This is a genomic window from Prevotella veroralis (assembly GCF_018127765.1).
Taxonomy (GTDB): domain Bacteria; phylum Bacteroidota; class Bacteroidia; order Bacteroidales; family Bacteroidaceae; genus Prevotella; species Prevotella veroralis.
The window spans coordinates 115,343-576,715 of sequence record NZ_CP072330.1 but is presented as its reverse complement, the minus strand read 5'-3'; the positions used below and the strand labels follow the sequence as shown (position 1 = coordinate 576,715).

Genomic DNA, 461,373 nt, shown 5'->3' with positions numbered 1-461,373 from the left:
GATTAAGAGATTCTCACTTTCTGACGATATTTATACAGATCGTCATATAACTGATTTTTGTAATGAAATACAAAGAAGAGAGTGGTTGAAAGTTTCTTTTTCAATCCTTGATATATGTACAGAATTTATTAAAGTAGAAGAATATAACGAATTTATATACATTGGCTTTTCTTTAAAAGATAAGAGGGAAAAAGTCATCCCAGAGACGTTAAAGTTAAGCATGATAGACAAATGGACTCCTCCTTTTATCATTCTATCAAAAAAGAGAATAGAGATTTCAGAAGACTATTTTGCTGCAAAAAATCTTTCGGAGATGTTGCACAAAAAAGTTTTTATTTGGCAATATAAAGAAGGTAGATTTTTTTCTACAAATGTCTATATAACTCTCTATTAAGAATTCTGGAAGCTCCAATCTCTTGGAATGACTCGAGTAACCCTGATGCCCCACAGGCTGGTTATGGCTATATTCCAAACGACACTACGAAAGAAGAAACTTTCTTCTATCACAGTGACTACCTCGGCTGTACGTCTTACATCACAGATGATAAAGCTAACATCACCCAGTATGATGCCTACTTGCCATATGGGAACTCCTCGTTGATGAACACAGCAGCAGTGAAGACACTACCGTATAAGTTCAATGGTAAGCAGGTCGATGAGGAAACAGGTCTATACTATTATGGTGCAAGATGACACATTCAATGTTTTCTTATGGTTATTCAATTTATAAAGGTTTACTTCTAATGGCAAAAGATTTTAATATACATACATATCCTACTTTCTTTTTATTGTTATTGATAATGCTAATACCATTCACATTATCAATAGGTGATATTATGAATAATGATCAAAGCAATATGAAAATAATACTTTTGATTTCAGTATTTATAATCATCATTCTTGTTTATGGATTAATAAAAACTCGCAATAAAAAAATAGTCATAAATGAGTTGGGCTTACTAATTACAGAAAAGGAAGGAAATATGAAGATTTCATGGGAGGATATATCGCACATATTTTTTTGTTCAACACCATTTTGGGGGCTATATATAAAAATAACATTTACTAATCAAAGAGATCCTTTAATTATTTACTTTGGGAAAAGCAGTTTGTGGAGTGTCAATTTTTATCGTTTACGGATAGCCATATTGACGTTTTCACATAAAAAGGATATAATAGTTGTAAAATCTAATCAATGGTATCTAAAGCTAATATAAAAAATGAATACACCGATAGAGAAAAGACACATGACTATATTTGGTAACAGCAAGACAAGCTGCTACACCTATAACACAGGTGGGCAGCGCATCATGAAGAGTTACGGTACGATGGAGGGAATGTACATCAATGGTGCGCCACAGGGAATCACGTTCCATGAGACGGATAACTTCACGCTTTACCCTGCTTCGATAATCAGCATCAATAAGAATCGCTTTACGAAGCATTACTTCATTGGTGACAAACGAGTTGCTTCAAGGATAGGAACGGGTCTGTTCAACAACGTCTATGGACGCAACGGCTCATACGTAACCGCTGGTCAGCAGGACTATGCAGAGCGTATGAATCAGATTCAGACACAGAAGGAAGCATACTATGAGAAGGTGGGTGTAGCTCCTAGTGTACCGACAGAGAAGGGTGCGTACGGTGATCCGGAGAATACAAAACGAGGATATAACTCTATCATTGACACACTCGGTAATCATGACGTGCCACAGGGTTGGATGCTGACGCAAAAGCTAAACAGGAATTAGAAACTTTACAACAAACATGGGGAACAATGAGATGATAAGAAATATATTACATTCTATCTTGGTCATTTTTGTTTTGGCTAGTTGCCAAAACAAAAATGACATCAATAAGATAGTTTCGAATCATTGGCAGCAAGATAGCATAAATTGTATTGTAGACTTTTCTTCTTGTTTTAGCTTCAACTGGGATATATGTTATTATTTTTCCAGTAAATGCTCTTTAGAGGAGATTAATAAGGATTTAGGTATACAGTTTAATGAGTTCGAAGACACAAGTGATAGAATGATTTTTGTTCAAGACAAAAGAATCATTTACACACAAGACTGGTATTATATACCAGAGAAAATACAAACTGGTATAATATTTGATCATAGTATAAGAAAACTAAAAATCAAGAAAGGTAATGCGAAATTTAGAATAGAAAAGAAACATGATATGTATTTGCTAATTCCAATCTATAAGTAATGCTCCAAATTGGATTTTATCGTAGTAACAAATAGAAATCAGTGATTTTTGCTATTTTTGTAACCCCAAACAAAGAGAAAATGACCTTACGAGAACGCTTCGGTGCTTTATGCTCCTAATTGGGAGTTGAATTTCAATGTCCGCATTGCAGAAATCGGGAAGAATGATGTTAAATGAGTGATAACCACAAACAACATGGTAGCATATCGCGTCATGCTTAAAGCCTCTTTCTCGGCGGGTGATTGATAACCCATGCAAACGTATTCAACAACCCATACAAACATGGTCAACAACCCATGCAAATAAGCGGGTAAACTCAATTGGTTTCTAAGTTGTTGTTTAACAGATAGTTATATGGTATATCTAATAGATTGTTATCTCAATGCAGGTGGCAAAACCATCATGGACAATGCCTACGGCTATGACGTGGTGAGCAATGTGCTTTCTGTTGTCAACAAGGCGGCAATTCCGGAAAAGGGCAAGGCAGGCGGACAGATGAGCTACAACTATACGTATGATGCCCTGTATCGTCTAAGCACTGCCAGTGGGACGTACAAGGGTGCGGACAATAAAGCTGCTTCTTATACGTTATCTATGGGCTACGACAACATGCACCGCATCACGAGCAAGAAACAGCATCTCTCACAGACAGGTGTGCAGTTCGAGGGCACGCTCAACGCAGGCTATGAACTCGCTTATACTTACTGCAAGGATGCGGGCAGGAAGTTCCAGCTCGATAATGTGCGCGATATCAACTACCGCACGGAAGAAACTCCTACGGAGAGTATGAATATCAACAACGGACACAAGTACACTTACGACCTCAACGGGAACCTTGTCTATATCAATACCTCTCGTGTAAAGCGTGACGGCAAGGAGGATGAAAAGGCAACCGAGCAGAAGTACCGTTGGGACGAGGAAAACCGCCTGATGGTCTTAAGTGACAACAGCAAAACAAGCCGATACACTTACAACGCTGCTGGTGAACGCATCATGAAGAGCTACGGTACGATGGAGGGTGTGTATATCAATGGTGCCCCACAGGGTATTACCTTTCATGAAACAGATAACTTCACGCTTTATCCTGCCTCAATAATTAGCATTAACAATAATCGCTTTACAAAGCATTACTTCATCGGTCACAAACGAGTTGCTTCAAGGATAGGAACGGGTCTGTTTAATAACGTTTACGGACGCAATGGCTCACACGTAACTGCTGGTCAGCAGGACTATGCAGAACGTATGAATCAGATTCAGACGCAGAAGGAGGCATATGGTGACCCAGAGAACACGGGCGTTGGTTATAATGCTGTTCTCACAGAACTCGGCAACCATGATGTGCCACAGGGGTGGATTCAGACTCCACATCCAAACACGACACCAGACACCAACCCCGATGCTCCAATCTCATGGAATGACTCAACCAACCCTGATGACCCACAGGCTGGTTATGGTTATATTCCAAATGACACTACGAAAGAAGGAACCTTCTTCTATCACAGTGACCACCTCGGCTGTACGTCTTACTTCACAAACGACCACGCCAACGTAACAGATAATGATGAGTTTATTAAGTAAAATTGATTGATAAAAAGATGAGAAGAATTATTATATCTTTTTTTGTTATTTTGCTAATAGATTTCTTTATGATAATCTTATTCATCGCTTTACACATGACCGATGAACCCTTACCTATAGTAGCAAACCTTCAGTTTGGAATTTTGAAATACATCTGTGGATTCCCTTTAGTTATCATCAATACAGAGTATCCTTTCTTTCTATCAGAATCCACTTTTCCAAAGCAAATAATTCCTATGGTGATAATGAATATAGTTCTGCAAGTACTATTGCTTGAAATATATTTTAGGATTAAAAAATGAAAGTATCAAAATTTATCATCCCTTAAACCTTATCTACGTTTCCTGCATATTAAATAAAGATAGGTTCAAGCCCTAAAGCTTTTATTGGATATGCAGAGCTTGCGGTTTCGCTTGTTTGGTAAACTTGAATACCCCTCAGTGAGGCATTCAAGTTTATGCTTATTGACATGCTCCTTCGCTACCCGTTTGTTATTTGATTTGGCAAAGGCTGTACTTTAACTTAGAATGCCGTAGTAATGCAACTATCTATCGGGCGTTCATCCTTATATAGTGCCTCATACAAGTTAGTAAAGCCTAAAAGCCAGCTGAAAGGAGTTGTTAAAGTCTGCCAATATTGCAGCTTATTCAAATTAAATAGGTAATTTTGTCAGTCGAATGAATACAAGAGAATTACAACAAACCAAGCAGAGATATAACATCGTAGGTAACAGCGATGGGCTGAATCACGCCTTAGACGTAGCACTTCAAGTTGCGCCTACGGATTTGTCAGTATTAATTATCGGTGAGAGTGGTGTCGGTAAGGAGATTATCCCACGCGTAATCCACGATAACTCACCACGTAGAAGGGAGAAATACTTCGCAATTAACTGTGGTTCTATCCCTGAGGGAACTATCGATAGCGAACTCTTTGGTCACGAGAAAGGCTCCTTTACAGGTGCTATCGGTGAGAGTGAGGGATATTTCGGTATAGCTAATAAGGGTACGATCTTCCTCGATGAGGTGGGCGAATTGCCTATCGCAACACAAGCACGATTGTTGCGTGTGCTGGAGACGGGAGAATATATACGTGTGGGCGGACAGGAGATTCGTAAGACAGACGTGCGCATTGTTGCCGCAACGAATGTCAACATGCGTAAGGCTATCAGCGAAGGTAAGTTCAGAGAGGACTTGTTTTACCGCTTAAATACGATCCCTATTCAGATGCCACCACTTAGAGAACGCGGGGAAGATATTATCTTGCTCTTCCGCCTGTTCGCTATGCAAATGGCGGAGAAGTATCGTATTCCGAAGATTACTCTGACTGAGGAAGCACGCCAAATAATGCTGCAATACAAGTGGCCGGGCAATGTTCGACAGTTGAAGAACATTACGGAACAGATGTCAGTACTGAGCGAGAAGCGGGAGATTGATGCAGAGACCTTGCTCCACTTCATACCCCGCGACCAGGATAGTACGCAGTTGGCAACTATTCCAAACGGCAACGGCTCGCCGAGTTATGAAAGCGAACGAGAGATATTGTATAAGATTCTATACGAGCTAAGGGGTAATGTGAGTGACTTGCGTCGTGACCTTAACAATGTACGAAAGCAGTTAGAAGAGAGTAGGCAACTCAATGGTGCGAGTGGGTTCCAACCAGCACCAACGACAACCTCTAACCTACCATCAGCTCCTAACAAACAAACGATTAGTGCTCCAATAGAGCAAGTAGAGGATGCGGTAGCAGAGGAAATATCAGAGCCAGAGACGCTCAATCTTAACGATATTGGAAAGCAATTAGTGGAGAAAGCACTAGAGCGCAATCATGGGAACAGGAAGAAGGCTGCGCAAGAGCTCGGTATCAGTGACCGCACACTCTATCGCCGTATTAAGCAGTATGGATTGGAGAAGGATTCTATAGAATAAGGACTTCACAGAGCGATTCTAACATAAGATGAATAATAGAAAGAGATTTAAGTCAATGCGCTTAGGCAAGTGGGGGTTCGCAATTACTTGTGTGCTTCTGTTGGCAGCATGCAGTGTTTCCTATAAGTTTAATGGTGCAAGTATCAATTATGATAAGGTGCATACGATTCAGATTGTGGACTTCCCTATCAGATCTGCTTACGTATGGGGACCTATGGGACCAATGTTCAACAATCAACTGAAGGACGTCTTTGCTAACCATACACGTTTGCAACAAGTAAAGCGGAATGGTGACTTAAAGATCGAAGGTGAGATAACGCAGTACCAACAACGCAATAAGAGTGTGTCTAGCGAGGGTTACTCGGCTCAGACGGAACTTTCGATAACGGTGAATGTGCGCTTTACGAATAATACAAACCATAAGGAAGACTTCGAACGCCAGTTTACTGCTACGTCTAGTTACTCTACTACGCAAAGTCTAAACTCCGTACAAGAGAAGTTGGTTACGGATATGATAAAGGATTTAACTGACCAGATCTTCAACGCTACAGTTGCTAACTGGTAATCCGAAAGAACGCTATTCACTAATAATCATCGTCTATCACACATCAACCAATGGATATTGCCAACCTCATTAAACATCCGGAGAAACTGAACAAGGAGACCTTATACAGTCTTAGGAGTCTACTTGCGCTATATCCTTACTATCAGCCAGCACGCATCCTTCTGTTGCAGAATCTCTTCTTAATGCATGACCCTACGTTTGATGATGAATTACGGCGGGCAGCTGTCTATATCTCTGATTGCCGCATACTCTTTAACCTTGTTGAGGGTATTCACTATCAACTGGCAACGCAGGAAAAGCAGGCAGAAACTAATCAGAAAACTATTACAGACGACAAGCAACCTACACAACAAGCAGAAGAAGATCGTACTCGCTCGCTCATTGACTCCTTCCTTGATCAAATTCCAGAAGATAATGGCGAAGAGGCAACAACACCTCATAGGAAACCGACACCCGCTGATGCTACCGTTGATTACGTAGCTTACCTACTTGAAAGCGAGAGCGAGCAGAAGCAAGATACTACTCCACAGCTGAAAGGGCAAGAACTAATTGATGATTTCATTAATAACGAGGGTGGTAAAATTACCCTACAAGAGGAAACAGAATACGAACCCGAGGATAAGGATGACGATAAGGCAGCTGAAACAGAGGATACTGGTTACTTCACCGAAACCTTAGCTCGCATTTATATCAAACAGGGTCGATATTCCAAAGCACTGGAAATTATTAAGCGATTAAATTTGGTATATCCGAAAAAAAATCGTTACTTTGCAGACCAAATACGTTTCTTAGAGAAATTGATAATAAATAACAATAATAAATAAGACAAGAAAATGTACACGTTATTCGTAATCCTTATTGTGATTGCTGCCCTCTTGATGATAGGAGTTGTCTTGATTCAGGAGTCAAAGGGAGGTGGTCTATCGTCTAACTTCTCTTCATCTAATGCCATCATGGGAGTTCGCAAGACTACTGACTTCGTAGAAAAAGCTACATGGGGTTTGGCAATTGCAATGGTTGTTATCAGTATTGCAAGCGCATATGTTGCTCCAACAGCAAACACAGATGAGAGTGTTATAGAGAAAGCTGCAACGGGCAATAACGCAACAAATCCTAACAACTTACCTAACTTTGGCGCAAGTCAGCAGAAGCAAGCAGCCCCAGCACAAGGTGGGCAGGGCAACGCTCCACAGGCTCCAGCTACTCCTGCTAAGTAAGGAATAATATTAAAAAAGTACGGGGAATATTTGGTTAGTTCAAATAAAAGCCGTACTTTTGCACACGCTAAAAAGAAATAGCCAACACGGTGGATGTAGTTCAGTTGGTTAGAGCGTCAGATTGTGGTTCTGAATGTCGTGGGTTCGAGTCCCACCCTCCACCCTTAAGAGCGGAAGACTTATTTAGAAGTCTTCCGCTCTTTGTTTTGTTTGCTTACTATAGTTATCTTTACAAAACATGATACATGCGAGTTAGAACTCTGACATATATGTATTAGGATCATTAAAACATAGGTATCAGAACGCTGATACGTATGTGTCAAATTAGGACATCACTAAGAGTAATAATGAAAGAAAGCCGTGTTACGAATCATTACTCGTAGCACGGCTTTCTCTATGAGGTGTCAGAAGGGTTTAATCCCAGTTAGGATTCTGCTTTAGAACACCCTTTGATAAATCGACTTCTGTCAATGGGATAGCCCACAGATAATCGCGATTAGGATTGAACTTACGCTGTTCTACAAGGAACTTCGTGCCGTCAGGACGCATACCATAAACGGGTTTCTTCACGTCAGCCTCCGTCGTCTTATAGCTACGTGTATCGAACAAATGTATGCCTTCAAAGGCAAACTCGAGGCGACGCTCAAGCCTGATTGCCGCACGCATCTCATCCTTGGTCATACCAGAAGCTAATGCTGGGAGATTCACACTAGGACGTTGACGGATCGCATTCACAGCAGCATAGACTTGATTGTCAGGTGAAGCAAGTTGTTCGTTACGCGCCTCTGCATAAGTGAGTAGCACCTCTGCATAGCGGATATAAATGAAGTTTGTCCAGTCGTAATTATTGATACCATCGTTCTCTGGATTCATATATTTGCGCATGCAATAGCCCGTGCGAGTGTGGTTACCATCACCAATACTGTTCGTCGTGTACTCATGTCCTGCAATCATCGAACCATTCCATAGGATAGAGGCTGCTAAGCGGGGATCTCTGTGCTCGAACGGATGATTAGGGTCATAGAGTGGTGAATCTTGAATAGACTTACCATCAGTGCAAGGGTAGGCATCCACTAGGTCTTGAGTTGGTGACAAGGCTTCCCAGCCACCCATTACAATAGGTGCAAAGAACAGTCCTATCATGCTACCTTCGCTGGAGTTCTTAGGATTCGACAGGTATTCTCGGTCGAAGATAATCTCGTTACAGCCTTCTGCAACAGGTTGGAAGAGGTTGGCATAATCGCTATAAAGCCCATACTTACCCATGTCCATCACCTTCTTAGCGGCTTGTTCTGCCACGTCATACTTGTGCGCATAGAGCGCCAAGCGGGCTTTGAGCGCATAGCAAGCCCCCGCACTAGGTTTTCCATGGTCGTTACTCTGACGAATGTCAGGCAATGCAAGGGCTGCCTTATCAAGCAAACTAACAATGTAATTATAGGTAGCTTCCTCTGAAGCGCGCTCTGGCATTGGTTCTCTCAATGCCAGTGGACGATCGAGAATAGGCACACCTCCCATGAACTTCATTAATGTTGAATAGAAAAAGGCTTCTAGGAACTGCACTTCCCCTGTAAGTCTTGCCTTGTCAGCATCAGACATGGGCACCTTATCTATATGCTGATAGAACACCAGACAACGGCGTATCCCTCCATAAGCGGCATCCCAAACCTGTTGGAAGTGTGGATTCGACGATACCGCCGTACCCGCAGACAGCGAGCCTTGCTCTGCCCCCACGTGTACAGGAACAGCGTTATCTGTATAACAATCAGTCATAATAGTGTGGTTCTCGGGGGCAACCAGATAAAGATTTATACCCGTCACGAACTTCTCTGCCTCTGCTGGAGTCTTCCAGAAAGAGACATCCGAATATTTGTCTTTAGGGTCACGCTGCAAGAAACTATCATTACAAGAAGTAAAGAAAGACAGCGCAAACAGACAAGCAGCGATACTATATTTTGTTCTCATGATTGTAATCTTTTAGAATGTTATGTTTAGACCTATAGTATAATTACGAGTCAATGGATAGTAGTTACCACTTACTAGTTCTGGGTCAACACTATCGAAGCTAGAGATGGTAAAGAGGTTATCAATGCTACCATAGATACGCATGCGACTAACGCCATACTTGCTCATTAGCTTTGCAGGAAGCGTATATCCAAGCTGGATATTACGCATCTTCAAGTAAGAAGCATCCTGTACCCAGAAGCTCGAAATGAGCCTATTTTTCTTATCCGTCATCGACAGTCTTGGCATCGAAGCATTAGGGTTATCCTCCGTCCAACTATCTAAGTACTTGCTTGTCACCTTACCGCCATTATAGAAGGCATAGCGTATCTCGGGCACTGGTAAGCCTTTCACGTCGGCCGCACCTTGTAATACTGCACTCAAATCAAAGCCCTTATACTGCAAGTTGATATTGATTCCATAGTTGATCTTAGGGAAGTATGAGCCCAGAATCTTACGGTCGTTACTGTCCACCTTGTCGTCATTATTGAGATTACGATACTTCAAATCGCCTGGAACTGGGTCGCCCATTGACTGCTTGACATGGTCATTTATCTCCTGTTGAGAACGGAAGATTCCATCACACACATAGCCGTAATAAGCCCAAAGAGGGTCGCCTACCGACTGACCGGGGACATCACCTCCACTGAGGTCGACTATCTTATTATGCACATAACTGAAGTTTCCTGTTATAGAATAGACGAAGTCGCCGACATGATTGTTGTAACTCGTTTGAAGTTCGAAACCTGTGTTACGCACCTTACCAGCATTCTGCATAGGAGGATCAACACCCAAGATACCAGGAACAGGGAGCTGCAAAAGGATATCGCGAGTATCCTTACGGAACACATCCAACGTGAAGTTCAGCTTGTTACTGAAGAGAGTAGCGTCAATACCGAAGTTCCATTGCGCTGTTTTCTCCCATGTTATATCAGGGTTTGCCATACGCGAAGAGATGGAGATACCCGACTGTAACTGGTCGTTGTAACTATAATCGTAACCGTAACTGTAAGTGTTCTGGTAAGGATAATAGTTGACGGAACCATCAGAGTTAACGGTCTCTTGATTACCAAGCAATCCCCATGACAGGCGCAACTTCAGGTTGTTAAGCCATGAGCGAGTAGACTGCATGAAAGATTCTTCAGACACTCTCCAACCTAAAGAGAACGAAGGGAACGCACCGAAACGCTTATTCTTTGGAAAGCGTGAAGTACCATCATAACGCAAATTAGCCTCAAAGAGATACTTATCAGCATATACATAATTAATACGCCCAAAGGCTGAACGCAGTGCATACTCAACCTCATTGCCATCCGTACTCTGCCCTTTTACTTCACCAGCACTCAACTGATCGAGTGAATTAGGTAAGTTCTTTCGCATTGCATAGAGGTAACGTGTTTGTTGATAGATTTGAGATAAGCCCAGTAAACCACTAATGCTGTGCTTCCCGAAAGTCTTGTTATAATCAAGATAAGCCTGTAGGTTCGTCTCAAAATACTTGATATCGTACTCTGAGATATAGCTTTGTGTGGTCTTCACCAACGATTCTCCACCCGCATTGATACCATAGAATGGCATTGACATACTATGCACGGGATTGTCAGAAAGGCTGAATGAAGAAGCAGCAATACCACGGAATTTCAATCCATCTACGATGTCCACCGTCAATCCAAGATTACCTTGAACACTCGTCACAACGTCTGTGCTCGTTCCTCCCATTCGAGCGGAAGCAACCGAGTTATGCTCGTTTTTGAAGAGAGGATAGTGCCCATTCGCATATTGGATGGCTGTTGTAGGCGCCTCTCTAAAGGCATAATGCATCAAGTTGCTCACCCCTTCGGCAGGAGTGGTTTGCTTACTACGATAGAGCGAGAGATTCGTTGACAGCTTCACGCGCTTATTTATTTGTGCATCAAGGTTGGTTAAGATATTAAACTTCTTGTAGTTTGTGTTATAAATCAAGCCGTTCTTATCGTAATAGTTCATCGCTAAAGAGTAGACAACACGCTCTCCTCCACCCTTTATTCCTACGTGATGGTTATGGAAGAAGCCCTTTTCACTTAGCAAAGCACCCAACCAGTCAGAGTTAGGATAGCGGTCGGGATCGCTACCATCTTTGAACTTCTGTAGGTCTGCCTCACTGTAAGGTGCAGCTTGCCCATCGTTCTTGTAGGCAAGATTCATCAGTTTCGCATAGTCATAAGAACCAACATATTTAGGCATACGAGTGGCTTGTTGCCAACCAACATAGCCATCATAAGTGACGGTTGTACGCCCCTTCCGTCCATGTTTCGTTGTAATGAGAACAACACCATTAGCAGCTCGAACGCCATAGATGGCAGAGGCTGCTGCATCCTTCAATACCGATATATTCTCTATATCGTTGGGGTTTACCGCACTCAAACTGGACTCTACTCCATCAACTATTACCATCGCACTGGAGTTGCCCATAGTGCCTAATCCACGCACACGGAGGATTCCTTGGTCGGCACCCGGCATACTGGAGTTCTGAATAATAGTAACACCTGGCATGAGACCAGTCAACATGTTCGACACGTCACTACCTGTGCGATTCACCAACTTATCGGCTGATACAGTAGCAATAGAGCCCGTCAAGTTCACCTTCTTTTGGGTTCCATAGCCAACAACCACTACATCGTCCAACACCTTATGGTCTGTTTCTAAGGTGATGGAATAGTCTGTTTTGCCAGCTCTCACTACGAAGGTCTTGGACTGGAAGCCCACATAACTCACAACTAACTCGGTCCCGTCCGTCGCATCCATCGTAAACTTACCATCCACATCGGTGACAGCTCCACTGCGTTCGCCCTTCTTCACGATGTAAGCTCCTATAATGGCTTCACCATTATTGTCCGTCACCATACCATGAATTACATTGCTCTTCTGCTGCACAACCATGACAGCATTATCCGCCGGAGACGCTAAACCAACCATTGGGAGCATGCAACACGATGTAGCAAATAGGCTCGCCATGAATAGTCTCTCGCCCCTCCTTGCAGACTTGAGGTCATTCTTTGTTTTTCTCATAAGATCACATTGTTAGATTAGTATATAGCTTCTATGATTTAGGCATGTACTGGTATCACGCGTCAAATATAGACAATAAATCTGTACCAAGCAACTAATTAGAAGATTTTCTCATATATTTTTTATGCAGCGAGGATGTCCGTAAGAATATACATAAGCAATACGTCTATAGGAGACAATCGTAATTAGTAGGGACAGACGCCCTCGTCTGTCCACCCGTTTACCCATGATTCGTTAATAAGGAATATTCTATTTAGCGGACAGACGAGGGCGTCTGTCCCTACTTTGGACACCATTCTCGATTGAAAATAACTATCCTAACAGGCTTCAGTTAGGCTCCCCTCCCCTTAGGGGAGGCTGAGAGGGGTTGCCAGACGAGGGCGTCTGTCCCTACTTGTGGTACTCGCTACAATTAAAGGAGTATAGCGGATGAAAATAAGGAAAGCCTCTCCTCGCTATAAGGAAAGGCTTTCTTCACCATGAAGAAACGCCTTCTTCCAATCAAAGGAACGCCCTCCTCACTAACTCCCGTTAGGCACTCCCTTCCTTTAGAGGGGTCGGGGGAGGCTTTAGGGGAGGTTGAGAGGGGTTATAACATTCGGAGAAAAGGCAAGAATGAGATGCTTTACAAAAGAAAAAGGATGCCTTAGAATAGTTCTAAAGCATCCTTTCTCTTATATAATATAAGGTGAAGACTACTGCATGTCATAAACTACTTGCATGAGCTTCTTGCCTAATGCATCGGCAGCCTCCATCGTGTTAGCCTCGCTGTAGACGCGAATAATAGGTTCAGTGTTTGACTTGCGGAGATGAACCCATGCGTCTGGGAAGTCGAGCTTCACGCCATCAATATCCGTAACATGCACGTCTTTCTCTTGTCCGTACAACTCCTTTACACGAACAAGGATTGCGTCTACATCGGTCTCTGGCGTGAGATCGATACGATTCTTTGCTATGAAATACTCTGGGAAAGTCTTGCGTAACTCGCTTGCCTTCATTCCCTTTTGTGCCAATGAGCTAAGGAATAAAGCTATACCAACGAGTGCATCACGTCCATAATGGCTCTCTGGGTAAATGACGCCACCATTACCTTCACCACCGATAACGGCTCCCACCTCCTTCATCTTTGTGGTTACGTTGACCTCACCGACTGCTGATGCATAATACTTGCAGCCATGCTTCTCGGTTACATCACGTAGGGCACGCGTTGAAGAGAGGTTGCTAACGGTACTACCCTTCACATGGTCGAGGATATAGTCAGCCACTGTGACGAGCGTGTACTCCTCTCCATACATCTTACCATCCTCTTGGATGAATGCTAAACGATCCACATCAGGGTCAACAACGATACCAAGATCATAGCCACCTTTGGCTACCTCATCCATAATACCCGTCAAGTTCTTCTCAATAGGCTCTGGGTTATGAGCGAAGTCACCTGTTGGTTCACCATTAAGGAACTTATATTCAACGCCAAGACGGTCTAGTAACTTAGGAAGAATGACGCCACCAACAGAATTGATAGAGTCTACAACCACACGGAACTTACGCTTCTTGACTGCCTCAAGGTCGAGCAATTCAAGCTTCATAACCGCATCTATGTGACGTTCATCAAATGAGTTATCATCCGTGTAACTCCCTACTCCATCTACATCAGCATATTCGAAGTCTTCACGTGCAGCTATATCGAGTACCTCAGCACCATCAGCAGCAGTCAAGAACTCACCTTCCTCGTTAAGAAGTTTCAGTGCATTCCAGTGACGAGGGTTGTGAGAAGCAGTGATAATAATACCACCATCAGCACCACTCATACGCACGGCAAGCTCTGTGGTAGGCGTTGTAGCAAGCCCAATGTTGATTACATCTGCCCCAATACCCATCAACGTGCCACATACAACATTCTTAACCATAGGTCCAGAGATACGTGCATCACGCCCAACAACAATCTTTAGCTTCTTTCCCGGGTGCTTACGAGCAATGAAAGTAGCGTAGGCTGATGTGAACTTAACGATATCCAGCGGGTTTAAAGTATCCCCCGCACGACCTCCGATAGTACCACGGATGCCGGAAATAGATTTAATAAGAGTCATGCTTAAATATCTTTTTGAGTGCGCTTGAGCGTTCTCTATTATATGTCAAAGTGTTAGCCGTTAGAGACCACGCTGATAGGTTATATCATAAAAACATGGATAAACATTGCGAGACGCTGATATCTGCCCTTGTTGTGATGGGACAATTAGCCTCACATGTGCCAGTGTTGAGGTAGCAGAAGTGATACGTCCTATCTTTATATAAGGTAATGGTACGAGCCAACCAGAAGGCACTGATGCTGTCTTGTAAATATTATACATCACACTAGAAGATGGATCGAACGAAGCCGTATAAGTGCCACTTGTGTTTGTCACCGACATCTTATCGACCCAACGACCATAGTAGAGAATATTATTCGTAAGCTGTAAGGTGTCACGAAGGACATTGTCTTCACGGAAGCGACAAAGCACTGTTGCGGTCTCACCTTGCTTAATAGGACTACCTGTTCCCTTGTCTACTATCTGCATATAAACGCCCGTATTCTTAAAGAGGACATACTGGTTTTTGGTAGTATCTGTCGTAAAATTCTGCTTCTCAAACGCATCTTCTGTGATGACATTAATGCCATGCTTGATGATATACTTACTAATTGCTTTCTTCTCTCTATCGAGCTGGTCTGCATAAGTCTCACCCTTACTACATGAATCAAAAGCGAGTATTACAGCCAACATGGCTATGAGAAATGATATCTTCTTCATTCGTTTTCGTTCGTTTCTATCGTTTAATTATACCTTGCAAAGGTAAGAAAAGTATTTTAGAAAGGACTTATTCAATATTAGAAAATATATTAAATCAACCTTGCCAGCCCGCTATCATCGTTATCATAGGTTGGCTATCCGCTCTTATCAAGCCTCTATTAAGAGTAAGGCTTATATGAGTTTTGTTTCATAGAACAGGGTTCAACGAACTACCTATAAGTGATTTTTAGCAAAGAAAGATGTATGTTACATTATTATTTTCGTATATTTGCAGTGAAGACCTATACATATATAAAGCATACACATCATGAATATAACAACTTCTGAGTTCATATTACGGCTGTTTATAGCAGCTATGTTGGGGGGAGCAATCGGTCTTGAACGTGAATATCGTGCTAAAGAAGCAGGCTTTCGAACGCATTTCTTGGTGGCGTTGGGCAGTGGTTTGTTTATGATTCTATCCCAGTTCGGCTTCAATGATGCGTTAAGTCTACACGAACACATATCCCTCGACCCCAGTCGTATCGCTTCGCAAGTGGTAACAGGCATTGGTTTTATTGGTGCCGGAACGATTATCTTTCAGAAACATGTGGTGCGTGGACTCACCACAGCAGCTGGTTTATGGGTGACATCTGCCATCGGTATGACGGCAGGAGCAGGTATGTACGTACTCTCCATCGCAACAACTATACTTGTTATCTTATGTTTGGAAGCTCTTTACTTCATCCTGCAACGCTTCGGAACACGCAATATTAACGTTACATTCAGCACTCCTAAAGAGCAAAATATTCAGCTTGTCCTACAGCAATTACGTGAGAAAGAGGTGATAATAGACTCCTATGAGATGAATCGTAAGGACACATCATCAGGCTATTATTACGTTGTAACAATGGAAATGAAGCTTAAAAGGAACCACTATCAAAGTCATTTACTCAACTTCATGGCGGAGTTTAAGGATGTAACGGTAGAGAGTATGGAATAGAGAAGAAGCCTCACCCCCGCCCCCTCTCCGAATGGAGAGGGGAGTGAATAGCCTCATTTCCAATAGAACAAACAACTCGTTTACCTATCTACTCGTTAACTTGTTAACCTATCCAACAACTCATTTACCTGTCTACTCGTCAACTTGTCAACCTAACAAACAACTCGTCTACTTGTTTACTCGTAAACTTGTCAACCTAACAAACAACCCGTTTACTTGTTTACTCGTAAACTTGTCAACTTGAAACCACCATCTCCAGAATCTGTACAAGAGGCTTGTAATACCATTACAAAGCACTTGGAGAAGTATTACAAAGCACTTGTAATCTTCTGGAATGCCATTCGGCTGTCCCCACTTTGTAAGTAAATGACACCACAATAAGCAAAACCTAACCGAGACAAAGCCTTTTGCATGGGGCGATTATCAGCATGAGTATCTATGCGAAGAGCATGAGCTACGGAAGAACAATAGGCGATGATGTCCGCCATAATACCATGAACTCCATCCATAGAAGCCACTCGATGGATAACATAATACGGACTATCATCCAACCAATGACCACATTCTATATAAGAATAGGTGGGCTCTGGTCCCGGCAAGAAAGCAAAAGTTGCAATGGGATTATCATTCTCACAAAGCAAGAAAGAGCCGTTTCTCTGTATATCCTGCTCTATTGTCTGTTGCGCAGGATAGCCCTTTCTCCACTGATTAAGATTACCAGCTGCTATCATCTTCTCCCTTCCCTGCCGCAGAAAATCCATAATAATTGGTAAGTCATCCATACTTGCTTTGCGAATAGTTCGCCTATCAGAATAGTGCTCAGAATCTATTTTCTGCATACGATTATATCACTTTTATAAAACGTTAATACAAAGATATGAAGAAAACATCAAAGATAATTGCGAATGAGAAAATTAATATGTATTTTTGCTCCCAGAATCGAATACTAACTTTAACAAGCATAGACAATGGAGAATAACCTTACTTTGCGCTCAGCTAATAGGCTGGAGGCGCACCTTAAAAAGAATGCACACGAGTTTACAAAAGATGACATCAAGCAGGTTGTAAGTGACTTGAACATCAGAATGATAAACTTTATGTATCCCGCTGGTGATGGTCGATTGAAGACCTTAAACTTTATGCTTCACTCACCAGAGTACTTGGAGACAATCCTAACCAGTGGTGAACGTGTGGACGGATCGTCACTTTTCAGCTTTATAGCTGCGGCTAGTAGTGACCTTTATGTTATGCCTCGTTTCTCAACAGCATTCATTGATCCGTTCTCAGAAATACCTACTCTTTGTATGCTCTGCTCATTCTTTGATCGTGACGGAAACCCTCTCGCATCATCACCCGAGCACACTCTTTGCAAGGCAATGGCTGCCTTTAAGAAGGTTACAGGCATGGAGTTCCATGCAATGGGAGAGTTGGAATACTATGTTATCCGCGATGATGAAGGTGTTTTCCCGGCTGATGATCAGCATGGATATCACGAGAGTTCACCTTTTGCAAAGGGTAATGACTTCCGCATGCGTGCTATGCAGTTGATAGCAGAATGTGGTGGTAAGATCAAATACGGGCACTCTGAAGTGGGCAACTTCGTGGAGAATGGACGCTGTTATGAGCAGAACGAAATAGAGTTCTTGCCTGTTCCTGCCAATGAATGTGCCGAACAGTTGCTCATTGCTAAGTGGATTATCCGTAGTCTTGGCTATGAAGAAGGACTTGATGTAACCTTTGCTCCGAAGATAACAGTGGGTAAGGCTGGTTCAGGAATGCACATCCACATGCGCATAATGAAGGATGGAAAGAACATGATGTTAGACAATGGTAAGTTGTCATTGGACGCTCGCAAGGCTATTGCTGGTATGATGGATCTGGCAGAGAGTATCACAGCCTTCGGCAATAAAAACCCAACATCTTACTTCCGTCTCGTGCCACATCAGGAGGCCCCAACGAATGTTTGCTGGGGTATGAGCAATCGTTCTGTACTTGTTCGTGTGCCTTTAGGCTGGACTTCAGGTGAGGATATGTGCCATAAAGCCAATGAGATTGAGCCACTCACACAGCGTGATTACTCTGGTAAACAAACTGTTGAGATGCGTTCACCAGACGCTTCTGCTGATATCTATCAGCTTTTGGCAGGTCTTTGTGTTGCTTGTCGTCATGGTTTCGAGATGGAAAATGCAGAAGAAGAAGCCGAAAGAACCTTCGCAGATGGTGATATTCACGATCCAAAGAATGCCGAGCGTTATGCCACCTTAGCGCAATTACCTGATAGTTGTGCGGCGTCAGCTGATTGCTTAGAGCGTCAACGTAAGGTTTATGAAGAGCATGATGTATTCTCTCCTGCTATGATTGATGGTATCATCAAACAACTTCGTTCCTTCAACGATCGCACTTTGCGTCAGGATATTGAAGGTAAAGAAATGCTGATGGAAAAGCTTGTTCGTCAGTACTTCCACTGCGGATAATATCCATAAATAGGTCTTTCCCTATAGAACGAGTCCCAGATAACAAATGAGTTACCTGGGATTCTCTTTTATTCTAAACGCCTTTATCCTCTCTTGACACATAGACATAAGATTGCAATACATACTTAACATTGGCACATACTTTGCTTTTCTATATGCAAATCAAAATTTAAAAGATAATGAGTTTACTGGATATTTTGAATCACAGAAGGGCTGTTAGACATTATGATGCTGATAAGCCAATTGATAAAGAAGTAGTAAGAAATTGTATAGAGCAGGCAACCTTAGCTCCAACAAGTGTAAACATGCAACTTTGGGAGGCTTATCATGTCACGGATAAGAATGTTTTGAAGGAGTTATCCCATGCTTGTTTGGATCAGTTATCAGCACGTTCAGCACAACAGATGGTTGTGTTTGTCACTCGTCAAGATCAATATAAACAGCATGCGCAAGCTGCACTTGCATTTGAAAGAAACAATATCAAGAGTTATAGTCCCACCGAGAAACAAGAGAATCGCATAAAGAAACAGGAGATGTCTTACACTAAATTAATACCTTTTCTTTACTCACGTTGCTTCGGATTGTGGGGACTTGTCCGTAAGACATTGGCTCAATGTGTTGGATTATTCCGCCCTATGATGCGACAAGTAAGTGAAGGCGATATGCGAGTTAGTGTACATAAGAGTTGTGCTTTGGCTGTTCAGACATTCATGTTAGCTATGAGTGAGGCTGGCTATGACACCTGTCCTCTTGAAGGGTTCGATAGTCTTTTGGTGAAGAAAGCATTAAATCTTCCTTACAACGCAGAGGTTAGTATGGTCATTACCTGTGGTATCCGTGCAACTGATGGCGTATGGGGCGCCCGTTATCGTCGTCCATTTAAAGAAACATATCACCACGTTTAAGGATTCATTCGCTACATGTCTATAACGGAAGAATAAGTTTTTATCATCTTCTTTTATGCTTTCCAGAGAAAAGAAGTATCTTTGCAAATAATCTAAACAATAGACATGGATAAGGATATAAAAGACTTAAAGATTGCTGTTGCTGGGACTGGTTATGTCGGTCTCAGCATTGCTACGTTACTGAGCCAGCACCATCAAGTAATGGCTGTTGACGTAATAAAGGAGAAGGTTGAGCTGATTAACAATCGTCGTTCACCGATTCAAGATGATTATATTGAGCAATATTTGGCTGAAAAGAAACTGAATCTTACAGCTACGATGGATGCAGAGACGGCTTATAAAGATGCCGACTTTGTAGTCATCGCCACACCAACAAACTATGATCCTGTCAAGAATTACTTTGACACACGTCATGTGGAAGAAGTCATCGAAGTGGTGAAGAAGGTAAATCCTAATGCCATCATGGTGATTAAGTCTACCATTCCTGTGGGCTACACAGAGAATATTCGAACGAAATATAACTGCGAGAATATTCTCTTTGCACCAGAATTTCTGCGTGAAAGTAAGGCTTTGTATGATAATCTTTATCCCAGTCGTATCATTGTTGGACGCCCAGAAGGTAACGAGCGACTCGATCGCGCCGCTCATCTCTTTGCCCAATTATTACAAGAAGGAGCTATCGAAGAGAATATCCCTACCCTCTTCATGGGGCTTACCGAGGCTGAAGCTGTAAAGCTATTTGCCAATACCTACCTTGCATTACGCGTAAGTTATTTCAACGAGTTGGACACTTATGCAGAAGTGAAAGGACTTGACACATCGAACATTATTCAAGGAGTTTGCCTCGATCCACGCATCGGCCCCTTCTATAACAATCCATCATTTGGATATGGCGGCTATTGTTTACCAAAGGATACGAAGCAGTTGCTAGCCAATTACGCAGATGTTCCCGAGAATCTTATCCAGGCGATCGTAGAAAGCAATCGCACACGTAAGGACTTTATTGCTGACCAAGTATTACACACGGCTGGTTACTATGATTATTATGATCGAGGCGATTATAACCCCGATGAAGAGAAGGAATGTGTTATCGGAGTATACCGCCTAACGATGAAGTCGAATAGTGACAACTTCCGCCAAAGTTCAATTCAAGGAGTCATGAAACGCATTAAAGCAAAGGGAGCACAGGTCATTATCTATGAGCCAACACTCGAAGATGGTGCCACTTTCTTTGGTAGTTTGGTAGTCAATAATCTTAATGATTTCAAGCAACGTTGCCATGCAATCATTGCGAATCGATATGACAAATGCTTGGATGACGTGAAAGAAAAAGTCTATACAAGAGATATCTTCAGACGGGATTAATACTCCTTTCTCCCCCGAAATAGCAAGCACCAAGTGAGTAATCATTTGGTGTTTTTTCATTTTTGCTGTCACTTCTATCACACACAACAGTCTAATATCATCCTAACAATCAATGACTTAAATACAAATGTTAATATGACAGCAACACAAACAAAAACTAAAACTGACGTTTCCAAGTATTGAAAGTATCAAAAGCAAACATCGCTTCCAGAAAAAGGTACTATCGTTTCAATAAAAAAGTACTATCATTTTCACAAAAAAGTACTATCGTTTTTAAAAAAAGATACTATCACTTCAATATAAACGAAATTACCTAAAGTTTTTATAGAAATAAAGTCTTTTATAATAAAATTTACTTATCTTTGCAAACAGACTTTCAGTATATCTGTGCGCAGGTGTACGTTATAACGAGTCTAACACTTTAAAAAGAGCGTTTGATATTATCCTTCGTCCGAAATGTGAAAGTTTCAACTACCAAGGATAATGGCAATACGCTCACGCTTAGATTATTGTTTCCTTACGTCAAGGGTATAATATATCTTAATGCAGTGGATATTGTTTGTTATTCGGTGAAAAGCAATCCAAAACTTCGTGTAGAATAACATTCAATAGTTCCCCACTCTTTTTATATAAACCTATACGAATAATCTTAGAAACTGATAAAAAATTAATTATGACAAGACAAACTCCTAAATGCTCCTGTAAACAACAAAGAAAGTTATTGTCTTTATTCCTCCACCAGTTTGAGGGAAGAGTTTTTATCTACCTCCTCCTAATTAATCTTATTTCAAACTGCACCTACGCCTATACTTATCATCCTCTCTTCGCCATCTTATTAATGGTGTGCTTGTCAAGTACGATAGCCTTATTAGAAAATATAATATTTAATTGTCTCAACAAAAATAGAATCTTGGGGAGATTGTTTTTGATTGTTACTGTATTATGTTACACTCTACTTATTCTCACAGACTATTTCTGTATTTTTAATTTCCAAACAACTTTCAACCAAGATAAGCTGGATATTTTAAGAGAAACAACTCCAAAAGAAACAAAAGAATTTCTTCAAACATACTTAACGTTCGGAATAGTATCTGTAGGGATTATCTGTATTCTCTTAATGCATGGAATATTATTTTTCTTATCTAACATCATAGCAAACAAGAAATGGACACACAATATCTTCGCGATCACATCAGCTATAGGGTTTATAACTTGGGGATTCATGGTTTTCAGCTATATCAAATTTCATAATGGATTTACTATACCACAATACACATCAATCACTCGTATTGCATATTCTTATCAGGTATCAAAGCAACGACTAAATGATATAAAACACCTTTACACCATATGTGATAAAATTCCTGTCTCACAAGATTTTACTGATAAACCAAACGTGGTAGTTCTTATTGGAGAATCTGCTTCTATATATCATTCAGGAATATTTGGTTACAAATATAATACTACTCCAAACCTAAAACGAATGGAAGCTGAAGGTAATTTAATTCCTTTTGATAATGCTGTTTCCGTAGATGATCACACTCATGGTGCTATGGAATCCGTCTTTTCCTTAGACTCTTTACATATAGGATTCAATAGCACACCATTATTTCCTGCCGTATATAAAAATGGGACATACACGACTCATTGTTATGATAATCAATACTTCGTTGGTGGAATAAACTTCTTATCAGATCCCATTCTATCTAAATTAATGTTTACAACTCGTAATCGTAAAGGTTATTTATATGATGAGGAACTTATTCGTTCCATAAAAGTATCAAGGGAACCTTCTTTATATATTATTCATCTAATGGGACAACATTATACTTATACACAACGTTATCCCTCAAAGTGGAATAATTTTCAAGCAAAAGAATACGATAAAGATCGTTGGAATGAAAGACAAAGAACATTAATCGCCCAATATGACAATGCCACATTATACAATGACTTCGTTATTACATCATTAATTAACAAGTTTAAGGATACTAACAGCATTCTCATTTATTTCTCAGACCATGGAGAAGAAGTATTTGAACTTCGAGACTACAATGGACATGGGAATGCTGCACTTTCGCCAAACTTAAAATATCAGATTAGAGTTCCATTGATGATATGGATGTCTAACTCCTATAAGAGAAAACATAAAGATATTTACAATAAAGCAGTGGCAAACAAACACACACCTATTATAACAGATGATGTTGCTCATACCATTCTTAGTATTGGAGGAATGCAAACTGCATGGTATAAACCGCAAAGAGATTTTCTTAATACAAAGTATAACAAGAGAAGGCATAGAATTGTATTAAATACGATTGACTACGATTCTTATAAGCCTACAAAAGATTAACTATAATGGATACTTCATCTTGAGAAATATCTAAAGACAATATAACATTATAGAAATCACTTGTAAAACGTATGGGATGGACGATACATACAACTACTATGAAGCGTTCTGCATATGAACAGGCTCTCTTGATGATAAAGCATATAGTCATATAAATGAGTATGATAATACTTATAAATTATTTAAGAAAGAGGTTTATTAGATATTAATAGATCGAAAAGAATAGGACGACAACATAACTATCTCTAAAAGATAATAGCTCCAAATGAGTAATCATTCGGTGCTATTATTTTATGGAGGGAAGCCTTAAATACTAAAAGGGCTTGTCTCACGACAAGCCCATTTATAATACAAAAACATTATGAAATAATTTATTTCGCGAACAAGATTATCACTTAATAATTATGGCTTATGTCGCACATTTACAAGTACGACACTTGCGCTCGCAGTACCGCTCGCACTGCACACGTATGTCATAACCCAACATTGCACCGAGAATAAAGTCTTCTTCAGGTGATAGTTGGTTAAGGGGTTTCGTTACCATTAACCGAATGGCATCAAGGCATTCCTTGCGTCCGAAGAACAGATTCATGCGATCTTTGCCAACTGGTTGAATGATATAAGGGATATTCTGATGCTCAAGTCGGAGTGTTGCGAATGCCTCATACTTTTTGTTACAAGTATAGAGAACCATCTGTCGAACCCCTTTCTGATACTCATAGATGTGATTCATCAAGACCTTCATATCGGCTGTCATCATATCCGTCATCATAGTTATCCCTTCTATATAATGTAAAATAAATCTTCTTGCTAGATTACAATGCTGGCTTGATAGCATCTAACCATGCATCGATACGACCTTCAGTTTGGTCATCCTCGTTAACATCGTCCAATGCAAGACCAACAAACTTACCATCAACAACAGCCTCACTATCATCGAATGTATAACCATCTGTTGATACACCTGGGAGAATGTTAGCACCTTGTGCAGCGTCATAAATCTCCTTCATACCACCGCAGAAAGTATCAGAATAGCTTTCAGCATCACCACAGCCAAAGATTGCTACAGTCTTACCAAATAGGTCGGCTTCTTTCAAAACATTGATACCATCATACCAATCGTCCTGTAATTCACCTGCACCCCATGTTGAAGTACCAAGGATAAGATTATCATTTTCTGCTACAACATCAGCATTAAAGTCTGATACGTTAATAGCTTCAACACCTAACTTCTCAGCGATTGTGTTTGCAATAGCTTCACATGTACCGGTTGATGAACCGTAAACAACAATTGTCTTCTTCATATTTCTTTTATTGATTTAATTTCTTGTTTGTTTATTATTTACGATTGCAAAGATACGATGAAAAACTATTATCTGCAATACCTAAAAGTAATGGTTTATGCAAAATACCTACTTTTAGGGAGCTGTAAGTTTCACTTTACGAACTTTCTGCCATTCTTTATGTATATACCTTTGGGTAGATTCTCTATCGAAGTACCAACACATCGTCCATCCAAAAGGTATATATGGTCATCTGTCACAACCTTTTCTATCTTCGTAATACCTAATGCTTGTTTGCGCAAAACCTCCTTCAAGCCCTTAGTTACATCTATCTGACCATATCCATAGAGGTTATTAGGATAAGAAAGTGACATATCATAATGCGTACAAGTCTGCTTGAAGATGTCTATACAATCCGCTGGTGTCAACTTTGGATTAGCCTCTAACCATAGTGCGATAGCACCTGTAACAACTGGAGCAGACATTGATGTACCCGCATTCGCATTCCATGCATACGTGCGACCATTATACTCAAAGTGGCGGACATCACTCTTAATATCATTCTTAGCAGAGTCATCCTCCCTCGTTGGAGCACTAATATAGAACGAGCTATAAGCTGAGATTATATTCTGTCCAGGTGCCATAACATCTGGTTTCACTCGGTCATCAAAGGTCGGACCAACGGCTGAAAAAGGTGCACGAGCACCATGTTCACCATTATTATAAACCTTCTTCTCACCCAAATAGTTTATAAAACTTGTGCGATAGCCTGTCGCTCCAACAGATATGACACATGGTGCACTTGACGGCGAGAAGATACTATGTGTAAATTCACCAGCATTGAGACTTGGATCTAAAGAATTGGTTTGCAGGTCACCAGACATACGATAGAGTTCGATGTCTGCATCCCTCCCTACTAATTGTAAGGATACACTCGTACTCTGTCCTAAAGCGGTAGACTTAATGAGAAAGTCATAGGCTGTCTTTGTGTGGTTATAACTATTTGGATAGGCAAGAACCTTCCACAAATACTTCTTTCCATCAATAACAACAGAGTCTGTAAACAATGAGTCTCGGGCAGCACACACCTTTGTTGTAGGAATATCAAATACTTTCGGATCATTTGCCACATTATATATAGTAGTACGGAAGACAAATGGCTTTACCGATGTACACGTGACAGAAGCCGTATTCAGTTCGCCAACAAGAAAGGTTCCTGCCTTCTCCTGCCCAGCTGGCTTATGTATATAAGAACGCTTTACACCGTTATTCCCTGCTGAAGATACAATAATATGTCCTGGTCCTGTTAGTGACGAAAGTAATTCATAATATAATTGGTCATAACCATGAACATCCTGCGTGCTTCCTTCACTGAAGTTTATTACACATGGCTTACGCTGTTGGTCGGCATAATCGAAGATGTATTTAAAACCCAAAGCATCGGTCGCATAGGTGAATTTATAATAGTCTTTTGGTTCTATATACTTAACATTATCACCTGCAGCATTATCCACTAAGACCAAATCGGCATCGTAAGCAATACCGCGATAAGGCGATACCATGCCATTGCCCTCTGCTCCACTTCCTGCAGCTATGCCTGCTGTATGCGTTCCATGAGTCTCTGTCAAGCCATCAACGGGATGCCCAACTTGCAATAAAGCCTGCTCTCCCACATAGTCACGACCTACATAAAGTCCTGTGCCAACACTATCCTTTGACAACTGATCCCACATTGCCTTAATGCGATATCTGCTCATATCTGCAGAATAGAAAGTAGGATGTGTCAGATCGAAACCGATATCTTGTACACCCACAACAACGCCTTTACCCGTATAAGCCTGCGAGAAATCAACTCCTTGTTGAGCAGGCAGAGCATTAATCACGACCGCTGTTGTATCCATTTGAACACTACACCGTTTGCCCGATTCTATCTTAGTTACCTGCTTACAAAGCAACAATTCGCCTAGTCTATCAAGTGGAATAGCAGCTATACTAATGTCCCCGACACGTGCTAACTCACGACATCCATATCTATGCAAGACCTTCTCCGCATCTCCATTGATACGCACAAAGGCTGTCAATATACGCTGATCTCCAACAGAACGAGTGAGCCGTCTTGTTGTCAATTCATCCACCATTGCTTCTCGCACAAAGGGCGACATCTTATCAAAAGAGGGTCGCTGTGCTTCGAGTTTGCACACTGATAACAAAAGGATGAGGGATAAAAGAATCCTATACATTAATTTCTTATTTACGGGTTAATCTATTCGTGGCAATAATATCATCGCCATCTTCTTTATTCATGATTATTCACCTTGCAAAGGAACAAAAAATAAATGAGATAGGCAAAAGGTTTGTCTAATGATTCTTCTTATAGCTTTGTACAGCCCAACAACCCATGACAAGACCGATGCCAAGGAGTGCGAGAACCTGATGTAAGATACTCTTTAAGTTTCCACCACGAATGAACACAGTGCGCATCGCATCTATGAAGTAGCTTACTGGGTTGGCGTATGTAGTGAGATAAGCTGCAGCTGGCATTGAACGAGTAGGAGTAAAGAGCCCAGAGAGCAAGAGGAGTATCACAACAAAGAACCACATGACAAGTATGGCTTGCTGCATTGTGTCCGAGTAGTTGGATATTATCAAGCCGAAGGACGAAAAGAAGAGGGCTAACAACATCGCTAAGAGATAGATAAGAGCCACATTACCCACAGGAGTGATGTCGTATAAAGCCCATGACAACAGTAGACAAACAGTGATAACGAAGAAGGCTATCAGCCAATAAGGGATTAACTTTGCAAGTATAAACGTCCATTTATTTACTGGTGTCACATTGATCTGTTCGATTGTACCAGCCTCCTTCTCCCCGACAATATTCAGTGTTGGTAAAAAGCCTGTTATCATCATCATTATTATCGCAAATAGTGCGGGAATCATATAACACTTATAATTCAGATGTCTATTAAAGAGATAGAACGTAGAAACGTTCGTTTGCAACGCCTGCAAAGTAGGGACAGCATTGACCGTCACCATCTGTGAGAGGTAAACAGACCCTATCGATCCCTTCGTTCCATTAACGGCATTGGCAGCAATGAGCACTTGTGGTTTGTTGCCCAAGGTTAAGTCACGACTATAATGTTGTGGTATCACCACAACGATGTCAGCCTCAGAGTGTTCGATATCATTGAGTGCCGCAGTATAGGAAAGCTGTTGTCCGTGGAAAGAGAAGTAGTTATTAGCCTCAATCTCATGTACCAACTGTTGCGAAAGAGTAGACCTATCATTGTCTACTACATCAACGACAACATTCTTCACCTCCATATTCATGACCCAAGGCATGATACACATAATCATGACGGGGAACATAACAATGAGTCGGGGGAGGAATGGGTTGCGTCGAATCTGTGTGAACTCTTTTCGAAGAAGATATTTCAGTGTCATAATGAAATTACTCTAATCGTTTGTTAAACATGGCGAGCGATAGGCCGAGTAGGCCGATAAGCATACAAATTAAGACTATCATCTCGTGCATCACTTGTCTTACTCCCACCCCCATAATCATTAGTTTGCGCATAGCACTGGTATAGTAACGTGTCGGAATGATAGCCGAAACGTATTGCAACACCTTTGGCATCGACTCAATAGGGAAGATCATACCAGAAAGCATCACGATAGGCATGAGCAGTACCATTGCTGATAACAGCAAAGCAACTAACTGTGTTTTGGCAATGTTAGAGACGAGTAAGCCCAAAGAAAGGGCTAAGAGGATATAGATAGTAGAGATAACGAATATCCAGAACACCGACCCCTGCAAAGGAACACCGAGTAGGCTGTTTGCCATAAGTAGGATGACAATCAGGATGATGAAGGCAAGCACCAAGTAAGGAATAACCTTTGCGATGATGATAAGTATTGGACGAACGGGCGATACCAGCAGCACCTCCATTGTTCCCCGCTCTTTTTCGCGAACAATAGAGATAGAAGTCATCATGGCACACACCAACATCAACAGTGTTCCCATGATAGCAGGAACAAAGTTGTAAGCCGACTTCATTTGCGGGTTATACAGTAGTTTCGTATTTACTAAGCCATTATTCGGATTCGTAATGACGGCATTGGCGTATTGAGTCCATTGTTGCGCCATATTCGGGTCGGCACCATCTACAATGAATTGAAGGTCTAAATGTCCGCTGGCATAGTCCTTTCCGAAGACGATAGCCAAGTCGGCCTTTTGGTCTCGGATAGCTTGTTCAGCCTCTACGGGGGTAGCAACAAGCTGCGTTATCGTGAAATACTCCGATGCAGATAATCGGTCGACAGCCTGCTGAGTAACGTAATCAGTGTTACTCATCACTATCACCGTCCGTACATTCCGCACGTCATTCCTAACGGCATAACCAAAGAGAAGCATCATGATGATAGGCATTCCAAAGAGAATCAGCATTGTTCGTTTGTCTCGAACAATGTGTTTAGCTTCCTTGATGATGAATGATATAAATTGTTTCATTGTTTGTTGGTGTCTTTTATGCATGTTACCATGCTGTTCTAAGCGATTTTTTCAAAAGCTCCTAAGCTTTCCACGAAAAGCTCTTAAGCTTTTTCCAAAAAGCTCCTAAGCTTTCTAGAAATTGTTCGCGAACTCTTTCCAGATTGTTCGCGAACTCTTTCAAAATTGTTCGCGAACTCTTTTCAAATTGTTCGCGAACTCTTTGCGGATTGTTCGCGAACAATTTTCGGATTCTTCGCGAACAGTCTGTCGCGTCTTATGTGACTTAGTCCGAACCCCTCTTCGCCTGTCGAGCTAAATAAGTAAAAACCTGGTCAATATCGGGCTGATTAAACTTCTGCTTCAGTTCCGTGGGTGTTCCGAGGGCTTTAATCTTCCCATCAACCATGATGGAGATGCGGTCGCAATATTCTGCCTCGTCCATATAGTGAGTCGTAACAAAGACGGTTATACCTCTCTGGGCGGCATCATAGATTAATTCCCAGAACTGTCTTCGAGTAGCAGGATCAACTCCTCCAGTCGGCTCGTCAAGGAAGACGATACCAGGAGAATGGAAGATACTCACCGAGAAGGCCAACTTCTGTTTCCAACCTAAGGGCAGGCTTGACACTAAGGTGTCACGATGTTCCGAGAAGTTCAGGCGTTGAAGAAGAGCGTCGGTCTTGTGTTTAATCTCTTTATCGTCCATTCCGTAGATACCAGCAAACAGACGGATATTCTCTGCCACAGTAAGGTCTTCATAGAGAGAGAACCTCTGACTCATGTAGCCAATGTGCTTTTTTATCTGCTCATAGTCTGTCCGGATGTCGTATCCCACAACCCTTCCTGTCCCACTTGTGGGCTGGCTAAGTCCTGTGAGCATGTGCATAGCAGTTGTCTTACCTGCTCCGTTGGCTCCAAGAAAACCGAAGATTTCACCCTTTCTCACCGTGAAAGAGATATCGTCAACAGCATGGAAATTGCCGAAAGCCTTTACCAGATGTTCCACTTCAATTACGTTTTCTGTTGTGCTTCCCACCTTGTTTTTATCATGCTTATCAGCATGTTCAAGGTTTGGAGGACTAAATATGTCGCTAAATTCATGGAGTATCTTCTCTGGCGAACCAATACCTCTTATCTTGCCTTCCGATAGGAAAGCCACCCGTTCACAGCGTCTCACCTCATCAAGATAAGGGGTGGAGGCAACGATGGTTATCTCTCGCTTTTTCAGTAGGGAGAGTATGTCCCATAACTCCTTACGGCTAACAGGATCGACACCTGTTGTCGGCTCGTCCAAGAAGAGGACACTCGGCTTATGTACAAGAGCACAGCAGAGGGCTAACTTTTGCTTCATACCACCCGATAGTGCCCCAGCCTTGCGGTCTTTGAAGGGTTCTATCTGCGAATAGATAGCCTTGATAGCATCGTAGTTCTCCTCAACTGTGGTACCAAAGAGCGTTGCAAAGAAGTGGAGGTTCTCCTCTACTGTTAAGTCTTGATAGAGTGAGAACTTCCCAGGCATGTATCCAACCCGCTTTCTTACCTCCTTCATTTCTTGTATGACATCGTACCCCTCAACCCTCACGGAGCCTCCGTTAGGAAGAAGCAAAGAACAGAGAATGCGATAGAGTGATGTCTTACCTGCACCATCCGGACCGATAACACCGAAGAGCTCACCTTTCCTTACAGAAAAGCTGACGTCTTGTAATGCCTGTACTTTGCCGTATCGCTTAGATACTTGGTTTACTTCTATTGCGTTCATCAGCATTGTTAAAACTTCACTTCACCATACATACCTATCTTCACATAGCCATCGTTCGTGAATTGTATCTTAATGGCATACACCAAGTCGGCCCTTTCGTCGTCTGTAACAATGGTCTTTGGCGTAAACTCTGAACGGCTTGATATCCAGGTGACCACACCATTATAGGTTTTCTTCTGACCTTTCCCATAGTCGGCCATGACCTTTACCTTCTGTCCTATCTTCACACGTTTCAATTGCTCGGAGGTAACGTATGCACGAAGAAACATCCTCTTGGTGTCGGCAATCTTGAAGAGTGGCTTACCAACAGGGACATACTCTCCAGCCTCAACATACTTCTCCAAGACCGTTCCTGTAATTGGGCTTCGCACGAAGGTATGGGCTATTTGGTCGTCAAGTTGGGCTTGTTGCGTACGTACTCCAGCCTGTTGAGCATTGATGCCAGCCTGTTGTGCGTCTATACCCTCCATCTGTGCCGTAATCCCTTTGTTCTGTTCGGCCAAAGAAGTATTCTGACTGCTTATCTGTTCTTCTGTGGCAGCAAGTTGTTTCAGCAATACCTGTATCTGATAGTCTATGTCATCAACTTGCTTCCGAGCGACGGCTCCGTCTTGCAAAAGCTCTGCAAAGCGTTGACGTTCCCGTTGCTGGTTTGCAATCTGCTGTCGGATGGCTGCTACCTGCTTCTTCAAATCGAGTTGTTTGCTGCTCGTTGCCTGCTGATTAGCAGCCAACTGGCGTTTGTTAGCAGCTAATTGTCCGTGTGTGGCAGCGAGCTGTTCGTTGCTACTCGTCAGTTGTTCACGTTTCAAAGTGAGCTGTCGAGCATCAATCTGACCCACTGTCAAACCTCCGTTCAACACCTCTCCTTCACTTACATTGAAGTTCTCAAGCTGTCCAGTCGATTCTGCTGACACAGTCACTTCAGTAGCCTCAAATGTCCCCGTAGCGTCATAGTCTTTCTTGTCTTTCGCACATGATGCTATCATCAGAGCACCGAGGCTTATTAAAAGAAGCTTTTTCATATCTTTAGTTGTTTTATTCGTTGTTGGTGAACTTTAGGTTATACATCTCTTTGAGCATATCAATCTCGTGTATAGCTTGCTGTGACTTGGCTGCATTCTCATTGTTAATCTCTCTCAACAAACTATTTACATCAATAATACCATGAGCCAGTTTCGACTCAGCAGCCTTACGGATATGGGTGCGCAAGTCGATGATTTCGTCATCATTTTGTATCATTTTGCGGTACCTATTGATATTCTCTTTCTGTTGTATCTCGTCTATACTGTTATTGAACAAGAAGACTTCTCGTGCATTCTCTATTTGTTCTCGTTGTAGTCTGAGCCTTGCTTTATCATTCTTATGAGTATAGAGTGCACCGATGTTCCACGATAGTTTTACGCCCACGAAGCCGTTCAGACTCCATTTATGTTGCATCATATCCTCAAACATATTGAGTCCTGGATAACCATAAAAGCCTTGTGCAAAAAGCCCTAAGTGTGGCTTTAATCGTGCATCCAAGGCTTTCTCCTGGGCTTCAGAAAGGTGTAATTGATTGTCAAAGAGCCTCATCTCTGGTCGAGTATTCGCTGATACAGCTGCGTCAAGGGCTTGGGGTTTCTGCAGGTGGTTGACTTCAATACCACAGAAGACGCTTAGCATCCTACTTAACATCTGTTTCTGTGCTTTCAGACTCTCGTTAGCTTGTTCTGCACTAAGCCGTTCGGCCCGCACATTCTCATAGTTGCTTGTTGCTGCCGTACCTCCTTTCACCATGGCGGAGAGTTTCTGCTCGCTCGATTGTAGCAGTGCTTTGACATCGTCATTGAGCTTGATTTGTTCGTCAAGGAGCAAGAGTGAGAAATATAACTCATTGACCCTTCTTCGCACCTGATATAGGTTTACCTCATTCTCAGCCTCCTGTACCTTTCCTTCTTGGCTGGCTATCTTACGCTGACCACTGATAACGCCGCCATCATAAATAGGTTGCTGAACATCAATAGACAGTTTATATTGGTCTTTCCTAAGACCTTTCATCTTCAGTCCTACCTGCTGGAACATACTTTGCAGATGGTCAGGCCATGCAGCAACAGCACTCTGATAAGTAGCTTGGGCAGCTGCTGTCACCTGTGGCAACCATTCTTTCTGAATGTTCTTAACCGTTAAGTCGGTTGTCTTTGCTATCAAGTCATAACGCTTGATAATGGGATAGTGCTTCTCTGCCGCACGTTGGCACTCGTCTAATGTCTGTGCTTGTGCAACTGATGCCGAAGCTAATAATGCAAGAATTAGTATTTTCTTCTTCATATCTTATTCTATTGTTTCATAACCAATTAACATCTATGATGCTGACAAAGATAGTCTATTTGATGGAGTGGTTGGTTATTAAATACACAGAAAAGATGGTCAGATTGTACGATTTCTGGGCTTTCCTGCCTTTCATTCAGAGGATTAATACTAATTTTGTAATCGAATCATACAATAAGAACATATTATGGGAGAAGTCAAGACCATCAACCCTTTTTCGATGGATAATATCGATATTAACGAACTGTCGGAACAGATGGAACGAATCATGATGACGGATGATGTCGTGGTAGTTCTCAATGGGCACTTGCAGCACACACGCTTTCTTGAGGAAGGAAAGATCTATCAGATTATCGAACCTCGCCTCCTTCTTGCAATGCAGGGACAGGCTGATATTTGCATTAACTTGCAGGACTATCACCTTGAAAAAGGTTCTTTAATGCTGCTCCCCTCTGATACAATCATTGAACCTAAAGCTGTCTCAGATGATGCACGAGTAGTTGCTATTGTCTTCCGAGAGGGGATTAACTTTACTGATGAGGCTGTCCTCAATGCTTCACCAGCAGAGTGTGACCGCCTTTTACGTATGATTTATCTTACATGGGACATCCTTCAACTTAAACCTTATCGGCGAAAGACAGTTCAAAACCTACTCCAATCGATTGTTTCAGACGTACAATACATTAAGGAAATAGCCGAGGAAAGTGAGAAGCACGACCAAAGTACTCGTACACAAGACGTCTTTATGAAATTCAAACGATTGGTACACAAACATTGTATGAGCGAACGCTCTATTCCGTTCTATGCGTCACAATTGCATGTAACACCACATTATCTCTCGGCAATCATTAAGAAAGCTAGTGGGCAGAGTGTCATGTATTGGATTAATCGGGCTACTATCCAAGAGGCGAAACTACTATTGAAAACAAACAATGCGATGGGATATGAGATTGCTGATCAGTTGCATTTCCCTAGTGCATCAGCCTTCTCTAAATTCTTTAAGAGGGAAACAGGAATAACACCGAAGGCTTACCAAGAGGATATGAAGTGATTTCCTTTATCACTATCTGACGTATATAATAAAAAGGCTATGAATCAGAAGCCTGACTCGTAGCCTTTAATATATCTTGTATGAATCTCTCCTATAGGAAGAGGAAAGAGGATCGTTTACTTGTTAAGACCGCGGTTGTTCAATGTAACATTGAGGAGCTTTACATACTCGCGATACTGACTATTGTTCAAAACATAGTGCATATAAGAAAGATCCTTCTTGATGGCAGCATTTACTTTAGCCTCACGCTCAGAGCTATCAGATACAGCTGCATTCATCATCTCTGCCGAGAAAGTGCGGTTAATATCCTCTACTACATCTACCTGATCCTGGTTTAGATTAAGAGCACGGCTCAATGCATATGTGCTGAGATTGAACTTGTATGCGTTGGTTGTTGCTGTGTTGTTATCGTTCTCACCTGCTGCAAAAGCCATTGTCATACTCATTACTGCTACTACTGTCAATACAATCTTCTTCATATTCATTTTCCTTTCTTTAGTCAAAGGCGTCATTAATGATGCCTCTTGTTATCTTTAAATTTGTAGTTTTATCTTGTTTACGATTGCAAAGTTAGTAGGTTTTTGGCATATACAATGATTGTTCAACACATTTTCGCGGTTTTCTCTTATATTTTTGACACATATCAAGGGGTTTGATATATATCAGTAACAATATCATGCTTTCGACTATCTTTTCCGTTACAAACCATATTCTAAAGGACTGCAAATCGAAAAATCAGTAACTAAGAAAGCGCTATCTCGTTTAAAATAACTATCTTTGCATACCCTTTACAACATATTATATATAAAGAAAAAACGATAATGAAGGAAAATACACATCGATTCATCGCGATCAAGTATGAGTTAAATAGCGTAGAAAATGGAGCTGAACACTTCATTGAAAAGACTGAGGAACAAAAGCCAATGCAGTTCTATACGGGTTGTGACATGGCTTTGCCAGCCTTTGAAGAAGAGATAGTTAAGCACGAAACTGGTGCTAACTTTGAGTTCTCACTTACTAAGGAGCAAGCTTACGGGGAGCATGATGCAAACAGCGTGTTGGCTCTTGACAAGGAAACTTTCAGTGTGAATGGTGAGTTCGACGCAAAGAATATCTATAAGGATGCGATTGTTCCATTGCAAAACGAGCAGGGGCAACGCTTCTTGGGTAAGGTGCTTGAGGTATCAGATGATAAGGTTACGATTGATTTAAACCATCCGCTCGCTGGCAAAGATTTGATGTTTCGCGGACAGGTTATCGAAAATCGCGAGGCAAGCGAGGCTGAAGTTAAGGACTTCCTCGACCGCATGAACCAGCATCATTGTGGATGTGGTGGTGGCTGCGGAGGCAACTGTAGCGATGGAGACAGCTGTAGTTGTGGGGGCGAATGTGGTGATGGCTGCAACTGTGGCAACTGATTATGAACACGTTTGGTAAGCTCTTTACACTAACAACCTTCGGCGAGAGTCATGGTGTGGCTGTCGGTGGCGTGGTAGATGGAATGCCACCTGGTATTCCTATCGACATCGACTTCATACAACAAGAACTGGCTCGAAGAAGACCAGGACAAAGTAGGATTACGACTGACAGGAAGGAACTTGATCAGGTGGAACTACTGAGTGGTGTATTCGAAGGAAAGTCTACTGGCACCCCTATTGGCTTCATCGTAAGGAATAGGAATCAGCAGTCAAAAGACTACGATAGCATCGCCAATCTCTTTAGACCATCTCATGCCGATTACACCTATTATAATAAGTATGGCATTCGAGACTATCGAGGAGGAGGTCGCGCATCGGCTCGCATCACTCTTTCACGTGTCGTTGCTGGTGCGTTGGCAAAGTTAGTTCTGAAGCAGAAGGGTATTAGTATAACGGCTTACACTAGTCAGGTGGGCAATATAACGCTTGACAAAGACTATCAAAAATATGATTTCTCGCTCATTGAAAGCAACCCCGTGCGCTGTCCAGAACCAAAGAAAGCGAAGGAGATGGAGGCACTCATTGCTGAAATGAAGCGTGAGGGCGATACGATTGGAGGCGTAATTACTTGTGTTATTAAGGGGTGCCCTGCCGGATTGGGAGAGCCTGAATTCGATAAGCTACACGCCCAACTGGGAGCTGCAATGCTTAGTATCAATGCAGCGAAAGGGTTCGAGTATGGAGAGGGCTTTGCGAGTGCCTCTTATCGAGGAAGCCAACAGAACGATGTATTCATCCCCTCTTCTGACAAGCAACAAACGCATGATATCAAAACAAAAACGAATCATAGCGGAGGAATACAAGGTGGTATAAGCAATGGAGAAGATATCTATTTCCGTGTTGCTTTCAAGCCTGTTGCCACTTTATTGATGGAACAAGAGACAGTCAATAAAGAGGGGGAAGCAACGAAGATAGACGTTCATGGGCGTCATGATCCATGTGTTCTGCCACGTGCCGTACCTATTGTTGAAGCTATGGCAGCCATGACAATACTTGATGCCCTGCTTGTTGACAACGCCAAACGAATATAAGCTACACACGTCGTGGACGTAAGAATACGAAAAAGAGGATGCTGTAACCATTCTTATTGATGGTTGGCATCCTCTTCTTTTATGCTCTTTTCAAGGCGAGCAAACGCTCCCCTATCCTACTCCTATTCGTCCTTATACCAAGAGAAGAGACTTTGTTGAAAGGAAAAATAGACTATTTTTTATTCGCTTATAAACTATTATGTGGAAACTTTTAGATTATTTTCTCAATCAGAACCATGTCTTTTCAAACTTACATGAGCTTCTTCTCTAGCATAGACAACGCTCTCTTGATTGATTAGCTACCAAGCCCTTTTACTATTCCAAGGTCTTCACAAACTCGCTCAAGGCTTTTCCACCATCTAAAGATGGAGCAAACTCACTTAAAACGTGTAGTTGCCTCTCTCCTATCATCGCCTTTAAATCCTTACAAGTATTCAATACGCAGACATCACCAGCTAATCCGCAGACATCAATCTGATCGATGTGATGATCAACAAGGAGCTCTAAAAGATGTCTTGCCGACCTTTTATTCTGCAGAATGGAATATTCCTCTCGATTAATGGTATCGCCTTTATAAAGCATTTGAAAACCATCAATAGTCTCGTTAAGAGCTACTAACAACGATTGCCATAAGGATGCTCCAGCTGAATGTTGGACGCAATGACGAGGCCATTGACCGCCTTCTGGCACAAAAGAACTATGGTGATAAGGATGCCAATCGGAGGTTACCACTTTCACAGAATAGTCCTCCCCATGCGCACAAACATACTCTGCTAGTGCATCCATAGCCTCTGCTGCACCTGGTACAGGCAATGTCCCTGTGATGAAATCGACCTGCGGATCGACTATCAAAAGCATTTTCTTCATAATATCATTTTATATTTAATTATTGTATTCAGCTTTTTATTCAATACAGTTGATTATCTCCGTGACCGACTTACAACCGTGTTTATCCAACCAATCATTTATGCCATTACGCACCTTGAGGGTCACTTGTGGATCAATAAAGTTGGCTGTTCCGATTTGAATAGCAGTCGCCCCAGCCATGAGAAACTCGATAGCATCTTCTGCAGTTGATATACCACCTAGACCGATAACAGGTATCTTTACCGCCTTTGCCACATCATTAACCATGCGCACAGCAACGGGTTTTATGGCTGGACCACTTAGTCCACCAGTACGGATACTCAGCTTAGAACAACGGCGTTCAATGTCTATTGCCATTCCCATAAGGGTGTTAATCAACGATACGGAATCGGCTCCTTCATCCTCACAAGCACGTGCTATACTGGCTATATCGGTCACATTAGGTGACAACTTCACGATCATTGTCTTGTGATAATGCTGTCGGACGGCTTTCACAACAGTGGCTGCACCAGAGCAAGAAACGCCGAATGCCATGCCACCTTCCCTCACATTGGGACAGGAAATATTGACTTCTATTGCAGGAATAGCGTCTAATTCATCCAGTCTGGCAGCTGTCTCAGCATACGATTCAGGCGAGTTTCCACTCACATTAACAATCATATTCGTGTCAATATCCCGTATCTGTGGATAGATATGATCGATGAAGTAGTCCACTCCTTTATTCTGTAGACCAACGCAATTAAGCATTCCTTGATGTGTTTCAACCATGCGCGGATAGTCATTCCCCTCGCGTGGTTTGAGCGTAGTACCCTTTACGATAATCCCTCCAAGCTCTTCCAATGGGACGAAATCAGCAAACTCAAGACCATAGCCAAATGTTCCGCTGGCGGTCATTACAGGGTTCTTTAGATGTAAGTTACCTATATTTACATTTAAATCTGCCATAGATTCATCATTTAATTTTACATATTTAGCTTATTCCTCATAGATAACCACACCTTCTACTAGGCTTATTCTCATTCTTAGGCTTATAAGTCTTCAGGTGTTGTTATCACTATATTCTCACCACATCAACTTCTGCGTATCAAAGACGGGACCATCCTTACATACGCAGAGATTGCCCTCAATGGTCTTCTCAACGCAACACAAACAGGCTCCGACACCGCATGCCATCATATTCTCCAATGATGCTTCACATGGAATAGAAGCCTTATGAGCATAACGGGCAACAGCCATCATCATGGGTTTAGGTCCACAAGTTGAGATGCGATCGAAGTGTTCTTTGGACAGAACGGAGTGATTCGTAACAAATCCTTTCTCACCTGCTGAACCATCTTCTGTGGTAATGCAGACCTCACCATAGGCTTTAAAGAGTTCTAACTCGGCAAGGTCAGAGGCAGAACGAGCACCCAACAAAAAGACTGGGGTAGCTCTCGCGTCCTTTATGGTCTTACCAAAATAAAGCAAAGGAGCTACGCCGACACCTCCGCCAACAAGCAAGATGCGTTCGTCAGGACGATTAGGAAGAGTAAAGGAATTACCTAATGGGAGTACACAATTAAGCTTATCGTCCACATGCAGACGCCCAAGTGCGCGCGTACCATCGCCTATGGTGGCAACTAACAACCATAGTTCATTGCGGTCACGATCGAGGAAATTGATAGAAATAGGACGGCGAAGAAAGGTAGAAGGGGAGCCGTCCACTCTCACTTCTACAAACTGACCAGGAAGCATCTCGGGTAGTGGCTTGTCATCAGTGAGTCGAATGAGAACATTCTTATCATTGATCTGCTCCACTGAAGAGACCTTTAAGTCAAGGACATACTTCTTCATCTTTTTATGCTTTGAATGTATTTAGCAAAGATAATGCAAACGAGTACAAAGGAATGCTCGCATTCGCTTTGTCAAGTGCAGCTTAGCTTATGCAAAGATAATGCAAACGAGTACAAAGGAATGCTCGCATGCACTTTGTCGAGTGCAGCTTAGTTTATGCAAAGGTACACAAATTATCTATTGAAATGATAGATACATAAGAAATATAAGCTAAAAAACAAATATTTGGACCAAACGAAACAAATGGTAGCTATAATCAAGGCATACTCCATCATCCCACTTAGACCTTATTAATAAATAAAGAAGCACTTAAAAGCAAATATGCGAATGGTAAACACCAGTAGCGCGAACGGCGGACACCGATAGTATTCAGTATCTATAGGAATGGAAAAAAGAAGAGGAACCGAGGAAGTAAAGAACTACCAAATAAAGAGGTAATTAAATTTGCTGTCATTACTATCACTTACTTTCAACGCATAATATACTGATAAACAAGTCATTGTACTAAATGTTAAAACTGACAGCAACTTAAAATAAAACTAAAACAGGGTTTTTGTGAGATAATAATAGGCTGAAGAAACCTTGCATACACATGTAATAAGGTGACGTTTCAACAATAGATTCGCTCAAAAGTTCAATATTAGTTCGAGTACTCCAAGCCGTCTGCTTAATGCAATGGATTTAGAGTTCTATAATATGGCAACTGTCTTTTCAAGTATAAAGGTTACATAACAACAAACAAAAAGACATCTTTTGAAACAATAAGAATAGGCTTTATGCAACAAAAGAATTATCTCTATAAATAAATAAGGACAACAAGGTAAAGATGTAAAATCAGCTTTCAGGATTTACAAAAGCTGATTACATCTTTCAAAGTGATTATGTAGAAATATTATACGGAAAGGTGAGTTATGACCTTACTCATCAACTCACTTTTTCGGAACAAAGCTCTCCCACGTCTGGTCATCGAAGAAGATTCGGATCTCAGTGATACGCCGCTGTGGTTTGTCAACATATTTTATCTCTGTTCTTGTAGGCGTTTTTAGTGTATCATTAACATGCTGTGAGGAACCTTGCCCATAACCCTGCTCGGATGGGGCAGGGGCTGAAGAGAAATCAAGATGACCTTCAGAAGTGGTAGTACCAGCCACTCCGTTCGTACTACCATCAGCCCCTGACTCTGTAACCTGATCCTTGAACATTGGTCCTTGACCATACATTAACCAATCAAGATTAATCTTTGTAAACTTACTACGAATAGCCTCAACCGTGTTAAGAGTAGGTTTCGTCCTTCCGGTGAAGATACTACTAAGTGATGCAGACGATATTCCTATGAAATCTGAAAAGGTCTGTTGAGTCATGTGCTGACTCTCCATGAGTTGTCTAATTCTATCTTTCATAACCAAACAAAAGGCTTTTTTAGGCTCTAAAGCCACACTTCCTTTGATTTTACAAAGGTAAACAATTAATTTTAAATACCAAAACGTGCCAGCTAATAATACATCTTTGTATATCCAGCTTTTGATATTTACATTTCAATATTACAAACTTCCAAATGTGTGCAAAACCTATTTACATATACAAATAGAAACTATATCATCTATAGCAGATATAACCATTTCTTTGTTTGAAACGACCAATTAACTGGTTATTAAAGGCTTATTGGAGAATTTAGAAGGCTAAATAATGCATTTATGCAGTAATATAAGGATAAAAGACTGCCAATAGCACTGATAAAAGATAATAATTATATGTATTACACTGGTGTACAAATAGTTATATAGCACATATATAACACGTATATCTATTCATTATGATTTTGAAAACTAAACATTTGTGTTTTGTTATTTACATTTACATATCATTGTGCGGTTTTTATCTCTTTTATCTATATACAAATATGTAAATCAAAATATAAACAATATGTATTATTAAACGCATTGATTTACATTTTTAATCCCAAACAAATGTGAATTATAAATCTTCCTTTTGTATTTTCGCTTAATTTTAGCGTAATTGGAGTATTCATAAACAAGGTATAAGACAAACGAAAATACGCCAGAAATAAAGAGAGTAAATAACGTTAAGTACCCTATTAATCAGGGAGTAACACAAAAAAAGTACCCTTTTTAGGGTACTCATTCTAGCTCAAAATAGAGGGATTGGGGCACGAAAAAGGGAATTTTTGAAGCTCAATACCATCAAAAATCCCCTTCTTTTTTAATGTAAAATGAAGAAAATTAGCTCTTTCATCAGTTCTCCTGCACCTGTATTAGGATTATCCAAGCCTTTACTCTTACCATCTACTTCTCGGATCTTGGAAATAATCTCCATCGTTTTACGTGCAGAATAGTTCCTCAAACCAGTAATAAAGTCTTTCGAACCCCATGCAGATTTCAAATCTAAAGCCCTAGCTATGTCTTGTTCGGAACTCTTATTTGGAGTATAATGTACGATCATTAAGTTTTGAAAGAACGAAAAGAGTAAAGGGAGAAAAGAGTAAAGAGAACCTGCTTTAGGATTATTGTCAAAATATTTGATTATCTGATTTGCCTTAAAAACATCCTTAGATACGATGGCATTCCTTAGTTCGAAAGCATTGAAATCCTTACTAACTCCAACCTCCTTCTCCACTACCTCTGGTGTAATACGTCGATCGTCTTCAGGAAGGTAGATAAGTATCTTATCAAGTTCCGATACTATACGACTCAAGTCTGCACCGATATAGTCGGCTATCATCTGGCATGATTTAGGATCGATTGAAATTTTCTTTGGCTTTAAATAGTTCTGGATGAAATCTGGTAATTGGTAATCACGCAACTTCTTACTCTCGAACACTACGCCCACAGATTGAGCCAACCCAAGAACCTTCTTGCGTGCATCTATTTTCCCATTCTTATGACACCAAACAAGAATAGTCGATTTTACAGGATTTTTAAGATACTTTTCTAAGGCTTCTAAAGAGCGGATATTCTGTGCTTCTTTCACAATAATCACCTGATACTCGGCCATCATAGGATAGCGTCTAGCCATATCAGCGACTTGTACAGCAGTCACATCTGAACCAAAACAAATGGTTTGATTAAAGTCACACTCCTCTGGTGAAAGAACGTGTGAAGCGATATAGTCGGATATAGAATCTATGTAATAAGACTCGTCCCCCATCAACAGATAGAAGGGAGCAAAGCTCCTATTCTTCAGATCCTGCATGATAGTCTGAAATGTTACTCCTTGCTTTGCTGGCATTTACTTTTTTATTAACTTTGCATTAAGAATAGATTGTTACCATGTTTGAAGTTACCTATTTCTGTAGGGATTAAGAATTAACTCCACCATTATCATGGTTCAATCATTTCATGCAAAGTTAATAGAAAAGAGATAGAAAACAAAATTTTCATTTGACTTTCACCTCACCCTTACACCTTATTATATATAGGCTCTATCAAACATGGTACAATTGAATCTTCCTCCTTATCAAATTAGAGTGAAAGAGACAGGCGGTCGAAAGCAGATTTTCGACATTCTCCGTAGAAAATACGTAGCACTCACACCAGAAGAATGGGTGCGCCAGCATTTCATACACTACTTGATCGAACATAAGAATTACCCAGCATCACTACTTGCAAATGAGGTTCCTTTGCAAATTGGAGAGAAAAGGATGAGGGCTGATAGTGTGTTGTATGATAACCAACTACACCCTCGCATAATCATAGAATACAAAGCACCTAACATCACACTGACGCAGAAAGTGTTTGACCAGATCACAGTCTATAACCTCCTACTCCATGTTGATTACCTCATTGTATCGAATGGTATGACTACATACATCTGTAAGATGGATTACGAGAAGCAAACATATAAGTTCTTAGAAACTATTCCTAATTACGAAAATATTTAACATATATAACTCTCGAAAGTATCTTTTATCACACAAAATACTTTACATTGCTCCATACCTATTCCATGATATACATCATAATTGACACTAAACACAAGCGCAAAAGACGAACTTTGCCAAACTTGGCATCATCTTTGTGAATCAATATACCATATAAAGAACAATACAAATAAGAACAGGAAACATCAAAACAGAGCAATATGGGAAATATAAAATGGTTTGGTAGCTGGATTGGCGGAACCTTAGGAACAATGTTGGGAAGTGGCATTCTTGGAACATTAGCAGGCTTTTGTCTTGGTAGCATCATTGATGAAGTGATGGACTCAAGGGCTGATTCCAATAATTATAATGCTAATAATCAGGATCATTACTCGCAGGGGAATAGCTATCAACAATATCAGTATGGGTGGCAAAACAGTACATCTAATGCACAAACCTATGAAGAACAGCGCAATTCTTTCCTATTTTCTATGCTTGTATTATCATCTTATATCATCAAAGCTGATGGTAAAATAATGCATTCAGAGATGGAGTTTGTACGTCAGTTCCTACGTCAGAACTTCGGAGAGCAAGCAGTAAATCAAGGGCAAGAAATACTCTTAAAGCTCTTTGAAGTACAAAAGCAACAAGGGGAACAGGAGTTCCGAAAGACCATCCATCAAAGTTGTACAGAGATAAAACACTATATGGACGTTAGTCAACGACTACAATTACTCAATTACCTTGTTATCATTGCGAAAGTAGATGGATATGTAAGTCCAGAAGAGATAAAGGCTTTAAAGGAGGTTGCACGCCACTTAGGACTAACCGCAAAAGACGTTGACTCAATGCTTAACATGGAGAGTGGTGCAAGAGCAGATAGTAATATAGAAGACGCTTACAAGGTATTGGGTATATCCCCTACTGCCACTGATGACGAAGTAAAAGCAGCCTACCGTAAGATGGCTTTAAAGCATCATCCAGATCGAGTTGCAACCCTTGGAGAGGATATCCGTAAAGCGGCAGAGAAGAAATTCCAAGACATTAACGATGCTAAAGAGCGTATCTTTAAAGCCAGAGGATTATAAGCATCTCTTTCTGACTTGGTTGGTTCTTGTAGAAAAGATTATCATCAAACACTCATATAACCCCGATTTATCAATCATTACAATACATTAAAAAGGTTATGGCAACAAAACTTAAAATAAAAACAAGCGAAGGCGACATCGTTATTCGCCTTTATGATGAGACTCCAAAACATCGTGATAACTTCTTGAAATTAGCTAAGGAGGGCTACTACAATGGTACTCTTTTCCATCGTGTTATCAAAGACTTCATGATACAAGGTGGTGACCCAGACAGCAAGAATGCGCCGAAAGGAAAGATGTTAGGCACTGGTGGACCAGATTATACCATCCCTGCAGAGTTTGTTTACCCACAACTCTTCCACAAGCGTGGGGCTTTAAGTGCAGCTCGCACAGGTGATGAAGTGAATCCGGAGCGTGCCAGCAGTGGTAGCCAGTTCTATATTGTATGGGGTAAGACCTATAAGCCAGCAGAACTAAAGCAGATGGAACGACAAATGGAAATGCAACAAGAGCAAGAAATCTTCAATCAGTTAACAAAAGAACACCACGAGGAAATCATGAATCTAAGGCGCAATCGTGATCGTGCAGGTTTACAGACTTTACAAGATAAGTTAATCGAAGAGACCAAAACAAAATGTAAACAGCAAGGTAAACCGACCTTCACACCAGAGCAAACAGAAGCCTATACCACAATAGGTGGTACTCCTTTCCTTGACAACCAATACACTGTCTTTGGTGAAGTTGAGGAAGGACTAGACACCGTAGAACGTATCCAGAACTGTGCTACTGACCGTAATGATCAACCAATAAAAGACGTAAAAATTGAGGCAGTAGACGTCTTATAAAAAGGTATAAACGCAAGACCCTTATCTATTTGATGTTCATAAACCACGTAGATAAGGGATTCCTCTTATAATAACCACCGAGAACGTGTAACAATGTTACACTATATCGTAATTAACGAAGGTGTGTCAAAAGCAATTCTAAGTTCTTTTGTCTTGTTGCATCCATTATTAAGAAGATGTCAACAAGTGCCCAAATGTAACATCCACCACCTGTCAATAGCTTGCCAACTCCTAGTCCTATATCACCAATATAGAATCTATCAACACCTAATACACCAACAAGTATCGACAAGATAATAGATATTGTCGGGTCTTTCATGCTATTTATGAGAACGAGGACGTCAGATTCATTCATATCAGAATCAAGCAATTTCTCACGAACACTATGTAAACTTTCAGATGGAATCTTCGACCCCATCATCATCAATAGCTGATTCACTTTCTCTTGTTCCATTATCTTTATCTTTAAAGTTAAATATTCCATTCATTCTTCTGTATCCAATAACAGCAACAGAAGAAATATCAAATATGCAAGATATTCCTCACCACAAGCCAAACAAAGAATAGAACGACATACAATAAGATAAGTCTTCTATCCTCTATTACACTCGCCAATTTTCGTTTAAAATTACCCGCAGGAAGTAATGCCCGAACCCCAAATAAGGACAAATAAGGGGCTCCGAATAACAAGAAGTAATTGTAATGGATTGCTTCTAGAACCCTTCCTTGCAATAAAGCGTGCAATGCCCGTTGTAATCCACAACCAGGACATTGCAATCCTGTTACCACCTTAAATGGACATTTCGGAGCCCAGAAAGAGGTAACAGGATTGTATAAATAATATATTACTAATAAGGCTGTTCCTAAAAGAAGAGCCCCTATAACTTTCTTCTTAGACCTCAATTTTTAGTGTGATAATGTGCTTAAATACCCCAGACCACCAAAGAAAGAAAAGTAAATGATCTGGAATACTAAGCCAACAACTATACCGATAATACTCCACTTCTTAGCATCTGCAGAAGCAGCCTCTGCTGCATCGTATTGTTTCGTCATGTAGTAATCGTTCACCTTCATTGAACGGATGATTGCATAAATGCCAAGTGGCAAACAACAGCAAAGAGTAGAGAAAATTGCTAAAGGCAAATAATTGTTTGGTTTTGGATGATTTAATTCTTCCATAATAGTACATTTTAAGCCAGTCTCCCATGGCTGAATTAGCTTATAAGTTTTACTTTTCACACAGTACTCAAGTTGGGGAGAACCTAAAAGGCAACTCTCATTCCATGTGCTACTTAACGTTCAATTAAATTGACTTAAGTCTATGGCAAAGATATAAAAATAACGTTAAAGTAACAAATAAATTGATAGAAAGTATTTGAATCAACCAAAAATTCCCTCATCTAACACGTACTTGTGTATAAATGAGGGATATTCTTTTACTACTCCTTCAGTAAGAAGTCAAATCCAAGCAAGGCTTACTCGCCCTCTTCCTCCTTCTTCTTACGAGTTGTTCTACGCTTCTTTGGCTTCTCTTCAACAGGCTTTTCTACCTTCACACCTGCCAACTCTGGATCAATAAGAATTCGACCGCAATACTCGCAGACAATTATCTTCTTATGCATCTTTACATCTAACTGACGCTGTGGTGGGATCTTATTAAAGCAACCGCCACAAGCATCACGTTGCACGTAAACAATGCCCAATCCATTGCGAGCTCCGCGACGGATACGCTTGAAACTACGCAACAAACCCGGTTCTATTCGCGTCTCTAACTCTGCAGCTTTCTCTTTCAACAAGCCTTCCTCTTCGCGCGTCTCCTGCATAATCTCATCCAGTTCACTACGCTTCTCTTCGAGTGCATGCTGTCGATCCTCCAATAGCAAACGGGTTTCCTCAAGGTCTCTTTGCTTCTCTTCAACCTTATATTGAGCTTCTTTTATCTTCTTATTACAAAGCTCAATCTCTAGTGTTTGGAACTCAATCTCCTTTGTCAACGTGTCATACTCACGGTTGTTAGCGACAGTATCCAATTGCTTGTTGTAACGTTCCAAACTTGCTTGAGCCTCAACAATATCGCCTTTCTTCTGAGTGATAGCACTCTGGAAGTCCTTAATATCCAGCTCTATCTTCTCAATACGAGTACGCAAACCTTCCAAACCATCCTCCAAGTCACGTACTTCCAGTGGTAACTCTCCACGCAAAGCACGCTTCTCATCAATAGCAGAAAGGGTCGTCTGTAACTGGAAAAGATTCTTTAGCTTCTCCTCTACTGGTAACTCTTTTGGATCTTTCTTTGCCATAGTTCTTATCTTAATTATAATTCAATACTATTCATCAATATCCGTTCTTACGATTTACCAACCCTGTGGTAGAATCATCCCAACCTATTAGAAATAGATAATAGGATTCGTATTTATCTCTGAAATACAGCACTTAACACCTGGGCAATCACGTTCTATCACGTCACGTAATACCTCCGTTGTATATTGCTCACTCTGATAATGACCAATAACACATAACTGTATCTCTTGCTCGTGACCGAAGAACTCATGGTAACCCATCTCACCCGTTACGAAGGCATCAGCACCTGCAGCGATTGCATCAGGCAACAGGAACGAGCCGGAACCACCACAAACTGCAACACTGCGAATCTCTCTGCGAAGCAATTCATTTGCTTGAACGCACTCTACATCAAACTTCTTTTTCAGTAAGATAACCAAATCGTCTGCTGCTAAGGACTCATCAAACTCGCCAATAACACCATCACCTCCCATCACCATATCGCCCGTTTGTGGACTAACAACCTGTTTACTCTGACCGAAGAAACGTGCATTCTTTAATCCAAGTTTCTCTGCTATCTTGAAGTTAACGCCATTCTCTGCCGAATCAAGATTAGTGTGCATAGCCACAATAACGATGTCGTTCTTAATAGCTTTTATCACTGTGCGTTGCACATAATCGGTATCTGACACTTGAGAGAGCTTACGGAAGATGAGTGGATGATGTGCAACTATCATGTTACAACCGTGTTGTATGGCTTCATCCACCACTTTCTCTGTCACATCAAGACACAACAAAGCCCCTGATACTTCCGCCTCCGTCAATCCAACTTGCAGACCAGCATTATCATAACTCGCCTGCAAGGGCAAAGGCGCGAACCGTTCAAGGGCATCAATAACTTCCTTTATTTTCACGCTACGCATAAGTTTTAGACTGCAAAGGTAACAATTTTATTCCACATTCGCAACTCTTACCTTTCGTTATTTTAGACCTTTACACGAGTGGCGCTCCTTATCCTTCAGTCATCCGCCAAACAATCTCCTGGGTTCTTACTCCTGTATGATCAAGTAACGAGATACATTCCAGAACTTATCCGCATTAGTAATGGTAAGCGTTGTTGTACCATCTTCATTCGTTGTCAATCTATAACTTGACTCTGGATTTGGAGACAATATCTTAGGAGATGTCGACTTAATCGTCAATGTTGTTAACTCGTTCCGATTACCCTTGACGAAATTCTCTTCTGTGATATTATTGTTATTTATCTTTTTAGAGAAAAGCGTCGTCTTCAATAATCCCTTATCCTTCAGTGTCTGCTTATCAGCTATGATATAAAAAACATCCTTCGGTTGTTCCTCATGCTTCACCGCCTTTACTCTCGGCTTATTGTCCTCTGCTACAGACATATCAAACTTGTAGCGCAAAGCATCAACACTGTTAGATTGATTCAGAACGATATACTTCAACTGATCGACACTAACGTCCTTTCTATTGGCAACAGCCTCTAATTCAGCCATACGAGCACCCTTTTCCTTCAACTGAGAAGCGAGGAACTCTATCATCTTATAGAGCTTTTCTATAGTGCCACTCTTATCTGATGAGACTTCAGTCTGCTTATTCTTTTCACTCAACAACTTATCTATTTGCTTCTGTTTCTCTGCCAACAACGTACCGAGACCCTTAATCTGCTGGATGATTTTAGACTTCTTATTCGCATGTTCAGTGGTCTTACATAGCATTGCCTCTTGCGATGAGATAAGATCCAAATTATCCGATATTTCGTCTATCGAAGCCGTCAGTTGACTGATAGCCTCGTTCTCTCTTGACGGGGGAGTGACATTGATTGCCTCTCGTTTCGGTGCTGGACGCTTCACATCCTCACATGAAGTACATGCGACGAGACCAGCAAAAACAATCAGAGAAGTTATTTTAATTCGTTTCATCTATGCAAATAAATATCGCTGCAAAGATACTTTTTTTATATCAACAAACCATCAGTAATATATTAAAAATCCTAATAAAAAGGAAAACAGATGATATCATCTTACCACCTTAACACGCTTTTCTATTATCTTTCCGATACGCTTCTATTATAGAGCTAACCCTTATCTATAATACTCCAAATGCTTTTTTACACCGAAAAATAGATTATTTTTACATTGACTTTAAGCTGTTCACCTCTTATTTTTAGTCTATTTTCTTAGTTAGGCAAACCTCTTTTCAGGTATTACTAACAATACTCTATTATTCAAATGAACATGTTTTGCTACAAAGGGAAGTAGATCTACAATAGGTAAAAGATAACTTTAAGGCAACAAAAAAATCGAACCGAGATCCTTAACAGACCTCAGTTCGACTCTTCTATAATTCTCTCTCAAATTTTCTTTATTCTTTTGTAGCTACAAAACTCTTATTAATTAGAGCTGGCATTATGCCAGACAAGTAGCGCGTCCCTCGTTATACTCACTGATAACATTAATCATGTAATGGAGGAACTTGCGCGCCATGGATGATTTCTTAATACTCTTTTTCATAACGTGTTTCCTTTCTTTTTACCTGTTAAACAATCTTTTACCTTGTGTTTACCTACTGAGATTGAAGCCTTCTTAATGGTAATCTTATTACCTTGAAGAGACATCTCTTATGTCTTGTTCGTGGTTGCAAAGTTAGTGCTGTTTAGCTCTACACACAAAGAATAGGCTCATTTAACCGCAAAAAACAGGTTTTAATTGACGTCTATCAAACCTCTTGATACATATCAAACGCTATGATTGACTTACATCAAGCCTCTCTATTGATATAAATCAAGCATATTCTACACCGCACCTAACCCATGGTGTGCGTCATAGGCAAGTAAAAAATACACCTGCAAGAACGCCTATCACGTTTTCTTTTCTTACCTTTGCAACATGAACACGAACAAACTCCACGGTTTCAGATTGCCTGCGGAATGGGAGCCACAAAGGGCTATCATGCTGATATGGCCACACGAGGACACCGATTGGCGACCTTATTTAAAGGAGATAACAGAGGTTTATCTCCAAATGGCTGATGCGATCACTCGACACGAAGAATTGCTTATTACTGCAAGAGACACGGATTTAGTGCGCCGTTTACTGACTGAACATCTCACAAAAGAACAGATGAATCAAGTAACTCTCTTCGCTTGCGACAACAATGACACATGGGCTCGTGATGTCGCTCCTATCACACTTGTTCCTAACAAGGAATCGAATGGAAAGGGGCAAACCAACGCCCTACTCGACTTCTGTTTCAATGGTTGGGGGGAAAAGTTTGCCGCTGATAAGGATAATAGAATCAACCAGCAAGTTTATGAAGCAGGGCTTTTCGAAGGTACACTTGAACCTCACAAGGATTTCGTTATAGAGGGAGGTTCGATTGAAAGTGACGGTAAGCACACCCTCTTCACAACGACTGGTTGTCTCATGGCTCCCCATCGCAACCAGCCATTAAGTAAGGAGGATATAGACGAGAAGTTGCGTTCGTTCTTCCCTAACATTGAACATGTAGTATGGTTGGATCATGGTAAATTGGCAGGAGATGATACTGATGGACACATTGATACTATCGTTCGTATTGCACCAAATGACACCTTATTATATATAAGGTGTGACGATCCACAAGACGAGCACTATGCTGACTTCCATCATTTGGAGGAGCAGTTACAGGGCTTAAGGACTTCAGAGGGGAAGCCTTATCACCTACTCCCTCTGCCCATGCCCAATGCTATCTATGATGATGGCGAGCGACTCCCTGCCACTCATGCGAACTTCCTTATCATCAACGGGGCTGTACTCGTGCCCACATATAACCAACCGCAGAAGGACAGAGAGGCTATAGAGCAGATACAAAGGGCGTTCCCAGACAGGGAGATAATAGGTATTGACAGCAGAACTATCATCCGACAGCATGGTTCAATACACTGTTTAACAATGCAACTACCGCTTTCCCCTGCTCTTTAACAGAAGAGAAAAGACATTGAGAAAGTATTTATCCCACTGCATAATATTAACTTTAAAAACAATCCCAACCGCTCCGAAGCAAGCTATTTCACGCTTCGGACAAGTTGGAAAACATATTAATAGATGAGAGAACTAAAGATTGGTATCGTGCAACAACATAATGTTGCGGATATGAAAAACAACATAGAACGACTGGCAGAACGTATCACTGACCTCGCACAAAGGGGTGCCGAACTAGTTGTACTACAAGAGTTGCACAACTCACTGTACTTCTGTCAGACGGAGGACGTAAACAACTTCGATCTTGCCGAGACCATCCCCGGTCCTTCAACGGGCTTCTATGGTGAGTTGGCACGCGATTTAGGCATTGTAATCGTTACTTCCCTCTTTGAAAAACGGGCTGCCGGACTATATCACAACACGGCTGTCGTCATTGAGAAAGACGGAACGATAGCTGGGAAATACCGTAAGATGCACATTCCGGACGACCCTGCTTACTACGAAAAGTTCTATTTCACACCTGGAGATCTCGGCTTCCACCCTATTGACACGAGCGTGGGACGCTTGGGAGTATTGGTATGCTGGGATCAATGGTACCCCGAGGCTGCCCGCTTAATGGCGTTACAAGGAGCAGAACTCCTCATCTATCCCACTGCTATCGGCTATGAAAGTAGTGATACAGAAGAGGAACAACAGCGACAGCGCGAGGCGTGGACAACGGTAATGCGAGGGCATGCTGTAGCCAATGGACTACCTGTCGTTGCCGTCAACCGAGTAGGACATGAGGCAGATCCAAGCCAGCAGACGGGTGGTATTCAGTTCTGGGGCAGTAGCTTCGTGGCTGGTTCACAGGGCGAACTACTCTATCGTGCGAACGATAACGAAGAGGAGAGTGTCATCCTTAACATCGACTTAGACCATAGTGAACAGGTGCGTCGTTGGTGGCCATTCTTGCGCGATCGCAGGATAGATGAATACAAAGCGATTACGAAGCGATTTATTGATTAATATGATTAGTAGCTGCTAAAGGATGAGAAGAAAGCTCATTTAGGGATAGTTTTGTGATAAAGCTTTTACATGACGAAAGCCCATTCATAAACCTATAAAAAATCTAAATCCATCTATGTAGGCTCCAGCTTCATTTGGAATTATCTAAACTTTACCGTACCTTTGCAGCACTATTAGGCTCCGTAGCTTAGCTGAATAGAGCGTCAGATTCCGGTTCTGAAGGTCTTGGGTTTGAATCCCAACGGAGTCACAACATATAAAGCGGAAGTTCCATTATCTATCGGAACTTCCGCTTTATGTTATTTAAACGGCAATTATCAGGCACGAAAAGTAGCACATAGGATTGATAGAAATGACACATACGTATCATTTCAAGCATCTTAGTAGCATAATGGACAATTATCAAAGGATATGTGTTTTATTATGATTAACATTCCCTCTTAAAAGCCTGCATTAGGTCATTTATATTACAATTAAAGCTCATCTCCCAAAGACAAGCAACCGAACATGATTATTATTTAGCCTTTTCCTGTTTGCTTCTCTGCGTCAAATAGGCTTCTTTCCCAGGAAAGTGAGGGGTATCGAGAGAGTTTTCCATACAACAAAATACCACTCGTCGATTGAAGACAACGAAGCTAGGTAGATTATTAAGTTCGCTGATTAACGAGTCAGTGAGGGGCTTGTCATATAATTGATAATAAAAGACATCTTGCCCTTTGCGCCCATATTCTATCTCTGTGCAGTCCCCATACCCATTATTATTACCAATGTTTAAACCTCGATAATCCATCTCCCGCAGTGCAAAACGGATGGAATCTAGGCGCTCAACACTAAGTCCTATCTTCTTTAACTCCCGATTCTTTACGTTATCAGTGACCCCGTTGTCTGGCTCAAAGTTTACATCTACCTTCGAGTTAACGCCCCAGTCCGTAATCTCTCCACTATTCGAATACTCCACGGAGAACCCTGTACTATCCGGCAACCAACCTTTTGTAACTGCAATCAAACGTCTTATCTCTGTTTGATGCGCCTTATAATCAGTTTCCATCGCCTCAGGTGTACAACTTTTCTGTGGCAGAATAGCCAAAATCAATACACATATTACTTGCAAGAGATTGATGATGTGTAATCCAAGAAACACCTTATTTATATATAACTCACGATGAACAATAACCTGAACAACGGATATAACATAAATAACAAACACAGGAATCGACAGAAACCATGTGACGACAATAAACCAAACTATCCAACTCAGATTATCATCAGGGTCGTCTTCACCAACAAAGCAAAGCATGACGAAGAATAGAAACAACGTAACAACTGCTAATGACATCATGCGTAGAGATGACCAAAAGAAGCCTTTCCAATCCCGCTTATAAGCATCTTCCGGATTAGTAACCTCCTTATGATAACTTAGTAGAAAGCCTATGCTAAGGAGAAGAAAAGCGAGCAAAAAGGTTATAACTGCTATCATACGCTGATTAATTAAGTGGTAAAACACTTGATACTAATAGTTGGTCAAGAATAAGTAGATGCCCCTCTCGAATCGAAGAGAGCCTCTCCTTGCATTAAGGAGAGGCTCTTCTCATATCAAGGAAACGCCCTCCTCTCATGCAAGAGAGCGTCTCTTTGTGTGCAGTATCTTGTTCGTTGCTAACGAAGCAGTACTTCGTTACACATCAACCTGTCCCCTCCTATCCTGCAAACATGTGTTCTGCGAGGTGTTTCTTCCCCTTTTGGGGAGATTGCGTGGGGCTTATCTTATCACGATTAAGCCTTTGGGTACTTCTTAAACCATCCATCAAGACGGAGGCGCATAACACCGAAGAAGGCTTCAGAGAATATACCACCACTCATCTTACTAACGCCTTCACGACGATTAACAAAGATGACTGGAACCTCTTTAATCTTAAATCCTATCTTGTAAGAGGTGTACTTCATCTCTATTTGGAAAGCATATCCTTTAAACCTAATATCATCTAATGGGATTGTTTCCAATACCTTTCTACGATAGCAAACAAAGCCTGCTGTGGTGTCATGAACATGGAATCCCGTCACAATCTGTACGTATTTACTTGCAAAATAACTCATCAACACGCGCCCAATAGGCCAATTAACAACATTCACCCCACTAACATAACGTGATCCAACTGCGACATCATAGCCTTCATCATGCGTCGCTGCATAAAGACGAGGGAGGTCGTTTGGATCGTGACTAAAGTCGGCGTCCATCTCAAAAATATAGTCATAACCATGCTCCAAAGCCCACTTAAAGCCTGTAATATACGCCGTTCCAAGCCCCAGTTTACCAGTTCGTTCGATAATAAATAATCGATCAGAACATTCGCTGTTCATCAATCGATGAACTATTTGGGCAGTACCATCAGGACTTCCATCATCAATCACTAAGATATGAAAGAACTTCTCCAACTTGAAGACGGCACGTATGATCTTCTCTATATTCTCCTTTTCGTTATAGGTCGGTATGATTACTATACTATCGCTTGTCATAGGTTTTGTTTTTGTGCAAAAGTAGTATATTTATCTGAATGAAGCAAATAATCGAATAAAAACCACTATTCACTTCTTATTGATCGGGATTCTCAATAAACCCTTGATACTTATCATCCAGTCCAGACATCACGGCTTTATACGCCTCAACCATGGTTTGCTTCTCAAACTCTACACCTTTTCCTTTGGGTTGAATAGGCTCGTGAATGGTCAGACGAAGCCTGTTCCATACAGGGAAGTTCCAATCTTTTGTACGTGGCATAACGTCAAATGAACCATTAATAGTTATCGGGCAGACTGGTAATTGCAACTCATCAGCAAGCATAAAAGCTCCTCGACGGAAGTGAGCCATGTGACCGGTAAAGCTGCGCGCACCCTCTGGGAACACCACTACTGACATCCCCTCGCGTAGCGTCTCACGTGCTTCATCGTATGTCTTCTTTATCTTGCTCGCCCCACTCTTATCCACAAAGATGTGGTGAGCCTGCTCACATGCAAGTCCAATGAGCGGTATCTTGCGGATAGCCTTCTTCATCATCCACTTGAAGTTACGCCCAAGAAAGCCATAGATAAGGAAGATGTCGAATGCTCCTTGATGGTTACTAACAAAGACATAACTCTGTTTGGAGTCTAAGTGTTCACGCCCTTCTACCTTTACAGGGAGGAGTAGTAAGCGGATAGTAAACCATGACCACCACTTCCCAGGATAGTATCCCCAGAAATGCCCATTGCCTAATCGACAGCCAATCGTCGTTATTAAGGCTGTGAGAATAGAGGCAAGAATGAAAAGAGGAAGTACTATGCACAATGTATAGAGATCGTACAGGAGTGTTCCCATCAACGCCAAGAAGGAGGGGTGATGGATAGTGTGTTTTGGGTGTCGTTGTGCTGTCGTATTGCTCATAAGATAATTCTTTTTGCTTTCTTTTATTGTTTGTTACTCGTTATTACTTCGTATGCAGCGTTATTACCGTTACTTCGTTTGGCATGTTGAGACGGAAAGGAACGAGTCCGCCAAGCCCCGCTGTCACATAGAGATAACGCCCGTCTTGCTCGTAGAGTCCATGGTCTTCATGCTGTCGGAGGCTTGTCGGTCGCCATCCCAAGAGCTGCATTTGTCCGCCATGAGTGTGCCCAGAGAGCGTTAGTTGGGCTGTCGTTTGAGGCAAGATTGAACGCTTCCAGGCAGAAGGGTCATGTTGCAACATGATAACAAATGCTCCTTTAGGAATCCCTGCGGTCGCCTTCTGATAATCAGAATAGTTGGGGAACGGTGGCTTCCCATCGTTCTCTGTACCGCATATATATATCTGCTCTCCCTTAGGTGACCTTATTATCGTGTGTTGATTACGCAAGAGCGTCCAGCCCAAGCCCTTTTCTTCATCCTTGACAAGCCTCATCTCTTGTGCAATCTTCTCTTTCTTATTCCCTACGATATACTCTGTATAGTCATGATTACCCAACACTGAGATAGTATGCGACATCGGTTTACGAATAACCGATAGCATTGCCTCCACTTCTTGTGGGCGCATATTCTGTATGTCACCAGTAAAACAAATAAGGTTAGCATGCTGCTTTTCTATGCTATCCATCTCTGCCTTCAATATCTTCTCACGCCATCCTTCAAAGGTTCCGAGGTGCAAATCAGATACATGTACTATCCGATAGCCATCGAAGGAGGCGGGTAGATTCTTAAAAGATAGGTCGATGTGGTTCACTTTTATTGCTGATACGCCAGCTGTAAGCCCATAGACATAAACACCAAAAGCACCTACGCCCAATAGAACTCCTATGTAATGTCCCCAGTTGCGATGCGTATGTGTGATATACTTACGCATTATCCAACCGAAGAACGAGGCAATTGCAAAAACAGTCTTGGGCACTACAAACATTCCAAGGAGGAAGAGATAGGTGTTCAACCAAGTAAGGTCTGCAGGTGCAAAGTTGCGTATGGAAGCCAATAAACAGGTGTAGACAACCATACCAATGCAGGGTATCCACCATAGAAGACGCTGCCACCAAGTCACGTGATAACGCTTTCGGAAATAGTGTATATCGATGTACAGATCCGAAAGAACTATCATTAAGATAAGGTATATAACAATTCTTGCTATCATGTCTTTAGTAGATTGGCACTTAAAAAGATCCTTACTTTCTCCATAGGAAGCCCTCGCCAGTGCGCATAGTCACGTTGTTGCTCCTCATCAATCTTACCTAAACAAAGTAACGAGCTTGCTTTCATTCATATTCTCTACTATCTTGCAGTACGGAAGGAGAGCCTCTCCCCTCTCGTTGTTGTGTCTAACTTGCCATTATTCAATAGGTGGTGTCCATTGCAGAAAGTGTGTATTACCTTCCATTGAAACGTGTGTCCCATCATCGGACTCCACTTACATTTACTCTGTATGCACGCTTCGTCTACTGTCCATGATTGATGTGGTTGAACGATCGTAACATCTGCCTTGTAGCCTTTTCGTAGGTAACCTCGTTTGTCAATATCGAACAGTTGCGCTGGAGCATGCGCCATTAACTCAACCAGTCGTTCGATGGTTAGAACTCCATCATCCACCAGTTCCAACATAGAAACGAGTGAGAACTGAATCATGGGCATACCCGAAGCTGCCTTGGCACAGCCTCCTTGCTTTTGAGAAAGGAGGTGGGGAGCATGGTCTGTACCGATCGTTGTAATACGACCAGACATGAGTGCTTGTTGAATAGCAGCACGATCAGCTGGGGTCTTAACGGATGGATTGCATTTGATTAGTGCGCCTTTCGTAAGATAATCTTCGTTGGAAAAGATGATGTGGGCAATCACTGCTTCAAGAGTTATGCGCCCCTCATCTTCTGGATGACCTGCTAATGAAAGTTCTTTAGCCGTAGATATATGTGCAATATGTAATTGTGTCTTATACTTCCGAGCGAGTTCCACCGCCAAACAAGACGACTGCCAGCAAGCCTCCTCACTGCGGATTTCCCAATGATGGGTAATGTCTGGGTCTTCTCCAAAACGTTCTTTAGCTGCCTTCATATTCTGATTTATGATACCAGAGTCCTCACAATGCGTCATAACAGGAAGCCCCAAAGAGGCTGCAACACGAAAGGTTGCCTCTAAGGAATCGCGTTGGTCTACCAGCATATTCCCCGTTGAAGCCCCCATAAAGAGCTTTATTCCAGGAATAGTGTGGATGTCTAATTGCCCAAATAACTTACTATTCGTATTCGTGGCACCAAAGAAGAAACTATAGTTAACGTGACTTGACTTCGCAGCACGCGCCCACTTATCTTCCAATGCCACTATAGTTGTGGTCTGGGGATTGGTATTCGGCATATCAAAATAGGATGTCACACCACCGAAAGCAGCTGCCCTACTCTCGCTCTCGAGGTCTGCCTTCTCTGTAAGCCCTGGTTCACGGAAGTGGACATGACTATCAATAACACCTGGCAAGACGAAACATCCCGTGGCATCGACTACCTCGTCAAATGTGCCACGGGCTGTTAGATTACCCTTAATAATATCTTTGATACTATCATCCTCTATGATTATTGAGCCGAGAAAACTTCGACCTTCGTTGACGATCGTACCGCCTTGAATAAGTCTCCGCATATAATTATAAATGTTTTAGGGGTTTCGTTGGGAATAAAGTAATCTTCTATTGGGTCTTCCGAACCATCTATCTCTAATACTCAAAGCACTCTCCACAACTGCAATCATTCGTTATCACTATTGTGATACTCCATTATCACTATTGTGATACGCGATTATCACTATTGTGATACTCCGTTATCATCATTGTGATAATTACTTTGGAATAGAGTCACCTGCCATCTCTGCTGGTGTAGGAGGAGCCATTGAAGCATTTGGCGTAGTACCTGGCGCATCGTTCATCGGTGCATTTGCAGGTTCAGCCATACCATTCATTTCCTTCTGAGCCTGCAAGAATTCAGCATAAAAAGACTTTATCTCGGGATTGTTCTTAAAGTTATCTGTAGCCTTAGCCATGATGAACTCGACCCAAGAAGGCAGTTGATTAACAGCATTAGCATACATATAATCATTCATCCAAACAGGGTAGGCATCAGACGTAGTATCGTATGATATGCGTGTCATAAAGCACCACGGACCTAACACGTTATCAAAGTTTTCAGTCACAAACTTGGTGAATAGCTTATCACTCTTCGCATAGACGCCCAATGCCTTCTTAATAAGTTGAGCGTTGATAGTCGCTTCGTCATGTCCATTCAGTATCGCCGCACTCTCCTCATGATCAATCTCTCCGTATTGATTTCGTAGTTGAGTAAACTTCGTCCAGAAGTCATTTAACCTATCATTCAATGGTGTTCCACTAACGCGCTGTTGGGTGTTGTCCAACTTAACTACTATATCTCCACCTTCAATAACAACGGGGAATTGGAGGTTAATATCATCCATAAACACCTGCGCAACCCTAACTGAATCAATCGTTCCATGGAATGAGAACTGTCCATGAACGACGTCACATGAATCCACGTTAACCAACGAGTCTGCCTTATCCACCTTGAGATAGAGCTTCCGACCATCTAAACTTGAGACGTTAGAAGTGCCTTGTATATTGAAAGAACTTCCACAAGAAGTGCAAGTGATAAGCGTTAAAAGTGCGTAAAGAACTTTATTCATAGGTCATTAAATGGTTCCGTTTTGACAAAAGTACAATGTATAATTGATGCCAAGAAACATTTTTATTCAAATTAAAACTATCTATTCCTCTTTTAGACTTTTTTAGTTACTTGCCTCGTTAAGTTCCTTTTTTAGCTCATAACTAATACGATGTGACGTGTACATCTCTAAGATTGCTGAGATTAAAAGGAGTATCACCCAGTTGTGATGAAAGATGTTTACGTAAGTAGTGTAACCCTCTGCTGTATTAGAGAATACTGGCCGAAGGAACATATAAGAATCCTCCACCATAAAGAGTCCAGCAATGATAAAGCCCAAGCCAGCAATAGTCATTATCTTACGCAAGCGACGAATAGCCTGCGAGGTGCCCTCATATCGTTGGCGTGACTGCATTAAGACGAAAGTGAGCGCACCGACAAGCATTACCCAACATGCAATGCTCTGGGCAATAAAGAAAGCATACAGCCCAGCACCTGCAACCATCGTCATTCCACCAAGAAGATATATTATTGATTCAAGTTTACTCAGTTGTCTCATACTTTTGGGTATTATCAGGCTGTTCATCATCGCTTAGAACGAAGATATCTTCATCATCCGCCTTCATGAAATAACGCTCCCTTGCGATGCGAGCAATCGCTTTCGGGTCACGCTTTAAGTCCTTTAGTTGTTGGGTATCATGCTGGTATTGCCTATCATACTTTTGGATTTCTGCTTTCAAATCATCAATTTGGTAGGCATATTCTATGCGCTTCATAAAGCTATTCTCATCCAAGACTCCAACGATGAGGACGCCTAAGAGGATAACAATATGAAACTTGAACCGACTTAGAAAGCCAAGTATATGTCCAGTAATCTTGCTCACTTATAATTCAATTTTGTGCAAAAGTAAGGAAAAGATTGCACATGTTGGCATGTAGCAAACAGATTTTTAGCAAATTAACAATTTAATAACTCGGGTCTAACATAGTCTTTTCTCAACTTTTATTACCTTTGCATTACGAATTAGAAAATATGACTTATGGATGAATATATCGTCTCGGCGCGCAAGTATCGACCGATGTCCTTCGATTCTGTCGTTGGTCAACAGGCATTGACAACCACGCTGAAGAATGCTGTAAAAAGTGGCAAATTGGCTCATGCCTATCTCTTTTGTGGACCGCGGGGAGTGGGTAAAACGACCTGTGCACGTATCTTTGCAAAGGCTATCAACTGCGAGCATCCCACCAAAGAAGGCGAAGCCTGCAACGAATGTGAGAGCTGTAAAGCATTCACCGAAGGGCGTAGTTACAACATATTTGAGCTTGATGCAGCAAGTAACAACTCGGTTGAGAACATCAAAACACTTATGGAGCAGACCCGCATTCCACCACAGGTTGGACGCTACAAAGTGTTTATCATTGATGAAGTTCACATGTTATCAACAGCTGCCTTTAACGCGTTTCTCAAGACCTTGGAGGAGCCTCCTGCACACGTAATCTTCATCCTTGCGACCACTGAAAAGCATAAGATCTTACCAACCATATTGTCTCGTTGCCAGATCTATGACTTTGAACGCATGACAGTTCCTAATATCATCAACCACTTAAAAGCTGTTGCTGAGAAAGAGAACATACAATATGAGGAGCAAGCTCTCAATATCATCGCAGAGAAAGCAGATGGTGGTATGCGTGATGCACTCTCTATCTTTGATCAAGCTGCAAGTTTCTCGCAAGGCAATATCACCTACCAAAAGGTAATAGAAGACCTCAATGTGCTTGATGAAGACAATTATTTCAACATCATCAATCTTGCTCTTGAGAATAAGGTAAGCGACATTATGGTCCTTTTGAACAATGTTATTAACAAAGGATTTGATGGTGGTCACCTCATCAACGGACTTGCTTCGCACGTTCGCAATGTATTGATGGCAAAGGATGCACAAACTCTTCCATTGTTAGAGGTTAGCGATCAACAACGCAAACGATACCAAGAGCAGGCACAGAAGTGCCCTACTCTCTTCCTATACAACGCTTTGAAGATTATGAACCGATGTGATGTTGAATATCGACAAAGCTCTAATAAGCGTTTACTCGTTGAACTCACGCTCATCCAAGTAGCGCAGATAACACAGAAGGACGATGATGTCCCAGCCTCGGGGCGTAGCCCTAAACGATTAAAATCCCTGTTTAAGAATCTTATTATAAAGGCTCAACAGAAACCAACTCAGCAGGTGGTTGGGAGCCTTAAACATCATCATGAGGCGTCTCACAAGTCAACTGACAACAAGGCACCTGTAGCCATTGCACCCTCTTCCAACAGCTCTTCCGAAGAATCAACAGCCAATCAGAGCGGCACAGCTGTCGTCGCCCATGGTTTACCCACATCAATTAACTTAGGAGGAATGGGGCTTTCGGTCAGCAACTTACTCAAAGGAGAAGAACGAAAGAAAGCTAACACCAACGAACCAGAAGTAACTAATAAAGAGGAGAAAGAGGAGTTTTCTCAACAAGAGCTCATCGTACAATGGCGTGCAATGTGCAAACGTATGCCTAACGGGATGCAAGCTCTTGCACAGCGCATGGGCAATATCACCCCTACAATAACAGCTTTCCCGAATATTCAGATACTTGCTGAAAACAACATCCAACTCAATGAGTTGCTGCCTATCAAGGCTCGAATCCGAGCTACATTGGCGAAGTATCTGCACAATGGACAGCTTGAAGTGGACATCAGACTTGCCAAGCAGGAGGAGATCAAGCCAATGCTTACACCTCATCAAGAGCTTGAGAAACTCAAAAAAGAGAATCGCCCTGTATCGAAACTCATTGAGGCTTTAGGCTTAGATCTGGCTTAGAATTGTCTTACAGATACTCCGTTCTATCAAAGGAAAATCCTATTAGGGTAAAAGATAATAAAAGACTGAAAAGAAAGAGAGCCTTTCTTGCCATTGAAGAGAGGCTTTCTTCAATGTGAAGGAACGCCCTTCTCAAATAAAGGAAAGCACCTCTTCAATTCTGACTAACAATCAACAGGCTAAGAGAAAGGCTAAAGTAACATAATTAACTAATATAAATAGCGTCTTAAAAGACCGAACGACTGAAACGTTAAAATAGCGTAATGATATTTGAATTCACCATTATTTCAGTACTTTTGCACGGTATTAGGCAATGAGAAATAAGAGCATTATACTCCTACTATCGTTCGTCATCGTATGCGCGATGGCAAGTGTTCGCATGCCAGTTCCACAACCGAAGAAGGCTAAGAAGGTTAAGGGTAACGTTATCGTAGTGGACAGCTTGCTTAAAGGCAACGTGGGTAACGATCGCAAGGAGATTAAAGAAGACACGCAGGATACCACGAAGATGGACTCTCTTCAGCTGGCTATCTACCATCATAATAAGGTCATCGACGACTCTATCAAGGCTGATAGTATGATGAGACTACGCTCGAATGGTATCAACTCTCCTGTTACTTATTCCGCACAGGACTCTTTGGTCTATGATGCCAGCACGGGAACTGCTTACTTATACGGCGGTTCTAAGGTTGATTATGAGAATATGAAGCTGGCGAGCGATAAGGTGTTTATGAACCTCGACAGCAGTTTGGTGCGTGCAACGGGTACTCCCGACTCAACAGAAGAGGGTGGAATCAAGGGGAAGCCACTCTTTACTATGGGCAAAGATGAGTACAAGAGTGACACAATGGCATTCAACTTCAAATCAAAGAAAGGCTTGATTAAAGGTGTATATACCGCACAACAGGATGGTTTCCTTAGTGGTGAGGTGGGCAAAAGAGACTCTTCTGGGGTGATATACTTACAACATGGACGCTATACAACGTGTGATGACCCTCATCCAGACTTCTATATTGCACTCTCAAGAGCCAAGGTTCGACCAGGAAAAGACGTTGTCTTCGGTCCTGCCTATCTTGTGGTAGCTGACATTCCATTGCCTTTAGCCATCCCTTATGGCTTCTTCCCTTTCTCAAAGAAATACTCCAGTGGCTTCATTATGCCGAGCTATGGTGATGAAATGGATCGTGGTTTCTATCTCCGCGATGGTGGTTATTACTTCGCAATAAGCGATAAGTGGGACTTAAAACTATTGGGGGAAATTTACACCAAAGGCTCTTGGGGACTATCAGCAGCCAGCAACTACCGCAAACGTTATCGTTATTCGGGTTCGTTCCTGTTTAGTTATCAAGATTCAAAGACGGGTGATAAGGGCTTACCAGACTACTCCGAACAGGAGAGCTTTAAGATTCAATGGAACCATAGACAGGATCCGAAAGCAAATCCATACAGCTCTCTTGCTGCCAGCGTGAACTTTGCTACGTCAAGTTATGAGCGTAACAACCTCAATAGCTTATACAACCCACAGACCTTAACACAGTCTACTCGTACTTCTTCTGTTAGCTGGAGTACAACTTTCTCAAGCATAGGCTTGTCGCTAAGTGCTACCACGAACCTATCGCAGAACATGCGTGATAACACCATACAAATGACCCTCCCTGACTTGAATATCAGCCTAAGTCGCTTCTATCCATTCAAGCGGAAGCATGCTGTGGGTAAGGAGCGTTGGTATGAGAAGGTATCTATGAGCTATACTGGACAGTTATCTAACTCGATCACAACTAACGAGGATAAACTATTACACTCGAACCTCTTTAAGGACTGGCGGAACGGCTTCCAACATACGATACCAGTACAGGCTAACTTCACCTTATTTAATTATATCAACGTCACGCCATCGTTCAATTTCGTTGACCGAATGTATTCAAAGAAGGTGAATCGCTCGTGGGATGCAATCCATCAGACGGAGGTGAAAGATACAACATACGGTTTCCACAATATTTATAATTGGAGTATGAGCGTTGGAGCAAGTACGAAGTTATATGGTTTCTGGAAACCTAGTCGTAAGCTGTTTGGCGATAAGATCCAAGCGATCCGACACGTCATCACCCCTCAAATCTCATTCTCTTATTCGCCTAACTTCGGCTCTCGTCATTATGGTTACTACGATAGTTACCAGTACACGGATGCGGGCGGTAACGTGAAACTCGTTGAGTATTCTCCTTACCAAGAGGAGCTTTATAGCGTACCAGGAAAGACCAAAACGGAGATGATTTCATGGGACGTTAGCAACAATCTGGAGATGAAGATCAAGAGTGACAAGGACTCTACTGGATTCAAGAAGATTAGTCTCATTGATGAGTTGGGAGCGACGATGTCTTACAATGCAGCAACCAACTTCCATCGCTGGAGTGACCTAAGTGTACGTCTCCGATTGAAGTGGTGGAAGAATTACACATTCTCTATGAATGCCCAATTCGCTACTTATGCATACGAGTTAGACGCTAGTGGCAAACCATACGTTGGTAACCACACAGAATGGGGATATGGTCGCTTACCTCGATTCCTGGGTATGTCGCAGAACTTCTCATTCACTCTTAACTCAGAGAAGTTGCGTAAGTGGTTCGGACATAAGGATGATAAGGACGATAACAAGGTGTCAGAAGGAAGCGATGGACCAGACACCAACATCGAATCGAACATGGATGACGACCTCGAAAAAGGTAAATATGCAGCCAAGAAGAAGCGCGGTAACATCGCAGAAACAGATGAGAACGGTTACATGAGATTCAATATGCCTTGGTCGTTAACCATTGGTTATGGTATCACAATGCGTGAGAATACGGGTGGAAAGTTCAATACTAAGACCATGCGTTACCCTTATAAGTTCACACAGACATTGAATGTATCAGGGAATATTCGTATCAGTGACGGATGGAACATCAACTTCTCTAGTGGCTATGATTTCGAGAATCACGCCATGAGTATGACGACAGCTAGTCTGTCTCGCGACCTTCACTGCTTCAATATGAGTGCGTCAGTTGTATTAGCACCTTACACCTCTTACAACTTTACTTTCCGTTGTAATGCATCAACACTAACGGATGCCTTGAAGTATGATAAGCGTAGTGGAATCAACAGAGCCATACAATGGTATTAATTTCTATTTGATTAGGAACATCTGTTGCAGATGTCATAAGAGATTCACTAACTCATCATTCAAAGCCCAAAACGATGATTCATCTTACTGAAATAAATAAGGACAGACGCTCTCGTCTGTCCTTACTTTGTGGCATTTCACCAGCTTATCCGAACTAGCCTCCGTAGGCACATCCCCTCCCTCGGAGGGGCTTGGGGAGGCTTCTTTTGGGGAGGCTTTCTATCCTACCACTGGTCCTCCCTCTTCCTTATTCTCCTTTTCTTTCGGTTTGGGTTTGGGCTTGGGGTTGGGGCTTTCTTTCTCTTTTCCTTTCCACTCTTCCCACTCAATATCCACATCTGACAAGCCACGAGTGGAAACGCGACCCTTACCAGCACCACGATAGCGGGTTTCAGGAATAAAGCGAACACGCACACCACGAATCAGAGTTGCGTTTACGTCTTCAGGTTTGTCTACGCCATTTTTACTTGTCACTGCTGTAAAATAGAACGAGCCTACACCATCAAGCTTCACCGAGCGACCCTGCGACATATAATCACCCATTACACCGCCTAGGGCTGTCAACACAGCGCGCACATCGGCAGGGCTAACTGTCGACTCGGCGGCAATACGTTTTGCAACCTGCTCGGTTGAAACTGGACTCATCACTAGAACGGACTCTGCATACCATTTGCCGTTCACATTCATTTTGATTTTCTTATAAAATCTCATTGATAAAAGATTGTTAATCTTTAAAGCGTAATTGTGGTACTGTCTTAAAAAAAGTGTGTAAGCTCCTTTTTTCTTATCTTTGTATTTGGAAACAATTAAATAAAGAAACAATGGAACTTACACAATTACAAATTTCGGAAATCCTTTCAAATTACACAAGTAGTAGCGAGGGTTTTGTTACTCTTCAGTCTTTAGTCATGAATTCTCTTATGAAACATGAACGTGATTTATTTGTCAACGAGAATGCCCATGAACAATGTAATGACTTTCGTTCTCGTCGTTGGTACAGTCTTGGTTTTGAGTTTTCTCTTCGTATTCCACGCAGTCGCAGTGGTAATTTCTATCCTGTTCTTTTAGGCTTAATTCGTAGTGAAAGTGAAGAACGTGCAAAGTTGTTCAACCTTCTTTACACCAAAGGTCTTACCACTGAGCAGATAGGTGAAATATCTGAAACCATTTATGGACGCACTTATAGCAAACAGCAAGTTTCTTATTTAAGTACCAGTTGCCGTGAAGACGTTAATCAATGGCTCAACCGCTCGCTTTCTTCTCATTATTTGGCTGTTTATATCGATGATGCTACTTTCATTGCCACTCGTAGGGACAAACAGGTTTCTAAAGAGGCTTATTATACCATTTTAGGAGTATTGGAAGATGGAAGCCGAGAGGTGTTAAGTGTAGTCAATCATCCCACTGAAGGGGCTATATGCTGGAAGGAAGAGCTTGAAATGTTGAAAGAGCGAGGAGTTACTCAAATAGACTTAGTAGTATCTGATGCACTTCAAGGAATACAGAATGCTGTTTGTGCAGCTTTCCCCCAGGCATCTCATCAGTTTTGCGTAGCTCATATTAAGCGACAAATACTAAATTGTGTCTCACATAAAGATAAACCGCAGATAGCAGAAGAACTCAATGAGGTCTTTGCTTTAGAAGACAAAGAGATGAAATCTTTGTTGGGATATGAACAATTTATTACTTTTGTAGCCAAATGGGAAAAGAAATACCCAATATTGAAAAAGTATAAAGCCGAGCGAGACATCGCTTACTTTACATATATGGACTTCCCTGTGCAAGTGCAAAGGTGCAATATACGACTAACTGGATTGAAAGACTTAATAGAAAATATAAGAGAACCATAAAAATGAGGACATCAATGCCTACAAGTAAGTCTGTGCTTTTCCTACTTGCAAGTGTTGCAATGCAAGAAACAAAAACAACATATGCAAGAAAAATTTATCAATGGAAATTCTGGAAACAAAAGAAAGAAAAATGAATAAGATACAAAGAAAAGAAGAAAGAACTTACACACTTCTTAGGACACTACCGTAATTGTTAACATCGACGAAATGTACTTTCGTGGGACACGGAAGTACAATCCGTGCCCCACGGGTCCTACTACCGTAGCCATCTCTTTTACAACTACTTTGGCACGGGCTTTGCTAAGTTCAGCTTCCAATTCCACTCCTCAGCATATTAATAATTATTGTTTATAGTTAGGCGGTCAGAGCTGACCGCCTGTGATTTAGATTTATGTCATGAAACTCTTGTGTACTCACAATATACTTGTTTTATTGCCGCTTGAGCAGTGGATAGCCGAGGTTACGGTTGTAATTGAGCACGCGTACGCTACCATGCCAAAATCCCAGCCCATAGGCTCCATTGTTGCCAGCTGGTGCTGGAGTGCTTGACCACACGGCACCATGGAAACCAATGTCTTGGAATTTCCCATTGAAGTAGTTGCCCATTGCTGGAATAAAGAAGTAGTGGCTTATATCAGAGGGATGCCCTTTCTTCAAATTCCAATTGTCATAACCAGGGAATGATGTCTTATGAGTGAGATCTTTCCCGTCGGGTGCTGTGTTGCGCAGTGCTGATAGGCTGACTCCGTTCTCAGATGCAATTACAGTTTGTTTCTTCAGCCAAATGCCACCAGTATAAGCATGCCCTAGAATGTACCAGCGAGTGGTGTCGTCCCAATGTGGATCTCCCTTGAGGGCATACCATGCAAGCTCGTTGACATTGGGGCAATCAGCACAACTGTTAGATGCACTCACTGCGGGGAACCCATAATACCAATCATAGCCTTCCACATCGTTATACCAGCGAACAGAGGCAGAGGCTTTGTCGTGCGGGTAGTTCCCGTTGGTATTGCCTTTAGTAGTAGGTTGAACAGTATCGAAGCCGAACCAATAGTGCTGACGTGCATCCCACATATAGTAAAGCCCCTTATAGAAAATAGGCATATCAAAACTTACAAGAAAAGTCTTGTTCAAGCCAGCCTCAAATTCAAGATTTGAATAGTTCCGTGTAATAACGGTACTTTGGTGAGTACTAAGATCTGTCAGTGTGTACTCGACTGTGATATTGTACTTACCAGGAGCGAGAACCATAGTCGCAGCATTGACGCTTGGGTCAGGTGAAGAGGGAAGTGTAAAGTCAGTTCCGCTTCCTCCCAACGCAAGTTCAATCGTGCGATTGGCAACAGATGCAACAGGGCGGTTATTCAAGTCCAACCCAGAATCGTTGAGTTTAAACTCTCCAGCAATCGCCTGATTGGCTTTCACCCTGATCTTCGTCAGACGCGAATTAGCAGCTACACCTTGAGCTGAATATGCAAGGAATGTAGCATAAGCCGACTTATGAGCAATATTAAACGAATAGGTACCTGTAGGTAGGCGTTTAGCTATAGCTACACCACAATCGCCAGCAACACCTAGCTGCGTGGCATTATTGGGCTTTTGCTGTGACTGGTGAGATTGGATCATAACTTTATCTGGAGAATCGCTCTCACCAGTGTAACGAACACTGTACTCTTCCCGTGTGAGTGCCCCAGGGAAATAGAATGAGACTGACGAGGCACAGTCCCCTGCTGGAACAAAGCCTGATCCACTATAGCCCTGATGGTTGCGAATCCAATGTGGCATGGCATCTGGATTACAAAGCCAAAGCCTATCATTCTCATTCCAACAAAAATCCAAGCCTCCTGCTCCGTCATACTTCCCAGAAGTTCGCGTGATAGGCGACGCCTTGGCTACGAAGCGGGTCACTGTATTCTCTGATCGATTGCCCTGCTCTGTAAGCGAATCGTCATTTCCACAGCTCACGGTCAGCACCAAAGCTATAGCCAAGGGGAATAATAATTTCATATACTCTAATTTCATTCTTTCTAGGATTAATGTTCAAGATTCGATCCTTCTTCCTCTTCAACGAATGTACCTTGCTTGGCAGGTACATAACCACCACTACCAGCATGACCTGCACCTCCTTGGAATGGAGATCCCGCCATTAAAGAACTCTCTGCTTCTACATGAAAAGCTCTGCACATAGGCTGAACATAAAATCTTCTCTCTAATTGAAACTTTTGCATAGCTTAATGAATTAAATAATGATTAATATAGTGAATAAAAATCCTGCGAAGCACTGTCGCCTGATTGGAAAATACAAATACCATATCTGACCTTCGTTTGCGAACAAGTAATATTATGTAGTCGCAAAAGAAGATAAGACAAAGTTCTTTCTCTAGAAAGATTTATTATCTTTACACACGCACGTATTAATAAAAGAGTGTGTAGATGTATTGTGTGTGTGTGTGTGTGTGTGTGTGTTAGCAAATTATTTGAATTAGCCAAACAAATAGTGCTAAAAGATGCAAAGTATCTGATAATTCTTTGCAGTACTTCATTCACTTGATATGTCATTGCTAATTGTTTCACGGCGGCAAAGGTAAGAAGAATAAATTAACTAGCCAAATAAAATAGGGAAAAAGAAGCCTCGACAATCAACCCAACCAGCCTCACCCCCGACCCCTCTCCGAATGGAGAGGGGAGTGAATAGTACTGTTTGCAGGGGATTTGCTGGCTAATGGATAGGGTGTTTATCAAGTGTTTACAATATAATAAAGATGGCTCAAAGGATATGTCATTAAAAGAATATGTCTCTCTGTATTATGTCTAAAGAATATGTTACTAACGCTCACGTTACTTTGTCTAAAAGAATATGCCATTATGTCTAAAGAAAATAAGGGACTGAAACATGAAAAATAAAATATAAATGTCTATCTTTGCAACTAGCTTTTATTCCTTAATTATAAACTATTACTAACATACAAGTACGATATGGAGAAGAAAAGAAGAATCGGACTCTTGCCAAGAGTGATTATTGCAATCCTATTAGGTATTGCTTTGGGCTATTTCCTCCCAGCCCCCGCAGTAAGAGTATTCCTCACGTTTAACGGCATTTTTAGCCAATTCCTTGGCTTCATGATTCCATTGATTATTATAGGACTCGTGACTCCTGCGATTGCAGGAATTGGTAAGGGAGCAGGTAAAATGCTATTAGCAACAGTTGTGATAGCATACGTTGATACTATCGTTGCTGGTAGTTTATCATACGGGACGGGCTCATGGTTATTCCCATCAATGATTGCCTCAACAGGAGGAAGTATGCCCCATATAGATAAGGCGACAGAGTTAGCCCCTTACTTTACTATCAGCATCCCAGCAATGGTTGATGTAATGAGTGGGTTGGTATTCTCTTTCATCGTAGGTTTAGGTATTGCTTATGGCGGACTTCGCACGTTGGAGAATGTCTTTAATGAGTTTAAACACATTATAGAAAAGGTGATTGAAAAGGCTATCATCCCTCTCCTACCTTATTATATATTCGGTGTTTTCCTCAATATGACCCATAACGGACAGGCAAGACAGGTGCTATTAGTGTTCTCACAGATTATCATTGTCATCCTTGTTCTGCATGTTCTTATCCTCATTTATGAGTTCTGCATTGCTGGAGCCCTTACTAAGCAGAACCCGTTCCGATTACTATGGAATATGTTACCAGCTTACCTCACAGCATTGGGAACAAGCTCTTCAGCAGCAACGATACCCGTCACGCTGGCACAGACAGAGAAAGCCGGCGTAAGGAAAGAGGTGGCAGGCTTCGTCATTCCCCTTTGTGCTACAATCCACCTCAGTGGCAGTGCGATGAAGATTACCGCATGCGCGCTCACCATCTGTTTATTGACAGGTTTGCCACATGGTATGGGCTTATTCATTTACTTCATACTCATGTTATCCATTATCATGGTGGCTGCACCGGGCGTACCAGGCGGTGCTATCATGGCAGCATTAGCCCCATTAGCTAGCATCTTAGGCTTTAATGACGAGGCACAAGCATTGATGATTGCCCTTTACATTGCGATGGATAGCTTCGGTACTGCCTGTAACGTAACAGGTGATGGAGCAATTGCCATTGCTATTAATAAGCTCTTTAAAAAGAATAAACTATAAAAATATATAGCAAAGATTACCACATTAGACTATCTTAAAAAGATGTTGTACCTTTGCAAGAAAGACAATTAAATATCTGTAAGAACATGGAAATAGTAGAACGATTTATCAACTACACGAAGTTTGACACACAATCGGCAGAAGATTCCGAGACCGTGCCGAGTACTCCCAAACAACTGATTTTTGCGAACTACCTCAAGGATGAGCTTGAGCGTGAAGGGCTAAAGGATGTTGAAATAGACGATATGGGGTATATCTATGCAACACTCCCTTCCAATACGAAGAAGAAAGTTCCAACAATTGGATTCATTTCTCATTACGATACAGCACTCGATGCTAGCGGTGCAAACATCAAGGCTCGTGTCATCAAGAACTACGATGGTGGCGATATACAACTTAACCCAAACATGATTAGTTCACCACGTCAATTCCCAGAACTATTGGAACATAAGGGCGAAGATCTTATTATTACTGATGGTACAACACTGCTGGGTGCAGACGACAAGGCTGGTATCGCAGAAATCGTACAGGCTATGTGTTTCTTGCGAGATCACAACGAGATTGAGCATGGAGACATCCGCATAGGCTTCAATCCAGATGAGGAAATTGGTAAGGGTGCCCATCACTTTGATGTAGAGAAGTTCGGGTGTGAATGGGGATACACGATTGATGGTGGTGACCTAGGCGAACTCGAATATGAGAACTTCAATGCTGCAGGCGTGAAGATATTAATTCATGGCGTTAGTGTTCACACTGGTTATGCTAAGGGAAAGATGGTCAATGCGAGTCGCCTAGCATGTGAGTTTAATGCGATGATCCCATCAGATGAAATCCCAGAGACTACTGAAGGTTATCAAGGGTTCTATCACCTTATTGGCATAGAGAGCCGTTGTGAAGAGGCAAAGTTAAGCTATATCATTCGTGACCATGACCGCGAGCACTTCGAAGACCGCAAGCGTTTCATTGAGAACTGCGTTAAGAAGATGAATGAGAAGTATGGTGCCGGTACTGTCGAACTAAAGATGAACGACCAATACTACAACATGAAGGAGAAGATTGACCCTAATATGCACGTCATAGAGCTAGTCCTTCGTGCCATGCAACAGGCTAACATTGCTCCAAAGGTACAACCTATTCGTGGCGGTACGGATGGTGCACAGCTTTCTTTCAAAGGTTTGCCTTGCCCTAACATCTTCGCTGGTGGCGTTAACTTCCATGGTCCTTACGAGTTTGTATCGGTACAGGTTATGGAGAAAGCCATGCAGGTTATCATTAATATCTGTAGGTTGACTGCGGAGTTTAATGATTGAGATACCCACCCCCTTCCCCTCCCCAAGGGAGGGGGGATTGAGATGTTCTAAGGGACATGAGTAAGATATCAATTAGAATAAGAACATATTTTTACAATAGATAAAACCACTATCATCAGCTTGCTTATGATGATAAGGTTAGAACAAAGACCTTTCTAAATTCTATGAATCGCTACGAAACAACAGATGCGTCGACTTACTATCTTTTACTTGAGCATGCGAGGTGGATGAGGAACAACCCCACTGAAGCAGAGAAGATTCTTTGGAAGTATCTTGCAAGTAATAGGATGGGAGTTCACTTCCGACAACAACATCCAATATATGGCTACATTCCCGACTTTGTATGCCTCAAGCAGAACCTCATTATAGAGTTAGATGGAGGATACCACTTGGTTGGAGAGCAACCACAAATAGATAAGGAACGCACAGAATGGCTAAGTAAAGAAGGCTATCGGGTTATCCGCTTCACTAATGAAGATGTATTCAATCGACTGGATGAGGTGCTGGATAAAATTGCAGAAGAGTTAGAAAATGCTAGCAAATGAGTTTAAAGGAGAGAGTAAATAAACTTAAAGAAGAGAACAAATAAGCGTAAAGGAACTCTGCAAATATACCCTATGATGTGAGCAAATATGCTTAATAAAGAAAGCAAATATGCTCAACGTTAAAAGCAAATATACTCAATAACGAGAGCAAAGACACTCCTGTCTCTCACACTGTCTCCCACTGATAGGAGATTGAAGAATAGCCACAGACAAGCAACCCCATACCATAGTAGTGTAAGTATTAACACCAACCAACCTCACATATCAAGCTCTCCTCCCTTAGGGAGGAGCTGGAGGTGGGTAAAAGTATTAACAACCATCAACACCACATATCAAGCCCTCCTCCCTTAGGGAGGAGCTGGAGGTGGGTAAAACATATATGGCAGAACTACCATCACTCGTCAAAGACCTTGCGCTGATACTTGTTGTAGCAGGGTTTGTAACACTATTATTCAAGAAACTAAAGCAACCCTTAGTACTGGGATACATTGTTGCTGGATTCTTGGTATCGCCTCACATGCCTTATCTGATGAGCGTTGTCGATAAGGCAAACATACACACATGGGCAGACATAGGTGTTATCTTCCTATTATTTGCATTGGGTTTAGACTTCTCCATAAAGAAGATACTCAAGATGGGAGCATCCCCCATCATAGCAGCCAGTACCATTATCCTCTGTATGATAACCTTAGGTATCGTCGTGGGATATAGTTTTGGATGGAAAGAGATGGACTGCATCTTCCTTGGCGGAATGCTTGCTATCAGCTCAACCACCATTATCTATAAGGCACTCAACGATATGGGACTCACACAGCAAGGTTTCGTACCCACGGTGATGAGTGTTCTCATCCTTGAAGACATCCTTGCCATTGTGATGATGGTAATGCTTAGTACGATAGCCAGTGGCACCAACCTTAATGGTGCGCAACTCTTCGGTAGCATAGCCAAGATAGGTTTCTTCCTTGTATTATGGTTTGTTATCGGACTCTTCGCAATACCTCTCTTCCTTCGTTCCACACGCAAACTCCTTAATAGCGAGACCCTCCTTGTTGTGTCATTGGGCTTATGTTGTCTCATGGCAGTTATATCCACACAAGTTGGATTCAGTGCCGCTTTTGGTGCATTCGTTATGGGAAGTATCTTGGCAGAGACTATCGAAGCAGATAAAATCATTCGACTCGTAGACCCTGTCAAGAACCTCTTTGGTGCCATCTTCTTCGTATCGGTTGGAATGTTGGTCGACCCACATATCCTCATCAGCTATGCCGTCCCCATCCTCTTACTCGTTCTAACCATCCTCTTGGGGCAAGCCATCTTCGGCACAATAGGCTTCCTACTCGGTGGTCAATCGCTGAAGAATGCAATGCGTTGTGGTTTCTCCATGGCACAAATTGGCGAGTTCGCCTTTATCATTGCCTCCTTAGGACTCTCCCTACATGTTATCAGTGACCACCTCTACCCAGTAGTTGTTGCTGTATCGGTTATTACCACCTTCCTCACGCCTTATATGATACGTGCAGCCGAGCCAAGCTACAACTTCATCATAGAACACCTGCCGAAGAAGTGGGTGCGTCGTATCAATCACATCCAAACAGAAACTCCTGAAGAGAATACAACTGGGCATAATCAATGGCATGAACTCATCAAGAAGATGCTGACGAACACAGTCATCTACGGTATTCTCTCGGCTGCCGTTATAGCGATCATGTTCTCCCTCACGCTTCCAATCTGTAGGAAGTTCTCTGTTGAATGGACGGGTACGCATTGGGCTGGTAATGCTGTTTGCGGATTCTTAACCATTGCTTTCATCTCTCCTTTCTTGCGTTCCATAGTGATGAAGCAGAACCATTCTGAAGCTTTCAAGACACTATGGATGGATAGGCGAATCAACCGATTGCCACTCATAGCAACCATTCTTGCACGTGTCGTAATTGCTATCAGTTTCATCTTCTACGTCTGCAACTATCTCACACGATTCCAGCATGCGTTCATTATTGCCATCGCTATCGGTGTGCTCATCCTCATGTTGCTATCAAGGCGACTGAAGGAAAGGAGTATCAAATTAGAGCGACTCTTCATACAGAACCTACGAAGTAGGGACATAGAAGCACAGGTGAAGGGTAAGAAGAAGCCGCTCTTTGCCGACCATCTCATTGATCGTGATATTCATATCAGTAACTTCAACCTACCGGAAGACTCGCTATGGGCTGGTAAGACATTACGAAGCCTGCGCCTCCGCAATCGCTTTGGCGTGCATATCAGTAGTATTCTTCGTGGCTCGCTACGCCTCAACATCCCTAATGGCGAAACGATCCTCTTCCCTGGTGACACGCTTCAAGCCATTGGAAATGATGAACAGTTAACGGCACTATCAAGAGCCATCAAGTCTGAACAGCAGCCCGAGGACACCGAGATAGAGAAGCGAGAAATGAAGCTCCGCCGCGTCACCTTATCAGAATCTAGCCCTTTCATTGGCAAGACCCTCAAAGAGAGTGGCATTCGAGATAAGTATAACTGCATGGTAGTAGGCGTCGATGAAGGGCAAGATAACCTAACCCTCATCACTCCTTCCCGCTGTTTACAGGCTGGAGATGTACTGTGGATAGTTGGCGAAGAAAGCAATTTGGCGAAGATACTAACGCTGAATTGAATACCTCAACAAGCCCCCTCCGAAGTAGGGGGATGTGCCAGGAAGGCTTATTTATATGTGTAAGGGAGGACAAACGAGGATATCTATTCACCCTTACGTACCAGTCTTTTGACGCACTACTAATACTTTGAAACCAGTTTTAAGTTAGTATTCAATCGTATTCCTATAAGCCCTATCATGTTCTACAAGTTTGTATAACGAATTATACAGACGTGTATAGTAGATTATACAAACGTGTATAATTGATTATACAGGCGTGTATAATTAGTTATACAGGCGTGTATAATTCATTATACAAACTTGTAGAACACAGTCAATAAAGGCTACATGCGAGTCTTATATAAGTAGAACTACCATTCGAGTGTAAGCTTCCTTTCATTGAAGAGAGGCTTCCTTTGCATTGAAGAGAGGCTTTCTTCGACCAGAGCAGAGGCTTTCCTTGATAGCAAGAGAGCCTCTTCTTGTTGAATCTATACGCATTTCAAGCCTTACTATCTGTACTTTTTTGTAACTTTGCAGGCACAACGCACAAGCGATGAAGATACAAGACATACAAAAACTATATGCTATCTTGCCACAGGTGGGGGCGATAACAAAGATACAAGAAGACCAACAAGTGAGAAGCATCTTCCTGCAAGGACTGGTGGCATCAGCCGCTCCAATGTTCTTTGCAGCTATAGCCGAACGATGGAAGAAGACGATTGTCTTCGTACTTAGTGATAATGAGGAGGCAGGCTATTTCTATAATGACTTAAAGACAATTACTATGCCCGAAGACGGCACGAGCAACACGGCAGAGGTGCTCTTCTTCCCCTCTTCCTATCGTCGTGCAGTCAAATATGGACAGAGGGATGCTGGGAATGAAATCCTGCGAACGGAGGTGCTCACACGCTTATCGGCATTGGCTACGGAGAAAGGGACGACTAACAGGCTCCCACTCTATATTGTTACCGACCCCTCGGCACTATCCGAGCAGGTTGTATCAAAGCGGCAGTTAGATGAACGGCGTCTCTCGCTTTCTGTCAATCAGCACATTGATATCGTTGAGGTAGAGAAGACCTTGCGCTCATTCGGGTTCACGGAAACCGATTATGTGTATGAGCCTGGACAATTCGCTGTACGTGGTAGTATTCTTGATGTTTATTCCTACTCTGGTGAACTGCCCTATCGTATCGACTTCTTTGGCGATGATATAGAGACGATTCGCACTTTCGAAGTAGAGAGCCAGTTATCAAGTAAGAAGTTAGAACACATAGAGGTTGTACCCGAACTGGCTACTCTGTTAGAAGAGAAAGTGCCGTTCCTTCACTTCTTGCCATCCGATAGTTTCCTTGCATTCAAAGACTTCCTTTATGTGCGTGATGCTATCGAAAACATTTATAAAGAGGGCTTCACTGCACAGGCATTAACGGTGCAGAGGGAGGGAAAGACAGAGGTGGAACAGCACGAACTGGAGCAGGCGTTCCGTAAAGAAGGGCAACTCATCACGGCATCACACTTTATGAATGAGGCTCTAAACTATCGTCGCATAGAGTTCGGAGTGACCCATTCTATCAGTGATACAGCAAAGAAAGCGGATGGGCAACATGTAACGATTCAATTTAACACGACCGCTCAACCGCTATTTCATAAGAACTTCGATCTACTGTCAAAGACGCTCCGTGACTATCTTCTACAGGGTTACAAGCTATACATCTTTGCGGATAGTGAGAAGCAAACAATACGCCTGAAAGATATATTCGAATCGTTATCTAACCCAGATATGGTACCCGATTCGGAGAATCTGTCAGTCGTTGAAGCTACTACCAATAGCCAAGGTGAAACCAAAGTTAGGGCTTTGCCATTCACTCCCGTTAACCGAACAATACACGAGGGATTCGTTGATAATACCTTAAAAGTATGTTTCTTCACAGATCATCAGATATTCGATAGATTCCATAAGTATAACCTCAAGTCAGATAAAGCACGTCAGGGCAAGATGGCACTGACGATGAAAGAACTGCAAGAGATGGAACCTGGCGACTTTCTTGTGCATGTTGACTTTGGTATCGGTAAGTTTGCTGGACTCGTCCGAGTGCCTACAGGCGATTCATATCAGGAAGTGATCCGCCTCGTTTATCAGCATAATGACATCGTGGATGTGTCCATTCATTCCCTTTATAAGATTAGTAAGTATCGCAGAGGCAATTCCGGTGAACCTCCATTGTTATCTGTCTTGGGCTCTGGAGCATGGGACAGATTGAAAGAGAGAGCGAAGAAACGAATCAAAGATCTTGCTCGTGACCTTATCAAACTATATGCTAAACGCCGCAGAGAAAAGGGCTTTGCTTTCTCGCCCGACTCGTTTATGCAACATGAATTGGAGGCTTCGTTCTTATATGAAGATACGCCCGACCAGCTAAAGGCAACGCAGGAACTGAAACAGGATATGGAAAGTGCACGCCCTATGGATCGACTGGTTTGTGGTGATGTGGGCTTTGGTAAGACCGAAGTCGCTATACGTGCTGCCTTCAAAGCTGCCGTAGATAACAAACAAGTGGCGGTATTAGTACCTACCACAGTATTGGCTTTTCAGCATTATCAAACATTCAAGAAGCGACTGAAGGATATGCCTGTTCGGGTGGATTACCTATCCCGTGCCCGTAGTGCAAAGCAAACGAAGCAGGTGATAGAAGACCTTGCCGAGGGGAAGATAAACATCCTTGTGGGTACGCATAAACTGATTGGTAAGACCGTAAAGTGGCATGACTTAGGATTGCTTATCATCGATGAGGAACAGAAGTTCGGGGTAACTACAAAGGAGAAGTTACGCCAGTTGAAGACGAATGTAGATACACTCACGATGTCGGCAACACCTATTCCACGAACGTTGCAGTTCTCTTTGATGGGCGCACGTGACATGAGTATCATGCGCACACCACCCCCCAATAGATATCCAATTCAGACCCAGATTGCCTCGTTCTCACATGAGGTAATAGCCGATGCGATTAACTTCGAGATGAGTCGCAATGGTCAGGTATATTTCGTGAATAACCGCGTTGGTAATCTTCCAGAGATAGCCAATCTTATTAAGAAGTATGTCCCAGACTGCCGTGTGGCAATAGGACATGGGCAGATGAAGCCTGAGGAACTAGAAAAAATCATCATGGGATTCATGAATTACGACTATGATGTGTTGCTCTCGACCACTATCGTGGAGAATGGAATTGATATTTCTAATGCAAATACCATAATCATTAATGAGGCTCATCGGTTCGGATTGTCTGACTTGCATCAGATGCGTGGTCGTGTGGGACGCTCTAACAAAAAGGCTTTCTGCTATCTTCTTGCTCCACCATTAGCTGCGCTTAACTCTGATGCACGCCATAGATTGCTGGCTTTGGAGACTTTCTCCGACTTAGGGAGTGGTTTTAATCTGGCTATGCAGGACCTTGATATTCGTGGTGCGGGTAATCTTCTGGGTTCGGAACAGAGTGGCTTTATGGAGGATTTGGGCTATGAAACCTATCAAAAGATACTTAGTCAGGCAGTCACCGAACTAAAGAATGACGAGTTCCAAGACCTTTATGCGGAGGAAATGAACGAAGGGAAGCAGATTACGGGAGATGACTTTATAGATGATTGCGCTGTTGAGAGCGACTTAGAGATGTACTTCCCAGATAACTATGTACCCGGTAGTTCGGAGCGAATGTTGCTTTATCGCGAATTAGATAACATTGAGAAAGATGAGGACTTAGAGGCTTATCGCCAACGTCTGATAGACCGTTTCGGTCCTGTTCCACGTCAAGGTGAGGAGTTGATGCAGGTTGTTGCGCTACGACGCATAGGCAAGCGATTGGGGTGCGAGAAGATTATTCTCAAGCAAGAACGCATGCAGATGCAGTTTGTCTCTAATCCCAACAGCATGTACTATCAAAGTGCTGCCTTCGGTAAGGTACTTAATTACATCGGTTATCATCCCCGCCAGTGTAACTTGAAAGAGAAGAATGGCAAGCGATCTATGGTAGTTAGCGATGTGAAGAGCGTTGAGCAGGCAGTGAAAGTATTGAGAGAGATCGACAAAGAGAATAATGACTTCTCTACCAAACAGAAACACTAAGTTCACTTCGCAGATTCATCCAATGGCGGAAGTCCGACCTCTTTCCGCCATTGGTTGACCATCTTCTCATTAAGTAAAGGACATAGTCCATTGCTATTTCTCTGTGTTCCGTATTTCTGAGGATGCCCTTCTCTTACATCAATCCTATCATGTAGAGCAGCAACTAAAGCAGCTTGAATGTTCCCTTCTGTCGCAGCTCTCTCCAACATAGGTAGATATTCTTTCTGTACATCCAAGGGCGCATGCTGAATGATTATCCATGCTGCCTCACAAGCAGAAGTGCCTACTTCTGTCTTTTTAGGGAAGCCGTGTTCTTTCAATATTTGCCTTATCTCGACTTGGTTGAGAGAGTCAATACTATCAGCACGAAGCCTTAACGCTATATCACGTTGTGTCTCCTCATGGTGCAACTGTCGGCTCAATATCCATTGTGTCCTATAAGCTTGGTCACGTTCAAGCATCTCTTCTAAATGGTTCTTCAGTGATAAATCATAGTTATAGATATCTGCTCGCTTATCAAACTCATCTTCATAAGAAGGCACAGTGGCAGAGTCTGGCATCTGATAGTAATCCTTTTCCATTCTTATACGGTGCTTATCAAACTTATAAGCAGCCTCATCTTTATCAACCATACGTAATTTATAAGCAACACTTGATAACTTGGAAGGAAAGATGTAACGATCATCTGCGAATGCTTCAGTATATACACGGATGGCATCATCATAACGCCCTTGCTCATAAAGAGAGTCGGCATGGAAGATAAGACGCCAATAATCATCCTGTGAGGAAGGCTTCTTGATATCTGAAGATACCAACTTAGGAGCGTTGCAAGAAAGGTTGAATCGTTTTAGAGTTAAGTCTTTCATACCCTCTAAAATAGAGCCAACTATCTCTAAATGTTCCAATCGGGTGACATCCCAATTATAATGTCCACAAGAGGCATAGGACTTATTCCTACTCTGAAGAATATAAATTATACCTTTCGTTTTATCATCTTTCAACACCCTATCTACACATATTATCCGATGTTTCCTCTTTTTTACGAAGAGGTTACGCCATACTATATTGGACTGCTGCGCCTGCTTCGGTTCATCAAAGAATATATGATAAACCCATAAACTGCCCTCATCCCTTATTTCATAATCAGGCTCAAATGTGATGATACCATTGCTGGCAAAACTCCAACAATCATTATTGATGGACTTAAGAGAATCTAATTGAAAGGGGACATCTCTCCTTATTTCATTCTGCATACGTTGCTCTTCTGTAAGTTTAGCAGAGCCACATGCAAATAGTAAAGATGACAGGACGATTGTTAGGATAACTTTGTTCATAAAAGAGTGTATTAGTCTTTGCAAATATATCAATTAATTCTATCTCATGCAAGTAAGCCAGTATAAAACCAAAAGAAAAACTTGCAAAAGTCATAAATCATGCTTAAATTTGCGAACATTAGAAAATCAATAAATAAAGAACTATGATTAAGAAATATGTAGAAGAGAACAAAGACAGAATGCTCGAGGAGTTATTCAGTCTGATACGCATACCAAGCGTAAGTGCACAAACAGCTCATAAGGAAGACATGGTGCGCTGTGCAGAACGTTGGAAGGAACTTTTGTTACAAGCAGGAGTTGACAAGGCAGAAGTGATGCCATCGAAGGGCAATCCTATGGTATATGCAGAGAGAATGGTTGACCCAAAGGCTAAAACCGTATTAGTTTATGGACATTATGATGTAATGCCTGCTGAACCTTTCGAGCTTTGGAAGACGGAGCCTTTCGAGCCAGTAATCAAAGATGGACACATTTGGGCACGTGGCGCTGATGATGATAAAGGGCAATCGTTCATGCAAGCAAAGGCTTTTGAGTATCTGAACAAGCATGACTTACTGAAACATAATATGAAGTTTATCTTCGAAGGTGAGGAGGAAATCGGCTCAGGAAGTCTTACTCCTTTCATCGAAGAGCATAAGGATTTGTTAGCTTGTGACGTGATTCTTGTTTCTGATACAGGTATTATCAGCCCTGATGTACCATCTATTACCACTGGTTTGCGTGGCTTGTCTTATTGGCAGATAGAGGTTACTGGTCCTGATCACGATTTACATTCTGGTACGTTCGGGGGTGCTGTGGCTAATCCAATCAATGTATTATGTAAGTTGATAGCTGACGTTACCGGTCCTGATGGTAAGATACGTATTCCAGGCTTCTATGATGACGTTGAGGAGGCTTCGGATGAGGAGCGTAAACTCGTCGCATCTATTCCTTTTAACGAAGAAGAATATAAGAAATCTATCGGAGTAAAGGCTCTATTCGGTGAAGAAGGCTATAGTACGATTGAGCGCACAGGCTATCGTCCGTCGTTCGATGTATGTGGAATTTGGGGTGGATATACTGGCGATGGTGCCAAAACGGTTATTCCTTCAAAGGCATACGCAAAGATTTCTTCTCGTTTAGTACCTCATCAAGACCATAATGAGATTAGTCAATTAGTGGTAGACTACTTTAATCGCGTTGCTCCTGATACTGTTACGGTGAAGGTTGAGAAGCATCATGGTGGCTATGGGTACGTTTGTCCTATTGATTTCCCAGCTTATAAGGCAGCAGAACGTGGCTTCGAGGCGGTATTCGGAAAGCGTCCTTTGCCTGTTCGCATTGGTGGTTCTATTCCTATTATCTCAACATTCGAGAAGTTACTCGGTGCTAAGAGCGTCCTGATGGGCTTCGGTTTGGAGTCAAATGCTATCCACTCTCCAAACGAGAATATGCCTGTCGACCTCTGGTTGAAGGGTATTGAGACCATTATCAACTTCCATCTCGAATACGATAAGGAGGCATAACGAAGGCTAGAAAGAGATCATAAAGGTAGGGATAAACGAATCGTTTGATCTAAGGGAAGCATACTTCCAGACGGACGAATCGTATATCCCTACCTTTACTCTGCAATAATAAAAAGGAGTAAATGTTTGGCATTATCACAAACAATCACTACCTTTGCACGACTATCACATGGGCTTGTTTGGATTTGACGGCAAGACGGAATGGTACGTAAGCACGCGGAGCGTCGTTAGTTTGCTCCTTAATATCAGCTATCAAACAATTAATTGGCGAAAACAATTACGCTCTCGCTGCCTAACCGAAGTACAGTAGGTTACTGGCTTTATCCGACTATTAGATAGTTGGACGAGACATCGCTCCGAGGATGTGGTTCCGAATCCAGAGATCAAGCGATGCAGGTTCAATCGGAAATAGTCAGTGTATGCCTCGATGCACTGATGAAGATTTAGAGGATAAGATGTTGGTTGGTGGTCCAGGTCTTGCCGACATACGAAAATCGAAGGCTGGAATAAACGTGTAGAAAGCGTATGGTTTCCTTGTGCGGACGTGGGTTCGACTCCCACCAGGTCCACATCTGAGAAAATAACATCAAAGAAGTAGGGACAGACAAAGGTATCTGTCCCTACTTTCTGTTTTATATTATCTTGCCTTTCCACACTACTTACCAGACAAGAATATTCCTTACATCTTTACTCATGATAGCTGTTTAGCTTTGAGAGATAATACTTCTTGAAGTCACTCCACTTATAATAATATGGTGTAGAAGTCTTTGGGAGGGGCAGCGTTGCTTCCTCTTCATTCAATAAAACTTTCACAAGCGTTTCAGCCTTAGGCTTCTTCGGATTCTTATAGAACGCGAATTGAATGTTAGCGGCCATAGGGACAATGCGTGTAGAACTCCAACCTTTCAGGTCAAGACTATCTATATCCGATACTCTGATGTCACTATTATTCAGATTAAGCAAACAGGTCAACGGCATAACCATTGTGTCATGTCCGAAACGAAGTGTCGCACCGGGATGAGGAAGTGCCAAACAAGAATCGGCATCAGTGATAATCTTACGCAAGAGATTGCGCTGTGAAAAAGGTTGATTACCTCCGCTTTGCGGTGCACTAGCATAACGCAAATACCACCAAGCATTACTACGTTCCCAAAGACGATATAATTCTTCTGACGTAAAGAGATTGTACAATGAAAGCGAATGGCGTATTTCCGAGTTCTGAACAATACTAGCCAGACTGAAAAGATCGAATGAGAGTTGACCAGCATCCACCTTCTTTGCCACATATTCCTTATCCTTAAAGAGGCGAGTCATCAAAGGTTTTGTGTCAATATTGCGTTTGCCCCATTCGTCAATCGTATTCTTTACAGCACTACTATCCCTTTGGTGAGACAATTTTTTGTCTGATTGATTCATAAAATACATATCATGTGCACTCGCATCATGCCTAATTCGCAAGCGAGGATTATGTCGAATCAGCTCTTGCAGTTCGTTTTCCATGGACAGAATACAGCGGATAACATCCGTAGACTTAGCATCTATCCACACAGAATCACGAAAAACAGATGGGAAACGTTCGTACATTCTTCTCGCAATCTGCTGATGTTGTTGTGCTCCCAGAGGGGTCAATTCGCCCCATCGCTTATAGGATTCTGCATACATGAGGCGTAATTTCTTCAACACACCTACCCCCTCATTCGTCAAAACTCCAGCAGAATCAGCCCGTTCAAGCGTTTCAATCGGTCGAAGATATTGCTGCGCATGAATGAGATAGCGCGAACCATGTCGCCCATAATGCGAGAGATACACAGGGAAATAGCCTGACGGAGCAGGTGTCAGCTTACCAGAAGGAGTCGGATAAGCTAGGTAATTGTTGGCAGAAAGTTCTGGATGAGCACTAATCTGCTGTTTGAACGATTGTGCTGTGACGTGTAGAGATGCCGAAAATGCCAGCACGCAAAGCCAAAAAAGATGTTTCTTCATATCGTTTTGATTTGTTCTAATAGCAATACAAAGGTAAGCATTTTCCATAAAGGCACATAAGAATAAACTAAATAATAGCTTATTTCACTGAAATTCGATAGTTGTTTTTCTATAGAATATACAATGAATAGAAGCAAAAGACGCCCGCTTGTTTTGTAAAATAATATTGCCAATCTGATAGGTTATTACTGCGATATTCTGGAAAGCATACTTACTTTGCCTCGAAATATTCGATTCTTGAGAGCAATAACTCTTGTTGTTCTAACAGGCTAATAACCAATCTGTTATAAATAACGCTATCATATTATTAGAAGAAAGCAGATAGATTTTAACGAAATTGGAGCATATTTTAGCCCAAAACAATGGTTATTTCCGTAAAAAATGATAGTACTTTTTCGTAAAAACGATAGTACTTTTCACTAAAAACGATAGTACTTTTTCATAAAAAGGTACTATCGTTTTGAGTTTATTGGTATTTAGTGACTCCCAAAACCAATATTCGTTTCTAGAAAGAGCTAATTAGGAAATTTAGAATGTAAAATATCTTCTTAATTAATTCGTCTATACGAATCATCTAAAAAGATACTAGAAAAGATTAGGAAACAGCCGAAAAAACTATCTAACAGAAGCACTTTTCCCACTCACGGAAGCGGAGAACACCCTCATCACCGAACTTCAATAGGCTCTTTTCCGCCTGTTCAATCGTCTTCTCTCGATCTAGGTGCGTCTTAGAAAAGAACTTATCAGCATAACAAATCACCTTTTCTTCCATCGTTTCGGGTAGGAAATCTTGCTGCGGAAGAGGGAGGTTTTGCGCTATAATCTGCGCTTTTGTAATCCCAGCACCCGTATGTCGCTCACAAACACGAGCATGGCGTGGGAAGCCTTCTGACCTTAATAACTCTGCTCCGATACGCCCGTGACAGATGTAAGGTTCGGTTCCGAAACACTGAATGCCAGCCGCATCGCACTTGAAAATACCTATATCATGCAGCATAGCGGCCTCCTCCAAGAACGCACAATCAAGCTTTAATTCTGGATGATGAGTCGCTATTGCTAATGCCTTATCAGCCACACTGCGACTATGAACTAAGAGGATGTGACGAAGCTCATTGTCGGTTGGGTAATACTTATTGATGATTGAAAGATAATCCATAGTCATAAACGAAAAAGTCACGGTCTCACTCAATAGTAATAGACCGTGACTTAATATTTTTTTAATGCGTTTTACTTATTCAGCATGCTCACGCTCAATGTAAGCAATAACATCGCCCTTGTTCACCTTAGCACCTTGCTTAGCGTTGATCTCAACCAACTTACCACCGAGTGCAGCTGGAACAGTGACGAACTCGCCCCAAGGAGCCTGGATATAACAGAAAGCATCGCCCTCTTTATACTCCTTGCCAATGAATGGCTCTACAGCTGGAGCAGCCTCACCATCGCCCTGGAACTCCCAGAACAACTGACCTTTGACAGGAGCAACAAGTGCATCTGCCTTTGCATGCTTAAAGGCTGCAGCCTCTTCTGGGCTAACCTTTGCGCCGAGCTTAGCATCCTTAGCAGCTTGAAGGTCAGCCAAGAAGTTCTTCTTAGCCTGTCCGCTCTTGTAGTTGCGATACTGCTCTGGGTGCATAGCCAATTCGAAGAGTTCCTCCTCATCCTGACCATAGTCCCAACCATTCTCGTCCATTTCCTTGCGGAAATCCTCAAGATTGTTCTTCAACAATGTATGTGGGTCTGCATCTGTGAACTCAAGTCCCTTCTGCTTAGCTAAGTCTTTCAACTCTTGACAGATCTCACCTGGTACACGACCACTCTTTCCGAGGATCATACCCCACATAGAATCGTCCATCATAACGAAGCGTCCCTTACCCTGCTCAAGAGTGAGGAGGTTCATCAATGCGATGTTCTTAGTATATTGTGAGAATGGAGTTACCAATGGAGGATATCCTACACGAGGCCAAACATAAGCAACCTCATTAAACAATCTAATCAACATATCGTCAACAGAAAGCTCTTCCTCTCCCTTCTTCTTACGGAGGTTATTAATGGTAGAGCGAATACCACCGAGGTCGGCCATCATTGAACCCATCATACCACCAGGCAAACCACAGCTAAGAAGCAATGAACTCATGATCTTATTCTGTGGATTAATGAAGTAACCCAACCACTCATCAATGAATTCCTGTGTCATAGCACGCGCCTTCATATAGGCGTCCATATTGATCTCTGGTACATCAAAGCCTGCATTCTTCAACATACTTTGTACAGAGATAACGTCTGGGTGCACTTTACCCCATGACAATGGCTCCATAGCAACATCAAGGATATCGATTCCATTCTTAGCAACTTCCAACATAGATGCCATTGAAAGACCTGGACCTGAGTGACCATGATACTCCAGCAACACATCTGGGTGCTTCTCCTTAATGCGACGAGTAAGCTCACCTAAAAAAGCAGGCTGACCTATACCAGCCATATCCTTTAAACAGATTTCCTCTGCACCAGCTGCGATTTCCTCATCAGCTAACTTGGTGTAATAATCCAAAGTGTGAACAGGAGAAGTTGTGATACACAATGTTCCCTGTGGAGTCATGCCTCCCTCCTTAGCCCACTTCAATGCAGGAGCAATATTACGGATATCGTTCAGACCATCAAAAAGACGTGTAATATCAACGCCCTGTGCATGCTTTACACGATACATCATCGCACGAACATCGTCAGGAACAGGATACATACGCAAAGCATTCAAGCCACGATCAAGCATGTGAGTCTTGATACCTGCCTCATGCAGAATCTTGGTATAAGCACGAACAGCCTCATTAGGGTTCTCACCAGCCAACAAATTAACCTGTTCGAAGGCTCCACCATTGGTTTCTACACGCGCAAAACAACCCATCTCAACAAAGAGAGGAGCTATACGTACCAACTCATCCTTACGTGGCTGGAACTTACCAGAGCTCTGCCACATGTCTCGGTAAATGAGACTGAACTGTATTTTCTTTCCCATATCTTATATTATTTCTATCTAAATGAAGGTGATTGCAACCTGCAATCTCGGCTTGCAAAATTAGATAAAAAATTCCAAAAATCATCTGACATACAATATTTTTTGCAATAATTGACTATCTTTGCAGCATAAAAACAACGTACATGAAGAATTTCTTTTTCCCTCTTTTAAGTCTCTCTCTATTGTTGCTTACGGCATGTTATAACCAAGCTTCAACAGGTGATCATGGGGCTATAGACATTGAAACAAGTCTGAAAGGTGATAGTACTCGATATGGACTGGCATGTGATGGGTGCTCTGATTCGGTCATAGTCTTCCTCCCGGATGAGGGTGGAGACCCTATAAAGTTTGACATTGTGACGGCTAAACGTAATAACATGGTATATGGTGATATACAGATTGGAGATAAACTGGCGATTCTTCCGAACCCTATTGATCCATACGAAGCAGCTATGGTTATCGACCTTGAACAGATGAAAGGGACATGGACGTTTCAGGTTCTTCCGAAGTTGAAACCTAACCCAACGAAGACAGAAGATGAGATTCTTGCAGGGATGAGTGACTCTTTGAAGAAAGCTCTCTTCATTCCTCGAGAGTATGGATTCACGCTCAAGAGTTATAACCAAGCATCTCCTGTTGGTTATATTCTCAAATCAAACTCCCTAGAAGATGAGAGTCCTGTAGAATACCCGAAAGTAACGGTTTACACCAGTTGGCATATCTACAACGGTTGGTTGTATATATATAAGGACACCATTGATGAGCACGGACACCGTATTCCACAAGACTCTGTTGGCTTTGATGCAGGCTCTATGCGTTACCTATCAGCCGATTCTATGGCTGCTCTCTTCGGTAAGAAAGTCATGCAATACCATCGTAAGAAGAGTGCAATGGAGGCTAACAAGGAAGCACAAGAGGCTGAGGCAAAGGCTGCAAAGCAGGACACAATAAAGAAGTAAGACCTCTCTTTTTAGCTCAACAAACATAATTCATAATTCAAAATTATGGTTACTTCGAGTTGACGAGTTGATCGGTCAACAAGTGGACTGGTTATTTGTTCTGTGAAATAGAGCACAACAAAGTAGGGACAGACGAGGGCATCTGTCCCTACTTTGAAGCAGGCTTTTCAATCAACAACACATGACTTATCACTATCAAGAAACATACATCAAATAGAGAGAGGCACCACATCACTTTCGTTCAAACTATCTTTCTTTAGACAAACTCCCCCTTCTCTCAAGATTAGGTAGGGCTTCCCTTCATTTGACGAGACGCCTTCCTTACTATGAGAAAGGCGTTCCGTCATAAGGAGATAAGCACCTTTTAAATAAGAGCCACCAATCACCTATGTTATACCCAATAGGGTGTAATTACGTTAAATAAGCATAAGATTATACCCGTTAGGGATGTTTAGCCCTCTTTTTCATGGTTTTTCTGTATATTTGTACCCGATAAGGTATAAACAAGATGGAGAATAATCAATTATCAACCACACTAAAGCAGCTACGCAAAGAGTATCATCTGACACAAGAGGATATGGCTTTCAAGGCTGGAGTAGGTCTTCGATTCATCCGTGAGATGGAGCAAGGAAAGGCTACTTTGCGTATGGATAAGGTGAATCAAGTACTTCTATTGTTCAACTTACAACTAGCACCTGTACCCATACCAAGGAAGGAGTATCCACCCAAATATTCATCAAAATGAGACAAGGACAAGTATTTGTTAGAGATCAAATGGCAGGTATCATAATAGAAAATGAGACTGGTTACAACTTCACTTATTCGCAAGAGTACCTAAATAGTAACCATCCCACACCTGTTAGTCTCACTTTACCATTAGATCAAAAAGACTATCATAGCAATGTTCTCTTTTCCTTTTTTGATGGTCTTATACCTGAAGGTTGGATGTTGCGCATTGCTGAACGGAACTGGAAAATCAATCAACGTGACCGCATGGGACTACTTCTCTCATGTTGTCGTGATTGCATAGGCGATGTCAGTATTGTACCTATTGAGCAAAAAGAAGAGGAAAGATGAAACGATGTTTGTGCTGTTATAAACAATTACATGCAGGTGAGATTGATTATCATTCACATTGTATAAAGAAAGTATTTGGTTCTCTCATAGCTCCAGAACTACCTTATACTCGTAAAGACATCAATGAGTTAGCACAGATTGTTGTTGCTAATAGGACTACTGTGACTGGTGTTCAATCAAAGTTATCAATAGATCTTGAACATGATTCTGTAGGCAATCCACAACGCCTAACGATTGTAGGCGTCATTGGACGTTACATCCTTAAGCCACAGACAGAACGATTCGAACGATTGCCCGAAATAGAAGATCTCTCCATGCATTTGGCTGAGATTGCAAAAATCCCAGTCGTTCCTCATGCACTCATTCGGTTTGCTGATGGTGAATTGAATTATATCACACGGAGAATAGATAGGACAAACGATGGCAAGAAACTGCCTATGGAAGATATGTGTCAATTGAGTGGAAAGCTCACAGAACAGAAATATCAAGGTAGCTATGAATCGATTACAAGAATCATAGAACAATATTCAAGTATACCACAACTCGATAAAATAAACTATTGGCAACAGGTTGTCTTCTCATGGATTATTGGTAATGCAGACATGCACCTAAAGAACTTCTCCTTGTATAGTCCACAAATAAATCGATATGTCCTCAGTCCAACTTACGATCAAGTCTCTACAAAGATCATCATGCCAGAAGATACAGAAGAAATGGCACTATACCTCAATGGATTCAAGAAGAAACTTCTCGTTTATGACTTTAGGGAAGCAATGCTCTCCACAGGCATTTCCGAGATAGTTACAAACAGAATACTTTCCGACTTCTCAAAATTTAGAGATAAGTGGTTTGCTTGTATAGATGCTTCATTCATAAGTGATGACCAGAAACTATCATACAAAGCCCTTATCGATAACCGATTGGAGACATTAGCAAAGGAATAGTTGCCCCTTTATACACAAATTAGAGTAAATTACAGGACTTTCCGAAGTAGTTTCTTACACGATGTAAATACTCTATAAATAAAGAGAGAGATTATATTTGCTGTCACTCCCGTCATTACTTATACCAGAAGAAGATACTGATAAATAAGGAGTTATACGGAATGTTAAAACTGACAGCAAATAAAATTAAAAATAAATTAGGGGTTTATAGTGCTTTATTGAGAGCTTTTATTTTAGGAAAATCATTCTGCTTTGTCCACAACTTGCAATAGGTCACGCCCCCGTACATGCTTTTTTGCAAATAGACGAATGATATTCTGGAAAGGAGCGGGCATGTGTGCAAAGTCGCTATTATCACAGTCAAAGACTGTACGCCTATTTACATCAAGCCATACACATACATCTCCTTGACCATAATGTTCAACGTCTTCTTCATGATCTATATATTCCTCTGGATGCTGATGGATGAAAGTAACAATACTATCATTCGCCTCCTGGGACAACTTAAAACTAACTTTATTCTTAGAAACAAACCCACCCCCGTCTACACTCATTATCCGTGTCCGTGTGTTATATTCGAACTCATAGTTTGGAAGAGAGTTTCCGTAACACGATAAATGACCATTGAGAATATAGTTTCGTTCCTTCATCAGATATGACTTACACAAGTTTAGGACTTCCTTCTGATGCCTCTTATATAATAAGGAATCAGTAACAAAAAGGCTATAAGCCTTCATACCTCGGTCATCATCAAGCTTGTTATCCGACCATGCCACCAGTACTCCCCACTGGTCATAGAACTTCCATTGTGCAGAATCAGGGATGATCGGTGAATCACCAGTGAACCCTTTATACTTCACCTTATCTACTATTCCTCCCCTATCGCACACGAAGAACGAACACACCTGTGACGCATAACCATCTGTAATGATATGAGTCTTATCCTTATACCATACCGCCTTCGGACCATCAATAGAGAACACAAACAAACCAACAACACCACAGACGAGAACGATAACACTCATAAGGATGATGACCAATACACCCAATATCTCATTATAGTTAAAGCTCTTTCGGATTACTTTCCCCATAGGATAAAACCATATAGGAAGGGTACCAAGCATGCCATAGTATAATAAGGTATCGAATAAGGGTTCCATCCGCAAATCTGCTGGTAGACATATATGTAATGCCCACCAACAGAAACTTAGTAGGATGTGAACCCAGAATATGGAATATACAATCCGCTTAGTTGTCATAACAATCAGCATTTGTTACGAACAAGGAACATACTTCTTTATTCGTGCGTGATAAATCGTTGTTCGGCTAACTGCTCGTATTTCGTACCCTTACGACCATAGTTAGCATACGGATAGATACTGATTCCCCCACGAGGAGTGAAGATTCCTGTCACCTCAATATACTTAGGATCCATGAGTTTAATAAGGTCTTTCATAATAATATTCACGCAATCCTCATGGAAATCACCATGATTACGGAAGCTAAAAAGATAGAGTTTAAGACTCTTACTCTCAACCATTCGCTCGCCAGGGACGTATGAGATACGTATCTCTGCAAAGTCTGGTTGTCCCGTAATAGGGCACAGACTCGTGAACTCCGGACAATTGAAACGCACCCAATAGTCATTCTCTGGATGCTTGTTCATAAACGTCTCCAACACCTCTGGCGCATAATCCATTCTGTATTGGGTTGCAGAACCTAACGACTGCAAGCCCTCTTCGTTTCTTTCCATAATCGTTTATATTGTTTTACTTGCAAAGGTAATACATTGTTGGTAAATTGCAAACACCATTCTCATATATTACCACCCTAACCAACATCTTATAGGCTTCGAGGTTCTCTCCCACCCGTTCCATTATTATTTACTCCACGTCTGCGAATCATTTCTCACGTGCTCTGCATCTTTTACAAACGTATAAAAAGTTCGTCTCATCGTGATGAGACATAAGTTTCATCATGAAGAGACACTCGTTTCATCATGATGAGACACAAGTTTCATCGTGATGAGACAAATAAAAGGTACGGAAGATAAAGACGTAAAACACATGAGAAAAGAAGAAGATACAAGGAAGAAACTGAGTGAAACTGTATTAGACAAGGAGCGAAAACGCACAACTAATAGGAACCGATATTGAACAATCCGAATAGCAAGCGGGGTTCTGGTTTGTTGTGCAACCTTACTCATAGTAAGCTCACTCGCATAAAGTTGCTCTGCATTAGATTAGATATTTACGAATGTTTGTCTTCTTATTTTGCCTCACAATGCTATCCCTGCTTTGAGACAATATTAGGCACACTATCAGAACTTACAGAAGATTAGCCTCCATTAGATACTACTACTCAAGCCTTACTTACATCGAAAAAGGGATGTGCCAACCGATTGACACATCCCCTTTTAATTGTTTATTCCCTTGTGCGCTACTGCAAAGAAAATATCTTCCAAATGCTGTAATTCACACCATTGTCATAGACATCTTCGCCTTCATGCGCCTTCAATGCCTTCACTACACGGATGGTGATAGGTAAGGCTATCACCTCGTAAAGCGTCTTTAAGACCACCTGCCAGAGCATTAGTTTGGGCAATTCAGGAGTTGGAACAACGCCACCCAACGCCAATGGGAAGAAGATAAGAGAGTCAAGGCTCTCACCTGCTATGGTACTCAAGATGGCACGCCATGAGAAATGACGACCTCCATCACGTAGCTTCATCTTACTCATGACGTAGGCATTAGCGAATGATCCCAATATAAAAGCTATGAAAGAGGCTGCTGCCACACGTGGAGCAAGACCAAAGATAGCATGGAAGCCAGCTTCGTTTGTCCAATAAGGTGCACCTGGTATCCAGTCACATAAAGCCCCCATAGATACAAAGAAGAAGTTCATCGCAAAGCCCGTCCATATCAACAGACGTGCTTTTTGGAATCCCCACACCTCACATACACAGTCGTTAATGATGTAAGAGATGGGGAAGACGATGAGTCCACCCGTCAATGAGATACCTAACACAGAGATTTGCTTTGTCTCGAGCGTGTTTGCCGCAATAAGGCAAACGCAGAAGAGGATGCTGAAAAGCATAAACAGCACACTCACTTGTTGTTTACTTTTTATCATTATCTTGTTTTGTTAAAGGGGGTTGAGCAAGTACCCCTATTCAATTAAGTGGCTGCAAAGGTACGCTTTTTATCTGAACTACCGTAATAAGCCCTAAAAAAAAGCTAAATACACGTGGAGATAAGCATATTTTCATTACTTTTGTAACCATAATATAAACCAAATGAAAGATATGAAGAAAATCATTTTAATGACCATGTTGGCTGCTACAACACTTGCTGCTAGTGCGCAAGATACAAAGCCATACGAGAGTAAGATGTCGCAGATTGAGACTGAATTTCATAAGTTGGAAGCTGAACTCACTCCCTTGCGCCAGAAAGATCCATCTACATTCACAGAGGCTGATAAGGCTAAAGTCACAGAGATTATGGCTAAGGCTGACTCGCTGGATAGCGCTCAGTTGGCTACTGTTCTAGAGATTGCTGAGAAGTTCAAGACTACTACTTTCCCTGCAAAATATATTGCGGAGGTGGCTGACGGACTAGAATATGCAGACTTGAAGAGGCTATGTGACCCATCAACGGGCTATTACAATGCGCCAGAGATGAAGAAAGCCAAAGATTTATATGAGATGTACAAGCTACGCGAACCAGGCTCTATGTATAAGGAGTTGGTAATGACCGACCTCAATGGTAAGCAGATGAAGCTAAGCGATTGGGCAGGTAAGGGTAAGTATGTGTTCGTTGACTTCTGGGCTAGTTGGTGTGCACCTTGCCGCAAGGAGATGCCTAACGTTGTGGAGGCTTATAAGAGATATAAGGACAAGGGGTTAGAGATTATTGGTGTTAGTTTCGATGACAACAAACTCAAATGGTCTTCTGCTGTTGAGAAACTATGTATGACTTGGCCTCAGATGTCTGACCTGAAAGGCTGGCAGTCTGCTGCTGGTAAGGTTTATGGCATTCGTTCTATTCCTTCAAACATACTCCTCGATAAGGACGGCAAAATCATTGCAATGGATCTAAGAGGTGAAGCTTTGCAGACAGAATTAGCAAAGTTATTGAAGTAATATATATAATGTGTGTCAGATAGCCGCGCTATTTGACACACATTATTTAATAACACAACACGACCATATAACCGATAAATACTATTGTAAGGACGATTCCTTCCCACCTTGCAATCTTATACTTCGTGAAGGAGAAAAGCCATACTAACAGCGTTGAGAATACCATCATTGAGAGGTCTAACATCGTTATACCTTGCAAGTGCATAGGAGTTATTACACCTGTAACGCTCAAGATTGCTAGAATATTAAACACATTCGAGCCTAAGACATTGCCAATAGCAATGCCACTATTGCCTTTGCGCGCAGAAACAACACTTGTTGCTAACTCTGGTAGGGAAGTTCCTCCAGCCACAATGGTTAGTCCGATGACTGCTTCCGACACACCGATATGCTCTGCCACCTTCGTTGCGCCTTCCACAAAAAGGTTACTGCCGCCTATCAAACAAGCTAATCCAACAATTATCCATACGATAGAGACCCATGTTGCCATAGGTTTTTTATTATCTTCAATGGAGTCTGTCTTAGCAGTGGTATCATCGTCTTTCGTCTTAGCCCCCTTCAAGGTGACATACATAAAGACAAGGAATAGCACAAAGAGGATGCCTGCATCCAACCTACTAATATTACCATCAAGACACATTATTAGTAATACAACTGAGGCAAATAATGCAAAAGGTATATCCTTCCGAACGGTTGACTTCAAGATAGTCATAGGTGCTACCCACGCAGAGACACCTACTATCAACAGCGTATTAAAGATATTCGAACCAACGATGTTACCTACAGCCAAGTCGGTAGTCCCTTTGAGTGCAGACACAAGACTCACACAAAATTCAGGCATACTTGTACCCATCGCAACTATTGTTAACCCTATCACAATCTGTGGCATCTTCATTTTCTCAGCCACTGCCACAGCCCCGTCAGTCAATCGGTCGGCTCCCCATAAAACGAGCACAATGCCCACGAGGATAAATAAAACATTTAGTATCATATACTTCTTACTCTTTTGGCGGGCAAAGATACAAATAAAATGCAATATGCCAAAATGTTAGTTCTGCACCAATTATGGGCTACTTACAATGCAGTTATTTGATAAATAGCCCTCATGTCATCCATTATTTGCTTCCAAGTTGCCCCTCTTCACAATATGAAAGAGACTAAGGTCTATGTGTAACGGGGCAATGCCTCGTTAGCCAAGAACAAAGGTAGCACAAATAAAGAGACGCTCTTCTTGACATGAAGAGAGCCTTTCCTTACAACAAGGAAACGCCCTTCTCAATTAGAGAAAAGCGTCTCCTTATATTTCCCATTAAGTACTCCCCCTCCTTGAGAGGGGCTGGAGGAAGTTCTATATATGCTCTTTAGCCAGCAAGTCCACGTCGATTAAGTATCTTAATAATCTTACCCTTAATCTCAATAGCACCCTCTTTCTCTAAATCGGAAAGTACACGCAGAAGAGAGAACTTCTGTATTCCGAATGAATCAGCAATCTCCTGACGTGAGCGCTCAAGGTGTATCTCATTACTACCCTGCTCTCCTGCACGCTCTAAAAGTAGGTAGGCTACCTTCTCTCGGACGGTAAATAGACTAAGAATCTTCATCTTTTGCGTAAGGAAAACATCTATATTAGAAAGGATACGAATGAAATTCATGCGGATTGCATCATCGTTATCAATAAGTGACTTCAGGCTATCGGGCTTCATACGAAACAACTCCACACGCCCATCAGTCTCAACACTAACGGGTAGACTTCGGTCTTTAGAGAAGATAAAAGCAGGTGCAACAAGATTGCCACTTCGCAGTCGGCTCACCTCTACTTGCTTACCCGATAAGGCTGCCATACGGCATATCAACACACCACTCACAACAATATCTACTGATCGACAAGGCATTCCTGCTAACGCATAAACATCATGCGGAGGTAGAGAAACCAGCTGATGTGGAACGTTCCCCAGCGTTATTTCTATCTCAATATCACTCATCCCTGCAAAGAGCGGACAGGCACGGAGGGCTTTCATAACATTACTTTCCATGCCTGCAAAGATACAAAGAATACTCGTAATCCTATACTTTTAACGTGCTTTAACCCGATATGGTCACATTTGTTACTCCCCTCCTCCCGTTATTTTTAATACTTTTGCAAACAAGAACAAGATAACAATTTAAAGATATGTCACAGACACTATTCAAAACAAATATCCCTTTCGAAACATGGGATCTAGACTTACTTGTTGATTACGTATTGAAGTTTCATCATCGTAACACACGCAAATATGGTAATGAACTATTAGAGAGATTGAACCAATTAGCAGCTAATCACCCAGAATTAGATCGTGTTGTAGATCATTTCCGTAATAGTATTGCAGACTTAGACTTGCATTGCCAGAAAGAAGAGAACGTACTCTATCCTTTCATCATAGAGCTTTTCAATGCAGCTGAATTGGGTCAGGAGCACGCTCCATTCCACTGTGGTTCCATCCAATTCCCTATCAATGCAATGATGGCTGACCATAGTGATGAGATTGAACGACACGATCGCATTGCAGAACTGACTAATAACTACACAGCCCCAGAAGGTGCAGAACCTGAATATGTAAAGGCTTTAGCAGACTTAAAACAGTTCCGCAATTATCTCTTGGAACATATCTATGTGGAAAACGAAGTGATATTCCCGAGAGCATTAGCTATAGAATAAGGTTTTTAAAAAGAGTAGATTATGAAACTAAAACGTGTTTACTTGCCGGCAGAAGAAACCGATGGTTATCGAATACTCGTAGACCGATTGTGGCCAAGAGGCATTAGTAAAGAGAAAGCGAAGATTGACCTTTGGCTGAAAGAGGTTGCTCCGAGCAATGAATTACGCAAATGGTTCGGGCATGACCCAGAGCGTTTCAACACGTTTACCGAGCGTTACAAAGCAGAGTTACAAGCATCTGGCGCATTGGAGGAGTTACGTCAAGCCATCCAAGAACATCCTAATGCAACACTACTTTATGCGGCACATGACGAGCAACATAACAATGCTGTCGTCCTGCAGGAACTACTCGAAACAACATAACCAAACATAGGGACAGATATTATCATCTGCCCCTGTTTTGCTTTATATACTGACAATTATGGAGAATATGTCAGTTTTTTAGTATTTAACGTATCAATGAGAAACTCCTCACAACATTATCAGTTCTGAGCTTCAAAATAAAGATCTTTGAATGAAGATGAGACAGATCAATTTGCTCTTGATAAGTCCCCTGTTGTAAAAGACAGCCATCCGTAGAGAAAAGTTGATAGTGTTGATAATTACCTCTGACAACCAATTGTGAACCAATAATCGCAGGAGATGGCACGTTCTCTCCATTACTTGTTATGTCATCAATACCTGTGTCAATAGGTTGAGCAAGTAGTTTCACAACAATGGGTTCTGCTCCACGAGTCTGAATAAGCAATGCCGCAGCATGAGTTTTTGTATCATTACTCTTGAAGCCAACGGCAATAGTTCCTCCTTCACTTGGCAACTTACTATGCGAAACCTTAAAGTATTTTTTCTGACCAGAAGGAGTTAAAGTGAGAGTAATTGGTGCCTTAGTACGGTCAGAGAATACATTTATCGTCTGAGGCGTCATCTCCTGTCCTGCATGGAACACAAACTTGATAAAGTCATTATCAATACTCAATTCAGGAAGATCAGTGCGTCCGAAAGTCACATCATCTATCATGAAGTTAAGAGATGTGCGTTTACCTCCCACTGGACTATAGTAAGAAAAGGCAACATGGAAGTTATCGTCAATGGTAAGTCCATCCACTTTAGATAGGTCGATACGATAATCAAACCATGAATCAGCCTCAAGCTGCACCCCAGCCGGAACGTAATTAGAGAGATCTATATAATAAGGTGTAACCTTCCCGTCCTTTTCTGCGAGGATATAGAATCCAAAGACTTCTTTCCCATCAGTAGTCTGATTGCGATACATCAAGCTAAAGGTTAGGTCTTTACTCTTTGCTTTTTTATAAGAGAGGGTCGGTGAGATAAGCCAGCTCTCATGTTCTCTGTTATCTTCCACACCATATTTCAAGAAAGAGATCTGTGCCACCTCATTCTCAACAACTGTCTGCGCTGCATCCTTCTGCTGCCACGCATAGAAGGGGCGTTCACCTAGAAGGGTAAGATTCTGCCACCCGTTCAATCCAAGAATACGTGTATGGCGTAAGCCCGAAAATGTCTCATTGAGAACTTCTAATGGTTCCTTATCGGCTTGCTTCAGCATGGCATCTTCTATCTTATCAAACTTCTGACGTGTTTCTAACGTATTCGGAAGAATCTTCACACGATCTACAGTTATATCAGAAGTGGCTACGAAGCGAATAAGCGTTGGACGATGTGTATTAACAACATACTCCCCAGCGCCATTTGCAACAGCTAATGAGATCCAATGTCCACCTCCATCAATGGAATATTCTGCCTTGCATTGCTTGGCACTAGTGACTGGTAACAATTGAAGTATATTAACTCCATTGGCTATTAATTCATCATAATAGAGTGTACCTGACGCTGACAAGGATACGTTACTCTTATCTTTCCACTTACCATCAAGTTTCCAATAACCCAAATCAAACTTATGATAACCTGTCCACGCAGTACCTACGAAGCGTTTATCCATCGCACGATCTTCACCGAAAGACTCTACTAATTCCGTGGAAGTTGCAGCCTTTGCAACACCTTTGAGATGGATAACTAAAGTGTCAGCCAATACACTTGAGACCTTCAACATGGCCTCATATTCACCTGCTTCACGTGGTGCGAAGGTTACCTTAACAGGGCGTTGATAGAGTTTGCCTGAGCCAGTTGCATAATAATACTGCCCTACATCAATACGGAAAGCTCCATTTACCTTTTGTGTTAAAGCCAGATTCACACTTGTGATAACATCGCTGATTTCAAACTCAAGCGACTGCTCATCTGTCTTGTTTGGAGCAGCTACGAAAGTACGAACTTGTTGACCTGATTTAAGTTTAATAGATGGTGTTGTTCCCGCTTTCTTGAAGTAGCCTGTCAATGAAAGAGAACCACTGTTCTCTTGGTCTGCACCCGAAAAACGTAGCTTATAAGTGCTACCACCCACATAAACTCCAGCTTTTTGTGGAGTAATTGTCAGATGTGCCTTGATGGTTCCATTCTTTGGTAACTTATCAACATCTAATTTCATCACAGAAGCAGACTGCGTTCCAGCAAAGTTAGGAGCTTGATCTGCAGCTAAGTGCATACCTTGTAAGGCAACAAGATAAGTCTCTGACTTCCCCACCTCACCCACTATTGTGCGGAACTGAGGCAAAACGGCAACAAGAGGGAGAATGTCTTTCTTAGATAGACGTAGGACACTAAAGTCGTCCATACGTACTTGGCTTTCTGGAGCAATCAGTAAGGCAAACTCTAATTTTACGGCTCCTTCTGGACAGATGGTGCGGAATTTCAACTCGCCGTACGCCTTCATTCTACCGAAGTAAATATCTGGATTATTGATAAAATCCTTCTCTGTAGATGGAAGTTCTTTCCCCGCAGCATCCAACCAACGCAAAGCAAGACGGAAAGGTCCTTCTGGACGTTTGCTAGTTAACGTACAATAATGTAGAAGACACTCTAGTTCGTCACCTGCAACAACTTCCTTGTCAGCTCGTTTGAGATCAATTACCTGTTTGAGAAATCCCACCTCATTTTCAGTTTGAATACCGACCCCGAAACCTGTATCACTACTATACCGATCACTTCCCTTGAGCTGTGTTACGGTTCCAGCAGTTTGCCATTGTACAGGCTTCCCTTCATTAAAAGAATAAAAGTAAGGATCCTCCAGTAACTCAATAGTTGGTTTTTCAGAACCTGCTTGTGCAGTGGCATTAGTCACATTAGGCTCCTGAATCTTTGCAGATAACACGTTTGTAAGGGATAGAAAGAAAATACTTACAAACAGCTTTGTTGATAAGGAAAAATGTTTCATAAGCTTTGGTTATTTAATTAAAATATTGCAAATATAAATATTAAATATATAAAATCAAAGAATGAAAGCACTTAATTTCAATTATGGAAGTAAAAATTAGAAAAACAAACTCAATTCATTAAGAATATTCTCTGATAATCTCCAATGCACAGAATGTTATCCAACTCGTATCTAAAACAGCAATAAAACAAGATTACCTCACAATGAATTCACATAAAAACAACACTCCTCTTATAGCCTTTTGCATCCCCTTGATAGACATATCAGTGTCTTTCATATCGCATTCATAGTATTAATATGATAAGAATCTACGCCTATGAGACATAATGTCATTACATTTTGACAAAATGACACATATAGTCTATTGGTATGCTCCTTGCATTATGGTCAGTACAAAACAATAATAATAACATAAAGTAAAGGAGATTAAGATATGTACAGAAATTCATGGTTACCAGAAGTTTTCAATGACTTTTTGAATACAGCAAATATGCCTAAGACAAATGCGACAGCACCAGCTATCAACGTACTGGAGTCTGAAAAGGAATACACAGTGGAGCTTGCAGCACCTGGACTAAGCAAGGAGGATTTCGATGTAAACATCAATAGTGATGGTGACTTAACCATTAAGATGGAGAAGAAAGCCGAGGAGAGCGAGCAAAAGGCTCATTACCTCCGTCGTGAGTTCGCATATAGCAAGTATGAGCAGACGCTGATTTTGCCTGATGATGTACAAAAGGAGCATATCGCAGCACGTGTTAATAATGGTGTGTTGACGGTTGTTTTGCCTAAGATTCAGGTACAAAAAGAGAAGGTAGCAAGACAGATTGCTGTAGACTAAAGATTTGAAAGACTTTGAGATAAAGTCTAGTTGTCTAGTTATTGATGAAAGAAAGATTAATACTGAATTGAATAAATTGTGATGTTAAAAGCCCCAAGTACGCTTGTACTCGGGGCTTTTTCGTTATTCTAACACTTAGTTGCTCTAAGCATTTTATATGATTTCAATTACTTTCTGTCATCAATGTTATCACCCTCGGTAGGCTTCATATCCTCTTCAAAGTTAGTTTCTCCTGCCTTTACAAGAATCTCGTACCACTGAAGAAGTTTCTTGATATCGCTGTTGTGAACACGGTCACGATCGAAGTTAGGAAGCACCTCTCCAAAGTAAGCCTGTAGCTCCTTTGCAGATGCCTTACGCCAATTAAGAGAAGCAACTTTGCCATTCTCTTTATCACGCAACTTAGTCAATATTTCACCCAATGGCACATCCTCGCTATCCGTGAACATTGCGATATCAGCGAGACTGGTTACTCTGTCGGTAGCAAAAGCTGGTTGACGCTTGTGCGTCTCATCGAGTGATTCAACGATAAGATTCGATTTACCACGACTAACCAACTTGTAGAGTCCTGGTTTGCCTGCAATTGAAAGAATTGTCTGTAACATTTTCTTATAAATTGTTTATTGTTAAATTATTCTGAATTAATAACTCTCTTTATTCTTAGGAACGGTTCTCTGTGGAAGATAGTTGTGTGAGTAGGAAGTCTATCTGCTGGTCTAATGATTGTATTCCATCATTGATAATTTCATAATCACTACGCTTCAAAACTTCTTCTTGCGGTAACTGTCGGTTTATCCAATCGAGAGTTTTCTCTCTGCTGATAGCATCCCTTTGCATAACACGTTGTATGCGCACTTCCATCGGAGCAGTGACACACACCACCTTATCTATATGTGTGCGCTCGTAGAAACGACTATCGAAGAGGATGGCACTCTCTATCCACGACATTCCTGATTGTTCGAAATCACGTGCAACGGCAGGATGAATAATATTATTAACAGCCTGCACATGGGCATCATCACGAAGGAGATAATCGGCAAGAACAGCTTTTTGCAATACACCTTCTTTATATACATGCTCGCCAACTAACAGCTTTAGATTCTTTTGCAACTGAATCGAAGTGCGCATGAGTAGCTTAGCATGGGCATCACAATCATATACCTTTATACCTCGCATAGCTAATATTTGGCACACATAGGACTTACCACTACCAATACCACCTGTTATTGCAATTATCATCGCTGCTCAATTAAATAATCAACAGTATTGACTGACGGACGAACATTTCGAACACCATTAGGAGTATTGAGGATATATAAGCGGCATTTGTCCGAATGAGTAGATTCAATATCCTTATAATTAACGACAATGCGGAAGTCTACGGGCAGTAATTCCTTTGTCTCTGCATTCTTCGGCATACTACGCATACGATAAGCACCAACGACAAAACGAACTTTTACCTTACTTGGGAATGTACGCATTACCTTGTCTTCTGGCATGTTGATAGCTTCTATTGGCACTTCAACACTTTCTTCCGTAAGGACATCAGGGTAGAGTTTCATCTTCACTTTCGATGGTATACACTTTGCATTCGTGAACTTCCGAAGATCAATCGTCATCTCCTTCACGTCGGTAAAATTGGTAATATACTGACGTTTTGTATAGACCGTTTGAATACTGTCCAATACATTCCTAGCTGCGTAAACTTGTACACTATCGGGAACAAAGTCAACGTGTGCTAGATAATAATTCTTACCTGGCACTACCGTTCCTAATAAATGCACAGGAACCTTCTTATGTTGTCCGAAATTGAATGAAAACGAGAGTTTTCCACCTTTGACCGAGGTTATCTTCGAGCTTTTTGATAACTGAAAATAAATCTGCTTTTGAAGATCTGCAACAGAGATGTTGCCTCGGCTATGTCCATCAGTATAGAGTTTGTAATCTGCATATATAGGGCGAAAAGCATCTTCTGCACCATAAGCAGCTATCATATAGCCTTTATCGCGAACCGTAAAACGAACAACAGAGTCTGGCTCACTGGTAATAACAACATTACGAGGGACGTCTGCCATACGAAGTGGTATGCTAAACTCTCGCTCATACGTCTCATTCAACGTCATAATGAGCCAAAAACTGCCACTTAATATTAGGAAGAACAAAAAAATCAGAAACTCCTTGTTGATGATTATCGACAAGAAGCTTCTGAAGAAACTGAGTGTATGCAGCGATTTGCCTATCTTCATCAAATGAATTACTCCTTTATGAGATCGTTTTTACTTTGACTGCCCCTGTTGTGAAGCCTGTACGCTAGCAAAGACGTAACCTTTATCTACGGTGATTACAACATTGTGTGCAATCTCTATGTCAACCTTATTAGTTGCCAAATCAATCTTCTTGACTGTACCGTAGATACCACCACCAGTAACAACAGTGTCACCTGCTTTCAATGCATTCTGGAAAGCACGTATTTCTTTCTGTTTCTTCTGTTGTGGGCGAATCATTAAGAACCACATGATGGCAAAAATTACTACCATCATAACTATCATCTGCCAACCACCACCACCTTGGGTAGGTTGTGCTGCTAAAAACATAGCTGTATTCATTTTATCTATTTATTACTTTTATTGTACTATTAAAAACTATTTGTCCGCATGAAGCCCCCTTTACTAAAGAGAGACCTCATACACATAACAAATTGAATTATTCGATATCCCTTTGTGGAGCATCAGGCTGCGTGCGACTAGCAATACGTTGAGCCGATGTCTGCGCAATCGTTGGGCGACGTCCCTCTCGACGGGGAGCATTGTTCCGCTGATTATCTACATAGGCACGATGAGGGCGTGGTTCTGGCATTGCCTTCATCATCTTACCTGTTTGTATAAGATGGCGTGCGATTGTATCAAGCATACCATTAATATATCCGCCACTACGTGGAGTACTGTATAACTTAGCTAAATCCACATACTCATTGATGGTCACTGTCGCTGGAATATTAGGGAATGTCATCATCTCAGCAATAGCAATTTGCATGATAACAACATCCATATAAGCAAGACGAGAGAAGTCCCAATTGCGACTTGACTCACTCATATAACGCTGATACTCATCCGCATTAAGGATAGTTGAGCGGAAGAGCTTCACTGCGAACTCGCGATCTTCCTCATCACGATACTCTGGCAATAGTTCTTGATCTGCCTTATTCTCTGGATCAAAACGTTTAATTGTCTTAATAACAAAAGTATCAACAATCTCTTTATCATCGTTCCAATAAAGACTCTTTTCCTCTAGGACAGCATCTAAGTCTGGATTCTCTTGTATCAAAGTACGATAGATTTTCCGCCAAACCTCACGATCTACATCATAAGAATCCTCTTCATTCACCATATACTCTTGGTAGATTGTACTCTGTTCTATCTGATCACAAAGTTTACGAACAACCTCCATATCATCTTCCCAACGATGTTTCTGAGTTTCCATGAAACTGTTGAGCTGCTTATTCTCCTCTAGTTGTACTGCAAACTTATTATAAGCAAAACGTTGAGAAGGAGCCTCTGTTCCTTCACGTGTAGCACGATTAGCATTTACCTCCACGCGATGGCGCTCCTCTTGCGTGATAGATACAATTAAAGCCAAGAGGTAATTGTAGAGATCATACGCTTTTGCCAAACTGAAAAGCAATTCCTTCTCCGCATTGTCCATATTCCTGTTACCGTTCTGATAGTATGCATAGGTTAACTGGACAATTTTAATTCTAATTAATTCCCTATTGATCATTGTCTGTTCTAAAAGATTGTGTTTCTATTGAATTCTTTAACTTTGCAAATGTAGGAAAATTCCTTCGCACATGCAAACAAAACATTCTTTTTCTATGTTTTTTAAGACAATACTTGTGTAGTCCCGTGAAAAGAGGTAACTTTGCAGCGCTTTCGGCAAATTGAGAAAAAGATATTAAAAGTTCTATAAAGACTTAGCGTTGTTATTTCTCAGTGTGTGATGGCGAATTAACGTTCATATTAATTTAGAGTAACACAAAGTTATGAAAGAAATTAAAGTAGCAGGTCAGAAGCGTACAGACCTTGGAAAGAAAGCTTCAAAACAACTTCGTAAGGAAGGTTTAGTTCCTTGTAACCTTTATGGTGAGGCACAGAAAGACGGCAAGCCATTGGCATTGTCATTCACAGCTTCTATGGCAGAACTTCGCAAGTTGGTTTACACTCCACACATCTACGTTGTAGAGTTGGTTATTGACGGCGAGAGACACACAGCAGTTCTTAAGGAACTCCAGTTCCACCCAGTAACAGATGCTTTGCTTCACGTAGACTTCTATGAAGTAAACGACCAGAAGCCTATCGTTATGGGCGTACCAGTTAAGCTCGTTGGTTTAGCACAAGGTGTACGTGATGGTGGACGTATGAACATGTCTATTCGTAAGATCAATGTTAAGGCTCCTTATCAGCAGATTCCAGAGCACCTAGACATCGATGTTACTAATCTTCACCTTGGTAAGAGTATCAAGGTTGGTCAGTTAAGTTTCGAGGGTCTTGAGCTAGTAACTCCTAAGGAGGTTGTCGTTTGCTCTATCAAGGCTACACGTAACTCTATTCAGGCTGCAGCAGCTGCCGAAGCTGAGGCTGAATAATCTTAACGATACATTACAATTGGATAAGTATTTAATTTGTGGACTAGGCAACCCAGGTCATGAGTACAAGGGAACTAGGCACAACACAGGATTTATGGTATTGGACGCTTTCGCTAAAGCGTCCAATATTGTTTTTGAGGACAAACGCTATGGATTCATAGCAGAAACTACTATTAAAGGGCGGAAAATCATCCTTCTCAAGCCTACAACATTCATGAATCTATCAGGGAATGCTGTTCGTTATTGGCTGAATAAGGAGAATATTGACCAAAGTCGACTACTCGTTATTTCCGACGATGTCGCTTTACCATTAGGCGCATTCCGCTTAAAAGGGAATGGATCAAATGGTGGGCACAATGGCTTGGGGCATATTCAACAACTCATCGGACAAAATTATGCACGATTACGAATGGGTGTTGGCAACGATTACCCACGTGGAGGTCAAATAGACTGGGTGCTTGGTCATTATTCAGAAGATGAAATGAAAGTCCTTCAACCTGCAATTGATTTAGGTGTAGATATCATCAAGAGTTTTGTTTTAGCAGGCATTGATATCACCATGAATCAATTTAATAAGCTTGGGAAAAAGTAATACAACTACTAAAAGAAGACATGAACGACGTTGCAAGAATAGATAAATGGCTCTGGGCTGCACGCATCTTTAAAACCCGCTCTATTGCAGCAGACGCCTGTAAGAATGGTCGTGTGACGATTAAGGGCGTAAACGTAAAGCCTTCTCATACAATCAAAGTGGGCGAAGTAGTAAGCGTAAAGAAGCCTCCTATTACCTATTCGTTTAAGGTTCTTAAAACCATCGAACAGCGCGTTGGAGCAAAGCTTATCCCCGAAATATATGAGAATGTCACCGAGGCAAAGCAATACGAACTACTTGAGATGAGTCGTATCAGTGGTTTCGTTGACAGAGCACGAGGTACTGGTCGCCCCACAAAGAAAGACCGTCGACAGATAGATGCCTTCATCGATCCTTCAATGTTCGGCTTCGATGACGATGATAATGAATAACATGTTTCCTAAAAACATGTCTTAGACCGAATGGACAAAATAATATAATGGTTCTCTCAAGTAACATCGCCTTTGCAACTCCAACCTGTCCCTGTAGATCTCTAACATATTCCCCATGAATATCAAACACATTAGAAATTTTCTCTTAATACGTTCCGTTGTAGTTTTATACGACAACTTGTCTACTATGGTGCACTACAATATAAAGCTGACAATATAATTATCCCCTATAAATATCTTCAGCGAACTAAAAGTATCTTCAGATAATTGCCATCAAACATAAAGAGGGTGTGTCAAAATAGCCACACACTCTTTTTTATGCACAAAGCCCCGACTTTCTCAAGCCAGGGCTTTGCTATTTCCTAAAGTTTTTGTACCTTTAGGCATACAAAAAAATCTCATTATGCCAAAGGTACACTTTCGTTCTTACATACACAAGAAAATGATTCTTTTTCCTCAAAGAATCGATAAGGACATCGCAGAAGATGATCCTGTTCGTCTTTTAGACGCCTTGGTGGATAATCTTATATTGGATAATGTCTACAAGCTTTATAAGCCCAGTGGGCGTAAGCCTTATCATCCACAAATGATGCTCAAGGTGATTCTTTACGCCTATATGAATAATATCTATTCCTGCCGTCGTATAGAGTCGCTTCTCAAGCGTGACATTCATTTCATCTATCTGGCAGGATATGAGCAGCCTGATTTTATTACCATCAATCGTTTTCGTAATCGTGTGAAAAAGGAAATCAACAATATCTTCACACAGGTTGTATTAATACTTGCAGCCAAAGGATTGATAAGTCTTGACGTTGAATATATTGACGGCACAAAAATAGAATCGAAAGCCAACAAGTATACCTTCGTTTGGAAGAGAACCGTGGAAAAGAACCGCGCCAAGTTGCAGGAACAAATACGCACACTCTTGCTTCAGGTTGATGATGTCATAGCGCAGGACAATGCCGCTAAGACAGAAGGTGTCGAGTTTACTGCAGCTCTGCTCGATGAGATATCCGAGGAATTGAACAAGTCTTTGGAATCAGCCCCTGAGCCTAAGACAAAAGAAGAGAAGCAGGCTGTTAGAACCAAGAAAAAACAGCTTAAAGAGCTTGAGAAGAAACGTAATAAACTCCAAGAGTATGACCAACACCTTGAGATTATGGGGGAGAGAAACTCCTACAGCAAGACCGACCTTGATGCTACGTTTATGCACATGAAGGAGGATGCTATGCGGAACGGACAGACTAAGCCTGGATATAATCTGCAGATAGCAACTGAGAACCAGTTTATCATCGACTTTGCACTCTATGCTAACCGTACAGATACGCTTACACTTCCTTCTTTCTTGGAGTCCTTCAACTCACGTTACCATCGTTATGCCAAGACAGTCGTAGCCGATTCAGGGTATGGCTCCGAGGAGAACTATCTGTTCATGGACGTACATAATATGGAAGCCTATGTGAAGTATAACTACTTCCATAAAGAGCAGCATCCACGCTATACACCTAACCCATTCTGTCCTGCAAGCCTTTATTATAATAAGGAACAGGATTTCTACGTCTGCCCTATGGGACAGCATATGAAGCGTATAGGCATGAAGCGTTCCCTAACCTCTAATGGATTCGTTACTTACAGTGTACGTTATCAGGCAGAACGCTGTGATGGTTGTCCGTTGAGAGGCTCATGTTTTAAGGCAAGAGGGAACAGAATTATAGAAGTAAACCATCAACTACAGCACTATAAACAAAAGGCACGGGAACTACTGACCTCGGAAGAAGGCATCAAGCATCGAGGACGAAGGTGCATAGAACCTGAAGCTGTTTTTGGACAAACAAAATATAATAAAGTCTACAAGAGATTTAGGCATTTGGGAAAAGACAAGGTCAATATGGACTTTGCCTTCTTTGCTATTGCCTTTAACATAGGAAAAATGTGCAAAAAAAATAATCTCAAGGAGCTAAAAGCTATTATGGAGGTACTTTTAGTCACCTTCAGATGCTCTATAGAAGTTTATATAAGCTATTGGAAGCCCAACAAATCATTTTATATGAAATTAGCGGCATAGCTGCAGTAAATAACGAATTATGCGGTAGATGAAGTAAAGAGGAGTAGAAAAGAGGATGTGTCCATTTTGACACACCCTCTTTTATTTTAAATATATTATTCTGGCCACAACCAGTGCGCATTGTTGCGAGGTCCATATCCGGTATGTACCTTGCCTTTCTCGACTGACAGATTATAGGCATTTAATGCTCCATCGGGGCGTGGTGTGCTTGACCAATAGAAACCTCTGACCCCAACATTTTGCAACTCCCCTTTATTTAGTATATAAGTGCCGATAGCTGGCAAGTAGACATAATCATTTGGGTTGCTGGGTCTGCCGTCTTTAATGGTTGTATTGTCTTTAAGAAACTTATCATATATCTTAGGTAATTGTACCTTCGTGTAATCCGTTCCACCGGGAGCCGCATTCTTCATCTCTGTCTCAGTCTTGTGCTCGGCGACAGCGATGCCGCTGAGTTTCTTCAGCCACATGCCTCCAGCATACAGATGTTTCATGATGGACCAGAGAGAAGGATCCCAGTGAGGATCTCCATACATGACATACCACAGCATTTCGTTGGCATTAGGGCAAGCGACTGCCGAACGTGTTGCAGAAGTCGGGAACGGAGCAGGGTTATACCATCTCGAATCACCGGATATTTTTGGATAGTTGGCGTTCGATCCTCCGTTCAGAACCGGCTGGTCGTTCTCATGATCTTTCCATGCGTTCTTTCCCACGGCAGCGTCCCACAGATAGTATCTGTCGCTCGAATAGTGTGTGATTGCCAGATCGGTACTTACTTTCTTGTTCTTTCCTGCCTTGCAGGTAATGTTATTATAAGTCTTGGATACTATCCCTCGAACCTTCGTCTTCTGGTCGTAGAGAGTGTATTCCACAGTGACATGATGATATTCGCCCGGTGCAAGAACCATTATAGCCGCATTCTTTTCATGGTCTGCTACCTTGGGTATGACGAATCCGTTATTCGAACCGCCGTTCAGTGTGAGCGTTATGCTCCTGTTGGCAGCAGTTGCGGCGGGGCGGGGTGTCGTATTTATCCCATTGTCATCGAATCTGACTCTCCGGCAATTGCCTCGTCTGCCGTTACCTTGATCTGCGTCACTTTCACATCCTCTGCAAACTCAGGGCTGTAATAAGGCGTAAAGACGAGGTAGGATGCTTTGTGAGAGAGTGTGAAGGTGTAGCTTCCGTCACCCTGCCTGCTGGCTTCCGCCGTGCCGCAGTCTCCGTCTGTACCGATGTGTGAGGCATCGTCAGGAGCGCTCTGTGACTGGGTCGGACTTATGGTCACCTTGTCGCCATGGGCGTTGCCGTTGCCCGTATAACGTACGTTGTATTTCGGTGCGGTGAGTATCCCGGGGAAATAGAACTTAGCCGTAGGAGCCTTAGCCGTGATATTGTCTTTTGTACTTATTGTTAAAGTGCCGGCGTTGTTGATCCACAGCTTGTCTCCTGAAGTCCAATAAAACTTTATCGCCGAACCGTCGTAAGTGCCTGCTGTGCGGGTCAATCCCCCGTCTGCGAACTCTGTCATCCCTGCGGGCACCGTGTTCTGTTGCTTCCCGTTGTCTGCTTGCAAAGTGTCGTCATTGGAGCAGCCTGCCAGTGAAAGCAAGGATGCGACCGGTAAAGCCCAAAAATAAGAATACTTCATTTTTCTACCTTTTCTTAACTTGTGTTCCATTCTACTTTAGTTCTTGTCTTCGGCAGATTCTTCCTCAAAGAAAAAGCCTGACGGCTTTGCATTTAAAGACTCGCCATCATCTTCTGCGCTGTAATGTCCTCCGTTTACCGGAGAATTCTCAAGAAGATACTCACTTTGCTTTATAAATATAACTTCCGTTTGCGGTCTCATATAATATCTCTCTTTTCTTTTATCCATATTGCCGAATTTAATTAATTATTAATAATTTAAGTATACAAACTAATTTCACCTACTTACATCATATAGTTCTTATTTCACCTTTAAAATCTCTATATCTAAGTATTAAGGAAAATAAAAGAAACTCCTGAAAATCTTTTATTTACCAAACTCACGCCCTTTATGCTTATGCGAGAAGATAAATGTATATTTAGACCTATAATACACCATTATTTGGAACTACCAAATAATTTGCTATCTTCTTCTCGTTTTAATGTGCTAAAGAATCTAATACAACAGGCATTACTTACACCTTTATCATATAAGCCACAATAGTTAGCTTAATTGAAATTCTTTATTTGAAATATCACTATTATAAGTTAATTTCCACTTAACAATGCAAAGGTAATAAGATAAAATAGAATGAGCAAGGAAATAGAGAAAAAAGCCTCCCCCAACCCCTTTCTATAATGGAAAGGGGAGTAGAAAGTACTATTTGCAGAGAATTTGCCGGAGATCCTTCACGTTTCTTTGCTTTGTCTTCAAGAATATTATTCTGCCTAAAGTAATATAGTTAAAGGGGCTCTTGTTCCTTTTATCTACTTAGAAACCACCAGGACACCCATTGGTGGGCGACCACCGCCCATTGCTCCACCACCAGGAGGAGGTGGTGGCATATTTGAATTAGGGCGTCCGAAGCCACGATCCTTGGGCTTTGGAGCATTCTTGCCACCAAATAGATTCAATCGATAAGTAGCACGGAACATGATGTAACTATTTATACTATTATATTCCGTGTCGGTTCTGTTTACAGCATTGATAGTGCGTGAGAGATTGCTTTGTTGATGTAAAATATCATAGAACTGTAAGCTCAATATCAAAGCATTACCCACTAACAAACTCTGAGAAAGCTGTGCATTCCACAACAACTCATTCGTATTTAGTGCCGCATCATTATATCCTCGACGGCTATTCTGATGTAAGTCAGTAGATAAACTCATGTTCCAAGGCAAGGAGAAGATAAGACTTCCACCGTAAGAGAATTGCCATGTACTCAAGTTATTGAGACTTTGGAGATTGTTCTTAGAGTGTGTGTAATCAACCGAACCATCCAATGCTAATTCTAACCAAGCAGTGCGATAACTAGCTGATAAGCGTTCGCCAAGTGTCAAAGACTTAGTGATATTCTTCTCAATGGCACTTGTTGCATTCTGTTGTAAATAACTAGCGTAACGATTGAAACTGCCTCGTGTGAACGTATTAACATTCCATACACCTGCAGAATCAATACTTGTATTAAACATCACAGCTGCATTTGCATCCCAATTACCACTCACATTGACTGGTTGCACTGTACGAGCTCCAGTCGTTCCATCATACGTAACACTGTTTCCTATGGCGTTACGTGTAGTAGAGAAGTCTGCAAAAGTCATCACTGACTGCGCATGTTTTTGCCTAAAAGCATTGTAGAACAAGCGAAACTTATTAGTAAAGGCTGGCTTCAAATTAGGGTTACCTTTCGATATATTCTGCGGATCGGTATTATCGACGATATCAAGTAACTGCATCATAGAAGGTTGTGAGACTGTACCATTATAATTGATACGCAGGTTGCTTTGCTCATTGAATTTATAGCGGAAATCGAATGTTGGACTCCAGTTCACCACTGATCGTTTATTATCCACATGCACTCCAAGATAATCCTGCATATAGGTGGAATGTTGTGGTTGTAACTTCATTCCGACATTCATTTTCCACTTTGTATGTAACATTCGCAACATCACTTGCATATCGTGAGTATAGGTTCGATACTCTGAATAACGGCTTAAATTAGAATCTAAATAACTTGCCAAAGGATTCGTCAATAAGCCTAGATAATTATCCCATGATCGATAAGCTGGCTTCAAACTACCGAATGTTCCAGATGGTAATGAGGAGAAATCATAAGTATCACGATCGCTCTTTGAGAAGCCATATTTGAATTGGTAACTGAATTGTAAGTATGTCTTCCGTGCAAGTGGTTCGCTATAAGTAGCCTGCAAAGCGTAATCCCAGCTCTTTGTTGGCATGAGGTTATAACGATAAGCACGATAGGTTTTATAATTCCCCAGCGCATCTCTCAACTGAAAATATTGCAAGTCTTGTGTTGAGAAAGTCTTCGAATCTGCATCACTATAATCACCATCCACACGCAGGGTAACGTTTCGTCCGTTCTGACTCAAGCGACGATTCACTTGGAGCATAGCCCCCAAAGCATTGTTATCACCATAAGAAATGGTTGTATTATGCTGATTATTTACCATTACACCTTGTGCTTCTAACTGTGCAATAGCTGTTGCCGACAATGGATCATCCACACTTTCGTATGGGTCGGTATTGTAAGCTGCCGACTTACTAACAACCTGTCCATCATTCTTTGATAGTCGGATATTAGGTCGGAACATGATATTCCACATAGAGTCAGGTTTCCACTCCAAACGGAAACGACTATCCCAAGAGTTCTCACGAGTATATTCCTGCGAGCGACGATTGGCGTATGAACCTTGTGACGCAACGAAGTTCTCTATTGATACACGGGTGTTCAAGTCTCCATCAGAATGATTCCAACGAACACTACCATCCCATTGTAAGGTTTTACCATTATCATAGTTCATATTCAAACCAACCATCTTTGTAGCATTCAATCCTTGACGTATGCCACCCCATCCGCCACGAGGACCACCACCAAAGCCCATATCGTTGACATTATTAGCAGACAAGAAGCCCATCATTCGAAACTTATCATTAAAATAAGCTGCCATTGCTTTCTCTGAATAACGATGCTTGGTTCCTATTCCAAGGTCAATATTTGAGAAGAAACCTTTATTCATTCCAGCCTTAACACCGAAGTCCAAGACTGTCGACTCGTTGCCATCATCAATCCCCGTCACACGACTCAAATCACTCTTCTGGTCGTATGCTTTAATCTTATCTATTATAGAGGTAGGGAGGTTCTTGAGTGCAGTTTTAGTATCACCAGTCATGAACTCCTTACCATTAATGAGTATTTTCTTGACCTCTTTACCATTAATCTTTATCGTACCATCGTCCGACACTTCTGCACCAGGTAGCTTTTTTACCAAGGCTTCAATAGTCGATCCCTCTGCAACACGGAATGCCGACGCATTGTATTGAAAGGTATCTGCCTTCACAACTACCTTCGGTGCACTTGCAATAACCTTAACTTCTTTCAACGTGTGCGTATCTACTTGAAAATCGAGCTGCCCTATAGCAACATCTTGATCATTAGCAATCGTAACATTCTGAAAGATCGTTTTATAACCAACATAGGATGCTTTCAGAATAAACCTGCCATTCGTTGGAGCTGTCACTTTGAAATTACCACCTTCATCGGAGGTAGCTCCAACAACATAGGTGCTATCCATCTTCAACAGCTGGACAACTGCAAAAGGAACTTTCTCTTTCACTTCTCCATCAAAAAGAGAGCCTGTTATCGTCCTATTCTGTGCAAGTAGTGTTATGCTACTAAACGACAAGAATACAAACAAGAATAATCTTTTTACCATAAAATTATTTCATTAACTGATTTATATGATGGTTAGACACATAAGAAGTTTAACCTTAATCTTCACTTTTAACAGCTTCTATAAGACGTTTACAATTATTTTTTGTAACATTGCAGTTGGCAGTTGATCCTATTAGATTATGCTGCTCTCCATCGTCTTAATAGATAAAGGCGTTCCTAAGTAAGGTTTTTTATAAGGATTAAAAGTGATTAGATAACTTATGAAACAGCGTGTCATCATATCAAAACAATTACAGACAGACTTGGCAGAAGCCATTGCTGAATGTGAACATGATAGAATCTTTGTTCTCGTAGATGAGACTACGAACAAACTCTGTTGGACTCTTGTCAAGGATTATTTATGTCTGAAAGATGCCCAAACAATTGTTATTGGTGCAACTGACAGACGTAAGAATCTTGACACCCTCGTCCATGTATGGGAATCATTACAGCAAGGGAAAGCCACACGCCACAGTCTGCTCATCAACCTTGGAGGTGGTATGGTGACCGACTTAGGTGGTTTTGCTGCTTCAACCTACAAACGGGGAATTAACTTCATCAATGTTCCAACAACCTTACTTGCCATGGTGGATGCAAGTGTTGGAGGTAAAACGGGTATCAACTTTGGTGGGTTAAAGAACGAGATTGGAGTTTTTAATGATGCTGAATTTGTATTGCTTGATACCAACTGGCTCCGAACACTTGATGAAGAAAACATCCGCAGCGGTTATGCAGAGATGCTCAAACACGGTTTGATAGCTGATGAAACGATGTGGGCAGAGCTCATCAACTTCAATATAGCGCAACCTAATCTTCATCAATTAGCCTTTATGCTGGATAAGAGTGTACGCATTAAGGAACGTATCGTTGATGAAGATCCACACGAAAAGGGTATTCGTAAAGCTTTAAACCTCGGTCACACCTTTGGACATGCGTTCGAGTCATGGGCGATGAAGCATCACCCCATCTTGCATGGATACGCTGTCGCCTTTGGACTGGTAGCTGAACTATATCTTGCAACGACACAAACAGACTTCCCCACAGAGCGCATGCGCCAAACAGTAAACTTCATTCGAGCGTATTATGGAAGTCTTCCTATCACCTGCAACGACTATCCTGAGCTTATAGAACTCATGCACCATGATAAAAAGAATCGTGGTAATGAAATCAATGTAACGCTCCTTGGTGGTATTGGAGACATCCGCATCAATCAAACCATCACGGAGGAAGACATTAAGGAAGCACTCGACTTTTTCCGTGAGGGGTAGACTAGTATTCGTAAGTCCAGCTTATGAAAGGTATTCTTAACCATCTTAGTAATACAAAACCAGCTCATTTATAGTACATACAACCGCTAATTAAGTTTTAAATTCATTTGCTGTCAGTTTTAACATTCAAACTATATCATTGGTTACTAACACCTTATACACAACGAAAAGATGACAGGAATGACAGCAAACATGAATCCCTTCTATATTTACATATAGCCTACAACTATTATTACCACAATCTAACACGACCGATTCCTTGCGTTGCTAAAGATGCACTAATACCCCTTACTTTAAAGGCACGTACAATAGTAGCGAACGTAAGAACTTCCACTTGATAGTAAACATGTTCCCTTCTGTCGGCGAATATCATTTTTTCTTTGTATCTTTGCAGCCCAAGTACAACAGCTAAAAGGTAAACATGTTCCCTTTTGTCGCAGTTGTCTCATATACAAAGACATTATGGAAGAGAAGAAGATAATTAACGGGCTTAATGATCAAGAGGTGTTAGCAAGTAGGCAGAAGTACGGTGAAAACCTCCTCACGCCACCTGCGAAAGAGCCTATGTGGAAGCGTTTTATAACGAAATTTGAGGATCCTCTGATTATCATCCTACTTGTTGCTGGCATTCTCTCTATCGCTATCTCTTTCTATGAATACTATGGTTTGCATGAAGGAACAGAGGTGTTTTTCGAGCCAGTAGGCATTTTTATCGCCATACTATTGGCTACTGGCATGGCATTCTTCTTCGAAGAGAAAGCGAACAAAGCCTTTTCTGTTCTCAACCAAGTCAATGATGATGAACCTGTGGAGGTCATTCGCAATGGTAACACCACCCAAATAACAAAGCGAGAAGTGGTTGTTGGCGATATTGTTAGGCTCAACACGGGCTCTGAAGTGCCTGCTGATGGATTGTTACTACAAGCTATCTCTCTCAACATAGACGAGTCTTCTCTCACTGGAGAGCCTATCTGCCATAAGAGTACACATGAAACTGATTTCGATAAAGACGCAACCTTTCCAACAAACTATGTCCTTCGTGGAACAAAGGTGATGGAAGGTCATGGTTTATTCCGTGTTGAGAAGATTGGAGATAACACCGAAAATGGTAAGGTTTTCGTAGCTTCTCAGATTGACAACAGCGTTAAGACACCCCTTACCGAGCAATTAGAACGATTGGGCAAACTTATTACTTGGGCTAGCTACACCATTGCTGCCATCATTCTCATTGCCCGCATTATCATGTTCTTCTCGAACTTCTCCTTCGAATGGGTGCGTTTCCTGCAATATCTCTTAGACTCAATAATGATTTGCGTGACGCTTATCGTCGTTGCTGTTCCCGAAGGATTACCTATGGCAGTAACGCTTTCTTTGGCTTATTCAATGCGTCGCATGCTAAAAACAAACAATCTTGTGCGCAAGATGCACGCTTGCGAAACAATGGGGGCAACGACTGTCATTTGTACAGATAAGACTGGAACGCTAACGCAGAATCAAATGCGTGTGAGTGAAATGGCTATTGACAGAGAGACTGAAGAGCACAAGGCGTTAGCAAGAGAGGCTATTGCTGTGAACTCAACAGCATCTCTCGATTTCACTGACACTCATCACCCAACCGCCTTAGGCAACCCAACAGAAGGTGCACTCCTACTTTGGTTAAATGATCAGGGCTATGATTATCGTCAGTTGCGCACAGAGGCTGAAGTGATAGACGAACTTCCTTTCTCAACAGAACGCAAGTGCATGGGAACTTTGGTGCGCTCTGCTCAACTTCCAGGGAAGACCATCTTATATATAAAAGGTGCAACTGACATCATCCGTAATTATTGTTCTTCAATCATGGGGAATCGTTCGTGGGATGAAATTAGCAACCAGTTGTTAACCTGGCAGAACCAAGCTATGCGCACATTAGGCTTTGCCTGTATGCTCATTGACGATGACAACTTACACGAAGGGGTAATTCCAACCCTCCTCGATACCATTAAACAAACAGGGAAAGGGTTAACTTTCCAAGGTATCGTAGCCATCTCCGACCCTGTTCGTAAGGAGGTTCCTGCTGCCGTTCGGGAATGTCTTGATGCTGGTATAGATGTTAAGATTGTCACAGGCGATACCCCGGGAACAGCAAAAGAGATAGGTCGACAGGTGGGACTATGGACTGAGAAGGATTGTGATAACTGTGTGATAACAGGTCCGGAGTTTGAAGCTCTAAGCGACGAAGAACTTTCTAAACGTGTAAACAACCTAAAGATCATAGCCCGCGCACGCCCAATGGATAAGAAGCGATTGGTTGAAGCCTTGCAAGCCCAGCACCAAGTCGTAGCTGTTACGGGCGACGGAACAAACGATGCACCAGCTCTCAAAGCTGCACACGTGGGTTTATCAATGGGCGATGGGACGAATGTTGCGAAAGAGGCATCCGATATCACCATCATTGATAACTCTTTCCGTTCTATCGGTCGTGCGGTAATGTGGGGGCGATCACTCTATCAGAACATCCAGAGATTCATCCTTTTTCAGATGACAGTAAACGTTGCTGCCTGCCTTATCGTTTTAGCAGGAGCACTGATGGGAACGCAGAGTCCACTGACAGTAACTCAAATGTTATGGGTCAACCTCATTATGGATACCTTCGCAGCAATGGCTCTCGCATCCCTTCCACCATCGAAAGACGTCATGCGTGACAAGCCTCGCAACCGCAAGTCCTTCATTATTAATCCAGCAATGACAAGGCTCATTATCGGTGTTGGATGTTTGTTCTTTGTAATCCTACTCACGTTGCTTTATATGCTGGAACATGCTCCTATTCAATCAATGACCGACTTCCTTACATGGAAGAATATGGGAGATCAAGGACTAACTGACCATGAGTTGAGCATCTTCTTCACACTCTTTGTGATGATACAGTTCTGGAACATGTTTAATGCGCGAGCCTTTGCAACAGGACGCAGTGCCTTCCACTTGAAAGGTTGTAAGGGTTTTGGCGTTATTGCCTTGTTGATATTTGTGGGGCAGATTATCATCGTGCAGTGCGGTGGAAGGATGTTCAACGTCTCTCCACTTAGCCTTTCTGATTGGTTGATCATCGTCACTTCAACCTCTGTCGTTCTATGGATTGGAGAGTTATTCCGCCTCTTCAACAAACGAAACAAGCAATAGTCACAAATCAAGGAGAATACCAACTAATAAACAGAAGAGCCTTTCTTTCATGCAAAGAGAGGCTCTTCTTGCTGTGAAGAAAGGCTTTCTTCGCAATGAAAAGGGCGTCTCTTTGATTGGAGAAAAGACCCTCTTGCAAAAGAAAGAACATCTCATAATTATGAAAAAGACATCCTGCAACTTGATTTTCATTATATTTTCACTATCTTTGCAAAATACTATTTATCGATAAACACATGGTCAGAAAAAGAAAAAACAAGCTAAGAGACGTATGGGAGTTCTTAGTAATTGCTTTTGCAATGTTGCTTGGTAGTTTTGGATGGTGCGCCTTCCTCTTACCTCACAAGATTACAATTGGTGGTATAGCAGGTATTTCCTCTGTTATTCAATGGGGTTTAGACATTCCCGTTCAATATACCTACTTGGCAATTAATGGCATTCTTCTCTTCGTTGCTTTGAGGATTCTTGGGTGGAAGTTCTGCGTTAGAACCATCTTTGCAGTGCTTAGCTTCGCATTCTTTACATCGCTTTTTAGACAGGTATTTGCAGGTCATGCACTCTTTGCCGACCAGCCCTTCCTTGCCTGTGTAGTAGGAGGTGTACTATTAGGAGCTGGTGTTGCCATCGCATTACAGTACAATGCAAGCTCTGGCGGATCGGATGTTATCGCTGCAATGATACATAAGTACCGTGACATCTCATTAGGTCGTGTCATCTTGGCATGCGACCTTTGCATCATTAGCTCAAGTTATCTCGTATTGAACAACTGGGAGAAAGTAATCTATGGATATATCGTTCTCTTTGTCATGACATACGTTGTTGATTACTTGATCAACGGTATGCGAGGTTCCGTTCAGTTCTTTGTTATATCGGAGCATTGGGCAGAGATTGGTACAGCCATCAATAACGACGTGCCACGTGGATGTACCATCATCAATGCACAAGGGTTCTATACGGGTAAGGACTTGAAGATGCTCTTCGTCATAGCAAGGCGTTCGGAAGCACGTGCCATCTACCAACTCATTGATGAAATAGACCCCAACGCATTCGTTTCGCAAGGGGCTGTTAATGGTGTATATGGCGTTGGTTTTGATCGTATGAAGGTATCGCATCGCAAGAAGATAACCGAAGAACAGGTAAAAGCCTGACGGTTTTTTAGATAGGAAAGGATTATAGAATGGATATTCAGGAGATAAAAGATAAACGCATCGCAGTGCTTCTCTCTGGCGGTGTAGATAGCTCGGTCGTCGTGTATGAGTTTGCTCGACTGGGCTTACACCCCGATTGTTTCTATATTAAGATAGGACCAGAAGAGAAGGAGGAATGGGATTGTAACTCTGAAGAAGACTTGGAGATGGCTACTGCCGTGGCGCATCGTTATGGCTGCAAGTTGCAGGTCATCGATTGTCATAAGGAGTATTGGGATCAGGTAACGAGCTATACTATGGAGAAGGTAAAGGCTGGTTTCACTCCAAACCCTGATGTGATGTGCAACAGACTCATAAAGTTTGGTGCCTTCGATGCGAAGATGGGACATGATTATGACCTAATAGCAACGGGGCATTATGCGCAGACTGAATGGATTGATGGGCGTAAATGGCTTACAACAAGTCCTGACCCTGTAAAAGATCAGACCGACTTCTTAGCTCAAATATACGATTGGCAACTAAAGAAAGCGATATTCCCTATAGGGCATTATGCGAAGAATGAGGTGAGAGAAATTGCCGAACAGGAGCACTTAATCAATGCTCGCAGGAAGGACTCACAGGGTATCTGCTTCCTTGGCAACATTGATTACAATGAGTATGTACGTCGTTATCTGGGGGAACAGGTGGGTGACATCATCGAATTAGAGACTGGTAAGAAGATTGGTGAGCACCGTGGACTATGGTTCCACACCATCGGACAACGCAAAGGATTGGGTCTTGGCGGTGGTCCTTGGTTCGTTGTTAAGAAGGATGTGGCGCAGAATATTCTCTATGTAAGCCATGGTTATGATCCTGCAACAACTTATAAGAAGGACTTCCCACTGCATGATTTCCACTTCCTAACCGAAGGTATCAAAGAACTACCCACTAAGGTGACTTTCAAGATACGCCATACACCAGAGTATCACACGGCTACCGTAGAGCAACTAAGCGATGGGAAGTGCCTCATCCATTCTACAGAGAGTATTCATGGAGTTGCACCCGGACAGTTCTGTGTCATATATGATGAGCAGCACCACCGCTGCTTTGGCTCTGGAGAGATTACTCTCTAAGGCGCATTAGAATCGTATCACACAATTATTTATAACTTCTTAAAGCGACATTCAAAAGCAATGTCTCTTTAAGAAGTCTTCGTATTGATTGCTATACCCATTAAACACGTTGATATCAACATCACCATGAATACCACGCACCTTACCATCAGGACTAAGCTGCCAGTAAGCTAACTTGAAGTTAGGTTTATACTCTCCATAACGCGCAATCCACACGAGATAGTTATCACCAAGGTCGGGGGCTAAGGGCATATAACGATTAGCAAACGACTGACTGATATAGAGTATCGGGCGATGACCCGTGTGTTTAAATACCATAGACATCCATATCCTCACTTGTTTGAACAGCACTTCAGCACCTCCCATAGCATGAATTTGCGCATCAGTAGGCTCTACGTCGAGCACAGGGGGTAAGTCGCCTTTCCTGAATCGAGCTTTCTTTAAGAAGAAGTTAGCCTGCATATAGCCCGAAGACAAGGTTGAGAAGAAGTGATAAGTACCCACTCTGATCCCCTGCTGACGGGCTGCCAAGTAATCAGAATAGTAATAATTGTTGAGCAAAGTACGCCCTTCAGTTGCCTTGATATAGGCAAATGAGATCGGATAATCAACCACTCCTTTGATCTTCTTAGTGCTTAATGTACCGAGATGAGTGATTCTTAACTTGCTCCAAGCTATGCTGTAACGCTGCTCCCCCTTCTCATGTTGATGTTTAGAAAGGTCTATGCCGTAGATACGGTCAGCGTTGTAAGTGAGGCGTTCGCCCTTAAATACGTTGTTCTTCCACTCCCCTACCTTCAGAAAGTCATGTGGCGCAACATTGATACCAAAGCCATTTCGCTTGCCATCCTGCCAATGCCCATCATAGAAACTACCATCATTACCATAATACTGACCATATCCTTCAGCCTTTCCTCTTCGTTGCTCGCCAACGTAATAACCCGCAGAATCAATCAAAGCTCCTGCTGGAAAGCCGAGAACGGGATGCGGATAAGCCTTGAAGTGACGCAAACTCTCCTGCATACCTCGCTCTCTACCGAAGCGTGAAGAGATCCTCCAAGGAGTCATGCAATCGGATGTCTGCAAGCAAAGAGCCCATCGGTTTGACTCGTCATCCAAGCGATTACAAACCATTATCTCGCCGGGCTTATACCATACACGTGCTGTGTATTGATTCACTTGACGGATACGAAGACGCGAACCGGGCTTTATATCTTGCAAAGCATGTATAATCCTTTGCAGTGAATCCATCTGTTGCACCAACTTTGTATGATAATCGGCAATCTTGTTATAACCATAATCTTGCACACTATGAATGCGCAGATAATAGGCTGTCTCGTTCCGCTTGGACTGCAAACCCACTAACTTTATATCCATCTTCAGCAACGCATACATCAATACATGGTGCAGTTTCTGATCCTTCAGATTGATAATTGTAGAAGGATAATGGCGCCTTATCACTGCTATACGCCCAAAACAAGAAGGCAAAACGGGCAGTTTATTAACCCAATAGCCCTCTGATACGGACATACGTGAGTGTATGCTGTCGGCAGAGAGACTACCACCAACGAAAGTGGAGTCGGTATAATCAGAGAAATAAGCTACTGGTTTGCCGTTTACATCCAGTTGATAATAAGACTTTTCTGTCACATCTACGGCACATCTTCGTATATGTCTTCTTGTCAACGAGAGGTTACGCTTGGCAATAGATGACAATAGGAGAACTACGAGAATAATACTTACACTCTTGTAAAAACGCCTGTTAAAGAACGAATGGAACATCTAAATCAACTCTAAAAACTATGCAAAGGTACTAATAAAGACGTAACTTCGCATACATAACAGATAGGAAAATCGAGCATCTTGGTACTTTCTTTCTCACCTTCCATTGCTTGGGACTGTGCGTTCCATATATTGAAACTATGTGTCTCAAGGCTTGAGACTGTGTGTATCATGGGCTGAGACGATGAGTTTCAAGGGCTGAGACAGAAAGAGGTCATAGATAACAGGACTAAAAAAGGGGTGCATCAATAATCCTAACGGACATTTGATGCACCCTTATCATTGTGGAATAAGAAGGTTCGCTGTTATGCCTTCTTCATCCGAAGAGCTAATTGGAAGATGGACGGGATGAGTATGCAAAGCGAAAAAAACAGTCCGCCATACATCATTCGCTCACTTCCATGGAAGAAGTCGATGAGCTTTCCGTCGCTCATCTGTGGCATTAAATGGAACATCACATAGGCTACTGTGTTGTTCATCCAATGCAACATTAGCCCCGGTAGAATACTCTTTGTACGATAATACATCCATCCAAGTACCAAACCGAGCAAGAAGGCGTGGACGCCCTGCGCTAGGTTGAAGTGGATGAAACCAAAGACGAGAGCCGAGAGGATGATAGCTATCCAGTGACTCTTACTGCCCGTTGCATTCAGAAGTACACGGAGTACACCACCACGAAAGACTACCTCCTCTGCCAATGGTGCCATGATACCTAAGGCGATATATCCCCATGATGTCTTCATAATGCTTTGGAACATTGCTTCCGTTTGTTCGGGCATGGTGAGATTAATCTTCTCTGCTATAAACTCCATCGGGAGAATAGAACCTAAAGCAAGCAAAGCTGCCCAAAGGAGAACGCCCCACGGACGTGACTTGAGATAGAGGTTAGATACTGGTGCCCACTTTGTACGAGTGAAGAGGAGGAGGGTTAACAAACTACTAATCACTGCTGAGAGAGCTATCGAAGTACCATCTTTGACACCATTCATCGTGGTTAAGAAGGGAGTTCCATGAATGAATGAGACTATAAGATTGGTAATTACTAATGCAATAACTTGCAACACAATGAAGAGTGCTACGAATAATATGATATAAAGAACGGCTGTCCATAATTCTCTTGACTTCATATTCTTCCTTGTTTATTATTGTTCTACAATGTTATCAACCATCGGATGACGCCTATCGAAGAGTGCGTTGATGGTATGTTTGTCTTGTTCGAGCTGTTGGGAAAGGGCTTCAAGAGAATCGAACTTACGCTCATCTCGTATCTTACTGATGAATCGGATAGAGATATCTTGCCCATAGAGATTGCCCTCGAAATTGAAGATGTTTACTTCTAAAGTTTCTTTCGTTCCATCGAATGTGGGGCGTTTACCGATATTCATCATTCCACGCTTCCACACGAGGGAGTGGTCTAATTGAACCATGACAGCATATACGCCACGCATAGGTAGGAGCTGTTGGCAAGCGTTGATATCGAGGTTGGCAGTGGGAAAACCTAACTTGTGACCATTCTGAAAGCCGCTCACAATCTTGCTAGAGATGGTGTAATCGTAACCTAAACAGTGATTGGCACGCACGATATCACCTTCTTTTATATACGTCCTTATCCGTGACGAACTAATCTTCTCACCATCGGGAAGGTAGGCATTATTGTGTATGACCTCTATTCCTAACTGCTCGCCGTATCGCTTATAATCATCGAATCCCTCCGAACGATTATGCCCGAAACGATTGTCGTAACCTATGAGCAGCTTCCGTACATTCAGTTGATTGCATAAGACGTCCTCCATAAACTCGCGTGCAGATAAGTCTGCCAATGCGACATCAAAGTGTAACACGATGACTTTATCAATGCCTGTCTTTGATAATAACAGCAGTTTCTCATCAAGCGATGATAGCAATTCTGGTCGGCTATTAACATCCTCTTCCTTCCCCAATGATGCCTTCAACACTTGCCGAGGATGCTCATCAAACGTTATCACAGCCGACACCATCCCTACCTGATGAGCCTCATTTATAACATTCCTTATCAAATACTGATGCCCACGATGCACACCATCAAAGAAGCCGATAGTAGCTACCAGCTCTCCCATCTCAACCTTCTCTCCTTGCTTTATATATATCGTCTCCAAATTCCTTATACCTATTTGTGATACTCCTCCCAGCATCCTCTCCTCCTCTTCATCCCTTCCAATACTTCTTCCCTCCCTCCTTAACAATACTATTGTCTTAACTCTCTTTCGCTCCTCTCACTCCTTTCACTCCTTAGAAAAACTCCTCTCACTCCTTGACAAAGTCCCCTTTCCCTCCTTAGCAAAGCTCCTTACACACCTTAACGAAGCTCCTTACACACCTTAACGAAGCTCCTTGTATATCTTAACGAAGCTCCTTGCAAAGTTACTTAGAAACCGCCACAAACACTATCCACCACTTCTCAAAATGTGTTAAAACCGCAACTTTCTTTCAACTCCATTCTCCTTTTTCCATTTATTTCATTACCTTTGCACCCGTATCAATCACATCTCGGACTTGTAGCTCAGTTGGTTAGAGCAACAGACTCATAATCTGGAGGTCCCTGGTTCAAGCCCAGGCTGGTCCACAATAAGCAATCAGCAACTTAGAACTAACATCTAAGTTGCTGATTTTCTTTTATAAGCTCTATCGGAAAATACATTCTTCAAGACCAAAAACAATTATGTTTACGTGCCAATTCTATGATTATAAAAGAGTAGGCATAGTCCATCTCTAACTACAAATTGACGTATATAATGAAAGAAGGAAATACACAAAAACAAAAAAGAGATAGATAACTCTATCTCTCTAAGCGTTGGGATACCCGGATTCGAACCAGGAATGACAGGACCAGAATCTGTAGTGTTACCATTACACCATATCCCATTAAGAGCTAACTCATTACTGAATTGCGAGTGCAAAGGTAGCGTTTTTTATTTAAACAACAAAACTTCTCCAAACTTTTTTATCGAAAAGGTGCAATTTAAAATGCTCTTTACTCGAATCCACAAGATCATTTACTTAGTATATCCACTTATATTTTCGTTGGATGATGGGGTATCAACGAGAGTGGAAAACGAACCTTTTTAATACTCTTAAAACCCTATTTTATTTTTAATTAAAGTTGCTGTCACTTTTAACATTTCAAACAACTTACTAACAAACAGATAGTTACATGCTACAAAAGAGTGACAGGAATGACAGCAAAATTAACTTTGCACTTTATCACATTACCCTTTCCTCTTCATACTATCCTACTTCTGCCTGTCACATCCTACCTTTGGGAATTTAACACGAATACTATTTCATATAATGAGGGGAGTACCCGCACCTATGGAGATGAGGCTTCGCACAATATGAAGGGATGCCCTTCTACATCCTTGAAGAGCCCCCCGTTCTTATTTGTTATCCCTCACGGGCGCACGATCCTATCGTAATTATACTTATCATCAACGATGCGCTTCCCACAAACATAGTCCTTGCTCAACACATTATGCTTAGCTGAGTAATAGGGAGAAGAGGTCAGACCACCAAGATAGAACAGTATTTGACAAATGTTATCTGTCATCAAAGGCTTTGCTGCCGATGCTTCTATCTGCCAAACCTTAGTAGGATATTTCTCTTTAAAGGCATCAGAGAACCACACCATCATAGGTACACTGTATTGATAATAAAGCATATTTTTCAGATCATCACTGCCCTTTCTACCCGCACTTGGACGATAGTCATACTCCTCTTCACCATGGTCAGAAACATAGATAACCACTGTATTCCGATGAGCATATCGACTGATTATCTGCTTCATCACATAGTCGTTATACAATGTGGCATTATCATATTCAGCAATACCCCTCCTCATCTCCTCTGTTATCCATGGTTCCTTCCGCTTAATACTATCAGCAGAGAAATGGTTAAACTGCCTATCAACAGGATAACGCTTAACAGCTTCTATATGCTGTCCCATGAGATGGAAGATAGTCAGAGCATGGCTATGTTGCTCCTGAAAATCACGTTTATATCTATCAACTAATTGTCCATCATACTCAAAAGAATTATTGTTTGTCCTATCATAGCATACTTTCAAGACACGTGGTGCATAAAGATAACTGTTCAAAGCAAAGGTGAATGTTGCTCCAAAAGCAAAGGTTCTTTGATTATCATACATACTGACAAAATAGCCGGCTCGCTTGAATACGGCTGTTAATGGTGGGCGTTCGCTCCATCGAACACCATCTTCAAGACTATTCGTACTTATCAGATTACGCATTACCTTGGTTGTAAAATTATATGGAGAGACGGCATTTGTGAATGCAACTAACCGTCCCGCTTTCTTCTCATGCAATAAGAAAGGAGTAGTATTAAGTCCATATCCATACACAGAAGCATGATCTTTTATATACGATTCACCGATCACAAGGACGATATTCAACGAATCCTTTGCTTCAATATCACTCTTTGTTGACTTCACATTTTCCGCTAATAGTGCCGTTCCTTCCATTTCTTTCTTAGCCAGATGTGAATCATAAAGAGCCACAACCACCCTTGTCAGTGCATCGCTGGGGTAACTCATGTGTAGATTCCAAACAGAGACGTCATCTGGATTCTTGCACTGGAAGAGACCTATATAACAATAGGAACCAATCACACCAACAGTGAGCATTATCCCAGAAAACACTGACAATATACGGAAAGGACGTTTCCTTTCTAAATATAATGTACCTTTCGACCTCTTCTTCTCAGCTATTACAACAAGTACAACAAAGACCACTGTCAATGCCGGAATAACCCATGCTGTACTTGTGTGCAGCAATGAATGTAAGAACTCCGAGCTCTCTTCTGCATTCGTCTCAGCTAACAGCATCAATACGCTGGGGGATATTTCTAAGTCATAGTTAACCTTCAATGAGGCATTAATAAAGAATAAGATGAAGGCTAAAACATAGATCAGCACCTTCACCCACGAGCGTTTACTCCATGTGACGATAGCGGTTGCGATATAAGCATGCAAGTAGATTACGAAAGCACGCGCATAGATATTCTGAGTTATAGAACTCCATCCTATCAATACGATATAACTGATAAATAAAGGCCATTGAGTAGTGATTGGCACTACCCAACGGCATGAAGAGATGTAATTTCTAATCTTTCGTATGAGATTCATAACATGATTCTGTATTGCTATTAACGCTTTGCCATATCGTGATACAGGGTCTGCAAAATGGCTTTTCCTATGTTTATGCGTCGCTTGTCATTCCCATAAATAGCTCGTTTACTTACATTGTCATAGACAGTACAGCCTGTTGAATCACAGAAATTGAAGCCATTATTAAAGGTATTGAAGCCAAACGGATAACGATAAGTATTACCCATTACATCACGACTAAAGGTGAAGTCTTCATGAGGAATACCCATTTGACCTAAGACAGTAGCAGGAAGGTCGGTCTGACTTATCAGTTTATGGATACGCTGAGGATGCTTAATAGCACCGCCCATCATCAAGAATGGGATGTAAGGAAACTTCGGTGAAGCAATCTCACGCCAGTTAAATCCATGATCAGCAACCACTACGATGAGTAGATTCTTCCATGCTGGTGTCTTCTTCAACTTATCTATGAATGTTCCAAAGCACTGATCCGTATATGCGAAAGCATTGTATTTCTTATCCTTCAAACGGTGATAAGGCACATCAAACGGGTTGTGAGAACTGATGGTTAAGAAGGTAGTGTACCATGGACCAGACTTCTCCTTATCACGACGAACAATGTCATTATACAACCAGTTAAAGGTTACATGGTCTGGTACTCCCCACTTAGTTGTTCTGTCAGAAGCGGGGAAGTCATCCTCTGTCACTAGCTTGTCATGCCCCGAATCAAGGAAGTATTCAGACATATTAAAGAATGACACGTCGCCTCCATAGAGTGCTTGTGTCTGATAGCCATACTTCTTCAGGGTCTTTGGTAAGCCTGGCAAATGTTTGATCTTATGTGTAAAACGCATGATACTTGTCGTTGGTTGCCCCAGATAACCACTCACTGCACACACAATACCACGGTCTGTTCGGAAGCTACCACAATAACAACTATCGAAGACAACACTCTCTGGTAAGAGGCGATTGATGTTTACCCCAACATCTTTCATACCTCCTAAGCCTTCAATGAAACATGAGCCAAAGCCCTCAAGAACCACTACTAACACATTAGGACGTGATGTTTTTATGAGCTTCTCTGTACTATCGGCCTTTATTGGAAATAGACCCTCATATAGCTTAGCTCGTGTTTTCTCATCGAAAGCATCAAATTCCTTGTAGTCGTCCTCCTCCTTCTGAAGACTGTACATAAGGTTGAAGATTGGATTCAAAGCTGCATGATTATAGAATGTGACATTGCTATAAAACGCACGACCTGGCGTATTTGGCCATATTCTTAAACCACGAATCATAGCAAACAAGGCTCCCCCTATCACAACAAATAGGACACCACGCAACCATGGATTTGTCTTTATCTTTCCTAATTGTACTTTCCATAAAGGCCATGCAAGCAGGGCGTATGAGATAGCAGCTAGTACAATCCACCCGAGTAGACGTACAAGCAGATATCCTACTGACACACTTGCAAAGGCATCCTTTGGGTCATTAAGATAAAAGAACGCCATCCGATCGAGCTTAAACTCCCAAAACTCATACAACGATGCATCGGCTAACGCACCCAATGTCAGTAATATGGAGATAATGACGAGATAGATGTTTAAACTCTTCTTAATAGGGAACTTCGCCCATGCCCATTTGATACCAAAGAGCAAAAGAGGTATTGCCATCATATAACCCACCGTTGCCATATCAATGGCAAAACCATGTACATAAATCTCCAAGATGTCATGGAACGATGGAGATAACTTTCCGAAGCCATGGTTATAAATGAGGAATAACGGCTTCTGAATACCTAAGAAAAACAAAGTAAAGGCTATAAACAGCCACAATAATATTGAAAGATCTTTCTTCATAATCAATTTTTTCAATCTATCTAATAGATGTTCTTATCTTTATCTATACGTTATATCACTTCTTATCGTTCGTCCTTATCACATTCATCAACTTATCTACAACTTGCGATGGGGTTAATGTCGTCATGCAATGGTAATCACCTTTTGCACACTCATCTGCTCCCGCTATCGTACAAGGTTGGCAATCACAATGTGTCAACAAAGCGTCACCTTCTTGCTGCTGCCAGCCTAAGAAGCCACAAGCGGGAGCTGTTCCGCCCCATATACTCACGACACGCACGCCTGCAAGAGAGGCTAAGTGCATATTGGCAGAGTCCATAGATACCATCACATTAAGCCATGCCATCAGTGCCAATTCCTCGTGTAATTGCAATGAACCGGCGATACATCTGACGTTAGCCAACTCTTTTGTCCATGACTCTAAAGTTGTTTTTTCTTCTCCCCTACCGCCGAATAAGAACACTCTCACGTTCTCTGTCTGATTCAACAAGGCAATAACTTCTTGCATCTGACTGGCTGGATAGGTCTTATTCTTATATCTTGCAAAAGGTGCAATACCTATCCAATGTTCGTTCTCCGGCTTTGTTAATTGTAGAGGTAGGGTTGGTTTCTTATCGAACAAACCATCGAACTGAGGTTCACAAGGTAGCCCTAATCGTCTAAAAACATCGAAGTATCGTGCTGTAAACTTACTCTCCGTGTACTTATGTTGATGTGTTATCGCATGTCGTTCACTACGCTTCTTGTCAAGTATTGTCACTCGCATGCCTCGCAAAAGATAGCGTAAATCAATCTTCCAAGAGCGCATCACGTTGTGTAAATCGGCTACAGCGTCAAACTTCAAGCCCTTAATTGGCTCTAAGACAGCCTTTCTGTCCTTCACAGGACACAGTGTTATATTCTCTGGAACATGGATGAAGAGCTTGGCACAAAAAGCCATCGTCAACACATAGAAACGGTGTTGTGGATAGGTTTTAGCCACACTATAGATAGCAGGGATAGTCATTGCAACATCCCCCAATGCCGATAGTCTTATGACAAGGATACGCTTGTTTTCTTTATTTGCCATACCTATTATATATGTCAATCACCTGTTGGGCAACCTTCTTACCATCGAACTTCTTGACGTATTCCAAACCCTCACAGATAGCCTGCTCACGCCAGTCACCACCCGGCAACATGTGCTTTATAGCCTCAGCAAACGCCTTCGGATCATCTGGACTCACGTATAGACTACCCTTACCACCAGCTTCTTCCAAACAACTTCCCGTCGCTGCGACAACAGGGAGACCAGCTTCCATTGCCTCAATGATGGGTATTCCGAACCCTTCATAACGGCTCGGATAACCAAAGACAACTGCCGAATGGTATAAAGCATGCAATGTTTCATCATCAATACCAGATAGGAGATGAACCCTACCAGCGACTCCAAGTTCCCTAGCTTTCGCCTCTATTCGATCGGCATAAGGGGTTCTTCTACCCACGATAACCGCATCAACACCTTCCAAATAAGGTAAGGCTTCCACTATCTCAAGGGCATTTTTGCGCTCTTCTATCGTACCAACAAAGAGGATGAAGTCGTTTGTGAGGTGATACTTCTCCCTTACCTTATGCTTTAAAGACACATCTACAGGGGATGCAAAACGTGTACTACAACTCTGATAGATTACCGATATTTTCTCTTCGGGCACCTTCCCATACTCTATAATATCTCGCTTTGTACATTCAGAGATGGCTATGATGTGCGTTGCCTCATTGATGGCGTTATAGAAACGACGGGTGTAAAGCCATCTATCAATGGGTTTGTACCATTCGGGATGGCACAGAAAGATAAGGTCATGAACTGTAAGAATAGCAGGAACAACCTTACTAATACCCTTTGGTAACTCTGCATTGAGTCCATGAAAGACATTCACTTCATGCTTACGGAGGTCTTTTACCATTCCTTTCAACTGCCACCACCTTTTATATAAAGGGATGGATGAATTTGTAGGAACCACCAATTCACCTTTTTGAGGTATAGAGATAGCTTTCAAAGCAGGCTTCCCCTCATCTGGAGAAAACAGCAAGAGACGGTCGTTATTAGCTATCAACTCTGACATATTACACACCAATGTCCGACCGTAATTGCCTAATCCCGTGGCATTACGTAATATCTTCCTTGCATCAACCCCTATCTTCATTTAGTATCCTCCTAACCATTTGGAGCCATGCAGCCCCTGTATTATCAATACTGTATGTCTTTGCTTTCTCAATCACTCGTAACTGCATTCTCTTCCTGCGTTCATCGTCTTTGGCAAGTGCAACTAATGCTTTGGCGTATGCTCCTTCATCGAATGGCTCTATCAGAACACCCTCCTCTTTGCTTGAGACAACAGCTGTAGCTGCTGTGAAACTATTATACAGAATAGGAACAACACCATTAGTTTGTGCTTCCGCCAAAACCAACGGCCAGCCTTCATAAGACGATGTCATACACAAGATTGCAGCCTCATCATAATACTTCTTTGCCTGATTGGTCGGTCCTTCGAAAGCTATATTCTTCAGTTCAAGCGTTGTTGCCATTGCCCTTAGTGATGCGTCTTCTACGCCTCCGCCAACAATCTCCAACTTCCAATCAGGTAGCTGTGGCTGTACGATCTTCCATATTCGTAACAAGCGGTCAACACGCTTCTGTATATGAGCAAAGCGTCCCAAATAAAGAATGATCTTCTCTTTATCCAAGTTCACATCAGTTGGTAAGGGCACAGAATTGGGTAAGACACATACCTTATTATCAGCTGGTAGATTCAAGTTCTCCGTCAATCGCTCTTTAAAAGACTGACAAAGTACACCATAAGCATCCGCCCAGTGATATACTTTCTGGTACTTTCTGTAATAATCCATATCCATTACCTTCTTCCATACCTGTAACAGACTCCTTTTAAAAGGATGTGCTTCACCAATAGCTACAGTAAGCCCCAACAGTTCATGGAACGGTGGATTGTGGAGGACAAAGACCATCTTTACACCTGTCTTTGCCTTCAACCAAGCAGCATAGCGTTGCTTCTGATAAGTCACAAGAATATCCACCTTCTCCCTTAATATGGCATCACGAATAGCCTTGGCAACACGTGGTGACCATAGGATATTACCCTTAGGAAGAGGTTTCACATCGAACAATCGCTGGAAACCCTTCGGATAGTTCTCTTGCAAATGGTTCATAACAAAGACCGTAACAGCGAATCCGTGGGAACATAACCAGTTGCCCACATCACACGTTACACGCTCCGCTCCACCACAAGGGAAGTCTTTTGAAAGGAATGCAATATGTACTTTCCGTCCATGCCGCTGGTTATCGTTAGTCATCATAGGTCTGTTAAGTCAAAGTACTTTTGTGCTACTGCAAGCTGCGTAGCCAATTCTATTCTTGGATTTTGGAACTGCTTCACCCATTCATGGGCATGTTCTATGATGGCTTCTGCCTGTGATGGATGTGCAATATAGTACTCTATTTTCTCTATCAAGTCGGAGTAGTCAGGTTTTACCTCTATATAATGATAATCGGGAATAAGCCTTCCTTCCATATACCAAGTCTCATAAACCATTGGTGCAGAAACGGCTATTGAATTAGAAGACATCACCCACTTAAGGTTCGTTGCAACATCCATTCCCTCAATGCAAGCGACAAACTTATAATCTAACTGCTCCTCAATGCTTAGGAATCCTTTGATACTTTCAGGGAAATCTTCGTTTGGCTCGGCTTGAGACTTACCTATATTGCACATGGGATGATCCCAAAACATCTCGCAAAACCTGCGTCTGTGAGGACGAGCATTACACCATGTTGTCCTTGAGACAAGCATGTTCTTCTTTTCTGCAAAAGCCTTCTCGTCATGCACGAAACGGAAGTGTCTATGCTGATCGAGCTTCAGCAAGACCGCATTCACATTGTCCCCTGCTATCGGACGGCTCTTTACAAACGTTGGTTGAGACGGCACATGGGTTACATCCCCATGCTCATATCTGAATCTACATGCCGCTGGGAAATACTTCAAGACACTATACTGGTCAAAGAAATAAGTAGAGAGACGACTCTTCTTATCGCCGAACTGCTTCTTCTTAAACGGGAACTTATATTGCCCAACAGTAGTTGCTTCATCTATATGAGTATGCTCTTGAAGTTTATTATAGTAGGCAACGCGATCCATAACAATCTCTCTTTCATCATGGCTAAGCCCTGCCATGATGGAAGAGAGACGTGGACGATAACATATCCGAGGTACGAATACGTAGTCCAAGATCTTCCCTATTGAATTACCCATAGGTGACTTCCTTTTTATTCCATTTCGCCTTTCATAATAGCCTCAACTCCCGCAATATCTTTGTGGTTGTCTACAGAGAGTGAGCGACAATGGCAATTGTAGTAATAAATAGGCACATTGTTCTCGATAAAGCGGAAGGAATCATTCTCTTCTATCTTCTCTATAGGTCCACGAGGGGTCGTATGATAGAACTCCAAAGCCTTATGATTGAAAGCACCTACACCCACGAACTTATGATAAACATAATCCATATTGCCCTTTGGATATGGGATTGGACTGCGTGAGATAAACAAGCAACGGTTGTTATGACCTGTTACTATCTTCAAGTTAGTCGAATCAACGACCTCAACAGGGTTGTGGAAATCGGTCATAAGGTTAGACACATACATCTCTCCCTCACCTATGCTTGCAGGGATACACTGCGTGATGTAGTCCTTAGTCAACAATGGTTCATCACCATTCACCATGACATATAGATCTGCATCAACCTTTGTTGACACCTCATAAAGACGCTCTGTTGCAGTGTCATGATCAGATGCTGTCATAACAACTTTCGCTCCGAATGATTCAGCAAGAGCCTTGATTTTCTCGCTATCTGTTGCTACATACACTTCACTGAACTGCTCTACTTCCTTGCAATGTTCCCACACCCAACGTATCATTGGCTTGCCTAAGATCAATGCAAGAGGCTTTTCAAAAAAGCGCGAAGACTCTGCTCGCGCAGGAATTACACATACGATATTCATTGTATCTATTATTTAGTACTTCTAATGAATGGCGTTCCCGTCCCTGTCAAACTTCCATCTGTTATGCGACCAAAGCCATAGCTCGGGTTGCTTACGGATGTTCGCTTCCATCATGCGGAGGTATTGTAAAGTATAAGGGAACTTCGTTTTATCCTCTTCAGGACGCACCTCTTGAAAGGTCATAACATAGTGACCACGTCGCGGTTTCTCAACATGTAGGAAGAAGTAGAGGGCTTTTACGTGCTTACCTATCTCCTCCCCTCCCACAGCAAAAGCGGTGTCTTGATGCAGAAACTGCGTCCAGTTATGAAGGTTCTGACTATTCGGACGCTGGTCAGATATGAACCCCACGAGGAATTGTTCATTACTCCGATACTTCCTTAAAAGGAATCGGATGGCTTCTTGCTGTGTAACAAGTGTGGTGTTAAAACGGCTTCGAATGCGTAACATCAGATCGTCCATCACCTTGTCTTTTACAGGTCGATATAACTCACAAGTGAATGCTGGTCGACTGTAATAATGCGATACTTCCTGTGCCCACTCCCAGTTACCATAATGCCCAAGGAATAGGATTACGGGGCGACCATCAGCCGCTATGCGTTCCACCTCATCGCCATTATAGACCTCGATTCGGCGTTTCATCTCATCGTCACTGACATGCAGAAGTTTCACAGACTCTACTATGACATCAGCCAGATGACGATAGAATTTATTGGTGATAACGCCTACCTCCTTTTGATCTAACTCTGGGAATGACCTACTGATATTACCTGTTATCACTCGTTTCCGATAATGAATAACATACCGCAAAACGAGATATATAAAGTCACTTATCCGATACAAGCACCAGAAAGGCAGCAAGGCTATACACTTGAGGAGACCGAGGAATATATAATAACGTACTTTTCTCATTGCTCTATGTTTGCACAAACCTTTTGAGTGAAGTTGGCATTTGCTTCTATGAAAGCCGTTGCCCGACTCTTCACATCCTCCTGTTCCCTTACTTCTCTCACCTGATTGAACCAGTAACACAAGCCTTCTGGCGTTGTGACTATCGCTCCTATACCTCGACGAACCATCTCTTTCGGGGTTGTCTTACGCTCTATTCTTGGACCAAAAGCCACGGGGATGCCATAAACAGCTGGTTCGATAACACTATGCAGATAGGCTGTGAAACCACCTCCAACGTATGCCCAATTACCATAACGATAGATACGTGAGAGCGAACCAAGGATATTGACGACCAATACTTGCACATCGGTAAAGTCGGTATCTGCGGTACATTCCGTATATAACAATGACTTTGCAGGTATCTTCTCCTGCACTTCATGGAGTGTCACAGCATCTATCTCATGTGGAACAATAAGGAACTTAACACCTTGTTCGTGCTCTATTAAAGAAGACACAAGCGATAAATCGTTAGCATCGCTCACGCTCCCTGCCACAAAGATGGGCGTATTGCCTGCACAAAACGTCTCTATTATTGCATTCTGATAAGGCTCTTTGGCTATGCGAATAGCGTTATCAAACAAAGGATCACCTATCACTTCTGCATTATTAAAGCCTATCTTTGCCAGATTCTCCTTCGATCGTTCGTCCAAGACCATGAACTTTGTAAAGACCTTGAAAACCTTTCGGATGGGGTAACCATACCACTTCAGAAGATAAGAACTATCAGCTACTAACATTGAAACAAGATAGGTTGGTATCTTGCGGCGATGCAATTCTGACAAGTAATTTACCCAATATTCAGAGATAGCAAAAATTACCTTTGAAGGCTTCACGATGTCAAGAAACTCCTTAACATTGCTTTTCGTGTCTAAAGGAAGGTAGAAGATGTTATCCACCTCGTGGCTTTTTTCGTTCTCATTCATCAACGCAATATAACCAGATGATGAAAAGAAAGTAACGATGCAACGGCGTTTCTCGTTTCTTAAAGTTCGTATAATCGGACGAATAACATTGTATTCTCCATAGGAAGCAGCATGAAACCAATAGACCTCACGACCATCATCTACCATCTCACAACGTATGGTTGAGAGCAAGTTCTGTTGCCCCATAACAAAGCGATAAGCCTTTAGGTGTTTCTTTTGTAGCCATCGTTGACAACGTTCACTCCCCCACACTCTGCGGAAGAATGTATTTGCCAAGCTGAAAAGACCACTATATATTAATGTGAAGATGCCTACCACTGCTACCTAAATATTTATTCGCTCAACCCGTCAAGAAACTTTTCTTCGATGATTGAAACGAGTATATAGTATATTGCAAAAGTACAAATAAAAAACCGAGAAAGCGTATATATATATCAAAAAAATTATATCTTTGCAGCCAGAAAACTAAAGGATAATGATAAAGAAGATTCTTATGAAGAAATTACTTACACTTTCGATTGCATTAAGTTTAGCAACAAACATGATGGCTGCAGAGCCTAATTCAGATGGACTTGAGAAGGACAAAGCTATCTACTTGGAGCTTTTAGGAGCCTCAAACATGGTAGGTATCAATTATGATCAGCGTTTCAACGACCATACAAGATGGGGTTGGAGAGCAGGTGTTAGCTTTGCTTTCGGTAACAACTCCAACTTCTTTGGTAACGATGGTAGTATTCGTTATTACTCAGTACCGCTGGAAGTAAACTATCTTATAGGCTCTCAAAAGAACAACTTAGAGCTGGGGGCTGGTGCTAACGTTGGTATTTGCAACTCTCACGATCGTGACATTCAAACCCTTGAAGGTCCTGTCACGCTCACTCCTGACCAACAGGCGCACCTGATAACGCAAAGAACTATCGGTGGAAAGACGATTACTTACCTTGGTTATAACACGAGTCACAATCGTTTCGGATACTATTTCTTTGGTAACATTGGCTATCGTCACGTATCAAGCAAGGGCTTCCTCTTCCGTGTGGGTGTGAATCCTTCATTCACATTGGGTGAGAAGAACGCTATTAAAAAGGCTGTGCTCTATCCTTACTTAGGCTTTGGTTGGGCGTTTTAATCCCCCACAGAATACAAAAAAAAAGCCTCCCCAAGCCCCTCGAAGGAGGGGATGTACCTAACGGAAGTTGGTTAGGATAAAGACAAGAAAAGTCCTAATCCAAAATGCAAAACTCGTAATTCGAAACTTAGGAAACACCTAATTCAACATTCAAAACTCACAATTCGATTCTACCCTTCGTTCACCTCAATTAAACGTAACGCATAAATGTAGGGACAGACGCCCTCGTCTGTCCGATTGAACACAATCACCTAAAGCCTCCCCAAACTCCTCCAGAGGAGGGGATGTTACCTAACGGGGTGTTACAAAGGGGAAGAAAGCGGACAGACGAGGGCGTCTGTCCCTACTTTGTGATACTGACTTCGTATGCAAACAATACTATCTACTCCCTTCTCTATTCGGAGAGGAAGTAAGAGTAAGGCGTCTTCTCCAATCGAAGAGGGCGTTTCCTTGCTATGAAGAAGGCGTCTCTTCGATGTGAAGAAACGCCTTCTTTGTTTGCAAACAATGCTATTCACTCCCCTCTCCATTCGGAGAGGGGCGGGGGTGAGGCATCTTCTCCCTCTTTCAGTGAGGTCGGGTGAGGCTCTCAACGACCATTATCTTACTTCACAGGAATCTCCTCCAAGGTCTGAACTAACAAGTTCCAGAATGGCTCAGCAGTAGCGATTTCAAAGCGTTCCTTAGCTGTGTGAGGACTACGAATCGTTGGTCCAAGACTGACAACATCCATATTTGGATACTTACCAAGTATGATTGAACACTCTAGACCAGCGTGATCTACCTGTACAATTGCCTCTTCGCCATTCTGTTCCTTATATACTTTTTGCAACAAGCTAAGGATTTCGCTCTGTGGATTTGGGTCCCAACCGCCATAATGGGCACTAAAGACTGTCTTCATACCAGCCATATTAAAGCAGCTTTCCAATTGTGTTGCGATATACTCCTTCATGTCTTCACGACTTGAACGAGCAAGGATCTTGATAGAAGCCTTTGTTGGTTCGATATTGATGATAGCGAGGTTTGAAGAGGTTTCTACCACATCTGGATAAGAAGGAATCATACGCAAGACACCATTGTGACAAGCATAAATAGCATCGATGAGGTTATCTTGAATCTCAACTGGTAGAAGAGCTACAGGCTTATCTGCGTCCTCTACGAAGAATTCTATATTATCAACAACCTCTATACCCTTATACTCGTCCTTGATAGCAGACTTCTGTTTCTCAACGAGTTCCTTAAGTGCAACGACATTAGCTTGTGGTAAGGCTAAAACAACTTCAGCCTTGAAAGGAATGGCATTACGCATGTTGCCACCCTGCCAACCAGCTAACCGAGCATCGAGTTCGGTGATTGCTTTGCGAACAAAACGTACCATCTCCTTATTAGCATTGGCACGTCCTTCATTGATTTCAAGTCCAGAGTGACCACCACGAAGTCCCTTTAAAGTAACCTTTACAGCAGTCTCTTGATCATTTGCAACCTCTTTATATTCAAGTGTTGATGTAACGTCTACACCGCCAGCAGAGCCTATAACGAACTTACCCCAGGTCTCTGAATCAAGGTTCATGAGGATATCTCCATGCAACTCACCCTCTGGGAGTTCGTTAGCACCAAACATTCCAGTCTCTTCATCACGTGTAATGATAGCTTCAACAGGACCATGTTTCAAGTCCTTATCCTCCATAATTGCCATGATAGCAGCAACTCCGATACCATCATCAGCACCCAATGTCGTGTTGTTCGCATACACCCAACCCTCCTCAATGTGGGTTACGATAGGGTCAGTCTCAAAGTTATGATTACTATCTGGAGCCTTTTGTGGAACCATGTCCATGTGTGCTTGGAGTAGAACTGTCTTACGATTCTCATAGCCAGCAGTGGCTGCCTTGCGCATTACCACATTACCACCAGCATCGACAAATGCCTCTACTCCCACCTTTGCAGCAAAGTCTAATAAGAACTTCTGCACCTTTTCCATGTACCCAGATGGGCGTGGAATCTGTGTTAAATCATCGAAGTTTCTCCACAAGCCTACTGGTTTAAGATTTCTGATTTCACTCATAATGTTGATATTAAAAGGTTATTACTATAATTGTTGTTTGGCTTATATTATACATTTTCTATTGGTCGGGTGAGTTTGGCAGGACTATCCAATGAGACATAAGGTTTGGTAAAGTTCAATGCTACCCACGCATAAATGCCTAAGAGAATGACCAAAAGTGTTTGGATAGTATGCACTATCAATACAAAATAAAGTGCCTGATTGTCAGCAACACCATAAAGTATTAGCATTGTCTTCACTGCAAAATGCCATGGTCCAGCACCATTAGGTGTTGGGACGATAACGGCTATTGAACCTACAACAAAGCTCACTAAAGCACAGGAGAGACCGAGATGTGCAGTTGAAGGAAAGCAATAGAACGTTAAGTAATAATGCAAGAAATAACTGCCCCATATCGCTATACTATAGAAGAGGAAGAGTGGGATATTCTTCACTCTCCTTAATGAATTGATGCCTTGCCAAATGCCACTTAGCATTTCTTTCACCTTCTTATATATAGAAAGGTGGCGTAGAATATTATAAAAGAGGATGAGAGAAGCAACACCACAGACGGCTGTTACCAACCATCCAGTTGCTGAAAACATCCCTAAGAAATCGTCAATTCGAGTCCCTGTACGCGAAAAGAAGTTAGAGAAAACACCAATCTGCATAACAAAGGCAATAGATGTTATAAGAATGACGATGAGCGTATCTACCGCCCGTTCGGTCACTACTGTACCGATAGCCTTTGGGAAAGCAACCTTATCATAACGATTCAGAACACCGCAACGAGCAAACTCTCCGATTCGAGGAATGAGTAAACTAACGGCATAAGAAAGGAAGATTGAATTGACACAAACCGATGAACGGGCATGTTCCCCGATAGGTTCAAGACTCTGCTTCCACCTCCATCCACGAAAAGCCTGCGCCAGAATACCAAAGGGAAGAGAGATAATCATCCACGTCCAATTCATCTCGTGCAAGAGAACATGACTAATGCTAGAGAAGTCGAAACCGCGATACATCCAATACAAGATGGCACTTCCAAGCAAAAGGGGAAGTACTATCTTGATGATCTTATTGAACAGTTTCTTTGTATTCATATATTGAGCAAAGATAAATAAAATGCTTTTAAAAGCAAAATAAAATGCCTATCTTTGTAGGCAAATACGTAAAAATCATGAAATTAGTCAAGCCTAAGAAGAATTTAGGTCAGCACTTTCTAACTGACTTAAGCATTGCTAAACGGATTGCAGATACTGTTGATGCATGCCCAGAGATACCTGTTTTGGAGATTGGACCAGGTATGGGAGTACTCACGCAGTACCTTGTTGAGAAGCCAAGAGTGGTTAAAGCAGTTGAAATTGATGCTGAGAGTGTTGCGTATCTATATGAACGTTTCCCCAAACTACACGAGAATATCCTTGGAGAGGACTTCCTTCAAATGGACTTGACACAGATATTTGATGGTAAACAGTTCGTCTTGACAGGTAATTACCCTTATGACATTTCATCGCAGATATTCTTTAAGATGCTTGATTATAAGGACTTGATACCTTGCTGTACGGGGATGATTCAACGAGAAGTTGCGCTCCGCATGGCAGCAGCACCTGGCTCGAAGGCTTATGGGATATTGTCTGTCTTGATTCAAGCATGGTACGATGTGGAATACTTGTTCACTGTGGATGAGAATGTATTTAACCCTCCTCCAAAGGTGAAGAGTGCTGTGATTCGTATGACAAGAAACGATGTCACAGACATTGGTTGCAATGAACAATTATTCAAAAGAGTGGTGAAGACTGTTTTTAACCAACGACGGAAGATGTTGCGTGTAAGCCTTCGTCAGATATTTAATAATGGTAAGCCAACGGATGGATTCTATGAGCAAGACATCATGACGAAGCGTCCTGAACAATTATCAATACCGCAGTTTGTGAAACTAACCAACATGGTTGAAGAGCAATTAGCCAACTATCAACGATAGAACGCATGACAAGGAAAGAGAAATATGAGCAATTAATTCCGCAGATTGCAGGCTTGATAAAGGATGAAACGAACCTGGTTGGCATTCTTGCGAATGTTTCGGCTGCACTGCATGAAGCGTTTCCAGAACGATTCTTTTGGGTGGGCTTTTATCTTCAAGAGAATGGGAAGATGTTGAGACTCGGACCTTTTCAAGGGTCAGTAGCCTGTTACACAATTCCTTATGGTAAGGGTGTTTGTGGCAAGGCATGGGAGGAAGGTCGCACACTAATCGTTCCTAATGTAGAAACATTCCCTGGTCATATTGCTTGTAGCAGTCGTTCTCGAAGCGAAATCGTTATTCCCATGTATGACTCTCAACGCCATTTTAGGGGTGTGTTAGACATTGATAGCACCCGATTTGATGACTTTAGTACAGAAGACAAAGATGGTCTGGAACATATCATCCAACTACTGATGGCGCAAATAGAAGACCTCCTTTAGGAAAAGTAAAGTAAATTCTTGTGCATATCCGAATTAATTCCTATTTTTGTAACATCGAATATTTAATACTAAAGATATATGTTAGACGTAAAGCAGACATTAAATGATGCCAGCGAAAGAATGGAGATGGCAGCAATGTATCTTAGCGATGAATTGCAACGCATCCGAGCTGGTCGTGCAAACGTAGCCATACTTGATGGCGTACGAGTTGACTCTTATGGTTCAAAGGTTCCACTGAATCAAGTAGCCTCAGTCATGGTGCCTGACGCACGTACCATTGCTATTAAGCCTTGGGATAAGAAAGCCATTAAGGACATCGAGAAGGCTATCATGGATTCTGATGTGGGTATCACGCCAGAGAACAACGGTGAGATGATTCGCTTAAACTTACCTCAACCAACCGAAGAGCGTCGTAGAGACTTGGTGAAACAATGCAATAAAATCGGTGAACGAGCAAAGGTCGAGATTCGCAATGTGCGTTCTGATATTAAAGATAAGCTGAAGAAAGCTATCAAAGATGGTCTATCGGAAGACAACGAGAAAGACGCTGAACTTAGCTTACAGAAGATTCACGACAAGTTTATCAAGCAGGTAGATGAGCTTCTAGCAGAGAAACAGAAAGAGATTATGACAGTGTAACAGAAGCCTCACCCCCGCCCCCTCTCCGAATGGAGAGGGGAGTGAAATGTACTATTCCATACTTCTTTAAGAATAAGAAACAATGGTAATCACTCCCCTCTCCATTCGGAGAGGGGTCGGGGGTGAGGCTTTTTTTTCCCTATTTATGCGTGGCTTAGTAATAAAGAACACTGGCAGTTGGTACACCGTAAAGGCGGAGAATGGTAAGAACATAGACTGCAAGATTAAGGGTAATTTCCGATTGAAAGGGATTCGCTCTACCAACCCCGTGGCTGTTGGCGACCATGTTGTCATAACGCCCAACAAAGAGGGAACGGCATTTATAACCGAGATTGAGGATAGAAGAAACTATATTATAAGGAAGTCGCCGAATCTTTCTAAACAGAGCCACATCATTGCTGCCAATATTGATCAGGCTTTCTTGGTGGTAACTATCAATTATCCTGAAACGTCAACAACATTCATTGATCGCTTTCTAGCTGGTGCCGAGGCGTACAGAGTACCTGTCACCTTGGTCTTCAACAAGCACGATTTACTATCTGAAGAAGAACTGCGGTATCAGCATGCTGTGATGAAACTCTATGAGACTATAGGCTATGAATGTATCGAAGTACAAGCCACTAACGATACTTCCAATGAGTTCAGTGTAGAGAAACTAAACCCCTTGCTGGCAAATAAAATCACATTACTAAGTGGGAACAGTGGTGTTGGAAAATCAACCATCATCAACGCTCTCCTACCCCACGTAAATCTTCGTACAGCCGACATATCCGATGCGCACAACACGGGTATGCACACAACAACATTCAGCGAGATGCTGGAGTTGCCCGTTGGAGGTTATCTCATCGATACCCCAGGTATAAAGGGTTTCGGTACATTTGATATAGAGCGAGAGGAGTTGACAAGCTATTTCCGTGAGATATTTAAGTTCTCCGAGCACTGCAAATTCTCTAATTGTACCCACACACATGAGCCCGGTTGTGCCGTTCGCAAGGCTGTTGAAGATCATTACATATCAGAAAGTCGATACAACAGCTATCTTTCTATGCTCGAAGACAAGGAAGAAAACAAGTATAGAGAGGCATTTTAAAGTCTATCAGAAAAACCTTTTTAGACAGAAGGACATAGAGACATAGTCTTTCAATGACATAGTTTTTCAAGACAGAGAAAGCAAAGAAACGATCATATATTTTGTAGACAGAATGACTCTAAGTTTGCAGCAAGAAACAGAAAAACATATTCTTTCAATAACATATTTTTAAAGACAAAGTGGGGGAAACATAAGGCGATAGTAACATACTATATGTGGAAGGAAAACAAAATCCGTCAACGACGGATGATATGTCATTAAAAAATATGTCTTTCTGTCATTGTGTCTTAGAATCATTTGTTTGTTACTAAATCAATTTGTTCTTCTGTTACTCTGTCTTCAAAGCCTTACTCTGCTTACTATGTTTTCAAAAATATATCATTCTGTCTAAAGCCTCGTTCTTCTGTTATTTTGCCTCTCAAAGAGACATAAAAAATTGTTCGCGAAGAAAATTAAAATTGTTCGCGAAGAAAATCAAAATTGTTCGCGAAGAAAATCAAAATTGTTCGCGAACAATTTCAAAAGAGTTCGCGAACTCTTTCCGGATTGTTCGCGAACTCTTTTTTGATTGTCTTAGCAGAATTTCCTGCTCTCCTTATTAACCCCCTACAACTGGACCTGAAGACTCGGTTCCTTCCGCTTTCTTTTTGTCTTTCTTTCCCTTCTTTTCTTTCTTCTCCTTTGGTGCTACTTGTTCATACGTAACATCATTCAGTGTAAAATACTTCGCAGAAGCAAGGAACTTTATAACAGGTTTCTCAATGTGTTGCTGTGCACGAAACTGCTCAACAGTCTCTACTGCCTTGCTCTTAAACGAGGGTGTCAACGTTCCCATGTCACCAAACTCCACAATGTCACCATTGGCTACGATGTCACGGGCGGTTTCACTTGCAAGATTCAGCACAGCTGCCACCTCCTGTGCATTAAAGGTTGTTGACTTAGCAATACGTTCGCAAAAGTTGCGGAAGTCTACACGGTGCCTACCAGTTGAGCGTGCTACGATAACAGTCTTTCCAGCCTGCTTACCGATGTTTAGCTTCTGCTCTCTCAAGAAAAATTGAATTGGTTTGTTTGCCATTGTCATTAAGCGTGGTCTCTGGTTGTGAATACTCCGTGGGTTCGAGACCTTTTAGCCCACGGAGCGTTGTGAATATTAAGGATTATCGTTTTAATACTTTATAAATGGACGAAGATATTCGGAGTATGGGTATGTTTCAAAATTATAAACATAGCCACCATCTGTTATAATTAGACTCTTATAAGCATAGCCTGTTCTGTTTAATAGTGTACTCGTGTAGAAAGCTCTACGTCCCTGTTTCTTTCCACCTACTTGGATAAAAGCTAAATCCACAGTATTATTATTAGGAGAAAATCCTGATGTTATTATTTGTGGTCTGTCATAAAGAGGCTGTGTTCCATCACTTCCACCACCCATTAGGTTTATATTCAGCTTTATATTATTTATCGCTGGACCACCTTCATACATGAGGACATCAGTTAAGCTAGGGAGGAACCATTTCTTTCCAACAATGCTACCACTTAGAGTTTTACCAGCTGGTAATGTAGGCGAATACTGAGCTGCTGCATAGAATTTAATATAGCCGTCAATGTTACCCTTTATGGTTACACCATCAGCACTACCAGCTCCTTCCCAAGTGTACTTATATCCGTCATCATTTGGGACATCAGTATCTGTGTACAACTGAGGGAACTCTACATAATGGTCATTGATGCCAGAATTACTTGCTGGAGGCGTGGTAGTACTAGAAATACTATAAGGATCAACTATATCAAGTGCAGCTGCTAGTTTCTTACTTTGGCTGACAACAACACCAATAGGAATCTTTGTGCCTCCACCGTAAATGGTCTCAGAGAGCAATCCTGTTGTTCCATCATTCATCAGGTAAAGGAAATTCTTGCGGAAAGTAATATTGATGAGGTAAGAGCCATTAGGTTCAGTCTTCAAGACTGGTCTTAAAATGAAACTGAGATTCTTTCCCGAGAAACTTTCTCCATATATATTTAAACTTGACCATGGACTCGCTGTAGCATTCACCTTAGTAATATTAGCCCCTGGCAGGAGATATACATAGTTTGACGAAGTAAGTCGGAAACCATCTTCGTCTTCGACCTTAGTCCATGAACCAGAACCCAAAGAAGGGAAAGCCCCTATAAAAGTCTTCGAACCAGAAACCACTCCAACTGTCATTAGCGAGATCATAAGTGGCTGTTGTGGGAATCTCATTATTGTTTACAGCTGATAGTGACAGAGAACCGATACTCGTTGTTCCAAAAGCGCCCCATCCTTGTAAGCGGTAACCTTTACTCTGACACGTGATACTGCGTGACGCATCACGAATGGTACCTGCTGCTTGTTGGGAGTTGCCGTGATGGTATAGTTATTAACCCGACCTAACATGACATACTCTGAAGCATTGGTAATAGTCAGATTGTTACCACTACGAGTAAAGTCGCCACTACGATACAAAACAAAGTCATAATTACCTGGACTTAGTGAGATGGCTTTGTTTCCTCCAACACTAGGCGTAAATGTTCCACCAATTATGGTCCCTTCAACCTCACCTTTCAATACGCCACTTTGATAAGCAAGCATGATATAGGTCCCATTCCCTATTGAACGTGTCATGGCTGAGACAGACTTCTTGGATGTTTTCTCGTTGTCGTGCTGAAGAACAACATCCGCAACAATTCCGTTATTCATATTTACAAAGTCACGGCTGATAGTATCGGAACTGTTAGATACAACACGTGTCTTTTCGTTCCCAGCAGTTACTTCTTCGTTATAATCAGCAAATGTAACCGAGAACGTTAAGTCTCTAACTACATTAATCGTTGCCTTACCATCTCCTAAATTATCATCACTAGAGCAGCTAGCAAATAATAAAAGTACGATAGAAACAACCATCCATAAATAATATTTCTTATTCATCTTTATTGCCTTTTAAAATCCTTTTTATAAACTTACTCTTCATTCCAAAATGGCTGTTGCTTTGCAGGGGCAAGTCCTGTCCCATCGCCAATAACGACACCGCCCTCATGCACTTGTTCTCCTCCCCAAGAAGCTTCTGACGATGCTCCTCCATCGGGAGTTACCGAAGCACAAAGAGGGCTTTCTGCACTAACAGGTATTATACGACATACAGGTTGCCTATATATCGCTTTTTTTACGTTCTTCTTTTTCATATTCATTCGTTAATTTATTGATAAAATGTGATTAATCTATTCTTATTTGAGTTTTAAAGGCAAACATAAAAGGACACAAAAAAAAGAACAAAGGAAACTTCTAAAAGTCCTTTGTTTACAGGGTTTGCGGCATGCTTCGCGCGCGCGTACGCGAGAAGAAAAAAATGTGTAATTTACGTCTGCTCTACTAGAGAGAGAGAGAGAGTATACAAATATTTGGAACTACCAAATTATTTGCTATCTTTTTCTCGTTTTTAGATGTTAAAGAATCCAACGCAATAGCACAGCTTACACCTTTATTATGTAAGGCGCAAACGTTAGCTTGATTGAAATTCGTTGTTTGTAACATCATTATTAATAAGTTAATTTTCACTCAACGGGCGCAAAGGTAAGAAGATTAAATGGAATGGGCAAGAAAAAGAAAGAAAAAAAGCCTCACCCCCAACCCCTCTCCGGATGGAGAGGGGAGTAAAAACTAATGTTTGCCACGCTTTGGAGCGATATAAGAATCAGGGAGGTGAAGGAAGTAAAGGCTTAATAATGGGGGAAATGAGATAAAAGAAGTTCCCATTTGTCGGCGAACTCACGGATAGTTGGGAAGAGGAGATTGGCTCCTTCGTCCAAAAGAGCCACATCGGGCAATGGTCCACTATTGATTGCTACGGTGAAACAACCAGCTGCTACACCTGCACGAACGCCCAAAGGAGCATTCTCAACAACGATTCCCTCGGATGGAGAATAGTAGCCCGCCTTCTTCAAGCCCATAAGATAAGGATCAGGATTAGGCTTACCACGCTTCACATCAAAGGCTGTAGTTACCTGATCTCGAGTGATAAAGTCGGAAAAATCATGCGTCACACGTTCTATCAAAGGTCGCTGTGCACTGCCTGTTACAATACCAATCTTCAGTCCACTACGCTTTATCTTCTGCATGAGATCGAGCACACCATCGAAGATCTTAGCTTCTGGCATCTCATGAAAATAGTGTGCTTTCACATCATACATCCGTTGCGCCTCTTCCTCACTCAGTTCCTTTCCGAGTTGTTCGCGAGCATATTTACGAATGGTATCAACCCCTCTAGCACCTTCAGTTGCATACGAATCCTCCAGCGTGAAGTGTATTCCAAACTCCTTCATAGCACGCTGCCATGCAACACCATGATTCGGCATTGAGTCATAAAGCACCCCATCCATGTCGAAGAGGACGACTTTGAAGCCTCCCCAAGCCCCTCCAAAGGAGGGGATGTCTTGCTGAGATTGGGATGATATAGTAGTTTTTTTCACCTTATTATATATTATTATCCTCAAGTACCACACCTTAGTGCAGGACTTGAGGATACATTAGAATCTTATTAAAGAATACTCTCTAAACACCTAACTAACTAACTTCTGTTAGCTCCCTCTCCTCATTCGTGGAGGTTTGTTAGGACATCCCCTCCTTTGGAGGGGCTTGGGGAGGCTCTTATTCCTTAGTCAATCTTTCTTGAATAGCCTTGCTCTCTGCCTCGTAACCTGGCTTATTGAGAAGAGCAAACATATTCTTCTTGTAAGCCTCAACACCTGGTTGGTTGAATGGATTAACCTCTTGGACAAGACCACTAATACCGCAAGCTTTCTCGAAGAAGTAGATGAGCTGACCGAGATAATACTCGTTCAATACTGGTACACTCACACGAATATTAGGCACACCACCATCTACGTGAGCCAGACGAGTACCAAGTTCTGCCATCTTGTTAACCTCATCAACACGCTTACCCTCTAAGAAGTTCAAGCCGTCGAGATTCTCATCATCATGTGGGAAGAGCAACTTTGAGTTAGGCTGTTCGATAGATATTACAGTCTCAAAGATAGAACGCTCGCCCTCTTGAATCCACTGTCCCATAGAGTGGAGATCAGTTGTAAAGTCGCAAGCTGCAGGGAAAATGCCCTTGTGATCCTTACCTTCACTCTCACCATAGAGCTGTTTCCACCACTCTGCAAAGTAATGGAGCTTTGGTTGGAAGTTAGCAACTATCTCAATCTTCTTGCCTGCCTGTGAGTAAAGACCTTGACGAACTGCAGCGTAACGTGCTGCGATGTTGTTAGCAAAAGGAACGTCATTAGCCGTCTCCTTCTCCATTACCTGTGCACCCTCAACAAGTTTCTGAATATCGAAACCAGCTACTGCAATAGGCAACAAACCAACTGGTGTAAGAACAGAGAAGCGTCCACCAACATTATCAGGAATGATGAATGTCTTGTAACCTTCCTTTGTTGCAGCAGCACGAGCAGCACCCTTGTGCTCATCAGTGATAGCTACAATAACGTCTTTAGCAGTCTCTTTACCACGTTGCTCCTCACATTGCTTCTTCAAAAGACGGAATGCAAGAGCGGTCTCTGTGGTAGTACCAGACTTAGAAATATTAATGACACCAAACTTCTTATCGCTTAAATAGACGGTAAGTTCAGCGAGATAATCCTCACCAATATTGTTTCCTGCGAACAAGATTGTTGGGTTCTTCTTGTCATTCACAAGCCAAGCAAAACTATTACCTAAGGCTTCGATGACAGCACGAGCACCTAAATAAGAGCCACCGATACCAGCAACAACAACCACTTCACACTTCTCACGAAGAGTGTTGGCTACCGCTTGTATCTGACCAAGGAACTCGGAAGTTATACTTGATGGCAAGTGTAACCAACCTAGGAAATCGTTACCTGGACAAGTGCTCTTCTCCAATGCTTCTTGGGCAGCAGCTACGTGAGGAGCATAGGCCTCTACCGCACCCAAATTCAAAAACTGAGCTGCTTTTGAAATGTCTAACTTAATACTTTCCATTTGTGTTTATCTAAATGAATCTGTTAATAATTTAATCTCTACTTGTGGACTTATACGTTCGTAAAGGATGTTATACACGGCATCTAGGATCGGCATATTTACATGTAGACGGCGGTTAATCTCCTTCATACACTTCGTTCCGAAGTATCCTTCGGCTATCATCTCCATCTCTAATTGAGCCGACTTAACGCTATATCCCTTACCAATCATCGCACCAAAGGTATGGTTACGAGAGAAGTTACTATATCCCGTTACCAACTGATCACCAAGGTAAACGCTATCGATAATAGATCGTTGGATAGGGTTGATTGTCTTTAAGAAACGATCCATTTCTTGCATAGCGTTCGACATTAACACTGCTTGAAAGTTATCGCCATACTTCAGACCAGCACAGATACCAGCTGAAATGGCATATACATTCTTCAAGACAGAGGCGTATTCTATACCGAGAACATCAGGTGATATCTTTGTCTTAACATAATTGGATGCTAACACCTCTGTAAAACTTCGAGCCTTCTCAAGGTCAGAACAACCGACAGTTAGATATGTAAGACGTTCCATAGCAACCTCTTCTGCATGCGAAGGACCACCTATCACTGCCAGATTATTATAAGGAACTTTGTATGCCTCATGGAAGTATTCCGAGCAAACAAGGTTCTCATCAGGCACAATACCCTTGATAGCTGTAACGATAAGTTTCGTATTGAGCTTTGCTTTTAGCTTCTTCAACAAAGCCTTCAAGTAAGGAGATGGGGTCACAAAGACCAATGTGTCATACTCCTGAACAATCTTATTAATATCAGACGAGAAAGTTATCTCATCCATATTGAACCTGACACTCGTCAGATAGGTAGGGTTATGTCCTCTCCGTTTAAACTCTTCTATCCTATCATCACGGCGGAAGTACCACCCTATGTGATGCGTATGTTCCACAACAATCTTAGCGATAGCCGTTGCCCAGCTACCGCTACCAATGATTGCTATTTTACCTATGTTGAACATTCTTCTTAGGTAGTTAAAGGAGGAAGAGGCAACTCTTCACTCCTTCCAATTACTTTCCAGCTTCGTCAATCCACTTCTGGATCTCATCAACAGAAGGCTTCTCATATCCGAGTTTATACTTCTTATTGATCTCACCCAACTTCTGTTGTAAGCCTTGCGCCTTCTCTCCCTTGATATCAGCAATTAGGTTGAAACCTGCCTTACGCAGCACATATACCCAATCTTCTGATACACCAAGAGCAGCCCAATCTTTGATTGAGTCTTGTGGAATCTTTGGTTCCGGCTTCATCTGAGGGAACAACATTACCTCCTGAATGTACTCCTTGCCAGTCATTAACATCACTAGTCTGTCAATGCCGATACCAATACCTGAGGTAGGAGGCATACCATACTGCAATGCACGTAAGAAGTCTTGATCAATGATCATAGCCTCATCATCACCCTTATCAGCCAAGTGCATCTGATCCAAGAAACGCTCCTCTTGATCAATCGGATCGTTTAACTCAGAGTAAGCATTAGCCAACTCTTTACCATTGACCATTAACTCGAAACGTTCAGTCAAGCCTGGTTTTGAGCGGTGCATCTTAGTAAGTGGAGACATCTCTACCGGATAGTCGGTGATAAAAGTAGGCTGAATATAAGTTCCCTCACAGAACTCTCCAAAGATTTCATCAATGAGTTTGCCCTTACCAAAGCTCTCATCTATGGTCTCCATCTTCAACTTGTTCAATGCAATATCACGTATCTCGTCCTCTGATTTACCCTCTAAATCAAAGCCAGTCTTCTCCTTTATTGCCTCAAGAATAGGTAGACGACGGAACGGAGCCTTAAAGCTTATCACCTTATCACCCATCTGCACCTCTGGTTTCCCATTAACGGCAACACAGATCTTCTCGAGTAACTGCTCTGTAAAAGACATCATCCAGTTATAGTCCTTGTACTGAACATAAAGCTCCATACAGGTGAACTCTGGGTTATGGAAGCGATCCATACCCTCGTTACGGAAGTTCTTACCAATCTCGTAAACACCTTCAAAGCCACCAACAATGAGTCGTTTCAAATAAAGCTCAGTAGCGATACGCATGTACATATCAATGTTGAGTGCATTGAAGTGGGTGATGAATGGGCGTGCACTAGCACCACCAGGAATACTCTGGAGGGTTGGCGTCTCCACTTCTGTGTACCCCGCCTCATCAAAGAATTGGCGCATTGTACGCAAGACTGTGGCACGCTTCAAGAAAGTATCTTTAACTCCATCGTTGACAACAAGGTCAACATAACGCTGACGATAGCGTTGTTCTGGGTCTTCAAACTTATCATAAGCCTCGCCATCTTTATACTTCACGATTGGAAGTGGCTTCAAGCTCTTTGAAAGAAGAGTAATCTCTTTTGCATGAATAGATATCTCTCCCATCTGAGTCTTGAACACATAGCCCTTAACACCGATAAAGTCTCCAATGTCAAGGAGCTTCTTGAAGACCTTATTATACAACTCTTTATCTTCTCCCGGACATATATCATCACGGGTAATATATACTTGTATTCTTCCTTTACTATCCTGAATCTCAGCAAAAGAAGCCTTACCCATGATGCGACGACCCATCATTCGTCCTGCAATCGTTACTTCTCTTTGCTCATTCTCATCGAATTGCTCTTTTATATCAGTAGAGTAAGCGTTGGTTGGGAACTCTGCTGCTGGGTATGGATTAATGCCCATCTCGCGCAATTCTTGCAGGCTTTGACGACGTCCAATCTCCTGCTCTGACAATTCTAAAATGTTCATCTTTATAATAAATCGAGTATATTCTTATAATGTGCAAATTTACTAAAATAATCGCAAACAAGGGTGCTTTTAGCCTTTTTTATATTGGCATTGCATAGGAAAGGGATGTTGGCTCTACTCCTCCCAGCTTCCCCTAAGGGAAAGAGTGCCTAACGGAAACCAGTTAGAAAAAGCTCCTTTCACTTTGAAGAGGGCGTTTCCTTGATGCAAAGAGGGCGTTTCCTTGCATTAAAGAAAGCCTCTCTTCATATCGAAGAAACGCCCTCTTCAAATGGAGGAGTGTATCTCTATGTTTTCAGCTTCTTGTTAGTTACCAATGAAGCTATACTCTCATTTTATTTGAAAACACGCCACAAAGTAGGGACAGACGCCCCCGTCTGTCCGCCAAAACACAACCAAGAAGAAGCCTCCCCAAGCCCCTCCAAAGGAGGGGATGTAGCCTACAGGTTGTTATGTAGGGTTTTATAAGCGGACAGACGAGGGCGTCTGTCCCTACTTTGAGAAGCTACATCCAACAAAACAAACAACCTGTTTACCTGTCAACTCGTCTACTCGTCAACTCCCCCAACCACTATTTTGCATCAAAACAAACCCTTTCGGAAAGGATTTCCAGTTGTTTTTAGTATCTTTGCAATACATTAAGTAAGATCGACATGAACGTAGAAAAGATTTGGAATAAGATTAAAGACGCTGACGGATTGAGCCGCACTTTGGGCATGGAGTTTATCTCTACTCCCGAACAAGACACGTTAAAGGCTCGCATGGCAGTGGATGATCGAAATAAACAGCCCTTTGGTTTTCTTTCAGGAGGAGCTTCGTTAGCCTTGGCGGAGAACTTAGCAGGAGTCGGTTCAATGGCTCTCTGCCCTGGAAAGATGGCTTTGGGAATCAATATAAGCGGTAACCACGTGAAGGCAATGCCCTATGGTGGAACTGTAACTGCCTATGGTAAGCTCGTTCATAAGGGTCACACACTGCACGTTTGGCACATAGATATCAAGAATGATGAGGGTGAGCTCATCTCAACCGTACAAGTAACCAACTACGTTATAGCACCGAGAGAGGATTAAATGGACGCATTTTTTATCTATCGTGAGCCTTTCGAGGAAGTCTGTCACTACTATTCTCAACAAGAGGAACCCACTCGTTTAGGTTCACTAACAGAACTTGACGGGCATAAGGGGTTTGTGATTGCACCCTTCGCCAGCAATACTACTCATCCAATCTACTTACTTAACGGACAAAGCGGACAATCATCTGTCTTGCCCTTAGATGGTAGTAAGGGCTTTGAAGCCATTCCGAACGGGCAAGATGAGGCTTATCTGGAGACCTCGGAAATTGACCCTCGTATTCAATACCACAATGACTTCACTTGTTTCCACGATGAATTGAATCGCAAATCATTCCGCAAACTGGTATTGGCACGCACCATCGTGGAGAAGAAAGACGAATTGTTGAGTCCCAGAGAAATCTTTCTCAAGGCATGCGAATGGTATCCACGGTCGTACATTGCACTTTTCTACACTGCACAAACAGGTATGTGGCTCGTGGCAAGTCCTGAGATTCTGCTACGTGGAGACGCTACAAGCTACCAAACAATGGCTTTAGCTGGTACGATGAGATATGAGGGAGAGGATATTCAATGGTCTGAAAAGAACCGAGAAGAGCAACAATTAGTTGCCGATTACATCCGAACTTGCTTACAGCCGTTCGCTATCGACATCACTGAAAGCGAACCTTTCACTTCTCGTGCAGCCCATCTAGCTCATCTAAGAACCGATTTCTCTTTCCGACTCAAGGACACACAACGCCTTGGAAGTTTCCTAACTGCCTTTCACCCAACGCCTGCCGTGTGTGGTATTCCTAAGGAGGAGGCACACAAATTCATCCTTCGTAACGAGCATACTGACCGCCTTTATTATAGTGGTTTCAGTGGTTTATTGGGGAATGATGGGCTTGCTAAACTCTATGTAACACTCCGTTGCATGCACATCACTCGATCGGCTTGTCAGCTCTATGCGGGTGGTGGATTGTTAAAAGAGAGCATAGAAGAGAACGAATGGCAAGAGACAGAAGCAAAGCTCGCCACAATGCGACAGCTTATTCAGCAATAAAAGAGAATCAACTAACCCTCAATACAACTTATTGATAATGTATAGTAGCAAGGAGAACGTTAATATATTAACCGCCTTACTGGTGAAGTTTGGAATTTCAAAGGCCGTTGTCTGCCCCGGTTCACGTAACTCTCCTATCGTGCATAACCTATGTACTTGCCCTGATATTGAGTGTTTTCCTGTAACGGATGAGCGGTCGGCTGGCTTCGTCGCATTAGGTATGTCATTAGCAGATAATGAGCCCGTTGCACTTTGTGTAACCTCTGGCTCGGCACTATTAAACGTTGCCCCTGCAGTGGCAGAAGCCTTTTATCAGAAACGCCCGTTGGTGATTATCTCTGGAGATAGACCTGCACAATGGATCAATCAACAAGATGGTCAAACATTACAACAGCATGGGGCTTTAGAACCAAACGTCCGTAAAAGTGTGACACTACCTGAACCACACAACGAAGAGGAACGCTGGTATTGCAATAGATTGGTCAATGAGGCTCTCAACGCAGCCTTATCTCAAGGGTTCGGACCCGTACACATCAATGTTCCTATTAGTGAACCTCTTTTTGAATATGACGTCCCCAACCTCCCTAACGAGCGTCAAATCACCTTGCACGAGTCCGTTTCTGACAATGCTGTTAGCTATGAACTGGCAGCAGAACTACTGCAAAGTGAGCGTCCAATGATTGTTCTTGGACAGATGACTCCTGAGGTTGTTGGGGAAACAATGGAGACTCTTGAGGTGTTGAAAAGCACTGCTGTGGTCATTCAAGAGAAGTTGGCAGACGATAGTATTAGACCTGCTCTCCCCATCGATGAGGCATTGATAAGGATAGGTAACGATGAGTCTTATCGTCCCGACCACCTTATATATATAGGAGGGACGCTGGTTAGCAAACGACTGAAGCAGTTTTTACGAAAGTGCCAACCACAGGTTTCTATCGTTGTAAACGAGAGTGGGACTTGTTGTGATACCTTCATGCACCTAACGGACATCATTCAATGTTCGCAGGCAGAGATGATTGGTATCCTTGCTAACGAAGTGGATGACATGAGAGAGAAACCTTTTGTGACGCAATGGAACAACGTTTTCAATGAAGCCTACGCCATTCGAAAGAAGATACAACCCCGTTTTTCACAATTACTAACCGTTAAAACTTTCCACGAGACCATCCGAAAAGAAGGTATTGATGGTGAGTTTTTCTACGGAAACAGCTCTGCTGTACGATTGGGAAACATCTTCTCTGATCAATACATCTATGTGAATCGTGGCGTGAATGGCATAGAAGGCTCGCTGTCAACGGCTGTTGGATATGCTATTGCACATCAGGAAGAAGAGGATGTGTACTGTGTTATCGGTGACTTGAGCTTCTTTTACGATCAAAATGCACTTTGGAATCAATGCTTATCACCAAATCTTGGGATCTTACTACTCAACAATGGAGGTGGAGGAATATTCCATCAATTACACGGATTAGGCTCTTCTCCATTCCGAGATGATATAATTGCTGCACATCATAATACTTCCGCTGAAGCCATCTGTCAAGCCCATGACATCGAATACATGGCTGCACACAATGCAGAAGAGTTGTCGGAACGCCTAAAGGACTTCTTCAATGCAGAGGAAGGTCCTGTACTCTTGGAGGTTTTCACTAACCCCGAAGAGGATGCACAAGCAATGGAAGACTATTACAAAGCCTTTTCCTAGCCAAGAGAAAACAACTAATTATCATTTAAAAATAAAACTACAAAATAAAAGAAAAGCCTTATGAGCAAAAGAGAATGGAAACCCATCGAGGGCTTCAAGTTTGAGGAAATACGCTTCGAAGAGTTTAATCATATCGCAAAAGTTACCATTAACCGACCTCGCTATCGCAATGCTTTCACGCCAAAGACGGTCTGGGAGATGTCACAAGCATTCAACTACTGTCGCGAAGCACTTGATATTCGAGTGGTCATACTTACTGGTGAGGGTGATAAAGCATTCTGTTCTGGGGGCGACATGCACGTTAAAGGAAGGGGTGGATATGTAGGAGGTGATGGTGTTCCACGCCTTAATGTCCTTGATTTACAGATGCAGATTCGTCGTTTACCAAAGCCTGTTATCGCCATGGTAAATGGTTATGCCATTGGTGGCGGACATGTTCTTCAAGTGGTATGTGACCTCTCCATCGCTTCGGATAACGCCATCTTCGGACAGACAGGACCAAAGGTTGGATCCTTCGATGCCGGTTTCGGTGCTTCGTATCTAGCCCGTATTGTGGGGCAGAAGAAGGCTAGAGAGATATGGTTCTTGTGCCGTCAATACTCTGCAATAGAGGCTGAACGCATGGGATTAGTTAATAAGGTCGTACCCTTCGAACAGTTAGAAGACGAGTGTGTAGACTGGGCTAACACCATGATGGAGCGTTCCCCGTTAGCCTTACGCATGATAAAAGCAGGTCTAAATGCCGAGTTGGACGGTCAAGCAGGTATACAAGAACTGGCCGGGGATGCCACTATGCTCTATTACACACTGGATGAGGCTCAAGAAGGCGGAAAGGCTTTCTTGGAGAAGCGCAAGCCCGATTTCGATAAGTACCCACAATTCCCTTAAGACAGAGGAACCGTGGGGAATAGTGATGGCAGAGTATAAGAAGAACGGAGACTTTAGTAGCATAAGGTTAAAGAGATAATAGGAACAGGAAGAGACAAAGTAACATAAGAACAGAAGAGATAGTAACATAAACCTTGTTCTATAGTAACATAAAATAAAAAGAGCCAATGGAAAGGAAGGAACTAATCGATATCAACGACTTGATATTACAGATCATTAACTGTGCAAAGAACATCCGACGGCAACTGGGACCAGGCTTCCTTGAGAAAGTATATAAGAATGCGATGGTCATAGAACTGCGTAAACTACACCTTAACTATGAGACAGAAAAGCAGATACAAATATTCTATGATGGTATCATTGTGGGTGACTATCGAGCAGACATAATCGTTGACAACAGGCTAATATTAGAACTTAAAGCTACACAAGAACTCTCTATAGCACACGAAGTTCAGCTTGTTAATTATCTAACGTCTACTAGGATTGATGATGGGTTATTGATTAACTTTGGTTCAGACAGACTGCAATTCAAGCGTAAATATCGCTTATATCGCAAATTCTAAGTGGTAAACATGCTTACTTACCATCGACTACCTATTATACAACTATGTTACTTTCAGACTTCTGTTCTTATGTTACTTTGTCTTAATACATCGTTACTAAGTCTCGTGTTCTTATGTTACTTTGTCTTAATATATCGTTACTAAGTCTCGTGTTCTTATGTTACTTTGTCTTAATACATCGTTACTAAGTCTTGTGTTCCTATGTTACTCTGTCTTTGAAATCATTTTACTCTGTCTTTAAAATTACTATGTACGAAATAAAAATATCCTCCCGCACCCTCCACTTCATCACCCCTGCAGGTACATCGAGGGGCATTTACACAACGAGGAAGAGCTTTTATATTATGCTGTCAGACACCAATAAGCCTGGAGTAATAGGCGTTGGGGAATGCGCCACACTCCCCGATTTATCCTGCGATGCCATGTCCGATGAAGAATATGAGCGTAAGTTACGAACCTTCTGTGATGACTTTTGCCATACGGGAAGCATTAACACTAATGCGATGAGGTCTTATCCGTCTATGCTCTTTGGCTTGGAAACAGCAAAGGCACAGCTTGATGCAAACGGAAGTATCGACTTCTTTCACACGAACTTTGGTGCTGGAAAAGAAGGAATCACCATCAACGGACTCGTTTGGATGGGTTCTTTCGATGAGATGTATCAGCGTTTAGAAGAGAAACTAAAGGCTGGCTATCACTGTGTGAAGCTAAAGATTGGGGCGATAGACTTCGCTAAAGAGATTGAACTCATCCGTCACATCCAACAGTCCTTCACACGCACTCAGATAGAACTACGCGTTGATGCAAACGGAGCATTCACTCCTGAAAATGCCATGGAACGCTTGGAAGCATTGGCACAATACGATATCCACTCTATAGAACAGCCTATCCGACAGCATCAATGGGCACAAATGGCACTGCTATGTGACCTCTCTCCACTTCCAATCGCACTAGATGAAGAACTCATCGGAGTGAATAACTATAACGAAAAAGAGCAACTACTCGACACCATCCGACCGCAATATATCGTTCTAAAACCTAGTTTGCATGGTGGGATGGCAGGTGTGCGAGAATGGGTGAAGATGGCTAATCAACGGGGAATAGGCTCTTGGATCACCTCCGCACTAGAAAGTAATGTGGGTTTAAATAGCATTGCACAGCTCACAGCCGATCTATACGGACCTCACATAACAATGCCCCAGGGACTTGGAACAGGACTATTGTTCTCGGATAATATACCCATGCCTCTGACAATCAAAGGTGATCAACTCTGGGTGAAATAATAACGATTAGGGAATCAATCAACAAACAGCAATGACGATAGAAGAGTTTCTTACAGAATGGAATAACGCTGACACGAGAGTGTTAGTGCATACCAGTGGATCAACAGGGAAGCCCAAACCACTATGGGTGGAGAAGTCTCGAATGTTGAACTCAGCACGTATCACCTGTGATTTCCTTCGATTGAAAGCTGGTGACACAGCACTCCTTTGCATGCCTCTGGACTATATTGCAGGTAAGATGGTTGTAGTTAGGAGTCTTGAAAGAAACTTACGATTAATCAACGTAAAGCCCTCTGGTCATCCGCTCTCTGACGATTCTCTCCACCAAGCCAACGCCCTTCATGAAGAGATAACATTTGCAGCTATGGTTCCACTGCAGGTTTATAATTCCCTACAAGTGCCTCAAGAACGAGAGAGGCTACGCAAGATTAAACAATTAATCATCGGTGGTGGAGCCATTGATGACCATCTCGCCGAAGCATTAAAAGACTTCCCTCATGCAGTGTGGAGCACATACGGAATGACGGAAACGCTCTCCCACATTGCCTTACGACGCTTGAATGAAGATTCAGCAAGCGATTGGTACGAACCATTCGATAGCGTGGAAGTGAGTCTAAATACGGATGGTTGTCTGGTTATCAACGCCCCAACGGTCTGTTCGCAACCCTTGGTAACGAATGATAGAGCCGAACTCCAAAAGATGAAATCACCGAGCGGAAAGGGCAATCGAATGCATTTTCGCATCCTCGGGAGGCGTGATAATGTGATTGATTCGGGCGGTATCAAGATACAAATAGAGGAAGTAGAACGTGCCTTGAAAGCTCATCTTACAGGGGAATATGCCATTACGAGTATAAGAGACGAGAAGTTTGGCGAGCTTGTTGTACTACTCACTACAGACGAAGATACCAATGCGATCAGTGCGATCTGCCAACGCATCCTCCCTAAGTACTGGCAACCACGCCTTATCCTCCACACTGCTAATATCCCACAAACAGCCACGGGGAAACTCGCACGTGCGGAGATTAAGGCATTGGCAGCCATGCTCTGTCAATAAAAAGAGCGTGACCTATTTCACAACATGCCAATCCACATGCTCTTCTGTCATGGCTACATTCTCTTCACGAAAGCTAAGTCCATGGGCTTTCGGTCCCTCAATAGCAATCTCCACCATGGTTTTCACATTCCGTTTCAAGGTCAGATTCTTTTGTTCCTGTACGATGGTTCCATCCGCCTTAGTCCACTTTATACCAAAAGGAACTACCTCTTGATAACCGTCTTTACAGGCTTCGACTATATCACTAAAGGCATAAATACTGCCATCATTATAGACAGACTGAGTGCTTTTCCGGCTTAACTTCCAACCGAGATAACTAATCTCTAACGTTCCTTCCTCTGGTGGTGTAATCTTAAAATGGAGCCCAAATACAGCTCGCCGCATGTCTATCGTGAGCGCATCGGAGGCTTTCGGATTAATGTCTTCCAATGTTCCATAGAACTTCATAACCCTTGGATAACGTATTGTCTTAGTTTCCGAGATATTCGTTTCACCCTTTTGAATATTCCCCAAGTTGTCCTTCTTCGACATTACAAACTTATTGGTTACTTTCGTTGGGAGGTCTGCTCCGTGCAAGAAAGGTGCTAGATAAGCTCCGTCCTTATTATATATATGGTCGTCACCTTCCACTACCTCCAAACATTCTATCCTATAGCTATTGTCTTCAAACATCCTTATTGCCATCTTATCGGCATCGGAGAACAAGCCATAAGCATACTTTTCATATACGGTAGAACCCGCTTTTTGCTCGTAGATATTCAATGCATAGAGCTTCACCTTACCCTCTTTTTGCTTGCCACCTACCCTCGATAACGTACAAGAAGACTTACTAAGTAAAGGCTCATCCGATGTTTCCATGCTCAATTCGGTTGGATGAATCCTTACAACGCGAGTAACTCTATGCCGCTCCTTGTCCGACTTCTTCTTTCCATCAGGGTTGTCGATTACAGCTTTCTCACAGGCTATGAACAATAAGGAACATAACAGGATACACATCCAAGTAATTTGTTTCTTCATAATAAAAAGGTTTCTTTAGTATTGTTAGACATAATTAATTACCGCTTGCAAGATAGATATTTAAAAGTAAGAACGCAAACGATTAGTTAATTACTTAACGTTAATTAACTCTTTAAAGCGTATTATAAGGAAACCTCATAAGCATCAATTCTGTTAGAGGTAACAGACCTTAAAACAAGAGACTTCGGTAGATGGAAAACAAGGAGAGCCTTTCTTGCATATAAAGAGGGCGTCTCTTGGCATAAAGGAAAGCCTCTCTTCGAGGTAAGAAGGGCGTCTGCTCATTTACACCAACCGTACTCCACTAACCTTAAAAACTTATTCGTTTGTTTGTTCTAACCATTATTTTTTCCTAAATTTGCAGTCGCAAAACCAATACGTAATTATTAAATGGACGATTATCACGCGAAAACTTTCAATCAATAAGCGTGAGGATTGCAACGAGATTGCTAATCCCCACACTTATTAAACATGGAGATTAGCAAATGAAGACATATTGGAATATCAATAGAACCTTGAGCCCCATTAAGGAATGGCAACCTAATTGTTGGATTCAAGTAACCTGCCCAACAGAGCAAGATCAGCAAGAACTGGAAGATACATATCATATCCCTGATTACTTCCTATCGGATATCAGCGATACTGATGAGCGTGCCCGTTATGAATATGATGACGGTTGGATGCTTATCATCTTGCGTATCCCCTACGTTAAAGAAATACGGTCGCGAACACCATACACAACCGTTCCTTTGGGTATTATACATAAACGAGATGTGACCATCACTGTATGTAACTTCGAGACCAATATGATGCTTGACTTTGTTAGTTATCAGCAGAAGAGAAATGCTGGATTCACCGACTATGTGGACTTAATCTTCCGCCTCTTTCTATCTTCAGCAGTATGGTACTTGAAACGACTCAAGCAGATTAATACACTCATCGAGAAGGCTAAACGCAATCTTGATAAGGGTGTTGATAATGAGAGTTTGATAGGTTTGAGTAGGCTACAAGACTCTCTCACCTATTTCATCACATCCATTCGTGGCAACGAGAACCTACTTGCTAAGCTGAAATTCAAGCTACAAGTTGATGAGCTGGATGCCGACCTTATCGAGGATGTAAACATCGAGATGTCACAGGCGAGAGAGACTACTAGTATCTATTCGGACATCTTGGAATCAACGATGGACACGTATTCGAGCATTATTAACAACAACATGAACACCGTGATGCGTACACTTACTTCGGTGTCAATAGTCATGATGTTGCCAACGTTAATATCCTCCCTCTTTGGTATGAACCTTATTAACGGTATGGAAAGAAGTACATGGGGTTTCCCCATAGCGATGCTCTTATCCGTTGTAGTTTCCGCTGCTTCATGGTGGATTTTACGCCGTAAACGTTTACTTTAGAGGTTAAGTACGAAAAAACAAGATAATTATTAGGTACATTCAGAGATTTTATCTAAGTTTGCACTTGATATTCTATAACATGGTAACGAATGCCCTATATTAATTGAGTTATTTGTTATCTAATTTGCGGAAAACCCGAATCACAAACAAAAAGTGGAATGATGGACTCTCAAGAAAATGCCCTGAATCAGGGTACAGAAGAAGTAAAGTTGTCTGAAGAAACTGTAGCTAAAGCTCCAGCAGAGCAGAATGAAGTCACAGATGAAGACCTAAATCAGCCAACTGAAACACAATCTAAGTGCGAAGCGGAAGCCAATACTGCGAAGACATATAGCACAAAGAAGGAGATCATAGAGCGACTTAAGGCTATTGTTGATAGTGATGAGACCCCAGAGAAAGCTGAGGTTGAACATTTGAAAACTGTATTCTATAAGCTGCACTTCGCTGAACGTGAAGCACAGCAGAGGGCTTATATAGAGAATGGTGGCGACCCCGAGAAGTACCAAGTACTTCCAGATGAGGATGAAGAGGTATTTAAGGCAGAGATGACCATCATTAAGGAGAAGCGCCAAAAGGCATTCCTTGCACTTGAAGAAGAGAAGCAGAAGAACCTCAAGAAGAAGGAGGCTATCATCGAGAAGATCAAAGCGATGGTTACAACTCCTGATGAGGCAAACAAGAACTTCCCTGTATTGAAGACCTTACAACAGGAATGGAAAGAGATCAAAATGGTTCCTGCAGAGAAGGCAAACGAGCTATGGCGCAACTATCAACTCTATGTTGAGCAGTTCTACGACTTGTTGAATCTGAATCGCGAAGCACGTGAATACGATTTTAAGAAGAATCTTGAGAAGAAAACGAAGCTGTGTGAAGCAGCAGAGAAGTTGACAGAAGAGAAGGATGTCATCAGTGCTTTCCATCAGTTACAAGAACTTCATCAAGAGTATCGCGAGACGGGACCTGTTGCAAAAGAACTTCGCGAACAGATTTGGGCACGCTTTAAAGCAGCAAGCACTATTATCAACAAGCGTCACCAACAGCACTTTGAAGCTATCCGCAATAGCGAAGAGGAGAACCTTACAAAGAAGACTGCTCTATGCGAGAAGATCGAAGAGATCGTCAAACAAGAGAATAAGACGTCATCCGATTGGGAGAAACATACAAAGGAGATTATCGCTCTTCAACAGGAATGGAAGACGATTGGCTTTGCTCCACAGAAGATGAACGTAAAGATCTTCGAACGCTTCCGTGCGGCTTGTGATGACTTCTTTACACGCAAAGGCGAGTTCTTCAAACAGTTGAAAGCACAATTTGCTGAAAACGCAGAGAAGAAGAAAGCACTCGTTGAAAAGGCACAAGCTCTGACCGATTCTACCGATTGGAAAGCTACATCCGATAAGCTCATCGCATTGCAAAAGGAGTGGAAAACGATTGGCATGGTACCTAAGAAAATCGGTGATCAGCTTTGGAACGACTTCCTAACAGCTTGCAACCACTTCTTCGAGGCGCGTAACGCAGTACACGCAGGGGCACATAGTGAGGAACGTGAGAACCTTGGAAAGAAGAAGGAGATTATTGCTCAACTAAAGGAATTGTTTGATAAGACCGAAGAAGGCATCTTAGAGAAGGTTCAACAGCTCACCGAGGAATATAATAAGGTAGGACATGTACCTTACAAGGAGAAGGATAAGTTGTATAAGGAGTATCATGAGGTACTCGATAAGTTGTACAAAGACCTTCACATATCGGCATCTCGCAAGCGTGTAGATAATTTCCGTAACAACTTGAAAAAGGTGGCTAACCGTGGTGTTGACGCTCTTGATAACGAGCGTGGTCGTTTGATGCGCCGCTTCGAACAGCTCAAACAGGAGATTAACACCTATGAGAACAACCTCGGTTTCTTGAGTATCAGCTCTAAGAAAGGCAACAGTCTCATTGATGAAATGAACCGCCGTATCGAGAAGCTCAAGAATGATATGAACGAAGTGAAGCAGAAGATAAAGGCTATCGACGCAGAGAATAAGTAAATGATTATTGTATGCAAAGATAGTAGAAAATACTAACGAATAAGGAAAGATGGGATATGCCAATAGTAGCATATTCCATCTTCTTTTATGTCCTACTATTATATATACAAGATGATAAGGCGTTTTTCCATATTAGGATTGGGCTTCGACACACGTGATAAACTGTTTATTGTCACTCTATCAACAGGAGTTAGCAATGCAGTATATACCAATTATAAATAAAACTAAATTTATTTTGCACTTCATGCCATTTGCGTTAACTTTGCAACTCATATTATATAACGAGACTGAATGAAAGAAACTAAAAGATTAGTAGAGCTTATTACAAAAGGAATCCAAGATAAGAAGGGACATGGCATAGTAATTGCAGATCTATCAGGGATTGATGGTACCATCTGTAACTACTTCATCATCTGCCAGGGTAACTCAACCCAACAAGTTGAAGCCATTGCTGAATCGGTAAGCGATTATGTACGTGAGACGATTGGTGAGAAGCCTGTCAACTGTGCAGGACTTGGTAATGATCAATGGGTAGCGATAGACTATGTGGATGTAATCGTCCATGTATTTCTTCCAGAGACACGTGCTTTCTATGACATAGAACACCTATGGGAGGATGCTAAGTTGCTTACTTACCAGACATAGATTAGGTATAAAGCCATCTAATCACCCATTTATTATTTCATAATTAATCAAACTTCAACAATGGACAATTCATCCCCCAACAACAATCCCAATATGCCTAAGATGCCTAAGTTCAATATGAACTGGCTGTACGTATTGGTCATCATTGCCCTCGGAGTAGTATTCTTTGCTGGTGGCAATGGCTTTTTATCAAGCAGCGTAGGCGTTGACAGAGATTACACAACATTCAAGCAATATATTGCCAAAGGCTATGGTACGAAGGTAGTCATTAACAAGAGCGACAACACCTTGCGTATGTTTGTTAGTCCAGACCACATCCGTGACATCTTCAAACAAGGAACACAACAGGTAGGTAAGGCTCCATACGTAAACGTTGAGATTGGTTCTGTAGACAAGGTAGAAACTTTCTTAGATCAAGCTGTAGCCCAGAAGAAGATAGCCAGCTATAGTTATGAGAACAAGTCTGGCAATGGCTTGATGGATATTCTTATCTCTATAGCCCCTTGGTTAGTATTCTTTGGAATATGGTACTTCCTTATTCGCCGTATGGGAGGCGGTGCCGGAGGTGGAGGAGGCGTCTTCAGTGTGGGCAAGTCAAAGGCTAAGCTCTATGAAAAAGCTAACGAAATGGGAATAACCTTTAAGGATGTTGCAGGTCAGACTGGCGCAAAACAGGAGGTACAAGAGATTGTTGAGTTCTTGAAGAACCCAAAGAAATACACCGACCTCGGTGGTAAGATTCCTAAGGGAGCACTGCTGATTGGTCCTCCAGGAACGGGTAAGACATTGCTAGCAAAGGCTGTTGCTGGTGAGGCTGGCGTACCTTTCTTCTCTATGAGTGGTTCCGACTTCGTTGAAATGTTCGTCGGTGTTGGTGCGAGCCGAGTGCGTGATGTCTTCCACCAAGCTAAGGAAAAGTCACCTTGTATCATCTTCATTGATGAGATTGATGCCGTTGGTCGTGCCCGTTCAAAGAACCCTGCAATGGGCGGTAATGACGAACGAGAGAACACACTTAACGCCCTACTCACAGAGATGGACGGCTTCGGCACAAACTCTGGTGTGATTGTTCTCGCAGCAACCAACCGCGTTGACATGCTTGATAAGGCTTTGCTTCGTGCAGGACGATTCGACCGCCAGATTCACGTAGACCTACCTGATCTACCAGAGCGTAAGGACATCTTCCTCGTTCACATGCGTAACTTGAAGCTCGACAAGAACCTTGATATCGACCTCTTAGCACGCCAGACGCCAGGATTCTCTGGTGCCGACATTGCCAATGTATGTAATGAGGCAGCCCTTATCGCAGCCCGCCACGACAGCAAGGAGGTAGCAAAGCAAGACTTCTTAGATGCTGTTGACAGAATCATTGGTGGTTTGGAGAAGAAGACAAAGGTAATGACTGCCGAAGAGAAGCGCACTATCGCCCTCCATGAAGCAGGTCACGCCACAATCAGTTGGTTCTGCGAACACGCCAACCCATTGGTGAAGGTGAGCATAGTACCACGTGGTCAGGCTCTCGGCGCAGCATGGTATTTGCCAGAAGAGCGTCCTATCACAACCAAAGAACAGATGTTAGATGAAATGTGTTCATTGCTCGGTGGTCGTGCAGCAGAGGAGCTATTCACTGGTCATATATCAACTGGTGCAATGAACGACTTAGAGCGTGCAACCAAGAGTGCATACGGTATGATTGCCTACGCAGGTATGAGCGACCGCTTGCCAAATATCTGCTATTACAATAATGACGAGTACAACTTCCAGAAGCCATACTCTGACACAACCGCAAAGATGATCGATGAGGAAGTGCTGAAGATGATTAACGGACAGTACGAGCGTGCTAAGCAGATACTCACCGAACACAAGGAAGGTCATAACCGCCTTGCTCAACTACTCGTAGAGCGTGAAGTCATCATGGCAGAAGACGTTGAAGCGATCTTCGGAAAGCGTCCTTGGGTGAGTCGCACAGAGGAGTTGTTAGACCAAGAGGTTAAGTCGCAACCAAAGTTAGAGGATATGCCTGAAGCTGTAAAACAGGCTCAAGCAGAGCATGAGGCACAGCAGAAGGCACTCAACGACAATGCGACAAAGGCTGAAGATGACATCGAATCAAATAACACTGCAGAATAAATAAGACGCCATGAGTGATAAACTTAAGAACCTAATCGTGCGTGCCCTCACTGGAATCGTATTCGTTGCTATTATGGTGACAAGCATCATCAACCCACTACGACTCACGTGTTTGTTCCTCATCATAACGGGAGCAGCTATGTGGGAATACACGGGATTGGTGAATAAAATAGACGGTGTAAAGGTCAATCGTTTCATCTCTACCGTAGCAGGAGCCTACTTCTTCTGCGCTGTAACAGCTCTACAAGTGAATATGGTGACTGGCTTTATCGTCTTCGTACCGTATGTTCTCACACTTATCTACCTCTTCGTGGCGGAGCTCTACCTACAGAATAAGAATCCAATGCATAGTTGGGCTTACACAATGTTAGGTCAGATGTACATTGCCTTCCCCTTCTCAATGATGAACGTGTTAGCCTTTCAGCAGAAAGGCTATGGTATGACAACCTTCGATTATCTCTTACCATTGAGCATATTTATCTTCCTTTGGGCAAATGATACGGGTGCTTATCTTAGTGGCTCACTCTTTGGCAAGCACAAACTCTTCCCACGCATCAGCCCGAAGAAGAGCTGGGAAGGAAGTATCGGAGGGGGTATCCTCGTACTGATTATCGCTGGCGTGATAGGCTATTATGCTAATTCAGGCAATAACACTCACCTCCTCAGTATGCCAGAATGGATTGGGCTGGGGCTGGTTGTCGTTATCTTTGGAACATGGGGCGACCTTGTTGAGAGCCTGCTCAAGCGCACTATCGGCATCAAAGACAGCGGTAATATCCTACCAGGACATGGCGGAATACTCGACCGATTCGACTCATCGCTCTTAGCAATACCCGCCGCAACGGTCTATCTTTACACCCTGTCTATATGCTAAGAAGATAGATAAAACCATCTCTAATGTAGATGTTTAAATACCAATCAAGTAAGGACAAACGAAACTGTCAGTCCTTACTTGATTGCTTTTTACCCACTTCGTCCAGCCCTCACTCCTCTCACTTCGTGCGTTAGCATATAGGATGAACGGAGGAAGGAAGTGCCATCTCTCAAGAAATATAACGTCACTTTAACCGATGAAACATACAACTTAGCTTTTTGTACACACCTGTACAATCCATTATCACGCGGGGTACAATCAATTGTCACGCTGGGTACAATCGATTATACAGCCGTGTATAATTGAGTATCACGTATGTGATACTCGAATATCATCAGCGTGATACTCGAATATCATACGAGTGATACTTGAATATCATACGAGTGATACTCGAATATCATACGTATGATACTCAATTATACAGTTGTGTAGAATCAGGTATAATACAGAGTTTAACCCGTCTAACTAATGACTACAGTCACACATTCAATATGAATCAAAACCTCACAATAGCCTATCTTAAAGAGGCATTCACGCACTATAATCAGCTGATCTTTCAAGGGAAACTTCCCTTGCCTGCGCTTAAATTGTCGAGAGGCAAGACCCGTCTCGGACAGATGGCATGCAAGCGACGAACGCATTGGAGGCGCACCATTTACTCCGATTACACCATTTCCATCTCCACATACTATGCGTTAAACAAGGAGGAGATTGATGATGTGCTCATCCATGAGATGATACATTATTATATAGCTTACACGGGGCAAAAGGATACTTCGGCACATGGCGTTATCTTCCGTCAGATGATGGCTGACATTAATCAGCATTTCGGTAGGCACATTACCATATCCACACGAACAAAGGATATTCCTACTCGCATTGCACAAAAGCCTAAGAAGTTTCTCGTGGTGGCATTAGAGACGATTGACAAGCAGTACTTCCTCTCTTCTGTTATGCCGTCAGCTGCAAGAAAGGTAGCCAATATGATTAGTCGAAGTAGGGAGATTAAGAAGTATAACTGGTATTACACTTACGACGAATACTTCCGTGACATGCCTCGTGTTCGGTCGCTCCGCGGTCGTAAGGTATCACTGGAAGTATATATAGAAATGAGGAGTAAGATGGAACGCATAGAATAGGTTCCATCTTACCAAACTATTAGGACAAAGGCTGGCGATAACCTTTATTCTGTTTCAAACTCTTATTCAATGCCATAACACGAGTTGGGATGGGGAACACGATAGTGTGCCGATCCGCCTCACCTGTGCTATTTGTCTTCTGGTCATACACCCGATGGAACAGGTCATAGCGTATGAGATCATTCCGCCTCCAGCCTTCCCACATCAGTTCCATCAGTCTTTCGGCAAGGATGTTATCGAGGGTAGCTTGCCTATACCCCATCCCACTGCGTTGGCGAACAGCATTTAGTTCGTTATCAGCAACCTCCCCGTTACGCGCTTTTGCTTCTGCCTTCATCAAAAGCACATCGGCATATCTGAAGAGTACGATATCGTTATCAGGGCTCTTACCATCGTTATATGCGTTCCTATCCACCTCGTATTTCGCCATACGGGCACCTGCTGTCTTGATAAATGGGCTATTCGTTAAATTCACCTCAACAGCCAATGGCATGTAGACAAGCGGTTCGCCATCTTCAAGACGTACAATCTTCCCATCGACGCGCACCGTGTCAGAATATAAATTAGCTGTATATCGCTTGTCAACCTGGCTCGTTCCGTAACCGAAAGTACGCACAGCGGTAAGCGTTGCACAGGCACCATTCTCAGAGGAAGTGCCCACTGCGCCACCATGCGCATAGTGACGAGAGCGGAAAAGATACTGAAATTGATTCTTATAGAGTATCTTGTTCATCGGAATCACAAATATATTCTCTACTGATGTCTCATTGTGTACGGCGAAGTTACTGCTATAATCGCTTGCTAACGTGTAGCCGTCTGCCGTTATCTTATCGCAATAATACTGGCAAGCCTGCCACGCATTCAGCTGCTGCCCATCAATGGTGAAGAAGATATTAGTCCCATTGGGACGCTGGTTGTCAGTCCAATCAGCATCCGTATATACCTCCGCATTGAGCATTAACTTAGCCAACAGGAAGTCAGCGACAGGCTGTGTGACACGCCCATAATAGGCTCCTTCCAAGTTACTATGTTCCTTCGGCAGGAATGGTTCGGCCTCTTGTAGCTCTTTGACAATGAAGTTGAATACTTCAGGTCGACTACTCTGCTTGCTGTCCTTCATGTTATCAATCGTGCTGGTAGCTAAAGGTACGTTACCAAACATATCCATGATATAGAAGTAGAACAATGCTCTCAAGGCTCTCACCTCTGCCTGATAGGAAGTGTATTGGCTCTCGGTGAGCAAGTCTCGCTTCTTATCTATGATTCTCAAAGCGTCATTACAGAACACAACCACCTTATAAAGATACTTCCATGTGTCGTAAAGCGACTGGTCATCAGCCGTCCAACGATGCAGATAAAGGTTCTCCCAGAAGCCTCCATCGTACCAATCACCCCCTCTAACAGGGATGATTGCCTCGTCTGAAGTCAAGGTGTTGTAATCATAAACGCCCCTATAAGTGCCTTGCAAGCCCTGACTATCGGCATTACCACCAATATAATTATATAACGTGGCAACGGCATTCACATACACATCCTTAGCCGATGTGAATACTTGGTCTTCGTCCAAACTCCCTTTAGAGTGCTCGTTCAAGCAACTATAGAATGTCAAGATAGCCACAAAGAGTAGCAAACGTGGAATATATCTCATGCTGTGAAGGGTTTAAAATATTAATAGCTTCCATCAAAACTTAATGCTTAGTCCCACCGAGAAGGTGCGATAAGGAGGATAAGTTCGCTTGTCATCAATACCCAATGTGTTATCTACTACGTAACTATTTATCATTGGTGTCAATCCACTGTAGCCCGTGATAGTAGCAAGGTTATTGATGTTGAATGATAAACGCAACGACTGGATGTACTTGTTTTTAATAGGAGTATTCCATCCAATGGTGAGATAATCGAAGTTAAGATAGTCTCCCTTCTCCAACCAATAGTCGCTCACATTCTGGTCAACGATGTTCCGTTCTGGTGCAACAGACAGTACATTATAATCAGGGAAGTTAGACATATTGAGGTATGAAAGCGTCGTTCCGTTGAATATCTTATGCCCGAAGGCTCCGTTCATCTGCAAGGTTACATCGATATTCTTATATCTGAAGCTGATATTAGAGCCGAGGGTCATCTTTGGAGTAGCCTGTCCTGCAATATAACGATCACCATGATCACTAAGATCTATTGTGCCATTGTTATCTAAGTCAGCAATGTCATACTTCATGTGTCCATGCCCGTTATCAACGAGTCCCTTGCAGTGAGGAAGATAGAAAACGCCCAGTGGCTGCCCAACTATCTGATACAAGATGTGGTTATTACCCCCATGAAAGCCCGCACCATCCATTGCGCCAATAGGAGTAATCTTCGATGCCGTCATCTCGTGACCCTTATAACTACCACTCAAAGACAATAGTTTGTTCTTCTGCCAAGCCATGTTAACATTGATGTTCAGTTCCATATCCTTTCGAGCAATAGGCACAATGCCTATACCAAGCTCAAATCCACTATTCGACATAGAGCCTATGTTCGCCAATAACTTATCAAAGGGGAAGTCAGGAACAGGCACATCATACTCATAAAGCATGGCTGTTGTCTTCGAATAATAGTATTCGGCGGTCAAGAGGAGGCGGTTATTAAAGAAACCCATATCCGTTCCGATGTTGAAAGTACTGCGTACCTCCCACTTTAGATCGGGGTTACTATTACGCAAGATACCCATTGTTGTGGTTGGAGTTCCATTATACGAAACAACCCCAATAGGTGTATATTGCTTTAAAGAAAGGTAAGAGCTGATAGCTCCAAGGTTACCCGACTTACCATAACCAGCCCTCAGATGAAGCAAACTAATCGCTCTCACGTTACGCAGGAATGCCTCTTTCTTCATATCCCACGATGCTGAAATAGAAGGGAAGAAGCCCCATGTGTGGTCTTTACCCACCATTGATGAACCATCGGCACGCATAGACATATTCAGTGTATAGCGATCCAAGAGATTGTAAGAGAGTGTTCCCATGACGGATGCTAAACTCGGATCAGCATAGCTACTACCCGTTCCCTCATAAGGTCGGACGGCTCCCGCACTGAGATTATCATAGCCGAATAGGTTACTAGTCAATCCCTTTACTTCTGTCCAGAAAGCCCTTGTCTTGCTCTGTTGATATTCGCCCAAAAGGGTGGCAGAGAGGGCTTGATTGTCCCAACTATGCTTCCAATCAAGTTGAAGATTACCTAACAGATCCTCCGTCTTACGCTCTCCTCTATAGGCTCTTCCTTGTGCCCATACCCATGTAGGAGCGAACTTTCCATTCTCAGTTGATGTATAGGAATAAGAGCCCAAAGCCGATAGCTTCAAGTCATGTGACAGCTGATATTGTAATTGCAAATGGGTATTGAAAGTTAGATTCCGCTCATCGTTACGCTCCTTTAATAGCGGTGCGGGTGCAGCAATCTGCGATGAGTTGCTATTGCGTTGCCACCCATCTCCAACCTTATGAAAGGCTAATGTAGGATTCATAGACGCTGCTGAATAGACAAGCATGTGCAGGTCATAGACCTTATTATCCTGTTGAGACGAGCCGAAGACACCAAAGTCTATCTTTAACTTCTCGTCGAATGCCAGTTGAGAGATGTCTAACTTGGCGATGAAGTTGTTGTAGCTTCGATTCTTAATAACGGTTTCTCCACGCATATAACCTAATGACGCACGATAATTCGACTTATCACTACCACCGCTAAAGGCTATATGATGTGTATTTAGGAAGCCCGTTCTGGTAATTTCCTTTTGGAAGTCTGTATCAAAGCCTCCATCATTATAAACCAATCCCAACGCTTTTGCAGCATTTCTATACTCCGTTGCATTCAGCATTCGAAGTTGTTTATAGACAGACTCAAAACCTATAGTTCCATCATAATATATCTGGAACTTACCTCCATGACCGCGTTTCGTCTTTACTTCAATGACACCGGAAGCACCACGAGAACCGTACTTTGAAGTTTCTGAAGCATTCTTCAAGACTGTGAAACTCTCAATATCTGCAGGGTAGATAGTCGAGAGTGTGGCTAAGTCGGAAGATACTCCATCAATGATAACGAGCGGGTCGTTGCCACCAGTTAATGACGTAGTACCACGGACACGCACACTTGTGAGCATTGCCATCCGGTCTTGTCCGTTAGATACCATATTAACACCCACGACCCTACCTGATAGAGCGTCAAGTGCCGAACTTACCAATCCTTTATTCATTTGTTCTGCTCCCACCTTTGCCATAGAACCAACGATTGGCAAGGTATCATTTATGTGGAATAAAGGTTGCGTTTGAACTTTTCGAGTGCTTCTATGTCCCTTCTGCGCTTGTGCTACCCCTATTGAATGGGTCAACAAAAGGCAACAAGCAAGTGAACGTACTATGATGTACCGACTAGTCATATTATGGATAATAAATGTTATGTATGCCGTTCTATGTAGCAAATATACATAAAATTTGATAGATAAAACGCTTGTTAAGGGAATTTTTGCTAATTTTGTTGGTGTTTTCCTCATGCGTGTTACGCATATAAGGAGCAGTATAAAAAGAAACCTAAAGTATTGATCAACATGGAAAAGATAATCCTTACAGCTTTATTGATGGGTTTGTCTGTCTCTGGGCTACATGCTCAAAAGCCACAGATAGAGCCTACTTTCACAGAATGGCACGATTTACAAACAAATGCCGTCAACCGATTTGCAACACACACGGACTTCTTTGCTTTCGCACCTAACGATGAGTCAGCATGGAAGAGGAATGACCGTAAAGCCTCAACAAACTATCTCTCATTAGATGGAGACTGGAAGTTTAATTGGGTGGAACATGCTAATCAACGTCCAACAGACTTCTTTCGCACTGATTATGACGATTCACAATGGAAGACCTTACATGTTCCTGGTATCTGGGAGATGAATGGTTACGGCGATCCCGTGTATGTGAACGTTGGCTTTGCATGGCGTGGTAACTTCAAGAATAACCCTCCTGAGGTTCCGATTCAGGATAACCACGTCGGCTCTTATCGCCGTACTATCACTATACCAGACACCTGGACGGGCAAACAAGTTATTGCTCACTTTGGTTCAGTGACCTCTTGTATCTATTTATGGGTCAATGGTAAGTTTGTTGGATATAGTGAGGACTCTAAGATCGGACCCGAGTTTGACATCACCAAATACCTAAAGAAGGGTAAAAACCAGCTTGCTTTTCAAGTCTTCAGATGGTCAGATGGCAGTTATTGTGAGGATCAGGACTTCTGGAGACTTAGCGGTGTAGCACGTGAAAGTTACCTTTATGCACGTGATGCCAAGCAACACTTGGATGACATCCGTATTACTCCAGACCTCGTAAATGACTACAAGGATGGTACACTCAGCATCAACCTTCATCTTACAGGCAATACAAAAGCCTTCTTGGTATTGGAGGATACGGATAATAACCTTGCCTGTAAGACGGTCGTAACACCCGATAAAGCAGGACAAGCAACGGCTTTGATGGAATTAAGAAACCCAAAGAAGTGGACGGCTGAGACACCTTATCTCTATAATCTCTATGTTCATGTAGAAGATGCCAAGACTGGTAAAGCCATTGAGACTATACCCCTCAAGGTAGGATTCCGTAAGGTGGAGATAAAGAACTCACAAGTACTTGTCAACGGACAACCCATTCTCTTCAAGGGTGCCAACCGACACGAAATGGATCCAGATGGTGGTTATCTCGTTACACGTGAGCGTATGATACAGGACATTCAGATTATGAAACGTCTTAACATCAACGCTGTTCGCACCTGTCATTACCCTGACGACCCATTGTGGTATGACCTTTGTGATGAGTACGGACTATATGTTATAGCTGAAGCTAACCAAGAGAGTCATGGCTTCGGATACGCTAAAGACGCTCCATCAGGTACTCCCCTCTTTGCGAAACAGATAATGGAACGCAATCAACACAATGTAGGAACTAAGTTCAACCATACAAGTATCGTCTTATGGAGTTTAGGTAATGAGACTTGTTATAGTAAGAACTTTGACGATGCTTACAATTGGATAAAATCACAAGACAAGAGCCGTCCTGTGCAGTATGAACGGGCGGAGAAAGAGGGCTACGCAACGGACATCTTCTGCCCTATGTATTATCCACCAAAAGACTGCGAAGCCTATTCTAAGGATCCAAACTATACACGTCCTCTGATTCAATGTGAGTATAACCACACTATGGGTAACTCGGGTGGTAACCTCAAAGAATACTGGGATTTGATTCGTAAATATCCTAAGTTTCAAGGTGGATTTGACTGGGACTTCGTTGATCAAGGTCTACATCGTACACCGCACTTCGACACTTCTCGCACTACAAAAGACTATGAGCAATTAGCCAAAGAAGCGAATGTTGAAACGGAATATACCTATGGTGGCGATTACAATAAGCATGACCCTTCAGACAACAACTTCAACTGCAATGGTATCATCGGACCTGATCGTCAATACAACCCACATGCTTATGAACTTGCATACGAGTATCAGAACATTTGGGCGAAACCGATTGATTTGAAGCAAGGAAAGATACAAGTTCATAACGAATACTTCTTCCGTAACCTCAATAACTATCGAATGGAATGGTCATTGATGGACGAGGGGAAAGTTGTGAAACAGGGTACGATTGAAACGCTGGACATAGAACCGCAGCAGTCTGCTACTTACACTCTTCCAATCAACGGACAGGACTTTGACGGTGAAGGACTACTGAATATCGACTTTAAACTAAAGTCGGCTGAACCGCTCATGGAGGCTGGTCAGACCGTAGCAAGCATGCAGATGGAGGTGAATCCATGGCAACCAATGCCCAAGATGGAGCCTGTTTCGACTGCAAAGGTTAAGGTTTCTGACAACGTAAAGGCTGGTGAGGTGAGCTTCACAAGTAAGGACTTTGAGATTGTATTCAGCCGTCAGACGGGTCTGTTAACACGCTATGAAGTGAACGGAAGGAACCTCTTGGGCGAAGGTGGAACACTAAAACCTAACTTCTGGAGAGCCGTTACAGATAATGATATGGGGGCTAACTTCCAAAACAGATTAGCGGTATGGAATAATCCAAAGATGGACTTAAAGCAAGTCTCTGTAACACCTGCTACGAGACAGCTAACGGCTGTTTATGATATGCCCGATGTAGCTGCAACATTACACCTTATATATACTGTAGCACAAGATGGGGCACTTCATGTGAGCATGGAAATGCAAATGAAGGAGGGTTCGAAGGCTCCTATCCTACCCCGCTTTGGTGTGTTGATGCAATTACCTTACGACATGGATCAGTCCACTTACTATGGTCGTGGACCTATTGAAAACTATTCCGATCGTAAGTATTCACAACGCATTGGACTATACGAACAGACTGCTGACGAGCAATTCTTCCCTTACATGCGCCCTCAAGAGACGGGAACTAAGAGTGACATAAGATGGTGGAAGCAGACAGATAACGATAAGTTTGGATTCAAGGTGTACTTCGATGAAGCTCCATTCTACGCCAGTGCGCTACATTACAACATAAGTGACTTGGACGAAGGAAAGGAGAAACACCAACGCCATAGTTACCAAGTTCCAACTTCAGAGTACACTAATCTTACCTTAGATGGTTATATGATGGGAGTCGGCGGAATCAACTCTTGGGGTGAAGAACCACTACCACAATATCAGTTACCAGCGGTAAATAGAGCTATACACTTTTGGATTCAACCATGCAAATAAGGCACTGAGTTTAATTCAAAATTCATAGTTCATAATTCAAAATTATGGTTACTTTGAGTTGACGAGTTGACAGGTTAACGAGTAAACAAGTTATTTGTTCTGTGGGAAACAATACTATCTACTCCCCCTCTCCATGCGGAGAGGGGATGGGAGGAAGGCTCTTAAGTAGGGACAGACGCCCTCGTCTGTCCGCTACAACATTCCACCTTACATTACAAGCAGCTTTCCTTATGCGGACAGACGAGGGCGTCTGTCCCTACTTTAAGGCACTTTCTGGACTGCAAAACTCTTCCCTAATTAGCTCCCATGAGGCACTCCTCCCCTTAGGGGAGGCTGGGTGGGGTTTCTGGACGAGGGCGTCTGTCCCTACATTGAGGCAGTCACTTCAATCAAAGAGAGGCTTTCTTTAAAACAAAGAGACGCCCTTCTCATATCAAAGAAACGCCCTTCTCCATTGGAGAAGGGCGTTTCTTTAATTCAAGAATATTATTAGCTTCATTTCACGCAGACATTGTTTCATCTTCTAACAACACTATTCACTCCCCTCTCCATGCGGAGAGGGGCTGGGGGTGAGGCTCTTTTTCAATTTGTTACAACCTACATATCCTCCTGAAACAATGGGTCTTCTGGCACCACCATAACAGGCTTCTCTTGTGCAGCCTTTAGAACATTAGCAGGCGCATACTTCGTATCTACCACCAGTCGGAACATATAGTCATTGAACCAAGGATTGGTCATTATCAAGTAACCATTCTGTCCGTAAGTAGCTCCCCAAGAGTTTTCTACCTTCCACTTCTTCGGTTGTCCCTGCTCGTCAAGGTCAACTGCTGTAAGCGTCATGGCATGTGTTGAACCACTATCGAAGGTCGCAATGCGATCCACCTTATTCATTGGGAAGGTCGTACCATACAATGTTCCATAATCGTAGTTATCAGTATCAAGGTATCCACGAGTGCGATCCAACTGCTTGCCCACATCGTAACTACTGTACATCTTAGTCGAATCCTTCAACGAAGCAATAGCCATTTTATCGATCTCCTCCATAGGGAGATTAACGTACTTCCAGTTATGTCCATCGTAAGTATGGCGGTCGTAATCAATCTCATAAGTCTTATAATAAGGTCGACGAGGGTCGTTCATCACCATAAGGAATGTACCGTTAAGAGGACCACCAACCGTTTCTTTGTAGAATTCCTGCGGTGTATAGGTCTTCACCTTACCCACTTGTTTACCGCTCTTATCCTTGTAGGTGTAGTTGAAAGACTTAACTGGTTCGCCAAGAGAAAGCGTCAAGATGTGATAGATGGTACCTAACATCTCTGTCTTACGGGACTTGATGCTCGCTTTCGATTTCTTATCTGCTACCATCTTACGAAGCTCTAATCCGAACTCACGTAACTTAGAAGCTATGATGCGAGACATACGTGAGGTGTTCTCTGCCGAGTACGTTTCTGGCATTGTTTCCATCGGTACTAAGCCATACTTCTCCACGAGGTCTGCGACCCCACAAAACGTCCCTCCGTCCCCGATGGGGTTCTTAAAAAAGAACTGAACTCGTGGGTCGTCGATAGGTTTATTAGCATTATCTATAACGCTCTGAAGCATTAGGTTTGCCTTTTCCAACTGGTCATAAAAGGAGAGATAGACATGTGAATACTCTACATGTAACGTGTCTTTATGGGCACGAGCGAACTTAGAACGCAAGACATTAAGCCCCGTAAAGAGCCAACAACGCCCTGAACTCTTTTGGTTCTGAATGTTTTGTTTAGGTGTTTCAACACTGAAATAGGTATCAATAGGACCTGCATTGCGGAAGTTGCGAGCCAAGTCATCTATCGAATTAGTGGCTATCGCATTAGATAAAGCACGGTCAGAAGCAGTCAAGCCAGACCTCTGGATCTGCTGTAACATCTGCTTATCAATACCTCCATCTTTGGTTTGTGCCTGTAGAGAAAACGCTATGCTCAATAGCCCACAAGCAATCAACATGTTTCTTTTCATCATTATTTATTGTATTGGTATAGGGTTATTACAATTCACAAAGATAGTACTTATTTCCCAAATCATCTATAAGAACAAATGGAAAAAAGCCTTGCCTTTTTTGCAAAAAAACATTAAAACATTTGGAAGGAGCCGTTTTTTCAACTACATTTGCAGTGTATTATTAAAGTAGTACACCATTACATACAATCAAAACAAGCATTTAAAGACATTCAAAACATAACCCCCTTAAAACAAAAAGGAACTATGATTCAAGTTAACAAACTCTCTTTCAGCTATCCAGGAAGCAAACACAAGGTGTTTGATGGGCTGAACTTAGAACTCAACGAGAGCCGTATTTATGGCTTATTAGGTAAGAATGGAATGGGTAAAAGTACCCTACTCTATCTCATTGCAGGCTTATTAAAACCTTCAAAGGGCACAGTAATTGTTGATGGATACACCTCTTCACGGCGTTATCCAGCAATGTTACAAGAGATATACATCGTCCCTGAAGAGTATAACTTGCCTGACATGAGTCTCAAGAATTACTTAGCTGTACACGAGAAGTTCTATCCGAACTTCAGCAGACAGACCTTAGAAAAGTGCTTACAAGACTTTGAGATGCCCACAGATGTAGACATGAAGCAGCTCTCCATGGGGCAGAAAAAGAAGGTGTATATGAGTTTCGCACTTGCCACAGGGTGCCGACTTCTACTGATGGATGAGCCTACCAATGGGCTTGACATCCCATCCAAAACACTCTTCCGAAAGGTCGTTGCAGGTAATATGGCTGATGATTCGTCATTGATAATATCAACTCATCAGGTACACGACATCGAACAGCTGTTAGACTACATCATAATATTGGACAACTCAAAAGTGCTCCTTAACGATTCAACGGAAGCAATTACTTCAAGGTTTCGATTCGATGTTCTACAACCCAGCGAGATGGATAACTCGGTGCTTTATGCTGAACCCTCTCTACAAGGAAACAGCGTGATCTGTAAGCGTAAAGAGGGTGATAAGGAGACCTACATCAACTTAGAACTCTTATTCAATGCGGCAATTCAAGGTAAACTAAAGTAAATATAAAGGAGGACATCATTATGAAGAAACAATCCAATAAACGGATATCTACTATCCTATCAAGCCTTTTCTTGGTTTTAACATTCATCACTCTGTGTTCGTGCATCACAAAGAAACCTGACTACGGGCTACCCACCAAGAAGGCTATGAACGTCGAGGCGTTCCAGAATGTAGAGTTAGGAGGTAATGCAGAAGTCTACTTCTTGCAAGGAAATAAGTACCAAGTAGAGATAAAAGGTAGGGAGAAACTACTCGAATATGTGGATATCAAGGTTAAAAATAACACCCTCATAATCCACGAGAGGAATCACCCTTCACAAAAAGGGATCATCTCTTTTAATAGTTCTAACGACGGAGTTGATATAATAAAGGTATATGTAACATGCCCACAACTCGTTAGAGTGGATCAAGGAGGTAATACATCCCTCACTTTCCAGGACTCTCTTCAGGTAGACAAACTGACACTTGACATTAGAGGTAACTCTTGCGTCAAACTCAACAAAGTGAAAGTTGGCGAAATAAACATGGATATCTCTGGTAATGCAGACGTTAACATTGCAAAGTTGACGGCACAGACTACAAAATTCAACATCAGTGGTAATGCCAGTGTAAATACCTACTTTGACCATTCCGACAGTGTGGCACTCACCTTATCAGGCAATGCTGACATCACACTCAATGGCAACACACGTCAAAGCATACAACAACGAGTAACGGAAAATGCCTCTGTTACCGATAATACAAGTAGAACAAAATAAATAAAGAAAGGACTTATTAGTTATGAAAAAATTCGATATTAACCGATTCGGAAGAGTACTCTCTCGACTCATCCTCGTGCGTCGTCGCACAATAAAGAACCTATTCCTTGGATTCCTCATAGCCTTCTTCTTCCTTATGACCATACGTGTTTGTGACATCTTCGCATGGCAGGCAAAGAGTACAGAACAGATACAAATAAACCTCATGGGAAGCGTTGATTTCATCGTTAATATCCTATCGGCAGCATTCTTTATCATGGGTACCTTTGTCATTAATGACCTCAAGTTACGTCAGTCTCGCATAAATGAGATGATGCTACCAGCTACCAATGTCGAGAAGTTCGTGGCACGTGTAGTACTCGTGTCTATCGTTTTCCCACTCATAGCTGTGGGTGCTTTCCTGACAGCGGACGTGTTACAACAAATCGTCTCCATGCTGGTTAATCATGGTGCGAGGGCTTCGATGACAGCAATAGCAATAGACTTTATCCAAGCAACAAGCTCCCATTCTCCCCTTTGGGTACAGTTAGAAGTGATCGTTCTCACCAGTGCTTTCGCCGTATTAGGAGGCGTGTTCTTCCGCAAGACAGCATGGTTGAAGACCATTATAAGCCTCGGTTTGATTCTCATGATAATAGCAGGCTCTGTGACATTCATCGGTTACATGCTATTCACCAACACTGACTATCAACTCTCAATACCAAATGACTTAGTGGGAGATATTACTGGGAACATCATCTGTTTGGCACTCACTATATTAATGTATTGGGCTGCTTACAAACTATACACACGTTTGCAGGTTATCAACAATCGGTGGATTAACATATAATAAAGTATTAATGAAAGGATAAAAGATTATGACTTTCGAAAATAATAAGGCTATATACGAGCAGATGGCAGACCGCCTTTGCGATGAAATCATAGCCGAAACCTATAAAGCCGACGACCGAATCCCATCCGTAAGGGAGTATGCTGTCACCTTGCAAGTGAACACCAATACGGCAGTTAAGGCTTACGAACTATTGGCAAGAGAGCAGATTATCTATAACAAACGCGGTATGGGCTATTTCGTTTCGGCTGGTGCAAGGGAGCAAATCATGCTTGCACGACGCAAAACCTTTTGTCAGCAAACCCTTCCGTCATTGTTCCGTGAGATGCAACTCTTGGGTATCACGATGGAAGAAGTGGTGCAGGAATATAAATCGAAGGTGCAGTCTTAAACGCTGCCCTTCAATTCCTTTCATCAAGATAGACAATGGATAGAATCAAAGAGGGTGTTTCTTCAATATGAAGAGACGCCCTCTTCGCATCAAGGAAACGAGGGTGTGTCAAAATGCAAATACCATTTTGATAATCTTACAGTTTGAAACAATTCATTAAAAAAGACCATTTCTGTACTCGATTTTGAGTAAAGAAATGGTTTTTCTTTGCCTTTAGAAAAAAATTACTTATAGTTTGAAAGTTGTCAAGTTATTAATTTGCATTTTGACACACCCTCGTTTCTTCATTTTTAGTCCTGCTGTTTTAGCTAATGTGGCATTGCCTCGTTATATCCCGACCGACCATCCCCTAACTTGCTTCTGTTAGGCACTCTTCCCCGTGGGGGAGGCTGGGAGGGGTTTTGACATTCGGAGAGGGGAAGGGGCTGAGGCTTCTCCTCTTTCGCTATCTCTTGTTTGCAACAGAAGAGAGGGAGCTTGGGGGAGGAGATATTGAATAGTGTTAAAAAGCAATAGAAGACGATACTTGTTAGCAAATAAAATACTACTTTTGCGGAGAAAATTAGTTCAATTATATAAAAGGTAAGTAATTATGAAAAAGATTAGAGCAGCTGTTATTGGTTATGGTAACATTGGTCAATATAGTGTTCAGGCCTTAGAAGCAGCAAAGGATTTCGAGATTGCGGGCGTTGTAAGGCGTCAGGGTGACAAAGATAAGCCCTTAGAATTGACTCCATACGAGGTTGTTGATGACATCACAAAGCTGAAAGATGTTGATGTAGCTATCCTTGCAACTCCAACAAGAAGTTGTCCAGAGTATGCCGAGAAGATTACGGCTTTGGGCATTAATACCGTTGACTCTTTCGATATTCACGGTTCTATCCTCGACTATCGCACGAAGCAAATGGAGAATAACAAGCGTACTAACACTGTGAGTGTTATCTCTGCTGGATGGGATCCAGGTTCTGATTCTATCGTAAGAGTACTAATGGAGAGCCTTGCACCAGAGGGTCTTTCTTATACAAACTTCGGTCCCGGTCGTTCCATGGGACATTCTGTTGTGGCTCGTAGTAAGCAGGGCGTTAAGAACGCATTGTCAATGACTATACCTTTGGGAGAGGGCATTCACCGCCGCATGGTATATGTTGAATTAGAAGAAGGAGCCAATCTTGAGGATGTAACAAAGGAACTCAAGACCGACGATTACTTTGCTCATGACGAGTTGCATGTGTTTGCTGTACCTAGTGTTGACGCCTTGAATGATGTTGGTCATGGCGTTCACATGACCCGCAAGGGCGTTAGTGGAAAGACACATAACCAGCATTTCTCATTCGATATGAATATCAATAACCCTGCACTTACAGCCCAGGTGCTTGTCAATGTGGCGCGAGCTAGTTTCCGTTTAGCCCCTGGTTGCTATACAATGCCAGAGATTCCAGTCATTGATATGCTACCCGGTAGTCGTGAAGAGATTATTGCGACTTTGGTTTAAGGGTATTAGTCTTATTAGCCTTATTAGCCCAATTAGGCTAATAAGCCCAATAACTTTCCCCTCTAATAATGGCAACCAATATTGGTTGCCATTATCTTTTTAGGTAATATATTGACGTACAAAGGCTTTTATTTTGTACTTTTGCACTCTGTATGAGAACATTCCAACATAAAGTAACAATAAATGATTTAGGAGCGATACTAGTGTTTGGTCTTGGTGCATTCTTCTGTTTGTGGCATCGAACCAGTAGTGTGATGGTAGTCTTAGGGTTCGTTCTTATCGTGGTAACTCTTCGTGCTGTCGACCGTGCTATACATACCAGTTATGTTCTTACTGACGATGACCAATTACGCATTAGGACGGGACGTATCGGACTAACAAAGTCTATTTCTATCAGTGATATTCGGTCACTTGGGAAGCATCCCTTTGCTTTTCACATTGGACATTATATATTAATTGAATTGGTAAATGGCAATACCATTAGCGTACAACCTGATAATGTCGACTCGTTTCAGGCTGTACTTACCAAGCGAATGATAATGAGAAAGGACGAAGAATGAAGTTAAGATATTTATCGGCATTGGTTCTTTGTGTCGTATTGAGCCTACAGGTTCATGCGCAAGTATATCTTGATAGTACGGAGATAGCCAATATTTTGCATCCCAAGGCGGTTGTTGTTCAACCGAAAAGTGATGATGTTGATGAGGAAGAAGACGAAGATACAGATAGCATTATACCGGCTTTCTCCACTGATAGCCACCTCTCTTGGAAGGAGAATATAACGAATCGTTTGGATGGAATCATGCGTAGTCCACTCCTTGAAACGGTGCAGGCTTCGGTCATGGTATGGGACTTAACTGATGATGTTCCCGTCTATCAGTTCCGTGAGAAACTCCATCTTCGCCCCGCCTCTACGATGAAGTGCGTCACAGCTATTGCTGCTTTGGATAAGTTAGGAGCTGATTATGATTTCAAAACACGCATTTATTATACAGGAACAATCAATGACTCTACACAGGTTCTACACGGTGATCTCTATTGTTTGGGAGGCATGGATCCGATGTTGTCATCCGGTGATCTGTCGGCGATAGCAGACTCTATTCGACAGTTGGGAATCACTTGTATTGAGGGTAATGTCTATGCTGATCTGTCGTTCAAAGATAAAGACAGACTTGGAGAAGGGTGGTGCTGGGATGATAAGAATCCTATTCTTACACCCTTATTGATTGATAGGAAGGATGAGTTCTTAGATGTTCTTCTTCGCAAACTACGTACTGTTGGCGTGTCAGTCGATGGTTTCACCGATGAACGACAAGTTCCCTCTAATGCGTCATTGATCGTTACCTATACTCATTCTATACGTGAGGTCTTACACAGAATGTTAAAGGTCAGCGATAATCTCTATGCAGAGTCTATGTTCTACCAGTTGGCTGCGAGCGGTGGAGTTCGTTGGTGTTCTGCTAAGCAAGGGAGGAACTATGAGAATGCACTCTTCAGTCGTCTCGGATTGAATCCACGTGATTATAATGTGGCAGATGGCTCTGGTTTGTCACTTTACAATTATGTAAGTGCAGAGTTAGAGATCCAACTCTTGCGTCATGCCTATCGCAATCAAGAGATTTATAATGCGCTCTATGAAGCCTTACCAATCGCTGGTGTTGATGGCACACTGCGTAGGCGGATGCGTGGAACGAGTGCTCAAAACAACGTGAGAGCCAAGACTGGTACAGTGCGAGGAGTTAGTTCCTTGGCTGGTTATCTCACTGCTTCAAACGGGCATTTGATATGTTTCTCTATTATTAATAATGGTGGAATGACCCATTCACCAATGCGTCGTTTCCAAAACAAGATATGTGTGGCATTGTGCCAATAACCCTTCATTTAAATGCAAATAACTATGTTGCCGAAACTTCCTCATCACTTATTAAATGACGTACTAGAGCAGATTCGCATCTTTGTAGAGAATGTTATCCTATCATTGGGAGTGCATGGTCATGCTGTCCCAGTACTGCGTCATGTGTTGTTAACAGTGGTAGCTCTGTTGCTGGCACTCGTTGCTGAGCTTATTTGTAGGTATGTCTTTGTACCTTTAATACTGAAGATTGTAAAGCGAACAGAGGCTAAATGGGATGATGTAATATTTGACTATAAGGTCTTAAAGATAGCTTGTCGCATTGTTCCAGCCCTCGTTATATGGAAGTTAATGCCACTTGTTTTCTATCAAATCCCCGTAGTTCAAGAGGCTTTGGCACGTCTGACTGCGGTCTATCTCACCATTGCTACCACACAGCTTGCTGTTGGTATCATTGACAGATTGCGTTATCTAAATACGAAACCAAGCAGTTCTAAGAGCCAATACCTTAAGTCCTTCTGTGGAGTCTTAAAGATATTGACCATCTTTATAGCTGCTATTGTGGTTGTGGGAATACTCATTAATCGCAGTCCAATGACCCTTCTTGCTGGTTTAGGAGCCACATCTGCTATCTTGATGTTAGTATTTAAGGACACAATTGATGGTCTTGTCGCAGGAGTTAGGCTCACCAGCAATGAGATGATACACATTGGAGACTGGATAACAATGCCTGATGGCAGTCTTGATGGTACTGTCCAAGACATCACTCTGACCACTGTTAAAGTGAAACAAAGCGATAATTCCATCGCAACGGTATCTCCTTTAACATTGGTAAATGGCACTTTCCTCAACTGGAAAGATATGTTAGAGGGTGGAGGACGTCGTGTGAAGAAGGTCGTCTACTTTGATGTTCGCAGTATAAGAATTGCTGATGATGATCTCAAGAAGAGCCTCCTTGAGAAGGGATATGTCAAGGAGAACGAATTGAAGGGATCGGTTATAAACGTCGGACTCTTCCGTCATTACATGGAACATTACCTATCCAAACGAGAAGATGTAAACCCTAAGATGCCTTTACTCTTGCGTCAATTAGATGCGACACAGGCGGGAGTTCCTATCGAGTTTTACTTCTTCTTATCTAATAAAGATTGGATTCCTTATGAGCATTCAACGTCAGATATTCTCGAACATGTTTATGCCTATGCGCATGAGTTTGGCTTGATTATATATGAACAAAACCCTCAGCAGTAACCGTCAGGGGGCTTTGTTCTATTTTACTTTCTTATACTTTCCCATCGTTAACTCATCTAAATTGATGGTCAAAGTGTCGTCCTCTGCATCCTCATCATTGGTGTGGAGAATGACAAGTTGTGTATGAGCATTGGCTGGCGGTTCGGCAAATTCCCAACTAACATACACTCCTTTAGCATGCCCATCACCATAGAGTGTTAGTTCGTTAGCCCCTTCTTTTCCCTTTCCTTGCTTATTAGTTTCAGTCTTCCACGTACCTATGATATTTGCCAACGTGTGTGTGAAGCGTGCATCAACATTGTTGATACTTTCAATAATGTAGTGTCCCTCCTTGTCCTTTGATAGTTTCGCACGCACAACGTTACCAGCGAAATTAAGTCCATCACCCATCATTTTGTCTGCTCCTGACGCATGGATCGTATCGTCGCGCATAGGATATGAATAGAGTGTAATGCTGTCTTGGCTCGTAGCATCACCTATATAATACATGTCTGTATTGTTACTTTGGTTATAGCCGGGCACTAAGTATTTCACGATAGCAGGCTTTATGCTATCCGAGTCAACGTCTTTTCCTTTTCCTGTCAGCCCATTGCAGCTCGTGAGGGCACAACCTAACAGCACTGACAAGGAACTTGATAATAGTCTTATAGTCATTGTTATCTAATTCTCTTTTACCTATTTTCGCCCGCAAAAGTAAGTATTTTGCAGCAGAAAAGCAAATAGATAGAAAGGAAAAAGGGTGTCCTTTTTGCATCAAGATGCCGCTCTATTTAAATGAAGCCGAAGACCCAAAGTAGGGACAGACGCCCTCGTCTGTCCGCCAAGACACGACCAAGAAAAGCCTCCCTAAGCCTCTCCCAAAGAGAGGATGTTGCCTAACGGAGTGTTACAACTGGCTTGAAAGGCGGACAGACGAGGGCGTCTGTCTCTACTCTGTGGTAACTGAATTGATTAAGGATGTGCCTTTCTCCAAATGAAGATGGTGTTTCCTTGATATGAAAAAGAGAGTCTCAATAACTCACTTCTACGGCTGTTGGGAACACACGATAGGGGTCGTAATATTCCACACAACTATTTATCATGTCCTTTAGATTAGCCTTTACAACACCCTGAAAAGCTTTCTTTCCGTTGATGATCACTGTCACCTCTTTGTTAAGATTTACCAGTTTGTCATTGAGATAGATACGTAGTTTCCCTCCTTGAGCCGCCGAGTAAGAACGATTAAACTTCATTTCTATGCCCCATTGTGGCTCTTTCTCGGTTGTTGTATAGCGTACATCTTGTATGCTAAGAGTAATCACATTCCCTTGAATAGACATATCATAATAGGTGCGAAGGGCTGATGGACGCTTCAAAACTTGTAAGTTGTAAAAGCCTGAACGATGCCTTCCATCCATCTCAAAGTCCTCCCATAGCACCGTCTTAGGGTATGGATTCCTAACGAATTGGCGCAACCATGGTGTGGTGAGTCTATAGTCTATGTGGTGTTGCATACCGGGTAGGAGCTGTACACGATGGCGGAAGATAGGCTGTTGGTCAGCGGAGAGTGGACGAGAGAGTTGCGCTGAATCGAAGGCAACCTGCGTGTAATGGGTTAAGATGTTACGATAGAATCCAGTGTCATCAGCACCTGTTAAGAATGAAAAACCTATATTGGCACAATTCTCAACTGGCGCATTCTTCAATGGTTCTCCACCAGCCATTGGACCTGCTGCAGCCCAATAGTCGGCATAAAAAGAGGCTAATCTCTGACTTCCGTAACCGCCTTCTGATATGCCAAAGACATATATTTGGTTAGCATTGACAGCTCCTTCTGCGAGCGACTGGCGGATGAGTTTCTCCCAAGCAAACTGCTTGGCAAGTTGCCACCAACGATAGTATTCGCCCTCATTGGGTATCTGTGGGATGAAATAAGACGATGGCGAATCATTGAACGACTTGGCAAGTAAGATTCCATTCTGCCATTCCTGCGCCTTTGGTCCAGAGCCATGTAGATAGAGAAAGAGCGGTAGTGGCTTATCACTTGTACCTTTCGTTCCATAGTAATAAGGCATTTTTGCGTTAGACTCTAATCCTTGTGGCAAGTCCCATGATGCCTGATTAGCATTTTGTAAAGGCTCTGCAGGAATGAGTTTCTGCTCCTTCAGTGCCCGATTAGCTGCTTGCCAAGCCTTCCAAACCATCTCTTGATAGTGAGGAATATCCTTGTTCTTGATGCTTTGTTGTAGGTGGGTTACACAGGTAGGGGCATTGGTGAAAGCATTTCGGTCAGCCACTTCCGTGGTCAGTTGGGTGTTTAATGCTTGCAAGAAATAACTCTCTACGTCCTTTTCCAAGTTCGTTGACTGTGCATGAGCACCGACAGATAAGGTGAGAGCTAATGTGATTGTGGATGCGAAACGATTGAATGGTATCATAGTTAATAACGTTGTTTGTTCAGATTAATAAGTATTGTTTTGACGGCAACAAATATACACATTAAATCTTAGATAGCGTGTTTCTCCGTGTAGTTTTTTTGTTTTGTTCATTGTAACGAGGCAGTGCTTAGTTAGCAACGAACAGGAGACTGTAAAGAAGGAGAGGCTTTCTTCAATATGAAGAGGGCGTTTCCTTGATGCGAAGAAGGCGTCTCTTCACATCAAGGAAAGCCTCTCTTTGTTTCCAGCCACAATCTACCTCGTGTCTAAGCAATGCCACAAAGTAGGGACAGACGCCCTCGGATGGAAACCCCTCCCAGCCTCCCCCAAGGGGAGGAGTGCCTCACGGAAGCCAGTTTGGATGGTTCTTTTTAGCCAAATTGGTATCACAAAGTAGGGACAGACGCCCTCGAATGGAAACCCCTCCCAGCCTCCCCCAAGGGGAGGAGTGCCTCACGGAAGCCAATTTGGATGGTTCTTTTTAGCCAAATTGGTATCACAAAGTAGGGACAGACGCCCTCGTCTGTCCGCCTATAAATCCCTAATTAACATCCTGTTAGGCAACATCTCCTCCTTTAGAGGGGCTTGGGGAGGCTTTTATTTGCTGTGTTTTGGCGGACAGACGAGGGCGTCTGTCCCTACTTTGTGGCACTATATCCAACCGAAATAATAACTATTTTACCTCTTTAGTCATTTACTTTTTTACCTTTCCCAAGGCTTTTACCAAATAGAAGGTGTTAAAGATTTATATTTAAAGGGGGAATGCTTGCAATATGAAAGAATAATCTTACCTTTGCAATCAATTCTTATGTCTATGCCAATAATAGGTCTATACCTATGGGATAGATATTCAATAAATCCTTAACAAACGTCTAATAATCAACCTAAAGTTTATGACTAAGAACCGAGTTCGAAGCCTATTTGTTATGATTTGTGCGCTGTTTATATGCTTATCAGCCCATGCACAGAAGTATCGTTATCAAGTGAATGGATTAGTGCAAGACGCTATTACGGGGAAAGGACTACCCGTGAAGTTATACTTGATGACGGCGGATAGCATTGTGATAGATTCTGTTTCAACCAAAGCAGAGCAGGATCCAGAGAGCGGCGAGACGCTTTATTCTGGGGAGTATTTCTTTCCCGGTGTTACAGAAAAGGGTCATTACATTGTTCATGCAGTGTCAGAAGGGTATCAAGATGCCTACATGAATTGCGAACTGAAGAGCAAACGCGAGTTCTATATACCCGTGAGAGCCATCTATATGTATAAGGTGCACAAGTTAAAAGAGGTCATGGTGAAGGCGACAAAGCTGAAGATGGTTATCAATAAAGATACTATCGTCTATAATGCCGATGCGTTTAATCTGCCTGAAGGGAGCATGCTGGAGACCTTAGTAGCACGCTTGCCGGGGGCGAAACTGACGAAGGATGGACAGATATATGTCAATGGTAAGTATGTAGAGAGCCTATTGGTCAATGGCAATAACTTCTTTTCTGGTAACCCAATGATGGCTTTGGAGAACCTGCCAGCCTACACGGTAAGTAAGATAAAGGTGTTCAATAAGGCTGGACAGAAGTCACAGATGATGGGAAAAGACATGGGCGACAAGGTATATACAATGGATGTACGACTGAAGAAGGAGTATGCTACGGGCTACATGGGCAACTTTGAGGCTGGAGCAGGCACTCAACACCGTTATAAGACACGTGCTTTTCTCCTGAAGTTCTCCGATAAGGAGCGTATCGGGACATACTTTAATATGAACAACCTAAACGATAATCAGCGGGCAAGACTTGATGGGGAATGGTCGCCGCAGGATGTTTCTGACGGACTAACAACGACGAAGACAGCAGGACTCTCTTATATGCGCCCCTTGGGCTCACCGATCTCTTGGTTCCAAAGTGATGTCACTTGGGAACATACGAACGATAATTTGGTAACGAAGACGAACACACAAACCTTCTTACCCGATGGCGACTCCTATCGCAAGGCGGTATCGAATATGCGGAATAGTAGTACGTCGTGGCAAGCAATCAATATGTTAGTTTTAGTAAAGGATGCCTATTATGTGACATCGAATCTGGCTGCGTCTTATAAGAAGAAGACGGGTTGGGGATTAGATAACCAGCGTGACTCGGTACATAATTCATTGTTGAGCCGACTGATGGAAAGCCAGAGTAACGATGTAAAGCACTACGCTTTCGCATTCGATAATAGTGTGGGATGGAAGGTGTTAATGAGTGACATGCTCGGAGTAACAAGCCTGGTGTATTACACACGAGACCTGAATCGCTCATTATCATCGTCCGACTTGCAATACCCAACGGCTGCCTTACCTGCAGATAAGCGTGTGCGCTATCTCAATACACCGAATCAGAACCTCAAGCTAACGGCTGGGTTGTATTATGCATGGAACTATCGTGACCGCAGTGTGACCCCAGAATACAAGTACATCTATAACTTTAACAAGGCAAATAACCTCCTTTACCGACTCGATAGGATAGGTGCTGGACCTTATTCGCTCGATAATCTCCCACCATCAACAGCCTTGATGATGGCGGGCGCATTGGATGGTAACAACACTTATGAGTATCGCGAGCGTCGACATGAGCACCTCTTCAATCTGTCTTATTCGTCATTAAAGAGCCTACTCTTCGGTGCCGAGTTCCGTGTGGGAGTACCCATTCGCCTCTTGCATGCCAGTCTGAACTATGAACGAATGGGCATGCAGCACATCAGTCGACAGCGGACATTCTTCGAACCTATGCTCTCTTTGGAGAAACAAGGTCAATGGTCAGTGCGCATGGGGATGAGTTCGGACTTCCCCGATATGACGCTTCTTACCACTTACCGAGACGATAGCAATCCGCTATATGTGCGTGAGGGCAATAGCAAGTTGCGTGACATTCATAAGTACTATGTGACGGGTAATGTGACATTCCGCGGTCAGCACCAACAGAGTATCAGCCTAAGTGCGAGCTATAATCAGACGGATAACGCTGTAGCATACCGTCTGCAATATGATAAAACGACCTCCGTGTCGCACATCCTACCCGTTAGTGTGAATGGTAACTGGCATATTAATGGTAGTTTCAACTTCACACGTGCATTGGATAAGAACAATCGGTTGACGATTGATAACAACTTCGCAGCAGAATATAGGCACTCTGTGGATATGGCACAGACGCTGGGTAGCACGGGAAACGAGCGTAGCATAGTGGGGAATGTGATACTCGATAACACATTGAAGTTGAATTATCGAGCCAATGACAATGCAGAGTTTGCCTTGCACGGAGGCGTGAAGTATTACTCTATTACCAGCAAGCGCACAGGCTTCGAGGCAATTCATGCAGGCGACTATAACGTGGGACTGAATACGACCTTAGCACTTCCTTGGTATTTCCAGTTGGTCACAGACATGACAGTCTTTATGCGTCGAGGCTATCAGCAAGCAGAGATGAACACGTCAGATTGGCTCTGGAACGCACAACTCACACGTTCCTTCTTCAACAATCATTTGTTGGCTAAGTTGCAGGCGTTCGATATGCTCCACCAGTTGAGGAGTACAAGCTATGCCGTTAATGAGCAAGGGCGCATGGAGACTTGGCACAATAGTATTCCCCGATATGTGATGTTCTCGCTCGCATGGAAGTTCAATGTCAATCCAAAGAAGAAGTGATCATGCACTCGCTTACTATCTAATCACGTGTCCTCTTACCATCTAATCACGTGCTATCTACCATCTAACAAAGAAAGGTCAGGCTATGTTTTTAGCCTGACCTTATTGTTTGTTGGAACGTTACAGATGCCTATTCGGGCTGCATGATACCATTCACGCCTATACTTAGAACGCCCTTCACGCTCTTGAAGTAGGCTATAGCTTTGTCAATATTCCATCCTTCGCGCACCTTAATCGCTACTCCATTAGATTCCTTGTATTTGTAGAGCACCGTACATGCGCTCGTCTTGATCGCCTTCATCAGTGGTTTGCTGCCCTTCTTCTTATCGAAGAAAATAACCAACGTGTAGCTTGCCAGTGCAGGAGCAGATCTTACTTGCGATGTCGAATCAGCCTCTCCCTCACCATTCATAATCCGTTCCTTGATAGGGCATTGCGCCATTGCTGTGGTTGATTGAACCACTAGGAAGCCCATTAATAATAGGCTTGCTTGCATATATCTCTTCATATTCTTTCCTTTTAAGTACGTGCTGCAAAGATAGAGATAATTTCGCATATCACCATAAAGGCGTATGTTTTATTTCACTCCTATCAGTTATCTTTATTCTTCTCTAAGTGCTGCTTCCATGCGTTCTACCCAATCCTTGAATCGAGGACATTTCTCCAACAGTACAGACATACCCGCTGTAGTGATAATATTAATTCCATCAACAACTTTGTTGTAACCATAAATTAGTTTCTTCAATCGTACGGAAGGAGCTGTATCAGGAAGGTTATTAATGTCCTCAGGGTTGGGATATTGTCGGATGACATCTATTAGTCCGTCATAATTCATTTCGTTCCTTTCAAACAAGTCGGTGATACCATTGATGGACGCAAACACTAAAGCTTCAAACTCATGAAGTTGAATATAAGGAATAAAGTTATCGAACCTTTGGTTCTGGCTATTTTCTAAATCCTCTTTCATTCTCGCTTCAAGTAAATCAGCTTGTTCCTTGTGGGTTTGTACCTCTGTCGATTCGCTGAAGCCGGGGGTGTCTGATGGTAGGCGATAGAAGTCAATCATCATTGACACTACCACATCACTCTCGTAAATGATATTTAGAACATCTTTTTTGATGTAAGAGTATTTGGATATTCCACCGTGGGAGTGTTTCGTCTTAAAGCATTGTATGACATTATATAGTCCTTGAGAATAGAAAAAGGGACGAAGTATGTTATTGACGAAACTCTCTTCTGTCTCACCTTCTACAATTATTACCAGTCGTTTCATAGTAATGTTGGTTGTCCGTTAATAACACTTTTAGTCCATAAGTCACCTAAAGAATAGTCATCTAACCAGCCTTGTAAGGCGTTGCTATCTAATCTGCTGAAAGAAGATTGCTTGTCTTTGTGGTCTGCGGTGATAATCTCGTCTGCATCAAAGTTATTGATAAGGTTTACCGACTGTGTGGATATGATAACCTGACAATCCCTAGCAGCTACTGACTTTATCATACCTGCCAGCTTGACAATAGCTGTCGGGTGCAGTCCTAGTTCTGGTTCGTCAATGATGATAACTTTAGGGAGGGTTGGTTGTAGCAAGAGAGTGGCAAGGGCTATGAAGCGTATGCTACCATCTGATAAATCTTTGGCATCAAAATACTTCTCGCTATATTCCATATCGCTCCATTGCAAGTTGATTTGACTTTCGTCAAGTCGTGATGGTGCTAAGGAGAAGTTACCAAAGTACGGCATGACAGAGCGGACAGTTAATTCTATTCGTTTCAGTGTCTTGGGATATTTCTCTTGTAGCATATAGAGGAATGCAGGGAGGTTACTACCATCCGTATTGAGATAGCGGTTGTCATTGACATTTGCGCTACTTCTTAATGGCGCATCTTTGCTTGTGTCATGGAAATGGAATATCTTGTAACTTTGAAGATACTCTCTCAGCCATTTATCTCTATAAGCCGTTGAGTCTTTGATTTGACTTTCATCTATGTTAAAAACATGGTTAGGTCTTGATTGATAGTAGCTTCGTTCTTCGGCAATGAACAGACTTCCGTTGTCTCGTGCTTGGAGTGTTACTCCATAAGCGTTATCACCAAACTCCAGATACCCTTTCAGCTCCTTAGTGTGCTTCTGTCCATAATAGAATAGTCTTTCAGCACTATTCTGCATCGTGTAATTATGCAATCGCTGCTCGTAAATGATGTTTATTAGTTTGAAGAAAGATATAAAGTTTGTTTTACCCACACCATTTGAACCAATCAGAATATTGATTGGCTTTAATTCTAAATCTATGTGACGAATAGACTTATATCCATCTATGACAACTCTGTTTAGCATTGTGAGAATCTCATTATAAAGTAAAGGATAATTCCATTGCAAATATACGATAAATTTATTGTCTTCACAACTATTTCTATTTAATAGAGCTATAAGTAACTCTTATACCGACACTTTTGACAAAAGAGTTGGGAAGAAATACTTCTGCTCTGAGCGTAAAGACACACTGGTAGTCTTAATGATACTGGAATATCACCCTGATGATACTGGAATATCACCCTGATGATACTGGTGCATCCTATAAGTGCGAAAGAATTATTATGCAGATGTGTAAAGCTTTACTAGTCGAGGATACTGTTCCTCATAGCGGTCGAACTCGATGGCAGCTCCATTATATCCCATATCATTGAAGACATCTCTTATAGTCTGTTGCTCGCTCTCTGTAATCACTCTCTTTCCTTGTTTCATGCGGTAATACACCATTCGTCCGAAGGTGTAGATGAGCTCATTTCTGATACTATCCATATCGGCAACCCGCACATTATCATATATGCGAGAGATGCCCCATGCGAAACGCTCTTTGCGGTCGGCTTCATAGATAGGGCAGGGCTGCTTGCCCGTTATCACCTGTGGGTTAGCTAAGGTGTAATGCTCATTTGTGTTCGTGTGGAGCATGGTGTAGGCTGTGTGGCGCAGACAACTGTTAGCTTTCGGACAGTTCGTACCAGCGCAGTGAATATAGTTGTAATCTAATTGATTGTATTCCTCTTGGATCATAGTGTGTGTTTAGTTATATAATAAAGGTAAGGAGGATGTGTCGAAAATGTAATGACACATCCTCCCGTTAGACGTTTCTTGTGTATTAATGGTTATGCTTCAGCAGGTTCATCGTCCATAGCCTTGAAGTTAGCAAGGTCTGCTGGGTCGAATGACTTGATGTAAGAAGCGTGACCAATCACCTCTTCCTCTGCCATGCGAACGAATACATTAGCCGACTTCTTGAATAACTCTGGTGCCTTAGAAGCATCTTCTATCAAGAGTAGCGAACCGATGATATCGGCTGTCATATTGTACAGACGGCGAGCAAGGAAGTCGTGGACATCCTGATTATCATAAGCGTTTACTCTCTCGATTGACTCCTCGTAAAGCTCAACAAGACGAGCAACACGATCGCGCAAAGCCTTCATGCAGTCGCAAGCGAGTTCGCCCTCGAGCATCTCCTTCATGATAGAAAGGTAGGTGCCGTTGGTGATGTAACGAATAGCAGCTACTACCTGGAGTTGCGTTGTACCCTCATAGATAGAGAAGATACGCGCATCACGATACAAGCGTTGGCACTTGTACTCCATGATGAAGCCAGAGCCTCCATGGATAGAGATAGCGTCGTAAGCAGTCTGGTTAGCGTATTCAGAGTTGATACCCTTGGCTAGTGGAGTGAAAGCGTCAGCCAGTCTTGTGTACTTCTTCATCTCTTGACGCTCCTCTGGAGTGAGCTTCTGGCCACGAGCAATATCCTCCAATGCCTTGTAGATATCAACGTAACGAGCCGTCTGATACAATAGCGAACGACCAGCGTCGAGCTTCGCTTTCATGCGAGAGAGCATATCGTAAACCGCAGGGAAGGTGATAATCTTCTTGCCGAATTGCGCACGTTCCTTTGCGTATGCCAATCCCTCGTTGTAAGCCTCTTGCTCAAGACCAACCGACTGAGCGGCTATGCCGAGTCGAGCACCATTCATCAATGCCATAACGTATTTGATGAGTCCCATGCGTGTGTTGCCACATAGTTCTGCTTTTGCATTCTTGTAAACAAGCTCGCAAGTAGGCGAACCATGTATACCGAGCTTGTTCTCGATGTGACGCACATCAACGCCTCCATTACGCTTATCGTATATGAACATAGACAAGCCACGTCCGTCTCGTGTGCCCTCTTCCGATCTGGCGAGGACGAGGTGGATATCAGAATCACCATTGGTAATGAATCGCTTCACACCATTCAGTCGCCAGCAGTTCTCCTTCTCATCGAAGGTAGCCTTGAGCATAACGCGCTGGAGGTCGGAACCAGCATCTGGTTCGGTGAGGTCCATTGACATGGTTTCGCCTGCACAAATGCGTGGGATATAGCGTTGGCGTTGGTCGTCATTACCGAACTCGTAGAGCGTGTCGATACATGACTGCAATGACCAAATGTTTTGGAAGCCAGCATCAGCAGCTGCAATAAGCTCTGATAACATAGAGAATACGACGTTAGGAAGGTTCAATCCACCATATTGGCGTGGCATTGATACGCCCCATAAACCAGCTTGACGAGTGGCTTGGATGTTCTCAAGCGTCTTGCTTGCATAGTGCATGCGGTTATCAATGAGGTGTGGACCTTCTTGATCGACAGCTTCAGAGTTAGGTGCGATGATGTTTGCTGTGATGTCTCCCGTAATGTCAAGGATACGCTTGTAATTCTCAATAGCGTCCTCGTAGTTTACTGGTGCATCAGCGTGTGTAGCGGCATCAGCGTAGTTACGCTCCTTCAATTCTACAATGCGTTTCATCAATGGATGATTCAAGTGAAACGCTATCTCTGGGTGGTCAGTATAATAATTTGCCATATTAAAAGTGTAGCGACCCCTCCCCCTTTCCCCTCCCCCAAAGGGAGGGGAGTAGAATGTTCTGTTCCTAGTGGTTAGGGGTCTTCTTTATTCTTTGTTTATAAAATCGTTTATTTGTTCTGTGACGTTATCAAGTTCCGTGCAAATCTCATCATTCGTGAATCTAAGTACGTTGAATCCCATGTCGTTGAGGCATTCTGTCCTCATCGCATCATCTATCATTTGCTGAGATTCATTATGATAAGCTCCATCAACCTCTATAACCAAGTTGTGAGAAAGACATACGAAGTCGACAATAAAGTCGCCGATCGGGTGTTGTCTTCTGAAGTGGCAATCACCCCTCATACCTCTTAGCTCGTTCCAAAGGATACTCTCTGCAAGCGTCATCTTCTTTCGATTCTCCTTTGCATAGTCCTTCAAGATATGATACCTGTCAGGTGATGAGGTTTCATAACCCAACTTCTTCTTTCTCCTGTCCTCGCTCATGGTTGATTGCGTGTCAGCCTATAACGTCTTCTGAATATAAGTAGAATAGTCCTCTTCTGTCCTTTCAATATCCCTCTGTACATTTCACTCCCCTCCCTCTTGGGGAGGGGCCGGGGGAGGGGCCGTTATTTACTATTCTGCTTATAATACTTTATCAACTTAGGCACCACCTCCTCAACAGTTCCATTGATAACATAGTCGGCAATGGCATTGATGGGGGCGTCTGGGTCGTTGTTAATAGATATGATGATACCGCTGTCCTGCATTCCTGCAATGTGTTGAATCTGTCCAGAGATACCACAAGCGATGTACACTTTTGGGTGAACGGTTACACCTGTCTGTCCAATCTGGCGATCGTGGTCTACCCAACCAGCATCAACAGCAGCACGGCTGGCACCAACCTCACCATGAAGTTCCTTTGCGAGCTTGAATAACAAGTCGAAACCTTCCTTTGAACCAACACCATATCCACCAGCAACAACGATAGGAGAACCCTTCAGGTTGTTCTGTGCTGGTTCGACATGGCGGTCGATAACCTTCACAACATAGTCTACTTCGGGCACATATTTAGCAACATCAGGATAGACAACCTCATTCTTTGCCTTACCCTCATAGAGTGCTTTCTGCATGACACCAGAACGAACCGTTGCCATCTGTGGACGGTGGTCTGGGTTGACAATCGTCGCTACGATGTTACCACCGAAAGCAGGACGAATCTGATAAAGCAGATTCTCATAATGCTTGCCAGCTTTCTTGTCATCGTAGTCACCGATCTCTAGTTGTGTACAATCGGCAGTCAGACCACTTGTCAATGATGATGATACACGAGGACCGAGGTCACGACCAATCACCGTTGCACCCATCAAACAAATCTGTGGCTTCTCCTCTTTGAAGAGATTAACAAGGATGTCTGTGTGTGGTGCAGATGTGTAAGGAAATAGTCCCTCACCATCAAAGACAAAGAGCTTGTCTACTCCATAAGGCAGAATCTGACCTTCCACCTTCCCCTTAATACCACTACCAGCGACAATGGCATGTAACTCAACACCCAATTCATTAGCGAGCTTACGACCCTTAGTCAATAGCTCCTGCGAAACCTCCTGTACGGTGGTCTCTTCTATTTCGCAATATACAAATACGTTGTTCATACGCCTCACCCCCGCCCCCTCTCCGAACCAACGGTCACTGACCGAAGGGAAGTAATGGAGAGGGGAGTGAAATGTTTCACTTGCTGGGGGATTTAAATATTTATATGATGCCTCACCTTTATGTATGTTAATAGCAAACAGTACATTCCACTCCCCTCTCCACTCGGAGAGGGGTTGGGGGAGAGGCTTTTTTACCCAATTATCTTCTCTCCTAATAGTTCCTTAACAAGTCCTTCAATATCCTCATCAGAGCCTGTTAGCGTCTGACTCTCCTTAGCTTGAAAGACAATGTTCTGCACTGCTTTCACCTTTGTTGGCGAACCACTAAGACCGCATTGAGCTTCGTCTCCATCAACGTCAGCAACTGACCATTGGTTCAAAGTGAGGTAAGGACACTCTTCGTAGAGGTTAGCCCAAGGCTCATTACCCTTGCGCTCCATAGGACATGTAGCGTATTTGTACTTCATAACGAGCTTAGCATTACATGGGCGAGCTGGAGCTGCAGAACCATTAACAGTAATCAGTACTGGCAATGGGGCTACAACCGTCTCAACACCACCATCAATATGACGGCGAATAGTTGCCTTTCCGTCTTCAACCTTTAGGATCTCTTCAGCGTAAGTAACCTGATTAAGACCTAACTTCTGTGCAACCTGTGGACCCACCTGTGCCGTATCGCCATCAATAGCTTGACGACCACCAATGATAATGTCTACATCCCCAATCTTCTTTACGGCTGTAGCCAAGGCGTAAGAAGTAGCCAAGGTGTCGGCACCAGCAAACTTACGATCGGTAAGTAACCAACCGGTATCTGCACCACGATAAAGTCCTTGTCGGATAATTTCTCCAGCACGTGGAGGACCCATAGTCAAAATACCAACAGAGGCATCTGGGTCTTGATCTTTCAGTCGTAAGGCCTGCTCTAAAGCGTTTAGGTCTTCTGGGTTGAAGATCGCTGGCAGTGCTGCACGATTCACCGTGCCTTCAGCTGTCATCGCATCTTTACCCACGTTTCTTGTGTCTGGTACCTGCTTAGCAAGTACAACGATTTTCAAACTCATAGATATAAATGTGTGATTTAGAATTTCTTATTACGTGAGTGGTGGCAAAAGTACGTTTTTTTTAGAATATAAGCAAATAAAAAATCTAAAAACATCTGGCCTTGAACCCCTTGCTTTAAGAAGACAAAATTACTAGACATATCATTCTTTGTTGAAAGCAAATGCCATCAGTTTGTATCGTTCACAACAACAGCTTTTCCCCTCAAAAGTATGGGGAACTTTTAGGAATAATAAGAAACATTCAAAAGAGTTCGCGAACAATTTTTTGAGTTTCTTATGAATGGCTTTTTGACTATCGCAAATAGATTAGAAATCTTCGGGGAATATGCTGGAATTCTTTGAGTGATACAACGACTATAAAAATAAAAGGTGTGTCAAATTTTGACTTTTGACACACCTTATCCTAAAGATACTACAATATATTATTCAGGCCACAAGCAATGTGCATTTGTTCGGTCACCATATCCGACATGCACTCTGTCTCTCTGAATATACAGATTGTAAGCATTTAAGCCTCCAACGGGACGTGGCGTACTTGACCAATAATATCCCCTAGTTCCAACGCATCGTAATTTTCCATCATATGCATGGTAGAAACCAGTAGTTGGCAAGAATATATAGTCAGACGAGTTGGAAGGTTTACCCAATATAACATTCGTGTTGTCTTTAACATACGCCGTATATATATTTGGGTAAGAAGGATAAACTTTTGTAAAATCTGTTCCACCAGGAGCAGCATCCTTAAGCTGTTGCAAAGTCATATGCTGATCTGCTGCAATGACACTACGTTTCTTCAGCCACATACCACCATCATACAAATGCTTCATAGTTGACCAAATAGAAGGATCCCAATGAGGATCGCCATACATGAGGTACCATAACATTTCGTTGGCATTAGGACAATCTTTTGCCGAACGAGAAGCTTTAGTTGGGAGCAGAACTGGATTATACCATCGTGCATCAGTACTTGCTGTAGGGTAATGGCTGTCCAATCCTTCATTAAGGATAGGCTGATAGTTTTCGTAATTCTTCCATGCGTTTTGCCCTACAGCCGCATCCCACATATAGAATCTATTTTTCGCATAGTTCGGGACTGGCAAATCAGCTACCACTTTCTTGTTCTGTCCCGCGTGGAAAGTAAGCTGACCATAATTCTTTGAGACGGTTCCATAAACCAATGTTTTTTGATCGTAGAGTCTATATTCCACTGTGAAATTGTGATAAGTGCCTGGAGCAAGTACCATTATTGCAGCATTCTTGGTATAATCGGGGCTGATTGGAATTGTGAATCCATTGTTGGTGCCACCATTTAACTCAAGCGTAATGCTCTTTCCTGGATTCACTACGGTAGTACGTGACGCAAGATCAAGCCCATTATCATCGAAATTAAACTCTCCTGCAAGTACCTCGTCAGCGGTTACTTTGATTTGTGTAACCTTTACATCCTCTGCAAATTCATAACTGTAGTAAGGTATGAATGTTATGTATGACGCCTTGTGAGAAAGTGTGAATCCGTACTTCCCATCAGCACCTCTTGTTGCCGTTGCCGTACCACAATCACCATCTGTTCCAATATGTGAACCATCATTGGGAGTAGCTTGTTTCTGTTCGGCCTTTATCGTTACCTTGTCGCCTGCATTGCTTCCCTTTCCGGTATAACGTACAGGGTAACTAGATGCATTGTATGTACCTGTAAAATAGAACTTGGCAGTAGCAGCCTTGCCTGTGATATCATCATCTGAACTTTGAACTAGAGACGAAGTATTGTTAATCCACAACTTGTCGCCTTGTGTCCAATAAAAGTCTATACCAGAACCACTATAAACACCCATGGTTCGGGTTGTAGCCTCCTTTACAGCGAACTCTGTCATTCCCGCAGGCGTTCCTTTCTGCTTTCCATTATTCTCTTGTGCAGTGTCGTCATTAGAACAACTTGCTAATGTAAATAGGGCTAAAACTGGCAAAGCCCACAAATATTGGCATTTCATTTTCATTTTGCTTTGTCTTAATTTACTTCTTACTTTCTCTTCTCAGTAGTCTCACTTGTATAATTATCTTCTTCATCACTAAAGAAATTAAAGCCTTTCGCATGCAGCGTTTCGTCATCACCAGCAGAAACGTGTCCGCCTTCTGCTGTTGTTCCTGATGCTGCCATAATACACTCATTTTCAATTACATCTACTAATGTAGTCAGCGGCTTAACATAAGTTCTTTCTTGTCTTTGGTTCATATTGCAAATTTAATTAATGATTAATACTTTAAGTAGGTAAACTTGTTTGATTTACTTACTCACTATAGTTGTTATCTCGTTCATAAACTCTTCTTATTTTGATCTTTTCCTCTCAATGATGGACACGAAAAAACAAACAAAGGAAACTTACGAAAAGTCCTTTGTTTACTAGCTTTACGGCACGCTTCGCGCGCGTATGAGAGAAGAAAAATGTGTAGTTTACGCCTGCTCTGAGAGAGAGAGAGAGAGAGAGAGAGAGAGAGAGAGTATACAAATATCTGGAACTACCAAATAATTCTCCATCTTTTTCTCGTATTTAGATATTAAAGAATCCAAAGCAACGGCACGTGCATTTACACCTTTATTATATAAGGCGCAAACATTAGCTTGATTGAAATTCGTTGTTTGTAACATCATTATTATAAGTTAATCCTCACTCAACGGGCGCAAAGGTAATAAGATTAAATGGAATGGGCAAGGAAAAGAAGGGAAAAGAGGTGTGATGTAATAAGAATATAGTATCTTTGTCGTTCTAATAGATGATTATAACATAAGGAAACGATAAAGGTAAGACACATGTCCAACGAACTAATGTATCAAATACTTCGTAACTTCCCGTTCGATCCGACCGACGACCAGATGCATGCCCTTGATGTCTTCGAACGCTTTATGACCGATAGCGATGAGCGTTGTGTGATGATACTCCGAGGTAGTGCTGGTACGGGCAAAACTTCCTTAGCAAGTGTTATTGTGCGCACGCTCTTAGACTTGCAATACAAGATAAGCCTTCTCGCACCTACTGGTCGTGCAGCAAAAGTATTCTCTTTAAACTCTGGTCAACCTGCTGCTACCATTCATCGAAGTATTTATCGAGAGCGAACGTTCGCTGGATTGGATGGAAAGTTCAACCTTAATGCGAATCTCTATCGTAATCGTTTGTTCATGATAGACGAAGCCTCGATGATAAGTCTAACCTCCGTGAACTCCACCTTTGGGAGTGGTTGCTTGTTAGACGACCTCATTCAGTTTGTTTATAACGAACGCAACTGCCGAATGTTGCTGATTGGTGATAAGGCGCAGTTGCCCCCTGTGGGTGAAGCCGAGAGTCCCGCCTTACGTGCTGACGTGTTAGCTGCTTATGGCTTGAAGGTCTATGAGTGTGATTTGAATGAAGTTCTCCGTCAGAGCCAAGACTCTGGTATCCTTTATAATGCCACCATCATTCGGCAAATGATTACCCACGACCAAGCAACAGCACTACCCAAGATTCGCCTCAAAGGCTTTGCCGACATCTCGATCGTACCTGGTGATGAACTCATAGAAAGCCTTTCAACGAGTTATGCAGAAGTAGGAATAGATGAAACTATGGTTATCACACGGTCGAATAAGCGTGCCAATATCTTCAATCAGGGTATTCGTAATATGGTATTAGGGCGTGAAGAGGAATTGACAACGGGCGATATGTTGATGGTGGTGAAGAATAAGTATAAAGAGAAACAAGCGGAAGGTCTTTCCTTCATAGCCAATGGCGACCGTGCTATTGTGCGTAGTGTTCGTAATGTGCGGGAGCTTTATGGGTTCCGCTTTGCCGATGTTACCTTATCATTCCCCGATTACGACAATACCGAGGAGGATATGATCGTTATCCTCGATACGCTCACAACGGAAGCACCAGCACTAACACACGAACAGAACGAACAACTCTTTCAACAAGTACTGGCAGATTATGCCGATGTGCCACTGAAGTCTGATCGTATGAAGAAGATACGTGAAGATGACTATTACAACGCTTTGCAAGTGAAGTTCGGATATGCTATTACCTGTCATAAGGCACAAGGTGGGCAGTGGGCGCACATCTATCTTGACCAGGGATATATGACCGATGAGATGCTAACTCCCGACTATATCCACTGGCTCTATACAGCATTCACCCGTGCCACGGAGCACCTTTATCTCGTTAATTGGCCGAAGACACAGGTGGAGGAAGCGTAAGATTAGTGCGAAAGAGAGGGAGTATTTGTAAGTCTTATTTGTACGTATAAGCCTGTTTGACACTTGCAGATACATATAATCAAGGAAGTTAAAGAGTGCCTCTACTTGTATATTCAAGTAAGTTATCCATCCTTTAACTTCCTTGTTATGTATGGTTAGAGCCCCTTTATTTAACAGGTTTGACCAATCTTTCTCACCCGTTTGCGAATCGTTTTCCACCTGTTTCAGCATTATTTATCACCCGTTCCCCATTTCTTTCTGACGTGTTGCGCATCATTTACACACGCACATAAAATTAGTTTCATCGTGAAGAGACACTGGTTTCATCACGATGAGACACTGGTTTCATCATGATGAGACACTAGTTTCATCACGATGAGACTAATAAAAGATATAGATGAAAAAGACACAAGACGCATGGGAAAGGGACTGGAAGATAGGGAGAAAGAATGCGGAAGCCTATTAGACAAGGAGTGCAAACAGGTCATCTTATTGAGCAAAGAACACTTTAAGAAATCTCCGCCAGCTTCCTATTGCCTCCTTAGATGAGTGGATATATCCCCTAAACAATGCGAAGAAATAGGGATAGACGTCCTCGTCCGGAAACCCCACCCATCCTCTCCAGAGGGGAGGAGTGCCTAATGGAAGCTAATCTGGATAGGTTTCTTTCTATTCAAGTGGCACCAAAAAGTAGGGACAGACGCCCTCGTCTGTCCGCATAAGAAGGGGGAGTTCGTTACGAATTAGATGCGATTTGGCGGACAGACGAGGGCGTCTGTCCCTACTTTATGGTACTATCTATATTCAAAGAGACGCCTATCTCCGTGGGAGAAGGGCGTCTCTTTGATGTGAGAAGAGGCTTTCTTCATGGCAAGAAGGGCGTCTCTTCATTTGCACCTGCTTGTTCGTTGCTAACGAGGCATTGCTGCGTTACACTTGAAACTCATTACTACTTTGCTGTGAGATGTTTGCTTGTGCAATGCTGCTGGTTAACTTCTCAACCATTATCTTCGCTGCGTTATCAGGCGCAACAGCGTCTCCAAGGCGTTCACGGACGATTTGATAATCGGCAAGCATGCGCTCACGAGCGGGTTGACCAGGTAAGATTCGATATAACTCATTGGCTATATTGTAAATTGAAAAGCGGTCGGCGAGTAATTCCTGTACGATTTCTTTATCGGCAATGAGGTTGACGAGGGAGATGAAACGCACCTTAATAATATGCTTGAAAGCGAAACGAATGAGCTTCGGAACGGGCGTCTCATAGCAAACCACTTGCGGAACATTGAGTAAGGCGGTCTCAAGAGTTGCGGTTCCACTCGTGACTAACGCCGCTGTGGAGTGGGTCAGTAACTCGTAAGTCTGCAACTCCACCATCTTAGCTTCACTATCTCCGAGATATTTCTTATAGTATGATTTCTCGATAGAAGGGGCTGCCGCAATCACCATTTGATAGTCTTCAAAGTGGCGTGCAGCCTCAAGCATTGACGGAAGATTATCCTTTATCTCTTGTTTCCTACTGCCTGCAAGGATAGCAATAATCGGTTTCGACGATAAGTTATTACGCTGACAGAACTCGTCTTTCGACTCTGTGTAAACATGTTGGAAGTTATCTACTTCCTCCTTAGTAGGGTTGCCAACGTAATGTATTTTGTAGTGATGTTTCTTCTCATAGAAAGCTATTTCAAACGGAAGAATAGAGAACATCTCCTTCACATCACGCTTAATAGCTTTGATTCTCCACTCTTTCCATGCCCATATCTTCGGTGAGATGTAATAGAAGACAGGTATGTTTGTATTCTTCTTTACATATTTGGCAATACTAAGATTGAAGCCTGGATAGTCGATGAGGATCACTACGTCGGGTTGCCAATGTACGATGTCTTCCTTGCACATCTTCATGTTCTTGAAGATAGTGGGTAGGTGGAGTAGAACTGGCACAAAGCCCATGTAGGCAAGTTCCCGATAATGTTTAACCCTTGTTCCGCCCACTCTCTGCATTAGATCTCCACCCAAGAAGCGGAACTCTGCAGCTGGGTCATATTGCATCAAAGACTGCATCAGGCGTGAAGCATGTAGATCACCAGAGGCCTCACCAACAATCAAGTAATACTTCATATATCAAGTGTTTAGAGGGTATTCCACGTGTTCATCTTCTCAATCATATCGTAGTCCGTGACGTCAATACGTGTTGGCGTAACCGATACATAGCCATGATTTAAAGCCCATTGATCCGTGTCGGTGGCATCCGGTTCATCGTTTTGATAATGCCCAATCATCCAATAGTAATCGAAGCCACGAGGGTGTTTGCAACGTTCAACTTCCCGTGTCCAACTACCGAATCCCATACGGCAAACCTTCAAGCCAGCGAACTTCTCCACCTTAGGGAAGTTCACATTCAAGCATACGCCCTTAGGGAGTCCATCGGTGAGAACCTTCTTTACAATCTTTCTTACATAATCCCTGAGGTAAGAGAGGTCGGCTTCTGTGTTATAGTCACAGCTTGAGAAGGCTATAGAAGGAATATATTTCATGCAGCCTTCATAGGCTACTCCCATCGTACCACTGTAGTGATTATTCACAGAAGAGTTGTCGCCATGGTTGATGCCACTAAGGATTAAATCTGGTTTACGCTCTTTGAGCAACTGATCTAATGCAAGTTTAACGCAATCGACAGGAGTCCCTGTGCATGACCATACCTCACAATTAGGGATGTTATGACGCTGTTTCAATAACAAATAATCAGTTACAGAGAACGCACAAGAGAATCCAGAACGTCCCGATTCAGGTGCACAAACAACCACATCAGCAAAGTCTGTGAGGAAAGATACCAACGTGCGAATACCGTTCGAATGGTATCCATCGTCGTTAGAGATGAGTATAAGTGGTTTAGTAAAATCCATTGTTTTCGCTTTTGATTGGATGCAAAAGTACGAAAAAAGGTTTATAAAGCTCCCTGTCTCGCATAATTTGTGTATCTTTGTAGCCTAATAAACGTATTTGGAATATATAGAGAAATGGGAAAGATTATCGCTCTCGCCAACCAAAAAGGTGGTGTTGGAAAGACAACAACCACCATCAATTTAGCGGCTTCTCTTGCTACTTTAGAGAAGAGCGTGTTGGTTATCGATGCCGATCCACAGGCTAATGCTTCAAGTGGTTTGGGCGTAGATATAAAAGAAGTGGATTGTTCGCTTTACGAATGTATCATTGACCATGCAGATATAAGAGACGCTATCTACACAACTGATATCGAAGGGCTTGATATCGTGCCAAGCCATATTGACCTTGTCGGAGCCGAGATTGAGATGTTGAAACTCAGCGGTCGTGAAAAGGTGATGAGCAATCTGATTGCTGGTATCCGTGATGATTATGATTACATTCTGATAGACTGTAGTCCGTCATTAGGGCTTATTACGGTCAATGCCTTGACTGCAGCTGATTCCGTAATCATACCTGTTCAGTGTGAATACTTCGCTTTGGAAGGTATTAGCAAACTGTTGAATACAATCAAGATCATTAAGAGTAAGCTTAATCCGAAGCTTGAGATAGAAGGCTTCTTATTGACAATGTATGATAGTCGTCTTCGATTAGCTCGACAGATATATGACGAAGTTAAGCGTCATTTCCAGGAACTGGTGTTCCGCTCAGTCATACAACGTAACGTCAAACTATCCGAGAGTCCGAGTCATGGATTACCTGTTATCCTCTATGATGCAGACTCTACTGGAGCAAAGAATCACCTTAGTTTGGCAAAAGAAATCATCGAAAAGAATAAGAAATAAGCAATGGCTGTTCATAAGAAATACAATCGAAATACAAAGACGAATGCGTTAGGGCGTGGACTTGATGCGCTGATCTCTACCGAAACTGTTAGTACGCAAGGTAGTTCAACCATAAATGAGATCGCCTTAGATCAGATTGAGGCGAATCCTAATCAACCACGTCGTGAGTTTGATCCTGTCGCTTTGGAAGAGTTGGCGAATAGCATTCGTGAGCTTGGATTAGTACAACCGATCACATTGAGACAGATAGCTGATAACCGCTTCCAGATCATCGCTGGTGAGCGACGTTGGCGTGCGAGTCAGTTGGCAGGATTGACTGCTATCCCTGCTTATATTCGAACGATTAAGGACGAGAGTGTGATGGAGTTAGCGTTGGTAGAGAATATCCAACGTGAGGACTTGAATGCTATTGAAATCGCACTTGCCTATGAACACTTGTTGGAGAAGAGTGGTATGACGCAAGAGAGAGTGGCAGAACGAGTTGGAAAGAGTCGTGCAGCTGTTGCTAATTATCTTCGCCTTCTGAAGCTCCCAGCGCAAGTTCAGATGGCATTACAGAAGAAGTACGTTGATATGGGACATGCTCGTGCATTGCTATCGTTAGATAGTCCGGCATTACAACTGAAGCTTTATCGTGAGATACTAAAGAATGGTTATAGCGTTAGAAAGGTCGAGGAGCTATGTCAGCGGCTTAATAGAGGGGAGGACATACAGTCTGCTAAGAAGAAAATAGCGGCTCGCGCACGTCTGCCGGAGGAGTTTAATATCCTTAAGCAACGCCTTTCCTCTTTCTTTAATACAAAGGTTCAGATGAGCTGCAATGCGAGTGGAAAAGGAAAGATAAGTATTCCGTTTGCTTCAGAAGAAGAGTTGGAGCATATCATGGAAGTGATGGATAAGATAAAGTAAGGTACTTCCTTTACGGGTATTAGTTAATTAGAACGGATAGTGATGATGGTGAAGAATATAATTCGTAGGGGGATATTAGCGGTAGGGATGCTCGTTTGTTCAATGAGTATGCAGGCTCAAAATGTCCTTGAAGATACGATAAAAGTAATCTACCCAGGCGATTCTTCCGTTGTAAAAGTTCCTAATTCACAGGATAAGTACATAGAGGAAAAAGCAATCACGACGCCTGATGATGAGGGACGTCTCACTTCTGTTGTACGTAAGGATAGCCTCGGTCTTGTGAAAAAGCAAGCTCGTGACTGGGCAAAATGGCGTCCTAATCCTAAGAGAGCATTGTGGTTAGCATTGGTACTACCCGGTGCTGGACAGGTTTATAATCGTAAGTATTGGAAGCTCCCGATATTCTATGGCGGCTTTGTTGGATGTATTTACGCCATGACATGGAATAATCAGATGTATCATGACTATGCACAGGCATACGTCGACCTTGTCGATAATGACCCTACGACACAGAGCTATAATAGCTTCTTGCATTTGGGCACAACGATTACACCTGCTAATGAAGAACGCTATAAGAACATATTTAAACAACGCAAAGATCGCTATCGCCGGTGGCGTGATTTGAGTATCTTTGCAACCGTGGCAGTCTATGCTTTATCAGTAATTGATGCTTACGTAGATGCCTCTCTATCAGATTTTAATATTTCAGATGACCTCTCGTTGCACATTGCACCGACGGTTATTCCAGATAAGAGTATCACTACACCGAATCATCCCTTCCGTTCATCGGCAATAGGAATAGGCTGTAGTTTGACATTCTAAGCAGTGATGCACTGTATTTGCGTTAACTAAATAAGACGTAATGAACCATAAGATATATTTCGTTTCACTCCTAATTGCACTGGTGTCAACCAGTAGTTTGCATGCACAAAGACAAACTGTTGTGGATGATCATGGCAATACTTTGGATGTTAGCATACCAACTGCTGATAGTTTACTGACAGGTTATGTTGATGTTAATTACACGGATGATAAGTTCTATGAAAGTGGTAAACTCCAAGGCTTGAATAGTGGGAAAACAACAGAGAAAGGGAGTATTGAAGACATAGAAGAGGGTTTGGAAGGCATTGATCGTAAGATGCGTAGCCTTTCAGAAGTGATGACATTGACTTGTAATGACGAAGTGAAACGATATATTGATAGGTACACAAAGGCTGGGCGAAAGTCTACCAGTTATCTACTTGGGCGTGCCAGCTATTATAACCCATTCTTTGAAAAGGCCTTGCGCACTTATGGTCTACCACAAGAACTGAAGTATCTTCCAATAATAGAGTCCGGTCTTGACCCTAACGCAACATCACGAGTTGGAGCCACAGGACTATGGCAGTTCATGACAACTACAGGTAAGCAATACAACCTCCAAATAGATAATTATATTGATGAAAGGCGTGATCCCGAGAAGTCGTCTTATGCTGCTGCACGCTTTCTAAGCGATCTTTACAATCGTTTCGGAGACTGGACTCTAGCCTTGGCAGCTTATAACTGTGGTCCAGGACGTGTGAGTAGTGCTATCGCCAAGGCTGGTGGTGGATCCGACTTCTGGGCTGTTTACCGTTATCTCCCTAAAGAGACACGAGGCTATGTGCCTGCTTTTATTGCTGTAAACTATGTGATGAATTACTATGGCGATTATAATATAACACCGCTTCCAACCAATCTTCCGGCTCAATGTGATACTGTTGTGATAGAGAAAGACGTCACATTAGCGAAGGTGGCAGACGTTTTGGGGATTGATTTAGATAAGATTAAAACGCTTAATCCACAGTACAAGTTGGGCGTAGTGAAAGCCCTTTCCACTTACGGAATGGCTAAGTTAAGATTGCCAGTAGATATGATTGAGAAGTTTAACTATAGCAAAGAACTTATATATCAAGATGAGGCATCATTCGAGAAAACCAACCCCAATGTCGTTGCTACTAACGCGAACCAAACAACCGCACTACATAGACAGGGCGTAATGATGCACTAAACAAGTCTTTCACCTTATTATATTATAGGAGAGGATGCACTATGGATAAAGACAAGGAACGAACAGAAGTAAAAGCGATTGATTATGAGAAGATGGTTGATGAAGCCTTCCAACATCTTCTTGATACCTATCTTGCCTCGCGTCATCGTAAGAAGGTTGACATCATAACTAAGGCTTTCAACTTCGCACGACAGGCTCATAAAGGGGTTCGCCGATTGTCAGGTGAACCATACATCTTGCACCCAATCGCTGTTGCCCAGATAGCTTGTGAAGAGATGGGACTCGGTGCAACGAGTATCAGTGCAGCCTTATTACATGATGTTGTAGAGGATACGGACTACACAGTAGAGGATATTGAAAACATCTTCGGATCGAAGATTGCGCAGATAGTTGATGGTCTGACAAAGATCTCTGGAGGTATTTTTGGAGAGCAAGCCTCCGCTCAAGCCGAGAACTTCAAGAAGCTCTTATTGACGATGAGTGACGACATTCGGGTCATACTCATTAAGATCTGCGACCGCTTGCACAATATGCGCACCCTCGCTTCTCAGCCTGCTAACAAGCAATATAAGATAGCTGGTGAAACGCTCTATATCTATGCACCGCTTGCGAATCGATTAGGTCTTAATAAGATAAAGACCGAGTTAGAGGATCTAAGTTTCCGTTACGAGCATCCCGATGCATACGCTTCTATTGAGAAGAAGTTGGCTTCTACGCAAGCACAACGCGATACTCTCTTCGACGAGTTCACTGCTCCTATCCGCAAAGAACTCGATAAGATGGGCTTTGAATATGAGTTGAAAGCACGTGTGAAGAGCCCTTACTCCATTTGGTGTAAGATGCAGAATAAACATGTAACATTCGAAGAGATCTATGATATCCTTGCTGTCCGAATCATCTATAAGCCTAAGTCTAAGGAAGAAGAAATCAATAACTGCTTCCAAATCAACGTCGCCATCAGTCAGATATACAAGAGTCATCCCGATCGACTTCGCGACTGGGTGAACCATCCAAAGGCTAATGGTTATCAGGCATTGCACGTTACCTTGATGTCGTCAAAGGGTCGATGGATAGAGGTGCAGATTCGCTCTGAACACATGGATGAGCTTGCCGAGCAAGGATTTGCAGCCCATTGGAAATATAAGGATGGTGGGGAAATAGCCGAAGATGAGGGAGAATTGAATGAATGGCTCAGTACTATCAAGGAGATACTGGATGATCCTCAACCTGACGCAATGGACTTCTTAGATGCTATTAAGCTCAATCTCTTTGCCTCTGAGATATTTGTCTTCACTCCAAAAGGTGAGATTAAAACAATGCCGGCAGGCTGTACTGCACTCGACTTTGCCTTTCAGATACACACATTCCTTGGTAGTCACTGCATTGGAGCAAAGGTTAATCACAAGTTAGTACCGCTTAGTCACAAGCTACAAAGCGGTGATCAGGTTGAGATCCTCACGTCTATGTCACAGCATGTCAACCCCTCTTGGATCAACTTCGTATCGACTGCTAAGGCTAAAGCTAAGATACAGGCAATCCTCCGCCGAGAGAGTCGTCAGATACAAAAGACTGGTGAGGAGAAGTTGTCCCAATGGTTGAAAGCAAACGACCTAGAGATGACTACGGCTGTATTAGATAGGCTTTGTGAGTTGCACGACCTAAAGAAGCATGATAGTCTCTTCCTATCTATTGGAGACAAGACGGTCATTCTTGGCGATACAGATCTTGATGAACTTCGAGGGAAGAACAAGGCAGATAAGCCTACAGAAAAGCGTGGTTGGCGTCGTTATGTTCCTTTCTTGAAGGCTGGAAAGCGGGAGACTCGATCTATAGACACCGATGATTCTGGTCTTACAGAGGGATTGATCGTTGTGACCAAGAGCCTGAATAAGAAGAAACCTATCTTCATCAATGAGGATAATATCTATCGTTACATCTTCCCACACTGCTGTCATGCCATCCCCGGGGACGATATCTTGGGTTATATTGATAATAGGAATCACATCGAGATACACAAGCGTTCGTGTCCAGTAGCAGCCAAATTGAAAGCCAGTTATGGTACTCGCATATTGGATGCAAAGTGGGACATGCACCGCAGCTTACTCTTTGAAGCAGCCATACAGATACGTGGTATTGATAGAAGTGGTATGTTACACGACATTGCCGATGTGCTTTCTGACCAGTTAGGAGTTAATATCCGTAAGATCACCATAACGAGTGACAACGGTATATTCGATGGTACCATTGAGATGCAAGTGCATGATCGTAAGGACGTGGAGATGATCGTTGAGAGTATGAAGAATATAAAGGATATGCAAGAGGTGCAGTCTGTTCTGTAAGTAATAGACCCAAAGGTGTAAAGAACGGAACGCCCTTCTTGCCACGAAGAGAGGCTCTCCTTGATTCAAGGAGAGCCTTTCTTCATTTTCAAGAAACGCCCCCTTCAAATGGAAAGAACCTTATTCTTACTTTGAATTAGATAATATGTAAATCGCTAATAGTGGGTATTGCTGTATTAAATAAATATCTATACCTTTGCAACCGATAAAGATGTTGTATAGAATAAAGTACTGAATAAGACTTCATCTACAAACAAACATCTACGAATCTGCGGATCTGTAGGCAATAGCCAATAGATCTCTAAGCTTAATTTATGAACTGAGTAGCATATTAAAAGATACTCATTTCTCCTGCAAAGCGTGGGAGAATTGCATAAACTTAAGTGATAAACTACTCACAATCTGATAATATATGATTAAATTAAAGATGGACTTTGGAAGGCATGTTAGATTATTGTCATCTACAATCCTAATGTCTTCCTTGTTACTTTTCTCGCCTCCACTCTTAGCCTCGATAACGGCGCATGGGAGGGAACATGTTGGTGATGATGATAAGAACGAAGGTTCTTCTGTCACCTTTTCCGTAGTTGCTGAACAATCTCAAGAGCCCCTCGTTGGTGCTGTGATACATTGCGAAGGCTTGTCAACTCCTGTTGTCACGGATATTAATGGTCGTTGTGTGGCTAAGTTCAAACATCCTGTAACTCGCATAAAGGTATCGGTCTCTTATATAGGTTACAAGAATTTGTCACGCTTGGTAGTCGTTCCTTCAAACGGACAAGTGGTTTTGACAATGAAAGACGACTCCAAGCAGTTGGATAATGTGACGGTTACGGCTTTGCAACGACACACCTCCGTCTTGCAGCAATCAGCGTCTATTAGTCAAGAGGCATTGGAGAAAGGCGGTGCAACCTCATTAGCCAAACTACTTGAGACAGTGCCTGGCGTGAGTTCAATTAGCACGGGAAACACGATCGCCAAACCTGTTATTCAAGGTATGCACAGTAGTCGAATCCTATTGATGAACAATGGAGTTCGACTCGAAAGTCAGAGCTGGGGAGCCGATCATGCACCCGAGTTAGACTATACGGGATCGAGTATGGTTGAGGTAGTCAAGGGTGCCGAGTGCATTCGTTATGGCTTTGGTGCGATGGGCGGAGTTGTTCTCTTGAATGATGCTCCACTACCTTATGGAAACAAGAAGACCATGGTGAGCGGTAATGTCAATATGGGATATGACACCAACGCAAGGGGCTTTAGCGGTTCAGGTAGTATAGAAGCTGGACGCAAGAACATCGGTCTGCGTCTGCATGGAATGTACACAAAAGGCGGTGATTATCGCACTGCCGACTATGTCTTAAACAATACTGGTTATAACACAATAAGCCTCTCTGCGCTTGCAGGATATCAAGGGAGAAAGGTGACAGCGACGCTCTTCTCGAGTATTTATTACCAACGAAGTGGAATCTATTATGCAAGCAAGATATCCGATTTGAACCAACTCCTCAAACGCTTCGAGTATGGACGTCCAGATCCAGAGACCGTTAAACCCTTCTCATATAGCATTAAGCCGCCCTTCCAGCAGTCGCAACATGTAACGCTGAAAGGCGAATTGAAGTGGGATATTAACGCTTATCACCGTCTCGACTTCACCCTTTCTTTCCAAGAGAACTTGCGTCAGGAGTTTGAAAACAGGAAGAAGGTGCAATGGAGTTGGATACCTGTTCAGGACTTGATATTGAAGACTTATAAGTTTGATGTGCTCTGGCATGCTAAGTGGAAACGATGGAACATGACCACAGATGCAGGCTTATCTAATACCTATCAAACGAACTTCAACTATCCAGGAACTAAACAACCAGCCTTCGTTCCGAACTTCGCTGCCCTCTCAATGGGTGGTTACTTCTTGCATAAGGCAGAGTTCGGTCGATTGCAATGTGCCTTGGGTATGCGTTATGACTTCCGTGTGATGTCGGTGAATGGGTATAGTAGTTTGAGTAATTACACTTACTATGATGACTTCAAGTTGTATAGTAACTTCACCATGAGTCTGGCGTCTCATTACCAGTTGACAGACCTTTGGGACATTCGAGCTAACATTGGTTGGTCATGGAGACCACCTGATATTAATGAGTTATATGCCATTGGCTTGCAGGATGGTTCTTACTGGGTAGTGGGCAATAAGAATCTTGCCAGTGAGCGAGGATACAAACTCGTGGTAGGTACAAGATACCGCAATGCGTGGTTGTCAGTAGAGCCGAGCTTCTTCTTACAGCGCATTAATAGCTACATCTATGACCACATTGGCGAAGGGAAAGACCGCTTCCATAACCATCCGAGTGGTAAGTATCCTAAGTTCATCTACGATCAGGATGATGTGAAACTATACGGTGGTGATATTGAGGCAACGCTTAAACCTTTGCAAGGACTCACCTTTGTGGGTAAAGGCGAATGGATGTTCGCACGCAATCTGACGCATAACGACTGGCTACCTTTTATGCCTTCCGATCGTTACGGACTATCATCTACCTACGAGCGAGGACTTACGAAGGATGATAAATATCATGGTTCGTTGTCGTTATCGGGTATTTATGTGACAAAGCAAACCCGCTTTGACCCAGATAAGGATTTAGTTCCTGACTCGCCACCTGCTTACTTCCTTTTGAATGGTACAGCCGAGTTGCGTATCAAACTACAGCAACGAAGAGAATTGAAGTTTATGCTTGTGGGTGAAAACATCCTTAACGCATTATATAAGGAGTACACTGATCGGTTCCGTTACTACGCCCATGAGCGTGGAGCCAACTTCTCCTTACGTACATTGTTTAAGTTCTAATCAATCGAAAAGTATATGAAACGAAATAGAAACATACTACCGCTACTTGCCATAATGCTAATGGGACTCCTGTTCGGGAGTTGTTCCAACGATCAAGTAGACGACTTCTTCAAGAAGATAGTACAGGCACCACCCTCATCAATAGAGCGTGATGTGAAGGGACATGAACAGATTTATGCTGTCCACGCCATCCTTAGAATGGGGTATAAAGGGGGCATGATTGGTGTCGGACCAGATGGTAATGACTCGCTCACAGCCTATAACACCTATCATGTGGTTAGTCCGGAAACAATGTTACCCATTATGCAGGAGATTGATATCACACGTGATGATGATGGGCAGATGACCATCACTACCGAGCGTAATTGCTTTGATGTAATAGCGTCAGACAATATCTATTACGGTTTAGAACTCAAGTATTATGACCGTAACGGAATGCTTATCAATCATCAATTCTCGGGCTATCCTTTCACGAAAGATAAGGAAGGTTACAGCATACCAGACGAGGATAACGCCACCTTACTGGTGCATCAACACTTCTTTGGAGTAGGTAACTCGTCATTGGATCAAGAGGTATCTACGGGTACAGGAAACGCCGAACGCAAGAAAGGAATACAGTTGGCTTATCCACGTTCGTTGGCTGATTCGCCCACGTATTACGACCGATACACCTTTAGGGAGAAAGCTGGTGCAGCGGAGATGGCTAGTAAGTTCTCTACGTCGAACATCTTTGCTCCAGAGAACTTCCAGCTCGGTAAGAATGAAGTGAGCTATCAGCCAGACCTCGCTTGGAAGGCTATTGAACTATCAGGTAAGCCTGATGCCTTGAAGCCTCATACCTTTGATGGGAAGAGTTATAGGCTCTACAAGACCATTGATCAGACCCTCCTTAACAAGATAACACCGGAACTCTTCACCTATGAATACCGTGACACCGACCCTGTGGAGGAGGAGCTTGGCAAGCTATTCACCGAAGTTTATAACGATGACTTCATCGATCCCGATACCGAGTCGCCCCGACAACGCTACGGACACACCGTGGGGCTGTTACGACAGAAGCGCAGTCTGGATGTTGGATCAGACTTAGACAGGCTCGGTTTTAAGGGCGTTATGCAGTTCCACCGGGCTAATGTTGCATTCCAATTACAGGTTCGCATTTGTCATATCTTGAATAAGGGACAACAACACACAGGCGAGTCTGAGAAGCCGGCGAAGTATTGCAACACGAACAATAGTGAGGGTGCTTTCCTCTGGGCATTCAATGAGATACAGCCAGGATGGGATAGTTTCGATATCGATTATCCCTTGTCTGTGCGCATTATCGCTGATGTGAAGGATGGCGAAGAGAAGTGTTATGAAGACGTGAAGCGTTTCTACTCTGGTGTAGAGAAGGCGCAGCTGTGGCGGATGTTGACCCATCCACAGGATTACTTCACGCAATATAGACAGAACATAGTATTGATGTAAAAGAAGAAAGGACTAATAGTAATGAAAAAGATAATCAAGAGTATTCTCCTGCTCGTTGCTGTTCTAAGCTTGTGTACGTCATGTGACGACTTCGTCTTTGGCAATGTGCATGTTGATTATAATGATAATCCACTATCGGCGAAAGGCGTTGCGCATAGTGGTGCCGATCGTTATGTTGATAGCTTATCGAAGGTGAAAGTATCGGGCGAAATGGCTAATCCTGATGCGGATGGAGCCTTTAAGGATTGGGCTACATGCCTTGCCATGTTCAAGGAAGGTCACTCGCATGGTGATGCCATGATGCACGGCAACTTTGTTTATCAGAATGCTCCATGGAAGCAAGAGGAGTTTGTGCTCATACATAACAATGCGGGCAAGTGGCCAACGGTTGAGGTTCAACGGAAGAGTACGGTGACCTATCTCGAACAGAACGATGGGAAGCAAGGTCCTGACTATATTCGTATCATTGGCGGAAAGCTGAAGCGATGGGGGTTGTGCCTCTATTTCTTCAATAAGGAGGGCAAGCTCATGAATGACGAGATACTCAATCACTCGGATGAATATCAGATATTCTTCACCGTGAGTGAGGTGGATGACAAGGGAAACCCGTATGAAGTGATGGATTGCCGAGGCACGTGGAAGCCTAAGAAGGATAAGTTCGGCGATTGGATGAAGGGCGGAACGATAGATACTACCCCTGTGCCTTCACCGCTCTTTGCCAATACATCGACATGGAAAGAGCGTGCGGCACTGACGCCAAAGATATTCGAATATACCTATCGTGATACGTGGATTCAAGACGCAATGGCTGATGGTGCACGTGAGTTATTCAATCAGCGACTATTACCTCCACTCACTCGTGAGGATGCCGATTGGGCTGTTGCACCTTATGATCAGGATAGAGTAGGACTCAAGGGGCACTTCAATTTCGATATAGATGCCGATGAGAACGATGCATTACATCAGGAGTGGCCGTTAGAGATAACCCGTAGGCAGGACCCCGCAACAGGTGAGGCTGGACGATATACACGTCCGTCTTATCTCCTTCCGAAGTTCTATCTGTCGGTGCGCGTGATGAAATGTCCGAAGGGCAAGAAGGCTCTCATTCCTAAAGAGGAGTATCTCAACCGCCATTCCACCTATGTGTTCCGTAGCCCATTCATCTGCTCGGAGGCTTATAACCCTGATGAACCGAAGGAATACGGGGCTGATTCTGAGTGGAAGGAACTATTCCGCTTCAACATACCTATTAAGGTCTTTTGCAGTAGCTTCGATACTGATCCAACGACAATCGATCCTAACGACCCGTTATACTTCTATATGGGGCATGAGATAGGACTCGCCTCGGCGGATGCGATGGAGGCTGCTCAAAATGTGCAAACACATGGTATTGGAGGTGGAGCTGGCTTTGGTAACTGGTTCTTATAGTAAGAGGTTGAATCGGAGGAAATACTATGCGCCAATCGTCTTAGCCTATGAGACTCACAGTTTCAATACATGGAACGCAGGGTTTCAATACATGAAACGCAGGGTTTCAATACATGGAACGCAGGGTTTCAATACATGGAACGCTAAGTACCATTCGCTGGTAATGTTACAAACAATATATTTAAAGAGTATAAACAGATAAGATAATTGAGTGAGATGATACATAAGAAGATAATAACCTACCTGCTGTTGAGCCTGATACTCACATGTTTCGGCAGCTGTACACGTAATGAAATGCCGGTGAAACAGTCTACTTCTAAGACGAAGTTAGACCATCTGATCATAAAAGAAGTGTTTTACGTTGGGCATTACTGGTATCGTGATGTCAGGGCATGGGGTATGAAGAATCAGAATCAGATGTATAATGATGACCAATACATCGCTATCTTTAATCCGACCAATGAGGTGAAGTATTTGGACGGACTGGCGTTGTGTGTCAATGCCATCGACCCTAGTAGGGCGATTCAGTTTGCCCCGAAAGACGACTTTGTCAATCGTTATTATGGAGCATCGGGCATCTCTTATTTCCCTGGTAAGGGTGCGGATTATCCCGTAAAGCCTGGTCAGACCATCATTGTGGCTAAGTATGCGATTGACCATAAGGCGCAGTTTGAGTCAGAACTGGAGGGCGAGGACTTGAGTATGTATGGTGGGCTGGATGACTTCCTGGACTTGAGTAAAGCCGACTTCGAATGGACGAATATCAATTATGACGCTGGGCAGAAGAATAACCCCAATGTTCCTGATATGAATGCTATCCTCACATCAACGGATAGCAAGGGGAATATAGGTCCTTCTTATGACTTTTCTAATATGTCAGAGAGCAATGGTATTGCACTGATAAAGCTCCCGTGGACGCCAGAAGACTTCCGGAAAGGGTATGCCGATACGCAAAATGGTAAGGGATATCTGCACTATATCACCGTGACGAGTAGTGCTTTTGGCGATTTCTATGCGATAGAGATTCCGTTTGAAAACGTCATTGATTGTATAACAATTTGTCCGCGTCGTATGTTCCAAATGCGCCCCAGCAAGCTCGACCGTGGTTATAATGCCGTGACAGATGTGTCTTTCTCAAGTATGAAGAAGGGCGATTACCCCATTTATTCTGGTCTTTCATTGCAAAGGAAGTGGGATGGAAAGAAGTATGTAGACGATAACAATACCACAGCCGACTTTGAAGTGAAGCGTGCCTCATTGTCGAGGAAGAAGTAAGAGAGCGTTCACATAGTTGAGTTACAAACGTCATAGGGACAGACGAAATCGTCTGTCCCTATGCTGTATATGAGTATTTCTTTCAGAACGAATAAGGACTATGCCTTTCAGGTATGGCTGACTTTACACCAAGCCATCGAGTTGTTTCTTCAAGTCCTTCAGTTGGTCGCGAACAGAGAAGAGCGTTTCCATAACCTTCTGACTCTTTTCAACACCATTGCGGTTCTCTTGTAACATCTTGCGGGCAGCTGCAATCTTGAAACCACGCACCTTCACAAGGTTGTAGATAACCTTTATTTGTTCGATATCTTTCTCTGCATATTGGCGCACACGGTTGCCTGTTGTCTTAGGACGAAGGTGTGGAAATTCAGTCTCCCAATATCTCAGCAGACTCTCCGAAACGTTTATTTGTTGCGCTACTTCCTTTATTGAATAATACAATTTATGCGGATTCTCTGCCATATCTCGTTTCTTTTAATTCAGTTGTTTATGTGGTTATGCTGATGAAACACCTTTACACTCCCACGATGGTAAATAAGATTTTGTGTATTCAGCAGCTTAATTGCTTGCAAAAATACGCAAAAGTCAGTATCTTTGCAACACTTTTAGGTAGAAAATTGAATTAAATATATAATAAAGATGATGACTGCAAATGAAATCCGCGACTCCTATTTGAAGTTCTTTGAGTCGAAGGGACATGTTATCGTACCGTCTGCTCCAATGGTTATCAAGGACGACCCTACGCTGATGTTTACGAATGCTGGTATGAACCAGTGGAAAGATATTATCCTTGGAACAAAGGAACCAGAACCACGCCGACGTACTGACTCACAGAAGTGTTTGCGTGTTAGTGGTAAGCATAACGACTTGGAAGAAGTGGGGCGTGATGCTGCTCTCAGTCACCATACTATGTTTGAGATGTTGGGTAACTGGAGCTTTGGCGATTACTTCAAGGAAGGTGCTATTGATTACGCTTATGAATATCTTGTAGATGTATTGCATCTTGACCCTAAAGACCTTTATGTAACGGTTTTTGAAGGCGATAAGGCAGAAGGTATCTCACGTGATGATGAGGCTGCTAGCTACTGGGAGAAGCATTTCCCAAAGAACCATATCGTCAATGGTAATAAGCATGATAACTTCTGGGAAATGGGAGACACGGGACCTTGCGGTCCTTGTTCGGAGATTCATATTGACTTCCGTTCAGAGGAAGAGAAAGCTAAGGTGCCTGGAGAGGAACTTGTCAACAAGGATCACCCACAGGTAATTGAGATATGGAACATCGTCTTCATGCAGTTTAATCGTAAGGCTGATGGTAGCCTTGAGCCATTGAAGATGCACGTTATTGATACGGGTATGGGCTTCGAGCGTTTGGTTCGCTTGATGCAAGGTAAGAACTCTAACTATGATACCGATATCTTCACACCAGTAATAGAAGAGATCGAACGCCTCTCTGGTAAGAAGTATAACCACACTTTCCCAGAAGGTCCTAATGGCGAAGGTATCAACGACGAGCAGAAGGTAGACATCGCAATGCGTGTTGTTGCCGATCACTTGCGTGCCGTTGCATTCTCTATTGCTGATGGTCAGTTGCCAAGCAATGCAAAGGCTGGTTATGTTATCCGTCGTATCCTTCGCCGTGCTGTGCGTTATGCTTACACATTCCTTGATCAGAAGGAGGCTTTCATGTATAAGCTAATCAATGTTTTGGTACATGAGATGGGCGTTGCTTATCCTGAACTTACAGCACAACGTGAACTGATTGGTCGTGTGATGAAGGAAGAGGAAGATTCTTTCTTGCGCACATTGGATAAGGGTATCACATTGCTCAATGGTGCAATGGATGAATTGAAAGCACATGGCAAGACCGAACTTGATGGTAAGGAAGCCTTCCGTTTGTTTGATACATACGGTTTCCCACTCGACTTGACCGAACTTATCTGCGGTGAGAATGGTTATACCGTTGATGAGAAGCAATTCAATGAAGAGATGGAACAGCAGAAAGCACGTGCTCGCAATGCTGCTGTTGTTGAGAATGGTGACTGGGAGATTGTACGTGAAGGCGAACAGGAATTCGTTGGTTACGATTATACAGAGTACGAATGTCATATTCTCCGTTATCGTAAGGTGACACAGAAGAAGAATAGTTTCTATGAGATTGTACTCGATTATACCCCATTCTATGGTGAGATGGGTGGACAGGTAGGCGATCAAGGTGTGCTTGTCAACGAGGATGAGACTATCAATGTCATTGATACCAAGCGTGAGAACAACCAGAGCATCCATATTGTCAAGGAATTGCCAAAGGATGTTGAGGCAGATTTCATGGCATGTATTGATACGGATAAGCGTGATGCGTCGGCAGCTAATCATACTGCAACCCACTTGCTTGATTATGCTTTGAAGCAAGTTCTTGGTGAGCATGCCGAGCAGAAAGGTTCATACGTAAGTCCTGACACGCTCCGTTTCGATGTTTCTCACTTCCAGAAGATAACCGATGAGGAACTTCGCCAAGTAGAGAAACTTGTCAACGAGATGATTCGTAAGGATTATCCTCTTGACGAGCATCGTGATACACCAATGGAGGAAGCAAAGGAAATGGGTGCAGTTGCTCTCTTTGGTGAGAAATATGGCGACAAGGTTCGTGTTGTACGCTTCGGTCCTAGTTGCGAGTTCTGTGGTGGTATTCATGCTAAATCTACGGGTCGCATCGGTTTCTTTAAGATTGTAGGCGAAAGTAGCGTTGCTGCTGGCGTTCGTCGTATTGAAGCAATGACTGGCGAAACTTGCGAGAATGCAATCTATGCACTTGAAGATACATTGCGCGACTTGAAGGCAATGTTCAACAATGCTAAGGATCTTAAGGCTGTTCTCACCAAGTTTGTTGAAGAGAATGATGCGATGAAGAAGGAGGTTGAGCGTTTCCGTGCTCAAGCAGTTGACCGTGCAGCGAAATCATTGGTTGACCGTGCAGAAACAGTGAATGGTGTACATGTTGTTAAGGCAGTGCTCCCTGTAGATCCTGCTTCTGCTAAGGATATTGTCTTCAAAGTTCGTGAAGCATTACCAGAGAATCTCGTTTGCGTATTAGGTTCCGTATATGAGAATCGTCCACAGCTTTCAATCATGCTCAGTGACGATATGGTGAAAGAGCACGATTTAAATGCAGGAAAAGTAATACGTGAAGCAGCCAAACTCATTAAGGGTGGCGGCGGTGGTCAGCCACATTATGCACAAGCAGGTGGTAAAGATGCCGATGGTATCAATGCTGCTGTTGAAAAGGTAATAGAGTTATTGAATATCTAAAGCCTATTGCTTCAAGATAATTCAAGTAAAAATAATAATCCCATTAGCTTTATTGAGCAATAAGCTAATGGGATTTTAATTTTATATGATTGAGGAACGGCGTTCCCTTCGGTTATTTCTATTATTCAGAGCAGCTGTTTGATCGAACGGCAGCAAGCATCCAAACTGTTTTCTCCTGATCTTTCAAGAAGTCGCTGATGAGTGATACGGTTGTATCGTCTTTTGCGTCAGTTGCAAGTTCTATAATTTCGCGTTCACGAGTGATGATAGTTTTGTAAGTGCTAAGTAAAAGATCGAGACCTTCCATTGCGCAACTTACTGTACCAGCTTCTTTTATTTCAGAAACCTTTAGATAGTTGCTGAAACGGCTTTCTGGTGTAGCGCCTAACTGGAGAATGCGTTCTGCAACTTCATCAACCTTTTCTGCTGCATCGTTATATAGTTCTTCGTATTTGCTATGCATTGTAAAGAAATTCTGACCTTTTACATCCCAGTGTAACCCACGAAGATTGGTGTAATATACCTGAAGGTCGGCTAATAAGATAGAAAGGTTATTTACAACTTTCTCTACTTTCTTCTCGTCTAATCCTAAAATCTCTAATGTTTTCATTTCTAATTTAATTTTAATTTATTAATGGTTTCTTGTTTATGGTTACAAAGGTAAGTTTAATTTGTATATTAAACAATCGGAAACGTCTATGTAGTTAATAGATTTTATCTATACAATTAAGTAATGTTCTGTAATACAGATAGATAGAATGTGCTATTAGAATTTATTTCTTTCTTATAGTCTATGAAATTTTTCTATTTCATTTACTATGGTTATGTTTGTGGTGTATTTATGCAACTTAGATAATGATTAAATATATGCTTTTTCCTATTATATTTTTCTTATAGTTGGGATCTAAACTTTGTCAGTACCAATAAATTTAATTTCTATTTGAGATTTTTGGAGGAAAGCGCAAAGATAACAAAGTCATACTATTATTTTGCATTTCGCTTGATTTAGTGTATCTTTGTGGCTATGAATACACAAGAAGCACAGAATATTAAGTGGAGTGAAAATATCATCATTGTTGATGGTGATTATATTGATCATGTGGCTTTTGATATTATCGTAAACTTTGAGCGCATGTTAGATCGTCGTATTCCTGCTGCCGATTTTAGTCAGTGGGCGGTAGATGTTGCGCTTGATGGTAGGTTGAAACCAGGTGATCATGAGACACAAGTGATTCTTTTGCATGATAAAAAGAATCAGAAACTAGAGAATTTTGCTCCTTCCGATTATGATAAGGAACTCAATGGTCAGGCTTTTATGGACGAGCGGTTCGGTGAGTTTATTATAAATAGTATTGCTTGCGGTGATGAAAATACTGCGAAAGATGCTGTTTTGCTTGATCTTCTCAAGACGTTTTGTATTCATGAAGAGGTAAAACGGATTATGATTGTTCCAAATGCTGAGGAGGATTCGCTGCTTCGCTCTATTAGAAATACATTAAATGATGTGGATGATGAGTTAAAGCATATCACATTATTTGCAATGCAACCTTTAGAAGGTGGCAACTTCAAGCAAGCGATATTGGGTTATTCAATTCTAAACGCAATGGGAATATCCTCCCCAGAAATTGAAAGTAAGATAAAATAATAATAAGATAATATGGGAAAAGTATTAATGATAGGTGCAGGTGGCGTTGCTACTGTAGCTGCTTTTAAGATTGTCCAGAATCAGGACGTGTTTACTGAGTTTATGATTGCTAGCCGTCGCAAGGAAAAATGTGATGCCTTAGTTAAGGCAATTCATGATAAAGGTTATAAAGCTGATATCAAGACAGCACAGGTTGATGCAGATGATGTTGAGCAATTGAAAGCATTGTTTAATGATTTCAAGCCGGAGCTGGTTATTAATCTAGCTTTGCCATATCAAGATTTGACAATCATGGATGCTTGTTTGGCTTGCGGTTGTAATTATTTGGATACAGCTAATTACGAACCAAAGGACGAGGCACACTTCGAATATAGTTGGCAATGGGCTTATAAGGATAAGTTCGAGAAGGCTGGACTGACAGCTATCCTTGGTTGTGGTTTCGATCCAGGAGTATCACAGGCATATACGGCGTATGCTGCTAAACATCATTTTGACGAAATTCATTATCTTGATATCGTTGATTGTAATGCGGGCAATCATCACAAAGCATTTGCAACGAACTTCAATCCAGAAATTAATATTCGTGAGATAACTCAGAAGGGTCTTTATTATGAGAATGGTAAATGGATTGAGACAGAACCATTGGCTGTGCATCAAGATTTGACCTATCCAAATATTGGTCCACGTGATTCTTATCTCATGCACCATGAGGAATTGGAATCATTGGTAAAGAACTATCCAACAATTAAGCGTGCTCGCTTCTGGATGACATTCGGTAAGCAATACCTTACTTATTTGGACTGTATTCAGAATCTTGGTATGAGTCGTATCGATGAGATAGAATATGAAGCACCATTAGCTGATGGCTCTGGTAAGACAGCTAAGGTGAAGATTGTTCCTTTGCAGTTCTTGAAAGCGGTTCTGCCTAATCCACAAGATTTAGGAGAGAATTATGATGGTGAGACTTCGATAGGTTGTCGTATCCGTGGAATTAAGGATGGAAAGGAGCAAACCTATTACATTTATAATAATTGTAAGCACCAAGATGCCTATAACGAAACGGGAATGCAAGGTGTCAGCTATACCACGGGTGTACCAGCGATGGCTGGTGCAATGATGTTCTTCAAGGGACTTTGGCGCAAACCAGGTGTATGGAACGTAGAAGACTTTGATCCAGATCCATTCTTGGAGGTACTCAACAAGCAAGGCTTACCTTGGCACGAGGAGTTTGGTGGCGATTTAGAATTATAAGAATATGGCTTGCTCTTTGGACTTTATTGAATTTGTCAGTAGTCAGATAGCTACTGCAGGGACTGTAAGATACAGGAAGATGTTCGGTGAATACATGATTTATGTTGACGAAAAGCCTGTTATCATAGTTTGTGACAATATACCTTATGTCAAAGAACACGAGGCAATTAAGTCAATGATGCTATCTGCCGAACGTGGATTCCCTTATGAAGGAGCTAAGGAACACTATATTTTAGATGTTTCAAGGTCTGATTTTGCAGTTAAGGTCGTTAAGGTTTTGGCAGAGGTGCTACCTTTTCCAAAGAGCAGAAAGAAGAATAAATAGTATTATATCAATCAGAAAACAAGATAATAGTATATGGCAAAAGAAGATACAGCATTAGCTGCTGAGGGAAAACTAAAGGCATTGCAAGCCGCAATGTCCAAGATAGAGAAAGACTTTGGTAAAGGTTCTATCATGCGAATGGGTGATGAACAGATAGAGAATGTTGATGTTATACCAACAGGGAGTGTGACTCTTGATACAGCATTGGGCGTTGGTGGCTATCCTCGTGGGCGTATTATCGAGATTTACGGACCAGAGTCTTCTGGTAAAACAACGCTTGCTATCCATGCAATAGCCGAAGCACAGAAGCAAGGGGGCATAGCTGCTTTCATTGATGCAGAGCACGCTTTCGATCGTTTCTATGCTGAGAAGCTCGGTGTGGATGTAGATAATCTTTGGATATCACAGCCTGATAATGGTGAACAAGCATTAGAGATTGCAGACCAGTTGATACGTTCTTCTGCAATTGATATCCTCGTTGTCGACTCTGTTGCAGCCCTTACTCCAAAGAAAGAGATCGAAGGAGATATGGGCGACTCGGCTGTTGGTTTGCAAGCACGATTGATGAGTCAGGCATTGCGTAAGCTCACTTCTACTATCTCAAAGACCAACACCTGCTGTATATTCATCAATCAGTTGCGTGAGAAGATAGGTGTGATGTTTGGTAACCCAGAGACCACTACGGGTGGTAACGCATTGAAGTTCTATAGTTCCGTGCGCCTTGATATCCGCCGTGTTACTAGTATCAAGAATGGTGATCAGGTGATTGGTAACCAGGTTCGTGTTAAGATTGTTAAGAATAAGGTGGCTCCTCCTTTCCGTAAGGCAGAGTTTGAAATCACCTTTGGTGAGGGTATTTCAAAGATTGGTGAGATAGTTGACTTGGGCGTTCAATACAATATTATTCAAAAGAGTGGTAGCTGGTTTAGTTATAACGGAACCAAACTTGCACAAGGACGTGACGCCACTAAGACGATGTTGAAGGATAATCCTGAGCTTGCAGAAGAGATCGAAGGACTAATAAAGCAGGCTATTGTTGACCAGGCACAATAATCTTCTACATATATAAAAGAGGCTTAATCCCGTTTGGATTAAGCCTCTTTTTTGTTTTAGAAGTATCTTCTTTACTTACTTTCTTAGTAAACTTTCAATCGTATTTCGTACCCTCCTTTCGGTTGTCTGCATGATGATGTTCTCATCAACTCCTTTGCTTCCCATATAGATGGAAGGGTTGGAATAAAGCATATTGCTGCGTTTCTCCTCACGAGCAGAGAAGTGAAAGGCACGTACCTGTGTCTCTTCTTGAATCTTAAAGATATTCTTTTCCGTTACTCCACATCCTGCCATGATAATGATTCTATCCTTTGCAAGTGTATTCAAACGTCTTAGTAAAGGAATACCTAACTCTGCTGTGGGCTGTTGACCAGACGTGAGAATACGATGAAAGCCCATTGTGATAATCTCTTCTAAGGCTTTCTCGGGATCTCGAGAACAATCGAAAGCACGATGAAAGGTGACATTCATTCCTTTAGCATGCTCCATCAATAATTGGTTGGCATGCTTATCAATATCGCCATTAGCCGTCAGACAACCAAAGACAACGCCATCCACACCGAGTTGTCTACACAAGTCTATATCCAATGCCATGCGTTCCAACTCTGCTTCGGAGTATAGGAAGTCGCCTCCGCGATTGCGAATTATCACGTGCAAGCGTGTTTCTTTCAATACATCTCGCGCCATCTTTATCTCCCCATAAGAAGGAGTTGTGCCGCCTTCGGGTATTCCCATGCAGAGTTCCACACGATTGGCACCACCTCGTTGAGCCTCTATACAACTCTCAACACTATTGGCGCAGACTTCAAATTCATAGTTTTCTTTCATCATATTATAGAGGAGTTAAGGGAGTTAAAGGAGTGAAAGGGAGTTAAGACAAATGTTCCGTCAATTGGAGTTATTGGACTTTTACATCTCAATACTTACATTCTTCTATCGTCTAACGCCCTTTCCTCAATTCTAAAGTTTACTACTTACCTTCACAATCTGGTCTCCCAACCCGATGGTGTAACCCTGTGATAGGAATACAACTCGGTTGAAGGTATCAGCGATGATGAATACTGGTAGCTGACTCGTATTGTGTAGTTTCATCTCTTTGGCAATCTCCTTGAGAATCTCCCCACTCTTATCTATACCGTAGATCACCTTCTCTGGCAGTTGACCAAACTCACTCTTCTGTGCATCGAACTTCTCTTTCGCTTTCTCACTTGTGAAGAGCAATACCATTGGACGCCCCCATTTATCCAGCTTCTCCTTTACTTTTGCGATGTCATGGAGGGCATGGTTCGTTGGTTCTTGCCCTACACCGAGTATGCCGAGGACGTAATAACCGCGTCCCGTCTGGCTTAGTAAGGACACGTTATGTCCCTCCTTCTCAAAGAGATCTTCGCTATTAAAGCTGCCAATCACCTTTACGCCCTCCGTTTCCTGACGCATGATGAGGTTGATTCGAGTTGTTGTTCCTGGCTTGATAGTGAAGAATAGGTTATGAGCCATCACACTTCCGTCTGCCATGCGTTGCCCTGTAACGAGCAAGTAAGTGCCCTCGTCCAGTATTGCTCCATCCTTGAACGCATTTGCCCAAGTTGCTCCATAGGTTGAACCATCGGCTGACTCATCGAAATTCATCAGTAAGGTCTGCCCGTTCACAATCTTACTAATAGTGAAGTGAGTATAATATTTCGGGTCATCCAAGAACTCTGTTGGCTTATAGTCAAGCACCAACTTCCCCGTCTTAGCTACTTGTTGTTGCGTTGTTTCAAAGTCAACATCAACCCACTGACCATCTTTCTTGTATTGAACCTTCCCTGTTACGCCATCTTGCTGAGCTTCGATACCAAGACTCCGAGCCACATCCACAAAGAAAATATTCCTACTTCTCTCATCTGCCACACGACTTTCCCACGTACTGATAGGCGTTTGTGGGATTCTCATAGCGTGCTTATCAGGATTCAATTTGATGTTCGTTCTCACCCAATTTACCAATAGTGCAGGATTCTCTTTAAACTTCTTAGCATCGTTACTGAACGCTTTTTCAAAGAAAACCTTAAATGGTTTGAGGATCATCTCACTCTCTACACGAGGGCATAACTCGTCACTCTTTGCTGCCATCTGGTCTTCCAATATTTCCATTGGCATATCTCGAAGATCCTTATAACTAAGTGATTCCAACAGATTAATAGCCCGTTTCTCATCTGCCGAGTGCTTCTCAATAAATTCTTTGATGGTTCTCCAGTTCCCACGTGACCTTATTATATAAGGTATAGCGGCCTTAATCGGGTAATCTTTCAAGCTCTCCTCTGATGGGAATGTCGCTATGTAAGCATTGCGTTTAGCATCTTCTTCCGCCAACCTACGCTCGTTCTCCTTGCGTTGTGCGTCTGTTACAGGAGGCAGAATAGCCTTCTCTACAGGTGGGATAATATCCATATCCTGCTCTTTCCCCGCCTTTTTATCATCGTAAGAGAGTCTTATAACAACCTTCTTGTCCTTTCCAAACGATACTTTAGCATATCCGTAGTGTCCGTTCTTAGATGCCCATACAAGCATATCACCCCTTCCTGCAGATAGAAACGTTTGTCCTTTCTTATCGGTGTATTTGGTAACTGCGGTGTAATATTCGGCATAGTTGTATATTTTAAAGTCCACTTTCGCATCCTGTACGGGCTTTCCTTTAGTATCAAGAACGCTGAAATCAATCCTACCAGTGCTCCCGTAATTATCAATCAGATTGATTTCTGTGAAGTTATTTGTGCGTAGCATAACCTCTTCCGGACCTTCGTAATCGCCAAAGGCACGTGTGTGCATGAGCATGGCACGCGATGCTGGTGCATTAAACCATGCCAGATTCAATACAGGTTCAGGCTCACAAGCCCCCAAGAAGTACCACTTCCCGTCTGCCCAAGCCTCTACCCACGCATGGTTATCATCGGTATGCGCCCATCGAGGAGTATATACTTGGCGAGCAGGAATACCAATGGCTCTCAAGGCACTTACCGTGTAAGTGCTCTCTTCTCCACATCGTCCTCGTCCTGTCCGCATTGATTGCAGCGGTGAAGAAGTGCGTGCGTCCGAAGGCTCATAAGTAACATGTTCATGGCACCAGTGGTTCACTTCCAATATTGCCTGTTGCATAGATAGCCCTTTAACACGCCCCTTCAGTTCTTGAAAGAATATAGTACGAGAGCTGTCAAGAGGCTCATTGTTCACACGCATCGGTAGAACGAAATGCCTAAAGAGAAGCTCTGGCACCTTCTTTCCCCATGCCATCTCTTTCCTCGTTTCGAGGGCAGTTCGCACATTACGTAAGTGATATGCTGTGGTGTAATCAGTCGCATCTGCAATCGGCATATAGGCATAAAGAAAGCGCAAGGCTTCCTCTTCCTCCATGGTTGGCGATAGACCTTTTGTATCATAGAACTTCGATCCGATCAACTTCAATTTAGCGTCGAATGCATTGTTCACCTTCTGTCTGAATGCTGCGTCGGAGATAAAGTGTTGTGCATTGGCAGTTATGCCAATGAGCATTAGACACAGGCTTAGTAGGATTCTCTTCATAGATTTACTTTTTAGTTAATAAGCTACAGGTAAATTACAGCTAACGTTCTTTTCACTTGCAATATTCGTAAAAAAAAACAATATATGCAAGTCTTCTCGCATAAAAAATACGAATTCCTGCAAGGATGGTGAGTGTTGGGGCTTTAGTAAGAAACGAATTTTAAAAAGCCCCACCCAGCCCCTCTGGGGGAGAAGATGTAGCCTAATGGGATGTTAATTAGGGATTTATAGGCGGACAGACGAGGGCGTCTGTCCCTACTGGTATGCGTCTCTTTTGATGGAGGTAAGTTGTGGGCTGAAACAAAGGGGGCGTTTCCTTGCTATGAAGAAGGCGTCTTCTTGCATCAAGGAAAGCCTCTCTTTGTTTCCAGTCACAATCTACCTCGTGTCTAAGCAATACCACAAAGTAGGGACAGACGCCCTCGTCTGTCCGCTTGTAAATCTCTAAATAACATCCTATTAGACAACATCCCCTCCTTTAGAGGGGCTTGGGGAGGCTTTTATTTGCTGTGATTTGGCGGACAGACGAGGGCGTCTGTCCCTACTTTGTGGCACTATATCCAACCGATCCAACAACTCTTTTACCTCTTTACTCATTTACTTTTTACCTCTTCCAATTCTTGCTAACCCGTCAACTTGTTAACTCGTCAACTTGTACCAATCCTGATTTTGAAATAAAGAGAACGTTTCCTAACTATCACCCGTTAGCAGCTCCTCCTCTTAGGAGAGGCTGGATGAGGCTCAGAACATTGCAATAATTGTAGTCAAATGTAACAATAAACAAAGGAGGAATGCGTTAGTAAGAACGTATATACAGAATTTCCATGCCCGAAAAAGGCATATTTATTTTAGATTATGATTGAATATATCAAAGGCGAACTGGCAGAGTTAACACCTGCCATGGCTGTCGTTGAGGCACATGGTGTGGGTTACGCACTGAATATTTCGTTGAATACTTATAGTGCAATACAGGGTAAAACAGCTGTAAAACTATATGTTCATGAGGCTATTATGACTGGTGGACGCGATGACAACTACACGCTATACGGCTTTGCAAACAAGCAGGAGCGAGCCCTTTACAGATTGTTGATCACGGTCTCTGGAGTAGGTGCGAACACTGCTAGAATGATTCTTTCTTCATTGACACCAGCCGAACTTTGCAACGTAATTGCCAATGGGGACGAGAAGATGTTGAAGACAGTTAAGGGTATTGGTCTTCGAACAGCTCAACGCATTATAGTCGATCTCAAGGATAAGATTATGCAAAGTGGTATTGCTGACGAGTTGCATGTTAGCAACACTCCTGGTACACCTGCTGTTGATGCAGGGATTAAGGATGAGGCCGTTAGCGCACTCACTATGCTTGGCTTCTCACCAGCTCCTTCTGCAAAGGTTGTCGTGAGTATCCTTACCGAACAACCTGACCTTCCTGTGGAACAGGTGGTTAAGTTGGCGTTGAAGATGATTAAATAAAAAGCCTCACCCCTCTCCGAACCAACGGTCACTGACCAACGGGAAGTAATGGAGAGGGGCGTAATTACCGCTTACAAACACCTTCCATCATACATAGTAGCCTACACGTTTCTCCGTAAAAGGGCTTAGGGAGGCTTTCAATCACTCGTCTTCTTGAAAAGAAAACATTACATATTCCTCATTATTATCATGCTTCTTGGTAGTGTCACACTACTAAGCTGGGGACGTATGGCTCTATCTTTTGCACCGATAAAGAGTCTCTTCTCTGTAACACAAAACGATACGATCAAGAAGAAGAAACCGATTGAGGTGGAGATAGATGAGGAAAAGATCCCTGACTCTCTATTGCATCCAAGGTGGAAAGTGCAGCGCACTTCTCCTATTACTTATGATGATCTAAGGGAGAACTCTACCGATCTCATCCGCCCCGAGAACATGCGACAAACGGTGGAATATAACGACTCGCTTGATCGGTATATCATAGGTAACAAGATTGGTGATACATACGTGATGGCACCAATAATGATGACACCTGAAGAGTATCGGAAGTGGACAGAGAAACGCAGCTTCACGGATTACTATCGCTCAAAGAACCAAGAGATACTACGCGAAAAGGGCAAGGAGAAGTTCGACTTCACCGATATGCACTTCTCGTTAGGACCGGCAGAGAAGATCTTTGGACCAGGTGGTGTACGTATTAAAACACAAGGAACTGCGGAGCTGAAGTTCGGTGCGACGCTCAAAAGCATTGATAACCCGTCATTGCCAATACGCAATCGTAAGACCACAGCGATGAACTTTGACGAGAAAATTAACGTCAATGTCAATGGTAAAGTGGGCGATAAAGTGAACATGAACCTCAATTACAACACTGATGCGACATTTGACTTTGACACGCAGAACTTCAAGTTGAAGTATGAAGGAAAGGAGGATGAGATCATCAAACTGGTTGAGGGTGGTAACGTAACATTCCCTTCTAACAACTCTCTTGTGCAAGGAGCTTCGGCCTTATTCGGCATTCGCACCGACATGCAATTCGGTAAATTGAAGTTACAAACGGTGTTATCTCAAAAGAAGAGTTCGAATAAGAGCGTTAGTTCTAGGGGTGGAAAGCAGTTGACACCATTTGAGATTGATGCCGCAGAATACGAAGAGAACCGTCACTTCTTCTTATCTCAATACTTCCGAGATCACTATGATGACGCAATGAAATCATTGCCTAATCTGAAGACAGGTATCACTATCAACCGTGTTGAAGTGTGGGTAACAAACAAGAGCGGAACGACAAGTAACACTCGTAATATCGTTGCTCTCACCGATTTAGGAGAGAATGAACGAGTGAGCCGAACGGATCTTTGGGGTACAGGAATTGGTCAAGTACCAACGAACAACGCAAACACTGAATACAACACTATCGCTCAAGGCTACCCTGCCGCACGCAATATTGATCAAGTAACAGGCATCTTGGATGGTGCAGGACTTGTGGGTGGTAATGATTACGAGAAGATTGCTAATGCCCGACTACTCAATAGTTCGGAGTACACAGTGAACCCTGCTTTGGGTTACATATCACTTCGCAGTGGTCTACAAACCGACCAAGTGCTTGCCGTTGCATACGAATATACATTCGGCGGAGTGACCTATCAAGTGGGAGAATTTGCCAGTGACCGCACCGATATCAATGAGGCCCTATTCGTAAAGTCGCTGAAGAACACCAATAACAGCCCTAGTCAAGGTAACTGGGGATTGATGATGAAGAATGTTTATTACCTGTCAACTAACATTGAGAAGGATAAGTTCCGCCTTGATGTTAAATATCAAAGTGATACGACAGGTGTGTACCTTTCTTATATACCCGAGCCGCAAGTTAAGAGCCTACCCATCATCAAGTTGCTTGGTGCCGACCGATTAGATAACAATAACAACCCGCATCCGAATGGCTATTTCGATTATGTAGAAGGATACACAATAAGCAATGGGCGCGTCTTTTTCCCACTAGCGGAACCATTCGGCGCAGGGCTTCGTAAGAAACTTATTGATAAAGGTGTTACGGCTGCAGTAGCCGATAAGTACACCTTCTCGGAACTATATAATTCGACAAAGACAACCGCTAAGCAGATTGCAGAGAAAGATAAATTCATGCTCGTGGGACAATATCGTGGTACGGCAGCAAACGTTATTTCGCTTGGTGCCTACAATGTTCCGCAAGGTTCTGTGGTGGTTACTGCTGGTGGAGTAACGCTTAATGAAGGTTCTGATTACAGCGTTGATTACAGTGCGGGAGAAGTAACAATCCTCAACCAGAGTATTATTGATGCAGGAACTGCCGTCAATGTCTCCCTCGAAAGTCAAAGTGCTTACCAACAGGAGCGCAAGACTATGATAGGAGTAAACTGGGAGTATGACTTCTCAAAGGACTTTCAAATAGGTGGAACATTCATGCACTTATCCGAACAACCACTCACCACAAAGGTGAATATGGGCTCGGAACCGCTCAACAACACCATTTGGGGACTTAATCTAAACTGGAAGAAAGAGAGCCAGTGGTTGACCAACATGCTCAATAAGATACCTTTCTTGCATGTCACTCAACCATCATATATCACCTTCTCTGCCGAGTTCGCACAGTTGTTGGCAGGGCAGAGTAAGGGTACACAAGACCATGCGTCTTACCTTGATGACTTTGAAGGTACGAAGAATGCAATCGATGTTAGCCAACCTACATCATGGGTTATTTCAAGCGTACCATCCGACTTCTCCGAGTCAACGGATAAGACTACTCTAAGGAGTGGATACAACAGAAGTCTCTTAGCTTGGTACAATATTGACCCGCTCTTCACACGTCGTAGTAGTTCACTAACGCCTGGTCACATCAAAAGCGACCTCGAACAATTATCGAATCACTACGTTCGTGAGATTCCAATTACCGAAGTCTTCCCTAACAGAGATCGTAACTATAGCGGTTCCATCTCAACCTTGCAAATACTGAATCTGGCTTTCTATCCAGCAGAACGAGGTCCTTATAACTTCAATCCTAATATTGACATTAATGGTCACCTCACCAACCCTAACAGAACATGGGGCGGTATGATGCGTAAGTTGGACACGAACGACTTCCAGACAGCCAACATCGAGTATGTGGAGTTTTGGATGCTTGATCCGTTCATCTATACCAATCGACAAGCTAATGCCAACCAGTATGGTGGCGACTTCTATATCGATCTCGGCGAGGTGTCTGAAGATATATTGAAGGATGGAAAGAAGTTCTATGAGAGTGGTATGCCAGTAGACGGTAGCAACTCATGGACAACTACTCAGTGGGGACGAATCCCTACACAATCTACCATCACGTATGCTTTTGCGACATCAGCAGGTAGTCGTGCCAAGCAAGATGTGGGTTACAATGGCTTAACGGATGAAGAAGAAAGACAGTTTGCTGCCTATCAGAACTTCCTTACTGCAGCCCGTGCCAACACCAATCAGGCTGTCTTCGACTCGATATGGGCTGACCCTGCCAATGATGACTACCACTATTTCCGTGGTTCGGATTGGGATCGTAAACGTGCATCGATACTTGAACGCTATAAAAGAATCAACAATCCGCAAGGTAACTCACCAGACAATGAGAACAATAACGAGCGTTATGACACGTCTTACAAGACCACTCCTGATGTAGAGGATATCAATCAAGACTATACACTGAACGAATACGAGAAGTATTACCAATACCATGTTAGCATTCGACCACAGGATCTCAATGTCGGACAAAACTTCATTGTGGATAAGCGAGTGGCATCAGCATCCTTGCGAAAAGGTGGTTCGGAGCCTGTCACATGGTATCTTTTCCGCATTCCACTAGAAGAGTTTCAGAAACGAGTGGGCGGTATCAACGACTTTACAAGTATCCGCTTCATGCGCATGTTCCTCACGGGTTTCAGCAAACCAATCGTTCTCCGCTTTGCCACTTTCGACCTTGTCAGTGGCAAATGGCGTCAGTATCAGCAGAACTTAACCAGTGGTGTGCCCAATACGGGTACGATGAATGTGAGTACGGTGAGCCTTGAAGAAAATGGAGATAAGACTCCCGTCAACTATGTCTTACCGCCTGGTATCATTCGAGGACAGGATCCGAGTCAGCCTCAACTAGTAGAGGAAAACGAGCAAGCACTATCTTTGGTCGTTAATAATCTAAGCTCGGGTGAATCGAAAGCTGTGTATAAGAACACAACACTTGACCTGCGCCAATACAAGCGTCTACAGATGTTTGTACACGCAAATGCCTTCGAACAGAACACAACCAACCTCGGGGATGATCAGTTGGCAGTGTTCATTCGATTGGGATCAGACTATAAGAACAATTATTACGAATATGAAATTCCATTGAAGCTAACCGCTCCAAAAAGCAATTACGACATGTATCTCCCACAGGATCAACGGCAGGTTTGGCCTATAGAGAACATGTTGGATATTCCTTTGCACCTACTCACTTCTGTCAAGAAGCAGCGTAACAAGGCACGTGGAGCTGGTGGAGCTAGTTTCAACCGCGTCTTCTCTGTCTATGACACAGACCACCCTGCCAACAAAGTAAGTATCATGGGTAACCCAACACTGGGTGAGGTTAAGACTATGATTATCGGTGTGCGCAACCTTTCCAGCAGCCAGAAGAGTGGTGAAGTGTGGGTCAATGAGTTGCGTCTAAAGGAGTTTAACAACGAAGGCGGATGGGCTGCAAGAGGGCAGTTGAACGTCCAGTTGTCCGATTTCGGTAGTGTTGATATCAATGCAAGTCATAGTACTGATGGCTTTGGAGGCTTAGAACAGGGTGTAAATGAACGGCAACAAGAAACAAAGACAGACGTGTCTGTCACTACGAGTCTGGAACTAGGTAAACTGTTCCCAGACAAGGCGAAGGTGTCTGCACCATTATATTATAGTATCACAAAGAGCGAAAGTAGACCTAAATATAACCCACTCGACACCGATATGGAACTGGGGGATGCACTCGAAGGAGCTAGTAACAAGCAGGAGAAAGACTCGATTAAGTCGATTGCAATTACCAAACGATTGACAACGAACTTATCGCTATCGAATGTGCGTGTTGACATACAGACAAAGAATCATCCTATGCCATACGACCCCGCAAACTTCTCTTTCTCGTATAGCCATTCACACTCTCATACCTCGGGCGAAACGACTGTCTATGAGAATGAAGACAACTGGCGTGGGGCATTAAACTATAACTGGACACCAGTTTACAGACCTTGGGAGCCATTCAAACGACTAATCAAGAGCCGTTCAAAATGGTTTGATATCCTACGTCGTTTTGGCTTGAATTGGTTACCACAGAACCTTACCTTCAATACAGAGATGGTTCGCAACTATTACGAACTACAAGAGCGTGACATGGAGTCAATAGGTCATGACCGGCTCCCACTGACGTTTAATGAGCAGTTCCTATGGAACAGAGACTTTGCGTTGAGATGGGACTTAACGCGCAACCTACACATGAACTTCCAAAGTGCAACACATGCAGAAATAGAAGAGCCATACACTCCTATCAATAAAGACCTCTATCCGGATCGTTATCAAGCATGGAAGGATTCGGTGTGGACAAGCATTAAGCATTTTGGTACTCCACTTGATTACCAACAAAACTTCTCGCTCTCTTATCAGTTACCTCTTAACCTTTTACCTATCTTCGATTGGGTGAATACGGATGCAAACTATAATGCAACTTACACATGGGTAAGGGGTGCTAACCTTGATAATGGTACTTCGCTCGGTCACACAATCACGAGTAACAGGACCTTAAACATTAATGGGTCTTTCAACATGGAACGCCTTTACAACCATGTTCCCTTCCTAAAGAAAACGAATGAGCGGTTCAATCGGACACAACCGAGGAAGCCCTCTCGTCCGACAATGACAGCCGAACAGAAGAAGAAGGCGAAGGAGCAGAAAGCGAAAGAGAAAGACGACGAAAAGAAGAAAGCACTGCCTAAGAACAAGAAGAGTTTTGAGCAGGAAATAACCCTCAAAGCCGATACCTCTATCGTTGTATCGCATGGTAAGAATACGAAACGATTGATCTTCTCGGCTAAAGATGAGCATGGAAAAGCCTTAAAGATGAAGTGGAAGAAGGTGGGAGATAACCAAGTAAAAATCTTCAATCGGACCGATTCTGCTATACGAGCAAAGCTCACTATCACACCAAAAGAGCCACTCGATAACAAGAAATGGTATAAGACTGCACAATGTGTTGCACGTGCTTTAATGATGGTACGTAACGTCGGAATATCGTATCGCAATCAGTATTCTATGACCTTACCAGGCTTCATGCCAACCATTGGAGATGCCTTTGGACAACGTCGTGGTACCGGTGCATTGACTCCTGGGTTGGACTTTGCTTTTGGTCTCATTGACGATGATTACATTGGTAAAGCACGTGACAATAACTGGTTACTCATCAATGATAGTGTTGCCACACCAGCGATAACGAACCAGGTTGAAGACGTACAATTACGTGCCACACTGGAGCCTTTCAGAGACTTCAGAATCGATCTCACGGCTAGTAGAATGATAACCACTTCAAGGAGTATTCAGTACATGTATGCTGGCGTTCCAACCACTCAAACAGGTTCATTCACCATGACTACGCTCTCTCTGGGCACTGCTTTTGAGAGCATGGGAAACGCTAACAATGGTTATCACAGTGCCACTTTCGACCGCTTTGTCAATTCACTCAACAGCTATCGTAATCGTGTGGAAGCACAATACAATGGGGCTACTTATCCAGCATCAATGGGTGGAGGGCACTTCAGTCCAACGGTCGGAGCGGTCAATAAATACAGTGCAGATGTGATGATCCCTGCCTTCCTCAATGCCTACACAAGTATGGGGGGCAATGGATTAAAGCTATTCCCTACCCTACGAAGTCTGCTCCCGAACTGGAGTATTAGGTACAGTGGACTGTCGAGATTACCACTCTTCCAAGATCTATTCAAGAGTGTGAACATCAATCACGCATATAGAAGTATCTTCGCAATCGGCTCTTATCAGAGTTACAGCACATGGCAGGAATACATGAATGGATTAGGTTTCATCACCGATGCAACCACTGGGAACCCTATCCCAAGTTCGATGTATAACATCTCACAAGTTAGTATCAACGAGGCATTCTCGCCTTTACTGGGTGTGGATGTGACGCTTCAGAACAATCTAACTGCACGCATGGAATATCGTCAAACACGTGTGTTAGCACTCTCAATGACGAGTATTCAGCTCAATGAGGCTACATCGAAAGATTGGGTAATTGGTATTGGCTATCGCATTAACGACTTCAATCTCTTTGGCAATGGAACACATCGTGTGGCAAAGAAGAAGAAGAAATCGACCGCAAACACGCAACAAAACGATAATAATTCATCGAACAGGAACAACGGATTTAACCAAGATCTTAACCTCAGATTAGATATGAGCTATCGTCGTCAAGCCTCACTTACACGTGACATCGCATCGCTCACCTCTACTGCTTCCAGTGGTAATACGGCCTTTAAATTCTCCTTCCTTGGTGATTACACACTAAGTCGCTTTGTCACAGCCAGCGTCTATTACGATATGCAAATAAACTCTCCTCTGCTGTCATCTGGTAGTTATCCGACCACAACTCACGACTTTGGAGTTAGTTTAAGACTAAGTTTAACGAGGTAGAAAGAGGTTTACAACATCTCTCCAAGGCTTCTGTAATACTTCTCCAAAGCACTTGTAATGGTTCTCCAAAGCACTTGTAATAATCCTGTAAATTATCAGTTGCACTTTAAAATGGCTTTAACAGATACGAAAAAGTCCGAATCCTTGCACAGGATTCGGACTTTTCTTTATAATTGGAATCTGTTAACGATCTGTATGAACAGGTTGAAATTCCATTGCAAGAGTAACTTCTTCACGACCTTTAGATTGGCTATCTACCATGATCAACTGCCCATTATCAAACTTGAGAGCAGCTTGATCATCTACAGAGATCTGATCCTCATTTTCTGAAAAGCCTATGATCAACTCGTTAGCGTTAATCCATTTCCAGTAATTCATTAGGTCTTCACGACTGTCTGTAGTGGTTACATAATATGAACCTGCATGCGTAAACGTAACCGTTCTCAATAGCCTTAAGCCATCAATATCCTCCATCTTGTCTTGAGAAAGCTTTAACTTGTCCTTATACTCAGGTGTGTTTATTGCTGATTTAAATCCATCGTAAAGCTCATTGGCAGAGGTAGATGAAGCATTATAGACCTTCTTTCCATCATACTTCACAACGATATAACACTTAGAGAACACCCATGTACGACACAACTCATCGTTGACCTTAGTAGAAGGTAATGTTCCAGACTTCTGGGCAGAGAGCTTGAGAGACTTCCCTTTATTGGTCAACAGCAATTCGTATGAGTTATTATTAGCTGTGATAGTCAGCTCGCCAACAGTATTCAATACATATCGATTACCTTTCTTCTCATAACTTCCAGAGACGATAACATCATCATTATCTTGCGAAGAAGATCCAGTAACACTACCATCATGCACGATAAAGTAGCGTCCATCTTCAGTTAGTTCAAGACTCTTCCAAGTAGATCCCTGCGTTGTAATCTTGTATCTTGCAGCATCAGACAAATACTTCGGTCGTTCTATCTTACCCTTTCCTCCATTATCATCAGAACTACTGCATGCCGTGAAACTCAACGTCATCAACGCTAATAAACTCACTACTAAAAACTTTGAATGTCTCATTTCTTTTGTATTTAAAATTATTTATTCCCTAACAAACTCACCCTTTCAAATCCCATAATTGCCAGCTTTCCTGTACCAATATAACCATTCAAAAGACAATTATAACCATTTAAAAGACAATTATATATTAATAGCAACAAAAGTAAATATACTTTTTTCAATTTACCCCTCATTACTTGTTAAAAATTACTAAGTCCCTTCCTTCCAACCTCACAACCATCCTTTCCCACGTTCATTATGCTACTTAAACATTCTCAAAAGAGATATTCCATCTCCCAAAACCTAACGCTCATCCCTCACTATATAAAAGAGTCAGACCGAGTCCTTTTCAATTTCCTGTCACTCCTGTCATCAAAATAGCACTTATAAAGCATTAATAACTAACACTTTACACGAAGTGTTAAAAGTGACAGCAACTAATTTCAAAACTTTATTAGGCGTTTTCGCTGTATTTATCAAAACCTCCTTTCTCTCTTATTGTACATATTATTCCACCCTATTATATACCTTCAGCCCTTAACGCCATACCTCCTATAAACCAAGAGTGCTACAGCCTTCTCTGACTACAACACCCTTATCTCTTATAAGTCTTTGTTTTTCTTCCTCAAACTTATCCTATACTGATAATCAGCGAATTACATTCTTATGGTACAAAAATGTTTCCTCAATATGAGTAGTATCAATTAGAAAACATCTTGGATGTTATCACTATAGCCACCTTTATTTCATGTATGCAATATAGTTGTAATCTTATTGCCGACTCTAAATTTAAGCCTCTATTTATTTTTGGATCTTGTTTTGTTACCTCTAGCTTTCTTACTACCAATTTTATTATTACCGTGTGATATTCCCGTTTCAATACCGCTACTACATCTACAATCTGTTAATAGCACCAAAGTATTATTAAGATTTCTGTATTCCGCTTTTAAGTATTCAAAATCTTCAATACTCCCACCTTTATGAACATCAAATACCCAAAATACAGATAAGCAAGCATTAGTCGCGTTAGTGTATTGAACAAATTTCTTTTTATACCTCTGACGTTCTTTCTTGTTTTTAATCTCTTGATTATTAAGTAGTTTAAGCTCTATCATGATAGGGTCGCATAATCCGTATCTAATAAGAAAGTCTGTGCGCTTATTATCCTGAAGAGCTACTTCTCTATCAACTTGAATGGTTTCCAATCCCATCTGGCAACACTTATTTATAATGGTATTCTTCAATTCTCTCTGAATATAATCCTCGCTCAAACTTTGTTGACGCACTAAAGCATATATACCTTGATCTTGAATCTCTTTCTGAACTTCGTACTGAATCTTTGAAAAGTATCGCCTTAAATCACCATTATTTCGAATTTGCAAATAAAACTCGTCAATACATCTATTATACAGCTTAATAGCCTTACTAATAGTTGTTCTTTCATTTTTTAAGAAAATACTTTCGGCATTATTCATAATGTTATAAGCAAGATAACTCATGTTTGTTGTATTAAAAGCCTCAACTCTCTTGTGCAATTCTGAAATATAAGTGATCTTATTTGTATTCACAAAGAATAAATATATCTGTCTAAGAAGATAACTTGAGTATTCCTGAGTATCTGACTTTACAGATAAAGATAACCCAAAATCAAACAAATCAAACATTTGATTAATGAGAGAATCATTATCTTTTATATTCATAAAGCATCTAAACATATATGGGTTGGAACTAATCATTTCGGATTCTTCTCTAGAGATACAACGAGCATGTCCCGTTTCGTTATGAAGTGATTTGGTAACATTATCTTTAAGATATTTTATCCTCCAGTTTATAGCTTCTGATTCTTGAAATTTTTCTATAATAATAGTATTGCACTGCATTTTAATGCTTTCAATACTCTCATCTTTAAGGCGCCCAAACAGGTCTTTGTATTTTTTAATATCCCACTTACAATAATCTTCTGAGATAACTTCCAAGGCACGAGAAGCTGCTATTCTGTTTTCAAGACTATCATCCTCTATATATTTTTCGATATATTCCTCTAACTTATAAGATAATGCGTCAATGCCATAGTCGGTAATGCAAGCAAAAATATCATCAGGACTAATGTTCATAAAATCATCTTTCCGAGCTTTCCACCACTTTACAATTGCTGACTTATCGTCTTTGTTTATATTTCCTATAACAGACTTATATATGTCTTTTATTTCACGAGAATCAAAGTTCGTCGTACGACATACTATTGGTAGGGTCTTTATTAATATATCCTTATACTTTTCCAAAAGAGCTCTGTAACCTAAGTGATGCAGTACTTTCACATAGGATGGTATTTTAATCAATGCTGTTGATAAGCTATAGGAATTTTCTCCATTTTTTTCCAATATTAGTTTATCCAGATCAATTTCGTTAAAGAAATCAGTAATGACATCCACTATAGGCTTGTGATCTTGCTTACTTAAAAAATCAATCCTTTTAGAAAGTTCATAAGCTATTTCAAATTTATTATATTTTGATAATTCGGGGCTTGAAAGACTTTCATATGCTTGTATTAGCAATGGATTAGGTTCTCTCTCTTGCACCATTTCTATAGAATTCTGATCCCATAATTCAAAGGTATTTTCGTAACGTTTTATATAATCAGATATGGTACATTTCTTAGATTCGTCCTTTCGTATTTTGTTTATAAGATAAATTAGAATATTGTCTTTGTTCCACTTTTCTGCATCTATATCATTCAATAACTTTTCTAATTTAGATAATAAATCCGCATCGATCAGATCTGCGTCAAACATCCTAAATAGATCTTCTAGTTCCCATATATCTTTCTCAAAGCAATTAAAAAATATCATTCCTGTTTCTTCTTCCAGTAAAATTTGTTTAACTACAGTATTGATTTCTTTTAGAGAAGAATAGTTCCTATTTTTTACAAAATATGCAATGACTTTTGTCATAAGGTTTCTTCTATCTTGATTGAATTTCCAAACAACATCAAACTGCTTTTTCAAATAAAAATCGTAAAGAACAAGTAAAGATCCCTTGGGATTAAAGAAATCACGAATTCCTTTCGAAAGAATCTTATTATATGCATAGATTATTGATTCAGGATCATCAATGTACAGAACTGCATTTATTGCTTCAGGATTACTTTTGTCGCAATAAGTCAACCAACAGTCAATTACTAACTTGTCTGTAATTTTTCGATATCCAGTTACTTCTATATACTTTTGCTTTACATCCTCAGTAAAGCTATTAAAAGTACTTGCTAACTCTCTAAGTTCCTCATCATCCTTAAGTGCATAGTAAAAATTTAAAGCAATCTGTTGCATTTCACTATCCTTAGTTCCCATAAGTGCTCTTGCAGCATCTTCCCAATGTTTTATTACACTTTCATCGAGTTTGTTATTTTCAACAAGTCCTTCAAGTATAGCATAAATATTGGTTAATTGTATCTTGTTAAGCTGGTCAGAAGAAATCTTTAATATAGTATTACAACTAGAAGTATAGCATTCTTGTATTAAATTCTGAATAGGACCTCTCCATTTAATGTATGCCGGTACACTCTGATAATGTTCAAATAGATTTGAAAACAACTCTTTTCGTTGCTGAACTCCAAGAGTAGATGGATTAACATATCTTAGAAGCGATTCGAAAGTTTCGTTCTCAAGATGTGATTCATAGGATGTAATGAGCTTAAAAACATTAACGAATGAATCACTTCTGCCCTCCGAATATGAAAGATGAGGAATCACATCATACCAATTAGGATAAATATGCTTTAGTTCCTTTTGCACAGCGACATCGTAAAGCACACTTTCTATATTTTCTTGTCTACCAAGCTCCTTAGCTGCAAGATATTCTTGTATCTCTGAATTTCCAAATTGTAATATTCCATTTGTTTCTTTCAATATACGACTTTCAAAGAAAAGAAGGTCAAAATTGGCTACAAGCATATGTGCCATATTTCCCTTTAATTCATCTATAATCGTGTACAAGTCGTCTTTTGAAATTTTGTCTTTACGACTTATTTCCATAATGAAAGCAATTTTTTCTATGACCCTTTTAATAAGAGCCTTAAAGTTTTCTTTCCTAATAGGTTTGTCATATTTTTTTAGAGTTTCATCTATTGAGCTGTCAACCATAAACTCAAAGAGTTCTCCAACATTTGAGATACTCCCTCTTTGTTCCTCATTTTCCAATAGATACATCAAATACCTAGGTATAGATAGAAGTTTCCTTAATTTTGGACTTTTAGTTATATTTTCTTTTGTAACGTTAGAACATGTGTCAATAATTTTTATTACTTCTCGATCTTCTAATCTATTTACTTCTACAAAGACTAATTTAGTACAAGAAGAGAAAATACTTGCATAAGATACAACATAGTGTTTTCTACAGGAGAACATAACTTTCACATCCTGATGTTCCTCCTTATATTGCTTTATAAGTTGTAGTGTATAATTGAAATCATTTCCATCAACTTCATCCAAGGCATCCACAATACAGTATTCAACATCTGACGGAATTACTTGTGTTTTAAACTCGGACGCATTACAAAAAGAAAGTGGCTTTTCTGTAAGACATGTCTTTATTTCAGAAATAAGCCTACTTTTACCCACACCTGGTTCGCCTACGATACAGACAAAGTTTTCGCTCAACAAATCATCAATTGACAAAAAGTTTTCTATGTCAAATAAAGACGGAGTTTTACTTTCGTTCTTTAGCAGCTCATCGATATTTGAGTATTTAGTTATTTGAGGTACGATATAATTCATCATCACATTCTTTTTAATGTTATATGGTATTTTTTGCTTCTAACTAGAAAAACTGATAGGAAGTGTCACAATAAAAACTTAATTAATTGATTTTAGCTTTTTTATACACCATATTCATATAAATATAATTGCTATGGTAATTTTCCTTGTTCCAGCTTGAACAGGCATTACATTTTCAAATCTCATCTTTGAAAAATCAAAGCCAAGCAATGATAAATAGGGTAAAACGATATGTATTTTTACGTATTCTTCTGTCTTGATTTTACCAGAGAAGTCTGTAATATTCTCAGAACCCCATTTCTTTAAATCCATATTGTATAATGTATTATTTCAATTCTTAAATTGTTACTTCTTCATATGACTATACTTAATAATATAGATAGAGAAAACATTGTTAATCATTTTCTTCATAATAATAAGAATAGTCGATACCTTTCGTGAACATTTCTCGGTCATCAATCTTAGTGGTGAGAGCAGGCTTTACCAAAGCTTTGATGTGTGTACTATCAGAAACACTCTCACGCATTGCTGATAAATATTCGTTCTTATCTATCTGACTCCAATCCACACACTGCTTGAGAGAACGCTTAAACATCAGATCAAGCCAAATACGGGTGCTGCGACCATTACCCTCCATAAAAGGATGGGCTACGTTCATCTCTACATACTTATCCATAATCTCATCAAAGGTTGTTTCGGGCATTCGTTCTATTGTTTGCAGGGTTTCAGGGAAATGCATACAATTAGCAAAGGTAAAACCACCTTTTGAAATATTCTTGGTACGGATTTGTCCTGCAAAGTCATACAGTCCTCCAAAGAGATAAGCATGTATTTGTTGTAAACATTTGATTGTACCTGGGTCTACAGCCTTTAAGATACCACTTTCAAAGAGTTGATAAGCTTTTTTCTTACTCTGCCCATCAATGGTGTTGTCGCTGTAGGTAAACCAATCAAGAAAGTCATTAGCACGATTGTTGGGGTAGTTCTTTGCCAACAATACAACATTCTCACTATTAAGAACATCTGCCATGCGTAACTTCCCATCAGGAGCTTCAAACTTGAAGCCGTGAGTGGCACTCACGAGTTCAACATCTTTTTGCTTCAACTTCTTTTTAAGCCATCGCCAATAGTTACCTGCTTTAGTATAGTCCGGTTCATTGTTAATGGCACGAACAATATCTGTTGCTGAAAACCACCAACAGTTTTGTTCCTCGTCCCACACCGCCCTAACTTCACGGTCGTTGAAAAAGCGGATAGATGTTTTATGCTCTGCCATAATAAAGTTACTTATCTGGGGTGTTAATCAATTCCTTTGGATTAACCTGCAAGATCTCTGCTATCTGAAATAGCAATTCTAAGCTTGGCTGTCGACGATTGCAAACGTAGGAGTTCACAATAGTGAAACTCTTACCGAGTTTCTCTGCAAGCCATGTTTGCTTAATCCCTTTCTCGATAAGCACCTCTTTAATTCGATTGGTTGGACTTTCCATAAATATCATCTGATTGTTTGCAAATATAGTAAATTTTCTTGTATAAGAAATAAAAAAGAGGGTGTGTCAAAATAGCCACACCCTCTTTTTTATGCACAAAGCCCCGACTTTCTCAAGCCAGGGCTTTGCTATTTCCTAAAGTTTTTGTACCTTTAGGCATACAAAAAAATCTCATTATGCCAAAGGTACACTTTCGTTCTTACATACACAAGAAAATGATTCTTTTTCCTCAAAGAATCGATAAGGACATCGCAGAAGATGATCCTGTTCGTCTTTTAGACGCCTTGGTGGATAATCTTATGTTGGATAATGTCTACAAGCTTTATAAGCCCAGTGGTCGCAAGCCTTATCATCCACAAATGATGCTCAAGGTGATTCTTTACGCCTATATGAATAATATCTATTCCTGCCGTCGTATAGAGTCGCTTCTCAAGCGTGACATTCATTTCATCTATCTGGCAGGATATGAGCAGCCTGATTTTATTACCATCAATCGTTTTCGTAATCGTGTGAAAAAGGAAATCAACAATATCTTCACACAAGTGGTATTAGTACTTGCAGCCAAAGGTTTGATAAGTCTTGACGTTGAATATATTGACGGCACAAAAATAGAATCGAAAGCCAACAAGTATACCTTCGTTTGGAAGAGAACCGTGGAAAAGAACCGCGCCAAGTTGCAGGAACAAATACGCACACTCTTGCTTCAGGTTGATGATGTCATAGCGCAGGACAATGCCGCTAAGACAGAAGGTGTCGAGTTTACTGCAGCTCTGCTCGATGAGATATCCGAGGAATTGAACAAGTCTTTGGAATCATCCCCTGAGCCTAAGACAAAAGAAGAGAAGCAGGCTGTTAGAACCAAGAAAAAACAGCTTAAAGAGCTTGAGAAGAAACGTAATAAACTCCAAGAGTATGACCAACACCTTGAGATTATGGGGGAGAGAAACTCCTACAGCAAGACCGACCTTGATGCTACGTTTATGCACATGAAGGAGGATGCTATGCGGAACGGACAGACTAAGCCTGGATATAATCTGCAGATAGCAACTGAGAACCAGTTTATCATCGACTTTGCACTCTATGCTAACCGTACAGATACGCTTACACTTCCTTCTTTCTTGGAGTCCTTCAACTCACGTTACCATCGTTATGCCAAGACAGTCGTAGCCGATTCAGGGTATGGCTCCGAGGAGAACTATCTGTTCATGGACGTACATAATATGGAAGCCTATGTGAAGTATAACTACTTCCATAAAGAGCAGCATCCACGCTATACACCTAACCCATTCTGTCCTGCAAGCCTTTATTATAATAAGGAACAGGATTTCTACGTCTGCCCTATGGGACAGCATATGAAGCGTATAGGCATGAAGCGTTCCCTAACCTCTAATGGATTCGTTACTTACAGTGTACGTTATCAGGCAGAACGCTGTGATGGTTGTCCGTTGAGAGGCTCATGTTTTAAGGCAAGAGGGAACAGAATTATAGAAGTAAACCATCAACTACAGCACTATAAACAAAAGGCACGGGAACTACTGACCTCGGAAGAAGGCATCAAGCATCGAGGACGAAGGTGCATAGAACCTGAAGCTGTTTTTGGACAAACAAAATATAATAAAGTCTACAAGAGATTTAGGCATTTGGGAAAAGACAAGGTCAATATGGACTTTGCCTTCTTTGCTATTGCCTTTAACATAGGAAAAATGTGCAAAAAAAATAATCTCAAGGAGCTAAAAGCTATTATGGAGGTACTTTTAGTCACCTTCAGATGCTCTATAGAAGTTTATATAAGCTATTGGAAGCCCAACAAATCATTTTATATGAAATTAGCGGCATAGCTGCAGTAAATAACGAATTATGCGGTAGATGAAGTAAAGAGGAGTAGAAAAGAGGATGTGTCCATTTTGACACACCCTCCTCTTTGCTATCAGGAGAGGCTTTCCTTGCAGTGAGAAAGGCGTTCCCTTAATTCTTATATAAATTATACTATCGTCTTTCGGAATAACTTATAGATTCCAAGAGTCATTCTGAAAGCTCTATACTCTTCACTTTCTTGAATAGATCTGATGCGAAGACGAGGTCGTTCAACTTCTTATTACGTGATGAGATGACTGAATCCTTATCACCTTGCCACTCCTTCCTGCCGTCCGCAATGAAGATAATATTCTCGCCAATACCCATCACAGAGTTCATATCATGCGTGTTGATGATGGTCGTCATATTAAACTCTCGAGTGATACTTGTCAATAGCTCATCAATAACCAACGATGTCTTAGGGTCGAGACCAGAGTTCGGCTCGTCACAGAAGAGGTATTTCGGGTTCATAACGATGGCTCTTGCTATGGCAACACGCTTCTGCATGCCCCCCGAGATCTCACCCGGATACTTCTGTTCTGCGCCTGATAGGTTTACACGATCAAGACATTCCTGTGCTCTTTTGTCGCGTTCAATAGCCGACATATCCGAGAACATATCGAGTGGGAAGCGTACATTCTCTAGCACGGTGAGTGAGTCGAAGAGGGCAGCACCCTGGAATATCATACCCATCTCACGTCTCATGAGGATCTTCTCCTTCTTTGTCATATTCACAAAGTTGCGTCCATCATATAAGACTTCGCCCTTTGTGGGGTCTATGAGTCCCGTCAGAGAACGCATGAGCACGGTCTTTCCCGCACCACTTTGTCCGATGATGAGATTCGTCTTACCATCTTCAAAGACTGTATTAATGTCCTTCAGCACTTCTTTGTCACCGAATGACTTGAATAGATGTTTAACTTCAATCATAGTAGGGGAGCCTCTCCCAGCCCCTCCGAAAGTAGGGGAGCCCATATACTAAGGGTGGGATGTGGGAGAATTGTTAGCTTTCTTATTCTTAATGATACTATATGAAAAGTTTTCCCTGCCGTTTCTAACTAACTTCCGTTAGGCACTCCCCTCCTTGGGAGGGGCTGGGGGGAGGTTTTTATCTAACTCAACATCTGCGTTAGGAACACATCGCTAAAGAGAATCAAAACGCTCGAGCAGACCACGGCATCAGTGGATGCTTTGCCCACTTCGACACTTCCGCCCTTCACGGTGTAGCCCATGTAAGACGATACACTTGAGATGATGAAGGCAAAGAAGAAGCCCTTAATAATACTCATCCACATAAACCACGGATTGAAATCATGCTGCAATCCAGCGGTGAGATCTACTGGTGTGATAATATGTGCGAAGTAGGCTGTGGCATAAGCTCCGATGATACCCGTTGCAGCAGAGAATATTACGAGGAACGGCATGATGGTCATCAAACCGAGAATCTTTGGTAATATCAGATAGCTGGCAGAGTTGATTCCCATAATCTCAAGAGCATCTATTTGCTGAGTCACACGCATGGTGCCAAGCTCTGAGGCAATATTTGATCCTACTTTACCCGATAGAATCAAACACATGATACTACTTGAGAACTCCAAGAGCATAATCTCGCGCGTCACATAACCAGATACCCAATGGGGCATCCAAGCACTTTGTACGTTGAGCTTTATCTGAATACAAATCACAGCTCCTATAAAGAACGAGATGAGCAACACGATTCCTATAGAATCGACACCTAGTTGTGACATCTCTTTAAGATATCTTTTAAAGAACATCCTCATGCGTTCCGGGCGACTCAATGAGCGTCCCATCAGCATAAGATAATTACCGAATGTATTCAGCCACTTAATGATCAGCATGATTACCGTATTTAGTTTTGTGACTGCAAAAGTAGGCAAATAATCACAGATATAGGCAGGAAAGACATTATTTAATAGTCTTTCTCGTGTGGTTCTTGTGGGTTATAGAGCATGAGTGAAATGTCTGAAGAATGGCAAGAGGGGAGTGGTGTGCTGACTATAAATAAGCTATATTCAATGTGTTAATGCCACCGTATATATATAAGACCGATATTTATTTTCCTTGTTTACTATCAGTTTAATATCTTTTTGTTTGCATAATTCAAATAAAATAACGAATATTGCAGAATGATTGCCACATATTCAAAGTGTCATCTATTTGCTTTCTTTATTTATTTAAATAACCCTATAGCGTTCCTTTTACGCTATAATAAAACAAATGTGTATGATGAAACAATTACTTATTTCAGCTTTATTCTTAAGCTGTGTGACAATTTTAAGAGCTCAAACTATTCCTAATGAGAAGGTAGTAATCAGTGTGAAGGCTAATACCGCCTCGGTTTCGTTTGCAGTGCGTACGCTTGCTAATGCTCCTGTCGTATGTGATTTTGGCTCGGATGAAGGCATTAAATCTTTTCCATCAAATACTGATGGAACCTTTACTAAGGTAGAGTATCATTTCGTTAGTCCTTCTACTTCCGAGCGTACCTTTACTATTGCTGCCGACAAACTAATGACTTTGCGCATTGTACAGAGGCGTGAAGTAAATGGTGTGGTAGAGGTGAATTCAAATGCTCTTCGTAATCTGAATGTTGATTATGTAGACCTTACTGCGCATGACAAGGTGGATGTATCTTTATGTCCTAACCTTGAAGTATTGACCTTGAGTGCTAGTGGTGTTGGCGAGATTGTACTTCCGAAGAGTGATAACCTTGTGTCGGTGCAGGCATCTCCAACCCTTCTTGGACAAGGATCACTGCGCCAATTGAATAATCAAAACGCAAAGAATCTAAAGCAGTTAGGTGTTACGGGGGCTTCTATTAATACTCTTGATGTAAGTAATAACCTTAACTTAGAGACCTTGGTATTTGCTAATCCTAAGAAAGTTCTTCGTGAGATTAATGGAGCGAAGGCTCTTCGTAAATTGCAAATGCTTGATGTTCGAGGAAATGCACTAGCTTTTGATCAAATCCCCGACCGCTATATTCAGGATTCACCAATCGAGAACTTCCGATACAGTGGACAGACTTCTTATCTTGTTCCAAAGAGTAAGGTGCAAGGATTAACAGTAGACCTTTCTTACCTTCTGTTTGCTCGTGGCATCTCAACAGCAGCCGAACGGACGGAGTTCACATGGATGTATAAACGTAATGAAACGGCTAAGTATGCTCCTGTTCCTGCTGACAAGGTGACCAATATACTTGGTGTTTTTACCTTTGATAAGTCTTTGTCGGAGGATGATGTTGTGCGTGTTTATTGCAAGATGTCGAACCCTGGCTTCCCTGGTATCGGCAAGAAGAGCAGCAATACACTTGGGACTTATATGATAAAACTCAAAGCCATCCCTGATGGTATAACTTCTGTTACGGCTTCGGATGCTGCTTTACATGTGATAAAGACTGATGATGGTTGTCGTATAGAGACTGCTACACCACAACAAGTTATGGTTTTTGATGTGAATGGTAAGACTATTTGGACAGGAAGGACACCATCAAATATAGAATTGAAACATGGTGTTTATATTGTTCGTTCAGTGTCTGGTGAGGTTGTGAAACTAATCAAGTAATACTCAGATGTGATTCTTTGTCTCTTAAAAAACACAAACAACAAGGTGCTATATAGCCTTGTTGTTTGTTGTTTTATTAATATTTTGCTACATTTGCAAACTATAAGGAGAGGCAAGATAACAGCAAACTCGAAAGAAAAGAATAGCTATGTCAGAGACAGATAATATAGTTGTGCGTCCAGAAGAAGAGGGGAGTATCCTGCATACGGACAAGTTGGTGAAGCGGTACGGAAAGCGTACTGTGGCGAATGGTGTGAGTATTAGTGTGCGACAAGGAGAGATTGTCGGGTTGCTCGGACCGAATGGTGCAGGAAAGACAACATCGTTCTATATGACAACGGGACTTGTTGTTCCTAACGAGGGGCATGTTTATATTGACGACAAAGAGATTACTAATTATCCGGTCTATAAGCGTGCGCGGGCGGGTATAGGCTATCTTCCACAGGAAGCAAGTGTCTTTCGCAAGATGAGTGTCGAAGACAACATCATGAGTGTATTAGAGATGACGAAGCTAAATAAGCAGGAACGCATTGATAAGATGGAAAGTCTTATCCGTGAGTTCCGCCTTGAGAAGGTGCGTAAGAACTTGGGTGACCGCCTTTCTGGAGGTGAGCGTCGTCGTTGTGAGATTGCTCGTTGTCTGGCTATTGATCCAAAGTTTATCATGCTAGATGAGCCTTTCGCTGGTGTAGACCCTATCGCTGTCGAGGATATTCAGCACATTGTTTGGCGATTGAAGTTCCGTAATATCGGTATTCTCATCACCGATCACAATGTGCACGAGACATTGAATATCACCGATCGAGCTTATCTCTTGTTTGAAGGACGCATCCTTTTCAAGGGGACACCAGAAGAGTTAGCCGCCAATAAGATTGTTAAGGAAAAGTATCTGGGTACAGACTTTGTGCTGCAAAAGAAGGACTTCCAGTTGTTAGACCAGCGTAAACGGGCACAGCAAGAGAGTGCAGAATGATGGTTGTTATAGGTTGAAAACAATGGCAAAGATCTATCTTCTCATGGTATTAATTATCAATAACAAAGAAATTCACCCTTTAATAATTTGTTGTTTACATCATAAATGCTTACTTTTGCACAGCATTTAGCAAGGAAGTATGGCAGAGTGACCGAATGCGCTGGACTCGAAATCCGGTATACGCCCATAGGTGTATCGGGGGTTTGAATCCCTCTACTTCCGCAGAGTTATTCGATAAATAGTGACGTAACCGCATCTTATGTGTATCACAAGATATGGTTACGTCTTTTTTAATTAAGGCTTCGTTCAAGGCTTCTTTCCGAATGGAAAGGGAAGAGAATGTCTTTGTTTACAAACAAAGAAAGCGTTTCCTTAATACAAGGAAAGGCTCTCTTCTATATGAAGAGGAGGGTGTGTCAAAATGGACACATCCTCTTTTCTACTCCTCTTTACTTCATCTACCGCATAATTCGTTATTTACTGCAGCTATGCCGCTAATTTCATATAAAATGATTTGTTGGGCTTCCAATAGCTTATATAAACTTCTATAGAGCATCTGAAGGTGACTAAAAGTACCTCCATAATAGCTTTTAGCTCCTTGAGATTATTTTTTTTGCACATTTTTCCTATGTTAAAGGCAATAGCAAAGAAGGCAAAGTCCATATTGACCTTGTCTTTTCCCAAATGCCTAAATCTCTTGTAGACTTTATTATATTTTGTTTGTCCAAAAACAGCTTCAGGTTCTATGCACCTTCGTCCTCGATGCTTGATGCCTTCTTCCGAGGTCAGTAGTTCCCGTGCCTTTTGTTTATAGTGCTGTAGTTGATGGTTTACTTCTATAATTCTGTTCCCTCTTGCCTTAAAACATGAGCCTCTCAACGGACAACCATCACAGCGTTCTGCCTGATAACGTACACTGTAAGTAACGAATCCATTAGAGGTTAGGGAACGCTTCATGCCTATACGCTTCATATGCTGTCCCATAGGGCAGACGTAGAAATCCTGTTCCTTATTATAATAAAGGCTTGCAGGACAGAATGGGTTAGGTGTATAGCGTGGATGCTGCTCTTTATGGAAGTAGTTATACTTCACATAGGCTTCCATATTATGTACGTCCATGAACAGATAGTTCTCCTCGGAGCCATACCCTGAATCGGCTACGACTGTCTTGGCATAACGATGGTAACGTGAGTTGAAGGACTCCAAGAAAGAAGGAAGTGTAAGCGTATCTGTACGGTTAGCATAGAGTGCAAAGTCGATGATAAACTGGTTCTCAGTTGCTATCTGCAGATTATATCCAGGCTTAGTCTGTCCGTTCCGCATAGCATCCTCCTTCATGTGCATAAACGTAGCATCAAGGTCGGTCTTGCTGTAGGAGTTTCTCTCCCCCATAATCTCAAGGTGTTGGTCATACTCTTGGAGTTTATTACGTTTCTTCTCAAGCTCTTTAAGCTGTTTTTTCTTGGTTCTAACAGCCTGCTTCTCTTCTTTTGTCTTAGGCTCAGGGGATGATTCCAAAGACTTGTTCAATTCCTCGGATATCTCATCGAGCAGAGCTGCAGTAAACTCGACACCTTCTGTCTTAGCGGCATTGTCCTGCGCTATGACATCATCAACCTGGAGCAAGAGTGTGCGTATTTGTTCCTGCAACTTGGCGCGGTTCTTTTCCACGGTTCTCTTCCAAACGAAGGTATACTTGTTGGCTTTCGATTCTATTTTTGTGCCGTCAATATATTCAACGTCAAGACTTATCAAACCTTTGGCTGCAAGTACTAATACCACTTGTGTGAAGATATTGTTGATTTCCTTTTTCACACGATTACGAAAACGATTGATGGTAATAAAATCAGGCTGCTCATATCCTGCCAGATAGATGAAATGAATGTCACGCTTGAGAAGCGACTCTATACGACGGCAGGAATAGATATTATTCATATAGGCGTAAAGAATCACCTTGAGCATCATTTGTGGATGATAAGGCTTGCGACCACTGGGCTTATAAAGCTTGTAGACATTATCCAACATAAGATTATCCACCAAGGCGTCTAAAAGACGAACAGGATCATCTTCTGCGATGTCCTTATCGATTCTTTGAGGAAAAAGAATCATTTTCTTGTGTATGTAAGAACGAAAGTGTACCTTTGTCATAATGAGATTTTTTTGTATGCCTAAAGGTACAAAAACTTTAGGAAAATAGCAAAGCCCTGGCTTGAGAAAGTCGGGGCTTTGTGCATAAAAAAGAGTGTGTGGCTATTTTGACACACCCTCTTCCTTATATCAACAAAACGCTTTCTTTACTATGAAGAGGTTCCTTCATCAGATGAAGAGAATACTCAAAAGTAGGGACAGATGCCCTCGTATGTCCTTACTTATGGCACCATATAGATTGGGAAAAGTCCATTCCAACTGGCTTCCGTTAGGAACTCCTCCCCCTTAGGGGAGGCAGGTTGGGGTTTCCAGACAAGGACTTCTGCCTCGACTTTATGACGATCTACTAGTCTACAAATAGCATTGTTCACACTCCTCTCCACTCGAAGAGAGTATAGGGGTAAAGTCTCTTCTCTCCTCTTTGGGAAAACTATGAGAGATTATCGGGAAGTTCGGAACAGTTTCGAGAGACTATCGCAAGATCCACTTCCCATGCTCTTTCACCATCGGAACAACCACCTGCTCTGTGGTTTTATCACCATAATAGAAGAGGAGAAAGACACTGGCAGTATTGTCCTTAGCAGAGAAATGGGATGCTCCGAGCGTTATGGAGTCTATCCCATGATGCACACTATCCTGCTGAGCCACAAACTGCTTAAGATTGAGCAATAGCTGCTTTCTGTAATTATCAGGCAGGTTATTGGTTCGATTCTCATTATTGAGGAACGCCTCGTAATCGCCTTTTAGGAGTTGCTCGTAATAGTGTTTAGCCGCTTTGGCAGCTAGTTTTCCTTGATCAACATTCTTCTTCTTCCCACCGCAAGCTGCTAATAGTAATGCAACAGCAATGAGAATACTTAATGATACCTGCCTCATAGATATTCTATTTACCAATTACTTTTGACGAATGAAGATGTTGATGGGGCAGCCATGTAGGTTCCAATTCTCACGTAACTTATTCTCTAAGAATCGACGATACTGCTCCTTAACATATTGCGGAAGGTTCGCATAGAAGACAAAGGATGGTATCTGTGTGTTCGGAAGCTGTGAACAATACTTTATCTTGATATACTTGCCCTTGACTGACTGTGGTGGGGTAGCCTCAATGATAGGTAACATGACCTCATTCAACTTGGTTGTTCCAATATGAATCTTACGGTTCTGATAGACCTCCTTAGCCGTCTCCAACACCTTAAAGATGCGCTGCTTAGTGAGCGCGGAAGCGAAGATAATAGGGAAGTCAACGAATGGTGCCATACGACTACGGATAGCATTAACGAAGGTGTCGATGACCTTTTGATTCTTATCCGGCACCAAGTCCCACTTATTAACCACGACAACAAGGCTCTTATTATTACGCTGGATCAGCTGGAAGATATTCATATCTTGCGACTCAATACCACGTGTGGCATCCAACATAAGAATACATACATCGGCATTCTCAATACTTCGGATGGAACGCATCACACTATAGAACTCGAGGTCTTCCGTTACCTTATTCTTACGTCGAATACCCGCTGTATCAACGAGATAGAAGTCGAAACCAAACTTGGTATAGCGTGTATAGATACTATCGCGAGTGGTTCCTGCGATCTCTGTAACGATGTTACGATCCTCACCAATGAAGGCATTAATGATGCTAGACTTACCTGCATTAGGTCGACCAACGACTGCAAAGCGTGGGATGTCTTCATTGATAGTCTCATCAGGTACATCCTTTAGCTTATCGAGGAGCGTATCGAGCAAGTCGCCCGTACCACCTCCTGTGGCTGCACTAATACATATTGGATCACCTAAACCGAGCTTATAAAACTCAGCAGCTTGGTAATATTCTCCGCTATTATCTACCTTATTAGCAACGAGAAGCACGGGGAGTTTCGTGCGACGAAGTATCATGGCAACATCTTCATCCCAATCAGTAACACCCGTCTCAGTATCTACTAAGAACAGGACGAGATCGGCCTCTTCGGTTGCAACTAACACTTGCTTACGGATTGCATCCTCGAATACATCATCCGATTTAACTACCCATCCGCCCGTATCAACAACGGAAAACTCGCGCCCATTCCACTGACATTTACCATACTGACGGTCGCGCGTTGTGCCTGCCGTATCGCTCACAATAGCGTGACGAGTTTGGGTTAAACGATTAAAAAGAGTGGACTTACCAACGTTAGGGCGTCCTACAATAGCTACTAAATTTGCCATTTTTTAAATTGGTCTTCTTTCTTCTCATAATATCAAACATTGTAATTTACATTATAAGAAGACGCCAGATGTGGTCAAGCATCCGATGAATATTTGCCGAGGATGACCACTCCCCAGCCCTCACAGTATGTGAGAGTGTGCCCTACTAAGCAGTCAGGGCGATTGTCTTCTTAGTTATCAAGGGGGGAATTTAGCCTAATTAAATCTATTAACCTTATTAGGCTAATTAGCTCAATAACCTTATCCTCCCATCTCTCCCCCCCTCTCACAGGAGTTGGAGGGGCATTTACTCTGGATTATAACCAAAGTTATTCAATTCCTTCTGAGAGTTACGCCAATCCTTATCAACCTTAACAAAAGTCTCAAGAAATACTTTCTTATCAAAGAAGCGTTCGAGACTCTTGCGTGCTTCCGTTGATACTTTCTTTAATGCCATACCCTGATGACCGATGATAATACCTTTCTGACTGCTACGTTCTACATAAATAACAGCATTGATGTGAATCTGTCGGTCGTCCTCCTTAAAACGCTCAACGACGACCTCAACAGAGTAAGGTACCTCCTTATCATAGTAACGGAGAATCTTCTCACGGATAATCTCAGACACAAAGAATCGGGCTGGCTTGTCCGTTAATTGGTCTTTATCGAAGAACGCGGGACTATCTGGTAACAACTCATGAATACGCTTCATTAAGATGTCTGTACCAAACTTATTCTTTGCAGAGATAGGGAGTATTTCTGCATTAGGGAGCAACTTATGCCACCGTCCCACAAGGTCGCCAAGTTTCTTCTGGTCGCTCTCATCTATCTTGTTAATAAGCAGAATGACAGGGATTGTCATCTTTGAGACCTTCTCTAGGAAGTCCATATTCTTCTCTGGGTTCTCAACGACATCCGTCACATAGAGCAAGATATCAGCATCAGCTAAGGCCGATTCAGAGAACTGAAGCATCATCTCCTGCATCTTATAATTAGGCTTCAATACGCCAGGAGTATCAGAGAAGACTATCTGTGAATCGTCTGTATTGACAATACCCATAATACGATGGCGTGTTGTCTGTGCTTTAAAGGTGGCAATACTAAGTTTCTCACCAACGAGCTGATTCATTAATGTACTCTTACCAACGTTCGGGTTACCAACAATGTTTACGAATCCTGCTTTGTGCATAATGGTTACTTCTAAAAAAACGCATCAATCTTATAGGAAAAGAAAGATGCGTTTCAATTATATGATAACTTAGAGTCTTACTTCTTAACCGCTACTGACTTTCCGTCGTATGCCCACTTATAATAAGATGCACCATTGACGAAACCAGCTCCGAATGCCGTAAAGATGATATTATCACCTTTCTTTAGCTGTGACTCAAAATCCCAAAGGACGAGAGGCATGCAGGCTGCACTGGTATTACCATAACGCTGTATATTTACCAATACCTTGTCCATTGGAACACCAATACGCTTTGCCACTGCTTCTATGATTCGTAAGTTAGCCTGATGACAGACAACGTGATCAATGTCATTCTGTGTCAAACCATTACGCTCAAGCAATGTTGCACAATCATCACCCATTGCTGTTACAGCATAACGGAAGACTGTACGACCTTCTTGATAGGTATAATGCAAACGATGATCAACAGTGAAACGAGATGAAGGACAGACAGAACCGCCAGCCTTAACATGCAAGAATGGAAGTCCCTTACCATCTGTACGATGATAAGAATCTATCAAACCGATTCCTTCCTCTTCTGTACCTTCAACCATAACTGCACCCGCACCATCACCGAAAAGCGGACATGTCGCACGATCACGATAATCAGTAATTGACGACATCTTATCTGCACCAATAACGATAATACGCTTATGACGACCGCTTTGAATCATGTTGCAGGCTACATCAAATGCATACATGAAACCACAGCAAGCTGCAGCAAAGTCAAATGCGAAAGCATTCTTCAAACCCAACTTACCTAATACAATAGAAGCTGTAGATGGGTGAGGATAATCAGGGGTCGTAGTGGCTACAATGACAGCATCAATACTATCAGGGTCTGCACCTGTCTTCTTCATCAGAAGTTTAGCAGCCTTTCGAGCCATATAAGAAGTACCAAGTCCCTCCTCTGTTAGGATTCTGCGCTCCTTAATACCTGTACGTGTGGTAATCCACTCGTCGTTGGTATCAACCATGCGTGACAATTCCTCATTATTGAGGACATAGTCTGGCACGTAACCTGCGACACCCGTTATGATCGCATTGATTTTACTCATATTTATTCAGCCGTTTCCTTTACGACAGCAACTTTACCACGATAGTAACCGCAAGTAGGGCATACTGTGTGATAAACATAATAAGCACCACAATTAGGGCATACTGCCAATGTAGGAGCTACTGCCTTATCGTGAGTTCTTCTCTTGAGTGTACGAGTCTTTGACTGTCTTCTTTTTGGATGTGCCATAATTCTTTAAACGTTTAATATATTATTCTTTCAATTTTAATAGAGCTTCCCAGCGCGGATCCATTGGCGTCTCGTTTCCCTCCTGACCACTTCGGGTGGCAGAGTACTCCTCAAGAGTACGTATCATGGCAGGGTTGCATTTTCCAGGTGCATGCACATGCTTGATAGGGATTGCGAGGGCAATGAATTCGTAGAGGTACCATGTAATATCGAGTATTCCTTCGTCCTCGACCACCATTACAAGGTCATCCTCTTCTGAGTTTTCTGTTCCTAATTTTACTTCGAGACGTTGTGTTGTCTCTATGGACTGCTCCATTGGATCGAGGCAAATATCACATGGAACCATTACCATGCCTGTCTCATGGAAGTTCAGAGTAAAGAAATCATTTCCTGTACGCATAATATCCAATAAAACACGCACCTTACCCTGGCTCACTTCAGGAGCTTCAACAGCCTTAAAGTAAGTATCATCAAGGTCAAACTCAAGGTGATTAGCACCTTCATTAAGACCTTTCAAGTCGATTTTAAGGGTTTCTAAGTCCATAATCGGGTTGCAAAGTTACGAATATTTTTCTGATTATAAGCAAATTATAAGTAAAAATGTAAAGGTATACAGGCGTAAAGACTCGGGAAAAGGACATACTTATCACGGCTGCCACCCGTCTTTAGTCCCCTTATTTAAATAGTTTATCTGAATATAGAAAGGATAAAATCAGCTTTTCTTCAGTTCAATTCTAAAGGTTGTACCATGCCCTATCTCGGAACATTTAACAAAGATCTTACCATGATGATAATCCTCAACTATACGTTTGGCAAGGCTCAAACCAAGTCCCCAACCACGCTGTTTTGTTGTAAAACCAGGACGAAATACATTCTTAATGTTCTTTTTCTTTATTCCTTTACCAGTATCTGATATTTCAACAACAACTTTATTATCAATTTGTTCAAGATGAAGGACGATCTGACCACATTCTCCTCCCATCGCATCTACCGCATTCTTACAAAGATTCTCTATGACCCATTCAAATAACGAAGCATTCATTTTTATAATAACATCCTTGTCTGGCAGATCCGTTATCATCTGTATCTTCTTGGAAGTGCGACGGTCCATATAGTCGATAACATGGTATAAGACCTCATTCATACTAGCTGGGACAGGTTCAGGAACAGAACCTATCTTAGAAAAGCGATCTGCAACAAGCTGTAATCGTTGTACGTCCTTATCTAATTCCGGGAGTAATTTATCATTGGGATATGTCTCCTTCAAAATAGCTAACCACGCCATTAAAGAGGATATAGGGGTACCCAACTGGTGGGCTGTTTCCTTACTTAACCCCACCCAAACCTTATTCTGTTCTGCCCTTTTAGATGTCAATAATGCAAAGATAGCAACGACAACAAAAAGCATTACAACCCCTAATTGTATATAAGGATAAATAGCTATTCGTCTCAACATGAGTGATTCATCATAGCAAACTTCTATATAATCATTATGATTATTTGCCAATGGAATTCGAATAACCTGCCCTGCGGCTTTCATCTGCTGTGCTACTTTATTTACAATTTTCACACTATCAGATGCATCATTAGCACTTATTTCCACATTTCTATACTCCGTGACCGTACCATCCTTGCCAAGTACAACCACAGGTATCGTATTATTCTCATCTAAAACTTTTAATACTAAACTAAGGTCAGCATTATCATCAGCTTCACTCAAAGTCCTCATAGCTTCAGCCCAGACCTCCATCTTACTCCTTTCTTGTTGCGCCAAATCACGTATCAAAGAATGTGAGATAAGCAAAGAGGCAACAGCTATAAAAATAGCTGCCAAGACTAATAAGATCTTTACCTGTCTGATTCTATCTGTCCATTGCATATATCTCTCATAACGGCAACATGGGCAAATTATTGTATAACGTCAAGAAACGATGACGTAAGAAGAATCTGGAGCATCTTCTTAGAGAGAAAGAAATACCTAATTATTTTGTATTTTAGTTTGCTGTCACTTTTAACATTCCTCTGTATGATTTTTATAATCAGTGTTTTATGAGAGATAAAGGAGTGATAGGAGTGACAGCAAGCAAAATAAGTTTTTCGATAAGTACTTTATATAGTAATCAAGGTTGAAATGATGTAATTCGAATTTACGATAAGAGAATAATAAAGGATATTTGGCGATCTTAGATCTTCCAAATGTCCTTTATTTAATAAGTAAGTCTTGGTTCTTAAATCATATCATGGAGTTACTCATAAACGAAAGTAAAATCCTTCTCTGCCGTTAGCGTATTGCCAACAAAACAAGTCTTGCGAGCGATATGCTCAAATTTCTTGCGTTGTTTATCGTCGAATGATGCCTTCAGATGGAAGGTGATTGGAATACGTGAAACAGCGAAAGTCTCCATATCTTCTTCTATCTGACCAATCTCAGCATAACAACCAGAAAAATCTACATCACCACGTTCTGCTTGCAACCCCATCATCGTCAGCGCACATGCAGCCAGTGAATTACCCAATAACTCAACAGGGTTTTGATTCTCACCCAATCCCCCTACAGCCTTACCAGCATCAGTGTTTATGGTTACAGCAGACCTAACGTGTGTTGCTTCAACTCGCCCTTTCCCTTGATAAATTGCTTTTGTAACTGTCATAATTGTATCTTTTAAATTAGTAATAATACTTCGGTTTGCTAATAACATCTATATGTTTCGACAAAGGTAGTAAAAGGGAATAGATAAAACAAGGAATTATTTATTTTGCTGAAAATTAGTTTGCCGTCACTCCCGTCATTCTTATGGATGTATAAATGATAGCCCACTTAGTAATTTATCTTTAGATGTTAAAATGATAGTATTAGTTTTTGAAAGTCCTTTACATTCAAAATTCTCATTATAGAGTAAATAGCCCATTATTATACGCGAGTTCGGGTTAAGAAAGTCCTTTTAAAAGTTGGTAATCTCGTTAGTTTTTTGTAACTTTATATTTGAAAATCAACAATTTACAAAACAACCAAGCGATGATTACCAAAGACAAAGTTACAGAAAAACTTTAGAATGTATAACGATAATCAGCAAAAAGGGTTAGGCGTTTAAGTTTACGTTTACATACTTTCTTGCAGACTGCATGGTGTTTTTCAGCGACATGATACTATCATCATTTCTTTGTTTAGTTTGCTGTCATCTTTATCATTTCCAGTATTATGCTATCCACCAGTCGCTTATGATAGATGTAGGAATGATAGAAGTGAAAGCAAACTTTAGATTGAAACGGAAAGGGGGAATCCCTTTCAAGCGTTTTATAGAGTAATATGTTTATTTTAGGTAAATAAAAAGGCGACTATCTGTTGAGATAGTCGCCTTCTGTTATCTTATCTTTAGAATTCAGCGTTCTTTGGAGTACGTGCAAATGGGATTACGTCACGGATGTTTTGCATACCAGTAACGAAGAGAATGAGACGCTCGAAACCAAGACCGAAGCCACCATGTGGACAGGTTCCATACTTACGAGTATCAAGGTACCAGTCGTAAACCTCACGTTTCATACCGCGATTATCGATCTCTGCAAGCAACTTATCGTAATTCTCTTCACGGACAGAGCCGCCAATGATCTCACCGATATGTGGGAAGAGGACGTCTGTTCCCTGCATTGTCTTGCCATCAGGGTTCTTCTTCATATAGAACGACTTGATTTCGCTTGGATAGTCGGTCATGATAACAGGACGCTTGAAGTATTCCTCAACGAGATAGCGCTCATGCTCACTGCTGAGATCCATTCCCCAACCAGTGATTGGGAACTCGAACTTCACACCATCAGCAACTGCCTTCTGAAGAATCTCTATACCTTCTGTGTAAGTTAGGCGAACAAAGTCCTCCTTGAGTACACCCTCCAAGCGAGCAATCAGTCCCTTGTCAATCATCTTGTTAAGGAATTCAAGGTCGTCCTTGCAGTTCTCCAATGCCCAGCGAACGCAGTATTTGATGAAGTCTTCCTCAAGATCCATCAGTTCGTCCTTATCAATAAAGGCTACTTCGGGTTCAACCATCCAGAACTCTGCCAAGTGACGAGGTGTATTAGAGTTCTCTGCACGGAAGGTAGGGCCGAAAGTATAGATAGCACCCAATGATGTTGCACCGAGTTCGCCCTCAAGTTGACCAGATACAGTAAGGTTCGTGCGCTTACCAAAGAAGTCTGCGCTGTAATCAACTTCACCATTCTTTGCAATGCGATCCAGGTCGAGTGTCGTTACTTGGAACATATTTCCAGCACCCTCTGCATCACTACCCGTAATTAATGGAGTGTGGAAATAATAGTAACCATGGTCGTGGAAGTACTTGTGAATAGCAATTGCCATGTTATGGCGAATGCGGAAGACAGCACCGAAAGTATTGGTACGCAGACGCATGTGACCATATTTACGCATGTACTCAAAGCTCTGCCCCTTCTTCTGCATAGGGTAGTCGCTTGGACAAAGACCGTAAATCTCAATCTCTTTACATTGAATCTCTGACGTCTGACCAGCTCCTTGACTCTCTACAAGCGTACCGATAACGCTGATACAAGCACCTGTTGTAATGCTCTTCAGTTTCTCTTCTTCGATTGTAGTAGGGTCAACAACCACCTGAATGTTCTTGATAGTAGAACCATCATTCAGTGCGATGAAGTCAACAGCCTTGCTACTTCTATGTGAGCGAACCCAGCCTTTTACATTAATATCTTTACCAAAGTCGGTGCAAGCAAGTGCATCGACGACTTTTGTTCTTTTCATCTTTGTATTATAATTAGGACTTCTCAACAAGCTCAAAGGAAAAGGGATAAAGAGGGAATCTCTTTACACATTCTTTCCTTAGAAGTTTATTGTAGAAGTCTTTATCCTCGTTTATCCTCTCACCCCCCCTCCCTTCGGAGGGGCTTGGGGAGGCTTCTATTCAAACGCACCCATGCGCAGCATATCGACTTCCTTCTCTGTGAGGAAACGCCAATCACCACGACGTACATTCTTCTTTGTTAGACCAGCGAACTGTACACGATCAAGCTTTACAACACGATAGCCAAGGCTCTCGAAGATACGACGAACGATACGGTTCTTACCGCTGTGGATCTCAATGCCAACCTGTGTCAAGTCGTCAGGACTAGCGTACTCAATAGCGTCAGCCTTTATCTCTCCGTCTTCAAGCTCGATACCATCAGAGATCTTCTGAAGGTCGTTTGCAGTAACAGGCTTATCAAGGAATACATGATAAACCTTCTTCTTTAAGAACTTAGGATGTGTGAGTTTAGAAGCAAGGTCGCCATCATTTGTAAGAAGCAATACACCTGTTGTGTTACGATCAAGGCGTCCTACAGGATAGATACGTTCAGGACAAGCACCCTTAACAAGGTCCATTACAGTCTTACGCTGTTGTGGGTCATCGCTTGTTGTAACATAATCCTTAGGCTTGTTCAATAGAACATACACTTTCTTTTCCAATGATACTGGTTTATCCTGAAAGAGTACTACATCAGTACGTAAAACCTTACTTCCGAGTTCCTTTACTACCTCACCATTAACGGTGACAGCACCTGAAAGGATAAATTCATCAGCTTCACGACGTGAACAGACACCAGCATTTGCAAGATACTTATTCAATCGGATAGGTTCGTTTGGATCGAAGTTCTCTTCCTTATATTCAATGCGTTTCTTCATTGAATACTTTGCATTTGGATCATAGTCTGCCGTGCGCTGACGATAACCTCCTTGGTTATAACCACCACGATTATTATATCCACCATGGTTATTATAACCACCGCGATTATTGTACCCACCGCGACTCTGATAGCCTCCACGATTGTTATAACCACCGCGATTGTTATATCCGTTGCGGTTCTGGTAACCACCTTGATGTGGCTGATAGCCGCCCTGGTTTACTTGATAACCATTGTTGTTCTCTTCTCCTTCTGCGTTAGTGTTGTTGTTATAACGTGGACGGTAACCCTGTGACTGGTACCCACCTTCTTCGTTGTTATAACGTGGACGATAGCCACCCTGCTGTGGTCTGCTTTGATAGCCACCACGACTCTGGTATCCACCTTGACGTGATTGAAACCCTCTCTCTTCGCCATTGTTGTTGTTATAACGTGGACGATAACCACCTTGTTGAGGGCGACTTTGGTAACTATTACGATTGTTGTATCCGCCACCATAGTTGTTTTGACGTGGGCGATAACCACCTTGTTGAGGGCGACTACTGCTTTGTAAGCCAGAACCAAAGCCCTCCGGACGGAATCCACCTTCGTTGTTTCCGCCATTAGCCCTATCACTGCTGTAAGCACGTTGAGTGTGAATACGTGGACGTTGTGGGCGTCCTGTGCCACGGTACTCTCTTTGGTAACCACTTTGTTCAGCTGCAGAATAGCCCTCACGGCCATTGTCATTCTGTTCAGACTGAACCTCTTTGTTTTCGAATTCTTCTGCCATAATTGTAGTTTTCTTTAATGTTAACTACTGACCTCACGATCAATGAGTAATAAAGTTTATTATTGTTTTATTCTTATTGTTAGTTAAGGCTCCCATAATAGGAGCTACTCAGTTTTATTAATAATATCTTTTTCTTAGGGTTTTGTTGGTTTATTAAATTCCTGTATAGTTGTGTGGAGTGATTGCCATGAGCTCTGCCTTCACGCTATCACTGACATTTAACGTCTGTATAAACTCATGAATTGTCTCCTCTGTCATCTTCTTATTGGTGCGAGTAAGAGCCTTTAATGCCTCGTATGGATGTGGATAAGCCTCACGACGAAGGATAGTTTGGATAGCTTCAGCTACTACTGCCCATGTGTCATCGAGGTCTTCGCGTAGTTTCTCTTCATGGAGAATGAGTTTACGTAAGCCTTTCAATGTACTTTGAATAGCGATGACGCTGTGCCCAAGAGGTACACCCACATTACGCAAGACAGTCGAGTCTGTCAAGTCGCGTTGCAGTCTACTAACTGGTAACTTCTGTGCTAAGAACTGCAAAATAGCATTAGCGATACCAAGATTCCCTTCGCTATTCTCATAGTCAATAGGGTTCACCTTGTGTGGCATAGCACTTGAGCCAACCTCGCCCGCTTTGATCTTCTGCTTGAAATAATCCATCGAGATGTACATCCAGAAGTCACGATCAAGGTCGATAATGATGGTGTTGATACGACGAATAGCATCAAAAATACTACCCATGTGGTCGTAATTACTAATCTGTGTAGTCCATTGTTCACGTTCCAAACATAGTTTCTCGCTGACAAACTGATTGCCAAAAGCACGCCAGTCATACGTTGGATAGGCTACATGATGTGCATTGAAATTACCTGTTGCACCACCGAATTTAGCTGTAAACTTACAACTGCGTAGGGATTCCAGTTGCTCGCTAAGACGATAAACATAAACCTCAATCTCCTTTCCTAATCGAGTAGGAGAGGCTGGCTGACCGTGTGTCTTTGCCAGCATTGGGATATCTTTCCATTCTTCAGCATACTCTTTTAGCTGCTGAATCAGTTCCTCCACTTGTGGATAATACACCTCTTCGAGTGCCTCCTTGATAGACAGCGGAACACTTGTATTGTTGATGTCCTGTGAAGTTAAGCCGAAATGGATGAACTCCTTATACGCATCTAAGCCCCCAATCTTGTCGAACTCCTCCTTAATGAAGTATTCAACCGCCTTGACATCATGGTTAGTTGTCTTCTCAATCTCCTTTACTCTTGCTGCTCCCGATTCGTTAAAATCACGATAGATAGTGCGTAACTGCTCGAATAAGTCACGGTTGAAACTTGCCAACTGAGGTAGAGGCAATTCACAAAGCGTGATGAAATACTCAATCTCTACACGTATTCGATAACGAATAAGAGCATACTCTGAGAAGTAGTCTGCTAAGCGTTCTGTCTTGCTTCTGTAGCGACCGTCAATTGGAGATACGGCTGTTAATGTGTCGAGGGTCATATCAATGGATGATTAATATAGGTGCAAATTTAGCAATAAAATCGGTAAACACACAAGGATAAGTAATAATAAAACAAAAAAGAATACACCTTTTATACTATAAAAAGAAAACTCCGTAATATCTATTACGAAGTCTTCTCTTTTACTGATAACCATTAGTGGGCGTTGACGGATTCGAACCGCCGACCCTCTGCTTGTAAGGCAGATGCTCTAAACCAGCTGAGCTAAACGCCCTTGAAAAAATCCCTGCAACCCCGAAGAATCACAGGGAAACACCCCTTGTGGGCGTTGACGGATTCGAACCGCCGACCCTCTGCTTGTAAGGCAGATGCTCTAAACCAACTGAGCTAAACGCCCCTACTATCTGTAAGGCGGGTGCAAAGGTAAGTGTTTTTTTTGTTTCTAGCAAGCAATTAAGAGATTATTTTAGTGTAGAATGATATTATTTATCTCTTTAATAGGCTATGTTTGTTATCCTTTTATTATTTGTTTGTTGTACTCGTAAAAGGTTAGCACACCTCTCATATATGCTTTTCTTTTGTTCTGTCTATCGTCTTTTAACAGGGAAATGTGGCTCACCTTTATTCGAGAAAGGTTTTTATTACTTGGAAAAATAGATTATTTTTAGTTGGAGTTAAATCTGTTTTTGTCTAAAAAATAATCTATTTTTTCTTGCAAAAGGTATCCTTTTTTATTATATTTGCAGCTGTTTTACAAGATAGGTTAGGCTCTATTGGTAGAACAAAGAGCCTTATTTAACCGACAGAGTAACTAAGTAAAGATAATATTATGTCAATTCAAATCAGATTAGAACAGAGTAAGTTCAAAGATAAAAAGGGGGCCGGACATTGGTATGCACGTACAGTTAGTGCGGGCGAAGTATCTACTGAAGAGTTAGCTGATGCCATTCAAGAGAACACATCCTTTACTCGTGGTGATGTTCGTGGGCTTGTTATTGCCCTCATTGATGAGATTTCTTATCGCCTTCGACAGGGTGAGACGGTTGTTCTTGATGGCTTAGGACGTTTCCACCTCAGCGTAGAGAGCGAACCAGTGGAGAATCCTGAAGACTTCAATCTCAAGCGAAATATCAAGGGTATAAAGTGCAAGTTTGTTCCTTCTGGTGCCCGTGCCGGACGGAAGGGGAAGAAGATTCAAGACATGGCATCGGGTGCCCGTGTTATTTGGGCTGATGTTGATGATGAATAATGAGGGTGATTAATGATAGGTCAGACCATGAGGTTTCAATGTTGACATGTGTATATAGAATAAAAAAGAGCTAACCATCAATAATGCTTAGCTCTTTTTTGTGCGCCTAACAGGACTCGAACCTGCACAACGTAAGTTACTAGATCCTAAGTCTAGCGCGTCTACCAATTCCGCCACAGGCGCATAACGAGTGCAAAGATACATAATGTTTTGGATATAACCAAATGTTTGTGAATTTCTTTTTAACGTTTAGTTGTAAACGGCCAATAGTTTTCTTCATTTTATTGTTATTGTTATCTGTGTATTTTTGTAGTCCCTTCTCTTTCTCTGTAACTATCTGTGATAGGGGTATGTTGTCGTCAAGTCTAAGCTATATAAGTTTTTCTTGAGAATGAAGAAAAATATTTTTCCTATCATTCCTGTCATCTTGTTAATACGAATAAGGTGTTGATAAATAGATAATTAATGCAAATGTTAAATGTGACAGCAACTAAAATTAAAACTAAAACTTGTGTTTGGTGGTTTTAAGATGGAGATTATTCTTTTATAAAACCAACCCTTCAAGCTCTCCTTTCGGGAGGTTGAAGGATTGGTTCAATTACTTTGCAATGAGTTGACGAGCAAACTCGATAATTGTATCCTTGCCTTTTATGAGATCCGATTCAGTGATGTCTACTTTGTAATCAGGATCAATACCGAACTCTGTCATTTGCTTATCTCGATCATACATGGGGCATGCGGAGAAACGAACAGACCATCCATTGGGTAGTTCGGAAGAGAAGGGTAAACCTGCTCCGCCACCTGTTTTATCACCAACGATGTGGACGTTTGGGCAACACTTCATATACTTCACGAACTCGTTGGCAGCAGAGAATACACTACGATTAGTCAATACAACGACTGGTTTCTGCCATCGAATACCCTTTCCGGGAGTGAGGTATTCGGGTTGAAGTGATGAGAAGTCGTTATGATTGGGACCTGTTTTATGCTGGATATAACCGACAAGCTCCTCCTTATTCGTGAACCTTGCTGCCAGTTCTTCAGCATTACTTAACTGTCCACCTCCATTGTTCCTTACATCGATAATAAGCCCGTTGCAAGGTTGAAGATGCAGTAGGATGTCATCTAAATTACCAGCCCCAATAGGATTTTGGAAACTCTCGCAGCGTATATAACCAATGTTGTCATCAAAGACAGTATAGTCTAATCCGCTTGCAATGAGATAATCACTCTTCAGGTATTTACGCTCCAGCGAGTCAGAATAATTCTTTGGATAGTTGTCTCTCCACGCCCAATAACGTCCGATATTAAAAGAGGTATAAAGATTGACATGCCCATCTTTGAGTTCTGAAAGCATATTCGTTAAAACTTCAAACTGTTGTTTCTCATTCATGGATGCGTCGAACTGTTTGGCATAACGTTGATGAACATCTTGCCAATCTATTCCCTTTTGTGAGAAAAAACAATAATGTTCATCCATGATCTTCCATAATGCTTCAAAGTTTCCACGTGGATTGTTGGCATACTCTTCATTATCAATGCAGCTCGTAACAGAGCACAACAAGAGAATCAGAAGGAGGCTCGTTGTGATATAGCTGATGGTAGATAGGATTCTTCTCATGGCAATATTTTATTGATAGAAAATGTTCTTACGATACCCAATACAAATAAATTGCTCCACGTGTGTTGGCGTAATCCGTTCATCTTAGCCTGTTGGTAATCGCCAAGATAGCCAAGACGGAGGGTGGTGTGATGCAATGTAAAATCAATTGCAACCATCTGTCGGAGTGAAGGAGCATTGATGGGAGTTGTGAAAACGAGGTTATGATCGTAATTACCTTTCGTGAATATCTCATAATAACTTTGCCCATAATTAGGTGAGAAAGCTAATCCAATGAGTGGTATTTGTAATTCATAACGGAGACAGAAAGGCTTGTTCCAAAGGTGAAACCGATAATCAGCTGTAACATTAGGAGCGATGTTTAGTTGCCCATAAGCTTGTGCTGGATTATTGGCATTACTTGTGTTGTAAAGGAAACCAAGCCTTGTGTCAATTCCTCCACCAGCTTTCAAGCGTAAGTCTCCATTGCCGATAGTCCATTTGTTGATGACATATTGCCAGTTATATTGGAAGTTGTAATAACCTCCTAATTCGTTATTATTGTCTCGTCGATTGTGTGCATAGAGTAATTGAGCTTGATGTATCAGTTCTCGTGACACCCTGCTACCATTCTCACGTACTGTATGTGAGATGTATCTAAGCTCTGTTCCGTTGTATTTCTCTTGTGATAAGTAAGTGTCGAGGACGTTAGCTGTACCGATACCCAACATTTGTGCATTGCTTATCACCTTATTATCATATAAGGTGTCTTGGGCTTGTAAGGTTGCTGAAGAGAGTAATAGAAACGTTATAAAGAAGTTCGTTTTACGTAAAAAGAGAGTCTTTAGTTTCATAGGCATAAGTTTCGTTAAAGCGAAAATCCCACTTATAGAAACATTCACATCAGGTCTCTATAAGTGGGAATATCATGTTATTCATCTGTAAACAAGTTGAGTTGCCCAGTTATCTCATCAATCACTTGTTGTTGAGACTTACCAGCATCAGGGTCGAGATTCTCCTCCATTGGAGTTGTTGTAGGCTCTTCTTGAGTATCATCTCCATTATCTTCCTCATCGTTATTATCCTTCTTCTCTTCTTCTGGGAAGCGTGTTGGCTCAAGTTCCTCAATCTTATCTACTTTCCAAGTGGTAAGTCGTTTACCCTTAGCTTTGAAGCCTTTGATACCAACAAACTGCTCTGCATCAAACTCTTCAGTACCTCTTGAAGCATCCACTCCGCCGTATGTCACTTGAATGCGAGGGTAAGCAACGTCCGTCAAGAGTACCATTTGTGAGTTAGGATTATCTCCTATGAAGTTCTGATGACGCTTTGTTGCCTCCATTTGGAAGCGTTTCAGGTAAGGATAACCTTGATTGTCTGCATCATAGATAACGGCTGTCCATGGTTTATCTGCAATGAATTTCTCTATGCGAAGGATGTTATCTTCGTAGTGATTGCTTGCATCGAAGTTCGTAATATAGAACTCCCCATTCTTCAAGACGACGAGTATATTGTCTTGATCAGCAAACTCTCCGAGGAAACGACCATGCTCTTCGTAATTGATTCGGTTGATATCTGGATCAAACCAAACCTTTCGTCCGCCCAGTGTTGAGTGTCCGTGACTCTTCAATGAGATACGATGAACGTTCTTCTTTGTGAGTAGCTTGCCCTTAGCAGTACGTCCCTTGATAAGTACAGAAGCAAAGTCATACTCAACGAAGATGTTTTGTTTGGGCTTGTTAGGGTTCGGATCAAGGGTAATCTTTATCAGTTCGGCCTCGCCGTTAGGGTTAGCTGTGAAGTAGATGATCCTTGATCCATCTGTACCAGAGGTTAAGTCATACTCTTTGTCACGTGTAATGGAGGTGACATTAAAGCGTTTGATATAGTAAGGACCAGTCTTTCCATCACGATAGACAACGTTATAGATGGTGCGTTTATCATTCTTCTTGAATACCTGAAGATATATAACACCTTTACCCACAAACACCTTTTCGGCAATACGAATTACCTTATACTTACCATCGCGATAGAAGATAATGACGTCATCAAGGTCTGAACAGTTTTGAACAAACTCTGCCTTCTTGAGTCCAGTACCAATGAATCCAGCCTTACTATCTATGTATAACTTCTCGTTAGCATCAACTACTTTCGCTGCAACGATGGTATCGAAGCTCTTTATCTCTGTGTGGCGAGGGTGATCCTTTCCATATTTCTCCTTCAAATGAGTGAACCATTCGATGGTAACGCGCACCATCTCGCTAAGATCCTTATCTATTTCTGCAATCTCAGCCTTTATCTTCTGAATGAGTTCGTCAGCCTTATCTTTATTAAATTTCAGTATTCGCTGCATCTTAATCTCCAGTAAGCGGAGGATGTCCTCACGGGTTACTTCGCGAATAAAGGTCTTCTTATAAGGATCTAACTTAGCATCAACAAAGGCTACAACTTCATCTAAGTTCCTTGCTGTCTCAAACTTCCTCTCCTTATAAATACGCTCTTCAATAAAGATACGTTCCAATGAATTATAGAAGAGTTGTTCCTCCAGTTCGTGTTTGCGAATCTCTAACTCCATCTTCAACAACGCCTTTGTATGTTCTACGGAATTGCGAAGGACATCGGAGATAGTCAAGAACTTAGGCTTATTGTCTTCAATGACACAACAATTAGGAGATATGTTTATCTCGCAATCAGTGAAGGCATAAAGGGCATCAATGGTCTTGTCACTGGACGTACCAGGGGTGAGGTGGAGTTGAATCTCAACCTCAGAGGCGGTCATATCCTCCACTTTGCGAACCTTTATCTTACCTTTCTCTACAGCTTTGGTGATAGACTCTTGAAGTGAGTTAGCCGTCTTGGTGAAAGGAACCTCACGTATGACGAGGGTCTTGTTATCAAGTTTCTCTATTTTGGCACGCACCTTTAATACACCACCACGCTGTCCGTCATTATACTTCGCAGCGTCAATACTTCCGCCAGTAGGGAAGTCTGGATAGAGATGAAAGTCCTCATTCCGTAAGTATTGCACAGCTGCTTCACAGATATCGTTGAGGTTGTGTGGAAGAATCTTTGATGATAAACCAACGGCGATACCCTCTGCTCCTTGTGCAAGAAGTAATGGGAACTTCACAGGAAGTGTGATAGGCTCTTTGTTACGACCATCGTATGAGAGTTGCCATTCGGTTGTCTTAGGATTAAAAACAGTTTCCAAGGCAAACTTGGATAGGCGAGCTTCGATGTAACGAGGCGCAGCTGCACGGTCACCAGTAAGTATATTGCCCCAATTCCCTTGTGTGTCAATGAGCAAATCCTTCTGTCCTAACTGCACCAAAGCGTCTCCGATGGATGCATCGCCATGTGGATGGAACTGCATGGTATGCCCAACAATGTTCGCAACCTTATTGTATCGTCCATCATCCATGCGCTTCATCGAATGAAGAATACGGCGTTGAACAGGCTTCAAGCCATCTTCGATATGTGGAACGGCACGTTCAAGGATTACATAACTGGCGTAATCTAAAAACCAATTCTTATACATACCAGAGAGGTGATGCACTGCAGCAGCGTCAAACCTGTCGGCAGGCTTGTAGTCAGAATGAGTTTCCTTTCCTTGCACCTCATCGGCAGGAGTAAGCTCGTCCATGTCTTTTATTTCGTCATCCATATTGTCGTTGTTGTTGTGTCGTAGCTTAGCTATATAAGTTACAGATGACTGCAAATGTACAAAAAAAACTGAATATAAGCAAATCAGAGCCCTTTCTCATTTTATAAAGTTTCACGCTATTAATGAACTTATTCGACTAAAAAGATGTAACTTTGCGACAAATTTATAAGGAATAAAAAGATAATTATGGCACAAGAGGACGTTTTTAAGAAGATAGTAAGTCACTGTAAAGAGTATGGTTTTGTATTCCCCAGTAGTGATATCTATGATGGTTTAGCAGCCGTATATGACTATGGTCAGAATGGTGTTGAGCTTAAGAACAATATAAAACAGTACTGGTGGCAATCAATGGTATTGCTTCACAGCAATATTGTTGGTATTGATGCTTCTATCTTTATGCACCCAACTGTATGGAAAGCAAGTGGTCACGTTGATGCCTTCAACGACCCTTTGATTGATAACCGAGACTCTAAGAAGCGTTATCGTGCAGATAACCTTATCGAGGATCAGATAGCTAAATACGAAGAGAAGATAGATAAGGAAGTAGCAAAAGCAGCGAAGAAGTTCGGTGCAGACTTTGATGAAGTAAAGTTCCGCGAAACCAATCCTCGCGTCTTAGAACATCAAAAGAAACGTGACGAATTGCACGCTCGTTACACCGAAGCAATGCAAGGTCCTGACCTCGAAGCATTGAAGCAAATCATCCTTGATGAGGGTATTGTTGATCCAATCAGTGGTACAAAGAACTGGACAGATGTGCGTCAGTTCAACCTTATGTTCTCAACAGAAATGGGCGCATCTGCCGATGCAACCAATAAAATCTACCTACGTCCAGAGACAGCACAGGGTATCTTTGTAAACTTCCTCAACGTTCAGAAGACGGGTCGTATGAAGCTTCCTTTCGGTATTTGTCAGATAGGTAAGGCCTTTCGTAATGAGATTGTAGCACGTCAATTCGTGTTCCGTATGCGTGAATTTGAGCAGATGGAGATGCAGTTCTTCTGCCAACCTGGAACAGAGATGAAGTGGTTTGAGTATTGGAAGAAGCACCGTTTGGCATGGCATGAGGCTTTAGGTATGGGCGACGATAACTATCGTTTCCATGATCACGAGAAGTTAGCTCACTATGCCAATGCGGCTACTGACATTGAATTCCGTATGCCATTCGGCTTCAAGGAGGTTGAAGGTATCCACTCACGTACCAACTTTGACCTTTCACAACACGAGAAGTTCTCAGGAAGACAGATAAAGTATTTCGATCCAGAGCGCAATGAGAACTATGTTCCTTACGATGTTGAGACATCTATCGGAGTAGATCGTATGTTCTTATCAGTGATGTGTCACAGTTATACAGAGGAACCATTGGAGAATGGATCAAGCCGTATTGTATTGAAACTCCCCGAGCCTTTAGCACCTGTTAAATGTGCTGTTCTACCATTGGTAAACAAAGATGGACTTCCAGAGAAGGCTCAAGAGATTGTTAACCAACTGAAGTTCCACTTCAATACACACATGGAGGCGAAGGACTCAATAGGTAAGCGTTATCGTCGCCAAGACGCTATTGGTACTCCATTCTGCGTGACTGTCGATGGTGACACATTGAATGATAACACCGTTACTCTGCGTTATCGTGACTCAATGAAGCAGGAACGTGTACCAGTTGAGAAGCTCCGTGAGATAATAGAAGACCGTGTTTCAATCACTTCTCTATTGAAGAAGATTGATATTGATTAATAAGAGATAGGTTAGTAGAACTTACTTGTTTAACATCTTATCAATGGATGTATCAGTAAGTGCTACTAACCTTTTTTGATATAAAAAGGCTATGACTAAAACGATAAAAACATTCTTTCGCCATGTTGTAAGTATGCTTTGCTTAGGCGGATTGCTGCTTGCTTCAATGAGCATTGTGTCTTGTTCCGAGGATAAAGACGATGTTGATGAGTTTGCCAATTGGAAGGCTACGAACGAGAACTATTGGAATAAGCTCTATACAACTACTGAACAGAAGATAAAGGGAGGTGATACTTCTTGGAAGATAATCAAGAATTACACCTTAGACGGGCAACATGCTGTTGGTAATGCACAGCTGAACTATAAGCCAGAGAATCATATCATTGTACATGTATTAGAATCTGGTTCGGAGACAAAAAGTCCTCTTCTTACCGATTATGCATCGGTTCACTATATGGGGCGTTTGATACCATCAACAACCTATACTGCTGGTTTGATCTTCGACAAATCATGGTCGTCTAACACCTTCAATGCGCTTACTTCTCGTCCAACACACTTTGAAGTAAGAGGTGTGGTAGACGGTTTCGCCACAGCCTTACAGCAGATGCATAGAGGCGACCATTGGGTTATTTACATCCCTTATCAGTTGGGTTATGGTGCTGTAAAGGCAGGCGGTGGTACGATTCCAGCCTATTCTACGCTTATATTTGATGTGCGATTAGTAGACTTTGCACATGTAGAGAAGAATCTAAAAGATAAATAAGAGTAAGACAACTAACTGTTTTTTATCGGTTGAATAGCCGAACCTTGTACTTGTAAGTAGGGACACACGTCATCATAAGAACTTCTTTTCATGTGTGATAAAGAGTCTTATGAGGCGCATGTCCCTATGTCTTTTTACTTCAAATTATTGATTAATTCGTATCCCATTGCGTATCTCCTTTAGTAAAAACATAGCCGATGCCCTTCTTTCAAAGATTCGAGAAGGAGAAGAGATGACGACGAGTGAGAAGTTTAATCTTATCATTCAGTTGAGTATTCCGTCGATTCTTGCACAGATAACAACCGTCCTGATGTTCTATATTGACGCTGGAATGGTTGGCTCATTGGGTGCAGAACCAGCAGCGGCAATCGGTCTTGTAGAACCCGCAACATGGCTTTTCTTCTCTTTAATAGGTGCTGTTACAATGGGATTCTCTGTACAGGCAGCTCACTTCATAGGTGCTAAAGACTTCTCAAAAGCACGCTCTGTAATGCGTCACGGATATGCCTTTGGACTCTGTTTTGCATTATGTTTTCTACTTGTTACAGTACTTATTGCACCCTATCTCCCTATATGGTTAAGGGGCGGAAAGGATATTCAGCACGATGCGTCTACTTACTTTCTTATCTTCTCTTTCATCATTCCTTTCCACCTTCTGGAGGTAATGTCTGCCTCCATGTTGAAGGTTTCTGGCGATATGCGACGCCCCAGTTCAATGGCGATACTGATGTGTGTCTTGGATGTAATCTTCAATTACTTCTTCATCTTCCCAACGCATGACATCACCCTACTTGGGCTACAAGTAACAGTGCCAGGATGGGGTGCTGGCGTTGCAGGAGCAGCCTTCGGAAGTCTCTTAGCATTTATTGCTGTTGCATTACCATTGGCTTATTACGCCATATTCCGTAGTCCAATCCTTGCGTGGAAGTTGGATGTTGAACGCTTTGTGTGGCGTTGGCAATACATTTGGAATGCGATGAAGATAGGTAGTCCTATGGCTTTGCAATATCTATTGATGAATGGTGCTCAACTCGTATCAACGATGATTGTCGCTCCATTGGGTAATGTCTCGATAGCTGCCCATTCGTTTGCAATCACAGCCGAAAGTCTTTGTTATATGCCAGGCTATGGTATTAGTGAGGCTGCAACCACTCTCGTTGGACAGAGCGTAGGGGCGGGCAGGCGTGATCTGCATCGTAGTTTCGCATGGATGACCATATTCTTAGGAATGCTCGTGATGGCATTCATGGGTGTAATCATGTATATTTTCGCTCCCGAAATGATAAGTTTATTATCGCCAGTCGCCGATATACAAGCTCTGGGAACATCCGTTCTTCGGATTGAAGCGTTCGCCGAACCCTTCTTTGCAGCAGCCATCGTCGCCTATAGTGTGTGCGTAGGAGCAGGCGACACATTGAAACCCTCCTTCATAAACTTGGGTTGTATGTGGCTCGTCCGATTGACTCTTGCCTATGCGTTAGCCAGTGAATACGGATTGAAAGGCGTATGGTTTGCTATGGCTGTTGAACTTTCTTTCCGTGGAATCCTGTTCTTGCTCTATCTCTTTATGCACCTTCGTGGAAAAGCGAAAATGGTTAGTACATTAAGTCGTTAGTACGTTATCATGGTTTATCCAATATTCTTCTCAAAATAAAGAGACGCCCTCTTTGAATCAAGGAGACGCCCTCTTCATTGCAAGGAAACGCCCTCTTCATATTGAAGAAAGCGTTCCTTTATTTAAAGAGCATGCTAACCTGTAGGGACAGACGCCCTCGTCTGTCCGCTATAGCACAGCCAGATAAGACCCTACCCCAAGCCCCTCAAAAGGAGGGGATGTCGCCTAACGGGATGTTATTTAGGGATTTACAAGCGGACAGACGAGGGCGTCTGTCCCTACTTTGTAGCCTCACCTTCCAGCTCCTCTCCGAATGAAATAACCCCACCCAGCCTCCCCGAAGGGGAGGAGTGCCTAACGGGAGCCGGTTAGGAAAAGGCATTCTTAATACAAAGAGGGCGTTTCTTCACATCGAAGAGACGCCCTCTTTGAATGGAAGAAAGCGTTCCTTTATTTAAAGAACATGCCAACCTGTAGGGACAGACGCCCTCGTCTGTCCACTATAGCACAGCCAGATAAGACCTACCCCAAGCCCCTCAAAAGGAGGGGATGTCGCCTAACGGGATGTTATTTAGGGATTTACAAGCGGACAGACGAGGGCGTCTGTCCCTACTTTATAGCCTCACCTTCCAGCTTATCTCCGGACGGAATAACCCCACCCAGCCTCCCCGAAGGGGAGGAGTGCCTAACGGGAGCCGGTTAGGAAAAGGCATTCTTAATACAAAGGGGGCGTTTCTTCACATCGAAGAGACGCCCTCTTTGAATGGAAGAAAGGCTTTCCTTATATCAAGGAAACGCCCTCTTCAAATGAAGATGATGTTTCGCTATCAGTTTCTCATCGAATGAAAAGAGGGGGAAATAGTGTTTTTAACAACTTAAACATGGGTCTAATGGCGCGTAAATTAATCCTCTTATAGTTTCAGCCAACCACTAGTTTACATCTAATTTATTTGGCTTTTTAGGCTATTTAGCGTATCTTTGCAACGCTATTCACATTATTATATAATGTTAAACGATAATAGATTCGACCTTTTAAAGACGATACAGTCACCCGCAGACTTACGTAAACTTAGCTTAGAGCAGTTGCCTAAGTTATGTCAACAACTGCGTGAAGACATCATAGAAGAAGTAGCTGTTAACCCTGGGCACTTGGCTTCGAGCCTTGGTGCAACAGAGATAACTGTGGCTTGTCACTATGTCTTTAATACTCCAGAAGACCGCATAGTTTGGGACGTTGGGCATCAGGCTTATGGTCATAAGATACTGACTGGCAGGCGTGAAAACTTCTGCAATAACCGTAAATTAGGTGGGTTAATGCCTTTCCCGTCGCCTTATGAGAGTGAATATGATACATTCACTTGTGGGCACGCATCCAACTCTATATCTGCAGCTTTGGGTATGGCGGTAGCCTCGAAACTGACTAAGCAGCATCGACATGTTGTAGCCATTATAGGTGACGGAGCGATGAGTGGCGGTCTAGCCTACGAGGGTTTGAATAATGTTTCGAGCCAACCTAATGACCTGTTGATTATCCTCAACGATAACGACATGTCGATTGATAGGGCAGTAGGAGGTATGGAGCAATACCTATTAAACCTAGATACCAACGAGACTTATAACCGTCTTCGCTTCAAAGCGTCACAGTGGTTACATGCCAAAGGACTATTGAATGAGGATCGGAGAAAAGGCTTACTTCGATTGAACAATGCCCTTAAATCGGCTCTTGCACATCAACAGAATATATTCGAAGGGATGAATATTCGGTACTTCGGACCATTTGATGGTAATGATGTAGGAGAGCTTGTTCGCATCCTAAGACAACTGAAGGATATGAAGGGACCTAAGCTCCTTCACTTACATACAAAGAAGGGTAAAGGATACGAACCAGCCGAGAAGAGTGCTGTAGTATGGCATGCTCCAGGTAAGTTCGACCCAAAGACTGGCAAGCGAATCATACATGAATCGCATAACGAACCACCTAAGTTTCAAGACGTATTCGGTAATACTCTCTTAGAGTTAGCACGCAAGAATCCACGTATCGTAGGCGTTACGCCAGCTATGCCAACAGGTTGTTCGATGAACATCATGATGAAGGATATGCCCGAAAGAACATTCGATGTAGGTATTGCCGAGGCGCATGCTGTAACCTTCTCTGCTGGTATGGCGAAGGATGGGGTACAACCTTTTTGCAATATTTATAGTGCTTTCTCTCAACGAGCTTACGATAGTATTATCCACGATATGGCAATCCTCAATCTGCCAGTTGTGCTCTGTTTGGATAGAGCCGGACTAGTGGGTGAGGATGGTGCGACGCATCATGGAGCCTTTGATATGGCTTTCTTGCGCCCTATCCCCAACCTAACTATCTCTTCACCGATGGACGAACACGAGTTAAGAAGGCTGATGTACACAGCCCAACTACCAGGTAAAGGCTCTTTTGTGATACGTTATCCACGAGGAAAAGGTGTGCTTACGGATTGGGAATGTCCGTTGACTGAAATAAAAGTAGGTACGGGTAGGCGTCTGCACGATGGTTGGGATGTAGCCGTGTTGAGCATTGGTCCGATTGGAAATGACGTAGAGAAGGCTATAAACCTCATCGAGTCAGCCAACTCACCATCGACTCAAGAGCATTGTCCTAGTATTGCCCATTATGATATGAGATTCTTGAAACCATTGGATGAGACCATTCTTCAGGAGGTTGCCGAACGCTTTTCTCGCATTATAACTATCGAAGATGGGGTGCGTGACGGAGGCTTAGGTACTGCTGTAACAGAATGGATGAGCGATCATGGATATACACCTCATATAACCCGAATGGGTATGCCCGACCACTTTGTAGAGCAGGGAACAGTTGAACAGTTGCGTGCTCTTTGCGGTATAGATATTGATGGAATAAAGAAACAACTGACTTCCGTTGAGGCATAGTGAACCCTTATCTGTATAAGAGAAGGTGGTTAAAAGACTTACAAAGACAGACAAGTTAAAGCATAAAACATGAAGATTATCATATCAGGAGCATATACTATTGGCTCTTATCTAGCCAGACTCCTCTCACGTAACAAGCAAGACATTGTGCTCATGGATGAGTGCTCTGAGAACCTAGAGAAGATTAGTAACGAGGCTGATCTACTAACGATGGAAGGCTCAACAACCAGTATCAAGAATCTTAAAGAGGCTGGGGCTGAAGATGCCGACTTGTTTATTGCGGTTACGCCAGACGAGTCGAAGAATATTGCGGCATGCGTTCTTGCACACCAATTAGGGGCTAAGAAGACCGTTGCTCGTGTAGATAATCCAGAGTATGTAGAGCCTTCTAATCAAGAACTCTTCCATCAGATGGGAGTAAGCAGCATAATTTATCCAGAGCTTTTAGCCGCTAAAGACATCATCAATGGATTGAAGATGTCATGGGTACGTCAGCGTTGGGATGTGCATGATGGAGCGTTGGTCATGTTAGGTATTAAGCTGCGGGAGAGTTGTGAAATACTTGATCGTCCATTGAAAGAGATTAGTGGTCCGAATGATCCTTACCATGTAGTTGCTATCAAGCACAACGATGAGACGATTATACCAGGTGGTAATGATACCTTACAACTATATGACCTTGCTTATTTCATGACCACTAAGCAATATATACCATACGTACGCAAGATAGTGAGAAAGGAGCATTATGTTGACGTGCAAAACGTTATCTTCATGGGAGGAGGTAAGACGGCTGCACGTGCAGTGAGGATGTTGCCAGAGTATATGCACGCCAAGATCATAGAGCAAGACCCAATGCGTTGCGAAGAGTTAAACAATATCTTGGACGAAGACACGCTCGTTATCAATGGTGACGGACGTGATATTGGATTGCTGCAAGAGGAGGGTATCCGTAATACACAAGCCTTTGTTTCATTGACATCGAACGCTGAAACGAATATTCTTGCTTGTCTAACTGCAAAGCGAATGGGCGTTCGCAAGACTGTAGCAGCCGTCGAGAACTTTGATTATGTGGGCACTGCTGAGAGCCTAGATATTGGTACTATCATCAATAAAAAGGCTGTTGCAGCCAGTCATATATACCAGATGATGTTGGATGCAAACGTTGAAAACATCCGATTCCTTATGTCCGTCAATGCCGATGTGGCTGAGTTTGTACCCAGCCCAGACGCTAAGATCACACGAAAAGTAGTCCGCGAACTCAACTTACCACGTGGAGTTACCATCGGCGGATTGGTTAGGAATGGAGAAGGAATGCTCGTTTCGGGTAACACGCAGATTGAGGCTGGAGACTCAGTAGTGGTCTTCTGTTACAATGTAGATATGAAGAAGGTAGAGAAACTATTTATGTGATTATGTTGAATCTGAAACTTATATCCAAGATTCTGGGCTCTCTCTTGTGGATAGAGGGAGTGTTGTTGCTGTGTTGCCTCTTTGTTTCTATATGGTACCAGGGCGATGATATACTACCATTTGTGTGGAGTATCTTAATCACAGTAGGCTCTGGATTCATCTTCCGAATCCTTGGTCGCAATGCAGATAACCTATTAGGACGGCGTGATGCTTACTTTGTTGTGACCATATCATGGATACTCTTCACCTTGTATGGCACGCTTCCTTCTATGATCAGTGGCTATATTCCGAGTTTTACTGACGCTTTCTTTGAGGCTATGTCAGGCTTCACAACTACGGGAGCAACCATCCTCGACTTCCCCGAGAAACTACCAAAAGGACTGCTCTTCTGGCGTTCGTTGACACAATGGATAGGTGGTTTAGGTATCGTGTTCTTTACTATTGCCATCCTTCCTTCTCTAGTGGGTGGGTCGGTAAAGGTGTTTGCTGCAGAGGCAACAGGACCTATTAAGAGTAAGTTACATCCGCGTATCAGCACCAGTGCTAAGTGGCTTTGGATAGTCTATTTAGTGTTAACTACCGCCTGCATCCTTAGTTATAAGGTTTGTGGAATGGGCTGGTTCGATGCCTTCAACTATTCTATGACGAGTACAGCAACAGGTGGCTTCGCTACGGAGAGTGGCTCAATTATGACCTTCCACTCGCCTGCGGAGGAATATGTCTGTGCTTTATTTTGTTTCCTTTCAGGCGTAAACTTCACCTTATTATATGCATCAGTTATAGGGATGGATATTAAGAAACTCTTTAAGAACAGTGAGTTCCGTCTCTATACTATCATGGTTCTTTCCTTTGCAATCTTCATCACTTTCGAACTCGTTTGGCGTAATCACTACGACATAGAACACGCTTTCCGCAGTGCCATCTTCCAAGTTGTTTCGTTCATAACAACGACTGGTCTCTTTAGTGATGACGCTGGTAAGTGGCCTCATGTCACGTGGGTTGTACTCGCAGCGTGTATGTTCTTCGGTGGATGTTCAGGTTCGACGAGTGGCGGACTGAAGAGTATTCGAGGTGTGATGTTGCTTAAAGTAGTTCGAAATGAGTTCCGTCAGATCCTCCATCCGAATGCTGTTCTACCCATGAAGATCGATGGTGTGAATATCTCGCAATCGAAACGTGTAACCTTACTAGGCTTTGTTGGGCTCTATCTCATCCTAACTCTTTTCTGTGCATTCACGATGATTGCCTTAGGAATTGACAATACAAACGCTATCACGATAACGTTAAGTAGTCTTGGAAATGTCGGTCCGACGCTAGGTATGGAGATTGGTCCTACGATGTCATGGGCGCAACTTCCCGACTTAGCAAAGTGGATTTGTTCGTTCTTAATGCTTGTTGGTCGACTGGAGTTATTCACTGTTCTCGTTCTCTTCACACCTGCTTTTTGGAAGAAGAATTAGCCCTTTAATAATTCAAAATTCATAATTCACAATTCAAAATTATGATTAGGTAGAGTTGACGAGTGGACAGGTTGACGAGTAAACTGGTTATTTGTTCTATAGAATATAGTACCACAAAGTAGGGACAGACGCCCTCGTCTGTCCGCAAAATACTGCCAATAAAAGCCTCCCCAAGCCCCTCCAAAGGAGGGGATGTAGCCTAACGGGATGTTATTTAGGGATTTACAAGCGGACAGACGAGGGCGTCTGTCCCTACTTTGTGGTACTATATAGATAAGGGAAGATATGTCCATACAACATTCTGTGAGGCACTCCTCCCCTTAGGGGAGGCTGGGTGGGGTTTCCAGACGAGGGCGTCTGTCCCTACTTTGCAGCATTATATTCAATAGAGATAAATAATGAGTGGAATCAAAGAGAGGCTTTCTTTAATGCAAAGAGGGCGTTTCCTTGATGCGAAGAAAGCCTTTCTTTGATATGAAGAGATGCTTTCTTTGTTTTTAGTAGTTATCAGGCTCAATAGCTGTTAAGTTTTCTTATGCTTGTAGTTGAGGCTTTTTGAGGGATAAGCAATCAGTGTTTTACATTTTATTTAACAGTATTTTGTTCTGTAATAAATAATGAATGTGTAACTTTGCCAACAATCACTTTTGCATAAAGAAACTAACTAAAACATAATAAAATGAAGAAGAATAAACTATTACTGTTACTTATTGTGCTCCTTACGACAGTGTCTTTAACATCTTGCCTTGGCGATGGTGACGATAGCGGTAGACCCCAACTTCCAACAAAGGAAGAGAGAGATGCAGCCTTTAATGTTATGAAAGGTAACTATCAAGGAAAGCTCATCTGCTTTAGTCGTAACCAACAAACAGGTGGCTGGACAAAGACAGATTCAACCGATATTCATTGGGAGATGACATCAGATACATGCTTACTTGTAAAGCAATTCCCTACTAAGTATCTCGCAAAGAGTGTAAAGAATGCGAGCCTAAAGCAGGCTATTGAGGCTTTACCAGCACAGGATCTGAAGTTCAAATTTAGTATTTATTGGGCGAAGCCAACCGCTACGGGCTTCTATGTTGTACCACTCCTTGCTGATTTAGGTAACCTTACTTACGATGGTGCAAGCCATCGGATCGCTGTTAGATTTATATGGAACAGTACGGTAAGAGGACTGTTTGATCCTTCAACAAAACGCATGGCTGCACAATTTATAGAGAATGGTATCTATGTTGATAATGCACTCAAAGATGATGTGTACTTCGATGGTAACATCTATCAAGTACGTACAAATTGATAAGTTAAAAGCATTCTTTTAAGATAAAATAAGCGTAAGGCGGTAGTGTCAAGGATGATACTACCGCTTTATTCATTCGCTGTTTCTTCTTGTGTAGATTGTCTTTCTAAGAACAATCTAACATCTTCTTGCAGTTTTCTGAAAGGTTCTGCGTTTCTGTACCCTACGTTCCTTCTCAACATGGAAACGATTGTTTCAACGCTATGACTGTAACTTGATAACTCGTTCCGACGCTGCGTATCATGCACCGCATTGCGGTTTATCTCCTCTTCTCGCTCTCTGATCAGTCGGTCGCAGACACGTTTAAGGATGGGTACAACAACGTTGTCGAAGAGATGATGCCCTTGTATATATAAATAGGTGGTAGTAGGTGTAACGCCAAGCGCGCTTAGCTCTCTCTTTAGTTGTAGGTAATCCTCCTTTGCATAAGGGTTCTCCTTTTGTAATTGGCGTATCTTCTTTTGTACCTTATGATGCAGTCTTTGTAAGGATTCAGCAGCATTATAGATAGAAAAGTGCCCTATTTCGATAACTCTATTGAAGTCGGTTATAGTGAATTGGCGGTACTTCTGGTGTCTATAAGTCCATATACTCCAAACAAAGAGAGGATAGATTATCTCGCTATATTGGCTTAGGAAGGATTCAAAGTCAAATATGGCGTGGTCGTTAAGGGTAACAGCTACGCTCACATCATGCAGACTTTGGGCGTAACACTGTAGGTTTTCAATGGCATAAGCATAGGTATGAAAGACGTAAGGGTTAGTGATGACTTGTGTAGAAGTAGCTGTTTCGCCTTGTAAAAGATAGTCATAATCCGCATCAACGCACGCTATCATGTTCTCTCCCATTTGATTTGAAATAAGGTTCATAAGCACCGACTTCTTCCCTTTCGTTAGGTTCAATCGTGACGGAAGCATAACTTCAAAGAAGCGATCATTGCTTTCGAAGCCACTTAACACCGTCCTCCAAAAGAAGATATCATCGTATGCCTCGACGTATGCAATAATCTTTCTGCGTGCATGCTTACCATTAAGTTGATTGGCAGCATTGATGTATGCCGATGATAGATTGTCGCGGAGTCGTCTGCTCATAGTGCCTCCTTCCCTTGCTATTATTTGTCAGTAATATCCGAAACTTCCGTTACTCGGTCTATCCAACCATTCATTATCACAGCCGGACTATGCGTACTTAGGATGATTTGAACATTGGGATTCAGTTCAAGAATGAGGTCAATTAGTCGTTTCTGCCAGTCTACGTGCAGGCTAACTTCTGGTTCGTCCATAAAGAGAACGTATGGTTTATTATCTTCAACGAGTACTGTCAAGAGGATAACCAATATCTGTTTCTCTCCGCTTGAGAGCTGATAAGGATAGAGCGTTTCGCCTATCTGTGAGAAACGAATCTCATTCTCCGTGCGAATGATAGTCTTTCCTGTTTCGGTGAAGAGGTCGTCTATCATATCTTGGAATCGCTTTTTGGGAAGGGAGATGTGCTGTGCCTCTTCCGTAGCATTAGGTTTTCCACTCTGTAGAGTAGCAATGATTCGGTTGCCAATGTTCACTTGGTAATCCAGATACTTGCGTTGCAACTGAAAGAGCTGCCAGTCTAATTCAGTGGAAAGATTGCCATCCATCTTACTAACACTGTCCGAATTTAACAGCGGGCGATCGAACGAACGGATAATATCATAGCGTATCCATTTGGCATCGGAAGGGTTCACTTTCAACCGAACGCCCTTTAGTAGATGACTGGGAAACTCTCCGCCTTGTGAAAAAGAGCGTACCACTTTATTTATAATAGTACTTTTTCCTACGCCATTGATACCACTTAAGATATTAACTTGCCGATCTAATGTCCATCGAATGTGCTTCTTTCCACTCCAAAGGGAGTCGATTTCAATCTCTTCTATATAATTGGCATATTTCTGCATAAGGCTTTCTTGTAGTATTATAACACTATCGCAAATATAGTGCTTTTTATCTGTTTGACGATAGAAAAGGCTCTTTTTAACGTAAATACCATAATTGTGGTATGCGAAATAACACAAAGTTAGTATTTTAAAGACCAATGTTTCTCCGTACCTTTGCACCTGTGAAAAAGAAACAAAACACTTAGAACTTGCGGTGATAAGTGTTTTGATTGGTAGATGAAACGAATAATTAAAGGTAACGGATATGACAAAGATTGCAAAGAAACTCACAGAACTGATTGGGAATACACCCTTGTTGGAATTAAATAAGTTCTCTTCTTTGAAAGGACTTGAGCAGCCAATTATAGCAAAGATAGAATCGTTTAACCCTGGTGGAAGTGTCAAAGATCGTGTTGCACTAGCGATGATTGAGGATGCAGAAGATAAAGGACTTCTGAAGCCAGGAGCCACTATCATCGAGCCAACGAGTGGTAACACGGGAGTTGGTTTGGCATTAGTAGCCGCAGTGAAAGGCTATAAACTCATCCTTACTATGCCAGAAACAATGAGCATAGAACGCCGTAACCTTGTAAAAGCTTATGGTGCTACTGTGAAGTTGACGAGCGGTAAAGAGGGTATGAAAGGGGCTATCAAAGCAGCAGAGGAATTGCGCGATTCGATTCCAGGAAGCATTATTCTTCAGCAGTTCGAGAACCAAGCTAATCCGCAGAAACACTATGCGACAACTGGTAAAGAGATATGGCGTGATACGGACGGATCGGTTGATATCTTCGTTGCCGGTGTAGGAACTGGCGGTACAATAAGCGGTGTTGGCAAGTATTTGAAGGAGCAGAATCCGAATGTAAAGGTCGTTGCTGTGGAGCCAGCAACATCCCCCGTGCTAAGCGGCGGACAAAGTGGTCCGCACAAGATACAGGGTATTGGTGCTGGTTTTATACCTTCTACATACAACAGCAAGTACGTTGATGAAATCTTCCAAGTCGATAATGACGAAGCGATACTCACGGGTCGTCAGTTGGCACAGAGCGAAGGCTTACTTGTTGGTATATCATCAGGTGCAGCAGTCTTTGCGGCTATTGAACTTGCAAAACGCCCCGAGAATAAAGGTAAACACATTGTTACTTTGCTCCCAGATACGGGTGAGCGTTATCTCTCAACAGTATTATATGCCTTTGAGGAATATCCCTTGTAAGAAAGAAAGGGGCTTATTTAATAAGGTTGGATTATAACTACAATTATGTAATTATACAAATAAGAAATAATTAAAGAAGGTGTGTCAGTATAGCAACGACACACCTCTTCTTTTATATATTACGTTGTTTTTAAGATGAAATAAGCGTCTAAGGATGTCTCTTCCTTGATGGCTTCTATCCTGTATTTCTATTTATTTTACCCTTATAAAACCCTAATTTACTTTTAATTTAGTTTGCTGTCACTTTTAACATTTATACTAACATATTAGTTATCAGTGTTTTGTTGATATTAAAAGAGTGATAGGAGTGACAGTAAAACAGATTTCCTTTAGATTCAATAAGATTATTCAAACCAAATGAGAGATAGATATTAAAGCCTTGATGTTCTATGTCATGTTCTGAAGCCTATAAGACCTTCAATAGAGGGAACGCTTCTTTCGATATGAAGAGAGCCTTCTCTTGAATCAAACAAAGCACTTCGTTAATATTAGGGGATACTTTCCTCTATGGATAGAACTGCAGAGGTTGAGGACAAGTCTACTTTAATTAAATATTAAATAATAGATAATGGGCATTCTATTTATTGTTTTTCTGTATTTCTTAATGGTTGTCATATCAAAATAGCAAGTATATGTCTATATTTTAAAGAAAACCAATATTTTTTCTGAAAAAGATATGGTCTATTCAAAAAAAATACTAACTTTGCACCCTAGAATTAGAGATCGCTAAAATCAATACATTAATATTAAGCATTTATGAAAAAGTTTTTGATTGCACTTTCAATGCTCACAATGGGCATTAGTAGTATGCAGGCTCAAGTAGCTTATGAGAAAGCTAAGCCATTTGATAACGTCTATTTAGGTGTTGAGGGCGGTGTAATGGGTCCTATGAGCTTCAAGCATTTTGCTCCTCTTAACGCTGCTGCAGGTCTGAAATTAGGTAAGCAGTTTAGCCCAGTTTATGGTGCTAACCTCGAAGGTCTTGCTTTCTTCGGTGACAACCGTTGGGAAACAGGTTCTTTAGGTTTTGCTAATAGTCACACTATCGTTCGTGGTCTTAACCTCGGTTTGAATGGTACTATCAACTTCACAAACTTGTTCTGTGATTACAATCCAGAGCGTCGTTTCGAAGTAGGTGCAGAGGCTGGTATCGGTTACTGGATTACTTTCGGTGATAATAACCTCATTCAGGCTAACAATGTAGGTGATGATACAGAGTTGACAGCAAAGACTGGTCTTACATTCGCTTATAACCTTGGTAAGGACAGAGCATGGCAGCTTTATGCAGAGCCAGCAATCCTTTGGAACCTTACACACGGTCCTGGTGATGCTATCCAGTTCGGTCGTCAGGCTGCTCAGCTTGGTCTCTTCGTTGGTTTGAACTACAAGTTCAAGACTTCTAACGGTACTCACAACTTCAAGGTTTGGAATGTTGGTGAGTTGAACGATGAGATTAACTCTCTCCGTGATCAGTTGAACGCTAAGCCAAAAGAGGTTGTTAAGGAGGTTGTTAAAGAAGTTGTTAAGGAGGTTCCAACTCAGACAACTCAGACTCTTTGCATTGATAACTTAGTATTTGTAACATTCGCTCAAGGCAAGTACTTCCTCACTAACGAAGCTAAGAAGGCACTTGACTCTGTTAAGTCTGGTCGTCACGTACAGATTGTTGGTACTGCTTCTCCAGAAGGTTCAAAGGAGTTCAATGATCGTCTATCACAGAATCGTGCAAACATTGTAGCTAAGTACCTTGAGGGTCGTGGCGTTGTTGTTGACGAGGCTAAGGGTCAAGGCGTACAGGGTGTAACATCTAACCGTTTGGCAGTTGTTTACGTAAAGTAATCAAGTTAATCGATTAGCTCGAATATAGCTAATTATTAAACAAGAATATTAGTAGGGGTAGACCAGATAAAGGTTTACCCCTACTTTTTTTCTATAAGTTTCCTTTTGGAGGTTTGATGTATGTAAGTCTTTCTTTGTAACTTTGTAATCTCAAGACTAAATATAAGTATTTCTGATACTTACTAACTATTTACAATGTTCATATAAGATTATAGAATGATATGGTAAAGTACGCTTTTTCTATAATAATGTTGCTCTTTACATTGAATATTTCGGCACAAATTAGACCAGAAGGACAGTTTGAAACGAAATATAATGCCGTTCCCGATGGCTATAACTTTTGGATATATACGCCTGATGAATACAAGGAGAACAAGCATCCGTTACCGCTTATTATCTTCCTACATGGTGCTAGTCTCTGTGGGAAAGACTTGAACAAAGTGAGGCGTTATGGCGTTCTTGATGCTATTGACAAGGGCAAGATTATCCCCATGTTCGTGGTTGCTCCACAGAATCCAGGTGGTTCTTGGAGTCCAAGGAAACTAAATAATATATTGGAATGGATGATGTCTCACTATTCCATTGATGCAAGTCGTGTGTACGTCCTAGGCATGAGTCTCGGTGGTTATGGTACAATGGATTTCGTCGGAACTTATCCCGATAAGATTGCAGCCGGCATGGCTTTGTGTGGTGGGACGACGTTAAAAAACATGGATGGGCTCGGTGAAGTGCCCCTTTGGATTATGCATGGAACAGCCGACAGAGCCATTTCTATAAACGAATCAAAGCGTGTTGTCAATTATTTACAAGCCAATCATCGTGATCAATTACTGCGTTATGATTGGTTACAAGGTGGTAGTCATGGGATCTTGGCACGTGTTTTTTATCTCCAGAAAACATACGATTGGCTGATTACTCACTCATTGAATGACAAACCAAAGACGATAGATAAAGATTTCGATATCACTTGGGACGACATAAAGTCAACCTATCAAAACCTAAAGAATTTGCCCCAGATGTATGATAATGATTAATTGATACCTCTGATTAAAACCCTAAAATAATATAACGTGAAGCCCCGAAATTACTATCAAACGGTGCTGGCTGTATCCTTACTGGTGACAGCCTTATCTTGTCACGATGCTAAGAAGGTTGAAACTCAAAGTCCACTTACAGATTCCGTTGCTGTTGAATCAAATATAGAAGACCATTATTTGCCCGACACGATGTATGCTTCTGCCAATAAATTGAAGTGGTCTATAGATGCAGAGGGCAATTCGGAAAGTCTGTTGAAAGGAAAGGTTTCTGACTACGAAAGCGCTGATATCCTCACATTCCGTAAGGATCCATTACGCAATGCGGACTTCGGAGGAGTAGTGAAGGGCACTCCTGATACCATAGAAGTAGCCTGGAAGTTTGATACCTACTATAACACAGAGCACACACGCTTTGGTGTCTGGGGAGGTGGAAGTGGCTGGACAGGACAGCCATTGTATCTTAGTAAGAGTAATGAAATCATCCTGTCATCCCTTTGCAGTCGCACTTATTTCATTGACTTTATTACTGGTAAGGCATCAAGACCATCCGTAGATGTGCATAACACCATCAAAGGGACACCCTCTATTGACCCTTTTTTCAAGAACTTATATGTAGGTCAGGGCATCCCTAATCACCTACCAATTGGACGGTTAGTAATCGATCTGAACAAAACCAAAGACTCGCAATTCATTGATCGTGACTCACGTGCCTTACGTCATTGGTATGCGTCTGATGCTTCGCCAATAGAGGTAGGTGGCTATCTTTTCTGGCCTGGTGAAGATGGCAGTTTATACAAGTATAGCCGTAAGCAAGGGTACTTGAGACTTGTAAGTGCATTGCGTTACACCATCAATGACTCTGCCCCTGGTATTGAAAACAGCCTTTGTGCCTATCGTAATTATGGTTGGTTTGGTGATAATCATGGTAGTATTATCTGCGTAAATCTCAACACCATGAAGCCAGTTTGGTATTACGACAACCACGATGATATTGATGGAACAATCGTCTGCGAGGTTGAGAATGGTACACCTTATATATATTGTGGTTGTGAAGTAGACAAGCAAGGAATGAGTGGAACTTGTTACTTTGTTAAGCTCAATGGCTTGACTGGTGAGCAAGTATGGGTGCAGACGATTCCTTGTAATCGAATACAAATAGGAGAGAAAGTGCTTGATGGTGGAATGTATTGCACCCCTTTGTTAGGCAGAGGAGATGCGAAAGGTTTTATTTTTGCCAATATCTGCCGTAATGGAGCCGATGGAAAGGGTAAGTCATCAGGTCAGTTAGTAGCCTTTAATACCACCGATGGCAAGATTGCTTATACAACTCGTTTGAATCAATTTGCATGGTCGTCACCTATTGGATATATGAATGAAAAGGGCGAGCAGTTTATCTTTACAGGTGATTCAGGTGGTATGGTCTATCTGATAAGAGCAAAGAATGGTGAACTACTCTATAAGCATCATGTAGCAAGCAACTTTGAGTCTTCACCTATAGCAATAGGTAATACAGCTGTTGTTGGGTCTCGTCAGAATGGAATCTATAAGTTTGTTATCAAATAAAACGAATCCATTTCCTTATAACAGAACCCTATTCTTGAATTCAAGAGAGCCTTTCTTACATTTAAAGAAAGCCTTTCCTTGATACCAAGAGAGCCTTTTCTCGCATTGAGGAAAGCCTCTCTTTGATACCGCCCATTATTTACCTCTATTGAATGTAATGCGGCAAGGTCGGGATAGAAGCCTTCGTCTTTCCTCATAAGGGATATTTTCACAAAGAAATAGGGAGGTTTAGTGGATAGACGAGGGCGTCTGTCCCTACTTTGCGGCGTAAACTCGTTAACTTGTCAATTAGTCTACTCGTAACTTGAACGAATCTATTTTTTAATTACATCCAATGCTTTTCTCTATTTCTGCCAATATGTCAGTCTTATGCCATTGGCACATCCTTTGTTTAATAGTAGGCGTATGACGCTGTGAAAGCTAGCTAATCTAGCCCAGCGAGATAGCCTCGACTGTCTTGAAGACCAGCGTGTTATAGTATTTAAATAGTAAATAATAATAAAAGAATATACGATTATGGGAAAGATTATTGGAATTGACTTAGGAACAACAAACTCTTGTGTTGCTGTATTTGAAGGTAATGAGCCAGTGGTAATCGCTAACAGCGAGGGTAAGCGTACTACACCTTCTATCGTTGGCTTCGTTGAGGGCGGCGAGCGTAAGGTGGGTGACCCTGCTAAGCGTCAGGCTATCACAAACCCAGAGAAGACCATTTACTCTATTAAGCGTTTCATGGGTGAGACTTACGCACAGTGTCAGAAAGAGGCTGAGCGTGTTCCATTCAAGGTTGTTAACGAGGGTGGTTATCCACGTGTTCAGATTGACGACCGTAAATATACTCCACAGGAGATTTCTGCAATGGTATTGCAGAAGATGAAGAAGACCGCTGAGGACTATCTCGGTCAAGAGGTGACAGACGCAGTTATTACCGTACCAGCATACTTCTCTGACTCACAGCGTCAGGCTACTAAGGAAGCTGGTCAGATTGCAGGTCTTAACGTACAGCGTATCGTGAATGAGCCTACTGCTGCAGCGCTTGCTTACGGTGTTGACAAGGCGAACAAGGATATGAAGATTGCCGTGTTCGACCTTGGTGGTGGTACGTTCGATATCTCTATCCTTGAGTTTGGTGGCGGTGTGTTCGAGGTACTTTCTACCAATGGTGACACGCACCTGGGTGGTGACGACTTCGACCAGGTCATCATCGACTGGCTCGCTAACGGCTTCAAGGCTGATGAGGGTATCGACCTGACAAAGGACCCGATGGCTATGCAGCGTCTGAAGGAGGCTGCCGAGAAGGCAAAGATTGAGTTGTCAAGCTCTTCTTCTACAGAGATCAACCTGCCTTACATCACAGCAGAGGGCGGTGTTCCAAAGCACTTGGTAAAGACCTTGACCCGTTCACAGTTTGAGCAGTTGGCACACAACCTCATCCAGGCTTGTCTCGTTCCTTGCCAGAACGCTATCCGTGATGCTAAGTTGCAGACATCAGATATCGATGAGGTGATCCTCGTAGGTGGTTCAAGCCGTATCCCTGCTGTGCAGACCTTGGTGAAGAACTACTTCGGCAAAGAGCCTTCAAAGGGTGTTAACCCAGATGAGGTGGTTGCTGTCGGTGCAGCTATCCAGGGTGCTATCCTCAACAAGGAGAGCGGTGTAGGCGACATCGTATTGCTCGACGTTACTCCATTGACCCTCGGTATTGAGACGATGGGTGGCGTGATGACAAAGCTCATCGATGCCAACTCTACTATCCCTTGCAAGAAGAGTGAGGTGTTCTCTACCGCAGCCGACAACCAGACAGAGGTTACTATCCACGTTCTGCAGGGTGAGCGTCCAATGGCAGCACAGAACAAGTCTATCGGTCAGTTCAACCTGACAGGTATTGCTCCAGCTCGCCGTGGTGTTCCACAGATTGAGGTAACATTCGACATCGATGCCAACGGTATCCTCAACGTATCTGCTAAGGACAAGGCAACAGGTAAGGAGCAGAGCATCCGCATCGAGGCTTCAAGCGGCTTGAGCGAGGAGGAAATCAACCGCATGAAGGCCGAGGCTGAGCAGAACGCCGAGAACGACAAGAAGGAGCGTGAGAAGATTGACAAGCTGAACCAGGCAGACTCAATGATCTTCACCACCGAGAACTTCTTGAAGGACAACGGTGATAAGATTCCAGCCGACCAGAAGTCAGGTATCGAGTCTGCTCTCCAGCAGCTCCGTGATGCTCACAAGTCAGCTGACGTTGCAGCCATCGACACAGCTATCAACAACCTCAACACCGTAATGCAGGCATCATCACAACAGATGTACAGCCAGGCAGGCGGTCAGCAGGCAGGTCCTCAGCCAGGCGCAGATGCAGGTCAGCAGGAGCAGCCAAAGCAGGATGACACCATTCAGGATGCTGACTTTGAGGAAGTGAAGTAAAATAACAACAATATAATCGCAGTAATCCAGTAATGGGTTGCTGCGATTATTTTTATAACCTTACAATTATGAGTAATGAACAAACAAAAGTTTCTCATAAAGACCTGCGGGAAACATTTTACAGATTGAGAGACTTTGAAATATCAAACCTTTGGCAACGATCTATATTCTTATCAGCTTTATTAGTCTTGTTTTTCCCTGCTTATGGTGTTTTAGTATCAAAACTACTTGAGAGTACAAGCAAGCATATAATATATCATGAGATTTGTTGTGCACTGGCATTATGCGCCATTATCTTTTCAATAATATGGATTATGATGGCAAAAGGATCGAAGGCTTGGTTTGAAGTATATGAGCAGAAAATTTGTAAAATAGAAGATGAGGAGGATTTAGGAATTAAGAGAGAATATTCTATGCTGAATATGGGAAAAGTACCTTGGAGTTTAGATTCCAGATTGTTGTCTGGTAAAGCTGGATGCTACTCTGTTTCTAAATTAAATATTTTAATAGGGCAATTTCTTTTTATTCTTTGGATAATAGTTTTTATTATCCATTATGTTGGGATAATAATATCTTTCCTCAACATGCATAACGGCTGTGTACCTCATACGATCATATTAACGTTGCTGCCCATATCTGTTATATTTATTATTGTTACAGCAAGTATGAATACGTGGGCAAAAAGTGGTTGTCTACAAAAGCCGTAATTCTATGACCCAAGAAGAATACAACCAATTATCCTACGATTACGAACACTGTGCTGGCACTCACTGCGAGAAAGCCAGCCAGTGTTTGCGCTATACAGCCTACACGATGCTTGAGTCGGGTGGGCGGGAACGGTATATGATGTTGAACCCGAAAGTGGTAACGGGTGCACAGCCGTGTCCGTACTATGAACAGAAGCGAAAGAAACGTTTTGCGTGGGGCATCTCTCGCATTTACGATAATGTGCGGATGGCTGACTTGAAGCGTGTCCGTCACGAAGTAATGATGTGCTTTGGCTCTGAAGTTTACTACAAGGTTAAGCAGCAACGCCGTGCCATAACTGAAGAAGAGCAGAAGATGGTTCGCCTTTCCTTTACTGAAATGGGTTATGACGGTAGTGCCATCGAGTTCGATCGCTATGAAGAACAATATGCCGCTGTGATGCGGCTGGCAAGATACAGTTAGATATCTGCACACATTTGCTTGACATTCTCTGACAGTTCTTCATTAGGTTCTTATAGAAAGGTATATAGCTTATAGAATTGGACACGTTAGTCCTGTGAGTTGGACAGAAGTGTCCAATGAGTTGGATTAGTCAGTCCAATTGATTGGATTAGCTTGTCCAATTCTTTAAATGAACTTATTTAATGTCGTTGGTTCACAAGAAATCATTTAGTAATATGAATAGACAGAAGATTGCAAACATAATAGACAGGAAGTCACATACCGATTGGATGTGTACGGCTTATGACTGGTTTATGGTTCTGACCATTCTCGTAAGCCTTCTTCCGCTGATGTTTATGGGTACGTACAAAGTGTTTTGGTTTACGGAAATGGCTTCAACGCTCGTGTTCATCATTGATTACCTGCTTCGCTGGGGTACGGCTGATTTGAGAAGCAACAATCGTAAGATAGCGTTTCTCACCTATCCGTTTTCTTTTATGGCAATCATTGACCTACTGTCTATCCTGCCTGCCGTAACGCTGCTTAACCCTGCATTCAAGCTCTTCCGTTTCACACGCCTGTTGAGACTGACAAGAGTCTTGAAGATGTTTGGAATATCAAGCAAGGTGCGTTTGTTCATGTCCATTCTCTATAAGGAGCGTCAGGTCCTGTCTTCTGTCTTGGTATTGGCTCTGCTCTATATCTTCGTGACGACACTCATACTGTTCAATGTCGAACCCCACATTAACCCATATACAGGTCAACCTACCTTCCGCTCTTTCTTTGATGCTTTGTATTGGGCAACCGTGACACTTACCACGGTAGGTTATGGCGATATGTGCCCTGTCACCGACGTTGGTCGTTTCGTAAGTATGCTTTCGTCCTTGTTCGGTATAGCTGTTATCGCTTTGCCCTCTGGTGTTATCACCGCCCGCTATCTTGATGAGTTGCGAAAGGAGAAGGCATGTTAAGTAAGTGATTAAAGATGCGGAAGTTGGAACCATAAAAAGTCATCTTCATGATGATAGAAGAAAGGCACTATACCTATTGTACAAAGCCTTTCAGACCGCCAAATCACAGAATAACACACAAACCTATTGTGTTTTTATAGTGTTTCTTCAGTGTCTTAGGACACAGAGGTAACACTTTTTTCATTTGCACCGTAAAAATCAATAACGAGTATTATGGTACAAAATGAAATCACTTTTGAGAACTTGCCAAAGGCCGTTGCTCACTTAGTCAGCGAAGTTGCTGAAATCAAGAATTTAGTATGTAAAGGACAAACACCTGTTGTCCCTCCCAAACGTATTCCTATTGGAATAGATGATGCGTGTAAACTTATAGGGAAAGCCAAACCCACGGTTTACACCTTAGTACGTAAACGCTTACTACCTTGTTATAAGAATGGTAAGCATCTCTATTTTTTTGAAGATGAGTTGTTAGCATGGATTGAAGGAGGTAAAAAAAAGATTGTTGCCGAAATCAACGAGGAGGCAAAAGCTTTTATCTCTGAGAAACATTCTGATTCTTCCCTTTTATAACTATATGCATTATGGAAAAGGAAAGAACTGAAGGGCGAGCCAAGCAATCTAAGAATGAACGCATAGAGCAATTCTTGAAAGAACATTATGCTTTTCGTTTTAATACAGTTAAAAGTAGAACAGAGTTTCGAGAACAAGATTCTAATACTTCATTTCGTCCTCTTACTAAATACGATATTAACTCTATGCGTCGGCTGGTAGATGGGACTTTGGGAATATATACTCCAGCTGATAATATTCGAGCAATATTGGAGAGCGACTTTTGCAATAAAGTTAACCCGATTCGTGAGTATTTGTTGAATCTTCCAAAGCCTAAAGGTGAAGATGAATCTGAAATTATAAGGTTGGCAAATTGTGTTGTGGTGAGAAATCCTGATAAATGGAAACACTACTTTGTAAAATGGTTGGTTGCTGTCGTAGCCAATGCTATGGATGATTTACAGTGTCGTAATCATACATGTTTAGTTCTTACAGGTGAACAAGGAAAATTCAAAACAACTTTCCTTGATTTACTCTGTCCAGAAGAACTGAAGAGTTATCTTTTCACAGGAAAGATTGACCCACAAGGAAAAGATGTACAAACACTGATCGCAGAATATCTTTTTATCAATATTGACGACCAGCTAAAGGCACTCAATAAGAGAGATGAAAATGAATTGAAGAATCTGATAACGACACCAAGAGTAAAATATCGTAGACCATACGACACTTACATAGAAGAGTATCCTCACTTAGCAAGCTTTATGGCATCTGTTAATGGTAATGATTTTCTAACAGATCCGACAGGCAGTCGTCGCTTTCTACCTTTTGAAGTTGAACATATTGATATTGACGCAGCTAAAGAGATTAATATCAATAAGGTGTACTCCGAAGCAGTTGAATTGTGGAGAGTTGACTATCATTATTGGTTCAATGAAGAGGAAATAGCTGAACTGCATCAAGAGAACGAAGGGTTTCAAGTGCAGACTGTTGAGTATGAAATGCTTCTTAAAGGCATGGAAAAGCCAGCAGCAACCGAAGAGAGTTATATGACACTTCTGAAATCCTAAACTATTTGCGTGGATACACAACGCTTAACCTAAGTGAAAGGAGAATGGGAGAAGCCTTGAAAAAGGCGGGTTTCTTGCGGAAATCCAAAAGGATAGGTGGCAATCCAATGTATGTTTACCATATACGCAAGATTGTTCCAAATCCCTTTATTCAAAGTTACAATACAAATTATTAATACTACTTTACTACAAAGAGGGATAAGGCATTGAAAGAAAAAAGGTTAGACCGTAGTAAATAATGATATAAGGTATTACTACCTCATTACTACCAACCTATCATATACAGATGCAATGATTACTACAAAGATAGTTTGTACTACATATTTTCCTTTCATTGTCAATGACTTACAAAACAATAACATTGTAGTAAGTAATAGGTTTAAAAGTTACAAGTATGACAATAAATGAAATTAAAGCAATATCAATTAAAGATTACTTAGGTAGTATGTCTATATATCCAACAAAGAATTATGGCTATTACGGAATGTATAAAAGTCCATTCCGAAATGAACATACTCCAAGTTTCAAAGTTGATTATAACCAAAATCTATGGTATGACTTTGCACTTGATGAAGGTGGGAGTCTTATAGATTTAGTTATGAAATTACATAATTGCAGTTTAGTACAAGCTATAGAGTTGTTTAATGGCAAACAAAATAACCTGCCGAAATTATCCATAGCTAATAGTAAAACAAATTCTCCAAGCCAATCACGTATAGAGATTATCAGCTCTACCAACTTATGTCATCCGAATCTCATGGAATATTTCACACATAGAGGAATCAATCTGAACATTGCGAAAAAATATTGTAGGGAAATCCATTATAGAATTGGTGATAGGAGTTTTTACGCAATAGATTTTCCAAACAATTCTTATGGGTATGCGTTGCGCAATCCATACTTCAAAGGGTGTTTGCCTCCTTCCGATATCTCGTATGTTCCCAGTCCTTCAGAACAAATCAATCTGTTTGAAGGTTTTATGGATTATCTTAGTTTGCTTACGATGAGTCCAGATGAAGAGAAGAAAGCTGCACTGATACTTAACTCGATTAATAATATCAAAAAATCAAGATTTTTTCTTTCAAAGCACAAGCTCATCTGTTCATATTTAGATAATGATGAAGGAGGAAAGCGAACTTTAGAACAACTCAAAAGAGACGCTTTTGATGTTCAAGACTGCTCTTCCGTATTCCAGAATTATAAAGACCTAAACGACTATTTATGTGCTGAATTCAAGCATTCAGAGAAAGCAGAAAATAAGAAAATCAAAGGGATTAAGCTATGATTACAGGAATAGTTTTGCATCATCTATCTTTCGGAGAGCAAGTTTATGTTTTGGGCATACCAAAACCACTTGCTCTACCTCCCGACACTCGGCGCAGAGGATTATCTCGCTGGTCTCCATCAAATCAAATTAAAAAAACAAGTATGATAAAAACAGAATATAAAAAAGGTGGTCGTCCAACCAAAGGTGCAGCCGAAAAGAAGAAATACCGTATCACTGTGAAACTGAATACGCAAGATTACTATACGCTCAAAGGCAAAGCCAAAAGCGCAGGAGTAACCATGAGTGAGTTTGTAAGAAAAGTTCTTGATAAAGGAAATGTCATTGAACGACTGACCGTAGAGCAAGCAGACTTCATCCGCAAGCTGTGTGGAATGGCAAATAATCTCAATCAGTTGGCACATCGTGCCAATGCGGAAGGGTTTCATTCAGTTGCTCCTTTCCATAAAATCATCATTAGCAAGATTGATGAAATCCTAAATCTGATACGAAAATGATTGCCAAGATAATGAAAGGTTCAGGCTTCAAGGGTGTTATTAATTACATCCTTGACCCGAAGAAAGGAACAGAACTCATAGACAGTTCCGGAGTGAGAACAGACAGTATCAACCATATTGTTCAAAGTTTCATCGACCAAACAGAACTGAATCCACGAGTGGGTAAGGTTGTAGGGCATATCTCCTTGAGTTTTTCGATACAAGATTCTCCCAAATTAAGCAACGAGTTCATGGCACAGACGGCTCGTGAGTATATGGAGAAGATGGGGATAAAAGATACACAGTACATTATCGGTCGCCATTTCGATAAGGAGCACCCACATATTCATATCGCTTTTAATCGGATAGATAACAACGGCAAGACTATCTCTGACCGTAACGACAGGTTCAGAAGCGAAAAGATTTGTAAGGAACTGACCGCCAAATACTGTTTATACTTTGCTGGTGGCAAGGAGAAGGTCAAGGAACATCGCTTGAAAGAACCTGATAAGACCAAGTATGAAATCTATCAGGCGTTGAAAACTGAAATTACTCGGTGCAGGGATTGGAAAGCGTTACTTGTTCATTTGGAGAGAGAAGGGATTGATGCCCGCTTTAAGTATAAAGGTAACTCACAGGAAGTACAGGGGATTATCTTTGAAAAGAACGGTTATCATTTCAATGGCTCTAAAGTGGATAGGAATTTCAGCTATTCTAAAATAGACTTTGCCTTGCACCAGAATAACAGGGAACACGAACAACAGATGCAAGGAGTGGTAAACCTCATATCCAATGTTGCAAGTGTTACGAGCAAAATAGCCAACGAACTCATTGAAGGAGGATTGGGATTGTTCCAGACTCACGGCACTGTCCCTGCGGAGGTTTACAACACACTCGATAAAAAGAAGAAAAAGAAAAAACGTAAAATACATTTATAATTATGGCAGATAATAATACATTCGTCCTCTTTGAGGAAATCAAAAACAAGTTGGAGACAATTTACAGGGAACTAAAGGAACTGAAAGAAAAGGAGAACGGTTCTGTTTCTCTCCCTGTTCCATCTACATCTGTACAACGTGACGAACAACAGGAACAAGAATTGCACAACAAGTATGAACAGCGTACAAAAGATGTGATTAACAAGTACATTGGTGTACAGGTGCGTATCAAGGATGAAGAAGCTAAGTCCATTGACGAATTGGTGGCAAGTGTCTTGACTATGTTACACGAGTGGGAGGAGCAGAAAGAGCAGCCAAAGCAACAAGAACATATCCATAGGCACAGTTTTGACATCAAGTCCTCGAAAGTCTTTACTATTGTGGTGGCAATGTCTGTCCTCTGTCTTGTTTCTTTGGTCGGTAATTACTTCTTGTGGCAAAGCAAACTGCAATACAAAGATGACGCCTTGGAATTCCGTATCATCAGAGTATGGAGAGGTTGTAGCCCAAAAGAAATCCTATGGCTCAATGATGTGTTTGACATTCATCGCAATGCTGCAATGATTAAAAGAATCAAGAAGCATGCAGATGATTATAATATGGAACTAAAACCAAAAGCAGACAGTCTAATGCAGAATAATCTACAAAATAAGAAAGGCAAATAGAATTGTAGATATAAGACTTTTGAAGGAGGGTGTGTCAAAATGGACACATCCTCTTTTCTACTCCTCTTTACTTCATCTACCGCATAATTCGTTATTTACTGCAGCTATGCCGCTAATTTCATATAAAATGATTTGTTGGGCTTCCAATAGCTTATATAAACTTCTATAGAGCATCTGAAGGTGACTAAAAGTACCTCCATAATAGCTTTTAGCTCCTTGAGATTATTTTTTTTGCACATTTTTCCTATGTTAAAGGCAATAGCAAAGAAGGCAAAATCCATATTGACCTTGTCTTTTCCCAAATGCCTAAACCTCTTGTAGGCTTTATTATATTTTGTTTGTCCAAAAACAGCTTCAGGTTCTATGCACCTTCGTCCTCGATGCTTGATGCCTTCTTCCGAGGTCAGTAGTTCCCGTGCCTTTTGTTTATAGTGCTGTAGTTGGTGGTTTACTTCTATAATTCTGTTCCCTCTTGCCTTAAAACATGAGCCTCTCAAGGGACAACCATCACAGCGTTCTGCCTGATAACGTACGCTGTAAGTAACGAATCCGTTAGAGGTTAGGGAACGCTTCATACCTATACGCTTCATATGCTGTCCCATAGGGCAGACGTAGAAATCCTGTTCCTTATTATAATAAAGGCTTGCGGGACTGAATGGGTTAGGTGTGTAGCGTGGACGCTGCTCTTTATGGAAGTAGTTATACTTCACATAGGCTTCCATATTATGTACGTCCATGAACAGATAGTTCTCCTCGGAGCCATACCCCGAATCGGCTACGACAGTCTTGGTATAACGATGATAGCGTGATTTGAAAGACTCCAAGAAAGAAGGTAGTGTGAGTGTATCGGTACGATTGGCATAGAGTGCAAAGTCGGTGATGAACTGGTTCTCCGTTGCTATCTGCAGATTATATCCAGGCTTAGTCTGTCCGTTCCGCATAGCGTCCTCCTTCATGTGCATAAACGTGGCATCAGGGTCGGTCTTGCTGTAGGAGTTTCTCTCTCCCATAATCTCAAGGTGTTGGTCATACTCCTGGAGTTTATTACGTTTCTTCTCAAGTTCTTTAAGCTGTTTTTTCTTGGTTCTAACAGCCTGCTTCTCTTCTTTAGTCTTAGGCTCAGGGGCTGATTCCAAAGACTTGTTCAATTCCTCGGATATCTCATCGAGCAGAGCTGCAGTAAACTCGACACCTTCTGTCTTAGCGGCATTGTCCTGAGCTATGACATCATCAACCTGAAGCAAGAGTGTGCGTATTTGTTCCTGCAACTTGGCGCGGTTCTTTTCCACGGTTCTCTTCCAAACGAAGGTATACTTGTTGGCTTTCGATTCTATTTTTGTGCCGTCAATATATTCAACGTCAAGACTTATCAAACCTTTGGCTGCAAGTACTAATACCACTTGTGTGAAGATATTGTTGATTTCCTTTTTCACACGATTACGAAAACGATTGATGGTAATAAAATCAGGCTGCTCATATCCTGCCAGATAGATGAAATGAATGTCACGCTTGAGAAGCGACTCTATACGACGGCAGGAATAGATATTATTCATATAGGCGTAAAGAATCACCTTGAGCATCATTTGTGGATGATAAGGCTTACGCCCACTGGGCTTATAAAGCTTGTAGACATTATCCAATATAAGATTATCCACCAAGGCGTCTAAAAGACGAACAGGGTTATCTTCTGCGATATCCTTATCGATTCTTTGAGGAAAAAGAATCATTTTCTTGTGTATGTAAGAACGAAAGTGTACCTTTGTCATAATGAGATTTTTTTGTATGCCTAAAGGTACAAAAACTTTAGGAAATAGCAAAGCCCTGGCTTGAGAAAGTCGGGGCTTTGTGCATAAAAAAGAGTGTGTGGCTATTTTGACACACCCTCCTCTTTGTATATAAAAACAATATAGTCCTATTGAAAGTGACGGAAGAAAGTAGGAATAGATGCCCTCGTCTGGAAACTCCTCCCAGCCTCTCCTAAGGGGAGGAGACGTTTTACGAGAGCCAGTTGGGAACGGTATTTTCGATTGGAGATAGCACCACAAAGAGGGTGTTTAGAGGATATATCTACCTATCAGAGGGGCAAATGGGGAATTGTCGGAACCTATGATACTTATTGTTTCAGGCTTTGAGACGTAGAGTTTCAGGCTTTGAGACACACAGTTTCAGGCTTTGAGACACACAGTTTCAGGCTCTGAGACACACAGTCTCAAGCTCTGAAACACACAGTCTCAATGCAAAACCTCATTACTATGCGTTGGTATAATCAGTTATACAGTATGGTATAACGGATTATCAAATAGGTGAAAATGGAGTGTATAAGGCTACAACGAAGATAGTCTTGACTGTATCGTTCTTTGTGAGCTATACTTTAGATGCGGATAAGAGGAGTATTAGTTCTTACTAAGTCATTATCATATCATTCTGTATCAATCATAATCTTAGGCAGAAGTAACTGAAATTATAAAGAAAGCCTACCTATGGTTAACGCTCTAAGAGAGGTACTATAGGTAGGTTAGAATGGCTTAATAGATAAAGAAACTATCGTTTCAAGTTTGAATTCTTCTCAACATCTGCACCCGGATAAGGCAAGTAATTCATGTTATCATTCCATGTTCCTGTGACCGGAACACTCTCTGTTGCAACGAATCCAGCAGCTACGGTGAGCGGTGTATTCGCCTTGCGATACTCGAAGTTCTTACGTAGAATGTTCATACGCAACTCATCACTTCGGCGTGTAGCAAGGGCAACCCAGTTACCAGCAACTTCCCATCCATGCTCTTTAAAGGCGGCTTCTGCAAGCTGGTTAGGGGTCATAGCATCAATAGCAACACCATCAACGATTGTTGCCGCAGCCCCATCAACAGCGCGAGCACGCACTTTCTTCAAACATTCCTTAGCCAGTGCGAGGTTGCCACCACTGCGTGCTGCACTCTCTGCATACCATAGTAATACCTCTGGATAGCGTATGAGTTGATGGCGAGTGTCGGTACACATACCCTTGTAAGGCTTCTTGGTGTAGTCGTAAGGTGCTTTAATCTCCTTGCCATTATCGTCTGCATTGATGGTAAAGATGGAGAACATTGGGTGACGCTCTGCCACAATAGGCTTACCGCTACCATCAAGTGCCCACCAATCAACGAGCGTTCCATCCTTTAAACGTATTTGTGGATCATAGACGGCACGCTTACGTGGACCATCAGGGAAGTCTTTCCAGAACTTAATCTCACCCCATGCATCGCCCCATCCACCGATACTCTCAAAGAAACAACAGCTTGAGAACTCTGAATCAGTCGACCAATTCTTTGTCGGGGAGAAGTTGATTCCAAGTATAGTCTCCTTGTTGTAGTTGTTACCATACGAATAGACGTTACGCCAATCAGCATCCATAGTAGCGTTATACTTGCCGCTGTTCACACCATCAATAACCTCCTTTGCCTTTTCTGCAGCCTTCGCATAATATTCCTGACCCTTGTTTAGAGGATAACCAGCCATTGACATGTAGACTGCGGATAGTGTTGACTTCACCGCCTGTTGCGTTACATAGACGTCAACACCGAAGAGTTGGGCTGGAGCTGATGTGTAATGTGTTGGCAGATTGATAGCATCAACAGCCTCCAGATCCGATACGATGAGGTCATAGACGCCCTGAACATCAGTTAACTTAGTTGGTCTGTTGTCATCTTCATTGTGTAGATTGATGGGAAGAGGGCCGAACACACGCACAAGATAATAGTATGCGTATGCACGCCAGAAACGTGCTTGAGCGATGGCAAGGTCGATGTTCTCTTTAGCAACAGGCGTCTTCTCTGCATTGTCAATGATGTAGTTAGCTGCCTGAATGAGATTATAATGCAGTCTCCAAGCATCCCTTACACCCTTGTTGTTATCGGACACTTGGAACTTATCTATCTCTGCACAAGCCTGCTTATTAGAGCCTGGATTAGCCGTAATATCGTCACCTTGCCATTGAGGATAGCCTGGATTGGTGTAGTTTTGAGTATGATTCACCTGCTCATAGAGGGCATACAGACTTTCATCAAGGTCGTTTTGTGAAGCGAAGAAATTACCAGGGGTATGCTTACCTTTTGGGTCTTCGTCGAGAATATCACTACATGCTTGTAGCGTAAGGGCTGAAGCAAGGAGCATACAGCCATAGAATATATTTCTTTTCATATCGTTATTTTGTTAGAAGTTAAAGCGAATGTCGAATGTAAAGGTGCGTGGATTAGGATATGTGCCCATATCAATACCATTATCCATGTCGACGTTGTTGTTAGAGAAAGACATACCTGCAGGGTCAGCACCCTTGTAGCCTGTGATCGTAAAGAGGTTTTGTACGCTCAATGCCAAGCGTATATCAGCAAATTGAGTGTACTTGCGAGCAATGTTGTATGCTATGCTTATGTTCTCACAACGGAAGTAATCTGCATTCTCAATCCACTTGCTTGAGTTTCCAAGGTTATTGTTCCCTACAGCATTAAGAGCAGGCATTGTCTTACCAATCTCACTGATGTAATCGGCTGCAGTAACAAACTTTGAAGCACCTACCATGGAGTTCATTGCGAAGCGAACAAGGTTCAGTCGTTGTGCTCCAAAGGCACTATTGAAGAAGGCATTGAACTCCCAATTCTTATAGGTAATTGAGTTGTTCCAACCCATTGTGAAGTCTGGATTAGCACAACCGAGTATCTGTCGGTCTGCACTTTGGGGACTTGTGGTGATGCTCCCATCGGCTGCATAGTAGCTGTCGAGACCATTTGCGTTTAGACCTGCCCACTTGTAACCATAGAATGTACCAATAGGTTGCCCTTCCTTAATGATAGTTGAAGGTTCAACTGTGCCTGGAGAAGGTGAGCTACCATAGAGAATTGGATCTTGTGATGTCAACTTTACGACTTTATTCTTTAGATAAGAACCATTGATAGTAGATGTCCATGAAAGTTCTGGAGTATCTATGATGCGTGCTGTAAGCGCAATATCAAGACCTTTGTTGGTAATTTCACCAGCATTAACCCAGTATTGTGTACCACCGAGATAATAAGTACGTGACTTCTTTAATAAGGCATCGGTGGTCTTCTTATTGAAGTAGTCAATGCTCAACTCCAGTCTGTTATTGAGGAAGCTAACATCCAATCCAATGTCAAACTGTTTCGACTTCTCCCATGTTAGGTCTGGGGTTGCAATGTTTTTAGCCCAGTAGCCTGTGTAAGTAGTTGATGTTCCGAAGTCAAAGTTAGTAGCGGTCATGGTGCCTAAAGTTGCATATACGGGTACTCCTTGGTTACCGATAAGACCATAACTAGCACGGATTTTCATGTTACTAATCCATGTGATCGGCTTCATGAACTTCTCATTACTGATGGTCCAAGCCGCAGCGATAGAAGGGAAATAGCCCCACTTCTTCTTTGAGAAACGTGAACTACCATCGGCACGGAACGTTCCTGTTAGCATGTAACGGTTATCGTAATTGTACATTACACGACCTACCCATGAGAGAAGTCCCCATTTGCTGTAATCGTTTGAACCGCCTCGGTTGGTTGCATTGTTATAGTCCCACCACCCAACAGATTCAGTTTGAAGGTTGGTACCATTGAGCCCCATCATGCGAGTGGTACTCTGTGTTGCCTCGAATACACCTGTTGCTGTGAGGTTATGCTTGTCCCATGCGCCCGTATAAGTAAGGTTGTTGGTAGATTGTAAGGTGGTACGTTGACGATCGTTATTCCCCATACTACTCTTAGGGAATACCCTTGTCGTTGAGAAACTATAGCCTTTTCCATCAAAGTAATCAAATCCATTTGTACTAGTAAAGGTAAGTCCTGGAAGAATATGGAACTTAAGATCAGCATGACCAGTGAGTATATCTGTGCGGAACTGACTAGCATTTGCAGTCAAAATACCGTATGGGTTGGCCTGAATAGTGTTATAAGGATCCTTCATAAACTTGCCTTTCTCATCATACATCTCCATGGTTGGAGAGTAGTTTTGTGCGATCCATAGAGGGTTTTCTTGCGACACATCAAAGCCACCTCCAGTACTCTTTCCATGGCTGTAATCGAGGTCTCCAGTGATTTCAAACCATTTGTAGAGGCGAGAGTGTATGTTGATTTTAGCTTGATAACGTTCAAATTGAGTATTCTCAACGACACCTTTATTCTTTAGGTAGCTGCCACTCATGTAGTATTGTGTGTCGGCATTACCCTTAGATATCGTAAGTTTATAGTTCTGAATAGTTCCTGTGCGGAGAATCTTATCCATCCAATCAATGCCAGGCTTCGTACCATCGAGGTAAGGTTGTAGCTCTGCTTGGTTTGTAATCTTACCTCCATCAAGTAAAGCCTGTGCATATTGCTTTGTGTTCATCACCTTAGGCATGTTGTAAGCGTTGGCAATTCCAAGGCTAGCATCAAACATGATACTCTGTTGACCTTGTTTTCCTTGCTTGGTCTGAACGAGTACAACGCCATTTGAACCACGGCTACCATAGATGGCAGTAGACGATGCATCCTTCAAAACTTGTATGCTTTGGATATCTTCAGTATTGATACCGTCGAGTCCATTCTCACGTACAATACCATCAACAACATATAGTGGGTCGTTGTTACGATGGATAGAACTCGTACCACGCACACGGATCTTTACGCCACCACCAGGTACGCCACTCTGGACAACATTGATACCTGTTACACGTCCTTGGAAGGCTTCACTAACGTTCTTAATAGGTTGATCTCTGAAGGCTTTATCGCTCATTACAGCTACAGAACCAGCCAAATCGGCTTTGCGAACACTACCATAACCAATGACAACAACCTGATCCATGGTTTGTGTACTTTCTTTTAAGGTAACGTTAAGTGAGCCTCCTCTCCATATAATCTCGTTCTTTTCATAACCAACATAGCTGACAATAATGATTGTACCAGCCTTTACGTTAGATAGAGAAAACTTACCATCAAGATCGGTAATAGTACCATGTGTAGTTCCTTTTGCCATGATTGTTGCTCCGACGATAGGGTCACCATTAGCATCGACAACCTGTCCTGTGCAAGTGTTATTGTCCTGTTGCATGACAGGCAAACTTGTCATAGGTTGCATAGCAGGCTTTCCTGCATAGGCAGATCCTGTAGAAATGGCAGCTGCAACTGCAAACATTCCCAGCTTCCTAAATTGCTGTTTCATATTAAGTATTGTGTCTTAGATGAATAATATCGACCTGGTAAACTTGATTTAAGCTTCTTGTTTGTTTAGGTCGGTTAGTATTTATATTCGTTTAGGTCTATTGTATTATTTGTAGCAAATGTAATACTTTCTTTGAAAAGAGCTTGCTTTAAATTTTAATTTAACATTTAATAATACAAAAGAGATACTATCTGCTCATAAATTCTTATGCTAATTAGATCTTAATTGGGTTCCTTCTTGGGAGGAGTGGGATAGTTGGTAAGGCTTTAAAGAGGCGTTGATAAGCCTGTTTTTAGTCCTTATCTCCTTGGTTAAAAAAACAAATTTCCATATATATATGATAAGGTTGTGCGAAAAATTAAGTATCTTTGCACACCAAATACCCTATGAGGTGCAATGCTCTTAGCATGTATGTAAACATTTGATAAATAATAATTAAACATAAATTCAATAATATCAAGATGAAGATTTCATTTGAAAATCCAGACAAAGTAAATGGTTTGATGACCATTACAGTAGAAGAGTCTGACTACAAGAATGAGGTTGAGAAAACTCTCAAGGATTATCGTAAGCGTGCTAATATACCAGGTTTCCGCCAAGGACAAGTACCTATGGGCATGATTAAACGTCAGTATGGTTCACAGGTGAAGATGGATGTTATCAATAAGATCCTAGGCGAGAATCTACAGAAATATATTACTGATAACAAGATTCAGATGTTGGGTCAACCAATGTCATCAGAGGCTCAAAAGCCTGTAGAGTTGGAGCAACCTGCACCTTATGAGTTTAAGTTTGATATTGCTGTTGCACCAGAGTTTAAGCTCGAGTTGAGCGGTAAGAACAAGATTGACTTCTATGAGATTGAGGTTGATGATAAGCTGATTGATCAGCAAGTTGAGATGTTCCAGAGCCGTGCAGGTCACTATGATAAGGCAGAGACATTCGATCCAGAACAGCGTGACTTGTTGAAGGGTGATCTTCGTGAGTTGGATGAGAATGGTAATACTCTTGAAGGTGGTATTACTGTAGAGGGTGCTTCTTTGATGCCACAATATATAAAGGTTGAGGATCAGAAGAAGCTCTTTGATGGTGCAAAGGTTGGTGATATTATCACTTTCAATCCTACTGCAGCTTATCCAGATAACGATATCGAGGTGTCTTCTCTATTGAAGATCAAGAAGGAAGAAGTTGCTGAACATAAGGGTAACTTCTCATATCAGATCACTGAAATCTCACGCTTCGTAAAGGCCGAGAATAATGCTGAGTTATGGAAAAGCGTATATGGTGAAGATACCGAGATAAAGGATGAGGCTGCATTCCGCAAGGCTATCGCTGATGGTTTGAAAGAGCAGTTGAAGGGTGATTCTGACTATAAGTTCGTTCAGGATCTCCGTGCTTATTGTGAGAAGAAAGTGGGCGATCTTACTTTCCCAGATGCTCTCTTGAAGCGCATTATGTTGGCTAACAACCAAGATAAGGGCGAGGAGTTTGTTGAGAAGAACTATGAGCAGAGCATCAAGGAACTCACATGGCACTTGATCAAGGAGCAGTTAGCACAAGCTAATAATATTAAGGTTGATGATAACGATGTACGTGAGAGTGCACGCCAGATGGCACGTGCGCAGTTCGCTCAATATGGTATGACTAATGTTCCAGAGGACTACTTGAACGGTTATGCTGATGAGATGTTAAAGAAGCGCGAGAACATCGATTCTTTCGTAGAAGCAGCATTGGATCGTAAGCTCGCTGCCGCTATTAAGAAGGTAGTGAAGCTAAATACTAAGACTGTAACTCTCGATGAGTTCAATAAACTTGTAAGCGAGTAACAATTTTAAGAAAAATCTTCTTTTATATATAGAGGTTATCGGTTTTTTTCCTTATCTTTGCTTATAGTAAGCGAGAAGATGCCTGTTTTATGGCATACTCTTTGTGAATATGGCAATAATAAGGGAGGTCGATAACCTCTATTTTTGTCACATTATTATATAAGAAAGGATTACAATGAATGATTTTAGGCGATTTGCCACAGGACACTTAGGGATGAATGGTATGGTGCTAGATGATGTTGTGAAGGCACAAGCACAATACTTGAACCCTTATATACTTGAGGAACGACAGTTGAATGTCACCCAAATGGATGTTTTCTCACGCTTGATGATGGAGCGTATCATCTTTCTTGGTACACAAGTAGATGATTATACAGCTAATACAATACAAGCTCAACTTCTTTACTTGGACTCCGTTGACCCTGGTAAAGACATCTCTATTTATATCAATTCACCAGGTGGAAGCGTAACAGCAGGCTTGGGTATCTACGATACCATGCAGTTTATTTCTAGCGATGTAGCAACTCTTTGCACAGGTATGGCAGCATCTATGGCAGCAGTATTATTGGTTGCTGGAAAAGAAGGGAAACGATCAGCACTAAAGCATAGTCGCGTTATGATCCATCAACCCTTAGGTGGAGTACAAGGTCAGGCGTCCGATATTGAGATAGAAGCAAAAGAGATTATGAAGTTCAAGAAAGAGCTTTATACCATCATTAGTGATCATTCCCATCAGAGCTTCGAGAAGGTTTGGAATGATAGTGATCGCAACTATTGGATGAACGCAGAAGAGGCAAAAGCGTATGGAATGATTGATGATGTGCTTGTCAAGAAACCAACTGATAATGTGCTCAACACACCCGCTGACAATACAGAATCAAATAAGTAAAGGAGTTAATAATGCCCCAGAAGAAATGTAGTTTTTGTGGTCGCAGTGAGAAGGATGTAAAACTTCTCATCACAGGATTGAATGGTTACATCTGTGAAGATTGTGCGCAGCAGGCTTACAAGATAGTTACACAGACAGGCGCATTGGCTGATGATGAGAATACCGATAGTGTTGCTTTTAAGGTAAAGGAGGTTCCTAAGCCTAAAGAAATTAAGCAGTATCTTGACGAATATATCATTGGTCAGGATGAAGCTAAGCGCTATCTTTCTGTTGCAGTGTATAACCATTACAAGCGACTTCAGCAACCGAAGAGCGATGATGGTGTAGAAATAGAGAAGAGCAACATCATTATGGTGGGTTCAACTGGTACTGGTAAGACCCTATTGGCACGTACTATTGCGAAACTTCTCGAAGTACCTTTCACTATTGTAGATGCAACAGTATTCACCGAAGCAGGTTATGTTGGTGAGGATGTGGAGAGTATTCTCTCACGCTTGTTACAGGTAGCTAACTTCGATGTAGCAGCCGCTGAACGTGGTATAGTATTCATCGATGAGATTGATAAAATTGCCCGTAAGAGTGATAACCCAAGTATTACACGTGATGTAAGTGGTGAGGGTGTTCAGCAAGGATTGCTGAAGTTATTGGAAGGAACTATGGTTAACGTACCACCAAAGGGTGGTCGTAAGCATCCTGATCAGGACTACATCCATGTGGATACCCGCAATATCTTATTTATTTGTGGTGGTGCTTTCGATGGCATTGAACGTAAGATTGCACAACGACTGAATGCACATGTGATTGGTTATAACTCTGTTCAGAATGTTGCAAAGATAGATAAAAAGGACTTAATGAAGTATGTTTTACCACAAGACTTGAAGTCCTTCGGTCTCATTCCAGAGATAATTGGTCGTTTGCCAGTGCTTACCTATCTTAGTCCACTCGATCGTGAGGCTTTGCGCAACATACTTATTGAACCAAAGAACTCCATTGTTAAGCAGTATATCAAGCTGTTTGAAATGGATGGAATAAAGCTCACTTTCACAGAAGCTGCTCTTGATTGCATTGTAGACAAGGCTGTTGAATATAAGTTAGGAGCCCGTGGTTTACGTTCAATAGTAGAGTCTGTGATGATGGATGCTATGTTTGAAGTTCCATCAAGAGACGTAAAAGAATTTGAGGTGACGGAACAATATGTTCGTCAACAGCTCGATAAGGCTCATATCCAACAAACGGGTTCAGCCTCCTAAATATATAGGTATAGTCTGCCGATGTGGTGTTTTACACCGCATCAGCAGACTTCCTTTGTTTCTACTAAACCATAAACGGATAGGAAATCACCAGCTATTAACATGACAAAAGAGCTCAATCTTACCGAAAAACTTAAACATTACTTTGGCTTTGAGAAGTTCAAAGGTGATCAAGAAGCCATTATACGCAATCTTCTTGCAGGACATGATACCTTCGTGCTAATGCCTACAGGTGGTGGTAAAAGCCTGTGTTATCAACTTCCATCACTGATAATGGAGGGTACAGCTATTGTTGTTTCGCCTCTTATTGCATTAATGAAAAACCAGGTAGATGTCATCAATGGTATTAGTGAAGAGGATGGTGTGGCACATTACCTTAACTCTTCTTTAAAGAAGGCAGAGATAGATAAGGTGCGTGCTGATATTGTTTCAGGACGTACAAAACTACTTTATGTAGCCCCAGAATCTCTCAATAAAGAGGAGAATATGGCGTTTCTAAAGTCGGTGAAGATAAGTTTTTATGCGATTGATGAGGCTCATTGTATATCTGAATGGGGACACGATTTCCGTCCAGAATATCGTAAGATACGTTATGCAATAGATACTATTGGGGCTGCACCAGTCATTGCGCTCACTGCAACAGCAACCGATAAGGTGCGAACGGACATCATTCGTAGTCTTGGAATAGAGGATTGTGCCGAGTTTAAAAGCTCTTTTAATCGTCCTAATCTATACTATGAAGTACGTGCAAAGAGGAGTGATGACGATACAAGTAAGCAAATTATTAAGTTCATTAAGCAGCATACTGGCAAAAGCGGAATCATCTATTGTCTTTCACGTAAGAAGGTGGAAGAGTTGGCAGCCATCCTTCAAGCCAATGATATAAAGGCTGCGCCCTATCATGCAGGGCTCGATTCGGAAACGAGATCGAAGACTCAAGACGACTTCCTTATGGAGGAGTTGGATGTAATTGTGGCTACAATAGCATTCGGAATGGGTATTGATAAGCCTGATGTTCGCTTCGTTATCCATTATGATATACCGAAGAGTTTGGAGGGATATTACCAAGAGACTGGGCGTGCTGGGCGCGATGGTAAGGAAGGAATCTGCATTGTCTTTTATTCAAAGAACGACTTGAAGAAACTCGAGAAGTTCATGGAAGGAAAGCCCGTAGCCGAACAGGACATTGGTAGACAGCTGTTACAAGAGACTGAGGCTTATGCAGAATCGTCTGTTTGTAGGCGTAAGATGTTGCTTCATTACTTTGGTGAAGAATACCCAAAGGATAATTGCTGCATGTGTGATAACTGTCTGCATCCTAAGAAGAAGATTGAGGCAATGAATCAGCTCTTGATAGTTCTCCAAGCTGTGAAGGCTTTGAAAGAAAACTTCCGACAAGAGTATGTCATTGACTTTGTCAAAGGTAGAGCAACAGATGATCAAAAAGATCATAAGCACAACGAGCTTGATGACTTCGGTGCTGGCGAAGATGAAGACCCGAAGATATGGAATCCTGTGGTCAGACAAGCACTCTTGGCTGGTTATCTGAAGAAGGATGTTGAGAACTATGGCATATTGAAGTTGACCGCAGCAGGCAAACGCTTCATGAAGTCGCCAACGTCGTTTATGATCGTAATGGATGCCGAGTTTAAGGATGAAGAGGATGATGATACACCAATGGCGGGCACAGCAGTCCTCGATCCAGAACTTTTCTCCATGCTAAAGAACCTTCGTAAGAAGATAGCACGTAAGTTAGAAATCCCTCCATACGTCATCTTTCAGGATGTATCTTTGGAGCAGATGGCAATGATGTATCCTATCAATGAAGAGGAACTACAGAACATTCAAGGAGTAGGAGCAGGTAAGGCGAAGCGTTATGGGAAAGAGTTTTGTGAATTGATAAGGCAACATTGCGAAGAAAACCACATCGAACGTCCCGAAGAACTACGTGTGCGAACGGTCGCAAAGAAGTCTATGCAGAAGGTAAAAATCATCCAAAGCATTGACAGACAACTCCCACTTGATGACATTGCATCGGCTGAAGGACTTGATTTCGATGATCTTCTCACTAAGATTGAAGAGATCGTTTATAGTGGAACGAAGCTCAATATCGATTACTTCTTAGAGGATGTTTACGATGATGATACAATCAATGACATCTATGACTACTTCATGGACAGCGAGACAGATAGCCTTGATGTGGCAATGGAAGAGCTTGATGGCGATTATAGTGAGGAAGTCATCCGTTTGGTACGCATAAAGTTTCTGTCCGAAATGGCAAACTGATCGCATATAGAAAATATGATTTTGAATTAGAGGAAGAACTCTCCTTGATTGGAATGAATGCTTCAAAGTAGGGACAGACGCCCTCGTCTGTCCGCAAACACAGCAATGTTTCTATCAAAAAATAGGGACTATGGGCGGACAGACGAGGGCGTCTGTCCCTACTTGTGGCACTACATTCAATAGAATGAATCAGTTGTTAACCCGTTAACTCATGTACTCGTCAACTTAAAGTAATCACAATTTTGAATTGTGAATTATAAATTTTGAATTAAAGGAAGTGCTTTCTTCGATTTGAAGAAAGGCTTCCTTTGACGTGAAGAGAGGCTTTCTTTAATGTGAAGGAAGCCTCTCTTTATTTGCAACCTCTTGTCTGTTGCTAACAAGGTGATACTTCCATAGTTTTCAATCATTCGTTAGAAGGGGGATAATATGTGTAATTCTTTTATGCAGAAGAGCCTCAAAGCACTTGTTACTATGTCTTTTTTCTGTATGATATTACTGACATTCAGCAGTCGTATTAACCTGCCGTTAAATAGCTTTAATTCGATTATAGAAAATGGAGAAAAAGCCTGTCTATTTGATAATTAATTGCTAAATTTGCATGCAATAAATTTCCAAATCATTATGTCATCATTTGTTGCAGAAAAGATCAAGATGGACGGATTGACTTACGACGACGTCCTTTTAATCCCAGCTTATTCGGAAGTATTACCTAAAGAGGTACAGTTGAAAACCAAGTTTTCACGCCACATTGATCTCAATGTGCCCTTTGTTACAGCGGCAATGGACACCGTTACGGAGAGCTCAATGGCGATTGCCATCGCTCGAGAAGGTGGTATTGGTGTGATTCATAAGAACATGACTATTGAGGATCAAGCACACCAAGTTGCAATCGTGAAGAGGGCTGAAAATGGTATGATTTACGACCCACTGACTATCTTAAAAGGTAGAACTGTGAAGGATGCACTCGCGATGATGGCTGATTACCACATTGGTGGTATCCCCGTTGTAGATGAGGATAACCACTTAGTAGGCATTGTTACCAATCGAGACTTGCGTTTTGAACGCCATTTGGATAAGTTGATTGATGACGTGATGACCAAGGAGAACCTCGTTACAACACATCAACAAACCGATCTTACAGCCGCTGCGCAGATTCTTCAAGAGAATAAGATTGAAAAGTTGCCAGTAGTCGATAAGGACAATCATCTTGTAGGTCTAATTACTTATAAGGACATCACAAAGGCTAAAGATAAGCCTATGGCAAGCAAGGATGAGAAGGGGCGTTTGCGTGTCGCAGCGGGTGTTGGCGTTACAGGTGATACCATGGAGCGTGCCGAAGCATTGGTTGCTGCAGGTGTAGATGCTATCGTTATTGATACAGCTCATGGTCATTCTGCAGGTGTTATTGGTAAGTTGCATGATGTAAAGACAGCCTTCCCTAACCTTGATGTTGTAGTGGGTAATATTGCGACGGCAGAGGCAGCTAAGTTCCTTGTTGATAATGGTGCGGATGCTGTGAAAGTAGGTATTGGTCCTGGATCTATCTGTACAACACGTGTTGTAGCAGGTGTGGGTGTACCGCAGTTGACCGCTATCTACGATGTTTATAAAGCGTTGGAAGGTACTGGTGTGCCATTGATTGCTGATGGAGGATTGCGCTATTCTGGTGATGTTGTGAAGGCTTTAGCAGCTGGAGGAAGCAGTGTGATGATAGGTTCTTTGGTTGCAGGTACGGAGGAATCTCCTGGTGACACCATCATATTCAATGGTCGTAAGTTTAAGAGTTATCGTGGTATGGGTTCTTTGGAGGCTATGGAACAGAAGAATGGTTCACGTGATCGTTACTTCCAGAATGATATCCACGATGCAAAGAAACTGGTACCAGAAGGTATTGCAGGACGCGTTCCTTACAAGGGAACAGTTCAAGAAGTTATCTATCAACTTGTTGGTGGTCTCCGCTCTGGAATGGGCTATTGTGGTGCTGCATCTATCGAAGATTTGCACAATGCGAAGTTTACTCGTATCACCAACGCAGGCGTTATGGAGAGTCATCCACATGATATCACTATTACGAGTGAAGCACCAAACTACTCTCGTCCAGAGTAATTAACAGATTAATAATTAACCGCCCTCTTCTCTGTAAAAGCAGTGGAGAGGGTATGTGTGTCTTAAATAATAACAATGAAAATCAAGGCTCTTTTATTATTGTCGCTGCTATCTACCACGATGGTATTTGGGCAGAGTGACCCAACCATAATGACTATCAATGGGCAACCAGTTAGTCGTTCTGAATTTGAGTATTCATATAATAAGAACAATGCTGAAGGGGTCATTGATAAGAAGAGTATAGCCGATTATGTGGATCTGTTCATCAATTATAAGTTGAAGGTGCAAGCGGCTTTGGATGCTCGTTTAGATACATTGTCTTCCTTCAAGCAAGAGTTCCTTACCTATCGAGATCAGCAGATTCGTCCATCGTTCCTTACGAACTCTGATATTGAAAAAGCGGCTCGGGATATTTATCAAGAGACGAAGGAGAGTATTGAAGCGAATGGTGGGTTATGGTGTTGTGCACACATTCTTGTAGGATTAAATCAGCGTGCGACAAAAGAAGAAGAACTGAAAGCTAAGGTCTTGGCAGACTCTATCTATAATGCTTTACAGCATGGAGCAAACTTCGGGGAGCTGGCTAAGAAGTATTCTGCTGATCGAGAGTCTGCACAGAACGGAGGCGAGTTGCCATTGCTCCAAAAGGGGCAAACAGTACAGGAGTTTGAGCATGCTATGTTGGCATTGAAGCCTGGTGAAATGAGTAAACCAACACTTTCTCCTTATGGTTATCACATTATTAAGATGATAGCACATGAAGGATTGGCTCCTTATGATTCGTTGCATGCACGGATCTTACAGTTTATTGAGATGCGTGGATTGCGTGATCAGATTGTCGATAAGAAGTTAGATAGCCTTGTTCAGCAGGCTGGTAAGGGGGTAACTCGTGAGCAATTACTTGATAAACAACTTGCGGAACTGGAAGAGAAGGATGCTAATTTAAAGAATCTTATCCGTGAGTATTATGATGGCTTATTGATGGTTGAGATGAGTAATCGTATGGTTTGGGATAAGGCATCAGCAGATGTTACGGGCTTAGAAAACTATTTCCACAAACATAGGAAACAATATAAATGGACTGAACCACGTTTTAAAGGCATTGCTTATCATGTAAAGAATCAAGCTGACGTTGAGGCTGTGAAGGATTGTGTGAAGCGACTTCCTTTTGCACAATGGAATGATGTACTGCGTAAGACATTCAATGCTGATAGTACACTCCGCATACGTGTTGAGAAGGGAATCTTCCGTAAGGGTGATAATGATCTTGTCGATAAGCAAGTGTTTGGAATGAGTGTTCCTGTGAAAGAGATGAAGGACTTTCCTATTGGTGCAACCTATGGTAAGAAGTTGAAAGCACCAGAGTCTTTGGATGATGTACGTGCTCTTGTGGTTTCTGACTATCAAAAGGAACTTGAGAAGAAGTGGGTTGATTCATTGCGAAAGAAATATAAAGTTGTGGTTGATAAGGCTGTTCTTTCTACAGTCAATAAGCATTAAGTGATAATAAAGAAATCAGATGAAGATAAATAAATGTAAGACAGGTGCTTTGCTAATAGGCGTTACGCTTGTTGCAATGGGTTTGCATGCAGGTGCCTTTCGTGCCTCGGCACCGTTAGTTCTAACAGATTCGGTAGATACGAATCAGGTTGCTAAAGCCAACAATGTAGTCGATGAGGTGATATGGGTAGTGGGTGATGAACCGATCTTAAAGTCCGAAGTCGAGATCATGAAACTACAAGGAGAAGCAGAGGGAATGAAGTGGGATGGAGATCCAGAGTGTGTGTTGCCTGAACAAATAGCAGTGCAGAAACTTTTCCTTCATCAGGCTGCTCTTGATAGCGTAGAGGTGACTGAATCAGAGATTGCACAGGGTGTTGATCAACAAATTAACTACTGGATTTCTTTGCCACAAATAGGTTCTAAGGAGAAATTAGAGGAGTTCCAGCATAAGAGTATAGCGCAACTTAGACAAGACTTACACGATGATTATAAGAATCGTCAGTTGGTTCAGAAGATGCAAGCAAAGCTCGTTGGTGATGTGAAAGTATCACCTGCTGAAGTGCGCGAGTACTTTAGGAAGTTACCAGTGGATAGTATTCCTATGATTCCAACTACCGTTGAAGTGGAGATTCTAACACAAACTCCTAAAGTTGAGCCAGAGGAAGTTAATCGCATTAAAAACCAACTACGTGACTATACGGATCGTGTAACAAAGGGAGAAACATCCTTTGCTACGTTGGCACGTTTGTACTCCGAAGACCCTGGCTCATCGCGTCAGGGCGGTGAATTAGGTTATATGGGACGAGGTATGTTAGACCCTGCTTTCGCTGCAGTAGCATTCAACTTGACTGATCCGAAGAAGGTTTCTAAGATCGTAGAGAGCGAGTTTGGTTATCATATCATTCAATTGATTGACCGTCGAGGAGATAAGATTAATTGTCGTCATATCCTATTGAAACCTCGTGTATCAATGGCTTCTATTGATACTGCAAAAGAACGCTTAGACTCTATTGGACGTGATCTTCGCAAAGAGAAGTTCACGTTTGAGGATGCCACCGCATACCTTTCTGATGACAAAGATACGAAGAATAACCATGGACTCATGGTCAACTCATCAGGGGACGAACGCACCTCTCGCTTCAAGATGAAGGACTTACCAACGGAAGTAGCACGAGTTGTTGACACCATGAAAGTCGGTGAGATCTCTGCTCCTTTTCAGATGATTAACAATCGAGGGAAGGTCGTTTGTGCTATCGTGAAGCTAAAGAGTCGTACCGACGAACATAGAGCTACGATAACAGAAGACTTTCAAACTATGCGTGACATCGTTACTGCTCATCGTCGTCAAGAGATAATTCATGACTGGGTAGTAAGCAAGATTAAGAATACTTATGTTCGAATGAATCCTCGCTACAAGGATTGTAAGTTCAAGTATGAAGGTTGGATTAAATGACATTAGAAAACACTTATATATATAAGCTTTGCGGGCATAGAATCATGTTAATCACGATTCTATGCCTGCTTGGGTTATGCTATAACCGCCCTTCTCTGGCTCAGAAAGTGACGGAAAAGAAGGGTAGTAAGTTCTATATAGACCATACCGATAACCTTAGACACAACCAGATGTTGATGCCAGATGTGCAGATTGCAAAGGGTAATGTTCGGTTGCGTTATAAGGGAATGACGCTTAGTTGTGATAGTGCATACTTCAACGAACAGTCGAATTGGTTTAAAGCTTTCGGTAAAGTTCATGTAACTCGACCGGGTGGAGTGACGCTTGATTGTCGTCGTCTTCACTATGATGGCATGTCTCAAATGGTTCATGTTAGAGAAAAGGTTGTGGTTCGTCAGCCTGGAAAGTCGCTACGTTGTGATAGCTTAGACTATAACATGATATCGAAAGTTGCCAATTATTTCGGTGGTCGTGGAACCTTGGTTTACAATGGAAATACTGTTATAGCCGATCAAGGTGATTATAACACAGAGAGCCATGATGCGAACTTCTTTGGTAATGTTGTTATGTTTACTCCTAAGTACAGAATCACAACTCCAGAGGCACATGGTAATACAGAAACAGGCTTGGTACACGTTGTTGGCAAGTCAGTTATTCGAACAGCAAAGGGCGAAGTCGTGCATACTAACGATGGAACTTATAATAGTCGAACTGACAACATGGAGCTTAATGGTCATTCAACGATTACATCTCCAAAGCAAGATGTAGAGGGGGATAACATCGTTTATAACAGTTCGACGGGTGAAGCCGAGGGGCATGGTAATGTAAAGATAGTCGATAAGGCAAATGACAGAACCATAATAGGTCAAGATGTATTCTATAATGAGAAGACTGGTCATAGTACTGCTCGTGGTAATGTGAAGATCGATGATCGTCGACAAAAGAGAGTGATTACTGGTGATGAAGTAATCTACAATGCCAAGTCTGGATATAGTGAGGGACATGGTAATGTGAAGATTATTGATAAGCTAAACCAGCGTACAATCACTGGTCGCGATCTTACTTATAATAGTAACACTCACGAAGGAACAGGGGAAGGGAACGTCTATTATATAGACGAGAAACAGAAACATGCCTTCAAGGGGGACTATCTTCACTATACTGACTCGGCGGCTATTGCTTTTGGTGGAAAGCCTGGTCCGATTGCAAAAGACTTCTCCCAAGGTGACACACTATTTGTTCATGCCGACACAATTAGTATGAAGGGATTCTACATGAACACGCCTAAGATGTATCGTGAAATCTATGGGGTCAACAACGTGAGGGCGTTCCGCACGGATGTACAAGCCGTATGTGGATTCCTTGTTGCTAATACGAAAGACTCCTGTATGACTATGTATGACTACCCGATAGTATGGAGTGGTAACCGTCAACTTGTTGGTGATTCGATTAAGGCATACATGAATGACTCCACCATTCGACAGGCTTTTGTCTATGGTAATGCGTTCTCTATTGAAACACTTCCAGATAAGCAACACTATAATCAAATATCGTCACGTGACATGCGTGCAGACTTTGTCAATGGTGCTGTTAGGCGTGTGGACGCATGGGGGAACGTTGAGGTTGTATTCTATCATACCGATAAAGACAGTACGTTGATAGGGCATAATTACACGGAGACAGATACCCTTCGTATGTTCATAACACCCGAACGTAAATTGAAAAAAATATGGATGTCTAAGGCAGATGGTGTGATCAGTCCAATGACGCAGATCCCTCCTGATCGCCTGACATTGCCTCACTTTGAGCTTTTTGATAATGTTCGTCCAAAGGATAAGAATGATATCTTCCGTCGTGCGGCACGTAAGACGGCAGCTACCAAGCGTAATGCTCAAGTCATCTTGCCACCTCGACAACGTATAGAGTGACCCCTTGTCAACCTATTGTCGTAATCATTTACGACAATAGGTCAACTTCTCTTCACATTATTAACATCATTAACTCCTTTGAAATATGTTCTTCTTTCAATCATCAAAGCCCCGTCGTTTTCATCACGAATACATGTATGTTGACGAACGTAAAGAGTTTCTCTCGGACATAGAGAAGCGTGCGAAAAATGAGTTAGAACAGCAAGATGAGCCAAAGGAGGGGTATCGTGAGGAACTTCAAAGGCGTCTTTCTCATAGCTTGCGACCGCAAGTTTTGACACACAAACACAATCGTTTCACAGCCATGTGGGTGTCTTTGATACTCTCTGCAGGTGTTATAGCACTACTTATCTTATTCTTGTTTATTGCTTAAGCATTATTAATCAATGAGTGATATCATACAACTTTTACCCGATAGTGTAGCCAATCAGATTGCTGCGGGAGAGGTGATTCAACGCCCAGCATCCGTTATCAAGGAGCTAGTAGAGAATGCCATTGACGCTGGAGCAACGTCAATTAATGTCTTAGTAGTCGATGCGGGGCGCACATCTATTCAAGTGATTGATAACGGAAAGGGTATGTCAGAGACTGATGCACGCCTCTCTTTCGAGCGACATGCAACTTCTAAGATACGTAAGGCAGATGATCTTTTCTCACTCCATACCATGGGCTTTCGTGGAGAGGCACTTGCGTCGATTGCTGCGGTGGCGCAGATAGAATTGAAGACACGCATGGCGAATGATGATCTCGGTACTCATCTGTCTATCTCGGGTAGTCGTTTTACGAATCAGGAACCTTGTTCCTGCCCTGTAGGAAGTAATTTCTTGGTTGAGAATCTCTTCTTCAATGTACCTGCACGACGCAAGTTTTTGAAGTCGAACACCACCGAATTGAATAATATCATCAATGCTTTTGAACGCATTGTATTGGTTTATCCGCATATAGCCTTTACCTTATATAGTAATGGAACAGAGCTTTTTAATCTTCGGTCATGCAACTATAGACAGCGAATTGTTGAGGTGTTTGGGAAGAGACTGAACCAAGATCTCTTGTCAATAGACGTTGACACAAGTCTATGTCATATCCATGGCTTTGTTGGGAAACCAGAGTCTGCACGCAAGAAGACGCCCCAGCAGTACTTCTTCGTTAATGAACGTTATATGAAACACCCGTATTTTCATAAGGCGGTCATCACTGCGTTCGATCGACTTATCCCTCAGGGAGAGCAGATTCCTTACTTTCTTTATTTTGAAGTACCGCCTACGAACATTGATGTAAACATTCATCCGACAAAGACGGAGATAAAGTTTGAGAATGAGCAAGCCATCTGGCAGATTCTTTTAGCAGCTGTGAAAGAAGCCGTGGGGCGCTTTAATGATATTCCTTCGATTGACTTTGACACAGAAGGGAAGCCTGATATTCCAGTATTCGACCCTCATTCGGGAACTAAAGCACCGAAGGTTGAAATCAACCCATCGTTCAATCCCTTTAAACAAACTGCCCAACCGCAGAAGCCGAGTGTGCCAGATGGTTGGGAGGAGTTGTACTCTGGTTTGGATGGGAATGCTGAGATACGCCAGTCAAAACTCTTTGAACAAGATGATTTAGATGTTAATACGACTCCAACAGACGAGAGTTTGATTATTTCATCAGCCTCTACAACCTCTACAAACGAGTCGATGATAGAGGAAAAGTCACCTTCGCACTATCAGTATAAGGGGAGTTATATCATGACAGCGGTGAAGTCTGGCTTGATGATTATCGACCAGCACCGTGCTCATATACGCATTTTATATGAGGAGTACTTGCGCCAGTTGTCATCTCATAAGGCTCATTCGCAAAAGGTTCTATTCCCTGAAGTGGTGCAATTTACGGTATCTGACAAGTTAATCATCGATCGCATCCTCCCAGAAATGGCAGAGATGGGCTTCCAATTGGATAGTCTCGGTGGTGATAGTTATGCAGTGAATGGAGTGCCAGCAGGCATCGAAGGGCTCAATGCTGTTAGTCTTATCCAAGATATGGTGGCGTCAGCTGTGGAGAGTGGGGCAAGTGTGAAAGAAGATATCGATCGTACACTCGCTTTGAGTTTAGCACGTAATGCCGCTATTCCACAGGGTCAGGTGTTGACCAATAGTGAGATGGATAACCTTGTGAATGAGCTTTTCACTTGTGAAAATGTCAATTACACGCCATCTGGCGAACCGATTATTGCGGTTATGAAGCAGCATGATATTGAACATTTGTTTGATAGTTAAGAAGTGTAGACAGCATTATTCGCAACCTAAGTAGCACCCCAAAGTAGGGACAGACGCCCTCGTCTGTCCGCCAAATGTGGTATGTATCAATGGAAACAGGGATTTTGAGCGGACAGACGAGGGCGTCTGTCCCTACTTTGGGGTGGCGTTACAGCCCCCTTGTTCCTATATTTCCTCTATCATAGAAATATGTCATTAAAACAGCATGTCATTATGTCTTTATGTCTAAAAACACGCCTCTTCTATCTTAGAAATATGTCATTAAAAGAACATGTCATTGTGTCATTCTGTCTAAAACCATGTCTGTAAGGGGTGGGGAATAGCCTATTCTCAACCTTGTTTTACCCCTCTGCAGCATGATAAGAAGAGCGAACCAGCGGTCCACTCACCACATGCTTGAATCCTTTCTCTAATGCAATGCGCTTGTAATTGGCAAATTGTTCGGGTGTAATATAAGCTGATACGGGGAGATGGTGGGCTGTTGGTTGAAGGTACTGACCCAAGGTTAGACGCTTACAACCCGTTTTGAGAATGTCATCCATCGTCTCTAATATCTCCTCGTGGGTCTCCCCTAAGCCCAACATAAAGCCTGTTTTGGCTGTAATACCGCACTTCGTAATCTCATGCAACACCTCCAAACTTCGGTCATAGCGTGCTACAGAGCGCACGGAAGGCGTCAGTCGGCGTACAGTCTCCATGTTATGACCAGCCACATGAGGCTTTGTTGCCATCACCTGACGTATGAGTTCGGCTTTACCCATAAAGTCAGGGATAAGTAGTTCGACCTTTGTTTCGGGGTTCAAACGCTGTATTTCCTTGATTGTCTGTACCCAATGTGCAGCTCCATAATCGTCTAAATCGTCACGATCCACCGATGTGATGACGGCATAACGCAGTCCTAAAGCCTTGATGGATTCGGCTACTCTTGTTGGTTCGTTGCTATCTAATGCTCTTGGTCGCCCACTCAAAGTGTTGCAGAAACGGCATTTTCTGGTGCAGATATCGCCCCCAATCATCAGAGTTGCCGTGCGTGCCATCCAACATTCAGCCCTGTTTGGACATAACCCACTCGTACAGATGGTGTTCATGTGGTGTTTCGACAAGATTCCAGCAGTCTCGCCAGTTGACTTCTTCGATGTTAGATCTATCTTCAACCACTCTGGTTTCATCACGTGTGGTTTGCGTCCAAAGAGCAAGCGGAGTAGTTGTGAGAGTTGAAAGCCACGTATGATAGTCGACAAATCAGTGTTTTCTAAAATATTTTCAACAGCCTCTCTCGTAAACTCCACGCCCTTCAATGGTTTTAGAAGAGCGTTATCAATATCTCCAAGGAGGAAATAATCGCCCATCAAATTGATGTTTACAATCGTGTTATTCTTTAGTTCTATGTGCGCTTCCAGTGTTCCCACACCCTCGAAACGATGCTTTTTTACAATAGAATATTTCGGATTTTTGCCATAAACAAAGCTGTCGGAGGCTAACTCCTGTTCGATTCTTTCAATTCCCTGCATATCCTCTTCGGTCAATTCTAACACCTCACTATGGCAGAATTGCTGTTGGGCATAGCGCATGAAGTCAGTTATTTCGATGTCAGTATATTGTGATACGTTGGTAACACGTTGCCTAACAGAATCAATTCCCTTGCTCTTGAGCTTCGCAAGTGAGGGTGTGAGCGCATTTGAAAGATGCGATAGTTGTGTGTTGAAAAGTAATGAATTATGCAGAACACTGCGATTGTTAAGTTGATAAAAAGCACATCCTGAAACCTTTGTATCGTTGATGAGGATGTCATTTCGCCCTGATAACTGTGCGTCGATACCAATACTTTGTAGCAAATTAGTCATGCGATTCATATATTGAACGAAGGCTTCATTCGCATTAGAGAGGCGTGAGATATACGAAAACTGTATGCACCCTTCATCGGCATAGATACATCCTCCACCGCTCTTACGCCTGAATATGTCGATAGAATGTGCCTTGCAATGATCAACGTTCACCTCATTTTCAATCAGTTGATTGCGCCCTAACATTACAGTAGGGGGCACACGCCATGCCAAGAAATAATCATCATCGGGGTAATGATGGGCTACGTATTCTTCGACAGCAAAATAGAAAGGTAGCTGGTGAGGCTTATCTTGTTTAGGTAACAGTATATATTTCATTGTTTGGTATTGATAGATACTGCTTACAAATGTACGAACTTTTAGAAAAAGAGACGAAGTATTAGGAATAAAAAAGCAAATGATTCTGTTGTTGATGGTTATGCCTTGTGATATTGATAAGTTCTTTCTATTTTTGAAGAGATGCCCGTTTATGTGGGTGCGGATGGGTTCCCTATGTTTGAAAAGGGGTTCTCTTGAGTTTATTTTTAGTTTATTTTTTCTTCGTTGTTCGTTTGTTTTCTTATTAAAAATAGACTATTTTTTCTTATAGGGAAGCCTCTTTTACGCTATTTTTAGGTTCTGTCTGCGATATAGAAAGTGGTTTATATGCTTATAAGTAGGTGTGTTCTACCATTAAAAAAACAAAAACATCGTGTTAGAAACATAGTTTTTCGTATATTTGCAAGCACACAGATAACAAATAGATAAAGGTAAAAATAATGTTGAATAAGAAGTTTCTTTCAGCTACCTTCATAGCTTTAGCAATTACAGGTAGCGTTGCTTTTGCTGCAGTCCAGCAGGGAAAGGTGATGTATAAACAAGCAGATGGAACATACGTAGTGAACACCACGACCCTAACTCCAAATGTAAAGGGATTTAAGGGGGCTACTCCTGTGGAGGTTTATATCAAGAATAACAAGGTTGTAAAGGTTGTTCCATTGGCAAATCATGAGTCACCTCGATACTTCAACACGGTGAAGCAGAACCTACTCCCTAAGTTTGAAGGAATGAAAGTGGCTAAGGCTGCAAAGGCAGAGCAGGTTGATGGTGCAACAGGTGCTACATTCTCTTCACGTGCAATAAAGGCTAATGTGGCTGCTGCAGTGGCTTATTACAAGAAGAATAAGTAAAGTTTTATCGACTAAATAAGTAGAAATTATGATCAGATTAAACGCTTTTTTCAAGGTAAAAGAGGGTGTTACGACAACTCAAGTGAAGGCTCTTGCAGACGAGTTAGTGGAAATCTCTCGCAAAGATGAGGGCAACAAAGGTTACGATCTGTTTGAGAGTGCAACCCAACCGGGTGTTTTCATGTTTTGTGAAACATGGGAGAATAAGGTTTGCTTAGCCCATCATGCCCGTTCAGAGCACTTCACTCGCATTGTTCCAGAGATTGAGAAGCTGACGGAAGGAGGCTTAAGTATAGAACAGTTTGAGCGTTAAAAAAGCTTCACCCCCGCCCCCTCTCCGACTGGAGAGGGGAGTAGATAGTACTAAATCTTGCGTTCGTTCGATAGAATAAAGATTATTCCTTTGGGAGGTATCGTACGTCTATTATAAAAGTAAAAGAGTTCATTTGCATGATAGCAAATGAACCCTTTTATTTTATCTATACGTTCCTAACCTTATAAGCAAATGTTTTCAATGCTTGATTTATGTGTATCCTTTCCTCTAAGCAAGTCTTACTAATCACTCCCCTCTCCATTCGGAGAGGGGGCGGGGGTGAGGCTTTTTTTATAGTCTCTACCCTTACTTCACATCCCCCACCTTAATCAGATACTCTGCAATCTGCACTGCATTCAATGCCGCACCCTTACGTATCTGATCGCCAGTAAGCCATAGCGTGTTACCGTTGTCATCGGCCAGATCCTTGCGAATACGACCTACATAGACATCGTCCTTACCAGCACTCTCGAGTGGCATTGGGTACACATAATGCTGCGGATCATCAACGAGTGTTACGCCAGGAGCCGCCTTCAATGCCTCACGAATCTCCTCAACAGATAGCGGGCGTTCGGTTTCGAACCATACAGCCTCCGAATGGCTGCGGAGTGAAGAGACGCGAACACAGGTCGCAGAAGTGCGTACATCGGAGTGCATTATCTTACGCGTCTCATTAAACATCTTCATTTCTTCCTTCGTATAGTCGTTTTCTGTCATCTTATCTATTTGTGGGATGACATTGTAAGCGAGCTGGTGTGGAAACTTCTCAATGGTCTTTACCTCGCCAGTCTCAACCAGTTCCTTGTATTGTTGTTGCAGTTCTTGCATGGCAGCAGCACCCGCGCCCGATGCACTCTGGTAACTACTGACATGCACCTTCTTGATATGACTGAGCTTATCGATAGGGTTTAAGACAACAACCATCATAATCGTTGTACAGTTAGGGTTGGCTATAATGCCACGAGGACGTATGAGGGCGTCCTCCGGGTTGATCTCTGGAACAACCAAAGGAACATCTGCTTCCTGACGGAACTGGCTGGAGTTATCAATCATCACAGCACCGTATCGGGTGATCGTATCGGCAAACTCGGCTGAAGTACCACCGCCTGCGCTGGTGAAAGCAATGTCTACATCCTTGAAATCATCGTTATGCTGGAGTAGTTTTACTTCATATTCTTTACCCTTAAAAGCGTACTTCTTGCCTGCAGAACGCGTTGAACCAAAGAGTACAAGGTCGTCCATTGGAAAATTCCTTTCCGCTAAGATGCGTAGGAACTCCTGCCCAACTGCACCACTGGCACCCACAATTGCTACTTTCATATACTTTGTTTTTATTGTTTTCAATTAATCACTTGTACTTGCAAAAGTACTATTTTTCTTGTAATACAAGCTACAATCTGTCTTTCTTTTAGCCTTTGGTGGGTTATATTTGCCTATATTCAACTTCTTTTGTAACTTTGATCTCGGATTTAATAGAGTACATCTATAACTAAAAACACTTGAGAAGAAGAGAAGTAAGAAGGCTTGAGTTGAACAATCTAAACGATTATAACAATGAATAATACTACACAAGAACCCGAACTTCCAAGCAAAGAGCATTTGTTTGAAGAGAGTTGCTTAATCATCGATGAGGCGCAACATGAGGCGTATCATGCCGTGAATATCGCCCTGCTGAAGCGTAATTGGCTGTTAGGAAAGAGGCTGAATGAGGAGCTATTAAAGTATTCCCGTGCTGATTATGGTAAGCGAGTTATACAAGAGTTAAGCGGTCTGCTTGTACAGAGATATGGTAAGGGTTTCTCTAAGAGTAACCTTTATAATTACATACTTTTTAGTCAACTTTACCCAGACATATTCCAGTTGTCGATTGGAAAATCGGCTCTACATGACATTCTCCAGTCGGTGACTGGAAAATCTTCCATTCGTCTCACTTGGACGCATTATAGCGTATTGTTGCAGGTTCGAGACGATGAGGCAAGGGCATGGTATGAGCAGGAAGCAGTTACAGAGGGCTGGAGCGTTAGAACACTCCAGCGTAACGTGAGTAGTCAGTACTACTATCGTCTATTACAATCTCATCATAAGGAACTGGTAAGAGAGGAGATGCTGGAGAAAAACAGTCCACTTGTTGAGAAGTTGGAATTCATTAAAAGCCCTGTTGTTGCAGAGTTCTTAGGATTCACACCGAATACTTCTTTTACGGAAACAGACCTAGAGAGCAGTATTATCAGTAATCTCCAGAAGTTCATCATGGAGCTAGGAAAGGGCTACGCATTCGTTGGGCGTCAGCAACATATCCATACGGAGAAGGAGGATTATTACATCGACTTGGTCTTTTATAACTACTTCTTAAAGTGCTTCGTATTGATGGATCTAAAGACATCAAAGGTTACGCACCAGGATGTGGGGCAGATGGATATGTATGTCAGGATGTTTGATGAACTCAAGCGGACGGATGGCGATAACCCAACCATAGGTATTCTTTTATGTTCGGACACAGATGAAGACATCGCACGATACTCCATACTCCACGATAGTAAACAACTTTTTGCAACAAAGTATAAGCTTTATCTACCCACACAAGAGGAACTGAAGGCAGAGATAGAAGCACAGAAAGCGCAGTTTTACTTACAATTTAAAGGGCAAAATAAGTAGTGATAATTACGCTCCGGCATATATATAAAGGGTGTAAAATGGGTTTCATCTCTTCAAGCAATACACCTGTTTAATAGTTAGAAGCACTCTTTACCTATTGTAAAGCACAAGCAGTGGAATCGAAATATATATGTTTAGCATTTCTTTTCTGCTGCTTTTCTTTTTGTTTCTTCGGTGTTCTGTATTGTTTTGAAGCGTAAGTAATTGTATTATCTAAGTGTGATAATTAATTATCTAAGCGTGATAATTAGTTATCTAAGTCTGATAATACTTTATCACACTTAGATAATAAGAAAAGATACGTATTCCGTGAATGCAGAATACGTATGTAAAGAATACGGGAGCCGTAGGAACTGAATGCGGAAAGCGTATGTAAGTGTGGGGAACAAAGCATATGGACTTAAATTTTGGCTCATATAATCTATGAATATATGCTAAGATGGAATGTTGCCAAACTTTTTTAGTAACTTTGCAGGCAATAAGTTAATAGACATTCATGTTGCATTTATCACAATATTTTCCTATAGCTGACCCGACACTAATATTCTTTGTAGTGCTTTTGATGATACTTATTTCACCTATCATCATGGGTCGATTGCGCATACCTCATATCATTGGTATGGTGTTGGCGGGAGTTATCGTTGGTAAGTACGGACTGAATATCTTGGAGCGTGACGCTTCATTCGAGTTATTCGGGCGTGTTGGCTTGTATTATATCATGTTCTTAGCGGGGCTTGAGATGGATATGGAGGGGCTGAAGAAGAATCGTAATCGGGTGATGATCTTCGGGCTGTTAACCTTCCTTTGTCCGTTTATTATGACTTATCTGATGGGCGTTAGCTTGTTGAGTTATACACCATTAGCCGCATTGTTACTCGCAGCTATTATGGCGTCGAACACGCTGATAGCCTATCCTATTGTAGGAAGATATGGACTGACACGGCACACTAGTTCGACGTTGAGTGTTGGTTCTTCCATGATGGCACTCTTCATTGCTTTGATCGTAATGGCATCAATTGTCAATAGCTTTCATGGTGGTGGAGGAGTTGGTTTCTGGTTGTTCTTCGTTGTGAAGTTTGTTGTTTATTGTGCTGGACTAATCTTCTTTATACCCCGTCTTGCACGTTGGTTCTTGCGCCGTTATTCTGATGCTGTTATGCAGTTTATCTTTATCTTAGCGGTTGTATTCCTTTCGGCTTCTTTATCTGATGCTGTAGGCTTAGAGGGCATCTTTGGTGCATTCTTGTCTGGTTTGATCCTAAATAGATATGTTCCGAAGGTTTCTCCGTTGATGAATCGCATAGAGTTTACGGGTAATGCGCTGTTCATTCCTTACTTCCTAATTGGTGTGGGAATGTTGATCAATGTTCGTTTATTATTCTCTGGCACCAACATCTTATGGGTGGTCTTTTGCCTTGTTGTCTTTGGAACATTGGGTAAGGCAGTGGCGGCATATATTGCCGCAAGACTCTTTAAGATGTCGAAGATGTCGGGGCACATGATGTTCGGTCTTACGAGTGCGCACGCCGCAGGGGCTATTGCCATGGTGATGGTGGGGCGTCGCTTGGAGGTTTCTCCTGGAGTTTACCTCTTTGGAGATGAGGTGTTGAATGGTATTGTGATTATGATACTCTTCACCTGTATCATATCAACATTGGTTACAGAGTGGGCTGCTCAGCGCATTCGTTTGCAAGAGAAAGAGGAACCAGAGATGGTGAAGACGCTTAACGATGAGAAGATTCTTATTCCTGTGAAGTATCCTGAATACGCTGAGAGTTTGGTCTCTATGGCTATAATGATGCGTAATCCACGACTAAAGAAGGAGCTTGTCGCCCTAAATGTAGTGTATGATGATGTAAATATGCGGCATAATCAAGCGGAGGGGCGGCGTTTGTTGGAACAGATTCATCAGTTAGCTAGTTCTTCAGATGTACCAATGACAACGCAGGTGCGCATAGCGGCGAATATTGCCAATGGTATTAAACATGCCTTTAAAGAGTTTCAGGCATCTGAGATACTTATGGGGTTGCACTTTCATAAGGATATAAATAAGAACTTTTGGGGTGAGTTCACACGTAGTTTGTATAATGGATTGAGCCGACAAATTATCATTACTCGTATTACCCAACCCCTGAATACGATAAGAAGAATACAAGTTGCAGTGCCTTCTCGTGCAGAGTTTGAGCCTGGTTTCTATCGTTGGTTAGAACGATTGGCACGTATGGCAGGTAATTTGGAGTGCCGTATCGTGTTCCATGGTCGCCGCGAAAGTTTGCAACTCATAACGGAGTTCATTCGTAATAGATTCCCTAGTGTGCGTGCCGAGTACGAAGAGATGTATCATTGGAAAGAACTTCCAGATTTGGCAACACGTGTGAAAGCTGATCAGCTATTTGTGATCGTCACAGCTCGTAAGGGTACAATTTCTTATAAGAGTGCGATGGAACGATTACCAGAAGAGGTGAATCGGTACTTCAAGGGTAAGACGCTGATGATAATATTCCCTGATCAGTATGGTAATCGTATGGACGATATGACGTTCGCTCAACCACAACACACAGAGGAGCGCAGTGCTTACGAGGCTGTGAGAGAGTGGATTCATAATAAGGTGTAAGAGGGTATTAGGCTAATAAGCCCAATAAGGCTAATAGCCCCAATAAAAGAATAGCATTATGATAGATATTAAGAACATAACCAAGAGTTTCGGTTCACTGCAGGTGCTGAAGGGTATCGACTTGCATATTAATAAAGGAGAAGTGGTGAGCATTGTCGGACCGTCAGGTGCTGGTAAGACAACCTTATTGCAGATTATCGGTACCCTGGATAAGCCTGATAGTGGTTCTGTCATTGTCGATGGAATTGACGTTGGGAGTCTTTCAACGGGGAAGTTGAGCGACTTCCGTAACCAACATCTTGGCTTTGTATTCCAGTTTCATCAGCTCTTACCAGAGTTCACAGCCCTTGAGAACATCATGATTCCTGCCTATATTGCAGGCAGAAAGACGAAAGAAGCACGTCAGCGTGCAGAGGAGTTATTAGCGTTTATGGGTTTGAGCGATCGTGCAAGTCATAAGCCCAACGAACTATCAGGTGGTGAGAAGCAGCGTGTGGCAGTGGCTCGAGCATTGGTAAACAATCCAGCAGTCATCCTTGCCGATGAGCCTTCTGGTAGTTTGGACACAAAGAACAAAGAAGAGTTGCATCAACTCTTCTTCGATCTCTGCGATAAGTTCGGTCAGACTTTCGTCATCGTTACACATGATGAGGGGCTCGCACACATAACAGATAGAACCATACATCTCAAAGATGGCATGATAGAAAGCCTCCCCCAACCCCTCCGAAAGGAGGGGAGTGCTACTGTCAAAATAGAGAATGAGTAGATTCTTAGAATGAGATGTCAGGTACTTAAAGAATATTGTTCTTATGTTACTTTGTCTTATAAGAAATTATCTTGTCTTCAACTATAAAGGGTTATTATGTCTAAAATAAAGCTCGGAGCATACAACACGCTCACTGTATTAAAGATTGCCTTACGTGAAGGCAATGGAGAACCATTTGGACTTTTCCTCGATGGAGGACCAGATGGTGATATTCTTATGCCTCAGAAGTATGTACCAGAGGGTACTGAGATTGGTGATGAGATAGAAGCGTTTGTCTATCTTGATCAAGAGGAACGCCCTATTGCTACGACCGAAGAACCTCTGGCGCAGGTAGGCGACTTTGCTTACTTGGAGTGTTCGTGGGTCAATGAGTATGGTGCATTCCTTTCGTGGGGTGTGATGAAAGATCTCTTCTGTCCGTTCCGTGAACAGAAAAAGCGCATGGTAATAGGCAATTCATATATTGTGCATATCCATTTGGACGAGGATAGTTATCGCCTTGTGGCGTCTGCTAAGGTGGAACATTATCTTGACGAACGTCGACCACGTGATTATAAGCATGGACAGGAGGTTGATCTTCTCGTATGGCAGAAGACTGATCTTGGCTTTAAAGTGATTGTTGATAACCAGTATCCAGGTCTTATCTATGAGGATCAGGTGTTCCAATATGTTCACACTGGCGACCGATTGAAGGGTTACATATCCACTGTTCGCCCCGATGGAAAGATTGATTGTACACTTCAATCCACAGGGCAGCAGTATGCAGAAGATTTTGCAGAGGTGCTCCTCCAGTATCTCCGTGAGCATAATGGTATCTGCGACCTTGGCGATAAGAGCGAAGCAGAAGATATCAAGCGTCGTTTCCAGGTGTCGAAGAAAGTTTATAAGCGAGCTATTGGCGATCTTTACAAGCGCCGACTCATCACTGTTGAACCATTATCTATACGCTTAGTCAGCGAGCAATGATCTTTCTGACTTGCTTTCTTTGCAGCCCAAATAAAGGATAATAAATACAATGCAGAATCAATTCTCAAGAACACAACTCCTCCTTGGTAAGCCTGCTATTGACACCTTGAATGGTAGTCGCGTGGCAGTCTTTGGTGTTGGAGGCGTTGGTGGATATGTTGTGGAAGTCTTGGCACGCAGTGGCGTGGGTGCTATTGATGTTATTGATGACGACCGTGTTTGTCTGACGAATGTCAATCGTCAACTTCTTGCCACCACTCGAACAGTGGGGAAGCATAAAGTAGATGTAGCAGAAGAGCGCATTCACTCCATCAATCCTCGTTGTATTGTACGAAAATATCAAACGTTTTATCTTCCAGACAATGCTGATCAATTCGACTTCTCACATTATGATTATGTCATTGATTGCATTGATACAGTAACAGCTAAGCTTGATCTCATCTATCGTTGTCATGAGTTGAATATCCCATTGCTCTCTTGCATGGGTGCAGCTTATAAACTTGATGCCACGCAGTTTCGTGTGACTGACATCTTCAAGACTATCAACGACCCACTGGCGAAGGTGATTCGTAAGAAACTTCGTAAGACAAAGATTAAGCATCTTAAAGTAGTATATAGTCCTGAAGAACCACTTGAGAGTATAGAACAACCAGAAATCTCTTGCCGTTTTCATTGTATCTGCCCTGACAAAGATATGCGTAAGTGCACCGACCGCCATACTATCCCCAGTTCTAATGCGTGGGTTCCAGCCACTGCAGGGCTAATTGCAGGTGGAGAAGCTGTGAAAGATCTTGTCAATCTAGCCCACACTATGCGCATCCGCCCTGAAGATGAGGCTACTAGCGAGCCTGCCCGTATCGCTCGTGAGCGTGCTGTAAAGATGTTGGAAGAATATAAAAGGCTCAAAGCAGAGAAGGCAGTAGTAAGTAAATAAATTTCTCTATAAGCAATTTATACGACATCGTGATTGATATTCGGTAATTCGAACTTACGGAAAGAAAATTATAAAGGACATTTGGCGATCTCTTATCTTCCAGATGCACTTTATTCATAGCAAGTTTCTAAGTTTAAGACAGTTCTATCAGGTCAAAACACACTAACATTTGCAATTTTTGTCCGCCTATAGCCCTCTTGGACGAAGGTGTTAAACACCCTTGATACTCATCCAACGTTTCTCGGTAATAACTCTCCATCAGCATTACTTTCTTGCGGACGGGGAGCGATCGTTCGGAGAGGATTGGGGAGAAAGTTGGGGAGAGGATGGGGAAAGAGTTGGGAGGAACTGTTGAAGGGGATGGGGCGATGAGAGTTAAGAGGTATGAGGTTGAAAGGTATGGCATTGAGAGTTATGGCGTTGAGAGCTATAGGATTGAGAGTGGGACAAACAAAAAAAGAGAGCTTTGAAGAGAAATCTTCGAAGCTCTCTAAAGTGAAAGAAGGCGGCGACCTACTCTCCCGCATTGCATTGCAGTACCATCGGCGCAGACGGGCTTAACTTCTCTGTTCGGAATGGGAAGAGGTGGAACCCCGACGCAATAACCACCTAATGTCTTGTTCGGTTGACTGGTTTTGAAGTTGACAAGTTAACTAGTTGTTTGTCTTTATTCTTGTCTTCCTTCTGTCTTCTTATCAGTAGATTCGTTATTAAACATTGTCCTTAGAACTAATAACTTGTTTACTCGTTCACTTTTAACTCGCTTTCTTGTACACTTTTAACTTGTCTACTCGTATACTTGTTAACTCGTCTACTGACTTGTCAGCCGTATAAGGTGACGTATTTCCACAAGCAAAACATTATAGAACTTTTCTACTTCTATCAAGAAGATTACACAGCTCAAAGTCTGAGTCACTGGTCCCCGCTCTCCACTCTAGGGAGGCGGGAGACCCGAAGAAAGTTTCGGGCAATTAGTAGTGCTCGGCTTTGACGTCACCGTCTTTACACCTACACCCTATCAACGTCATCGTCTATGACGACCCTTATGAGGAGTTCTCATCTTGCGGCTGGCTTCGCACTTAGATGCTTTCAGCGCTTATCCAATCCAGACTCAGATACCCAGCGGTGCACCTGGCGGCACAACTGGTAAACCGGAGGTCTGTCCAACACGGTCCTCTCGTACTAGTGTCAGCACCACGCAAAACTCCAACGCCCACGATAGATAGAGACCGAACTGTCTCACGACGTTCTGAACCCAGCTCGCGTGCCACTTTAATGGGCGAACAGCCCAACCCTTGGGACCTTCTCCAGCCCCAGGATGTGACGAGCCGACATCGAGGTGCCAAACCACCCCGTCGATATGAGCTCTTGGGGGGGATCAGCCTGTTATCCCCGGAGTACCTTTTATCCTTTGAGCGACGGAGTTTCCATACACATCCGCCGGATCACTATGCCCCAGTTTCCTGCCTGCTCGGCATGTCTGCCTCCCAGTCAAGCGCCCTTATGCCATTGCACTCTATGAGACCGGTTACCAATCGGTCCGAGGGCACCTTTGGAAGCCTCCGTTACGCTTTTGGAGGCGACCACCCCAGTCAAACTACCCACCAAGCAGTGTCCACACCATAGGCGTGTTAGACCTCAGACAGCCAAAGGGCCGTATTTCAAGGATGGCTCCACGAATGCTGGCGCACCCGATTCAAAGCCTCCGGCCTATCCTACACATCGGATGACCAAGGTCAATGCTAAGCTGTAGTAAAGGTTCACGGGGTCTTTTCGTCCCATCGCGGGTAATCGGCATCTTCACCGATACTACAATTTCACTGAGATCATGGTTGAGACAGCGTCCGGATCATTACACCATTCGTGCAGGTCGGAACTTACCCGACAAGGAATTTCGCTACCTTAGGACCGTTATAGTTACGGCCGCCGTTTACTGGGGCTTCAATTCAATGCTTCCTATTGCTAGTGACATCTCCTCTTAACCTTCCAGCACCGGGCAGGTGTCAGGCTGTATACTTCATCTTTCGAGTTTGCACAGCCCTGTGTTTTTGTTAAACAGTTGCCTGGACCTATTCTCTGCGCCTCATATTGCTATGAGGACCCCTTATCCCGAAGTTACGGGGTCAATTTGCCTAGTTCCTTAACCATGAATCTCTCAACGCCTTAGTATATTCTACCCGACCACGTGTGTCCGTTTGCGGTACGGGTCGCAGTAACATTAAGTTTAGCGGATTTTCTCGGAAGTATGATTACCTGCACTCAACGCTTCCCGAAGGAAGTGCTGTACTTTCGTGTTTCAGCTCGAATGGTGGATTTGCCTGCCATTCTCATAACCTAAGCACTTAAACGCCCTATTCCGTCAGGGCGCGGCAGTGTCACTGCTCCGTCTCCACATCACTGATACTGCGAGTTGCGGAATATTAACCGCATCTGCCATCGCCTTCGCCGTTCGGCTGAGACTTAGGACCCGACTAACCCCGGGCTGATTGGCATCGCCCGGGAAACCTCGGTCTTTCGGCGAAAGGGAATCTCACCCTTTTTATCGTTACTTATACCTACATTTGCTTTTCCATAAACTCCAGGATCAGTTACCTTCACCATTCGACGTCGATGGAATGCTCCCCTACCGATACTTTTAATTTACATTACTATCCCGCGCCTTCGGTATCTGACTTATACCCGATTATTATCCATGCCCGGACCCTCGACTAGTGAGCTGTTACGCACTCTTTGAATGAATGGCTGCTTCCAAGCCAACATCCTAGCTGTCACGGGGACCAGACTTCGTTAGACTAACTTAGACAGAATTTCGGGACCTTAGACGGCGGTCTGGATTCTTCTCCTCTCGGGGACGGACCTTAGCACCCGCCCCCTTACTGCACATCTGCTGTCCATAAGCATTCGGAGTTCGTCAGGTCTCGATAGGCGGTGAAGCCCTCTTGACCTATCGGTCGCTCTACCTCTTATGGAGATCGATGCACGCGGCACCTAAATGCCTTTCGGGGAGTACGAGCTATCTCCAAGTTTGATTGGCCTTTCACTCCTACACTCACCTCATCGGGAAGCTTTTCAACGCTTATCCGTGCGGTCCTCCATTCGGTGTTACCCGAACTTCAACCTGGGCAAGTGTAGATCACTTGGTTTCGCGTCTACCCCATCTGACTTGACGCCCTATTCAGGCTCGCTTTCACTACGGATGCGCATCTCATGACGCTTATCCTTGCCAGACATGGTAACTCGTAGGTTCATTATGCAAAAGGCACGCCGTCACTGAATTAACAGCTCCGACCGCTTGTAGGCGCATGGTTTCAGGAACTATTTCACTCTCCTCATCGGAGTGCTTTTCACCTTTCCTTCACAGTACTCGTTCACTATCGGTCTCACGGGAGTATTTAGCCTTACCGGATGGTCCCGGCGGATTCGCGCAGAATTTCACGTGTTCCGCGTTACTCAGGATACCACTACGTCTCGTCATGCTTCGAATACGGGATTATCACCCTCTATGATTGTTCTTTCCAGAACATTCTTCTCACAATCTAAGTACGACAGCGTGGTCCTACAACCCCAGTGGCGCATTGCTACGTCACTGGTTTGGGCTATTCCCCGTTCGCTCGCCACTACTAGGGGAATCATTAGTTTATTTTCTCTTCCTAGAGGTACTAAGATGTTTCAGTTCCCTCCGTTTGCCTCACTACGTCTGTAGTGATAGCAGGTCTTCAACCTGCTGGGTTGTCCCATTCGGAAATCCTTGGATCAATGGTTATTTGCACCTACCCAAGGCTTATCGCAGCTTATCACGTCCTTCGTCGCCTCCGTGAGCCAAGGCATCCGCCATGCGCCCTTTCTTACTTTCTTCGCCTTCTTCGTAATTACTTACAAAGAATGTAGCTCATACTTTCAGCTGTTGTGTGATTCTAAACATTTTGAAGCTATTGCTTCAATAATTAGAATGCTAATTCTTCCCATTAATAGAAAGAATCGTTCTACTTTACAGTCTTGCTTGTGTCAATATGTCAAAGATCTTGTGCTGTATAAACAGCGAAGTGGAGAATAAGGACTTGAACCTTTATGTGAGCCTTTAACTCTAAACTCCTACATTTATATAATACAGAGTGCAGTGAGTACAAGAAGAAAAACGAACCAAAGGTTCTATTTTATCTCTTGATTACCATTAACTCGTCAACTCATATACTTAAATACTTGTCAACTTACTAACCGATAAACATCCTCTCCAGAAAGGAGGTGTTCCAGCCGCACCTTCCGGTACGGCTACCTTGTTACGACTTAGCCCCAATCACCAGTTTTGCCCTAGGCCGATCCTTGCGGTCACGGACTTCAGGCACCCCCGGCTTTCATGGCTTGACGGGCGGTGTGTACAAGGCCCGGGAACGTATTCACCGCGCCATGGCTGATGCGCGATTACTAGCGAATCCAGCTTCGTGGGGTCGGGTTGCAGACCCCAGTCCGAACTGGGACCGGCTTTCAAGATTGGATGCAATTTGCATTACACCGTCCCTCTGTACCGGCCATTGTAACACGTGTGTAGCCCCGGACGTAAGGGCCGTGCTGATTTGACGTCATCCCCACCTTCCTCACACCTTACGGTGGCAGTGTCTCCAGAGTGCCCAGCATCACCTGATGGCAACTGAAGAGAGGGGTTGCGCTCGTTATGGCACTTAAGCCGACACCTCACGGCACGAGCTGACGACAACCATGCAGCACCTTCACAGAGACCCCGAAGGGCGTCATTATCTCTAAATCCTTCCTCTGCAATTCAAGCCCGGGTAAGGTTCCTCGCGTATCATCGAATTAAACCACATGTTCCTCCGCTTGTGCGGGCCCCCGTCAATTCCTTTGAGTTTCACCGTTGCCGGCGTACTCCCCAGGTGGGATGCTTAATGCTTTCGCTTAGCCGCTGATACCAGGTACCAACAGCGGGCATCCATCGTTTACTGTGCGGACTACCAGGGTATCTAATCCTGTTCGATACCCGCACCTTCGAGCTTAAGCGTCAGTGGCGCTCCCGTCAGCTGCCTTCGCAATCGGAGTTCTTCGTCATATCTAAGCATTTCACCGCTACACGACGAATTCCGCCAACGTTGTGCGTACTCAAGGAAACCAGTATGCGCTGCAAGTCAGACGTTGAGCGTCTACATTTCACAACACACTTAATCTCCGGCCTACGCTCCCTTTAAACCCAATAAATCCGGATAACGCCCGAACCTTCCGTATTACCGCGGCTGCTGGCACGGAATTAGCCGGTCCTTATTCGTATGGTACCTGCAAACAATCACACGTGATTGACTTTATCCCCATACAAAAGCAGTTTACAACCCATAGGGCCGTCGTCCTGCACGCTACTTGGCTGGTTCAGGCTCTCGCCCATTGACCAATATTCCTCACTGCTGCCTCCCGTAGGAGTTTGGACCGTGTCTCAGTTCCAATGTGGGGGACCTTCCTCTCAGAACCCCTACTGATCGTCGCCTTGGTGGGCTGTTACCCCGCCAACAAGCTAATCAGACGCATCCCCATCCATAACCGATAAATCTTTCATTCTCTTCTGATGTCATCGAAGAATTACATAAGGTATTAGTCTGCCTTTCGGCAGGTTATCCCTTAGTTATGGGAAGGTTGGATACGCGTTACTCACCCGTGCGCCGGTCGACGTCCGAAGAGTGCAAGCACTCAACGCCGTTTCCCCTCGACTTGCATGTGTTAAGCCTGTAGCTAGCGTTCATCCTGAGCCAGGATCAAACTCTCCATTGTAAAATATCATTTGTGACAACTTATATAAATACAAGCCATCCGTTTGTCTCTGTGTCAGAATGCCTATCCTTAAGTATCAAGTTAAAAAGCACCTACTCAATTAATTGATCGGTTCGTTTCTTTTACCCATCTGTTTGATTCATAAACAAACAGACGCTTCTTGTACTACTTCTCTGTTTATGTAAATCTTTTCAAAGAACTCTTTTCTTATCACTCTATACGTTATAAGCAAACCGCCTATTTCGTAAAAGCGAGTGCAAAGGTATAGACTTTAAAGCAAACCTCCAAATCTTTTGAAGAAAAAGTTTCAAAAATATAGTAATTTTTCTTTTTAAAGGTAACAAATACAAGTCTAAGGAAGTATTACACCATATTATATATAGCAAGCAAATAAATTACTAAAAGTCAAATATTATCCAATCTCGGGGATAACATACGATAAAACACGTAAAATTTGCCCACGCGTAACACCTTCACGAATGGCAACAAAGATCGTATCATCCCCTGCGATTGTACCTAAAATAAGATCCGAATCACTCGCATCTATATCGTATGCAATTGCACTCGCATACCCTGGACGAGTCTTTACTATCGCCAATTGGTCAGATATTTTCACAGAAATATAACCGCTACGTTGTAACATCTCCGTAGCCTTTCGGGGTGTGGTAACACGCTTATACATAGTTTCATTTGGCAAAATATACACATACTTACCATTCATTGAAGCAGCCTTAGCTACCTTCAATTGCTTCAAATCACGACTAAGTGTTGCCTGTGTCAATTGAAAACCTTCTGTTTTTAAAGCTCTTAAGACCTCCTCCTGTGAACTAAGTTCCATACTGGATATCAACATCTTCAAAGCTTCTAATCTACTATTCTTTACTTTCATACGCGCATATTTATACCTTTAACGCAACAAATATAGATATTTAATTTATAAAAAGCAAGTACATTTACATAAAAGTAACGATAGAGTTTAATTTTAAGTCATAATATTACAGAAGATTACCAACAACATGCATAAAGCACGAAATAGTATTCACTAAAGTAATAAAAGCCCTTCCTCAATAAAAAAGAAAACTAAGACAAAGGCACATAAGACCTCCTTATAAATCACACTTTAAAGCCCCTATATATAAAAGGTGTACCACAATGCCTGTCGCCACACTCCTAAAAGATGCAAAAAACAATTATTATATTTGTCAGACTCTCCCCTTTCAACTATATTTGCATTCGAATGGCATAACGTTTGTATATCAATTGAAGCATAGATAAAAGTATTGAGAGCCATTAGAGACCTTCCTCTATCAACAAGAAATAAACTGAAAACAAAATAAAAGAGACATGAATATGGATTTCAACAACTATTCAAATGTGGTTAACAACCACGATCGCGAATTAGAAATGTCACGTGCATTCCCAGCACTGATGCGTAAAGTATATGTATGGATGGCAATGGCACTTGCCATTACAGGTATCGTTGCTTATGGCGCAGGTAGTTCTCCTGCACTCATCCAAGCCCTCTACATTAGCAAAGGACCAATACTTATTGCTGCTTTAGTAGAGTTTGGTATCGTATGGTACCTATCATCCCGCATCTATAAACTATCCCTTGCCAGTGCAACCCTATGGTTTATCCTCTTCTCAGCCATCAATGGTCTGACCCTCGGATGGATATTCGCTGTATACAAGATAGCCATCATTGCCAAAACATTCTTCGTCACTGCGGGAACCTTTGGGGCAATGGCTTTGATAGGATCAACCACGAAGAAGGATTTAACAAAGATGGGCGGAATACTCTTCATGGCATTAATTGGTTTGATTATAGCAAGCCTTGTCAACATGTTCCTACAAAGTTCTACGATGGATTATATCGTTAGCATCATCGGCGTAATCGTTTTCACTGGGCTAACCGCATGGGACGCACAGGCAATCAAGCGCAATCTTCTCATGGCACCTGACGCTGGCGAATCAGCTCAAAAGATAGCACTCCTCGGTTCATTGAGTCTTTATCTCGACTTTATCAACCTCTTCCTCTATCTCCTCCGATTCTTTGGAAATAACAGAGATTAGACCACTCAACTATCATAAGGACGATTTAGAAGATCGTCCTTTTTTAATAAAAGAAAGTCTATGAAAACTTGACTATTCAAAAGAATATCTATATATTTGTGACAATTTAACTTTAACAAATAAAATAATTCATGATGAGAAAGAGATTTTACAGTGTATGTATTGCCACATTACTCCTTGCCGGAGCAACACCAATGAAGGCACAGTTCAACATCGGGAAGGCAGCAAGTGGAGCCGTAAAAGCAGCTAAAGCCGTCACTTTGACAGATGCTGACATGGCAAATTATGTAAAGGAATACGTTGCTTGGTTGGATAAGAACAACAAAGTTTGCGATGCCCGCAGCCCTTACACAAAGCGTCTAAACAAGCTAACGCAAGGTCTCACTAATGTTGAAGGAATCCCTTTGAACTTCAAAGTGTATTATGTCACAGACGTTAACGCTTTCGCCTGCCCTGATGGAAGTGTACGCGTATTCTCTTCTCTGATGGACATTATGACCGACGAGGAACTTTTGGGGGTTATTGGACATGAGATTGGTCACGTTGCACACAAGGACTCTAAGAAGAGATTCCGCACTTCCCTACTCACCGCAGCACTCAAAGATGGACTCGCAGCTACCAATGGTAAGGCTGCAGCATTGACAGATTCGCAACTTGGCGAACTTGGAGAATCGCTCCTCAATGCCACTTATTCACAGAAACAAGAGAGTCAGGCCGATGCTTACGGATACGAGTTCTTAAAGAAGAATGGTAAGAATCCATGGGCTATCGCACTATCTTTCGAGAAGTTAAAGAAGTTAGAAGAAGACCAAGGCATCCAAAAGGAGGGTAAATGGAAGCGTATGTTCTCGTCACATCCTGACCTTGACAAGCGTATCAAAACTATGAGTAAGCGCGCAATGAAGGATGGTTTCGCTCGCCCAGAGAATAAGATGCCAGAGAAGATAAAACCAGAGAAGACTACATCTAATAGTCAGACAACCAACAAGCAAGGTACAAACAAGACTTCTACTGGTAAGAAGGCTGTAGGCAAGAAATCAGCTTCTAAAGGAAGAAGAAGATAATAAAAGTATATTCTGACATTGTCAGTAGTATGCTTATACATTAATTTATTAACAGAAAGAGAGGCAGTTATCAAGATGATAATCTGCCTCTCTTTTATCTTTAAAAGGACTATTTCAATTTTAATTCTAAGTTCTTTAGCATATCAACCGTCATGGATTCCAAATCAAACTGTGGTTTCCAATCCCATTCCTCACGTGCGCAAGTATCGTCCAAACTGTCTGGCCAACTATCGGCAATGCTCTGTTTGAGTGGATCAACATTATATTCCATCTCAAAGTCGGGCTTATGACGCTTAATGACATTGAATATCTCTTCAGGATCAAAGCTCATCGAAGCAATGTTGAAGCCGTTACGATGAACCAAACGGGATGGATCAGCTTCCATCAAAGAGATCGCTGCACGCAAGCCATCGGGCATATACATCATATCCATAAGTGTACCTTTCTTAATTGGGCACACGAACTTCTCACCACGAACAGCCGAGTAGTAGATATCAACGGCATAGTCAGTTGTACCACCACCGGGAGGTGTCACATAAGAGATCAAGCCTGGAAAACGCACCGAACGAGTATCTACTCCATACTTATTATAGTAGTAGTCACTCAACAACTCTGTGGTCACCTTCGATACACCATAGATGGTTCTGGGACGCTGCACCGTGTCTTGTGGCGTCTTCGTATGAGGTGTACTCAAACCGAAAGAGCCAATAGAACTCGGTGTGAAGACCGCACATTGATTCTCACGTGCCACCTCCAAGATGTTCCAAAGACCATCAATACCAATCTTCCAAGCTAACTGCGGCTTATTCTCCGCCACGACAGATAACAATGCTGCAAGGTTATAAATCGTATCAACATGATACTTCTTTACAACCTCCGCAATCATTTGCGGGTTTGTAACATCAGCCTCTGCACAAGGACCAGCATCCCTTAGTTCGCCCGTAGGTTCAGCCCCTTTAATATAACCAGCGACGATGTTCTCATTGCCATAACACTTTCTCAATTCCCTGGTAAGCTCTGAGCCTATCTGCCCAGTAGAGCCTATCACCAAAACATTTTTCATATATATAGATAAGTTGATAATCTATTTCGATGCAAAGTAAACATATTTTTGTCGAATAGAGCTCATCGATATCTTAAAATTATAAAAAATACTGATTCTATGACAAAAAAGCATTGTAAAACATCCTTATTCTCGTTTTTTATACCTTACTTTGCCCTTAATAACAATTAAAGAATCTAATGTTATGTATGGAAAGATGAAAGAATATCTCAGCAATTCACTTGCAGAGATAACAGAAGCGGGGCTTTACAAGCAGGAAAGAATCATTGAAAGCCCACAGAGTGCAGCGATTGAAGTAAAAGGCAAAGAGGTTCTTAACTTCTGTGCTAACAACTATTTGGGGCTTTCCAATCACCCTCGTCTGATTGAAGGTGCCAAGAAGATGATGGACAAGAGAGGCTTCGGTATGTCATCAGTGCGCTTTATCTGTGGTACACAAGATGCACATAAAGAGCTTGAGAAAGCTATCTCCGAGTACTTCAAGACAGAAGACACTATCCTCTACGCAGCATGCTTTGACGCTAATGGAGGTGTGTTCGAACCATTGTTCACAGACGAAGATGCAATCATTTCGGATGCGTTAAATCATGCCTCCATCATCGATGGTGTGCGCCTTTGCAAGGCTAAACGTTATCGCTATGCCAACGCAGATATGGGCGATTTAGAGCGTTGTTTGAAAGAGGCACAAGCACAACGTTTCCGCATTATTGTTACTGATGGCGTGTTCTCAATGGATGGTAATGTGGCTCCAATAGACAAGATCTGCGACCTTGCAGAGAAGTATGACGCCCTCGTAATGGTTGATGAATCACACTCAGCGGGCGTTGTTGGTGCTACTGGTCATGGTGTTAGCGAATTGTGCAAGACCTATGGTCGTGTGGACATATACACTGGAACCTTAGGAAAAGCATTCGGTGGAGCATTGGGAGGATTCACTACTGGACGAAAGGAGATCATTGAAATGCTTCGTCAACGCAGTCGCCCATACCTCTTCTCCAACTCTCTTGCACCTTGCATCATCGGTGCGAGCCTTGAAGTATTTAAGATGTTGAAAGAGAGCAACGCCCTTCATGACCAACTGGTAGAGAACGTTAACTACTTTAGAGACCACATGCTGGCTGCTGGCTTTGATATTAAACCAACGCAAAGTGCCATCTGTGCCGTCATGCTCTACGATGCCAAGCTGTCTCAAGTGTATGCAGCTAAATTGCTCGAAGAGGGTATCTACGTTACAGGTTTCTACTATCCAGTGGTTCCAAAGGGGCAAGCTCGCATTCGAGTTCAAATCTCCGCAGGTCACAACCGAGAGCAGCTTGACAAGTGTATCGCTGCTTTCATCAAGGTTGGTAAAGAGCTGGGCGTACTGAAGTAAACGTATATACGCATACAGAAAACCATATATTAAAATCAAGGAAAGCTGTATCTCAATTGCGATACAGCTTTTCTTATGTCCGAAAAAAGGCTTCCTTGAATTAATTTTTAGTTTATTTTTTTCAGAGGAATAGCTTAATTCAGAATAATTTTTAATCTATTTTTTTGAGTAAGAAAGTATGTTTTCAAACAGAAATAACCTTTATCTTATATTTAGAATAGGGTTCAGAGGATAAAAGAAAGATAGTTTGTAAACAATGAGAAACAATGTGGTGCGACAGAAAGACATACCAAAAGGGATGTTATCAGAAGCATTTTCTGACCATCCCTTTATATGTATTGATGTCTAAAATAATAGAGTCTCCGGGCTGAATGTCCGTCATTGGCATACTAACAAACACACGTGAACTATAATACTCCGGTACTCCGTTCTGCGCATGATACAATCGTAAGTAGAAGTTCCGACCACCATCTGCCCTTTTCTTCACTGCATCAGCGACCATTGCTAACGATTGTACGGCTTTCTTATCCTCTGCCCTACCCGTCTTCAAAGATAATCCTAAGTTCAGATAACGGCGATTCTTACTTATCCAAGCACTCTCAAAAACAACGGGATCAGTATGCACAACATCAACATTAAGAGCTAATCTCATGCGCAGAACAGGTACTTGACTCACCTCAATAGCCTTCGTCTTGCCATCAACAACCTTATCATAATAAAGCAAAGCACGATAAGTTGTATCAGATGTCATCGCCCACAATTTCTTCAAATGAGGTTGCAACTTCAAGAGATCACCCTTATCTGTGACAGCCTCAACCAATTCGGCAGCCTCGTTTGTACGCACTTCTACAAAGTCAGTGTTGAGGTATGACAAGCCAGAATCACCCTTCTCAAAGAAGTCATGCTTGCAGGCAACAAACATAAGTAATGTTACGAGCAACATTACTATGGTCATTCTGCCTCTTATCTTACGATGATTGCTTCTGCTCACAGAACTTTACTTCTTAAAAGTAAGACGATTCAACAACGATTTTAAACGCCCGCTTTCAGAAGATGCATCAATGTAATTCTTAGCAGGATAAGCGTATTGAGTGAGCAAGCAAGTGCGCAAGAACTTATCATCTCGGTTCTCAATATTGATCTTCTCAATCTGTCCTGCGAGGTAAGCATCGAACTTCTCGTAATCAGCCTGCGTGTAATACTCTTCGTAAGCCTTTGTGTCTTGAATCATATCAAGGGCTACGTAATTGACTGGATAGAGCTTATAGTTGCAATGGATTTCGTGATCAATATGCGAAGCGATCGCATCGAAGAGCTTATTCTTTGGTAAATCCGTATCCAAAGTATCGAGCCATTCGTCAATACACGGCGCACAACTATAGAAGATATGCCCCTTAAAACCTTTGATTCCAATCAACATACTCTCTAAGTCGTCTTCGGCTGTTTTCTTCCAGAAAGGTATGTCTCGGCGCAATTGATACTCTCTTGCCTTGAGGTAATCACATGGGTCATACTCATAAGAGATGGATAGCGGAACGATATGCAACTGCTTCAAACGCTCAATGATACTTCCTTCTCCGCCCATAACCATCATTTTCAAGATGGCAGGTTGGGTGAGATCGTTAGAGTTCTTAGCACGACCTTGACGCTGCGCAATCCATACATTCTCGTTTTTCTCAGCCACTGCGAAGTGGATGTATTCGGACATTCTCTTGCTGGCACGCAACATCTCTACCGAATGTAAGGCTCTTTCAACTGTAAACGACTTATTGATACGCACCAAATCACGTATCCAATCAGCAGAGAGGAGGTTGTCTCCGATAGCAATCTCGCATGTCGTTGAGAAGCCAACATCAATCAGTAGCTTGTCCAAGAGGGCTGAATCGAGGACAATATCACGATGGTTGCTAATGAAAGTGTACCTTTTATGAATGTCAATGTTCGTTGCGTCCATGCTACAACCTAAGCTCAAGGTTGTCACCAGACGCTGCAAGAAAGGATAGCAAAAGGCTTTCTGGAACTCAAGATTCGTCTTGCAAGCACGCATCTTCTGCTCCAGTATTGCCATAGGGACATCAGGGTAAAGATATGCTAACACCTGTTGAAACTGCTTATCAGCAAGAATACGATCATAGACTGCCGGTAACTCTTCTGGTTCAAAGGGGCGAATAGGATCAAACTCCGATGGTATCTTCATAATTATAAGTAATTTGTTTGTTTCTATTTAACTTGTACAAATATAGGTAAAACAGCCCAATCTCTAAAACAGAAGACCATCGTTTAACAGAAGATTAACAATTCTTTCAAAGCATATAATAGCTCAATTCACTTGCAGTTCACAAACAAAGTGTTATCTTTGCAACGTTATGAAGTACAGCATTATAGTACCCGTTTTCAACCGACCAGACGAGGTTGATGAGCTTTTAGAGAGTCTTCTCCATCAAAAAGAGACTGATTTTGAGGTGGTCATCGTCGAAGATGGCTCGAAAGTTCCATGTAAGGACGTTTGCAACAAGTATATTGATAAGTTCGATCTACATTATTATTATAAGGAGAATTCAGGTCCCGGTCAGAGCCGAAACTATGGTGCTGAACGGGCGAAGGGGGAGTATTTACTCATCCTCGATTCCGATGTTGTACTTCCAACGGGGTATCTACAAGCTATTGACGAGGAACTTCTGAGAGAACCTGCTGATGCATTCGGAGGACCAGACAAAGCACATGACTCATTCACAGACACACAGAAGGCAATCTCTTACTCAATGACTTCTTTCTTCACAACAGGGGGCATTCGTGGAGGAAAGAAGAAGTTGGATAAGTTTTATCCACGCTCCTTTAACATGGGTATTCGTCGTGATGTTTACAGGGAATTAGGCGGTTTCTCCAAGATGCGCTTTGGTGAGGATATCGACTTCTCCATACGTATCTTCAAGGCTGGGAAACGCTGTCGTCTCTTCCCAGAAGCATGGGTGTGGCATAAAAGACGTACCGACTTCCGTAAATTCTGGCGACAGGTTTACAACTCGGGGATCGCTCGCATCAATCTCTACAAGAAGTATCCTGAGTCGCTGAAGATTGTCCATCTCTTGCCAATGGTATTCACACTTGGGGTCATCTTCCTTACTTTGATGATCCTTTGTGGGCTTCTTGCGATGGTTTGCACATCAGCTAAAACTTTGGGTTGTAGCCTCTTCGTCTTAGGCATATTGCCCCTATTCCTTTACAGCACCATCATCTGCATTGACTCAACAAAGCAAAATCACAGCTTGAAGATAGGCTTCTTAAGCATCCGTGCAGCCTTTTATCAGCTCATGGGCTACGGCTGTGGCTTCCTCAACGCATGGTGGAAACGATGCGTATGTAGCCACGATGAGTTCGCAGCCTACGAACAGAACTTCTATAGTTAATTCAAAATTCATAATTCAAAGTTCCCCTATTAAAATATAACAACCGCCTATCTACAATCATCAAAACCTATCACTATGAATGAAGCAATTTGCCATAGTAGGGACAGACGCCCTCGTCTGTCCGCCAAAACGCCCCTGTTTATCAAGGGACTTCATATAATACCACGGACAGACGAAGGCGTCCGTCCCTACTTTGTTAGCTGTTACGAGAACATTTGATATACCTTATTAGGAGAAAAGAATATTATATTAAACTATGAAAAGTATATCCATTAACAACTGGGCAGAGGCTGACCGCCCACGTGAGAAACTGGAGAGACTGGGAGCAAATGCGCTTAGTGATGCCGAACTGTTGGCTATCCTCATTGGTTCCGGAACGGCAAATGAAAGTGCTGTCGATCTAATGAAACGAATCCTAAAGGACTGCAATAATAATCTAAACACATTGGGGAAGCTATCCTTGCATCGCTTGGAAGAATACAAAGGAATCGGTCCGGCAAAGGCGATAACGATACTTGCTGCATGCGAATTGGGTAAACGGAGGCAACGTGCAAAGGTAGAAGATGCACCCTTACTGAATAGTGCCGAAGCCATTTACAACTATATGCACACGACCATTCAAGACCTCAACATCGAAGAGGGTTGGATACTGATGATGAAGCAAAACTTCCGTCTCATTGAGGCGAAACGTATCTCGATTGGTGGACTGACAATGGCTCCGATAGACATTAGACTTATGATGAAAGAGGCGTTGATGAAGAACACTACCATCCTTGCCTTTTGTCATAACCATCCCAGCGGGAACACTTCTCCCAGCCATGAGGACGATCTTCTCACCACTCGCATACGGAAAGCTTGTGAACTACTAAGCATTCACTTTGCCGATCATGTTGTTCTCACGGATGGGAATTATTACTCTTATCGGGAGGAGGGAAGACTGTAAGAATTCTATCGAAGCACAAAAACAAACAATAGTCTACCACTCCCACCAGTTCTTTCTTTCCACCTCGTGCCACTCACCTAAGGGCTCTACACTCCAAACTAGACCAGAATTCCGCCAATAAGTAATTCTCACCTTATTATAATGCTCTAGTTCCAAGTAATGTGCATAGCTAATAAGATGCTCTGGAGAAGAGGATAGGGTGTCACCTTCCCATGTAATAACATAATTGGTAAAAGAACGCCTGTGAACTATTGTGTCTAGCGTAAATGAGCCTTCATAAGTAACAACATCATTATCTACAAAGTCCTTTATATAAGCTGTAACACCCCTAATAATAAGGAAAAGAGAAGTTATCCCCAAAATAGAAAAACCAATCTTGGTATACCATTTATACTCCTTAACACGCCAACAAAAGATGCCAAAGATGCTAACAGCTATTCCGAAAGAGAACAGAAGAGCTGTCAAAAAGAGTCCACAATAACCTTCTCGTGTATGTAAACCAAAGTAACTTGGATATATGCAAAGAGGTAACAAGAAAATAAAGAGTGCTACGCCAAGCGAAACAAGCAGTTTGGTACGCTTTTCATTAAAATTAAGTTGTCCCCAAATCTTCCTTCTCTGTACTTTAGAAGTAGCCTTACTCTTTCGCGCACTCTGATTAGCTTCAGCCAAGATAGCATTCCACTTAGCACTGCCAGGCTGTACCTCATGTGTTCCGAGAGTGTCCCGAACAGTAATCCTTACAGGCTTCTTATTTTGATAAGTGATATTCCAACTATACCAATCGCCCATGATAATCATCCTTCTTTATCATTGCACAAATATACAATAATATGTTTGTAAAACCAAGATAAATGACCTTCTTTCCTTAGCAAGCTATTGTGATTATTATTTAAAATTACTATCTTTGCAAAAGATAGGTAACATCTGGCAATTTAAAAACATTTTTTATTGCGCTTATTAACACTATCTTTACAAGTTACACATTATAAATTAACACCCAATTAAATATATGACACAAGAAGAAAAGACGCAGATTGAGGAGAAAATCGTTGATGTTTTGAAGACCGTCTATGACCCAGAAATACCTGTAAATATCTATGATCTTGGAATGATCTATAAGATTGATGTAGACGAGAAAGGTAATCTCGACATGGATATGACATTCACAGCACCATCTTGCCCTGCTGCAGATTTCATCCTTGAAGATGTACGCACAAAGGTGGAAAGCGTAGAAGGGATTAAGTCTGCTAACATCAATCTCGTCTTTGACCCAGCATGGGATCAAAGCATGATGTCCGAAGAGGCACGTGTTGAACTAGGCTTTGAATAAAGCCTCTCAACACTCCTAACACCCCGTTCACATAAATTTCAAAGACATGAAAAATATCTATTTTCTATCTGACGCACACCTTGGTTCGCTAGCCATCAAGCACAGGCGTACACAAGAACGTCGCTTGGTTCGATTCTTGGATAGCATTAAGAACAAAGCAGCAGCTATTTACCTGCTTGGGGATATGTTCGACTTTTGGAACGAATATAAGTATGTTGTTCCAAAAGGATTCACCCGCTTCTTAGGGAAAATCTCAGAGTTAACGGACATGGGAGTAGAGGTGCACTTCTTTACTGGCAATCATGATCTTTGGACTTACGGCTACTTGGAAGAGGAATGTGGCGTCATCCTGCACCGTCAACCCATCACTACTGAGATATATGATAAGGTATTCTATCTTGCACATGGCGATGGACTAGGTGATCCAGATCCAATGTTTCGGCTCTTGAGGAAAGTCTTTCACAATCGTGGATGCCAACGATTACTCAACTTCTTCCACCCTTGGTGGGGCATGCAGTTGGGATTGAATTGGGCAAAAAAGAGCCGATTGAAACGTGCCGATGGGAAAGAAGCACCCTACATGGGCGAAGATAAAGAATATTTAGTGCGTTACACAAAAGATTACATGCGCACGCATAAAGACGTAGATTATTACCTCTATGGTCATCGCCACATCGAATTAGACCTCACCCTATCACGAAAAGTGCGCATGCTGATACTTGGCGATTGGATAAATCAGTTCACTTATGTTGTCTTCGATGGTGAGCATTTATTCCTGGAAGAGTACGTTGAAGGCGAAAGTAAACCTTAACAAAAGCAAAAATAAGGCTATTATCAAGATAAAAAGTTATTTTTTAGCTATAAAAACTCATTTTCTTTAGAAAGTATTTGGATGTTACAAAACAATCTCGTATCTTTGCATTGTCTCTTAAGAGATAATCTTCTCACATAAAGAGATCTATCAATTAGACATAACTGATAAGTTAAGTAGACAATAAGAGATTCATAATATAAAATTAAAACTCAGGTTTGTAGATTAAGTTTAGTCAAAAGAAAGGTGGTTGTCGTGAGATAACTACCTTTCGCTTTTTATAATAACTTCATCTTACAAAACAGTCTTCTTTATCCTTTACATCCATCTATCAATAACAGCAGATAGTATAAAAGAATCCAACCATATCATAGTTTTATTTTTATTTCGGTTGCTGTCACTTTTAACATTTCGGTTAACTGGCTGTTTACAAACTGTTTATAGGGCTGGGAAGAATGACAGAAATGACAGCAAAAATAAAAATGATAGGCTATACCAAAAGTCCTCATCCACAAAAAGTCATAGTGAAACATGATTGTGCAAACACACTATGAATGAAACTATGGATGAGTCACAACAATCGTAACTCAACTTTTGATATAGCCTATCAGCTAATATTATATATCCGAGAGAAAACTCAAATATTACTTCTTCAAGTCCTTAACAAGCTCTTGAGTATCACGTGCAATAACGATCTCTTCATCAGTTGGGACGAGAACAACCTTTACCTTTGAGTCATCAGTAGAGAGGATCTGCTCTTCGCCACGCACCTCATTGCGCTTCTTATCCAACTTAATACCAAGATACTCCATGTCTTGACAAACATCCCAACGCAATCCGGTCTGGTTCTCACCAACACCTGCTGTCCATACAATGATGTCTACACCATTCATAGCAGCAGCATAAGCACCGATGTACTTCTTTATGCGGTAAGCATACATCTGTAGTGCCAAATGGGCGAGCTTATTGCCCTCGTTGTCTGCATTCTCTATGTCGCGCATATCAGAACTGATACCCGTAATGCCCAAGACACCACTCTCCTTATTCAAGAAGTCTGCCATTTCCTGCGGTTGCTTACCGAGCTTCTCCATTAAATAAGTAACTGCAGAAGGATCAATATCACCAGAACGAGAACCCATCATCAAGCCTGCCAATGGCGTTAGCCCCATTGATGTATCAATGACCTTACCGTTCTTAACAGCTGCAACAGAGGCTCCATTACCAATATGACAAGTGATGATTTTCTGTGTCTTGATGTCTACACCCAACATTTCACATACACGGTGTGACACATAACGGTGGCTTGTTCCGTGGAAACCATAGCGACGAACATGATACTTCTTATATAGATCATAAGGCACAGCATATAGGTAAGCATAATCAGGCATAGTGCTGTGGAAAGCATTATCAAACACTGTTACCTGTGGCGTGTGAGGCATCAAAGCGTCCACAGCACGCAATCCGCGCAAGTGACCAGCATTATGAACAGGAGCTAAATCTATGAGACTTTCAATACCGTCTTCTACTTCTTTTGTAACGATACAACTCTTCTCAAAGAGGTCACCTCCTTGCACTACTCGGTGTCCAACAGCGTCTATCTCATCAAGACTCTTTAGAGCACCAATCTCTGAATCAAGCAATACCTTGAACACAAGTGCTACACCTTCTTTATGTGTAGGAAGGTCTGCCATGATTTGTTTCTTCTCACCATTAGGGAGCTTAACCTTTATGAAAGCCTCATCAAGACCAATGCGTTCTACACCACCTTGAGCCAACACTGACTCGTCTTTCATATCGTACAACTTGTACTTAATAGAACTACTTCCGCAGTTCAAAACTAATATCTTCATATTTTGATTATAGGAGTTAAAGGAGTGAAGGAAGTGAAATGGAGTTAAGACAAATGCTTTGTCGGATATAGGGTGATACACTAACATTGCTTATAGATAGGTAAAACCAACCCACTAATTTACTATCTTCCCTTACTCGTTATTGATTACTTAATTACTTAGGAGCATCCCCCTCTATACATACTACTCCCCTCTCCATTCAGAGAGGAGCTGGGGAGAGGTTTTTTTATAGCTTTTTCGCATCTTGGGCTTGGCATGCTGTGATAGCTACCATATAGTAGATATCATCTACACAACAGCCACGAGACAGGTCGTTAACAGGGCGAGCAATACCTTGGAGGATAGGTCCTATCGCCTTAGCACCACCAAGACGTTCGATTAACTTGTAGCCGATGTTACCTACTTCAAGGTTGGGAACAACAAGCACATTAGCCTTACCTGCTATCTCCGAACCTGGTGCCTTCTTAGCAGCAACAGCAGGAACAAGAGCAGCATCAGCCTGTAATTCACCATCAACCTTCAGTGTTGGGAACTTCTCCTTGGCAATCTTTGTTGCCTCAACAACCTTATCTATAATGTAAACACTCTTACCCGTCTCACGGTCGATGGCGTCTTTTGCCGATCCCTTAGTAGAGAAACTCAACATAGCAACATGTGGGTCTTGGAATCCAGCAACGCTCTTTGCGGTCTCAGCAGTGGTATAAGCTATTTGAGCCAACTGATCGGCAGTTGGGTTAGGAGTAACTGCTACATCACCCATAACGACAATACCATTCTCACCATACTGCTGTTCGTGAGTGAGGATGAGCATAGCTCCACTCACGCAAGTGATACCTGGTGCACATTTAATAATCTGCAAAGCAGGGCGAAGCGTGTCACCAGTTGTAGAGAGTGCACCTGAGATCTGTCCATCAGCACCCTCTGTCTTAATAATCATACAGCCCAAATAGAGATTATTCTTCGTCACCAACTCACGTGCCTGATCGATGGTCATACCCTTTTTCTGGCGTAGTTCGGCTAACTTAGCAGCATATTCTTCGCACTTAGGGTTATTCTCTGGGTCAACAATGGTTGCCTTATCAATGTTCTTAAGTCCCCACTCTGTGGCGAGTTTATGTATGTTGGTGGGGTTACCAATGAGGATTAGATTGGCAATGTCATCGGCTAATACCCTATCAGCCGCTCTAAGGGTTCGCTCCTCTTCTGCCTCGGGGAGCACGATACGTTGCTTATCGGCTTTAGCGCGTGCAACGATTTGCTCTAATAAATCCATAGTTCTTTCTATATTGTAATAAATGTATTTCGGTCTTTAAAATGTCTACCTGCAAAGATAGTTAAATTAACTTAGAATCCCAAACAAGACCCTTGTTTTATATGAGAAAACAGCTATCCTCTTGCCTATCCCAGCTTTTCTACATATCTTTGTAGCCTAACAATAATATAGACAACATGATTAAATTCCACGATGTAAAGACGTCTGATCGCGAACTAATACAAAGCTATACTCTTTGTGGAGACCGTCAGAACTGTGATTTAAGCTTTGCAAATATCATCTCATGGAGGTTTCTTTATAATACACAAATCGCTGAAGTCGATGGCTTCTTAGTGTTCCGCTTTTATACAGGGCACCATCTCGCATACATGGCACCAGTATGGAAATGTGCATGGGATGAGGCTATGCGCGACCGATTTGCTGCCGTTGTCCGACAGATGAGGGACGATGCTATCACCTTAGGGCACCCTTTCTTAATGTTAGGTGTATGCAGTTATATGGCGGAAATACTTGAGACTACCTTCCCCAACACCTTTGATATCAAACCAGACCGTGACCACTTCGATTATATCTACTCACGTGAAAAGCTCGCAACACTATCCGGTAAGAAGTTACAAGGTAAGCGAAACCACTGCAATAAGTTCCGTAAAACATTCCCAAACTACGTATATAAGGACTTAACAAAGGACATGATTCCAGAGTGCATAGCTGTGGAAGAGAACTGGCGAGAGGTTACGAAGGAGGATACCGAGGGCGATGAAGAATTGTCGGAAGAGCTTCGTTCAATGACGCGTGTCTTCGATTTATGGGATGAAATCGGTGCTATCGGTGGCACAATATGGGTAGATGATAAGTTGATAGCCTTCACCTTTGGTTCACCTATCACCAACAAGGTGTTCGATGTATGCGTTGAAAAGGCAGATACAAGCTATGAAGGGGCTTTTTCTATCATCAATCAGGAGTTCGCCAGACACCTCCCTGAGCAATACGAATATATGAATCGTGAGGAAGACCTTGGTATTGAGGGCTTGAGATATGCCAAACTTTCATACAAGCCAGACATTCTTTTAGAGAAAAGTGCAGTCATGGAGAAGTTCCCTTTGGCGCAGGAAGAGGATCAGCAACGCATTAAGGAGGAGACAATCAACCTATGGCGAGACACTTTCCATGATGTGGAACCATTCATAGAGCTATATTTCTCACGTGTATTCAAGCCCGAATATAACATCACTTGTCAGGCTGATAAGCATACAGTTGCAGCCCTTCAAGCCTTACCCTATACAATGAAATACTACGACAAGGAGGTGCGCACGGCTTATATCTCTGGTGTTAGTGTGCGTGAAGAGTACCGAAAGAAGAACATGGGAGGCAATTTGATGTCGCAAGCTCACTTCCGCCTCTATCATAAGGACATTGTGTTTGCAACGTTGATACCTGCCGAAGAGTGGCTATACGACTGGTATGAACGATGCGGATATGCACGGCGTATCATGGTAACGGCACCGCCTACAGATGTTGACAACATGGACTTTGATTCGTTCGACAAGTGGCAACGTTCCAAAGATTGCGTTCTATTGCATGATGCGGAGGGTTTCGATATTATCAAGGAGGACTATCGTATTGAGCTTTCTATCGACCCAAATGCTAAAAGACAGACGGAGAATATACAAGGAATGATACGTGTTATCAATGCTGAAAAGGCGTTGCAGCTTTATGCTCAACGGCATCCTAATCGCATAGAGAACCTCCGTGTGTATAATGACTCGGATATTCCGAAGAATAACATGTACTTCCAAATAAAGGAAGGGCACGTTTGTCATACGAATCAACCACTGCCGAACACACGTTCATTGACAATCAATGAGCTGGTAGACTATATCTTCAAAGATGATAAATTAGAGATGAATCTAATGCTGAATTAGGTTAGCTCGAATATAATCTAGCGGTTCTTGTCTACAAGGGACAGCATAATAAGAAGGGAAGACAGAGTAACAAAGTAAGAAAGACAGAGTAACATAGTAGGGACAGACGCCCTCGTCTGTCCGCTTAATGAGCTACATATCAATGAATAACAGGGGTGTTGGGCGGACAGACGAGGGCGTCTGTCCCTACGCTGTGGGGTGACATTCAATATAAGAAGGCGTTTCCTCATTACAAGGAGACGCCCTCTTTGATACAAAGGAACGCCCTTCTCGTATTGAGAAGGGCGTTCCCTTGTTTTCATTCCAGCGGTTCTTGCCAACGAGGGACAGCATAATAAGAAGAAAAGACAGAGTAACAAAGTAAGAAAGACAGAGTAACATAGTAGGGACAGACGCCCTCTTCTGTCCGCTAAATGAACTATATATCAATGAATAACAGGGGTGTTGGGCGGACAGACGAGGGCGTCTGTCCCTACGTTGTGGGGTGACATTCAATATAAGAAGGCGTTTCCTCATTACAAGGAGACGCCTTCTTTGATACAAGGAAACGCCCTTCTCGCACTGAGAAGGGCGTTTCCTTGTTTTCGTTCCAGCGGTTCTTGCCAACGAGGGACAGCATAATAAGAAGGGAAGACAAAGTAACAAAGTAAGAAAGACAGAGTAATATAGTAGGGACAGACGCCCTCGTCTGTCCGCATAAGGGAGTTTGCTTGTAATGTAAAGTAGAATGTTGGGCGGACAGACGAGGGCGTCTGTCCCTACTTTGTGGCACTACATCCAACAGAACTAATAACTTGTTAACCCGTTAACTCGTGTACTCGTCAACTCTACCTAATCATAATTTTGAATTCAAGACAGCACCATCTCCTTTGTCAAGATACTCTCCAGTTGCTCGGCAGAGAGGCGCAGTTGAAACTCACCATGTATGGCAACACTAATGCGACCAGTCTCTTCTGAAACGATGATAGCCAACGCATCCGAATCTTGCGAGATACCCATGGCAGCACGGTGACGCAGACCTAACTCCTTAGGAATGTCTTGCTTGTGGCTTACAGGCAATATACATCCTGCCGCCTTAATGCGTCGTTTGGAGATAATCATCGCCCCATCGTGCAGAGGCGAGTTCTTAAAGAAGATATTTTCGATGAGTCGTTGATTGATACGAGCGTCTATCAAGTCGCCAGTCTCCACTATATCCTGCAGCATCACACCGCGTTCAATAACAATCAAAGCCCCCACCTTGCCACGGCTCATACTCATACAAGCCATGACAATAGGCATAATTGCTTCCTTATCGACCTCCTCTTTGTTTGTTTTCGTAAATAGTTTAATAATGTTTTTCACCTTCCGATGTGCACCAAGGCTATACAGGAAGTGGCGAATATCTTCTTGGAAAAGAACGATAAGACCAATAACTCCCACAGAAACCAGCTTATCCAAGATACTACCCAAGAGCCGCATCTCTAAGACTTGACTTACTATAAGCCATAAAATCACAAACAACATGATTCCGATGAAGACGTTCAGAGAACGCGATTCCTTCATCACTCGATAGATATAATAGAGCATCAATGCTACGAGTACGATGTCGATTACATCCTTTATACCAAATGGAAAAAACATAAAAGAGGGTCTTTATTATTTCACTTTACAGTATTTTGTCGCATTGCACCAACGATCTTCACAGCCTCAACCGCCTCACGAACATCGTGCACTCGCAGTATGTTTGCACCTTTCAGCAGGGCGATTGTGTTCAAAATGGTTGTTCCGTTCAGACTTTCAGCCGCGGTAATCCCCAAAAGTTGATGAATCATTCGCTTCCTACTAATACCTACAAGGATGGGAAGTTCCATTACTTGCAACCGTTCCATGACGCTTAATAGCTCGTAATTGCCCGCTACAGGATCCTTACCGAAGCCGAAACCAGGGTCGAGAATAATGTCTTTTTGCCCCAAATCGCGCAATTCTTGCACCTCACGAGAGAAGTCGATAAGCATGTCATGAAGGTTAGCAGCAGTAGACATAAGGATATAAGGTGCCCCAAGTTCGGCTACAGTACGGAACATTTCAGGGTCTTTACCTTCCTCAACATCGTTGATTATATCTGCACCGAACTCCTCAATCGTCCTTCGGGCAATATCAGCATGGAAAGTATCAATGGATAGTATGGCATCAGGCTCGGCTTCTTTGACAATCGGGAGAGCGAAAGCCAATCGCTGCATCTCCTCTTCTGCACTGACAACAACGCCTCCGGGACGTGTTGAACAGGCTCCGATATCAATAATCTTAGCCCCTTGAGCAACAATCTGATGGGCTCGCTGGCGGATAGCCTCAGCCGTTTGCACTCGACTATTAGCATAGAATGAGTCGGGCGTAACGTTCATGATTCCCATCACCAGCGGTTCGCCCAAGTCGATGAGTTGCCCACGAACGTTGATAGTATAGCTTATGGGCGTTCCATCACCCAATGTTTTCATCTTCTCCATAGGCACAAAGGTAATGTAAATATTGCACATTTATATCAGAAAAGCCCAACCTTTTTAGCGAAAAGCATAAGTTTCAGTAGGCAAACAGGCGATAGTTCCAATGCTTTTCACCAACGATTAGACTTCAATCGAACGTTCAGAAAGGGCGAAAAGAGCATTCGAACCAATGGTATAGATAGGACGAAACCAGCGGAAATGACCTACTATATTTGTAAAGAAATACTGCTAAAATCTATGCTTATAACTGCGTTTTTATCGAAGAGCACCCTCCTTTGGGCCAAATACGCGCGTTTTGAAGAAGTTTACGAACAATCGTGTAACTCATTAATAACCAATGTTTTACGCAAATCTTGCATTCTTTTCAATCGAAAGTAACCGACCATCAATGGAAAAAATAGCCTATTTTTACCTAAAAAGTACGTACTTTTCACCCAAAACGTATATACGTTTCACTAAAAACGGATATACATTTCACCAAAAACGTATATACGTTTCACCAAAAACGGAGGTACGTTTTCTAAAAAAGGTATATACGTTTTTATTTTGAAGAATATCGCTTCCTATTTGGCTCTATATCGATAATTAAATTTGTAAAAGATATTCTTAACAAATGATAGAAGAATCTGGGAAAAAAAAAGGATGTGCCCAGTTGGACACATCCTCCGCGTTTTATAATAAGTGGTTAAGTGGCATCAAAACTGGTTATTGACCATAACCATCGTTCTGCTTAATATTCTTGTTTGCATCCGTCTCATAGCTTGGTATAGCTGCAAGAGACTTGTAGTAATCACGGTTGTAACTGCGTACTTCCGCTGGAAGAACAGAGTTCCAACCACGATCGGATTCGTTAGTATAACGTGTGATCGTCTCATTGTTGCGGATAGCATCAAAGAAACGTTGTCCCTCGCCAACCAATTCCTTGCGACGTTCGAGTGATATGCGGGCTGCCGTGATAGTAGCTGCTGTAACAAGACGAGACGCATCTGTGGTTCTATTCTTCAGTAACTCATTTAAGTACTGGGCAGCTTTTGCAGTGTTTCCAGCCTTGAATGCCGCTTCGGAAGCTATCAAATAAACTTCAGAAAGACGCAACAATGGGACATTTGCATAACGAACATCACCATTGTAAGCAGGCATCTTATTCAAATAAACCTTTGCACCATTGAACTTATTTGCAGCATCTTTGCTTGGCGCAAGGAACACATCTGCACGAACGTCCTTAGGGTCTTGGGCAAGGAGATCAACAAACTGCTTGCTTGCGACAACATCACCATAACCGGGGATATCAGAGCGATTCTCAGCATACATATAAGCTATACCTTCACGGTCATTCCAGTCGCTCGTATTGGTGATAGATAACTCGAAAAGCATCTCTTTGGCGTGTGCTGCATCGTCTTTCTTCCATGCCTTGACATACTCATTAGTAGTCCATAAACTCCTACCAGAGTTATTGATGACATCTTCCGCAGTGCTAAGTGCATTAGCCCAATCGCCCTTTGTCAGATAAACACGTGCTAAGAGAGCCTTCGCCGCATAGAGACTAACGTATCCAGGAGTAACCTCTGTTGACAATGCGCCAGAGCTAATTGCTTCATTCAAGTCCTTGATGACTTGTGTATAACACTCTGCCACGGTGCTACGAGCAGGCTTAACATTCGATTCCAAAGAGCTTGTTACCACTGGAACTCCCAGTGAAGCACCATTATCCTCTGTATAGGTCTTGCCGTAAACACGGGTCAGATCGAAGGTTGCCATAGCGCGTAGTACCAATGCTTCTGCACGATCCTTAGCAATCTCAGCTGCCGCATCCGTCTTATCAGTCAGCTTTCCTCCGTCAGCAGCCTCAATGATTCGACAAGCGCGACCTATGACGATATAAGGTGTACGCCATATCGCATTGTCACGATTAAAGTCGGATGCTGTGGTGTAACTCATCAAATAATAGAAGTTCGCACGATTACTTCCGTAGAACGTATTATACTGTAAGTCTTCACCGTGCAGATCGCCATATAGGAACATTTGTTGCCCATAGTAATCAAACAACTTACTACTTCCTTTCAAGGCAGCATACATTCCCGTATAAGCCGATCCAAGGTCACTACTATTCTGTATAGCCTTATCTGCAGGAACAGAATCAGCTGGTTTCTGCTCGAAGAAGTCATCACCACAAGATGACATACCCAACAGGACGGTGCCTGCGAGCACCAAGCCATATATGTTCTTATTATATTTTCTCATAAACAAAAATTCTACAATTAATAAATTAGAAGCCTAACTCGACTCCAAATGTGAATGTTCTCAAGGCTGGAGTCTCGAATACACATAGACCACTTACTGGCATCTCGGGATCAACATAGAGATCTTTTGACTTCAAAGTAAAGAGGTTTGAAGCAGAGAAATAAAGTCTTGCCTTTGCCAAACCAATCCTTGATACCCAGCTGTTAGGTGCAGTGAGACCAAGTGTTAGACTCTTTAAGCGCAAGTAGTCTGTAGGCATCAACCAGCGAGAAGACTCTATCGTAGCTTCTTTTCCATATTGGAAAGCAGGGAGAGTAGCCTTTGTGTCGCCAGGACCTGTCCACATCTTGTTGATGTCATAATAGGCTGGGACAGCACCACCATATAGGAAGTTACCACCGTTACTGTGCTGCCATCTTGCTGCATCGTAAGCCTTTCCGCCGAATGAGAAGGTAAAGTTCAAACCGAAGTCGATGAATTTCCATTTGATATTGTTCGTCAAACCACCTTCCAAAGTAGCTTCATGGTCACCTACGATAACCTTCTTTGCAGCAGCAGGGTCGGTTGTTGTCTTACGTGCATTGGCTGTTCCATCATTGATGTAATAGGATTCCTTACCTGTAGTTGGGTCTACCCCAGCATACTCAAGAGCGTAATAGCTGTAGTAAGTATGACCCACCTTGTGAATCAATCTACCACTGATAATCTCGTCCTGAGAACCATTGAGCTTGGTAATCTTATTATGGTTATGACCGAAGTTCAGCATGGTTGTCCATGTGAAGTCCTTTGTGTTAACGTTATTACTTTGTATCGTAAACTCGTAACCAGTGTTGCGTAAGGAGCCAATGTTCTTTGGTGTGGTCGTACTATATGTATCTCCAGAATAATAGCCAGGCACAGCTGACACTGGTAAGTCATAGATAAGATCACTGGTGTTACGCGTGTAGTAATCGAAAGTCAACGAGATTCTATCGAAGAAAGTGAGGTCTAAACCAACGTTAAAAGCACGGTTCTTCTCCCATTTCAAGTCTGGGTTTCCAATGCCAACGATACCCATTCCAGACTTACCATCATAATACTGACCGAACTGGAAGAGGTTCATATAATCATAATAGCTGTTTGGCAAGGTTCCATTCACACCATAGCTGATACGTAACTTACCATCACTTAGGACGCTCTTAGCCGTTTCCATGAACTTCTCAGCACCGAATCGCCATGCACCAGACACTGACCAGAAGGTTCCCCAACGGTTTGCTTTTGCCAAACGACTACTGCCATCGCGACGGAAACTGACACCTGCATAGTATCTGTTATCGTAGTTGTAGTTCAAACGACCTAACCAACTTGCCATCGTGTAACCCTGTGCATTACTAGAGCCACTCGTTGTTCCTGCATTAGAAAGCTCGTAGAGATCTCCCGGATAATTGGTTCCTTGGATGTAATTGTACTTGTAAGTGAACTTCTCTGTTTCGTATCCTAAGAGCGCATCAACGTTGTGCAAGCCAAAAGACTTCGCATAACTGAGCTGCGTCTGACCATTCAATTGAGTGATAGCACTCACTACGCGCTGTAGAGAACCACCAGGAGCTCCATCGTTAGAGTAGCGATCCCAGAGGACATTCTCTACTGATGACGTATAGTCGTAAGTGAACTTTTCACTCAAGTGGAGCGCATCCCAGATGTTCCAATCGAGCTTCAGAGAGTTGAAAGCACGTCTTACGTCGTTCTTATCACTTGAATGTTTGTACTCATACAAAGGGTTAAGTTGTACATAAGAGCCTGTTTTCGTACCTGGTGCCAATGAGCCGTCAGGAAGATAGGCAACAGCTGAAGGGCTATCATAGAACGCATAATGCGCAATTGAACTGGTATAAGAAGTACTCTCATTAGCCAACTGCTGGTTTATTTTAGAGAACAAGCCAGAGTATAACAAAGTAAATCTTCCGAACTTATGAGTAAGGTTTGCATTACCAGTAAAGCGTTCCAAACCTTGGTTAGCGGTGATACCTGTCTGCTTCATATATGACAGAGAGGTATAGAACTGTGTGTTATCACTACCACCACTAAGGCTTATTTGATAGTTCTGATGGTGTCCCGTCTTAAAGAGAAGATCCTTCCAATTGGTCCAACCATAGATTGGTTTGTTATTAGCATCGTATCCTACGACTGGTTTAGCAGCGTAGTCATCAATCTGATCCTTAGCGAATGCAGCTGCATCAGCCTTTGATTTGCCCTCTTTATATATGGCATAGTTCTCCAAACCACGTGAGAGAACAGCACGACGAGCGTCACCATCCAGCATTGGACGATAATTGATAGCCATGTTAGAGAAGCCCCAGTCACTACGGAAGTCTACATGCGTCTTACCTTTCTTACCGCTCTTGGTTGTGATAACTACCACACCATTGGCAGCACGAGAACCATACAAAGAAGCTGCAGCAGCATCCTTGATGACCGTTATTGACTCAATGTCATTGCTGTTCAAAGTGGCTAAGATGTCCGTACCAGTATCATTGAACTGACCCTGACCGAATGCGTTAATATCACCAGATACCATTGGTGTACCATCAATAACATACAATGGATCATTGCCAGCATTGATAGATCCCATACCACGGATACGTATATTGCTTACAGCACCAGGCGCACCTGATGAACTAGTAACCGTTACTCCAGGTACAGAACCAGACAGTTTATCCTGCACAGAGGCTACTGGTACGTCTGCCAACTTACCTGGGTCTACGTTTGCAGCAGCACCTGTAAAGCTTGATTTCTTAAAGTTTCCATAACCAGTAACGATAACTTCTTCAAGCGAGCCAGCGTCTGGTTTCAACACAACCTTCATACCATTTTTTACAGGAACAACCACAGTTTTGAGTCCAACATATTGTACTCTTAACTGCTTCTTACCCTCTGGAACTGATAGATGGAAGTTACCATCAATATCAGTGACAGTACCCATCTGTGTCCCAACAACAAGTACGGACGCACCTACAATAGGCTCTCCATCTTCTGAAGACACAACAGTTCCAGAGATCTCACTCTGTGCCATTGCTACACCTAAGCATAGGAACAGACCAAATAAAACCATTGACAATCTTTTAACCATAAGCTTAATATATAAAATGTGACTATTTCTTATTAAATAAGTGCAAAGGTATAAAGAATTACTTAACAAACCAAAAAATCGTAACTAAATTGTACTTTAAACTCAAAAAGCGTTACAAAACATTATAAATATTCGATTTATAACGATACTTCAAAAGCTTAGCTGCATCACAGCTGTTACACCTTATATATATAGGACATCGGTGAGCAGCACTCTTGCCAAAGCCTAACACTGATGGAGAACAATAATTGTCTATCTGTTAAAAAGGTTCTCTTTGCTTTGCATTGTCTGCCTTTTAGACTATCTTTGCACCATAGAATAAAGTTGAATTCATGGACATACAGGAGATTTATAAGATTTATCTAAGTCACCCAACAGTGACTACTGACAGTCGATACTGCCCTGAAGGAAGTATCTTCATAGCATTGAAAGGAGCATTATTCGACGGTAATAAGTTTGCAAAAGCTGCTTTGGACAAAGGTTGCAGCTATGCTATTGTTGACGAAAAAGAGTATGCCGACCCCACTGATAAGCGTATTATCTTAGTGGAGGATGCCCTCGTTACTTACAAAGAACTCGCTCGCGAGCACCGACGTCAGTTCTCTATCCCCGTCATTGGCATTACAGGAACGAACGGAAAGACCACCAGTAAGGAGCTTATCTCTACTGTCTTAGCTGAGAAATATAAGGTTCATCACACGGAAGCGAACTATAACAACGATGTTGGTGTGCCTCGCACATTGCTCGGAATAGGCTCTGATGATGAGATAGCTGTCATTGAGATGGGTGCATCTCACCCCGGTGACATCAAGAAATTAGTAACTTATGTAGAGCCAACGTGCGGTTTGATTACAAATGTCGGTCGTGCTCATCTACAGGGATTCGGCAGCTTTGAGGGCGTAAAACGTACCAAAGGCGAGCTATACGACTATCTAAAAGCGCATGACGCCTTACTCTTCTTGAACGAAAGTAATGCCGACCTCACAGAGATGGCGGCGCAACGTGAATTCGACCGCATTATCACTTACGGGCAAGATGATACTGCCGACGTACAAGGAAAGGTAATCAGTTGTGCTCCTTTCCTCAAATTCGAATGGCAGTCGTCAAGCCTCAATAAGCAGCAACCAGCCAATACAATATACGAAGTACAGACTCACCTCATCGGCTCGTACAACCTTGATAACATGTTGGCTGCTATCACCATCGGTCTACACTTTGGTGTAACTCCACAGCAGATAAACCACGCCTTAGAGAGTTACATCCCTCATAACAACCGTTCACAGCTCACAGAAACTGCCCACAACAAGCTCATTGTGGATGCTTATAACGCTAACCCGTCCAGCATGGCAGCTGCTATTGAGAACTTCCGACTTATGGAGGTTGAACACAAGATGGCTATTCTCGGAGACATGAGAGAGCTTGGTGCAGCTTCAGCAGAGGAACACCAAAAGGTTGTAGAACTGCTCAAAGCAGCAGGGTTAACGAATGTTTGGCTCGTAGGAGAGGAATTTCTGAAGACCAATACAGACTTCCGTAAGTTTAAGAATGTCGATGAGGTGAAAGCGGAAATAGCCCATCATCAACCAGAGAACCACTATATCCTTATCAAAGGAAGCAATGGAATAAGACTCTTCGAACTGCCAGACTTGCTCTAAGTCAGTATAAAAAGAGAATAAAACATTGCACTAGTTCCGAAAAAATAACTACCTTTGCAACTGCTTGCAAAGGCTATCGGGATGTAGCGCAGTTGGTAGCGCACTACGTTCGGGACGTAGGGGTCGCCAGTTCGAATCCGGTCATCCCGACTCGAAAAGGGGAAGAGTTATGATGGCTCTTTCCCTTTTTTTGCCTCCTAACAACCTCCTCCACTACCCCTCCCAGCCTCCCCAAAGGGGAGGAGCGCCTAACGGAAGCTAACCATGGGATGGTTGGTTGATGTGTAACAAGGCAATGCCTCATTAGTCGGAAATGCTAAAGACAAAACAAGGAAACGCTCTCTTCGCTTTGAAGAGGGCGTTTCCTTGCAATGAAGAAAGCCTCTCTTTGATACAAAGGAACGCCCTCTTTGAATGGAAAAGATACAAATCTGTAGGGACAGACGCCCTCGTCTGTCCGAAACACCCTACTTATATAGCGGACAGACGAGGGCGTCTGTCCCTACTTCAAGGCATTATCTCTGATTGGAAATACCTATTCTAACCAACTACCAGTAGGCACTCCTCCCCTTGGGGGAGGCTGGGTGGGGTTTCCAACGAGGGCGTCTGTCCCTACTTCAAGGCATTATCTCTGGTTGGAAATACCTATTCTAACCAACTACCAGCAGGCACTCCTCCCCTTGGGGGAGGCTGGGTGGGGTTTCCAACGAGGGCGTCTGTCCCTACTTTGTGGGGCTACATCTAACAGAACTAATAACTTACAACCCGTTAACTCGTGTACTTGTCAACTCGAACTAATAACTTGTTAACCCGTTAACTCGTGTACTTGTCAACTTGAACTAACAACTTGTTTACTTGTCAACTCGTCAACCCGTCAACTAAAATAAACCCTTCATTCTTTAGGAATCTCTTGCTGTTTTCAATACAAATCATTATATTTGCAGAACGTTAAGAGGTTTTACTACAACGTATTATACGATAAGAAAGAATGTAATTTATTGATAAGTAACAATAGAGGCTATGAGTATAAAGAACTTATTTAAACGGCAATTAAGAACTGTCATAGAGTGGAAAGACCAAGACAGCAGGCTACTTTTCCATCAGTTGGAGACAACGACTGACGAAATAAAGGATGCTAGTAAGCTCATTATAGCACCCGGTCAGGGCTGCATTATCGTCTATGATGGGCAAGTGAAAGGTACGCTTACCGAGCCTGGGATCTATGAGATGGAGACCGATAATCATCCTTTTATCACCACACTGCTTAACATTGCGCAGCAAGCAGAGAGCGAACACAAGATGAGGTTCTACTTCTTCCGCACGGCAGAGATGGTGAATATCCTTTGGGGAACAGCCTCGCCAGTGAAGTATATAGAACCCTATTACAACATACCTGTGGCACTTGGAGCCTGCGGAAACTTCTCCGTAAGGATTCAAGACGCATCACAAATGTTTGTTACGGTGCTTGGTACCGTCGCAAATTACTATGTAGAGGATGTGCAGGAACTTGTTTCTTCACGCATCATAACGCCACTCACCAACTTTCTGGCAGTCAAAGCATACCCTTACAAAGAGGTGGATACGCACTTAGAAGAGCTTTCTAATGAACTACGAGAGAAGACGTCAGAGGAGTTATCACGCCTTGGTTTAGAGTTAACCGACTTCCGTATTGCATCAGTCACATTCGATGACGATACGATGGAACGTATTGGGCGCATTGCAAATATGGCTACAGAAAAGCAAGCAGCAGCCGAAGTAGACCTAGACTACACCGAGTTGCAGAAGTTAGGAGCCTTGCGTGATGCTGCAAAGAACCAAGGTGGACTGGCAGGAGCTGGTTTGCAAATGGGTGCCGGACTGCAGTTAGCACAAGACATATTCAAATCGGGAGGTGCAAGCAGTGACCCTTCTCAACGCTTGCGGAAGCTCAAAAAGTTACTTGACGAGCAGCTCATCACAGCAGAAGAATACGAACAAAAGAAGAACGAAATACTTTCTAAATTATGAATAAAGTCCTAATCCCCGCCATAGCCGTCCTCTTTGTCAACATCATTGCAGGTCTGGTTCTCTCTGTTTACCCCTTAGCAAACATGCTCTACACGAGTGCTGCCATCATTGTTAACACCCTGTTGGTGGTCATGTTGTTTGCTCTTGGTGCAGAACGAACACATCGTTTGAGTTTAGGAATGCTCTTCCTCTTTGCCAGCATCATAGAGTTTGGCAGTGGACTAATGGCTCCGAGCAGCGTAAAAGACAACTGGTGGATTATCCTCTTCGCTATCTTTACGGCTGTAGAAGGCATCTTGAGTTATTTAGCCATCCACTATAAGAAACAATCATAAGCACTGATTCTGTAAAAAAATGTCAACAAAGATAAGACCTATAAAGTGTCCGAACTGCGGTAGTGAGAAGCATATTCAACTGGATGAAAAGCTCTATCGCTGTAAAAACTGTGGAACGGAATACTTCTTAGATGACGATGATATAACCATTCATGTTAAGCATCATTTTGACGATGGGGGCTTCACGCGCATTAAAGGAGACGCTAACGTCTCTATGAGCAATGCGATACAAGCATTCGTCATCATCGGTGGTGTCTTATTCTTTCTGTTCTGTATTATGCTCTTCGGATTCCACTCTTCCAGTCCAGACCTTAGTTCAGACGACTCCCTCGAAGTAGATGACACTTATAAAGCCATCGTCCCTGTGAAGCATGACGGACGTGTTTGCTTCTTCTATCTAACCGATCGCCGTTTCCATAACACATTCTACAACAATAGAACCTCATCGAATGGTTACTATTATGGATTTATCGATCCGGATAGCGGAAAGGTGTTAGCTGACAAACTTCTCATCAGTGATGACGATGCGAGGAAGATTGGTATGACAGCTTTCCACATGCTTGATATACAACATCTGAACCAAGCCAAGAAGTGGTATATCACGATTCCTAGCCAGTTTATACTCGAGATTGACGCACAAACACTCACGCTAAAGAATGTCTCAAAGACTATCTTCGCCAAGAAGAAAGCGATGTCAAGTGGTATCTCATCAGTAGAGTTTATCTCTGATACCTACGAAGACCACGCAAGTACGGCGGGCGTAGGTGAGGGGTTCAAGGTCACCAACAATATGGCAGAGACCTATTATTACTTTCCCGCCACAGACCGTCTTTATACGAAGGAAGCCTATGAATACGCCCAGCAACTACCTGCTTCTGAACTCAATGGAGAGGTTCATGATAGTGTGTTCTATATATTAGATCGAAAGGAAGCGAGCGAATCCTCTAGCCAAAAAAGCCTAAACCGATTATGGAGAATACGCTTCATGTATCACTTAGGAGACCCTCAAGACGCTGGTTACTTCCTATATGGTGTGACAGATACTCCGCGTGGTGACGGTCGAATGATTAGTCATAACGCAATAACAGATTGGTTTGCTGGATTCAATTCAAAGATTGATTACCAAGACTCGAAGTATATCCTTATAGAGTATAATGCTAGTATCTCGGAGGATGCGCCAACGGTTCTTCAACTTCGAAACACTAATGGGGTGATTCTTTGGACACACTCTCTTGAGCTTCCAATGAAGATAGGTGGCGTTATAAGAGACAATCAGAAGATATGGTTCAGAGCGACCAAAAAGAACAGTAATACTGATGATGAACACTACATCGCAAGCCTTACTTTGAAGGAAGGCTACCTGAAGTATGAGTATAAGTTTGCGACTGAACACAAGATACTAAAGCAATGAGTATTAAGCACGAGTATAGTATGAGAAAGATTCAAGTTCTTCTGCTCCTCCTTATCGCACTACCTTTAGCGTGTAACGCACAGGTGAAGAAGATCGTAGAAACCTATGACAACGGACAGATAAAGTCGATTACTTATAGGGATAAGAAGACGGGGTTATTAGAAGGACACTGTGTTTCATATAAGGAGAACGGGAGCCTCTCCATGGAAGAAGACTATAAGGACGGTCTAAGGGATGGGCAGGTGAAGTATTACGATGCATTTGGTAACATCGAAAGTATCGTGAGTTACAGCAAAGGGAAGAAGCAGGGTAAGCTCATCAAGTACCAAAAGATGAATCGTCCCTGTGCAACTCCTTATCTTGAATACATTGAGAACTACGAGAATGGACTACTACAGGGAATGACCTACGTGTACGATGATACTGGGCAAAAGATTATCGAACACGCACGTTACGATGATGGTCTATGTGTCGAAGATACTGTATATCTCCCTAAAAGTACATTCTATGCGTATCGGACGAAAGGACCTAATGGTACTTATGTTGGTGGTGAGATGAAGAGCAGAATAGTACCCAACAAGAAGAATGCAGCTACTCATCAACCTACGAAGAAAGCTCCCGTTAGACAACAGACAACGGCACCAAAGCCTGTTAAAGCTAAGCCTGTTCCACAACATAAACCTGCTCCTGTAAGACAACAGAAGCCTCAACCAGCTGCACCACAGCTCAAGCCGCGATTGAAAGTGAATAAGGATGGAACAATAGAAGTGGGTTAGCACATATATATAATATGGGTTAGCACATATATAATAAGGTGTAATTGGAATACATCTAACCTAAATACTTTGCCACTATTGGCAATACAAAAAACCCTTTGTTAAAGTACCTTCTTACATTGCAACACATAGTAATTACCATATTTAGTCGCTGACAGATACGCATTACGCTGCCGACAGATACGTATCTAACCGTTGACAGATGCGTATCTTGTCGCCGCACTCACCGCATCTGGCAACAACGCTCACCGCATCTAACAGTGTGGAAATATGCATCCTGCGGCAGCGCAATACGCATTCGACAAAGAAAAGATAAAACAATCATGGTATTTACCCTTTCTCTTACTCACGACTTCTTTTATATTATTTTGATAATTTAACAATCGGGGGGGGTAAAACAAGAAGAATATACGTACTTTTGCAGCCGAATTATAACTATTTGAAGTAGTTTCTTTAAAAGAGGAATGTCGTTATGACATGATAAGAACAAATGATGCCTCTATGTTGATCAGGGAGAGTCCTCCCTTTCACCACAGGTAATTCATACTAAAACTATCCACTATAACCATTTAAACCAAGATAACAATGAGTAAAGAACAAACAAAGAAAATTTATCAGAGACCCAAAATTGAAGTGATGTATGCTTGTATCGACAGTTCGATACTGGAAGCCTCCTACCCTGGAGACCACCAAAAAGGCGACCACAAAACAGGTCCTGCGGAAGAATCAAGCAGTGGTGCCAAGCGTTCCTTCTTCTCCAGAAGTGGCGAAGAGAATGTACCAACGACATGGGAAGACTAAAAAGGCAAAGCTAGAGACAACAAGAAACATAAAACACCAAAATGAATATCAAATCATATTATCAATGGACTATGGCAGCTCTGCTGCTAACAGTTGCAGGCTGTTCAAATGACGATATACAGACAGCGAACAGCACAAATACTGGTGAAGAAACTACGGAAACAGCACAGACAAGTTTCGTCACAGGAGAGGAAAGCACAACACGCACATCGTTCAATTATGGCAAAGGAGACTTCTACTGGGAGGCTGGCGACAAAATCTTTGTAAAAGATGATGCAGGTACGTTTCAGCAAAGCAGTAATACGGTGTCGGGTACGAATGTGCTTGCATTTAAATTCAAGATGCCTGGCACATATACCCAAAATAAGTACAGAGTTTATTATCCTGGGGCAAACGGCACTGGAAACAATGTAACCATTGCTTCCGAACAGGAGCAGAACGGCCCTGACAACACCCTCCACTTCGGAGTATCGGGCGATTGTGGCTCGGATGAAGCCGTAAGGCAGCCTAGCGGACAGTACAAGTTCAAGCTAAAGCATGCAGCCGCCTATCTTTGCTTCAATCCTACTTACGATCACGCGTTGACCAATGTCTATGTGACAAAGATTGAGGTGACAGCCGACAAGAACATTGCGGGAGCCTACACACTAAACACGAATGGAGAGCTCACTGGCTCGGGCAGCACGAATACGATCACACTGACACCCAAAGTCTCAGGCAGCAATGACGGCTTCATCATGCAAAACGATGCTTTGGGAAAAAAATGTGAAGCGGGGCGAATGTTCATGGTTATCATGCCCGGTAAGTACAAGCTCACCGTGAAATATTACGTCAAGGACAAAGATACGAATGTATCAGGTGCCATCACAAAGACTTTCGGCGAGTTCACGTATGATCCGAACGGCTACTATGACATGCCTGCCGCGCTGTCCATCAGAAGCTATGAGGACGATTACTATATGTGGGACGCCAAACAAGAGTACTGGTACGGACACAAGGGCGAACAGCCGAAGAAAGAAAATGTGCCAGGCACCAACATCCCAACCAGTTCTGACGCTGACCGATGGTACAACGCAGCCACATTCCCAACAGCAGCCAGCAAAACGGCGAAGGACTGCCCTAACATCAATGAACTTATGTGGTACTGCAAGAAAGGTGACCCACACTGGGACAACACAACGCTTTGGTCAGTTTGGGGACATCTGTACACTGGCGGTATATGGCTCAAGAAAGCGAGTGTGATTGCCCAAAAGGAAGGTAAGACCGCTGCTGATCTCAAGACCGCTTCTCCTGATGGACAGAACCGTGCCAATAAAAAAGTTTATGAGACTCCGCCATCCCAAACTATAACACAGGGAACTCCAAGTAAGCTCAACGACTATTTCTTCCTACCGGCCATGGGGCGTTATTCGGGAGATGAACTCATGTATTTCAGAACCTGTGGAGACTACTGGACGAGTACACCTTACCCCTACAATTCTAAAATTTGCTATAATCTGCACTTTGACAATGGCACGCTGACGGTAAGTAACACCAGCGAAAGGCGCAACGGATACAAACTGTGGAAGACTGAATAAACTTCCCCAGATATCTACTAACAACAGGTGTGTAGAACACGGAGTTATCTCCTGTCTGCACACCTGTTTACTTTTCCTATCAGAAGGGCAGGAAAAGCCAGTACTAAGAAACGCAGAAAAGAGTTCGCGAACTTTTCCCGAATTGTTCGCGAACTCTTCCCGAATTGTTCGCGAACTCTTTTCAAATTGTTCGCGAACAATTTCGATTTTGTTCGCGAACTATTTCCAGATTCTTCGCGAACAATTTTATGCGTCCCTTTGATGTCGACTTTTAGGCACCTAAAAGGTCCTCTACCAAGAGTGTTTAACACCTTTGGTCAAGAGTGTTAAACACCTTTGATCAACAGTGTTAAACACCTTTAGGCAACAGTGTTTAACACCTTTCATCGTAAGTGTTTAACACCTTTGAATAAGGGGATTGAATACCATTGAGAGGAAGGGAACAAAGTTTTGTTCGAAACGTTAGTAGATATTCATTAGAAGGTGAATAGGACTTGTGCCCCACGGGTGTACGACTCGTGGGGCACGGGTCCGACACCCGTGCCCCACGAAAGTACATTTCGTCGATGTTAACAGTTACACCCCTTTGCTTAACAATTCTTTACTTACAGGGTAAAGTTCTCCAAAACTTTCAAAGGAGGGAATATCCTGACAGATTATTGTTTAAGAAATGAGTAGTTTCTTCATATTCCTTTACCTCTTTTCAACGCTCTGCCCAATCGCTTCTATCCAAGTTTCTATAACCTATCGCCTCGGCTATGTGCTGTGAAAGGACAGCCTCCGAACCTTCTAAGTCGGCTATTGAACGAGCCACCTTTAGTATTCGGTTGTAAGCACGTGCCGACAGTTTCAACCGCTCCATAGCATTCCGAAGCAACTCCATAGAGGCTGCGTCTGGTTCAGCAAACGTGTGGATGAGCCGCTCGGACATCTGTGCATTACAGTGAACATTGCGGTATTCGCGGAAACGCTCCGTCTGTATGGCTCGCGCTCGGATAACTCTTTCACGAATAACAGCACTCGATTCGCCCGCAGCTGCTTGTGAGATGTCTTTGAAAGGGAGCGGAGCTATCTCGCATTGGATGTCAATTCGATCCATGAGAGGCCCTGATATCTTCGCAAGATACTTCTGTATCTGCCCTGGAGTACACACACAATGATGCGTAGGATCGGCAAAGTAGCCACAAGGACAGGGATTCATACTCGCCACGAACATGAAACTACAAGGGTAAGTGACCGTGTATTTGGCACGAGAAATCGTTATATGACGATCCTCCAAAGGCTGTCGAAGAACTTCTAAGGTATGCTTATTGAACTCAGGAAGCTCATCGCAGAAGAGTACACCATTATGTGCTAAGGTGATTTCACCCGGCATTGGATTGGCTCCCCCACCAACGAGTGCAACCTCAGAGATGGTGTGGTGCGGACTTCGGAAGGGTCGCTGCGTAATCAATCCAGCGTCTCTACCTAACTTCCCAGCGATGGAGTGTATCTGAGTTGTCTCTAAGCTCTCTGCAAGGGATAGCGGAGGAAGGATGGAGGGAAGCCTCTTTGCCATCATACTCTTACCACTTCCAGGTGGTCCAACCATAATGAGATTGTGCCCACCAGCGGCTGCTACCTCCAAAGCACGCTTCACATTCTCTTGCCCGCGGACGTCAGCAAAGTCGAGATCGAAGGCATATTGATGTTCATAAAACTCTTTTCTCGTATCGACATAACAAGGTTCTGGATTGGTTGTACCATTCAGGAAGTCAATAACCTGCAATATGTTCTCCATGCCATAGACCTCCAATTTATCCACAACAGCTGCTTCGTGCTCATTAGCTTTCGGCACAATAATACCTTGGAACTTATCTGCTCGTGCCTTAATAGCAATCGGTAGCACACCTTTCACAGGTTGCAACGTACCATCAAGACTTAATTCCCCCACCAGCATAAAGGCTTTCAAGCGGTCATTACTCATCTTGTCATTGGCGGCAAGGATGGCTATTGCCAATGGAAGATCAAAGCTGGAACCTTCCTTTTTGAGGTCGGCTGGCGCAAGATTAGCCGTGATGTCGGCTACAGGAAACTTGTATCCAGTATTGAGAAGGGCTGCTGCAATACGGTCGTGGCTCTCCTTTACCGCGGCATCAGCAAGTCCGGTAAGATGAAACAAGACGCCTCGTGTAATGCTTACTTCGACTGTCACGGTGGTAACTTCCATTCCGTTGACAGCTGCACAGAATGTTTTTACAAGCACGTTAGTAGTTTTTATTCAACGCCATAACGCTGACGTATGGTATTGGCAGTAATGTTTCTCTCTGTTACTTTACCATTGCGTATGACGATATTATCAGGTATCATAGTCAGTCCGAACGTCTTTAACAATGGTGAACTCAGCATTTTTCCATCGCAGACATTGGGAAACTGGATGTCATCACGTACCAGTGATTGGCGCACCTCCTTAGGGTTTGCATCCACACAAATGCCTAATGCGGCTATTTTACCAGCCTTCACAGCATCGTTCAAGGCTCGTTGTATATCCAAACTTTCATAACTCCACGTTGCCCAAACACTGATGATTGCAACGTTCTTATTGCTGTACATTGCATCATTCACAGCCTTTCCGTTCACGTCTTTAGCTGCAAAACGAGGCAACTTACTACCCACCATCACATTACCTAAGTCTTTTATTTGCCGGTTAAGACGACCCAAAGCAGTGTTCTCGGGTTGTTCCTTCATCAAAAGAGGGAGCAGTTGGGCTGCCAACTTATAGTCGGGAGATTCTGTTTGAATAAGATATCGGTTTAATAAATATGCGCTTACAGGCGACTCGGGATGGTCTTTAATAAACTGAATAGCGTATTTGAGTTCTTGAGGAGGAGCCACACTCGCAATCTGCTTACGGAACTTTGTCATCAGTTCATTAGCCTCCGTACCCTCCACCTCCATCTCTTTAAGGTGTGAAGCATCGGCTTTCACCTCCACAGCCTCACCTGATTCTGCGAAGATAGGTTGCGTTGAGTAATTGGGAAAGACTATAACAAGAGTGGCAGACCTGCTACATGGTATCTCATAAGAAAAACGCCCAGTTTCCACCTTGATAGTATCTACTCCCTTGATACCACCATCTGGACTGTACACGTAAAGTTCGCCTTGATTTATATGCAGGAAGCGTCCCTCCATCTTGAAGTAACCACTGCGAGTACCACAAGAAACCAATAGTAAGGAGAGTAAAAACATATAAACTATTCGCTTCATGCGCATAGAGATTTAAGAAGAAGTGCCGCGAGCGGGACTCGAACCCGCACAGCCATTACTGGCCAAGGGATTTTAAGTCCCTCGTGTCTACCAATTCCACCATTGCGGCAAACCGTTTGCAAAGATAAGGCTAAATCTCCGAACTGGCAAAAGATTTACTTGTTTTTTTGATTAGAAACTATCTTTTTGAGCACTGATAAAGGTTAACTCCTATCCAAATGGTGCCACAAAGTAGGGACAGACGCCCTCGTCTGTCCGAAACATCCTACTTTTATAGCGGACAGACGAGGGCGTCTGTCCCTACTTCAAGGCTTCATCTCTGGTTGGAAATACCTATTCTAACCAACTACCGGTAGGCACTCCTCCCCTTGGGGGAGGCTGGGTGGGGTTTCCAACGAGGGCGTCTGTCCCTACAGGTTTGTATCTTTTCCATTCAAAGAGGGCGTCTCTTCATGGTCAAGAGGGCGTCTCTTTGATATGAAAAGAGCCTCTCTTCGAATCAAAGAGAGGCTCTTCTTATTTTATCACTCATATTAGGACGATTCTAACTAACGCCTAATACCCCAAAAGGACCAGTACTGTTGGCACGATAACGGGTTAGTTTTTTACCCGATGCACCGCTTACAATGTTACCACCCGTATTGAGATTATACCTGCGATGACAGTGATTACAAGTGGCAACACCCGTGTTGCTGACTGTTAACTCATAGCTTCGTAGGGGCAAATCGTGCATGTCGAAGCAGTTAGGACATTGAAGATCATAGGCGAAAAAAACGGCTGGGTTATCTAAATTCCCATAACCAACAATGAGTCCATTGTTCATCCCTACATGCTTCCAAGACTCTAATCTCATATCGATGGCATCGAACCATACGGGTGCAGAAGAGCGTAGTCCTTGATTGTTCGAGAACTCAAAACAATACTTCCCACTCGTCTCTGACGACTTGATGACACAGAACACTCCCGGTGAAAAAGCATTCATGGCAGTTGCAAGGATAGCATCGTTATGCGTGCCATTGTTGAACGTGAAGTAAGGATGATAGTTGCTGTATTCGTAATCGAAGTTGTCCCCACAAGAAGAGAAAGACAATAAGAGCATGAACACAACATACTTAATAATACCTTTCATAGGCTCTGTTTTATTCAAAAGGAATCATTGCCAACGCATCAGCAATCTTCTCTATGCCCTCTTGCAAAGGCTTTGCAACCATCGACTTAGCAAAGAATGGGATGTCTGCATCAATAGTTAGCTTCATCTTAGAAGACGCCTCCGTTACTGGTAGGACTTGTATCCAGAACTTGAAAGCAAAGGGCGACTTCTCACTCTCCAGCTTGATCATCTTGGGTTCATCACGCTCTATGATACGCATTGAAACTTGCCCAATTGGATCCACGTTGATCGATAAGGAGTCTTGGTCGAAACTAAGGTTCTTGAGTTTATCCTTTACCTTATTCATCTCGTCGTTATCGGTTGCCTCCTCTGGAAGATGGTCTTTCAAACGTTGTATGTTACTAAGATCACTCAACATAGCATACACGCTTCTCTGTGAGTGAGGGATTTGTTTTATACCGCTTTCAAACTTTGTCATTGTGTTTATTGATTATTTTTTCTTAGTCTTTCTGCCAATTCGCAGGATCCTTGCGCCACTCATGTAGCATAGAGACATCGGCTTCTTTGATGTAACCAGTCTCTAATGCCTTTTCAACAACATGCTCATAATCGGTTAAGGTGACGAGCTTCACACCTGCTTCTTGGAATGCTTTCTCAGCAACGGGGAAGCCATAAGTATAAGAAGCAACCATACCTACAACATCAAAACCAGCTTCTCTAAGAGCAGCAACAGCCTTTAAAGAAGAGCCACCTGTTGATATTAGGTCTTCAACAACAACCACCTTAGCACCAGCGGGAAGCTCTCCTTCAATCTGATTCTTCATTCCGTGATCCTTTGGCTTTGGTCTTACATAAGCATAAGGCAATGTTAGTTCGTCAGCAACAAGCATTCCTTGCGCAATAGCTCCAGTCGCCACGCCAGCAACAGCAGTAGCTTCTGGGAAGTTCTTCAGCACTGCATGCACCAGTTCTAACTTCACAAACGAACGCACATCATGGTATGATAATGTCTTGCGGTTGTCACAATAGAAGGGAGACTTCCATCCACTCGCCCACGTGAAAGGGTCATTTGGTTGCAACTTGATCGCTTTGATCCTTAATAACTTGCCTGCAAAGGCTTTCTTTAAATCGCTCATCTTGATAGTTTATGGTTATATTCTAAATGCAAACTTACGCATTTTTTTGATATTAAAGGGCTAAAGATAGGAAAAAGAATAGCTCTTTAATTGTTCTTGGCAAAGCCTAATGAGAGCACACTCAACTTCACGTTCTCTCCTTTGAGTAGCTCTTGAGCTGCCGAAACAAGGGTTGCACCAGAGGTTATAATATCATCTATCAAAAGGATATGGAGCCCTGCTATGCTGGAGGAGTCTGTTAATCGGAAGGCTTTCTCTACATTCTCATTGCGTTGCCAATGGTCTTTTTGTGTCTGACTACCATGGAATGTAACACGTCGGAGAGCTTTTTCCAATATTGGAATACCCGTAACAGCACTGATGCCACGTGCTATCTCCATACTTTGATTGTATCCTCTCTCGCGTAAACGTTGCTTGGCTAAAGGTACAGCAACGATGGCTGTAATTCCATCAAAGTATTGATCAACATTGAACTCATCTGCGATAAGGCGTCCCAAAGCCTCTCCTATCTCGGGATGATGCCCATATTTAAGCTTATAAATCAGTCGACTTGTATCGGAATGGGGCTTATAAAAGAAGAGAGAAGCCCCTTTCTCTATTGGTATCAGCCCCCAAAACAAACGCACTAATTCGTTATCATAGGGTGAATGGACATATCCTGTACGGGGAAGTCGTAGGTTGCAAGCCCCGCAAAGGATCTCTTCTGACATGGACAAACGCTCTCCGCACACTGCACAGGCACGTGGGAAAAAGGTGTCTAAGAGTCTGGAAAGAAAGCTAATTGTCCTTTTCATTCTTCTATGAAGTCTACATCTCCATCGCTGTCAACCACTCCTTCATCAATACACCGCCGTATCAAGTCCATCGTGAAGCCACGTCCCATGGCAAACTTAATCAGTTTCATCGAACGCTCGTAATCGCTTTCTGCCTTAATAGTGCGGTACTTACTAGCCATTAAGGGGCGTAAAACCTCTAAGTACTCAGCATCATCAACAGCATCCAAAACGCTTGATGCGATGTTACTATCCACTTTCTTCAACCAGAGAGCCTGCTCTATTTTACGTCTACCCCACCTGTTGTAACGTATTTTATCATGTACAAAGAACTGTGTGTAACGCTCGTCGTCAACATACTTCAGGCTTATCAATTTCTCAAGTATGCGTGTTTGTGCATCTTCGGAAAGCCCCCATTTGCGCATCTTCTCAATCATCTCACCAGAACAATGCTCTCCTTTCGCACAAAGATCGGCAAGTTTTTTCAAGGCTTGAGGCTCTAGTATAGGTCGTTTCTGTATCATCCTCTCATCGCTTTAACGAACCTCTGTTTGCCAAACTGGTCTTCCTTCAGTTCTATCTGTTTATATCCTAGATTGCTTAACATGTCTTTCACCTTATATATATATAGTGGATTGGTCTCAAAATAGAGCTTCCCGTCATCGGTCAAAGCCGTTACACCATATTCAGCAATAGCCCTATAGAACTTGATCGGATCGTTATCAGGAACGAAGAGGGCTGTTTCTGGCTCATACTTCAGCACATTTTCCGCCATAGAAGAGCGTTCTTTATCGCAGATGTAAGGTGGGTTACTGACGATGATGTCCCACTTCTGTTCCTTAGCAGTAGCCGAAATCGATAAGATATCCTCCATCTGTAGCACCACAGAAGAGTCCCATCTATGTACATTGTCACGTGCTATCAGGAGTGCATCAGCCGATATGTCCCATGCTGTAACAGCCGAGTTATATAGATCTAAAGCCAGTGTCACAGCGATACAACCACTACCTGTACCCACATCTAGCACTTGCAGGGGTACAGGAGGTTGTAAGGCGCAATACGGATGATTGTTATCTGCTTCTATCCAATGGCACAACACTTCCGTTTCCGGGCGTGGAATCAATACACCAGGGGCAACTTTAAAGCTGCGACCACAGAATGTTTCCATGCCTAACACATACTGAACAGGCTCCGAAGAAGCAAGTCTTTGCATGATTTTATCGAGTTCCTCCGCTGCATCTCGGGATATTTCATTAACTTTGCCAGTATATATATCGGTTAAGGAAAGCCCAAACTTCACTTCCAAAACTAATCGAATGATAGCTTGTGCTTCGCCTTCTCCATATAAGGGAACAAGTCTGTGCCATAAATCTTGGTATGTCATAGATGCAAAGATATGAATTTAAATGATATGAAACAAGCCGATATTGACGAAAAATACATGCGTCGTTGTTTGCAATTAGCCTACAATGGGATGCTAAAAGCTAAACCCAACCCTATGGTGGGGGCTGTTATTGTAAGCAAAGAGGGTAGGATTATTGGTGAAGGTTACCATGTGCAATGTGGTAAGGGGCATGCCGAAGTGAATGCGTTTGCCTCTGTTAAGGAGGTTGACAGCCATCTCTTACATGATGCGACACTGTATGTTAGTCTCGAGCCATGCTCACATTATGGTAAAACACCACCTTGCGCCGACCTGATCATACGCAAGGGTGTACACCGAGTAGTATGTGGCTGTATTGATCCCTTTGCTGAGGTGCATGGCAGAGGAGTACAGAAACTGCGTGACGCAGGTATTGAAGTGACCGTAGGAGTACTCGAGAAAGAGTGCTTGGAACTAAACAAACGTTTCATAACATACAACACGCACCATCGTCCCTACGTCATCTTGAAGTGGGCACAAACGATGGGTAATCCTGCATATATAGGTTATCTACCAAGCAAAGATTACCATCCTTTGAACATATCAACGCCTTTCACCAAGATGTTGGTACATAAGTTAAGGGCGGAGAATGACGCTATTCTTGTTGGAAGAACTACTAACGACTTAGAGCATCCACAACTTACTGTAAGGGAGTGGAGCGGTAAGAACCCCGAAAAGATAGTTCTTTCACAACAGAAATCCACCTCATCTGCACAATACCCAAGTCCCCAATCTGTCCTTGACCATCTATATCAAGAGAAGAAGCAAAGCCTCATTGTAGAAGGTGGAGCAAGTACTTTACAGAGCTTTCTAGATGCTGGTTTATGGGATGAGATACGTGTTGAGACTGGTTCCTTATTGGTTGACAAGGGTGTAAAAGCCCCTCAAATGCCTTCGAATATACATATAACTCGTATCGAACAATGGGATGACAACAAGATTGTAACCTATCAACGGGAAGAGAGATAAGCCCTTAGTCACACTTATGAGTCATAATGTTCAACACCATATCATCGGTATTGCACATCGCTTCCTTGCCTATACTTGTAAGGTTAAGGATAGACTTATCAACGTCATCATCGATGATTCCCTCCGCAGCTGTCACATGTTTGCCTTCCATGGAGAGCGTTGCTGATAGTATAGCAGTGGATACTCCAGATGAAATCTTCAGTGAACAACTAGGCTTCGCACCATCACATATCATCCCAGTAAGGTTTGCGATCATGTTTTTCACCGCATGGCAGACATTCACGTAATCGCCTCCCATGAGGTAAGTAATGCCACAACTGGATCCAATACTTGCCACTACGCAACCGCAAAGGGCAGAGAGAGCACCCAAACTCTGCTTTATATAGATAGCAGTTAGGTGACTTAACGTAAGCGCGCGGATTAGTTCTTCACGCGTATTCTCATTCTCCTTAGCAAAAACAGCTACTGGATTCGTTGCACAAATACCCTGGTTTCCAGAGCCACTATTGCTCATCACAGGTATTAATGCACCTCCCATACGAGCATCACAGGCTGATGCTGTCTTCGAGATGATATGTGAATAGATACTGTTCCCGAATATTCCTCGACTCAAAGGACGGTCCATTATCTTCCCAAGGCAGTGTCCGTAATTACCTTTCAAAGCCTCTGCTGCAGCACGAATGTTATATCGCTTCGCTTCAAGAATGAACTCGATCTCCTCAACGGGAGTAGTTGTTGCAAACTCCCAGACTGTTTGTAAGTTCAGATCAACGCCTTTGCAAGCAGCAACAGAACCACTCGGACCACGCTTATCCATACATACCTTGCCATCGACACTCTCGTAAACAAAGTTCGTATGACTACATGAGATGATGGCAACCGATTGGTGTTCTTCAGCCTCACAGATCGCTTCAATGTATAGTTTCTCGGTGATTCCTTCCTTCAACTTAATGTCTATTCGATTCTCACCAATAAACTTCTTGCCTTCTTCCAAGCCCTTTGGAGTAAGCTCCTTAATGACTTCCAATTGGTATTCGGACTTCCCTATCAATGCTCCCAAGGCAATAGCAATAGGCAAGCCTATCATCCCTGTACCAGGAATACCCACTCCCATGGCATTCTTAAGGATATTCGCAGAAAGCAACACACGCACTTTCTCGGGTTTAGAACCTAGTAATTCGGCGGCACGAGCGACGCATAATGCCACAGCCATAGGCTCTGTACAGCCCACAGCTGGTACCACTTGATGATGTATCAAGCTGATAATTTGTTCTCTAATGTTTGTTTCTAGCATAATGATTTATATCGGTTTAGCCTGTTTATAGCATTTGATTTAAATGAAAAACACACCCTTTTGTCATTCTTCTCACTAACAATTCTCTGAGAGGAGGTTCCCCAATTCATGCCTCATAGCCTCCATCTTCTGTTGTCTATCTATAGAGAATGTAGTGCCATGAGCCTCTACGTAATCAAATAACAGATAGGCTTTCTTCTGTAAAAGAGAGCGCAAAGGATCACTCTTATAACTTGCTTCAGCATAAAGAAGCTCTGCCACCATATCAATGCGGTCTATCCTCTCGTTCTCATCCCATTGTTCTTTCGCATACAACAAAAGCTCATCAACGGAGAGATTACGCAAGTCTTCATATTCACCAACATATTGTTTATAAAGGTCTTTTAGCTCTTTATCACGCTTCAAGTCATCTTCCTTTTTCGTTAGAAAGCGTGAGATTGCTGCGCTAAACTCCTCTATTAGTCTAATGAAATAATCTCGTTGCAACATAGTGTACTTCTTTTTATGTCACAAAAGTAAATAAAAAAAACATATAAAAGCTCTTTTCTCGAAGAGAATATACAAATAACTTGAAAGGAGAACAGCACTACTCCGCCTGCTCTATGCTCTCCCATAACTTCTTATAGAACGGATGCTGCGTCATTGTTTGTACGTTTCCAAGGATGATAAGTTTCATCCTTGCACGCGTAATAGCCACATTCATGCGACGCAAATCACGCAAGAATCCTATCTGTCCAGCGTCATTTGAACGCACTAAAGAGATGAGTATCACATCCCGCTCTTGCCCTTGAAAGCCGTCAACTGTGTTTACGCTAATCAAAGAACGGTATGGTTTAAAGAACTCGCGCTTCTTAATTAGCCCCCTCAAGTACTGTACCTGCGCACGATAAGGCGATATTACACCTACATCAATACGCTCATCTAAGATGCGTTGTTTGCCTATCTTCGTAAAATAAGATTGTAGTGTTTGCAATGTCAATTCGGCTTCTCCCTTGTTAATACGCCCAAATGACTCACCAACAAATTGCTCTTTGAAGATAGATTTATCCTCATTTTGTCCCCCTTCTGATTGATTCTCTAGACTCGAATCGGACGTATCTATCCACACCATTGGGTTGTCGTAATCAAGGATACCACGGTATTTTATCTGTGGCGCACTCTCTACTTGCCCTCCATAGAACCAGTTGGACGAGAAGCGCATAATCTCTTCATTCATCCTATATTGCACCTTTAGCAATGTTACAACCTCTGGTTTGTTCTCTACGACACGCTCCATTAATGTTTTACCCAGTCCTGCATGCAAGGCAGCTAAGCTCTTCACCGTTGGTGGTAATTGGCAATGATCACCTGCAAAGATAACTCTTGATGCCCTACGAATGGGTATCCAGCATGCCGCCTCAAGTGCTTGTGCAGCCTCATCTATAAATAAGGTGGTGAACTTCTGACCCTCCATTACCCTACTATTTGCCCCTACTAAGGTCGAAGCAATCACCCTCGCCTCACCAAAGAGTTCGCTATTAATCCTAATTTCAAGCTCTGTGGCACGACTTTTTAGGCGTTCCATCTTCTGATGATAATTCTCTGAACTCCGCTTACGATGGTTTCTTAACTCCCGAATAGCCTTACGAATAGACCATAATTGAGGGTAGTCTGGATGCGCCTCAAACTTCCTTTCGTAGGTAAAACCAAGCATTTTATCATTCACACGAGTAGGATTACCTATGCGAAGGACGTTGATTCCACGATCAACTAACTTCTCCGATATCCAATCGACAGCCATGTTACTCTGCGCACAAACCAACACTTGACTCTCACGCATGAGTGTTTCATTGATTGCTTCGACCATTGTCGTGGTCTTACCTGTGCCTGGAGGACCATGCACAATGGCTACATCTTTTGCCCACAACACTTCATTAACGGCCTTTTCCTGCGTTGGATTCAACCACGGGAGACGGATAGGAGCAAAAGAGAACTTACCCACTTTTTGTCGAGAATAGAACAAGTCACGCAAGTAAGCAAGCCTATTACCCTTAGCTTTCATCGCTCTTTCTAAAGCATCAAACATCATTTGATAACTCGTCTCATCAAATCCTAGCTGACAACCAACCTGCTGCTGTGCTGATTGGAGTTCGAGTAAAGGAGCCGATTCGGGCACTGCAACAACCATTCTATCGCCATCCACATAAGAAACAGAGCCTGTAAAACGGAAATATTCCAGCTTATTTGCGTTCGTACCAACGCCCACTCCTTTTGCAAGAAACTTGAAGAACAAGACAGGGCGACCGCTTTCAAAGTTATGTTCAATATCTCCGTCTTGCGTTCGAAACACCTCAATACATAATTGGTTGAGCCCATTATAAAAGCGTTTACCCACTCTTAACGGGAACCAAGCATCTCCTCTTTTCACCTTCCTATGCATACCTGTCGCCTCAGTTTGCTTCCTGAAGGCTTCCTTCTCAGCATAGTATTCCATCTGAAGTAGCATCTTTTGCCGTTGTAGTGCTTGTATCGGAGATTCCTGTGTCATCGATTGTCTATTATGTTAAAAACATATTTCTGCTCGTTACAAGACGAACATTACAAAGATACACATAATATTCCAATAAGGCAAAATAGTGTCATTAAAAGCCTCCCCAAGGAGGGTGTGTCAAAATAGCCACACACTCTTTTTTATGCACAAAGCCCCGACTTTCTCAAGCCAGGGCTTTGCTATTTCCTAAAGTTTTTGTACCTTTAGGCATACAAAAAAATCTCATTATGACAAAGGTACACTTTCGTTCTTACATACACAAGAAAATGATTCTTTTTCCTCAAAGAATCGATAAGGATATCGCAGAAGATAACCCTGTTCGTCTTTTAGACGCCTTGGTGGATAATCTTATATTGGATAATGTCTACAAGCTTTATAAGCCCAGTGGGCGTAAGCCTTATCATCCACAAATGATGCTCAAGGTGATTCTTTACGCCTATATGAATAATATCTATTCCTGCCGTCGTATAGAGTCGCTTCTCAAGCGTGACATTCATTTCATCTATCTGGCAGGATATGAGCAGCCTGATTTTATTACCATCAATCGTTTTCGTAATCGTGTGAAAAAGGAAATCAACAATATCTTCACACAAGTGGTATTAGTACTTGCAGCCAAAGGTTTGATAAGTCTTGACGTTGAATATATTGACGGCACAAAAATAGAATCGAAAGCCAACAAGTATACCTTCGTTTGGAAGAGAACCGTGGAAAAGAACCGCGCCAAGTTGCAGGAACAAATACGCACACTCTTGCTTCAGGTTGATGATGTCATAGCGCAGGACAATGCCGCTAAGACAGAAGGTGTCGAGTTTACTGCAGCTCTGCTCGATGAGATATCCGAGGAATTGAACAAGTCTTTGGAATCATCCCCTGAGCCTAAGACAAAAGAAGAGAAGCAGGCTGTTAGAACCAAGAAAAAACAGCTTAAAGAGCTTGAGAAGAAACGTAATAAACTCCAAGAGTATGACCAACACCTTGAGATTATGGGGGAGAGAAACTCCTACAGCAAGACCGACCTTGATGCTACGTTTATGCACATGAAGGAGGATGCTATGCGGAACGGACAGACTAAGCCTGGATATAATCTGCAGATAGCAACTGAGAACCAGTTTATCATCGACTTTGCACTCTATGCTAACCGTACAGATACGCTTACACTTCCTTCTTTCTTGGAGTCCTTCAACTCACGTTACCATCGTTATGCCAAGACAGTCGTAGCCGATTCAGGGTATGGCTCCGAGGAGAACTATCTGTTCATGGACGTACATAATATGGAAGCCTATGTGAAGTATAACTACTTCCATAAAGAGCAGCATCCACGCTATACACCTAACCCATTCTGTCCTGCAAGCCTTTATTATAATAAGGAACAGGATTTCTACGTCTGCCCTATGGGACAGCATATGAAGCGTATAGGCATGAAGCGTTCCCTAACCTCTAATGGATTCGTTACTTACAGTGTACGTTATCAGGCAGAACGCTGTGATGGTTGTCCGTTGAGAGGCTCATGTTTTAAGGCAAGAGGGAACAGAATTATAGAAGTAAACCATCAACTACAGCACTATAAACAAAAGGCACGGGAACTACTGACCTCGGAAGAAGGCATCAAGCATCGAGGACGAAGGTGCATAGAACCTGAAGCTGTTTTTGGACAAACAAAATATAATAAAGTCTACAAGAGATTTAGGCATTTGGGAAAAGACAAGGTCAATATGGACTTTGCCTTCTTTGCTATTGCCTTTAACATAGGAAAAATGTGCAAAAAAAATAATCTCAAGGAGCTAAAAGCTATTATGGAGGTACTTTTAGTCACCTTCAGATGCTCTATAGAAGTTTATATAAGCTATTGGAAGCCCAACAAATCATTTTATATGAAATTAGCGGCATAGCTGCAGTAAATAACGAATTATGCGGTAGATGAAGTAAAGAGGAGTAGAAAAGAGGATGTGTCCATTTTGACACACCCTCATGTGCCTAACGGAAGCTAACTTGGAGAGGCTGGGTTAATGCATAACGAGGCTTTGATTCGGTATACAGAAACGATGAAGACAAAACAAGGAAACGCCCTTCTCCATTTGAAGAGGGCGTTTCCTTGCAATGAAGAGAGCCTCTCTTTGACATGAAGAGACGCCCTCTTTGAATGGAAAAGATACAAACCTGTAGGGACAGACGCCCTCGTCTGTCCGAAACATCCTACTTTTATAGCGGACAGACGAGGGCGTCTGTCCCTACTTTGAGGCATTATCTCGGGTTGGAAATACCTATCCTAACCAACTATCATTAGGCGCCCCTCCCCTTAGGGGAGGCTGGGTGGGGTTTCCAATGAGGGCGTCTGTCCCTACTTCGAGGCATTATCTCGGGTTGGAAATACCTATCCTAACCAACTATCATTAGGCGCCCCTCCCCTTAGGGGAGGCTGGGTGGGGTTTCCAACGAAGCCATCTGTCCCTACTTTGTGGTGCTCTATTCCACAGAACAAATAACCAGTCTACTTGTTAACCAGTCCACACGTCAACTCTCCCTAATATGAATTTTGAATTAAAGCAAAGCCTCTTTTATAGTTTTTTGTATGACCTTTTGCGTTGCTTCTATCAATTAATTACTACTTTTGCCATTAGATAGAAATTCGCAATTAAATACTTTTAAGCTTATGAAAAAGACTAATATGCAACAAAAGCAGAGCCTTCCATCAGAGTGTACAACCATCATCATCGGACAGGAACAGACTGTAGACGGATCAATGATAGTAGCTCGTTCAGAGGATTGGGACGCTATGGTAGCTAAGAACTATGAGATCTTTAAGGATACAGAAAACGGCTCTAAAGAGTTCGTGGCACTTGATAGTCCATTCCGTTGTGAGCTTCCTTCTAAGGCATTAGGCTATCACGCACTCTCTCCTCACCATCTCCACCACCATTGGGGAAGTGCTGGTTTCAATACAGCAGGCGTTGGCATGAGTGCAACTGAGAGTATCTTCAGTAGCGATGAGGCGTTAAAATACGATCCATTGGTGGAGAATGGCGTTGCAGAAAACTCTGTTTTCAATATCACCTTACCATATATTCATACTGCAAAAGAGGGTGTTGAACGTTTGGGAATGCTTGTTGAAAAGTACGGAATAGCCGAAGGTTTCGGTATAGGTTTCGTTGATAAGGATGAAATCTGGTACTTTGAAACAGCTTGTGGACACCGTTGGTTAGCCTGTCGTATGCCACGTGATCAGTACTTCGTTACAGGTAATCAGAGTCGTTTCCGCAAGTATGATCCAAATGACAAGGACAACTATTTAGCATCAGCCGACCTCATAGAGTTTGCCGAGAAACATGGTCTCTACGATCCAGCTAAGGGCGAGTTTGACTTCCATGAGGCTTATGCTCGTGATGTAGAGTTGGATACCACTTATAATTACCCACGTGTATGGGGCTTGCAACAGTTATTCTCTCCAGAGATAAAGAACGATGTTACGAAAAACACCTTCCCGGTCTTTGCGAAGCCAGCACATAAGATTTCACTGACCGATCTACGCACTGCTTTCCGCTTCCACTACGATAATACAGAGCATGACCCATATCTCCATAGTAATCCAAAGGAGGTTTATCGCCCTGTATCTATCTTCCGTACGACTCAAACTCACCTCTTGCAGGTACGTCCAGAGCTGCCTCAAGCCATCGGATGTATCAACTATGTCGCAATGGGAATGGCTGATCTTGGAGTCTTCCTTCCACTCTATCAGGGTGTGACGTCATACCCAGAAGCCTATACAAAGGGCACCAATGAGTCAAGTGCAGACTCTGCTTATTGGAAGTTCCGCAAGGTAATGGCACTGGGAATGACCAACTATAACAAGTATGCACCAGTCATCAAAGAGGCTTACGCAGCCTTTGAAGCAGAGACAGACCAGCGTCAACGCGAAATGGAAGAGGAGTATCTTCGTATCTATAAGACACAACCTTTCCATGCACAGGATATGTTGCAAGCCTTCTCAGATAAGGTTCTCAACGATGCTTTAGCACTATCCGATCAATTACAAGAGAAGCTCTTCACGCTGCTTACTCAGGACATCCAACAGGAGTATCTCTTCCATGGTGCATAAGAGAAAAAGCCGTTTTTGTGCTTAGGAAATAAATAAAAGAACTATTTACAAAGGTATATAAGTTTTTTTTCCTACCTTTGCAGCAATAAAGAAGATGCCCTCTTATAGGACAACCATTCTATAAGAGGCATCTCTATTAATGGTTTGCTCTGATAGTTCAATGGATAGAACGGAGGTTTCCTAAACCTTTGATCCGGGTTCGATTCCCGGTCGGAGTACTCTTAAAGACTAACCTAAACTATTATGATTGGCGCTATTATTGGAGATATAGTAGGCTCTCGCTTTGAATTCGGAGCGGCTCCAAAAGAAGGATTCGACCTATTCACAGAAGATTGCTCATACACAGATGACACCATTTGTACTATCGCTATTGCTGATGCGATACTAAATGGTCGTGATTATCAAGATAGCTTACTCGATTGGTGCAAACGCTATCCTGACCCTATGGGAGGCTATGGCTCTTGGTTTGACAAGTGGTTACATGCCGAGCACCCACAGCCTATGAACTCCTATGGAAACGGTTCGGCAATGCGTGTCAGTTCGATAGGCTGGCTCTTTGATGAGTGGGAAGATGTGATCGAAGAAGCGGCTAAGAGTGCACGAGTTAGTCATAATCATCCAGAAGGAATAAAGGGTGCGCAATGTGTTGCCGAGGCTATTTGTTGGTTGCGCCTAATGCGTTTCTCCAAGGCAGATGTTGAGAAGAAAGTACACAAGTTCTATGGTTATGAGCTGCCATCCATGCGTAACATCCTCAAGATTGGGGCTGAAGGTCACTTCGATGCAACCTGTCAGGAGACTGTTCCAATGGCGTTACGTTGCTTTATGGATTCTAATAGTTTCGAGGAGGCGATACGCTTAGCTGTGATGTGCGACGGCGACACTGACACCAAAGCATGTATAGCTGGTTCTATTGCAGAAGCCTACTATCAGGTGCCAGAATGGATGATTGAGAAAGCAATCGACTATCTCCCTGCCGATATGTTAGATATCTTGGGACAGTTTTACGAGCGTGTTAAGAACCTTTGCCAACCTTGGAAAGCAACTCGGTAAGCTGTGGTTGAAACTGCTTCCCTGTCTCTTCTCCAATACGAATCATATCCTTTATTGCTTTAGCATTGAAGTCTTTTACACCATAAGAGCCTAAGTTGGGATTGATGTAGATGTCGGCTTGGGTACGATTAACATTATATTTCTTTATATCAGGGCGTTCCGCCAACCAATCCAGCACACCACCCATTCCCTTCAAAAAGGCTAATGGCGAATGATAATCATCGTGTTTATCCTGTTGGAGATCAATGGCAATAACAATGTCGGCACCCATCTTGCGCACAACATCTACTGGGAAGTTATTGATCATACCGCCATCAACAAGCGTCATAGTATCTAATGGAATCGGTTTGAACACTCCCGGAATAGCCATACTAGCCCGCATATTACGAGCCAAAGAACCTGTATCAAGCACTATCTCTTGCTGTTTCCGAATGTCGAAAGCCACACAAGCAAAGGGAATAGGCTTTTGCTGTAATCCACGTTGCACGGGAGAATGAGCGACAAGAGTATCTAAGAAATTATAGATATGGTCACCATGCAATAGTCCGAAAGCCTCTTTAGCCCCTGTTCCAGCCTTTCGACGAACGGGAAAACCGAACAGATAGCACACACCATCCTCTTCTTTGAACACCTTTCCCATAAGAGTTGTATCGCGATCAGCCATCAATGAAAGCCAATCTTGCGAACGGAAAAGGGTGTCAATATCATTCGCACGATAGCCCTCAGCATAGAGTCCGCCGATAATTGAGCCTATACTTGTCCCAGCGATATAGTCGATAGGAATGCCCACACGCTCTATCTCTTTCAAAACACCTACTGCCGCTGCTCCTTTCGCACCGCCTCCTCCGAGCACAAGTCCTATCTTTGGACGACTTACGGGAACCTTCGTAGTCTGTTGGGCAATACTGTTCAGTCCACAGCATATTATCATTAGAAATACAAAAAATACCTTCTTCATAAGGACAAAAGTAATGTTTTTCTAAAAGATTAGCGTATTTTACGAGTTTATTCTTCATTTTATTAGTTCTAATTAAAACCTATCAACACCCCCAATTACCAATAACTCTTTTTCTCGTAACCCCGCTCATTTGTCTACTTTCCCATCAACTTGTCTACTTGTAAACCCGTTTACTTGTCAACTTTTCCTTACCTTTGCAGCATGAAGTTCCACCCGTTAGTAATAGACACGCCTCTCCCCGCCTACTTCAATAATCCTTTTGATTATGAACCAGACGCAATCTGTCGTGCTGCTGCTGCTCAATTACAGGCTACATTGCCCCCGACACCTATTGAGGGAAAGATGTATGGCGTATTAGTTGTTGAACATCAAGGACAAATAGGATACCTACAAGCCTATTCAGGACAGATGGAGAAAGAAGGAGAAGACTATGTTCCCGCAGTATTCGACTATCTACAACCGGGAGAATACTTCAAAGTTCACGAGGAAGAAATAACTCTTCTCAACAAGAGAATAGCGCAGTTGAAAGCCTCAACAGCCTATAAGGAGACAAAAGAGAAGCTCTCTCAACTTCAGAAAGAGGCGACAGAAGCTATTGAGCAAGCACGCAAGACAATGCAAGAAGCCAAACGATTGCGTGAAAAGAGACGCAACGAGAACGCTGTAATAACCGATGTTGAACAAGCTGAAATGATAAGAGAAAGTCAGTTTCTAAAGGCTGAATTGCATCGAACAAAGGTGTTATATACGGAAAAACTCACGGCTGCCAAGGAGGAACTGGCTCACTATCAAGAGAGGATAACTGCATGGAAAAGGGAGCGGAAGATGAAGTCGGACCACTTACAACAATGGCTCTTCTCACAGTTCAATTTGCTCAATGCTTGCGGAGAGACGAAGAACTTACTCACAATCTTCCGTGAGTATTATCTAAAGAATAGTCCAGCACGTACAAAGGCTGCACATCTATCGCCAGCCACCGAGAGCCTCGCTCCATCATTACTTCCACCTGCTGGTGCAGGAGAATGTTGTGAACCAAAACTCTTGCAATATGCCTTTCTACACGGATATAAGCCTATTTCAATGGCAATGTTTTGGTGGGGAGCGTCGCCAAAGACTGAGATTCGACAGCATGGAAACTATTACCCAGCCTGCAATGGGAAGTGTAAACCTATATTAGAATGGATGTTGAAGGGTTTACAAACGCCTTTGTGTGAAGAGAAGATAGTGCCGAGTAATAAGAAAGAAGCTGAACGGATAAAGTTAGAAACACTTTACGAGGATGATTATTTGGCTGTTGTCGTAAAGCCATCAGGCTTGCTTTCTGTTCCAGGAAAAGGTGATAAACCTTCTGTTTATAGTCTATTAAAGACACAATGGAACGGTAAGAGTGATGTATTCATCGTACATCGATTGGACATGGCGACGAGTGGTTTGCTCGTTGTGGCACGTTCATTGGAGATTTATAAGGCTTTGCAAGCTCAGTTTATACAGCGTTCTGTAAAGAAGACATACGTTGCTTTGCTCCCAATGTCTTTCCTCGATAAAGCTTATCCTTCGTCGGGTAGAATAGAATTACCCCTTTCCCCCGATATCAATGACCGCCCACGACAATGCGTCGACTATCTACATGGAAAACGAGCAATCACTGATTACCATGTAATTGGCGAAACCTCCTATGGTAAAGAGAATCTACCAGCTGTAAAGATAGAGCTTCATCCACTAACTGGACGTACCCACCAATTACGCATCCATTGTGCTCATCCAGACGGATTAGATACGCCCATCATTGGTGATAACCTTTACGGACAACGTGCAGAACGCCTTTGGCTACACGCCGAGCACTTAGAGTTCACTTATCCCATTACTCAAGAAAGAATGGTATTCAATGCTCCTTTATAAGAATAAGACAAAAGATGAATTAAAGTGTGACGTAATTATTTAACGTATTTTTAGCCTTTAATGAGGCAAGATATTATGACTCTCTGCTTTTAATAAGCGACATGAGATGATAAATCTTTAGTTTTAAACCGATAAATAATTACAAACATGGAAATGAAAATGAATTTCAAAACAATGATGATGGCAGTATGCTGCCTTGGTGCTACAATGTTCGCTTCTTGCGACAAAGACGACAACAAAGATTCTCACCTGAAGTTTAGTGCCGCTAAAGTTGAGCTTGCACCGGGTGCTACTACCAATGTAACCATTGGCAACGGAGCCCAACCTTTTACAGCAAAGTCAACTGATGATAAGACAGCTACAGTCAAAATCAACAAGAACATTATGACCATTACTGGTGTAAAAGAGGGTAAGGCTTCTATCATCGTTACGGACAAGAACAAGATGACAGGTACTGTTGCAGTAAACGTGGTAAAACCTCTTTCTTTTGACAAGCCACAGGTGACAGTCTCTACCGGCAAAGAGGAAGTGGTTAACATCAAGTCTGGAAAGGCTCCTTATACAGTACAGGTAAAGGATACAAAGATTGCTACAGCCACTGTAAAAGATGCTAAGATTACCATCAAAGGTGTAAAGGCTGGAACAACAACTATCAGTATCGTTGACAAGGATAAGCAAGCAGGAATGATCACTGTTACCGTAAGGTAAACCGAATCTTCTAAATTATAGCAGGACAGGGAAGCTGTTTTACTCACCTTCCCTGTACCTTACAAGGCTAAAGCTTTTCATAAATATTCATACTTTGGTAATATAAATAAGATGGAGGAATCATTATGAGACACATTTTAAGTTATCTTCTCGTTTTAGGAGCAGTGATAGGTTCGTTGTCTTTGCAATCGTGCGAAAACGATGATAATTACGACTATTCCGTCAATTACCCAAATGCACTTGTCACAATCAAGACCAATAGCTCCACAGGACAGGTGTATCTCCAGTTGGATGATGAAACGACGGTTCTTCCAACAAACATGAAGACTTCGCCTTATGGAAACAAGGAATTGCGCGCACTAACAAATCTGAAGATTCAAGATGGACAAGGTGGGCACTATTCAAAAAGTGCGTATGTAAATTGGATAGACACCATATTAACAAAGAACATGGTGCGTAGCATGGGGGCTAAGGATGACGAAGTATATGGAAAGGATCCCCTGGAAATAGTCAAGAACTGGACTACATCTGTAGAAGATGGTTACCTCACATTACGCTTCCGCACATATTTCGGCAATGGAACAAAGCATGTCGTAAATCTTGTTAAGGGCGCCCAACCTTATGAGGTAATACTCCATCATAACGCCATGGGCGACACGAAAGGATATGTTCGTGATGGACTTGTAGCGTTCCGCCTTAGTGATCTCCCCGACACACAAGGGAAGACTGTTGACTTGACCTTGAAATGGCAGTCGTTCTCGGGAGCTAAGAGTGTTCACTTCAAATATAAGAGTCGTAAACAACAGTGATTGCAACGTCTACTCATAAACACGCATGATCTTACCGGGAAACAACAAAGAACAACATATCATAAGCCTTTTCGCAAAGGGTGATACTCTCGCCATGGATAAACTCTATGGCGAGTATGCAGATTATTTAGCAAAGGTGTGCTTACGATATATTGGTAACCGAGAGGACATGCATGACGTACTGCAAGAAGCATTCATCAGGATCTTCACCAAGATTCATACTTTTGAATATCGAGGAAAAGGGTCTCTGAAAGCCTGGCTCACGAGGATTGTTATTAACGAGTCTCTACACTTCCTCAGAGAGAATGATGCAAGTGCTTTTATTGATAAAGAAGTTGATTTACCTGATGTTGTTGCAGGCGAGCCAGATATAGACAGCCTGTCCATAACGCAGATAACCGATACTATTCTCAAATTACCACCAGGATACAGAACTGTGTTTAACCTGTTTGCCATAGAGGGCAAAAGTCATAAGGATATAGCAGAACTCCTCAACATAAAACCAGACACATCTGCTTCACAATTCCACAAAGCAAGGAACATGCTTGCACGAATGCTAAAACGAAAAGAACAAAACTAATAATGAGGTAAGCAATGAAGGAAGAATGGCTTGACAAATTGCAGACTCGTATTCAACATGAATATGACGTAAAGGCACCAGAAGGTCTACTCGACGATATTAAACGTGAGATGGCACATCGCGGGGTTACTCCTGCGCATTCTTCTACCCAGAAGCATGCACGTATAATCCCTCTATGGGGCTATCGTGCCGCCTCCGTTGCAGCCATAGTTGCCATTGGCTTGTACCTAGGGTATATACTCGTTGACCATTCCTATTTGCCTAACCAAACAGCAACTACGCTTGGAAACAAGATAACGCCTGCATCAAAAGTACAAACCATAAGTTCAAGCATTAACAACTCTACACCAAGTATCGCCAAACTTGTTGCATCTATCTTCAAAGAGACCCCGAAACATTTAACGCATCACACCCAACTTGCATACGTCCCCAACAACACGATTGAAGAGGGAATAACAGCCAATGACAAGGTTATTGAAAGTCAGCAAGTGACCAATAACACAGAACAAGAAACGCCAGTAACTACTGACAACCACCAGCCTACAAAGCAACAGTCACGGGGAAAGCAAGGAACAAGCAGCATATCACATACAGGAAACAATGCCCCTTCGTCTCGATTCAGCTTTGGGACATCCTACAATGCCACCGCAGGGACGACCACCAGTGCTGAACGCCCATTCCTACCTGTTGCCAATCCATACGGTGACTACAACCCTGTTTTCGCTGGGAATAACATACAAGGAACCGAGGGGGCGAGAACCCACACGAAGCATCACCAACCCATTAAATACGGCATATCTGTACGATACAACATCAATAAGCATTGGAGCGTACAAACTGGTTTAACCTACAGTTACCTTAGTTCGGATTTCTCGCACGGTAACGAGGGCGAGAGACGTGTAGCAGAACAAAAGCTACATTATGTAGGTTTGCCAATAAATGCAAGTTACAGCTTCGTCAAGAAACACAACTTTAATGTTTATGCCACTGTGGGTGGCGAGGTTGAGAAGCTCGTAAAAGGTGAGTTAAAGCAAGCGGTAGATAGAACCAATCCAACCCTTTCACCCAACACGACAATCAAAGAGCATCGCCCCGTCTTCTCTGTTAATGCCGCCATTGGCGCAGAATATAGGGTTACGAAGGATGTCAGTGCCTATATAGAGCCTGGAGTGAGCCACCATTTTAACAATGGTAGCGACGTGGAGAATATCTATAAAGCCAAGCCCACCAACTTCAATCTCAATATCGGAATAAGAGTCAACCTAAATAAGTAATGCGTTAAAGAGGCTGAATGATGTCTTCCTCACTGTAGACCGAACCTCTTTACAAGACCTTCCGAATCTATCCTCATACCTAAAATATAAAAGACTGTTAAGTTCCAGGGCGTAACTGTTAACATCGACGAAATGTACTTTCGTGGGGCACGGGTGTCGGACCCGTGCCCCACGAGTCCGACACCCGTGCCTTACAAGTCCTACTTAACTTCTAATGAAGATTTACTAACGTCTCGAACAAAACTTTGCTATCTTCCTCAATGGTATTAAACACTCTTGACCAAAGGTATTAAACACTCTTATCCAAAGGTGTTAAACACTCTTGCCTAAGGGTGTTAAACACTTACGATGAAGGGTGTTAAACACTCTTGCTCAAAGGTTATGACACCTTTCTAGAATCCTCTAAAGTGATCAAAGCAAGTTACTCGGCATCTTCCTCTATCCTTTCAACTCTAGGAATACCATTCTTCGCTTGTTTTGCATGTGACCTCACCACTAGTGGAACATTCTCTATCAAAACATTACTTGTGTTCAATCCTAAAGAACGGGTCATACTTAGTTTCAATCGGTCAATCCATTCATAAGCATCCATGATAAGGCGCTCCTTAAAAGAGAAGGAGGTGAAAGTGGCATAGAGCCTATTAATCAGTACAAAGACAAAGTTTCCCATAACATCATGCTTAGCTAATGACGGATAAGATGACGCTAGTGAAAAGCCATCTTTAGCCACCATATCCTCGATTATCTGCCTGAAATAACGATTAACAAGTGGATGAACACGGAATCCTAAACGTAAGTTGATGCGGTAAAGAGTATCAGGAATCAGCGTCGTAACATCATATTCCAGTGTTGAAGGGCTGTCCTGATAGTCTATATGCAGCAAGAAATAATGATCAGCACGCATTGGGTGCTTATTAATTATCGAATAGAGAATCTTCTGTTCGATATCATATTTACCACCAAGTTTGCTTAGATAGACTATATTCGTGGCATACTTGGGAATAGAATCATCGTTCTTTATATCGGAGATGATACTAAATGATTTGCGAATATCACGTATCTGAATCTGTGCGTTACGAATGGTTGTGGCGTTGTACCATACATACATGATGATTATCATCACACTTGCAAGAAGCATGGTAACCCATCCACCATTCATAAACTTTGCCATATTAGCTATAAAGAAGATACTCTCTAGCCCCACAAAGACGATGAGGAACAAAGATATTAGCCAACGATTTACACGACGAATAGTGAGATATGCACTCAAAAGGAGTGTTGTCATCAGCATGGTTATCGTAATAGACAAACCATAAGCAGCCTCCATTCGCTCTGAACTCTCAAAGAAGAGAATAACAATCACACATAGAATATAGAGTGACATATTGACAAACGGAATATAAAGCTGCCCTTTCACATCAGTAGGATACTTAATCTTCTGACGTGGCCAGAACTTCAAGTTCATCGCTTCACTGAAGATAGTAAACGACCCACTAATCAATGCTTGACTTGCAATGATTGCTGCTATCGTTGCCATGATAATGCCAAAGAAGAGCATGCCGTGGGGCATGATGGCATAAAAAGGGTTCATCTCAGGATTCAAACTATCTGTATGCGCAATTATCCAGGCTCCTTGACCTAGATAGTTGAGGATGAGCATGACTTTTACAAACGCCCAACTGGTTCGGATATTATTGATTCCACAATGTCCTAAGTCGGAGTATAAAGCCTCAGCACCAGTCGTACAAAGGAAAACCGCACCTAAGATTAAGAACCATTCAGGGTTGCTTGCCAACAAATGAACAGCATGTAAAGGGTTAAAAGCCTGTAAAATGGGGATGTAAGCACCTATATTTGCAGCTCCGAATACACCTAACATTGTGAACCATAGTAACATCAATGGACCAAAAAGCTTACCTATAGCATTTGTACCGAACTGCTGAATAAAGAACAATACGGTGACTATACAAAGGGCAATAGGTACTACTGGAGTCTCTGGCTCATAGACTTTCAAACCTTCAATAGCCGAGAGAACAGTGATAGAAGGTGTTATGACACCATCAGCTATCAGTGTACTGGCTCCGACAATCGCCAAGAAATAGAACCACTTACGACTATGTCGACGTATTAAAGCATACAAAGCGAGTATTCCACCCTCCCCTTTATTATCAGCACGAAGTGCAATTAAGACATACTTAACCGTTGTTTGGAGTGTTAACGTCCATATAATACAGGAGACAGCGCCTATGATATACTCCACATTAACAGGATTCCCTGCTCTTACTATTGCTTTCATCACATACAAAGGAGATGTTCCTATATCTCCAAAGACAATACCTAATGTCACAATCACGCCTATCAAACTAAGTTTATGACGTGTTGAATTGTTACAATTGTTATCCTGAGTCATTATAACTAAACCTTAAAACGACTGCAAAGGTAAATAAAATCAGGATAACGACACCATCAACCATTAGCTTTTATCTATATTTCTTTTGCCGTCTACCTTATTTACAGTAACTTTGCAACCTATAAATAACAATCAAACATATATGGAAGAAAAGAAATTCAAGCGCACTACTGTTACGGCTGCATTGCCTTATGCCAATGGTGGTGTACATATAGGACACCTTGCAGGTGTATATGTTCCAGCCGACATCTACGTGCGTTATCTTCGTCTAAAGAAGCGTGATGTGATCTTTATCGGTGGTAGTGACGAGCATGGAGTACCTATTACTATTCGTGCAAAGAAGGAAGGTATCACTCCTCAAGATGTATGTGATCGCTATCATAAACTTATCAAAGACTCCTTTGAAGAGTTCGGAATATCATTCGATATATATAGTCGCACAACAAGTAAAACGCACAACAAGTTTGCTTCTGACTTCTTCCGTAAGTTATATGATGATGGTAAACTCGTTGAACAAGAGAGTGAGCAATATTACGACGAAGAGGCTCATCAGTTCTTGGCAGACCGCTATATCATGGGAGAATGCCCTCATTGTGGTAACCCCAATGCGTATGGCGACCAATGCGAGAAGTGTGGTAGCGACCTTAGTCCTATGGAATTGAAGAATCCTCACTCTACTATCTCTGGTTCACAACCCGTTATCAAGAAGACAAAGAACTGGTACTTGCCCTTGAACAATTACCAAGAATGGTTGAAGCAATGGATTCTCGAGGATCATAAAGAGTGGCGTCCAAACGTTTACGGACAGTGTAAGAGCTGGCTGGATATGGACTTGCAACCTCGTGCAATGACCCGTGACCTCGACTGGGGAATCCCAGTTCCTGTAAAAGGAGCTGAAGGCAAGGTCTTATATGTTTGGTTTGATGCACCTATCGGATACATCTCAAATACGAAAGAGTTATGCGATAGCGACCCAGAACACTTTGGTAACTGGCAAAAGTGGTGGCAAGATCCAGAGACAAGGTTGGTTCACTTTATCGGAAAGGACAACATTGTCTTCCATTGCCTCATCTTCCCAACAATGTTGAAAGCCCACGGCGATTACATACTACCCGACAATGTCCCTGCAAATGAGTTCTTAAACCTTGAGGACAATAAGATTTCTACAAGCAAGAACTGGGCTGTTTGGCTCCATGAATACCTTCGCGACTTTGAAGGGAAGCAGGATGTTCTGCGTTACGTGTTGACAGCCAATGCTCCAGAAACTAAGGATAACAACTTCACATGGAAAGACTTTCAAGAGCGTAACAACTCTGAGCTCGTTGCTGTCTATGGTAACTTCGTGAACCGAGCATTGCAGTTAACGAAGAAGTATTGGAATGGTATCGTACCTGCTTGCGGTGAATTACAGGAAGTGGACCGCCTAACGATACAAGAGTTTAAGGATGTCAAGGCAAAAGTAGAGGCTTATCTCGAAGTATTCAAGTTCCGTGAGGCACAGAAGGAAGCGATGAATCTTGCCCGTATCGGTAATAAATACATCACAGAATGTGAGCCATGGAAGGTTTGGAAGACTGATCCTAAGCGTGTGGAGACAATTCTCTATATCTCACTTCAGCTCGTTGCAAACCTCAGTATTGCCTTCGAACCATTCTTGCCATTCTCTAGTAAGAAGCTACGTGAACTCATTAATATGACGGAGTACGACTGGAGTGAACTCGGCTCAACCGATCTCCTCCCTGCAGGTAAACAGCTGGCAGAACCAAAACTCCTCTTTGAGAAGATTGATGACGAGGCTATCGAGGCACAGCTTCACAAGCTAGAAGAGACCAAGAAAGCCAATGAAGCTGCATCCTACAAGGCTGAACCAATTAAGAAGGAGATTCCTTTCGAAGACTTCGAAAAGCTCGATATCCGTGTAGGACATATCATCAAGTGCGAGAAAGTGAAGAAGAGTAAGAAGCTCCTAAAGTTCACTATCGACGATGGTTCTGGTGTTGAGCGCACTATCCTTAGCGGTATTGCAGCCTATTATGAGCCAGAACAACTCACAGGTAAGGACGTTCTCTTCGTTGCCAACTTTGCTCCTCGTAAGATGATGGGCATTGAAAGTCAAGGAATGATCCTCTCCGCTGTCAACTTCGACGGCTCACTTACGGTTACAACAACCATGGGTGAGGTGAAACCAGGAAGCCAGGTAGGATAGGAGGAAGCCTCCTCCCTACCCTTTCTCATAAAGGGTAAAACTAGCAAATGCCCTCTTTTGTTTCCTATACCATAAGGTTATGAAGCAAAAGAGGGCATTCTTTATCCAGTACTTCCCTCACTGAAGAAGAGTGGCTAAGCCTGAGGCTACTCAATCCTCACACTCTTTCCATCCTTATAACAGGCGATGGTGCGGTTACCTTTCTTATATATATCTTCATTGCCGGGCATATCCAACGTAAAGCCAGCAGCTTTGACTTGCGCTACAAGGTTATCGTATGCAGGCTGATTGAATACTGCGATAATCATTGCGCCATCCTTGAAAGCAATGTAACTAGACACACCCTTACGCATTGGCTTTGGATAGTCCTCATACTTATCAGCGGTGAGGAGCTTTGCTAAAGCACAATTCTTATAGTACATCTTAGAGAACTTATCGAGTCGATAAACCTCATAATTAGTCTTCAATTTATAGCCATACTTCTTGGTAATAGCAGCCGTCTTATCTGGATTCTGGAACATATCCAGTGCCTCAGCTATACTGATTACGTCCTTTATGGGTTCAACACTTACAACCGTATCAGTAGTTACAGGCTTCGAAGTGGGCTGTGTTGCACTTTGCTGCGTACCACAACTACTAAAACTAAAGGCTGCCACAACAAGGGCAATTGCTATCCATACATTCTTCTTCATAATCATTCCTTATTTTGTCGTATTGATTCTTTCATGTTTAACTGATAATAAACACTATTCTATTTCCCAATTATCTCCTGCATCTCTTGCCTCACCTCAGCAGCTGTAACAGTATGCAATGAGCCTCCTTGCACCTCCAACAAACAATCAGCAAAGCGCATAGCCAATTCCAAATCATGTGTAGAAAGCACGATGAGCTTATCTTTCTCATGCGCCATGGAGCGTAACAACTGAAAGGTCTCCGCCTTAGAAGGGAAATCAAGAAAGGCAGTTGGCTCATCAAGGAGTATGATGGGCGTTTCTTGTGCAAGTGCCTTTGCAATCATCACCTTTTGTCGCTCGCCATCAGAAAGCGTCTGAATCATCCTATGCCGAAGTGGTTCTATCCCCACAGAACGGATAGCATCATCAACAACAGCACAATCTCTAGCACGCAACTTACCAAAGAAACCTGTGTAAGGGGAACGCCCCAACCCAATAACCTCTGCCACTGTCAGATTCTGCACATCAGGCTTCTGCGTCAGGACAATGCTTATCTTTCGTGCCAATGCTTGCTGTGTAAAGGTCTCTATGCCTTGCCCATCTAATAGAAGGTCGCCCGATAGCTTTGGAAGAAAGCCTGTCAATGTCTTTAGGAACGTAGACTTACCGATACCGTTCCGCCCTATTAAGCAATGTAATTGACCGCTTTGCAACTCTACATTCACATCAGAAACGAGTGCTTGCGAAGCCGTATAGCCTACTGAGAGATGTGACAGGGAGATCTTCATAACGCCGTCAGACAAAGAACATCACCAGCACTTGGGCTATGATCACACGAATAAACATACCCAAAGGATAAACGGTTGCATAACTGATGTTGCTTGTTTCGCCATTAACGGTATCGTTGGCATAACCCAATGCCATTGGGTTTGCCATCGAGCCGCATAGGATTCCACAGATAGTACCAAAGTCGAACTTCTTCATGCGGAGCGCAACAACACCCACAATGATCACTGGCAGTACCGTAAGGACAAATCCTAAGCCTATCCAAAGTAAGCCTTCTGGACGCACAACCGTTGCTAAAAAGTCCTTACCTGCATCCAAACCGAGGCATGCAAGATAAAGGGCTAGTCCTAACTTACGCAACATCAACGATGCACTACGGGTGGCGTAAGCGATGAAGTGGAAACGAGGACCGAACGCACCGATGAGGATTCCCATGATAATAGGACCTCCTGCAATTCCTAAATGGATGGGCGAATCCATACCAGGGAGCGTGAATGGGATTGTTCCTAACGCCAAACCGAGTAGCATACCAAGGAAGATAATAGCCAAGTTAGGCTCATTGAGCGTCTTAACAGAGTTGCCCAAGAACTTCTCTGCATGGTCGATTGCTTCTGGCTGACCCACTAATGTGAGGCGATCACCATAGCGCAAGACAAGATCTTCCGTCGCCAAGAGTTTGATATCACTACGAAGAACACGACTAACATTGACGTTATAAGCATCACGAAGGTGCAACTGACCAAGTCGCTTGCCATTAAGAACGCTCTTTGACAATACTATCACACGGCTCTCCACCTTAGAGTCTAAGTGATTCCAGTCCACTTGTTCCTTATTCAAGTCACGCTCCACACGCTTACCAAAGAGCAATTCCATCGCTGGCACTTCCTCTTTCTTCGTTGCCACAAGGAGGTTATCATTCGTCTTGAGTTCGGTTGTGCCCTTCGGTACAATCACTTCATCACCACGCCAAATGCGAGAGATAATAAACTTGCGGTGCGTGCCCTGCGCTATGTCTGCAATGTACTTACCATTGATAGCAGGGTTGACTACAACGAATTGACCAATAAAGGTATGGTCGTCGCTGCTACTACTCTTCACCTCCAAATCACTGGGCTTGACAAAGAACTTACGGATGAATATCATTGCAAAGATAACGCCTACAACACCGAGTGGATAGGTAACAGCCGTTGCCAAAGCAGCTCTAGCACCGCTCACACCAACATGCTGCAACGCTTGCTGACCTGCACCGAGGGCTGGCGTATTCGTGGTTGCACCGCAAAGAATACCTATCATATCCGACATAGGCACCTTCATGATATACGTAAGGGCTATTGCCATTGCCGTACCAAGGATGATGACTGCCAGAGACCAGATATTAAACGAGGTTCCCTCATGCCTGAAGGAACCAAAGAAGTTAGGTCCCACGTGCAAGCCTAAGGTATAAACGAAGATAACCAAGCCGAACGTCTCACAATAGTTGAGCATTTGGTCGTCTACCTTCAAGCCGAGACTTCCCGCAGCGATACCAACGAAGAATACAAAGGCAACGCCTAACGAGATACCACCAAACTTTATCTTACCCAAGCCGAGACCAACAGCACAAATGAGCGATATAACTACTACGCCTTGAAGCGCTGAAGGAATGGAGAAGAGTCCATTGATCCAATCCATATTATCGTTGTTTAGTTATTATCCTTTATAATAATCCCAAGTATTGCTCCAAAGGGATTCCCCTGTTCTTATCCTCGTTATCCTTATTACGATCTATCAGTGCGTAAACGCCGTCCATCGCCTTTTGTGTACTCGGGATGAGCAGTTCGCCATCCAGCAAGTGACCAATAAGAATAGCAGAGAAGATATCGCCTGTCCCTGGGAAATGGACGGGGATTTCGGTATAAGGGAGACTGAAATACTTATCTGTTACATGATTATACCCAGCTACGGAAGGCGTACCATCAATAAGAATGGAGGTGATTAATGCCGACTTCGTACCTATCAAACGCAAGCCATCGAGCAAACGCTTCGCCTCATCGAAGTCTACTCCATCTGTATTAAACTTGCTTGATGTGAGGTAACAAGCCTCCGTGTAATTAGGGAAAGTGAGGTCGGCAACGCTTATCATCTCACGCATTGAGTTGATAGTAGCAGCTGTCACACCGTTATAGAGCTTCCCTTCATCGCCCATTATCGGGTCAACAAAGATGGTTGTGCCGCGTACAGCTTGCTCACGACAATAGGCTGAAACTAATTGTGCCTGACGTTCTGATGCGATAAAGCCCGTCGCTATCGCATCGAAACTGAAACCTAATTCCTTCCAAACAGGGAATACATCCTTGATATAATCAGTTGTCTCTAAGATCTTAAACTTACCATAGTCGAGCGTATTTGAGACCAATGCCGTAGGGAGGTTATACACGGGATGCCCCAAATAAGACAAGATAGGCAGCATTGCGGCTGTAGCCACTTTGCCATACCCTGCCATATCATTGATAAGAAGTATATGTTTCTTACTCATTAATTATGTTGGTTAATGGACTACAAAGGTAGTGTAAACCGCATGAACAGCAAAATAAAAAGTGATAAAACACGTGTTGGCTATCACTCAACACAGAGTGTTCAACAAGCAAGGATAGCCTAATATTATATCAGAATAGTTACATAAAAGTAGGGACAGACGCCCTCGTCTGTCCGCCAAACTCATAAATCCAAGTTAATTGATAGAGGGAGGTGAGCGGACAGACGAGGGCGTCTGTCCCTACTATTGCACGGGGTTTAGAAAACAAATTTTCCCTTTTCAGAAGAATACAACAGCCTCTACTTTCCCCCTAAAAGTTATAGCTAACAGCCAAGAAGATGCCATGCATGCACTTCTTCTTCGGATAGAAGTCATTGAATCGGACGTTGTCATAGACCAGATTGCGCCGCAGGGCATACGTATCAAGAGTAGAGAACTTATAGCCAGTCCAAATGCTCATATCACCCACATCAACGCTCAGTCCCAGCTTGCAATCGAAGGCATACCACGTACCCTTATTCGTATGCACATTCACCACATCCTTTGGTAGATTGTAATTCCCCAACAAATCAACAAAGACATTACCCAAAGGTATATTCATCATAAAGCCTGGTTCGGCAAATAACTTCAACTTCGCATCAGCTATCTTCAATACGGTTGGAGACACAAGACGCAGCGAAGGGCGAAAGAAGAAGTCCTCCGCTTCCCTATAGTCTGACGAGACTATCCATCCATTGCCTTCGGGAACTCCATGATAAGAAACCTGCTTCCACATTCCCACCGATGCGCCTACGCCCACATAAGGGGTAAACATTCGATGATAGGAAACATCTACTTGCCAAGTGCCTTGTAAGGTTAGTTCGCCCCCCAATGCAATACTATTCTTATTAAACGAGTCATTGTCTTGGGCACTCGCAACTAGCACCGAGCCTAACAAATAGAGTAACGTTAGAATCTTCTTCATCATATTTTGTCGAATTAAGTCAGGTGCAAAGGTAAACAAATAATACCTATTTCTATTTCATCATACCCTACTTAATGACCATACAACCGCCCTACCCACCGTTTCTAACCTGTTTCCACTTCTGTTATAACCCTTTCGAGGATGGTTCCTTATATGCGTTCAGCTTGTTATTCCCCTATCTCCGAGTTGCCACGCACGTGTGTTTCGTTCGTTACACGCCTATGTTTCATCTCTTAGACACGTGTGTTTCATTCGTTTCATCATGATGAGACATAAGTTTCACCATGGTGAGACACAAGTTTCATCATGGTGAGACACAAGTTTCATCATGGTGAGAGATGAACTTCACCATGGTGAGAAACAGACTTCACCATGGTGAAGATAATAGAACATACGTCAGAAAAAGACGCAAAGCATAGGAGAAAGCAATCGAAGGCAGGCGAGAAACGAAAGGGAATCGTATTACGCAAGGCGGGGATACGAGGGAGAAAGAACAACAAGAAAGGGCAACGGGCGAGAGAGAACAAGGCGGTTGCGGGAAATGAAACAGCCCGCTACCAAAGGGTAACGGGCTGCTTATATATATAAGGTGTAAACCTTATCTGTCTTTGACCTATTGATTAAGCCTCTACTGTAGCCTCTGCAAGTTCGTGTGAACGCCTTTCAATCTTCTTACCTAATACGAGGTAAGCAACTGGAGATGCGATGAAGATTGAACTCAAAGTACCAATGATGATACCAATAATCATTGCGAATGAGAAGCTGCGGATGCTATCACCACCGAGGATGAAGATAGATACGAGCACAATCAATGTAGAGACTGACGTATTGATAGTACGTGAGAGGGTCTGGTTGATAGAGTCGTTAAATATCTTCTGAATATCTGCCTTGGCAAGATTATGCTTATGTTTGCGCAGGTTCTCACGGATACGGTCATATACAACCACCGTATCGTTGATATCGTAACCGATAACGGTCAAGATGGCACCGATGAATGTCTGGTCGATCTCGAGAGAGAAGCCTATCCATCCATAACATAACGAGAAGCAACCGATAACGATAGTGGTATCGAGGACAAGTCCTACGATTGAACCAACAGAGAAACCGATATTGCGGAATCGCAAGAGGATGTAGAGGAAGATGAAGAAGATAGCCAGCAAGACGCTCATAAACGCATTGTAGGTAATGTTCTTTGCAATAGAAGGACCCACCTTTGCGCTCTGGATGATTGAACCACCCTCACGGATGTCTGGGTTCTTGAAGTTCGCTACATTTGTCTGACTAACGAATCCGCCCTTCTTCAGCGCATTGTAGAGAATAGTCTCTGCTTTGTCGTCTTCCATTGGGTCGTTAGAATCGATGTTATAGTTGGTTGAGATACGAACAGTCTTCCCGTCTGTACCAAGCGCAATGACGCTGGTTGTAGCTGGCTTACCTGCGTTTTCGCCTACAGTATTGATGAAGGCACCGGTCATCACCTTACGAACATCCTCAACTTGTGTAGGCTTATTCAGTGTGACAACATAGTTACGACCACCAGTGAAGTCGATACTACGGCTCAAACCACGTACTACGAAACTACCGATACATACCAATACAGCAATGCCCCAGATCGCAAAGGTCGTCTTATACATACTAAGGAAGTGGTGGCTCTTGTCCTGCATGAAGTTCTTAGAGATACCTGTTGTAAAGGTCAGATTCAACCACTTATCCTTACCAACGCGGTTCTCGAATATGATACGTGTGAGGAATACGGCGGTGAAAAAAGAGATTACAAGACCGATGATCCATGTTGTTGCGAAACCACGGATAGGACCTGTACCTGTAACAAGGAGGATAACACCTGTTATGAGTGAGGTGAGGTTAGAGTCGAAGATAGCAGAGAATGCGTTACTGTAACCTTCCTTCAGAGCTTGCTTCATGCCCTTGCCGAGCTTCAGTTCTTCCTTGATACGCTCATAGATAAGCACGTTAGCATCCACAGCTGTACCCAAAGTCAATACGATACCGGCAATACCTGGCATGGTCAATGCCGACTGGAAAGATGCGAGGACACCCAAGGTGAAGAAGAGGTTGGCAAGCAATGCCAAGTTAGCCATCATACCTGGGATGAAGTTATACATCAGAATCATGTAGAGCATTAGCAATACAAAGGCGATTGCGAATGATACAAGACCTTGATGGATAGACTGCGCACCCAACGTAGGACCTACTACTTCCTCCTGTACAATCTTAGCTGGTGCAGGCATACGACCTGACTTCAATGTGTTTGCTAAGTCTTTTGTATCCTCAATCGTGAAGTTACCAGAGATAGATGACTGACCACCTGTAATCTCACCGTCAACACGTGGAGCTGAGTAAACAACGCCATCGAGTACGATTGCGATTGCCTTACCTACATTTGCCTTTGTCAAAGCAGCCCACTCACGAGCACCTTCTGAGTTCATTGTCATGCTAACCTGAGGGCGACCGAACTGGTCGAACTGGTCTTTAGCATCTGTAACAACGTCACCTTCCAATGGAGCACGACCATCAGAGGTTGTGACCTTCAAGGCGTGAAGTGCATATACGTTCTTCTGCTGTAAGCCTTCAGCTGACTTTGCACTCCAAAGGAGTTTCAAGTTGCTAGGCAATACTTGCTTTGCGAGCTGACTATGGATGAGCTTATTAATAGCGGCTGTGTCACGCACATTTGCATAACCTACGAGGCTCAAGCCTTCGCCTGGCACAGTCTGTAACATTGAGAGTAATGGATGTTGCTTCTTAGCAGCAGCCATCTGTGCAGACTCTGTTGATGTGGCTGCAGTCTTACCTGCATTCAATGTTAGTTTAGCGTCTTTGTTAGGCTTTACAGCCTTTGTAGAATCCTTTGCTGTAGCATCGCTCTTTGAATCACCATTAGCTAAACGCTGGTCGAGCTGGGCTAAGTAAGGAGCAACCTCTTGGCTGTTGTAAGTCTCCCAGAACTCTAGATTAGCTGAACCCTGGAGCAGTTTACGCATACGCTCAGGCTCACGAATACCAGGCATCTCAACCATCAAGCGACCTTCCTGACCTTCCAACTTCTGGATGTTAGGCTGAACTACGCCGTACTGGTCAATACGATTGGTAACAACGTTGTAAGAGTTATCGATGGCGGAAGCAACTTCCTCACGGAGAGCCTTCTCTACATCTGCATCAGAACTCTGTGTTGTAACCTTGCCTTTCAACTGTTGTGTTGCAAAGACTTCTGCCAGCTTATGACCTGGAGCTACCTTGTGATAAGCATCAATAAAGAGGCTGATAAAGTCCTTCTGACTTGTCATCTCTTCCTCTTTTGCTTCTGCCATAGCCTTCTGATAAGCAACATCCTGCTTGTGGTCAGCCAATACATCAACAACGTCAGGTACTGAAATCTCAAGTACAACGTTCATACCACCTTTCAAGTCAAGACCTAGACCGATCTGTGTTTCAAGGCACTTCTGGTAAGAGTAGATACCCAAATACTTAACAGAATCTTTATAATCCTGTCGCGCAATAGGGTCTTTAATCTCCGCTGCCTTGCTATCGTAGTAGCTTGTCGCCACTGAGAAAGACAGGTAGAAGATACTTGAGAGCGTCAACAAGACTGATACGCAAATTACTAATCCTTTGTTTTGCATTTTATTTGATTGTATTTAATTATAGTTTCGCTACGCTTAATAGACGTGCAAAGATAAGCATTTTCTCACACTTTGGGAAATTTACACCTTATAAATGTGTGCTTTTTAAGGTTTGGGGCGGTATTTGAGCCAACAATAAATGGGATAATGGTCGGATGCGGTCACACTATTGTCGACGTGCGCATCGTATGGCTCAAAGTCGTCAGAACAGAATATGTGGTCTATACGGAAGTACATCCCGCTACGATGATAGCTGATTCCAGGACCATTACCACTCGCTACAAAGCAATCTATCAGTTCCTTATCTATGACTCGATGAGTGTAACTTAGTGGGTTATCATTAAAGTCGCCACAGAGTATTATGGGCACTTTCTTATCGAGATATTGCTTAACATAACGTGCCACCATATCTGCTTGTGGAGCACGACGCATTGAGACCTTTCCCAACTTGCGCAATAGGTGCACGGATTCTGACTTGGCTTTATTCGTCCGCATACGCCCTTTCACGAGTGACTTAAAGCCCGCTTTATCATCATTGGACAATCCGTTACTCTCAAAATGGTTATTCACAACAAGCGTCTTTGTGCCTTTTATGTCTACCATATAAGCCACACTTTGGTTAGAACTAGAGCCATACGGGATGGTATCTTGCCAAAGAATTGGATAACGACTCAGCAATACCATGTAATCAGCACCGGGCTTTTTCTTCACCATCAACTTGAAGTATGGATAGTGTGCCTTTAGTCTTTTATAGATTCCTCCATTCTTATCACCATCGCCTTGGGCTTCTTGCAAGCAAACCAAATCAGCCTTACTGTCAATGATATAGTTGACAATGGGGTTGGTCTTAGGATTGGTCTCTTCCCAAGAGTCAAACATATAAACATTGTAAGACAGGACTTTAATAGCACCATGGGGCTTATCCTTTGGAAGATTAAACGGGCAATAGATTCGGATAGAGGCAAAACAAAGGATAAAGCCCAATACGGGAAGCCATATTGTACGCAATCTCACAAATGCCCAAAAGACAAGGAAAGCGAAGTTAAACGCAAGGAGTATAGGATATCCCAATCCTAAATTAGCAAGCAGAGGATAATCAACAGGGTTCAACCAGTCGATATTGCCAATTAGCAACATCAACAATATAACAAGGATATTACCTACAAAGAGTGCTCTGAATGTGAACTTCTTGAAATTCTTAAGCATCATAAATATACGCCCATAAGTCTCGTTCAGGACATCTGCCCATGCTAATTACAATTACACTTAATTCTTGCTACTATCGAAGAGCTTTTGCTTCTCTGATTTAGAAAGACTATCATAGCCGCTCTTGCGAATCTTGTCTAAAATGCGATCTATCTCTTCTTGCTCTCTATGCTTCTGCGCATTATAATCCCAATCACTATTCTGTGTTGTCGAGTTATGCTGTGAGGAGGTTCCCCAAGAGTTATTATTCCCGTCTGTTCCAACCTTCCCTGTATGCTTTTCCCAACTATCTTTCATACGATCAAAGAACTGATGCCCTTTGTGCATACCCATATTTCCATATCCTGAATACGGATGTCTCTTCCAATACATAATAAGTAAGAAACCCGTCAAAGCACCTCCTACATGCACTACATGGGCAATATCGGAACCCGGACTGAACGATGAGAATATCTCAATAGCAATCATCCCTGTTACCAACCATTTAACTTTTATTGGAACTGGTATCGGTATAATGAACATTCGCTCATTAGGGAATAACATTCCAAAAGCAAGTAACAAACCAACGACAGCACCGGATGCTCCAATTGCCATTGTCTGTTGGAGATAGATAACAGATGGTATGTCAATACTCACCCCATTCCTCGTCACAGTAATCGTATCCATTACGAAAGGCATACAATACCACGCTAATTCCTGAAGGATACCGCCTCCAATGCCACAGATAATGTAATAAAAAAGGAACTTTCTCGATCCCCACACATACTCAATGACTGACCCAAACATCCACAACATAAACATGTTCGTGGCAATATGCATAATGTTAGCATGCATAAACATGCTGGTGAGGAACTGCCAGACGCCGAAGCTAGAAGAACCAATATAGAATAAACCAAAGAGATTATCTAAGTCAAGACCAATAACTCCAAACACATAAGTGGCAACGAACACCAAGACATTAATGATAAGGAGGTTTCTTGTAACTACAGGGATATTCAGCATATTACGAATTTACTAATTTTCTTATTGTAAACCATTTACCTTTAAAACGTTGCAAAAATACGAAATAATCCCGTTATAAAGCAGGAAAGAGAGAGGATAAGGGCTTATTTTTGTAATTTTCTACACTTTTCCTTTGATTTTACTTGTTATATAAAAGGAATCAACTATATTTGCAGCATAATCGAAAGTATCATTCATAAATTAATCAACAAATAAATCGGAATTATGAACAAGACAGAGTTAATCGAGAAGATTGCGGCTTCTGCTAATCTAAGCAAGGCTGACGCAAAGAAGGCATTAGATGCAACAACTGAAGCAATCAAGGATGCACTTGTTGCAGGAGATAAGGTTCAGCTTGTAGGCTTCGGTACATTCTCTACCAATGAGCGTCCAGCTCACGAGGGTATGAATCCAGCAACAAAGCAGAAGATTCAGATCCCAGCAAAGAAGGTTGCAAAGTTCAAGGCTGGTGCTGAATTGTCAGACGCTGTAAACAAATAAATTGTAAACTATTTGCAAAGTATAAGAGGCGAGCCTTGCAAGGTTCGCCTCTTTCTGTTATAGGAAATAGTTTCTTCTATGAGAACTTGGATTTTCTATGAATCCTATGCGAGCTGGAAAAGATTAGAAAAGCTATATTTCCTAACCAATAACAGCACCTTACATGATTCCAGTCTGCTTATCTTCTTGACGTTTTATTCGCTTTTCTATCTGCTTATAAGCCTTACCCTTCGACAATCGCCACGTAAAGTTAAGCCCGATCATATTACCTAAGTCTCTATTACGGTCTATTTCACTCTTATGTAGATATTCGTTGAGGAGTTGTGACTTATACATTCGTGGATGCTGTTGGAAGACGTGTTGCACATCGAGTGAAAGGCTGCAATTCCCCCAACTATAGCTTATTGCCAAATAACTAAACGCTCCATTATGCCCTAATCTCTCTCCTTCTAAGAACCTCCAACCATTATCGGCATATCCTTGCAACGTCCATTTACCAAGGTAAGCCTGCACACTCCCACCATAAGTGTAGCTGGTGAGATAATGACGATAAAGACTACAAACATTAAAACAGCGGTTAATTCCACCCGTCAATGTCACTGATAAGTGTTCGGGAATAAGCTCATACTTCAAATTATCTTGCACATAGAACAAGCTAATACTCCCCATGTTCTGTTGCGAATAAAGGAACTCATCCGCAGGAGTTCGCTCATATCTTGCCATGTTACAATGCAAGTTTCGCCGATAATCCATGTACATACTGTTCGACACCCGATTACCATAATAATCAAAACTCATCGTATGTTGAATGACACGTGAGGGCTTCAAGGCAGGATTACCCACTGTCCATTCACGACTATTATTCCTTATTCGCATATCAGAAACCATTACGTAAGGCGAAACTCGACGATAAGTCTGAAAAGCGTAACCCACATTTAGTCCTTTCAGAAGCATATACTTTAATGTAACCTTCGGTCGGAACGTCCAGTAATTATAATCATAACTGGCTTGAGAATAGGTTTTGTTTGCCACTCCAACGCCCAGAGAATAACTCAACTGCTGCCACTTTCCTTTTAACTCAGAGAAAAGATAGAGTTCACCAAGGTGCATCTTATTCAGTGCATCAACATCCCCTGTATAATGATTACGCGTGTATTTCTGCATGTGTTGCAAGCCAGCAGAGAGTGTGAAAGGCTTCAATTTGTTTTCATAAATAGCCTCACTCTGAACCGACCAAGTATCTCCATCTACATTATAAGTATAAGGTGTTCCCTCACCCTGCCTCACATACTTATCCGTGTAGATAGCAGTTCCAACAACATTCGCCGTTACACTCTGATGATTCCCTAGCTTATGAAAGAAGTAAAGATCGATAACTGGCGTAAAACGACTCGACCTATTCACATCTTGATAAGCCTGTGTTAGCGTCCCATCCATTAATTGATAATCAGAAAAACAACTAGGAGTATTCATTCCAAAGGTCGATAACGTGGCTTGGAAAACATAGGAGGCTGAATCAGCAAGGCTATACTTCATCTGAAGTCGATTGCCCAAAGCTCTATCCCTACCAGCCATTTGCTTACGTGTAACAAGGTAATGACTACCATTATTTAATAGGTAATCTGCCGTCTCTAAAGTACGCCCTTTGCGGAAGTCCCGGTAGGAGAAGTTATAAGAAAAGGACAGCTCCGAATTTTTATGATTTAGCTTTGTATAGATGGTATTATCCGTATTCCACGCTGTTAGCGTGTGTGTTAAGTCTACGCCAACGACATATCCACCTGTGTTCCTTTTCGTTTTTATATCAATAACATAAGCTATATTCTCCCCATATCTGACACCCGGATTATCGATGAAATCAATGTTTTTCACAAGTTTAGGGTCCAAGGAGAGCATTTCCTCCTTATCTATTACAACTCCATTCAGCCTTAACTGCACCGCACCATTATTCATTAAAGCGGTAACAACGTGGCTCACAGGATCTACCCGAACGTGTGGTAACGATAGTTTACTTAGCAAACTATATCCATTCGTGGATGCTTTACGCTGTGTATCAGACGGAATAATCAACAGACCATCTACCTTTGTTACCACTCGAGCAGCCTCAACAGTAACCTCGTTCAGCTGCACCTCCTTCGGTTCCTTTGCATTCTTCACCTCTTCTTGGGCTCCAATTGGTAGCACCAAGAAGCCTAACAGCAATGTACATAATACTTTCTTCATAGCTTGAATATTTTGAAGCAAAGGTAATTCCAACGCTGTTCAAGTGCAAAAAATAGGACTGACATCTGTCTGACAATAGCTTTTCTCTATTGCCTCTAACACTTCTAAGGATTATTCACCTTATAAGTGTTTGAGTCGATATCCGCCTCCCTTCTCTGCCGTAATGGTCAATCCGCAATGCTCACTAACAACAGGCTTCAAGCGACGAATCAGTGTGTAAAGTGTCTCACTGGCATCAGGTTTCTTCGGCCAAAGGCTTTCACAAATGGTAATCTTTGATAGTTTCATATCATCAGAAGCCATAAACAACTCCATCAACTGGTGCTGCATAGGTGTAAAAGGAATCTCTTTCCCCTGCACATCACGAAAGGAATGCTCCAAAGGGACGTAGGTCATACTTCCAAAAACCATTCTCCCAGCCCCATTCCGATGCCAATAAACAACAGAAAAGAGCATCCATAACATGGCAGATAAGGTGAGGAACAAAGCTAAACGTTGGTCAGATAATCCCCAAATAGTACCAAATGAACAATCAGCATAGCTTTGGAACATAAAAGAATGCCGTCCTTTCTGCCATTGATAACGCTGACTACACAAGGAATAATCGTTCTTTTCGAGTGCATAAGATACAAATGACCGACTCTTCAAGTCCTTTATTCGCAAATGCTCACGGTAGTTTTGTATCGTATCAGGCGTTATCCATGCTTCACGCTTCACTGCAAGTGTCTTCTCCAAAGCCTGATTCATGTCCTGCACAATAGCTGTTTCTGCACAACGATAACTGTTTATGCTCGTACACATAGCTGACAACACCAATAAAAGAAATACTATTACGGAAGAGATAGGTTTCATAAGTGAAGGAATTAAATAACTGAATAACAGGCATAAAAGCATGTGATTCGCAAAGATAAGCGTTTTCTTCTTTATCTCCAAATCTATCCAAAGGAAATGTCGCTATATATAAATAGGTGTAACAAACAAGCACATACAAGGACAGAACACCAATAAAAAGAATCGTTAAGAGTTGCTGATAATACAAAAAAACATTACCTTTGCACGTGTGATTGTCCTATGGTGTAATGGTAGCACTACAGTTTTTGGTTCTGTCAGTGGTGGTTCGAATCCGCCTGGGACAACTCTTTTAGATAAAAGTTCTTTGAATATCAGTACCATCAAAGAGCCTTATCTCAAGTATAATTAACTAAATCCATTAATTACCTAAAGTAATAACTCGTGAACTCTCAACTATTGTGTAAGATGGTTATCTAAATCTTCTTGAATCAAAATAAGCACATATAAGACTGTTCACACCTATAAGAAAGAAACAAATAATAAGCTCTCTGAATAATTAAGTCACACATTTTTATAACCCTTAAACACCTACAACAATGTCACAAAAATTCTGTTCTAATTGCGGAGCACCTCTTTCTCCTGGTGCCAAACATTGCTCTAGCTGTGGAAATGCTATACCTTCAGAAAATACTGCACAGCCTTATCCACCTGTACAAGATGCGTATCAACGCCCACAATACACCCCACAGCCATCTGGCAATAACGACATGATCAAAGTCTTAATTGGTATTCTTATTGTCCTTGTCATGGCTGGTATCGGTCTTGGAATATGGCTTTTTGCAGGAAAGAGTAAGGAGCCTGTGTCACAGGAAACTGATGTACAACAAGAGACTATCAAAGAGATGAAGGCTTCAAACGACTCTATGAAGGCTTCATACGACCAACTGAAGAAGCAGATAGAAAAGAAGAGTAAGGAGCCAGCAAAGGTGCAATACGTAAAACAGAAACCAACTTCTGTTCCACCATCAGAGGCTACTCGTGTCGTTATCAATGGTGTTGGCGTGCGTATGCGCATAGGACCTGGAAAGGAATATGGCTTTTTGCAGTATTATAATGGCAAGGCTTACACAGTATCAAAGGGAACTTCTCTACCCTTCTTAGGGGCATACGGAAATTGGTATAAGGTGCTTTTCGAAGACGGGGAATACTATGTTTCAGCCGACTTCGCCTACCTTAGATAATAAAGAACATGATATTTATCCATCAAATAACTGCGGTCGGCAAGAACAAAAGATGCTCTTTCCGACCGTAATAGTATATATCTATCAGGAATAAAGGTCATCATTAGATTATTAAAACATGCTTCTTTCCATTCTTAGGAGGCATGAATAACATACTCAAAAAAGGTTTTATACAAAATGAGAAAGTCAATGTTTATGGGTCTTTTAGCAGCTCTAACAGCTGTATCTATCGTTTCTTGCGATGGGAAAAAGGACAAAGAGAACAATAACGAAGGGCAAGGTGCATCCATGAGCGTCAATGCCAATGGGCTTGCTGTTGCTAAAGACGACAAGACAGCAATAGAAGGTTTACCTTATTCAGGCAATGCTATCAAGGAAGAAGTAGTACTTGATTATGGCAATCGCACCATTCGTACAACGCCTGACACAAGCCTTAGCTTTAAAGATAAGGTCAAAGACAAGAAGAAACTCTTCATTGTTATGTCGAAGAAAGACTATTATCTCTATGTTTACGAGCCACAAGGTAAGGACACAACACTCATTGCTCGCTATGATTGTGCCTTCTCTTTGAAGAAAGGACAAAAGGAGAAAGAAGGCGATATGCGCACTCCGCATTGTACGATTGATAACCCTTTCCATGTTCAACAGATTGTGTCTGCCTCTAACTGGGAGCATGACTTCGGTGATGGTCGTGGTAAAATCAAGAGTTACGGGGACTATTTTCTACGTCTGAAAACGCCTGGGCACAGTGGAATAGGTATCCATGGAAGTACAAATAACCGTGAGAGTGTACCCGGAAGGGCTAGTGAAGGCTGCATAAGACTAAAGGATGAGGACATAAAAGACCTATCCGAAAACTATGCAACAGAGGGTATGAAGGTTGTTATCAAGGCTGAAAACGTAGACGATTACCCCTTTGAAATCCATGCAATGAAGCGTCAGAAGATTGAACGTAAGCGTCACTTCGATGCTACAAAGACATTGACCAACGAACAGATAGCAACTGCCACGGCAAAGACTGGACGTGTGAAGACTTCAGATAAGACAGAAGTAAAGGAAGACAAGAAGCCTGTCTCAAAAGAAGAATTGCGTATCGGTGGGGGGAAGATTCCTAATGAGAAAGGTGTACACATTGGTGGTGGGAAACTCACTGCACCAGAGAAAAAGTAAGAATATGGGCTTTTTAAGAAAGATTTTCATATTGTTCTCTGTTGCTTTCTGCCTTAGTATCGAAGCGCAGACACTCCCTTATTCACCCGACAACATCTGCGAGAAACAGGTGGTTGTGCATGGACTGAAAACGACACGGGCACCAGCTGATATCTCCATATCGCTCGGTGCAGAGAATAAAAACAACTGTTTCATCGTTATATCGAAGAAGGATTACTACTTATATGTTTATGAGAAGAGGTTAGATGACACTGTTCTTGTTGCAAGATACGATGCTTGTTTTGCAGTAAACAGGGGCAATAAGACTCGAATAGGCGACATGCGCACTCCGCATTGCACACCTTCTATTCCTTCCTTCAGCATATCACAGATATGTAATGCAGCCTCTTGGAAGCACGACTTCCGTGATGGTCGAGGCAACATATTGGCTTATGGTCCTTATTTCCTGCGTTTGAACATAGGGACGGGGAACCGAAGTATAGGCATACATGGCAGTACGAATAACAGAGAGAGCGTACCGGGATTAGCCAGTGAAGGCTGTATAAGACTGAAAGATGAGGATGTTCGAGACCTTCGAAACCGATATGCTTTTGTCGGGATGAAGGTGATCATCAAGGCAGAAGATGTCGACGACTATCCTTATGAGGTACGAGCGATGGAACAACTGGGCGAACCCCGACTGCGACACTTCCGTCCACAAACAATCAAAACATCAACAACAAACACACAAAAACAGCTTCCGCAAGGTGTACTTATTAAACAATAACAACAATGGTTCTTAACTATATCTGGATTGCACTATTTGTAATTGGCGTCCTCGTGGGCGTTATCAAACTTGTATTCATGGGTGATTACGATGCCTTACCAGCAATGATGGACTCCACATTCGAGGCTTCGAAGGTTGGATTTGAAATGACATTAGGACTGACAGGCACACTTACTCTATGGATGGGAATGTTGAAGATAGGCGAAGATAGTGGCTTGGTGCAACGCTTAGCCAACTTTCTTAGCCCTGTACTCACCAAACTCTTCCCTGATATACCTAAGGGACATCCTGCGTTGGGATCGATATTTATGAACTTCTCTGCCAATATGCTGGGACTCGATAATGCAGCAACTCCAGTGGGACTAAAGGCTATGCAGGAGTTACAAAGCCTTAATCCGAAGAAAGACACAGCAAGTAATCCGATGATAATGTTCCTCGTTTTGAATACTTCTGGTCTAACGATTATCCCCGTATCTATCATGGCTTACAGGGCAAAAGCAGGTGCTGCCGACCCGACAGATGTGTTTATTCCAATGTTACTCGCTACCTTGTGTTCCACACTCGTGGGACTTTTAGTCACGTCTATATACCAGAAAATCAATCTATTCAATAAGGCTATCCTCACCGCAGTGGCTGTTGTTGCAGCATTGGTAGCAGGACTCTTCACAGCAATTCATGGTATGGACACCGAACAAACGCAACATTTTTGTCGAATCCTCACCAGTTGCATTATGTTAGGAGCCATCATTCTCTTCATCTATGCAGGCTGGCGGAAGAAGTTGAACGTCTATAACTCATTCATAGAAGGAGCCAAAGGCGGATTCAAAGTGGCGGTTACTCTGATCCCTTATTGCATAGCCATCCTCGCAGCAGTAGGCGTTTTCCGTGCATCAGGAGCACTCGATATGTTTCAAGACACCATTAAAGCAGGTGTAGAAATGCTCGGAATGAATAGCGATTGGGTAAGTACTCTCCCTGTAGCATTGATGAAACCACTCAGTGGACCAGGTGCGCGAGGGATGATGTTGGAATGTTTTAACTCATTCGGAGTCGACTCTTTCATCGGACATACAGCCAGTATCTTACAAGGAAGTACGGACACAACCTTCTATATCCTTGCTATCTACTTTGGAAGTGTGGGTATTAAGAAATACAGATATTCAGTTGTTTGTGGCGTAATGGCGGACGTTGCAGGTATGATAGCAGCCGTTCTCTTCAGCTACTTCTTCTTTGCTTAATGCAAGAACATGGCAAAAAAGTAGGAAGAATATTTGATTATAACACACAAAAGCATTACCTTTGCACCGCAATTGTCCTATGGTGTAATGGTAGCACTACAGTTTTTGGTTCTGTCAGTGGTGGTTCGAATCCGCCTGGGACAACGTTGAGATCCGTGGATTCTACTTGAGTCTGCGGATTTTTTTGATTACATTAACAACCTAAATTACTATCTTTTATGAATTACCTAACAAGTAAACTCAACAAGACTTTTTTGTTTTTAACGATGTTATTAGGCTGTTGTTTGAACTCATCAGCAGGCAATCGTGACTCGTTAGCACTGACTCCTCCAATGGGATTCATGACTTGGAACAAGTATGGAGAGGATATTAACGAGCAATTAATACGACAGATTGCAGACAAGATGGTGGCTGATGGCTATGCAGATGCAGGCTATCAATACATCTTTATTGATGATGCTTGGCAGGGAGGACGTGACAAACGCAATAACATTATACCTGATCCTGTGAAGTTCCCAAGCGGTATGAAGGCTTTAGCTGACTATGTTCATAGTCGTGGATTAAAGCTCGGTATCTATTCGGATGCGGCTCCTTTGACCTGTGCTGGCTATACTGCAAGTTATAACTTTGAGGAACAAGACGCAAAGACCTTCGCTGAGTGGGGAATGGACTACCTGAAATACGACTATTGTCACGCTCCTTCTGATAGCGCAGTTGCCCACGAGAGATACAAACGAATGGGTGATGCACTGGAGAAATCAGGGCGAAAAATAGCTCTCGGAGTGTGCGAATGGGGACAACTCAACCCTGAACTATGGGCAAGACAGGCTGGTGGTTCGTTGTGGAGAATAAGCTATGACGTGCGAGATATGTGGAAGGACATAGTGAAACAAGGTGGTATGGGCATTTTAGACATCATCGACATCACCGAACCTCTTTACTCTTTTGCAGGTCCGGGGCACTGGAATGACATGGACATGCTGGTTGTTGGACTTGAAGGGAAAGGCGGTCCGTCAAGCGATTTAGGTGGTATTGGCTGTACATATACGGAGTATCAGACCCAAATGTCTATGTGGTGCATGTTCGCCTCGCCCTTGGCTATGAGTCACGATATACTCAATGAGAATGCAGCAACACGTCAAATCCTACTCAATAAAGAGATTATTGCCATCAATCAAGACGCTCTTGGCAAGGCTGCTCGGCTTGTTCAGCGCATTGGAGAGTGCCGTGTTTATCATCGTCAACTGACGAATAACCGACAGGCAATAGCTATTATGAATCCTTCAGACAAAGCTCAACGCATTAGCTTGCCCTTATCTTTCCTTGGCAAGAGTGCCAAATATGACTTTAGAGATGTTTGGGAACACAAGAACATATCGGTTAAGAAAGCATGGGAAGGTAAGTTAGAAGCCCACGAAACAAAAGTATTTATCATTACAGAAAAGTAATATTCTAACCATAAGAAAGGCTTGATACGAACTCGTATCAAGCCTTTTTTTATTGCAACAAATACTCCTTTAGAATCCGTCTTAACCATCTACAGGATTATTACAAGTGCTTTGGAGAAGTATTACAAAGCACTTGGAGAAGTATTACAGATGCCTTGTAATAATCTGGAGAGGCATGAATTGGATTAGAGAACATAAAGGAATGGAGGGATAAACACGATGTTTACCCCTCCACTGTCATATTTCATAATGTTTAGTCAACCTATAATCGCAAATGAGAGAATTAGATTTTACCAACGAGATCAATGCTTGGCTTCAATGTCTTTGCGCCTCTCGTCCATCTTGCTGGACAAACTTCTCCATCGTGAGTAGCGACAAATTGAGCTGCTTCAACCTTACGCACTAACTCTTCTGCATTGCGTCCTATGCTGTTATCTTGTATTTCTGCAACCTTGATACGGCCTTCTGGATCCACTAAGAATGTGCCACGATAAGCCACACCCTCATCCTCTTTGTAAACACCAAAGCCACGGCTCAATACGCCTGTAGGGTCAGCAAGCATGGTGTACTTAATCTTCTTGATGCTTTCAGATGCGTCATGCCATGCCTTGTGAACGAAGTGTGTATCGCAACTAACCGAGAATACCTCAACACCCATAGCCTTTAATTGCTCGTACTTATCAGCAAGATCCTCTAACTCAGTAGGACATACGAATGTAAAGTCAGCTGGATAGAAGAAGAACAAAGCCCACTTGCCTTCGATATCCTTGCTTGATACGCTCTTGAACTGTCCGTCTTGGAAGGCTTGAACACTAAATTCTGGTGCTAATGAATTGATAATTGGTTCCATATATGAATATACTTTAATTATGAGAAAATGTTTTGTTTCGTGATGCAAAGGTAGAATTTGTATTCGTTGTGACCAACTGATTATTTCTATCAGATGATAGAGAAAATCTATAAAGGACGTTAGGAGCATTGATAATGAAGTACTTACAGCGTGTTAGTAGTCGTCAATAATAATTGAGAATATTGATACCTATAAATCATGATTATCACTTGTTTTTAGATTTATTACAGACTAAGTCAATCCGAGTTCGGCTTTTTATTCCTATATTTGTTGCATTCTTTATAGCTCAATAAGACGATGACACTACAGCAATTAGAATATGTTATGGCACTGTATCGGCTCAAACATTTTGCCAAAGCCGCCGATGAGTGCAATGTAACACAGCCCACTCTGAGTTCGATGATACAAAAGTTAGAGAATGAGTTGGGCGTTAAGATCTTCGATAGAAAACAGCAACCCATACAGCCAACAAAGGCCGGTAGGGTGGTGATAGAGCATGCGTGGAAGGTTCTCACACGTGCAAAGAAACTAAAACAGACGATAGAAGAGGAGCAGAAAACGCTTACGGGAACCTTTGAAGTGGCTGTTTTGCCAACAATAGCACCTTATCTTATCCCACGATTCTTCCCCCAGTTGATGAAAGAACACCCTGAAATGGACGTGAGAATAACGGAGATGAAGACGGATGAAATGTGCCGTGCGATTAGAAAGGGGAATATTGATGCAGGGATATTGGCGCAGGTGAGTGGTTTGGAAGAGATGAATTGCACCACACTCTACCATGAACAGTTCCTGGCTTATGTAGCAAAAGAAGACCCATTGTACGCTTGTAAGTTCATACGACCAGCCGATTTGTCAGGAGAATACCTATGGTTATTGGACGAAGGGCACTGTTTTCGAGATCAACTTGTTAAGTTCTGCCATCTTAAATCGGCTTCATTGAGCAAGAAGAGTTACAATCTCGGGAGCATAGAAACCTTTATGCGCATTGTTGAAAATGGTAAAGGGGTGACCTTTATACCGCAATTAGCATTGCCACAACTCAATGAAGAGCAACGCAAACTGGTGCGTTCTTTTGCCCATCCTGTACCTTCACGTGAGATAGTTATGATGACTTCGCCTAACTTCATACGGCATACATTGTTGGAGATGCTGGTGAATCGCATCCGAGAATCAATACCTGAAGAGATGAAGAAATAGAGATTTTGAACTGACGAAAATAGACTTTTAGAAACGAAAAAGGCTGTATCAAATATCCAACAAACGATTGGAAACATTTGATACAGCCTTGTTCTTTATAGATAGAAAATGCGTTCTTGTGAATTACTTGAACTGATTTTCAACAATTTCACTCAATACTTCCTTGATATCTAAGCCTGCTGCACGCACCTGTTGAGGGATGAAACTGGTGGCAGTCATGCCTGGTGTGGTGTTAATCTCAAGCATATTGATAACATCATTGCCCTCTTTATCCTTCGAGATGATATAGTCAATGCGGATGATACCATTGGCATGAAGGATGTCATAAATGCGACTGGTTTCTGCTGCTACACGCTTTGCAGTGTCGGGATTGATACGTGCTGGGGTTATTTCCTGCACCTGTCCGTTGTATTTCGCATTGTAATCAAAGAACTCATTGCTGGTTACTACCTCCGTAGCAGGGAACACAATGGACTTATCTTTAGTCTTATAAACACCTTGCGAGATCTCTGTTCCATCCAAGAAACCCTCTATCATGACCTCATCACTCTCCATAAACGCAACGCGAAGGGCTGGTGCTAACTGGTCAATGTTCTTTACCTTTGATACACCAAAGCTACTTCCATCAGCGGCGGGCTTAACGAAACAAGGCATACCAAGACGTTTTTCGATTTCCTCCTCATTGTATTCTTCACCACGACGAAGCAATATGCTGTCTGCAACATTTACCCCGAAACCACGGAGATAATTGTTCAGAACGTACTTATCGAAGGTTAATGCCTCGACTAAAACGCTTGATGTTGAATAAGGAAGGTGTATCAAATCGAAGTAACCTTGCATGATTCCATTCTCGCCAGGGGCTCCATGAATGGTAATATACGCATAGTCGAACTCTATGTGTTTACCATTTTCGATAAAAGAAAAGTCGTTCTTATCAATAGGAGCAGATGTCCCATCCTCTAACTCAACGTGCCAATCAATGCCTTTAACATCTACGATATATATATTATAACGCTCCTTGTCAAAGAAAGAATACAATCCTTGTGCTGAATGCATTGATACATCATGTTCTGATGAGTCACCACCACATACGATGGCAATCGTTCGCTTCAAATCTTTCATTATACCTGTTTATTTAGTTCTATCTAACTGTTCCTGTCGTTCTCATTATGTTTTTGAGAGATAGAAACCTGTTTTACTTATTTTATCATGTACTATTACTGATTGTCAATGCCTGTATGACCATTGATAAACTCACGCCACTTCGTTATCAGTGAGGCTAAGTCTTGAGGCAAGTCACTCGTGAAATCCATTTGTTGACCAGTAACCGGATGGACGAAACCAAGGGTTCGAGCATGGAGTGCTTGACGATTACAAAGGGTCAAGCAGTTGCGTATGAAGGCTTTATAAGAGCTTGATCTCTGACCGCGAAGAATCTCAGTTCCACCATAACGTTCATCTCCAAACAGGGGGTGACCGATATGTTTCATGTGTGCACGAATCTGATGTGTACGTCCCGTTTCAAGTACACATTCGATGAGAGTTGTATAGCCGAAACGCTCAAGAACACGGTAATGGGTGACGGCAGGCTTGCCTATCTCTGAATCAGGAGGGAACACTGTCATGCGAAGTCTGTCCTTAGGATCACGCGCAATATTACCTTCTATACGCCCTTCATCAGCTGTTAGATTACCCCAAACGAGGGCATTGTAACTGCGATGGGTAGTCTTATTAAAGAATTGTTTACCTAATATTGTCTTCGCATCAGGGGTCTTCGCAATCACCAATAAACCGCTTGTATCTTTGTCAATTCGGTGCACTAAACCAACCTCTGGGTCGTTTGGGTCAAATGAAGGTAAGTCCTTCAAGTGCCAGGCAATAGCGTTAATCAATGTTCCATGAAAGTTCCCTGCACCTGGATGAACGACTAATCCTGCAGGCTTATTGACCACCATTAAAGCATTGTCCTCATATACGATATCCAACGGAATATCCTCTGCTTCAATGGTGTTATCATGCTTCGGTCTGTCAAGCATCAGTGTGATGGTATCCTCTGGGCGTACCTTGTAATTGCTCTTAACAGGTGCTCCATTCACATGAATGAAGCCCGCATCGGCTGCTTTCTGAATACGATTACGACTGGAGTGTTGCATACGTTCGAATAGAAACTTATCTATTCTCACTGGCACCTGACCTTTATCAACCTCTACACGGAAGTGTTCGTACAACTCGCCATCACCCTCTTCTGACTCTGTGGAAGTCAGTAAGTCATCAGATAGCTCATCGTCATATAGCATTTCCTCGTCCGTTCTCATCATTCCTTATTCTGTCGGTTTCGTTGATGAAGGGTCTGCAGGTAAACCTGATTGAGAGGACGACTTAGAACTACCAGAGCCTGACTTCCCTCGTTCATCCTTTATTTCATTGCCGTTCTCATTGACTGGTACTTCCACATACTCATATACTTCATCATACTTCGGACGCTTCTGCTCCACTTCTACATCTTCATATTCAGGCTCGTTCAAACCTGATGTATCAGTTATTTCTCGTGTACCATCTCCTACCTGTAAGACGATCACTGCATCAGCAGGTACACGATCGCCAGCTTGCACATGTTTGCCATTTACAAGAATACCATATATCCAGTCTTTCTCTCCTGGTATATATTCTGGCTCACCAACTTTGAATCCCATAGATAATAACTGGGCTTGCGCCTCACGCAATGAGTTATTGTCTATGATGTCAGGAATAACCAATGAAGGTGCACTGGCAGCGTTAATTGTAACATAGATAACGTGTGTGGACTTAACGCGCTTACCACCAACTGGAGATTGCTCAAGTATGCAATCAGGGGGAAGATCCTTAACATATCCAGTGTCGGTAACCTCTATCTTTAGTCCAACCTTGTCCATGATATCAACCGCATCATCGTATTGTTTATGAATAACGTTCGGCACCACGATGGATTCACCGTGTAAGGTATAGTAGTCAAGACCGAACCTAACTCCTATTGCCAACAATAGAACAAGTATCACGATAGCAAGGATATTGCCCCAGATATATGTGCTATTAAACTTATGGAAGAACTCTCTTGATGTCATCAATCTAATTAACTGACCTTAATAATAGATGCGGCAAAGGTAGACAAAAAAACGGAAAGAAGCAAAGATTACCCTCTACTTCTTTCCGCTTCTGCGCTAATTCCCTAAGGGGACAGCGTCTCGTTCTTACTTACCGTGATGTTCGTCAGAAACAGTTAACTTCTTACGACCCTTGGCACGACGTGCTGCTAATACGCGGCGACCGTCCTTTGTAGCCATTCTCTCACGAAAACCGTGCTTGTTTACACGACGACGATTGTGAGGCTGAAATGTTCTTTTCATTGTTCTTATCCTATTTTATTGTTATTATGCGAACTCTTTTCGACAGGATAAGACCTGTCGTTACGGGTTGCAAAATTACTTAATCTTTTTGAATTAACCAAAGAAACCATGTTTTTTACGCCTTTTATTTATGTTTTTCCTATAATTTCTGTAACTTTGCAGCGCGTTAGGTAGATGAAAAAGAACAAAAAGTAACAAATTAGATATTAGTAAATTATGATTAATTCACAGGAGATTAAGATTGGAACTTGTATCCGTCTTGATGGCAAGATTTGGACTTGTATCGACTTCCAACATCGTAAGCCAGGTAAAGGTAACACTGTCATGATTACCAAACTGAAGAATGTTGCAGATGGTCGAGTACTTGAGCGCACATTCCAGGTAGGTTTCAAGCTCGAGGATGTACGCGTTGAACGTCGCCCATATCAGTACCTTTATCAGGATGCAACTGGTTACATCTTCATGAATCAGGAGACTTTTGAGCAGATTCCTATCCCTAAGCACCAGATTACAGGTTCTGACTATATGAAAGAAGGTGACGTTGTTGAGGTTGTTACTGATACATCAGATGGCACAATCCTTCTTGCTGAAATGCCTGTAAAGACAACGCTTACTATCACTCACAGTGAGCCAGGTGTAAAGGGTAACACTGCAACAAATGCAACTAAGCCTGCAACACTTGAGACAGGAGCAGTCGTTCGTGTTCCATTGTTCATCAATGAGGGTGAGGTTATCCAGATTGATACTCGCGATGGTAGTTACCTGGGACGCGTTAACGCATAAGCATCTTCTGCCTCGCAAGAGATAAGAGAACGAAGTAGTTAAGGATTAATAGTATAGGAGATAAAGATCATTGAAAGGTTTTTATCTCCTATTTTCGTATATAATGGGCTAGCACATCTTCACTCCATAATCAGCTTATTGTACGAAGTTATTAACCACAGAACAAGAACTATTCGACCAACCACTCCAAAACTCGTCAGCTTCTTGAAGAAATATAGAAAGCATTTGGGAGAATCACATTCAATCATTTCTAGATTGAGAAAAACAACTGATTTCATAAGAGTCTATCCATTATTAAAACTCCACATAAGGGCGAAGATGATCAATAGCTTCGGCATTGAAGTCCTTTAAGAGTTGGAGTTGTGACAGACTGGTGAGCTTTCCTTTTAATCGACGATAGTCACAGATTGCCCGTGCCTGATAGAAGTTTATGTACGGATGACTGCGAAGCTTGCCCAAAGAAAGCGTGTTCAAGTTTAGCTTTTCAGGCTTAGGATTGACCACAGAGAAGTAAGGTAACGCCTCTTCGGGGAATCCCTCAATCTCAAGCAGTTGCCCTGTAGCAACATAACCACCTAATCGCTTGCCATAATTAACGATTGCCTTTGCCCACCCAGAGCCTATCCCTGGCACTTTCTTCAACTGATTTGTATCTGCAGAGACTAAGTTTATATGCTCGCCCAACTTTATTTTCAAAGGGTAAAGGACCGTATCTCGAGTAGAATGGACATACGGCTTGTACGTATTCGTTGCCTTATATTGTTCGTAAGCCTCATGTGCTGCTTGCTTATCTGCCTCCTTTTGCGCAATATAAGATTGTACAGAAGCAAGCGTTGAAGCAGGTTGATAATCGTCACCTATTCTTATATAAGGTTCTAACTCACGATACTGCTTGCGTGTAAGACCATAGAGACGGGCGAAATCCATCGGTGCTCGATATACACCGCCCTTACTTCTATATTTCAAGATATTACGCACCTGAAACTCAGATAATCCCAGTTGCAGCAATTCCTCGGCTGTTGCTGTATTTGGATCAAAGGCAAAAAGTCTCTTTCCTGATTCTGTCACTACCTCATAAGGAATGCCTTGTTGCGAACGAGCAGAATATCCTTTCCGCACCAAACTATCTCCGGCTACAGCTGAAGTTTCAGTCACTTGCTCACCAATAAAAACGGATGTGATAAGGCAGAGCATAATTAATATGACCAAACTAAGAATGACTTTCCGATCAGACCGTTGTAAATAAAAGAATGATTTAAGGCTCATAGCGTATTTATTATAGGTTTTCAATCAAGGTAAAGGTTGTCTGCTTATGTCTTCTCACACCACATTAAATTGGTGTAAGAAGATCATCAATATAGCTAAAGGACATACATAACGCACTAAGAAGTAATACACTCCAAAGAAAGTTCCACGTATTGTGCCCCAGTTCGTGAACTCATCTTTTACAACCTTCTTCGGTACATACCAACCCAAGAACAGGCAAGTTAACAAGCCTCCAACGGGTAAGAAGATTTGTCCAGTCACAAAGTCGAACACATCAAAGAGGTCACGACCAGCAATATTAAGGAACTTCCATTGTCCTAAAGACATCGAACAGAGGACTCCAATCAATGTGCAACAGCCCGTAACGATCATTGCTGCGCGCGAACGGGATATGTGTAACTCCTCTTGAAAGAATGCGGTACTCACTTCATGGAGCGATATCAGCGATGTAAGAGCAGCCAATGAGAGTAGGATATAGAAGGAGAATGAAACGAAATATCCTATTATTGGCAATCCACTGAACGCCTGTTCAAAAACATTGGGTAAGGTAATAAAGACGAGCGAAGAACCACTACCAGGATTGACCCCCACAGAGAAGGCTGCAGGAAAGATGATTAAACCTGCTAAAATAGCCACTAATGTATCTATAGAAGCTATCTGTACCGCTGAATTTAACAGCTTTGTCTGCCTACTATAATATGAAGCATAGGTACAAATACAGCCCATGGCAATACTTAAAGAGTAGAACGACTGCCCAAGCGCACCAAGAAATACATCCTTCGTAACCTTTGTAAAGTCTGGACGCAACAGGAAGTCAACACCTTTCCAGGCTCCTGGTAGCAAGCAAGCAGCCACTACTATCACCAACAAAAGAATGAATAGCACTGGCATCATAATCTTTGAAGCCCGCTCAATACCATTTCTTACACCATGAATAATCACATAATGCGTTATAAAAAGGATGACTATGACCCACAAGAGAGGCTTCCATCCACTTGTGGAGAAGTCTGCAAAGTAAGACTTAAAGAACTCTGGCGTTCCATGAAGGCTATTCATTGCTGATGCCGCACTGTATTGTAAGCACCAACCAGCCACTACTGCATAATAACCTGTTATTAGAAAGCCCGTGAGAACACCTAAGAATCCAACCCATTTCCACGCTGTCCCATTTGCCAACTTACTATAGGCACGAGCCGTATTAGATGCCGCATGACGCCCAATGATGAACTCACTAATCATACAAGGAAGCCCTAATAGAAGGATACAAGCCAAATATATAAGGATAAAAGCGGCTCCACCATTCTGCCCTGTCATATAGGGAAAACGCCAGACATTGCCTAACCCAACTGCACCTCCTGCTGTTGCAAGAATCATCCCCAGCTTACTTGCAAACTTAACTCTATTTGATTGTGACATAAAACTTTCTCTTTTAGATGGTACAAAATTACTAATAATTATCTACCTTTGTATCAATCTAGAAGTAAAATATGCTTTTTATGAAGAATTTACTAACTCATTACCGATTCAGTTGTACGTTTATTGTGATTATCTGGATTCTTTGCTTCATACCAATCCCCGATAGTCCATTAAGCCATGTGACGTTAATCGACAAGTGGACACACGCTGCCTTGTATCTAGTATTAGGTCTGCTCATATTGACGGAACAGCTCCGAGCAATGAAAAAAGCCAAACTCAGCAGCCTTATTTACTGGATCTGGCTCTTTCCAATAGCCATGGGAGGCATTATAGAAGTGTTGCAAGCCACCTGCACAGGCGGTAGACGCAGTGGAGAATGGCTCGATTTTGTCGCTGATGGGATTGGTTCTACCCTCGCATTGCTTATCGGTATTCTTCTGGCAAAGTATTACGCCAAAGGATAAAAGGGGCTCTCCGCATGTGAGAATTATAGAATCTACGATCGCCCGTAACCTCTTTTCCTATGAAATCGGGCTTTTCAAAGGCTTCATCCTCACGCTTCAATTCCACCTCCGCCATAACAAGTCCTTCGTTATCTCCGTGGAACTCGTCCACTTCAAACGTGTGTCCAGCATATTCAATAAGGTATCTATGCTTATCAATAACGCCTGGTTCGCATAGAGCCATAAGTTGTTGAGCCTCTTGATAGCTTATTTCTTTCTCAAATTCATAACGAGATAAGCCTCCATCACGCGATGGTCCCTTTATAGTAAGGTATCCCTTATTGTCTCGAATACGCACACGAACAGTATTGACAGCCGCAAAATAGCCTTGTTGTATATGACTACAACTGCTTGCAAGAGACTTCCAATCCATCCGCTTATGCACTAAGAACTTTCTTTCTATCTCCAGTCCGCTCATCAACTATTAACTGTTACAACAATTACATACGCTAACGTAAGAAGAATCAAGACTGCACCAATCCAAAAGACAACACGCTTTGCTTGCTTTTCTTGCTTCGCTTCACGAGCCTTACGGTTCACTTTACTTCTTTCACTCATAGGTATTCAATTTTAAAAGACCTACTTTTGTCGACACGACCTATTCGGTTTATCGAACAGCAAGCGGTCAAAGGTTCATATTATATAGGATAACTTTTTCACTCATCATTGCCCTTCAACGGGGAACTCCATCAAGTAGGCTTTAATGAAATCATCGATCTTTCCATCCATAACACCATCCACATCAGAGGTTTGATAGTTGGTTCGATGGTCCTTTACTCGTCGATCATCAAAGACGTAACTACGTATCTGACTGCCCCACTCTATCTTCTTCTTTCCAGCCTCAATCTTGGCTTGCTCCTCCATACGCTTCTTCATTGCGCGGTCATAGAGTTGCGACTTTAAGAGCTGCATAGCCTTTGCGCGGTTCTTAGGTTGGTCTCTTGTCTCTGTGTTCTCGATAAGGATCTCTTCTTGTTCTCCTGTATCAGGATCCTCGTACTGATAGCGTAGGCGCACACCAGACTCAACCTTATTGACATTCTGCCCACCGGCTCCACTTGATCTAAAAGTGTCCCAACTAACACGTGCGGGATCGACATATACCTCTATAGTATCGTCTACCAGTGGCGAAACAAATACACTGGCAAAGCTCGTCATACGCTTTCCCTGTGCATTAAATGGACTAACGCGAACGAGGCGATGGACGCCATTCTCGCTCTTTAAATACCCATAGGCATACTCTCCACCTTCGAACTTCATGGTCACACTCTTTATACCGGCTTCATCTCCTTCTTGTATATCTGAGATAGTAACCTTGTACCCGTGAGCCTCTCCCCAACGCATATACATACGCATGAGCATTGATGCCCAGTCCTGGCTCTCGGTACCTCCTGCACCAGAGTTAATCTTCATTACGCACTCCATCGGGTCTTCCTCTTGACGGAGCATATTCTTTAATTCAAGGTCCTCTATCGCTTTTAACGCTTTGTTATAAGCGGTATCAACCTCCTCTTCAGTTACGAGATTGTCCTTATAGAAGTCGAATGCCAACTGTACTTCATCAGTCAAACTGCGAGCCTCATCATAGCCTTTTATCCACTTCTCAATGTCCTTTACCTTCTTCATCTGCTCCTGCGCACGCTTCGGATCATCCCAAAAGTCGGGTGCTTGTGTGCGTAGTTGCTCCTCTTCGAATTCGATTCGCTTCTCGTCAATACCTAAGTATCTATGTAGTGCGTCAGTACGTTCTGTTATGTCTTTAAGCTGATCTGCTGTTATCATCGTTATACTTTTATTCCCTCAACTGTCTTCTTCTAACTCACAAATATAGGCTACTTGCCTTACTCTTCATACATCTTATCTATCACAGCCTGATAGTTTTTATTCACAACCGCACGTCTTAGTTTCAATGTGTTGGTCAATTCGCCACTCTCCATAGAGAAATGATGTGCCAATAAGGTGAAGTGTTTTATCTGTTCATAAGAAGCCAGTCTCTGTTGCAAAGTATCGATACGCTCGTGCATCATCTCATTCACTTGCTTATTTGCACACAACTCCTCACGACTCTCAAAGGTGATATTCTGTCGCTTAGCCCACTCCTCTAAGACTGTAAACTCGGGGACAATAAGAGCTGAAACAAACTTCCGCTGATCGGCAATAACAGCTACTTGTTCGATAAACTTATCAACTAAAAGCATTGACTCTATCATCTGTGGTGCTACATACTTACCATTAGATGTCTTGAAAAGATCCTTTATTCTCTCCTTCAAGAACAACTCTCCATCCTTCAGATAGCCCGAGTCACCTGTATGGAAGAACCCTTCAGCATCGAAGGCTTCGGCATTTAGAGCCTCACGACGGAAGTATCCGGGTGTAATCGTGTCTCCTTTGAGCATCACCTCACCCTCATCACTAATCTTAATCTGTATGCCTTCGATAGGACGACCTACCGAACCAACCGTGAAGGGCTCGCCCTTATGATCGCAACTTACCGTAGCAAGGCTCTCTGTCAGTCCATATCCTACTATCATATCAATACCAATGCTATGTACAAACTCCTCCACCTCTGGCGACACGTATGCACCTGCTGTTGGGAAGATATTAGGGTTCTCCAATCCTAACTGCTTACGCACCAAACTGAGAATAGTCCTGTTTAGCACTTTATATTCCATCTCTAATGCAAGAGGGACACGCTTTCCACGAGCCAGATAAGTGATATTACGTTTCCTACCAACGTTCAGTGCATGATAAAAGAGCTTTCGCTGCATTGCACTTGAGCTTTCCATGCGGGCTTTAACAGCAACATATACCTTCTCCCAGAAGCGTGGTACAGCCGACATACACGTTGGATGAGTCTCTCGCATACTATCTTGTATCTCCTTCGGATAGGTATTCACAATCAGTTGTGCACCTTCCGACAAACACAGATAAGCCCATCCTCGTTCAAAGACATGCGTCAATGGGAGGAAATTGATCACTCGATCTTTCTCAGTAACAGGTACACACTTGTTATTAGCGACCAAAGCTGCATGATACATCTTATATGTCAAGACTACGCCCTTGCTCTCTCCTGTGGTTCCACTAGTGTATAGTATGTTACAAATATCATCGTAGTTAGCCTGTTGCCAACGCTCTTCTACCTCCGATTGACGTGGTAAACCTTCACCTAATCTAAGGAAGTCTTCAAAGTAGATACTATTTGGATCATGCGAACTAATGCGTACACTTGAGTCGAAGATGATTATCTTTTCAAGCGAAGGACATAGCGTTGCGATTCGATGTGCCTTGTCGTACTGCTCCTGTTCACCAACGAAAAGATACTTAACGGCAGCATCTTGAATCATATACTGTATCTGCTGCTCGGAGCTGGTAGCGTAGAAAGGAATACTAATTACCCTCACGCCATAAGCACCAAAGTCCGTGTACAGATACTGAACACAGTTCTGTGCAAACACACCGATGGTCTCCTGCGGATTCATTCCTAAGTTTAGTAAAGCATTGGAAACCTGCTTTACACGCATAGAGAACTGATTCCATGAAATGGTTCTCCACTCCAAACTACCGAAGTTACGGAATGTCAATACTGGTTTAGAGCCGTATTTCTTGGCTTGCTCATGTATAAGAACGGAGAGATGACAGTTTGTTTGCATTGCTATTGGTATTTTTTTATACTCGCAAAGATAAACATTTATCTGCAAAGAAGGAAATAATTGGATAATAAATTATATTTCCTTCGCTCGCAGTATTCGAACGATTAAGGTTGAGAATAGAACAATTAAGTTCTGAACAAGAACATATCTCTTATACACTTAGAGCCTCTCTCTAAATCAAAAGGATGATGAGATAAAGTTGACGAGTTAACAAGTTAATGGCTAAACGAGTTATTTATTCTGTCGGGCGTAGTACCACAAAGTAGGGACAGACGCCCTCGTCTGGACCCCCCTCCCAGCCTCCCCTAAGGGGAGGAGTACCTAATGATAGTTGGTTAGGATAGATATTTCCAATCAGAGATAATTCCTCGAAGTAGGGACAGACGCCATCGTCTGGAAACCCCACCCAGCCTCCCCTAAGGGGAGGAGTGCCTAATGGAAGTTAGTTTAGATGATTCTTTCTATCCAAATGGATACCACAAAGTAGGAACAGACGCCCTCGTCTGTCCGAAACATCCTTCTTTCATAGCGGACAGACGAGGGCGTCTGTCCCTACTTTTTACCACTGTTTTCAATGGAGATAGGCAATAGATAAAAACAAAGAGAGCCTTTCCTTCATGTGAAGAAAGGCTCTCTTCATATCAAGGAAACGCCCGCGTCAAATGGAAGAGGGCGTTTCCTTCTATACACTCCATGTATTCCTGCTAACAAGGCACTGCCTCATCACCCCCGACACTCGTACCTAACATGGCACACAACCTCGTTCCGTTAGGCACATCCCCTCCCTTGAAAGGGCTTAGGAATACATTACCTTATATTATCTTAACCACTGCTCTGGATTCAACTTAGCCGTCTCTTTACGCAATTGGAATTGGAGGATACCACTTGACCCGACCGTTCCGATTGTCTGACCAGTACCAACTTTCTGTCCTCGACTAACGCTGACAGAACCTAAATTGGCATATACCGAAATGTAAATACCATGTCTGATCATCACGACACTCATTCCTCCTGCCATAAAAACACCGCTCACCTCGCCCATAAAGACACTGCGGACGGCACTTCCGGGAGCACCTTTAATGTTGATACCATCGTTATGCAGGCGTACATTCGACATCCCCGCTACATTGTATTGACCGAAGTGACTAACGATGTGACCCGATAGTGGCATTGGCAAACGACCGCGGTTATTGGCGAAGTTACCGGTCATTGCACGGTCGGCAGAGCTTAACATCTCATTGTTATTATTAGCTGACGCCCTTGCTGCTGCAGCCTCTCTCTCTGCTCGCTCGTGGTCGGCTGCAGCCTTACGTTCGGCAGCTGCACGGTTCGATTCAGCCTCGCGGGCAGCCTGATCAGCACGTGCTTTATCGGCAGCAGCCTTTGCCTCAGCCTTTGCCTGTGCTTCACGAGCAGCAGCCTCACGCTCTTCAATCTTGCGCAAAGCTCGCTCACGAGCAGCTGCACGCTCCTTTTGCAAGGCTTCCTGACGTGCCTTTTCTGCTGCAGCACGCACAGCTTCCGCCTTTGCAGCCGCCTCTTGACGTGCTTTCTCAGCTGCTTCTGCAGCAGCCTTAGCCGCTGCCTTCGCTGCAGCTTCACGTGCTTTTGCTTCTGCTATACGCTTTGCATTCTCACGCGCAGCCGCTTCTGCAGCCGCTTTCCTGCGTGCTATCTCCTCCGCCCGCTTCTTAGCTTCAGCTGCACGAGCGGCAGCTTGCGCCTTAGCCTCTGCTATGGCACGAGCCCGAGCCTTCTGTATTTCTATCTGAATAAGGCGGTCTATCTGTGCATTCAACGCTTGTTGCTGTTGGCGGCGTTGTGCTATCACACCTTCAAGAACCTTTTGGTCTTGTTGAAGAGAGGCTACAACCGTCTGCTGTTCAACACGCTTCTGCTCCATTTGGGCATGTATCTTCTTATCCTTATAGAGTAAGGTAGACTTATCAACGCGCACCTCCTTCAACTGAGTATGCTTCTGATCGATTTGTTGTTGTTTAGCTTTTATCAACTCACCTTGTGCCCTCTGATAAGCTGCATACTCCCGAACGAAACGCAAACGACGATACATTTGCGTCAAACTATTGGCTGAGAAGATGAACATAAGCTTATCTTGAATGCTACGATGGCGTGCCATGTAACGCATGGAACGGATGAAACGAGTGCGACGCTCGCCTAATTGTGCCTCTAAAGACGCTAACTGACCTTTCAATATACCGATGTTACTGTCCAAGCCTTTGATGTCTGTGGCGATAGTATCAATCGTTCTCTGATGCTGACCAATCTCTGTATCGAGGCGAACGATCTTCTCCAATCGTGTATCAACATCCTTTTGCTTGACCTTCATCTCCTCTTCATGCTCCTTAATCTCCTTTTGCAACTTCTGATTCTGCTGTTGCAAACCTTTGATCTCTTCGGTGGTTACATATCCAGGAGACTTCACTTTGTGCTTTACGTTACGCCCGTTACGAGGATTCACCTTGCCGTGTAAAGGTTGTTTCGCAGGTATTTGAGCAGCCTGTTGCCCCTTTGCTGGAATTGGTTGATGCCCTTTTACAAGCACAGGACGTTGCCCTTTTATAGGAGTCTGTTGTGCTTTTACGGATTGTTGATGCCCTTTCGCCGATGCTTGCTTCTGCTCTTTACCAACAGAAGGCTTGGCTTGTACGGGTTGAGTTACAGCCGTTTTCTGCTGCACCTTATGCTTTTTAGTATGTTGCGCATAGCTTGTCAACATACCCATTGTCGATAATAAGAATAAAAGATAAAGACGTTTCATTTAAAAGTTCATTAGTTTGCCGAGTATCTCTTCCACGCTTACTTTAGTGTACTTATCTGATGGTTGGGTAAAAGCCTCCCAACCGCTTGCATCGCTAAAGTCGTTTAGTTCAAATGTAGCCGATAGTTCCTTAGCTGGTCGCGAACCAATAGCTGGAGTTTTGATTGTGACTGAATGTGTAGCAGGGAACATCTTTGAGCCAAAGGGCTTGAAGTCTCTATAAAGCCAAGAGAGTTCTGATGTTCCATGAGTTGAGCTCTTATACGTTATAAGAGTGTTGTAGATGTAACGGTATTCAGCGGGTATTACCCAGTCATAAGACATCTTCCCATCCTTCAAACGGATGTGCGCACTACCATCAACTTCCCACCTTTTGGCATCAACAGAGAACTTCGACATATCAGCCTCTGCAACTCTTTGCTGACGAGGAATGAATAACTGGTTCCAAAACAACGCTTGGAGGGTATAGAAGTTAATACCATTATCGCGCAAGAAGCCCACTTCATCGTAGCTTGCCTTTACGTATTGCTTATGGATGCGGTCGATGAAAAGAACGTAATCTTTCGTAAACTCAATGCGTCCCACTTCACTGCGAAGGAGCGGAATAAGCAGTTGTAAGCGTATAACCTCATCCTTCCTCATGTGCAAGATACCGGGAACTGTGATGTCCTTGCGCCCATTGTTAATAGTAAAAGAGAGGTTTGACACCACGTTCTTTTGGTAGAGAGCCAAGTCAGCAATATTCTGCACAAAGGCTAACTTATACTTCGTGGAATCAACTGACGCACGAGGAGTCTCGCTGGGAGTCGTCTTCAAGACTGGTTGTTGCCTTACTATGGCTTTATGTGTACCGCACGATGCCAACACTAAAGTTGCCATGCTTGCAAGTAATATCTTAGTTCTTTTCATCCTGCTATGTATTTCTTTTGTTGTAACTTATCCTTCAATACTTTGCTATCATTGCCTTTCTCTATTGCTTTCTGCCAATACTCCAATGCTTTCTGTGTATCGCCAGTTTTCATATAGATGTCTCCCACATGCTCGAGCACAACCCCACTTGGGTCTTTGTCATTGCGTAGTACCTGATCAATGTATATCTTTGCCTCCTCATAACGTTGCTGTTGGAAGAGAATCCAAGCGTAGGTATCAAGGTAAGTAGCGTTATTGGGCTCTGCTTTTATCGTCTTGTAGCTCATCTGTTCAGCCCGTGGAAGGTCTTTATTCGCCACACTTAGATAGTAAGCATAGTTATTCAGAGCACCATAGTTATCCGCTTTCCACTTTAAGCAACTATCGTATGCTGCGAAGGCTTCAGACGTCTTTCCTTTCTCATGAAGGATATCTCCAAGGATTGCATAAAAGTCTGACACAATCTCTGGATCACTATCTTCTTTTATTTGTCCTACACCTTTCTTAAATGTTTCAAGTGCCGCATCAATGTCGTGCTTTTGGAACTCTGCCATGCCTTTGAAGTAATAGAAAGCCATCTCATCAGGGTTATATTCAATGGCAGGGCGGCATATCTCTATTACCTTATCATAATCTTCTGTTGCCCAGATATTCTGTATCAATGCCAATCGAGCACGTGAGTTATCGGGTTCCACCTCAATGGCTTGTTCGTAAACATGATTAATCTCTGCTTTAGGCATATTCTTCATTGCCATATAAGCAGCTTTCATCATAATCAAGTCCGCATCCTCTTGTTTCGTAGAAAGTGCCAGAGAGAAGAGACTCATGACCTTTGCACTATCGGAGATATTCGCTTGTTGGTCACTCGAAATGATGTCTCTTAGGAGTGTCATCTTCGTCTCTTTCTCTGTCTTAGGAGACTGTAGTAATTCGTTGGTAAGCTCATCTACGGTTGCTTGATCTTTAATGGAACGATAGTAATCAAGCATTGATAGCTTTGCAAGTGCATTATTGGGTTCTTCCTTCAAAACACTCTTATACTCCTTTAAAGCATCGTTCTTCTTACCATTCTGCAGTAGCCAATTACCGAACATCACACGATAGTCAAGCTCAAGCGGGTGCTCATCAACGAGCGACTTTAGCGATTCATACTCCTTCTTCTTATCGCCCATCTGCTCGTAAATCTGCATCTTACTCAATGAGATCTGCTCGCTACTCCCCTCAAGAACTTCTATACGATCAAGGACGTTAATCATCTTCTTGTAGTCGTTTTGAGAGCCGTATAACTGAAGGAGAAGTTGCAAGACATCAACGCGAGTCTTATTGGAGGAGTACAAAAGCTCGTATGCTTTTATGGCATTCGGATAGTCTTTCTGCGTGATATATAACTGTCCGAGCTTCTCTTGATAAGTGGCATTCTCTGGATCCAGTGACGCTGCCTTCTCAAAGTAAGTACGCGCTAAAGCATCGTTCTTCATATTGACATAGTAGCCAGCCAACTGATAGTAAACCGCTGCCGAGCGTGGATTCAAGTCATGTGCATGCCTAAGAAGATCGTAAGCAGCCGTTAGATTTCCCATTTCCTGCTGTCGAAGCCCTTCGAGATAGAAGTAGTCTGCAATGGTAAGACTATCCTTCTCTGCTGCTTGTGTAGCCACCGAGCCACCCAGCAAAGCCAATGCAAGAAGTGTATTACGCATGTTAGTGGTTATATATCTAAAGTTATCAAACATGAGATCTATCCTTTCCTTTACCTTACTTTACCCCCGTATGACCATAACCGCCTTCTCCTCTCTCTGTCTCGTCAAGCTCTTTAACTTCCACGAACTCCCCCTGCTCGTGACGAGCAATGACCATTTGGGCAATCCGCTCACCATCGTTAATGGTGAAGTCATCAGCTGAGAAGTTCACTAACAAGACCATTATCTCACCACGATAATCAGCATCTATGGTACCAGGAGAGTTCAGAACAGTCAGTCCATGCTTCAAGGCTAGACCACTGCGAGGGCGTACCTGCACTTCATAACCAACTGGCAAAGCGATATGCAAGCCTGTTGGAATGAGCCTGCGCTCCATTGGGTGCAACACGATTGGGGCTTCAATATTAGCACGGAGATCCATCCCCGCGCTCTGAGAAGTAGCATAAGCAGGGAGCTGCTGATGCCCTTTATTGATTACTTTAATCTTTATCATCGCTATATAATAAGGTACAAAATTAAGCAATTAATGCCACATTCATACATTTTTAGTACGTAAAAAGATGGTTTTTAGCCAATTTTAATTACTTTTGCGAATGCCTTTTCGGGGCATAACAAGCGGATAGATGCATTGTAGAACATCTATCGCTCTATTGCAAACATTCAATATTCAACACCCTTAGAAACATGTCATTAGCTTCAAACCAACCACAAACAAGCCTCATGAACTGGCTACAACTCATATCCAACAAGCGTCTTGGACAAGAAAGAAGACATGCGTTAAGGCACGACGACCGCTCTGAATTTAAGCGTGATAGCGACCGCCTGATTTACTCCGCACCCTTCCGTCGACTGCAAAACAAGACCCAAGTGTTCCCACTCCCAGGTAGTGTCTTTGTGCACAATCGTCTCACTCACTCGCTTGAGGTGGCATCCTTAGGCAAATCGCTCGGTGATGACGTGGCGCATAGACTAACGGAACTACATCCAGAGTTGCGTGGTACGCTCTTTGAAGAGATTGGAACGATTGTCCAAACGGCTTGTTATGCGCATGACATGGGTAATCCGCCGTTCGGACATAGTGGTGAGAAAGCTATTCAGTCGTTCTTCACTGAGGGTAAAGGCAAGGCGTTGCAGGAGCATGTGAGCCCTCGTTTCTGGAATGACATCACCCACTTTGAGGGTAATGCCAATGCTTTCCGCTTATTGACGCATCGTTTCCTCGGGCGAAGGGAGGGCGGCTTTGTAATGACATACACCACCTTGGCAAGTATTGTGAAGTATCCTTTCAGCTCGTCTTACGCAGGCAAACATGGGAAGTTCGGCTTCTTCCAAACCGAACAAGACACTTACAAGAAGATAGCGGAGGAACTCGGTATCATACAGAAGGAATGTTCTGCAGAGGGTATCAAGTACGTGCGCCACCCATTGGTCTACCTCATGGAGGCTGCGGATGATATCTGTTACGAGATTATGGACATCGAGGATTCACACAAACTCAAGCTCTTATCCTTTGAGGAGACCACCGACTTGCTATTAGGGTTCTTCGACGAAGCCACGAGGGCGGCGATTCGTAAGAACATCAAGGAGGAAGGTGTGACCGATAGGAACGAGCAAGTGGTTTACTTCCGAGCACGTGCTGTTGGTTTATTAGAGGCTGAATGTGTCAAAGCATTTGTCGAACACGAGGCGGAGATACTATCAGGCACCTTCAAGGGCTCGCTCATCGAACACATATCAGAGCTTCCTCGACAGGCTTACAAGCACTGCTCACAGGTGTCAGTAGACCGTATCTATCGCAGTAAAACCGTCCTTGACGTAGAGTTATCAGGCTATAAGATAATGGAAACACTGATGGAGGCACTCATTGGAGCGGCTGTGGAGCCTAACCACTTCCACAGTCAACAACTCATCCGGAGCTTCTCCAGTCAGTATGACATCCAAAGCTCGGATCTTGAAACACGCATTATGGCTGTCTTAGACTACATCAGTGGCATGACAGACATCTATGCCTTAGACATCTACCAGAAGATAAATGGTATCAGTCTGCCCATCGTTTAGCCCCCTCCCCCGCCTTTCCACAAGGCAAAGAGGGATGACACTCCTAAGTATCACGCCCCTAACTCCTAATAAAGAACAATGGAAAATCAATATAAAAAGACCTTCCCCGACCTCATGGTAGGGAAGAAAATCATCTATGTACACGGCTTCATGTCAGCCGGTTCCACCCACACAGCACAAATACTAAGGGACTATATGCCCCAAGCAACCGTCATTGCACCCGACTTACCCATACATCCTGAAGAGGCAATGACGCTTCTTAGGAATCTTGTTGACGCCGAGCAACCCGACTTAATCATAGGTACTTCCATGGGCGGAATGTACACCGAGATGCTATATGGCACCGACCGCATTTGCGTGAACCCTGCTTTTCAGATGGGCGCAACCATCACCGAGAGCAATATGATGGGCAAGCAAGTATTCCAGAACGTACGTCAAGACGGAATACAAGAGGTCATCGTGACCAAAGCTCTCGTCAAGGAGTACAAGGATATGACGGAGAATCGCTTCAAGCAGGTTGACGCCAAGGAGCAAGAACGTGTCTTCGGACTATTCGGCGACGCTGACCCTATCGTACACACATTCGATCTCTTCAGCGAGCATTATCCACAGGCTATCCACTTCCATGGTGAACATCGGCTCATTGAGAAGGCTATCTTTCATTATCTCATGCCTGTTATCCGATGGATTGACGACCGACAGGAGGGGCGCGAACGGCGCACGGTTCTCATCGACAAGGATACGCTTGCGGACGCATACGGCAAACCGAAGTCGAGCTTACACAAGGCTTATGAACTATTACTCGACAATTACAACGTCTATTTCGTTTGTCCTGCGCCCACCAATCAGCCCTCTGCAATCAGCGAACAACAGGCTTGGATAGAGGAAACCTTCAGTGCGCCGGCATGGAATCACGCTATTTTCACCAACCAACCGCAGCTCCTATACGGCGATTACCTCATTAGTAGCACCGCCCATGACGACTTCCTCGGTACGGCACTCCGCTTTGGCAGTGACGAATTTAAGACGTGGGAAGACGTTATCACTTACTTTGAACGATTGGGCGGACAATGATTTAGGCGCACTACCAACGTGTTTCCGATTCATTTCTAATATGCTTGCGATTCGTTTGGAACGTACTTCTCGTTCGTTTCCAACGTACTTCTCATTCGTTTCTAACGTGCATTATTGTTGTCTCATCATGATGAGACACTCGTTTCATCGTGAAGAGACACAAGTTTCATCACGATGAGACACTGGTTTCATCACGATGAAACTAACACGGGAAGCACGATATTCGATTGGGAAACGTAATAGAAACGATTGCGAAGCGTATGGTAAAACAATCCAACTCACACACAGGAAAAGGGCAAACCATATTCCGCAACATCATCAACAACAACAATCAGAGAAACAAGAAAGGCTTATCAACGATGGCACACGAACTCTTCACACGTATTGCTGATATTCTCACGGCTCCGTCAGAAGCCCAAGCACGCATTATGCATGAGACGCTTGTCATAGCGTGTTACGAAGGATTGAAAGAGACGAAACATGGTTTTGGAAACCTCTCATCGCAGGTGGAGGCTCTTTGCAAACTGCATCACATTGCGCCGAAGGACGTTGTGGCGATTCACAAAATGCGTCGGCACAGCAATTCCGCAGCACCTATTCTGCCCGACGACATCGCTTATGATTGTCGAGCACTCGCCCTCTTCGTCTCTGCCGTATTCCAGGAAGCCATCCCCGATACGCTTGTGGGCAAGCTGCCAACGCACGGGCGCATCACGGAGAACATACAGATTGCGAACTACCGATACATCCGTTGCATTGTTAGGGAATGGGATGAGCAGACGATACAGGTTGCCGTAACCAATCAAGACAGCAGTGAGGAGTTATTGATGGTGGACTATATGAACACAGCCGAGTATGTGGACTTTAGTTATCTGCGCTCTCTTCTGCGTGAGGGAATGCAACTCAACTTACTTGATTGCACTGTCACACGCAAGAAGGTGGTTCCACGTCTGATAGTCGTAGAGCCTGATTATCTCGTAGACATATCCTCCATCGCTAATTGCTTTGAGAGTTATGGGCACCACCCACTGCTCTTTACGGTAAAGCGGATGGGCGAGCGACCTAATAACAAGCATATCGTACTGGGTAACTTTGCGGGTTCTGCACTCGACGATATCATCAATCATCCCACAGACTATACCATCAAGGACACCTTCCGTTCGAACTTTCGAGAGAAGGCGTTGGACTTTGCCACCTGTCCCGACTTCAATGCAGTGGAGTTTAAGCGAGCCGCTGAACAACAGGTTACGAATATTCAGGAGATAGTCAACGAGTTATTCCAGTCGTTCGAGCGTGAGAAAGCCATCTTGGAGCCGTCTTTCGTGTGCGAACGATTAGGTTTGCAGGGACGAATAGACCTCATGACAACCGACTTAAAGCTGTTAGTTGAGCAGAAATCTGGTAAGAATATCTTTATTGAAAGGCAGTATAAGAATCCGCATGGCTCGCTCCATGTGGAGAAGCATTACGTGCAACTCTTGCTTTACTATGGTATATTGCAATACAACTTTCAGCTGAATCCAAAGGATGCACACATAGAATTGATGTATTCGAAATATCCTCTCCCGAACGGACTACTTGAGGTTGAACCGCTACAAAAGCTCATTCGTGAGGCGATAAAGTTCCGTAATCAAGCCGTGGCAACGGAGTATTGGATGGCGGAGAATGGCTTTCATCGTTTATTGCCACTACTGACTCCGCAGGTGCTGAATGTTGAGAAGCAGAATGATGCGTTCTATCAACGATACCTCTTACCGCAACTTATGGAGGTGCTCGCACCCCTTCATCAGCTAAGCGAACTGGAGCGTGCTTACTTCACACGTATGATGACTTTCGTTATTAAGGAGCAACTGGTATCGAAGGTGGGCGCACAAGAGGGTGTGGGGAATAGTAATGCCGACCTTTGGAATATGCCTCTGGCGGAGAAGAAGGATACGGGAAATATCTACACAGAGCTTACGATAACGGATAAGAGCTGTAGTAGCTCGTTCAACGGATATGATACTATTACGCTCAACGTACCGCAACAGGGCATAGACTTCCTCCCGAACTTCCGTAGGGGGGACATGGTTTATCTCTATGCGTATAAGAAGAATGAGGAACCGGACGTGCGTAAGAGCATTCTCTTCAAAGGCTCTTTACAAGAGATACATACTTCGTCTATCGTAGTGCACCTCAACGACGGGCAACAGAACCCGAATCTTATAACAGGAGAGTGCTTTGCCTTAGAGCATGCAGGGAGCGATATTGGGGGCACATCGGCTATTCGTAGCCTCTATACCTTCATCACCTCTGATGTGGAACGGCGGCAGTTACTCCTTGGACAGCGTGCGCCACGTGCTGACAAATCCCTTGTTTTGTCGCGTAGTTACCACCCCGATTACGATGATATCATCTTGAAAGCAAAGCAGGCACAGGACTACTTCCTCTTGATTGGTCCTCCTGGAACAGGTAAGACTTCGCAGGCTCTGCAATATCTTGTGCGTGAGCAACTGGCAGAAAAGCCCAAAGTTCAAAGTACCAAGCCCAATGATCAAAGTCCAAAGGTCAATGAGCAAAGTTCTATCCTTCTCCTTGCTTACACGAATCGTGCTGTTGACGAGATATGCAATATGCTTTCTGAGCACGAACTAGATTACATCCGCATTGGTAACGAGTACAGTTGCGATCCGAAGTATAGTGACCATCTCTTGCAAGAGGTGCTTGATGAGAATACAACCCTCAATAGTATTAAGTCCACCCTATCAGAGGCGCAAATCATTGTAGCCACTACCTCGACGATGAATAGTCGTTCGGCTCTCTTTAACATCAAGCACTTTGACCTCGTCATCATTGATGAAGCGAGCCAAATACTAGAGCCGAATATCGTGGGAATACTGACTGCCCGACAGGAGGAGGGGCGTGCGATAGATCGGTTTATACTGGTAGGCGACCATAAACAATTGCCTGCGGTGGTGCAACAGCAGGGGGAGGCGGATGTGGAGGAGACATCGTCTGTACTTGAGAACATCCATCTTTCATCGTGTGCCAACTCCTTATTTGAACGCCTCATCCTCACCGAAAGGGCAGCTGGAAGAACCGATTTCATAGGGACACTACACAAGCAAGGACGTATGCACCCCGATATTGCCGACTTTGCTAATCGTAAGTTCTATGCAAAGGAACAGCTGGAATGTGTGCCGTTAGCCCATCAGTTGGAAACAGAGTTAGCTTATAACGAGGAGAGCAAAGATGCTTTAGACAATGCACTAAAGGCACATCGCATAATTTTCATTCCTTCTATGCCTTGCAAGCAACTGAACATTTCAGAAAAGGTAAACACTGACGAGGCACGAATCATCGCTGACCTATTGCGCAGATTGTTCCGACAAATGAGCAAGGACTTCGATCCACAGAGGTCGGTGGGAGTCATCGTTCCATACAGGAATCAGATTGCTATGATTCGAAAAGAGATAGAGCGGCTGGAGATTCCAGCTCTGGAGGGTATTAGCATAGACACAGTGGAACGCTATCAAGGTAGTCAGCGTGATGTAATTCTCTATTCCTTCACGATTCAGAGTCGTTATCAACTCGATTTCCTAACGGCTAACACGTTCTATGAAGAGGGGCAAGCAATAGACAGAAAGTTGAATGTTGCTATCACAAGGGCACGCAAACAACTCATCTTAACAGGCAATGAGTCTACATTAAGACAGAACCAACTCTTTGCCGAACTGATTGATTACATAAAAGAAAAAGACGGTTATGTAAGGTTTCACTAAGATGAGATAAGGACTCATCTTAGCGAAACTTTACTTGAAATACAGATTAATTATTCTGATTACGACGAGCCAGGTCTAACGCATCCTTGCGTGTTGTCACCTTGCCCTTGTACTCTCCACTCTTCGATCCGTTCTTCCATACGAACTTAAAACGCATCTCGACGTGGTGCTCATCAATGCGACGAAGATAGACATAGCTGCCCTGCTGGAAGAAATGATCATCGTAGGTATAGAGTCCTTTTACGACAGATCCACCTACTGTCCAGTCTCCTGATTGGGTCAAATCAACCTGCTTTCCCAGCTGACTCAATGGAATGGATATCCCAACAAACTCTCCCGTTAGGCCAAGCGGACAATTGATAGCGGCTTCACCATTAAACTCACTGTAAAGTACTGGACTGATTTTGTTGTCGTCATCGTCATCACTACTGCAAGAAACAAAGCTGAAACACATTGCTAATGTGAAGACACTGGCGAGGAGGGCATAAGCCCATTTCTTTAAATCTTTAGACATAACGTTAATTATTTAGAAGTTAATTATCGTCCACAAAAGTACAACAATAAATTGAATAATGGGAGGGAAATTGGGTATTAATTATCATGAACCATGAAACAAAACCGATTCTTATAAAGGATTCGAGCCTGTGAATCGTGGATAAAACCCATGAATTATATACTAAAGAACGATTATTCGACTGATTTTCCGTAACTTTGCAAACAGAATAAAAACGTATATAAAGATGAAGATAGAAGCACAAATTACCGCTGCGGCACGAGCAGCTGTCAAGGAGTTATATGGTGTTGAGGTGCCAGAAAAGATGATTCAACTACAGAAGACACGTAGTGACTTTGAAGGGAACCTTACACTTGTCACCTTCCCTCTACTGAAGACTTCACACAAGAAGCCTGAAGATACGGCACAGGAAATAGGTGAGTACTTGAAGAAAAATTGTAAGGCTATCGCCGACTTCAACGTTGTGAAGGGTTTTCTTAACCTCGTTATTGCTCAAGCAGCATGGGTTGGTTTATTGAACGACATTAATGCGAATGAGAAGTTCGGTGAGAAGTCAGTGACTGAGAACAGTCCGCTTGTTATGATTGAGTACTCTTCGCCTAACACGAACAAGCCTCTCCACCTTGGACATGTGCGTAACAACCTCCTCGGATGGTCATTGGCTCAAATCATGGAAGCCAATGGCAATAAGGTTGTAAAGACGAATATCGTCAATGACCGCGGTATCCACATTTGTAAGTCTATGCTTGCTTGGCTGAAGTGGGGCAATGGTATCACCCCTGAAAAGGCTGGCAAGAAGGGTGATCACTTGATTGGTGACTTCTATGTACTATTTGATAAGCACTTCAAAGAGGAGTGCAAACAACTGCAAGAGCAGTATGAGAAGGAGGGAATGACACCCGATGATGCAAAAGCAAAAGCCGAACAAGAGGCTCCATTGATAAAGGAAGCACACGAGATGCTCGTTAAGTGGGAGCATAACGATCCAGAGGTTCGTGCCTTATGGGAGAAGATGAACAGTTGGGTTTACGCTGGATTCGATGAGACTTACAAGGCTTTGGGCGTTGGATTCGATAAGATCTATTATGAGTCAAATACCTATCTCGTTGGTAAGAAGAAGGTGGAGGAAGGACTTGCCAAAGGGCTCTTCATTCGTAAAGAAGACAACTCTGTATGGGCTGATCTCACGGATGAAGGCTTAGACCAAAAACTCCTTTTGCGTAAGGATGGCACATCTGTTTACATGACACAAGATATTGGTACTGCCGAGATGCGCTTCAACGACTTCCCTATCGATAAGATGATTTATGTCGTTGGTAACGAACAGAACTACCACTTCCAGGTGCTTTCAATCCTCTTGGATCGTCTGGGCTTCAAGTGGGGTAAAGACTTGGTACACTTCTCGTATGGTATGGTTGAATTGCCAAATGGTAAGATGAAGAGTCGTGAGGGTACCGTTGTTGATGCCGATGACTTGGTAGCATCAATGATAGAGAACGCAAAGACACTCAGCGAGGATAAGGTGAATAAACTCGAAGGAATTACCGAGGATGAGAAGAATGAGATAGCACGTATCGTTGGTATGGGTGCGCTGAAGTACTTTATATTAAAGGTGGATGCTCGCAAGAATATGCTCTTCAATCCAGAAGAGTCAATCGACTTCAATGGTAATACAGGTCCATTCATCCAATACACCTACGCTCGTATCCGTAGTATTCTTCGTAAGGCAGAGGCACAGAGCATTGCTCTTCCAGCATCACTCACCGATGACGCACCATTGAACGAGAAAGAGATTGCGCTCATTCAGAAGCTCAACGACTTCGGTGCAGCTGTTGCACAGGCTGGTATAGACTATAGTCCAAGTGGTATTGCTAACTATTGCTACGAACTGACCAAGGAGTTCAATCAGTTCTATCACGACTATAGCATCCTCAATGCAGATACCGAAGCAGAGAAGATCACCCGCCTCGTACTGGCTAAGAACGTGGCTAAGGTTATCAAAAACGGCATGGCACTGCTCGGCATAGAAGTACCAGAAAGGATGTAGAAACCTCACAACAAAGGAACACGAAGTCTGGACATATATTATAATAAAAGGTAACAATGGTTAGGACTGAGTGTTCCCACTACCTTTAGAAACCCTTTAATGTTTTATTCATACACGATATGAGATATTTTTTCGCTCCCTTGTTATTCTGCTTGTTACTGATTCCAACATATAGCTCTGCACAGAATAACGACTCATTAACAATATCAGACAAGGAATATCGGGCAGCTGTAGAAAGGCTCGTAATGGTATCTGGCGGTCGGAAAGCACTTGAAACAAGCTATCCACTACTAATGGAAAGCCTAAAGAAGATGTGTTATTACGTCCCAGATGAGATTATGAAACAAATAGAAGAGAAGTTCAGAACCGTTTTCTTCGATAATATAAATGAGCTATATGTGCCTGTTTACAAAAAGTATTATACGTTAGAAGAGCTGAAGGCATGCGCTGACTTCTATGAAACTCCATTAGGGAAAAAGGTGGCAGCAACGACACCTCTACTTACAAAAGACCTATTCGAAGCAAGTCAAGAAGCAAGTAAAAATATTATCAAAGAGGTTCTCAAGGATCTAAACTTAGATGAAAAGGAGTCTTCAGAGAAGTGATATTGAATTGTTTATAAGCTGATGAACACTTTACACAACCCTCCTTCGTATCGCAACGACACTGTACTTCCACTACCAATGGGCGTTCGGGCTTCAGCTTGGGCTGTTGACGCAGCCTGTTCTGGCAACCCGGGACCTATGGAATATCAATGTATTGACTTACAAACAGGGGCTCAAATCTTCCATTTCGGACCAGTACAAGGTACGAATAACATTGGTGAGTTCCTCGCTATTGTGCATGCTTTAGCCTTGATGGAGAAACAGGGAATCAGGGATAAGGTCATCTATAGTGATTCGTATAACGCCATTCTGTGGGTTAAGAAGAAGAAGTGTAAGACAACATTAACCCGTAATTCCGCAACAGAACAGCTGTATCAAATCATTGCACGGGCAGAACAATGGCTCATGACACACAACGTCACCATTCCTATTATCAAATGGGAAACAAAGCAATGGGGCGAGATTCCAGCGGACTTTGGTAGGAAGAAGTAATAATATCAGCCTCGGCAAGAGAAGGGAATATCTAACAACAATGTTTTAGATAATACGTGACTGCATTAGGGAATACAATCTCACCAGTTACAACAAAAGCTCCAGTAAGTCGAAACTTGCTGGAGCTTTTACTATATTATAAGGTGATAAGTAACCCTATCTTATGGCTTTCTATTTATCCGTAGATAATGTTGCCGTTCTCGTCCTTGTACTCATCAAGACCCTTCTCGTATGTTGCCATGGCACGAAGACTCATACCAACATTAGAGAAGCCACCATCATGATAGAGGTTCTGCATCGTAACCTTACGAGTGAGATCAGAGAACATTACAATACAATAGTCGGCACATTCATCCGCACTAGCATTGCCCAATGGAGACATGCGATCGGCAAAGTCGAAGAGTTTATCCATACCCTTTACACCAGAACCAGCGGTTGTCATGGTTGGTGACTGCGATATGGTATTGATACGAACATGGTGCTCACGACCATAAATATAGCCAAAGCTACGAGCTATACTCTCAAGTAAAGCCTTTGCATCAGCCATGTCATTGTAACCATAGAACGTACGCTGAGCAGCTACATAACTCAATGCAACGATTGAACCATACTCACTGATCGCCTCGAGCTTCTTAGCACTTTGAATCATCTTATGGAATGATACAGCTGAAATGTCAAGTGTTGTATCAAGCAACTTATAATCCAAATCATCATAAGTGCGGTGCTTACGAACGTTAGGAGACATACCGATTGAATGGAGTACGAAGTCAATCTTACCGCCAAGTATCTCCATTGAACGCTTAAACACGTTCTCCAAGTCTTCTACATTAGTAGCATCTGCAGGAATAACCTCGCAATTTAACTTCTCAGAAAGAGCGCTCACCGTACCCATTCTCACAGCGACAGGAGTGTTAGAAAGGGTAATTGTTGCACCTTCTTCTACTGCTCTTTCAGCTACTTTCCATGCAATTGACTTGTCATTGAGGGCTCCAAAAATAATACCTCGTTTACCTTTTAATAAGTTGTAACTCATATTCTTCGTTGTTCAAATTTGGTGTAAAGGTAAAAAGAAAAGGTCGATTTGCCAAGAGTTTATAGATAAATAACGTCATTCGTATTATATAGATAAGACAAATCAAGTGGTTACATAACATTAATAATGGTGTTTATGTTCTCGGTCGTATGCTGTAATCACACGCTTAATCTGCTCTATCTGAGCTTTATCGTAAGGGGGAAGATCGGATTCTTTCAGCTTCTTCTCGACCAGAGATAGCAGTGTTTCTTTATTTTGATAGAACGTTAAATGCGGGTTAGCACCATGTTCCAAAAGACAGACAACGATGGGATAATGCTCGCTTATCATCGCTAGAGCAACAGCTGGAGCATCGTTATAAGTGATATTATCTATCGTGTATTGGCTCTGAAAGTTTACATCTGCACCATAATTCAACAATAGCTTTACCATAGGAACAGTGCTCCATGAAGCAGCCGTACTCAATGGTTCAACGCAGGTCGTGTCGCCTGCATCGGGAGAAAATATCCGTTGATACTCTTTCAACTGAACACGCATTGGCTTCACCATAGCCCCATGACGCAGTAATTCCTCTGCTATCTTGAGTTGCTCTTCAGTGGGATTCTCCTTATTGCAAAGGCTTATCAATGCCGTTTTACCTTCTAACCATTCATAGAGGTTAGGGTTGGCACCATGGCGCAATAAGGTTCTTACTATAGCTAAATTACCATCCATGCAAGCAAACATCAACAGACTTTGACCATAGATAGTGTCCTGATAATTCACAAGTGTTGGTTGAGTGGATAAGATACGATTGATCTCCATCGTATCATTAGCCTGCACCGCAGTGGCAAGTTCGGCAACAGGTGTATTGCGGAATATCCTATAATCATACTCATCCAATGTAGAAGGATCAACAGGACGAAGACTTATCCAGATTATTAATAAGCTGATAATCAATGTGAAAAGGACGTGAGGAAGAATCGAGATATACACTTTATGATAGCGTCGATACAGAGCACCACTCAACTTAACAACGCCTATGAGCCACAAAGAATAGGAATTAATGAGGAAGAATATACCGAGAGCCTCCAATTCACTTGGCGGATTGTCAAATAAGAAGATAGACCCATAGAATACTAACGGAGCCAACAGAACGGGCGAAAGGAATGCCCAAGATAGGATTCTTAGCCATAGAGGAAGGTTTTTGTCAACGATACTTTTTTCCATAAAACGATATGAATTATCTGCAACAAAGATACTATTTTCTGCTGTATATCTATACTATAAACGTTAGGAAAAGGTTGCTGTCAATCTTAAAATATAGCCAATATTGTGAGGAAAGAGCATTTAGAATGACAAAGAAAATGACAGTGTGACCGCAAAATTCAAAACGTTTGAATAAGAGCTAAGCCTCCCTTTTCCTTCACGAAAGGCTTTCCTCCCTATGAGCTAAGCCTCCGCTCCACTGGTGCTAAGGCTCTCTTGCTGAAGACATGCACATACCTTATTAATTAGATAAGCAAAAGGTATCGAAAAACTATATACCAGTTTGCTTCTTTTCTTCATATTCTTGCTCACTAATCAGTACTTCTGTTGCTTCTTGTTGCTTGTTATCTTCTTCATTATCAGAGTACAATAAGAGGAAATCATAGTCTTCCAAATCACAAACGACACCCTTATCTATACAGAACGAATCTGTGACATTCCCCGCCTCATAACGCAAGTAATAGTTTACACCATTACACTCTCCATGGATAAATTGCCTGACTTTCGATAGTTCATATTCATCTACCATGTGTTCCATGAAGGCCTGCACCTTAGGGAGATAAGACCTTGCATTACCAGTGGACATTATCAAACTAATGTGTAAATAAAAATACTTTGCATGTGGATTGAAAGTTAGCTTAGAATCTCTAGACCCCAACTCATGGTGAAGATAATCCTCTAATCGCTCAATGATAGTCGCACACAAATCCCTTGCCGTGGCTTCAGGCAATGACAAACAAACACTCCAAACCATCACTGGACTAAATTGCCAAGTATTCATAAAATCAACTAATGAGCAAACATAACGTACCCGATTCCGCAAGAAACTATGGTAGACTAGCTTCTTATCTGTCACCTCCTTATCCAATGATCGCACAATCTTTGTAAACTCCCGCTCGGCATTTGTCAACGACGAGAACAATATAATAAGAGCTATCAACACCATCTGTATCAATTGTCCCCAGTCTTCTACACCCAGCCATGCCATCACTTTCCACAGCAAGAACACCATTATAATAAGCATTCCTACCAACTTAACCACTCTTAAAAATATCTCTTTCACCATCTCTTAACCCTTTGAACTGAAGGAAACCATAGTTAACACACAACTAATGGACACAAAGGTATATAAAAAAGCTTGATAATCAAGAGACTATCAAGCTATCTTCTGTACCCAGACCCGATATTGTACCCACTTATCAAAGTGTACCCATAAGAATGTAAGTGAAACAAAATCAGAGGTAGCCAAAAAGGTATATTAACCCTTATTTTCATAAAAAAGACTATGTTTTTCTATTTTTGGCTACCCTTTGGCTACCCGTATTAAAAAAAATATCTATCTTTGCAAATAAGAGAAACTAAAAGAAAAAAATAATATGGCACAGAAAAAAGACATAAGGAGTGATAATACATATATCATTAGTAATGACGGCACAGATAACCCAAAGTTAGGTGCAAAAATATTATCAGATGGACGGGAGAGCCTTTTTTTAGATTATTATTTTGGCTATCAAATGGTATATAGTGAAAAACTTGATAGAGAGGTAGCAAGAAAAGATAGAAAGCGTGAATTTCTTAAACTCTACCTCTGGCAAGCACCCAGAACACCGATTGAACGACAGCAGAATAAGCAAACGTTGGAACTTGCAAAAAAGATAAGGTTTGAACGTGGGCAAGAATTGTTGGAGAATGTGGAGGGTTACAGGCTTAAAAAAGAACGTGATATTAACTTTCTTGATTATTTTCAAGATTACATTGACAAATACACAAAGAAAGATATTAGAATGCTGAATATAGCATTAAGACGATTTAAGGACTTCCTTAATGATACACCAGAATACAAAAAGTTTACAAAGAGAATTACACCAGAGCAAATAACAAAGGATATGATAGAAGCATTCACAGAGTATTTGCAGGGTCGTAGTGTTGGAGAGGGTGCAAAAAGTATCTATGCACGTTTTAAGAAAGTAATAAAGTATGCTATAGAACACGATGTAATAACAAAGAACCCGTGTAACGGAATAGTTATAAAAGTAGATGACCAGATACTAAAGAAAGACGTACTTTCACTCGATGAGATACAACAACTTATTGCAACACACGACGAGAGGCAAAACCCAGAAATTAGGAGAGCCTTTATATTTTGTCTATATTCTGGTTTGCGCTATTGTGATGTTAAAGACTTAACATTTGCTAACGTGGACTATTCTAACAAGCTGTTAAAGTTTGAACAAAGTAAAACAAAGGGGCATTCATCAAGCAGTGGTGTTATAATTCCACTTAATGATGGATTATTGAGGCTTATAGGAGAACCTACACCAGCACAAACAAAAGACAGCTATATATTTAATCTTCCCAGCTATGAGATGTGTCTTAAAAGCCTCCAAAGGTGGGTTAAGAGTGCAGGCATAAATAAGCATATTAGTTGGCATTGTGCAAGACATTCTTTTGCCGTTAATATTCTTAATAACGGAGCAAATATTAAGACTGTAGCAAGTCTTTTGGGGCATAGTGGATTAAAGCATACAGAGAAGTATACCAGAGCAATTGATAGCCTTAAACAGGAAGCAATAAACAGTCTACCAGAGTT

The 461,373-nt window shown here is 42.5% G+C and carries 352 protein-coding genes, 13 tRNA genes, 3 rRNA genes, 1 other RNA gene and 6 pseudogenes (2 of these 375 only partly in view); 187 read left to right on the top strand and 188 right to left on the bottom strand.

All coding sequences use genetic code 11. The features are described 5' to 3' along the window. The 11 genes and pseudogenes from J5A55_RS02360 to J5A55_RS02315 all read left to right on the top strand — a co-directional run. Nucleotides 1-394, top strand: partial view of a hypothetical protein gene (locus J5A55_RS02360; protein WP_004382587.1) — the 3' portion only. 35 nt of this gene lie to the left of the window's left edge; the window shows 394 of its 429 coding nt (coding positions 36-429); the start codon falls outside the window, past its left edge; it ends in the stop codon at nt 392-394. Between the two features lie 14 nt (nt 395-408). Further along, nucleotides 409-693: pseudogene (locus J5A55_RS12270) on the top strand (RHS repeat-associated core domain-containing protein); the annotation flags it as partial. Nucleotides 694-743: 50 nt separating this feature from the next. Further along, complete coding sequence (locus J5A55_RS02355; RefSeq protein ID WP_039851131.1) at nt 744-1,217, top strand: hypothetical protein; 474 nt, start codon at nt 744-746, stop codon at nt 1,215-1,217. A 15-nt stretch (nt 1,218-1,232) separates the two neighbouring features. Then, a pseudogene (locus J5A55_RS02350) lies at nt 1,233-1,742 on the top strand (hypothetical protein); the annotation flags it as partial. A 40-nt stretch (nt 1,743-1,782) separates the two neighbouring features. After that, complete coding sequence (locus tag J5A55_RS12265; protein ID WP_234396057.1) at nt 1,783-2,214, top strand: hypothetical protein; 432 nt, start codon at nt 1,783-1,785, stop codon at nt 2,212-2,214. A 495-nt stretch (nt 2,215-2,709) separates the two neighbouring features. Then, a pseudogene (locus tag J5A55_RS02340) lies at nt 2,710-3,786 on the top strand (sugar-binding protein); the annotation flags it as partial. A 683-nt stretch (nt 3,787-4,469) separates the two neighbouring features. Next, the gene (locus J5A55_RS02335; RefSeq protein ID WP_004382580.1) at nt 4,470-5,717 is read left to right on the top strand and encodes a sigma-54 interaction domain-containing protein; all 1,248 of its coding nucleotides are present in this window, start codon (nt 4,470-4,472) and stop codon (nt 5,715-5,717) included. A 55-nt stretch (nt 5,718-5,772) separates the two neighbouring features. Next, nucleotides 5,773-6,282: an LPS assembly lipoprotein LptE gene (gene lptE, locus J5A55_RS02330; RefSeq protein WP_155813775.1), complete on the top strand. Its 510-nt coding sequence runs from the start codon at nt 5,773-5,775 to the stop codon at nt 6,280-6,282. A 50-nt stretch (nt 6,283-6,332) separates the two neighbouring features. Then, the gene (locus J5A55_RS02325) at nt 6,333-7,106 is read left to right on the top strand and encodes a hypothetical protein (RefSeq protein WP_004382578.1); all 774 of its coding nucleotides are present in this window, start codon (nt 6,333-6,335) and stop codon (nt 7,104-7,106) included. Nucleotides 7,107-7,115: 9 nt separating this feature from the next. Further along, nucleotides 7,116-7,499, top strand: coding sequence for a preprotein translocase subunit SecG (gene secG / locus J5A55_RS02320; RefSeq protein ID WP_004382577.1), 384 nt, complete (start codon nt 7,116-7,118; stop codon nt 7,497-7,499). 88 nt (nt 7,500-7,587) lie between these two features. Further along, nucleotides 7,588-7,663 (top strand) — tRNA-His (locus tag J5A55_RS02315). A gap of 250 nt (nt 7,664-7,913) precedes the next feature. On the opposite strand, the gene J5A55_RS02310 is transcribed toward J5A55_RS02315, so the two are convergent. The 4 genes from J5A55_RS02310 to bamK all read right to left on the bottom strand — a co-directional run bounded on the left by J5A55_RS02310 (nt 7,914) and on the right by bamK (nt 15,337). Continuing rightward, nucleotides 7,914-9,464: a RagB/SusD family nutrient uptake outer membrane protein gene (locus J5A55_RS02310; RefSeq protein WP_004382576.1), complete on the bottom strand. Its 1,551-nt coding sequence runs from the start codon at nt 9,462-9,464 to the stop codon at nt 7,914-7,916. Nucleotides 9,465-9,476: 12 nt separating this feature from the next. Continuing rightward, on the bottom strand, nt 9,477-12,551 hold the full coding sequence (locus J5A55_RS02305) for a SusC/RagA family TonB-linked outer membrane protein (RefSeq protein ID WP_004382575.1): 3,075 nt from the start codon (nt 12,549-12,551) through the stop codon (nt 9,477-9,479). 695 nt (nt 12,552-13,246) lie between these two features. Further along, nucleotides 13,247-14,638, bottom strand: a complete 1,392-nt coding sequence (glmM, locus tag J5A55_RS02300) for a phosphoglucosamine mutase (RefSeq protein ID WP_004382573.1) — start codon at nt 14,636-14,638, stop codon at nt 13,247-13,249. A 60-nt stretch (nt 14,639-14,698) separates the two neighbouring features. Further along, a complete protein-coding gene (bamK, locus tag J5A55_RS02295) occupies nt 14,699-15,337 on the bottom strand; it encodes a BamK family beta-barrel-assembly machinery protein (RefSeq protein WP_004382572.1) in 639 nt (212 codons plus the stop codon). A 307-nt stretch (nt 15,338-15,644) separates the two neighbouring features. Here bamK and J5A55_RS02290 point away from each other — a divergent pair, with 307 nt between their 5' ends. Then, nucleotides 15,645-16,319, top strand: coding sequence for an MgtC/SapB family protein (locus J5A55_RS02290; RefSeq protein ID WP_004382570.1), 675 nt, complete (start codon nt 15,645-15,647; stop codon nt 16,317-16,319). A 308-nt stretch (nt 16,320-16,627) separates the two neighbouring features. Here J5A55_RS02290 and J5A55_RS02285 read toward each other — a convergent pair whose 3' ends face one another. Continuing rightward, complete coding sequence (locus J5A55_RS02285; protein WP_004382569.1) at nt 16,628-17,158, bottom strand: GNAT family N-acetyltransferase; 531 nt, start codon at nt 17,156-17,158, stop codon at nt 16,628-16,630. Nucleotides 17,159-17,287: 129 nt separating this feature from the next. Between J5A55_RS02285 and J5A55_RS02280 the strand changes: the two genes are divergently transcribed. From J5A55_RS02280 to J5A55_RS02265, 4 genes are all read left to right on the top strand, one after another. Continuing rightward, complete coding sequence (locus J5A55_RS02280; protein ID WP_004382568.1) at nt 17,288-18,793, top strand: glutamine synthetase family protein; 1,506 nt, start codon at nt 17,288-17,290, stop codon at nt 18,791-18,793. 179 nt (nt 18,794-18,972) lie between these two features. After that, nucleotides 18,973-19,698: a nitroreductase family protein gene (locus tag J5A55_RS02275; RefSeq protein ID WP_004382567.1), complete on the top strand. Its 726-nt coding sequence runs from the start codon at nt 18,973-18,975 to the stop codon at nt 19,696-19,698. Nucleotides 19,699-19,803: 105 nt separating this feature from the next. Further along, nucleotides 19,804-21,063, top strand: a complete 1,260-nt coding sequence (locus J5A55_RS02270) for a nucleotide sugar dehydrogenase (RefSeq protein WP_004382566.1) — start codon at nt 19,804-19,806, stop codon at nt 21,061-21,063. Between the two features lie 673 nt (nt 21,064-21,736). Continuing rightward, nucleotides 21,737-23,419, top strand: a complete 1,683-nt coding sequence (locus tag J5A55_RS02265) for a phosphoethanolamine transferase (RefSeq protein ID WP_050755882.1) — start codon at nt 21,737-21,739, stop codon at nt 23,417-23,419. Nucleotides 23,420-23,828: 409 nt separating this feature from the next. On the opposite strand, the gene J5A55_RS02260 is transcribed toward J5A55_RS02265, so the two are convergent. The 8 genes from J5A55_RS02260 to J5A55_RS02225 form a co-directional block, all read right to left on the bottom strand. Beyond that, complete coding sequence (locus tag J5A55_RS02260) at nt 23,829-24,188, bottom strand: DUF2023 family protein (RefSeq protein ID WP_009434826.1); 360 nt, start codon at nt 24,186-24,188, stop codon at nt 23,829-23,831. Nucleotides 24,189-24,234: 46 nt separating this feature from the next. Then, entirely contained in the window at nt 24,235-24,723 is a 489-nt protein-coding gene (gene fldA / locus J5A55_RS02255) for a flavodoxin FldA (protein WP_004382562.1), read from the bottom strand. A 131-nt stretch (nt 24,724-24,854) separates the two neighbouring features. After that, nucleotides 24,855-26,942: a S8 family serine peptidase gene (locus J5A55_RS02250; RefSeq protein WP_004382561.1), complete on the bottom strand. Its 2,088-nt coding sequence runs from the start codon at nt 26,940-26,942 to the stop codon at nt 24,855-24,857. A 118-nt stretch (nt 26,943-27,060) separates the two neighbouring features. Next, complete coding sequence (locus J5A55_RS02245) at nt 27,061-28,146, bottom strand: ABC transporter permease (RefSeq protein WP_004382560.1); 1,086 nt, start codon at nt 28,144-28,146, stop codon at nt 27,061-27,063. Between the two features lie 7 nt (nt 28,147-28,153). Beyond that, nucleotides 28,154-29,212 carry an ABC transporter permease gene (locus J5A55_RS02240; RefSeq protein WP_039851122.1) on the bottom strand — a complete coding sequence of 353 codons (1,059 nt, stop codon included), beginning with the start codon at nt 29,210-29,212 and terminating at the stop codon, nt 28,154-28,156. A 265-nt stretch (nt 29,213-29,477) separates the two neighbouring features. Next, on the bottom strand, nt 29,478-30,953 hold the full coding sequence (locus J5A55_RS02235) for an ATP-binding cassette domain-containing protein (RefSeq protein ID WP_039851120.1): 1,476 nt from the start codon (nt 30,951-30,953) through the stop codon (nt 29,478-29,480). Between the two features lie 8 nt (nt 30,954-30,961). Beyond that, nucleotides 30,962-31,978: an HlyD family secretion protein gene (locus J5A55_RS02230; protein WP_004382557.1), complete on the bottom strand. Its 1,017-nt coding sequence runs from the start codon at nt 31,976-31,978 to the stop codon at nt 30,962-30,964. A 13-nt stretch (nt 31,979-31,991) separates the two neighbouring features. Continuing rightward, the gene (locus J5A55_RS02225; RefSeq protein ID WP_004382556.1) at nt 31,992-33,263 is read right to left on the bottom strand and encodes a TolC family protein; all 1,272 of its coding nucleotides are present in this window, start codon (nt 33,261-33,263) and stop codon (nt 31,992-31,994) included. A gap of 187 nt (nt 33,264-33,450) precedes the next feature. Between J5A55_RS02225 and J5A55_RS02220 the strand changes: the two genes are divergently transcribed. After that, the gene (locus tag J5A55_RS02220) at nt 33,451-34,314 is read left to right on the top strand and encodes a helix-turn-helix domain-containing protein (protein WP_004382554.1); all 864 of its coding nucleotides are present in this window, start codon (nt 33,451-33,453) and stop codon (nt 34,312-34,314) included. A 116-nt stretch (nt 34,315-34,430) separates the two neighbouring features. Here J5A55_RS02220 and J5A55_RS02215 read toward each other — a convergent pair whose 3' ends face one another. Further along, nucleotides 34,431-34,799 carry a hypothetical protein gene (locus tag J5A55_RS02215; RefSeq protein ID WP_009434823.1) on the bottom strand — a complete coding sequence of 123 codons (369 nt, stop codon included), beginning with the start codon at nt 34,797-34,799 and terminating at the stop codon, nt 34,431-34,433. A gap of 336 nt (nt 34,800-35,135) precedes the next feature. Here J5A55_RS02215 and J5A55_RS02210 point away from each other — a divergent pair, with 336 nt between their 5' ends. Beyond that, nucleotides 35,136-35,732: an FKBP-type peptidyl-prolyl cis-trans isomerase gene (locus J5A55_RS02210; protein ID WP_004382551.1), complete on the top strand. Its 597-nt coding sequence runs from the start codon at nt 35,136-35,138 to the stop codon at nt 35,730-35,732. Between the two features lie 2 nt (nt 35,733-35,734). Beyond that, nucleotides 35,735-36,823: a chorismate synthase gene (aroC, locus tag J5A55_RS02205; RefSeq protein ID WP_004382550.1), complete on the top strand. Its 1,089-nt coding sequence runs from the start codon at nt 35,735-35,737 to the stop codon at nt 36,821-36,823. Nucleotides 36,824-37,138: 315 nt separating this feature from the next. Here aroC and J5A55_RS02200 read toward each other — a convergent pair whose 3' ends face one another. From J5A55_RS02200 to holA, 5 genes are all read right to left on the bottom strand, one after another. After that, a complete protein-coding gene (locus J5A55_RS02200) occupies nt 37,139-37,690 on the bottom strand; it encodes an isochorismatase family protein (RefSeq protein ID WP_004382548.1) in 552 nt (183 codons plus the stop codon). A 36-nt stretch (nt 37,691-37,726) separates the two neighbouring features. Continuing rightward, nucleotides 37,727-38,635: a dihydroorotate dehydrogenase gene (locus tag J5A55_RS02195; RefSeq protein WP_004382547.1), complete on the bottom strand. Its 909-nt coding sequence runs from the start codon at nt 38,633-38,635 to the stop codon at nt 37,727-37,729. Nucleotides 38,636-38,752: 117 nt separating this feature from the next. Then, nucleotides 38,753-39,523, bottom strand: coding sequence for a dihydroorotate dehydrogenase electron transfer subunit (locus J5A55_RS02190; RefSeq protein WP_004382546.1), 771 nt, complete (start codon nt 39,521-39,523; stop codon nt 38,753-38,755). 929 nt (nt 39,524-40,452) lie between these two features. Further along, on the bottom strand, nt 40,453-40,923 hold the full coding sequence (locus tag J5A55_RS02185) for a helix-turn-helix domain-containing protein (protein WP_018911070.1): 471 nt from the start codon (nt 40,921-40,923) through the stop codon (nt 40,453-40,455). Nucleotides 40,924-41,743: 820 nt separating this feature from the next. Then, nucleotides 41,744-42,769, bottom strand: coding sequence for a DNA polymerase III subunit delta (holA, locus tag J5A55_RS02180; protein ID WP_004382543.1), 1,026 nt, complete (start codon nt 42,767-42,769; stop codon nt 41,744-41,746). A 202-nt stretch (nt 42,770-42,971) separates the two neighbouring features. Between holA and J5A55_RS02175 the strand changes: the two genes are divergently transcribed. The 3 genes from J5A55_RS02175 (at nt 42,972) to J5A55_RS02165 (ending at nt 45,333) form a co-directional block, all read left to right on the top strand. After that, nucleotides 42,972-43,421: a type I restriction enzyme HsdR N-terminal domain-containing protein gene (locus tag J5A55_RS02175; protein ID WP_004382542.1), complete on the top strand. Its 450-nt coding sequence runs from the start codon at nt 42,972-42,974 to the stop codon at nt 43,419-43,421. A 200-nt stretch (nt 43,422-43,621) separates the two neighbouring features. After that, on the top strand, nt 43,622-44,488 hold the full coding sequence (locus J5A55_RS02170) for a DnaJ domain-containing protein (protein WP_004382541.1): 867 nt from the start codon (nt 43,622-43,624) through the stop codon (nt 44,486-44,488). A gap of 98 nt (nt 44,489-44,586) precedes the next feature. Beyond that, nucleotides 44,587-45,333 (top strand): peptidylprolyl isomerase, encoded by a 747-nt coding sequence (locus tag J5A55_RS02165; protein WP_004382540.1) that lies wholly within the window; start codon nt 44,587-44,589, stop codon nt 45,331-45,333. 112 nt (nt 45,334-45,445) lie between these two features. On the opposite strand, the gene J5A55_RS02160 is transcribed toward J5A55_RS02165, so the two are convergent. From J5A55_RS02160 to J5A55_RS02135, 6 genes are all read right to left on the bottom strand, one after another. Then, entirely contained in the window at nt 45,446-45,787 is a 342-nt protein-coding gene (locus J5A55_RS02160) for a TM2 domain-containing protein (protein ID WP_039850969.1), read from the bottom strand. A gap of 68 nt (nt 45,788-45,855) precedes the next feature. After that, on the bottom strand, nt 45,856-46,122 hold the full coding sequence (locus tag J5A55_RS02155) for a DUF2752 domain-containing protein (protein ID WP_234396063.1): 267 nt from the start codon (nt 46,120-46,122) through the stop codon (nt 45,856-45,858). 117 nt (nt 46,123-46,239) lie between these two features. After that, nucleotides 46,240-46,512: a CD225/dispanin family protein gene (locus J5A55_RS02150; RefSeq protein WP_039850968.1), complete on the bottom strand. Its 273-nt coding sequence runs from the start codon at nt 46,510-46,512 to the stop codon at nt 46,240-46,242. 296 nt (nt 46,513-46,808) lie between these two features. After that, entirely contained in the window at nt 46,809-47,633 is an 825-nt protein-coding gene (locus tag J5A55_RS02145; RefSeq protein WP_004382537.1) for a zinc ribbon domain-containing protein, read from the bottom strand. 87 nt (nt 47,634-47,720) lie between these two features. After that, nucleotides 47,721-48,536 (bottom strand): Nif3-like dinuclear metal center hexameric protein, encoded by an 816-nt coding sequence (locus J5A55_RS02140; protein ID WP_004382536.1) that lies wholly within the window; start codon nt 48,534-48,536, stop codon nt 47,721-47,723. Between the two features lie 126 nt (nt 48,537-48,662). Continuing rightward, nucleotides 48,663-49,556 (bottom strand): Cbp1 family collagen-binding glycoprotein adhesin, encoded by an 894-nt coding sequence (locus J5A55_RS02135; protein ID WP_004382535.1) that lies wholly within the window; start codon nt 49,554-49,556, stop codon nt 48,663-48,665. A gap of 966 nt (nt 49,557-50,522) precedes the next feature. On the opposite strand from J5A55_RS02135, the gene J5A55_RS02130 reads away from it, so the two are divergent. The 3 genes from J5A55_RS02130 to J5A55_RS02120 all read left to right on the top strand — a co-directional run bounded on the left by J5A55_RS02130 (nt 50,523) and on the right by J5A55_RS02120 (nt 52,854). Next, nucleotides 50,523-51,596: an agmatine deiminase family protein gene (locus tag J5A55_RS02130; protein WP_004382534.1), complete on the top strand. Its 1,074-nt coding sequence runs from the start codon at nt 50,523-50,525 to the stop codon at nt 51,594-51,596. A 123-nt stretch (nt 51,597-51,719) separates the two neighbouring features. Next, entirely contained in the window at nt 51,720-52,604 is an 885-nt protein-coding gene (locus J5A55_RS02125) for a carbon-nitrogen hydrolase (RefSeq protein WP_004382533.1), read from the top strand. A gap of 176 nt (nt 52,605-52,780) precedes the next feature. Further along, nucleotides 52,781-52,854 (top strand) — tRNA-Arg (locus tag J5A55_RS02120). A 264-nt stretch (nt 52,855-53,118) separates the two neighbouring features. Here the strand turns inward: J5A55_RS02120 and J5A55_RS02115 are convergent. The 8 genes from J5A55_RS02115 to J5A55_RS02080 all read right to left on the bottom strand — a co-directional run bounded on the left by J5A55_RS02115 (nt 53,119) and on the right by J5A55_RS02080 (nt 60,634). Beyond that, nucleotides 53,119-54,081, bottom strand: a complete 963-nt coding sequence (locus J5A55_RS02115; protein WP_004382532.1) for a hypothetical protein — start codon at nt 54,079-54,081, stop codon at nt 53,119-53,121. Between the two features lie 296 nt (nt 54,082-54,377). Beyond that, complete coding sequence (locus J5A55_RS02110; RefSeq protein WP_004382530.1) at nt 54,378-55,118, bottom strand: polyprenol monophosphomannose synthase; 741 nt, start codon at nt 55,116-55,118, stop codon at nt 54,378-54,380. A gap of 76 nt (nt 55,119-55,194) precedes the next feature. After that, entirely contained in the window at nt 55,195-56,022 is an 828-nt protein-coding gene (locus J5A55_RS02105; protein ID WP_039850966.1) for a lysophospholipid acyltransferase family protein, read from the bottom strand. A gap of 43 nt (nt 56,023-56,065) precedes the next feature. After that, nucleotides 56,066-57,235 carry a metallophosphoesterase gene (locus J5A55_RS02100; RefSeq protein WP_004382528.1) on the bottom strand — a complete coding sequence of 390 codons (1,170 nt, stop codon included), beginning with the start codon at nt 57,233-57,235 and terminating at the stop codon, nt 56,066-56,068. Between the two features lie 137 nt (nt 57,236-57,372). Continuing rightward, the gene (locus J5A55_RS02095) at nt 57,373-58,722 is read right to left on the bottom strand and encodes a dihydroorotase (protein WP_004382526.1); all 1,350 of its coding nucleotides are present in this window, start codon (nt 58,720-58,722) and stop codon (nt 57,373-57,375) included. Between the two features lie 195 nt (nt 58,723-58,917). Next, nucleotides 58,918-59,772, bottom strand: a complete 855-nt coding sequence (locus J5A55_RS02090; protein ID WP_004382525.1) for a DUF4369 domain-containing protein — start codon at nt 59,770-59,772, stop codon at nt 58,918-58,920. A 102-nt stretch (nt 59,773-59,874) separates the two neighbouring features. After that, the gene (locus tag J5A55_RS02085; RefSeq protein ID WP_004382524.1) at nt 59,875-60,309 is read right to left on the bottom strand and encodes a hypothetical protein; all 435 of its coding nucleotides are present in this window, start codon (nt 60,307-60,309) and stop codon (nt 59,875-59,877) included. Continuing rightward, a complete protein-coding gene (locus tag J5A55_RS02080; RefSeq protein ID WP_004382523.1) occupies nt 60,293-60,634 on the bottom strand; it encodes an FtsB family cell division protein in 342 nt (113 codons plus the stop codon). The genes J5A55_RS02085 and J5A55_RS02080 overlap by 17 nt, the downstream gene beginning before the upstream one ends. A gap of 156 nt (nt 60,635-60,790) precedes the next feature. Here J5A55_RS02080 and J5A55_RS02075 point away from each other — a divergent pair, with 156 nt between their 5' ends. Further along, a complete protein-coding gene (locus tag J5A55_RS02075; RefSeq protein WP_004382522.1) occupies nt 60,791-62,605 on the top strand; it encodes a DNA polymerase III subunit gamma/tau in 1,815 nt (604 codons plus the stop codon). A gap of 313 nt (nt 62,606-62,918) precedes the next feature. Then, nucleotides 62,919-65,762: a putative LPS assembly protein LptD gene (locus J5A55_RS02070; RefSeq protein WP_004382520.1), complete on the top strand. Its 2,844-nt coding sequence runs from the start codon at nt 62,919-62,921 to the stop codon at nt 65,760-65,762. Nucleotides 65,763-65,981: 219 nt separating this feature from the next. Here the strand turns inward: J5A55_RS02070 and J5A55_RS02065 are convergent, their stop codons facing one another. After that, the gene (locus J5A55_RS02065; RefSeq protein ID WP_039850963.1) at nt 65,982-66,473 is read right to left on the bottom strand and encodes an HU family DNA-binding protein; all 492 of its coding nucleotides are present in this window, start codon (nt 66,471-66,473) and stop codon (nt 65,982-65,984) included. A 110-nt stretch (nt 66,474-66,583) separates the two neighbouring features. Between J5A55_RS02065 and J5A55_RS02060 the strand changes: the two are divergent. Next, nucleotides 66,584-67,746: pseudogene (locus J5A55_RS02060) on the top strand (IS256 family transposase). A 295-nt stretch (nt 67,747-68,041) separates the two neighbouring features. On the opposite strand, the gene J5A55_RS02055 reads toward J5A55_RS02060, so the two are convergent. Together J5A55_RS02055 and J5A55_RS02050 are read right to left on the bottom strand one after the other, a co-directional pair. Further along, a complete protein-coding gene (locus J5A55_RS02055; protein WP_155813767.1) occupies nt 68,042-69,619 on the bottom strand; it encodes a hypothetical protein in 1,578 nt (525 codons plus the stop codon). A gap of 26 nt (nt 69,620-69,645) precedes the next feature. After that, nucleotides 69,646-69,798, bottom strand: coding sequence for a hypothetical protein (locus J5A55_RS02050; RefSeq protein ID WP_211802934.1), 153 nt, complete (start codon nt 69,796-69,798; stop codon nt 69,646-69,648). A gap of 790 nt (nt 69,799-70,588) precedes the next feature. Between J5A55_RS02050 and J5A55_RS02045 the strand changes: the two genes are divergently transcribed. From J5A55_RS02045 to mfd, 5 genes are all read left to right on the top strand, one after another. Next, a complete protein-coding gene (locus tag J5A55_RS02045) occupies nt 70,589-71,761 on the top strand; it encodes a dicarboxylate/amino acid:cation symporter (protein WP_004382510.1) in 1,173 nt (390 codons plus the stop codon). Between the two features lie 86 nt (nt 71,762-71,847). Continuing rightward, nucleotides 71,848-73,071 (top strand): peptidase T, encoded by a 1,224-nt coding sequence (pepT, locus tag J5A55_RS02040; protein WP_004382509.1) that lies wholly within the window; start codon nt 71,848-71,850, stop codon nt 73,069-73,071. Between the two features lie 164 nt (nt 73,072-73,235). Continuing rightward, nucleotides 73,236-73,616: an endonuclease domain-containing protein gene (locus tag J5A55_RS02035; protein WP_004382508.1), complete on the top strand. Its 381-nt coding sequence runs from the start codon at nt 73,236-73,238 to the stop codon at nt 73,614-73,616. Nucleotides 73,617-73,995: 379 nt separating this feature from the next. Beyond that, entirely contained in the window at nt 73,996-76,266 is a 2,271-nt protein-coding gene (locus J5A55_RS02030; protein ID WP_004382507.1) for a cation:proton antiporter, read from the top strand. Between the two features lie 535 nt (nt 76,267-76,801). Next, nucleotides 76,802-80,365: a transcription-repair coupling factor gene (mfd, locus tag J5A55_RS02025; protein ID WP_004382505.1), complete on the top strand. Its 3,564-nt coding sequence runs from the start codon at nt 76,802-76,804 to the stop codon at nt 80,363-80,365. 2 nt (nt 80,366-80,367) lie between these two features. Here mfd and J5A55_RS02020 read toward each other — a convergent pair whose 3' ends face one another. Next, nucleotides 80,368-81,699 carry a DUF6624 domain-containing protein gene (locus J5A55_RS02020; RefSeq protein WP_004382504.1) on the bottom strand — a complete coding sequence of 444 codons (1,332 nt, stop codon included), beginning with the start codon at nt 81,697-81,699 and terminating at the stop codon, nt 80,368-80,370. 143 nt (nt 81,700-81,842) lie between these two features. Here J5A55_RS02020 and J5A55_RS02015 point away from each other — a divergent pair, with 143 nt between their 5' ends. Beyond that, nucleotides 81,843-83,204 carry a dipeptidase gene (locus J5A55_RS02015; RefSeq protein ID WP_004382503.1) on the top strand — a complete coding sequence of 454 codons (1,362 nt, stop codon included), beginning with the start codon at nt 81,843-81,845 and terminating at the stop codon, nt 83,202-83,204. 171 nt (nt 83,205-83,375) lie between these two features. Beyond that, nucleotides 83,376-83,776: a transfer-messenger RNA gene (gene ssrA, locus J5A55_RS02010) on the top strand. A 115-nt stretch (nt 83,777-83,891) separates the two neighbouring features. Here the strand turns inward: ssrA and J5A55_RS02005 are convergent. From J5A55_RS02005 to J5A55_RS01995, 3 genes are all read right to left on the bottom strand, one after another. Next, entirely contained in the window at nt 83,892-85,187 is a 1,296-nt protein-coding gene (locus tag J5A55_RS02005; RefSeq protein WP_039850961.1) for a histidine phosphatase family protein, read from the bottom strand. Between the two features lie 619 nt (nt 85,188-85,806). Next, complete coding sequence (locus J5A55_RS02000) at nt 85,807-86,343, bottom strand: HDIG domain-containing metalloprotein (RefSeq protein ID WP_039850960.1); 537 nt, start codon at nt 86,341-86,343, stop codon at nt 85,807-85,809. A 75-nt stretch (nt 86,344-86,418) separates the two neighbouring features. Beyond that, the gene (locus J5A55_RS01995; RefSeq protein WP_004382500.1) at nt 86,419-88,197 is read right to left on the bottom strand and encodes a biotin/lipoyl-binding protein; all 1,779 of its coding nucleotides are present in this window, start codon (nt 88,195-88,197) and stop codon (nt 86,419-86,421) included. A gap of 143 nt (nt 88,198-88,340) precedes the next feature. On the opposite strand from J5A55_RS01995, the gene J5A55_RS01990 reads away from it, so the two are divergent. From J5A55_RS01990 to J5A55_RS01975, 4 genes are all read left to right on the top strand, one after another. Next, on the top strand, nt 88,341-89,156 hold the full coding sequence (locus J5A55_RS01990) for a hypothetical protein (RefSeq protein WP_004382499.1): 816 nt from the start codon (nt 88,341-88,343) through the stop codon (nt 89,154-89,156). 508 nt (nt 89,157-89,664) lie between these two features. Continuing rightward, nucleotides 89,665-89,901 carry a helix-turn-helix transcriptional regulator gene (locus tag J5A55_RS01985; protein ID WP_004382497.1) on the top strand — a complete coding sequence of 79 codons (237 nt, stop codon included), beginning with the start codon at nt 89,665-89,667 and terminating at the stop codon, nt 89,899-89,901. Then, nucleotides 89,898-90,233 (top strand): HipA N-terminal domain-containing protein, encoded by a 336-nt coding sequence (locus tag J5A55_RS01980; protein ID WP_004382496.1) that lies wholly within the window; start codon nt 89,898-89,900, stop codon nt 90,231-90,233. Before J5A55_RS01985 ends, J5A55_RS01980 begins: the two co-directional genes overlap by 4 nt. Next, nucleotides 90,230-91,177: a HipA domain-containing protein gene (locus J5A55_RS01975; protein ID WP_004382495.1), complete on the top strand. Its 948-nt coding sequence runs from the start codon at nt 90,230-90,232 to the stop codon at nt 91,175-91,177. Before J5A55_RS01980 ends, J5A55_RS01975 begins: the two co-directional genes overlap by 4 nt. Before the next feature lie 242 nt (nt 91,178-91,419). Here J5A55_RS01975 and J5A55_RS01970 read toward each other — a convergent pair whose 3' ends face one another. The 3 genes from J5A55_RS01970 to J5A55_RS01960 form a co-directional block, all read right to left on the bottom strand. After that, on the bottom strand, nt 91,420-92,337 hold the full coding sequence (locus J5A55_RS01970; RefSeq protein ID WP_004382494.1) for a hypothetical protein: 918 nt from the start codon (nt 92,335-92,337) through the stop codon (nt 91,420-91,422). 137 nt (nt 92,338-92,474) lie between these two features. Beyond that, nucleotides 92,475-92,930 carry a preQ(1) synthase gene (gene queF, locus J5A55_RS01965; RefSeq protein ID WP_004382493.1) on the bottom strand — a complete coding sequence of 152 codons (456 nt, stop codon included), beginning with the start codon at nt 92,928-92,930 and terminating at the stop codon, nt 92,475-92,477. Nucleotides 92,931-93,616: 686 nt separating this feature from the next. Further along, nucleotides 93,617-94,309 carry a queuosine precursor transporter gene (locus J5A55_RS01960; RefSeq protein WP_004382490.1) on the bottom strand — a complete coding sequence of 231 codons (693 nt, stop codon included), beginning with the start codon at nt 94,307-94,309 and terminating at the stop codon, nt 93,617-93,619. A 172-nt stretch (nt 94,310-94,481) separates the two neighbouring features. Between J5A55_RS01960 and J5A55_RS01955 the strand changes: the two genes are divergently transcribed. Continuing rightward, nucleotides 94,482-95,318: a TlpA family protein disulfide reductase gene (locus J5A55_RS01955; protein ID WP_039851113.1), complete on the top strand. Its 837-nt coding sequence runs from the start codon at nt 94,482-94,484 to the stop codon at nt 95,316-95,318. Between the two features lie 46 nt (nt 95,319-95,364). On the opposite strand, the gene J5A55_RS01950 is transcribed toward J5A55_RS01955, so the two are convergent. Together J5A55_RS01950 and J5A55_RS01945 are read right to left on the bottom strand one after the other, a co-directional pair. Further along, nucleotides 95,365-96,309 carry a calcium/sodium antiporter gene (locus J5A55_RS01950; RefSeq protein WP_004382488.1) on the bottom strand — a complete coding sequence of 315 codons (945 nt, stop codon included), beginning with the start codon at nt 96,307-96,309 and terminating at the stop codon, nt 95,365-95,367. 370 nt (nt 96,310-96,679) lie between these two features. After that, nucleotides 96,680-97,351 carry a Crp/Fnr family transcriptional regulator gene (locus J5A55_RS01945; RefSeq protein ID WP_004382486.1) on the bottom strand — a complete coding sequence of 224 codons (672 nt, stop codon included), beginning with the start codon at nt 97,349-97,351 and terminating at the stop codon, nt 96,680-96,682. A 137-nt stretch (nt 97,352-97,488) separates the two neighbouring features. On the opposite strand from J5A55_RS01945, the gene J5A55_RS01940 reads away from it, so the two are divergent. After that, complete coding sequence (locus J5A55_RS01940; RefSeq protein WP_004382485.1) at nt 97,489-98,013, top strand: hemerythrin domain-containing protein; 525 nt, start codon at nt 97,489-97,491, stop codon at nt 98,011-98,013. A gap of 21 nt (nt 98,014-98,034) precedes the next feature. Further along, nucleotides 98,035-98,376, top strand: a complete 342-nt coding sequence (locus J5A55_RS01935; RefSeq protein ID WP_004382484.1) for a DUF488 domain-containing protein — start codon at nt 98,035-98,037, stop codon at nt 98,374-98,376. A gap of 85 nt (nt 98,377-98,461) precedes the next feature. On the opposite strand, the gene J5A55_RS01930 is transcribed toward J5A55_RS01935, so the two are convergent. Continuing rightward, complete coding sequence (locus J5A55_RS01930; RefSeq protein ID WP_004382483.1) at nt 98,462-101,305, bottom strand: choice-of-anchor J domain-containing protein; 2,844 nt, start codon at nt 101,303-101,305, stop codon at nt 98,462-98,464. Between the two features lie 433 nt (nt 101,306-101,738). On the opposite strand from J5A55_RS01930, the gene J5A55_RS01925 reads away from it, so the two are divergent. After that, entirely contained in the window at nt 101,739-102,146 is a 408-nt protein-coding gene (locus tag J5A55_RS01925; RefSeq protein ID WP_004382482.1) for an Hsp20/alpha crystallin family protein, read from the top strand. Between the two features lie 167 nt (nt 102,147-102,313). On the opposite strand, the gene J5A55_RS01920 is transcribed toward J5A55_RS01925, so the two are convergent. The 5 genes from J5A55_RS01920 to nusB form a co-directional block, all read right to left on the bottom strand. Beyond that, a complete protein-coding gene (locus tag J5A55_RS01920; protein ID WP_004382481.1) occupies nt 102,314-102,751 on the bottom strand; it encodes a DUF5606 family protein in 438 nt (145 codons plus the stop codon). Nucleotides 102,752-102,806: 55 nt separating this feature from the next. Next, a complete protein-coding gene (gene coaE / locus J5A55_RS01915; RefSeq protein ID WP_004382479.1) occupies nt 102,807-103,385 on the bottom strand; it encodes a dephospho-CoA kinase in 579 nt (192 codons plus the stop codon). Further along, the gene (locus J5A55_RS01910) at nt 103,382-104,392 is read right to left on the bottom strand and encodes a CdaR family protein (RefSeq protein ID WP_004382478.1); all 1,011 of its coding nucleotides are present in this window, start codon (nt 104,390-104,392) and stop codon (nt 103,382-103,384) included. The genes coaE and J5A55_RS01910 overlap by 4 nt, the downstream gene beginning before the upstream one ends. Before the next feature lie 30 nt (nt 104,393-104,422). Beyond that, on the bottom strand, nt 104,423-104,752 hold the full coding sequence (gene yajC / locus J5A55_RS01905; RefSeq protein ID WP_004382476.1) for a preprotein translocase subunit YajC: 330 nt from the start codon (nt 104,750-104,752) through the stop codon (nt 104,423-104,425). Between the two features lie 97 nt (nt 104,753-104,849). Beyond that, nucleotides 104,850-105,923, bottom strand: coding sequence for a transcription antitermination factor NusB (gene nusB, locus J5A55_RS01900; RefSeq protein ID WP_004382475.1), 1,074 nt, complete (start codon nt 105,921-105,923; stop codon nt 104,850-104,852). 262 nt (nt 105,924-106,185) lie between these two features. Here nusB and J5A55_RS01895 point away from each other — a divergent pair, with 262 nt between their 5' ends. The 4 genes from J5A55_RS01895 to J5A55_RS01880 all read left to right on the top strand — a co-directional run bounded on the left by J5A55_RS01895 (nt 106,186) and on the right by J5A55_RS01880 (nt 109,876). After that, nucleotides 106,186-106,788, top strand: a complete 603-nt coding sequence (locus J5A55_RS01895) for a 50S ribosomal protein L25/general stress protein Ctc (protein ID WP_004382474.1) — start codon at nt 106,186-106,188, stop codon at nt 106,786-106,788. A gap of 19 nt (nt 106,789-106,807) precedes the next feature. Further along, entirely contained in the window at nt 106,808-107,380 is a 573-nt protein-coding gene (gene pth, locus J5A55_RS01890; RefSeq protein WP_039850956.1) for an aminoacyl-tRNA hydrolase, read from the top strand. A gap of 20 nt (nt 107,381-107,400) precedes the next feature. Beyond that, nucleotides 107,401-107,811 carry an RNA-binding S4 domain-containing protein gene (locus J5A55_RS01885; protein ID WP_004382472.1) on the top strand — a complete coding sequence of 137 codons (411 nt, stop codon included), beginning with the start codon at nt 107,401-107,403 and terminating at the stop codon, nt 107,809-107,811. 403 nt (nt 107,812-108,214) lie between these two features. Continuing rightward, on the top strand, nt 108,215-109,876 hold the full coding sequence (locus J5A55_RS01880) for an IS1182 family transposase (RefSeq protein WP_211802933.1): 1,662 nt from the start codon (nt 108,215-108,217) through the stop codon (nt 109,874-109,876). Between the two features lie 95 nt (nt 109,877-109,971). On the opposite strand, the pseudogene J5A55_RS01875 reads toward J5A55_RS01880, so the two are convergent. The 3 genes and pseudogenes from J5A55_RS01875 to J5A55_RS01865 form a co-directional block, all read right to left on the bottom strand. After that, nucleotides 109,972-111,530, bottom strand: a pseudogene (locus tag J5A55_RS01875) (fimbrillin family protein). A gap of 36 nt (nt 111,531-111,566) precedes the next feature. Continuing rightward, on the bottom strand, nt 111,567-111,758 hold the full coding sequence (locus J5A55_RS01870; protein ID WP_004382466.1) for a hypothetical protein: 192 nt from the start codon (nt 111,756-111,758) through the stop codon (nt 111,567-111,569). Nucleotides 111,759-112,336: 578 nt separating this feature from the next. Further along, complete coding sequence (locus J5A55_RS01865) at nt 112,337-115,303, bottom strand: outer membrane beta-barrel protein (RefSeq protein ID WP_004382464.1); 2,967 nt, start codon at nt 115,301-115,303, stop codon at nt 112,337-112,339. A 220-nt stretch (nt 115,304-115,523) separates the two neighbouring features. On the opposite strand from J5A55_RS01865, the gene aroB reads away from it, so the two are divergent. The 4 genes from aroB (at nt 115,524) to mnmA (ending at nt 121,989) form a co-directional block, all read left to right on the top strand. Beyond that, nucleotides 115,524-116,570, top strand: coding sequence for a 3-dehydroquinate synthase (gene aroB, locus J5A55_RS01860; RefSeq protein ID WP_004382463.1), 1,047 nt, complete (start codon nt 115,524-115,526; stop codon nt 116,568-116,570). Nucleotides 116,571-117,032: 462 nt separating this feature from the next. Further along, nucleotides 117,033-119,729 carry a calcium-translocating P-type ATPase, PMCA-type gene (locus J5A55_RS01855; RefSeq protein WP_004382461.1) on the top strand — a complete coding sequence of 899 codons (2,697 nt, stop codon included), beginning with the start codon at nt 117,033-117,035 and terminating at the stop codon, nt 119,727-119,729. A 236-nt stretch (nt 119,730-119,965) separates the two neighbouring features. After that, a complete protein-coding gene (locus J5A55_RS01850; RefSeq protein WP_211802932.1) occupies nt 119,966-120,877 on the top strand; it encodes a YitT family protein in 912 nt (303 codons plus the stop codon). Between the two features lie 29 nt (nt 120,878-120,906). After that, on the top strand, nt 120,907-121,989 hold the full coding sequence (mnmA, locus tag J5A55_RS01845; RefSeq protein ID WP_004382458.1) for a tRNA 2-thiouridine(34) synthase MnmA: 1,083 nt from the start codon (nt 120,907-120,909) through the stop codon (nt 121,987-121,989). 51 nt (nt 121,990-122,040) lie between these two features. Here the strand turns inward: mnmA and J5A55_RS01840 are convergent, their stop codons facing one another. From J5A55_RS01840 to ribF, 3 genes are all read right to left on the bottom strand, one after another. Beyond that, nucleotides 122,041-123,771: a GH25 family lysozyme gene (locus J5A55_RS01840; protein WP_039850948.1), complete on the bottom strand. Its 1,731-nt coding sequence runs from the start codon at nt 123,769-123,771 to the stop codon at nt 122,041-122,043. Between the two features lie 305 nt (nt 123,772-124,076). Further along, nucleotides 124,077-124,898 carry a CPBP family intramembrane glutamic endopeptidase gene (locus J5A55_RS01835; RefSeq protein WP_004382456.1) on the bottom strand — a complete coding sequence of 274 codons (822 nt, stop codon included), beginning with the start codon at nt 124,896-124,898 and terminating at the stop codon, nt 124,077-124,079. 15 nt (nt 124,899-124,913) lie between these two features. Continuing rightward, nucleotides 124,914-125,906 (bottom strand): riboflavin biosynthesis protein RibF, encoded by a 993-nt coding sequence (gene ribF, locus J5A55_RS01830; protein WP_039851112.1) that lies wholly within the window; start codon nt 125,904-125,906, stop codon nt 124,914-124,916. Nucleotides 125,907-126,299: 393 nt separating this feature from the next. On the opposite strand from ribF, the gene J5A55_RS01825 reads away from it, so the two are divergent. Next, a tRNA-Ile gene (locus tag J5A55_RS01825) sits at nt 126,300-126,373 on the top strand. Between the two features lie 228 nt (nt 126,374-126,601). On the opposite strand, the gene J5A55_RS01820 is transcribed toward J5A55_RS01825, so the two are convergent. The 10 genes from J5A55_RS01820 to J5A55_RS01775 form a co-directional block, all read right to left on the bottom strand. Then, a tRNA-Gln gene (locus J5A55_RS01820) sits at nt 126,602-126,672 on the bottom strand. 526 nt (nt 126,673-127,198) lie between these two features. Beyond that, nucleotides 127,199-128,947 (bottom strand): phosphoethanolamine transferase, encoded by a 1,749-nt coding sequence (locus J5A55_RS01815; RefSeq protein WP_234396054.1) that lies wholly within the window; start codon nt 128,945-128,947, stop codon nt 127,199-127,201. 20 nt (nt 128,948-128,967) lie between these two features. Continuing rightward, nucleotides 128,968-130,785 (bottom strand): LTA synthase family protein, encoded by a 1,818-nt coding sequence (locus J5A55_RS01810; RefSeq protein WP_004382453.1) that lies wholly within the window; start codon nt 130,783-130,785, stop codon nt 128,968-128,970. A gap of 55 nt (nt 130,786-130,840) precedes the next feature. Then, on the bottom strand, nt 130,841-131,854 hold the full coding sequence (locus tag J5A55_RS01805) for a glycosyltransferase family 9 protein (protein WP_004382452.1): 1,014 nt from the start codon (nt 131,852-131,854) through the stop codon (nt 130,841-130,843). Then, a complete protein-coding gene (locus tag J5A55_RS01800) occupies nt 131,844-132,968 on the bottom strand; it encodes a glycosyltransferase family 4 protein (RefSeq protein ID WP_004382451.1) in 1,125 nt (374 codons plus the stop codon). The genes J5A55_RS01805 and J5A55_RS01800 overlap by 11 nt, the downstream gene beginning before the upstream one ends. Next, a complete protein-coding gene (locus tag J5A55_RS01795) occupies nt 132,952-134,136 on the bottom strand; it encodes a glycosyltransferase (RefSeq protein WP_004382450.1) in 1,185 nt (394 codons plus the stop codon). The genes J5A55_RS01800 and J5A55_RS01795 overlap by 17 nt, the downstream gene beginning before the upstream one ends. Next, nucleotides 134,133-135,089, bottom strand: coding sequence for a glycosyl transferase family 90 (locus J5A55_RS01790; RefSeq protein ID WP_039850943.1), 957 nt, complete (start codon nt 135,087-135,089; stop codon nt 134,133-134,135). The genes J5A55_RS01795 and J5A55_RS01790 overlap by 4 nt, the downstream gene beginning before the upstream one ends. A gap of 14 nt (nt 135,090-135,103) precedes the next feature. Then, nucleotides 135,104-135,835: a 3-deoxy-manno-octulosonate cytidylyltransferase gene (locus tag J5A55_RS01785; RefSeq protein WP_004382448.1), complete on the bottom strand. Its 732-nt coding sequence runs from the start codon at nt 135,833-135,835 to the stop codon at nt 135,104-135,106. Between the two features lie 21 nt (nt 135,836-135,856). Next, a complete protein-coding gene (locus tag J5A55_RS01780) occupies nt 135,857-136,747 on the bottom strand; it encodes a lysophospholipid acyltransferase family protein (protein ID WP_004382447.1) in 891 nt (296 codons plus the stop codon). Then, a complete protein-coding gene (locus tag J5A55_RS01775) occupies nt 136,744-137,985 on the bottom strand; it encodes a 3-deoxy-D-manno-octulosonic acid transferase (protein ID WP_249118601.1) in 1,242 nt (413 codons plus the stop codon). The genes J5A55_RS01780 and J5A55_RS01775 overlap by 4 nt, the downstream gene beginning before the upstream one ends. Nucleotides 137,986-138,202: 217 nt before the next feature. Between J5A55_RS01775 and J5A55_RS01770 the strand changes: the two genes are divergently transcribed. Next, on the top strand, nt 138,203-138,835 hold the full coding sequence (locus tag J5A55_RS01770; protein WP_199879817.1) for a hypothetical protein: 633 nt from the start codon (nt 138,203-138,205) through the stop codon (nt 138,833-138,835). Nucleotides 138,836-139,439: 604 nt separating this feature from the next. Here the strand turns inward: J5A55_RS01770 and J5A55_RS01765 are convergent. Both J5A55_RS01765 and J5A55_RS01760 read right to left on the bottom strand, forming a co-directional pair. Next, nucleotides 139,440-140,900 (bottom strand): aminoacyl-histidine dipeptidase, encoded by a 1,461-nt coding sequence (locus J5A55_RS01765; protein WP_004382443.1) that lies wholly within the window; start codon nt 140,898-140,900, stop codon nt 139,440-139,442. A gap of 47 nt (nt 140,901-140,947) precedes the next feature. Then, nucleotides 140,948-141,982 carry a lysylphosphatidylglycerol synthase transmembrane domain-containing protein gene (locus J5A55_RS01760; protein WP_004382442.1) on the bottom strand — a complete coding sequence of 345 codons (1,035 nt, stop codon included), beginning with the start codon at nt 141,980-141,982 and terminating at the stop codon, nt 140,948-140,950. Between the two features lie 77 nt (nt 141,983-142,059). On the opposite strand from J5A55_RS01760, the gene rsmA reads away from it, so the two are divergent. From rsmA to rsgA, 4 genes are all read left to right on the top strand, one after another. After that, entirely contained in the window at nt 142,060-142,863 is an 804-nt protein-coding gene (rsmA, locus tag J5A55_RS01755; protein WP_039850941.1) for a 16S rRNA (adenine(1518)-N(6)/adenine(1519)-N(6))-dimethyltransferase RsmA, read from the top strand. 5 nt (nt 142,864-142,868) lie between these two features. Beyond that, nucleotides 142,869-143,345, top strand: a complete 477-nt coding sequence (locus J5A55_RS01750) for a GAF domain-containing protein (RefSeq protein ID WP_004382440.1) — start codon at nt 142,869-142,871, stop codon at nt 143,343-143,345. Nucleotides 143,346-143,423: 78 nt separating this feature from the next. Beyond that, nucleotides 143,424-143,984 (top strand): ribosome recycling factor, encoded by a 561-nt coding sequence (frr, locus tag J5A55_RS01745; protein ID WP_004382439.1) that lies wholly within the window; start codon nt 143,424-143,426, stop codon nt 143,982-143,984. Between the two features lie 145 nt (nt 143,985-144,129). Continuing rightward, nucleotides 144,130-145,074: a ribosome small subunit-dependent GTPase A gene (gene rsgA / locus J5A55_RS01740; protein WP_039850938.1), complete on the top strand. Its 945-nt coding sequence runs from the start codon at nt 144,130-144,132 to the stop codon at nt 145,072-145,074. A gap of 598 nt (nt 145,075-145,672) precedes the next feature. Here rsgA and J5A55_RS01735 read toward each other — a convergent pair. From J5A55_RS01735 to lysS, 8 genes are all read right to left on the bottom strand, one after another. Continuing rightward, nucleotides 145,673-146,152 (bottom strand): HU family DNA-binding protein, encoded by a 480-nt coding sequence (locus tag J5A55_RS01735; RefSeq protein WP_039850934.1) that lies wholly within the window; start codon nt 146,150-146,152, stop codon nt 145,673-145,675. Between the two features lie 90 nt (nt 146,153-146,242). Next, complete coding sequence (locus J5A55_RS01730; protein WP_004382435.1) at nt 146,243-147,319, bottom strand: hypothetical protein; 1,077 nt, start codon at nt 147,317-147,319, stop codon at nt 146,243-146,245. A gap of 6 nt (nt 147,320-147,325) precedes the next feature. After that, nucleotides 147,326-148,024 carry a hypothetical protein gene (locus J5A55_RS01725; protein ID WP_004382434.1) on the bottom strand — a complete coding sequence of 233 codons (699 nt, stop codon included), beginning with the start codon at nt 148,022-148,024 and terminating at the stop codon, nt 147,326-147,328. 32 nt (nt 148,025-148,056) lie between these two features. Beyond that, entirely contained in the window at nt 148,057-148,278 is a 222-nt protein-coding gene (locus tag J5A55_RS01720) for a hypothetical protein (protein WP_155813766.1), read from the bottom strand. Nucleotides 148,279-148,812: 534 nt separating this feature from the next. Beyond that, complete coding sequence (locus J5A55_RS01715) at nt 148,813-149,562, bottom strand: inorganic diphosphatase (RefSeq protein ID WP_428842330.1); 750 nt, start codon at nt 149,560-149,562, stop codon at nt 148,813-148,815. Nucleotides 149,563-149,740: 178 nt separating this feature from the next. Then, nucleotides 149,741-151,096, bottom strand: a complete 1,356-nt coding sequence (locus J5A55_RS01710) for a glucose-6-phosphate isomerase (protein WP_004382430.1) — start codon at nt 151,094-151,096, stop codon at nt 149,741-149,743. A gap of 6 nt (nt 151,097-151,102) precedes the next feature. Further along, nucleotides 151,103-152,098, bottom strand: a complete 996-nt coding sequence (locus J5A55_RS01705) for an NAD(P)H-dependent glycerol-3-phosphate dehydrogenase (RefSeq protein ID WP_004382429.1) — start codon at nt 152,096-152,098, stop codon at nt 151,103-151,105. A 49-nt stretch (nt 152,099-152,147) separates the two neighbouring features. Continuing rightward, nucleotides 152,148-153,881, bottom strand: a complete 1,734-nt coding sequence (gene lysS / locus J5A55_RS01700) for a lysine--tRNA ligase (protein WP_004382428.1) — start codon at nt 153,879-153,881, stop codon at nt 152,148-152,150. A 653-nt stretch (nt 153,882-154,534) separates the two neighbouring features. Between lysS and J5A55_RS01695 the strand changes: the two genes are divergently transcribed. The 7 genes from J5A55_RS01695 (at nt 154,535) to J5A55_RS01665 (ending at nt 161,488) form a co-directional block, all read left to right on the top strand. After that, the gene (locus J5A55_RS01695; protein WP_004382426.1) at nt 154,535-154,951 is read left to right on the top strand and encodes a PaaI family thioesterase; all 417 of its coding nucleotides are present in this window, start codon (nt 154,535-154,537) and stop codon (nt 154,949-154,951) included. After that, nucleotides 154,952-155,995, top strand: a complete 1,044-nt coding sequence (locus tag J5A55_RS01690) for an isochorismate synthase (protein WP_004382425.1) — start codon at nt 154,952-154,954, stop codon at nt 155,993-155,995. It abuts the gene before it with no gap. Nucleotides 155,996-156,032: 37 nt separating this feature from the next. Further along, nucleotides 156,033-157,697, top strand: a complete 1,665-nt coding sequence (gene menD, locus J5A55_RS01685) for a 2-succinyl-5-enolpyruvyl-6-hydroxy-3-cyclohexene-1-carboxylic-acid synthase (protein ID WP_004382424.1) — start codon at nt 156,033-156,035, stop codon at nt 157,695-157,697. A 60-nt stretch (nt 157,698-157,757) separates the two neighbouring features. After that, nucleotides 157,758-158,585 carry a 1,4-dihydroxy-2-naphthoyl-CoA synthase gene (menB, locus tag J5A55_RS01680; protein WP_004382423.1) on the top strand — a complete coding sequence of 276 codons (828 nt, stop codon included), beginning with the start codon at nt 157,758-157,760 and terminating at the stop codon, nt 158,583-158,585. A 167-nt stretch (nt 158,586-158,752) separates the two neighbouring features. Continuing rightward, nucleotides 158,753-159,148 carry a GxxExxY protein gene (locus J5A55_RS01675; RefSeq protein WP_004382422.1) on the top strand — a complete coding sequence of 132 codons (396 nt, stop codon included), beginning with the start codon at nt 158,753-158,755 and terminating at the stop codon, nt 159,146-159,148. Nucleotides 159,149-159,396: 248 nt separating this feature from the next. Next, nucleotides 159,397-160,431, top strand: coding sequence for an o-succinylbenzoate synthase (locus J5A55_RS01670; protein WP_039850928.1), 1,035 nt, complete (start codon nt 159,397-159,399; stop codon nt 160,429-160,431). A gap of 31 nt (nt 160,432-160,462) precedes the next feature. Next, nucleotides 160,463-161,488, top strand: coding sequence for an AMP-binding protein (locus J5A55_RS01665; protein WP_004382420.1), 1,026 nt, complete (start codon nt 160,463-160,465; stop codon nt 161,486-161,488). Between the two features lie 12 nt (nt 161,489-161,500). Here the strand turns inward: J5A55_RS01665 and J5A55_RS01660 are convergent, their stop codons facing one another. Then, nucleotides 161,501-162,505, bottom strand: coding sequence for a hypothetical protein (locus tag J5A55_RS01660; protein WP_004382419.1), 1,005 nt, complete (start codon nt 162,503-162,505; stop codon nt 161,501-161,503). A 485-nt stretch (nt 162,506-162,990) separates the two neighbouring features. Between J5A55_RS01660 and J5A55_RS01655 the strand changes: the two genes are divergently transcribed. The 6 genes from J5A55_RS01655 (at nt 162,991) to J5A55_RS01630 (ending at nt 170,732) form a co-directional block, all read left to right on the top strand. Next, nucleotides 162,991-163,917 carry a magnesium transporter CorA family protein gene (locus tag J5A55_RS01655; RefSeq protein ID WP_004382418.1) on the top strand — a complete coding sequence of 309 codons (927 nt, stop codon included), beginning with the start codon at nt 162,991-162,993 and terminating at the stop codon, nt 163,915-163,917. A 158-nt stretch (nt 163,918-164,075) separates the two neighbouring features. Beyond that, nucleotides 164,076-165,944, top strand: a complete 1,869-nt coding sequence (locus tag J5A55_RS01650; protein WP_004382417.1) for a DUF349 domain-containing protein — start codon at nt 164,076-164,078, stop codon at nt 165,942-165,944. A gap of 291 nt (nt 165,945-166,235) precedes the next feature. Then, on the top strand, nt 166,236-166,589 hold the full coding sequence (gene rsfS / locus J5A55_RS01645) for a ribosome silencing factor (protein ID WP_004382415.1): 354 nt from the start codon (nt 166,236-166,238) through the stop codon (nt 166,587-166,589). A 60-nt stretch (nt 166,590-166,649) separates the two neighbouring features. Beyond that, nucleotides 166,650-168,719, top strand: coding sequence for an ATP-dependent zinc metalloprotease FtsH (ftsH, locus tag J5A55_RS01640; RefSeq protein ID WP_039850924.1), 2,070 nt, complete (start codon nt 166,650-166,652; stop codon nt 168,717-168,719). A 10-nt stretch (nt 168,720-168,729) separates the two neighbouring features. Next, nucleotides 168,730-169,593 (top strand): phosphatidate cytidylyltransferase, encoded by an 864-nt coding sequence (locus J5A55_RS01635; protein ID WP_004382413.1) that lies wholly within the window; start codon nt 168,730-168,732, stop codon nt 169,591-169,593. 491 nt (nt 169,594-170,084) lie between these two features. Beyond that, a complete protein-coding gene (locus tag J5A55_RS01630; protein ID WP_004382412.1) occupies nt 170,085-170,732 on the top strand; it encodes a SprT-like domain-containing protein in 648 nt (215 codons plus the stop codon). Between the two features lie 19 nt (nt 170,733-170,751). Here J5A55_RS01630 and J5A55_RS01625 read toward each other — a convergent pair whose 3' ends face one another. Both J5A55_RS01625 and J5A55_RS01620 read right to left on the bottom strand, forming a co-directional pair. Beyond that, on the bottom strand, nt 170,752-172,380 hold the full coding sequence (locus J5A55_RS01625) for a RagB/SusD family nutrient uptake outer membrane protein (protein ID WP_004382411.1): 1,629 nt from the start codon (nt 172,378-172,380) through the stop codon (nt 170,752-170,754). Between the two features lie 33 nt (nt 172,381-172,413). After that, nucleotides 172,414-175,149, bottom strand: coding sequence for a SusC/RagA family TonB-linked outer membrane protein (locus J5A55_RS01620; protein ID WP_155813765.1), 2,736 nt, complete (start codon nt 175,147-175,149; stop codon nt 172,414-172,416). Nucleotides 175,150-175,317: 168 nt separating this feature from the next. On the opposite strand from J5A55_RS01620, the gene J5A55_RS01615 reads away from it, so the two are divergent. Next, on the top strand, nt 175,318-178,485 hold the full coding sequence (locus tag J5A55_RS01615) for a glycoside hydrolase family 2 TIM barrel-domain containing protein (protein ID WP_004382409.1): 3,168 nt from the start codon (nt 175,318-175,320) through the stop codon (nt 178,483-178,485). Nucleotides 178,486-179,082: 597 nt separating this feature from the next. Here the strand turns inward: J5A55_RS01615 and J5A55_RS01610 are convergent. After that, entirely contained in the window at nt 179,083-180,486 is a 1,404-nt protein-coding gene (locus J5A55_RS01610) for a C1 family peptidase (protein ID WP_039851103.1), read from the bottom strand. A 246-nt stretch (nt 180,487-180,732) separates the two neighbouring features. Between J5A55_RS01610 and J5A55_RS01605 the strand changes: the two genes are divergently transcribed. The 8 genes from J5A55_RS01605 to J5A55_RS01570 all read left to right on the top strand — a co-directional run bounded on the left by J5A55_RS01605 (nt 180,733) and on the right by J5A55_RS01570 (nt 188,127). After that, entirely contained in the window at nt 180,733-181,554 is an 822-nt protein-coding gene (locus tag J5A55_RS01605; RefSeq protein WP_039850922.1) for an ABC transporter ATP-binding protein, read from the top strand. Between the two features lie 20 nt (nt 181,555-181,574). Continuing rightward, complete coding sequence (locus J5A55_RS01600; RefSeq protein ID WP_004382404.1) at nt 181,575-182,312, top strand: GIN domain-containing protein; 738 nt, start codon at nt 181,575-181,577, stop codon at nt 182,310-182,312. A 22-nt stretch (nt 182,313-182,334) separates the two neighbouring features. Further along, nucleotides 182,335-183,141: a hypothetical protein gene (locus tag J5A55_RS01595; RefSeq protein ID WP_004382403.1), complete on the top strand. Its 807-nt coding sequence runs from the start codon at nt 182,335-182,337 to the stop codon at nt 183,139-183,141. A 28-nt stretch (nt 183,142-183,169) separates the two neighbouring features. Next, a complete protein-coding gene (locus tag J5A55_RS01590; RefSeq protein ID WP_004382402.1) occupies nt 183,170-183,532 on the top strand; it encodes a GntR family transcriptional regulator in 363 nt (120 codons plus the stop codon). Between the two features lie 592 nt (nt 183,533-184,124). Next, a complete protein-coding gene (locus J5A55_RS01585) occupies nt 184,125-185,024 on the top strand; it encodes a diaminopimelate dehydrogenase (RefSeq protein ID WP_004382400.1) in 900 nt (299 codons plus the stop codon). Nucleotides 185,025-185,176: 152 nt separating this feature from the next. Beyond that, nucleotides 185,177-185,584 carry a PH domain-containing protein gene (locus J5A55_RS01580; RefSeq protein ID WP_004382399.1) on the top strand — a complete coding sequence of 136 codons (408 nt, stop codon included), beginning with the start codon at nt 185,177-185,179 and terminating at the stop codon, nt 185,582-185,584. Continuing rightward, on the top strand, nt 185,581-186,897 hold the full coding sequence (gene dacB, locus J5A55_RS01575) for a D-alanyl-D-alanine carboxypeptidase/D-alanyl-D-alanine endopeptidase (RefSeq protein WP_004382398.1): 1,317 nt from the start codon (nt 185,581-185,583) through the stop codon (nt 186,895-186,897). The genes J5A55_RS01580 and dacB overlap by 4 nt, the downstream gene beginning before the upstream one ends. A gap of 12 nt (nt 186,898-186,909) precedes the next feature. Continuing rightward, complete coding sequence (locus tag J5A55_RS01570; protein ID WP_004382397.1) at nt 186,910-188,127, top strand: mechanosensitive ion channel family protein; 1,218 nt, start codon at nt 186,910-186,912, stop codon at nt 188,125-188,127. An 18-nt stretch (nt 188,128-188,145) separates the two neighbouring features. Here the strand turns inward: J5A55_RS01570 and J5A55_RS01565 are convergent, their stop codons facing one another. Together J5A55_RS01565 and J5A55_RS01560 are read right to left on the bottom strand one after the other, a co-directional pair. After that, entirely contained in the window at nt 188,146-188,781 is a 636-nt protein-coding gene (locus tag J5A55_RS01565; protein ID WP_018910554.1) for a hypothetical protein, read from the bottom strand. Between the two features lie 356 nt (nt 188,782-189,137). Then, nucleotides 189,138-190,544 (bottom strand): hypothetical protein, encoded by a 1,407-nt coding sequence (locus J5A55_RS01560; protein ID WP_004382395.1) that lies wholly within the window; start codon nt 190,542-190,544, stop codon nt 189,138-189,140. 893 nt (nt 190,545-191,437) lie between these two features. Here J5A55_RS01560 and J5A55_RS01555 point away from each other — a divergent pair. After that, nucleotides 191,438-194,224: a porin family protein gene (locus J5A55_RS01555; RefSeq protein ID WP_004382390.1), complete on the top strand. Its 2,787-nt coding sequence runs from the start codon at nt 191,438-191,440 to the stop codon at nt 194,222-194,224. 130 nt (nt 194,225-194,354) lie between these two features. On the opposite strand, the gene J5A55_RS01550 is transcribed toward J5A55_RS01555, so the two are convergent. The 10 genes from J5A55_RS01550 to J5A55_RS01505 form a co-directional block, all read right to left on the bottom strand. Further along, on the bottom strand, nt 194,355-194,732 hold the full coding sequence (locus tag J5A55_RS01550) for a hypothetical protein (protein ID WP_004382388.1): 378 nt from the start codon (nt 194,730-194,732) through the stop codon (nt 194,355-194,357). 93 nt (nt 194,733-194,825) lie between these two features. After that, nucleotides 194,826-195,497 carry a DUF4276 family protein gene (locus J5A55_RS01545; protein ID WP_004382386.1) on the bottom strand — a complete coding sequence of 224 codons (672 nt, stop codon included), beginning with the start codon at nt 195,495-195,497 and terminating at the stop codon, nt 194,826-194,828. After that, complete coding sequence (locus J5A55_RS01540; RefSeq protein WP_004382385.1) at nt 195,494-196,555, bottom strand: AAA family ATPase; 1,062 nt, start codon at nt 196,553-196,555, stop codon at nt 195,494-195,496. The genes J5A55_RS01545 and J5A55_RS01540 overlap by 4 nt, the downstream gene beginning before the upstream one ends. Before the next feature lie 258 nt (nt 196,556-196,813). After that, on the bottom strand, nt 196,814-197,272 hold the full coding sequence (locus J5A55_RS01535) for a DUF6078 family protein (RefSeq protein ID WP_004382384.1): 459 nt from the start codon (nt 197,270-197,272) through the stop codon (nt 196,814-196,816). A gap of 92 nt (nt 197,273-197,364) precedes the next feature. Next, nucleotides 197,365-199,098: an acyl-CoA dehydrogenase family protein gene (locus J5A55_RS01530; RefSeq protein WP_004382383.1), complete on the bottom strand. Its 1,734-nt coding sequence runs from the start codon at nt 199,096-199,098 to the stop codon at nt 197,365-197,367. A gap of 87 nt (nt 199,099-199,185) precedes the next feature. Further along, nucleotides 199,186-199,584, bottom strand: a complete 399-nt coding sequence (locus J5A55_RS01525) for an endonuclease domain-containing protein (RefSeq protein ID WP_004382382.1) — start codon at nt 199,582-199,584, stop codon at nt 199,186-199,188. A gap of 125 nt (nt 199,585-199,709) precedes the next feature. Then, on the bottom strand, nt 199,710-200,732 hold the full coding sequence (locus J5A55_RS01520; RefSeq protein WP_004382381.1) for an electron transfer flavoprotein subunit alpha/FixB family protein: 1,023 nt from the start codon (nt 200,730-200,732) through the stop codon (nt 199,710-199,712). A gap of 191 nt (nt 200,733-200,923) precedes the next feature. Continuing rightward, the gene (locus tag J5A55_RS01515) at nt 200,924-201,793 is read right to left on the bottom strand and encodes an electron transfer flavoprotein subunit beta/FixA family protein (protein ID WP_004382380.1); all 870 of its coding nucleotides are present in this window, start codon (nt 201,791-201,793) and stop codon (nt 200,924-200,926) included. A gap of 422 nt (nt 201,794-202,215) precedes the next feature. Beyond that, nucleotides 202,216-203,787, bottom strand: a complete 1,572-nt coding sequence (locus J5A55_RS01510) for a fimbrillin family protein (protein ID WP_004382378.1) — start codon at nt 203,785-203,787, stop codon at nt 202,216-202,218. A 23-nt stretch (nt 203,788-203,810) separates the two neighbouring features. After that, nucleotides 203,811-204,023: a hypothetical protein gene (locus J5A55_RS01505; protein WP_004382377.1), complete on the bottom strand. Its 213-nt coding sequence runs from the start codon at nt 204,021-204,023 to the stop codon at nt 203,811-203,813. Between the two features lie 576 nt (nt 204,024-204,599). Here J5A55_RS01505 and J5A55_RS01500 point away from each other — a divergent pair. Beyond that, on the top strand, nt 204,600-206,015 hold the full coding sequence (locus J5A55_RS01500; RefSeq protein WP_004382374.1) for an ATP-dependent DNA helicase: 1,416 nt from the start codon (nt 204,600-204,602) through the stop codon (nt 206,013-206,015). Between the two features lie 930 nt (nt 206,016-206,945). Here J5A55_RS01500 and lpxB read toward each other — a convergent pair. Continuing rightward, nucleotides 206,946-208,133 carry a lipid-A-disaccharide synthase gene (gene lpxB / locus J5A55_RS01495; protein WP_004382371.1) on the bottom strand — a complete coding sequence of 396 codons (1,188 nt, stop codon included), beginning with the start codon at nt 208,131-208,133 and terminating at the stop codon, nt 206,946-206,948. Between the two features lie 11 nt (nt 208,134-208,144). Beyond that, on the bottom strand, nt 208,145-208,918 hold the full coding sequence (surE, locus tag J5A55_RS01490) for a 5'/3'-nucleotidase SurE (protein WP_004382370.1): 774 nt from the start codon (nt 208,916-208,918) through the stop codon (nt 208,145-208,147). A gap of 114 nt (nt 208,919-209,032) precedes the next feature. On the opposite strand from surE, the gene J5A55_RS01485 reads away from it, so the two are divergent. The 9 genes from J5A55_RS01485 to J5A55_RS01445 all read left to right on the top strand — a co-directional run bounded on the left by J5A55_RS01485 (nt 209,033) and on the right by J5A55_RS01445 (nt 222,083). Next, nucleotides 209,033-209,800 carry a ParA family protein gene (locus tag J5A55_RS01485; protein WP_004382369.1) on the top strand — a complete coding sequence of 256 codons (768 nt, stop codon included), beginning with the start codon at nt 209,033-209,035 and terminating at the stop codon, nt 209,798-209,800. A 3-nt stretch (nt 209,801-209,803) separates the two neighbouring features. After that, the gene (locus J5A55_RS01480) at nt 209,804-210,709 is read left to right on the top strand and encodes a ParB/RepB/Spo0J family partition protein (protein ID WP_004382368.1); all 906 of its coding nucleotides are present in this window, start codon (nt 209,804-209,806) and stop codon (nt 210,707-210,709) included. A gap of 42 nt (nt 210,710-210,751) precedes the next feature. Then, on the top strand, nt 210,752-211,531 hold the full coding sequence (locus J5A55_RS01475) for a DUF5683 domain-containing protein (RefSeq protein ID WP_004382367.1): 780 nt from the start codon (nt 210,752-210,754) through the stop codon (nt 211,529-211,531). Between the two features lie 40 nt (nt 211,532-211,571). After that, nucleotides 211,572-212,738 (top strand): lytic transglycosylase domain-containing protein, encoded by a 1,167-nt coding sequence (locus J5A55_RS01470; RefSeq protein ID WP_004382366.1) that lies wholly within the window; start codon nt 211,572-211,574, stop codon nt 212,736-212,738. A gap of 41 nt (nt 212,739-212,779) precedes the next feature. Continuing rightward, nucleotides 212,780-215,077, top strand: a complete 2,298-nt coding sequence (locus J5A55_RS01465; protein ID WP_004382365.1) for a RelA/SpoT family protein — start codon at nt 212,780-212,782, stop codon at nt 215,075-215,077. A gap of 412 nt (nt 215,078-215,489) precedes the next feature. Then, nucleotides 215,490-217,913, top strand: a complete 2,424-nt coding sequence (locus J5A55_RS01460) for a TonB-dependent receptor (protein ID WP_004382364.1) — start codon at nt 215,490-215,492, stop codon at nt 217,911-217,913. 15 nt (nt 217,914-217,928) lie between these two features. Next, on the top strand, nt 217,929-219,380 hold the full coding sequence (locus tag J5A55_RS01455) for a hypothetical protein (RefSeq protein WP_004382363.1): 1,452 nt from the start codon (nt 217,929-217,931) through the stop codon (nt 219,378-219,380). Between the two features lie 21 nt (nt 219,381-219,401). Further along, complete coding sequence (locus J5A55_RS01450; protein ID WP_004382362.1) at nt 219,402-220,808, top strand: hypothetical protein; 1,407 nt, start codon at nt 219,402-219,404, stop codon at nt 220,806-220,808. A gap of 216 nt (nt 220,809-221,024) precedes the next feature. Continuing rightward, a complete protein-coding gene (locus J5A55_RS01445) occupies nt 221,025-222,083 on the top strand; it encodes a DUF4876 domain-containing protein (protein WP_039850919.1) in 1,059 nt (352 codons plus the stop codon). A 123-nt stretch (nt 222,084-222,206) separates the two neighbouring features. Here J5A55_RS01445 and J5A55_RS01440 read toward each other — a convergent pair whose 3' ends face one another. Then, nucleotides 222,207-222,545: a MerR family transcriptional regulator gene (locus tag J5A55_RS01440; RefSeq protein ID WP_004382360.1), complete on the bottom strand. Its 339-nt coding sequence runs from the start codon at nt 222,543-222,545 to the stop codon at nt 222,207-222,209. Between the two features lie 177 nt (nt 222,546-222,722). Here J5A55_RS01440 and alaS point away from each other — a divergent pair, with 177 nt between their 5' ends. Beyond that, a complete protein-coding gene (gene alaS, locus J5A55_RS01435) occupies nt 222,723-225,389 on the top strand; it encodes an alanine--tRNA ligase (protein WP_004382358.1) in 2,667 nt (888 codons plus the stop codon). A 121-nt stretch (nt 225,390-225,510) separates the two neighbouring features. Here alaS and J5A55_RS01430 read toward each other — a convergent pair whose 3' ends face one another. After that, nucleotides 225,511-225,999 carry a Dps family protein gene (locus J5A55_RS01430; RefSeq protein ID WP_004382357.1) on the bottom strand — a complete coding sequence of 163 codons (489 nt, stop codon included), beginning with the start codon at nt 225,997-225,999 and terminating at the stop codon, nt 225,511-225,513. Nucleotides 226,000-226,413: 414 nt separating this feature from the next. Here J5A55_RS01430 and J5A55_RS01425 point away from each other — a divergent pair, with 414 nt between their 5' ends. Genes J5A55_RS01425 through recA form a run of 4 tightly spaced genes read left to right on the top strand, consistent with a single transcriptional unit; the run spans nt 226,414 to nt 229,663 of the window. Beyond that, complete coding sequence (locus tag J5A55_RS01425) at nt 226,414-227,034, top strand: DUF6621 family protein (protein WP_004382356.1); 621 nt, start codon at nt 226,414-226,416, stop codon at nt 227,032-227,034. Between the two features lie 12 nt (nt 227,035-227,046). Beyond that, on the top strand, nt 227,047-228,285 hold the full coding sequence (locus J5A55_RS01420) for a saccharopine dehydrogenase family protein (protein WP_004382355.1): 1,239 nt from the start codon (nt 227,047-227,049) through the stop codon (nt 228,283-228,285). A 4-nt stretch (nt 228,286-228,289) separates the two neighbouring features. Further along, on the top strand, nt 228,290-228,610 hold the full coding sequence (locus J5A55_RS01415) for a TfoX/Sxy family protein (protein WP_004382354.1): 321 nt from the start codon (nt 228,290-228,292) through the stop codon (nt 228,608-228,610). A gap of 33 nt (nt 228,611-228,643) precedes the next feature. Further along, nucleotides 228,644-229,663, top strand: coding sequence for a recombinase RecA (gene recA / locus J5A55_RS01410; RefSeq protein ID WP_004382353.1), 1,020 nt, complete (start codon nt 228,644-228,646; stop codon nt 229,661-229,663). 75 nt (nt 229,664-229,738) lie between these two features. Here the strand turns inward: recA and J5A55_RS01405 are convergent, their stop codons facing one another. Both J5A55_RS01405 and J5A55_RS01400 read right to left on the bottom strand, forming a co-directional pair. Beyond that, entirely contained in the window at nt 229,739-230,494 is a 756-nt protein-coding gene (locus J5A55_RS01405; protein WP_004382352.1) for a copper homeostasis protein CutC, read from the bottom strand. A gap of 129 nt (nt 230,495-230,623) precedes the next feature. Beyond that, nucleotides 230,624-233,221 carry a transglutaminase-like domain-containing protein gene (locus J5A55_RS01400; RefSeq protein ID WP_004382351.1) on the bottom strand — a complete coding sequence of 866 codons (2,598 nt, stop codon included), beginning with the start codon at nt 233,219-233,221 and terminating at the stop codon, nt 230,624-230,626. Between the two features lie 855 nt (nt 233,222-234,076). Between J5A55_RS01400 and ruvA the strand changes: the two genes are divergently transcribed. Together ruvA and sov are read left to right on the top strand one after the other, a co-directional pair. After that, nucleotides 234,077-234,694 carry a Holliday junction branch migration protein RuvA gene (ruvA, locus tag J5A55_RS01395; RefSeq protein WP_004382349.1) on the top strand — a complete coding sequence of 206 codons (618 nt, stop codon included), beginning with the start codon at nt 234,077-234,079 and terminating at the stop codon, nt 234,692-234,694. 153 nt (nt 234,695-234,847) lie between these two features. After that, nucleotides 234,848-242,404, top strand: coding sequence for a T9SS outer membrane translocon Sov/SprA (gene sov, locus J5A55_RS01390; RefSeq protein ID WP_039850917.1), 7,557 nt, complete (start codon nt 234,848-234,850; stop codon nt 242,402-242,404). A 183-nt stretch (nt 242,405-242,587) separates the two neighbouring features. On the opposite strand, the gene J5A55_RS01385 is transcribed toward sov, so the two are convergent. From J5A55_RS01385 to J5A55_RS01365, 5 genes are all read right to left on the bottom strand, one after another. Next, nucleotides 242,588-243,475: a hypothetical protein gene (locus J5A55_RS01385; protein WP_234396052.1), complete on the bottom strand. Its 888-nt coding sequence runs from the start codon at nt 243,473-243,475 to the stop codon at nt 242,588-242,590. Between the two features lie 776 nt (nt 243,476-244,251). Then, nucleotides 244,252-248,229, bottom strand: a complete 3,978-nt coding sequence (locus J5A55_RS01380; protein WP_004382345.1) for an NACHT domain-containing protein — start codon at nt 248,227-248,229, stop codon at nt 244,252-244,254. Between the two features lie 111 nt (nt 248,230-248,340). Then, nucleotides 248,341-248,538, bottom strand: coding sequence for a hypothetical protein (locus J5A55_RS01375; protein ID WP_004382344.1), 198 nt, complete (start codon nt 248,536-248,538; stop codon nt 248,341-248,343). 82 nt (nt 248,539-248,620) lie between these two features. Beyond that, on the bottom strand, nt 248,621-249,502 hold the full coding sequence (gene fic, locus J5A55_RS01370) for a protein adenylyltransferase Fic (protein ID WP_004382343.1): 882 nt from the start codon (nt 249,500-249,502) through the stop codon (nt 248,621-248,623). Nucleotides 249,503-249,509: 7 nt separating this feature from the next. After that, nucleotides 249,510-249,716 carry a helix-turn-helix domain-containing protein gene (locus J5A55_RS01365; protein ID WP_039850916.1) on the bottom strand — a complete coding sequence of 69 codons (207 nt, stop codon included), beginning with the start codon at nt 249,714-249,716 and terminating at the stop codon, nt 249,510-249,512. A 176-nt stretch (nt 249,717-249,892) separates the two neighbouring features. Here J5A55_RS01365 and J5A55_RS01360 point away from each other — a divergent pair, with 176 nt between their 5' ends. After that, on the top strand, nt 249,893-251,554 hold the full coding sequence (locus J5A55_RS01360; RefSeq protein ID WP_211802931.1) for an IS1182 family transposase: 1,662 nt from the start codon (nt 249,893-249,895) through the stop codon (nt 251,552-251,554). Nucleotides 251,555-251,738: 184 nt separating this feature from the next. Here J5A55_RS01360 and J5A55_RS01355 read toward each other — a convergent pair whose 3' ends face one another. Then, nucleotides 251,739-252,500 (bottom strand): ABC transporter ATP-binding protein, encoded by a 762-nt coding sequence (locus J5A55_RS01355; RefSeq protein WP_039850840.1) that lies wholly within the window; start codon nt 252,498-252,500, stop codon nt 251,739-251,741. 182 nt (nt 252,501-252,682) lie between these two features. Then, the gene (locus J5A55_RS01350) at nt 252,683-253,429 is read right to left on the bottom strand and encodes an MlaE family ABC transporter permease (protein ID WP_004381600.1); all 747 of its coding nucleotides are present in this window, start codon (nt 253,427-253,429) and stop codon (nt 252,683-252,685) included. A 427-nt stretch (nt 253,430-253,856) separates the two neighbouring features. Between J5A55_RS01350 and J5A55_RS01345 the strand changes: the two genes are divergently transcribed. The 3 genes from J5A55_RS01345 to J5A55_RS01335 all read left to right on the top strand — a co-directional run bounded on the left by J5A55_RS01345 (nt 253,857) and on the right by J5A55_RS01335 (nt 256,350). Beyond that, nucleotides 253,857-255,155 (top strand): hypothetical protein, encoded by a 1,299-nt coding sequence (locus tag J5A55_RS01345; RefSeq protein ID WP_234396033.1) that lies wholly within the window; start codon nt 253,857-253,859, stop codon nt 255,153-255,155. 148 nt (nt 255,156-255,303) lie between these two features. Next, nucleotides 255,304-256,128, top strand: coding sequence for an LPS export ABC transporter ATP-binding protein (gene lptB, locus J5A55_RS01340; protein WP_004381598.1), 825 nt, complete (start codon nt 255,304-255,306; stop codon nt 256,126-256,128). A 133-nt stretch (nt 256,129-256,261) separates the two neighbouring features. Beyond that, a tRNA-Ser gene (locus J5A55_RS01335) sits at nt 256,262-256,350 on the top strand. A gap of 264 nt (nt 256,351-256,614) precedes the next feature. On the opposite strand, the gene J5A55_RS01330 is transcribed toward J5A55_RS01335, so the two are convergent. The 14 genes from J5A55_RS01330 to J5A55_RS01265 form a co-directional block, all read right to left on the bottom strand. Next, nucleotides 256,615-258,276 carry an IS1182 family transposase gene (locus tag J5A55_RS01330; RefSeq protein ID WP_211802930.1) on the bottom strand — a complete coding sequence of 554 codons (1,662 nt, stop codon included), beginning with the start codon at nt 258,274-258,276 and terminating at the stop codon, nt 256,615-256,617. A gap of 471 nt (nt 258,277-258,747) precedes the next feature. Beyond that, a complete protein-coding gene (locus J5A55_RS01325; protein WP_004382255.1) occupies nt 258,748-259,152 on the bottom strand; it encodes a hypothetical protein in 405 nt (134 codons plus the stop codon). 18 nt (nt 259,153-259,170) lie between these two features. Next, nucleotides 259,171-260,484 (bottom strand): ribosome biogenesis GTPase Der, encoded by a 1,314-nt coding sequence (gene der / locus J5A55_RS01320; protein WP_004382256.1) that lies wholly within the window; start codon nt 260,482-260,484, stop codon nt 259,171-259,173. A 286-nt stretch (nt 260,485-260,770) separates the two neighbouring features. Beyond that, nucleotides 260,771-261,652, bottom strand: a complete 882-nt coding sequence (gene era, locus J5A55_RS01315) for a GTPase Era (RefSeq protein WP_004382257.1) — start codon at nt 261,650-261,652, stop codon at nt 260,771-260,773. A 77-nt stretch (nt 261,653-261,729) separates the two neighbouring features. Continuing rightward, nucleotides 261,730-262,749, bottom strand: a complete 1,020-nt coding sequence (locus J5A55_RS01310) for a beta-ketoacyl-ACP synthase III (protein WP_004382258.1) — start codon at nt 262,747-262,749, stop codon at nt 261,730-261,732. Between the two features lie 2 nt (nt 262,750-262,751). After that, nucleotides 262,752-262,937 carry a 50S ribosomal protein L32 gene (gene rpmF, locus J5A55_RS01305; RefSeq protein WP_004382259.1) on the bottom strand — a complete coding sequence of 62 codons (186 nt, stop codon included), beginning with the start codon at nt 262,935-262,937 and terminating at the stop codon, nt 262,752-262,754. Between the two features lie 22 nt (nt 262,938-262,959). Continuing rightward, entirely contained in the window at nt 262,960-263,481 is a 522-nt protein-coding gene (locus tag J5A55_RS01300) for a YceD family protein (RefSeq protein WP_004382260.1), read from the bottom strand. 168 nt (nt 263,482-263,649) lie between these two features. Beyond that, complete coding sequence (locus tag J5A55_RS01295) at nt 263,650-264,816, bottom strand: sensor histidine kinase (protein ID WP_004382261.1); 1,167 nt, start codon at nt 264,814-264,816, stop codon at nt 263,650-263,652. Nucleotides 264,817-265,183: 367 nt separating this feature from the next. Continuing rightward, the gene (locus J5A55_RS01290) at nt 265,184-265,588 is read right to left on the bottom strand and encodes an OsmC family protein (protein ID WP_039851091.1); all 405 of its coding nucleotides are present in this window, start codon (nt 265,586-265,588) and stop codon (nt 265,184-265,186) included. A 722-nt stretch (nt 265,589-266,310) separates the two neighbouring features. After that, nucleotides 266,311-267,702: an asparagine--tRNA ligase gene (gene asnS / locus J5A55_RS01285; protein WP_004382265.1), complete on the bottom strand. Its 1,392-nt coding sequence runs from the start codon at nt 267,700-267,702 to the stop codon at nt 266,311-266,313. A 156-nt stretch (nt 267,703-267,858) separates the two neighbouring features. After that, on the bottom strand, nt 267,859-269,391 hold the full coding sequence (locus tag J5A55_RS01280; RefSeq protein ID WP_039850906.1) for a pseudouridine synthase: 1,533 nt from the start codon (nt 269,389-269,391) through the stop codon (nt 267,859-267,861). Between the two features lie 153 nt (nt 269,392-269,544). Beyond that, nucleotides 269,545-270,891 (bottom strand): adenylosuccinate lyase, encoded by a 1,347-nt coding sequence (gene purB / locus J5A55_RS01275; protein ID WP_004382269.1) that lies wholly within the window; start codon nt 270,889-270,891, stop codon nt 269,545-269,547. 159 nt (nt 270,892-271,050) lie between these two features. Next, nucleotides 271,051-271,125 (bottom strand) — tRNA-Val (locus J5A55_RS01270). Between the two features lie 48 nt (nt 271,126-271,173). After that, nucleotides 271,174-271,248 (bottom strand) — tRNA-Val (locus J5A55_RS01265). A gap of 432 nt (nt 271,249-271,680) precedes the next feature. On the opposite strand from J5A55_RS01265, the gene J5A55_RS01260 reads away from it, so the two are divergent. After that, complete coding sequence (locus tag J5A55_RS01260; protein ID WP_004382272.1) at nt 271,681-272,100, top strand: HU family DNA-binding protein; 420 nt, start codon at nt 271,681-271,683, stop codon at nt 272,098-272,100. Nucleotides 272,101-272,201: 101 nt separating this feature from the next. Here the strand turns inward: J5A55_RS01260 and J5A55_RS01255 are convergent. The 4 genes from J5A55_RS01255 to J5A55_RS01240 form a co-directional block, all read right to left on the bottom strand. Next, nucleotides 272,202-272,283 (bottom strand) — tRNA-Leu (locus J5A55_RS01255). 415 nt (nt 272,284-272,698) lie between these two features. Beyond that, a complete protein-coding gene (locus J5A55_RS01250) occupies nt 272,699-273,721 on the bottom strand; it encodes a S41 family peptidase (RefSeq protein WP_004382273.1) in 1,023 nt (340 codons plus the stop codon). Then, on the bottom strand, nt 273,718-274,560 hold the full coding sequence (locus tag J5A55_RS01245; protein WP_004382274.1) for a DUF3316 domain-containing protein: 843 nt from the start codon (nt 274,558-274,560) through the stop codon (nt 273,718-273,720). Before J5A55_RS01245 ends, J5A55_RS01250 begins: the two co-directional genes overlap by 4 nt. 71 nt (nt 274,561-274,631) lie before the next feature. Next, nucleotides 274,632-277,364 carry a DNA gyrase/topoisomerase IV subunit A gene (locus tag J5A55_RS01240; protein ID WP_004382275.1) on the bottom strand — a complete coding sequence of 911 codons (2,733 nt, stop codon included), beginning with the start codon at nt 277,362-277,364 and terminating at the stop codon, nt 274,632-274,634. 186 nt (nt 277,365-277,550) lie between these two features. On the opposite strand from J5A55_RS01240, the gene J5A55_RS01235 reads away from it, so the two are divergent. The 8 genes from J5A55_RS01235 (at nt 277,551) to J5A55_RS01200 (ending at nt 288,571) form a co-directional block, all read left to right on the top strand. Next, on the top strand, nt 277,551-279,098 hold the full coding sequence (locus J5A55_RS01235) for a glycine--tRNA ligase (RefSeq protein WP_004382276.1): 1,548 nt from the start codon (nt 277,551-277,553) through the stop codon (nt 279,096-279,098). Between the two features lie 91 nt (nt 279,099-279,189). Further along, nucleotides 279,190-279,861, top strand: a complete 672-nt coding sequence (bamJ, locus tag J5A55_RS01230) for a BamJ family beta-barrel-assembly machinery protein (protein ID WP_004382277.1) — start codon at nt 279,190-279,192, stop codon at nt 279,859-279,861. Nucleotides 279,862-280,027: 166 nt separating this feature from the next. After that, on the top strand, nt 280,028-281,476 hold the full coding sequence (locus J5A55_RS01225) for an MATE family efflux transporter (protein WP_004382278.1): 1,449 nt from the start codon (nt 280,028-280,030) through the stop codon (nt 281,474-281,476). 131 nt (nt 281,477-281,607) lie between these two features. Then, nucleotides 281,608-281,793, top strand: coding sequence for a hypothetical protein (locus J5A55_RS12255; RefSeq protein WP_249118599.1), 186 nt, complete (start codon nt 281,608-281,610; stop codon nt 281,791-281,793). A gap of 688 nt (nt 281,794-282,481) precedes the next feature. Continuing rightward, on the top strand, nt 282,482-284,404 hold the full coding sequence (dxs, locus tag J5A55_RS01215) for a 1-deoxy-D-xylulose-5-phosphate synthase (RefSeq protein ID WP_004382280.1): 1,923 nt from the start codon (nt 282,482-282,484) through the stop codon (nt 284,402-284,404). 69 nt (nt 284,405-284,473) lie between these two features. After that, complete coding sequence (trkA, locus tag J5A55_RS01210; protein WP_004382281.1) at nt 284,474-285,814, top strand: Trk system potassium transporter TrkA; 1,341 nt, start codon at nt 284,474-284,476, stop codon at nt 285,812-285,814. A gap of 2 nt (nt 285,815-285,816) precedes the next feature. Further along, nucleotides 285,817-287,274, top strand: coding sequence for a TrkH family potassium uptake protein (locus J5A55_RS01205; protein WP_004382282.1), 1,458 nt, complete (start codon nt 285,817-285,819; stop codon nt 287,272-287,274). A 679-nt stretch (nt 287,275-287,953) separates the two neighbouring features. Then, entirely contained in the window at nt 287,954-288,571 is a 618-nt protein-coding gene (locus J5A55_RS01200; protein ID WP_004382284.1) for a DUF4840 domain-containing protein, read from the top strand. Nucleotides 288,572-288,639: 68 nt separating this feature from the next. Here the strand turns inward: J5A55_RS01200 and J5A55_RS01195 are convergent, their stop codons facing one another. Both J5A55_RS01195 and J5A55_RS01190 read right to left on the bottom strand, forming a co-directional pair. Continuing rightward, nucleotides 288,640-289,662 carry a DUF4435 domain-containing protein gene (locus tag J5A55_RS01195; RefSeq protein WP_004382285.1) on the bottom strand — a complete coding sequence of 341 codons (1,023 nt, stop codon included), beginning with the start codon at nt 289,660-289,662 and terminating at the stop codon, nt 288,640-288,642. Nucleotides 289,663-289,682: 20 nt separating this feature from the next. Next, on the bottom strand, nt 289,683-290,501 hold the full coding sequence (locus J5A55_RS01190; RefSeq protein WP_039850910.1) for an AAA family ATPase: 819 nt from the start codon (nt 290,499-290,501) through the stop codon (nt 289,683-289,685). Nucleotides 290,502-290,745: 244 nt separating this feature from the next. Between J5A55_RS01190 and cysK the strand changes: the two genes are divergently transcribed. The 14 genes and pseudogenes from cysK (at nt 290,746) to J5A55_RS01120 (ending at nt 305,659) form a co-directional block, all read left to right on the top strand. Then, nucleotides 290,746-291,693, top strand: coding sequence for a cysteine synthase A (cysK, locus tag J5A55_RS01185; RefSeq protein WP_004382287.1), 948 nt, complete (start codon nt 290,746-290,748; stop codon nt 291,691-291,693). A gap of 756 nt (nt 291,694-292,449) precedes the next feature. Beyond that, on the top strand, nt 292,450-293,532 hold the full coding sequence (locus J5A55_RS01180; protein WP_004382288.1) for an OmpA family protein: 1,083 nt from the start codon (nt 292,450-292,452) through the stop codon (nt 293,530-293,532). 221 nt (nt 293,533-293,753) lie between these two features. Further along, nucleotides 293,754-294,566 (top strand): carboxylesterase family protein, encoded by an 813-nt coding sequence (locus J5A55_RS01175; protein WP_004382289.1) that lies wholly within the window; start codon nt 293,754-293,756, stop codon nt 294,564-294,566. 36 nt (nt 294,567-294,602) lie between these two features. Beyond that, a complete protein-coding gene (locus tag J5A55_RS01170) occupies nt 294,603-296,132 on the top strand; it encodes a PQQ-binding-like beta-propeller repeat protein (RefSeq protein WP_039850912.1) in 1,530 nt (509 codons plus the stop codon). Between the two features lie 516 nt (nt 296,133-296,648). After that, complete coding sequence (gene dnaK, locus J5A55_RS01165; RefSeq protein ID WP_004382292.1) at nt 296,649-298,556, top strand: molecular chaperone DnaK; 1,908 nt, start codon at nt 296,649-296,651, stop codon at nt 298,554-298,556. A gap of 68 nt (nt 298,557-298,624) precedes the next feature. Continuing rightward, nucleotides 298,625-299,263 carry a RipA family octameric membrane protein gene (locus J5A55_RS01160; RefSeq protein WP_004382293.1) on the top strand — a complete coding sequence of 213 codons (639 nt, stop codon included), beginning with the start codon at nt 298,625-298,627 and terminating at the stop codon, nt 299,261-299,263. A 4-nt stretch (nt 299,264-299,267) separates the two neighbouring features. Beyond that, nucleotides 299,268-299,726 carry a DUF6078 family protein gene (locus J5A55_RS01155; protein WP_004382294.1) on the top strand — a complete coding sequence of 153 codons (459 nt, stop codon included), beginning with the start codon at nt 299,268-299,270 and terminating at the stop codon, nt 299,724-299,726. A gap of 215 nt (nt 299,727-299,941) precedes the next feature. Further along, nucleotides 299,942-300,676, top strand: coding sequence for an ion transporter (locus J5A55_RS01150; RefSeq protein ID WP_039851094.1), 735 nt, complete (start codon nt 299,942-299,944; stop codon nt 300,674-300,676). Between the two features lie 213 nt (nt 300,677-300,889). Further along, nucleotides 300,890-301,246 (top strand): helix-turn-helix domain-containing protein, encoded by a 357-nt coding sequence (locus tag J5A55_RS01145; RefSeq protein WP_004382297.1) that lies wholly within the window; start codon nt 300,890-300,892, stop codon nt 301,244-301,246. 11 nt (nt 301,247-301,257) lie between these two features. Continuing rightward, nucleotides 301,258-302,471 (top strand): annotated as a pseudogene (locus J5A55_RS01140) (virulence-associated E family protein). A 218-nt stretch (nt 302,472-302,689) separates the two neighbouring features. After that, nucleotides 302,690-303,580: a toprim domain-containing protein gene (locus tag J5A55_RS01135; protein ID WP_004382300.1), complete on the top strand. Its 891-nt coding sequence runs from the start codon at nt 302,690-302,692 to the stop codon at nt 303,578-303,580. Between the two features lie 143 nt (nt 303,581-303,723). After that, nucleotides 303,724-304,077: a plasmid mobilization protein gene (locus tag J5A55_RS01130; RefSeq protein ID WP_039850913.1), complete on the top strand. Its 354-nt coding sequence runs from the start codon at nt 303,724-303,726 to the stop codon at nt 304,075-304,077. Then, nucleotides 304,074-304,994: a relaxase/mobilization nuclease domain-containing protein gene (locus J5A55_RS01125; protein ID WP_004382302.1), complete on the top strand. Its 921-nt coding sequence runs from the start codon at nt 304,074-304,076 to the stop codon at nt 304,992-304,994. Before J5A55_RS01130 ends, J5A55_RS01125 begins: the two co-directional genes overlap by 4 nt. A gap of 2 nt (nt 304,995-304,996) precedes the next feature. Further along, complete coding sequence (locus J5A55_RS01120) at nt 304,997-305,659, top strand: hypothetical protein (RefSeq protein ID WP_004382303.1); 663 nt, start codon at nt 304,997-304,999, stop codon at nt 305,657-305,659. 104 nt (nt 305,660-305,763) lie between these two features. On the opposite strand, the gene J5A55_RS01115 is transcribed toward J5A55_RS01120, so the two are convergent. The 3 genes from J5A55_RS01115 to J5A55_RS01105 all read right to left on the bottom strand — a co-directional run bounded on the left by J5A55_RS01115 (nt 305,764) and on the right by J5A55_RS01105 (nt 312,811). Then, a complete protein-coding gene (locus tag J5A55_RS01115) occupies nt 305,764-307,425 on the bottom strand; it encodes an IS1182 family transposase (protein WP_211802929.1) in 1,662 nt (553 codons plus the stop codon). Nucleotides 307,426-308,200: 775 nt separating this feature from the next. After that, on the bottom strand, nt 308,201-309,835 hold the full coding sequence (locus J5A55_RS01110) for a RagB/SusD family nutrient uptake outer membrane protein (protein WP_004382306.1): 1,635 nt from the start codon (nt 309,833-309,835) through the stop codon (nt 308,201-308,203). Between the two features lie 12 nt (nt 309,836-309,847). After that, nucleotides 309,848-312,811 carry a SusC/RagA family TonB-linked outer membrane protein gene (locus J5A55_RS01105; protein WP_039850914.1) on the bottom strand — a complete coding sequence of 988 codons (2,964 nt, stop codon included), beginning with the start codon at nt 312,809-312,811 and terminating at the stop codon, nt 309,848-309,850. 488 nt (nt 312,812-313,299) lie between these two features. Here J5A55_RS01105 and tig point away from each other — a divergent pair, with 488 nt between their 5' ends. The 10 genes from tig (at nt 313,300) to mutL (ending at nt 328,340) form a co-directional block, all read left to right on the top strand. Continuing rightward, nucleotides 313,300-314,664 (top strand): trigger factor, encoded by a 1,365-nt coding sequence (gene tig, locus J5A55_RS01100; protein WP_004382311.1) that lies wholly within the window; start codon nt 313,300-313,302, stop codon nt 314,662-314,664. Nucleotides 314,665-314,839: 175 nt separating this feature from the next. Further along, entirely contained in the window at nt 314,840-315,553 is a 714-nt protein-coding gene (clpP, locus tag J5A55_RS01095; RefSeq protein ID WP_004382315.1) for an ATP-dependent Clp endopeptidase proteolytic subunit ClpP, read from the top strand. Nucleotides 315,554-315,564: 11 nt separating this feature from the next. Beyond that, nucleotides 315,565-316,803 carry an ATP-dependent Clp protease ATP-binding subunit ClpX gene (clpX, locus tag J5A55_RS01090; RefSeq protein WP_004382317.1) on the top strand — a complete coding sequence of 413 codons (1,239 nt, stop codon included), beginning with the start codon at nt 315,565-315,567 and terminating at the stop codon, nt 316,801-316,803. Between the two features lie 102 nt (nt 316,804-316,905). Continuing rightward, nucleotides 316,906-319,089, top strand: coding sequence for a DNA helicase RecQ (gene recQ, locus J5A55_RS01085; RefSeq protein WP_004382318.1), 2,184 nt, complete (start codon nt 316,906-316,908; stop codon nt 319,087-319,089). 624 nt (nt 319,090-319,713) lie between these two features. After that, a complete protein-coding gene (gene guaB / locus J5A55_RS01080; RefSeq protein ID WP_004382320.1) occupies nt 319,714-321,198 on the top strand; it encodes an IMP dehydrogenase in 1,485 nt (494 codons plus the stop codon). 75 nt (nt 321,199-321,273) lie between these two features. After that, nucleotides 321,274-322,698, top strand: a complete 1,425-nt coding sequence (locus J5A55_RS01075; RefSeq protein WP_004382321.1) for a foldase protein PrsA — start codon at nt 321,274-321,276, stop codon at nt 322,696-322,698. A gap of 19 nt (nt 322,699-322,717) precedes the next feature. Further along, nucleotides 322,718-324,154, top strand: coding sequence for a peptidylprolyl isomerase (locus J5A55_RS01070; protein ID WP_004382322.1), 1,437 nt, complete (start codon nt 322,718-322,720; stop codon nt 324,152-324,154). 44 nt (nt 324,155-324,198) lie between these two features. Continuing rightward, nucleotides 324,199-326,082, top strand: a complete 1,884-nt coding sequence (locus J5A55_RS01065) for an OstA-like protein (protein ID WP_155813772.1) — start codon at nt 324,199-324,201, stop codon at nt 326,080-326,082. 85 nt (nt 326,083-326,167) lie between these two features. Beyond that, entirely contained in the window at nt 326,168-326,455 is a 288-nt protein-coding gene (locus J5A55_RS01060; RefSeq protein WP_039850915.1) for a hypothetical protein, read from the top strand. A 13-nt stretch (nt 326,456-326,468) separates the two neighbouring features. Further along, nucleotides 326,469-328,340, top strand: coding sequence for a DNA mismatch repair endonuclease MutL (gene mutL / locus J5A55_RS01055; RefSeq protein ID WP_004382325.1), 1,872 nt, complete (start codon nt 326,469-326,471; stop codon nt 328,338-328,340). Between the two features lie 341 nt (nt 328,341-328,681). On the opposite strand, the gene lplA is transcribed toward mutL, so the two are convergent. Then, entirely contained in the window at nt 328,682-330,502 is a 1,821-nt protein-coding gene (gene lplA, locus J5A55_RS01050) for a bifunctional lipoate--protein ligase/lipoyl synthase (RefSeq protein WP_004382327.1), read from the bottom strand. 440 nt (nt 330,503-330,942) lie between these two features. Between lplA and J5A55_RS01045 the strand changes: the two genes are divergently transcribed. Together J5A55_RS01045 and J5A55_RS01040 are read left to right on the top strand one after the other, a co-directional pair. Further along, nucleotides 330,943-331,353: an FMN-binding protein gene (locus J5A55_RS01045; RefSeq protein WP_004382329.1), complete on the top strand. Its 411-nt coding sequence runs from the start codon at nt 330,943-330,945 to the stop codon at nt 331,351-331,353. A 28-nt stretch (nt 331,354-331,381) separates the two neighbouring features. Next, a complete protein-coding gene (locus tag J5A55_RS01040) occupies nt 331,382-331,666 on the top strand; it encodes a putative quinol monooxygenase (RefSeq protein ID WP_004382330.1) in 285 nt (94 codons plus the stop codon). Nucleotides 331,667-331,972: 306 nt separating this feature from the next. Here the strand turns inward: J5A55_RS01040 and J5A55_RS01035 are convergent, their stop codons facing one another. Then, entirely contained in the window at nt 331,973-332,986 is a 1,014-nt protein-coding gene (locus tag J5A55_RS01035) for an aspartate-semialdehyde dehydrogenase (protein ID WP_004382331.1), read from the bottom strand. 234 nt (nt 332,987-333,220) lie between these two features. Here J5A55_RS01035 and J5A55_RS01030 point away from each other — a divergent pair, with 234 nt between their 5' ends. The 5 genes from J5A55_RS01030 (at nt 333,221) to J5A55_RS01010 (ending at nt 339,601) form a co-directional block, all read left to right on the top strand. Continuing rightward, nucleotides 333,221-334,321, top strand: a complete 1,101-nt coding sequence (locus tag J5A55_RS01030; protein WP_004382333.1) for a PDDEXK nuclease domain-containing protein — start codon at nt 333,221-333,223, stop codon at nt 334,319-334,321. A gap of 496 nt (nt 334,322-334,817) precedes the next feature. Continuing rightward, on the top strand, nt 334,818-336,935 hold the full coding sequence (locus tag J5A55_RS01025) for a cation:proton antiporter (RefSeq protein ID WP_004382334.1): 2,118 nt from the start codon (nt 334,818-334,820) through the stop codon (nt 336,933-336,935). 58 nt (nt 336,936-336,993) lie between these two features. Then, nucleotides 336,994-337,701 carry an ABC transporter ATP-binding protein gene (locus J5A55_RS01020; protein ID WP_004382335.1) on the top strand — a complete coding sequence of 236 codons (708 nt, stop codon included), beginning with the start codon at nt 336,994-336,996 and terminating at the stop codon, nt 337,699-337,701. A 96-nt stretch (nt 337,702-337,797) separates the two neighbouring features. Further along, on the top strand, nt 337,798-338,667 hold the full coding sequence (locus tag J5A55_RS01015) for a CvfB family protein (RefSeq protein ID WP_004382336.1): 870 nt from the start codon (nt 337,798-337,800) through the stop codon (nt 338,665-338,667). 49 nt (nt 338,668-338,716) lie between these two features. Beyond that, a complete protein-coding gene (locus J5A55_RS01010) occupies nt 338,717-339,601 on the top strand; it encodes a tRNA threonylcarbamoyladenosine dehydratase (protein WP_004382337.1) in 885 nt (294 codons plus the stop codon). 500 nt (nt 339,602-340,101) lie between these two features. On the opposite strand, the gene rrf is transcribed toward J5A55_RS01010, so the two are convergent. The 4 genes from rrf to J5A55_RS00990 form a co-directional block, all read right to left on the bottom strand. Then, nucleotides 340,102-340,214: ribosomal RNA gene (gene rrf / locus J5A55_RS01005) — 5S ribosomal RNA — on the bottom strand. Between the two features lie 339 nt (nt 340,215-340,553). Next, nucleotides 340,554-343,456 (bottom strand): 23S ribosomal RNA (locus tag J5A55_RS01000). A 380-nt stretch (nt 343,457-343,836) separates the two neighbouring features. Further along, nucleotides 343,837-345,367 (bottom strand): 16S ribosomal RNA (locus tag J5A55_RS00995). The 16S, 23S and 5S rRNA genes sit together here, the layout of an rRNA operon. 412 nt (nt 345,368-345,779) lie before the next feature. Continuing rightward, entirely contained in the window at nt 345,780-346,256 is a 477-nt protein-coding gene (locus J5A55_RS00990) for an arginine repressor (RefSeq protein ID WP_004384650.1), read from the bottom strand. 455 nt (nt 346,257-346,711) lie between these two features. Between J5A55_RS00990 and J5A55_RS00985 the strand changes: the two genes are divergently transcribed. Both J5A55_RS00985 and J5A55_RS00980 read left to right on the top strand, forming a co-directional pair. Further along, nucleotides 346,712-347,440: a Bax inhibitor-1/YccA family protein gene (locus tag J5A55_RS00985; protein ID WP_004384648.1), complete on the top strand. Its 729-nt coding sequence runs from the start codon at nt 346,712-346,714 to the stop codon at nt 347,438-347,440. A 134-nt stretch (nt 347,441-347,574) separates the two neighbouring features. Continuing rightward, the gene (locus tag J5A55_RS00980; protein WP_039851608.1) at nt 347,575-348,504 is read left to right on the top strand and encodes a M48 family metallopeptidase; all 930 of its coding nucleotides are present in this window, start codon (nt 347,575-347,577) and stop codon (nt 348,502-348,504) included. A 109-nt stretch (nt 348,505-348,613) separates the two neighbouring features. On the opposite strand, the gene J5A55_RS00975 is transcribed toward J5A55_RS00980, so the two are convergent. Further along, a complete protein-coding gene (locus J5A55_RS00975; protein ID WP_004384646.1) occupies nt 348,614-349,567 on the bottom strand; it encodes an NAD-dependent epimerase/dehydratase family protein in 954 nt (317 codons plus the stop codon). A gap of 184 nt (nt 349,568-349,751) precedes the next feature. On the opposite strand from J5A55_RS00975, the gene kbl reads away from it, so the two are divergent. Next, the gene (gene kbl, locus J5A55_RS00970; protein WP_004384645.1) at nt 349,752-350,939 is read left to right on the top strand and encodes a glycine C-acetyltransferase; all 1,188 of its coding nucleotides are present in this window, start codon (nt 349,752-349,754) and stop codon (nt 350,937-350,939) included. A 304-nt stretch (nt 350,940-351,243) separates the two neighbouring features. Here the strand turns inward: kbl and J5A55_RS00965 are convergent, their stop codons facing one another. Together J5A55_RS00965 and J5A55_RS00960 are read right to left on the bottom strand one after the other, a co-directional pair. After that, complete coding sequence (locus J5A55_RS00965) at nt 351,244-351,894, bottom strand: NigD1/NigD2 family lipoprotein (RefSeq protein ID WP_004384644.1); 651 nt, start codon at nt 351,892-351,894, stop codon at nt 351,244-351,246. A 42-nt stretch (nt 351,895-351,936) separates the two neighbouring features. Then, the gene (locus J5A55_RS00960) at nt 351,937-353,136 is read right to left on the bottom strand and encodes a 1-acyl-sn-glycerol-3-phosphate acyltransferase (RefSeq protein WP_004384643.1); all 1,200 of its coding nucleotides are present in this window, start codon (nt 353,134-353,136) and stop codon (nt 351,937-351,939) included. Nucleotides 353,137-353,305: 169 nt separating this feature from the next. On the opposite strand from J5A55_RS00960, the gene J5A55_RS00955 reads away from it, so the two are divergent. Further along, nucleotides 353,306-354,346 carry a glycosyltransferase family 2 protein gene (locus tag J5A55_RS00955; RefSeq protein WP_004384642.1) on the top strand — a complete coding sequence of 347 codons (1,041 nt, stop codon included), beginning with the start codon at nt 353,306-353,308 and terminating at the stop codon, nt 354,344-354,346. A 256-nt stretch (nt 354,347-354,602) separates the two neighbouring features. Continuing rightward, a complete protein-coding gene (gene radC, locus J5A55_RS00950) occupies nt 354,603-355,289 on the top strand; it encodes a RadC family protein (protein ID WP_004384640.1) in 687 nt (228 codons plus the stop codon). A gap of 33 nt (nt 355,290-355,322) precedes the next feature. Here the strand turns inward: radC and J5A55_RS00945 are convergent, their stop codons facing one another. Continuing rightward, nucleotides 355,323-356,090 carry a hypothetical protein gene (locus J5A55_RS00945; RefSeq protein WP_004384639.1) on the bottom strand — a complete coding sequence of 256 codons (768 nt, stop codon included), beginning with the start codon at nt 356,088-356,090 and terminating at the stop codon, nt 355,323-355,325. A 211-nt stretch (nt 356,091-356,301) separates the two neighbouring features. On the opposite strand from J5A55_RS00945, the gene J5A55_RS00940 reads away from it, so the two are divergent. After that, entirely contained in the window at nt 356,302-356,622 is a 321-nt protein-coding gene (locus J5A55_RS00940) for a metal-sulfur cluster assembly factor (protein WP_004384638.1), read from the top strand. 46 nt (nt 356,623-356,668) lie between these two features. Continuing rightward, nucleotides 356,669-357,433 (top strand): UDP-2,3-diacylglucosamine diphosphatase, encoded by a 765-nt coding sequence (locus J5A55_RS00935; protein WP_004384637.1) that lies wholly within the window; start codon nt 356,669-356,671, stop codon nt 357,431-357,433. A gap of 644 nt (nt 357,434-358,077) precedes the next feature. On the opposite strand, the gene J5A55_RS00930 is transcribed toward J5A55_RS00935, so the two are convergent. Together J5A55_RS00930 and pta are read right to left on the bottom strand one after the other, a co-directional pair. Beyond that, nucleotides 358,078-359,283: an acetate kinase gene (locus J5A55_RS00930; protein ID WP_004384636.1), complete on the bottom strand. Its 1,206-nt coding sequence runs from the start codon at nt 359,281-359,283 to the stop codon at nt 358,078-358,080. A gap of 226 nt (nt 359,284-359,509) precedes the next feature. After that, the gene (gene pta / locus J5A55_RS00925; protein WP_004384635.1) at nt 359,510-360,556 is read right to left on the bottom strand and encodes a phosphate acetyltransferase; all 1,047 of its coding nucleotides are present in this window, start codon (nt 360,554-360,556) and stop codon (nt 359,510-359,512) included. Nucleotides 360,557-360,732: 176 nt separating this feature from the next. Here pta and J5A55_RS00920 point away from each other — a divergent pair, with 176 nt between their 5' ends. Next, nucleotides 360,733-362,478 (top strand): GNAT family N-acetyltransferase, encoded by a 1,746-nt coding sequence (locus J5A55_RS00920; RefSeq protein ID WP_004384634.1) that lies wholly within the window; start codon nt 360,733-360,735, stop codon nt 362,476-362,478. Nucleotides 362,479-363,327: 849 nt separating this feature from the next. On the opposite strand, the gene cdaA is transcribed toward J5A55_RS00920, so the two are convergent. The 4 genes from cdaA to J5A55_RS00900 all read right to left on the bottom strand — a co-directional run bounded on the left by cdaA (nt 363,328) and on the right by J5A55_RS00900 (nt 370,311). Further along, entirely contained in the window at nt 363,328-364,101 is a 774-nt protein-coding gene (gene cdaA, locus J5A55_RS00915; RefSeq protein ID WP_004384631.1) for a diadenylate cyclase CdaA, read from the bottom strand. 20 nt (nt 364,102-364,121) lie between these two features. Further along, nucleotides 364,122-364,964, bottom strand: a complete 843-nt coding sequence (folP, locus tag J5A55_RS00910; RefSeq protein WP_199879842.1) for a dihydropteroate synthase — start codon at nt 364,962-364,964, stop codon at nt 364,122-364,124. 702 nt (nt 364,965-365,666) lie between these two features. After that, nucleotides 365,667-367,202, bottom strand: coding sequence for a RagB/SusD family nutrient uptake outer membrane protein (locus J5A55_RS00905; RefSeq protein ID WP_004384628.1), 1,536 nt, complete (start codon nt 367,200-367,202; stop codon nt 365,667-365,669). Between the two features lie 25 nt (nt 367,203-367,227). Then, nucleotides 367,228-370,311 (bottom strand): SusC/RagA family TonB-linked outer membrane protein, encoded by a 3,084-nt coding sequence (locus J5A55_RS00900; RefSeq protein WP_039851598.1) that lies wholly within the window; start codon nt 370,309-370,311, stop codon nt 367,228-367,230. Between the two features lie 332 nt (nt 370,312-370,643). Here J5A55_RS00900 and J5A55_RS00895 point away from each other — a divergent pair, with 332 nt between their 5' ends. From J5A55_RS00895 to J5A55_RS00860, 8 genes are all read left to right on the top strand, one after another. Then, nucleotides 370,644-371,966 (top strand): UDP-N-acetylmuramoyl-tripeptide--D-alanyl-D-alanine ligase, encoded by a 1,323-nt coding sequence (locus J5A55_RS00895; RefSeq protein WP_004384624.1) that lies wholly within the window; start codon nt 370,644-370,646, stop codon nt 371,964-371,966. A gap of 77 nt (nt 371,967-372,043) precedes the next feature. Then, nucleotides 372,044-372,116, top strand: a tRNA-Pro gene (locus J5A55_RS00890). Nucleotides 372,117-372,986: 870 nt separating this feature from the next. Next, nucleotides 372,987-373,973: an SPFH domain-containing protein gene (locus J5A55_RS00885; protein WP_004384621.1), complete on the top strand. Its 987-nt coding sequence runs from the start codon at nt 372,987-372,989 to the stop codon at nt 373,971-373,973. Next, a complete protein-coding gene (locus J5A55_RS00880) occupies nt 373,970-374,308 on the top strand; it encodes a hypothetical protein (protein WP_004384620.1) in 339 nt (112 codons plus the stop codon). The genes J5A55_RS00885 and J5A55_RS00880 overlap by 4 nt, the downstream gene beginning before the upstream one ends. 19 nt (nt 374,309-374,327) lie before the next feature. Continuing rightward, nucleotides 374,328-375,719, top strand: coding sequence for a TFIIB-type zinc ribbon-containing protein (locus J5A55_RS00875; RefSeq protein ID WP_004384618.1), 1,392 nt, complete (start codon nt 374,328-374,330; stop codon nt 375,717-375,719). 20 nt (nt 375,720-375,739) lie between these two features. After that, nucleotides 375,740-376,495 (top strand): hypothetical protein, encoded by a 756-nt coding sequence (locus J5A55_RS00870; protein ID WP_039851607.1) that lies wholly within the window; start codon nt 375,740-375,742, stop codon nt 376,493-376,495. A gap of 585 nt (nt 376,496-377,080) precedes the next feature. Next, nucleotides 377,081-377,296 carry a hypothetical protein gene (locus J5A55_RS00865; protein ID WP_004384616.1) on the top strand — a complete coding sequence of 72 codons (216 nt, stop codon included), beginning with the start codon at nt 377,081-377,083 and terminating at the stop codon, nt 377,294-377,296. 41 nt (nt 377,297-377,337) lie between these two features. Beyond that, entirely contained in the window at nt 377,338-378,873 is a 1,536-nt protein-coding gene (locus tag J5A55_RS00860) for a hypothetical protein (protein WP_004384615.1), read from the top strand. A 703-nt stretch (nt 378,874-379,576) separates the two neighbouring features. Here the strand turns inward: J5A55_RS00860 and J5A55_RS00855 are convergent. From J5A55_RS00855 to prmC, 9 genes are all read right to left on the bottom strand, one after another. Next, on the bottom strand, nt 379,577-381,118 hold the full coding sequence (locus J5A55_RS00855; protein ID WP_004384614.1) for a YifB family Mg chelatase-like AAA ATPase: 1,542 nt from the start codon (nt 381,116-381,118) through the stop codon (nt 379,577-379,579). A gap of 11 nt (nt 381,119-381,129) precedes the next feature. After that, on the bottom strand, nt 381,130-382,125 hold the full coding sequence (locus J5A55_RS00850; protein ID WP_039851597.1) for a DUF4369 domain-containing protein: 996 nt from the start codon (nt 382,123-382,125) through the stop codon (nt 381,130-381,132). A gap of 17 nt (nt 382,126-382,142) precedes the next feature. After that, nucleotides 382,143-382,228: transfer RNA gene (locus J5A55_RS00845), tRNA-Leu, on the bottom strand. Between the two features lie 435 nt (nt 382,229-382,663). Then, nucleotides 382,664-383,248, bottom strand: coding sequence for a hypothetical protein (locus J5A55_RS00840; protein WP_039851606.1), 585 nt, complete (start codon nt 383,246-383,248; stop codon nt 382,664-382,666). Between the two features lie 10 nt (nt 383,249-383,258). Beyond that, on the bottom strand, nt 383,259-383,708 hold the full coding sequence (locus tag J5A55_RS00835) for a hypothetical protein (RefSeq protein WP_004384610.1): 450 nt from the start codon (nt 383,706-383,708) through the stop codon (nt 383,259-383,261). A 22-nt stretch (nt 383,709-383,730) separates the two neighbouring features. Continuing rightward, on the bottom strand, nt 383,731-384,366 hold the full coding sequence (gene pyrE / locus J5A55_RS00830; protein ID WP_004384609.1) for an orotate phosphoribosyltransferase: 636 nt from the start codon (nt 384,364-384,366) through the stop codon (nt 383,731-383,733). Nucleotides 384,367-384,452: 86 nt separating this feature from the next. Then, nucleotides 384,453-385,160 (bottom strand): ComF family protein, encoded by a 708-nt coding sequence (locus J5A55_RS00825; RefSeq protein ID WP_039851596.1) that lies wholly within the window; start codon nt 385,158-385,160, stop codon nt 384,453-384,455. Then, a complete protein-coding gene (locus J5A55_RS00820) occupies nt 385,157-385,663 on the bottom strand; it encodes a regulatory protein RecX (protein ID WP_004384607.1) in 507 nt (168 codons plus the stop codon). Before J5A55_RS00820 ends, J5A55_RS00825 begins: the two co-directional genes overlap by 4 nt. Further along, the gene (gene prmC / locus J5A55_RS00815; protein WP_004384606.1) at nt 385,660-386,523 is read right to left on the bottom strand and encodes a peptide chain release factor N(5)-glutamine methyltransferase; all 864 of its coding nucleotides are present in this window, start codon (nt 386,521-386,523) and stop codon (nt 385,660-385,662) included. Before prmC ends, J5A55_RS00820 begins: the two co-directional genes overlap by 4 nt. 27 nt (nt 386,524-386,550) lie before the next feature. Between prmC and ribD the strand changes: the two genes are divergently transcribed. Then, complete coding sequence (gene ribD / locus J5A55_RS00810) at nt 386,551-387,531, top strand: bifunctional diaminohydroxyphosphoribosylaminopyrimidine deaminase/5-amino-6-(5-phosphoribosylamino)uracil reductase RibD (RefSeq protein ID WP_039851605.1); 981 nt, start codon at nt 386,551-386,553, stop codon at nt 387,529-387,531. A 4-nt stretch (nt 387,532-387,535) separates the two neighbouring features. On the opposite strand, the gene J5A55_RS00805 is transcribed toward ribD, so the two are convergent. The 3 genes from J5A55_RS00805 to J5A55_RS00795 all read right to left on the bottom strand — a co-directional run bounded on the left by J5A55_RS00805 (nt 387,536) and on the right by J5A55_RS00795 (nt 391,352). Then, nucleotides 387,536-388,825 (bottom strand): L-cysteine desulfidase family protein, encoded by a 1,290-nt coding sequence (locus tag J5A55_RS00805; protein WP_004384603.1) that lies wholly within the window; start codon nt 388,823-388,825, stop codon nt 387,536-387,538. Between the two features lie 75 nt (nt 388,826-388,900). Beyond that, complete coding sequence (locus J5A55_RS00800) at nt 388,901-389,314, bottom strand: hypothetical protein (RefSeq protein WP_004384602.1); 414 nt, start codon at nt 389,312-389,314, stop codon at nt 388,901-388,903. A gap of 97 nt (nt 389,315-389,411) precedes the next feature. Further along, nucleotides 389,412-391,352, bottom strand: coding sequence for an AAA domain-containing protein (locus tag J5A55_RS00795; protein ID WP_004384601.1), 1,941 nt, complete (start codon nt 391,350-391,352; stop codon nt 389,412-389,414). A gap of 230 nt (nt 391,353-391,582) precedes the next feature. On the opposite strand from J5A55_RS00795, the gene J5A55_RS00790 reads away from it, so the two are divergent. The 4 genes from J5A55_RS00790 (at nt 391,583) to J5A55_RS00775 (ending at nt 396,501) form a co-directional block, all read left to right on the top strand. Further along, complete coding sequence (locus J5A55_RS00790) at nt 391,583-393,244, top strand: IS1182 family transposase (RefSeq protein ID WP_211802928.1); 1,662 nt, start codon at nt 391,583-391,585, stop codon at nt 393,242-393,244. A gap of 761 nt (nt 393,245-394,005) precedes the next feature. Next, nucleotides 394,006-395,448 (top strand): C69 family dipeptidase, encoded by a 1,443-nt coding sequence (locus tag J5A55_RS00785; RefSeq protein WP_004384596.1) that lies wholly within the window; start codon nt 394,006-394,008, stop codon nt 395,446-395,448. A gap of 146 nt (nt 395,449-395,594) precedes the next feature. Then, a tRNA-Arg gene (locus tag J5A55_RS00780) sits at nt 395,595-395,666 on the top strand. A 25-nt stretch (nt 395,667-395,691) separates the two neighbouring features. Beyond that, the gene (locus J5A55_RS00775; RefSeq protein ID WP_004384595.1) at nt 395,692-396,501 is read left to right on the top strand and encodes an ADP-ribosylglycohydrolase family protein; all 810 of its coding nucleotides are present in this window, start codon (nt 395,692-395,694) and stop codon (nt 396,499-396,501) included. On the opposite strand, the gene J5A55_RS00770 is transcribed toward J5A55_RS00775, so the two are convergent. Next, on the bottom strand, nt 396,464-397,459 hold the full coding sequence (locus J5A55_RS00770; RefSeq protein WP_004384594.1) for a patatin-like phospholipase family protein: 996 nt from the start codon (nt 397,457-397,459) through the stop codon (nt 396,464-396,466). The genes J5A55_RS00775 and J5A55_RS00770 overlap by 38 nt on opposite strands. Nucleotides 397,460-397,660: 201 nt before the next feature. On the opposite strand from J5A55_RS00770, the gene J5A55_RS00765 reads away from it, so the two are divergent. The 5 genes from J5A55_RS00765 (at nt 397,661) to J5A55_RS00745 (ending at nt 402,729) form a co-directional block, all read left to right on the top strand. Continuing rightward, nucleotides 397,661-399,358, top strand: a complete 1,698-nt coding sequence (locus J5A55_RS00765; protein WP_004384593.1) for an RluA family pseudouridine synthase — start codon at nt 397,661-397,663, stop codon at nt 399,356-399,358. 147 nt (nt 399,359-399,505) lie between these two features. Beyond that, nucleotides 399,506-400,066 carry a pilus assembly protein N-terminal domain-containing protein gene (locus J5A55_RS00760; RefSeq protein ID WP_004384592.1) on the top strand — a complete coding sequence of 187 codons (561 nt, stop codon included), beginning with the start codon at nt 399,506-399,508 and terminating at the stop codon, nt 400,064-400,066. Between the two features lie 125 nt (nt 400,067-400,191). Then, complete coding sequence (locus tag J5A55_RS00755) at nt 400,192-400,875, top strand: NigD1/NigD2 family lipoprotein (RefSeq protein ID WP_004384591.1); 684 nt, start codon at nt 400,192-400,194, stop codon at nt 400,873-400,875. A 25-nt stretch (nt 400,876-400,900) separates the two neighbouring features. Further along, nucleotides 400,901-401,455, top strand: coding sequence for an RNA polymerase sigma factor (locus J5A55_RS00750; protein WP_004384590.1), 555 nt, complete (start codon nt 400,901-400,903; stop codon nt 401,453-401,455). Between the two features lie 14 nt (nt 401,456-401,469). Beyond that, complete coding sequence (locus J5A55_RS00745; RefSeq protein ID WP_004384589.1) at nt 401,470-402,729, top strand: porin family protein; 1,260 nt, start codon at nt 401,470-401,472, stop codon at nt 402,727-402,729. A 421-nt stretch (nt 402,730-403,150) separates the two neighbouring features. Here the strand turns inward: J5A55_RS00745 and J5A55_RS00740 are convergent, their stop codons facing one another. Then, complete coding sequence (locus J5A55_RS00740) at nt 403,151-405,139, bottom strand: KUP/HAK/KT family potassium transporter (RefSeq protein ID WP_004384588.1); 1,989 nt, start codon at nt 405,137-405,139, stop codon at nt 403,151-403,153. A 142-nt stretch (nt 405,140-405,281) separates the two neighbouring features. Here J5A55_RS00740 and metG point away from each other — a divergent pair, with 142 nt between their 5' ends. After that, on the top strand, nt 405,282-407,345 hold the full coding sequence (metG, locus tag J5A55_RS00735) for a methionine--tRNA ligase (RefSeq protein ID WP_004384587.1): 2,064 nt from the start codon (nt 405,282-405,284) through the stop codon (nt 407,343-407,345). A gap of 146 nt (nt 407,346-407,491) precedes the next feature. Here metG and J5A55_RS00730 read toward each other — a convergent pair whose 3' ends face one another. The 8 genes from J5A55_RS00730 to J5A55_RS00695 form a co-directional block, all read right to left on the bottom strand. Further along, nucleotides 407,492-408,037, bottom strand: a complete 546-nt coding sequence (locus tag J5A55_RS00730; RefSeq protein ID WP_039851604.1) for a hypothetical protein — start codon at nt 408,035-408,037, stop codon at nt 407,492-407,494. A gap of 59 nt (nt 408,038-408,096) precedes the next feature. Beyond that, a complete protein-coding gene (locus tag J5A55_RS00725; protein ID WP_004384585.1) occupies nt 408,097-408,807 on the bottom strand; it encodes an ABC transporter ATP-binding protein in 711 nt (236 codons plus the stop codon). Between the two features lie 7 nt (nt 408,808-408,814). After that, nucleotides 408,815-410,476 (bottom strand): putative transporter, encoded by a 1,662-nt coding sequence (locus tag J5A55_RS00720; RefSeq protein WP_004384584.1) that lies wholly within the window; start codon nt 410,474-410,476, stop codon nt 408,815-408,817. Between the two features lie 25 nt (nt 410,477-410,501). Further along, a complete protein-coding gene (locus tag J5A55_RS00715) occupies nt 410,502-411,320 on the bottom strand; it encodes a bifunctional hydroxymethylpyrimidine kinase/phosphomethylpyrimidine kinase (protein WP_004384583.1) in 819 nt (272 codons plus the stop codon). A 310-nt stretch (nt 411,321-411,630) separates the two neighbouring features. Further along, nucleotides 411,631-412,287, bottom strand: a complete 657-nt coding sequence (locus J5A55_RS00710; protein WP_004384581.1) for a hypothetical protein — start codon at nt 412,285-412,287, stop codon at nt 411,631-411,633. A 617-nt stretch (nt 412,288-412,904) separates the two neighbouring features. Beyond that, a complete protein-coding gene (gene secDF / locus J5A55_RS00705; protein WP_039851593.1) occupies nt 412,905-415,925 on the bottom strand; it encodes a protein translocase subunit SecDF in 3,021 nt (1,006 codons plus the stop codon). A gap of 105 nt (nt 415,926-416,030) precedes the next feature. Then, nucleotides 416,031-417,134: an endonuclease/exonuclease/phosphatase family protein gene (locus J5A55_RS00700; protein WP_004384578.1), complete on the bottom strand. Its 1,104-nt coding sequence runs from the start codon at nt 417,132-417,134 to the stop codon at nt 416,031-416,033. A 57-nt stretch (nt 417,135-417,191) separates the two neighbouring features. Continuing rightward, complete coding sequence (locus J5A55_RS00695) at nt 417,192-418,133, bottom strand: rhomboid family intramembrane serine protease (protein WP_004384577.1); 942 nt, start codon at nt 418,131-418,133, stop codon at nt 417,192-417,194. A 225-nt stretch (nt 418,134-418,358) separates the two neighbouring features. Between J5A55_RS00695 and J5A55_RS00690 the strand changes: the two genes are divergently transcribed. Further along, entirely contained in the window at nt 418,359-418,634 is a 276-nt protein-coding gene (locus tag J5A55_RS00690; RefSeq protein WP_004384576.1) for an HU family DNA-binding protein, read from the top strand. 159 nt (nt 418,635-418,793) lie between these two features. Here the strand turns inward: J5A55_RS00690 and J5A55_RS00685 are convergent, their stop codons facing one another. Then, nucleotides 418,794-420,857 (bottom strand): TonB-dependent receptor, encoded by a 2,064-nt coding sequence (locus J5A55_RS00685; protein WP_004384575.1) that lies wholly within the window; start codon nt 420,855-420,857, stop codon nt 418,794-418,796. Nucleotides 420,858-420,977: 120 nt separating this feature from the next. Beyond that, nucleotides 420,978-421,709 (bottom strand): helix-turn-helix domain-containing protein, encoded by a 732-nt coding sequence (locus J5A55_RS00680; protein ID WP_004384574.1) that lies wholly within the window; start codon nt 421,707-421,709, stop codon nt 420,978-420,980. A 213-nt stretch (nt 421,710-421,922) separates the two neighbouring features. Here J5A55_RS00680 and J5A55_RS00675 point away from each other — a divergent pair. The 7 genes from J5A55_RS00675 (at nt 421,923) to J5A55_RS00645 (ending at nt 427,512) form a co-directional block, all read left to right on the top strand. Further along, nucleotides 421,923-421,993: transfer RNA gene (locus J5A55_RS00675), tRNA-Gln, on the top strand. A 252-nt stretch (nt 421,994-422,245) separates the two neighbouring features. Beyond that, nucleotides 422,246-422,890: a zinc-ribbon domain-containing protein gene (locus tag J5A55_RS00670; RefSeq protein WP_039851591.1), complete on the top strand. Its 645-nt coding sequence runs from the start codon at nt 422,246-422,248 to the stop codon at nt 422,888-422,890. A gap of 177 nt (nt 422,891-423,067) precedes the next feature. Next, a complete protein-coding gene (locus tag J5A55_RS00665; protein ID WP_004384572.1) occupies nt 423,068-424,060 on the top strand; it encodes a L,D-transpeptidase in 993 nt (330 codons plus the stop codon). A 4-nt stretch (nt 424,061-424,064) separates the two neighbouring features. Continuing rightward, entirely contained in the window at nt 424,065-424,826 is a 762-nt protein-coding gene (locus J5A55_RS00660) for a L,D-transpeptidase (protein ID WP_004384571.1), read from the top strand. A gap of 5 nt (nt 424,827-424,831) precedes the next feature. Continuing rightward, entirely contained in the window at nt 424,832-426,064 is a 1,233-nt protein-coding gene (locus J5A55_RS00655; protein ID WP_004384570.1) for a nucleoside recognition domain-containing protein, read from the top strand. A gap of 73 nt (nt 426,065-426,137) precedes the next feature. Beyond that, nucleotides 426,138-426,208: transfer RNA gene (locus tag J5A55_RS00650), tRNA-Gln, on the top strand. A 74-nt stretch (nt 426,209-426,282) separates the two neighbouring features. After that, the gene (locus J5A55_RS00645) at nt 426,283-427,512 is read left to right on the top strand and encodes a glycoside hydrolase family 27 protein (protein ID WP_039851589.1); all 1,230 of its coding nucleotides are present in this window, start codon (nt 426,283-426,285) and stop codon (nt 427,510-427,512) included. A 283-nt stretch (nt 427,513-427,795) separates the two neighbouring features. Here the strand turns inward: J5A55_RS00645 and ahpC are convergent, their stop codons facing one another. Further along, nucleotides 427,796-428,362 (bottom strand): alkyl hydroperoxide reductase subunit C, encoded by a 567-nt coding sequence (gene ahpC, locus J5A55_RS00640; protein WP_018910995.1) that lies wholly within the window; start codon nt 428,360-428,362, stop codon nt 427,796-427,798. Nucleotides 428,363-428,659: 297 nt separating this feature from the next. On the opposite strand from ahpC, the gene J5A55_RS00635 reads away from it, so the two are divergent. Continuing rightward, complete coding sequence (locus J5A55_RS00635) at nt 428,660-429,562, top strand: hydrogen peroxide-inducible genes activator (protein ID WP_004384566.1); 903 nt, start codon at nt 428,660-428,662, stop codon at nt 429,560-429,562. A 123-nt stretch (nt 429,563-429,685) separates the two neighbouring features. Here J5A55_RS00635 and J5A55_RS00630 read toward each other — a convergent pair whose 3' ends face one another. The 4 genes from J5A55_RS00630 to rpmH all read right to left on the bottom strand — a co-directional run bounded on the left by J5A55_RS00630 (nt 429,686) and on the right by rpmH (nt 432,945). Then, nucleotides 429,686-430,684 carry a D-alanine--D-alanine ligase gene (locus J5A55_RS00630; RefSeq protein ID WP_004384565.1) on the bottom strand — a complete coding sequence of 333 codons (999 nt, stop codon included), beginning with the start codon at nt 430,682-430,684 and terminating at the stop codon, nt 429,686-429,688. 95 nt (nt 430,685-430,779) lie between these two features. Further along, nucleotides 430,780-431,877, bottom strand: coding sequence for an RluA family pseudouridine synthase (locus J5A55_RS00625; RefSeq protein ID WP_199879802.1), 1,098 nt, complete (start codon nt 431,875-431,877; stop codon nt 430,780-430,782). A 6-nt stretch (nt 431,878-431,883) separates the two neighbouring features. Then, complete coding sequence (locus J5A55_RS00620; protein ID WP_004384563.1) at nt 431,884-432,663, bottom strand: PASTA domain-containing protein; 780 nt, start codon at nt 432,661-432,663, stop codon at nt 431,884-431,886. 126 nt (nt 432,664-432,789) lie between these two features. After that, nucleotides 432,790-432,945 carry a 50S ribosomal protein L34 gene (gene rpmH / locus J5A55_RS00615; protein WP_004354441.1) on the bottom strand — a complete coding sequence of 52 codons (156 nt, stop codon included), beginning with the start codon at nt 432,943-432,945 and terminating at the stop codon, nt 432,790-432,792. Nucleotides 432,946-433,161: 216 nt separating this feature from the next. On the opposite strand from rpmH, the gene efp reads away from it, so the two are divergent. Further along, nucleotides 433,162-433,728, top strand: a complete 567-nt coding sequence (efp, locus tag J5A55_RS00610; RefSeq protein WP_004384562.1) for an elongation factor P — start codon at nt 433,162-433,164, stop codon at nt 433,726-433,728. Between the two features lie 294 nt (nt 433,729-434,022). On the opposite strand, the gene J5A55_RS00605 is transcribed toward efp, so the two are convergent. Both J5A55_RS00605 and J5A55_RS00600 read right to left on the bottom strand, forming a co-directional pair. Beyond that, entirely contained in the window at nt 434,023-434,994 is a 972-nt protein-coding gene (locus J5A55_RS00605) for a helix-hairpin-helix domain-containing protein (RefSeq protein ID WP_039851587.1), read from the bottom strand. Nucleotides 434,995-435,048: 54 nt separating this feature from the next. Continuing rightward, on the bottom strand, nt 435,049-436,410 hold the full coding sequence (locus J5A55_RS00600) for a sodium-dependent transporter (protein WP_004384559.1): 1,362 nt from the start codon (nt 436,408-436,410) through the stop codon (nt 435,049-435,051). A 71-nt stretch (nt 436,411-436,481) separates the two neighbouring features. Between J5A55_RS00600 and J5A55_RS00595 the strand changes: the two genes are divergently transcribed. After that, nucleotides 436,482-436,874 (top strand): VanZ family protein, encoded by a 393-nt coding sequence (locus tag J5A55_RS00595; protein ID WP_050755911.1) that lies wholly within the window; start codon nt 436,482-436,484, stop codon nt 436,872-436,874. Here the strand turns inward: J5A55_RS00595 and J5A55_RS00590 are convergent. The 4 genes from J5A55_RS00590 to J5A55_RS00575 form a co-directional block, all read right to left on the bottom strand. Then, nucleotides 436,834-437,331, bottom strand: a complete 498-nt coding sequence (locus J5A55_RS00590; protein ID WP_004384557.1) for a CYTH domain-containing protein — start codon at nt 437,329-437,331, stop codon at nt 436,834-436,836. The two genes, J5A55_RS00595 and J5A55_RS00590, sit on opposite strands and share 41 nt — an antisense overlap. Then, nucleotides 437,331-437,471 carry a hypothetical protein gene (locus J5A55_RS00585; RefSeq protein ID WP_004384556.1) on the bottom strand — a complete coding sequence of 47 codons (141 nt, stop codon included), beginning with the start codon at nt 437,469-437,471 and terminating at the stop codon, nt 437,331-437,333. The genes J5A55_RS00590 and J5A55_RS00585 overlap by 1 nt, the downstream gene beginning before the upstream one ends. A 105-nt stretch (nt 437,472-437,576) precedes the next feature. Continuing rightward, nucleotides 437,577-438,695 carry a peptide chain release factor 2 gene (prfB, locus tag J5A55_RS00580; RefSeq protein ID WP_004384555.1) on the bottom strand — a complete coding sequence of 373 codons (1,119 nt, stop codon included), beginning with the start codon at nt 438,693-438,695 and terminating at the stop codon, nt 437,577-437,579. A gap of 59 nt (nt 438,696-438,754) precedes the next feature. Continuing rightward, entirely contained in the window at nt 438,755-440,563 is a 1,809-nt protein-coding gene (locus J5A55_RS00575; protein WP_004384554.1) for an AMP-dependent synthetase/ligase, read from the bottom strand. Nucleotides 440,564-440,998: 435 nt separating this feature from the next. Between J5A55_RS00575 and J5A55_RS00570 the strand changes: the two genes are divergently transcribed. Next, entirely contained in the window at nt 440,999-441,154 is a 156-nt protein-coding gene (locus J5A55_RS00570) for a hypothetical protein (protein WP_004384552.1), read from the top strand. A 226-nt stretch (nt 441,155-441,380) separates the two neighbouring features. On the opposite strand, the gene J5A55_RS00565 is transcribed toward J5A55_RS00570, so the two are convergent. The 4 genes from J5A55_RS00565 to dut are packed head-to-tail and all read right to left on the bottom strand — an operon-like array spanning nt 441,381 to nt 446,444. Continuing rightward, complete coding sequence (locus tag J5A55_RS00565) at nt 441,381-443,342, bottom strand: murein hydrolase activator EnvC family protein (protein ID WP_004384550.1); 1,962 nt, start codon at nt 443,340-443,342, stop codon at nt 441,381-441,383. Beyond that, entirely contained in the window at nt 443,343-444,251 is a 909-nt protein-coding gene (gene lolB1 / locus J5A55_RS00560) for a lipoprotein insertase outer membrane protein LolB1 (protein ID WP_004384549.1), read from the bottom strand. Then, complete coding sequence (locus J5A55_RS00555) at nt 444,248-445,984, bottom strand: tetratricopeptide repeat protein (protein ID WP_004384548.1); 1,737 nt, start codon at nt 445,982-445,984, stop codon at nt 444,248-444,250. Before J5A55_RS00555 ends, lolB1 begins: the two co-directional genes overlap by 4 nt. Nucleotides 445,985-446,006: 22 nt before the next feature. Beyond that, complete coding sequence (gene dut / locus J5A55_RS00550; protein WP_004384547.1) at nt 446,007-446,444, bottom strand: dUTP diphosphatase; 438 nt, start codon at nt 446,442-446,444, stop codon at nt 446,007-446,009. Nucleotides 446,445-446,671: 227 nt separating this feature from the next. Here dut and dgt point away from each other — a divergent pair, with 227 nt between their 5' ends. From dgt to J5A55_RS00535, 3 genes are all read left to right on the top strand, one after another. Further along, on the top strand, nt 446,672-448,009 hold the full coding sequence (gene dgt, locus J5A55_RS00545) for a dGTP triphosphohydrolase (RefSeq protein WP_004384546.1): 1,338 nt from the start codon (nt 446,672-446,674) through the stop codon (nt 448,007-448,009). 78 nt (nt 448,010-448,087) lie between these two features. After that, a complete protein-coding gene (locus J5A55_RS00540) occupies nt 448,088-449,083 on the top strand; it encodes a YqiA/YcfP family alpha/beta fold hydrolase (protein ID WP_004384545.1) in 996 nt (331 codons plus the stop codon). Between the two features lie 359 nt (nt 449,084-449,442). Further along, entirely contained in the window at nt 449,443-452,844 is a 3,402-nt protein-coding gene (locus J5A55_RS00535) for a DEAD/DEAH box helicase (RefSeq protein WP_039851603.1), read from the top strand. A 46-nt stretch (nt 452,845-452,890) separates the two neighbouring features. Here J5A55_RS00535 and J5A55_RS00530 read toward each other — a convergent pair whose 3' ends face one another. Beyond that, a complete protein-coding gene (locus J5A55_RS00530) occupies nt 452,891-453,358 on the bottom strand; it encodes a hypothetical protein (RefSeq protein WP_004384542.1) in 468 nt (155 codons plus the stop codon). Nucleotides 453,359-453,584: 226 nt separating this feature from the next. Here J5A55_RS00530 and argS point away from each other — a divergent pair, with 226 nt between their 5' ends. From argS to J5A55_RS00515, 3 genes are all read left to right on the top strand, one after another. Continuing rightward, complete coding sequence (gene argS / locus J5A55_RS00525) at nt 453,585-455,405, top strand: arginine--tRNA ligase (protein WP_004384541.1); 1,821 nt, start codon at nt 453,585-453,587, stop codon at nt 455,403-455,405. A gap of 119 nt (nt 455,406-455,524) precedes the next feature. Next, complete coding sequence (locus J5A55_RS00520; protein WP_004384540.1) at nt 455,525-456,010, top strand: DUF2059 domain-containing protein; 486 nt, start codon at nt 455,525-455,527, stop codon at nt 456,008-456,010. A gap of 21 nt (nt 456,011-456,031) precedes the next feature. Next, nucleotides 456,032-456,502 carry an RNase H family protein gene (locus J5A55_RS00515; RefSeq protein WP_199879840.1) on the top strand — a complete coding sequence of 157 codons (471 nt, stop codon included), beginning with the start codon at nt 456,032-456,034 and terminating at the stop codon, nt 456,500-456,502. Nucleotides 456,503-456,677: 175 nt separating this feature from the next. Here J5A55_RS00515 and J5A55_RS00510 read toward each other — a convergent pair whose 3' ends face one another. From J5A55_RS00510 to J5A55_RS00500, 3 genes are all read right to left on the bottom strand, one after another. Beyond that, entirely contained in the window at nt 456,678-457,535 is an 858-nt protein-coding gene (locus J5A55_RS00510; RefSeq protein WP_004384535.1) for an enoyl-ACP reductase FabI, read from the bottom strand. 120 nt (nt 457,536-457,655) lie between these two features. Next, a complete protein-coding gene (locus J5A55_RS00505; protein WP_004384533.1) occupies nt 457,656-458,744 on the bottom strand; it encodes an ankyrin repeat domain-containing protein in 1,089 nt (362 codons plus the stop codon). Nucleotides 458,745-459,054: 310 nt separating this feature from the next. Then, the gene (locus tag J5A55_RS00500; protein WP_004384532.1) at nt 459,055-459,849 is read right to left on the bottom strand and encodes a hypothetical protein; all 795 of its coding nucleotides are present in this window, start codon (nt 459,847-459,849) and stop codon (nt 459,055-459,057) included. 310 nt (nt 459,850-460,159) lie between these two features. On the opposite strand from J5A55_RS00500, the gene J5A55_RS00495 reads away from it, so the two are divergent. After that, nucleotides 460,160-461,373: the 5' portion of a tyrosine-type recombinase/integrase gene (locus J5A55_RS00495; protein ID WP_004384531.1), read on the top strand. Its footprint extends 13 nt past the window's final position; the window shows 1,214 of its 1,227 coding nt (coding positions 1-1,214); it begins with the start codon at nt 460,160-460,162; the stop codon falls past the right edge of the window.

Excerpts from the sequence above, each read along its gene's own strand:
- J5A55_RS00555 (WP_004384548.1), bottom strand. The coding sequence starts at position 445,984 with ATGTTTGATAACTTTAGATATATAACCACTAACATGCGTAATACACTT.
- J5A55_RS02125 (WP_004382533.1), top strand. The coding sequence starts at position 51,720 with ATGAGAGAACTAAAGATTGGTATCGTGCAACAACATAATGTTGCGGAT.
- J5A55_RS01145 (WP_004382297.1), top strand. The coding sequence starts at position 300,890 with ATGGTACAAAATGAAATCACTTTTGAGAACTTGCCAAAGGCCGTTGCT.
- J5A55_RS01180 (WP_004382288.1), top strand. The coding sequence starts at position 292,450 with ATGAAAAAGTTTTTGATTGCACTTTCAATGCTCACAATGGGCATTAGT.
- J5A55_RS01735 (WP_039850934.1), bottom strand. The coding sequence starts at position 146,152 with ATGGCAAACAAACCAATTCAATTTTTCTTGAGAGAGCAGAAGCTAAAC.
- lysS (WP_004382428.1), bottom strand. The coding sequence starts at position 153,881 with ATGAACATTTTAGAATTGTCAGAGCAGGAGATTGGACGTCGTCAAAGC.
- J5A55_RS01835 (WP_004382456.1), bottom strand. The coding sequence starts at position 124,898 with ATGAAGTCAAGAGAATTATGGACAGCCGTTCTTTATATCATATTATTC.
- mnmA (WP_004382458.1), top strand. The coding sequence starts at position 120,907 with ATGGATATTCAGGAGATAAAAGATAAACGCATCGCAGTGCTTCTCTCT.
- J5A55_RS01070 (WP_004382322.1), top strand. The coding sequence starts at position 322,718 with ATGAAGATAAATAAATGTAAGACAGGTGCTTTGCTAATAGGCGTTACG.
- J5A55_RS00750 (WP_004384590.1), top strand. The coding sequence starts at position 400,901 with ATGATCTTACCGGGAAACAACAAAGAACAACATATCATAAGCCTTTTC.
- J5A55_RS01350 (WP_004381600.1), bottom strand. The coding sequence starts at position 253,429 with ATGCTGATCATTAAGTGGCTGAATACATTCGGTAATTATCTTATGCTG.
- folP (WP_199879842.1), bottom strand. The coding sequence starts at position 364,964 with ATGGAGAAGATGAAAACATTGGGTGATGGAACGCCCATAAGCTATACT.
- J5A55_RS00510 (WP_004384535.1), bottom strand. The coding sequence starts at position 457,535 with ATGAGTTACAACTTATTAAAAGGTAAACGAGGTATTATTTTTGGAGCC.
- J5A55_RS01130 (WP_039850913.1), top strand. The coding sequence starts at position 303,724 with ATGATAAAAACAGAATATAAAAAAGGTGGTCGTCCAACCAAAGGTGCA.
- efp (WP_004384562.1), top strand. The coding sequence starts at position 433,162 with ATGATTAATTCACAGGAGATTAAGATTGGAACTTGTATCCGTCTTGAT.
- J5A55_RS01485 (WP_004382369.1), top strand. The coding sequence starts at position 209,033 with ATGGGAAAGATTATCGCTCTCGCCAACCAAAAAGGTGGTGTTGGAAAG.
- J5A55_RS02115 (WP_004382532.1), bottom strand. The coding sequence starts at position 54,081 with ATGATAGCAGTTATAACCTTTTTGCTCGCTTTTCTTCTCCTTAGCATA.
- J5A55_RS02095 (WP_004382526.1), bottom strand. The coding sequence starts at position 58,722 with ATGCGGAGACTTATTCAAGGCGGTACGATCGTCAACGAAGGTCGAAGT.
- kbl (WP_004384645.1), top strand. The coding sequence starts at position 349,752 with ATGTATGGAAAGATGAAAGAATATCTCAGCAATTCACTTGCAGAGATA.
- J5A55_RS02150 (WP_039850968.1), bottom strand. The coding sequence starts at position 46,512 with ATGGAAGAATTAAATCATCCAAAACCAAACAATTATTTGCCTTTAGCA.
- J5A55_RS01920 (WP_004382481.1), bottom strand. The coding sequence starts at position 102,751 with ATGTTACAGACAATTCTTTCAATTGCAGGCAAACCAGGACTCTACAAG.
- J5A55_RS00880 (WP_004384620.1), top strand. The coding sequence starts at position 373,970 with ATGAATAAAGTCCTAATCCCCGCCATAGCCGTCCTCTTTGTCAACATC.
- J5A55_RS01500 (WP_004382374.1), top strand. The coding sequence starts at position 204,600 with ATGTCCAACGAACTAATGTATCAAATACTTCGTAACTTCCCGTTCGAT.
- J5A55_RS01580 (WP_004382399.1), top strand. The coding sequence starts at position 185,177 with ATGAGAACATTCCAACATAAAGTAACAATAAATGATTTAGGAGCGATA.
- fic (WP_004382343.1), bottom strand. The coding sequence starts at position 249,502 with ATGGCAGAGCATAAAACATCTATCCGCTTTTTCAACGACCGTGAAGTT.
- J5A55_RS00930 (WP_004384636.1), bottom strand. The coding sequence starts at position 359,283 with ATGAAGATATTAGTTTTGAACTGCGGAAGTAGTTCTATTAAGTACAAG.
- J5A55_RS01770 (WP_199879817.1), top strand. The coding sequence starts at position 138,203 with ATGAAGAAATTACTTACACTTTCGATTGCATTAAGTTTAGCAACAAAC.
- J5A55_RS00505 (WP_004384533.1), bottom strand. The coding sequence starts at position 458,744 with ATGGAAAAAAGTATCGTTGACAAAAACCTTCCTCTATGGCTAAGAATC.
- mfd (WP_004382505.1), top strand. The coding sequence starts at position 76,802 with ATGAAGATACAAGACATACAAAAACTATATGCTATCTTGCCACAGGTG.
- J5A55_RS00765 (WP_004384593.1), top strand. The coding sequence starts at position 397,661 with ATGAAGTTCCACCCGTTAGTAATAGACACGCCTCTCCCCGCCTACTTC.
- rpmF (WP_004382259.1), bottom strand. The coding sequence starts at position 262,937 with ATGGCACATCCAAAAAGAAGACAGTCAAAGACTCGTACACTCAAGAGA.
- J5A55_RS01995 (WP_004382500.1), bottom strand. The coding sequence starts at position 88,197 with ATGGGAAAGAAAATACAGTTCAGTCTCATTTACCGAGACATGTGGCAG.
- J5A55_RS02140 (WP_004382536.1), bottom strand. The coding sequence starts at position 48,536 with ATGCGTAGCGTGAAAATAAAGGAAGTTATTGATGCCCTTGAACGGTTC.
- J5A55_RS02015 (WP_004382503.1), top strand. The coding sequence starts at position 81,843 with ATGATTAAGAAATATGTAGAAGAGAACAAAGACAGAATGCTCGAGGAG.
- J5A55_RS01420 (WP_004382355.1), top strand. The coding sequence starts at position 227,047 with ATGGGAAAAGTATTAATGATAGGTGCAGGTGGCGTTGCTACTGTAGCT.
- J5A55_RS02165 (WP_004382540.1), top strand. The coding sequence starts at position 44,587 with ATGGCAACAAAACTTAAAATAAAAACAAGCGAAGGCGACATCGTTATT.
- J5A55_RS01670 (WP_039850928.1), top strand. The coding sequence starts at position 159,397 with ATGTACGAAATAAAAATATCCTCCCGCACCCTCCACTTCATCACCCCT.
- clpP (WP_004382315.1), top strand. The coding sequence starts at position 314,840 with ATGAATGATTTTAGGCGATTTGCCACAGGACACTTAGGGATGAATGGT.
- J5A55_RS02270 (WP_004382566.1), top strand. The coding sequence starts at position 19,804 with ATGGATAAGGATATAAAAGACTTAAAGATTGCTGTTGCTGGGACTGGT.
- J5A55_RS02020 (WP_004382504.1), bottom strand. The coding sequence starts at position 81,699 with ATGAACAAAGTTATCCTAACAATCGTCCTGTCATCTTTACTATTTGCA.
- surE (WP_004382370.1), bottom strand. The coding sequence starts at position 208,918 with ATGGATTTTACTAAACCACTTATACTCATCTCTAACGACGATGGATAC.
- J5A55_RS01260 (WP_004382272.1), top strand. The coding sequence starts at position 271,681 with ATGTCAATTCAAATCAGATTAGAACAGAGTAAGTTCAAAGATAAAAAG.
- J5A55_RS01925 (WP_004382482.1), top strand. The coding sequence starts at position 101,739 with ATGTACAGAAATTCATGGTTACCAGAAGTTTTCAATGACTTTTTGAAT.
- clpX (WP_004382317.1), top strand. The coding sequence starts at position 315,565 with ATGCCCCAGAAGAAATGTAGTTTTTGTGGTCGCAGTGAGAAGGATGTA.
- J5A55_RS01475 (WP_004382367.1), top strand. The coding sequence starts at position 210,752 with ATGATGGTGAAGAATATAATTCGTAGGGGGATATTAGCGGTAGGGATG.
- rsmA (WP_039850941.1), top strand. The coding sequence starts at position 142,060 with ATGAAATTAGTCAAGCCTAAGAAGAATTTAGGTCAGCACTTTCTAACT.
- J5A55_RS00585 (WP_004384556.1), bottom strand. The coding sequence starts at position 437,471 with ATGAGTGAAAGAAGTAAAGTGAACCGTAAGGCTCGTGAAGCGAAGCAA.
- J5A55_RS00620 (WP_004384563.1), bottom strand. The coding sequence starts at position 432,663 with ATGACATCAAGAGAGTTCTTCCATAAGTTTAATAGCACATATATCTGG.
- J5A55_RS00670 (WP_039851591.1), top strand. The coding sequence starts at position 422,246 with ATGTCACAAAAATTCTGTTCTAATTGCGGAGCACCTCTTTCTCCTGGT.
- rsgA (WP_039850938.1), top strand. The coding sequence starts at position 144,130 with ATGCGTGGCTTAGTAATAAAGAACACTGGCAGTTGGTACACCGTAAAG.
- J5A55_RS01655 (WP_004382418.1), top strand. The coding sequence starts at position 162,991 with ATGAAGACATATTGGAATATCAATAGAACCTTGAGCCCCATTAAGGAA.
- J5A55_RS00905 (WP_004384628.1), bottom strand. The coding sequence starts at position 367,202 with ATGAGAAAATATAATAAGAACATATATGGCTTGGTGCTCGCAGGCACC.
- J5A55_RS02210 (WP_004382551.1), top strand. The coding sequence starts at position 35,136 with ATGAAGGAAAATACACATCGATTCATCGCGATCAAGTATGAGTTAAAT.
- J5A55_RS02130 (WP_004382534.1), top strand. The coding sequence starts at position 50,523 with ATGAACACGAACAAACTCCACGGTTTCAGATTGCCTGCGGAATGGGAG.
- J5A55_RS01450 (WP_004382362.1), top strand. The coding sequence starts at position 219,402 with ATGAAAAAGATAATCAAGAGTATTCTCCTGCTCGTTGCTGTTCTAAGC.
- J5A55_RS01600 (WP_004382404.1), top strand. The coding sequence starts at position 181,575 with ATGAAGAAACAATCCAATAAACGGATATCTACTATCCTATCAAGCCTT.
- J5A55_RS00645 (WP_039851589.1), top strand. The coding sequence starts at position 426,283 with ATGAATTACCTAACAAGTAAACTCAACAAGACTTTTTTGTTTTTAACG.
- J5A55_RS00980 (WP_039851608.1), top strand. The coding sequence starts at position 347,575 with ATGAGAAAGAGATTTTACAGTGTATGTATTGCCACATTACTCCTTGCC.
- J5A55_RS01585 (WP_004382400.1), top strand. The coding sequence starts at position 184,125 with ATGAAAAAGATTAGAGCAGCTGTTATTGGTTATGGTAACATTGGTCAA.
- J5A55_RS01690 (WP_004382425.1), top strand. The coding sequence starts at position 154,952 with ATGGACGCATTTTTTATCTATCGTGAGCCTTTCGAGGAAGTCTGTCAC.
- J5A55_RS01935 (WP_004382484.1), top strand. The coding sequence starts at position 98,035 with ATGAAACTAAAACGTGTTTACTTGCCGGCAGAAGAAACCGATGGTTAT.
- J5A55_RS01515 (WP_004382380.1), bottom strand. The coding sequence starts at position 201,793 with ATGAGTTTGAAAATCGTTGTACTTGCTAAGCAGGTACCAGACACAAGA.
- glmM (WP_004382573.1), bottom strand. The coding sequence starts at position 14,638 with ATGACTCTTATTAAATCTATTTCCGGCATCCGTGGTACTATCGGAGGT.
- J5A55_RS02100 (WP_004382528.1), bottom strand. The coding sequence starts at position 57,235 with ATGATAGCAAGAATTGTTATATACCTTATCTTAATGATAGTTCTTTCG.
- lptE (WP_155813775.1), top strand. The coding sequence starts at position 5,773 with ATGCGCTTAGGCAAGTGGGGGTTCGCAATTACTTGTGTGCTTCTGTTG.
- J5A55_RS02090 (WP_004382525.1), bottom strand. The coding sequence starts at position 59,772 with ATGAATAAAGTTCTTTACGCACTTTTAACGCTTATCACTTGCACTTCT.
- J5A55_RS02055 (WP_155813767.1), bottom strand. The coding sequence starts at position 69,619 with ATGAAATTATTATTCCCCTTGGCTATAGCTTTGGTGCTGACCGTGAGC.
- J5A55_RS01295 (WP_004382261.1), bottom strand. The coding sequence starts at position 264,816 with ATGCAATGGACAGATAGAATCAGACAGGTAAAGATCTTATTAGTCTTG.
- J5A55_RS00920 (WP_004384634.1), top strand. The coding sequence starts at position 360,733 with ATGATTAAATTCCACGATGTAAAGACGTCTGATCGCGAACTAATACAA.
- J5A55_RS01570 (WP_004382397.1), top strand. The coding sequence starts at position 186,910 with ATGCAAATAACTATGTTGCCGAAACTTCCTCATCACTTATTAAATGAC.
- J5A55_RS01010 (WP_004382337.1), top strand. The coding sequence starts at position 338,717 with ATGCAGAATCAATTCTCAAGAACACAACTCCTCCTTGGTAAGCCTGCT.
- J5A55_RS00945 (WP_004384639.1), bottom strand. The coding sequence starts at position 356,090 with ATGATTATCATGGGCGATTGGTATAGTTGGAATATCACTTATCAAAAT.
- J5A55_RS01520 (WP_004382381.1), bottom strand. The coding sequence starts at position 200,732 with ATGAACAACGTATTTGTATATTGCGAAATAGAAGAGACCACCGTACAG.
- J5A55_RS00860 (WP_004384615.1), top strand. The coding sequence starts at position 377,338 with ATGAATATCAAATCATATTATCAATGGACTATGGCAGCTCTGCTGCTA.
- J5A55_RS00605 (WP_039851587.1), bottom strand. The coding sequence starts at position 434,994 with ATGAGCCTTAAATCATTCTTTTATTTACAACGGTCTGATCGGAAAGTC.
- J5A55_RS01650 (WP_004382417.1), top strand. The coding sequence starts at position 164,076 with ATGATGGACTCTCAAGAAAATGCCCTGAATCAGGGTACAGAAGAAGTA.
- J5A55_RS01975 (WP_004382495.1), top strand. The coding sequence starts at position 90,230 with ATGAAACGATGTTTGTGCTGTTATAAACAATTACATGCAGGTGAGATT.
- J5A55_RS01060 (WP_039850915.1), top strand. The coding sequence starts at position 326,168 with ATGTTCTTCTTTCAATCATCAAAGCCCCGTCGTTTTCATCACGAATAC.
- J5A55_RS00955 (WP_004384642.1), top strand. The coding sequence starts at position 353,306 with ATGAAGTACAGCATTATAGTACCCGTTTTCAACCGACCAGACGAGGTT.
- rpmH (WP_004354441.1), bottom strand. The coding sequence starts at position 432,945 with ATGAAAAGAACATTTCAGCCTCACAATCGTCGTCGTGTAAACAAGCAC.
- J5A55_RS01885 (WP_004382472.1), top strand. The coding sequence starts at position 107,401 with ATGAACGACGTTGCAAGAATAGATAAATGGCTCTGGGCTGCACGCATC.
- J5A55_RS01020 (WP_004382335.1), top strand. The coding sequence starts at position 336,994 with ATGATAGATATTAAGAACATAACCAAGAGTTTCGGTTCACTGCAGGTG.
- J5A55_RS01530 (WP_004382383.1), bottom strand. The coding sequence starts at position 199,098 with ATGGCAAATTATTATACTGACCACCCAGAGATAGCGTTTCACTTGAAT.
- J5A55_RS00680 (WP_004384574.1), bottom strand. The coding sequence starts at position 421,709 with ATGAAACCTATCTCTTCCGTAATAGTATTTCTTTTATTGGTGTTGTCA.
- dxs (WP_004382280.1), top strand. The coding sequence starts at position 282,482 with ATGTTAAACGATAATAGATTCGACCTTTTAAAGACGATACAGTCACCC.
- J5A55_RS00730 (WP_039851604.1), bottom strand. The coding sequence starts at position 408,037 with ATGAAGAAGAATGTATGGATAGCAATTGCCCTTGTTGTGGCAGCCTTT.
- J5A55_RS01590 (WP_004382402.1), top strand. The coding sequence starts at position 183,170 with ATGACTTTCGAAAATAATAAGGCTATATACGAGCAGATGGCAGACCGC.
- era (WP_004382257.1), bottom strand. The coding sequence starts at position 261,652 with ATGCACAAAGCAGGATTCGTAAACATTGTTGGTAACCCGAACGTTGGT.
- ahpC (WP_018910995.1), bottom strand. The coding sequence starts at position 428,362 with ATGGAACCAATTATCAATTCATTAGCACCAGAATTTAGTGTTCAAGCC.
- J5A55_RS01195 (WP_004382285.1), bottom strand. The coding sequence starts at position 289,662 with ATGAGCAGACGACTCCGCGACAATCTATCATCGGCATACATCAATGCT.
- J5A55_RS01125 (WP_004382302.1), top strand. The coding sequence starts at position 304,074 with ATGATTGCCAAGATAATGAAAGGTTCAGGCTTCAAGGGTGTTATTAAT.
- J5A55_RS01120 (WP_004382303.1), top strand. The coding sequence starts at position 304,997 with ATGGCAGATAATAATACATTCGTCCTCTTTGAGGAAATCAAAAACAAG.
- J5A55_RS01150 (WP_039851094.1), top strand. The coding sequence starts at position 299,942 with ATGAATAGACAGAAGATTGCAAACATAATAGACAGGAAGTCACATACC.
- J5A55_RS00685 (WP_004384575.1), bottom strand. The coding sequence starts at position 420,857 with ATGAAGAAAGTATTATGTACATTGCTGTTAGGCTTCTTGGTGCTACCA.
- J5A55_RS00940 (WP_004384638.1), top strand. The coding sequence starts at position 356,302 with ATGACACAAGAAGAAAAGACGCAGATTGAGGAGAAAATCGTTGATGTT.
- J5A55_RS00625 (WP_199879802.1), bottom strand. The coding sequence starts at position 431,877 with ATGAGAACGGACGAGGAAATGCTATATGACGATGAGCTATCTGATGAC.
- J5A55_RS00875 (WP_004384618.1), top strand. The coding sequence starts at position 374,328 with ATGTCAACAAAGATAAGACCTATAAAGTGTCCGAACTGCGGTAGTGAG.
- ftsH (WP_039850924.1), top strand. The coding sequence starts at position 166,650 with ATGGACAATTCATCCCCCAACAACAATCCCAATATGCCTAAGATGCCT.
- J5A55_RS01870 (WP_004382466.1), bottom strand. The coding sequence starts at position 111,758 with ATGGATAAAAGAAAAGAGAGATATTATATGAGACCGCAAACGGAAGTT.
- J5A55_RS02110 (WP_004382530.1), bottom strand. The coding sequence starts at position 55,118 with ATGACAAGCGATAGTATAGTAATCATACCGACCTATAACGAAAAGGAG.
- J5A55_RS00770 (WP_004384594.1), bottom strand. The coding sequence starts at position 397,459 with ATGAAGAAGGTATTTTTTGTATTTCTAATGATAATATGCTGTGGACTG.
- J5A55_RS01355 (WP_039850840.1), bottom strand. The coding sequence starts at position 252,500 with ATGATTGAAGTTAAACATCTATTCAAGTCATTCGGTGACAAAGAAGTG.
- J5A55_RS01850 (WP_211802932.1), top strand. The coding sequence starts at position 119,966 with ATGGTCAGAAAAAGAAAAAACAAGCTAAGAGACGTATGGGAGTTCTTA.
- J5A55_RS01955 (WP_039851113.1), top strand. The coding sequence starts at position 94,482 with ATGAAGAAAATCATTTTAATGACCATGTTGGCTGCTACAACACTTGCT.
- J5A55_RS01115 (WP_211802929.1), bottom strand. The coding sequence starts at position 307,425 with ATGACAAAGGTACACTTTCGTTCTTACATACACAAGAAAATGATTCTT.
- J5A55_RS01970 (WP_004382494.1), bottom strand. The coding sequence starts at position 92,337 with ATGGAACCCTTATTCGATACCTTATTATACTATGGCATGCTTGGTACC.
- J5A55_RS02325 (WP_004382578.1), top strand. The coding sequence starts at position 6,333 with ATGGATATTGCCAACCTCATTAAACATCCGGAGAAACTGAACAAGGAG.
- J5A55_RS02185 (WP_018911070.1), bottom strand. The coding sequence starts at position 40,923 with ATGAAAGATAGAATTAGACAACTCATGGAGAGTCAGCACATGACTCAA.
- J5A55_RS01980 (WP_004382496.1), top strand. The coding sequence starts at position 89,898 with ATGAGACAAGGACAAGTATTTGTTAGAGATCAAATGGCAGGTATCATA.
- J5A55_RS01480 (WP_004382368.1), top strand. The coding sequence starts at position 209,804 with ATGGCTGTTCATAAGAAATACAATCGAAATACAAAGACGAATGCGTTA.
- J5A55_RS00520 (WP_004384540.1), top strand. The coding sequence starts at position 455,525 with ATGAGATATTTTTTCGCTCCCTTGTTATTCTGCTTGTTACTGATTCCA.
- lpxB (WP_004382371.1), bottom strand. The coding sequence starts at position 208,133 with ATGAAGTATTACTTGATTGTTGGTGAGGCCTCTGGTGATCTACATGCT.
- argS (WP_004384541.1), top strand. The coding sequence starts at position 453,585 with ATGAAGATAGAAGCACAAATTACCGCTGCGGCACGAGCAGCTGTCAAG.
- J5A55_RS00760 (WP_004384592.1), top strand. The coding sequence starts at position 399,506 with ATGGAAATGAAAATGAATTTCAAAACAATGATGATGGCAGTATGCTGC.
- J5A55_RS00745 (WP_004384589.1), top strand. The coding sequence starts at position 401,470 with ATGAAGGAAGAATGGCTTGACAAATTGCAGACTCGTATTCAACATGAA.
- J5A55_RS02265 (WP_050755882.1), top strand. The coding sequence starts at position 21,737 with ATGACAAGACAAACTCCTAAATGCTCCTGTAAACAACAAAGAAAGTTA.
- secG (WP_004382577.1), top strand. The coding sequence starts at position 7,116 with ATGTACACGTTATTCGTAATCCTTATTGTGATTGCTGCCCTCTTGATG.
- J5A55_RS01815 (WP_234396054.1), bottom strand. The coding sequence starts at position 128,947 with ATGAATCTCATACGAAAGATTAGAAATTACATCTCTTCATGCCGTTGG.
- J5A55_RS02190 (WP_004382546.1), bottom strand. The coding sequence starts at position 39,523 with ATGAAGAAGTATGTCCTTGACTTAAAGGTCTCTTCAGTGGAGCAGATC.
- J5A55_RS01160 (WP_004382293.1), top strand. The coding sequence starts at position 298,625 with ATGAGTAATGAACAAACAAAAGTTTCTCATAAAGACCTGCGGGAAACA.
- radC (WP_004384640.1), top strand. The coding sequence starts at position 354,603 with ATGAAAAGTATATCCATTAACAACTGGGCAGAGGCTGACCGCCCACGT.
- J5A55_RS01525 (WP_004382382.1), bottom strand. The coding sequence starts at position 199,584 with ATGAGCGAGGACAGGAGAAAGAAGAAGTTGGGTTATGAAACCTCATCA.
- J5A55_RS01940 (WP_004382485.1), top strand. The coding sequence starts at position 97,489 with ATGTCACAGACACTATTCAAAACAAATATCCCTTTCGAAACATGGGAT.
- frr (WP_004382439.1), top strand. The coding sequence starts at position 143,424 with ATGTTAGACGTAAAGCAGACATTAAATGATGCCAGCGAAAGAATGGAG.
- J5A55_RS00960 (WP_004384643.1), bottom strand. The coding sequence starts at position 353,136 with ATGAAGATACCATCGGAGTTTGATCCTATTCGCCCCTTTGAACCAGAA.
- J5A55_RS01895 (WP_004382474.1), top strand. The coding sequence starts at position 106,186 with ATGAAAGAAATTAAAGTAGCAGGTCAGAAGCGTACAGACCTTGGAAAG.
- J5A55_RS01620 (WP_155813765.1), bottom strand. The coding sequence starts at position 175,149 with ATGACTAGTCGGTACATCATAGTACGTTCACTTGCTTGTTGCCTTTTG.
- J5A55_RS01015 (WP_004382336.1), top strand. The coding sequence starts at position 337,798 with ATGTCTAAAATAAAGCTCGGAGCATACAACACGCTCACTGTATTAAAG.
- J5A55_RS01290 (WP_039851091.1), bottom strand. The coding sequence starts at position 265,588 with ATGACAGTTACAAAAGCAATTTATCAAGGGAAAGGGCGAGTTGAAGCA.
- J5A55_RS00600 (WP_004384559.1), bottom strand. The coding sequence starts at position 436,410 with ATGTCACAATCAAATAGAGTTAAGTTTGCAAGTAAGCTGGGGATGATT.
- nusB (WP_004382475.1), bottom strand. The coding sequence starts at position 105,923 with ATGATCAATAGGGAATTAATTAGAATTAAAATTGTCCAGTTAACCTAT.
- J5A55_RS01200 (WP_004382284.1), top strand. The coding sequence starts at position 287,954 with ATGAAGAAGAATAAACTATTACTGTTACTTATTGTGCTCCTTACGACA.
- J5A55_RS02305 (WP_004382575.1), bottom strand. The coding sequence starts at position 12,551 with ATGAGAAAAACAAAGAATGACCTCAAGTCTGCAAGGAGGGGCGAGAGA.
- J5A55_RS02225 (WP_004382556.1), bottom strand. The coding sequence starts at position 33,263 with ATGAAGAAGAAAATACTAATTCTTGCATTATTAGCTTCGGCATCAGTT.
- J5A55_RS01710 (WP_004382430.1), bottom strand. The coding sequence starts at position 151,096 with ATGGAAAGTATTAAGTTAGACATTTCAAAAGCAGCTCAGTTTTTGAAT.
- J5A55_RS01795 (WP_004382450.1), bottom strand. The coding sequence starts at position 134,136 with ATGATGACTAACGATAACCAGCGGCATGGACGGAAAGTACATATTGCA.
- J5A55_RS00695 (WP_004384577.1), bottom strand. The coding sequence starts at position 418,133 with ATGCTGAATATCCCTGTAGTTACAAGAAACCTCCTTATCATTAATGTC.
- J5A55_RS00795 (WP_004384601.1), bottom strand. The coding sequence starts at position 391,352 with ATGACACAGGAATCTCCGATACAAGCACTACAACGGCAAAAGATGCTA.
- J5A55_RS01960 (WP_004382490.1), bottom strand. The coding sequence starts at position 94,309 with ATGATAAAAAGTAAACAACAAGTGAGTGTGCTGTTTATGCTTTTCAGC.
- J5A55_RS01375 (WP_004382344.1), bottom strand. The coding sequence starts at position 248,538 with ATGGATTTAAAGAAATGGGGTTCTGAGAATATTACAGACTTCTCTGGT.
- alaS (WP_004382358.1), top strand. The coding sequence starts at position 222,723 with ATGATGACTGCAAATGAAATCCGCGACTCCTATTTGAAGTTCTTTGAG.
- J5A55_RS00800 (WP_004384602.1), bottom strand. The coding sequence starts at position 389,314 with ATGTTGCAACGAGATTATTTCATTAGACTAATAGAGGAGTTTAGCGCA.
- J5A55_RS00690 (WP_004384576.1), top strand. The coding sequence starts at position 418,359 with ATGAACAAGACAGAGTTAATCGAGAAGATTGCGGCTTCTGCTAATCTA.
- J5A55_RS01730 (WP_004382435.1), bottom strand. The coding sequence starts at position 147,319 with ATGAGATTCCCACAACAGCCACTTATGATCTCGCTAATGACAGTTGGA.
- J5A55_RS01065 (WP_155813772.1), top strand. The coding sequence starts at position 324,199 with ATGTTAATCACGATTCTATGCCTGCTTGGGTTATGCTATAACCGCCCT.
- J5A55_RS02310 (WP_004382576.1), bottom strand. The coding sequence starts at position 9,464 with ATGAGAACAAAATATAGTATCGCTGCTTGTCTGTTTGCGCTGTCTTTC.
- J5A55_RS01840 (WP_039850948.1), bottom strand. The coding sequence starts at position 123,771 with ATGTTCCATTCGTTCTTTAACAGGCGTTTTTACAAGAGTGTAAGTATT.
- J5A55_RS02065 (WP_039850963.1), bottom strand. The coding sequence starts at position 66,473 with ATGAGATTTTATAAGAAAATCAAAATGAATGTGAACGGCAAATGGTAT.
- J5A55_RS00785 (WP_004384596.1), top strand. The coding sequence starts at position 394,006 with ATGAAAAAGACTAATATGCAACAAAAGCAGAGCCTTCCATCAGAGTGT.
- asnS (WP_004382265.1), bottom strand. The coding sequence starts at position 267,702 with ATGAAAAGAACAAAAGTCGTCGATGCACTTGCTTGCACCGACTTTGGT.
- J5A55_RS00570 (WP_004384552.1), top strand. The coding sequence starts at position 440,999 with ATGGAAGTTAGTTTAGATGATTCTTTCTATCCAAATGGATACCACAAA.
- J5A55_RS01560 (WP_004382395.1), bottom strand. The coding sequence starts at position 190,544 with ATGATACCATTCAATCGTTTCGCATCCACAATCACATTAGCTCTCACC.
- J5A55_RS01630 (WP_004382412.1), top strand. The coding sequence starts at position 170,085 with ATGAATCAAAACCTCACAATAGCCTATCTTAAAGAGGCATTCACGCAC.
- J5A55_RS02240 (WP_039851122.1), bottom strand. The coding sequence starts at position 29,212 with ATGAAACAATTTATATCATTCATCATCAAGGAAGCTAAACACATTGTT.
- J5A55_RS02245 (WP_004382560.1), bottom strand. The coding sequence starts at position 28,146 with ATGACACTGAAATATCTTCTTCGAAAAGAGTTCACACAGATTCGACGC.
- dacB (WP_004382398.1), top strand. The coding sequence starts at position 185,581 with ATGAAGTTAAGATATTTATCGGCATTGGTTCTTTGTGTCGTATTGAGC.
- J5A55_RS01105 (WP_039850914.1), bottom strand. The coding sequence starts at position 312,811 with ATGTTTGCAGTTGCAGCTGCCATTTCTACAGGATCTGCCTATGCAGGA.
- J5A55_RS01610 (WP_039851103.1), bottom strand. The coding sequence starts at position 180,486 with ATGAAAAGAAACATGTTGATTGCTTGTGGGCTATTGAGCATAGCGTTT.
- J5A55_RS00590 (WP_004384557.1), bottom strand. The coding sequence starts at position 437,331 with ATGAGCGGACTGGAGATAGAAAGAAAGTTCTTAGTGCATAAGCGGATG.
- pepT (WP_004382509.1), top strand. The coding sequence starts at position 71,848 with ATGGAAATAGTAGAACGATTTATCAACTACACGAAGTTTGACACACAA.
- J5A55_RS00740 (WP_004384588.1), bottom strand. The coding sequence starts at position 405,139 with ATGACTCAGGATAACAATTGTAACAATTCAACACGTCATAAACTTAGT.
- J5A55_RS02175 (WP_004382542.1), top strand. The coding sequence starts at position 42,972 with ATGGTACAATTGAATCTTCCTCCTTATCAAATTAGAGTGAAAGAGACA.
- J5A55_RS12265 (WP_234396057.1), top strand. The coding sequence starts at position 1,783 with ATGATAAGAAATATATTACATTCTATCTTGGTCATTTTTGTTTTGGCT.
- tig (WP_004382311.1), top strand. The coding sequence starts at position 313,300 with ATGAAGATTTCATTTGAAAATCCAGACAAAGTAAATGGTTTGATGACC.
- J5A55_RS00975 (WP_004384646.1), bottom strand. The coding sequence starts at position 349,567 with ATGAAAAATGTTTTGGTGATAGGCTCTACTGGGCAGATAGGCTCAGAG.
- J5A55_RS00840 (WP_039851606.1), bottom strand. The coding sequence starts at position 383,248 with ATGAAAGGTATTATTAAGTATGTTGTGTTCATGCTCTTATTGTCTTTC.
- J5A55_RS01505 (WP_004382377.1), bottom strand. The coding sequence starts at position 204,023 with ATGAACCAAAGACAAGAAAGAACTTATGTTAAGCCGCTGACTACATTA.
- J5A55_RS01330 (WP_211802930.1), bottom strand. The coding sequence starts at position 258,276 with ATGACAAAGGTACACTTTCGTTCTTACATACACAAGAAAATGATTCTT.
- J5A55_RS01245 (WP_004382274.1), bottom strand. The coding sequence starts at position 274,560 with ATGCCTATGAAACTAAAGACTCTCTTTTTACGTAAAACGAACTTCTTT.
- J5A55_RS02285 (WP_004382569.1), bottom strand. The coding sequence starts at position 17,158 with ATGCAGAAAATAGATTCTGAGCACTATTCTGATAGGCGAACTATTCGC.
- J5A55_RS01800 (WP_004382451.1), bottom strand. The coding sequence starts at position 132,968 with ATGAAGATAGGGGTTGATGCAAGGAAGATATTACGTAATGCCACGGGA.
- J5A55_RS01945 (WP_004382486.1), bottom strand. The coding sequence starts at position 97,351 with ATGGAAAGTAATGTTATGAAAGCCCTCCGTGCCTGTCCGCTCTTTGCA.
- J5A55_RS01910 (WP_004382478.1), bottom strand. The coding sequence starts at position 104,392 with ATGAAGATAGGCAAATCGCTGCATACACTCAGTTTCTTCAGAAGCTTC.
- J5A55_RS01465 (WP_004382365.1), top strand. The coding sequence starts at position 212,780 with ATGGATAAAGACAAGGAACGAACAGAAGTAAAAGCGATTGATTATGAG.
- J5A55_RS01175 (WP_004382289.1), top strand. The coding sequence starts at position 293,754 with ATGGTAAAGTACGCTTTTTCTATAATAATGTTGCTCTTTACATTGAAT.
- recQ (WP_004382318.1), top strand. The coding sequence starts at position 316,906 with ATGACAAAAGAGCTCAATCTTACCGAAAAACTTAAACATTACTTTGGC.
- J5A55_RS00850 (WP_039851597.1), bottom strand. The coding sequence starts at position 382,125 with ATGCGCATGAAGCGAATAGTTTATATGTTTTTACTCTCCTTACTATTG.
- J5A55_RS01325 (WP_004382255.1), bottom strand. The coding sequence starts at position 259,152 with ATGAGGCAGGTATCATTAAGTATTCTCATTGCTGTTGCATTACTATTA.
- J5A55_RS01660 (WP_004382419.1), bottom strand. The coding sequence starts at position 162,505 with ATGAAGAAACAAATTACTTGGATGTGTATCCTGTTATGTTCCTTATTG.
- J5A55_RS02075 (WP_004382522.1), top strand. The coding sequence starts at position 60,791 with ATGGATGAATATATCGTCTCGGCGCGCAAGTATCGACCGATGTCCTTC.
- J5A55_RS00700 (WP_004384578.1), bottom strand. The coding sequence starts at position 417,134 with ATGATGCTTAAGAATTTCAAGAAGTTCACATTCAGAGCACTCTTTGTA.
- J5A55_RS01695 (WP_004382426.1), top strand. The coding sequence starts at position 154,535 with ATGAACGTAGAAAAGATTTGGAATAAGATTAAAGACGCTGACGGATTG.
- J5A55_RS01635 (WP_004382413.1), top strand. The coding sequence starts at position 168,730 with ATGAGTGATAAACTTAAGAACCTAATCGTGCGTGCCCTCACTGGAATC.
- J5A55_RS01235 (WP_004382276.1), top strand. The coding sequence starts at position 277,551 with ATGGCACAAGAGGACGTTTTTAAGAAGATAGTAAGTCACTGTAAAGAG.
- J5A55_RS02230 (WP_004382557.1), bottom strand. The coding sequence starts at position 31,978 with ATGAAAAAGCTTCTTTTAATAAGCCTCGGTGCTCTGATGATAGCATCA.
- J5A55_RS01790 (WP_039850943.1), bottom strand. The coding sequence starts at position 135,089 with ATGGGTAATTCAATAGGGAAGATCTTGGACTACGTATTCGTACCTCGG.
- J5A55_RS02280 (WP_004382568.1), top strand. The coding sequence starts at position 17,288 with ATGGAGAATAACCTTACTTTGCGCTCAGCTAATAGGCTGGAGGCGCAC.
- J5A55_RS01750 (WP_004382440.1), top strand. The coding sequence starts at position 142,869 with ATGACAAGGAAAGAGAAATATGAGCAATTAATTCCGCAGATTGCAGGC.
- ruvA (WP_004382349.1), top strand. The coding sequence starts at position 234,077 with ATGATTGAATATATCAAAGGCGAACTGGCAGAGTTAACACCTGCCATG.
- J5A55_RS01425 (WP_004382356.1), top strand. The coding sequence starts at position 226,414 with ATGAATACACAAGAAGCACAGAATATTAAGTGGAGTGAAAATATCATC.
- J5A55_RS01985 (WP_004382497.1), top strand. The coding sequence starts at position 89,665 with ATGGAGAATAATCAATTATCAACCACACTAAAGCAGCTACGCAAAGAG.
- J5A55_RS01380 (WP_004382345.1), bottom strand. The coding sequence starts at position 248,229 with ATGATGAATTATATCGTACCTCAAATAACTAAATACTCAAATATCGAT.
- J5A55_RS01720 (WP_155813766.1), bottom strand. The coding sequence starts at position 148,278 with ATGAAAAAGAAGAACGTAAAAAAAGCGATATATAGGCAACCTGTATGT.
- J5A55_RS00655 (WP_004384570.1), top strand. The coding sequence starts at position 424,832 with ATGGTTCTTAACTATATCTGGATTGCACTATTTGTAATTGGCGTCCTC.
- J5A55_RS01605 (WP_039850922.1), top strand. The coding sequence starts at position 180,733 with ATGATTCAAGTTAACAAACTCTCTTTCAGCTATCCAGGAAGCAAACAC.
- J5A55_RS01675 (WP_004382422.1), top strand. The coding sequence starts at position 158,753 with ATGGAAAGGAAGGAACTAATCGATATCAACGACTTGATATTACAGATC.
- J5A55_RS02290 (WP_004382570.1), top strand. The coding sequence starts at position 15,645 with ATGAATATAACAACTTCTGAGTTCATATTACGGCTGTTTATAGCAGCT.
- J5A55_RS01810 (WP_004382453.1), bottom strand. The coding sequence starts at position 130,785 with ATGAAGAAAGATCTTTCAATATTATTGTGGCTGTTTATAGCCTTTACT.
- J5A55_RS00725 (WP_004384585.1), bottom strand. The coding sequence starts at position 408,807 with ATGAAGATCTCCCTGTCACATCTCTCAGTAGGCTATACGGCTTCGCAA.
- J5A55_RS01990 (WP_004382499.1), top strand. The coding sequence starts at position 88,341 with ATGAAGAATTTCTTTTTCCCTCTTTTAAGTCTCTCTCTATTGTTGCTT.
- bamJ (WP_004382277.1), top strand. The coding sequence starts at position 279,190 with ATGACTAAAACGATAAAAACATTCTTTCGCCATGTTGTAAGTATGCTT.
- J5A55_RS01705 (WP_004382429.1), bottom strand. The coding sequence starts at position 152,098 with ATGTTCAACATAGGTAAAATAGCAATCATTGGTAGCGGTAGCTGGGCA.
- J5A55_RS00965 (WP_004384644.1), bottom strand. The coding sequence starts at position 351,894 with ATGACCATAGTAATGTTGCTCGTAACATTACTTATGTTTGTTGCCTGC.
- J5A55_RS01045 (WP_004382329.1), top strand. The coding sequence starts at position 330,943 with ATGTTGAATAAGAAGTTTCTTTCAGCTACCTTCATAGCTTTAGCAATT.
- J5A55_RS02005 (WP_039850961.1), bottom strand. The coding sequence starts at position 85,187 with ATGAAGAAACATCTTTTTTGGCTTTGCGTGCTGGCATTTTCGGCATCT.
- J5A55_RS01455 (WP_004382363.1), top strand. The coding sequence starts at position 217,929 with ATGAAACGAAATAGAAACATACTACCGCTACTTGCCATAATGCTAATG.
- J5A55_RS00790 (WP_211802928.1), top strand. The coding sequence starts at position 391,583 with ATGACAAAGGTACACTTTCGTTCTTACATACACAAGAAAATGATTCTT.
- J5A55_RS02105 (WP_039850966.1), bottom strand. The coding sequence starts at position 56,022 with ATGAGCAATACGACAGCACAACGACACCCAAAACACACTATCCATCAC.
- aroB (WP_004382463.1), top strand. The coding sequence starts at position 115,524 with ATGAAACAGCGTGTCATCATATCAAAACAATTACAGACAGACTTGGCA.
- J5A55_RS02030 (WP_004382507.1), top strand. The coding sequence starts at position 73,996 with ATGGCAGAACTACCATCACTCGTCAAAGACCTTGCGCTGATACTTGTT.
- J5A55_RS01040 (WP_004382330.1), top strand. The coding sequence starts at position 331,382 with ATGATCAGATTAAACGCTTTTTTCAAGGTAAAAGAGGGTGTTACGACA.
- der (WP_004382256.1), bottom strand. The coding sequence starts at position 260,484 with ATGGCAAATTTAGTAGCTATTGTAGGACGCCCTAACGTTGGTAAGTCC.
- J5A55_RS00885 (WP_004384621.1), top strand. The coding sequence starts at position 372,987 with ATGAGTATAAAGAACTTATTTAAACGGCAATTAAGAACTGTCATAGAG.
- J5A55_RS00820 (WP_004384607.1), bottom strand. The coding sequence starts at position 385,663 with ATGATACAGAAACGACCTATACTAGAGCCTCAAGCCTTGAAAAAACTT.
- J5A55_RS01075 (WP_004382321.1), top strand. The coding sequence starts at position 321,274 with ATGAAAATCAAGGCTCTTTTATTATTGTCGCTGCTATCTACCACGATG.
- pta (WP_004384635.1), bottom strand. The coding sequence starts at position 360,556 with ATGGATTTATTAGAGCAAATCGTTGCACGCGCTAAAGCCGATAAGCAA.
- J5A55_RS00660 (WP_004384571.1), top strand. The coding sequence starts at position 424,065 with ATGGGCTTTTTAAGAAAGATTTTCATATTGTTCTCTGTTGCTTTCTGC.
- J5A55_RS01440 (WP_004382360.1), bottom strand. The coding sequence starts at position 222,545 with ATGGCAGAGAATCCGCATAAATTGTATTATTCAATAAAGGAAGTAGCG.
- J5A55_RS01950 (WP_004382488.1), bottom strand. The coding sequence starts at position 96,309 with ATGATACTAAATGTTTTATTTATCCTCGTGGGCATTGTGCTCGTTTTA.
- lptB (WP_004381598.1), top strand. The coding sequence starts at position 255,304 with ATGTCAGAGACAGATAATATAGTTGTGCGTCCAGAAGAAGAGGGGAGT.
- J5A55_RS01855 (WP_004382461.1), top strand. The coding sequence starts at position 117,033 with ATGGAAGAGAAGAAGATAATTAACGGGCTTAATGATCAAGAGGTGTTA.
- prfB (WP_004384555.1), bottom strand. The coding sequence starts at position 438,695 with ATGATAACAGCAGATCAGCTTAAAGACATAACAGAACGTACTGACGCA.
- J5A55_RS02215 (WP_009434823.1), bottom strand. The coding sequence starts at position 34,799 with ATGAATATGAAGAAGATTGTATTGACAGTAGTAGCAGTAATGAGTATG.
- J5A55_RS01415 (WP_004382354.1), top strand. The coding sequence starts at position 228,290 with ATGGCTTGCTCTTTGGACTTTATTGAATTTGTCAGTAGTCAGATAGCT.
- J5A55_RS01365 (WP_039850916.1), bottom strand. The coding sequence starts at position 249,716 with ATGGAAAGTCCAACCAATCGAATTAAAGAGGTGCTTATCGAGAAAGGG.
- J5A55_RS00535 (WP_039851603.1), top strand. The coding sequence starts at position 449,443 with ATGGCACACGAACTCTTCACACGTATTGCTGATATTCTCACGGCTCCG.
- yajC (WP_004382476.1), bottom strand. The coding sequence starts at position 104,752 with ATGAATACAGCTATGTTTTTAGCAGCACAACCTACCCAAGGTGGTGGT.
- J5A55_RS01550 (WP_004382388.1), bottom strand. The coding sequence starts at position 194,732 with ATGAAGAGATATATGCAAGCAAGCCTATTATTAATGGGCTTCCTAGTG.
- J5A55_RS01665 (WP_004382420.1), top strand. The coding sequence starts at position 160,463 with ATGACGATAGAAGAGTTTCTTACAGAATGGAATAACGCTGACACGAGA.
- J5A55_RS01565 (WP_018910554.1), bottom strand. The coding sequence starts at position 188,781 with ATGACTATAAGACTATTATCAAGTTCCTTGTCAGTGCTGTTAGGTTGT.
- J5A55_RS02085 (WP_004382524.1), bottom strand. The coding sequence starts at position 60,309 with ATGAGACAACTGAGTAAACTTGAATCAATAATATATCTTCTTGGTGGA.
- J5A55_RS02160 (WP_039850969.1), bottom strand. The coding sequence starts at position 45,787 with ATGGAACAAGAGAAAGTGAATCAGCTATTGATGATGATGGGGTCGAAG.
- menB (WP_004382423.1), top strand. The coding sequence starts at position 157,758 with ATGAGCAAAAGAGAATGGAAACCCATCGAGGGCTTCAAGTTTGAGGAA.
- J5A55_RS02355 (WP_039851131.1), top strand. The coding sequence starts at position 744 with ATGGCAAAAGATTTTAATATACATACATATCCTACTTTCTTTTTATTG.
- J5A55_RS00825 (WP_039851596.1), bottom strand. The coding sequence starts at position 385,160 with ATGAAAAGGACAATTAGCTTTCTTTCCAGACTCTTAGACACCTTTTTC.
- guaB (WP_004382320.1), top strand. The coding sequence starts at position 319,714 with ATGTCATCATTTGTTGCAGAAAAGATCAAGATGGACGGATTGACTTAC.
- J5A55_RS01310 (WP_004382258.1), bottom strand. The coding sequence starts at position 262,749 with ATGAGTAAAATCAATGCGATCATAACGGGTGTCGCAGGTTACGTGCCA.
- coaE (WP_004382479.1), bottom strand. The coding sequence starts at position 103,385 with ATGATAATTGCAATAACAGGTGGTATTGGTAGTGGTAAGTCCTATGTG.
- metG (WP_004384587.1), top strand. The coding sequence starts at position 405,282 with ATGGAAGAAAAGAAATTCAAGCGCACTACTGTTACGGCTGCATTGCCT.
- J5A55_RS12255 (WP_249118599.1), top strand. The coding sequence starts at position 281,608 with ATGCTAACCTGTAGGGACAGACGCCCTCGTCTGTCCGCTATAGCACAG.
- J5A55_RS02220 (WP_004382554.1), top strand. The coding sequence starts at position 33,451 with ATGGGAGAAGTCAAGACCATCAACCCTTTTTCGATGGATAATATCGAT.
- J5A55_RS01110 (WP_004382306.1), bottom strand. The coding sequence starts at position 309,835 with ATGAAAAGAAATATATTCTATGGCTGTATGCTCCTTGCTTCAGCCCTT.
- J5A55_RS01300 (WP_004382260.1), bottom strand. The coding sequence starts at position 263,481 with ATGGACTTAGAAACCCTTAAAATCGACTTGAAAGGTCTTAATGAAGGT.
- secDF (WP_039851593.1), bottom strand. The coding sequence starts at position 415,925 with ATGCAAAACAAAGGATTAGTAATTTGCGTATCAGTCTTGTTGACGCTC.
- dnaK (WP_004382292.1), top strand. The coding sequence starts at position 296,649 with ATGGGAAAGATTATTGGAATTGACTTAGGAACAACAAACTCTTGTGTT.
- J5A55_RS01765 (WP_004382443.1), bottom strand. The coding sequence starts at position 140,900 with ATGAGTGAAATCAGAAATCTTAAACCAGTAGGCTTGTGGAGAAACTTC.
- J5A55_RS02045 (WP_004382510.1), top strand. The coding sequence starts at position 70,589 with ATGGAGAAGAAAAGAAGAATCGGACTCTTGCCAAGAGTGATTATTGCA.
- J5A55_RS01250 (WP_004382273.1), bottom strand. The coding sequence starts at position 273,721 with ATGAGAAGAATCCTATCTACCATCAGCTATATCACAACGAGCCTCCTT.
- J5A55_RS01470 (WP_004382366.1), top strand. The coding sequence starts at position 211,572 with ATGAACCATAAGATATATTTCGTTTCACTCCTAATTGCACTGGTGTCA.
- J5A55_RS01135 (WP_004382300.1), top strand. The coding sequence starts at position 302,690 with ATGACAATAAATGAAATTAAAGCAATATCAATTAAAGATTACTTAGGT.
- J5A55_RS00895 (WP_004384624.1), top strand. The coding sequence starts at position 370,644 with ATGGACATACAGGAGATTTATAAGATTTATCTAAGTCACCCAACAGTG.
- dut (WP_004384547.1), bottom strand. The coding sequence starts at position 446,444 with ATGATAAAGATTAAAGTAATCAATAAAGGGCATCAGCAGCTCCCTGCT.
- queF (WP_004382493.1), bottom strand. The coding sequence starts at position 92,930 with ATGGAAAGAAACGAAGAGGGCTTGCAGTCGTTAGGTTCTGCAACCCAA.
- prmC (WP_004384606.1), bottom strand. The coding sequence starts at position 386,523 with ATGACATACCAAGATTTATGGCACAGACTTGTTCCCTTATATGGAGAA.
- purB (WP_004382269.1), bottom strand. The coding sequence starts at position 270,891 with ATGACCCTCGACACATTAACAGCCGTATCTCCAATTGACGGTCGCTAC.
- J5A55_RS00710 (WP_004384581.1), bottom strand. The coding sequence starts at position 412,287 with ATGATGAAGAAGATTCTAACGTTACTCTATTTGTTAGGCTCGGTGCTA.
- J5A55_RS02050 (WP_211802934.1), bottom strand. The coding sequence starts at position 69,798 with ATGTGCAGAGCTTTTCATGTAGAAGCAGAGAGTTCTTTAATGGCGGGA.
- J5A55_RS00985 (WP_004384648.1), top strand. The coding sequence starts at position 346,712 with ATGAATATGGATTTCAACAACTATTCAAATGTGGTTAACAACCACGAT.
- J5A55_RS01595 (WP_004382403.1), top strand. The coding sequence starts at position 182,335 with ATGAAAAAATTCGATATTAACCGATTCGGAAGAGTACTCTCTCGACTC.
- recA (WP_004382353.1), top strand. The coding sequence starts at position 228,644 with ATGGCAAAAGAAGATACAGCATTAGCTGCTGAGGGAAAACTAAAGGCA.
- mutL (WP_004382325.1), top strand. The coding sequence starts at position 326,469 with ATGAGTGATATCATACAACTTTTACCCGATAGTGTAGCCAATCAGATT.
- J5A55_RS00540 (WP_004384545.1), top strand. The coding sequence starts at position 448,088 with ATGGAAAATCAATATAAAAAGACCTTCCCCGACCTCATGGTAGGGAAG.
- J5A55_RS01785 (WP_004382448.1), bottom strand. The coding sequence starts at position 135,835 with ATGAATATCGTATGTGTAATTCCTGCGCGAGCAGAGTCTTCGCGCTTT.
- J5A55_RS01030 (WP_004382333.1), top strand. The coding sequence starts at position 333,221 with ATGAATAATACTACACAAGAACCCGAACTTCCAAGCAAAGAGCATTTG.
- J5A55_RS00775 (WP_004384595.1), top strand. The coding sequence starts at position 395,692 with ATGATTGGCGCTATTATTGGAGATATAGTAGGCTCTCGCTTTGAATTC.
- pyrE (WP_004384609.1), bottom strand. The coding sequence starts at position 384,366 with ATGAGCGATTTAAAGAAAGCCTTTGCAGGCAAGTTATTAAGGATCAAA.
- J5A55_RS01035 (WP_004382331.1), bottom strand. The coding sequence starts at position 332,986 with ATGAAAGTAGCAATTGTGGGTGCCAGTGGTGCAGTTGGGCAGGAGTTC.
- dgt (WP_004384546.1), top strand. The coding sequence starts at position 446,672 with ATGAACTGGCTACAACTCATATCCAACAAGCGTCTTGGACAAGAAAGA.
- J5A55_RS00720 (WP_004384584.1), bottom strand. The coding sequence starts at position 410,476 with ATGGATTGGATCAATGGACTCTTCTCCATTCCTTCAGCGCTTCAAGGC.
- lplA (WP_004382327.1), bottom strand. The coding sequence starts at position 330,502 with ATGAAATATATACTGTTACCTAAACAAGATAAGCCTCACCAGCTACCT.
- J5A55_RS01240 (WP_004382275.1), bottom strand. The coding sequence starts at position 277,364 with ATGGATGACGAAATAAAAGACATGGACGAGCTTACTCCTGCCGATGAG.
- J5A55_RS00515 (WP_199879840.1), top strand. The coding sequence starts at position 456,032 with ATGAACACTTTACACAACCCTCCTTCGTATCGCAACGACACTGTACTT.
- J5A55_RS02335 (WP_004382580.1), top strand. The coding sequence starts at position 4,470 with ATGAATACAAGAGAATTACAACAAACCAAGCAGAGATATAACATCGTA.
- J5A55_RS01805 (WP_004382452.1), bottom strand. The coding sequence starts at position 131,854 with ATGGCAAATAAAGAAAACAAGCGTATCCTTGTCATAAGACTATCGGCA.
- J5A55_RS02135 (WP_004382535.1), bottom strand. The coding sequence starts at position 49,556 with ATGAAACGAATTAAAATAACTTCTCTGATTGTTTTTGCTGGTCTCGTC.
- J5A55_RS01780 (WP_004382447.1), bottom strand. The coding sequence starts at position 136,747 with ATGAGAAAAGTACGTTATTATATATTCCTCGGTCTCCTCAAGTGTATA.
- J5A55_RS00630 (WP_004384565.1), bottom strand. The coding sequence starts at position 430,684 with ATGAAAGATTTGAAGCGAACGATTGCCATCGTATGTGGTGGTGACTCA.
- aroC (WP_004382550.1), top strand. The coding sequence starts at position 35,735 with ATGAACACGTTTGGTAAGCTCTTTACACTAACAACCTTCGGCGAGAGT.
- menD (WP_004382424.1), top strand. The coding sequence starts at position 156,033 with ATGTATAGTAGCAAGGAGAACGTTAATATATTAACCGCCTTACTGGTG.
- J5A55_RS02195 (WP_004382547.1), bottom strand. The coding sequence starts at position 38,635 with ATGGCAGATTTAAATGTAAATATAGGTAACTTACATCTAAAGAACCCT.
- J5A55_RS00500 (WP_004384532.1), bottom strand. The coding sequence starts at position 459,849 with ATGGTGAAAGAGATATTTTTAAGAGTGGTTAAGTTGGTAGGAATGCTT.
- J5A55_RS01360 (WP_211802931.1), top strand. The coding sequence starts at position 249,893 with ATGCCAAAGGTACACTTTCGTTCTTACATACACAAGAAAATGATTCTT.
- J5A55_RS01405 (WP_004382352.1), bottom strand. The coding sequence starts at position 230,494 with ATGATGAAAGAAAACTATGAATTTGAAGTCTGCGCCAATAGTGTTGAG.
- J5A55_RS00595 (WP_050755911.1), top strand. The coding sequence starts at position 436,482 with ATGCTTTTTATGAAGAATTTACTAACTCATTACCGATTCAGTTGTACG.
- J5A55_RS01430 (WP_004382357.1), bottom strand. The coding sequence starts at position 225,999 with ATGAAAACATTAGAGATTTTAGGATTAGACGAGAAGAAAGTAGAGAAA.
- J5A55_RS01460 (WP_004382364.1), top strand. The coding sequence starts at position 215,490 with ATGATTAAATTAAAGATGGACTTTGGAAGGCATGTTAGATTATTGTCA.
- J5A55_RS02275 (WP_004382567.1), top strand. The coding sequence starts at position 18,973 with ATGAGTTTACTGGATATTTTGAATCACAGAAGGGCTGTTAGACATTAT.
- J5A55_RS00935 (WP_004384637.1), top strand. The coding sequence starts at position 356,669 with ATGAAAAATATCTATTTTCTATCTGACGCACACCTTGGTTCGCTAGCC.
- bamK (WP_004382572.1), bottom strand. The coding sequence starts at position 15,337 with ATGAAGAAGATATCATTTCTCATAGCCATGTTGGCTGTAATACTCGCT.
- J5A55_RS00900 (WP_039851598.1), bottom strand. The coding sequence starts at position 370,311 with ATGGTTAAAAGATTGTCAATGGTTTTATTTGGTCTGTTCCTATGCTTA.
- J5A55_RS01545 (WP_004382386.1), bottom strand. The coding sequence starts at position 195,497 with ATGAAACGACTGGTAATAATTGTAGAAGGTGAGACAGAAGAGAGTTTC.
- J5A55_RS01205 (WP_004382282.1), top strand. The coding sequence starts at position 285,817 with ATGTTGAATCTGAAACTTATATCCAAGATTCTGGGCTCTCTCTTGTGG.
- lolB1 (WP_004384549.1), bottom strand. The coding sequence starts at position 444,251 with ATGAAAAGAACTAAGATATTACTTGCAAGCATGGCAACTTTAGTGTTG.
- J5A55_RS01190 (WP_039850910.1), bottom strand. The coding sequence starts at position 290,501 with ATGCAGAAATATGCCAATTATATAGAAGAGATTGAAATCGACTCCCTT.
- cysK (WP_004382287.1), top strand. The coding sequence starts at position 290,746 with ATGACAAAGATTGCAAAGAAACTCACAGAACTGATTGGGAATACACCC.
- J5A55_RS02145 (WP_004382537.1), bottom strand. The coding sequence starts at position 47,633 with ATGGCAAAGAAAGATCCAAAAGAGTTACCAGTAGAGGAGAAGCTAAAG.
- J5A55_RS01280 (WP_039850906.1), bottom strand. The coding sequence starts at position 269,391 with ATGGCAGAAGAATTCGAAAACAAAGAGGTTCAGTCTGAACAGAATGAC.
- J5A55_RS01155 (WP_004382294.1), top strand. The coding sequence starts at position 299,268 with ATGACCCAAGAAGAATACAACCAATTATCCTACGATTACGAACACTGT.
- J5A55_RS01865 (WP_004382464.1), bottom strand. The coding sequence starts at position 115,303 with ATGGTAAAAAGATTATTCTTGTTTGTATTCTTGTCGTTTAGTAGCATA.
- rsfS (WP_004382415.1), top strand. The coding sequence starts at position 166,236 with ATGAAAGAAACTAAAAGATTAGTAGAGCTTATTACAAAAGGAATCCAA.
- J5A55_RS01625 (WP_004382411.1), bottom strand. The coding sequence starts at position 172,380 with ATGAGATATATTCCACGTTTGCTACTCTTTGTGGCTATCTTGACATTC.
- J5A55_RS02000 (WP_039850960.1), bottom strand. The coding sequence starts at position 86,343 with ATGGATTATCTTTCAATCATCAATAAGTATTACCCAACCGACAATGAG.
- J5A55_RS01385 (WP_234396052.1), bottom strand. The coding sequence starts at position 243,475 with ATGAGACATTCAAAGTTTTTAGTAGTGAGTTTATTAGCGTTGATGACG.
- J5A55_RS00665 (WP_004384572.1), top strand. The coding sequence starts at position 423,068 with ATGAGAAAGTCAATGTTTATGGGTCTTTTAGCAGCTCTAACAGCTGTA.
- J5A55_RS00755 (WP_004384591.1), top strand. The coding sequence starts at position 400,192 with ATGAGACACATTTTAAGTTATCTTCTCGTTTTAGGAGCAGTGATAGGT.
- J5A55_RS02035 (WP_004382508.1), top strand. The coding sequence starts at position 73,236 with ATGAATCGCTACGAAACAACAGATGCGTCGACTTACTATCTTTTACTT.
- J5A55_RS00715 (WP_004384583.1), bottom strand. The coding sequence starts at position 411,320 with ATGAGTAAGAAACATATACTTCTTATCAATGATATGGCAGGGTATGGC.
- J5A55_RS01510 (WP_004382378.1), bottom strand. The coding sequence starts at position 203,787 with ATGAAAATGAAATGCCAATATTTGTGGGCTTTGCCAGTTTTAGCCCTA.
- J5A55_RS00870 (WP_039851607.1), top strand. The coding sequence starts at position 375,740 with ATGAGAAAGATTCAAGTTCTTCTGCTCCTCCTTATCGCACTACCTTTA.
- J5A55_RS01615 (WP_004382409.1), top strand. The coding sequence starts at position 175,318 with ATGGAAAAGATAATCCTTACAGCTTTATTGATGGGTTTGTCTGTCTCT.
- fldA (WP_004382562.1), bottom strand. The coding sequence starts at position 24,723 with ATGAAGAAGACAATTGTTGTTTACGGTTCATCAACCGGTACATGTGAA.
- J5A55_RS02235 (WP_039851120.1), bottom strand. The coding sequence starts at position 30,953 with ATGAACGCAATAGAAGTAAACCAAGTATCTAAGCGATACGGCAAAGTA.
- J5A55_RS01760 (WP_004382442.1), bottom strand. The coding sequence starts at position 141,982 with ATGAATACAAAGAAACTGTTCAATAAGATCATCAAGATAGTACTTCCC.
- J5A55_RS00530 (WP_004384542.1), bottom strand. The coding sequence starts at position 453,358 with ATGTCTAAAGATTTAAAGAAATGGGCTTATGCCCTCCTCGCCAGTGTC.
- J5A55_RS01535 (WP_004382384.1), bottom strand. The coding sequence starts at position 197,272 with ATGATCCAAGAGGAATACAATCAATTAGATTACAACTATATTCACTGC.
- holA (WP_004382543.1), bottom strand. The coding sequence starts at position 42,769 with ATGCCAGCAAAGCAAGGAGTAACATTTCAGACTATCATGCAGGATCTG.
- J5A55_RS00805 (WP_004384603.1), bottom strand. The coding sequence starts at position 388,825 with ATGCTAGAAACAAACATTAGAGAACAAATTATCAGCTTGATACATCAT.
- J5A55_RS02250 (WP_004382561.1), bottom strand. The coding sequence starts at position 26,942 with ATGTATAGGATTCTTTTATCCCTCATCCTTTTGTTATCAGTGTGCAAA.
- J5A55_RS02070 (WP_004382520.1), top strand. The coding sequence starts at position 62,919 with ATGAGAAATAAGAGCATTATACTCCTACTATCGTTCGTCATCGTATGC.
- ribD (WP_039851605.1), top strand. The coding sequence starts at position 386,551 with ATGAAACAAGCCGATATTGACGAAAAATACATGCGTCGTTGTTTGCAA.
- J5A55_RS00635 (WP_004384566.1), top strand. The coding sequence starts at position 428,660 with ATGACACTACAGCAATTAGAATATGTTATGGCACTGTATCGGCTCAAA.
- J5A55_RS01400 (WP_004382351.1), bottom strand. The coding sequence starts at position 233,221 with ATGAAGAGAATCCTACTAAGCCTGTGTCTAATGCTCATTGGCATAACT.
- J5A55_RS00575 (WP_004384554.1), bottom strand. The coding sequence starts at position 440,563 with ATGCAAACAAACTGTCATCTCTCCGTTCTTATACATGAGCAAGCCAAG.
- J5A55_RS00835 (WP_004384610.1), bottom strand. The coding sequence starts at position 383,708 with ATGACAAAGTTTGAAAGCGGTATAAAACAAATCCCTCACTCACAGAGA.
- J5A55_RS00865 (WP_004384616.1), top strand. The coding sequence starts at position 377,081 with ATGAGTAAAGAACAAACAAAGAAAATTTATCAGAGACCCAAAATTGAA.
- J5A55_RS01445 (WP_039850919.1), top strand. The coding sequence starts at position 221,025 with ATGATACATAAGAAGATAATAACCTACCTGCTGTTGAGCCTGATACTC.
- J5A55_RS01555 (WP_004382390.1), top strand. The coding sequence starts at position 191,438 with ATGACTAAGAACCGAGTTCGAAGCCTATTTGTTATGATTTGTGCGCTG.
- J5A55_RS01880 (WP_211802933.1), top strand. The coding sequence starts at position 108,215 with ATGCCAAAGGTACACTTTCGTTCTTACATACACAAGAAAATGATTCTT.
- cdaA (WP_004384631.1), bottom strand. The coding sequence starts at position 364,101 with ATGTTTTTTCCATTTGGTATAAAGGATGTAATCGACATCGTACTCGTA.
- J5A55_RS01725 (WP_004382434.1), bottom strand. The coding sequence starts at position 148,024 with ATGAATAAGAAATATTATTTATGGATGGTTGTTTCTATCGTACTTTTA.
- J5A55_RS01025 (WP_004382334.1), top strand. The coding sequence starts at position 334,818 with ATGTTGCATTTATCACAATATTTTCCTATAGCTGACCCGACACTAATA.
- J5A55_RS01540 (WP_004382385.1), bottom strand. The coding sequence starts at position 196,555 with ATGCTAAACAGAGTTGTCATAGATGGATATAAGTCTATTCGTCACATA.
- J5A55_RS02170 (WP_004382541.1), top strand. The coding sequence starts at position 43,622 with ATGGGAAATATAAAATGGTTTGGTAGCTGGATTGGCGGAACCTTAGGA.
- J5A55_RS01930 (WP_004382483.1), bottom strand. The coding sequence starts at position 101,305 with ATGAAACATTTTTCCTTATCAACAAAGCTGTTTGTAAGTATTTTCTTT.
- J5A55_RS00990 (WP_004384650.1), bottom strand. The coding sequence starts at position 346,256 with ATGAAAGTAAAGAATAGTAGATTAGAAGCTTTGAAGATGTTGATATCC.
- J5A55_RS02200 (WP_004382548.1), bottom strand. The coding sequence starts at position 37,690 with ATGAAGAAAATGCTTTTGATAGTCGATCCGCAGGTCGATTTCATCACA.
- J5A55_RS00565 (WP_004384550.1), bottom strand. The coding sequence starts at position 443,342 with ATGAAACGTCTTTATCTTTTATTCTTATTATCGACAATGGGTATGTTG.
- J5A55_RS02260 (WP_009434826.1), bottom strand. The coding sequence starts at position 24,188 with ATGACGGATATGATGACAGCCGATATGAAGGTCTTGATGAATCACATC.
- trkA (WP_004382281.1), top strand. The coding sequence starts at position 284,474 with ATGAAGATTATCATATCAGGAGCATATACTATTGGCTCTTATCTAGCC.